This is a genomic window from Citromicrobium bathyomarinum (genome assembly GCA_001306305.2).
Taxonomy (GTDB): Bacteria; Pseudomonadota; Alphaproteobacteria; order Sphingomonadales; family Sphingomonadaceae; genus Alteriqipengyuania; species Alteriqipengyuania bathyomarina.
Genome location: CP155577.1, coordinates 2,816,267 through 3,258,947 on the forward strand (window position 1 = coordinate 2,816,267; position 442,681 = coordinate 3,258,947).

Consider the following 442,681-nt stretch of genomic DNA (forward strand, 5'->3'; position numbering starts at 1 on the left):
TCCGGCACCATGTTGACGATCTTGACGCGCTGATCATTGGTCAGCGTGTTCCACCAGACGTTCTTCTGCGTGTCGTTGAGCGTCCAGTAGTATTCCTGGGCGGCCATCGGCCATTCCTGATAGGTCATCCGCTGTTCGGCAGACCAATCAAGGTACATTTTTTCCTGCGCGTCAGTCATCGCGTAGGATTCTTCTTCCATGTGATGGTCGGCGAGTGCCGGAGCCGCTGCAGCAATTGCGAGGCCGCAGGCGGCAGTCGAAGCAATAATAAGCTTTTTCATGTCTCTGTCTCCTTCTTCCCTCGTCCTTGACCAACCAACGAGACCTCGGGCGTGAGGTTCCGAATTGGGGAGCGCGGGTGCCGCTTCCCTTGCTCGGACGGCCCGCGTTCCCTACCTGTTCGGCCATAGCCATGAGTGATGCCTTCCCCCTCGCAACCGCCGCCGGAGACGCGGATATCCCGCCCTATGCCGCGCGATTGAACCCGCCGCAGCGCGAAGCCGTGCTCACCACCGAAGGACCGGTGCTGATGCTGGCCGGTGCGGGAACGGGCAAAACCTCGGCGTTGACCGCAAGGCTGGCGCATCTGGTCGCGATGCGGCTCGCCTGGCCGAGCGAGATTCTGTGCGTCACCTTCACCAACAAGGCCGCGCGCGAAATGCGTGAGCGCGTCGGGCGGCATATCGGCGATGCGGTGGAAGGCATGCCCTGGCTCGGCACGTTCCACGCGATCGGCGCGAAGATGCTGCGCCGCCATGCCGAGCTGGTCGGCCTGCAATCGAACTTCACGATCATCGACCCCGACGATCAGCTGCGCCTGCTCAAGACGCTGATCGCGGAGGCCGATCTGGACGAGAAGCGCTGGCCCGCGCGCCAGCTCGCCGGGCTGATCGACCGGTGGAAGAACCGCGGGCTCAACCCAGGCGATCTCGATGCGGTGGAGAATGAAGCCTACGCCAACGGACGCGGCGCTCAGCTGTACAAGACCTATCAGGCGCGTCTGCAATCTCTGAACGCATGCGATTTCGGCGATCTTCTGCTGCACATGCTCAACATCTTCCGGCAGCATTCCGATGTGCTGGAGCAGTACCAGAACCGCTTTAAATACATCCTGGTCGACGAATATCAGGACACCAACCAGGTCCAGTACCTTTGGCTCCGCCTGCTCGCGCAGCACCGCAAGAATATCTGCGTGGTGGGGGACGACGACCAGTCGATCTACTCGTGGCGCGGTGCGGAAGTGGCGAATATCCTGAAGTTCGAGAAGGACTTTCCGGGCGCCAAGGTCATCAAGCTGGAGCAGAATTATCGCTCCACCCCGCACATCCTCGGCGCGGCATCGGGCCTGATCGGGGAGAACAGCCAGCGGCTCGGCAAGGAGTTGTGGACCGAGACCGACACGGGCGAGAAGGTGCGCGTCATCGGCGTATGGGACGGGCCCGAGGAAGCGCGCCGTGTGGGCGAGGAGATCGAGAGCCTCGAGCGTGGCGGCACCGGGCTCGACGAAATCGCGATCCTCGTGCGCGCGCAGTACCAGACGCGCGAATTCGAAGACCGCTTCATCCAGATCGGCATGGCCTACCGCATCGTCGGCGGCTTCCGCTTCTACGAACGCGCCGAAATCCGCGATGCGCTCGCCTATCTGCGCGTCATTGCCCAACCGGCGGACGATCTGGCGTTCGAGCGGATCTATAACCAGCCCAAGCGCGGCCTCGGTGCGAAGACGCTGGAGAAGATGTACCAGCACGCGCGGCGCACCGGCATGCCGCTCGCCGCAGCATCCCTCGATCTGGCGGACAGCGACGAACTGCCTGCGCGGGCTCGCGGGACCATCGGTGGGCTGATGCGTCAGTTTCTCCAGTGGCGCGAACAGGCGGACAGCCTCGCGCCGGCCGAACTGCTGCGGCAGGTGCTGGAAGAAAGCGGCTATCAGGCGATGCTCGAGAACGAGCGGACGCCCGAGGCCAAGGGGCGTCTCGAAAACCTGTCCGAACTGGCGCGCGCGATGGAGGATTACGAGACGCTGGGCGACTTCCTCGAACACGTCGCGCTGGTGATGGACAATGATGCGAATGCGGAGGATGCCAAGGTCACCATCATGACCATCCACGCCGCCAAGGGGCTGGAGTTCGACCACCTGTTCCTGGTCGGGTGGGAAGAAGGCGTTTTCCCGTCGCAGCGTTCGCTCGACGAAGGCGGGCTCGCCTCACTGGAGGAGGAACGCCGCCTCGCCTACGTCGCGATCACCCGCGCGAAGAAGGCCTGCACGATTCTGCACGCGGCCAACCGACGCATCTACGGCCAGTGGACGAGCTCGCTTCCCAGCCGGTTCATCGAGGAACTGCCCGACGACCACGTCGAGAGTGAGACCACGATGTCGGGCGGCGCATCGCTGTGGCGCGCAAACTGGAGCGAGAACGACGATCCCTTCGCCCATGTCACCCGCGATCGGCCTGAGCGCTCGAACAACCGCGGCCCCGGCTGGCAGCGTGCGTTGGCGACCGGGTACGAGACGCGGCCTGCGCGGGTTCAGGAAAGCCGACGCAGCGCAGCCAGCTTCGCGGCCAAGCCACGCGACGACATCGCGCTGGGTGCGCGGGTGTTCCACGACAAGTTCGGTTACGGCACCGTCATGGGGCAGGAAGGCAACAAGCTCGAAATCGAGTTCGAAATCACCGGAACCAAGCGGGTGATCGACAGCTTCGTGAAGCCGGCCGACTAGCTCACCGCGCGCAGCTGCGGCGCGGCGCGAATGTGCTGCCCCGCAATCGCATCGGGACAAATCGAAGCAGTGCCACGCTCGGTCCGCTTCGCCTGGTACAGGGCATAGTCGGCACAGCGCAGCAGCTGGCTGCGATCATTGTTGCATGCGGTCAGCCATGTTGCTCCGATCGTGGCGCTGGCCAGAATTGTCTCACCTTCCCGACCGACCTCGAAGCGCAGCTTGCCCAGCAGCAGTTCGAGCGTCCCGGGCAGATCGGCAAGCAACTGCTCGTTCTCGATCACCAGCACGAATTCGTCCCCACCCAGCCGCGCAGCCATCTGACCGGCGAAAGGTTCGCTGACCAGTTGTGCAGCAACGCCCTTGAGCACGCGGTCCCCCGCCTCATGGCCGAGCCGGTCGTTGATGTCCTTGAAGTGGTCGAGGTCGATCAGCAGCAGCGCCATTCGACGGCCTGCCTTGTGCATCGTGTCGATTGTACTGTCGAGATACTGGTTCAGGCGGGCGCGATTGGGCAGGCCCGTCAGTTCATCCACGTGGGCCGCCGCGCGGAGTCGCGTCTCGAGGTGATAGCGCTCGGTAATGTCCTGAAACACGCCCATAATCCCGACAGGCTTACCGTCAGCGATTTCCTGTTCGCCGATCGCGCGCACCCGCTTGAAGACACCCTTGGCATCACGGAAATCGAGTTCGAGATCGTAGGGCCTGCCATGTTTGGCGCACTCCTCGACCGCCTTGGCGATACGGGGGCGCTCATGCGGAGGGAAATAGTCCAAGCCGCCCTGAAGGTGTGCCTTTGTCGGATTCTCGATCGCATGAATCGCAATTGTCTGAGGCGACCAGAAAAGCTCCTCGGTCGCCAGATCCATTCGCCAGTGGCCGATCTGCGCCATCTCTTCCGCCAGTTCGAACTGGCGCTGCACCCGGCGCAACTCGTCGATCAGCTGTCGGCGCTCCTCGAGCGCCGCCTCGGCGAGCTTCGCATCGAGCCGCGTCTGGAACAGCGATTCAACCACGTGCGCAAGTCGGCGCAACTCGTCGAGTTCTTCCCGGCTTGCCACCCACGGCCGGTCGTCGATGACGCAGAGCGTGCCGATCGGCACGCTTACGCCATCCATCGGCGGCCCCATCAGCGGGATTGTCACGAAGAACTGGAAATGTGGCATCGCCACGATGTCGGGCATCTGGCCGTAGACTGGATGCTCCTGCAGGTTCTCGACAACGATCTCTCGGTTTTCATCGACCGCCGTCGCACAGATCGAACACTCGCGCGAAACTTCGCTCGGCGCGAAGCCCTCCCGCGCCTTGAACCACTGACGATCCCCGTCGATCAGCGAAATATATGCCGTGCGGCTCCCGAAAATCCGGCGGGCCGCCATCACCAAGGCGTCGAACTCGCCCTCGGCTTCGGTGTCCAGTATCTCCATCGCCACGAGCGTTCGGTGACGGATCGCCTCGACGTTGATTTTCTCTTCGGACATCCCTGCTCCTTCGGCGCGCGACGAGTGCACGATTCTGGTTAAGACCAGCCTAACTCCCGTCGCTTTTGCAGACAGTACGCCCGATTCTTTGGTCAGGTCGCACTGACGGAGAGGAAATCGGGCTTGGGCCCGTTCCACTCGCCGGCGGGGATCACCTCGTTATCTTCCCTACGCCCACGGCCACCCTGGCTGCGGGGCGATCTGTTTTCTGCCGAACGGCCCGGTCGCGCTTCGTCGCGCTGCGACTCATCGCGGCGGGGCTTGCGCTCCCGCGCGGGCTTGGCCTTGCGCGATTCCCGGTCATCGTCACGCTCGGGAGCGTCCGCCTTGCGCTCGTCCGACCGCTTGCGACCCGATTCGCGCTTCGGCTCCGCCTCGACCAGTTCGACCCGGACGTCTTCCTTGCCGAACGGCTTGATCTTCGATTCGGTCAGCTTCTCGACATTGGCGATCGCCTCGGCGTCGTCATCGGTGACGAAGGTGAAGGCGCGCCCCTTGGCCCCGGCACGGCCCGTCCGCCCGATCCGGTGAACGTAATCGTCCGGATGCCAGGGCGTGTCGAAGTTGAACACGTGGCTGACGCCCTTGATGTCGAGCCCGCGCGCCGCAACGTCGGACGCGACCAGGATATTGACCTCACCCGCCTTGAAGCGGTTGAGTTCGGCGATCCGGCTCGACTGGTCCATGTCGCCGTGAATCTCTCCGCTGGCGAAGCCATGGCTCTGCAGGCTCTTGTTGATCTCGCGAACGGTCGTCTTGCGGTTGGCAAAGATGATCGCGGTTTCAACGTGGTCGTTCGCCAGCAGCCAGCGCAGCGTCTCGCGCTTTTCACGCGCCTTCACCGGAATCTTGAACGCGGTGATGTTCTCGTTGGTGGAGGCCGCGCGGCTCACCTCGATCCGCTTGGGATTGGTGAGGAATTTCTGCGCCAGCTTCTCGATCGGCGGAGGCATGGTCGCGCTGAACAGCAGCGTCTGGCGCGGCTCGGGCAGCTTGGAACAGATCGTCTCGATGTCGGGGATGAACCCCATATCGAGCATCCGGTCCGCCTCGTCGATCACCAGCAGTTCGCAGCCGTTGAGCAGGATCTTGCCCCGCTCGAAAAGATCCATCAGCCGGCCGGGCGTGGCGATAAGCACGTCGACGCCTTCGTTGAGCGCCTTGACCTGATCGCCCATCTGCACGCCGCCGATCAGCAGCGCGAGCTGGAGATCGTGCTGCTTGCCGTACTTCTCGAAGTTTTCGGCGACCTGGGCGGCCAACTCGCGCGTGGGCGCAAGGATAAGGGAACGCGGCATCAGCGCGCGGCGACGCCCGCTGGCGAGAATGTCGATCATCGGCAACACGAAGCTCGCGGTCTTGCCGGTGCCCGTCTGCGCGATGCCGATGATGTCCTTCATCATCAGCACGGGGGGGATGGCCTGCGCCTGAATCGGCGTAGGCTCGGTGTAGCCGGCGGCTTCTACCGCCTGCAGCAATTTGTCGGAGAGGCCGAGATCGGCAAATTTCATTCAGGGTTCCGGATGTGGAGGGCAATCAACGCCAAGACCGCGGAAAATACAGCTCCGCGTAAGCGCGCGCGGCTTCGCTCAAACCCGCGCGAATGTCAAGATTAGAGGGCTATTCGGCGGGGACGAGCTGGCGGATCGCGCCAATCTTGCAAGTCGCGCCGCTGCGCGCACGCAGAAGATCGCGATCGACGCACAGCTTCCCGTCCTCGCTCGGCTCCACGTAGAAGCCCAGATAGAAATCGCGTGCATTGCAGGACTTGTGCAGCAGCGCTCGGATCATTCGCTGGTCGGACATGTGCAGCACGAGATCCCGCGAAGAGACCGTTTGCACCGCTAGAATATCTTTAGCGGGCAGACACTTGCCGATCTTGCGCTGTTCATACTCGCGTGGGATCGCAGTCCGCCAATCGGCCACCAGTTCGTTCGTGGTCGATCTGCGCGGGGATACCCGGATCATAATCTGCTGCCGAATACGGACCTGGTTCGCCTCGAGATCGCGTCGCCAGGACTGGCTGACCATCCACCCCGGCGAATGGTCGGTACGAATATTTGCAGGCGGCTCTGTTGAAAACACCGGCGCGTCGAGCGGCCAGCTGGCACTCGACGACGAAGCATCGGGCGCGACCGGCGCGCTAAGCGCCAGAATCGGTGCCAGAAATGCTGCCACGAAGTGCATGATATCAAATGCTGCCTAACTCTTGCGGGGCGAACGCACATCTACAGCGCGCCCAATTCGATCAACCCGGGCGCAAGCGATAGCTTGGTCTTTTGAATGGCGGCTTAATTGTGTCCCGGCAATACGTCCGGGGGTGGCAGGGGCGCGCCTAAGTGTGGCATGACAGCAACATGAACTCTGCCACTGACGGATCATTCTTGGAAGGCGCGCAGGCCATCCTGGGCGAGCGCGGCCTGACCCGCGATGCCGAGCTGATGGAGCCGTGGCTGACCGATTGGCGCGGACGCTATCGCGGCAAGGCGATCGCCCTCGCCTCTCCTGCCAATACTGCCGAGGTCGCCGCGCTTGTCGCGCTCTGCGCCCGGCATCGCGTGCCGATCGTGCCCCAGGGCGGCAACAGCGGCATGTCCGGCGGTGCAACCCCGGATGCGAGCGGCACGGCGCTGCTGCTGTCGCTGCGGCGGATGGATTCCTTCCGCCGGTGGGACGAGGATGCTCGCGAGGTCGTGTGCGAGGCAGGCGTCATCCTGCAAACGTTGCACGATGCGGCCGCGCAGCGGGCCTTGCGCTTCCCGCTGACACTGGGCGGGCGCGGATCGGCCACCATCGGCGGGCTGATCTCGACCAATGCGGGCGGCACGCAGGTGCTGCGCCACGGCACCATGCGCGCGCAGGTTCTCGGCCTCGAAGCGGTGCTGCCGGACGGTTCGGTGCTTGATACCCTCGCCGCGCTGAAGAAGGACAATCGGGGCTTCGACCTCAAGCAATTGCTGATCGGATCGGAGGGCACGCTGGGCATCGTGACCGCTGCCACGCTCTCTCTGGAACAGCAAATCGCCGGACGGCAGGTGGTTTTCGCAGGGGTCGAATCGGTCCAGCAGGCATGGCGGCTGCTGCTGCTCGCTCGGGACAAAATGGGGGCCGCGCTCGAAGGGTTCGAGATCATCCCGCGTCTCGCACTCGAATCGGTACTGCGCCACGAGCCCGCCAGCCGCGACCCGCTGTCAGGTCGGCATCACTGGTATGTGCTGATCGAACTGGTCACCCACGATCCCGACACTGCCCCCCTCGCCGAGCAGACCACTGCCCTGCTGGAAACCGCGCTTGGCAAAGGACTGGTCGAAGACGCCACGATCGCCGCGAACGAGACTCAGGCCGAGGCGCTGTGGGCCTTGCGCGACGGCATTTCCTCCGCCGAGCGCGCGCATGGCCCGGCGGTGCAGCACGACATCTCCGTGCCGCCCGCCAGGATGCCCGACTTCATCGATCAGGCAAGCGCAACGCTGGAGGATCGGTTTGAAGGTACCCGGGCGGTGGCTTTCGGTCATCTTGGCGACGGCAATGTCCACTTCCACCTTCGTGCACCCGCAGGCGCGACCGGCGGTGAATGGGAGGAGCGCGAAGGCAAGGCAATCAGTGCCGCGGTGCATGATCTGGTGACCCAGTGGGGCGGCTCGATCAGTGCCGAGCACGGCATCGGCCAGATGAAGCGTGACGAGCTGGCGCGCCTCGCCGACCCGGCCAGGCTGACCATCCTGCGCGGGGTAAAACAGGCGCTCGACCCGCTCGGGATCATGAATCCGGGCAAGCTTGTCCCGCTTGCCAGTTCCCCGCAGGCCGCCTAAAGGCGCGGTTTCGCGACCCGGGCGGCTTGCATCGATCACCGCCCTCACTCATTCAGCCCGATGACGGAGAGACCGATGGCCAGCGCGCCGCAACAGCCCCAGCTTCCGATGTTCTATAACGACCTGATGCCGCTCAACACGCGGGATCACCTGAAGTTTCGCAATCGCATGCTCGATACGGCACCTTGGCTGTCCAAGCAGCACGTCGTTCCGCTGACCGGCGACGAGTTCATCCAGGCCGCACGCCATTTCCCGGTGATCTTCTCGTCGGGCGACAACCCGCTGCCGCTGGCGCTGATGGGCCTCAACGAAGGCGTGAACACCTTCTTCGACGATGAAGGCAAGCTGATCGATCAGGTCTACGTGCCCGCCTACATCCGCCGCTATCCGTTCATCCTCGCCAAGCTGACGCCCGAAACCGACGAGCTGTCGCTGTGCTTCGACCCGACCTCGAATGCGGTCGGCGAATTCGACGAAGGCGAGCTTCTGTTCAACGAAGACGGTTCGACCACCGAACAGACCAAGGCGATCCTCGATTTCTGCGAGAAATTCGAGCAGGCCGGTCAGCGCACCCGCAACCTGACGCAGGAACTGCTCAAGCACGACCTGCTGATGGATGGTGAAGTCTCGATCGAACGCGCCGAACTGCCGGGCAAGCCCTACGTCTATCGCGGTTTTCGCATGATCGATCAGGCCAAGCTGGCCGAGATCGATGCGGAGACCCTGAAGCAGTGGAACAAGGAAGGGATGCTCGCGATCATTTACGCGCACCTGACCTCGCTCGAACTGATGCGCAACATCTTCGGCCGCCAGGAACAGCAGGGCAAAATGCCCGCTCCGACCGAGCAGGACGGCGCCCCGAACTAGGGCTGACAGGGCGCGCTGCAGCAGTGCTTGACTTTGCTGCAACGCACCCCAGATTCAGCGTGTCCGGGCGGAATTCCCCCTCATAGCCGCCCCGGATAGGCACGCTTTCGAGCGTGCTTCCTCCCTGAACCTTGGCCACCTCGTGCATTCGTGCACGGGGTGGTTTTTTTATTCCGCAGCCAGCGGTAGCCCGTAATCGCGACGATCCGGTAGGACGTCGTCCGCCAGCGTGCGCACCAGTTCGGCAATCAGCCGCGCGACCCCGGGCAGACGGGCACTCGTCCCCGCCAGACGTGCATCGAGATAGAGCGTGCGACACACTTCCAGTTGGAGGGCATTGATGCCCAGACCGGGCCTGCCGTGCCGGTCAAGCACGTAACCACCGGCATAGGGGCGGTTATGCGTCACGCCTCGCTCGCTGCGCCCCAGGAACTGCAGCGCGCGCCCCGCCACACCATCCTCGCAAGAGGCTCCGAAACGGTCGCCGATCACGAATTCGGTGGGTCGCTGACCCGGGTGGCTGACGGCGAGCGGCGGCATCGAGTGCAGATCGATCAACAAGGCGACGCCCCAGGTCCTGCGGATCGCATCCAGCGCCCGGGCAAGCGCGCGGTGATAGGGTTCGTGGATCAGCGCGATTCGCTCCGCCACCTCAGCGCTGGTCAGATCAGCACGCCAGATTTCACCTACACCCGAAACGCGGCGGGGAATGAGGCCGAGCCCGCTTCGCGCGCGGCGATTGGCGCTCGAATGCGCGGGCCTGTCCGCGGGCGCATCGGCGACCATCGACCAGTCCATGTCATCGGGTGCGCGGTTGAGATCGAGCATTGCGCGCGGAGCGTGTGCAATCAGCGAGGCAGCGCCCGTCTGCCGCGCCACCGCCAGCGCCAGCCGGTCGACGTGGCGATCCTCCAGCCGCAATTGGGCGATGGCCGGATTGCGCATCGCATCCGCGATCCGCGCGGGATAGGCGCGCCCGCCATGCGGTGCCGCGATCAGAACCGGAATGGCGGCGTTCTCTAGGTTTTCGAGGGTAAAGGCTGGCGACCCGCTGCCGGGGATCATTCCGCCTGCAATGCCCTGCCCCGAATCGCTGCCGCGCGCGCCTTCCATGTTCGCAGTGCTGAACCGGAACACAGGGTGTGTCAAAGCAGGGCAAGGCACTGACACGCCAAAGATTCATTAAGTGGTGGCCGCTATGGACGAGGGTCTATGAGCAAACCCACCTTTCAGCGGCGAATCCTCCTGGCGGAGGACGAGGAAGCGATGCGGACCTATCTGACCCGCGCGCTCGAAAAATCAGGCTATGCGGTCGATTCGGTCGATTGTGGAACGGCGGCCCTGCCCCTGCTCGAAAGCGACAGTTACGACCTCCTGCTGTCCGATATTGTGATGCCGGAGATGGACGGGATCGAACTCGCCCAGCGGTGCGCGGAGATCAGCCCGGAGACGAAGGTGATGTTCATCACCGGATTCGCGGCGGTTTCGCTGAAGGCGAGCGCCGACCAGCCGCAGGCCAGAGTGCTCTCGAAACCGTTCCATCTACGCGATCTGGTACTGGAGGTGGACCGGATTTTTGCGGACGCGAGAGAGGCCCTTCTGTAACAAGCAACTTTAGCCTCTTGTAACGGCGAGCGGGCGCGGCTAGATGGCGCCTCCGCCGACAAGACGGCGATCCCCATGGTGCGGGCGTATAGCTCAGGGGTAGAGCACTATGTTGACATCGTAGGGGTCGGAGGTTCAAATCCTCCTACGCCCACCATTGGGGTTTTCGAGAGGGGCGTCGCGGCGAGCGGCGCCTTTTTTCGTATCTGGCTGCAAGCTCCCCTGCCCCGCCGCCAGCGCGGCATTGCTCATTGCCCCGCCCCACCGGCACAGCGCTTTGCGTCCGCGATCCTTGCACCCGCCCGGACCTCTGCTAAAGCCGCGCCAGATTCACCCCCAAATTGCAACGCACGGACCAGCAGGGACGGATAATGGCGAAAATTCAGGTCAAGAACCCGGTCGTCGAACTCGACGGCGACGAAATGACGAAAATCATCTGGCAGTGGATCCGCGAAAGGCTGATCCTGCCCTACCTCGATATCGACCTTAAGTATTACGACCTGTCGATCGAGAAGCGCGACGAAACCGACGACCAGATCACGGTCGATGCGGCCAACGCGATCAAGCAGTACGGCGTCGGCGTGAAGTGCGCCACGATCACGCCGGACGAGGCGCGGGTCGAGGAATTCAGCCTCAAGAAGATGTGGGTTTCGCCCAACGGCACGATCCGCAACATCCTTGGCGGCGTGGTCTTCCGCGAGCCGATCGTGATCGACAACGTGCCGCGCCTCGTGCCCGGCTGGACCGATCCGATCGTGGTCGGCCGTCATGCCTTCGGCGACCAGTATCGCGCCAAGGACACGCTGATCCCCGGCAAGGGCAAGCTGCGCCTCGTCTTCGAAGGTGAAGATGGCGAGAACATCGACATCGACGTGTTCGAATTCCCCAGCCCGGGCGTCGCGATGGCGATGTACAACCTCGACGATTCGATTCGCGACTTCGCGCGCGCCAGCTTCCAGTACGGCCTCGACCGCAAGTGGCCGGTGTACCTGAGCACCAAGAACACCATCCTCAAGAAGTACGATGGCCGCTTCAAGGATCTGTTCCAGGAAGTGTTCGACGCCGAATACAAGGCCGATTTCGACAAGGCCGGGATCACCTACGAACACCGCCTGATCGACGACATGGTCGCCGCCGCGCTCAAGTGGAGCGGCAAGTTCGTGTGGGCCTGCAAGAACTACGATGGCGACGTGCAGTCGGACATCGTCGCACAGGGCTTCGGCTCGCTCGGCCTGATGACCTCCGTGCTGATGACGCCCGATGGCAAGACCGTGGAAGCGGAAGCGGCGCACGGCACGGTCACCCGCCACTATCGCCAGCACCAGGAAGGCAAGGCGACCTCGACCAACCCGATCGCGAGCATCTTCGCGTGGACGCGTGGCCTGATGTATCGCGGCAAGTTCGACGAGACGCCCGAAGTGGTGAAGTTCGCCGAAACGCTGGAAAAGGTATGCATCCAGACGGTCGAGAGCGGCCAGATGACCAAGGATCTCGCGCTGCTGATCGGCCCGGGCCAGAGCTGGCTGACCACCGAGCAGTTCTTCGAGGCGATCGTCACCAACCTCGAAACCGAAATGAAGAAGCAGGGCCTCGCCCCCGCCTGATCCGGAACACCGCTTCCGTGAAAATCTCGCCCCGGCGCCTCACTCGTAGGCGTCGGGGCTTTCTATATGCGGGCGGTCGATGCCCAGCCCGATGAGCCTGGCAGGCAGGCGTTGCAGTGGGCTCACCGTATCGATCAACCGCACCGGCAGCGGCGCCCGGTCGATCGGCTGATCGCGCTGGAGGATCGGCCGGATGATCTGATCCTGCGCGAGCTTTTGCATCATCTGCGTGTAATGGACCGACCGGGCGCGCAGCTGCTGCACGCGCGGCAACAGCGGATCAGGATCGTCTCCGCGCGCGAGCGGTGCCGCCAGCACGTTCGCGGCGACCACTGCATCCTGCACCGCGACGTTGATCCCCACCCCGCCGATGGGGCTCATGGCGTGAGCGGCGTCGCCGATCGCCAGCAACCCGTCACGGTTCCACCGTGTCAGACGGTCGAGCGCCACGCTCAGAAGCTTCACCTCGTCCATATCCGAGAAAGCCGCGATCGCCCCATCGAGCTCGGGCACCAGACCTTGCAGGCGATTGCGGAACGCATCGACTCCCTGCGCGCGAATCTCGTCGGCCGTGCCTTTGGGGATCAGGAACGCACACTGAAGGTAAGTGCGCCGGTTGATGAGGACCAGAAATTTGCCCGCAGCGAGCGAACCGAAACTCTCCGGGCCAAGACCGTCGGGGCGATCGAGCCGGAACCACAGGACATCCATCGGCGCGCCGATTCGCTTGAGCGGCAGCACCGCCTGTTCGCGCATGATCGAGCGGCGCCCGTCCGCGGCGATCACCAGCCGCGCAGGCAGCACCTCCCCGGCCTTTGTTTCGATCGCCGATATCCGCCCGCTGCTATCGGTATGGGCGGCAACCGCCTCTGTCCCCATACGCAGTTCGAATCCGGGGTATTGGCGCGCTTTGCCGGCCAGAAAATCGAGCAGGTCCCATTGCGGCATCATCGCGATGTAGGGCGCTGGCACGGGCAGGTGCCGGAAGTCGGCAATTTGACGCTGCTCGCCTGCGATCCTGAGCCCGATCATCTCGACCTTGCTGTGTTCGATCTCCAGCAGTTCATCGAGCCAGCCGAGCTGGTGGAACAGGTCGAGCGTCGAGGGATGGACCGTGTCGCCGCGAAAATCCCGGAAAAAGTCCTCGTGCTTCTCCAGCACGGTCACCTTCACGCCCGCGCGGGCAACCAACATTCCGGTAAATATTCCCGCCGGGCCTCCGCCAACGACGATTACCGGCAATTCGGGATCATGTGGCACCTTGGACGCTCTCCTTTGTTCAGGCACTAGTGCCCGTTGAACACTGCATACAGGAGACGATCCGATCTCGACCACCGACAAGACCAAGGCCCGCCTGGAAGTCCGCCAGGCGAAGCTCAAGGATGTGCCCGATATCGCGGAGCTGGTCCGCCGCGCCTATGTCGATCTGCCGCCCTACAAGCTGGGCGAGATCCGTGGGCAGCTGAACAATTACCGCGAGGGTTGCTTCGTTGCCAAGCTGGATGGGGTGATCGTCGGCTATTGCGCGTCGATGCGCCTGAAGGCGAATGTCGCGATGTCGGATCACTCGTGGGACGAGGTCACGGGCAACGGGTTCGGCAGCCGGCACGATCCGACCGGCGACTGGCTCTACGGCTACGAAATGTGCGTCGATCCCAAGGTGCGTGGCACCCGGATCGGACGACGCCTGTACGAGGAGCGGCGCGCGCTGGCCGAGCGGCTCGATCTGTCGGGCATCGTCTTCGGCGGGCGCATGCCCAATCTGGCGAACGCGATGCGGCGCAAGCGCAACCGCGCGGAGGGGCCGGAGGACTATCTCGAGAAGGTCGTCGACAACAAGATCCACGACCCCGTGCTGCGCTTCCAGCTGGCCAACGGGTTCGAACCGCAGGGCATCCTCGAGAACTATCTGCCCGAAGACAAGCGTTCCAAGGCGTTCGCCGTGCGCATGGTCTGGCGCAATCCCTATGTCGACGCCGATGCGCCGCGCAAACACCGCCTGCCGCGCGATGTCGAAAGCGTGCGAATCGCGACCTGCCAGTTGCAGGCGCGCGCGGTCTCCGGCTTCGACGAGTTCATGCGCCACGTGGAATATTTCGTGGACGTCGCATCGGACTACGAAAGCGATTTCATCCTCTTCCCCGAGCTGTTCACACTGATGCTGCTGAGCGCGGAGGAAAAGGAGCTGAGCCCGATCGAAGCGATCGAGGCGCTGAGCGAGTACACGCCCAAGATCCGCCAGAAGCTTTCCGAGCTGGCGCTCAACTACAACATCAACATCATCGGTGGGTCGCATCCGACGCGGATGGACGATGGGGACATCCACAACGTCGCCTATGTCTGCCTGCGCGACGGATCGATCCACGCGCAGGAGAAGATCCACCCCACCCCCAACGAAGCCTATTGGTGGAACATCAAGGGTGGCGATTCGATCGATGCGATCCCAACGGATTGCGGCCCGATCGGGGTGCTGATCTGTTACGACAGCGAATTCCCCGAACTCGCCCGCAGGCTCGTAGACGAAGGCGCGCGGATCATCTTCGTGCCCTTCTGCACCGACAGCCGCCAGGGCTACATGCGCGTGCGCTATTGCGCGCAGGCTCGCGCGATCGAGAATCAGTGCTTCACCGTGCTCAGCGGCAATGTCGGCAACCTGCCCAACGTGGCGAACATGGATATCCAGTACGCGCAGAGCTGCATCCTGACCCCGTGTGACTTCCCCTTCGCGCGCGACGGGATCGCCGCCGAAGCGAGCGAGAATGTCGAGACGCTGACGATCAGCGACGTCAATCTGGCAGACCTCAGCTGGGCGCGCGCCGAGGGCACCGTGCGCAATCTCGCGGATCGCCGCTTCGACCTCTACCAGATCGAGTGGGACAAGCGCGTGGGCCAGATCTCCCCCCGCATCGGCGAGGCAGAGGCCGAAGCCGCCGGACAGGACGCGGCACCCAGGGGCCCACACACCCCGGGCGGTGGGTAATCACGGACTTTCGCTCATTTCAGGCCTTCAACGGCTGGGCAGGCTTGATATGGTCGGCCCGTGGCAGGTGAACTTCAACCGACGACTGCGCTGTCCGACGCGCTGGTGATTTTGGGCGCAGCGGGAATCGTCATCCCGCTGTTCGCCCGTTTCCGGATTACGCCCGTTATCGGCTTCCTGCTGATCGGCATCCTCGTCGGCCCCTACGGGCTCGGCGCGCTGACACCTGAAATCAAATGGCTGACAGCGGTCACGATATCGGAGCCCGATTCACTCGCGATCTTCGCCGAGTTCGGGATCATCCTGCTCCTGTTCACGATCGGGCTGGAACTGTCGTTCAACCGATTGTGGCAGATGCGCAGGCTGGTCTTCGGGCTCGGCGCGCTCGAACTGACCATTATCGGCACCTCGATCGCGCTGGTGCTGGCGATGATGGGGCAATACTGGACCGGCGCAATGGCGCTGGGCCTGGCGCTGGCGCTGTCGTCGACCGCGATCGTGCTGCCGATTTCCGGGACCAGTTCCCCGGTCGGCAAGGCCGCGCTCTCGATGCTGCTGTTCGAGGATATCGCGATCGTCCCGATCATCTTCATGCTCGGCGCGCTCGCCCCTTATGCACAGGCCGACGGGCTCACCGGGCTATGGACCACGCTGTGGCAGGGTGCGGCGGTGATCGCGGTCCTGCTGATCCTGGGCCGCTATGCCCTGCCGGTCCTGTTCGCGCAGGCTGCGCGTACCAAGAGCCCCGAGGTTTTCCTTGCCGCCACGCTGGTGGTGGTGATCGGTGCCAGTCTCGCGACCGGGATCACCGGCCTCTCCCCCATTGTCGGCGCGCTGATCGCAGGGCTGCTGATCGCAGAAACCGATTTCCACGGCGAGGTCGAGACGATCATCGAGCCCTTCAAAGGTCTCGCACTCGGTATCTTCCTGATCACCATCGGGATGAGCATCGATCTGAAGGCGCTGGCCGACAATGTCGGGATCATCCTGACCGCGGTGGTGCTGGTGCTGTCGTTCAAGGCGCTGGTCACCGGGCTGCTGCTGCGCATGATGGGCGCGCGGCGCAACACGGCGACCGAGACCGGCATCCTGATGGCGAGCCCATCGGAAACCACGCTGATCGTGCTTTCTGCCGCAAGCTCGGCGATGCTGATCCAGCCCGGCACGACGCAATTCTGGCAGATCGTCACGGCGATCGGCCTTACCGTAACTCCGCTACTGGCCTTCGTCGGGCGCGCGGTGGCCCGCAGGGTGGACCCGGTGCCCGATCCCGCGCGCGATCAGTCCGCTCCGGCGGGCCGGGTTATTGTGGTCGGCGGGGGGCGTGTCGGCCGGCTGATCGCGGATATGCTGCGCGTGCACGAGAAGCCGTATGTCGCCATCGAGTCCGACGCGGACCTGGCGCTGCAGGACAAGCGCGATGGCTACAACGTCATCTTCGGCAATGCCGCTCGGCTGGAAACGCTGCGTGCGCTGCGAGTGGAAGACGCCTCCGCAATCGTGCTGACGATGGATGCACCGGTCCTGGCCCAGCAACTGGTCGTACGGCTGCGACGCAATTACCCCGATCTGCTGATCGTCGCGCGTGCCCGCGATGCCAGCCATGCCGCCTTGCTCTATCAGGCGGGCGCGAGCCACGCGGTGCCGGAAACGCTGGAAAGCTCGCTGCAGCTGTCGGAGGCGGTGCTGGTGGATATCGGAGTGGCCATGGGGCCGGTGATCGCCTCGATCCACGAGAAGCGCGACGAGATGCGCAAGCAGATTCAGACCGAAGGCGCGCTGGAATACGCGCCCAAACTGCGCACCAGCACCGTATCGGCAACTGCGCCTTCAAACGTCCCGGCAGATCTGCCTTCCGACTGATCCGGACCTTCTTCCGTTGCCAACCATTGGTAGGGAAAGGAGAATTTAAATGTCCGACATCGACCCGACCAAGCCGATCCCGAACGACGAGAAGTTCAAGCCGCAAAATCAGCAAGGAAGCGGCAAGGCCAAGCCGTCCGCGCGCCGTGACGCCTCCAGGCCTGCCGATACCGGCGGTGAGGACCTGAACCGTGGCAGCCAGCCAGACGCGCGGCGAGCAGGCAGCGGCGCCCGCTAAAAAAATGTCCGAGGGCGCGTACGGCTAGGCGTCTACCGCCTCGGCCAGCGCGCCCCGCACCGCATCAAGCGCGGCCCCGGCGTTAGCCGCATCGGGGCCGCCGCCTTGCGCCATATCCGCCCGGCCCCCGCCGCCCTTGCCGCCAAGCGCGGCAACACCGGCCCGGACCAGTTCGACAGCGCTGAAGCGATCGGTCAGGTCGTCGGTAACAGCGACCGCGAAGGCGGCCTTGCCGTCATTGGTCGCGCAGATCGCGGCGATTCCCGAGCCAAGGCGCTGTTTTGCCGCATCGAGCAGCGGGCGCAGTTCCTTGGGATCCAGCCCCTCGATGACCTGACCGCTGAAGGTCACGCCATTGATCGTCTCGTCGCTGACCTGCGGCCCGTCGCCACCCCCGCCCGACAGGGCGAGTGCGCGCTTGGCGTCGGCCAGCTCGCGCTCGAGCGTCTTGCGCTGCGCAAGCAGGGCATCGAGTTGCGCGACCGCCGCATCCGGCGTCGCGCCCAGCTTGCCGCTGATTTCGTTTAGAGCGTTCGCTCGGGTGCGAAGATACTCACTGGCCGCATTGCCGGTCAGCGCCTCGATCCGTCGCACGCCCGAGGATACGGACGATTCGCCGATGATCGCGAACAGGCCAATATCGCCGGTCCGTTCCACGTGGGTGCCGCCGCACAGCTCGATCGAGAAATCGGCGTCGGCATCGCGCCCCATCGAAAGCACGCGAACCTCGTCTCCGTATTTCTCCCCGAACAGCGCCATCGCTCCTGCGGCGACCGCGTCGTCGGGTGTCATCAGCCGGGTGCCGACCTCGGAATTGCCACGGATCTGGGAGTTCACATCCTGCTCGATCCGGTCGAGCCCTTCGCGGTCGATCTTCTCCGGGTAGGAGAAGTCGAAGCGCAGGTAATCCTCTGCCACCAGCGAGCCCTTCTGGGTGACCTGATCGCCAAGGCGCCGGCGCAGTGCCGCATGAAGCAGATGGGTCGCGGAGTGATTGGCGCGAATGCGGTTGCGGCGCTGCTCGTCGACGGTCAGCCGAACCTCGTCGCCCACGCGCACTTCGCCCGCTTCGATCTTGCCCTGATGCGTGTGGAGCCGACCGAGCGGCTTGCCCGTGTCGCGCACCGCGATACGTAGGCCATCGTGCGTGGTGATGCTGCCGCTGTCGCCGCTCTGGCCACCGCTTTCGCCGTAGAAGGGCGTCTGGTTGGTCAGCAGCACGACATCTTCACCAGCCGCAGCCGAGGTCACTTCGACGCCATCCTTCACGATCGCAACCACCTGGCCTTCGCCCTGCGTGGCGGAATAGCCGGTAAACTCGGTTGCGCCTTCACGTTCGGCGATGGAGAACCAGACTTCGCTGTCGGCAGCCTGACCGCTGCCCTTCCATGCCGCACGTGCCGCCTCGCGCTGGCGCGCCATCGCAGCGTCGAACCCTTCACGGTCGACCGCGATGCCCTGGCCGCGCAAGGCATCTTCGGTGAGGTCGTAGGGGAAGCCGTAGGTATCGTAGAGCTTGAACGCGACCTCGCCGTCGAGCTGATCGCCCTTGCCCAGCGAGCCGGTCGCCTCGTCGAGCAGACGCAGACCCTTCTCCAGCGTTTCGCGGAAGCGCGTCTCTTCGCGTTCGAGCGTTTCCTCGATCAGTGCCTGGCCGCGCCCGAGTTCGGGATAGGCCTGGCCCATTTCGCCGACCAGCGTGGGTACGAGGCGGTGCATCAGCGGCGTTTTAGCGCCCAGAAGATGCGCGTGGCGCATCGCGCGCCGCATGATCCGCCGCAGGACGTAGCCGCGCCCTTCGTTCGACGGGAGCACCCCGTCCGCGATCAGGAAACCGGTCGCGCGCAGGTGATCCGCGATCACGCGGTAGCTGGCGATCGTATAGTCGGTCGCATCCGCGTGAAGCTGGGCCTCGGTGGATTCGATCAGCGTGCGGAAGGTGTCGGTGTCGTAGTTGTTGTGGACACCCTGCAGAACAGCAGCAATCCGCTCCAGCCCCATGCCGGTGTCGATATTCTGGTTGGGCAGGTCGCCGATGATTTCGCCGCCCCGCTGCTCGTTCTGCATGAAGACGAGGTTCCAGATCTCGACGAAGCGATCACCGTCCTCTTCCGGCGAGCCGGGAGGCCCTCCGGGGATGTGATCGCCATGATCCCAGAAGATTTCCGAGCACGGGCCGCACGGACCATCATCGCCCATCGCCCAGAAGTTGTCCTTGGTCGCGATGCGAATGATGCGGTCTTCGGGGAGACCTGCAATCTTGCGCCACAGATCGAACGCCTCGTCATCGGTGTGATAGACCGTGGCGAGCAGGCGATTCTTGTCGAGGCCGAACTCCTCGGTCAGCAGCGTCCATGCATTATGGATCGCCTGCTCCTTGAAATAGTCGCCAAACGAAAAATTGCCGAGCATCTCGAAGAAGGTGTGGTGCCGCGCGGTGTAGCCCACGTTGTCGAGGTCATTGTGCTTGCCGCCTGCACGCACGCATTTCTGCGCGCTGACTGCGCGGGGCGCCGGGGGCGTTTCGAGGCCGGTGAAGACGTTCTTGAACGGCACCATGCCCGCGTTGACGAACATCAGCGTCGGATCGTTATGCGGCACCAGTGGCGCCGAGGCGACACGCTTGTGATCGCGCGATTCGAAGAATTCGAGGAAGGTCCGGCGGATGTCGTTGGTGCTGGTCATGATCCAGCCGAGTTAGGCAAGAAGGCCGTGGCCGACAAGCTTTCACAAAGCGCATTGCTGCGCGATCACCGGTGCAGGTTACGTCAGCCGTCCGGCAGCAACGCGCCAGACAACGGAAAAACCGGCCGCGAGGCTTCCAGAGGAAAGCGACGCAACCGGTTTTCCGGGTTCCCGGGCGCGAGGTCTGCAGCGCCCGCTTGAGAAGAAGCGATCAGTCCTCCGCGTCAGGACCGACCATCATCTCCTCGGCGACATCGTCGGTCTTGCCGCGGATCGCAGCCTCCAACTTGTCGCAAATTTCGGGGTTTTCCTTGAGGAAGGTCTTCGCGTTTTCGCGGCCCTGCCCGATCCGGATGCTGTCGTAGGAGAACCAGGAGCCGGATTTCTCCACCACGCCCGCCTTCACGCCGAGGTCGAGAATCTCACCGATCTTGGAAATGCCCTGCCCGTACATGATGTCGAATTCGACCTGCTTGAACGGCGGTGCGACCTTGTTCTTGACCACTTTCACACGTGTTGAGTTACCGATAATTTCGTCGCGGTCCTTGATCTGGCCGGTGCGACGGATGTCGAGTCGCACGCTGGCGTAGAACTTGAGCGCATTGCCCCCGGTGGTCGTTTCCGGATTGCCGTACATCACGCCGATCTTCATCCGCAGCTGGTTGATGAAGATGACCATGCACTTGGAACGGTTGATCGACCCGGTCAGCTTGCGCAGGGATTGGGACATCAGGCGTGCCTGAAGGCCGACGTGGCTATCGCCCATCTCGCCTTCGATTTCAGCACGCGGGACCAGCGCGGCCACCGAGTCGACCACCAGCACGTCGATCGCATTGGAGCGGACCAGCGTGTCGGTAATTTCGAGCGCCTGCTCGCCCGTATCGGGCTGCGAGACGATCAGTTCGTCGATATCGACGCCCAGCTTCTTGGCGTAGACCGGGTCGAGCGCGTGTTCGGCATCGACGAAGGCGGCGGTGCCACCAGCCTTCTGCGCTTCTGCGATCACATGCAGTGCCAGCGTGGTCTTGCCCGAGCTTTCCGGCCCGTAAACCTCGATCACCCGACCCTTCGGCAGGCCGCCGATGCCGAGCGCGATATCGAGACCGAGCGAGCCGGTCGAAATCGATTCGACATTCATCGTTTCCTTCGAGCCCAGCTTCATCGCCGAACCCTTGCCGAATGCGCGGTCGATCTGTGCGAGTGCCGCGTCGAGCGCTTTTTGACGGTCCACGTTGGTTTCCTTGTCGTCTACCAGCTTCAGTTTCGCAGCAGCCATCGCACGCCCTCCTTCATGTTCCTAGAGAGGCTCTCGCCTTTTCGACATGAGCAGTATGTACCGCTTATGTTCCGATAGAACAAGGGGGGAACGAATATTTTTCAGAACGTCAGATAATACCCGAAAATCAGCCGCTTGCAGCGCCCAGCACCTCACCAACCTTGCGTGAGATCTGTTCCACACTGAATGGCTTGGCGATGAAATACATGTTGTCGATGCTGATCTCGTTGCGCAGAGTTTCCTCGGCATAGCCCGACATGAACAGGATCGGGAGGTCGGGCTTAAGCTTGCGGATCGCGCGAGCCATCGCAGGGCCGTCCATTCCCGGCATCACCACGTCGGAGACGACCAGGTCGAAAACGCCGCCATTGGCGATCTCGGCAAGGCCGTCCTCGCCATCGGGCTGGGCGGTGACGGTGAAGCCGGCGCGGACCAGCGCGCGCTCGGCCACCGCGCGGACCATATCCTCGTCCTCGACCAGCAGCACGCGGCCACCGCCGGACCAGCGCCGCGCAGGCTCGTCCGGATCGGCGCGGCGCTCTTCCGCAGTGGGTGCGCCGTGGTGCACCGGCAAATAGACAGTGAAGGCCGCGCCGGAGCCCAGCCCATCGCGAGGGCCCACGTTCTCGGCATAGATATAGCCGCCCGACTGGCGGATGATGCCGTAGACGGTCGACAGGCCCAGCCCGGTGCCCTTCCCCAGCTCCTTGGTGGTGAAGAAGGGATCGAAGATCTTGCCCATCACCGCGGCCGGAACCCCGCCCCCGGTGTCGCGCACGATCAGCGCGGTGTAGTCACCGGGCGGCATATCCGGGCCGAGGCTGCGCGTTTCCTTGAGAGAGACCTTGCGGGTCGACATCACCAATGTGCCCGTGCCGTCGCCCTGCGCGGCGATCGCATCGCGCGCATTGACCGCCAGGTTCACGATCACCTGTTCGAGCTGCCCCGGATCGGCCCGCACGGGCCCGAGATCGCGATCGTGCCGCACGCGCAGCTCGATCTTCTCGCCCAGCAGGCGCTTGAGCAGCTGGCTGACCTCGGAGATGACGTCGGGCAGTTGCAGCACCTCGGGGCGCAGCGTCTGCTGCCGACTGAACGCAAGCAGCTGCCGGGTGAGGCTGGCCGCCCGGTTCGAATTGGCGCGAATCTGCTGGATGTCATCGTAATCGCTGTCGCCCGGCATGTGGCGCAGCAGCATCAGGTCGCAATAGCCGATGATCGCGGTCAGCACGTTATTGAAATCGTGCGCCACGCCGCCTGCGAGCTGGCCGATCGCCTGCATCTTGCTCGCCTGCGCGATCTGTCGCTTGAGCTCGGTCTCTTCCTTCGAATCGACCAGCGACAGCAGTACGGCGGGTTCGCCCAGCCCGCGCACGCTGGCGAGACCCAGCGAAATCGGCTCGCCCGGCGCGCTGTCCAGCCGTACCGCCACGTCGCCACTCGCCACCCCACCCTTGCCGAACCGGCGCACCGCGTCGGAGATCGCGCCCTTGTCCTCACGCACGACCAGATCGGAGGGGAACGTCGGCAAGCCCTTCTCTGTCCGTCCGACCGCGCGCAGGAAAGACGGGTTGGCGAACAGGAAGCGTCCGTCGCGATCGGTCATCGCCAGGCCCAGCGGCAGCGCCTCGATCAGCGACTCCACCTTGGGCGCGGTATCGGCGGAGACATGTTCGGCCAGAGCGACATGCGCTTCGACCAGCAGCATCAGCGAAGGCGCATCCTGTGGGTTGGCGGCCCATTCATCGTCGATATCGTTGAGCGGCACGTGGATCAGCTGGAAGGGCTCGCCCTCCCGGCCCGCGCGGGCAAAATAGATCCGCTCGCGTTCGTCGAGCCGGAGAAAATCGGCGAATTCACGGCCGACCAGCGTGGCCGAAGGGTCACCGGCAGCGCGCTCTGCAAATGCAGGCGAGGCTGCGCGTACGGTGCCTTCGGCGGTAACCAGCGCGGCCACCACCCCTGCGCGGCCAAGCATCCTGCCCAGCGCGCCTGTGACCAGCTGCGATATGTCGCTGGCAAGATCTTCGCTCGATTCGGGACGGAAGCGCCAGACAAGGTGATCCTCGCCCCGCCCCGCCCGCTGCGCCTCGACCTCCCAGCGAACGTCGTCCTTGCCGAGCGAGAGATGCGCCGCGTGCGCGCGCCCTTCACGCCATGCCTCGCGGGCAGTTCTGAGCAGTGCTTCGGCGGCAGCCTCTTCGCTCAGCGCAAGATTGGGCGGAGCCTTCTCGACCCCGAAACGGGAGGAAAACGACGCGCTCGCGCAGACCAGCCGGTTCGCGCGGTCAGTGATCGCGACCAGCGCACCGGGCTGGTCGATCGCGGTGAGCGTAACGCTCCAGTCGGGCGGCGCCAGTTCCACCCGCTCTGCGCCGGCGGCCTTGCCGCGCAGAACGATCAGCAGGGTCATCAGCGTCGCGAGCCCGCCGGCATAGGCTGCGGTCAGGATCGGCAGGTCGCTCAGCAGCCATACCGCCGCAACGCTGACCACCAGCGCGAGCAGCAGGACCAGCCAGCCGAGCGGGGTTCCCCCGGCGCCAGGCTGAGCGAATGGATTCACGATGGCGTTGCCTGCGATGGCGCAGCGGCAGCTTCGCGGGCGATCGCACCGCGCTTCAGCCGTTTCTTGCGCCGCCGGCCCATAGCGGCGCGCCATATCCACTTGGTCAGGAAATAGCCGATCGGGGGGAACAGCGCCGCGAAGAGGAAGAAGCCGAACACGGTCGCGCCCGCTGCCTCGAACAGGCCGCCAAGCGTCATCAGTCCGTCCTGCGGCAACAGCACGTTTCCACCATCGGGGATAATGGTCAGCACCTTGTGGCCGACCCGGTTGGCTGCCCACAACCAGAACGGGAAGGTCAACGGATTGGTCACCAGCGTGGTCGCGCTGGCGATCGGCACATTGGCGCGCACGGTGAAGGCGAGCACCAGGGCGAGGAAAATTTGGCCGAACGGGATCACGAACCCTGCAAACAGGCCGAGCGCGACGCCGCGCGGCACGTTGCGGCGGGTGAAGCGCCATAGTTCGGGGCTGAGGAAACGGTGTGCGATAGGCCGCAAGACACGGCTTTCGGCCAGCTTCTCCCGGTCGGTATATCGACGCAGGTAGCTCCACGTTGCCGAACGGGCGGACGGCTTGTGGAGGCTATCTGATGGCTGGCTCATAATGCTCGTTCGATAGTGGTGTCGGGCATGCCGAAGGGCAAGCCGGAGGGCGTCGTTTTACCCCATAGTAGAGGCGCAGGAGCACTAGCCGAAACGGGGTGGCTGGTTCATTAATCATGCGCCCCGGATCGTCGCAAAATCCGCCCTTCCCGGCGCACCTGAAACTACCCCCGGTCGCGCAGGATCCGCGCCTTGTCGCGCTGCCAGTCGCGATCCTTGATGTAGTCGCGCTTGTCCTTGGTCTGGCGGCCCTTGGCCAGCGCCAGTTCGACCTTCGCCCGACCCTGCCCGTTGAAATACATCGAGAGGGGCACAAGCGTCATTCCCTTGCGCTCAACCGCACCTAGCAGCTTCTCGATCTCGCGTTCATGCAGCAGCAGCTTGCGCGGGCGCTTGGGCTCGTGGTTCAGGCGGTTGCCGTGGGTGTATTCGGGGATGTTGGCATTGATCAGCCACGCTTCCCCGTCGCGCACCTCGGCATAGGATTCGGCGATCGTCGCCTCGCCCGAGCGGAGCGATTTGACCTCGGTACCCTGCAGCGCGATCCCTGCCTCGAACTTTTCCTCGACCGCATAGTCGAACCGCGCGCGCCGGTTCTCGGCGACGGTCTTGCGCTTGTCGAAGGTAGGAGGTTTGGGACGTGCCATAAGGGCCCGCGATGTAGGGGCGCGCGGACAAAAGGGAAAGGGGCCCCGCAAGGAGTGGGGATGAAATCGCGCCTGCGCTTGCGCAGCGCGGCCGCAGCGTGGCTATTCCTGATCGATGCAATCCAGCGCGCCAGAGCCCTTCCGCATTCACGACCGCGCGATCGCGCCGGGCAGTTCCGAAATCCTGACCATCCCGGTCAGCCAGCAGGTCACCGGGCTCGACGCATCGCTCGCGCTGAAGGTGCTGCACGGCGCGAAGCCCGGCCCGGCGGTGTTCGTCAGCGCGGCGATCCACGGGGACGAGATCGTCGGGACCGCGATCATCCAGCGGCTGCTCGACCACCTGATGCCGGGCGCGATGGCGGGCACGCTGATCCTCGCGCCCGCGGTCAATATCTACGGTTTCGCCTCGCACAGCCGCTACCTGCCCGACCGGCGCGATCTCAACCGCAGCTTTCCGGGTTACGAGAACGGCAGCCTTGCCGCGCAGCTGGCGCATACCTTTCTGGAGCAGGTGATCGACCGCTGCACGCTGGGCATCGACCTGCACACCGCCGCAGTCCACCGGTACAACCTGCCGCAGATCCGCATCGCTTCGGGCAGCCCCTACCTCACCGAACTGGCGATGGCCTTCGCCCCGCCGATCATCATCGAAAGCCCGCTGCGCCCCGGATCGATGCGCGCGCTCGCGCATGATCGCGAAACGCCGATGCTGCTGCTGGAAGCGGGCGAGGCGCTGCGGTTCGACCGCTACGCGATCAATGTCGGGGTCAGCGGCGTGCTGCGCGTGCTGGCGCATATCGGGATGATCGAACTCGACGACGGGCTCGCGGCGGTCAAGGTCCCGACCCGCGCCAACCGCTCAAGCTGGGTGCGCGCGCCGCGCGGCGGGGTATCGCGCCGGGTGCGCAAGTCAGGCGACGTGGTACGGCAGGGCGACATGCTGGCGGTGGTCGGCGGCCTGTTCGGCGAGGACGCGCAGGAACTGGTCAGCCCGGTCGACGGCGTGATCATCGGCCACGCGACCCTGCCGGTGGTCAATCAGGGCGACGCGCTGTTCCATATCGCCGAGGTCGAGACGCTGGATGGCGTCGGTCACGGCGCACGCAGCATCGCCGATGCGCTGGCGGTCAGCGAACCGCCCCACCCGCCGACCACGCTGCTGGACGAGGACGAGGTGCTTTAGGTCCGCCTATTTCTCGTTGTGCAGATTGCGGCGTTTCCCGCGAATTTCCTGAGGCGCATCCGCAGCCGGCCCTTTCCAACACCAGGTATCTGGCAAGTCACAATAACCAGATTCGGCAATCGCGATCGTCTCAGGCCATGCTTCGGGCGTCTCTCCGCCCTCGTAGGTTACGACCAGAACAGGCGCAGGCTCCAGCCGCGTTAGCTGCGCCATCACGTCAGGCAATTCGGCTTTGCCCAGAGTCCTTCTGTCCAGAGCCAAACTTCCGTCCTGTGAGACGGACAGCTCTGTGAACGGAGCACTATGGATCAGCGTGTCCTGCTTCAGATTCCACACTTCTTCTACGGCTGTACGCTCCGGCTCGACGGAGCCACCACAATTCGCAAGCGCGGGCATTATGGTGAGGAGAAGCAGGGCGCGGATCACATGATATCCTTGGCAATCAGCAGCACACCACAGATGAGGGTCAGCCAGCCACTCCAACGGAAGAATCTCATGTCGCGCAACTGCGGATAGGCAGCAAGCGCGCGCCTTTCTTCGAAGAAACGATCCTCACCGATATGCATCCTCCGTCGCGCATCCATGGCTCGGCTGCGCGCCGTTATGATCGTAAACGCTCCCGCCAACACCAGAACGATACCGAAGGCCATCACACCAGCCCCGCGTGCTCCAGCGCCTTGTCGACCGCGCGGCGGGCGTGGTCGGAGCAGGCGACCAGCGGGAGGCGGACTTCGTCGGTCATCCAGCTTTGCGTGCGTGACAGCGCATACTTCACTGGCGCCGGGCTCGAATCCTCGAACATCGCGTAGTGCAGCGGGTAGAGCCGGTCGTTGAGTTCGCGCGCGCGGACCAGGTCATTGTCGGCGCAGGCCTTCTGGAACTCGGCGCACAGAGCGGGCGCGACGTTTGCGGTGACCGAGATGCAGCCCGAACCACCCGCCGCATTGAAGGGCAGCGCCAGTTCGTCATTGCCCGAAAGCTGGCAGAAATCGCGACTGATACCCATGCGGTGGTCGGCAACGCGCGACAGATCCTCGCTCGCATCCTTGATCGCCACGATCACCTCGGGGAATTTCTCCGCCAGCTCGCACACCGTTTCCGGCTGGAGATCGGTCACCGTGCGGCCCGGCACGTTGTAGAGCACGATAGGCAGGTCGCCATGTTCGGCGAGGTGGCTGAAATGCGCGATCAGCCCGGCCTGGCTCGGCTTGTTGTAATAAGGCGCGACGCACAGTCCGGCGGTCACCCCGGCCTTCTTCGCGAACTTGAGGTGCAGCAGCGCATTGTTGGTGTCGTTGCTGCCGCAACCCGCGATGATCGGCACGCGGCCCGCCGCCTGCTCGACGCACATCTCGATCACCCGGTGGTGTTCGGCATTGGACAGCGTCGAGGCTTCGCCGGTAGTCCCGCAGGGTACCAGCGCGGCGCTGCCCTGCTCGATCTGCCAGTCGACCAGCGTGCGGAATGCCGCCTCGTCGACCTTGCCGTCCCGAAATGGAGTGACGAGCGCGGGGATTGAGCCTGAGAACATTTGAGTCGCTCCTGCGTTGAGCTTATATGAGGGGCGAGAAACGGAGCTTTCATCGCCCCATCAATCCCTTCGTTCAGTGCCTGATAAGGAGCCAGCGGCCATAATGTCCAGCATGACCAGACTCCCCTTTTTGGCGCTTGCGCTAGTTTCCACCACCTCGATCGTCCCACCCGCCTACGCGCAGGATGCGTCGAGTTGGGATCGTGCTCGCGCAGACCTGATCGCGTCCGCCCCGTCGCAGATGGCGCAGGTCGTCGCGCGGTGGGACTATCTGATCGGTCAGGACAGCCTGCCCTTCACCGATTATGCGAGCTTCCTGCTCGCCTACCCCGACTTCCCGCAGGCCGACCGGCTGCGCGTACGGGCCGAAAACGCGCTGGATGAAAGCGTTGCCAGCCCGGAAAGTCTGGTTGCGTATTTCGACGCGCTGCCCCCGCTCACCAATGCGGGCAAGGCGCGCTACGCGCTCGCACTGTCCTCCGTCGGGCGGCCCGAAGCCGCCGCCATTGCCCGCGAGGCATGGCGCGGCGGCAGCATGAGCGCGACCAGCGAGCCCTACCTGCTGTCGATCTTCGGCAACCAGTTCTCGCCCGCAGACGACGACGCGCGAATGGACGCGCTGCTGTGGCAGAGCGCGCTGGAAGCCTCTCAGCGGCAGATCAACCGTGTCTCGCCCGCCAAGCGCGACATGTTCATGGCGCGGCTCGCGCTGATCCAGGGCTATTCGCCCGAAAGCCAGGGCCTGCCGGTTCCCCCCGATGCCACTCAGGATGCGGGCTACGTCTATAATCTGGCGAAGTATTACCGCGAAAACCGCCAGCTGCCGCAAGCGATCACGCTGCTCGCCAGCCGTCCCTCGTTCCAGCGCCCTGCCTTCGACCCAGAGGATTTCGTGGGCGAAGCGCTGCGCGTTGCGCGCGGTGCGGGCTCCGACCCGTCCGCGCAGATTGCCGCCAAGGTCGACGATCTTTTCGCGCCCGGCACCGATATCAGCCAGGAAGCCTATCGCCTGCGCGACGACTACACCTCGCTGATGTGGCTGGGCGGCACCAACGCCTACTGGAACCTCGGCCAGCCGGGCCGCGCGGCGCCGCTGTTCTACCGCTATGGCGCGGCGGCGCAGACCCCGCAGACCCGCTCCAAGGGGTTCTACTGGGCAGGCCTTGCCTCCGAACGTGCGGGCGACCGCAGCGAAGCCAACCGCTATTACGAAATGGCCGCGCGCTATGCAGACCGCTTCTACGGCCAGCTGGCGCTCGCCAAGCTGGGCCGCGAAGTCCCACCGCTCGGCGGGGACAGCGTCGCCCTGCCCACCGCGCAGCAGCGCGCCGAATTCGAGAACGCGGCGCTGACCAAAGCGGTGCGCGAAGTGGCCCGCGGCGCTCCGTGGCGCACCGGGATCCAGTTCTACCAGGCGATTTCGGATCAGGCCGATACGCCCGAGGAACACGCGCTGGTCGCCGAACTGGCGCGCGAGACGGGCCGCCGCGATCTGGCGGTCAACGTCGCCGAAGCCGCTGCGGCAGACGGCCATCGCGGCTTCGTCAGCCAGGGCTTCCCCACCGTCACCCCGCCGGGTGGCGCGAACTGGACGATGGTTCACGCGATCGCGCGGCAGGAAAGCCAGTTCGCCGCCAATGCGATCAGCCACGCCGGTGCGCGCGGCCTGATGCAGCTGATGCCGGGCACCGCGCGCGAACAGGCGGGCAAGCTGGGCCTTGGCTATGATCGCGAAAACCTGATCGCCGTGCCGAGCTACAACATGCAGCTGGGCGATGGCTATTTTGCCCGCATGATGAGCTATTATGGCGGGTCCTACCCGCTCGCCATCGCGGCCTATAATGCGGGCCCGGGCAACGTGAACAAGTGGCTGCGCGCCAATGGCGACCCGCGCGATGGCGGGATCGACTGGGTCACCTGGATCGAGCGAATCCCGATCTACGAGACCAAGAACTACGTTCAGCGCGTGATCGAGAATGCCGCCGTTTACGAGCAGCTCAACCCCGACCGCGCGCAGTTCGGCAAGCCCAGAATGGCGGGTGACTTCCTGCGCTGAGCCGCGCTAGGCTGGGGGCATGAAAGGCGACAATCCGATCACTCCCGCGGGCTATTCCGCGATGAAGGCGCGTTACGACCACCTGCTGGGCACCGCCCGGCCCGAAATCGTGGAGACCGTCAGCTGGGCGGCGGGCAATGGCGACCGCTCCGAAAACGGCGACTATCTCTATGGCCGCAAGAAGATGCGCGAGATCGACCGCGAACTGGCGCACCTCGCCCGCCGGATGAAGTCCGCCCGGGTGATCGACCCGGCCGACCAGCCCAACCGGGACCGGGTCTTCTTCGGTGCGACCGTGACCCTGGTGGACGAGGACGACCGCGAGAAAGTGCTCACCCTGGTCGGCAACGACGAGGCGGAGGCGAGCGAGGGCCGGATCGGCTGGGGCTCGCCCATGGCACGCGCGCTGCGCGGCGCAGAGGTCGGCGATTTGCGGATGGTCAAAGGCCCCACGGGCCTGCGCGAATGGGAGGTTCTCAAGATCTCCTATCCCGAACGCAAGGGCGCAGCGGCGTGAAGCGCACCGCGATCCTGCTGGGGGCACTGGCCACGCTGGCGAGCCCCGCTCTGGCCCGCTCCTCGCTCGGCGTGTTCGACGACTGGGGCGCGTTCCGCGATCCGCGCCTGCCGCGCTGCTATGCGATCTCCAAGGCGGAGCTCAGCCGGGGCGCGCGCGAGTTCGAACCTTACGCGACGATCGGCACTTGGCCCAACCGCAAGGTCCGCAATCAGGTGCATGTGCGGCTGTCGCGCCGTCTGGCAAGCAATCCCTCGGTCACCCTGCGGGTCGGCGGCGATAGCTATCGACTGACCGCCGGGGAGGCGGATGCCTGGGCTGAGGACAAGCGGATGGACGCGGCCATCGTCGCCGCAATGCGGTCGGGGACCCGGATGAGCGTGTCCGCCACCGATCGCGGCGGCAACCGCTTCACCGATCGCTACAGCCTGTCGGGCGTCGCCACCGCGATCGACGCGGCAACCATCGCCTGCGCACGCGACTAGCAGCCGACGCAAAAAGGGCGCGGCCCGCGAAGGCCACGCCCTTTCCGTTTGCTAGCGACCGATACGCTTAGAAGCGCACGCCCAGGCCGACGGTGACCTGATGACGGTCGGTGTCGACGTCGAACTGGTCGGTATCCGGCAGGGTGCCGTTAAAGTCGACATTCGCGTCGGAGTAGTTCGAATAGCGGTATTCGATGTTGGTGAACATGTTCTTCCCGAACGCATATTCGAGGCCGCCACCCACGCGGTAGCCGTCGAGATCGTAGTCGGTGTCGAACTCGGTCGTGCCGTCATTGCTGCGCACGTTGAGCTTGGCGTTGGTGTAACCGCCCTTGGCGTAAAACATCATGTTCGGGTTGGCCTTCACACCGATGCGGGCGCCGACATAGACGTCGCGACCGGCGGAGACATTGCCGAAGCCGAAGCCTTCGAAGTCGCCGTTCTCATAGTCGGTGTCTGCGGTCGAACCGGTCAGTTCGGCTTCCGGACCAATCACGATGTTGCCGAGATCGACGTCGTACCCGATCGTGGCACCGTAGATCACGCCTTCGGCCGACTGGTCGTTATTGTCGTTGCCATCGTCGTCGACGCTGCTGCCGGCGGTGATCTGGTCGTAACCGGTCGTGCCCTGGATACGGAAGCCGGAGAACGGCGAATCCGGATCCACCTGCGCGGCGGCAGGAGAGGCGAGCGCAGCCAGGGAACCCGTGGCGAGAATAGCAAATGCGATTTTCATTTCAGATACTTCCTTCTTTGTCATGCCGTCTGCGATGCGGCACACAGCAAGGAAATGGTTCTTCGCCTGCGAAGTTTCATGAATGTCACACAACAAGAAACTGTGGCATTCCGGTAACATTCGTTCGCCCAGCTGACGGTTTCGCACGATCAATGGCAGGAACCGGACGACGGCATATACGTGCGCCGCTGGAATTTCGCCGCAGAAGCGATTATGTGCGGCTCTCCCATGGCCAATACAGACCTCATGCCCACCCCCGGAGCGTTCGATCCGGTGCCCACCCCGCGCGATATTACGCCTCGGGCAGACGGGCGCGTCGACCTTATCGGCCTGCCCAAGGCGCGCATTCGCGAGCTTTTCGAGGCCGCCGGGCTCGACGCCAAGGCCGCCAAGCTGCGCTCCAAGCAGGTGTTCCACTGGCTCTATCACCGCGGTGTGACCGAGTTCGAGGCGATGACCGACATCGCCAAGACCATGCGCCCGTGGCTGACGGAACGCTTCGTGATTGGGCGGCCCGAGGTGGTCGAGGCGCACCACTCGACCGACGGAACCCGCAAGTGGGTGCTGCGCACCGCCGACGGGAACGATTTCGAGATGGTCTTCATCCCCGACGCGGATCGGGGAACCCTGTGCATCTCCAGCCAGGTCGGCTGCACGCTCAACTGCCGCTTCTGCCACACCGGAACCATGCGGCTGGTGCGCAACCTGACGCCGGGCGAGATCGTCGGCCAAGTTATGCTCGCGCGCGACAGCCTTGGCGAATGGCCCAAGGGTTCGATGGCCGGGCTGGATGAAGTCGAGGACAGCGCCGAATATACGTCCGACGGACGCCTGCTGACCAACATCGTGCTGATGGGCATGGGCGAGCCGCTGTATAATTTCGACAATGTCCGCGACGCGATGAAGCTGGTTATGGACGGTGACGGGCTCGCCCTGTCGAAGCGCCGGATCACGCTCTCGACCAGCGGCGTGGTCCCGATGATGGAACGCTGCGGCGAGGAGATCGGCGTCAATCTCGCGGTTTCGCTCCACGCTGTGCGCAAGGACATCCGCGACGAGATCGTTCCGCTCAACAAGAAGTACGGCATCGAGGAACTGCTGCAGGCCTGCGCCGACTATCCCGGCGCCTCCAACGCGCGCCGGATCACCTTCGAGTACATCATGCTCAAGGACAAGAACGACAGCGACGAGGATGCGCGCGAGCTTGTCCGCCTGCTCAAGCAGTATGATCTGCCTGCCAAGGTGAACCTGATCCCGTTCAACCCGTGGCCCGGCAGCGACTACGAAACCTCCCTCCCCGAACGCATCCGCGCCTTTTCGGACATCGTCTTCGAAGGCGGGATCAGCGCGCCTGTTCGCACCCCGCGCGGGCGTGACATCGGCGCCGCCTGTGGCCAGCTGAAGACCGCGGCCGAGAAGAAGAGCCGCGCCCAGCGCGATCGCGAAGCGGCGGAAGCCGCCGAGGAAAAAAGCGCCGCGTGAACCTGACCGTCGAAGCGATCTGCGCCGGACGCGCAGCCCTGCTCCCCGGCGATAAACGCAGTGCCATCGCCAAATCGCCACTCGACGGCCCGGTAGAAATCGGGCCGCGCGGTGTGGCGGGCGACGAGCAGGTCGACCGCAAGCACCACGGTTTCCCGGCGATGGCTGTCCATCTCTACCCGGCCGACCACTACGCTTGGCTTGAGCAGCAATTCGACGCTCCATCCGCGCTGGCCGGGCCGGGCAGCATGGGCGAAAACCTGTTCGTTCACGAGGTCGACGAAACCGCAGTCTGCATCGGCGACCGGTTCCGCCTCGGCACCGCGATCATCGAGGTTTCCCAGCCGCGCCAGCCATGCGCCACGATCGAACGTCATCTGGGCCGCAAGGGCATCGTCAAGGCGATCGTCCAAAGCGGGCGCTGCGGCATGTTCTTTCGGGTGATCGAGCCCGGCCTCGCCCAGGCGGGAGACTCGCTGGACCCGTTAGAACAAGGGGCAGCCGACTGGACCGTGCGGCGCGCCTTTCACCTCGTCTATGCGGGCGGCAAGCCGGATCGCGGCGAGCTGGAAGAGCTGGCCAGCCTGCCCCGCGTATCGGACCGGCTGGTCCACGACATTCGCCGCAAGCATCCGGCCACCTGATCGACGCGATCGACTCTGTGCCTCTTGAAACAATCGCTTAGAGGTGTAACGCTCCACTAACACACCAAGGGAGGTTATGCTTGCGCTCATTTCTGACAATTCTTGCCGCGTTCGGCCTCGGGCTCTCCACCAGTGCCGCGGCCGATCCCGGCCCGCCGGTCGCCCCGACCGAAATCATGGTCGGCGAAGAACTGCCCTATGCCTATTTTGCCACGCCGGAGGGCGAAGGCCCCTTCCCAGTCATCATCGTACTCGGCGGGAGCGAAGGGGGCGACATGGGCTCGCGCAGCTCGGCCCCACGCTTCATCGAACAGGGCTATGCCGTGCTGGGCCTGCCCTACTACTCGCCCGGCTATCTTCCCCCTGCACGACAGCTGCCCGACCTGCCCGAAGCGTTCGACTCCATTCCGCTCGAAAAGCTGGCGATCGCGCGCGACTGGCTGCGCGCGCGTGATGACGTGAAGGCCGATGCCATTGGTCTTTACGGCGTATCAAAGGGTGCGGAATTCGTGCTTGCAGGGGCCAGCCGGATCGACGGATTCGCCGCCGTGGTTGCGATCGTGCCCAGCGACGTGATCTGGGAAGGCTGGGGTCCGGGCGCTAAGCCGGGTGAGGTCAGCAGCTTCTCATGGGCGGGCGAACCGCTTCCCTTCGTGCCCTATCTCGGCATGGAAGAGGAATTCGCGAAATACGCGATCCCCGGCGCGGTCGTCCGCCTGCGCACCCCGCAGGATGCGGGACGCCGTGCCAATCCCGACCGGGTGCCCGCCGCGCGCATTCGCGTGGAAGAAATCGACGAGCCCGTGCTGGTCGCGGGCGGCGATGCCGACAACACCTGGAATTCGGGCGGGATGGCGCAGAATATTGCCGAGCGACGTGCCGAGGCGGGCGGGCTGGAGACGGTCGCGATGATCTATCCGGGCGCAGGCCACGCGCTGTCTGGCACCGGCGTCCAGCGGACCGAGGGCGAGTTCCGTTACGACGAAGCCACGCTCGCCGCGCAGCAGGAAATCTGGCCCGCGACGCTCGCCTTCCTCGCCGAGCATCTCAAAGGCGAATGAGCTTCGATCAGGCCACGATCGACTATTACGCGCGGGCCGCGCCGCACTACACCGCCAGCACCGCGCAGGACCGGCACCGGCACCTCGACCCCTTCCTGAATCTTCTGGAGGCGGGTGCATCGGTGCTGGAACTGGGCTGTGGCTGCGGCGCGGACGCGGCCCACATGCACAAGCGCGGGTTCCGGGTCGACGCGACAGACGGGACGGCGGCGATGGCACGCAAGGCGCGGGAACGCTTCGACATCGGCGCGCGCGTCATGCGGTTCGATGAGCTTGACGCTTGCCAGAGCTATGATGCCGTGTGGGCCCATGCATCCCTGCTGCACGCGCCACGCGGTGCACTGCCCGACATCCTCGGACGCATTCACCGCGCGCTGAAGCCCGCAGGGTGGCATTTCGCCAACTTCAAGCTGGGCGACGATGCCCACCCGGACGAGGGTCGCGATTTGCTGGGCCGGTGGACCAACCTCCCCAGCCCTGCGTGGCTCGAGCAGACCTATGCCCACGCAGGTTTCGCGGTCGAGGAGGCCGAACGCTATCGCGGCAAGGCTTGCGACGGCACCCAGCGCGACTGGTACGCGCTGACCGTCCGCAAGATCGACTGACGGGAAGTCGGTTCGGCGCACCGAGCATGGTTAATTTATCGCGGACTTCGCACGGCTCGTCCGCAAATCGCCAAGCCAACGCATCGTTCATCTGAGGTTGGGGAGCCGGGGCGCTGCTTCGGAATTGGTTGGGACAGAACAATTCGAAGGAGTGACCCGATGAAGATCCCCATGATGGCAATCGCCGCTTCAGCCCTCGCCCTGCCAGCTGCCCCCGCGCTGGCCGCAGAGCTTCCCGTCGAGAGCCGCACCAGCACCATTGCGGCCTCGCCCTTCTCCGCCACGCCCGCCAGCGCGCACCAGTATCAGCGCCGCGACTATCGCGATCGGCGCGAGTACCGGCGCGGCTACCGCGATGCGCGGCGCGAGGCGCGCCACGAACGGCGTCTCGATCGCGGTGACCGCGTCTGGCGCGGGCAGGACGGCCGCTACCGCTGCCGCCGCAGCGACGGGTCGACCGGTCTGGTGATCGGCGCGGGCGTGGGTGCGCTCGCCGGGTCGCAGATCGCCGCCGATTCGACGCTTGGCGCGATTATCGGAGCGATCGGCGGCGGCCTGCTCGGCCGCGAAATCGACCGCGGCGATCTGCGCTGCCGCTGAGGCGATCATCGCCCAAAATGCTGGGGCCGCACACCACGCCGGTGTGCGGCCCTTTGTAATATGCGCCCAAACCGATATGGGTCGGCCTAAAAGGAGGGGAGTATGAGCAGGCCGAGCGTGCTGATTACCGGGGGCGCGCAGCGACTGGGCGCGGCCTTCTCGCGCGCCTTCGCCGAGGCTGGCTGGCACGTGGTCATTCATTACCGATCCTCGCGCGAGGAAGCCGAAGCGCTTGCTGGCGAGCTTCCCTCCGCCGAGATCGCACAGGCGGATTTCGCGCAGGACGGCGCGGCCAATGCGCTGGCGCAGCACCTCTCGGCACGGCTGGAAGACTGGCGCGCGCTGATCAACTCCGCTGCGATTTTCGAACAGGACAGCGTGACTGCACTCGACCCGGCGATCCACGACCGGGCGATGCGGACCAACGCGCGCGCGCCTGCGATGCTTGCGCAGAGCTATCTTGCGCACGCCCGCGCATCATCCGGTCGCCACGTCATTCAGGTGACCGACCAGAAACTTGCCAATCCGAACCCCGATTTCTTCAGCTACACGATGAGCAAGCATGCTCTCGACGCGACGATCCGAATGCTCGCGATGGGTGCGACGCGGCGCGAGGACCGGGTGTACGGCCTCGCCCCCGGTGCAATCCTTGCGAGCCACGACCAGAGCGAGGAGGAGGCCGAGCGATCCCATCTGCTCAATCTGCGCCGCCGCCGCACCACCGCGCAGGATGTCGCGCAGGCTGCAGTCATGCTGGCAGGCGGCGATCTGGCGAGCGGAGAGACGCTGTTCGTCGATAACGGCCAGCACCTGCTCAGCCAGCCGCGCGACGTGATCTATCTGGAACGGGAGGGCGCGCGATGAGGCACTTCGTCTCGACCCGCATCTGGCACTGGATCAACCTGATCGCGATCGTGGTGCTGTTCATGAGCGGGCTGAACATCTCCAACGCCCACCCCTACCTCTATTGGGGCGACTGGGGCTTCTCGCCCACGCAGGCCTGGCTGGCGGTGCCCCGCTTTCCCGGCTGGATGACCATTCCCGATTACTACAGCCTCGCCAAGGCGCGCGACTGGCATCTGCTGATGGCCTTCCCCTTCGCCTTCGGCCTGCTGGGCATGTGGATCGCGATGCTGTGGAACGGGCATTTCCGCCGTGACATCAAGACTACGCGGCGCGAATGGCGCTGGTCTGCGATCAGGGCGGACATTGCCAAGCACCTGCGGTTCGACTTCACCCATGGAGAGGGGAAGTACAACTTCCTCCAGAAGATCGCCTATGGGGCCGTGTTCGGCGTGCTGCTGCCGGGCATGCTTCTGACCGGGCTGGCTATCAGTCCGGGTATGGAGCCGAGCCTGTGGTGGCTGGTCGACATCTTCGGCGGACGTCAGAGCGCGCGCTCGCTCCATTTCCTGTGCGCATGGGGCATCTTCGGATTCTTCGTGGTCCACGTGGTGCTCGTGCTGCTCAGCGGCCCGGTCGGGCAACTGCGCGCGATGATCCTTGGCGGCGACCACCAGCCGACCAACCCGCCCTTCGCCCGCCCAGCTAAATCCGAGGGAGAGAGCGCATGAGCTTCACGATGAAACGCCGCTCCGTCCTGCTCGGCTCGGGCGCGCTGATGCTTGGCGCGTGCACCAAGATAAGTGATAGCGAGGCGGGCACGCGCTTTTTCGAAACCGTCGACGACTGGCAGATGGGCCTGCAACGCGCGCTACGCGCACGCGACGCCCTCGCCCCCGAATACGCGCCGGAGGACATCTCGCCCACCTTCCGCGGCAACGGGTCGACCGACCCGCAGAACGATGGCTATCCCGAGCATGTCGCCAATGGCTTTGCCGACTGGCGCTTTACCGTCACCGGCCTGGTCGAACGGCCGCTGTCCTTCACGCTTGACCAGATCATGACGCTGCCCCAGCGCACCCAGATCACCCGGCACGATTGCGTCGAAGGGTGGAGCGCGATCGGCCAGTGGACCGGCCCGCAGCTGTCGACCTTCCTCGAACTGGCGCGGGTGCGCGAGGGCGCGAACTACGTCGTGTTCCGCTGTGCCGACGATTACACGCGCGGCCGCTATTACGAGAGCATCGATATGGACGATGCCTACCACCCGCAGACGATTATTGCGCATCGCCTCAATGGCGAGCCATTGCCGGTCAAGAACGGCGCGCCCCTGCGCGCGCGGGTGGAGCGTCAGCTGGGGTACAAGCACGCGAAATATCTCACCGGCATCGAACTGGTCGCGAGCCTCGATGCGATCGGCCTCGGCAAGGGCGGTTACTGGGAAGATTACGGTGGCTATCAATGGTACGCCGGGATGTGACCGCCTTGCGGGCGCAAAGCCCGCTGGATAGAGTCGAGCCCTCTTTACCGAACAGGGCCTACCGAACATGGCGAACGTCTGGAGTGACGAGGAAGTGCGCGTGCTGGTCGGTTGGACGGCCGAGGATTACGGGGCCAGCATGGTCCTGCGTCTGGAAACCGTCACCAACATGCCGCAGAACGCAGACGATGTGCTGGTGTCGCGCATGGTTCTGAACAAGGATCAGGCGGTGCAGCTGGGCAACGTGCTGTTCGAACTTTCAGGCCGCCTGCCGCCCAAGACCGCGAAGCCGCCCTTGCTGGACCGTATGCTTGCCCGCAAGTCGGACTAGGCGCATAGCCGAGGCGTGCCCACAGAGCCCCGCAAGAAGGACTGGCAAACTGCTCGATCAAACGACATCCAAACCGACCGGGAGCGGCCGCCCGCGCGGCCCCGCTAACCTCCTGTTCTGCCGCTTCCTCGACGGGCACATCAAGTCCGGCGCGCTGGAAGTGGTCTTCGCAGACGGTAGCCGGGCGCAGTTCGGCGCGCCCGGCTCCAACTCCCTCGATATCGCGATCCGGCTGACCGATTCGGGCGTCGCGCGCAGCATCCTGCTCGATCCCGCGCTGGGCGCGGCAGAAGCCTTCATGGACGGGCGGCTGGTGATCGAGCGCGGCGATGTGATGGGCTTGGTCGATCTGTTCGCGCGCAATGCCCCGTGGGAGGCAGGGGCGAGCTACAACCGTCCCAGCCCGCTCAGGAAACTCGGCAACCGGATCGCCTTCCATGGCGAACAGCTCAACAACGCGGTCCGCAGCCGCGCGAACGTCGCGCATCACTACGATATCGGCAACGCGCTCTACCGGCTGATGCTCGATCCCGAGCACATGCAGTACAGCTGCGGCTACTGGCCGCGCGAGGGCATGACGCTGGGCGAGGCGCAGGAGGCGAAGCTTGCCCATATCGCGGCCAAGCTGGCGCTGGAGCCGGGACAGCGGGTGCTCGATATCGGGTGCGGCTGGGGCGGCATGGCGATCTTCCTCGCGCAGCGCGCCGGGGTGCACGTTACCGGGATCACCCTGTCCAGGGAACAGGCCGCGCTGGCGCGCGAGCGTGCTGCGGCGGCGGGCGTGGAAGACAAGGTCAGCATCGAACTGGTCGATTACCGCGACCACGCAGATCAGGGCCACAAGTACGATCGGATCGTCTCGGTCGGCATGTTCGAACATGTCGGGCAGCAGCAGTTCGAAACCTTCTTCCGCTGCACCGGCAAGCTGCTCGACACAGACGGAGTGATGCTGGTCCACACGATCGGCCGCATGGGCGGACCGGGATCGACCGATGCCTTCACCCGCAAGTATATCTTCCCCGGCGGCTATATCCCCGCGCTGAGCGAAACCGTCGCCGCGAGCGAGAAGAGCCGCCTGATCGCCACCGATGTCGAGACCTGGCGGCTGCACTATGCGCACACGCTGCGCGCCTGGTACGCCAAGTGCGAAGCCAATCGGGACCGGATCGTGGAGATGTACGACGAGAGGTTCTACCGCATGTGGACCTTCTATCTGGCAGGAGCCACCGCCGCGTTCGAAAGCGGGACCATGTGCAACTACCAGCTGCAATTTGCACGCCACCGCCATGCCCTGCCCTTCTCCCGCGATTACATGGCGCAGGCGGAGAAGGATCTGCTCGCCAAAGGGTGACCCGCCGCATCCCGATCCGGCCAAGCGATTGATTTCGGAGGCTTCCAACCCCAGATTGGGTTCTGGACGTTTGCAGGAGCAGGCACATGGCAGGTGGATGGGCGCGCGATGGCGCGGTTCAGGACCAGATCGACGATACCGTATCCGACGCGGTCAGCGCGGCGCGATCGCGGATGCCGACCGGCGAGAGCGAGCAGTGGTGCGTCGAGTGCGGGGAAGAGATTCCCGAAAAGCGCCGCGCCGCGCTGCCCGGAGTGAAGCGGTGCGTGCAATGCCAGTCCGGCCTTGATGCTTCCGTGCGCAGCAGTGGCATCAACCGTCGCGGCAGCAAGGACAGCCAGTTGCGCTGAACTGTGCCTGTTGCTGGCCGCAATCCGCGTTGCGCGGTTCCCCGGTCGCTGCTAGCCGCGCGCCATGAGCAACAACGCCAGCACCAATAACCGCGTCGTCCTCGCCTATTCGGGCGGCCTCGACACTTCCGTCATCGCCAAGTGGCTCGAAGTCGAGCGCGGGCTGGAGGTCGTCACCTTCACCGCCGATCTTGGCCAGGGCGAGGAGCTGGAGCCTGCCCGCCGCAAGGCGCAGGCGATGGGCATTCCCGACAAGCACATTTTCATCGAAGATCTGCGCGAGGAATTCGTGCGCGACTTCGTGTTCCCGATGATGCGCGCCAATGCCCGTTACGAAGGTGACTACCTGCTCGGCACCAGCATCGCCCGCCCGCTGATTTCAAAGCGGCTGGTGGAAATCGCGCGCGAGACCGGCGCGGGCGCGATTGCGCACGGTGCGACCGGCAAGGGTAACGACCAGGTTCGCTTCGAACTGAGCGCCTATGCGCTCGACCCCGACGTGACCGTCATCGCCCCGTGGCGCGAATGGGACCTGACCAGCCGTACCGCGCTGATCGCGTGGGCCGAATCGCACCAGATCGAGGTGCCAAAGGACAAGCGCGGCGAAAGCCCGTTCTCGACCGACGCGAACCTCCTCCACACCTCGTCCGAAGGCAAGGTGCTGGAAGACCCGTGGGAGGAAACGCCCGACTACGTCTATTCGCGCACCGACAATCCCGAGGATGCGCCGGACACCCCGGAGTATATCACGCTTTCGTTCGAGAAGGGCGACGGCGTCGCGCTCAATGGCGAGGCGATGAGCCCGGCCACGCTGCTCGCCGCGCTCAACGATCTGGGCCGCAAGCACGGCATCGGGCGGCTCGATCTGGTCGAGAACCGCTTCGTCGGCATGAAAAGCCGCGGGATGTACGAGACGCCGGGCGGCGAGATTTACGCCCGCGCGCATCGCGGGATCGAACAGATCACGCTCGATCGCGGGGCGGCGCATCTCAAGGACGAGCTGATGCCGAAATACGCAGAGCTGATCTACAATGGCTTCTGGTTCAGCCCCGAGCGCGAGATGCTGCAGGCGGCGATCGACCACAGCCAGGAACGCGTTTCCGGCGACGTGCGTCTCAAGCTGTACAAGGGCAATGCCTCGGTCGTCGGTCGCCGCAGTCCGCACAGCCTCTATTCCGAAGCGCACGTCACGTTCGAGGATGACGCCGGCGCATACGACCAGCGCGATGCGCAAGGGTTCATTTCGCTCAACGCCTTGCGGTTGAAATTGCTGGCAAAACGCGACCAGCGCAGCGGAAATTAGGGAATTCGCGCAATAACCGGCAAGGTGCACGAAAGGTCCGAAGCTTTCCGTTCAAATGTGGCGAAAGCGCGGCGAGCCGCCTCCAAGCGTATTCCTTCTTGGGGAAGTGGGCCTAACTTGCCCCGCCATGGACGGGAACAAAAAGACCCTTCGCCGCGCTGCGCTCCCCACGCTCGCGCTTGCCGTGCTCGCTCTGCCGCTCGCAGGCGCCGGAGCGCAGGACGCGCCGGGCCAGCAGCCGCTGGTCGCCGACCTCTCGGCAGAAGCACGCCCGGTCTCGCTGACCGACGAGCGTGTGCCCGCTGTCGACGCGTTCGACGCCAGCTTCGCACGCTTCGATGTCGAGCCGCCGATGCCCGAAGCAAGCGCGCGTGCGGTCGACCTCGACCAGATCGATCCGCCGATCGAAGCCGAACCGGCGGTCTGGCGCAGCGGCGTCGCTTCCTATTACGGCGCGCGCTTCAACGGTCGCCCCACCGCCAGTGGCGAGCGTTTCGATATGAACGCTCTCACCGCCGCGCATAAGACACTTCCCTTCGGCACCAGGGTGCGCGTCACCAACCCGCGCACCGGCAAGAGCGTGGTGGTGCGCATCAATGACCGCGGGCCCTATGCGCATGGGCGCGAGATCGACGTCTCGCGCGCTGCGGCGGTCGAGCTCGGCCTGATCCAGCGCGGCCACGGCACCGTGGAGCTCGCGCTGATCGACTAGCGCTTGCCGCGAGCCTCCTCGCAATTTCAGTCCAAGCAAACTGGCCGGTCAACTCACGCTACAGCTTCAGCTCGCTGACATCGCGAAAGGCGCCGATCGTGCCGCGCGGGAAGGTGTTGAACGCGATCGAATAGCGGTTCTGGTTCGACCTGTTCTCCTCCACGAAATGGAGGATCGAGCTGGAGAACAGCACCAGATCGCCCTGCTTTGGCACCACGGCATTGCGCGGCGCATTGTAGATGTTGGTCCGCCCACTCTCGACCCCAAGCTCGATCTGGCGGTAGCCGGTGGTCCGCTCGAAGATCATGTTGCCCGGGGGATCGGGCATCGGCGCGTAATACAGCGATCCCGAGACCAGCGAGTTGGAATGCGTGTGCGCGTGCATGCCCACCCCCGGCGGGTTCATCAGCGCCCAGCTCTGCGTCACCTCCAGCCGGCTGCTCACGCCCATCACATCATTCGCATAGGTCTCGAGCGCTGCGTGGACCGCCTGCTTGATGCTTTTGAGCTCGCGCCGGTCGAACAGGTAGAGATCCTCGGAAATGTGGTTCATCTGGTTCTCGACCATGGTGATCGACTGGATGAACTCGACCTGCTTGGGCGAGATCGCATCCGCGATGTTGGTCACGAAGACCGGCTCCGCGAACAGCGGCTTCACGCTGTATTCCGCATTCGCCGCAGCTTTCCGCGCGCTGGCTGTCGCCATGGTAGCAATCCCCCAATTGCCGTTTCGGATCGCACGATAGCTATCCGGCGCCGCGGGGTTGTGCAAGGCGCGCGATTGGCCTTCGCGCAAAAGGCAAGTCGTTCTCTGCCAACGACATCAGCTCATCGACCAGCGACATCTCCGCACACCGCGCAAACCGCTGGCCACCCCCAGCCACCGGGGCTAGACTTTGCCCGGCAGCTGGGGGGCGGCGGTATGAGCGAATTCGACATCACATTCGAACTGTTCACCCTGCTGCTGGGCCTGACCATGGCGGAGGTGCTGGCCGGCTATGCCCGCACCTACAAGCTGCGCAGCCGCATCCGCCACAACCGGCTGGCATATGGCGACCAGGGCGGCGACGGCGTGGTCCAGCAGGTCCGCATCGGCTGGCTGGTCCCGCTTTCCGCCGCGGTGGTGCTGTTCCACCAGGCGACCTTCTGGCTGTTCATGTTCGACGTGCAGGGCAACGTCCCGCTCAATTTCCTCAGCCTCATCTGCGTGCTCGGCGTGATCGGCTGGTACTACCTGATCAGCGCCGCGCTGTGGCCGGACGAGCCCGAGGCGTGGCCCGATTTCGACGCCTATTACATGGCCCACCGCCGCTTCATCTGGTTCGGCGTGATCGCGGTCGCGCTGCTCGCCGATTTCGGCCGCGCGCTGTTCGAGCCTCCGCTGGAGCCGGCCACCGCGCCCGCATGGATCGTCAGCACGGTCGACTGGACCAACAACGTCGGCTCGGTCGCCATCCTCGCCATGCCCTTCATCCGCTCGCGCCGCTGGGCGATCGCGGTGCTGGTGGTGCTCAACCTGCACTTCGTGGTGCTGGCCGCCCTCTCCCCCTGGCTGTTCATCTGAGGCACGTTGCGCGCCGGGCCTGACACACCTGACACACAGTCCAGGGGTTAGAAACGCACCCCTCCCCGCCCGCGCGCATCAGGCCGCCCGATCGCCTTCCTCATCGGCATAGTGCTGGACCATTTCGGGCGCATCGAGCAGCTCGTCGAGCGCGGTATCGAACCCGATCGCGGCATGATGGGTCGCCGGGTTCTGCGTCAGCCGGTCGAGCCGCGCGAGATGCGCGAGCAGCAGCCGCGCGTCGTAGCGGCGCCGCGTCGCCACCGCCTCCCCGTGGTAGAAGATCGTCTCCTCCACCCCGTTGAGCGCGCGGTCCGCCAGCACCGCTTCGACCTGCGTGCGGGCGACCAGCAACGCGGCATCCCACAGCCGCTCGAACCGGCCGCACGCCCGCCGCATCCGGTACGCGGTCGAGCGCGAGACACCCGCCGCCCCGCACGCCGCGCGGACATTGCCGCCCTGCGCCAGCGCATCGAGGAAATCGGCCTGCTGCTCGCGACTGAACTGTTCGGGCACGACAGGTGGCGAGCTGCGCTCCTGCGGCTCTTGCGCAGCGAGCGCGAGGCGGGTTTCGGGCGTATCGGCGGTATCGGCGAGGTCGGTCATGGGCATCGGTCCGTAAGCTGGCGCGGCCCAGACGGCGCGCGCGGGGTGAGACGGACCGGACCATCTATAGGCGAAGGCGCGTGTAGGACAGGATTTTGCGAGGGAGCGCGGGGTTCGGGCGGCGTGGCAGCCCTCCCTCGCCCCTATTGTCGACCCGTCCCCCAATCGTCAGCCCGCCCCCGCCTAGTCACCCCGGACTTGATCCGGGGTCGGTGCTTCTTCTTCACCGCGCCTGTTCAAACGCACACAGACCGCCCCAACGCGCCCGTTGAGCACACCCACCCAGCGAGGAAGAAAGAAAGCCTTGGCCCGGATCCCCCGCCTAGCCGGGGGCAGGCAGGTCCGGGCCGACGAAGAGAAAGTGGAGCGCGAAAGCCCCTACCGCCCCCGCAACCCCTCGCGCACATGCACCGTCACCGAGCCTCCGAGGCGCAGCCGAGGCAAGCGCGACCGCGCGACCGCAGCCGAGCGACCGGAGGGAGCGACAGCGAGGATGGCCTAAGGGCCCGGATGGGCCCGCCGGCGCTTGAGGCAAAACAAACTAGCGCCTGCCCAGCAGCACCTCCTCATTCCGCATATGATGAAGCAGCCGCGCAGGATCGGGCGCAGCGCGCGTCCCGATGCGGCCTGCATCGACATGGGCTTGCCACGCATCGAACGCCTCCCGCTCGGTCAGCGTGGGGCTGGCCGCGAGGTCGGGATGCCGCGGGGAGGTTTTGGACATGGGGTGCCTCTCGGGTTCGTGGGAGCCGGGACCGGAGAGGCTAGTGGGGAAGAGGGGTGCAGGACAGAGAGATCGTTAGAGTACGACCCGCTTATCAATGGCTGGATCCAGCCATCCAATCCTCAAATACCTCGTCAGAAAAATCGCCTGTTTCTTGAACTATACCCACTCCCAAATCAGCTAAGTATGTCGCAATCTGCTCCCCAGATCGAATTATTATCCCTGATTTTTCTGCGACAGCGCGGGCCCCCGCAGTCACTGTACCAGTGGTTATTAGTAGAGCGAACACTGGACTGAAAGACTTCAGGGAGAGATCTTCAAGTAACTGAAAATTCTTGTCCGAAAAGTGGCGCGATCGAGCTAACTCTAGACTACCAACAAGCTCCCTCACTGTAGAAGGACTGAGTGGCCTGTTAGGATAGTGCTTCGCTTGGCCGATAAAGTCGATTTGCATGTCATGGGCGAGCCTAAAAATCTTTTTTGGATGCGCGAGCAAATCGCCCAATCGCGTCGTTCCGACGAAATCTATCCCTTGATCACCAGTCTGCCGAGTTTTTTCTGAGAGCCTGACTCAGAAGTTTATGCGATCTGGCAGTGGCTTGCGATGAGGCGGGTGAGGCGGCGGATGTGGGCGATGGTAGTCCATGCGGTGGAACTTTCGATAGTTCTTTCCCAGTCCTTTGCGAGCCGTCGACATCTGCCGAGCCAGGCGAAGGTGCGCTCGACCACCCAGCGGCGCGGGAGCAGAACAAAGCCCCTGGCGGTGTCGCAGCGGCGCACGATCTCGAGCGTCCATTGCCCATGCCCTTGAAGCGCGCCGATGAGCTTGTCGCCTGCGTAGCCCCCATCGGCGAAGAGGTGGCGCAGCCACGGGAAGCGGTAGCGGATTGCCTTGATGAGATCGACCGCCCCGTCGCGATCCTGAATGCTGGCAGCGTGGATGGTGACGAACAACATCAGTCCGAGCGTATCGGTGATGATGTGACGCTTGCGTCCCATGATCTTCTTGCCCGCATCGTAGCCCCGTGGGCCGCCACTCTCGGTGGTCTTGACGCTCTGGCTATCGATCACCCCGGCGCTGGGGCTGGCCTCGCGCCCTTCGATCTGGCGCGCAGCCATCACCAGCAGGTGATTGATCGTCTGCCATAGGCCGCTGTCGCGCCAGGCATAGAAATAGCGTTGAACCGTCGAGAGCGGAGGGAAATCCTTGGGCAGCATCCGCCATTGGCAACCGCTTGTTGCCAGATAGAGGATCGCGTTCATCACCTCGCGCAGGTCGGCGCAGCGCGGCCTGCCGCCAGGTTTCGCGGGCGGCAACAGAGGCTCGATCAAGGCCCACTCGGCATCGCGCAAATCGCTTGGATAACGTAGACCCGGGCGGCTATGCTGCTGCCGGGAGGTATCGGTCCACATCGCTTATTCCTCGGTCGTTTCTGGCGAAACCCCGGAATCAGCGATGCACCAGCGCGTCAAGCGCAACCAGCTGATATCTCCCAACTACTTTTGAAGACAGGCTCTGACACTGATGCGCCGAGGGACCGTATCAATGCGGCTCCGAATGATTCAAATTCATCAGGATTAAGCGCCCTCATGCTGGCCAAGATCGCAGCAACTTGGCGTCGGCCCTGCTTCGCTAAAGAAAGCTTATCATCGTCACCGACCTGAGGCCTACCGGCGCCGCCGACCTCAGATCGAAAGGCCCCCACGACTTCTATCGTGTGAACCAGCCCCTCGGATTCGGCGGTTCGTTGCCGTTCGTCGATTATCTTTACGATTGCCGATCGACGCGCGGAGGCTACATCGACCGCGTCAATTTCGTCGTATCCATGTTGGCAAAGCGCAGCAGTTACCGCGTCAATTAAGTTTTGAGCTTCACCTTCAATGCCAATGAGCGCCTCAAGCGCATCGACGATACTCGCGTTCTTCACTCATCGTCCTCAAGAACCTTGTCGATTGCATCGAAGACGGCTCTTAATTCTGCCCAGAGTTCTTTCGTTCGGTCGGTCGGGTCATTCCAAGCATCAATTCCCGGCTTACGAAGCCCTTTGAGGGCCTGTTTGAGAGCATACTCTGTGGCACCAGATTGATCTGTCTCAGCCTCATCGTCCGAAACCTTCACAGCCTCATCAAACGATTTCTCTGGATCAGACAAGAGCGCGAGTGCGGCATCGCTTTCGACTATCTGCTTTAGCTGTCGAATCTGGCGATTGGCATTTTGAAGTTTCGGGTCGTACTTTTCACCATCCACCTCAGACGGGCTCAAGAGCTGATAGAATAAGGTTCGACTCTCATCATTCTGGGCCGTGTATGTATCATTTGAGAAATCGAGCCATTCGCGGAGCTGTGGTGACGAGACCGTTTCATGAAAAAAACTATAAAGTTTTGGGCTGGCATGAACGCCGAATTCATCGTCGCTCTCCATCTGGTTGAGCGCCTTAGATGCCCGATAGCGCCTTCCAACCTCTTGAGGACTTATCCCAATTTGCTTTGCAACTTGGGAAAAGCTCTCCGCCTCATCTTCGTACATCTCCACCACAAGCTTTGCTTGCTGGTACGCGCCCCATTCACGAATCCCAGAAACATGACGAATTGCCATGAGGGTCTTGTGAAAATTGTCCTTTTCCTTCTTCTCACCACTCACGATTATAACTGGGAGAGCACCTAATGAGCTCTTCACTTCGTCGGAAAGATCGACGGAACCATCCTCTTGATCCCGGAGAAGTGTTTTGACCGCTGCGGCGCGACGATTCCCTTCAATGACTAAATAGCGCTTCCGGTCGTCCTGTTCATCGAACTCTTCGACTACCAATTGGTCTAATGGGACGAAGCCATTGCTCGCGATCGAATCTCTCAACGACTCGAGGTCGAAGCCTTGATGGGACGTAAGAAGGTCCAACGCCTTAGCTTGAACGCCATCTTCGCCGTAACGTTCGCGCTTAGCGACTTTTCTATATCCGGGGATATCGAGGAATCGATAGTTATTCGGATCTAAAAGCAACTGCTCAGGAGCGATCTTTGTGACTTCGGTTTCCACTACAATCCCCTAGATGTTGACGCCTTCTGATACGCAGCCAGACGCTCCTAAATCAACTACTGAGCCAGCTCGTTCACCCGCTCCAACATCGGCTTCAGATAGCTACCCGTATAGCTCCCGCTCACCTGCGCGACCTCCTCAGGCGTACCCTCCGCAACGATCTCCCCACCCCGCACACCCCCATCCGGCCCGAGGTCCAGCACCCAGTCCGCGGTTTTGATCACATCGAGGTTGTGCTCGATCACCACCACGGAGTTGCCCTGGTCGACCAGCCGGTGCAGCACTTCCAATAGCTTGCGCACATCCTCGAAATGCAGCCCGGTGGTCGGCTCGTCGAGGATATAGAGTGTCTGCCCCGTGCTGCGCTTGCTCAGCTCCTTGGCCAGCTTCACCCGCTGCGCCTCGCCGCCCGAAAGCGTGGTCGCCTGCTGGCCGACCTTGATATAGCCCAGCCCCACCTCGTTCAGCATCGCCATCTTGTCGCGGATCGGGGGGACCGCCTTGAAGAAGTTTTCCGCATCCTCGATCGTCATGTCGAGCACGTCGGCGATCGAGTGGCCCTTGAACTTCACCTCCAGCGTTTCGCGGTTGTAGCGCTTGCCGCCGCATTCCTCGCAGGTGACGTAGACGTCGGGCAGGAAGTGCATCTCGATCTTGATCAGGCCGTCGCCCTGGCACGCCTCGCACCGGCCGCCCTTGACGTTGAAGCTGAAGCGGCCGGGCTTGTACCCGCGCGCCTGGCTTTCGGGCAGGCCGGCGAACCAGTCGCGGATCTGGGTGAAGGCGCCGGTATAGGTCGCGGGGTTGGAGCGCGGGGTGCGGCCGATCGGCGACTGGTCGATCTCGATCACCTTGTCGCAATATTGCAGGCCGGTGACCTTGTCGTGCGCGCCGGCAATCACCCGCGCGCCGTTCAGCTCGCGCGCGGCGGCGGCGTAGAGCGTGTCGATGGTGAAGCTCGACTTGCCCGAGCCGGAGACGCCGGTGATGCAGGTGAAGGTGCCCAGCGGCAGCGACGCGGTGACGTTGTTGAGGTTGTTGGCGCGCGCGCCGTGGACGGTCAGCTTGTGCTTGTTGCCCTTGCGGCGCGTGGCCGGGACTTCGATTTCGCGCGTGCCGTTGAGGTACGCCGCGGTGAGCGACTTCTTGGACTTGAGCACCTGCTTGAGCGTACCCTCGGCCACGATCTCGCCCCCGTGCACGCCCGCGCCCGGGCCGAGGTCGACCACGTAATCGGCGGTGCGGATCGCGTCTTCATCGTGCTCGACCACAATCACCGTGTTGCCGAGGTCTCTGAGACGTTTCAGCGTTTCGAGCAGCCGGTCGTTGTCGCGCTGGTGCAGGCCGATGCTCGGCTCGTCGAGCACGTAGAGCACGCCGCTCAGCCCGCTGCCGATCTGGCTGGCGAGGCGGATGCGCTGGCTCTCGCCGCCCGACAGCGTGCCCGACTTGCGATCGAGGTTGAGGTAGTCGAGGCCCACGTTGTCGAGGAAGCCCAGCCGCTCGTTGATTTCCTTCAGGATCGCGCGGGCGATCTGCTGCTGCTGGTCGGTCAGGCGTTCGGGCAGGTTCTCGAACCACACCTTCGCATCGCCCACGCTCATCTGCGACGGGGTGGCGATGTCGATCGCGTCCTCGCCGGAGCCGGGCGTCCCGCCGATCTTCACCGCCAGCGCCTTCTCGTTCAGCCGCTTGCCGCCGCAGGTCTCGCACGGCTGCGCGGTCTGGAACTTGCTCAGCTCGTCGCGCATCCACGCGCTCTCGGTCTGCAGCAGGCGGCGGTTGAGGTTGCCGATCACGCCCTCGAACGGCTTGTTGACCGTGTACTGCTTGCGGCCGTCCTTGAAGGTCAGGGGCACGCGCTTGCCCTTGGTGCCGTAGAGGATGACGTCCTGGTTGTCCGCACCCAGATCCTGCCACGGCGTGGTCAGGTCGAAGCCGAACTCCTTCGCCAGGCTGGCGAGCACCTGCATGTAATAGGGCGACGGCGGATTGCTCTTCGCCCACGGCATGATCGCGCCCTGCTTGAGCGTCAGCGCCTCGTTCGGCACGACCAGCTGCGGGTCGAACAGCTGCTTCTCGCCGATCCCGTCGCACGTCGCGCAGGCACCCTGCGGCGCGTTGAAGGAGAACAGCCGTGGCTCGATCTCCTCGATCGTGAAGCCGCTGACCGGGCAGGCGAACTTCTCGGAGAACACGATCCGGTTGGCGGGCACGCCTGCGCCCTTGAGGTTGCCCTCGCCCGTATCCTCACCCTCGCGCCCCGGCACCACGCCATCGGCGAGGTCCACATAGGCCAGCCCCTCGGCCAGCCGCAGCGCGGTTTCGAAGGAGTCCGCCAGGCGCGTTTCCAGCCCTTCCTTCACCGCGAGGCGATCGACCACCACCTCGATGTCGTGCTTGAACTTCTTGTCGAGCGCGGGCGCGTCCTCGATCGGGTAGATCTCCCCATCGATCCGCACGCGGGTGAAGCCCGCCTTCTGCCACTCGGCCAGTTCCTTGCGGTATTCGCCCTTGCGCCCGCGCACCACCGGCGCGAGCAGATAGGCGCGCGTGCCCTCGGGCAAAGCCATCACCCGGTCGACCATATTGGAAACGGTCTGCGCCTCGATCGGCAGGCCGGTCGCGGGCGAGTATGGCACGCCCACCCGCGCCCACAGCAGCCGCATGTAGTCGTAGATCTCGGTCACGGTCGCCACGGTCGAGCGCGGGTTCTTGCTCGTCGTCTTCTGCTCGATCGAGATCGCTGGGCTCAGCCCCTCGATATGCTCGACATCGGGCTTCTGCATCATCTCGAGGAACTGGCGCGCATAGGCGGAGAGGCTCTCGACATAGCGCCGCTGGCCTTCCGCATAGATCGTATCGAAGGCGAGCGAACTCTTCCCCGAGCCCGAGAGCCCGGTGATGACGATCAGGGAATCCCTCGGCAGGTCGATATCGACGCCCTTGAGGTTATGCTCGCGCGCACCGCGCACGGAGATTTTGGTAAGTGCCATAGGGCGCGTGTTCCGCTTGTGTTCTTATCTGTCAAGGATGCCGGGTGGCCTATCCGCAGTGAAGCGAGCGACCGGCATGGGCGGTTCCGCCCTGTTGCGGAGAATGTGGTGCGGCGGGGCTGGATTTGAAGACGCAAGCTCTGCGTCAGTTCAGAGGATCGTGTGAGATGGCCGTGACCGTTTTCAAACGAAAAACCTGAGCATGTGCGCCGCGAAGTCTGTCAGCATCGGCAGGACTGCCTGAAACTGCGGGTGAGCTGACACCGACAACGCAAGCGCGATCTGCGATTCCATTTGCAGCGAGAGCCCGGCGACATTCGCTCTATACCGATCCTTGACCGACCAATTCTCCGGCGAGGCTCCTGTCGCATTGTCGGGCACCTCGAGCTCGGGGCCACCATAAGCGATTTCCATGCCGATCCGGATGACCGCATCGAAGTATCTTCGCGCGGTTGCGTCGGTCACGCCCTGATCGCGCAGCGCCTCCGCCAATTCCTGGAAGCGTTTGACATCCTCTATCAGGGGATGCGTCGCCGCCATTTCCTTGTTCGGTTCGATCTGCGCGCGCGCTCTAGCTTGATCGGCCTCCTCTGGCACTCGACCGAACAGCCGATCATTCGCCTCGAGGAATGTGGCAAAGGTATCGTCGAGACCCTTGGCCCAAGAATCGTGACCGTCGTAACGATGGAGCTTTCGAACGACACCCGCCGCCGGGTCCAAAGTGTCCGATGGAGGGTTTGCCTTTTCTCTTTCGAGAACGACTGCGTAGGTATTGAGCGCGGCTTTCAGGGCCCGCGGTGCATTATCTTCGAGCCCGTCGGCCAGCAATCGAGCAAGATCGACGAGCTGGTTGGCGAGCGAGACTGTAGGTTTTCCCGCTCCGAGACCGAAATCCTTGTTCGCGCGGATCGTGATCTTGCCATCGACTACTGCGGCTTGCGGGTCGGCGGTGCGCTCGAGAATGTCCCGAACTTCGGATTCCGACAGGCTTCCGCCTCCGGTATAGCCGCCAAGCTCCTCGACCTTGGCAGCTATCTCGCGGTTGATCTCGGCGGGCTCGCGTTTCCACCAGACGTCGTCCTGATCGATGAGGTAGCGGTAGAAGGCATTATCGGCCTCATCGTCGAACCCGGAAAAGGCCGACTTTCCCTCGATCCGCCTCTCGTACCATTCGGCCCAGATCGCAAAACCGTCATTCGAGCGACGCAGCCAGTTGCGGCCTCGCTCCCAACTCTCGACAAACCATGCGGGCGCATCGGGCCAGACATGCAATGTCAGCAGCCGGTCAGACGACACCTCTCCGTCCGCCAGTAACTCGCAGTCACGAGCGATCATAGACCAGATGACGGTGTCGGCGTAGGCCGCAGCAGCGGCGTCGGAAGCGGCGTAGGCGGTAGCGGCGGCGGCGGCGGCGGAAGTGGGGCCGGCGGAGGTGTTGGCGATGGCGGCGTAGGAGGTAGCGGCGACGGCGGCGGCGGCGCTGGCGGCGTCACGGGCAGCAACGCTGTAGGCGGCTTGGCGGGCGGCAGTGTAGGCGGCGTCAGCGGCAGCGGCAGCGGCGGCTAATCTGTGATAGGCTGGCATTTTGCGATCACCCGATGATACGGTTGTCGCTCGCAAGCAGACCAGAACCAAATCGCGACGATCTTCCTCTTTTGGTGAAAATTCGGCATCAAGCACAACCGGCAGCACGCGCAGCACGGTGCGCAGAGCGATCGCTTGCGCCCACTCGCGGGGCTTGTCTTCCAGCCAAGCCTCAAGCTCTTGCTGTGATGTGATGGTCAGATCGGCCACATCGTCCCCTCCTTGATCACAATCCCCCGCGTCGCACACCAGGTCAAGCACACAACTACCCGCGCGCCGTTCCTCTCCCGGAACATCCCCGCGCCGCAACCGCTAGTCCTCCGAACCGATATTCGAAGGACCACACCCATGAAAGTACTCGTCTCCGGCGCGACCGGTCACACTGGCAAGCGCCTCGTCCCCCAGCTCATCGAAGCGGGCCATTCGCCCATCGCGCTCGTTCGCGACGGTTCCGACACCTCGACGCTCCCCGCCGGATGCGACACGCGCAACGGCGATCTGACCGATCTGCCGCAAGATGTGTGTGAGGGCATCGACGCGGTGATCTTTGCCGCAGGCTCGGGCAGCAAGACCGGGCCGGACATGACCGACAAGGTCGACCGCGACGGCGCCAAGGCGCTGGTCGACCGGGCCAAGGCGGCGGGCGTGAAGCGCTTCGTGATGCTGAGCGCACGCGGCGTGGACGATCCCGATCCGGACTCGGACCTCTATCACTACGCGCTCGCCAAGAAGGCGGCGGACGATCACCTGATCGCCTCGGGCGTGCCCTACGCGATCATCCGCCCCGGCGCGCTGACGCACGACGACGGCCAGCGCGACATTCGTCTGGGCGACGATGTCGAGGGCGACGGGACCACCGCGCGCGGCGATCTCGCCGCGGTGCTGGTGCGCGCGGTGGATGATGCTGCGCTTGAAAACCGCGTCGTGCCGATGGAATCGCACGGCATTTGACGAAACGGGCGGCGGAGAGGACAGGAGCGCCATGCACCGCCTCTTCGTCGCCCTTCGTCCGCCAGAGGCCATCCGCGATCCGCTGATCGACACCATGGAGGGCGTCGAGGGCGCGCGGTGGCAGGCAGACGAGCAGCTGCATCTGACGCTGCGTTTCGTCGGCGAGGTCGACCGGGCGCAGGCGAACGATTTGGTCAGCGCGCTGGAGACGGTGCGCGCGCCGCGCTTTGCCTTGGACCTGCGCAGCGTCGGTACTTTCGAGCGCAAGGGCCGGGTCGGCTCGCTGTGGGCCGGGGTCGAAGAAAGCGAGCCGCTGAACATTCTCCAGCGCCGGGTCGAGCGTGCGTGCCGCGCCGCCGGGCTGGAGCCGGTGAAGCGCAAGTTCGTGCCGCATGTGACCATCGCGCGGGTCAATGCCTCGACCGGGCCGATCGGCGGGTGGCTGGCCCAGCATGCCCGGCTCGCGCTGCCGGCATGGCAGGTCGAAACGTTTCATCTTTATGAGAGCCGGCTGGATGCAGGCGGCGCGCATTACGAGCCGGTCGTCGCGTTCCCCCTGACGGATTAGCGCATCAGAACAGCGTCTGCTTCACCGGGACCGTCAGCCCCACTTGCTGCGCGATCATGCCGATCCATTCGCCGACCTTGGCGATCTCGTCCTCCACCACCGCGCTGTGGGTGGCGGCGCGGTCGCGGGTCGATTTCTCGGTGAAATCGGCTCCGGTCTTGGCGTCGCGGGCGAAGACGGGGCCTTGCGCGATTTCCTTCGCTCTGGCGGGGTCGATCGCGACCCCGGTGAAGCTGCCGATCGCCGCCAGCGTCTCTGCCCGCGCGCCATCGAAGCGGTCGCCGTCGAGCACACGGACCCGATCGCCATATTGCCGCGCGATCGCATCGAGATAGCGCTGATTGAGGAACCACGCGAGACCGGCGGCCTGCAGGTCGGTCATCAGGAATTGCTCGCGCCCGTCCATCCCCAGATCGAGCGGCGCATAGCCCATCATTTCAAGATAGAGCTGGCGCCCCCAGCGCCGCCCCATCATCCCCTTGCGGATCACCGCCGCAAGGAAGCTGGGCAGCGGGTTGGTCATGAAGATCGCGCGCGCCTGCGGTGCAGCGTTCATCAGTGCGGGGACCAGCCGGTTGGCATGGTTGGTGGGCTTGACGAACACCGCCTCGCCCTCACCCCACGTTCGCGCGAGCAGCTGCGTCACCGGGGCGACCAGCGGCTCGCCCGCCTGCCCTGCATTGACGAGGCTGGCGATAATCCCTGGCTCGCTTAGCCCGGCGGACACGCCCGGTATGTCGAGCGCGCGGACCAGCAGGGTGGATCGGCAGAAGGCGGTGTGGAAGATGAAGTGCAGCGGTCCTGTTGCTGGCGAGAGGCGTTGCACCTCGGCCAGCGGGAGCGCGCGCGTTTCCCCGGTGCGATCGGCGAGAAAGCCGGTATCGGCCAGCGCGGCGCGCTCAACCCGCAGAAACTCCATCGTGCCCGCGACGGGATCGATCCGGTGGGGCAGCCAGTGCGGGTCTGCGGCGAGAGTTTTGGCATCGGACATGCCCAGCCGGTAGCCCAGCGCGGCAGCCTTCGCAAAGGGCGCAAATCGGTCGCCAACCGCTCCGAAACGTTAACGAGGCCCGACGAGTTGCGGACCTATCCTACGCCTCGCCCGTTGAGAGAGTAAGATAACAGGAGGAAACCGCATGATCGCCCGCGAGGCGACAGCAAGCAGCAGGGGCGCAGATGCCGTGGGAGGCCGGGGATGACCGGGCCTGTCACCATTCGCGACCACTCGGGGCCGAATATCGCGCGCAAGAAGCGCGGGGCCCGGGCGAAGCTGCGTGCCATGCATTCAGGCGACAGCACCCCGCGCAGCTCAAAGTTGCGCAGGCGGCTCAAACGTGCCCCGTGGGCGCTCGCCGCGGTATCCGTCGCCGCCGGATCGCTGGGAAGCTGCGCCCCGGGCCAGACCTCGGACGATGTGCGCGGCTGGTCGTATCAGACCAATCTCAAGACCAATCCAAACTTCACCCGCGTGAACGCGGCCCTGCTCGCCACCAGCGAGCGGATGCGCAAGGCGTTAGCGCAGGAAGAAGGGATGCGGCTGACCGTCTATCGCGATGTCGCGGGCTATCCCACGGTGGGCATCGGCCATCTGGTGCGCCCCGAAGACGGGCTGAAGGTGGGCGACAGGATCACTCGCGAGCAGGCGATGGCGTTCCTTGCGCAGGACCTCAAAACCGCCGAGCAGGCGGTGGTCGATGTGGTCGGCGATCTGAAGCTGTATCAGCACGAATTCGATGCGCTGGTCGATCTGGCGTATAATGTGGGCGAAGGAACGCTTTCCGAAAGCGAGAGCCCCGATCTCAACCGGGCGATTGCCCTAGCGGACTATACAGGCATTGCCGAAGAACTTGATTACCGTTTCGCCGGCGGTCGGATCGCGGGCGGGCTCGTCCATCGATCCGAACGACGCGCGCAAATTTTCCTTGAGGCCAATTATGCGGATGTGCGCCCCGGCTAGGGTCCCACTGCCTGCCGGGCTCGGCGGCGCAGTTGCCGCCTGCGCGCTTTCCGCCTGCTCACCTGCCGCAGACCCCGCGCAGGGGCCTGCCGCGCGCGAGGGGGGAGTGGATACGCCGCTCCCTGCGCCGCAGGCGGCATCCGAAACTCAGACCGACAATTGCCTGCTGCTGGTGTGGCAGGATCAGGAGACGCGCGACGAGCGCTTCGATCTTGAGCACGACTCGGCCGAGGGCGGTGCAATCTCATGCTCCACCGGGACCACCGCAAGCCAGTTTGAACAGGTTCTGCGCGAAATCCGCGCGGCCGCGCAGGCGGACGACAAGGCGGCGATCCTGCAGGAGATCGGATTGCCGCTGCTCTACATCGACGACGAGGGCAATCGCCGCGAGTTGACCGATCCAGCAGACGTCGATGCGCGCTTTTCCGAGGTGTTCGACCAGGACGTACTCGCCCTCCTGCGCCGGATCGACCTCGACGGGCTGACCGTAGTGCCCGATCAGGGTGCCTTCCTGGAACTGGGATCGATCTGGCTGGTGGTCGATCGCAAAGGAGGCCGACCAAGAATCGTTACAATCAACAAGCAGGCGCTGGGCGAAGCGGGTTCTGCCAAGCCTGCGCAAGCACCGGATTAGAGCATCGAGCCTCGGCAAGCCGCTGTTCAAGAAGGCTCTGCTAGGCCATAGCCAACCCAGTTTTCACCGTAACAACGGAGCGAATTTACATGCGTATTCTTCTCGCCACTGCTGCAACCCTTGCCCTTGCGGGCGGTTATCACGGGACGGCACAGGCCCAGACCAGCGAAGGCGACACCATGACCCAGGGCGAAGCGGAAGCCGAGAGCATCGAGAACTATTTCGCGCAGGAAAGCACCCTGCCGTTCAAGGCGCCCGACTTCACCAAGATCGCCGAAGAAGACTACATGCCCGCGTTCGAACAGGGTATGGCGATCCAGAAGGCCGAAGTGCAGGCGATCATCGACAATCCCGAGCCGCCGACCTTCGCCAACACGATCGTCGCGCTGGAAAAGTCGGGCCGGATGCTGGGCCGTGTGGGCGCGGTCTTCTTCCACCTGACCGGCACCAACACCACCGACGCTCTGGACGAGATCAATACCGAGATCAGCCCCGTCCTCGCCGCGCATTCGGACTCGATCACGCTGAACCCCAAGCTCTTCGCCCGGGTCAAGGCGGTGTACGACAACCGCGCCGCGATGAGCATGACGCCCGAAGACGCCAAGCTGCTGGAGGACACGTACGAAGGCATGGTCCACGCAGGCGCGATGCTGACCGATGCCGAGCGTGAGCGGGTGAAGGAAATCAACACCGAGCTTTCGACCGTCACCACCGAATTCGCGCAGACCGCGCGCGCCGCGATGGCAGACCAGCCGGTGTTCTTCGACACGCGGCAAGAGCTGGCCGGCCTGTCCGAAGCGGACATTTCCGCCGCTGCCGATCTGGCCGAGGAAGCGGGCCAGCCGGGCAAGTTCGCGATCGCGCTGCAGAACACCACGCAGCAGCCGCTGCTGCCGAGCATGGAAAACCGCGCCGCCCGCGAGAAGCTGTTCATGGCCAGCTACCATCGCGCCGACGGCACGACTGACATCGACACGCGCGAACTGGTCGCCAAGATCGTGGAGCTGCGCGCCGAAAAGGCCGCTCTGTTCGGCAAGCCCGACTGGGCGAGCTACACCATGTACGACCGGATGGTCGAAAGCCCGCAGGCCGCGCTCGACTTCATGGGCCAGATGGTCCCCGCGCTGGCCGAAACCCAGCGCCGCGAAGCGGGCGTGCTGAACGAGAAGATCGCCGAGGATGGCGGCGATTTCGAAGTCCAGCCGTGGGACTGGTATCGCTATTCCAACCAGATCAAGGCCGAACGCTACCAGGTCGATGACGACAAGGTGATGCAGTACTTCCAGCTCGACAAGGTGCTGGAAGACGGCGTGTTCTACGCCGCCAACAAGCTGTACGGCCTGACCTTCGAAAAGCGCGACGATCTGCCGACCTACCATCCCGACGTGTGGGTCTACACCGTGAAGGACCGCGACGGCTCGGATCTGGGCCTGTTCTATTTCGACCCGTTCCAGCGCCCTTCCAAGCGCGGCGGTGCGTGGATGAGCAACTTCGTCGACCAGTCCGACCTGTGGAATGAAAAGCCCGTCATCTACAACGTGCTCAACATTCCCAAGGCCCCTGCGGGCGAGCCGCAGCTGGTCAGCTTCGACTGGGTCGAGACCGCGTTCCACGAATTCGGCCACGCGCTGCACGGCTTCTTCGCCGACCAGACGTACCCGAGCCTGTCGGGCACCGCGACCGCGCGCGACTTCGTCGAATACCCGAGCCAGGTCAACGAGATGTGGGCGACCTACCCCGAAGTGCTTCAGCACTATGCCAAGCACTACAAGACCGGCGAGACGATCCCGACCGAGCTGGTCGACAAGATCAAGGCATCGTCCAAGTTCAACCAGGGCTACGACTTCGGCGAAGTGCTCGAAGCCGCACTGCTCGACATGAAGTGGCACGCGCTCTCGAAGGACGAAGCGGCTGCGATCGATACGCCTGAAAAGGTGACGGCCTATGCCGATCGCTCGCTGTCCGAACTGGGGCTGGAAGTCGCTCTGGTGCCGCCGCGCTACCGCACGACCTACTTCAACCACATCTTCTCCGGCCCGACCGGCTATTCGGCAGGCTATTACAGCTATCTGTGGACCCAGATGCTCGACCGCGACAGCCGTGCGTGGTTCCTGCAGAACGGCGGCCTGACGCGCGAGAACGGCGATCACTATCGCGAGACCGTGCTCAGCCAGGGTGGGACGCAGGATTACGGCGAAATGTACCGCAACTTCGCGGGCCGCGACCCGGACGTGAAGTACATGCTGATCGCGCTGGGCCTGGCCGAGGAAGAGCCAGGCACGCCCGAGCAGACTGCGGAAGGCACTTCGGACGGCAAGCTGCCTGCCAAGACCTTGGATGGCGACGCGCCGATCGCGAACTGATCGCACAACCCGATACTGGGGAAGGCGGGGACGGCATTGCGCTGCCCCCGCCTTTTTCATGCTTTCCCCGCCAGACCGGCGATCGCGTGCCGCACCGCCGGCAGCCTTCTGCGCTAATCGGTCTTGTAGACCGCTGCACGCACCTGCAGGGCCGCCAGTGCTGCGGCCAGCCCTGCACCCTGCAGCGGCTGGGGCGAGGGTTCGCTCGGGCCGATCTCGCACGGCTGTTTGTCCTTCATCACCGCGATGCACATCTGCGGCGTACCGCGCCCGGACGCAGCCAGCTTGCGCGCGATGTCGCGCGCCTGTTCGGTGTTGCGGATGGTGATCGCGCCGTTCTTCAGCGCGAAGGCGGCGACGTCTTCCCAGTAGCCCAGCTCCCACAGATCGCGCAGCTCGCTGCCAGTGGGGCCGCCCGAGCGCTTCAAGCCCTGGAGCGCGCGGTCGGCGAGATGCCAGGCCTGGACATAGGCATAGGCCCGATCGGTCCGGTACGCCTCGGCGTTGGGCACATCGGGATAGCGCTCCACCAGCAGGTCCAGATCGGCGAGCTGGCCCAGCTTGTCGCCCGCGCCATAGCGGGCATTGGCGCGGAAATTGAGCACCCGCGCGCGCTGGATATCGGTCAGCCCCGGATCGGCGAGGATCTTCTCATAGGCCGCGATATGCCACGGCTCGTTGCTCCATTTGGCCATCGCCCTCAACTGGCTGTTGAGATCGGCATCCTCACGGGCGAGCGCAGGCGTGATGGCGGTGGCCGCCAGGACCGTGGCAAGAAGCAGGCGCAGCATCGAAGCATCCTCGTCGATTGTCGGCGAGAGATCATAAACCGCCATCGCCGCGGACACTCAAATGACAAATCCCGTCATGCGTCTCCGGCGGCGAGCGACAGCACCTTTGCCCCCGGCTCGCCCAGCCAGTGCGCCTCCACCCCGAACACGGCACGCAGGTTCTCCGGCGAAAGCGCGTATTCCGGCGGACCCTCTGCATGGAGCATGCCGTCCTTCAGCAGCAGCACCCGATCCGCGAGATTGTGCGCCAGGCTGAGGCCGTGGACCACGACGACCACCGCGCGCCCATACTCGTGCGCCTGCGTCCGCAGGTGCTGGGCGAGCGAGGCCTGGTAGGCCAGGTCGAGCGAGGCGAAGGGTTCGTCGGCAAGGATACAGCGCGGCTCACCCGCCAGCACCCGCGCCAGCAGCGCCCGCGCGCGCTCCCCGCCCGACAGGGTCGAGACCGGGCGATCGGCCAGCGCCTCCAGCCCCATCGCCGCCAGTGCCGCGTCGACCGGCTCGCGCCGCGCATCGCCATGCGCCAGCCGCCCGAGCGAGACGAGATTGCGGGCGGACAGGTCCCACGCGATCTGCGGTTCCTGCGGCAGATAGCCGACCTCGCGCGCGCGCGCCTTGGGATGCAAGTCCCGCAGGCGCACGCCATCCATCAACGCCTCGCCCCCGGTCGGCTCCAGCACACCGGCGAGCAGCCGGATCAGGGTCGACTTGCCCGCGCCATTGGGCCCGCAGATCGCGGTGACGCGGCCCGCCGCGATCTTTGTGCAGACGCCGCGCAGCCGATCGTTCAGGGCCAGCTTGTGTGCTTCCAGCATCGCCGTCTCCATCAGGTCAGCCCCAGCGTTCCGCCGCGCCGGAGGCGCAGCAGCAGCCACAGGAAGAACGGTGCCCCGATCAGCGACAGGGCGATGCCCAGCCGCAACTCGCCGACCAGCGGGAGCATGCGCAGCACGCTATCCGCCACCAGCACCAGCAGCGCGCCGCCCAGCGCGCTCGGCACGATCAGCGAAGACGGGCGACGGTCGGTCAGCGGGCGCACGATATGCGGCACCATCAGGCCGACGAAACCGATGATCCCGGCGACCGCGACCCCGCTGCCGATGGTCAGCCCTACGCCCGCGACCAGCAGCATGAGCAGTTTTTCCATGTCCACCCCCATCGATCGCGCGGCATCCTCGCCCAAGGTCAGCGCGTCGAGCGCGGGCGCTGCACGGGCGAGTACTACGATCCCCGCAAGCGTCATCGGCGCTGCCAGCATTACGTCGGCCCAGCTGCGATCGGTCAGCGCGCCCATCAGCCAGGTGACGATTTCGCTCAACGCCCAGGGGTTGGGGGCAAGGCTGATGACAAGGCTGGTCAGCGCGCCCGCAAGGCTCGCGATCATCAACCCGGCGAGCGTGAACAGAGCGATACCGCCGCCGCGCCCGGCCAGCAGCGCGAGCAGCGCCATCGCCGCGCCCGCCCCCGCCAGCGAGAGGATCGGCAGCAGCCAGCCGCTCGCCGCGAGGCCGAAGGAAAAGCTCAGCACGGCGCCCAGCGCCGCGCCGGGAGCGATCCCGAACAGGCCGGGATCGGCCAGCGGATTGCGCAGATAGCCCTGCATCGCCGCACCCGCCGCGCCCAGCCCCGCACCAACCGTGACCGCGAGCAGGGCGCGCGGCAGGCGCAGTTCGGCGACGATCAGCATCGCACGCGATTCCTCGATCCCGAAAATCCAGGTCCGCCCCGCGACCAGCGACAGCGGAATGGCCAGCAGCAGGGCCGCCAGCAGGATCGCGCTGGCGCGGCTCATGCCGCCTCGTCCCGAATTTGCGCGAGCCGCCGGGCGGCGCGGATCAGGCTGGGGCCGCCGCAATAATAGAGTTGCGGATCGAATTCGGCGCTGCGCAGGCCGAGCTTGCGAAGCGCGGGATGGTGGAGCGCGCGCGACTGCTCCTCTCCACGCGGGCCTGCGTGCAGCAGCAGCTCGGGCGGGTCGACCAGCACCGCTTCCAGCGGCAGGCGGTCGCCCTGGCCCAGCCCCTGCGTGGCCGAGGCGGGGCGTAGCCCGACCCGGCGCATCAGATCGACCACCAGCGCGCCATCGCCGGGCACGATCCCGCCCGGCTGCCACAGGATCGTGGCTGGCCCCGCACGGCCATCGGGCGGAGCGGCAGCGGCTATCGCGGCCTCGATCTGCCCGACCAGCGCCTCGCCCGCCTGCGGCTCGCCGACCGCTTCGGCCAACTCGCGCACCTGTGCCAGATTGCCATCGACATCATTGGCCATGCCCAGCGTCACCACCGGAATGCCCAGATCGTCCAGCGCCTTGCGGGTCGCGAGCGGCAGGAAGCTGGAGGCGACGACCATATTGGCATGCGCGGCAAGGATGTCCTCCACCGACCCGCCATTGGCGGGCCAGCGCCGCGCCTGCGCCACCGGCATCGAGGCGGCAGAGGGATCGTGGCTGTAATGCGAGACGCCGACCAGCTTGTCCGGCGCGACCTTCGCAAGGATCGCGTCGGTACACGGGTTGAGGCTGACGATCCGCAGGCCCTTGCCCAACTCATGCCGAGCTGGCGCGGCTGCACACCCCGATAGCGAACAGGCCGCCAGCACACATGCGATGGCCAGCGCCCGCGCGCGCATGGTCACAGACCCACGCGCAGCCCGGCGAAGACCCCGCGCGGTGCCTGCGCATAGCCGGCTGCGGTCTGGTATTCCTCGTCGAACAGGTTTTCCGCCCGGGCGAAAATCTCGACCGGACGCTCACCCGCGATCTTGCCCAGCGGCATGGAGACGCGCAGGTCGAACACGGTGTAACCGTCGAGCACCACGGTATTGGCCGCGTTGTCGAACGCCTCGCCCACGATCCGCAGATCGCCGCCGATCACCGGCACGCCGACCCGATCGGGCAGCGGTGCCCAGTCGAACGACAAGGTGGCGGCATTGCTCGGCCGACGGGCGAGTTCATTGCCGAAATTGGCCGTGCCGGTGCTGCGATCCTCGGCCTCGGTGTAGGCATAGGCGGCACGCAGCGTGAGGCCGTTCACCGGCGTTGCCCCTGCTTCAACTTCGACCCCGCGCGCACGCGCCTGCGACACGTTGTCGTAGGTACCAAAGGGGCGATTGTCGCAGATCCCGGTCTGCACCGGGCAGCCGACGAAGGCGATCAGGTTCTCGCTGTCGCGCTGGAACGCCGTAACGCTCGCATAGAAGGGCGAGGTCCGGGTGCCATAGGCGATACCCAGATCGTAGCTGGTGCTTTCCTCGGGCTGAAGGATCGCGTTCCCATAATCCGAATAGAGCTGATAGAGCGACGGAGCCTTGAAGCCCTCGCCCACGCTTGCGCGCAGCCGCAGGTTGGGCACGATTTCGAAGGTCAGATCACCGCCGAAGCTGGTCGCGCCGCCGAAATCCTCATGCTCGTCCTGCCGCACGCCGACATGGCCTGCGAGGCCACCGAACTCGATCCCCGCCTGGACATAAGCGCCGAAGATGCTGGTGTCCGCGCTGCTGGTCGCCCCGTAGGAGGTGCTTTCATAGTCCGACCACAGGTTCTCCGCGCCGAAATTGACGATCAGCGGCCCGATCGGGCGCCATTCGCCGCGCAGTTCCAGCCGGTCGGAATGGCCGTCGCTCTCGAACGTCGCCGCCTGGCCCGGCCCGGGCAGGTTGTCGCGCGCGGTGTCGGAGAAGCTGTAGCCACCGCGCAGGAACAGCGCGCCGCCATCGTAGATCGCGCCGACATTGCCGGACAGCTGGCTGGTTTCCTGAACTTCGTCGGTATCGCCAAGGGTAAAGGACGGCGCGGGGAAGCCGTCGATGTCCAGCGTTCCTTCGGCATAGCGCAAGCTGCCGATCAGCTCGAACGTGCGGCTGATATAGGCGCGCGCGCGGCCATTGACCGCGAACTGACGGAAACCGTCGGGCTCGGTGCCATTGGCTGCGGCGGAGAAGCCATCGGTGGTCAGATAGCTCGCCGAACCGCCGATGAAGCCGGCATCGCCCGCAAGCCCGCCCTCGATGCTGGAGGCCACCGTGCTGCGTGAGCCTGCCTCGACCGAGCCACCCAGCCCGCTGCGCTCCACGGTGGAGGCGACGAGCACCCCGGCGAGCGCATCTGCGCCCCAGATCACGCTGTTCGCGCCGCGCAGCAGCTCTACCTTGGCGAGGTTCGAACTGGTCAGCGTGCCGAAGTCGAACGCGCCTGCGGGCGAGGCGGTGTCGGCCACGCGCACCCCGTCGATCAGCACCAGCAGCTGGTCGTTCGAGGCACCGCGCACGGAAACGCCGGTGGTCGCACCCAGCCCGCCGGTGCGGTTTACGGTGACGCCGGGCACGCGGCGCAGCACGCGGGTCAGATCGGGGCCCTGGATCTGCGCGATCTCCTGCGCGCCGATCACGGTCACGGGCTGACCGGTGTCCTCTACCTCGCTGGGGTTGCCGGTAACGGTGATGGTGATCGCGTCTTCGTCGATCTCGAACGCGTCGGAGGCCAGAACCATCTCATCGGCACCCGCATCTGCATCCGACGCGTCCTGCGCATAGGCAGGCGCGGTCAGACCCAGGATCGAGCCACCAAGAAACAGAAATGTACGCATAATTTCTCCATCACAAGCAGTGCTGTCGCTCATGACGGAAGGCGCGGGCCAGAATTGCCTGCGCCTTTCCTCCGCTTCCCCGGTGCACCCCGCCCGTGGTCGAACGACGCATCGCGGGCAGGTCTCCTGGCTCCCGGATCAGCACGGTTCCGCCCACCTTCCCGTGCCGCGACAAGCTGGGCACAGTGGCAATTCGGGCGGTCCGCTACCCGGTCACAGTTGCGGGGGCAGCTGGAGCTTTCGACTCCATTCCCTCTTAGGTGGCAGCGGCTCCGGGCAAGCCGGATCCGCAACCACACCTGCGATACTGGCGCGCGCATAGGACCATCACCTGCGGCGCGCAACCTCGCGTGCCCGACAGGGGTTTCGATGAAGGGCCATGTTAACCGTGATCCTTCACGCCTTTCTGCGATGTGTCCCGTATGTATACGCTGCGGTCAGCGCCGGGCGCGCCCCTATCCCTTCTCGCCTAAGCTGACCGCACCACCCCCGTCTGTTTTCTGCCGAAAGCCCCCTTTGCCGCCACCCCGCCATCAGGCCCACCGCCGCGCTTCGCACCGGGACATCCCCGGAAAGCGCGCGCCAGTGCGCCGCAAGGCGTGGCACGGAATCGCGGTACTGACCGGCGCGATCGCGCTGCCTGCGATGGCTGCGCATGCCGAATGGCGGTTGCCCGAGGTTGCGCCCGAGGCGAGCGCCATCGTGGCCAGCAATCAGGTCGAGCCGCTGCCGTTCGAACGGGCGGGCGCGACCTTCCCCGGCTCGGCGCTCTATTTCCTCGCCGATCCGCCCGCCGCGGCAAGCACGGTGAACGTGCCCGTCGAAAGCAGCACCGGGGTCAACCCGATTGCTGCATGGAACGGCGACCCCGATGCCGCAATCGCGATCGAGACCGCAGGGCCCGCAGCGCGCAGCTTCGTCAGCCGGGGTACGGGAATCGACAAGGCGCGCGCGCTCGATTGCCTCGCCAAGGCGGTCTATTACGAGGCCGCGAGCGAAAGCGAGGGCGGCCAGCGCGCGGTCGCGCAGGTCGTGCTCAACCGGGTCGCCCATCCCGCCTATCCCGATACGGTGTGCGGCGTGGTCTATCAGGGATCGCAGCGGCGCACCGGGTGCCAGTTTACCTTTACCTGCGACGGATCGCTGGGGCGAAAGCCATCCGCGACCTACTGGGCGCGCGCGCTCTCCGTGGCGCGGCGCGCGCTCTCGGGCGAAGTCTATGCGCCCGTCGGCCTCGCCACGCATTACCACACCACCTGGGTGAATCCGTACTGGGCACCCAGCCTTGCGCATATCGGCACGATCGGCGCGCACCGCTTCTACCGCTGGCCCGGCGCAGCAAGCCGACCGGCGGCGTTCAGCGATGTCTATCGCGGCGGCGAACCGCTTCCCCAGCCCGCGATCGCGGCCCGTTCCGCCGACCCCGCGCCGGACCCGGTCGCCATTGCCCGGCAATATGAAGTCGCGGACCGCACCGCCACGACCCCGGGCCTGAATGGCGAGAATACGCGGCAGGCAGAGATCGCCCAGCCGCGCAGCCAGCCCGTCCGCCAGCAGCCCACCGAAGCGCAGGAGGGATCCGGCAGCGTGCGGCCCGAATACGCCAATAGCGGGCGCTGGATCGGCCAGCCGAACTGAGCCCCACGCGGGTGCCGCCCCTGCATGCAGCATCTGGTTAAGTACCTGGAAACCCTGCTTATCCGCGAAAGCTAAACGCGCCGCCACGTACCCCGGGCGTATTCCCCCAACCACGCAGGATTTCATCACGAATGAGTCGCGGCCTCGCCCCTACCCGCCCCTCCTTCCGCATATGCCAGGCCGGTTCCGCCCCCTTGCGGATACCCGAGGCGGCCAACGACAACCTGCGCCCCGGGCGTCAGCCACAAAGCGAGGCAGAAATCCGCGCGGCGCTGGGTCATTTCGCCCAGCACCACCTCAACGCGGCGCAGGACGCGTATGCGCGGGCCGAAGCCGCGCTTGCCGCCGGGGATCGGGAGGAATTCGCGTTCTGGGCCAATATCTGCCGCGCGCTCGACCGGCGGCTGGCGGCCACCTTGTCCGACGTCTGGGGGCTTCCCGGCTGATCGTCGCGTCGATCGCCGGCTTTCCTGATACGCCACGCGGTCGCTGGACCGATAACATTTGTTAACGCGTTTGACACAAAATTAACCATGCTAGACAATCAGGGCGTCATGGCTTCCTCTGGCACCGCCCTTGATCCCGCTGCGCAGGCGGCACCGCCCGAAGACGGCGGCGATGCGCGTTCTTTCATGCTGCATGAGGGTAGCGACAGCGGAAGCGTGCCGGGCGACGACGTGCTGGTGCGCGAGATCGGCGGACGGGTGGACATCCGCCCGGTCATCCATCCCGACCGCAAGCCGCCGCAGCGCAATGTCGGCAAGGCGTGGTATCACTTCAAACGCTACATCAAGGACAAGGAACAGACCAACGAGGTCGTCGCCGTGTTCGACAACCTGCCCTGGCGCGAGTTGCACGATGAGGCCGCGGCCTTCCTGCAAACCGATCGTGGACGCGAGATCTATCGGGCCGAGCCGTATCTGCCCACCTTTCTCGACGATCACGAGGCTCTGCGGTGCACACCGAAGGGCAGCTTCGCCCACGCCTATTGCGACTTCATGGAACGCGAGGGGCTGACCGCCGCCGGAATGGTCGAAGCCACAAAGGCGCGCGAGGACGCCAATTATTTCGACGACGGGGTCAACTGGTACATCGAGCGTCTGCGCGATTTCCACGACATCCTGCATATCGTGACCGGCTACGGGCGCGACATTCTGGGTGAGCAGTGCATCTTCGCCTACATGTATCACCAGCGGCCCAGCCCCGGGCATCTCTATCTCGCGTGGATCGGCGCACTGATGGTCCGGACCCAGGCGCTGCGTTCGCGCGCGCCGATCATCGGCGCGCTGCGCGAGGCACGGCGCAATGGCAAAGGCTGCCCGAGGATCGTCGAGCAACCGATCCAGGAGCTTTTCGCGCTGCCGCTCGAAGAAGTCAGGGCGCGGTTCAACACGCCGGCGCCGCACGTCTATCATAAGGTGATGGACATCTTCCGCGAGGAAGGAATCGATCCGCACGCCTTCCTCGCCAAGCAGGAAGACTAGCGGCCGTTCCCGCTCGCCCGGTGTCCCGATGCGTCTGCAAGGGGGTAGCGAATTGGGCAGATAGCGTCCCGAGACCCAAATCTTAACCGCTTGATCACCATTCTCCCTCTACCGTTCCTGCGGAACCACGGGAAAATTCTCATTTTTGGGTCAGGCAAAATTTTCAAAGGCGCGAAGCCGACTAGTGTGATCGACCAGAGGCTCCGACGGACCCTGGTGGACTCGCTCTACTCCAATCCGATGAGCCTTCTGATCGGCGCACTGTGCGGCGTGCTGGTGTGTGCCTACACCGCCTACGTCTCCGACGACGAGGCGCTGCAGATCGTCGCCTGGGTCCTGGCCGGCGTCGCGCTCACGCGGGTCGCTGTGATGGTCGCGGTCCGCAACGTCCTGCGCGCCAAGAGCAGCACGCTGGAACTGCTGTTCGAATTCGGGGCCTTCGCCTACGCCGGATCGGTCAGCCTGATGGCCGCGCTGGCGATCCTCCACAATGTCAGCGTCGAGGCGCAGATGGTGCTGGTGGTCTACGCCGTCGGCTACGCCACCGCGATCGCGCCGCGCAACGCCGGGCGTCCGTTCATCGCCATCGGCCAGCTGCTCGCGGTCATGGCCCCGCTGACCGGAGCCCTGCTGCTAAGCGATGCGCTGCTGGTGCGTGTGCTGGGTGTCGTCGCGCTGCTGCACATCCCCTCGACCGTGTCGATCACCATCAACGTCTACCGCTCGCTGCGCACTTCGATCGCGGAGGCCGAGACGAATGAGCGGCTGGCCCGCAAGATGGAGGTGCTGGCGCATACCGACATCGTCACCGGCCTGCACAACCGCGCCGGGCTCAACGATGTGCTCGCCGCGCAGGTCCGCCATGGCGGTCCGGATCAGCGGATCGCGCTGTTCTGGCTCGACCTCGACCGGTTCAAGGAAGTGAACGACCTGCTCGGCCATCAGATCGGCGACCGGGTGCTGTCCGAGATCGCGCGTCGCCTGCGCGACAGCCTGCCCGTGGATGCGGGGATCGCGCGCTTCGGCGGCGACGAATTCGTGTTCTTCTGCCAGATCGACGATCGCGCCCAGTGCGAGCGGCTCGCGAACCGCGTGCTCGACCAGATCACGCGCCCGATGCGCCTTGATGGAGAGCGGCTCGAGGTCTCCAGCTCGATCGGAATCGCGACGATGCCCGAGGACGGCGTCGATGCCGACCGGCTGATGCAGGCCGCCGACCTTGCGCTGTACCACGCCAAGCAGGACGGGCGCGGCAAGCTGCGCTTCTTCGACGCCGCGATGACCCGCGAGCTGGCCAACCGGCGCGAGATCGAGGCGGAATTGCGCCAGGCGATCCAGCGCGACGAATTGTCGCTGTTCTTCCAGCCGATCATCGATCTGCAGACCGGTCGCATTCGCTGTTTCGAAGCGCTGCTGCGCTGGTTCCATCCGACCAAGGGCGAGCTGCGCCCGGCCGAGTTCATCCCGGTGGCCGAGGAAACCGGCGTGATCGTGACGCTGGGCAACTGGATCACCCGCCAGGCCGCACTTGCCTGCGCGCAGTGGCCCGAAGACGTCAGCGTAGCGGTCAACCTCTCCCCGCTCCAGATCAAGGCGCCCGGTGCCGTGCTCGCGATCGAGCAGGCGCTGCGCGAGGCCAATCTCGACCCGCGGCGGCTGGAACTGGAGGTGACCGAGAGCCTGTTCATCGAAGACCACGAACAGACCGCCGCGTTTATCGACGAGCTGGCCGCCAAGGGCGTACGCTTCGCGCTCGACGATTTCGGCACCGGCTATTCCTCGCTCTCGTACATCCACAAATACCCGTTCTCCAAGATCAAGGTCGATCGCTGCTTCGTCTCCGGGGCGGACGTGGGCCCGCGCGCGCACGCGATCATCCGTGCAGTCGCCGCCATGGGCCGCGGGCTGGATATGGAGATCGTCGCCGAAGGGCTGGAGGAACAGTGCCAGGTCGAAACCGTTCGGGATGCAGGCTGTACGCTGGGCCAGGGCTATTTCTTCAGCCGCGCGGTGCCCGATTACCTCGCCGCGATGCTGCTCGCGCAGGATCGCGAGGACGACGGATTGCGCGCTGCGTAGAGCGCAAAACGCTCCTGCAAATCATTATCAAAAACGCTCGCCCCCTTGTCCTTTTTGCCGGTTGCAATCGCGCAAACCCGGGCCTACGTCCCTTCGCCAGAAGCAGGCTTTCGCGCGCAATCCCTCGGGGACGCCGAAGGGGCGTGAAAGTCTTGCACCAACGAACGGCAACCGCGGCGTCCCCGGCAAAAAGGACTGATACGCTCCCATGGCCACTCCCGCAGGACGCAAGAAGATCGCCCTCATCGGCTCCGGCATGATCGGAGGCACCCTCGCCCACCTCGCCGCGAAGAAGGAAATGGGCGACATCGTCCTGTTCGACATCGCCGAGGGCATGCCGCAGGGCAAGGCGCTGGACCTTAGCCAGTGCGGCCCGGTCGAAGGCTTCGACGCGAAGATCACCGGCACCAACGACTATGCCGACATCGCCGGCGCAGACGTCATCATCGTGACCGCCGGCGTGCCCCGCAAGCCAGGCATGAGCCGCGACGACCTGCTCGGCATCAACCTCAAGGTGATGAAGGCGGTCGGCGAAGGCATCAAGAACAACGCGCCCGACGCGTTCGTGATCTGCATCACCAACCCGCTCGATGCGATGGTCTGGGCGCTGCGCGAATTCTCCGGCCTGCCGCACAACAAGGTCGTCGGCATGGCGGGCGTACTCGATTCGGCACGTTTCGCGACCTTCCTCGCGTGGGAATTCGACGTTTCGGTGAAGGACGTGAACGCCTTCGTGCTCGGCGGCCACGGCGACACGATGGTGCCCGTCACCAGCTACACCACCATCAACGGCATTCCGGTCAACGACTTCGCCAAGATCAAGGGCGTCGACCAGGGCCGCATCGACGAAATCGTCGACCGCACGCGCAAGGGCGGCGGCGAAATCGTCGGCCTGCTCGGCAACGGCTCCGCCTACTACGCCCCCGCCACCAGCGCGATCGCGATGGCCGAAGCCTATCTGGGCGACCAGAAGCGCATCCTGCCCTGCGCCAGCTATGTCGAAGGCAAGTACGGTCTCGACGGCCTGTACGTTGGCGTCCCCACCGTGATCGGCGCGGGCGGCACCGAGGACGTGATCGAGATCGAGCTTTCGGACGAGGAAAAGAAGAACCTCAAGGTCAGTACCGACGCGGTCGAAGAGCTTCTCGAAGCCTGCAAGGGGCTGGACGAAAGCCTGAAGTAATCACCGTCACCCCGGCTTCGTCCGGGGTCGCGCACCAGCAGGTGCGGCAAACCGAGAGCGATCCCAGCTTGCGCCGGGATGACGAAAAGGACCCTACATGAGCATCCTCGTAAACAAAGATACCAAGGTCATCACCCAGGGGATGACCGGCAATACCGGCACCTTCCACACGCAGCAGGCGCTCGATTACGGCACGCAGATGGTTGCGGGCGTGACGCCGGGCAAAGGTGGTACCGACCATATCGGCCTGCCGCAGTTCAACACCGTCAAGGAAGCCAAGGAAGCCACCGGCGCGACCGCATCGTGCATCTACGTGCCGCCGCCCTTCGCCGCCGACGCGATCTGCGAAGCGATCGACGCGGAAATCGAGCTGATCGTGTGCATCACCGAAGGCATTCCTGTGCTCGACATGGTCCGCGCCAAGGCTGCGCTGGAAGGCTCCAAGTCGCGGCTCATCGGGCCGAACTGCCCGGGTGTTCTGACGCCGAACGAATGCAAGATCGGCATCATGCCCGGCTCCATCTTCAAGAAGGGCAGCGTGGGCGTCGTCAGCCGCTCGGGCACGCTGACCTATGAAGCCGTGCACCAGACCACCAATGCAGGCCTCGGCCAGACGACGGCTGTCGGCATCGGCGGCGATCCCGTAAACGGCACCAACTTCATCGACGTGCTCGACCTCTTCCTCGACGATCCGGAAACCGAGAGCATGATCATGATCGGTGAAATCGGCGGCAGCGCCGAGGAAGAAGCCGCCCAGTTCCTCGCGGAGCAGAAGAAGAAGGGCCGCTGGAAGCCGACCGTCGGCTTCATCGCGGGCCGCACGGCCCCTCCGGGCCGCCGCATGGGCCACGCCGGCGCGATCGTCTCGGGCGGCCAGGGCGGCGCGGAAGACAAGATCGCGGCGATGGAAGCCGCGGGCATCCGCGTGGCGCAGTCGCCCAGCGAACTGGGCACCACGCTGGCCGCGCTGCTCAAGGAAAAAGCCTGAGTCCCTAATGGTGTGCCCCGGCACGTGCCGGGGCCACCAACCACGCGGGGGGGACCTATATGCCGGGCAAAAGCTTCTATGATGGAAGCGTCCTCTTTCCCCGGAATGCATGAGTGAAGTTCGATGGGTAACGAAAACCAGTCCTTCCTGCCGGAACTCGGCGATCAGGAAGCCGCGCAACCCGGCCCCAGCTGGGCCAATCCGCGCTGGCCGCTGACCGGTCTGGACAGCGAAAGCGACCTGACCCAGGCGATGGACCCGACGGCGATGAAGCTGGCGGTGAAGCAGGCCGCGCAAAAGGCGGGCAAGCCCACCGATCAGGCCAGCGTCACGCAGGCCGCCGAAGACGCGATCCGCGCGATGCTGCTGATCCGTACCTTCCGCGTGCGCGGTCACCTCGCCTCCGATCTCGACCCGCTGGGCCTGTCCAAGCGCGACCTGCCCGAAGACCTGAAGCTGGAATGGCATTTCCCGCCCGATGCGATGGATCACGAGATCTACGTCGGCGGCAATCTGGGATTGGAGTGGACCACCCCGCGCGAGCTCTACGATGTGCTCAAGGCCAATTACTGCGGCAAGGTCGGCCTCGAATACATGCATATCTCCGACGTGGAGGAGCGCCGCTTCCTCCAGGACCGGATCGAGGGCCCCGAAGAGGTCATCCAGTTCACACCCGAAGGCAAGCGCGCAATCCTGGCTGCGGTGATCCGCGGTGAGGAGTTCGAGAACTTCCTCGGCAAGAAATACGTCGGGACAAAGCGCTTCGGCCTCGACGGCGGCGAGGGAATGATCCCCGCGCTGGAGGCGGTCATCAAGTATGGCGGCCAGATGGGCGTGCGCGAGATCATCTACGGGATGGCCCACCGCGGCCGCCTGAACGTGCTCGCCAACGTGATGGCCAAGCCCTACCGCGTGATCTTCCACGAATTCTCCGGCGGCAGCGCCAATCCGGAAGACGTCGGCGGCTCGGGCGATGTGAAATACCACCTCGGCACCAGCACCGACCGCGAATTCGACGGGATCAAGGTGCATATGAGCCTGGTCCCCAACCCCAGCCACCTCGAAGCGGTGGACCCGGTGGTGCTGGGCAAGGCCCGTGCGCAGCAGGCCTTCCGTGACGATCTGGTCAAGCACGAACAGGTGCTGCCCGTGCTGATCCACGGCGATGCCGCCTTCGCCGGCCAGGGCATCGTGTGGGAGACGCTCAGCTTCTCCGGCATTCCCGGCTACAACACCGGCGGGGTCATCCACTTCGTCATCAACAACCAGATAGGCTTCACCACCAGCCCCAGGTTCGCCCGCAACTCGCCCTACCCGTCCGACGTGGCGAAGGGTGTGCAGGCGCCGATCCTGCACGTGAACGGCGACGATCCCGAAGCGGTCACCTTCGCGTGCAAGCTGGCGGTCGAATATCGCCAGCACTTCGGCCGCGACATCGTGATCGACATGTGGTGCTATCGCCGCTTCGGCCACAACGAGGGCGACGAGCCGAGCTTCACCCAGCCGCAGATGTATGCCGCGATTCGGCAGCACCCCAAGATCAGCGTGATCTATTCCGATCGCCTGCTGGCCGACGGGGTGATCGAGGACGGCTTCGTCGAAGCGCAGCGCGAAGAGTTCACCAACCACCTGCAGGAAGAATTCACCGCCGGGCAGAACTACAAGCCCAACGAGGCGGACTGGTTCGGCGGACGCTGGGCGGGCCTGAACAAGCCGGTCGATCCGGAAACCTCGCGCCGCAATGTCGAAACCGCGATCTCGACCAAGCTGTTCGACAGCCTTGGCCGCACGCTGACCACCGTGCCGGAGGATGTCTCCATCCACCGCACGCTCGGCCGCGTGCTCGACGCCAAGCGCGAGATGTTCGAGAAGGGCAAAGGCTTCGACTGGGCAACCGGAGAAGCGCTCGCCTTCGGCAGCCTCGTGTCGGAAGGCTACGGCGTGCGCCTGTCGGGCCAGGATTCAGGCCGCGGCACGTTCAGCCAGCGGCATGCGGTGTGGCACGATCAGAAGGAAGAGGGGAAGACCTACATCCCCCTCACCACCCTGCCGCACGGCAAGTTCGAGGTCTACGACAGCCCGCTGTCCGAATATGGCGTGCTCGGCTTCGAATACGGGTTTGCCCTCGCCGATCCCAAGACGCTGGTGTTGTGGGAAGCGCAATTCGGCGATTTCGCCAACGGTGCGCAGATCATGATCGACCAGTTCATCGCCAGTGGCGAGGCCAAGTGGCTGCGCGCCAACGGCCTGGTGATGCTGTTGCCGCATGGCTACGAAGGCCAGGGGCCGGAGCACTCCTCCGCCCGGCTCGAGCGGTTCCTGCAGCTGTGCGCGAACGACAATATCCAGGTGTGCAACATCACCATGCCGCACAACTATTTCCATGTGCTGCGCCGGCAGATGATGCGTCCGTTCCGCAAGCCGCTGATCATCATGACGCCCAAGAGCCTGCTGCGTCACCCGATGGCCAAGAGCCCGGCCTCGATGTTCATGGGGGATTCGCAGTTCAAGCGCATCCTTTCGGACAACAAGGAGATCGCGGACGAGAAGGTGAAGCGCCTCGTGCTGTGTTCGGGCAAGGTTGCGTTCGACCTGATGGAGAAGCGCGACGAGGAAGGCCTCGAAGACGTCTCGATCGTCCGGATCGAGCAGCTCTACCCCTTCCCCGGCGATCCGCTGGCCGTCCGTCTGGAACGGATGACCAATCTGGAAAGCGTCGTGTGGTGTCAGGAAGAGCCGCGCAACAACGGCGCATGGTTCTTCGTGAACGAGCGGATCGAGGCATCGCTGGCCGCTGCGGGCAAGGACGGCATGCGCCCGACCTATGCCGGTCGCGAAGAAGCCGCATCGCCCGCCACCGGGCTCGCCAAGCGGCACCAGGCGCAGCAGGAAGCGCTGGTGACCATCGCGCTGGGCCTCGCCGATGGCGGCGAAGCCAAGCGCGCCCTGAAGAAAAAAGAAATCGCCGAAAAGAAGGTCTGACGCATCATGGCTACCGAAATCACGGTCCCCCAACTCGGTGAATCGGTCACCGAAGGCACCATCGCCGAATGGCTCAAGCAACCCGGCGATGCCGTGGCTGTGGACGAGCCGATCGCCAGCCTGGAGACGGACAAGGTCGCCGTCGACGTGCCCTCGCCCGTTGCCGGGGTGATCGAGGAGCTGCGCGCCGAGGTGGGCGACAATGTCGAAGTCGGCGCGGTGATCGCGACGGTGAAGGAAGGCGCGGAAGCGTCCTCGGGCAAGAGCAGCGCGCCCGCGCCCAGCCCTGCACCAGCTTCCACGAAGGACGATGCCGGTCAGGCCGCCTATGGCAACCACGACGAAGGCACTGGTGATGCCGGCCAGACGCTCTCCCCCGCGGTACGCCGCGCGGTGCTGGAATACGGGGTCGACCCGAGCAGCATCAAGGGCTCCGGCAAGGACGGCCGCCTGACCAAGGAAGACGTGATCGCCGCCGCGAAGAACAAGGGCGACGACGGCGCGGCCTCGGCCCCTGCCCCGTCCGCTCCGGCAACCGCCGCTTCGGGTGAGCGCCGCGAGGAACGCGTCAAGATGACGCGGATGCGCCAGACCATCGCCAAGCGGCTCAAGGGCGCGCAGGACAACGCCGCTCTGCTAACCACCTTCAACGATGTGGACATGAGCGCGGTCATCGAAACGCGCGAGAAGTACAAGGACCTGTTCGCCAAGAAGCACGACATCAAGCTCGGCTTCATGGGCTTCTTCGCCAAGGCCGCGTGCCTTGCGCTGAAGGATGTGCCCGCCGCCAACGCCTACATCGAAGGCGACGAGATCGTGTACCACGACTTCGTCGACATCTCGGTCGCGGTCAGCGCGCCCAACGGCCTGGTCGTGCCCGTAATCCGCGATGCCGACAAGAAGGGCTTCGCGCAGATCGAGAAGGACATTGCGGACTTCGGCGCACGCGCCAAGGACGGCACGCTGACGATGGACGACATGAAGGGCGGTACCTTCACCATCTCCAACGGTGGCGTGTTCGGCTCGCTGATGTCGACCCCGATCATCAACCCGCCGCAGAGCGCGGTGCTGGGCCTCCACCGGATCGAGGATCGCCCCGTGGCGATCAACGGCAAGGTCGAAATCCGCCCGATGATGTATATCGCGCTCAGCTACGACCACCGTCTGATCGACGGGCGTGAAGCTGTGACCGCGCTCAAGATAATGAAGGAAGCGATCGAAGATCCGACCCGGATGCTGATCGACCTGTAAGACTATTTGCCGTCACCCCCGCGAAAGCGGGGGTCCCGCTCCCTATATCGGGAGCACAACGGAGAAGGCGGGGTGCCCGCTTTCTGGGGGATGACGAGAGAAGAAAATGGCTGACCACAACTACGATTACGACGTCCTTGTCATCGGCGCTGGCCCGGGCGGCTATGTCGCCGCGATCCGCGCCGCGCAGCTTGGCCTGAAGACCGCCTGCGCCGAAGGGCGCGAGACGCTGGGTGGGACCTGCCTCAATGTCGGCTGCATTCCCTCCAAGGCGATGCTGCACGCATCCGAGTATTTCGACGCGGCCAAGAACGGCGCGATGAAAGAACTCGGCATCGACGTGGAGCCCAAGCTCAACCTCGACCAGATGCACGCCCAGCGCCGCGACGCGGTGAAAGGCCTGACCGGCGGGATCGAATTCCTGTTCAAGAAGAACAAGGTCGACTGGAAGAAGGGCTACGCCACCTTCCAGGACGCGCACACGGTGAAGGTGGGCGACGAGACGGTCACCGCGAAGGACATCGTCATCGCGACCGGTTCCTCGGTCACTCCGCTCCCCGGTGTCGAGATCGACAACGACAAGTACATCGTGGTCGATAGCACCGGCGCGCTCGAACTGCCCAAGGTGCCCAAGAAGATGGTCGTCATCGGTGGCGGCGTGATCGGGCTGGAGCTTGGCTCGGTCTGGCGGCGTCTGGGTGCCGAAGTCACCTGCGTCGAATTCCTCGACGAGATCCTTCCGGGCATGGACGGCGACATCCGCAAGGAAGCGCGCAAGATCTTCAAGAAGCAGGGGATCGAGTTCAAGCTCTCGACCAAGGTCACCGGCGTCACCGTCAAGGGCAAGACCGCGACCCTGACGCTCGAACCTGCAGCGGGCGGCGACGCCGAGACGATGGAAGCCGATTGCGTCCTCGTATCGATCGGGCGCAAGCCCAACACCGACGGGCTCAGCCTCGATGCGATCGGGCTGGAAACCAACAAGCGCGGCCAGATCGAAATCGACCACGATTTCCGCACCAAGATCGACGGCGTGTGGGCGATCGGCGACTGCGTCCCCGGCCCGATGCTGGCGCACAAGGCCGAGGATGAAGGCATTGCGGTCGCGGAGAACATTGCGGGCCAGACCGGCATCGTGAACCACGCGATCATCCCGAGCGTCGTCTACACCTGGCCCGAGATCGCGGGCGTGGGCCTGACGACCGAGGAAGCCATCGAGAAGATGGGCGGCGACAAGAAGGCGGTAAAGGTCGGCAAGTTCCCCATGCTGGGCAACAGCCGCGCGAAGACCAATCACGAGCCCGACGGCTTCGTAAAGGTGATCGCCGAGGCCGAAAGCGACAAGGTGCTGGGAGTGTGGGCGATTGCCGTGCCCGCCGGCACGATGATCGCCGAAGCCGCGCTGGGCATGGAATTCGGCGCGACCTCCGAAGACATCGCCTACACCTGCCACGCCCATCCGACGCATTCCGAAGCGATGAAGGAAGCGGCGATGGCGGTTCAGGGCAAGCCGATCCACGTCTGATCGGAGAAGGATGATGGCGCAGCGTTGGGGCGAGAGATTTCCGGCGCTGCTCACCATCGCCCTGCCCGTGCTGGCGGGCCTGGCCTATATGGCGACGGGCGGAGCGCCGCAGCACTACCTGATCGTCAATGGCGGCGCGCTGGTGCTCGCCGCGCTGATCTTGCTGATCGGGCTACCGCAACTGAAGCAGCGCGGTCGCCTGATCGCGGGAATCGTGCTGCTGGTATTCTTCGCCCTGCCGCTTGTGACCGGGCCCTCGACCAACGGGATCGCGCGGTGGCTGCCGTTGGGTCCATTCATTCTCCACGCCGGGATGCTCACCATCCCCCCGCTGGTGGTGCTCGCCGCGCGCGATGAGCGGCTGGGCCCGCCGGCGCTGGCCGGGGCGCTGCTGATTGCGCTTGCCCAACCCGACTTTGCCAGCGCCTTTGCGCTCACCGGCGGGGCCGTCGGCGCCTACCAGGTGCGCAGCGACTGGCGCTTCGGGCTGGTGGTGATCGGCGGCTTCTTCATCGCCATTGCCGCTGCCTTGCAGGGCGAGCTGCCCGCCGTGCCCTTTGTCGAGCGGGTCATTATCGACGCGGTCCATACAGCGCCCCTGATGGCGGCCCTCATCGCGCTCTCGCTTGCAGGCGCAGTTCTGATCATGCTGTTCGGCACCGGCCTGCCGCGGATCGCGCGCTATCCCACGGGCATGAGCCTGTTTGGCTTCTGGCTCGCCGCGCTGATGTCCAACTACCCCACCCCGCTCGCCGGATATGGCGCGGCTGCGATTATCGGCTACGCGCTGGCCCACGCGGTTGCGTTCGCCCTGCCCGATGCGGCACAAGAACGCGCATGAGCATTCCCCCCTTTCATCTCGCCTTCCCCGTTCACGATCTCGACGCGGCGCGCAATTTCTACGGCGCGCTGCTCGGCTGCCGCGAGGGGCGCTCGGATCGCGACTGGATCGACTATGATTTCTACGGCCACCAGATCGTGGCTCACGTGGCGCCAGCCGCAGTCGCCGCGCGCGCTGCGGGAGAGGATCGCAATGCAGTCGACGGAGAGGCCGTGCCGGTGCCCCATTTCGGCGTAGTGCTGCCGATGGACCAGTGGCAGGCGCTGGCAGACCGGCTGACCGGAGCAGGTCTGGAGTTCGTGATCGAGCCAACCGTGCGCTTCAAGGGGCAGCCCGGCGAGCAGGCGACGATGTTCTTTCGCGATCCCAGCGGCAATGCGCTGGAAATCAAGGCGATGGCCGACCCGGACAAGCTTTTCGCCAAAGACTGAGCGGGCGGACCCGTCCACTCCGATTGTGCCCGGCCCGCATGGGCGATAAGGGCGCGCGGATGGCCCGCAAACCCATCATGATGCGCCTTGCCAAGTGGCATATCTGGCTCGGCTGGCTGATCGGCGTTCCGCTGCTGATGTGGACGCTGACCGGGCTGGTGATGGTCGCGCGCCCGATCGACCAAGTGCGCGGCGAGCACCTGCGCGCTGAAGTGACAGAGCGTGCGTTACCCCCGCAGCTGGCGCTGCCCGCGATCCCCGATGGACAGCCGCGCCCGGTGGAGATTACGATCCGCTATGGCGACAGCGGCCCCGTCGCGCTGGCCAGGTTTGCGGACGGATCGCTGCGGCGCTTCTCGGCGGAAAGCGGCGCTCTGCTCCCCGAACTCTCGGCAAGCGATGCACGCGCGGTACTCGCCGGGAGGATCGTGACCGACAGTCCGCTCAAGGAACTGCGCAAGTTCGACGCCGACGAACCGCCGTTCGATTTCCGCCGCCCTGTCGACGTGTGGCGCGGCGAGTACGAGGATGGCACGCGCGTCTATATCGGCCGGCAGAGCGGCGCGGTGGAGGCGGTGCGCACGCCCTTCTGGCGGCTGTTCGATTTCATGTGGGGTCTGCACATCATGGATCTGCAAACCCGCGAGGATACCAGCCACCCGATCCTGATCGCATTCGCCGCGCTGGGCGCGATCGGATCGCTGATGGGGATCGTCCTGCTGTTCCGGCGCAGAAGGAGCAAACGCCGTGCCCGTAACTGAAGCCGCCGTGATCCTGACCCCCGTGCTCGACTGGCTGGATCTGGTCGGGGTCGCCGTGTTCGCGCTATCCGGCGCGCTGATCGCCGCGCGCGAGCGGCAGACTTTCGTGACGATGGGCTTCTTTGCGCTGATGACCGGCGTCGGGGGCGGCACCGTGCGCGATCTGCTGATCGACGCGCCGGTCTTCTGGGTTCGCCATCCGTGGTACGCGGCGGTGTGTATTTCGATGGCCGCGATCGTGTGGAACACGCCGACCCGCTGGTGGCAGGGCAAGCTGTTCGACTACGCCGACGGCGTCGGGCTGGCAGCCTATTCGGTGCTCGGCGCGGCCAAGGCGATGAGCTACGGCCTGCCGCCGATCTCGGCCACGATCATGGGGATCATCACCGGCACTGTGGGTGGGACCATTCGCGATGTGATCGCGGGCCGCCCGTCGATCCTAATGCGGCCCGAGCTTTACGTGACGGCAGCCGCCCTGTCGGCGACCTTGTGCAGCTTCGGGATGTGGCTGTTCGACCCGCACGGGCTGAGCGACTGGGTGGTCTGGGCCATTGCGGCGTTTGCCGGCCTGGTGCTGCGCAGCGCGGCGATCCGATACAACTTAGGCCTGCCCGCGTTCCACGAACGTGAAATGGCCAGCGACCGCGAGACCGAGATCGGCGCGGAAGCGGTGGCCGAGGCGATTTCGCCGGAGAGCGACGGGATTTTCTTCGAGGAGGAAGCCCTGCCCCAGGAAGAACCCCCCCGAACCTGACGTGAGTCTGAGGTTAGGGGGTCTCTCGATCATCCCTGCGGCGGGGAAAGCCTAGCGGGCCCGATCAATAAGGCTCGCCGTAGCCATCGTCCGGGTCGCCATCGTAGTCGTCGTAGTCCTCGCCCGGCACCGGCCCGCCGGGATAGGCAGGCTGCGCGGTGCTTCCCTGTGGGGGGTAGCCATAGCTCTGCGTCGAATAGGTGTTGCCGCGCGCGCGGGCATAGGCCTCGTCCGAATACTGCGAGTCGCCGTACCCCTGGTCCGACTGGTAGCCATCGTAGCCCTGGTAGCCGCGACCATAGCGGACATCGAGGACCTGCCCCGAACGGTTGACGCGGCAGGTAAAGCCGCTGCCGTCATAGGTCGTGCCGGTCACCGAATAGCCGCTGCCGGTCCGCCCGACATTGTCGACCGAGCCGACGCGCGACTGGCGCTCTACGCGGGAGATACAGCGGTCCACCGCCCGGTCGAACTCGTCGTTGCGGACATAGTCCCGATCATCCCGGTCGGAGCTGGTCGCTGCGCTCGCGATCGCGAAGATGCCGCCCAGGATCAGCGCCCCTGCGATCACATCGCCAGCATCCACCCCACCGCCGCGATGGCGACGGTGATAGCGATAGCGGCGATATTGCTGCGCCTCGTCCACACCAAAGTCAGAACCGGCGACCGCGACAGGCGCGATCTGCGCGGCGGGCTGAGCCACCGGAGGCAACTGGGCTGCCTGTACCGGTGAGAGAGCCAGCGCCGCAGTGGCACCGGCTAGCGAAAACGTGGTCAGTTGGCGCATTGTCCTGTTGTCTTTCATGCAATCCGGAGAGAACCCCGGCGCGACCGTGGAATCGGGAATAGGCGGCCAGCCCTGTCATAGGGCTGAACCGCCTTTCCCCCTGTCGCTACGCGAACGTCGCGACGAACTGGCGCGGGTCAGATCCGGTTGAGACCACGGATCCCGCGATAATCGATGTCAACCACCCGGCCGCGACGGATTTCGCAGCTGAACCGGCCGCTGTCGCCGCGACGGTTATAGCCGCGCCGGTCGTAACCGCGACGCTGGTCGCGATAGCCGCGCGCACCATCGACCTCGATCCGGCCGGTGATGTTCCAGCCACGGCGGGTGTCGCGAACCCGGTTGATGTCGACCACATTGGCATAGCGATAGCCCGCCCGGCGGGCCTGATTCTCGGCAACGCGGACGCACTTGTTGATCGCGCGGCGCGGGTTGCCGTTGGAACGGTAGTAATTGTCGCGATAACGGTTGTCGCGATAGCGGTCGCGGTCTCCGGCGGAAGCGATCGCGGCGATCCCGCCGATGATCAGCGCGCCGGCGATGACTTCGCCCGCGCTGATCCCGTCATTGTCGCGGTCGCGATAGCGCTGGGCATCGGCAGGGGCGGCGGTGGTGAAGGCCATGGCGCCCGCGGCAGCGGTGCACAGGGCGGCCTTGGTGAAGCTTTGCATTGTGTGTCTCCTCACTGTGGTGCCGAGCGCCATTGCCCGAACACCAGCTGTTCTAGAGACCACCCGGTGAGGTGTGACTGAATTGCGGCGAAAGCCATTGTTAATACAAATGGCTCCAAACCTGAACGAGCAGAATTCCGCGGTTTCCTGTGGTTTACCGCTGGTTTTACAACATGATTTGTATCGGAAACGTCGCCGAGGCCCGTCTCGCAATGCTGCTTCGTTAAGCTTGGTTCAGCAAGCCAAAGCGCCATTTCGACTCGCGATGCGCGCTCGAAACACGAAGCGGAGCCCGAAGGCCCCGCTTCGCTCGAATTGCCTGCCCTACTTCTCGATTTCGAGCCCTGTGAACGCGGCGAGGAAGGCGAGCACGTCGGCCGCTTCCTCTATCGCCTTGTCGGTCGGCTTGCCCGAACCGTGGCCCGCGCGGGTCTCGATCCGGATCAGCTGCGGCTTGTCGCCCAGGTCCGCCGCCTGCAGCGCGGCGGTGTACTTGAAGCTGTGGCCCGGAACCACGCGGTCGTCGGTATCGGCGGTGGTCACCAGCAGCGCGGGGTAATCCACGCCCGAACGGATGTTGTGGTACGGCGAATAGGCGCGCAAAACCTTCCAGTCGGCTTCCTTGCTGGGATAGCCATAATCGTCGACCCAGTAGCGACCGGCGGTGAACTGGTCGAAGCGCAGCATGTCCATCACGCCGACGGCAGCATTGCCCGCCGCGAACAGATCGGGCCGCTGGTTGGTCACCGCGCCGATCAGCAGGCCGCCGTTCGATCCACCCTGGATCGCAAGACCATCCTCCGGCGTGATCCCCTGATCGATCAGGTATTCACCTGCAGCGATGAAATCGTCGAACACGTTCTGCTTGTTGTTCAGCCGCCCTGCATCGTGCCACGCCTTACCGTATTCGCCGCCGCCACGGATGTTGGCGACGACATAGGCACCACCCGATTCGACCCATGCGAGGCGCGAGGGGCTGAAGCCCGGCGTCAGCGAAATGTTGAACCCGCCATAGCCATAGAGCAGCGTCGGCACGGCCTTCCCGCTCTCGGCCACGGCCTTGCTGCGGACCAGGAACATCGGCACGCGGGTGCCATCCTTCGAGGTGTAGAACTTCTGTTCGACCACGAAATCATCCGGATCGAAGGAGACTTCGGGCTGGGCCCAGATCGTGCTCTCACCGCTCGCGACATCATAGCGGTAGATGGTCGTCGGGCGGTTGTAGCTGGAGAAGGCGTAAAACGTCTCGGTCTGCTCCGGGTCGCCGCCGAAGCCGCCCGCGCTACCGATCCCCGGCAGTGAGACCTCGCCCTGCGGCGTGCCGTCCAGCCCGAACACCTCGATCTTGCTCTTGGCATCGACCAGGTAACTCGCGATCAGCTTGCCGCCGACCAGCGACACCCCGTCGAGCGTCTGCTCGCTTTCGGGGATCACCGTGCTCCAGCCCTGCTGCGGCGCGGTGACATCCACCGTAACCACCTTCTTTAGCGGCGCATCATCGTTGGTGACGAAGAAGAACCGGCTGCCGAGGTTGCCGACATAGGAATAGTTGTTCTCGAACCCCGGCACCAAAGTCATCGGGTCGGCATCGGCGCGCTCCAGATCGATCAGCGTCACTTCGTAGCGATCGTCGGTCCCGCTGGAGCTGGTGACGACCAGCCACCGGCCATCGTCGCTCACCTGCGCGGTGTGGTTCAGCTCGGGCTGGTCGGGCGTCTCATAGACCAGCGTGTCGGCATCCTGTTCGGTGCCGAGCGTGTGGAAATAGACCTGCTGGTTGGTATTGAGCGCCTGGAACGTCTCGCCCTCCCCCGTCGCGGGGAAGCGGCTGTAGTAGAAGCCGCTGCCGTCCTTCGCCCAGTCGAGATTGGAGAACTTCACCCATTCGACCGTATCGGGCAGCACCGTGCCGGTGGCGACATCCATCACCTTGACCGTGCGCCAGTCGCTGCCGCCATCCTGGATCGCGTAGAGCAGCTTGGTGCCATCATCGGTGATCGCGTAATCGGCGAGCGCGGTGGCATCGTCTTCCGACCATTCATTAGGGTCGATCAGCACGCGTGCTTCGCCATCCAGCCCGTCGCGCACATAGAGCACGCTCTGGTTCTGCAGGCCGTTATTGCGGGTGTAGAAATAGTGCCCGTCCTTGTCGGTCGGCAGGCCGAAGCGCTCGTAATCGGTCAGCTGCGTGATCCGCTTCTTCAGCACATCGCGCCCAGGCAGCTGAGCGAGGAACGCGTCGGTCACGGCATTCTCGCGCGCGACCCAGTCGGCGACTTCCTGGTCCTCGCGGACATCGTTCTCCAGCCAGCGATAGGGATCGGCGACCTGCTGGCCGAACTGCTCTTCCACGACATCGCCGGTGCGGGTTTCGGGATAGTCGGGCGCGGTCAGATCCTGCGCGGCGGCGGGCATCGCGACCGCAACCAGTGCGGTGGCGGCTCCGGTAAGAAGGCTGTTGCGAAGCATGGGGTGGCGTCCTCTCGTTGGTCGGGGAAACTGGTGCAGGATATCTAGTCGATGGCGGGCAGCGTGCAACTCGCTGCGCAGGATCACTCCATCGCGGCGAGCACGTCGCGGGTGAAGGCGATGATGTCGAACCGGGTGCCGACCGGGTCTTCCCCGCGCCGGACGATCACCACCTCGCGGCTCGGCACCACGACGACATATTGCCCGCGGTTGCCCATCGCGGCGAAGGTGTCCGGCGGGATACCCTCGCTCTTGTTCATCAGCCACCAGCCCGCGCCATAGCCCAGCTCGCCATCAGGCTGCGGCCCGCTGGGCGTGGAGACATACTCCCGCCAGTTCTCGGGCAGCAGGCGCTTGCCGCTCTGCGTCACGCCGTCGTCCAGATAGAGCTGGCCGAGCTTCGCCAGATCGTCCGCGGTCGCCCACACCTGGCTCGACAGGATATAGTCCGTCCCCCAGTCGGTCTCCGCGACCGTGCCGGTCATCCCGATATCGCTGAACAGGTGGGCGGGATCATAGGTATCGAACGTATCCTCGATCGCCTTGACCGCCATCAGCGTGTCGTTGTTGGCATAGCGGAACACGGTCCCCGGCTCGTGGAGCAGCGGCCATCCGGTCGCGCTCTCCGCCACCAGCGCGCCGCCCATGTAGAGCGGGTCGGTCCGATTGCCCGGCGTATCGCTGTACCGGCCCGAGGCCATGCGCAGGAAATTGTCGATCGTGATGCTCCGCCGCGCGTCCCACCGCCACCGGTCGAAGGCGAGCCCGTCGGTCACCTGCGCATCGCCGCGCTGGACCGCCGCGCCGATCAGCGTCGCGGCAATGCTCTTGGCGACAGACCAGGTACGCTGGGGCGTGTCCATGCCGAAGCCGGGGGCGTATCGCCCCTGCCCGATCACTCCATCGCCGCCGTCCCCGTGGCGAAGCACAACGGCGGTGGTTCTCGCGCCCTCGCCATAGTCCGGGGTGAAGGCACGCCCGATCACTTTGTCGAGCGCGCTTGGCGGGGCCTTCGGCGTCCGCTCACCTGTCTCGACCGCCACGATCGGGATTGTCAGACCAGCGCCACGTCGCGTCGCATCGGCGCTCGCCTGCTCCTCGCCCGGCCGGGGCGGCACGCGCATTTCCGGCGTGGGAGCCTCCAGCCCGATCGGCGCGAGGCGGCAGCCCTGATCGTGCGAGGCTTCCGCGAAGCGCGGCGGCATGTCGTCCGCCCAGTCCACCTCGACCAGCGCCACGCGACCTGCGGCATCGGGCAGGATCGAATAGTCGAGATCGCCGATGATGGCGTCGATCCGCGGATAGATGCCGGTCAGCTCCCACGCCTCGACGCTCTCTGGCGTCCGCTCCGCCCCGTTGCGCTGCGCATTGGCGAGAGCGCTGCACAGGAACAGCGCCTTGTAACCGGCGGCAAGCGCACGGTCGTAACGCGCATCGAGCTGTTCCTGCGTGGTCGACTGTGCCGCAAGCGAGGCAGGCAGGGCGAGTGCCGCAAGCGCGGCGAGGCTGGTCCGGATCATGGCGCGCGAGTGTGCCACAGCAATGCCGAAAGGGAAGCCTGCACACGAAAAAGGGGCCGGAGGAATGCCCCCGGCCCCTTGTCTCCTGCCTCGCGGATCGGATCAGTTCTCGGGCGGGATGAAACCGTCGATCACGTAGACCACGCCATTCGACGCCGCTTCCGCGATCTTGGTCAGGTGTGGGGCGTCATCGCCATCGCCGACGAGGATCTGCCCGTCGATCTTGCGCACCTGGATGGGCTCGTCCGCGACGCTCGCCAATTCGATAGAGCCGCCGTTTTGGTCGAGCGCCCTGTCCAGATCCTCGCGCGATATCGCACCGACTGCCAGATGGCCGCGCAGAAGCGCGATCACCTCAGGCCTGCCTTCATCGGAGCGAAGCCGCTCCAGATCGCCCTCGGGCAGCGCAGCGAAGGCCGCGTTGCTCGGCAGGAAGGCGGTATAGGAACCCGCTCCGTCGAAGGGATCTTCCAGACCTGCATTGCCGATCACCTCGGCAGCGGTCGAAAGGTCGTCGATCCCGGCGATGGTGGCGGCCAGATCTTGCGAGCCTGCCGTGGCAGTGGATTCGACGGGATCGGCCGCCTCGTCTGCGGCACCGCACCCGGCCAGCATGAGGGAAAGCGCGCCCAGTGCGGGGATGATCGTCTTCTTCATCATTGTCCTCACGTCAAAAGATCGATGACCGCAGCGACAACGCGGGTCGTGGGGTCGACCTGGTAAACATAGCCGTCGCTGTAGCGATACATCGCATCGGGTCCATCGCGATATCGATCGCGATAGGCGTAAGGCACATTATATGCATCGTACCCCGCAGGCAGGCGCTGGCCGACAGTGATGTCGTCACCCGTCAGAAGTGCGGCAATACCCATGATCGCCTGATCCTTCGGGTCGACCGAGAACAGCGTCTGGTCAGCGTAGTAATAGCGGGCGTCCGAGTTGCGCCCGAAATAGTCCGCGTAATAGGTGGGTGCCTGGTACTGATCATAGGCGGTTGGCCACTGGTTGCCGCTGAAGAGAGCACCGCCAACCAGCGGAACCAGCGCATCGATCACGCCCCCGCGCGAGGGACGGTAGGCGTAGCCGTCGTAATACTGCCAGTCGCTGCCCGAAAGCTGCGGATAGGCCGAGCCGTAGTAGCCGCCGAAGCGCTCGCTCCGCAGCTTCTTGGCCTGCCCGGGCGGCTGACAGCCATTGTTCTTCTTGGCGAGCCCCGGCGGGCAGAAGCCGCGCAGCGGGCGATCCGTGCGGTCGAACCGGGTGAGCACTTCGCGAGCATCGCCGCCCAGGCGATCGGTCACCTCGCGTGCGGCACGATTGGCACCGCGCCGGACCTCGTCCTCGATACGCCGATCGACCCGTCGATCCAGCTCGCGCTCGAGGCGGTCGGTCGGATTGCCACGCTGAGCCACCGGAGCCGGGCCCTGTCCGCGCTCGGCCTTGCCGTTGCCCGGCCCGTTTCCGTTGCCCCGCATCGCGGGCGGGCCGCCGCGCGGGTTGCCCGAATTGCCCTTGCCTGCGCCCGGGCCCTTCCCGGGATTGGCCTTGGCACCCTGGCTATTTCCATTGCCGTTTCCATTCCCGTTGTTCTGGGCAAGCACGGGCACGGCGAGCGCGAGCGCGAGTGCGCTCGACGCAGCGATTGCAATACGCATGTCGTTTCTCCTTGGTGAGAGAAACCGCGCTTCGCCGATTTGGGTTCCGTAAGTGTCGCGGCCCAAAGGAAAAGGGCCGCGCGGGTTGCCCCGGCGGCCCTTCTCAAACTGGTCTTGCGACCCGCGCTTACGCGTCGTCGTATTCGTCTTCCTCGGTCATCACCGGGCCGGAATCGAGGCCCTTGGCATCTTCGTCGCGATCGACGAATTCGATGATCGCGAGCTGCGCGCTGTCCGAAGCGCGGTAGCCTGCTTTGACGATACGGGTGTAACCGCCTTCACGGTCCGAATAGCGCTCCGCCAGAACGTCGAACAGCTTCTTCAGCTGGGTTTCGTCCTGCAGACGGCCCATCGCGAGGCGACGGTTGGAAAGGCCGCCACGCTTGGCCAGCGTGATCAGCTTTTCGATGTAGGGGCGCAGTTCCTTCGCCTTGGGCAGCGTGGTGACGATCTGCTCGTGCTTGATCAGCGCGGCCGACATGTTGCGGAACATGGCGGTGCGGTGGCCAGACTTGCGACCAAGCTTACGCTGCGAAATACCGTGACGCATTATTCAATCCTTCGTTTGTAAGGGGGCCGTACGAGGTACCCCGGTACGGGCCGGAATTGCGGGTCCGGCCCATGCCCGTAAGCGGAGTTAGCCCAGCAGTTCCTGTTCGAGCTTCTTGGCCATTTCCTCGATGTTCTCCGGCGGCCAGCCCGGGATGTCCATCCCGAGGCGCAGGCCCATGCTGGAGAGTACTTCCTTGATCTCGTTGAGCGACTTGCGGCCGAAGTTCGGCGTGCGCAGCATCTCGGCCTCGGTCTTCTGGACCAGATCGCCGATGTAGATGATGTTGTCGTTCTTGAGGCAGTTGGCCGAACGCACCGACAGTTCCAGCTCGTCGACCTTCTTGAGGAGGTAACGGTTAAGCTGGTTGGCGTCCGATTCCTGCGGCTCTGCGGCCATCCCGATCATCGGGCTGGAAGGCTGCGGAATGCCGTCTTCGAAGTGGACGAACAGGGTCAGCTGGTCCTGCAGGATGCGCGCGGCGTAGGCCACGGCGTCTTCAGGGGTGACGGTGCCGTCGGTTTCGATGGTCAGGTTGAGCTTGTCGTAGTCCAGTTCCTGGCCCACGCGAGCATTCTCGACCTTGTAGCTCACCTGCTTGATCGGCGAGTAGAGCGAGTCGACCGGGATCAGACCGATCGGCGCATCGGCCGGGCGGTTCTGCACGGCAGGGACGTAGCCCTTGCCGGTATCCGCGGTCAGTTCCATGTTCAGCGTCGCGCCTTCGTCGAGCTGACAGATCACGAGATCCTTGTTCAGGATCTCGATGTCGCCGGAAACGGCAATGTCGCCTGCCTTGACGGCCCCCGGACCGGTCGCGGAAAGCTGCAGGCGCTTGGGGCCCTCGCCTTCCATCTTGAGCGCGATCTGCTTCACGTTCAGGACGATGTCGGTCACATCTTCACGAACGCCAGCGAGGCTGGAGAATTCGTGGAGCACGTTCTCGATCTTGATCGAGGTGATCGCGGCACCCTGAAGCGAGGAGAGCAGCACGCGGCGCAGGGCATTGCCCAGCGTCAGGCCGAATCCGCGCTCGAGCGGTTCGGCGACGAAGGTTGCCTTGCGCTTCTTGTCGGCGCCGGTGTCCTTCAATTCGAGCGAGGTGGGCTTTTTCAGTTCCTGCCAGTTCTTGGTGTTGACGGCCATGGATGTCCCCTAGGAATGCAAGATCGGCTGGGGCCGGGCGCTTCTCGGTGGGGGGAAGAAGCGTGACCGGCCCGGAAAATGTCGGCGGAGGGAACGGCTCCCACCGCCGGGCAGGATCAGGTCAGACGCGACGCCGCTTGGACGGACGGACCCCGTTATGCGGAATCGGCGTCACATCGCGGATGCTGGTGATGGTAAAGCCCACCGCCTGCAGCGCACGCAGCGCGCTTTCGCGGCCCGAACCCGGTCCCTTTACTTCGACTTCCAGCGTGCGGACGCCGTGTTCGGCGGCCTTCTTGCCGGCATCGTCCGCCGCGACCTGTGCGGCGTAGGGAGTCGACTTGCGGCTGCCCTTGAAGCCCATCATCCCGGCGCTGGACCAGCTGATCGCATTGCCCTGCGCATCGGTGATGGTGATCATGGTGTTGTTGAAGCTGGCGTTGACGTGCGCCACGCCGCTGGAGATGTTTTTCCGCTCGCGGCGCCGAATGCGGCCTGGTTCGCGTGCCATTGGATATTCCCCTTAAGGAAAGAAAGACAGAAGAGAGACGAAGTGAAGCGCTGTTCGCGCGCTTACTTCTTCTTGCCGGCGATCGGCTTGGCCTTGCCCTTGCGGGTGCGCGCATTGGTGTGCGTGCGCTGGCCGCGAACGGGCAGACCGGCGCGATGGCGCAGGCCGCGGTAGGAACGAAGGTCCATCAGACGCTTGATGTTCATCGCGGTCTGACGGCGAAGGTCGCCTTCCACCGTGTGCTCTTCGTCGATCGTTTCACGGATCCGCAGCACTTCCTCGTCGGTGAGGTCCTGCACGCGGGTCTTGTGATCAATGCCGAGCTTGTCGGCGATCTCGACGGCCTTGGTCCGGCCGATTCCGTGAATATAGGTAAGCGCAATGATCACGCGCTTGTTGGTGGGGATATTTACCCCGGCAATACGAGCCACTTACTTCTCCATGCTCCACAGGGGCTTGGCGATCCGCAACAGCGGTGCACCCCTATCTCATCGCGAGTTTCATCGGTTCGCTGCATCACCGCCATCCGGACGGACAAAAACCGGCAGGCGCGAAGACCGGGCCGGTGCTGCAATGATGCAATGAATCGGACGAACGGCGCACATAGGCGTGAGAGCGCATAGCGTCAACAGCTACGCGCGAATAATCGCGCCGGCCGCGAAAGCGACCATACGCGACCCTGTTCGTGAGACCGAATCTAGCCCGTGTGCGGGGCTCTGTCAAAACCGGCGTGCGGCAGATGTCCCCCACAACTGCGCGGCACAGCCGCCGCTCGGTCGCGACCGAGCGGCCAACGAGGACGATCAGCGCCCTTCGGGAATGCCGGTGGTCGGCGTCTCCTCGCCCTCCCCGGTGCCTGCGCCGAACGCCGAATCGAACGAATCGCCGTCCTCTTCCTCTACTGCATCGATCGGGCCACCCAGCGCCTTGGCCAGGCCGAGGACCTGTTCGCCGATCACCCCGTCAACCGCCTTGGATATCTCGTCGATCTTGAACCGCATCGTTCCGCCGACGACGTATTCCCACGTGATCCGCGTGCCCGCAGGCTCACCCTCCTCGCCCTCGATCGGCTGAAGCGTGATCGTCATCACCCCGTCGACCGGCTCGCTCTGCAACGGCCCCAGCCCGCCCCGCATGCGCAGCACTTTGTGCGGCACTGCCTGCACCACCATCATGTGCTGAACGCTGCCCTCCAGCCCGAAGCTGTCGGGCCCGTCCTCGGCCGGGATCTTCTCGCAGAAGCAGCCCCCCGCCTGCGGCGTCAGGGTCATGTTCGATGCGTCGGCAGACCAGGTGTGGGCATCGTTCCACCAGTCGCCCGGCGCGATCAGCGCGAGCCACGCATCCTCGGGAGTGGCCTCGACATCGACCGCGTGACGGACGACGAAATGGGTGGGCGAGCTTTCGGTCACCTCGGCACCAGCAGGCACGGCGGCAATCAGCGGTGCGGCCAGCAGGGCCAGGGCTTTGGCGGCAGTACGGATCATCGAGAGGCTCCCTTTCACGCGCCCGCTATTCCACGGGCGCGCGGCAAAGGAAACCGCCTTAGGAGGCAGATCAGCCTTCCAGCAGCGCGTCGATGCTGGAGCTGACCTCTTCGATCGAGCCCATCCCGTCGACCCGCGCAACAAGGCCCTGCTCTTCGTAATAGGGCAGGATCGGCGCGGTTTCAGACCGGTAGACTTCCATGCGGTGACGCACGGTCTCTTCGTTGTCGTCGGGCCGGCGCTTGAACTCGGTGCTGCCGCACTTGTCGCACACGCCTTCGATCTGCGGCAGCTTGTGCCGGTCGTGATAGCCCTCGCCGCACGCGGCGCAGGTGAACCGGCCGGTGATCCGGTCGACCAGCGCTTCCTCGTCGACCTGGAGTTCGATCACCCGGTCGAGCTTGCGGCCATGCTTCGCGAGCAGCGCGTCGAGCTGCTCCGCTTGCGCACGGGTGCGCGGATAGCCATCGAAGATCGCGCCGGTATCGGCCGACATGGAGGCCAGCTCGTCGTCGATCAGCGCGGAGACGATATCGTCGGAGACGAGTTCGCCCGCGTCCATGATCGCCTTGGCCTGCTTGCCGACGGGCGTGCCCGCCTTGACCGCTGCGCGCAGCATGTCGCCGGTCGACAGCTGGCGCATGCCGTGATGATCGACGAGCCGGTGCGCCTGCGTCCCCTTGCCTGCGCCCGGAGGCCCCAGAAGAATGATGTTCATGATGCCTGTGTCCCCTCGCCACGCTCGATCAGCGCAGGCGGCTTAGAGGCAGCGGGCGCCTTAGCGCAACCGCCCCTTCAGCTTCGCCTTCTTGATAAGGTCGCCATACTGGTGTGCCAGCAGGTGTGACTGGATCTGGCTGATCGTATCCACCGTCACGTTGACCACGATCAGCAGGCTGGTGCCGCCGAGGAACAGCGGAATGCCGGTCTGCGCGATCATGTATTCGGGCAGCACGCAGACCAGTGTCAGGTACGCCGCGCCGACCACGGTAATACGGGTCAGGACGTAATCCAGATACTCTGCAGTCCGCTTGCCCGGGCGAATGCCGGGAATGAACCCGCCATTTTTCTTCAGGTTATCCGCAGTTTCCTCCGGATTGAACACCACCGCCGTGTAGAAGAAGCAGAAGAACACGATCAGGATCGCGTACAGCGCCATGTAGATGGGCTGCCCGTGCTGGAGGTAGAAGTTCAGCTGGTTGATCGTGCGCCCCACCCCGCTGTTGGGGTCGACCGAGCTGCCGGCGAACTGGCTGATCGTTAGCGGCAGCAGCAGCAGCGAGCTGGCGAAGATCGGCGGGATCACGCCCGAGGTATTGATCTTGAGCGGCAGGTGGCTGCGATCCGCCTGCATCATGCCGCGCTGGGTCGCACGCTTGGGATACTGGATCAGAAGACGGCGCTGCGCGCGCTCCATGAAGCTGATGAACAGGATCAGGCCGATGATCATGACGATAAAGCCGATGATCACGCCCGCGCTGATCGCGCCGGTCCGTCCGCCTTCGAACATGTTGCTCGCAAAGCTCGGGAACTGGGCGACGATGCCGGCCATAATGATCAGCGAGACGCCGTTGCCGATGCCGCGCGCGGTAATCTGTTCACCGATCCACAGCAGCAGCATGGTTCCGCCCACGAGGCTGATGACCGCGCCGATGCGGAACATGATGCCCGGGTCGACGACCGCCTGCAGCCCGCTCTGCGCACCATAGCTTTCGAGCCCGGTGGCGAGGAAGTAGCCTTGGATGACACACAGGAACACCGTGCCGTAGCGGGTGTACTGGTTGAGCTTCTGGCGCCCGGTCGCGCCTTCTTTCTTCAGCGCCATCAGCGTGGGATGCAGGGCCGAGGCCATCTGCACCACGATCGAGGCGGTGATGTAGGGCATCACGCCGAGCGCGATGAGGCTCATGCGCTCGAGGCTGCCGCCCGAGAAGGTGTTGAACAGGTCGAGCACGCCGCCGCGCGTCTGGTCGTACAGGTCGCCCAGGATCTGCGGGTTCACACCCGGCAGAGGGACGAAGCTGAGGAAGCGGAACGCGATCAGGGCAACGACCGTGAACCAGATCCGCTGGCGCAGTTCCGTCGCCTTGGAGAAATTCGCCAAACTGAGGTTGGACGCGAGATTATCGGCGCGTGATGCCATGAGAAAACCGTGATCCTGCAAATTCGACCGGGCTATGCCGGCTGCCGCAGAGAGAGATAGGTGTGGCGGGCGCGGTTGTCGAACCCCCGCGCCCGATTACCCGAAATCAGGCCTTGGAGCCCGCTTCCTTGTTCGCCTTGGTGCGAGCAGCCTTCTTCTCGTGTTCGGGCTGCTTGGCGGCGATGACTTCCACCTTGCCGCCGGCCTTCTCGACCGCTTCGATCGCGCCCTTGCTGGCGCCGGCCACCGTGAAGGTCGCCTTGGTGGTCAGCTCGCCCTTGGCCAGCAGACGCACGCCGTCCTTGCCACCGCGGGCCAGGCCTGCGGCCTTGAGCGCTGCGTGGTCGATGTCCTTCTTGGCGTCGAGCTTCTTGGCGTCGATGAACTTCTGGACCATGCCCAGATTCACTTCCGCGTAGTCCTTGCCGAAGGGGTTGTTGAACCCGCGCTTCGGCAGACGCATGTGCAGCGGCATCTGGCCGCCTTCGAAGCCCTTGATCGCGACGCCTTCACGGGCCTTCTGGCCCTTCTGGCCGCGCCCGCCGGTCTTGCCCTTGCCCGAGCCGATGCCCCGGCCGATGCGCATGCGGCCCTTGCGGGCGCCTTCGTTGTCGCTGATCTCGTTGAGTTTAAATGCCATGATGCACTCGCTTTCGCTTTTCTTCGCGCTGATAAAAATGGAAACGGCCCGCTACACCGAGCGGGCCGCCGCCGTCAATTCCAGTCGACGGGTGTTTAGCCCTCGACCACCTCCACCATGTGCGGCAGCTTTGCGATTGCGCCGCGCACTTCGGGGGTATCTTCCAGTTCGACCACCCGGTGCATCTTGCCCAGGCCCAGGCCGATCAGGATCTTCTTCTGGCTTTCGGGACGCCGGATGGGCGAGCCGATCTGCTTGAGCTTGATCTTAGCCATCAGTGATTACTCCGTGAGAGCCGCGGCATCCGCCTCGGCTTCCGCTTCGCTGGCGCCACCGCGCGACAGCAGGTCGGCGACCTTCTTGCCGCGACGCTGCGCCACCGACTTGGGCGAGCTCTGATCCTGCAGCGCATCGAAGGTTGCGCGGATCATGTTGTAGGGGTTGGACGTACCGACCGACTTGGTCACCACGTCGGCCACACCCAGGCTTTCGAACACGGCGCGCATCGGACCACCGGCGATGATGCCGGTACCCGGAGGCGCGGTGCGGACGGTCACCTTGCCGGCACCGAAACGGCCCTTGCCGTCGTGGTGCAGCGTGCGGCCTTCCTTGAGGGCGACGCGGATCATGTGCTTGCGAGCAGCGGCCGAAGCCTTGCTGATCGCCTCGGGCACTTCGCGGGCCTTGCCGTGGCCGAAGCCGACGCGGCCCTGGCCGTCGCCGACCACCACGAGCGCGGCGAACCCGAAGCGCTTACCGCCCTTCACCGTCTTCGAGACGCGGTTGATGTGAACCAGCTTCTCGATGATGCCGTCGTCTTCTTCCTCGCGCTTGCCGCGACGATCGTCACGGCCGCGACCACGACCGCGGCCACCATCACGGCCACCGCCGCGATTGTCGCCACCACGGCCACCACGACCCTGACGGGGCTGACCCTCGGCACCCTGTGCGGGGCTCTGGTTGTCGGCTGCTTCGGAAGGCGTGTCGGCGATCGCCGGCTCTTCCTTCGTCACCGCATGCTCGGTTTCCGCTTCCGCGACGTTTGCTTCGGCCTTGGCCTTCGCAACTTCGGGGGTTTCGGGAACGCCGGGCGCCTGCTCGGGCGTGCTTTCGGTGTTGTTTTCATCAGCCATCATCAGAACTCCAGCCCGCCTTCACGGGCGGCATCGGCCAGCGCCTTGACGCGGCCATGGAACAGGAACCCGCCGCGATCGAACACGACCGTGGTCACGCCCGCCTTCTTGGCGGCGTCCGCGATGTTCGAGCCGACCGTCTTGGCGGCGTCGATATTCGCAGTCGAGCCTTTCACGCCCAGCGTCGATGCGCTGGCAAGGGTCTTGCCGGCGGAATCGTCGATGATCTGCGCGTAAATGTGCTTGCCGGTGCGGTGGACCGACAGACGGGGCTTGCCACCGGCGTTCTTGCGAAGCGCGGTGCGCACGCGCTGGCGGCGGCGTTCAAAGAGGGAAAGCTTTGCCATCTTACTTCTTCTTCCCTTCCTTGCGGAAGATATACTCGCCCTGGTACTTGATGCCCTTGCCCTTGTACGGCTCGGGCTTGCGCCAACGGCGGATTTCAGCGGCGAACTGGCCAACGGCCTGCTTGTCGATCCCGCTGATGATGACCGTGGTCTGATCGGGCGTTTCCACCTTCAGGCCTTCGGGCACCGTGAGATCGACGTCGTGGCTGTAACCGAGCTGCAGCTTCAGGGTCTTGCCCTGGGCATTCGCACGGTAACCGACACCGCTGATCTGCAGCGTCTTGGAAAAGCCGTCCGTCACGCCTTCGACCAGGTTCGACACCATAGTACGCTGCATGCCCCAGTGGCTGCGCGCAGGCTTGCTGTCGTTGACCGGGTCGACCGCGATCGAGCCGTCTTCCAGCTTGTACGACACGAGGTCCGACAGGCCCATGGTGAGGGTGCCCTTGGGGCCCTTCACCGAAAGGGTGCCGTTATCGATCTTGGCCTCGACCCCACTCGGGATCGCAACCGGACGTTTACCGATGCGGCTCATCAGAACACCTCCGCCAGCACTTCGCCACCGACGTTCTGGCTGCGGGCTTCCGCGTCGGAAAGCACGCCGCGCGGCGTCGAGACGATCGTGATGCCAAGGCCATTGCGCACCGTCGGCAGCTCGCGGCTGGCCGAATAGATGCGACGGCCCGGCTTGGACACGCGGGCGACATGCTTGATCGCAGGTTCGCCTTCGAAATACTTCAGTTCGATCCGCAGCGCCTTGTGCTTGCCGGTGTCGTCTTCGCTGTAGCCACGAATGTAGCCTTCGCGCTGGAGCACTTCGAGCACGTTCGCGCGCAGCTTGGACGCCGGCGAAAGGACGGAGTCCTTCTTCGCCTGCTGGCCGTTGCGGATGCGGGTGAGCATGTCACCCAGGGGATCGGTCATAGCCATCTATCGATTCCTCACCAGCTCGACTTGGTCAGGCCAGGGATCATGCCCTTGTTGCCCAGGTTCCGCAGTTCGATGCGGTTGATGCCGAACTTGCGGTAGTAGCCGCGCGGGCGACCGGTCGTGGAGCAGCGGTTGCGGACCCGGGTCGGGTTCGCGTTGCGCGGGATTTCAGCCATCTTCAGGCGCGCGATGAGACGCTCGCTCTCGTCGAGCGAGGTATCGTCGGCAATCGCCTTAAGCTTTGCGTACTTGTCCGCGTACTTCTTGACGAGCTTCTTGCGACGCTCGTTCTTGTTGATGGAACTCAGTTTCGCCATTGGACTTAAGCTCTCTTCGTTTCTTGCTTCAGCGGAGAGCGGCTCACGCCGCCTCCTTCTCTTCGTCGGCCTTTGCTTCGGCCGGGAACGGGAAACCGAACAGGCGCAGCAGTTCGCGTGCTTCCTCGTCGGTCTTCGCGGTGGTGGTCACGATGATATCCATGCCCCGGACCTTTTCGATCTGGTCGTAGGAGATCTCGGGGAAGATGATCTGCTCCTTCAGACCCATGGCGTAGTTGCCACGGCCGTCGAAGCTCTTCGGGTTCAGACCACGGAAGTCGCGAATGCGCGGCATCGCGATCGTCACCAGACGATCGAGGAATTCGTACATCCGGTCACGACGCAGGTTGACCTTGCAACCGATCGGCATGCCGTCGCGCAGCTTGAACTGTGCGATCGACTTCTTGGCCTTGGTGATGACGGGCTTCTGGCCCGCGATCAGCGCCATTTCCTCGGCTGCGGTCTGGACCTTCTTCTTGTCCTGGCTCGCCTCGCCCACACCCATGTTGAGCGTGATCTTCTCGAGCTTGGGGACCTGAAGGCGGTTCGTGTAGCCGAATTTCTCGGTCATGGCCTTGACGATTTCGTTCTCGTACTTGGCCTTCATGCGGGGCGTGTAATCAGCCATCGATGGTCTCCCCGGATTTCACGGCGACGCGCACTTTCTTGCCGTCGCGTTCTTCGATGCGCACGCGGGTGGGCTTGCCGTCCTTGGGATCGGCGAGGGCAACCTTGGCGATGTGCATCGGCGCTTCGTAGCGATCGATCCCGCCCTGCGGGTTCGTCTGGCTCGGCTTGCGGTGACGGGCGATCATGTTGACGCCTTCCACCACGACCTTGCCGTCTTTCGGCAGAACCTGGGCGACCGTACCGGTCTTACCTTTGTCCTTGCCCGAAAGCACGACGACGTTGTCGCCCTTCTTGATCTTGGCCATGCCCATTACAGCACCTCCGGAGCAAGCGAGATGATCTTCATGAAGCCGCGGCCGCGCAGTTCGCGCACCACCGGGCCGAAGATACGGGTGCCGATCGGCTCTTCGTTCTTGTTGACGAGCACCGCGGCGTTCGAGTCGAAGCGGATCACGCTGCCATCGGGGCGGCGGACATCCTTCTTCGTGCGAACGATCACCGCACGGTGAACGTCGCCCTTCTTCACTTTCGCGCGCGGCTGAGCTTCCTTGACGGAAACCACGATCACGTCGCCGACGCTCGCGAACCGACGCTTAGAGCCACCCAGCACCTTGATGCACTGGACGCGCTTTGCGCCGCTGTTGTCCGCGACGTCGAGATTGGACTGCATCTGGATCATCGATCCGGTTCCTTCTCTTGGCTTGCCGGGACAGCTGCCCGGCAGTTCCTAAAACGTCTGTTTAGCTGTTGCTCGCGGCTTCGACGTCGAGGTCGGCATCAACCGCCTGTACGCCACCCGCGACGACCCGGTCCTTCACGGCCCAGGTCTTCGTCTTCGAGATCGGCTTGGTCTCTTCGATCCGCACGATGTCGCCGAGTTCGTACTCGTTCTTCTCATCGTGGGCGTGATACTTCTTCGAGCGCCGGATGATCTTCCCGTACAGCGGGTGCTTCACCTTGCGTTCGACAAGCACGGTCACGGTCTTGTCGGTCTTGGTGGAAGTGACCCGACCAATCAGAATACGCTTGGGCATGGTCTACTCCTTACGCCTTGCTCTTCGCCGCAGCGGCGCGGGTGCGCTCGCTCTGCAGCGTCTTGATGCGCGCGATCGTCCGGCGGACCTCCTGGACGCGAGCGGGACGCTCGAGCTGGTTGGTCGCTGCCTGGAAACGCAGGTTGAACGCTTCACGCTTGAGCTCGGTAAGCTCCGCGGTCAGCTGGTCGTCGCTCTTGGCGCGCAGATCTTCGGTGGTGCTCACTATTCGCCTCCCAGGTGCGAGGTGTCGCCCAGACGCGCGACAACCTTGGTCTTGATCGGCAGCTTCATGGCGGCACGTTCGAACGCTTCGGCGGCCAGCGGGCCGGAAACGCCGTCGAGTTCGAACAGGATGCGGCCCGGCTTCACGCGTGCGGCCCAGTATTCGACCGAACCCTTGCCCTTACCCTGCCGGACTTCGGCAGGCTTCTTGGACACGGGCACGTCGGGGAACACGCGGATCCAGAGCCGCCCCTGGCGCTTCATGTGGCGCGTGATCGCACGGCGGGCCGCTTCGATCTGGCGAGCGGTGATCCGCTCGGGTTCCATCGCCTTCAGCCCGTAAGAGCCGAAGTTCAGTTCGGTACCGCCCTTGGCATTGCCATGGATCCGGCCCTTGAAGGCCTTGCGATACTTGGTTCGTTTCGGTTGCAGCATGGTTCTTTCCTAATCCTGCAATCAGCGCGCCGGACGCACGCCGGAAGTCTGCGCTTCCATCATCAGGCGGTCCTGCGCGGTCGGATCGTGGGCGAGGATCTCACCCTTGAAGATCCAGCACTTGATGCCGATGATGCCGTACGCGGTCAGCGCTTCGGCTTCGGCATAGTCGACGTTGGCACGCAGGGTGTGAAGCGGCACGCGGCCTTCGCGATACCATTCGACGCGCGCGATTTCCGCACCGCCGAGACGGCCGCCGCAGGTGATCCGGATACCTTCGGCACCCAGACGCAGCGCGGACTGCACGGCGCGCTTCATCGCACGGCGGAAGGCCACACGGCGAACCAGCTGATCGGCAATGCCCTGCGCGACGAGCTTGGCATCGATTTCCGGCTTGCGGATCTCGACGATGTTCAGCTTCACTTCGCTTTCGGTCATGCGCGAAAGCGTCGTGCGCAGCTTCTCGATGTCGGCGCCCTTCTTGCCGATGATGACACCGGGGCGCGCAGCGTAGATCGAGATGCGGCACAGCTTGGCCGGACGCTCGATCACCACCTTCGAAATCGCGGCCTGCGGCAGCGAGTTCACGATGTGCTTGCGGATCTCGATGTCTTCCTTGAGCAGCTTGGCATAGTCACGCCCTTCGGCGTACCAGCGGCTGTCCCAGGTGCGGTTGATCTGCAGGCGCAGACCGATCGGATTGCTCTTCTGGCCCATCTTACGCTTCCTCGACTTCGCGCACGACGATGCGCAGGCGGCTGAAGGGCTTCAGGATGCGGGTCGACTTGCCGCGACCGCGCGTGTGAAACCGCTTCATCGTGATCGACTTGCCCACGCTCGCTTCGGCGACGACCAGTGCGTCGACGTCGAGATCGTGGTTGTTTTCGGCATTGGCGATCGCGGAGGCGAGCACCTTGCTCGCGTCCTTGGCCATCGCCTTCTTCGAAAAGGCGAGGATGTTCAACGCCTCTTCAGCCTTCTTGCCGCGGATCAGCTCGGCAACGAGGTTCAGCTTCTGGGCCGACCCACGGATCGTGGTGCCAACTGCCAGCGCCTCGTTATCGGCGACGCGACGGGGAGCTTTCTGCTTGCTCATCAGCGCTTGCCCTTCTTGTCTGCGGCGTGACCCGGGAAGGTGCGCGTGGGCGCAAATTCACCGAGCTTGTGGCCGACCATCTCTTCCGAGACGGACACGGGAATGAACTTGTGGCCGTTGTAGACGTTGAACGTCAGCCCAACGAACTGCGGCAGGATGGTGGAGCGGCGCGACCAGGTCTTGATCGGCGCGGTGCTGGCCTTTTCCTGTGCGTCCTCGGCCTTCTTCAGAAGGCTGAGTTCCACAAACGGACCTTTCCAAACGGAACGTGCCATTGCTGCGATTACCTCTTCTTCTTCGCGTGGCGCGAACGGATGATCATCTTGTCCGTCTGCTTGTTCTTGCGGGTGCGGGCGCCCTTGGTCGGCTTGCCCCACGGGGTCACCGGATGGCGGCCACCGCTGGTCTTGCCTTCACCACCACCATGGGGGTGATCGACCGGGTTCTTGGCGACACCGCGGGTAAGCGGACGACGGCCCTTCCAACGGGTGCGACCGGCCTTGCCGAAGTTCTGGTTCTGGTTGTCGGGGTTCGAGACCGCGCCAACCGTACCCATGCAATCGGCCCGCAGGTAACGCTGCTCGCCCGAGTTGAGACGCACGATGACCATGCCACGGTCGCGACCGACCAGCTGGACGTAGGCGCCTGCCGAACGGGCGATCTGCCCGCCCTTGCCCGGCTTCATCTCCACGTTGTGGATGATGGTGCCGACCGGCATGTTGCCCAGCGGCATCGCGTTGCCCGGCTTGGTGTCGACCCGCTCGCCCGCGATCACCTTGTCGCCAACGGCGAGGCGCTGCGGCGCGATGATGTAGGCCAGCTCTTCGTCGGCATACTTGATCAGAGCGATGAAGGCGGTGCGGTTGGGATCATATTCGATCCGCTCCACGGTGCCTTCCACGTCCCACTTGCGGCGCTTGAAGTCGATGTAACGATACTTCTGCTTGTGACCGCCCGCGATCCCGCGGCTGGTGACGTGGCCCTTGTTGTTGCGACCGCCCGTCTTGCGCTTGCCTTCGGTAAGCGCCTTGACCGGCTTGCCCTTGTAGAGCCCGGACTTGTCGACCAGGATCAGGCCGCGACGGGCCGGACTGGTCGGCTTGTAATTCTTGAGTGCCATGGTTCCGTCCTAGCTCCTCAGATGCCGCTCGTGACGTCGATGGAATCGCCGTCCTTGAGCGTCACGATCGCCTTCTTCATGTCGTTGCGACGGTAGGGCTTGCCCCGCCAGCGCTTGACCTTGCCCTTGGTGACGATGGTGTTCACCCCGGTCACCTTGACGTCGAACAGCGCTTCCACCGCATCGCGGATCTGCGGCTTCGTGGCGTCGTTCGCCACCTTGAAGACCACTGCGTTGTTCTCGCTCGCGAGCGTCGACTTCTCGGTAATGTGCGGCGCGAGGATCACGTCGTAGTGCCGCGCGTCGATTTCCTGCTTCTTAGCCATTGAAGCGCGCCTCCAGCTTTTCGACCGCATCCTTGGTGAGGACCAGCGTGTCGTGCTTCAGGATGTCGTAGACGTTGGCGCCGACCGCCGGGATCACGTTGACACCGGGCAGGTTGCCCGCAGCCATCTTGAAACCGTCGTTCACGCTTTCGCCATCGATCACCAGCACCTTGCCGTTGAACCCGGCCTTTTCGAAGTGACCCTTGAGGGCCTTGGTCTTGGCATCCTTCAGCTCGAGGCTGTCGACGATGACCAGGCCGTCCTTGGCCTTGCTCGACAGCGCCATGCGCAGGCCGAGCGAACGGATCTTCTTGTTCAGCGACGGGTCGAAGTCGCGCTTGCGCGCGCCGTGCGCCTTACCACCGCCGATGAAGATCGGAGCGCCGCGGTCGCCGTGGCGAGCGCCACCCGAACCCTTCTGGCGACCGAACTTCTTGCCGGTGCGGGCCACGTCCGAACGCTCACGCGTCGGGCGGGCGGTCCCGCGGCGCTTTTCCAGCTGCCACGTCACCACGCGATGAAGGATGTCGGCGCGAGGCTCGACACCGAACACGGCATCGTTGAGCTCGATCTCGCCGGCCTTACCGCCGTCGATTTTCTGTACCGCGATCTTCACGATCAGGACTCCTTGCCTTCGGTGCCTTCGGCGTCAGCCCCGGCATCCTGCTGCTGCATCAGCTTTTCCTGCTGCTCGGGCGTCACTTCGGTGTGCACCTCGTGCTCCGCACCGCTCTCGACCAGGCCGGCATCGGCATCGTCGCTCGAGAACTCGTCGGCGTTGCGACGCATCGCACCGGGGAACGGCGCGTCGGCCGGCATCGGCAGCTTCACCGCGTCGGCGACCAGCATCCAGCTGTTCTTCGCGCCGGGGACAGACCCCTTGACGAACAGCAGACCACGCTCGGAGTCCGTGCGGACGATCTCGAGGTTCTGCTGCGTGCGCTGACGGTCGCCCATGTGGCCGGCCATCTTCTTGTTCTTGAACACGCGGCCGGGATCCTGGCGGTTACCGGTCGAACCGTGCGAACGGTGCGACAGCGAAACGCCGTGCGTCGCGCGCAGACCGCCGAAGCCCCAGCGCTTCATCGCGCCGGCAAAGCCCTTGCCCTGCGTGTAGCCCTGCACGTCAACCTTCTGGCCGGCGATGAAGTGATCGGCGGTGATCGTCGCACCGACGGGAAGGAGTGCGTCCTCACCCTCGACGCGGAATTCCGCGACCTTCATCTTCAGGCCAACTTCCGCCTTCGCGAAAGCTTCGCGCTGCGGCTTGTTGACGTTTTTCTGCTTCGCTTCACCCGAACCGACCTGGACGGACCAGTAGCCGTCGCGGTCGGCGGTGCGGTTGGCGGTGACCTGGCACCCTTCCAGAGCGAGCACGGTCACGGGAACGTGCCGGCCGTCTTCCTGAAACAGGCGGGTCATCCCGACCTTCTTGGCGATTACGCCAGTGCGCATCGTTAAACTCCTAAACCAGAGGCACGAAGGGACCATTCCCACCGTGCGTGACGGGCCGTTATCAACGACCCCAGCCCGAAGTTTTGATGCATCGCCCGTCCGGGCTGATTGCGCCCATGCAGGAATGCATGAAGCGCGAGACGGGAGACGCAGCCCGGAGCATGCTCCGGCGGTATCTCAAGTGAGGAACGCCCGAAGGCCTTCCGAACGCGACCCTCGCAAGAGCGAGAACCCGTGCCGCACGAGGCGGACTTGAAAAATCGTCCGGTCGTTTAAAGTCCGACCGGAAGGACCAGCACCCGGCCTGGCCGGGCAGCCAAAATCAAGCCAGCTTGATTTCGACGTTCACGCCCGCGGCGAGGTCCAGCTTCATCAGCGCGTCGACCGTCTGGGCGTTGGGCTGCACGATGTCGAGCAGCCGCTTGTAGGTGCGCACCTCGAACTGCTCGCGCGACTTCTTGTCGATGTGCGGGCCGCGGTTCACGGTGAACTTCTCGATGCGCGTCGGCAGGGGAATAGGTCCACGGATGAGCGCGCCGGTGCGGCGTGCAGTATCCGCGATCTCGCCCGTTGCCTGGTCGAGCACGCGGTGGTCGAAGGCCTTGAGGCGAATACGGATATTCTGTGCGTCCATGTCCTAGTCTACCGATGCGAAAGAGCCAAGAAGAGCCACCCCGTCTGGGCCACTCTTCAAAAATAAAGAACCGCCCCACCAAACCGAAGTTTTCGGTGAGGGGCGGCCCTCGTGAAATCTGACCGGCGGGGAATCGAATCCCCCGCCGGTGGAAGCGCCTATATTAGACGGTGATCTTGCTGACAACCCCCGAACCGACGGTGCGGCCACCTTCGCGGATTGCGAAGCGAAGACCTTCATCCATCGCGATCGGCGCGATCAGCTTGACCGAGATGGTCACGTTGTCGCCCGGCATCACCATTTCCGTGCCTTCGGGAAGGATCACTTCGCCGGTCACGTCGGTGGTGCGGAAGTAGAACTGCGGGCGGTAGTTGGCGAAGAACGGCGTGTGACGGCCACCTTCGTCCTTCGACAGGACGTAGACTTCAGCGCTGAATTCGGTGTGCGGCGTAACCGTACCCGGCTTCGCGAGAACCTGGCCACGCTCCACGTCTTCACGGCCGATGCCGCGAATCAGGGCACCGATGTTGTCGCCGGCCTGACCCGAGTCGAGCAGCTTGCGGAACATTTCGACGCCGGTGACGGTGGTCTTCTGCGTGTCCTTGATGCCGACGATTTCGACTTCGTCGCCAACGTTCACGATGCCGGTTTCGACACGGCCGGTCACAACCGTACCGCGACCCGAGATCGAGAACACGTCTTCGATCGGCATCAGGAAGGCCTGATCGACCGGACGTTCCGGCTGCGGGATGTGCTCGTCAACGGCCTTCATCAGCTCGATGATCGAATCCTTGCCGATGTTGTCGTCGCGACCTTCGAGAGCGGCCAGCGCCGAACCCTTGATGATCGGAATGTTATCGCCGTCGAAGTCGTAGGCGCTCAGCAGTTCGCGAACTTCCAGCTCGACGAGCTCAAGGATTTCCTCGTCGTCGACCTGGTCGACCTTGTTCAGGTACACGACCAGCGCGGGCACGCCGACCTGACGCGAGAGCAGGATGTGCTCACGGGTCTGCGGCATGGGGCCGTCGGCAGCGTTCACCACCAGAATCGCGCCGTCCATCTGCGCCGCACCGGTGATCATGTTCTTCACATAGTCGGCGTGGCCGGGGCAGTCGACGTGCGCGTAGTGGCGCGCTTCGGTTTCGTATTCGACGTGCGCGGTCGAGATCGTGATCCCGCGCTCGCGCTCTTCCGGCGCCTTGTCGATGTTTGCGAAATCGACGGCCGCACCGCCATAGGTTTCAGCCATCACCTTGGTGATCGCCGCGGTCAGCGTGGTCTTGCCGTGGTCGACGTGACCAATGGTGCCGATGTTGCAGTGCGGCTTGTTCCGCTCGAACTTTTCCTTCGCCATTTCTCTTAATACCTCTGTCTTAAATGGGAATTTGTGCGGGAAAGAAGGCGGCGCCCGCTCAAAATCAGGCGCCGCCCCTAAACCGATCGCTCGCCTTAGGCAAGCTTCTCCTTGACCTCTGCCGCAACGTTTGCGGGCACTTCGTCATAGTGCGAGAACTGCATCGAGTACTGCGCGCGCCCCTGAGTGAACGAACGCAGCTCGTTGACGTACCCGAACATGTTGGCCAGCGGCACGAATGCCTCGACCGCCTGCGCGTTGCCGCGCGTGTCGGTGCCCTGGATCTGGCCACGACGGCTGTTGAGGTCACCGATGACGTCACCCAGATAGTCTTCCGGGGTCACGACTTCCACCTTCATGACCGGTTCCAGCAGCTTGATGCCTGCCTTCTGGGCCACTTCGCGCATCGCACCGCGACCGGCGATTTCGAACGCGATCGCGCTCGAGTCGACGTCGTGGTACTTACCGTCGATCAGACGGATCGAGAAGTCGATGATCGGGAAGCCGACCAGGTGACCGCTCTCGGCCTGCTCGCGGAAGCCCTTTTCGATCGCCGGGATGTACTCGCGCGGAATGTTACCGCCCTTGATCTCGTCGACGAATTCGATGCCTGCGCCGCGCTCACCCGGAGTGACGACGACCTTGACCTCACCGAACTGACCCGAACCACCCGACTGCTTCTTGTGGGTGTAGGTCACTTCGACTTCGCGGCCGAGGTATTCGCGGTAGGCCACCTGCGGCGCACCCACGTTGGCTTCGACCTTGAACTCGCGCTTCATGCGATCGACCAGGATGTCGAGGTGAAGCTCGCCCATGCCCTTGATGATCGTCTGACCCGATTCGTGGTCGGTGCTGACGCGGAAGCTGGGATCCTCGGCAGCCAAGCGGTTGAGCGCAACGCCCATCTTTTCCTGGTCGGCCTTGGTCTTGGGCTCCACGCTCAGCTCGATCACGGGCTCGGGGAATTCCATCCGCTCGAGGATGATCGGCTTGGCCGGATCGCACAGCGTGTCGCCGGTGGTGGTGTCCTTCATCCCCGCCAGAGCGACGATGTCGCCGGCGAATGCTTCTTCGATGTCCTCACGGTTGTTGGAGTGCATCAGCAGCATGCGGCCGATCTTTTCCTTCTTCTCCTTCACCGAGTTCAGGACCGAGCCCTTGCTGAGCTTGCCCGAATAGATGCGGGTGAAGGTGAGCGAGCCGACGAACGGGTCGTTCATGATCTTGAAGGCGAGTGCGGCGAACGGCTCGTCGTCCGACGACGGGCGGGTTTCTTCCACGTCGCTGTCGGGCAGCACGCCCTTGATCGCGGGCACGTCGAGCGGGCTCGGCATGTAGTCGACCACCGCGTCGAGCAGGGGCTGCACGCCCTTGTTCTTGAACGCGGAGCCGCACAGCACGGGCACGAAGGCGCGGGCCATGGTGCCCTTGCGGATCAGCTTCTTGAGCGTCGCCACGTCGGGCTCCTTACCTTCGAGGTACGCTTCCATGACGTCGTCGTCCTGTTCGACGGCGGTCTCGATCAGCTTCTCGCGGTATTCGGCAGCCTTGTCGGCCATGTCCTCGGGGATCGCGACGTGCTTGTAGCTCGCGCCCAGACCTTCCGATTCCCAGATGATCGCGCGGTTGCCGACCAGGTCGACCACGCCCTGCAGATTGCTCTCTGCGCCGATCGGCAGATAGAGCACCAGCGGGGTCGCGCCGAGGCGTTCGATGATGCTGTTCACGCAGTAGTAGAAGTCTGCGCCGGTGCGGTCGAGCTTGTTGATGAAGCACATGCGCGGAACGCCGTACTTGTCGGCCTGGCGCCACACGGTTTCGGACTGGGGCTCGACGCCCGCGACGCCGTCAAAGACCGCGACCGCACCGTCGAGCACGCGCAGCGAACGTTCGACTTCGATGGTGAAGTCGACGTGGCCGGGGGTGTCGATGATGTTGATCCGGTGCTTTTCCTGGTTCGCACGCAGGGCTTCGGGATCGGACATCGGGTCCATCGTGGGATCTTCGGCGGTCCAGAACGTGGTCGTCGCGGCCGAGGTGATGGTGATCCCGCGTTCCTGCTCCTGCTCCATCCAGTCCATCGTCGCGGCACCATCGTGCACTTCGCCGATCTTGTAGGACTTGCCGGTGTAGTAGAGGATACGCTCGGTCGTGGTGGTCTTGCCGGCATCGATGTGCGCCATGATGCCGATATTGCGATAGCGCTCCAGCGGATAGTCGCGGGCCATTGTCAATTCCTCGGAAGAGTCAGAGTGAGGGGGGAGCCGGATAAGCCACCCCCATATGGGGTCTTTTGTGACCGGTTGAAGACGCGCCCGCCGTATGCGCGGCGCGCCCTGCCCCGGATCCTACCAGCGGTAGTGGCTGAACGCGCGGTTCGCATCCGCCATGCGGTGCGTGTCTTCGCGCTTCTTGACCGCGTTGCCGCGATTGTTCGCCGCATCCATCAGCTCGCCCGAAAGACGCGCCGCCATGGTCGTTTCCGGACGACCGCGCGCGGCGGTGATCAGCCAGCGGATCGCCAGCGCCTGCGCACGCTCGGGGCGGACTTCCACAGGCACCTGGTAGGTCGCACCGCCGACGCGGCGGCTGCGCACTTCGACCTGCGGCTTGATGTTGTCGAGCGCGGCGTGGAACAGTTCGACCGGGTTGGCCTTCGCCTTGGTCTCGACCGTGTCGAGCGCGCCGTAGACGATCTTTTCCGCGACAGCTTTCTTACCATCGAGCATCAGGTTGTTCATGAACTTCGAGAGCACCAGATCCTTGAACTTGGGATCGGGCAGGATTTCGCGCTTCTCTGGGCGACGACGACGACTCATTTCAGTGTCTCCAAAATCTCAGATACGTCGGCCCGGACCTGATCCGGGCCAGTGCTTTTTCTTCCTGCGAATCGCCTTCATGCGATGGGGCGCAAAGGAAGAAGCACCACCCCGGATCGCGCCCGGGGTGACGGGGAATGGCTTACTTGGGCCGCTTGGCGCCGTACTTCGAACGGCTCTGCTTGCGGTCCTTGACGCCCTGCGTGTCGAGCACGCCGCGCAGCACGTGGTAGCGCACGCCGGGAAGGTCGCGCACACGGCCGCCGCGGATCAGCACGACGCTGTGTTCCTGCAGGTTGTGGCCTTCACCCGGGATGTAGCTGATGACTTCGCGCTGGTTGGTCAGGCGAACCTTGGCCACCTTGCGCAGAGCCGAGTTCGGCTTCTTCGGGGTCGTCGTATAGACGCGGGTGCAGACACCGCGCTTCTGCGGGTTCTGCTCCATCGCAGGGACCTTGCTCTTGGTCTTCTGCGGAGTGCGGCCCTTGCGGACCAGCTGGTTGATGGTGGGCATTAAATTCTCTCTTCTGCCTGTTTGCTCGAAAGGGCCTTCCCAACCCCGCCCATCCTGAGCTTGTCGAAGGATCGCACTTCTCTTCCTGCAAAGAAGAAGGACGGTGCTTCGACAGGCTCAGCACAGGCGAAACTGTGTCGGCCAGGGATGGCTTCGCGCTTGCGATCGAATGGAGGGTGTCGGGGCCGTGCCGCTTTCGATCGTCACCCCGGGCCCAAGGGAATGGGAAGCCGGGGTCCATCGAGCAAAGGACGCGCGCGCCGCATGGCGTGCCCACCTTGTCGCACGAGCCTGAAACGCTCCACCCGAACCCGCCCGCAAGGGACCACCCGGATTACTTTGACGGCTGCCCTGCCCAACCCGCTAGCGGGAAAACGAAAAGGCCATCGCGCATGCGACAGCCCCGGGACATAACCGGCAATGTTCAGCTCTATAAGCCTTGGCGAGAGCTAGGCCCTGCCTCGGTTGAGAGCGCGCTTAGTAGGATTTGGGGTTGGGGTCAAGGGAGAGCAGTCAGTCCCACGGGACATCAGAGGTTGTGACTCTGTCCTCAAATGACCCTTCAGCTTTCGGCCCTGTAACATACCCCTTCGCATCTAGCTTTGCGCGCCGCTGCCTCAGTGCCTGCATACGATCAGCGGCCTTACGCCCCTCCGGCGAACCTCGACCGAGATGATACCGATAGGTTCCCAGTGCACTAAGAAGGCTGTCGATAGCTTTCGCGCGCTCGACATCCGTCAGGTCTGTTCGAAGCAATGCGTAGCCGTCCCTCACCCGCTTCTGCAACGAAAATGGCGCATCAACGCGCCCAGCCCTGAGCGGGACGCCAGTGACCACCACAGGCTTTCCACCTTGAGCTCGACCAACCGAGCGAAATTTAATTTTGTGAGTTTTGAAGCCCTGCCTGCGGATCACAGCACGGACCGCATCTACTAATTCCCCTCGTACGAATTGACCCGAGATTGTCAGGTCATCGACCCAAAGCGACATCTTCAGGCCTCGACGACAGCATAAATCGTAGATCTCGTCGAACATGTGCCGGTGCACGTGAGTAGTCAGAACAGGACTAACGGGTGAGCCGAACGGCATCCTGCCATCTATTGCGATAAGCTTGACGAGCAGGCCCGCCACGTCACTTCTTAGGCCAGCCACGTAATACGCCCACCGAAAAATATGCTCGTCAGTGGTCGATGGATAGAACTGCTTAATATCTAAGCTAAGGAACTGGATTTGCTTAGCGTGATGCTCAGCATTGTCCCGTTGTGACCGACCCTTTCTAGGGCTAAAAAGGTAAGGCGGCTGCTTGATTTTGTTGAAGTGGAACTTCAACCTTTCGTGCACGGTACGTAGCTTTCCAACCGGCACCGCCAAATCCCGCATCTTGGAGCCAATTTTCTCTCGTTTTCGCTTGGTATAACGCTCCTTATCGCGGACCAGCGCTTCGAGTTGCTGCTTTTTCCAACCAATCAGCTCGGCAAGATCCCGTTGAGTAAGGTCTTGCGTCCACGGAGAGTCACGAAAGGAGTAGCGCTCGTATTTTTGTTGCCTACGCCGTTTCACGCTCTGTCGGCTTCATCTTATCAAGGAGCTGCAAGACCTTCTCAGCTACGATCAACTGACCGCGGCGAGCAATTGGTTCGCCTTCGATCTCTTCAGCAAAGAACAACAATTGCGACATCCGAATATCGACCGCGCGGCTGTAGGCTTCTAGTAGATCCATTGTTACGTTCTTCCGGCCCCTCTCAACGTCGGAGACCATTGATTGCGCAACTGAAAGTCGCTCTGCCATTTCGGCTTGCGAGTATCGACAGTAGAGACGGAGCAAGCGCAGCGCCTCGTTGATCATTGGACGCTTAGTCATGGTGCGGCTGTCCCGAGGTCATCAATTACTCGTGAAAAAAATTCTTCACCAAGACCGCTACCTGCCCGATCGCTATCAGCACCTTCATTACGAAGAGCCAACGCGAGGGGCCCGGCGGCGGGTGATGCCGCTGCGTGCGAGGATTGCTGCTCATTGGTCTTTCTCCTTTCGGCTACACCGGCAAGGAGTTGCCGGCGCCCGTAAGCCTGTCGGAGAACACTGTTCCGGAGCGTTTTTACCTCGGGGTTGCCGCGCCCGGTCCCGGGCGGGCGCGGCGCGACGCCACCCCCGGCCGAGACGCAGGTGGTAGTCGGGGAGAAAATCTCCCCACAGGGCCAAAGGCCCCAGCTTCTGACGGGATCAGTATGAGCTACCATCGCGAGAGCGTTACACCACACTGCAGCCTTTGGCGCAAGATTAAATATCGCTGAGGGCGATAATTCATCCACAAGCCGCCAAGAGCTGTCCTACTCCCCCAAATTCTGCAATCTAACTGCGGCTATGCCCCGAGATGAGCCTTTCGATGGTTCCGCCGAGGACCGTCGCCCGAACACGCCCTCCCCGAAATCTTCTTCGGAGTCTCCATGCGACCATGACGGGCGGCCCCCTCCCCCAACCCGCTGGCCCGCAAGCGAACCGTCTGCGCCCCCCCTGAAGGAGAGGGGGCTTGCAGCCGCAGGATTGCCCGGCAGGCCACCTCCGCCGTGGCCTACACCGGCGCCGAGCCCGACGCGGACGATCCGCTGCTCGCCTTCGCGCCCTATCTCCACCCGCACCCGCACCCCAACTCGATCACGCCCGAGCGGCAGCGGCGCTTTATCGCGACGCTCGCGGCCACCGGCATCGTCACGCAGGCGGCGCGCGAGTCATCTTTCTGCCTACCGCTCCGCTACATGAGGCGACGCGGCAAGAGCATGGAGGCGCGGTACAAATTGCGCACGAAGCCGGAGGCGGAGGGGTTTGCCGCGGCGTGGGATGCGGCGCTGGAGCGCGGGGTGCAGCGGCTCGAGGATTGCGCGCGTTTTTTGTGTGGCCTACCGCTTCGCTACTTGAGACCAATCGCGCGCGCACAAGATCGCTCGCAGGCGCTCAGACTTTTCGCTCTATGACACTGTGTCAAGTGTGTCAGGCACCGGCCCTCAAGCAGCAAAGCGGTAGGGCAACTCGGGTGCACAAGCCGGACAACGCGCTGCTGCGCTTCCTCCTCCAGCGTCGTCTGCCCCAGCGCTACGGCGTCCACAATCCCGGCCACCCATTCGATCGGGGCATCCGGTGTACGAGAGCATCCGCAGGCAAGTGCTGGAGGAACAGCGCCGCAAGCGCGCGGCGAACGAGCAGGCCGTGTTCGCCTCGATCGACCGGAAGCTGGCGCTGATCCGCGAGCGGGGCGAGGCCAGGAAAGGAGACGAAAGCTAACGCGATCCCTTACCTGCACAGGTTCGGTGCGTTCGGGTCGGCCTCAGCTCTGCGCCCAGCGGCGCACGAGGTTGTGGTAGAGCTGGGTGAGCTTGAGCACTTGGGCGTCGGTCGCGCCGCGATCCGCGCTCAATGCCTGGACGCTGGTGTCGAGGTCGTACAGCATCTCGCGCGCCGCGTTGTCCGCCACCAGCGATTGCAGCCACAGGAAGCAGCTCACCCGCTCGCCCCGCGTCACCTCGGCCACGCGGTGCAGCGTGGTGGAGGGGTAGAGCAGCAGCGAACCGGCGGGGTACTTGTGGCTCTGCGTGCCGCTGTCGTCCTCCACCATCAGCTCGCCCCCGTCATACTCCTCCGGCGGGGTGAGGAAGAGGGTCGCGGACAGGTCCGTGCGGATGCGCGCGCCGGTGGCCGCGTGGTAGCGCACGGCGTTGTCGACGTGCAGGCCGAAGGTCTCGCCCGGCCCGTAGCGGTTGAACAGCGGCGGGAAGATAGTGTGCGGCAGGGCGGCGGAAAGGAAGGTGGCGCTCTCCATCAGCGCGCTGCTGACGACCTGCTGGGCGGCGCGGGCGGCCTCCCCATCCTCGGGCAATTGCCGGTTGCGCTTGGCCTGGGCTGCGCCCGCTCCGCTGGTCGCGTTGCCATCGACCCACGGCGCGGCGAGGAGGCGGGCACGCAGGTCCGCCGCCTCCTCGCTCGTGAGCACATCGGGGATGTGCAGCATCATCATCGCAGCCTCGCTTGCGCCTGTCAGAAGTTGGCGGTCAGCGTGACGAAGGCCGACCGGCCCGGCGCGATATAGCTGAACGGCGAGCCGGAGCGATAGATCGCATCGTAATAGCGCTTGTCCGTCAGGTTGAGCACGTTGACCCGCGCCTCCAGATTGTCGCTGATGCGATAGCGCGCGACCGCATCGAACCGGGCGTATCCCGGCACCATCGCCGTGCCTGCGAGCTGGCTGCCGCCATACATCTCGTCCTGGTAGTACACCTGGCCGCCGATCTCGAACCGGCTGGTGACCATCACCGTCGCGAGCAGCTGCGCGGTGTGCTGCGGGATGTTGGCGAAGCGGCGGCCGACATTGTCCGGGTTGGCCGATTCGGTGATCGTCGCGTCGGTGTACGTATAGCCGCCGAACAGCTGGAGCGTGTCGGCGATGGAGCCGGCGAAGGTCAGCTCCACGCCCTGCGAGCGCAGCGTGCCCACATTGGTGTAGGGCTGCCCGCGCCCGCCGCTTTCGCGCGCGTTCTCCTTCTCGATCCGGAACGCCGCTGCGGTCAGAAGAAGGTTGCCGCCGAACAGTTCCGCCTTGGCGCCCGCTTCCCACGAGGTGTTCTGCTCGGGCTGGAAGTCGATCGTGTCGGTGCTGATCCCGTCATAGCTCGCCCCCGCCCCGTCGAGCTGCTCGCCGCTGGGGTTCGAACTGGTCGCGTAGGAAACGTAGAGGGTCGAGGAGGCGGAGGGCTTGTACACCGCCGAAGCCTGCCAGTTGAAGAAATCCGCGCTGTAGCTCAGCGATTGCGCAGGCTGCGGGCCGAAGAACCCGTCCGACGGGGGGCTGTAATAATCGACATCGAAGGTATCGAGCCGCCCGCCGAGGACCACGCGGAACGCGTCGGTAAACTTGATCGTGTCGACCAGATAGGCCCCGAAATTGCGCGCTTTGGTAACGGTCGGCCCGGTCTGCGTATCCGGCCCGATCGGGATGTCGTAGCCCAGCACCGGGTCCGGATCGAACAGGTCGTAGACGAACCCGCCTGGCACCGCGATGACATTGCCCTGCGCATCCTCGACCGCAGACGGAACGTCGAGCCGGTAGGCGTCGATCCGCTCGTCGCTGAAATCACCGCCGAGCACGATTTCGTGCGTAATCCCGCCGGTGCGCGCGGTCGCAGTCGCGTAAGTGCTGTTCGCCCAGTAGGAATTGTTGCGCCAGCTGCTCTTCATCGCGGGGCTGACGGTAAATTCGCTCTCTGGCACCGGCACGCCGCCGCTGCGCGGGCAGTCCCCATTGGCGTCGCGTTGCACGGTGCACAGCTTGGGCTCGCTCACCGCATAGCGGTTCCAGGTCTCGCCATAGCGGGTGATCGAGTGGAACGAGAGGTCAGCAATCGGGCTCCATTCGATCTCGACCGTGCCGATATCCGCGCCGTTGGAGATGAAGTCGCGGCCCACCACGCCGTAGAAATTGTCGCGATCGACCAGATAGGGCTGCTGCGTGGTCGAATCGAACGGGTGGCCGTAATCGGGCACCCCGTCGAGCCGGTAGAGATAGTAGTCGGCATTGATGCTGAGCGTGTCGGTGATCGCGAGGGTGCCCGCGATCGCCCCGCCGTAGCGGCGCGCACCGACATAGTCGCGGCCGGGCGTATCGGCATCGTGATACAGGCCGTTGACGCGGATCGCCGCCACGTCGCTGAGTTCGTAGTTCGCATCGATCGTGCCGCGGTAATAATTCTCGGTCCCCACGCCGCCCTCGGCGACGACGAAGTCGTTGCCGAACTGCGCGCGCTTGGACTGCAGGCTGACCAGGCCGCCGGTCGTCCCGCGTCCGCCGAACACCGCGCTGGGGCCCTTGATCACCTCGATCTGCTCGACCGCGAAGATCTCGCGGCTGGTCACGCCGGGATCGCGCAGACCGTCGATATAGACGTCGTTGCGCGCTTCGAACCCGCGGATGAAGATACGGTCGCCGAAGGCATTGCCGCCCTCGCCCGTGCCCAGCGTCACGCCCGGCGTGCTGCGGACGATCTCGCGGAAGCTGGTCGCGCCGATATCCTCGATCACTTCCTTGGTGATGACGGTCTGCGACTTGGGCGTGTCGAGCACCGAGTCGGTGAACTTACCGTCGCTCGATTCCGCCTTGTAGGGCGCTTCGGGCTCCGCATTCACGTTCACGTCGGGGCGCTGGCCGGTGACAACGATATCGGGATTGCGCTGTTCGTCGGCGTGGGCCGGAACCGCGATGAACGCCGCGCCGAACGCGCCGGCGAGCAGCGCGGTGCCCTGTCCGCTGGCCGAGGGGCGAACGGCGGAGCGGCGGGTGGACGGGCGTGAACCACGGAAAAAATTGGAATCGGACAAAAAAACCTCCCTGAAGCTGGGAGACGCTATTGCGAGTGCGTAGCATTAGTGCAAGTCCAATTCGCTACGGTCCGGTCTTTTCTTCCTCACTGCATCGCTGATGCCACGATACCGCGTGCAGACGGGGTGGCGGCGGGCGCATCCACACAGGCGGCCACGCAAACTGCCACGCAAGGTCATCAGCCTGCGTGGTTTGACGTTTGCGGCAGACAGCCTCTTGCTGGCGGTGTTCTAGAGGAACCGGCGCAGCGGTACTTTAGGGCCGGACGGAGGCTGCGGCCCCTCGTCGTCCATCTCCGGCTCGCGCTGCGGGGCAGGTGCGCCCGGGTCGGCCGGGGTCGGCCGGGTCATCACGCGCGCGCTCGGCCCCTCGCCTTCGACCAGCTGCATCAGCTTGGCAGGGGGCAGCGGGCGCTCGAAGCGGATACCCGCAACCTCTCCATCAATCCGCACCAGCGTGGCGTTGTGCAGCGCCTGCCCGCCCAATTCGATGGTGCACAAGGTGCCCGGCGCAATGCCCTGAAGCCCCTTCGCCGCGAGGCCCGTCAACGAAATATCGGTCAGTTCGCCCCAATGGCCGCGGCAGGCGGCCCACACCCGCACCGGCACCCGCACCGGGATGCGCGTGGCGCGCTGACGGGGCACCGCAAGCGGCTGCGGCGGGCCGGAAATATTGGCGAGGCCCAGCCGGTTGCCCTTGACCCAGGCGACCCGCGCCTCGACCTGCGCGATCCCGTCCCACCAGTAGACGACCGCGTCGCCGGGATTCACCGCGACCAGCGCCTCCAGCATCGCGCCGCCATCGCTGACATTGCGCAGGATCGCAGGGTGCGCCTCTCCCCGAACCATCAGGCAGGCGAGTTTGAAGGTCGCAATCTGCCGCTCGTTCTTGCGGCGATCGGCCCCCTCGGCGACCTCTCCATGGTCTGCGCCAGCCGCCTGGCCGCGCTGATAGTCGGCGATGTTCGTCAAGTTCGACATTCCTGAAACCCATGGTGTCTCGGTTGGCACGGCGGGCGGACGCAAAGCCCCCCCCGCCGCTTTGCTAGCGGACCATGGTTAGGATCGGGTAACCGGACGGACGGGTATTTATCTCTCGCGCTTTGGGCACCCAGATTCTGTGCCCTAGACCATTGCTGCAGCGCGCAGGGGCTGCCCTGCAGAACGCCGAAAAGGGGCCGGACGCACTGCAGGGCAGCCATGCTCCGCCCCGCTTTATATCGCAGGGGACGGAGCGGCGATGACATGCGTCCCGGAGCCACGGGGTGATGGTGGCTCGCCGGGTTGGCCTTGGGGAAGGGTTCGGGACCGCATGCCATGCTCTGCGTTGTGACCTATTCAAGCATTACAGGGCAGTGTTTCACGGCGAACGTCACGTTACACGGTGGATAAAGCAGGATTTTCGTAACCAATAATGTGATATGCTCGTGACAGGCGAGCCAAATACTAACGCGAATTTTAACTGTTACAGAATGTCGGCTGGCCGGAAAGGCAGGCTGCGAGGTGACCGCAGAGCCCGTTCCAGCATATGATTTCGCGGATGAACTTTCCGCCGAAGTCGCGCGGGTTCTTGCCGATCCGGCGTTCGTCAAGGCACCGGTGCAATCGCGCCTCCTCAGCTACCTGTGCGAACAGACCCTGGCAGGGGACGGTCCGCTCAGCCAGTATGCCATCGCGGTCGACGGGTTAGGGCGCGAGGACAGCTACGACCTGACCAGCGACAGCTACCCCCGCGTGCAAATATCGCGCCTGCGCAGAAACCTGGCCGACTACTACAGCCGCATCGCGCCCGGCCACGGGCTCGCGGTTCATCTCGACAAGGGTGACTACCGGCTTCACCTCGCTCCGCCAGGGAAGGCCTATCCGGAAAGACTGGGCAATACCCATGCCGAGCCGCAGGACGATGCCGACGCTGCGCGCACCGTGCCCTCCGATGCCGCACGCCCGGCACGCGGATCGCGTGATCTGCTGCTGCGCGCGGCAGGCGCACTCGCCGCGCTGGTGATCCTCGCATTCGGCCTGTTCAACCTCTTCTCCGGGAGCTGGGGCGGCACAGGCTCGGCGGGCGCAGCAGCGCCGCGGATCGCGGTCGAGGTGGACATCGCCCCGCTCGCGCTCGCCAAGCTGGGCGACCCGCAACTGGCCGAGCATGTCCGCTTCGACATGGAAAGCCAGGTCGCCGGTTCGTTTATCGCCACCCTCGCGCGCGCAGGTACCGCAGCCGATTACCGGCTGACGCTGCACAGCGCGCCCGCCCTCGACGCGCCGGATCGCCTGCGGCTCGAACTGTTCGATCGCGAGGGGGCGCGCGCCTATGTTTCCACCCTTGCCCTGCCCGCCGACAGCGAGACGCTCGACGCAGTGCTTGGCGGGGAGCTGGCCCAGTTGCTGACCCCGGACGGACTGGTCGCGCAGCTCGAACTCAAGGCGCATGACAGAGCGAGGAGCGACTATCTGTGCTTCCTGCGATCAGAGAGCGCCGCGCGGCCGACCGTCACCTCGACACATATCTTGCCCGCCCTGCTCGACCGCTGTCTCGCGCGCTATCCGCGCAGCGATTACGCGCCCTTCTGGCTCGCGCGCAAAGCCCTCCTCCTCTATCAGGCGGACCTGCGGCAGGGCCTGCCGATCCGCCGCGAGGGCGAGGCTTGGGATCTGACCACCCGCGCGCTGGAGGCCGATCCCTTCAACAGCTACGCCAATGCGCTCGCCGCGCGGATCGTGCTCGCCGATGGGGAGTGCGCCGCTGCCGAAAGCTATTTTCTCAACATGATCGAGCGCGGTGGCTATTACCCCGTGCTCGCAGGGATGATCGCGACCGAGGCCGCGCCCTGCGGATCCGAGTTCGCGCAGGCCGCCGGCGACTGGCGCGCCCGGATCGGCGCGATGTCGCAGGGCAACCGGACGCTCGATCCGCTCAGCCAGCTCTACGTCATGCTCGCTGTTCTGGCGCTGGAGGATCGTGCCACGGCCGAACGGCTCGCCAGCACCCGGCCGATCGAAGAATCCTCCGCCGATGTGGAAGGCATGCTCGACGAACTGACCCGCGCGGTCGAGAGTCGCGGCTATGCGCGCTCCAACGCCACCGAGATCGAGGCGCATCTCGCCCGCTTCGTGTGGAACCCGCAGGCGCGCACCGCGATCATGCGCAGCTTGCGCTGATCAGATCGACGCCTTGAGGTAATCGACCAGCGCGCGCACCTTCTTCTGCCGCCATTGCGGCGGCGGCGCGACCAGCCAGTAGGACCGGCGGCCTTCGACCGGCCCTTCCTCCACGCGCACCCGCCCCGCATCGATCGCCTCGCTCGCCAGAGCGAAGGGCAGCCGGGCAGACCCCATCCCCGCGATCACGCTGGCAAGCGCCTGGCCCGCACTGCCAACCGCAATGCACGGCTCCGCGTCGGTATCGCGACCATCGCCGGGCCAGCCGACGCTGCGCCCCTTGGCATGCGGGCTGTCGACCGGGCCGACGGTGACCCACAGCGGCTTGGAAATCTGCTCGCCGGGAAACTCCTCCGGCCCCTCGGCCAGCCAGATCGCGAGGTCGAGATTGGCTTCGGAGAAATCCGCCCGCTCGCGCTCGCGCAGCTGAAAGCGCACACCGGGCCGCTCGGCCTGGAACGCGGCGAGGCGCGGGGCGAGCCAGCTTTCGAGGATACCACGCGGCGCACCGATGGCGTAGCGGTCGACCGCCTGCCCTGCCTGCATCGCGGAGACGCTTTCCTCGAACCGGAGGAAGCCCTCGCGCAGATTGTCGAGCCCGGCCTCGCCTTCCTCGGTCAGCTCCAGCCCCTTGCTCGTGCGGCGAAACAGCACGGTGCCGAGGTGATCCTCCAGCGCGCGAATCTGCTGGCCGACCGCGGCGGGCGTCACCGCCAACTCGTCCGCCGCCTTGGTGAAGGAAAGGTGCCGCGCGGCGGCATCGTATACGCGCAGGGCGTTGAGGGGCAGGAGCGTGCGCTTCATATCGCGCGCATCGCTAGCCAGCGAGGGCGCTTGCGGCAAGCCGGGTTACGCCAGAGCCACATCTGTGGGAACGGCGGCGCGGCCAAGATGCCTATGCCTAGTGCGGGATCTGACACGCTTCCTCGGATACGGCATCATTGATGGCCTTACGAATGGCTGCGTTTGCATTCGTCTGCGAGGCGAGGTCGGCTGAGGTCACACGTAAGTGTCGGCTGCCTTGCGCCCTTTGGTCCAGCCACCACTTGCGCCCTTCGGAAGCATCCAGGCCTGGCAGCAGAGACCTTGCAACCGCCAGCATCTCGCCGGGCGGAAGCAGATCGCGATCCAGCGTCGCGGCATTGGCCAGCTGCAACGCCAAGTCGAAGTTCGCGGCTTCGTTCGCGCGGCCCGCACGCTGTTCGAGTTCCGCGATCAGGCTCTGCTTCGCCGCCGCCCATTCGGCCTCGGTGAAGCCGGTCTGCCCGATGTCGCATGCGGTTTGCACGAGGTTGGCGGCGGCTTCGCGCCAGCGACCCGGGACAAAGTCGTCCCACATGACCAGGAAGCGGAAATTGTTCGCGCCGTTCTCTATGAAGAACCCGTAGCTGCCAGCCGGGTAGGCTTCGCGGCCTGTCGCGAGGCGGTTGTTGATCACGCGCATCATCAGCAGGTCGAGCAGATCGGCTTCGGCCTGGCTCGCTCGCGATGTGAGCGGCTCGTATGGCATCGTGAGCGAGAATGTCGCGCCCTCGCGCGCGTAGCGCAATGCCGAGTGACTGACCGGTGCGATGCGCCCGCTATAGAATGTCGGGACGGGGGCGTGCTCCGGCGCGGGCCCTTCGCCCTGCCAATCGCCAAACTGCGCGTCGATCAGTGTCGCAATCTCGTCAGGATCGACGTCGCCGACGATCACGATGGTGGTGTTTTCCGGCCGATAGAGGCGCTGATAAAGCGCGCGAACGGCGTCTGGGCTGGCAGTTGGCACGTCGTCGGAGTTCTGGGCATCGATCAAGTCGGTCGGCGATCCGGGAGCGATCGCCGCAATCAAACCAGCATGGATATCATTGCCAAGCCGCTTGTCCGCCATCTCGCGCATCACGGTCTCGCGCTGCTCGTCGACGATGTGTGCCGGAAAGAGGAGCTCGCTTGCAACCTCACGGTAGAGACCAAGCAATACGTCCAGATCGGCAGTCTGGTTGGTCCGGGAAACGACAAAGTAATCTGACTCTCGCCAGGTCGTGGTGCCACCTGCCGGACTGGGCAAGGAAAGGGGAAAGCCGACCTGACGGAAACGACGAATTTGGTCGGGCGCGGATCGCGTCGAACTGGCGAAGGCGAGATGTTCGATCAAGTGCGCCAGCCCGCGCTCCCCGGGTCGGTGTTCGGCAAGGAAGCCCCCTTTCACCCGGATTCTAATGGCCACCCCCGGTTCCGCTGACGTTCGCGGAAGAATGACATAGCGCAATCCGTTCGGCAGTTGCCCCCGCATAATGGGACGCCAACTCTCTTCAGGAGAAGTCGGCTTTTCCTGTTCGATCGCGGAAGGCTCGTCACCCGGACGAGCAAGCTCCTGTGCGAAAGCGCATGTCGAAGCCGTCAAGGCGACAAGAGACATCAAGCGGACGGAAAACCTGGTCAACAAAGCCCCCTCTCCCTTCAGGCTAGGTTGCTACACGAATATGATTATCGTTCCGAAAGAAAAGCATATGTCTCACCAACAGAGCCAGCTTTCGACAATGCCCGTCTCGCAGCCAGCGAGTTGGTTTTGACAGAAGCTGTATTCTGCGCCGGAATTGCCATGAGCATACATGCATTGAACACTGCGAATTCATCTGCGCGGCCTCGGCTCCCACCATCGGTGGTCGCTTATGGGCGCGCGGACGCACAGCGCAAGCGCGGCGCTTGGGTTACCACATCCAGCCTTTCTGGCGGCCGACAGGCGAAGCAACCCGGGCTGGCCCAACGCTCCACCGCACCAGATTGCCTGGTCCCGATCTGCGGCCGGTCGTCGCAACGACGATCGCCGAGCGCGCGCCCTCAGTGCGCGGTGGCAGGCGCCGCGAGTGGGAAGAAGGGAATGCGCACCTCGATCGGCGAGCCGTCTTCGCGGTGGAAGGTGTAGAAGCCTTCCATCGAACCGAACGGCGTCGTCAGCGGGCAGCCGGAGACGTAATCATGGCTGCGGCCCGGGGTGAGCACCGGCTGTTCGCCGACCACACCCTCGCCATCGACATGGCGGACGAGTCCTTGCGCATCGGTGATCCGCCAGTGGCGGGTCATCAGCTGGACCCGCTCGCGCGAGGCGTTCTCGATCCGGATATGGTAGATCCAGAACCACTTGCCCGCTGCAGGATCGCTCTGCTCGGGCAAAAAATTGACCGTGACCCTGACGGTTATGTCTTCGGTCGTGGCGGCGTGGTCGAACAGGTTCTTCATCACGATTCGCGAGCGTAATGCGATTTGGGCCGAGGGCAAGGCGGTGCGTCGTTTCTTGCCCACAGGCCGACGCGCAGCTTGCCCCGCCCCACAGCTCAGCTCTTGCCGAAATCCGCCCGCGTCCCGTGCGCGGAAATCGCGGCACACAGGCGGCGCAGCGCCACCGCATAGGCCGCCGTGCGCATGTCGGTGTCGCACTCCTGCATCACCTCGCGCACATTTTCGGACGCTTCGGCGATCGTGTCTTCCAGATAGTCGTCGACATCGTCGGAGTTCCAGTCGATCCCCTGCCGGCCCTGCACCCACTCGGCGTGGCTGATCGTCACCCCGCCGCCATTGGCGAGGATATCGGGCACCACCTCGATCCCCGCATCCTGCAAGGCTTTGTCGGCGGCGGGCAGGATCGGGCGGTTGGCCAGTTCGACGATCGCCTTGCATTGGAGCGCCTTGGCGTCGTCCGCATCGGCGATCACCCCGCCCAGCGCGGCGAACACCAGTACGTCGCATTCGGTCGCCAGCACCTCCTCTGGATCGTCGGAGGACTGCGCATCGCCGTCATCGTAGGCGGTGACCTTGCCCTTCTCCTCCTTCACCTGCGCCAGCGTCTCTATATCGAGCCCTTCGGGATTGCTGACCGTGCCCGAGGAATCGGCGACTGCGACGATTGCGTGCCCCGCATCGGCTGCGGCCTTGGCGAACCACAGGCCGGCATTGCCGAAGCCCTGCAGCGCGATGGCCAGCCCACCATCCTCGCCCAGCCCGGCAAGGTCGCGCATCTCCTCCAGCGCGATATGCGCGCCGCGCCCGGTCGCGGGCGTGCGCCCCGGCATCCCGCCCAGCGCCACGGGCTTGCCGGTGAAGGCATGCGGCTGGATCGAGCCCGCGATCTCCGAATATTCGGAGACCATCCACGCCATCTCGCGCTCTCCGGTGGCGACGTCGGGCGCGGGCACATCGCGATCGGGGCCCAGGATCTTGGCCATCGCACGCACGTAGCCGCGCGCCACGCGCTCCTTCTCCATGGTCGAGAGGTCGTGCGCATCGACCTCGACCCCGCCCTTGCCGCCGCCGAAGGGCAGGCCCATCAGCGCGCATTTCATGGTCATCAGGAAGGCGAGCGTCTCGACCTCGTCCGAGTGGACGCTGGGGTGGAAGCGGATGCCCCCCTTGGTCGGCCCGAGCGCGGAGTTGTACCGGCAGCGCCAGCCTTTGAGCGCCAGCGCCGAGCCATCGTCGCGCCGGATATTGACCGAGGCGGACAGCGTCTCGATCGGGTTGAGCAGATGCGAGACGACCTCCTTGTCGAGCCCGACCATCTCCGCCGCCCGCGTCATCCGCTCCTGCGCAGCTTCGAGTAGTTCGCCCATGTGTGTCGTCTCCTGTTTTTCTGCATTCAAGGAGAGAACGTGTGGGCGCGGCGGCGTTCCGGCGGTTGCGCGGGGCGATGGCGCAGGGGAAGAAGGGAAACACCAGTCCCGGGCCCGACTGGAGCTGGTGCTTTTCCTGCGCGCATGTGCGGTACCACTGCCGCCCGCGCCCGGAATTCATTTCTCAAGATCGCAGCAACATGCTTAGCTCGCACCATGCGGCTGACTATTCTCGCCTCGCTCGCACTTCTATCGACCCCGGGGTATCCGCCCACCCCGGCGGGCTCAATGCCAAGGGATGCCATAACAACCGCAAGACCGGCGACTATCACTGCCACCGGCAGCGGCGTGCAACCCGGCCCGCGAGTGGAAATTCGGTCGATGGCAGCGTCTATTTCCCGAACTGCACCACCGCCCGGGCAGCGGGTTTCGGCAATATTCGTCGCGGGCAACCCGGCTATCGCCCCGAGCTGGACCGCGACGATGACGGGATTGCCTGCGAGTCGAATTAGCCCGGCGATAGGGCCGTAGAAGTGGAGGCTTCAGCCCCGGTCAGAACCCCGCCGCGCCCAGCGCCCGGTCGATATCCTCGCGCAGATCCTCGATGTCCTCCAGCCCGACATTGATCCGCACCAGTCCCTCGGTCACGCCCATCTCTGCCCGCGCTTCCTCGCTCAGGCCCGTGTGAGTGGTGCTGGCCGGGTGGCACGCCAGGCTGCGCGAATCGCCGATATTGTTCGACAGATCGACCAGTTCCAGCGCGTCGAGAAAGGCGTGCGCCTTTGCGCGGCTGCCGAGATCGAAGGCGAAGATCGGCCCGGTGGCGCGCATCTGCTTCAAGGCGAGCGCGTGGCGCGGGTGGCTTTCCAGCCCGGGATGCAGGATGCGCGGCACGCGCGGTTCCATGAATGCGCCCAGCGCAACGGCGTTCTGGCTCTGCCGGTGCGCGCGCAGGTCGAGCGTCTCCAGCCCTTTCATCACCACCCACGCATTGAAGGGCGAGAGGTTGGGCCCGGTGTTGCGCTGGAAGGGCAGCAGGACCTCGTCGATCCATTTCTGCGTCCCGCACACCGCGCCCGCGAGCACGCGGCCCTGCCCGTCCATCAGCTTGGTCGCGCTGTACGCCACCACGTCCGCGCCGAACTCCATCGGCCGCTGCAGCGCGGGCGAGGCGAAGGCATTGTCGACCACGGTCGTGATCCCGTGTGCCTTCGCAACACCGCAGACATGCTCGAGGTCGACCACGTCGAGCGTGGGATTGGCGGGCGTTTCGAAGAAGAAGACCTTGGTGTTGGGCCGGATCGCGGCTTCCCACGCGTCGTTGTCCGCGCTGTCGATCACACTGGTCTCGATCCCGAAGCGCGGGAGCAGGTGGTCGACCAGCCAGCGGCACGAACCGAACGCGGCGCGCGCGGCAACGCAGTGATCGCCCGCGGACAGCTGGCACAGCAGCGCAGCTGTCATCGCCGCCATCCCGCTCGCCTGCACACGACACGCCTCCGCCCTTTCCATCAGCGCAATGCGTTCTTCCAGCATCGCGACGGTCGGGTTCTGGAGCCGCGAATAGGTCATCCCCTCGGCCTCGCCCGCGAAACGCGCGGCGACTTCGGCCGCGTTGTCGTAGGTATAGCCCGAGGTGAGGAACATCGCCTCGCTCGTCTCGCCATGTTCGGAGCGCCAAGTGCCGCCGCGTACGGCCTGCGTTGCGGGACGCCACTGCGACGTGACGGAGCGATCCATTCCGGTGGTCTTCTTCATGGGGCCACCGGCTAGGCCCGTGCGCGCGTGCGGGCAAAAGGAAATTGCTTGTCGGCGGCCAAGCCACACTGCGTGGCCAATCGGCAACGCGGGCACCGCGATGATCATCGGCCCGCTTGTCGCCGTCGCCCCTCGCCCGTATCGCATCGCTCGCAATGACCCGAGCGCACGCGACCCGCGTTCCCGCAAGCGACGATCCCTTGCTGGCCTGCCTCGGCCTGACGCTGGGCTTTGCGCTGCTGTGCCTGTGGCGACTGTGGCTGCCCGGCGGGCCGTACTTCGATGAAATCCATTACCTTCCCGCAGCGCGCGAGCTGCTGACCGGGTTCGACTATCGCAACCCCGAGCATCCGCCGCTGGGCAAGGAGATCATCGCCGCGGGGATCTGGCTGCTGGGCGACAACCCGTGGGGTTGGCGGATCTTCTCCGCACTGGCGGGCACGCTCGCGCTGTTCGCCGGGATGCGCGCGCTGTGGCACGCGAGCCACAGCCGTGATGCCACGCTGGCCTATGGCGTGCTGCTGGCGACCGGCTTCCTGCTGTTCGTCCACGCGCAGATTGCGATGCTCGACATCTTCATGGCGGCGTTCTTCCTCACCGCGCTGTGGCTGTTCGCGAGCGCCTGCCGCCAGCGCCGCGAACCGCGCGCGCGACTGGACCTGATCACAAGCGGGATCGCGCTGGGCCTGTCGATGGCTGCCAAGTGGAACGCCGTACCGCTCGCCCCGCTGCTGGGCCTGTTCTTCCTCGCGATGCGGATCCATGCGGGCACCTCACGCCAGCGTTTCGCCGACGGGGACGCAAGCCCGGTGCGCGGCGTCTCGCTGGTCGAGGCGGCGCTGTGGCTCGGCGTGCTGCCGCTGGCGGTGTACTCGGCGACCTTCTGGCCCGCCTTCCAGGTCGAGAACGGGCCATTCGCGGGGATGGACCTGCTCGGCGCGCATCTGCACATGCTGGAATTGCAGGAGAGCGTGAAGGAAGCGCATCCCTACCAGTCGACCTGGGGCCAGTGGGTGCTGAACACCCGCGCGATCTGGTACCTGTACGAGGTCACCGACGGCGCGCAGCGCGGGGTGATGCTGATCGGCAATCCGCTGACCATGTGGCTTGGGCTCATCGGAGCCGCATGGTGCGCCTTCGCCGCGCTGTTCCGGCGCCGGGCCGACGCGGCCTTTGCGGTGACGCTCTACGCGGCGAGCATCGGCTTCTGGATCGTCGCAGCCAAGCCGATCCAGTTCTACTACCACTATTTCCTGCCCAGCTGCTTCCTGCTCGCCTGCCTCGCGCTACTGCTCGCGCGGCTGCGCGCGACGGGGTTCGGCTGGGCCTACTGGGTAGTGCTGGCGGGCAGCGTGGGCGTGTTCGTCTATTTCTACCCGATCCTGAGCGCCGCCGAGCTTTGGGGCGAGCAAGCGTTCAACCAGTGGATGTGGCTGGCTGGGTGGCGGTAGTCCGGAGCGGTTAGTCCGGCGTGTAATTCACCAGTTTGCGCACCGCCACGACCACCGAAGCAATCCAGAGCGTCAGCATCGAGGCGATGAAGACGACTCCGAAGACAACTCCAGCATCCGACATGCGGAAAATCAGCATTCCGAGCATCCCGATCAGCAGACCGGTAAGAGAGGCATAGACTGCTTTCACAAACAGCATTCTACCTCATACTCTCCCCCACACAAACCGGTTCGACAGCGCGTAATTCCAAACCGCACCGACCACGATCCCAGCCAGCGCGGCGAGCAGCCAGTAGGTGCCGCGCGCCTGCAGCAGGCTGGCCAGCGCGACATTGGCCAGCGCTCCGACCGAGCAGGCCACGCAGAACACCGCCCAGCCGCGCAGCACGGCGGGCACGCTGCGCAGGCGCTGGTCGCGGTAGGTCAGCCAGTTGTTGAGCCAGAAATTGAAGCTCATCGCGGCAAAGGTCGCCAGCGCCTGCGCGGCGGTGAAGCCGCTGCCCAGCATCCGGAAGACGAGCGCCAGCACGCTCAGATGGACCAGCACCCCCGCCCCGCCGACCGTGCCGAACAGCGCGAAACGCGTCGGCACGATCCGGCCCAGATGCCGCTCGTACAGGCCGACCAGGAATTCGAACGCGACTGCCCGGTCGAGCTTGCTTTCCCCCGCACGCCGCGCGGCGAAATGCATTGGCACCTCTGCCACCCGCAACCGCTCGGGCGAGCCTGACAGGATGTCGAGCAGCACCTTGAACCCGATCCCCGACAGGCGCGGGGCGAGTGCGCGCAGGCGGACGGTCTCCATCGCGAAGAAGCCGCTCATCGGGTCGCTCAGCTCGACCCCGGTGAGCATCCGGGCGAGCCGGTTGGCCAGCCGCGATCCGCGTTCGCGCCGCGCGCTGGGCAGGCCATCCGCGCTCGCCCCTTCGGCAAAGCGGGAGGCGACCACCAGGTCCGCCGCGCCGCTGCGCAGGTGTTCAAGCATGTCCGGGATCAGCGCGGGGTCGTGCTGCAGATCGGCATCCATCACCGCCACCACGGGCGCAGCGGTCGCGCACGCGCCCTCGATCACCGCCGAGGCAAGCCCGCGCCGCCCGATCCGCTGGATCACGCGCACGCGCGGATCGCTCCGGGCGATCTTGCGCAGCGCATCGGCGGTGCCGTCGGTGCTGTCGTCGTCGACGAAGATCGCTTCCCAGCGCAGTTCCGCCAGTTCCGCGTCGAGCCTTTCGATCAGCGGGACGATATTCTCGCGCTCGTTGAGCGTGGGCAGGATGACCGCGATTTCAAGCACTCAGGTGTGACCCCCAATGGCCTAAAAGTCAGGCGATCCGCGCCAGCCGCTCCAGCAGCCGACCGCGCGCGGCCATAGCATCGCCATGCCGCTCGGCAAGCAGGTAGCGCTCCAGCGCGGGGCCGAGCGCACCCAGCGCGGCGAGCGTTTGCGGCAGATCGCCCGCCTCGGGCTTCATCCCGCCATAGCCAAGCTCGCGCAGCAGCAGCACCTCGTAGGAGAGCAGCGCGGGCGCCCAGCCGCGTGCGGAGGGCGCATGGCAGATCGCATCGAGCAATCCGCCCAGCGCATCGTAGAGGCTGGGATAGGGATTGCGCTCGGGCAGGGTCGAGGCGGTCAGCGCCGTGACCCACAAAATCGCAGCGGCGGGCAGCGGCTCGTTCAGCCACGGCGCGCGGCTTGCCACCAGCTCGACCTTGCCGAAGGGCAGCTGGCTGGCCGAGCGCGCGCGGATATCCGCCTCCACGGAGTTGCCCGGGATCACCACGGGCCGCAGCCGCCGCCCCTGCCCGCCCGCGACATAGGCCGCGACCATCCCGGCCTCGTGCGTCAGCATGCGCGCGATGACCGCATTCTCGCCATGCGGGCGCGCGGCGAGAACGATCGCGGGGGCCTTCAGCTGCATGGATTACTGGCGTCCCTGCTGCGGCGGATTCGTGGTTGGATGGAGCGAGCGCCGAGCATCGGTGCGGACTAGCGGGTCGCTGCCGGTTTGGCGAGATTGTGCTGGCCTGAAGGTGGGTTGGGCCCCTGCCTGCGCAGGGGCGACGATCTGTTACGCGAAGCCTACCCCGCCATCGCCTCCTTCGACGCCTTGACCGCCATCGAGCGCGGGCGGGCCATCGACCAGTTGGCCTGCATGCGCACCTCCGGATTGGGCGCGCACCAGATTTCTCCGGTGGCGTCGATCGCGGTCACCCACAGCAGGTTGTGTTCCTGCCCGTAGTCGATGACGCCCAGCGCATAGCCGTCTCCCTTGCCCAGGACATGGAGCGGGATCGGGGGATCGAGTTGTGTGAACATGGCGCGACAACCTCTCTTGCAGCGAGAGAACGCGCGCGAGGGCCGGGCGCACCCGATCCAACATTTCATAAATTTCGATGCAAAAGCGGTGGCTTACCGCCAGCGGGCGGAGTTACTTGCCCTTGCCTTCCAGCGCATCGAGCCGCTTTGCCAGCGCCTCGTTCTCTTCGCGGGCCTTGGCGGCCATCGCCTTGACCGCCTCGAACTCCTCGCGGCTGACGAAGTCGAGCCCGCCGACCGTTTCCTTGATCCGCTCGCGCGCGCTCTGCTGCGCCTCGCGGGTCATCCCGGCAAAGGTGCCCGCGGCACCGTTCACCAGCTTCACGAAATCGGCGATCATGGGGTTCTGGCTCTGCATGGGGCGAGAGATGGCGCGTGGGCTCCGGTTTGTCCAGAGCCCCGCGCGCTCCGCCGTTAAAGATCGATCCGCTGGATCGCGCCGGTCGTGTCGGCTCCGTCGGCTTGGGGGTTGAGCTCACGTATCTCGTAATTGAGATACGCGGCGAAGCAGACCCAGGCGAGATAGGGCACCAGCAGCAGCGCCGCGATCTTCCGTACGCGCAGGAACAGGATCATCGTGATCAGGATCATCACCGCCATCGCGACGATCACGATCAGCGCATAGGTGATCTCGTGCTGGCCGAAGAACAGCGGGGTCCACGCGAGGTTGAGCGCGAACTGGACGATGAAGGCGGCGATCGCAATGCCCCGGCCCTTGGCGCCCCAGGCGGAGCAGACCAGCGCGAAGGCAAGGCCCATCATCACGTAAAGGATGCCCCACACGATCGGGAACAACGATGCATCGGGATAGAAATCGGGCTTGGCCAACGCGGCGAACCAAGGATCGCCCTCCCCCGTTCCAGCCAGCTGGCCCGAAAGGAAGCCAAGCAAAACAATGGCAGGAACGCAGAACAGCGCCCAGCGGATAAAGCTAGCGCGCAGCTGCGCGCGTGAGGCCAGCGTGGTCATCAAACCTCCAAACGGGGAATATCTGCGATTCGCCTTGCCGGGCGTATACCTTAACAACAAGCAAGTTGCAGACATTATACCGAATTGGCACGCGGGCCGCGTTTACCATTAACCGCGCGATGCGCTGATCAGGAATTCGACATTGCCCTTGGGCCCGGTGATCGGGCTTTCGACGATTCCCTGCACCTGCCAGCCGCTCGATTCGAGCCACGCGCGCGCCTCGTCGCACACCCGCGCATGCAGCGCCGGGTCGCGCACCACACCGCCCTTGCCGACTTCCTCGCGCCCGACCTCGAATTGCGGTTTGATGAGGGAGACGAGACGGCATTGCGGGGCGGCGAGTTCCAGCGGGCGTTCCAGCACCTTGGCCATGCCGATGAAGCTGGCATCGCACACCACCCAGTTGCAGAGGGCATCGATCTGTTCGGGGGTGAGGATGCGCGCGCTGGTCTGTTCGAGCACGGTCACGCGCTCGTCCTGCCGCAGCTTCCACGCGAGCTGGTTGGTCCCGCTGTCGACCGCGAACACGCGCGCCGCGCCGCGTTGCAGCAGCACGTCGGTAAACCCGCCGGTCGAGCTGCCGATATCCATTGCAACCGCGCCGGTCGGGTCGAGATCGAATGCGTCGAGCGCGTGGGCCAGCTTCATCCCGCCCCGGCTGACCCATGGATGATCGCGCCCGCGCACCTCCAGCTCGGCATCCTCGGCGAGTGGCTGGCCGGGCTTGGCGATCTTGGTCTCGCCTGCAAACACCACGCCCGCCATCACCAGCGCCTGCGCCCGCGCGCGGCTCTCCGCGAGGCCGCGGGACACCAGCAGCTGATCGACACGCATCTTCTTCGCCATGGCGGGCGTGATAATCATGGACCCGTCCGGCGTCCAAGCGCATTATCAGGGGCATGAGCAAACCCCGCGTCTTTTCCCCCGCCCGTATCGCCCTGGCCCTCTCGCTGCTGGCGGTGACCTGCTGCCAGACGCCAGAGCCTCCGCCACCCGCGCCGGTACCCGCTCCGCCGCCGCCCCCGGCTCCCACGCCGCAGCCCGTCCCGCCGCCGGCGGAGAACTGGATCGACCGCCCGCAGACGCCGGGCGACTGGAGCTATCTGGTCGAGCCTGGCGAAACGCTGGCAATCTTCGGCACGCCCGGCGCGACCAAGCTGGCCATCGTGTGCGAGGTCGCCACCCGCAAGATCGGCATCGTGCGCGCGACGTCGGCTGCCAAGCAGGGCGAGGTCGCGATGCGGATCAGCACCGAGACAGCCTCGCGCCCGATGATGGCGAAGCCCGCCTCGGGCTCGCCTGCACGGGTGCTGACGACGCTGGACGCGCGCGACCCGCTGCTCGACGCGATGGCGATCACGCGCGGGCGTTTCGCGGTGGAAGTGGAAGGCGAGCCCGGCCTCTACGTGCCCGCCTGGGCAGAAGTGACGCGGGTGATCGAGGATTGCCGCTAGGCGCACTGCGCTGCTGGCGAAGAACCGTCGATTTGGGCAAGGTGAGACAAGCCGGCCCGGCGCGGTTTACGCCGCGTCGCCGCTGTTTTCGCGAGCGTGCAAGTATGACGGGGAAAAACATATTTACAAGGCTTGTGCTGGCGAATCGCATGACTCAAAAAGGTGCTTGAGGGCGACGGCCCACGTCGCTTCTCGGCCCCCGGTGATACGGTGCGGGTCTTGGCTTACAAGCGCGAAAGGAGGTGATCCGATGTCTCATGGTTCAGCAGAGAGGTCGGCAAGTTTCCGCGCGGAGCACTATCGGTAAAGTCGCATACCCTTAGAGGCTTCGTGAGCGGCACTTCCTGGCCGCTGACCATGAAAGGGCAGTCTCTCCGACGGGCAGAGGCTGCCCTTTTCATTTGCTGCAGGCGCGTAACTTATGAAAAGTTTTTTGCCTCAATCGTGAAATTTTTTGCAAAACCCCTTGCCCCGGGCGGTGCACGCGCATAACCGCCTCGGCCAAGGAGATATGAGCCCTATGGCCGACGCGCCGATGACCGATTTCGCCCACCTGCCCCACCCCGCCCCCGTCCCGTCCGAGACGCGCGACGAGGCATTGGCGGACCCCGGATTCGGGTCGATCTTCACCGATCACATGGTGACGATTGCCTTCGACGCCGCCCGGGTAGAGCGCGGCGAGGATGGCTGGCACGATGCGAAGCTGTGCCCGCGCGAACCGATCCCGCTCGATCCCGCCGCCGCCGTGCTGCACTATGCTCAGGAAATCTTCGAAGGCATGAAGGCCTACCGCTGGGAGGATGATTCCGTCGCGCTGTTCCGGCCCGAACAGAACGCGCGCCGCCTCAACGCCAGCGCGCGCCGGATGGCGATGCCCGAACTGCCCGAGGAACTGTTCCTCGAATCGATCCGCCAGCTGGTCGCCAAGGACCGCGACTGGATGCCGACGGTCGAAGGCGGATCGCTCTACCTGCGGCCCTTCATGTTCGCGACCGAAGCCTTCCTCGGCGTGCGCCCGGCGCGCGAATATCTCTACTGCCTGATCGCCAGCCCGGTGGGCAGCTATTTCAAGTCGGGCGTGAAGCCGGTCGACGTGTGGGTCAGCCGCGATCACACGCGCGCGGCCCCCGGCGGCACCGGTGCGGCAAAGACCGGTGGCAACTACGCCGCCAGCCTCGTGCCGCTGGCCGAGGGGACGAAGCAGGGCTGCCAGCAGACCGTCTTCCTCGATGCAGTCGAGAAGAAATGGATCGAGGAACTGGGCGGGATGAACCTGTTCTTCGTGTTCAAGGATGGCAGTGCGATCACCCCGCCGCTGACCGGCACGATCCTGCCCGGCATCACCCGCGACAGCCTGATCCAGATGCTACGCGACGAAGGCCTGCAGGTGCGTGAGGAGCCCTATTCGATCGACCAGTGGCACGCCGATGCGGCCAAGGGCGACCTGATCGAGACCTTCGCCTGCGGCACCGCCGCGGTCGTCACCCCGGTGGGCAGCGTCAACGGGCCCGACGGCACATTCACCATCGGCACCGGAGGCACCGGCCAGCTGACGCAGAAGATGCGCGACCGTCTGGTCGGCGTGCAGATGGGCACCGCGCCCGATCCGCATGGCTGGGTGATGAAGCTGGACTGAGGTCGTGCGCCCGTCACAATGCCGATGCATGGTGAAACGGTGAAGTCGCTCGCTCCTCTTTGCACACTTGCTGCACTCTCGTGCACGATAGCAGCCACTTCACCGGTGCATGCGCAGGAGACGCCGCCGCTCGAAACCGAGGGCCCCACTCTGTACGAGATTGGGCAGACGGTGAAGGCCTTGGCATTCGACGGCAGGCGCTTTTTCGAATCAGAAGGCGGCTCCAGACCATTTCTTACCGCCTATTATGGTGGCGATGATTACGATTATCCCGTCTATGCATTCGCCCTGAAATACGACTGGATTTGCCAAGGGCCGCAGAGCGATCGGACCTGCGCAACCAGGATCGCCGCCCGCATGGTCCGCGCAGCCGAACTCCCCAACGAGCAGCGGCCGCGATGGGCAGCAACCGCGCTGCTAGGCGAGCTTCGCCGGCGGGGCGCGTTCAGCCGGGCTTCGATTGCCGAGCATCTGTCCGGCGCAGGCGCACAATGGCTGGAAGCCGACGTGTCATCGTGCCCGACGGCCCGCCATCTGATCCTCCCCAGACTACGTGCCGATTGGTTCCCGTTCGAAATCACGGACGCGCGTCCCGCTCTGCCGCCAATGCATGCCGATACCGTAACCGTCGAATATTCGTGGAATGGCGCGACCGCCCGGTACAGCGGACCTGTGGCCGAAGGGTCTCCGGCAGAATGGGCAAACCAGCTGGTCAGCGCACTCGAACCATGCTGGAAAGCCGCAGAGGCGACAGCACCGTGGAAGGTCGGACGCTAGATCAACATTCATGCCTGGCCCGCATGACCAGACGATTAGGGGAACTGACGCCCCAGGCAGAGGCAGCGTTACGCGCGGCTTTCCAAGGTCGGCGGAGGCACCTCGCCCTTTCGGCCCCCTGCAAGCCGCACAAGGTTTCGCCCCGCCTGCTTCGCTTCGTAGAGTGCGGCATCGGCGCGCTCGATGATTGCGGTGGGCGAGCGATCGGCGCGATTGCGCAGCGCCACGCCCATGCTGACGGTTACGGACCGGCGGCGGTCGCCGCCGGTTATCGAGCGCTTCGCTATTGCGCTGCGAACCTTGTCTGCCAGAGTCAGCGCCGCGTGTTCATCCATGTTTTCCAAGACGGCGATGAATTCCTCTCCGCCGAAGCGCGCCACGGTCCGCCCCTCGCCGGAGAGATCTTTCTCCAGAAGCCGGGCGACCTGCACCAGCGTGCGGTCGCCCGCGATATGACCGTAGGTATCGTTGAACCGCTTGAAGTGATCGACGTCGATCATCACCACCGCCAGCTCCGTGTCGGCAGCGAGCGAGGTTTCGAAGACGGTATGGAACACGCGCTCCAGGTGGCGGCGGTTGGGCAGACCGGTCAACTCATCCATGTCGGATAACGCCCGCAGTCGCTCGTTCGCCTCCATCAGCCTGCGCGAGGCGACTTGCGCGCGCAGTGCATAGAGAAAGTTGCGATCTTTCAAATGGGCGGTGCGCAGGGGCAGCAGCAGGCTCATCGCTCCGCTGGCACTGATGAAACCGACCAGGACGGCGGCCTCCTGCCCAAGCTCCGGGGTCGATGCCCACACGCCCCACAGGACTGCAATCGACAACGCGGCCATCAGCGCCAGCCATGGCAACCGCAGCGGAAGAACGACGACCGCCATCGCCAAAAGCAGGCCCGATGCCATCACATATTCCTGCATCTCGCGAATCGCGACATGCATTCCGAGATAGCCCGCCACGCCGACGAACGCCGGAATTGCAAGAAGCGTGCTCCAGCGCTGCGCTTGCCAGCTGCCATAGAATGCCGCTGCGATGGCCAGCAGATAGAGCGGAGCGACGAGTCCCAGCCGCAGGGGCAGCGCGGCCTCGAAAACCTGGGGCCCGGCCGCATAGTCGAGCAGCAGGCACCCGATACACCATATCAGCCCGATGGCGTTGAGAAACGCCAGCTCACGCCGGCGGCGGCCCATCTTGTGCGAATACCACATCTGCCTGAGCGGTTCGGGCCACGCACGAAAGGGCAGCCCCCTTTCGGCAGCATGCTCGATCTCCTCGTCGAGACTGGCGTGGATTCCCAGTTCAGGTCGCATCGCCCCATTGTAGCGGGGAACTGGTTAAGGCGTTGTTCGCGCTAGAGTCTCGAGCGCACGAGAAACCTTTTCGTGAAGGTCTCGCTGGGCCGCAGGACCAGAATCGACACCCCCGCCACCGCGATCGCGCCGCCCACGAGCAGGGGAACGCCAACAGGATCGCCCGTCAGCCACGCGCCCAGCGCCACTGTCATCAGCGGATGCAGCAGGGTGAAAGGCACGACCAGGTTGGCATCGTGATCCTTCAGCGCGTTGAAGTAGATCACATGAGCGTAGACCGACACCACCAGCCCGGCGAAGATCAGGCAGCCGAGCACCTGCCAGGGATGCGCTGCGAGCGGCGCGACCAGATCGCGCTCGGTCGCGAGCGAGAAAGGCAGCAGCACCACGAAAGATGCGAGCGCGGACCACGCCTGCAACGGCTTGCCCCCGACGTCGATCTTCTTGACGTAAACCGAGCCCAGCGCCCCGACGAGGCACGACAGCCCGATCCAGCCGAGCCCGGCCGAACTCTGAAGGCCCGAGGGGGATGAGATCGCGATCACCACCCCGCCGATCGCCAGCGCAATGCCGACCCCGCGCCGCCAGCCGACATCCTCGCCCAGCAGCACGATCGCCAGCAGCACGGTCATCGGTGCGCCCGACAGGCTGACGATCCCGGCGGTCGACGGATCGGCATAGGACAGGCCGATCGCGAACAGCGCGAAAGACCCGCCGCCGATGGCAAGCCCGACGGCAGCGACCAGCGGCCAGTTGCGCGGGAGCGGGCGCAGCAGCTGGAACAGCACCAGCAGGGTCAGCAGTGCGCGCAGCGCGGCGTAGAACAGCGGCGGCATTCCCAGATCGTCCACCGCGACCTTGCTGACCACCACGTTGAGCGCCCAGAGCAAATTCACGAGGATCAGCAGGAGAATCGTGCGGGCGGGCATGGTCGGCGCGTTAGCGGCAGGCAGGGTGCGGGGCAAATCGGCCTACCGCGGCAGGCGCACGCATAGCGGACCACCCGGCAGAGCGTGGGCGCGTTACTTCTTCGGAGACTTCGGTGCCTCGATCGCGGCCAGATCCTGCATCGCGCGCGAGTAGACATCCATCTCCCGGCGTTCCGCGTCCGTCACCACGCCATCCTCACCGTAACTCGCCGCCAGCAGGCCGACCGTCGCTTGTGCGCGGTCGAGCTTGCGCTTCTCGCGCTTGGTCAGCTGTCCGCTCTCGCGCAGCTTGTCGAACTCGCTGTCGGTCTTGCGCAGATCGCTCAGCACCGCGACGGCGTTCTCGTCCGGACCCGGCGCACTGCGCAGCTCCTGATAGGAGCCCGTATTGGGGAGCGCGACGCGGCCCATGCCGGTGTCGGCGCACGCGCCAAGCGCGAGAGCGAGCACCGGAGTGGCGGCAACCAGAAGGCGATGAGGCTTGTTCATGACTGTCTCCCTGCTGGCCGCGAAACTCAGCCCGGGCGCATGAATTGCTGATTAACCGCTAGCTTTCCGGGATGTTCGCTTCGATCTCTGCCAGCCACAGGTCGGCGACCGCATCGCTGGGTGCGCGCCAGTCGCCGCGCGGGCTCAGCGCCCCGCCCATCGAGACCTTGGGACCGTTGGGCATCGCGCTGCGCTTGAACTGGCTGAAGCCGAAGAAGCGGCGGCAGAACACGGCCAGCCACTTGCGGATCGTCGCGAGGTCGTATGCCTGCTTCGCCTCGTCGGGGAAGCCCAGCGGCCACTTTCCGCTCTCAGCGTCCTTCCACGCATGCCACGCCAGAAACGCGACATGGCTGGGCGACTGGCCGTGGCGGGCGATGTGGTGAAGGAAGAAATCGTGCAGCGCATAGGGGCCGATATGGTCCTCGGTGCTCTGGATCGCGCCGTCGGCCCCTGCGGGCACCAGTTCGGGGCTGATCTCGGTCCCCAGCACATCCTCCAGCACCTCGTTCAGGTCGTGGCTGAACTGGTCGGTCTCGATCATCCAGCGCATCAGGTACTGGATCAGCGTCTTGGGCACGCCCGAATTGACGCCGTAATGGCTCATCTGGTCGCCCACGCCGTAGGTGCACCAGCCCAGCGCCAGTTCGGACAGGTCGCCGGTGCCGATCACGAAGCCGCCGTGGTGGCCCGCCAGCCGGAACAGGTAATCGGTGCGCAGCCCCGCCTGCACGTTCTCGAACGTGGTGTCGTACACCTCCTTCCCGTCGGCGAAGGGGTGACCGATGTCTTTCAGCATAAGCTGCGCTGCGGGCACGATGTCGATCGTCTCGGCAGTGATCCCCGCCGCGTCCATCAGTTTGAGCGCATTGTCCTTCGTCCGGTCGGAGGTGCCGAAGCCGGGCATGGTATAGCCGCGGATGGTCTCGCGCGGCAGGCCCAGCCGGTCGCACGCAACGCACGCGACCAGCAGCGCGTGGGTCGAATCGAGCCCGCCCGAAATGCCGAGAACGAGGCTCTTCGGCCTGGTCGCCTCGATCCGCCGCATCAGCGCATCGACCTGGATGTTGACCGCCTCGTAGCAGTCCTCGTGCAGGGTATCGGGATCGTCGGGCACGAAGGGGAAGCGGCGCACCGGGCGCTTCAGGCCCCATCCGCCCACGGTCTCCGCGGCGCGCATATTGTGGGTGAAGCCCACGCGGCGATACCAGTCTTCGGGGCGGCCCGCCGCCTCGCTCGCATCGTGGAAGGTGCCGTTCTGGGTGCGGTTGTTGACGATCCGCTGCGTGTCGATGTCGATCACGCACAGCTCCGCGCCGCGATCGAACCGCACGCTTTCCTGCATCAGCTCGCCCAGCTCGTAGATCACGCCCTGCCCGTCCCACGCGAGGTCGGTGGTGCTCTCGCCGTGCCCGCTCGCCGAATAGGCATAGGCGCACATGCCCCGGCTGGAGCTGGAGGCGCAGTGCAGGTGGCGGTCGCTCGCGCGCCCGATGGTGACGGGCGAGGCAGACAGGTTGGCGAGGATCGTCGCCCCCGCCATCGCGGCCATCATGCCGGGTGGCTGCGGGGCCCAGAAATCCTCGCAGATCTCGATCCCGAAGACGAAGTCCGGCAGGTTGTCGGCAGCGAAGATCACATCGGTGCCGAAGGGCGCTTCGTGCCCTGCGATCGTCACGTCGAGCCCCTGGCAATTATGCCCGCGGGTAAACTGCCGCTTCTCGTAAAACTCGCGGTAATTGGGCAGGTAGCTTTTGGGGACGACACCCAGCAGCCGCCCGTTGGAGATCGCGAGCGCGCAGTTGTACAGCCGCGATCCGCGTCGCACGGGCGCGCCGATCACCAGCACCGGGGTCAGCCCGGCGCTTTCCTCGATAATCCGAGCGACCGCCGTTTCGGCCGCATCGATCACCGCGCTCTGCAGATGCAGATCGTCGATCGCGTAGCCGGTAACGCACAGTTCGGGATAGACCGCGAAGTCGACCCCCGCCTCGTGCGCGTCGCGCGCGATCTGGACGATGCTCTTGGCATTGCCGGAGACATCCGCCGGGCGCACACAGGGCGTGCAGGTCGCAACGCGCACGAAGCCGTGCGTGTGCAGGTCGAAGAAGGGGTGTGCGCTCTGGCCCATTGGTAGCTCAGCGTGTGCCCGGATGGCGCGCGCGGCACAAGGGCTCACACAAAGGGCGGCGCACCAAACCTCTCGCGTGCCGCCCGGTCGGGCGCGCTACGCCGTCAGCGGCAAGCGCGCCAGCGTCACGCGGCAGCCATGCTCGTCGACTTCGATGTCCTGCTCGGCCCCGGCCTGGTGCGCGAAGGTGCGCATCAGGCTCTTGCCCAGCCCGCCATCGGCATCGCTGTTGGCGGCGGTGCCCGCGCCATTGTCGCGCACTTCCAGCCGCCAGTCATTGGTCGACCCGGAGAGCACGATGGTCAGCTCCCCATCGCGGCCGTCGCCGAAGGCGTATTTGGCAGCATTGGTCAGCGCTTCGTTGAGGAACAGGCCGATCGCCACCGCCTGGTCGCGCGGCAGCGGGATCGGCGCGATCCGGCATTCGACCTTCACGTTATCGTCGAAGGACGCGTGGACCAGGTGGTCGACCACATCCTCCAGATAACTCGCCATGTCGATCGCGCCTTCCTTGCGGTCGGCCCCGTCCACCGCCAGCTGCGCGTAGGCGCGGCTGAAGGAGAACACGCGATTGGCTGCGGCTTCCAGTGCGGCGGCGGCGGCGGGATTGTCCTGCCGGCGTTTCTGCAATTCGATCATGCTCGCGACCAGCGCGAAGTTGTTCTTCGTGCGATGCTGCAGCTCGGCCATCAGCCAGCGCCGCCGTTCGAGCGATTCGTGCAGTTCGGCCTCGCGCACGCGGACCGCCGCGCGGAAGATCTCGGCGAGGACCAGCACCACGCAGGTCGACAGGAAGTTGATCAGCACGCGCGACTGATCGCTCGCCACCTCGAACGCAAACGACCCGTGGAACGGCAGCACGACGTACCATGCCCACAGGAAAGAGACGATCAGGCAGATGATCCCGGCCAACAACCGCCCGAACAGCGTGGCGATCAGCACCATCGGGTAAACCAGCGCGAAGGGGCCTGCGTTGGGAGCGACGATGTCGATCAGCGTGCGCAGGCCGATCATCGCCAGCGCCAGCGCAAGCCCGAAGAGCACTTGCGCGACAAGCGGTGGAAATTTCCGTGGCAGGAAATTGGCCGCGTCGACAGCGGTCAGCTTATGGTTGGGCAAATGCGTCCCTCTTCCGCGCCTATCCCACCAGATTCGGCGCTGACAATGCTATCCTACGCCCTAGCATCGAGTTTGCGCGGGCGCGATTGCGCCATGTTAGTTTTGCGAAAAAAACGTCAGGCAGCGAGAATGTCGCGCGGAGACGGCGCATCTTCGAGAAATTCGATCAGCCCGCGCTCCTCGCGCGCGAGCCACTTGGTCCGCCGGGGCAGTTGCAGCCCCTCGCGCCATTCGCCCTGCCGGTCCATCAGATCGAAGATCGCCGGGTGAATATAGCTCTTGCGGGTGATAGCCGGGGTGTTGCCCAGCCTTTCGGCGACCGTTTCCGTCACGGTCTTGATGGTCAGATCATCCTTCGCCCCCGCCAGCAGTCCGAATGCCATCGCGCTGGCATGCCAGGTGCGGAAGTTCTTGGCGCTGAAATCCTCGCCCATGGTCTCGCGCAGATAGGCGTTGACGTGGCTGGAGGTGACATCGCGCACGGCATCTGCGGCAGGATCGACGAAGGAGAACAGGTCCTGCCCGTCCAGATCCTGCATCTGCCGAACGATCTTCGCCAGATGCGTGTCGGTCAGTTCCAGATCGCGGTGCTTGCCCGACTTGGCGCGGAAGCGGAACCGCAGCGTCTTGCCGCGCACGGTCACGTGATGGCTCTTGATCGTGGTCGCGCCGAAGCTGCCGTTGTCGCGCGCATAGGTATCGTTCCCGATCCGGATCGCGCCCAGATCGAGCAGCCGGACAACCCCGGCCAGCGCGCGCGCCAGCCCCAGATCGCGCGCACCCAGATCGTCGACCACCCGCTTCCTCAATAGCGGCAGGCGTGCACCGAAGGCCAGACAGCGGTCGAACTTCTCGCTCTCCCGGCTGGCGCGAAATTGCGGGTGATAGCGATATTGCTTGCGCCCCTTCGTGTCGTATCCGGTGGCAAGGATGTGCCCGTTGGGCGCGGGGCAGAACCAGCAATCGCTATAGGCGGGCGGCAGAGCGATCGCATTCAGACGTTCGCGCTCTGCCGCGTCGCGGATCAGCTCGCCATCGGGGTCGTAATAGGCCCAACCGCGCCCGGCACCCTTGCGGGTGATGCCGGGCAGGCTGTCGTCGACGAAAATGAGCTTTTCCATGAGGTTACATCCGCAGGAGGTGTTGTTGGAACGACTCCCTCACCGCGCGGCGGTTCCCGGCGATCGCCGTTCGCAGCCAGCGCGGCTGCGGAAGCGATAGGAAACTTTGCGCGCTGCGCAGATCATCTTGCCGGCGCAGGCGGTGCGCCGCGCTTGCGCTCGCCTGCGCAGAGCCCACCTTGTCGCCATCGATGCCTGCCCCATTTGCGATAAGGAATTGCCCGATGAGCGAATATACGCCCCCCAAAGTCTGGACCCACGATGCGGAGAACGGCGGAAAGTTCGCCAATATCAACCGCCCCACCGCCGGTGCGCGCGAGCAGCGCGAGCTGCCCAAGGGCGACAACCCGTTCCAGCTCTACTCGCTCGCAACGCCCAACGGGGTGAAGGCCTCGATCATGCTGGAGGAGCTGCTGGAGGCGGGCCATCCGGCGGAATACGACGCCTACACGATCAATATCGGCGATGGCGACCAGTTTGGCTCCGGCTTCGTCGCGATCAATCCCAATTCCAAGATTCCCGCGCTGGTCGACCGGACCGGGGTTGAAGCGATCCGGGTGTTCGAGAGCGGCGCGATCCTGCTCCACCTCGCGGAGAAATTCCGCGCCTTCCAGCCCACCGGGCAGGGACGTGCGGAAATGCTCAGCTGGCTGTTCTGGCAGATCGGCAGCGCGCCCTTCATCGGCGGCGGGTTCGGCCATTTCTACGCCTATGCGCCCGAGAAGTTCGAATATCCGATCAACCGCTACGCGATGGAGACCAAGCGGCTCTTCAGCGTCGCCGACCAGCGGCTGGGCGAGAGCCGCTTCCTCGCGGGCGAGGATTACACGATTGCCGATATCGCCACCTTCGCCTGGCTCGCGCCCTTCGTGGAAGGCAATATCTACAACGACGCGAAGACCTTCCTCTCGATCGACGAATACGCCAACGTTGCGCGCTGGGTCGAGGAAATCGCCGCCCGCCCGGCGGTGCAGCGCGGCCGGATCGTCACCAAGGTGTGGGGCGATGAGGATTCGCAGCTGCGCGAACGCCACTCGGCAGCGGACTTCGAGGGCAAGGTGCTGAAACCCAGCAAGCCGGAGTAGGCGGGTTTGGCGTCACCCCGGGCTTGACCCGGGGTCGGTGCTTCTTCTGTCGGACTTCAAGGGAGCACCACCCCGGATCAAGTCCGGGGTGACGTACAGGGATAGGGTGCCCCCTACCCCAACCTCTCTGCCAACCGCTGCATAAACGCCGCGCCCTTCTCCAGCTCCGACAGCGCGATCCACTCATCGGGCTGGTGCGCCTGTTCGATCGAACCCGGCCCGCAGATCACCGTCGGGAATCCCGCCGCCTGAAACTGTCCGCCCTCGGCCGCGAAGGCGACCTGACCGGGCGCGCCGTTCTCACCCGTCAGCGCGCGGACGAAGGCAACCGCGTCCTCGCTGCCCTGCGGCGTCATCGGCGGGGTGCCCGCGTGCTGCTCCACCTGCACGCCAGCGTTGGGAAACCGTCCCTTCAACTCTGCATCCAGCGCCTCGCATCGCGCCTTGAACGGCGCGAGGATCGCCGCGGCATCCTCGCCCGGCGGGCAGCGCAGGTCGAACTGGAAGCGTGCGTGCCCGGCAAGGATGTTCGACGCGGTGCCACCCTCCATCACGCCGATGGTCAGCGTTGCCTGCGGCGGGTCGAAGCCGTTGTCCGGGGCCGCCCGCGCACGCAATTCCTCCGCCAGCGCCAGCAGCTCGTGCATCAGCCCGACCGCGACGGCGTTGGCTGAAATCCCGTGATCGACCAACGAGGAATGTGCTGCGTGTCCGCGCACGCTGACCTCGTGCACCGCGATCCCCTTGTGCCCGGTGATGATGCCCATCAGGCTCGGCTCGCCCACGATGGCGAGGCGCGGGGACGGGATATCCTGCGCCATCCGCGCGATCATCGCAGGCGCGCCCTGGCAGCCGACCTCCTCGTCATAGCTCAGCGCCAGATGCACCGGCAGCTTGCCCGCGACGAAGCGCGGCACGAAGGCGAGCGCGAGGGCGATGAACCCCTTCATGTCCGCCACGCCGCGCCCGAAAAGTTTCCCGTCCGCCTCGCGCACGGTCCACGGATCGCTTGACCAGTCCTGCCCGCCGACAGGGACCACATCGGTGTGTCCCGACAGGATCACCCCGCCTTCGACCTTCGGCCCGCAGATTGCGAACAGGTTCGCCTTGCGCCCGTCTTGGTTGGGCACCCGCTGCGATTCGACGCCGTGGCGGGCGAGATACGCCTCGACCCATTCGATCAGCGCGAGATTGCTGTTGCGAGAGGTCGTGTCGAACCCGATCAGCGTGTCGAGGATTTGGCGGGCAGTGGCGAGATCGGTCATCGTCACGGCTTACCGTGCCCGCTGCACCATGGCACCCCTTCACATTGCCGTTCGCAACGCTATAGGGGCGCACTCGCCTGCTGATGGGGTGTAGCCAAGCGGTAAGGCACCGGTTTTTGGTACCGGCATGCGCAGGTTCGAATCCTGCCACCCCAGCCAGGCTTTTGCGACGCCAAAGCGCCCTATCGCTTGGCCGCTAAGCGTCTTCCAGTGATTCGATCTGCTCGCCCAGCGCGAGCCATTCGGCTTCGGCCTTCGCCAACCTCTCGCTCACCTCGGCGCGCCGGATTAGCAGGTCGTCCATCGCAATGTCTGCAAGGTGCGCGGGCGCGCTGGCAGGATCGCACATTGCCTCGTCGATTTGCGACAGGCTCGCTTCCAGCTTGGTCATCGCTTTCTCGGCGGATGCCAGTTCGGACTTGAGGAAGCGAGCCTTCGCCCGGGTCTTGCCGGGGTTGGCCGGGGCAGGCTTTGCCGCGCCCGAGCCGGACGGCTGCTTCGGCTGGTTACGGCCCATCACGAAGTCGATGTAGTCGTCCATGCTGCCCGAATATTCCTTGGCGGTGCCGCCATCGACCAGCATCAGGCGATCCGCCGTCAGCTCGACCATGTGGCGGTCGTGGCTGATCAGGATGACCGCGCCCGAATAGTCGTTCAGCGCCTGCACCAGCGCTTCGCGCGCATCGACGTCGAGGTGGTTGGTCGGCTCGTCGAGGATCAGCAGATGCGGCGCGTCGCGGGTGATCAGCGCCAGCGCCAGCCGCGCACGCTCCCCGCCAGAAAGCTTCTCCACCTTCTGCGTCGCGCGCGGGCCGGAGAAGCCGAAGCGGCCCAGCTGTGCGCGCACCGCGGCGGGCGTCTTGCCCTCCATCGCGCGCGACATCAGCTCCAGCGGCGTTTCGTCGCTGGCGAGCTCTTCCACCTGGTACTGGGTGAAATAGCCGACCTTCAGCTTGCCGGGCGCGTTCATCGCGCCTTCGACCGGGTCGAGCTGCGAGGACAGCAGGCGCGCGAGCGTGGTCTTGCCGTTTCCGTTGCGCCCCAGCAGCCCGATCCGATCGTCTGCGTCGATCCGCATGTTGAGCCGCTTGAGGATCGGCGGGGCCTCCCCATAGGCGACCGCCGCCCCGTCGAGCGTGATCATCGGAGAGCGCAATTCGCCGGGCGAGGGAAACTCGAAGCTGAGCGAGGGGTCTTCCATCAGCGCGGCGATCGGCTGCATCTTGGCGAGCATTTTCGCGCGCGCCTGCGCCTGTTTGGCGGTGGACGCGCGGGCGCTGTTGCGCGCGACATAGTCCTGCAGGCGCGCACGCTGCGCATCCTGCGCGGCCTTGGCCGACTCCAGCTGCGCCGCGCGCTCGGCCCGCTGCTTCTCGAACGCGTCGTAGCCGCCGCTATAGATCGTCAGCTGGCCGCCCTGCAGGTGAAGGATGTGGTCGACCACATTGTTCAGCAGATCGCGTTCGTGGCTGATGACCAGCAGGGTGGCGGGGTAGGACTTGAGGAAGTTCTCCAGCCACAGCGTCGCTTCGAGATCGAGGTGGTTGGACGGCTCGTCGAGCAGCAGAATGTCGGGTTCGGAGAACAGCAGCGCACCCAGCGCGACGCGCATCTTCCACCCGCCCGAGAAGCTGGAGAGCGGGCGGTGCTGCATCTCTTCATCGAAGCCCAGCCCGCTGAGGATCTTCGCCGCGCGCGCGGGCGCGGTATAGGCGTCGATCGCCAGCAGTCGCTCGTGCACTTCGCCAAGCCGATTGACATCGGTGCAGGTGTCCGCCTCTTGGAGCAGACTGGCGCGCTCGACATCGGCGGCAAGCACGGCTTCTTCCGGCGTGATCGCGCCATCGGGTGCTTCCTGTGCGATATAGCCGACGCGTGCCTTGGACGGCTTGCCGATCGATCCGTCGTCGGGCTCGATCTCGCCGATCAGGGTCTTCATCAGGGTCGACTTGCCTGCCCCGTTGCGGCCGATCAGCCCGACCCGCGCGCCCTGCGGAATCGTCGCGCTGGCGCGTTCGAGAATGGGCCGGCCGCCAAGCCGGACAGTGATACCGTCGATCGTAAGCATCGCGGGCCCATAGCAGCACTGTCGCCCGGCCCCAATGACCGGAATCGCGGTTGGGCTGGAATTCGGGACTTTCTGGCCGAGCTAGCGCTCGTGCTGGCGGATCACCTCCAGAAACGCGTCCCCATAGGCCTCAAGCTTCTTCGCCCCTATGCCGGGCAATTCGCCCAGCAGGGCGCGGGTCTGCGGGCGCAGGCCGGCCATGTCGCGCAGCACCGAATCGTGGAAGATGACGTAGGGCGGAATCTGGTTTTCCTTCGCGATGTCGCGCCGCAGCGCGCGCAGCGCGTCGAACAGAGGATCGTCCACGGGGTTGAGCGCCTGACCCGAGCCTGCCCGGCTGCCGCGCTTTCCGCCTGCCCGCTTGGGCGGAATGACCAGATCGAGCGGTTGTTCACCCTTGAGAAAACCCCGCGCCTCGGGGCCCAGCATCATCCCGCCATGCTCGGTCGGCAGCAGCGCGCCGCGCACCAGCAGTGCGCGATGGACTGGCTTGAGCAGCGCGGCTTCCTCCCCCTCGACGATCCCGAAGACCGACAGCTTGTCGTGCCCCTGCGACCGGCTGCGTTCGCTCGACTGGCCGGTGAGGATGCTTTCGACATAGCCCGCGCCGTACATCTGCCGCGTGCGCGCGACGGCAGAGAGGTATTTCTGCGCCACCACCGTCGCGTCGATCGCCTTGGGAGGGTTCAGGCAGTTGTCGCAATTGCCGCAGGTCTCGGGCGGGTTCTCGCCGAAATGGCGCAGCAGGATCGCGCGGCGGCATCCGGCAGTCTCGACCAGCGCGCCAAGCGCCGCGAGCCGCGTGCGCTCGCCCTGCTGGCGGGCCTCGCCGACCTCGCCGATGCGCATGCGTGCCTTGGCGAAATCGTCCGCACCCCAGAATAGCTCCGCGGATGCCGGGTCGCCATCGCGCCCGGCGCGGCCGGTTTCCTGGTAATAGGACTCGATCGACTTGGGCAGGCCCGCATGCGCGACGAAGCGCACGTCGGGCTTGTCGATTCCCATCCCGAAGGCGACCGTGGCGCAGATCACCATGTTCTCGCTCGCGACGAACGCCGCTTGGTTCGCCGCGCGTACCTCAGCCGGCAGGCCCGCATGGTAGCAGCGCACTTCGCGTTTTCCGTCGGATAAGGACTCGGCCAGCCGCTCGGTCGCGGCGCGGGTCTGCGCGTAGACGATGCCGGGGCCGGGGTTCTCCGCGAGCAGGCGTCGCAGCTGCTGCGTCAGCGAGTCTCGCGGACGAATGGTGTAGCGGATGTTGGGCCGGTCGAACCCCGCGACGATGAGGCCGTCGGGCGCGATCCCCAGTTGGGTCAGGATGTCGGACCGGGTGTGCGCATCCGCCGTCGCGGTCAGCGCGAGGCGCGGCACGTCCGCGAATTGGTCCATCAGCGGGCGCAGCAGGCGATAGTCGGGCCGGAAATCGTGCCCCCATTCGGACACGCAATGCGCCTCGTCGATCGCGAACAGAGAAATGCGGCACTGCGACAGCAGATCGCGGAAATGGCCCTGGCTCGCGCGTTCGGGCGCGACGTACAGCAGGTCGAGCTCGCCAGCGCGCAGGCGCTGGACCGTTTCTGCGCGGTTTTCGTCAGCGCTGGTCAGCGTGGCCGCGCGAATCCCGTTGGCGCTGGCGCTGCGCAACTGGTCGTGCATAAGCGCGATCAGCGGGCTGATGACCACGCAGGTCCCCTCCAGCATGGTCGCGGGCAGCTGGTAGGTCAGCGATTTGCCCGCGCCTGTGGGCATCACCGCGAGCGTCGACTGGCCCGCCATGACGCGGTCCACGACCTGCTGCTGGACACCCCGGAACGACCGGAATCCGAAAACTTCGTGCAGCTTGTCCAGCAAGTGCGGAGCATCGGCTGCGCTCGGGACGGAGTTACGCGGTTGGGCGGTCATGGCGGCGGCCATGCCAGATCGGCCGGAGCCAGAGAAGCACCTGCCCCGCGACACCCCCGAATTGATCTTGCGCAATGCCCGCGCGCCGCAGCCGCGCTAGCGCCACCCGAAACGAGCGATCCAGGGATACAGCAATGCGCGATTTCGATATCATCGTGGTCGGGGCCGGGCCCGCCGGACTTGCCTTTGCCCGTGGGCTGGAGGGCAGCGGGCTGACCGTCGCGCTGGTCGAACGGCAGCCGGCAGAGGTGCTGGCGGAGCCGCCGGTCGATGGGCGGGAAATCGCGCTCACCCACCGATCGGTCGCCACGCTGGAGCGGCTCGGTGCGTGGAACAGGATCGCGCCCGACCAGATCTTCGCGCTGCGGGCCGCACGGGTCTATAATGGCCGCTCTCCGCTCGCGCTCGGCTTCGATGCCGACGGCGGGCCTCAGGACCGGCTGGGGTGTCTCGTCTCCAACCATCTGATCCGCCAGAGCCTGTTCGACGCGATGGAGGGGCAGGATGGAGTCACCCTGCTCGCGGGTACCGGGGTCGAACATGTCCATGCCGATCGCGCAGGTGCGCGGGTGACGCTGGCCGACGGACGCACACTCACCGCGCGGCTGCTGGTCGCCGCCGATTCGCGCTTTTCCGCGGTTCGCGAACAGCTGGGCATTTCTGCGGAGATCAATCGGCTGGGCAAGTCGATGCTGGTCGTGCGGCTCTCGCACGAGAAGCCCAATCACGGCATTGCGACCGAATGGTTCGATCATCGCCAGACGATCGCGATGCTGCCGCTGGGCGAGCATATGTCGTCCGCCGTGCTGACCCTGAAGAGCGCCACGATAGAGCGGATCGCGGCCTATCAGCCCGAAATTCTCGCTGCCGAGATCGAGGACCGGTTCGACCGTCGCCTCGGCACGATGCGCTTCGTCTCCGGACCGCACGTCTATCCGCTGGCAACCACCTATGCGCGCCACTTCGTCAGCGACAGTTCAGCCTTGATCGGCGATGCGGCGGTTGGAATGCATCCGGTCACTGCACACGGCTTCAACCTCGGCCTGCAATCGGCGGCCACGCTCGCCAGGCTGGTGCGCGGTGCGGCGCAAAAGGACCGGCCCATCGCATCGCCACTGTTGCTGCGACGCTACGAAACGCGCCATCGGCTGGCCACCAGGCCGCTTTATAGTGGCACCAACCTGCTGGTGCACCTATATACTGCAGAGAGCCCCCGCGCGCATGTCGCACGGCGGGCCGCACTGGAGGCGGCGGCGCATTTCGCCCCTCTCAACACCGCGATTTCGCGGATGCTGTTGCGACACTGACCATGGCAAGTGCCACCATCGCCCCACGGAAGATCGACAAGACAATGCTGTTAGCCCCTGCCCCCGGATCGGAAGACAAGGAAATGCTGCGTCAGGCAGCAATGCTGACGCGCGACCTGCATACGCCCAACCCGGTGATGTACTGGGGCGATTGCTTCGGATCGGCGGCGATCGGCTATGCCGCGCTGCTCGGCGCGATTGCCAGCGGGAATGCCTGGCTGACCGCCGCGCTCGTGCTGGTCTCGATCCTGACGCTGTATCGAGCGGCGCTGTTCATTCACGAGATCACCCATCTCGACCATCGCAAGCTGCCCGGCTTCCGCCTCGCGTGGAATATCGCGATCGGTGCGCCGCTGATGCTGCCCTCGTTCCTCTACGAAGGCATCCACGCGGTCCACCACTCGCGTGCGCATTACGGGACGGAGCGCGATCCCGAATATCTCCCGCTCGCGCACATGCGCCCGTGGACGCTGCCGCTGTTCACCATCGGCGCGGTCGCGATGCCCGCGCTGATGTTCCTGCGCTTCGGTATTCTCGGCCCGCTGTCGTGGGTGATCCCGCCGCTGCGGCGCGTGATCGTCGAGCGGTTCTCCGCGCTCGAAGTGAACCCGGCCTACCACCGCCCCACGCCCGAGGGTGACTTCGCACGCCGCTGGAAGGTGCAGGAGGCTGCGGCCAGCGTGGTCGCGGTCACCATCCTTGCGACCACCGCGCTCGGCATTCTGCCGCTGCGTGCCTTCGCGCTGTATTGCGCGGTCGTCGCGGGCGTTGCGCTGCTCAACCAGACGCGCACGTTGGTCGCGCATCTGTGGGAGAATGATGGCGAGCAATTGTCGCTGACCGATCAGTATCGCGACAGCACCAACGTGCCCGCCGCCTTCCCCGGCGTGCTGTGGGCACCGGTCGGCCTGCGCTTCCACGCGCTGCACCACCTGCTGCCCCGCCTGCCCTACCATTCGCTGCCCGAGGCGCACCGCCGCCTGAGCGCCGCGCTGCCCGAGACTTCGGCCTATCCGCAGGCCAATTACGGCTCTCTCGGCACGCTGCTCAAGCGGCTCGGCATGGCATCGCTGCGCCGCCACTAGGCGCGCACCGCTACCCCTCGATCAGGACGAAGGGCGCCCAGGCAAACGGGCTGTCCGCGCCTTCTATCTTGCTGTCCTTGCGCAGGGTCCGGATCGCTTCGCGCAGCGCGTCGGTCTTGGACATGCCCTTGCGGTAATTGAGCACCGCCTGCGAGCTGACGAAGGCGGCAATGTCGTCGCGCACCTTCCAATGGGACACCAACAGATCGCGCGCGCCCGCCTGCCGGAAGGCCTGCGCAAGGCCGGAGAATGCGGGCAGCCCGCCGCCCATCCCCGCCGCGCTGTCGCACGATGACAGGATGATCCATTCCGCCCGCATGTCGAGCTGGGCGATCTCGCTTGCGGTCAGCACGCCGTCGTCTTCCCCGGTGTCGCCCTGCGCATCGCCGGGCGAAAGCACCAGCGCGGGCTCCGCAATCCCCTCGATCTCGCCCGCGACGATGCCGTGGGTCGCGATCACCACGATCTCCGCGCGGGCGGTCGCTTCCTGCCGGATCGCCGCCTCGCTCGCATCCGGGCCGATATAGAGGCGCTGGCTGCGCCACGGAGCGGATGCCGCGATCGAGCGGATCTCCTGCGCGGTGCCCGGCAGCGCGGGCAGCGCGGCAAGAGCGTTCACGTCGATCGCGGTGCGCGAGAAATAGTCGGCGATCCGCGCGGGCGCGCCATCGGGCGAGAGCGTGGCGGTGGCCAGGGCTGGGACCGTCCGGGTGAACGGGGACGGCGCGGCAAAGGCGACCAGGCTCAGCGGGCCCTGATCCGGCTTCCGCTCCTCCGGCTCCCACGCAGACAGGCCGGACAGGTAGCTGAGCGAAAAACGGTCGAGCAGCCAGCCGTTCCCGGCATCCCCACCCCACCCCTGCAACAGCGAGAAGGGGAGCGAAGCGAGCGGACCGTTGGCGTAGATCTTGAGCGAGAGAGTCTCGCCCAGCTGCGCCATGACCTCCGCCGGAAACAGCGCCTGCCCGAGCTTGCGCGAGGCTGCTTCGTCGAACGATCCCACCCGCACGCTGCTGCCCAGCGCATTGGCCAGATCGACCACATCCTTGCGCGTCGCGGACAGCTGGATCGTCCGCGCGCCCGAGGGTCTGACCAGCAGCGCGTAGGTGCCGTAATAGATCGGGGTGACCGCCAGCACGGCCTGGCCATCGCCCAGCCGCGCCTGCATGTCTGCGATAGAGGGTTCGGGCAGCACCCGCGCCGCCGCCCATTGCGGGAAGCGCTGCTGCAGGCTTTGTTCGATCTGCTCGCCGGCCGATTGCGCCTGCGCAAAGTCCTGCCGCAGAGCGTCCGTCGGCTGCCCCTGCGCGATCGCCAGCAACAGCGCCCCGTCCGCCCGGTCGAGCGTCTGGCGCGCCTCGTCCAGTTCGCGCAGTCCGGCGGCGAGGTCGGGATTTTCGTCGCGCAATTTCGCGGCCCTGCGGCCCGTCGCACGGGCGAGGTTGGCATCGCTGACCAGCGCCATGGCGGACAGCATCAGAGCCGGGTCGTCCTGCTGCGCGGCGATTTCCATCACCAGATCGATCGCCGCCAGGTGGCGCACCGGCAGCGCCGCGCCGTCCTCCAGCTTCACGAACCGGCGGGTCGCCTCGATAACGTGCCCCGCAGCGGCCACCAGCGCCTCCGGATCATCCCCCTGCGCATAGGTGCGCAACAGCGTGGCGAGCGCGATTTCGAAGGCATCGGTCGACTCGCTCGCGCGAACCGCATCGTCGAACTGACGCGCAGCAGCCAGCGCTGCATCCCGGTCGCCCGTCAGCATCCGCGCGCGGACCAGATCGGGGATGACCCGCCCCAGCGCCTCCACATCGCTACTGTCCTCGCCCAGCCGCGTGCGCCCTTCCTCGAGCAACCCGGACGCTTCGGCCGGTTTGCCCAGCGCGAGCGAGGCCTGCCCATTGTAGGCAAGCGCCATGATCGGGAAGGCGCTGGCCGGCCCCTGATAGCGCGCCATCAGCGCCTCAGCCTCGGTGAACAGCGGCTGCACTTCCTCGTAACGCTGCCGTTCGAGCAGGATCGTGCCCAGATTGTGGATGCCGTAGCCGAAGATCAGCGTGTCCGCGCCCTCATGCTCTCGCTTGAGCTCCAGCGCACGGGTCAGGAACTGCGTCGCCTCGACCGGCCTGCCCGAATTGGCGAGGATGATCCCCAGCATCTCGAACGCGCGGGCGTAGGTCGGGTCGGACGGGTCGACATGGGCGATCGCCCCGTCGACGGCGGTGCGCGCGAAGCTCTCCGCCTCGTCCATCCGGCCCGCGCGGCGCAGCGTCTGGGCATAGCTGTAATAGCTGGCGATGGTGTCGGGGTGATCGGCCCCAAGCGCGGCCTCGCGCGTGTCGAGGCTGGCCTTCTGGTAATCGACCGCCTCCTGCGTGCGCCCGATGCGCAGGGCCGTCTGCGAGAGCGAGAATTCGAGATTGGATTTCGCCGTGAAGAACCCCGCGCTCTGCCCCTCCGGGTCCAGCCGCAGAAACCCGGCATAAGTCTTCTCCACCATGGCGAGGCCACGTTCCGGCTCCCCCTTCTGGGTCAGCAGCAGCCCGATCAGCGCGGCCCCCTCGGCCATCTTGGCCGGGTATGCTTCGAGGTAGGGCTGTGCACCCGCAACCCCTGCTTCGGCCATGGCGAGCGCTTCGTCGATCTCGCCCTGCCGATAGAGCTGGGAGGCGATGCTGATCTTGGTGATATGCGCCAGCGGGTGTGGCGATCCGTCGGCCAGCAGCGTGCGCTGCGCGGCCTCCTGCAGCGCCTGCCAGGCGGCGATGATCTGCGCCCTGCCCTCCGCATCCTGCGCACCATTCGTCTGGAGATCGGTCGCGCGGTCTTCGAGCGCTTGCAGCTGCGCATATTGCGACAGGTCGGTCGAGTAGGGATTACCGCCCTCCTGCGCCAGCAGCGGTGCCGCCGGGGCCAGCACCAGCAGGCAGGCCGACGCCAGCATCGCCGCTCTAGTCGAATACGATGTGATAGCGCGCATCGCGTGCCCCCGAGTTGACCAGTTCTATCCGGTAGCGCTGCGTATAGGCCGGGATAAAGCGGCACTCGCGCGCGTGGGCGGGCGATTGTTCGCACACCATGTTTCCATCCGCCCGCGCGATCCGCAGGCGCAGTCCGGTTCGCGGTGCGGTTCCCGCTGCCACGCTGACCGGCTTGCCGCCCAGCATCACCTGCTCGGTGCGCAGCTTGCCTCCGGGCGCAAGCCTGCCACTGATATAGGCCGGGCCGAGTACCCGCCCGCGCATCGGTCGCTGTTCGGGCGGCAGGGCGCTGCGCCACGCCTGCAGCGCCGCTTCGCCGGGCGGATCGAATGGCCGCGCCCCGGCCAGTTCGATCGCGCGGACATGCTCTGCCAGCCGCTCCATCTGGTTCGCTGCGAAGGCCGTGTCGGCTTCGATCAGGTCATTGGCGAGCCGTTCCGTGCTGGTCATGCCACCGCTCGGCGCGGGAGCGACGCCAGATGGAGCAGGCTCGGGCGGGACGGCGCAGCTGGCAAGACCCACCGCCATGACGATGGCCGCTGCCGGAGCGGGCCACGCCCGCAGATATCCGCCACGCACCGCCATCACGCGTCTCGCATGTCCGCCGCCGGGGCGAGAATGAAGGTCGCGCCGGAATGTGTCGGCGCGACGCGCAGGGAAAGCTGATGGCGCTCCGCAATCGCGCGCGCCAGTGCCAGTCCCATCCCGCTGCCTTGAATGTCCGGATCCGTATCCCTGCCGCGATAGAAGCGTTCGAACACCTTCTCCCGCTCGGCCTGCGCGATGCCGGGGCCTTCGTCCGTCACGACAAGCCGCGGGCCGGGTTCCAGCGTCACCCGGATCGCGCCGCCGGGGCGATTATACTTGAATGCATTGTCGAGCAGGTTGGTCACGATCCGGCCAAGCTGCGCTTCATCCCCCGGCACAATCACCCCTCCCGCGACGTCCCATTCGAAACGATAGCCCGCTTCGTCGGCACTGTCTTGATACAATTCGCAGATCTGGCGCACGCTCGCGCTGAAATCGACCGGCTTCATCCCGCGCGTGTCGCCGGTCTGCGCCTTGCTGGAGGCGATATCGAGCAGCGCCTCCAGCATCGCGACCAGCCGTTTGATGTCCCCGCGCGCCTCGACGAGATTGGCGCGCGCAGCAAGCGCGGGATCCTGCGCGATGGCCTTCTGGATGCGGCTGTCGAGATGCATCAGCGGCGTGCGGATTTCGTGGGCGATCTGTTCCGAGGTCTCGCGATAGGCGAGCATCAGCTGGCGCGCGCGTTTGACCGCCTGCGAGGCCTGGCTGGCGATCTGGTCGATCTCGTCGGGCCGCTCGGGCGCGGCCAGCCGGTCGAGCGCGGGCTCGTCGCTGCGGCGAAAGGCCTCGCCCACCCGCGCGACCTTTGCCCGCACCCGCACGTTCGCGGCTTGTGCGAACAGCGCGATGCAGCCGACGAACACCGCCCCGCCAAGCAGGAAGACCAGCCCCACCCGGGTTAACAGAAAGGCGCGATCGGGCGGTTCATGGGCGACCAGTAGCGCAAGGTCTTCGGAGATCAGCGTCGCGCGGGCATAGGCCTGCGTGCGGCTGCCGATCGCAATCGTTCCGCTTTCGGAGATCTGCGGATCGAGATCGGGCCAGCGCGCCAGATCGCCCGCGATCGGGTTTCCGGACCGGTCGGCGAGCAGATAGTGCGCGCGCCCGGCGTCGATCGGGACCATCGCCAGCCGGTCGGCAATGCGCTGTTCCAGCTCGGCCTGCCCACCGCTCGCGTAGATATCGACCAGACCGGTCAGATCGACATCCACCCCTTCACGCGTCGAGGCGGCGAAGCTGTCGCGGATGGTCTGGTCGGTGATCCACCACAGGCCCGCCAGCAGCACTGCCGACAGCACTGCCGAGAGCAGCACGATGCGGGTGAAGATGGAGCGCGGGGCGACTATTGGCCGCGCCCCTGCAACAGGCGGTATCCGGTGCCCCACACGGTTTCGAGTGCAGGACTGTCGAACCCCTCCTCAAGCTTGCGCCGCAGGCGACCGATATTGACGTCGACCACATTGGTCTGCGGATCGAACGACATGTTCCACACATCGCGCAGCAGCATCTCGCGGGTCACAACCTCGCCCGCGTTTTCCATGAAATAGCGGAACAGCTCGAACTCGCGGGGGCTGAGCGGAATGTGCCGGTTGTCGCGAAACGCGGTGCGCGCCTTCACGTGGCATTCGAAGGCACCGAACAGGATCACCGCGCTGTGTTCGCGCCCCGACGCGCGCCGGTGCAGCGCGCGCACCCGCGCGACCAGCTCGATCGCCTCGAACGGCTTGGCGAGGTAATCGTCGGCCCCTGCCTCCAGCCCCTCGGCCCGCTCGCTCGTCCGGCCGAGCGCGCTCAGCATCAGGATCGGCGTGCTGATCGCGCTGCCGCGCAGGCGGCGGATGATGTCCAGCCCGTCGGCATCGCCCAGCATCCGGTCCATCACGATCACGTCGAAGGATTCGAGCCCCGCCCGCTTGAGGCCGTCCGCGCCATTGGTCTCGACCGCGATCGTGTCGCCTTCGCGGCGGACGATGTCTTCCATCTCGCGGGCCGCGCGCGGATCGTCTTCGACGTAGAGTATCTTCATATCGCCGCTTCCTTCCCTCCCCCTCGACCCACATAGCCGCGCCGAAGCCACCATTTGTCCCGGTTTTTCGCCGGGCTTCAAGACGAATAGCGCCCGGCACTCTCTCGCGACTAGCAAGCCGCGCGGCCATATTCCCGTGACGATCGCTGTTAGGGTCTCCCCCAGCCAACCCTCCGCCCCTCGCGCAGCCACCACCTAACAGCGATCGTCATCGAACTATCAGCAATCGTGCATACTGGCCGGACCGCCAGCGGCGTAGGCTGCCTGCCATTGTTTGTGGGAGGGGCCCGATGCATTCGAGAATTGGCTGTGTCGCCACGCTGGCCGCAATGTCGGCCACGATCCCGGCCCCTGCCGCCGCGCGGGACCATACGCCTGAAGAAATCGCCAGAATCATGGCCGACTGCGCGCATGTCGTGGAGGTTGCCGAGTCCAGCGGTGCGGCGTTCGCCCATTCGTCCGGCGACTGGAAGAAGTGGCTGGTCGACTATTCCCGCGCGCACGGCGTCTCCGCCACCCGGCAGATCGATCTGGTCCAGGCCAGATATCGCAAGCGCGCGAGGGTGCTGGGCGGCGACGAGGCGCATAAGGACATGCTGCGCAGAGCCCGCTCGTGCGACAAGCGGCTGGCGGGCCTGTGATGCTGGCCCGGATCAAGACCGCCTGCCTCACGCTGGGCGCTGCGCTGAGTATTGCTCTTGCGGTATCGGCCCCAACGCCGACGCTCGCGCAGACGGCGGGCACCCTCCAGCAGAGCATCGCAAGCTGCGATCGCGGCGACCAGGCAGCGTGCCTCGCCGCAGGGCTCGCGCTGTCCGACGTGGAGAACCGCGCCTACGATCCCTTCCTCGCCTTGCGCTTCCTCCAGCAGGCCTGCGCCGCCAACCAGACGGCGGCCTGCGGACGGCTGGCGCTGATCTTCTTCGCGGGCGAAGGCGACGTCGAGCGCGATCTGCCCAGCGCGGGCAATTTCGCCACTCGCGCATGCGCCGGAAACGACCGGGACGGGTGCGAGGTTGCCGAAGCCGTGTTTGCGGAGCCCGGATCGCCGCAGTTCGATGCCGAGAAGGCGCTGCGCTATCGCCGCGCCAACTGCACCTTCGGCAATCGCCGCTCGTGCATCGACCTTGCCCGCATCCTCTACGCGATGGACGATGCGCTGCCTGCCGAACAGATCGCGCTGGCCGCCTGCGTGCCCGGCGATCCGGCGAGCGCGCAGGTCTGCGCCTTCGGCCAGCGGCTGCAATCGCTGCGCCGCAAGGCGGAGGCCGCGCGTGAGGCCGCGATCCAGGCCGCGCGTAATGCGCAGGCGCGCGAACAGGCGGTGTTCGACCAGTATATGGGCCGCCGCGACTACGACGGCGCGCTGTACTATTCGCTCTATCACCTGCGCTCGAAAAGCCACGCTGAGACGGCGATCATGGCGGCGGCGCGCGCGGGTGCGCTCTCGACCATTTTCCGGGACCATTTCTACGTCCTCGAATACTGGTTCCCCTCGGGCCCCGTGGCGCAGATCGCCGCCTCGCAGATCGCGCAGATCGGGCAGGCCAATGATTGCGGCATCTGGAACTGCACCAATACGCCCGGTGCCAGCTCCGCCCGGTGGCGCGCGGCGGGCGGATCGAGCGGCTCGTCCTATTCGCGCAGCTCGGGCTCGTCGTTCCAGCCGGTCCGCACGCCGAGCAGCGCGGAAATCGCCAAGCAGACCCGCGACAAATACCGTTCGTACAATTGCACCGGCTCCCGGAGGCTCTCCAGCAGCCATCCGGTCTGCCAGTAAATGAGGGAGTTACCGATGAAGGTTCTTGCACTTACCGCCACGCTGTTTGCCGGCCTTGCCGCGTTCGCTCTTGCACCGGCCATGGCGCAGGTCGAGGCAGGCGGAGACAGCAACGCGATGGCTGGGCAGGCCGCCTATAACGCGGGCGACTTCGCCACCGCACGCGCGAAATACGAAGTCGGCTGCTTCACCGAAAACAACAGCGCCGCGTGCACCAATCTGGGTGCGATGGCGACCAAGGGCGAAGGCGGGGCCGCCGATCTGACGACCGCCCGCCGCGCCTACAAGATCGGCTGCACCAAGGGTCAGGCAGAGGCCTGCGAGAACTATGGTTCGATGCTGATCAACGGGCGCGGCGGGGCAAAGGATTACGCAGGCGCGATCACACCGTTGAGCACTGCGTGCGATGCCAGCTTTGCCACCTCATGCTACGACTTGGGCGCGACCTATTATTTCGGTCGTGTGGGGAGCGGACCGGACTACGCCAAAGCCCGTGAGTACTTCACCAAGGCATGCCCGGGCCAGGCTGCGGACGGCTGCTATGCACTGGCGATCCTGCAGCGCGATGGCGGCGGCGGGCCGGTCGATGCCGCAGGAGCGGCAAAGTCCTTCAAGCTGTCGTGCGAGGCGGGCAAGTCCGACGGGTGCCTCGATTACGGCGTTGCGCAATATAACGGAGCAGGCATTCCACAGGATTTGGCGGGTGCGCGCAGCAGCTTCAGCCAGGCATGCAACACCGGCAATGCGGGTGCGTGCATGAATGCAGGGATGATGGCGCGCGACGGACAGGGCGGCGCGGCCGATCCGGCGGCGGCCAAGCGGCTGTTCGGCCTGGGCTGCAAGCTGGGCATTCAGGACGGCTGCACCATGGCCGCCCAGATCGGCGGCTGATGATTCTCTCCGGCGTGCGGCCTGCGGCGATGCTGGCAGTGGCGGGCGCGGCGGCAGCGGCCATCGCTCAGCCCGCCGCCCAGCCCGAGGACGGCCCCTCGGACGAGCAGGTGTGCGAGTTCCGCTATACCGAGATCACGCTCAACGCCTTGTCCGGACCCGCCTCGCGCGAGGTCAGCGAGGACGAGCTTGCCTGGGCACGGCAGCAGGACGAGCGCAAGGCGCGCGGGGAACCCTGCGCCCTGCCCGAGGATACCGCCGCCGCATTCAGGGAAGCGACCACGCTCAACGCAGCGTTCGAGGCGGGCACGCGGCTGGCCCTATCCCCGCAAACCACCGGCGAGCGGCTGATCTGCGCGGCCGTGTGGAACCGCTGGAACTATGCCGTCGAAAGCGCGCCGGGCGAGGAATTGCGCCAAACCCTGCGCCCCGAACTCTCCGCCGCCAACGCCGCCGACCGCGAGGGGTTCTGGCGCAAACGGGCAGGCAAGGCGTCGAAGCGCGGGGATGACCGGGTCGAGGCAGAGGAGAAGGCCGACGATCTCTACGCCGCCTACGCCAATGGCGAGGAACGCGGCGCGGACCGGCTGATGGAGTGGCTGGCGATATGTCGATAGCATGCGTCCGCAACGCTGCGATCACGGCAGGCCTGTGTCTGGCCCTCGTATCGGGCGCCCATGCGGCGCCCGACGACCCAACACCGGAGACCCGCAGCGAACAGCAGGTCCGGCAGGACCGCGAAAACGCCGACCGGCTGATCGCAGGCGGTGCCGCGCCAACCGCCCGCCCGCTGTTGCGCTCGCTATGCTTCGACGATGCGGACGATGTTTCGTGCCAGAATTACGGCGTCATGGCGATGACCGGCGAAGGCGGCGCGCCCGACCAGGCAGACGGCCGCGCAGCCTTTGCCCGCGGGTGCGATCTGAACCTGCTCGCCGCGTGCCAGAACCTAGCCGATGCGCTGGTCGCGGGCGAAGGCGGCCCGGTCGAGGATGTCCGCGCGCTCGCGCTCTATCTCGGGCTTTGCCAGCGCGGCTACGGCGGGCGCAACTGCCACCGCGCCGCGATGATGGTGGAAGACGGGCGCGGGATGACGCAGCCGGACAGGGTCAAGGCGCTGGAGGGTTACGCCGCCGGATGCGCGAAGCGGTTCCGCCCATCGTGCACGCGCGAAGCCGAACTGCGTCAGGAAATCGAGCGCGATGGCGCGAACATCGAAACGGAGGGACAATGACCGCATCCAGATCTCACATCGCTGCAGCTCTGGCGGGCGCGATGCTTGCCGTCGCCACCCCTACCAGCGCGCAGGTTGCCGAGCGAGAGATCCCGGCCGAGTATCCGGTCTACGAATTCGTGTGCCCGGACGGCGGATACCAGAGCGGCTGCGATGCCAGCGACATAGAGCGCGCGGTCGACCTGGAAGGGGTGCAGGCGGCGGACTTCGCCCAGCGGTGCCTTTATCGCACTGAGGCCGAATGCAGCGTGATCGCGAGCGGTCAGGTCAACCGCGCAACGGGCGATCCGGCGCTGCACTGGCAGATCCTCGGCCTGCAACCCTCCGACGGGCCATACGCCGAAATGCTCGTCCTCGGCGAGATCGGCGGGCCCCTTCCCTCGACGCTGATCAGCCAGCAGGTCGATGGCTATTTCGACCCGCCGGTCGCCGCGCGGGACGGGGATGGCAGGTTCATCCTGCACGTGCCCGCGCGCAATCGCAGGCTCGGCAATGCGGACCTGATGCTGTTCACCAGCGGAGATGGCTGGAACTGGACCAGCGCCGAAGAGGTCATGCGCCAGGTCGATCGGCTGCTTCCGCAAAGGTTCTGGATCGCCTCCCCGGTCGGCTTCAATTTTCGGGAAGGCAGCGCGTTCGCGCTGGTCCGCCGCGACAGCGATGCGGGCTGCTGCGCCACAGGCGGCGTGGTGAATGTCGACTTCGAGCAGACCGACCACAGCCTGAATGTCAGCCGGGTGAGCTTCACACGGACGCAGCCGGTCGGCGAGGTGCATGAAGCCTTTCCCGAAGACCCCTCGGGAATGGTCGAGGACGACGCGGGATGATCGCACGAGGCGGGGCGGCGCGAGGGTCGGCAATGTGGGCGGCGCGCAGTGCCCTGCCACTGCTTGCGATCGGTATCGCGGCTAGCCTTGCCACCGCCGCCCCTGCCCAGACCGCCCCGACCGAGAATCTCGCGGCTGGCGAGCTCACCGCCGGTGACCTCGTGGACGATCGCCTTTCGCCCGAAGCCCTCACCGCCGACTGCGACACCCGGCGCGATGCGGATTCGTGCATGGCGATGGCGATGAAGAGCTACGAGGGGCGCGGGGTGGCGATGGATCGCCGGCTCTCGCGCCGCTTCTCCGCCAAGGCGTGCGCGCTGGGTCAGGTGCTGGGGTGCAACATGCTCGCCGCGCTGCTGGAAGACGGCGCGGGCGGGCCGAACGATCTGGAAGGGGCGGCGCGCAATTACCGGCGCGCGTGCGATCAGGGCTATGACGGGGCCTGCTTCAACCTCGGCCAGCTGCGCTATAACAATTACGCTGGGAATCCCGCACACCTCGCCGAAGCGCGGGCAATGTTCGCCAGAGGGTGCGAAGCCGGGTTTGCGCAGTCGTGCAACAACAGCGCGGTGATGCTGAAATTCGGCGAAGGCGGCCCTGCAGACCTGCCCGCTGCACGCGCGCTGTTCGAACAGGCATGCGCGGCGCGCGAGGCCAATGCCTGCGGCAATCTGGGCGCCATGCTGCTGCTCGGCGAAGGCGGCCCGGCGGACCGAAAACGCGCGGTGCCGCTGCTTTCCTCGGCCTGCAAATCGGGGGTCGACTTGGCGTGCGACCTCGCGGCGTCGCCTGATTCCGGGGCGAAGTGAGCCGGGGAGCCGGAGCAAAGCCCCGGCCCCGCCGCTACCTCTCGCTGCCGCCGCCCAGCGCCACGAACAGCGTGGCGCGGTTCTGCAGCCATGCCCGCTCGGTCGCCAGCAGCTGCTGGCGCGCGCTGAACAGGTTGCGTTCGGCATCGAGCACTTCGAGATAGTCCGCCACGCCCTCGCGATAGCGCAGGCGGGCAAGGCGGGCGATCCGCTCTTGCGCCTCGACCGCGCGTTCCAGCGTCGCGACCTGCTCGGCCAGCCAGCGGCGTCCGGCGAGCGCGTCGGACACTTCGCGAAACGCGGTCTGCACCGTCTTGTCGTAGGTCGCGACCTGCTCCACCTCCAGCGCCTTGGCGAGGTCGAGATCGGCCTCACGCGCACCCCAGTCGAAGATCGGCAGCGAGATCGTCGGCCCGAAGCTCCAGCCGAAGCCGCTGCCCGAAAACAGATCGTCGAGGCTGTCGGAGGCGAACCCGGCATTGCCGGTCAGCGAGATGGTCGGGAAGAAGGCCGCGCGCGCCGCGCCGATATTGGCCCGCGCCGCGCGCAGCTGCTCCTCCGCCGCGATGATGTCAGGCCGTACAAGCAGCAGGTCGGACAGCAGACCGGCGGCAAGGCGGCGATCATCGGCCTGGCTCTCCAACGGCAGGCCGTCGGGCAAAGCGTCGGGCACCGTCCCGCCGACCAGCACGCCCAGCTGGTTGCGCAGCTGTGCCAGCGCCAGCTGCTCGCTCGCAAGCTGCTGTTCGGCCTGCGTCAGCAGGGTTTCCGCCTGTCGAAATGGGAGCGCGGAGGTGACCCCGTTATCGAGCCGCAGCTTGGCGATCCGCAGCCCTTCGCGGCGGCTTTCGGCCGTCGCTTCGGCCAGCGCGATCTGCTCCTGCGTCTCGACGATCTCGTAATAGGTCGTTGCGGTGTCCGCGATGAGCGACAGGTAGAAGGCCCGCTGCGATGCGACCGAAGACAGGTACTCGGCCCGCGCCGCATTGCTCAGGCTGGCAACGCGGCCCCAGAAATCGAGCTCGAAGCTGCTGACGCCGACGCCCACGTCGAAGCGATTAAAGGTGACCGAGTCGGGCGCGCCTTCGACATCGCCCGTGTCGAGCGAGGGATTGACGCCCAGCTGCTGCCGGGTGCGCGTGCCGCTGGCATTGGCGACCACGGTCGGCAGCTGGCGGCTGTCCTGAATGCGGTAGCGTGCGCGCGCCTGCTCGATCCGCGCGGTCGCAGCCAGCAGATCGCGATTGTTCTCCAGCGCGGTGCCGATCAGCTGGACGAGCCGCGGGTCGTTGAACCACTCGCGGTAGCTTAGCTGCGATGCCACAACGCTGCCATCGGGCCGGTAGTCCGGATCGAAGGCGGGCGCGGTCGCGGCTTCGGGCCGGACATGCTCGGGCGCCATGCTGGCACACCCGGCCAGCGCGGTCGATACGAGTGCGAGAGCCATGAAGCGTTTCATCAGGCTTTCTCCCCTTCTGCCTCAGGGCCGGATTTGCTGTCTTCGGGATCGTCCAGATGCCCGGCGGCCTGCGGTTGCTTGCGGCTGATTTTGCGCCGGACCAGCAGGTAGAGCATCGGGATCAGGAAGATGCCCAGCACGGTCGCCGCGATCATGCCGCCCATCACCCCGGTGCCGACCGCGATCCGACTGGCCGCGCCCGCTCCGCTGGCGAGCACCAGCGGGACCATGCCCATGGTGAAGGCGAGCGAGGTCATGATGATCGGCCGCAGGCGCAGTTTGGCAGCGGCCTTGACCGCGTCGATCCGCCTCAGGCCACGCTGTTCCTCCTCGATCGCGAATTCGACGATCAGGATCGCGTTCTTCGCGGCAAGGCCGATGATGGTGATGAGCCCGACGTTGAAATAGACGTCTGCCGACAGCCCTCGAAACATCGAGAACAGCACTGCGCCCAGCACGCCCATCGGCACGATCAGCAGCACCGCCAGCGGCACCGCCCAGCTTTCGTACAGCGCGGCGAGCACCAGGAACACGATCACCACCGACAGGCCCAGCAGCAGGCCGATCTGGCCGCCCGCCTGCTTTTCCTCGTAGGAAATGCCGGTCCATTCGTAGCCGATGCCCTGCGGCAGCTGTTCGGCCATCTGCTCCATCGCGGTCAGCGCGGCGCCCGAGGATTTGCCCGGAGCGGCCATCCCCGACAGGGTCATCGCCGGATAGCCGTTGTAGCGCGACAGGCTCTGCGGCGAGGCGGACCACTTGGCACTGGCGAAGGCGCTGAACGGCACCAGTTCGCCCTGATCGTTGGGAATGCGTAGCGCGAGCACGTCTTCGGGCGTCATGCGATAGGGCGCATCCGCCTGCACCAGCACCTGAAGCACGCGGCCCTGCCGGTTGAAGTCGTTCGCATAGGCGGACCCGAAGGTGATCGAGAGCGCGGCGTTCACATCGTTCAGCGAGAGACCGAGCGCGCGGGCCTGGACGCGGTCGATATCGATCTCGACCTCGGGGCTGGGCCCCTGATCCTCGGGCCGCAGGTTGGCGATGACGTCGCTCTGCGAAGCCATCCCCAGCAGCTGGTCGCGCGCCGCTGTCAGCGCCTCGCGCCCGACCCCGCCACGGTCCTGCAGCTTGAGCGTGAAACCACTCGCCTCACCCAGCGACTGGATCGCAGGCGGCTGGATGACGAAGGCCAGCGCGCCTTCGACCTGGCTGAACACGCCAGTTGCATCCTCCAGCATCGCCCCTGCGCTGCTGCCCTTGCCGGTGCGTTCGCTCCACGGCTTGAACGATGCGAACATGATCGCGTTGTTCTGGCCCTGGCCGAAGAAGCTGAAGCCGCGCACGACGACCAGGTTCGCCACCTCGTCGCGCTGCATCCAGTAATCGGCAATCGGCTCCAGCGCTTCGTCGGTCCGCTCCTGCGTTGCCCCGGGAGGGGCCTGCACGGCGGTGATCAGATAACCCTGGTCTTCCGTCGGCAGGAACGCCGTCGGCAGGCGCATGAACAGGAGCACGGTGACAAGCGCCAGCGCCAGGAACACCGCGAGCGCACGGAACGGGCGGGACAGGATGCGGTCGTTGGCTCGGCCGTATTTCTCCTGCATCCGAGCGAACCAGCGGTTGAAGCGGGCGAAGAAGCGGGCGGATTTGCCCCGCGCACGTGCCAGCCGGCCACGCCAGCCGGGCTGCGCCTCGGCCTCTTCATCGACCTCGATCTCGGTGGCGTGGTCGTGTCCCTTCTCGATCGGCTTGAGGAAGGTCGCGCACAAAGCCGGGGTCAACGACAGGGCGAGGAAGGCGGAGAAGAAGATCGCGATCGCCAGTGTGACGGAGAACTGGCGATAGATTCCGCCCGTCGATCCCGGGAAGAACGCCATCGGCAGGAACACCGCAACCAGCACCAGCGTGATCCCGATGATCGCGCCGCTGATCTGGCCCATCGCCTTGCGCGTGGCCTGCACCGGCGGCAGGCCTTCCTCGCGCATGATCCGCTCGACATTCTCGATCACCACGATCGCGTCGTCGACCAGGATGCCGATCGCCAGCACCATGCCGAACAGCGACAGAACGTTGATCGAAAAGCCGAACAGCCACAGACCCAGACACGCACCAGCAAGGGCGATCGGCACGACCAGCGTCGGGATCAGCGTCGCGCGCCAGTTCTGCAGGAACAGGAACATGACGAGGAAGACGAGGAACATCGCCTCGACCAGCGTCTTGACCACTTCCTCGACCGAGGCTTCGACGAACGGCGTGGTGTCGTAGGGGATCGACCAGGTGACATCGCCCGGCAGGCCCGGCGCGATCTCTTCCAGTCGCTCCTTCACGCCCTCCGCTGCGGCAAGCGCGTTGGCACCGGTCGCCAGCTGGACCGCCATGCCCGCCATCGGCTTGCCGTTGAGCGCGGTCGAGCTGGCATAGGTCTGCGCGCCGATCTCGACCCGCGCGACCTCGCCCAGCCGCACCACTGCCGCGCCGTTGCTGGCGCGCAGGATGATGTTCTCGAACTCTTCGGCCGTGGTGAAGCGGCCATCGGTGGAGATGGTGGCGGTGATCTGCTGCCCGTCGGCCAGCGGCTGGGCGCCGATCGAACCGCCCGCCGTCTGAGCGTTCTGCTCGCGGATCGCGGCGAGAACGGCAGAGGGCGAGAGCTTGTAGGAGGCCAGCGCGTCCGGATCGAGCCAGATGCGCATCGCATATTCCGACCCGAACAGCTGGACATCGCCCACGCCGTTCACACGGCGCAGTTCGTCGACCACCTGGGTGGAGGCGATATTGCCCAGATCATTGGTGTCGTACTGCCCTCCCTTGGAGGTCAGCGCGACGATCATCAGAAAGCCGGAATTGGCCTGCCGCACGGTGATGCCCTGTCGGCGAACCTCTTCGGGCAGACGCGCCTCGACCGTGCTCAGCCGGTTCTGTACCTCGGTCTGCGCAATATCGATGTCGGTCCCGGCCTCGAAGGTCACGGTGATGGTCGCGGTGCCGTTCGAGATGCTCGACGAGGACATGTAGAGGAAGCCGTCGACCCCGTTGAGCTGCTGCTCGATCACCTGGGTGACGTTTTCTTCCAGAGTCTCGGCATCGGCGCCGGGATAGACCACGCTGATCGTCAGCGAAGGCGGCGCGACTTCGGGATACTGCTCGATCGGGAGCGCGCGCAGCGCGAGGAAGCCTGCCAGCAGGATACCGAGCGAGACGACCCATGCGAAGATGGGCCGGTCGATGAAGAAGCGTGACATTGGTTACTCGGCTCCGCTGGTACGGGCAGGCTGCTGCTTGGCGGCGGGCTTCTTGGCGGCGGGCTTGCCGCCCGCGGCCTTGTTGGCGATCTTCACCGGCGCGCCGGGGCGGATCTTCTGCAGATTGGTGACAATCACCTTGTCGCCGGGCTTGAGCCCGCTTTCGATGATCCAGTTGCCGTCGACCATCGCGCCCAGCTGGACGGGGCGCACGGTCGCCTGACCCTCGCCATTGACCACGAACACGCTTCCGCCATCCTCGGTCAGCGAAACCGCGCGCTGCGGCACCACCAGCCCGTCGGGCACCTGACCGGCATAGATCTGCGCGCGCACGAACTCACCGGGCAGCAGCAGGCGGTCGGGATTGGGGAATTCGGCGCGCAGTTCGACCGTACCGGTCTCCTGGTCGACCGAGAAGGCAAGGAAGTCGATATAGCCGGGAATGGGGTATTCGGTTCCGTCGGAGAAGGTCAGGCGTACTTCGACCCGATCATTGTCGTCCAGATCGACCTGCCCGCCGGTGATTGCCCGACGCAGCTTGAGCACCTCGCTCGCGGCCTGGGCGAAGCTGACATAGACCGGCGAGATCTGCTCGATCCGCGTCATCAGCGTGCCCTCGCCCTGGCTGACCAGCGCGCCTTCGGTCACCTGCGCCCGGCCCGCCCGGCCGGAGATCGGCGCGCGGACGGTGGTGTAACCGAGCTGGAGCGAGGATGATTCGAGCTGGGCGCGGATCTGCGCGACATTGGCATCGGCCTCACGCGCGGCGGCCAGTGCGGCGTCGTATTCCTGCCCGCTGATCGCGTTCTCTTCCACCAGCGGACGATAGCGTTCGACCACCGCACGCGCATTGGCTGCGGTCGCCCGTGCGCGGGTCAGCGCGGCCTGGGTCTGCGCATAGCTCGCGCGCAGTTCACGCGGGTCGATGCGGAACAGCGGCTGGCCGGCGCGCACGTCCGTCCCTTCCTCATACAAGCGCTGCTGCACGATCCCGGTTACCCGCGCGCGCACCTCTGCCGTGCGGACCGGTTCGACCCGGCCGGGCAGTTCGATGACGTTGGGGATGCTCTGGCGCTTCACGGTGATCGTCTGGACCGGGACCGCCTGGGGCGCGGGCGCTTCTTCGTTAGAGGAGCATGCGGTGAGCATGAGGCAGGCCGCCAGGCCCGCGAGGATCGGCTTCATGGGGGAACGCCTTCTTACTTAGTCAGCTTTTGTGCAGGTGCGAAGGTGTAATAGTGATTACACCCTTGCAACGCAACCCGCCTTGCTAGAGTTTTGAGCGCGGAGGCCAAAAGCTTGAAATGACGACCTGTGTTAGCGATTTCTGCCGTCTGGACCGCCGCAAGCGGGCGATCGTCGATGCTGCGCGTACGCTTTTCATCGAGCAAGGTTACGAGCGTACGACCGTGGGCGATATCGTCGAGAAGGCCGGAGGCTCGCTGTCAACCGTATACAAGGTTTTCGGCAGCAAGGACGGACTGCTTGAAGCGGTGGTGTTCGAAAAAGGCGGTTCGGGCGAGGCGATCATCAATCGCACCATGTCGCAAGGTGGCTCACCCGCTGCGGTTCTGCATCGGCTGACGGAGGAACTGCGGGCGTACTTCCTCGACCCGGAAATGGTCGCACTGGTGCGTATCGTGATCTCCCGGAGCATCGAAGACCGGAATTTTGCGCAACTCTTCTACGAACGTACCGCCACCCGCACCGACCGCGCGCTGGCGCGGATGTTCGCCCAGTGGCAGCAGGATGGGGTGGAGATGGTCGGCGATCCGGAGATGCTGGCCGAGATCTTCCTGGATCTGATCGTGAGCGATCTTCACGTCGAGGCCATTCTCCACGGCAGCGAGCGGACCCATACGCCCGAACGGGTCCGCGCCAGGACCGAGTTTTTCCTCGCCGGAACCAACCTGGCGGATCGCTGAGGCACCCCCCCGCCCGGCGCGCGCCGCGATAACTACATGCATTCGATCCGGTAGGACCGGGCCATCAGGCTCTCCGCCCCGCAGCTTTGCGCCCGGCATACGCAGCGCGGGTCCACCAGCCGTTTGTGCAGTCGTTCAAACACGGCGGCGTACCAGGCGAACAATGTCGGCTGCGGCGCGATCGAATCGTCCGCCTGGCGGCGATCGATCGTGAAGCCCCAGCTCCCATCGCTCGCGAACCGGCCCGCGCCCACGAAGGTCCACGCATGGCGACGAATCGCGGTCAGCAGCAGTGGCGCAGCGACCCACGCCGGGCTCAGCTCCAGCAGCCGCACCGCCGGCCGGGGAATGCGATGGGCGATGATGTAGTCCGCTGTCCTGCGCCCCGCCTCCTCCGCGATCCCGAAGCACGCAACCGGATCCCACACCGCCATCCAGCGATGCAGCCGCAGCGCCTCTATCTCGGGAATCATGCAGGTGCCGCCCGGCACGGCGTCGATCTGCGCATGCGCGAGTACTGTGTCGCAGGCGACCGGCCCGAAATCCTCGCGCATCACCTCGGCCAGGTGGATCACCGCGTGCGGGCCGATCAGCGCGGGAGCCGCCTCGTCGGCAAGCCCGGCGGCGTCCCGCGCGGCCAGGGCCGACTCAGGGGACATCGATCCGGTCCGGGTGGCGTTCGGCAGCGCGGCTTTCGCCCCGCTCCTTCATCTGCTTTCGCACCGCTTCACGCCGGGCGGCGGCCTGCGCAGCGCGATCGGCACTGCTCTGCCAGTCGGTCGCCGCATCGGCCGCAGCCTCGCGGCTCTCGTCGAAGTGCCAGTCGACCTTCTTGCGCGTCTGCGGGCCCCAATACCCCGCCTTGCCCAAATCGTAGAAGCTGCGTTTGAAGCCCGCGCGCAGGAAGGCGTAGAGGCAGCCGAGCAGATAGCGCCGCCGAAAGCCCGTCCCGCGCCAGGGATAGTGGAACAGCGCCTTTTGCATGTAGAACCGGCGGTAGTTCTTCATCACTCCGTTGAGCAGCTCGCCCCGCTCCATCGCGGCGGGCTTCATGATCGGGGTGACGAAATTGTACTTGCTGAAATCGTGGATCTCGACCTGGTCCCTGATCTCCTCGAACAGCGGGGTGAACGGCCAGGGGGTGTACATCGCCCAGTTGGCGAGATCGGGCTGCCAGTCCCACGCCATCTTGTAGGTTTCTTCGAGAGTTTCGGGTGTCTCGTTATCCAGCCCGACGATGAACTGCGCTTCGACGAAGATGTCCGCCTCGCGCAGCAGGCGGATCGCCTGCTTGTTCTCCTCGACCTTGGTTTCCTTGTTGAACCGGTCGAGCTTCATCTGCGCGGCGGCTTCGGTACCCAGGCTGACATGGACCAGCCCAGCCTTGCGGTAGAAGGACAGCAATTCGCGGTCGCGATAGATGTCGGTGACGCGGGTGTTGATCCCCCACTTGACCTTGGCGGGCAGGCCGCGGTCGATCAGCTCCTGGCAGAACTCGATGAATTTCTTGCGGTTGATGGTCGGTTCCTCGTCCGCGAGGATGAAGAAGCCGACCCCGTGCCGCTCGTGCAGCTGCTCGATCTCGTCGACCACGTCCTTGGGGTCGCGAATCCGGTAGTCGCGCCAGAACTTCCACTGCGAGCAGAACGAGCAGGTGAATGGACACCCGCGCGCGAGATTGGGAATCGCAACGCGGGTGCCCAAGGGCAGATATTTGTACAAATTCCAGTCGAGCACATCCCAGTCGGGGGTCAGCGTGCTCATGTCCTTCACCGTATCGGCGGCTGGCGTCGCGACGATTCGCTCTCCGTCGCGGAAGGCGAGCCCCTTGATACCTTCGCGATCCTGCCGCCAGCGACCGTCACGGATGGCGCCGAACAGGTCGAGCGCGATCTCCTCCCCCTCCCCGCGCACGATCACGTCGATATGCGGGGCCTCGGTCAGCACCTGCCGGTACATGAAGGTCGCGTGTACGCCACCGAGCACGCGCACCGCGTCGGGGATCGTGAGCGCGGCAAGCTCCAGCACGCGCTCGGCAGCGTAGATGGATGGGGTGATCGCGGTGGTACCGACGACGTCGGGCTGCAGCTGCGCCATGCGGCGGGCAAGCTCCTCGTCGTCGACCTCTTCGGTCATCGCGTCGATGAAGTGGATGTCGGTGAAGCCCGCGCGCTTCAGCGGGCCGGAGAGATAGGCGACCCAGGCCGGCGGCCAGGTGCCGGCAATCTCGGCCCCGCCCGATCTGTAGTTCGGATGGACGAACAGAATTCTCACCGGCACTCTCCCCTGCGCACGCTCTGATGGCTGCGACCCGGGGCCACCATCGGCTCCGCTGGGCACAGGGGCATTGATCCAGATCAAGGCAGCGCGGCGGGCCTGCGGCTAGTCCGATTCCCAAGAGGAAAGGACTACCCCATGAACTTCCCCGACCTGTTCGACGCATTCGACGCCGCCGTGCTGCCCCCGGGGCTGCCCGATGCGGTGATCCTGCGGCTGCGCCACGACACTGTCGCAAGGGAGCTGGCGGCAGGCGAGCAGCTCGATCTCGATCCCGCGCGGGCATACTTCGCCTTTCTGGGCGCAGGTGCATGCAAGCTGGCAGCCTTCGTTTCCAGCGCGCGCGAGCAGATCGTCAGCTTCCATTTCACCGGCGACGTCGTTCACGTGCCCGCGCAGGGCCGTTACGGCTTCACGCTGACCGCGCTGACCGACGCGCAACTGCTGGTGATCCCGGCGGAAAGCCTGAACCGCTCCGGCCCGGATAGCTGCGGCATGCTGCGGCTTGCCTCGCGCGAGACGGAGAATGCACTGGCGCGCAGCCGGGAAACCTCGATCATCCTCGGTCGACGCTCCGCACAGGAGCGGGTGGCATCCTTCATCCTCGCCATCTGGGACCGGCTTGGCGCGGATTCGCGAGGCGAGGGGTGGATCGACCTGCCGATGTCGCGCGGCGAGATCGCGGACAGCCTGGGCCTGACCATCGAAACCGTCAGCCGCCAGTTCAGCGAGCTGCGCGATCTCGGCCTGATCGAGACCGAGGGGCGATCCGCCCTGCGGGTGATCGACCTGCCCGGCCTGTCGCGCTGCGCGGGACAACTGCCGGTTGCGGCATAATTTCACGAAATTGATCTCGATCAATGCGTTCAAATCCGGGCGGTCCTAACCGGCCCGCAAACGGAAGGGGCAATTAATGCAAATTGAGGCAGCACTCGCGAGGGCCGGACTGTGGTTCGTCCTTCTCCTCCTGTCATTGGCCGTGGCAGTCTCCGCCAAGGACGCCGGTTTTGCCGCGCACGCGGTGATCATCGGGATCGTCTCGTTCGCGATGATCTGGATAACCGCGGGCCGGTTCGATCCGGTCGGCGGCGGTCGCACGTTCTTCAAGATGCCCGAATCGCCGTCTCAATATGACGACGAGATCGTGCGCTGGGGTGCGATCGCAACGATGTTCTGGGGCGTTGTCGGCCTGCTCGCAGGCGTGTTCATCGCCTCGCAGATGGCCTTCCCCTGGCTCAACGTCGAACCCTACCTCAATTTCGGACGTCTGCGTCCGCTGCATACGTCGGCGGTGATCTTCGCCTTCGGCGGCAACGCGCTGCTCGCGACCAGCTTCTACGTGGTCCAGCGCACCTGCCGGACGCAGCTGGCACTGCCCAGCCTCGCCCGGTTCGTGTTCTGGGGCTACCAGCTGTTCATCGTGCTCGCCGCGACCGGCTATCTGCTGGGTGTCACCCAGTCGAAGGAATATGCCGAGCCGGAATGGTACGTCGACCTGTGGCTGACGATCGTCTGGGTCGCCTATCTCGCGGTGTTCGTCGCCACGCTGCTCAAGCGCAACGAACCGCATATCTACGTCGCCAACTGGTTCTACCTCGCCTTCATCGTGACAATCGCGATGCTGCACGTGGTCAACAACCTGGCGGTGCCGATCAGCTTCCTGGGTTCGCGCAGCTACAGCGCCTTCTCGGGCGTGCAGGATGCGCTGACCCAGTGGTGGTACGGCCATAACGCGGTCGGATTCTTCCTCACCGCGGGCTTCCTCGCGATGATGTACTACTTCGTGCCCAAGCAGGCCGAACGTCCGATCTACAGCTATCGCCTGTCGATCATCCACTTCTGGTCGCTGATCTTCCTCTACATCTGGGCGGGTCCGCACCACCTCCACTACACCGCGCTGCCCGACTGGGCGCAGACGCTGGGGATGGTGTTCTCGATCATGCTGTGGATGCCCAGCTGGGGCGGGATGATCAACGGCCTGATGACCCTCAACGGGGCATGGGACAAGGTCCGCACCGATCCGATCATCCGGATGATGGTGATGGCGCTCGCCTTCTACGGAATGAGCACCTTCGAAGGCCCGATGCTGTCGATCAAGAGCGTCAACAGCCTGTCGCACTACACCGACTGGACCATCGGCCACGTCCACTCCGGCGCGCTGGGATGGAACGGGATGATCACCTTCGCCTGCCTGTACTACCTGTTCCCGCGGCTCTGGGGTCGTGAGCGGATGTACAGCCTGCGGATGATCAACTGGCACTTCTGGCTCGCGACGCTGGGGATCGTCTTCTACGCCGCCAGCATGTGGGTGGCGGGCATCACCCAAGGCCTGATGTGGCGCGAATACGGGCCCGACGGCTACCTGGTGAACAGCTTCGCCGACACGGTCGCCGCGCTCCATCCGATGTTCATCATGCGGATGACCGGCGGGCTGCTGTACCTCTCGGGTGCACTGGTGATGAGCTACAACGTCTGGATGACGCTGGCAGGCAAGCTGCGCGACGAAGCGCCGATGACCAGCCCCAGCTACGACCCCGCCAAAGACAAGCCGATCGTCGGATCGCGGCCCGCCGCCCATCCCGACAGCGTGCCGGCCGAATAGGAACCTGCGATGAGCCTGACCGAAAAACACAAGAAGCTGGAACGCAACATCACGCTGCTCGCCGTGGCTACCTTCGTGACGGTGGCGATCGGCGGGGTGGTGGAGATCGCACCGCTCTTCTGGATCGACAACACGATCGAGGAAGTCGACGGCGTGCGCCCCTACAGCCCGCTCGAACAGGCGGGGCGCGACATCTACATCCGCGAAGGGTGCTATTCGTGCCACAGCCAGATGATCCGCCCCTTCCGCGACGAAGTCGAACGCTACGGCCACTACAGCCTCGCGGCGGAAAGCATGTACGACCACCCCTTCCAGTGGGGATCGAAGCGGACCGGGCCGGATCTCGCCCGCGTGGGTGGCCGCTATTCGGACGAATGGCACATCCAGCACCTGGAGAACCCGCAGAGCGTGGTGCCCGAGAGCATCATGCCCAAATACGGCTTCCTGAAAGAGCGTGACCTCAAGGTCGCCGATGCGAAGGCTATGCTCAAGGCGCTCAAGACCGTGGGCGTGCCCTATAGCGACCGCGATCTGGAGCAGGCCGAGGCCGATCTCTACGCGCAGGCCGATCCCGACATTGCCGCGGGCGACCTGGCAGAGCGCTATCCCAAGGCGCAGATCCGCGACTTCGACGGCAACCCCGACCGGGTGACCGAGATGGATGCGCTGATCGCCTACCTTCAGATGCTCGGCACGCTGGTCGATTTCGAAAGCGCCGCACCGTTCGAAGAGCTCGCTCAGGAGAAAGGCCGATGACCTTCTACGAAGAGCTGCGTCACTTCGCGGACAGCTTCGGCCTGATGGCCATGCTGCTGTTCTACCTTCTCCTGTGCCTGTGGCCGTTCCGGCCCGGCGCCAAGCGCCGCATCAACAAGGCAGCCCATTCGATTTTCGAGGATCAGACCGATGGCAAATAAGCGCATCGACGAACCCACCGGCACCGAAACCGTCGGCCATGAGTGGGACGGTATCGAGGAGCTTAACACGCCCCTGCCCCGCTGGTGGCTGTGGACCTTCTACCTCACGATCATCTTCGCGATCATCTACGTCATCCTCTATCCGGCATGGCCGATGGTCGACAAGGCGACCGAGGGCGTGCTCGGCTGGTCGAGCCGCGGCCAGCTGGCCGAAAAGATGAGCGCTGCCGAGCAGGCCCAGCAGGGCTTCCGTGATCAGCTGGCGAATATCCCGATCGAACGCCTGCCGGACGACAGCGCGCTGATGGCGCGGGCAGTCGCCGGCGGACAGGCGGCCTTCAAGGTCCATTGCACCCAGTGCCACGGCTCGGGCGGTGCGGGCGACCAGCAGCTGGGCTACCCCAACCTCAACGACGATGCCTGGCTGTGGGGCGGTGACCTGAAGGCGATCGAGTACACGATCACCCACGGGATTCGCTGGCCGGACGACGACGAGACCCGCTTCAGCCAGATGCCTCCGTTCGAAGGCGCGCTGGACGATGCCCAGATCAATGCAGTGATCGACCACGTCCTCTCGCTCAGCGGCAAGGCCCAGCCCAACGCCGCCGGAGCGCAGATCTTCGGCGATAACTGCGCCGCCTGCCACGGCCCGCAGGGTAAGGGCGGACGCGATGTGGGCGCGCCCAACCTGAGCGATGCGATCTGGCTGCGCGGCAGCGAACGCTCGGCCCTGCAGCGTCAGATCCTCAATCCTCGCATGGGCGTGATGCCCGCCTGGGGCGAGAGGCTCGATCCGGTGACGATCAAGATGCTCGCCGCCTATGTCCATTCGCTCGGGGGAGGCGAAGACTTCGTAGAGGTCGCGGAAGATCCCGAGGTGGAGGTCGATGAATAGCCCTGAGAACTCTAACAAGGACCGCGACTGGTCGGTCGTGCTGAAAGACGGGGTCGCCAAGACCAACGAGCCCGTCTCCAGCGCCACCGCCTCGACCGGAGCGCCCACCCACCGGCACGAACCGCACGAGCCGCCGCGCACGCAGATGCCCGAAAAGCTCTACGAGAAGCGCAAGGCGGTTCATAACAAGCGGATCGACGGGCCTTTCCGCCGCTTCAAGTGGTTCGTGATGTTCGTCACCCTGGCGATCTATTACGTCACCCCGTGGATCCGCTGGGATCGCGGGCCCTTCGCCCCCGATCAGGCGGTGCTGGTCGATCTGGCCAACCGCCGCTTCTACATGTTCGGGATCGAGATCTGGCCGCACGAATTCTACTTCGTCGCGGGTCTGCTGATCATGGCCGGGATCGGGCTGTTCCTGGTCACCAGCGCGGTCGGCCGTGCGTGGTGCGGCTATGCCTGCCCGCAGACCGTATGGACCGACCTGTTCCAGCATATCGACCGCTTCGTCGACGGCGATCGCAACGCGCGTGCCCGGCTCGACAAGGCTCCCTGGGGGCCAAAGAAGATCGCGCGGCGCGCGTTCAAATGGTCGATCTACCTCCTCATCAGCCTGGCGACGGGCGGGGCGTGGATTCTCTACTTCGCCGATGCGCCGACGCTGTTTCAGGACTTCTTCACGCTGCAGGCGCCGATGGTCGCCTACGCGACCGTGGGTATCCTCACGCTGACCACCTTCACGCTGGGCGGCTTCATGCGCGAACAGGTGTGCATCTACATGTGCCCCTGGCCGCGTATCCAGAGCGCGATGCTCGACGAGAAATCGCTGATCGTCACCTATAAGGACTGGCGCGGAGAGCCACGTGGCAGCCTGAAGAAGGCGAAGAAGGACCCCGAGCATTTCGGCGACTGCATCGACTGCAACCAGTGCGTCGCGGTGTGTCCCACGGGGATCGACATCCGCGAGGGGCCGCAGATCGGCTGCATCACCTGCGCGCTGTGCATCGATGCGTGCGACCGGGTGATGAAGGATATTGGCCGCCCGCGCGGGCTGATCGACTACGCCACGCTGGAGGACTGCCGCGAGGAAGCGCTGGGCCACCCCGCAAAGCCCGTCTGGAAGACGCTGCTGCGCCCGCGCACCCTGATCTACTTCGGTGTGTGGGGCGCGATCGGTGCCGCCCTGCTGTTCGCGCTGGGCACGCGTACTCACACCGATCTGACAGTCTCGCCAGACCGCAATCCGCCGTACATGCTGATGAGCGACGGATCGATCCGCAATTCCTACACGCTGAAGCTGCGCAATATGGAAAGCCGCCCGCGCGAGATGGTTGTCGCGATCGAAGGGCTGCCGGGCGGGAAGATGTGGACCGACACCATCGGCGCCGATGAAGCCGCCGCCACGCAGAGCTTCAACGTACCCGCCGACCAGATCCGCACCGTGCGGGCCTATGTCGTCGCACCCAAGGATGCGACCTCGCGCGAGTTCACCTTCCGGCTGACCTCGCAGGACGAGCAGCGCGAAACCGACACCGTCGAAACCCGCTTCGACGCCCCTGCAGGAGGATCATGATGCGCGAATTTACCGGCAAGCACATGGCGGGCGTGATGGTCGCCGGCTTCGGCATCGTGGTCGCGGTCAATTTCTACATGGCCTCGCTCGCCACCAACGGCTTCGGCGGTGTGGTGGTCGAAAATTCCTACGTCGCCAGCCAGAAATATAACGGATGGCTGGCGGAGGCCGCGCGGCAGGAAGCGACCGGGTGGCAGCTCGACGCGAGCCGCACGGAGGATGGGCTGGTGGTGGTCGAGACGCAGAACGCGCCCGAGACCGCGATGCTGACCGCGGTCGCGCGCCACCCGCTGGGGAAGAAGACCACCCGCACCCTCGCCTTCACCCGGCAAGATGATGGCCGCTTCATCGCGAACCAGCCGCTCGACGCGGGACGCTGGACGCTGCGGATGACCCTCTCCGACGGGGATCGCAAACGGGTGATCGAGGCACCGCTGTCGTGAACACCTCCGTCGACGCGCCGCCAACCGTGCCGACCGCGCCCAGCGCGGCGGATGCCCCGACCAGCCTGCAGACGACGCGGCTGACCGTGCCGGGGATGCGCTGCGCCGGGTGCATCTCCAAGGTGGAGCGCGGGCTGCTGGCGCTCGACGGCGTATCCGCAGCGCGGGTCAACCTCTCGGCCAAGCGGGTGACGGTCGATCACTCGGAAACGCTCGACGATCTGGCGCTGGTCGACGCGCTGGAGCGGATCGGGTTCGAAGCGCAGGCGATCGAAAGTCCCACCGCCCAGCCCGCCCCGCCCGACCGCGAACTGACCAAGGCGCTGGCGGTGGCAGGCTTCGGCATGATGAACATCATGCTGCTGTCGGTCAGCGTATGGTCCGGAGCCGACGGCGCCACGCGCGAGCTGTTCCACTGGCTTTCCGCGCTGATCGCGCTGCCGGTGATCGCCTATGCCGGGCGGCCCTTCTTCGGCTCTGCGCTCACCGCGCTGCGCCACGGGCGGACCAATATGGATGTGCCGATCTCGATCGGCGTACTGCTCGCCACCGGGCTCAGCCTCTACGAGACCGCGACCGGGGGCGAGAACGCCTTTTTCGACGGCGCGACCATGCTGCTGTTCTTCCTGCTCGCGGGCCGCGCGCTCGATGCCGCGATGCGCAACCGCACGCGCGCAGGCATCGCCTCTCTGCTGAGCCGGATGGGCCGCCACGCGACAATCCTGCTGCCCGACGGATCGACCCGCCGGCTGAGTGCCGAAGAGCTGGAACCGGGGATGACCATGCTGGTCGCCGCAGGCGATGCGCTGGCCGCCGACGGCACGATCGAGGCCGGGACCAGCGCGATCGATAACGCCATGCTGACCGGCGAGAGCACGCCGGAGGATGTCTCCATCGGGCAGAGCGTCCATGCGGGCGCGGTCAATCTGCTCGCGCCGATCCGGGTGCGGATCACCGCCGCCGCGCAGGACACCGCGATCGCGGAGATCGCGCGGCTGATGGACGAGGCCGGGCAATCGCGCAGCCGCTATGTGCGGATCGCGGACCGTGCCTCGCGCCTCTATGCCCCGGTGGTCCACACGCTCGCCCTGCTCGCCTTCGTCGGCTGGATGATCGCAGGCGCAGGCTGGCACCAGTCGCTGGTGATCGCCATCGCGGTGCTGATCATCACCTGTCCGTGCGCAATGGGGCTGGCCGTGCCCGCCGCGCAGGTCGTCGCATCGGGCGCGCTGCTGAAGAAGGGCCTGCTGGTGAAGGACGGCAGCGCGCTGGAACGGCTGGCAGAGGCCGATATCGCGGTGTTCGACAAGACCGGCACTCTGACCCTGGGAGAGCCCGTTGCAGAGCTTGCGCATGTCGATGAGCATGCCCTGCCTGTCGCGCTCGCGCTCGCGCTGTCGAGCCACCATCCGCTCAGCCGCGCGCTGACCAAGGCGCTCACCGCGCAGGGCGTGAAGCCTGCGGCCATCAGCCAACCCGAAGAGATCGCGGGCGAAGGCGTGTTCGCCATGTTCGACGGGCAGCGCGTCAGCCTGACCCGTCCGCTGGGCGATGGCGGCGCGACCGCGACCGAATTGCGGATCGCCAGACAGTGCTGGACCATCCCCTTCCACGACGCGCTGCGTCCCGATGCGGCCGACGCCATTGTGCGGATCGCGGCGGCGGGGCTCGATAGCCGGATCATCTCCGGCGATGCGGACACGGTCGTCTCCGGCGTCGCGGCGGACCTCGGCATCAGCGGGCACGGGCGCGTCTCCCCCCAGGCGAAGCTGGCCGAGCTGGAGCGTCTGAAGGCCGAGGGTAAACGACCGCTGATGGTCGGCGACGGGCTGAACGACGGGCCGGCGCTGGCCGCCGCCCATGTCTCGATCGCGCCGGGTACGGCCAGCGACGTGAGCCAGCAGGCCGCCGACGCTGTGTTCGTGGGCGAGCGGCTGATGCCGGTCGCGCTCGCGGTGGTCGCCGCGCAGCGCACGATGCGGGTCGTGCGGCAGAACTTCGGCTTCGCGATCGCCTACAACATGCTCGCCATTCCGCTGGCGCTGGCCGGGCTCGTGACCCCGTTGATCGCGGCGATCGCCATGTCGATCAGCTCGCTGGTGGTGGTTGCCAATTCGCTTCGGCTGGCACGGGCAGCGCGATGAGCGGGCTCACCTTCCTGATCCCGATCGCACTGGCGATGGGGGGCATCGGCCTTGCCGCGTTCTTCTGGGCGGTGGGCAATGGCCAGTACGACGACATGGACGGGGCGGCGAACCGCATTCTGATCGACGAGGAACCCGGCGATCAGGATCGCGGCAATGGGGAGCGCACCGATGATCAGGCCTGACTGGCTGCTCCTGATCGGCCTCGCCCCGATGATGCTCGGCCCTCTGCCCGGCGGCGGCGATTCGATCACCGCGCAGCTGTGCAGCGGCGGCGTGATCCGGATTCCGGTCGATGGAGATGAGCCAGATCAGGTGCCCGAGCAGCCCTGCTTCAAAGCGTGTCACGCGGGCAATTGCCGCAAACGCTCGGACAAGGGCGACACTCTCGAACTCGAGTAAAGGAGAACGCGGATGCCGCCGTGGCTTTTGCCTGCGCTGATGGGCTCGCTTGCGACGACCAGCCTGATCGCGGGTATCTGGCTGCTGCTGCATCTGCCGGATGTGGCGCGGATTTTCGCTGGCGCTGGGCGCGGCGTGATTATTCGCAATTCGGGCAGGAAATATGCCTCTCACGGGGCCGTATGGCTCGCGCTGATCCTGTTCCACGGCGGATGGATCGCCTGTCTGGCGCTGTGGATCTTCGTGATCGGCAGCGATAGCGCTGCTTGAGCGGACCGGCCACGCGGGCCGGTCCGCACCAGTCTTCCTCACACAGCCGAGCTGAACTGGCGCGCCGACACCGTGCGATAGGGATCGAACAGCGCCGCGATGGTGCGCGCATAGGGCAGGCCGTCGGGCTCGATCGAGAGCCACTCGCGATCGATATGCGCCAGCCCGCGATCGATGAAGGGCGTCAGTCGCGGGGTCACTTCGGCCAGCAGGCGCGAACCCACGCGGCTGCGCCCGTCGCACAGCAGCCGCTCGATGATAGCCCCGCGATAGCGGTCGTCGGCAGAGCGGTGGATGCCGCGGGTCACGGTCAGCTGACCATCGCCCGCCTTCATCCGGTAGCGGCCGGAATTCTTCTCGTTCTGCGCGAGCAGGCCGGGGAAGCTGCTGATCGCCGAGGCGCCCAGCCCGATCAGCACATCGCTGGGGTCATCGGTGAAGCCCTGAAAATTACGCCGCACCCGGCCACTGGTGGCCGCCGCCGCTAGCGGATCGCTGCCCGCCTTGGCAAAGTGATCGAAGCCCACGGGCACATAGCCATGGGTAAGGAAATAACCGAAGCCTGCCGAGGCCATCGCGAAGCGCTGATCCCGGTCGGGCAGGTTGGTCGCATCGATCACGCGCTGCCGCGCGACGATATGCGGCACATGCGCATATCCGAACAGCGCGACCCGGTCCGCACCCAGCACGCGGGTGCGGTGCATCGAATCCTCCAGATCATCGAGCGTCTGGCCCGGCAGGCCGTACATCAGATCGAAGTTGATCGAGCTGACGCCCGCCTCGCGCAGCCAGTCGACCGTCTGCACGATCAGCTCTTCGGGCTGGACCCGGCCGATCGCCTGCTGGCAATGCTCAGCAAAGGTCTGCACGCCCAGACTGGCCCGCTCCACCCCCACGGCGGCGAGCACCTGCGCCCATTCGCGGCTCATCGTGCGCGGGTCGAGTTCAATCGAGAAGACCGGATCGTCGATCTCGAACTGGATCGTCAGCGCATCGATCAGGCGCAGGAATTCGACCGGCGCGATCGCATTGGGGCTGCCCCCGCCAAAGGCGATCCGGCGCACGCGAGTGCCCCGGGGCAGCAGCGCGGCGACCGTCTCGATCTCGCGATGAAGCGCGCGCAGGTAGCTTTCGAGCCGCTTGCGCTTGTTCGCCTTGCCCGTGTTGCAACCGCAGTAGAAGCAGATCTGCTCGCAGAACGGGATATGGAGGTAGAGCGATACGTCCCCCTCCGTCCGCTCCAGCGCGGTGCGATAATGGCAGGCCGGCAGGACGTCGAAGTCCGCCGCGGTCGGATAGCTGGTGTAACGCGGCACGGGCGTTTCCAGCAGTTCGGGATGATAAGGCCACATGGCGGTGCAGCCTAGTCATACGCGGCAATGCGTCTTTGCGCTGGATCAATTTTGCGCGGAATTCCGACGAATTGTCATTCTTGATCTGGGTCAATGCAGCGCAGCGCCGACGGGCCCATCTCTCCCCTCGCCGCCCGGACGGGGCGGCTGACATGGAATGCAAGAAGGATCGAAGAGATGAAGCGTCTGTTTGCCGCAATGCTTGTTGGAACCGCCATGCTGGCCACGCCTGCCGCGGCTCAGGATGAACAGGGCAACATCCAGGTGAAGCTGCTGGGCACCGTCGTGATGCCGGACGGGGCGATCAGCGCCGTCAATGTCGACACGGTCGGCCTGCCGGGCGACACCCAGACCGAGGCCAACGACAATGTCGTGCCCACGCTGGCCGTCGAATATTTCGTGTCGAAGAATTTCTCGATCGAGACGATCTGCTGCATGACACAGCATGATGTCGACGCGGTATCGGGCCTGCCGGGTGCCGAGCTTGTCGCCGATGCGAAGCTGATCCCTGCCACCGTAACCGCCAAGGGTCATTTCGACCTCGGCCCGGTAAAACCCTATGTCGGCGCGGGCGTAACCTACTTCCTGTGGGTCGATGTCGATCCGGGCGAAGCCACGCTGCCGCTGGGCGTGACCGAAACCGACCTGTCGAACGAATTCGGCTTCGTGCTGCAGGCCGGGATGGACGTGCCGCTGGGCGATAGCGGGTTCGGCCTGACGCTGGATGCGAAGAAGTACTTCGTCGACACCACCGCCAGCTGGTACGCGGGCGACACGCTAGCCATCCAGACCGAGCACGATCTCGACCCGTGGGTGCTGAGCGCAGGCGTCAGCTACCGCTTCTGACCGATCGGCAGGGAGGACCGGCCTGATGACTCATACCGACTTCAAGGACTGGCCCGCCCTGGCCGCCAACCTCATCCCGGCGATCAAGCAGCTGCATCGCGGCGCGCCGGAGGTGATGAAGGGCTTTCGCGACATGGGGGCAGCGGCGCATGGCGCCGGTGCCCTCGACGCGAAGACCAAGGAACTGCTGGCGGTCGCGATCTCGGTCGCAGTGCGCTGCGACCCGTGCATCGCCTACCACGTGGATGGCGCGCGCAAGCACGGTGCCACGCGCGAAGAGATTGCCGAGACGCTGGGGCTTGCGATCTACATGGGTGCAGGACCCAGCGCGATGTACGCGGCGCAGGCGCTGGAGGCCTACGACCAGTTCGTGGACGAGGCGGGCGGCGGCGAATAGCCGGGACGGCTAGCTGGCCAGATCTTCCAGCGCTTCGCGGTCTTCGATCGCGACTTCGCGGCGGTTGGGCAGCGAGACGACACCGGCTTTCTTGAGCTTGGTGAATTCCCGGCTGACGGTTTCGATCGTCAGCCCCAGCACGTCCGCAATCTGCCCGCGGCTCAGCCGCAGGGCGAAGGCACCCGGCTGCGTGCCGACCTCTTCCTCGACCGGAAATCTGGTCGACAGGTCGAGCAGGAAGGTCGCCACGCGCTGTTCCGCCGTCATCCGGCCGAGCAGCAGCATCCATTTGCGCGTCCGGTCCAGCTCGGCCAGCGTGCGCTCCAGCAGCTTGTGCTCAAGCTTGGGATGTTCGCGCGCGAAGCGGTCGAAATCGGCGCGGCGGAACACGCAGACCAGCACATCGGTCAGTGCCTCGACCGAATAGGGGGTCGACTGGCCGAACGGGCGACCGATGAAATCGGCGGGAAAGGCGAGGCCGAGGATCTGCTCCTTGCCGTCGGCGGTGCTGGTCGAAAGCTTCAGCATCCCTTCCACGACATTGGCGACGACGACCGCATCATCCCCCTCCCACAGCAGGTTTTCACCCGCGCTGAGATGGCGGCGCTGGCCGATCGCATTGAGCGCGATGATCTCTTCATTGTCGAGATCGCCGCAGATCGCGCGGTTGCGAACCGTGCAGGCGTCGCAGAAATTCGCGGTGCGGGAGAGGAACGGTTCATTCATTGCTGCTCAGCGCCATAACCGGTTTGGCGATGCGGGTGAAGGCTCGCAATGTAAGACCGTGACTAGGCACAGGTTTTGTGCCGCGCAGTCAGCGATCCTGCCCCAAACCCAGCGTCACGAACCGCTCCAGCAGCCACGATGTCGCCGGGCCCGGGGCCGCATCGGCGCGATGGATTGCGGAAAAGCGGAAAGGCCCTCCGGTATCGTCGGGCATGGCCAGCCTGACCAGCGTGCCCGCGACCAGATCGCCCTCGATCATCGGCAGCGGCATGTTGCCCCACCCGATCCCTTCACGCAGCAGCGCGTGTTTCGCGCCGAGGTCCGCCAGCCGCCATGTATGTGGGGACTGGACCGCAAAGTCGCGCCCCTGCGTCAGCGGAGAGCGGTCGGTCAGCACCAGCTGGATATGGTCGCGCCCTGCCCCCGGCTTCAGCTTGGTTGCGCGGGCCAGCGGATGGTCGGGCGCGGCCACCGGCACCAGCAGGACCGAGCCTGCCTCCACCCGGTCGAGCCCTTCGATCCCGGCGGCGACCGGCCCGGCAATCCCCAGCCCTGCCTTGCCATCGAGCACCAGCGCGGCGACCGCGCCCAGAGCCTCGACATGCAGGCGTAGCGGCACGGTGGGAAATTCGCTGGCAAAGCCGCGCAGCACCTGCGCCAGCCGCTCGGCAGGCAGCATCACATCGACCGCCAGGCTGACCTCCGCCTCCAGCCCTTCGAGCAGGCCCTTGGCCCGCGCGCGCAATCCGGCGAGCCCGGCGGCGACCACGCGCGCGTCGGCCAGGATCGCCTCGCCTTCCTTGGTCAGCACCGGTTTCTTCGTGCCCTCGCGCGTAAACAGCGTGAGGCCGAGTTGCGCCTCGAGATTGCTCACCCCGTAGCTGATGACCGACACCGCCCGGTTCAGCCGCCGTCCGGCGGCGGCAAAGCTGCCCTCCTCGACCACGGCGAGGAAGATCTGCAGCTGGTCGAGCGTGGGGGAGCCAGGTTCGGACATTTCGACTTTCTCGAACAATTGGATCTAACTTATCCCACTTAGCAGCAGGGGTGCGCAAGCCTAAATCGGAGCCAACGCAGCGGAACCGGCACCTGCCGATATCCGCCAAAGGCAAGGAGAATCGCAATGATCGAACTGCGTCCTTTCGATAGTCTCGGTGGCGAAAACCACGGCTGGCTCGATGCCAAGCATCACTTTTCTTTCGCCAACTACCACGATCCCGCGCGCGTCCACTGGGGCAATCTGCGGGTGTGGAACGACGATACGATCCAGCCGCACACCGGCTTCCCGCCGCACCCGCACCGCGACATGGAAATCATCACCTATGTCCGCAAAGGCGCGATCACGCACGAGGACAGCCTGGGCAACAAGGGCCGCACCGAAGCGGGCGACGTTCAGGTGATGAGCGCGGGCACCGGCATCCGCCATTCCGAATACAACCGCGAGGACGAGGTGACGCAGATCTTCCAGATCTGGATCATCCCGACCAGCGAAGGCGATGCCCCGCAATGGGGTGCCAAGCCCTTCCCCAAGGGCGACCGCGCAGGCCAGTTCGTGACGCTTGCCAGCGGTTACGAGGAAGACGCCGACGCCCTGCCGATCCGCACCGATGCGCGGGTGGTGGGTGCGACGATCCCTGCGGGGGAAACGGTGGAATACCCGCTCGGTGCCAACCGCAAGGCCTACCTCGTGCCCGCAACCGGCGCCGTCGAGATCGACGGGCAGACCGTCAACGCACGCGACGGCGCGGCGATCAGCGATCTCGATGTGCTGCGGATCACCGCCAGGGAAGACAGCGAAATCGTCCTCGTCGACGCGGCCTGAAACCTCTCCCAAGAAAAGGAACACCCCATGACCAATATCCTGCATGTCACCGCCAGCATCCGCAGCGAAGAATCCGTCTCGCGCAAGCTCGGCAACAAGCTGGTCGAGAAGATCGGCCAAGGCACCGACGCCAGCATCGTGACCCGCGATCTGGCGGCCAACGACCTGCCGCTGATCGACGCGGACCGCTTCGCCGCCAACCTGACCCCGCCCGCCGAGCGTGACGAGAAGCAGCAGGCGCTGGCAGACGTCGCCGACGCGCTGATCGCGGAGCTGCAGGCCGCCGATACGCTGGTGCTCAGCCTGCCGGTGTACAACTTCACCATGCCCTCCACGCTCAAGGCATGGGCCGATCTGGTCGCACGCGCCGGGACCACGTTCCGCTATACCGAAAGCGGCCCGGAAGGCATGCTGAGCGGCAAGAAGGCCTATGTCGTGATCGCCAGCGGCGGCACGCCGATCGGCAGCGAGATCGACTTCCTCACGCCCTGGCTGCGCCACTTCCTCGGCTTCCTCGGGATCACCGATGTCGAGATCATTGCCGCCGATGGCATCATGGGGATCGATGGCGAGCAGAAGATCGAAGCGGCCGCACAGACCATCGAGACGCTCGCGGCCTGACGGCAAGCGCCTGAACGCTAACGTCCGCCGGGGTGCAGCAATGCGCTCCGGCGGATGATTATGTCCGATCTGCCTTCGTGGTGCCGACTTGCTGTTCCTGAGGGACATTCGGCACAAGGATCAGCACGCCCTGCTCCACCCGCCACTGTGCCAGCCGGCTGAGCAGGTTCATCCCGATCACATTGGTCTCGCCGATATTGGGCGCGAGCACCGCGTCGAGCCCGAAGGCGGCGACATTGCCGAAGCGCAATTCCTCGATCGTGGTCGTGCCGACCGAGATCGTGCCGTTGGCGGTGGTCATCATCACCGGCAGGCGATCGCGCCGCTCCTCCAGCCCCGCCGCGCGTGCGGTCGGCTCCGAAATCGCGGTCAGCGTTGCGCCGGTATCCACCAGGAAACGCGCGGGCACACCATTGACCTCTGCATTGAGCCAGTAATGCCCGTCCGGCGACAGCTCCACGCGGGTTTCCCCGCCGACCACGCTCTGTTCGGGCAGGCCGACTTCCGACATCGCGACGTCGAACCGCGGGTCGAGCCGGGCGAGCTGGAGCACGATCAGCACCAGCACTCCGCACAGCACCAGCGTGCTGCCGGTGCTGACTATCCGCCCGATCAGGAGATCGCGCCGGGCGAGCGCAGCGCCCAGCCAGCCGATCAGCATCGCGGCAACCGCGATGATCAGCAGGCCGCTTTGCGGAATGCTGCCGATACTGGCGGCCAGCCGGTCGAACACAGGGGCGAAGTCCATCATCGCAATATAGGGCACACTCGCGTGCTAATCCATGAACAGGATGGCGATTGCCGCTTGCTTTCCCCGCTGGCGAGGACGAGCGCTCAGGGCGCGCTGCGCGGGATGCTGGCTTCGGCGAGGACGACGCTGAAGCGCTCCTCCCGGTCCAGCCAGCGCCCCACCGGCGTCCACTCGCCCGCCAGCAGCTGCTTGTCCGCGCTGCGGCGGTCGAACTTGTGGCTGTTCTCGGTGTGGATCGTCTCGCCCGCCTTCATCGCGAACTCCTCGCCTGCGATTTCGAAGGTTATGTCCTCCTGCGCGACAAGATGCATCTCGATCCGCGCGAACTGGTCGTTCCAGCGTGCGGCATGTTCGAGCTTGTCGACCGGAATTGTCCCGCCCAGCTCACGGTTGATCCGCCGCGCGAGGTTGAGGTTGAACTCGGCCGTCACCCGCCCCGCATCGTCGTATGCGGCTTCGAGCACGCGCGTGTCCTTGATCAGGTCCATCCCGACCAGCAGCATGGAACCTTCGCCAAGCGTCTCGCGCATGGTGCGCAGCAGATCGGTCGCGGTGCGCGCAACCATGTTGCCGATGGTGCCTCCGGGGAAGAAGCCGAGCTTGGGCATCTCCGCCACTTCCTCGGGCAGTTCGACCCGGCGCATGAAATCGGCCTCCACCGGGAAGACCGGCAGGCCGGGGAACTTGGCCGACAGATCGGCGGCAGCGGCGCGCAGGAAATCGCCTGCAATATCCAGCGGCACATAGGCCGCAGGGTCGATTGCGCTGAGCAGAGCGGGCGTCTTCACCGACGATCCGCTGCCGAACTCGACCACGGCGCGCCCCGGCCCGATCGCCTCGGCGAAGTCCGCCCCGCGCTCCTGCAGAATCTGCGTCTCGGCGCGTGCCGGGTAATATTCCGGCACTTGGGTGATGTCTTCGTAGAGCTGCGATCCGGCATCGTCGTAGAGCCAGCGTGCGGGGATCGCCTTTTGCCCCTCGCGCAGGCCCGACAACACGTCGGAGCGAAACGCACGGTCGACGCCAGACTCGTCGAGGTCGACGAGCTTGAGCCCGGTTTGATCGGTCATCAGATGTCCTTCGCGAGCCTGAGGCCGGTGAACTGCCAGCGCTGGTGCGGGTAGAAGAAGTTGCGATAGGAGGCGCGCGAATGGTCGCGCGCGGTCGCGCAGCTCGCGCCCTTGAGGACGAACTGCCCGCTCATGAACTTGCCATTGTACTCGCCCACCGCGCCCTCTGCGGGCTGGAAGCGCGGGTATGGCAGATAGGCGCTGCGGGTGAACTGCCAGCAGTCGCCGAACAGGCCGGGCGAACCAATCGGGTGCACCGGCCCTGCGGCGTCGAGCTGGTTGCCCTCGTCCGGCTCGTGCGCGGGAGCTTCCTCGGCATGCTGTCCGCGCGCGACCGCTTCCCATTCGAACTCGGTCGGCAGGCGATGGCCCGCCCACGAAGCGAAGGCATCGGCCTCGTAATAGGAGATGTGCGTGACCGGCGCATGCGGGTCGCGCGGCTGCCACCCGGCGAGCGTGAAGTGCTCCGCCCCGTTATCGCCATCGCGCCAGTAGAGTGGTGCGGAGATGCGGCTCTCCTGCACCCAGGCCCACCCGTCGCTGAGCCACAGCGCGGCATTTTCATACCCGCCATCGGCGATGAACGCGTCCCACTCGGCATTGGTGACCAGCGTGTCGGCCAGCGCGAAGGGTTCGAGCAGCACGCGGTGGCGCGGGCCTTCGCAATCGAAGGAAAAACCCTCCCCCTTGTGGCCGACCGCGCCGATCCCGCCGGGATGCTCGGTCCAGCCACGCTCGCGCGCCTCGGCCGCGGGCAGCTGCGCGTCGAACATCGCGGGGCCCAGCGGGTTCTGGAACAGCGCGTGCTTGATGTCGGTCAGCAGCAATTCCTGATGCTGCTGTTCGTGCGCGACGCCCAGCTCGATCAGCGGCGCGAGGTCGGGATCGCCCAGCAGCTCGCCCATCGCCTGCGTGACGGCGGCCCGCCAGTCGAGCACTTCGTCGACACTCGGGCGAGACAGCATGCCGCGCGAAAAACGCCCGATCCGCTCGCCCTCGGCTTCGTAATAGGAATTGAACAGGAACGGCCAGCGCTCGTCATGCAGCTGGTAGCCGGGCACATGGTCGCGCAGCAGGAAGGTTTCCCAGAACCACGTCGTGTGCGCGAGATGCCACTTGGCGGGCGAGGCGTCTTCCATCGACTGGATGGTCGCGTCGCTCTCGCTCAGCGGCGCGGCGAGCGCCTCGGTCAGCGCGCGGGTTGCAAGGAAGCGTTCTTCGAGCGGGCTCTCGCCGCTCGATGTTCGCAGTCTGGTTGAAGCCACGGATTCTCTCCCACCTGGCGAGCAATCCTGTCCCACCCTAGGGAAAGGAATGCAGCAGGGGAAACCCGGTTTCCGAATTTATCCTTTGTGTGGTCGCGACGTCTGTCTTTGACCGCGCTAGCGAACCTTGAACCTACGCCGCCGCAGCCGCGCGATCGACCTGCGGCTGGAGCATTTCGGCGATCGAGAACGCCAGCTCCAGCGCCTGCGCCGCGTTGAGGCGCGGGTCGCAATGCGTGTGGTAGCGGCTCGACAGCTCGTCGTCGGTGATCGCGACTGCGCCGCCGACGCACTCGGTCACGTTCTGCCCGGTCATCTCCAGATGGACCCCGCCCGGATAGCTTCCCTCGGCCCGGTGGACCGCGAAGACATCCGCCAGCTCCGCCTTGATCCGGTCGAAGGGCCGCGTCTTGTAGCCACTTTCCGACTTGACCACGTTGCCGTGCATCGGGTCGCTCGACCACACCACCGGGTGCCCTTCGCGGCGCACCGCGCGGATCAGCTGCGGCAGATGCGCCTCCACCTTGTCGTGCCCGAAGCGGGTGATCAGGACCATCCGCCCGCTCTCGCGGTTCGGGTTGAGCGTATCGAGCAGCCGCAGCAGCACATCGGGATCGAGGCTCGGCCCGCACTTCACCCCGATCGGATTGCGGATGCCGCGCATGAACTCGACATGCGCACTTCCTTCGAACCGCGTGCGGTCGCCGATCCACAGCATGTGCGCGCTGGAATCGTACCACTGCCCGCTGTTCGAATCGCGCCGCGTCATCGCCTGTTCGTAAGGCAGCAGCAGCGCTTCGTGGCTGGTGTAGAAATTGGTGCCCTGCAACTGCGGCAGTTCGCTCGGGTCGATCCCGCAGGCGGCCATGAAGTCGAGCGCTTCGGTGATCCGGTCGGCCATGGCGGAGAATTTCTCCGACCATTGCGAGCGGCCCATGAAGTCCAGCGTCCAGTCGTGCACCTGCCGCAGGTTGGCATAGCCACCGCCCGCATAGGCGCGCAGCAGATTGAGCGTGGAGGACGCCTGGTAATAGGCGCGCACCATGCGTTGCGGATCGTTGCGCCGCGATTCGGGCGTGAACTCGATCCCGTTGACGTTGTCGCCGAAATAGCTCGGCAGGGTGACATCGCCCTGCGTCTCTGTATCGCTGGAGCGCGGCTTGGCGAACTGGCCCGCCATCCGGCCGACCTTCACCACCGGCAGCGACCCGGCATAGGTCAGCACCACCGCCATCTGCAGGATCACGCGGAAGGTATCGCGGATCGTGTCGGGCGCGAATTCGGCGAAGCTTTCCGCGCAATCGCCGCCTTGCAGCAGGAACGCCTGCCCTGCCTCGACCCGCGCCAGCTCGCCGCGCAGCGCATCGGATTCGCCCGCAAAGACGAGCGAGGGGCACGCGGCCAGTTCGCTCTCGGCTCGCGCCAGCGCGTCTGCATCTTCATAGGCGGGCAGGTGCTTCGCCTCGAAATTCGTCCAGCTATCGGGGCTCCATTGGGAAGCCATGGCACTATGCTCTTTTTGGTTCGATCGGTTCGCGTATGCAAAACGACTGGCAATTGCGTTGCGCGCACGCAAGCCTAATTGTTCTTTGCCGGCTGTCGATCTGCCTTTGCGAAAGCATCACTCGGGCAGATCGGTGCCCTCCGGAATGATCGCGATCTCCAGCGGTTTGCGCGCTTCGAGATATTTCGCCGCGAGGGCCTTCATCCGATCCGGCGTGGTCATCGAGTAATCGTCCAGCAGCGTGCGGATCACCCCGATGCGCGAGGGATCGCGGGTGGAGCCGCGCAGCTGCCACATCCAGAAGCCATTGCCGGTGGTCGCGCGCAGGATCGTCTGGCGCAGCGGCTCGGTCACGCGGGCAAGCTCGTCCGCGGTCGGGCCGGTGGTCGCCAGGTCGCGCGCGATCTCGTCCGCCGCCGCGTAGAACGCGGGGATATCGTCCGGGCGCAGCTGGGCGAGCGCGATGATCGTGCCGCCGCCGACATCGTCGTTGGGCCAGTCCACCCGCACCTGCGGCGCGTAGCTGGCACCTGCACGCTCGCGCATCTCGTCGAACAGACGGTTCATCATCAGCTGGCCGAGGATTTCGAGCTGCCGCCCCTCGCGCACCTGCGCAAGGCCGCTGCCCGCCGGCCAGGCGACCACTGCAGCGGCCTGGTTGGCATCGCCGCGATGGTACAGCACCTTGCGCGCGCCAGCCTCCGGCGCCTCGGGATTTGCAGCGAGGGTCGCGGGATCGATGGCCTCGCGCGGGGGCAGTGCGCCGAAGCTGTTCTTCAGCGCTTCGATCGCCTGTTCACGCTCGAAATCGCCGAAGATCAGCACTTCGATGGGGCCCTTTTTCAACAGCGGCTCCCACACCTTGCGGAAGCCTTCGGGCGTAGTGCCCTCGACCATCTCCGGGCTCGGCGTCGCGAATCGCGGATCGCCGTTGCGGATGAGCGTTTCGAGATCGCGGTTGAGCAGGCCGGCAGGACTGGTCGCATAGGTATCGTAGGAAATGCGCGCCGCCGCCTTGGCGCGGATCACCGGCCGCGCGTCCCACTCGGGCTGCGCCAGCTTGGCCGCGAACAGATAGAGCTGGTCGGCCAGATCCGCCGCGCGGGTATCGGCGGAGAAGGTGAAGTTGGCGAGATCGACGGTGAAGTTGAACCCGAACTTGCGCCCCGTCGCCAGCCGGTCGAGATCTTCCTGGTCGAGCCCGGCAAGCCCCGAACTGATCAGCGCGGTTTCGCCGAGCGGGATGTAGGCTGCGCTATCCTTGTCGAACGCGCGGATACCCGCGCCCCAGTGGACATTGACCGCGACCCGGCCCGGCTCCGCCTGGTTGGACCACAGCAACGCGGTGACGCCGTTGGACAGCTCAACCCGCTCGATATCGAGCACGCCGAGCGGGCCCTCTTCCACGACTGCACCCGGCGTGCCGATCTTGGGCAGATCGTCGAAAGAGACCGTGCTGGCGGCGATGCGCGCGGACCCATCCGCCGCGACCGGCGCGGCCAGCGCCTGGCGCAGCTGCTCGGCGGTGGCTTCGCCTTCCTGCGGGGTTACATAGGTGCCGCGGATCACCTCACCATCGAACAGCTTGCGCGTGCGCTCGAGGATCGCCTGCGGGGTCACCCGTTCACGCATCCCGCGAAAAATATCGAGCACTGTCTGCGGCGAGGCGACGGTTTCGCGGATGTCGACCGCGTTGACCAGCGTATCCGCGATCTGCGCGCCCGGTTCGACATCGGCTTCCTCCACTCCGGCCACGAAAGCGACCTCGAATTCCGAAATCTCGCGGGCGAGTTCTTCCTCGGTCGGCGGATTGGTGGTCGCATCGGCGATCACCGCGCGCACGTCTTCCAGCGCGGCCTGCCAGTCCTGCGTCAAAGGTGCGAAGCTGACGAAGGTCGCGTCGGCACTGCGGCTGACGTCCTCCTGCTGAACCTGCGCGTAGAGATAGTCGCCGCCGCCGCGCGCGCGCGCTTCGAGCCGCCGGTTGATCAGGGACTGGGCGAGCGAATCCATCAGGATGCCCTCGTTATAGGCAATCGTATCCTGCACCGGACGCCACGGACGCATCACCCCATAGGTGAGCGAACGCGGCAGATCGGGTTCGACGATCACGGTCGTCTCGCCCACCGGATTGGCGGGATCTGCCCCCGCCGGAGCCTTCGGGTCGCCGAAATCGGGCGCGGATGCGTCCTTCCCGTCGACCTGCCAGTCGCCGAAATACTTCTCGATCAGGCTGGCGAGCGCGACCGGGTCCGCATCGCCCGCGACCGCGATCACGGTCTTCTGCGGGCGATACCAGCGCTTGTAGAACGCCCCGACCGTATCGGCATTGGCGGCGAGCAGCGTCTCCTCGGTCCCGATCGGGGTCCGGTCGGCGAGGCGCTGGCCGTTGAAGAAGGTTTCACGGCTGGTGGTCGCCACCCGTTCGCCCGCGCCACCGCCACGCTCGCGCTTTTCGGCGAGCACGATCGGCACTTCGGTGCGCACGTTGACCTCGTTGATGACCGGGGCCTGCACCATGCCCGACAGCAGGCGGAACGCCTCGTCCAGCTTGGCGGGAGAGGCTTCGGGCAGGTCGAGCTGGTAGACCGTCTGCGTCGGGCTGGTCACCGCATTGGTATCATTGCCGAAGGTCGCGCCCAGCCGCTGCCAGGTGGGGATCGTCTCGCCCACATCGAGGTAGCGCGACTGGCGGAACAGCAGATGTTCGAGCAGGTGGGCAAAGCCGCGCTCCTGATCGGTCTCGTAGAGCGATCCCGCGTCGATACGGATGCGGATCGAGACCTGATCGGGCGGCACGCCGTTCTTGCGGGTGGCATAGCGCAGGCCATTGTCGAGCACGCCGAAGCGCCACTGGCGATCGACCGGGACATTGCTGCCCTCGTACAGCCACGGGGTTTCATCGGGCGACTGGAGCGTGGCGGCGGTCGCCTGCGGCTCGTCGGTCGCCGGGGTCAGCGTGGCGGGGGTCTGCCCCGACGCTTTCTTCTGCGTATGCGCGGTGTCCCGCAGCCCGGCGTTCTTCTGCGGGGAGGCCTGCGCCTGTTCGGCCTGCGGTGTGCCCGCGGCCATATCGGGCGCGTCCGGCATTCCCGGGCTCGCGCACGCCGCCGCCAGAAGGGGAAGAAGCAGGGCGAGGCGGCTGAGACCGGAGGAAACGGAGTGCATGTGCGTGCCTATAGGGAGGAAAGGCGTGAAGGCCTAATGAACAAAATGGCAGTCATGCGACGGAATTTGCCGACTGCCCCCTGATGGGGACGCGCCATTGCTTGCCGCGTTCCCGCCCCGCCCCTACATCGGGGGCGATATGTATATTGAAACCGAAACCACACCCAATCCCGCCACGCTCAAGTTCCTGCCCCAGCGGCAGGTCATGCCGCAGGGCACGCGCGACTTTGCCAATCCGGAAGATGCCGAGGCAAGCCCGCTGGCGCAGGCGCTGTTCGACACCGGCGAAGTGACCGGCGTGTTCTTCGGCTCCGACTTCGTCTCCGTGACCAAGGGCGAAGGCACGCAGTGGACCGAATTGAAGCCGCAGATCGTCGCCGTACTGCTCGACCATTTCGTCTCCGAAGCGCCGCTGTTCCACGGCGGCAGCGCGGCTGGCATCGAGGTCCCGGCTGAGGATACGCTGACGGTGGAAGAGGACCCGGCCGATGCCGACATCGTCGACCAGATCAAGGAACTGCTGGAAACGCGCATTCGCCCCGCGGTCGCGGGCGACGGCGGGGACATCGCCTATCGCGGCTACCGCGACGGGGTGGTCCATCTCCAGCTGCAGGGCGCATGCGACGGCTGCCCCTCCTCCACCGCCACGCTCAAGCACGGGATCGAGGGCCTGCTGAAACATTACGTGCCCGAAGTCGTTGAGGTGCGGGCGGCCTGATCGGCCCCTCCCCCTCCCCGGACCTCGAAAGAAAAGAAGATTCCATGACCAAGCAGTTCCACGGCCACGAATTGTCGCACGAAGCGCTCGAACAGCTGTTCCTCGAAGCGCGCAGCTATAATGGCTGGCTCGACAAGGAGGTGTCCGAGGATCAAATCCGGCACATCTACGACCTGCTGAAGATGGGCCCGACCTCCGCCAACCAGCAGTCCGCCCGCTTCGTATGGTGCAAGTCGCAGGATGCGAAGGATCGCCTCGCCAAGCATGCGAGCGAGGGCAATGTCGATAAGATCAAGACCGCGCCGGTCTGCGTCATCATCGGCTACGACATCGATTTCCATGAGCACCTGCCGGAACTGTTCCCGCATACCGACGCGAAGAGCTGGTTCGAAGGCGATGTCGAGGGGCGGATCACACAGGCCAAGCGCAACTCCGCGTTGCAGGGTGCCTATCTGATGCTGGCGGCGCGCGCGCTGGGCCTCGATTGCGGGCCAATGTCGGGGCTCGACCTCGACAAGGTGACCGAAGACTTCTTCGCCGACCAGCCGCAATACCGGGCGGACTGGATCTGCTCGATCGGCTATGGCGACAAGGACTCGATTTTCGATCGCAGCCCGCGACCCGAATTCGAAAAATTCAACCGCATCGACTAGGGTCTTCGACCCAGGGTCGGATGGCGCGGGCCGGAGCACGGTCGCGCGCGTTGCAGGGGGCAGACGATTACTGTTGCGCGTACACTGGTGATCGACTGCGCCACCCCGGCGTGTTCGGTTGCGCTGTTTGAAGATGAAGAGCTGATCTCGGGCACGTTCGAGGTGCTCGGTCGGGGCCACGCCGAACGCCTGGTGCCGATGATCGCCGACCTGCCCGAACGCGGGCGGGCATCCAGCATCGCGGTCGCGCGCGGTCCGGGTAGTTTTACCGGTGTGCGGATCGGCCTCGCGGTGGCGCGCAGCCTCGCCTTTGCGTGGGGCGCGACGCTGCAGGGCTATTCCACGATGGCGCTGGTCGCGGCGATGGCGCGGCAGCAGGCGGGCGCGCAGGTGCTGACCGTCGCGATGGAAGGCGGGCACGGAGAATGGTTCGTGCAGGGCTTTGCAGAAGACGGCTCGCCACAGGCAGAGCCCGTCTCGATGCGGCCCGAAGATGCAGTCGCCAGCTTCCCTGCGTCGCTGGTTGCAGGCAGCGTGGCCGACCGCTTCGTGGAGCTGGCGGGTTCCGGCACCGCGATCCAGACCTACAGCGATGCCCGCGCCTTTCCCGCGCTGGACCAGCACGCGCTCTCGCTCGAAACCGCACCGATCTATGGCCGCGCGCCCGATGCGCGGATGCCGTCATGAGCGCGGACGGTGTCAGCGAAGCCGCGATCGACGCGATCATGCGGATTATGGACGCAGCGTTCGACCCGCAGTGGGGCGAGGCGTGGAACCGATCGCAGGTCGCCTCCGCGCTGATCCTCTCGCATACTCACGCAAGCCTGCTTGGCCTCGACGGCACCGTGCCCGCCGATCCGGACGAAGCGGTCGGGTTCGCGATCGTGCGCGCAGCACCGGGCGAAGAGGAAATCCTGCTGATCGCGGTCGAGCCCGCTGCGCGGCGCTGCGGCGTGGGCCGTGCGCTGATCGCAATGCTGGCCGCCAATGCAAGGCTGCGCGGTGCGGAACGCCTGTTTCTGGAAATGCGGGAGAACAATCCGGCCCGTTCGCTGTACGAAAGCAATGGCTTCGCACCGATAGGCAGGCGCAAGAATTACTATCGCCTCGGTGACGGTGCACGAATGGACGCGATTACCTTCGGGTTGGACCTCACCGACAAGTAGTTAATACTATCTGCAGACGCTTGAGAAAAAGCAGTCGCGAGCATTGCATTTGGCAAGTGAATCGCACAAGGGGAAATGCGTATGCGGCCCCTCCCCCTCCCACCTCGCATACGAAAACCCTAGAGGACTTAATGGACGAGCAAGAAATGGAAATGACGCAAACGCTTATCGCGTTTACGTCCAACATCGTGGAAGCCTACGTCAGCAACAATTCGGCTGAACTCGACGAAGTGCCGGTGCTGATCAACAATGTCTATTCGGCTCTCAGCAGCCTCGGCGGCGGTGCTACCCAGGAAGAAGAGCGGCCCGAACCTGCAGTTTCGGTGCGCGCCTCGGTCAAGCCCGATTACCTCGTGTGCCTAGAAGACGGCAAGAAGCTCAAGATGCTCAAGCGCTACCTGCGCACGAACTACGACATGAGCCCCGAGGAATATCGCGAGCGCTGGAACCTGCCGAGCGACTATCCGATGGTTGCCCCCAACTACGCGGAAAAGCGCCGCGAGCTGGCGAAAAAGATCGGCCTGGGCCGCACGCCCGGCCAGAAGCGCGGTCGTCGCAAGAAAACTGCCGAATAAGGCAATCCGCCCGCCGGTCGATCTTGCGAAAAGGTCGACCGGCGAGGCCTGATCGGGGCCTAATCGGGGCTGGAGCGGGGCTTGAGCGGGCCGCGCACCCCGCCTATGCCTCCGGTGAAAGCCCGAGGAACCCCCAGTGCCCCACAAAATCGATCTCGAACAATTGTGTGCCGACAAGGGCCTGCGCATCACCGAACAGCGCAAGGTCATCGCACGCGTGCTGTCTGACAGCGAGGACCACCCCGATGTGGAGCAGCTGCACGAGCGCGCGTCCAAGATCGACCCCGGCATTTCGATCGCGACCGTCTATCGCACGGTGCGCCTGTTCGAAGAGGCCGGCGTGCTCGACCGGCACGATTTCGGCGATGGCCGCTCCCGCTATGAACCCGCGCCCGAATCGCACCACGATCACCTGATCGACGTCGAAAGCGGCAAGGTGGTCGAATTCGTCGACCCCGAGTTGGAGGCGCTGCAAAAGCAGATCGCCGAGAAGCTGGGCTATCGCCTCGTCGATCACCGGATGGAATTGTATGGCGTCCGCCTCGAACGCGACAACTGATACCCGGTCCGACTGGGAGACCCGGCAGGCCGCCGCGCGGGGCGAGAAGACGCCGATCTCCTTCATGGGCTGGGTCCGGCTATGGACCCGCACCATCGCACTTGTGTTGCTGATGATGCTGTTTGTGGTGCCGCTCTACGTCACCCGCATCTTCACCTACGGATCGCCCTGGCCCAAGTGGTATCTGGCGATTGCCGCGTGGATCGTCGGTGCGCGGGTCGAGCGCCACGGCACGCCGCTGCGCCGCGACGTGTTCTTCGTGGCCAACCATGTCAGCTGGGTCGACATCCTCGCGCTGGCAGGCGCGAGCGGCACCGCCTTCGTCGCCAAGGCGGAACTGGCCAAGGCGCCGCTGGTGGGCTGGCTGTGTTCCTTGAACCGCACCGTGTTCGTCCAGCGCGAGGACCGGCTGCGGGTGGCGGACCAGATCAACGCGCTGCGCGAGGCGCTGATGGACAACTGGTCGGTCACCGTCTTCCCCGAAGGCACCACCACGGATGGGCATTCGCTGCTGCCCTTCAAATCCTCGATGCTCAGCGTGCTGGAGCCGCCGCCGCCCGGCGTGCTGGTCCAGCCGGTGGTGCTCGATTACGGCGCGATGGCCGAATGGATCGGCTGGATCGGCGAGGAAGACGGGCTCAACAATTACAAGCGGGTGATGGCACGCAAGGGCACCTTCCCGGTCAAGCTGTTCTTCCTCGAACCCTTCAGCCCGATCGAATATCGCGGGCGCAAGGCGATCGCCGCCGAAGCACGGGTACGGATCGAGGAGTGCTTGCGCGAAACGATGGGCCACGAATTGCGCCCCTTCGACCACGACGTCGCACCGATCCGCTACAGCAAGGCGAAGCTGCCGCCGGTGGGGGCACCGGCAGCGGATGAGACGCCGCCCGCCTCATGATGTCGATCTCGCGGGCCTTTGTCGGTTTGGGCGCGCTCTCGATGGTCGGTTGCACACCATGGGCCCAGATCGGGATTGATCGGCTGACGGAACGCCTTGAGCGCGGGCCGGCACGAATGGAATGCTACACCTCGGCTTGGGCCAAGAGCCAAGAGTTCGATCAACCAAAACCGTCGGTCTTGGATGGCGCTCACCTTCGCCTTGATCCTCACCGGGCCTTGTGGAAGCAATCCGATGATGCCGTGATCGCTTTTGCGAGGACCACTTTCGCTGGGTATCTCTGGGAATTCTCAGTTACAGAGTTCGGACCATCTCACGCCTATGCCTCGGATCGCTATTACTGCTCGAAGGCAGCAATCCCTGTGAACCAGACGCCGCCACCGCTTGGCCAGATGACGGACGAGGGTACGGCGATGGATGGAGAGTTTCGCGAAATAGCGAATCCCTTCGATCAGCCCCCTCCTTGATCGCGCACGCCCTGCGCCGCTATAGACTGACCCTCCCATGAAACCCACCAATACTCCCAAGACCTACCGGGTCAAAAGCTTCGGCTGCCAGATGAACGTCTATGATGGCGAGCGTATGGGCGAGCTGCTTGCCGCGCAGGGCATTACGCCCGCGCCCGAGGGTGAGGAGGCGGATCTGGTGGTGCTCAACACTTGCCATATTCGCGAGAAGGCGACGGAGAAGGTTTACTCCGACATCGGTCGGTTGCGGCGCGAGGACGGGTCGAGCCCGCTGATCGCGGTCGCTGGCTGCGTCGCGCAGGCAGAAGGCAGGGAGATCATGACCCGCGCGCCCGCCGTCTCGATGGTGGTCGGCCCGCAAGCCTACCAGAACCTGCCCGCGATGCTGGAGCGCGCGGTCTCCGGCAAGCGAACGACCGAGATGGATCTTGCGGCGGAAGCGAAGTTCGCCGGCCTCCCCCAGCGCCGCACCGCGCCTGCGGCGGCGTTCCTCACCATCCAGGAAGGCTGCGACAAGTTCTGCACCTATTGTGTCGTGCCCTATACCCGCGGCGCGGAAATCAGCCGTCCGTTCGCCGAGCTGGTCGCCGAAGCGCAGCGGCTGGTCGAAGGCGGCGCGCGCGAGATTACGCTGCTGGGCCAGAACGTCAGCGCGTGGAGCGGCGAGGATGCCAAGGGCCACCGCACCGGCCTCGCCGGGCTGGTCCGCGAGCTGGCGAAAATCGACGGGCTCGCGCGCATCCGCTACACCACCAGCCACCCGGCTGATATGGATGAAGAGATCATCGCCGCGCATGGCGAGCTCGACAAGCTGATGCCCTATCTCCACCTGCCGGTGCAGGCGGGCAACAACCGCGTGCTCAAGGCGATGAACCGCAGCCACACGGTCGAAAGCTACCTCCAGCTGCTCGAACGCTTCCGCGCGGCGCGGCCCGATCTTGCGCTGAGCGGCGATTTCATCGTCGGCTTCCCGGGGGAGACCGAGGCAGAGTTCGAGGATACGCTGAAGGTGGTGGACGAAGTCCGCTACGCACAGGCGTTCAGCTTCAAATATTCGCCCCGCCCCGGCACGCCCGCTGCCGGCATGGACGGGCAGATTGCTCCGGACGTGATGAAGGACCGGCTAGCCCGGTTGCAGGACCGCCTCAACCGCGACCAGCACGCGTTCAACACCGCCAGCGTCGGCAAAACCTGCGAAGTGCTGGTGGAGCGCAAGGGCAAGCTACCGGGCCAGTGGCTCGGCAAGTCGCCATGGCTGCAATCGGTGTTCTTCGAGCGCGAGGACACGCAGGTCGGCGATCTGGTGCAGGTCAGGCTGGAAGAGGCCGGGCCGAACTCGCTACGCGGCGAATTGCGCGAGCCCGCGCTGGCCTGATGCCTCTTGCGGGCCTGCTCAGTCCGCGCCGCTCTCGCCAAAACCCCGTTCCAACCGTCGATACATCGTCCACGTCGCATCGTGGATTTGCGCATCGTCGGCCGTGGCGGGCAGGCGATAGACCGCCTCGAGATAGGCGCGGTCGAAAATGGTCAGGCCTTCTGGCGCTTCGAGATCGTCGTCGAACAGCGACAGGATCGTGGGGATGCCGGTAACCCCGCCCCCCGTGGTGTCATTGATCGAGACGAAGGTGCGCATCGCAGCGTAATCGGCAAGCTGCTGCAGCGTCTTGCCCGGCACGCGCTCGCTGTCGATCACGATGATCGCGCCGGTCATCTCGACGCGCACCTGGTTGGTCAGCCGCGAGCTCGAATACTGGCTGTTCAACGGCACTTCGATGTTGTTGATCTTGTAGGAGGTGAACTCGCGCCCGTCCTTGCCCTTCACATGCGTGCCATGCCAGGCCTGCACCGCGCCATTGCCGAGCTTGATCCGCTCGTATTCGTAATCGCGCAGGGTCGCGAACAGCTTGGGCTCTGCCTCGCGCAAGTCATCGAGGTTTTTCGCGCCGTCGCGCACGAAAGCGACAAGCACGTTGACCAGGCACCCATCGCCGCCGACGGGAACGTCGATTTCACGCGCGGTCTCTTCCATGCGCGCGATCAGGGTGCGGGCATAGTCGGCCTTCATGCCCATCACACCGAAGCAGACTTGCGAGTAGAATTTGGAAATCGGCTTGTCATAGCGGGCCCGGCGGGTGATCGCGCGGGTCATAGTTTCGACCGCTTGCTCGCGTTCGCGGACGCCTTCGACCACGATATCGTCGATCGGATCGGGTGTGGTTTCCTGTGCCGCGAGTGGCATGGAAAGCAGCAGAGGGCTGACGATCAGCGCGGCGTACGTCTTGCAAGGCATGGCAACGACTCCTTTGATCGCCGCCAGCATGCCCTGTTTTTCCAATTCAGCCCAGCCGCTCTTGCGCCTGCGAAGACGCCCAAGGGCAACCACGCTCGCAGCTTCGAGCGCGAGACCACGCAGATCGGCGATCTGGTTCAGGTCCCGCAGGAAGAGGCCGGGCCGAACCCGCTGCGCGGCGAACCGCTTGCACAGCCGCCGGCCTTGGCCCGAACCCGCGCGCTAGTCGTCGTAGCCGTCGATGTCGGGCAGGCCTTCCAGCTTGCGATACATGGTCCAGGTCGCGTCGTGGATCTGGCTGTCGTTCGCGGTGGCCGGAAGGCGATAGACCGTCTCCAGATAGGCGCGGTCGAAGGTCGTCATCCCGTCGGGCGCGTCGGTCCCCTCTTCGAACAGCGAGAGGATCGTCGGGATGCCGCTGGCCCCGCCGGTGGAGGTATCGTCGATCGACACGAACGCGCGCATCGATGCGTAGTCGGCCAGCTGCTGCAGCGTCTTGCCCGGCACCCGGTTGCTGTCGATGATGACGATCGCACCGGTCATGTCCACGCGCACCTGCTTGGACAGGCGCGAGGAGGAGTACTGGTTGTTGAGCGGCGCGTCGCCCATCCCGCTATCGGTAAAATCGCGCCCGTCCTTGCCCTTCAGCTGCGTGCCGTGCCACGCGCGCACCGCGCCGTTGCCGCGCTTGATCCGGTCGTATTCGTAGTCGAGCAGCGTCGCGAACAGCTTGGGCTCGGCCTTGCGCAGTTCGTCCAGCTCCTGCTCGCCGTCCTTCACGAAGGCGATCAGGATATTGGGCTGGCACCCCTCGCCGCCGACCGGCAGGTCCACGCTGCGCGCGTTCTCTTCCATCCGCGCGATAAGCGTGCGGGCGTAGTCCGGGGTCATCCCGATCACCCCGATGCAGACCTGCGAGTAGAATTTGGAAACCGGCTTGTCGACCCGCGCCCGGCGCGTGATCTGGCGGGTCATCGCCTGGACCTGTTCTTCCTTCTCGCGGATACCCTCGACGATGATCTCCATCCCCTGGGCGGACGCGTCGGGCTCGGCCTCTTGCGCAGGCTCCTGCGCGGCAACCGGCGAAACGAAAGCAACAGCCAGACCGAAGGCTGCGAGCGGGAAGAGGCGGCGCATGTTCAGGACTCCAAGCGGGGGTGCCGCATGCAGTACCAGCCAAGCCGCTGCTTACAAAGACTGAGGGCGCGCCCTTTCGACGAACGACGCCCGGCGCTCCGCGAAGGGAGCGCCGGGCGCGCATACTGGCATTCACATCACCAGAAGAAGCGGTCGTACACCACCAGCACGCGGCCGTTGCGGGTGTCGATCAGCAGCACATCATTGCCGTAGCGGATGTAGCGCTGGTAGCCGTAGCGCGGCTGCGGCAGGTAGTAGTCGTAAGGGTCGACCCAGTAGCGCGAGCCCCAGAACAGGTTCGAGTTGAGCCGCCCGCCGACCCGCACCGGGCGATAGGCGAGCCCACGCGGGGCGTAATAGGAACCCCGGCGGAAGGCGTTACGCTCGGCCTGCCGGTACGCGCGCCAGTCGCGGTAATCGCGGCGCGCCTGGCGATAGTCGCGGCGGTCCTCGCGCCGGTCTTCCCGCCAGTCGCGGCGGTCCTCGCGCTGGTCCCGACGCCATTCGCGGCGGTCGTCGCGGCGATCCTGACGCGCATCGCGCCGGTCATCGCGCCATTCTTCACGCCGGTCCTCGCGCGCCTCGCGGCGGTCGTCACGCCGGTCGTCGCGGCGCTGCTGCGCGGCATAGGCTTCGCGCGATTCGAGCCGCGCATTCCAGGCCGCCTGTTCGGCGGGGCTACGCTGCTGGGCACTGGCAGCGGTGGGCAGGACCAGTCCTGCGGCAACCGCCATGATCACAAGATTTCGCATTCCGTGTTAGTGGACAGAAGGTTCTAGAAGGGGTGTTGCCGGGATTAACCGGGATCTTGTGGGATCGTGAGGGCCGGTAAACGGCTCAATTTTGGGCTTCGTCATGGGTCCTCCCAAAAATTGGCGTTCGGCGGGACTGTCTAGAGTGGCAGTCCAATTAGACGATGAAATGGCGGTCGAGAGGCCCTTGGACGGTTCTTAGAGGGTGTTTCCTGACATTCGCCTTAAGAGCGCCTTAAGCGCGGATTAGCGCCACTTAAGATGGGCCTTGGGTGCCGCGATCGGCCCTTCGAGGCAGTGGAATCGATCTGGCGAACCGGGCTGAAGGTCGCCCAGTTAGGCCTTTCGCGGCCAGAACTGGGTTGTTGCTGATATTATTAGTGAATTTGGCGCGGTGCTATGGTCAGTGGCCTTATGGCTCAGCCGAGAACTGGGCGGGTTTCTGCGCTCACCTTGCTAAGGCAACTGGGCAGCAATCACGCAGGTCAGTTAGTAGATCGCTCGTTTGTCGATGGCACTGGTGCCCAATGTATCCAAACTCCCGCGAGAGACTATCTCCAAAACGCCCAAACAATTGAAATCGGAGCGGCCCTCAACTCCGTTTTCCGCCATAAAACGATGGATGAAGCCCTCATCCCAGGCGCCGTTTTCCCGGACGTTGTTGCTTGTCAAAATTGAGCCGCGCCTGGAGATTTTCTCTATGTCCCCAAGCACCATATCATAGCAGCTGTAGCCATCATCGACCGGCAATGGGAGGATGACCGAGGGCAGGTCTTCCGAAAATTCTGACGATACGGAGAAGTTTGAAACTCCTGTCCTGTTCTCAGCCAAATAAACGCAATCGTATCCCTTACTCTCTCGCCAGCATCGGGCAGCGCCTCTCGCGCCCGAATCTAATACGGGACCGCGCGCAAAAAGGCTACCATCCGGCATTTTCTCCCAACTTAAGTCGAAATAATCGATGTCCTGCTTACGCTCTACCCCGTCGCCACAGCTGGGCAGCAGTGCCAAAAATACTAGCGGCAGCAGTAATCGACGCATGCAGGTTAGAGCCTCCCCACCTTTGCGATGACGCGACCGATGATCTGGAGCTCTTCATCAGCGGCGAAGTCATCCGACACCAAGGGATTGTCGGACATGATGGTGACGCCTTCGCCGGTTGGGCGCAAACGCTTGATCATGCCGAAGTCGCCCATCGCGCAGGCCCATACGCAGTCGTCTGCGGTGAGTGTCCTGTCAGCCAGATTGATCAGGATCGGCTCCCCATCGCGAATGGTCGGATGCATCGAGTCGCCGCGTCCCGCTGCCCATACGAGATCCTCAGGGCGAGCATCTGTAAAGCTCCTGAGCCAAGCACGGGGAAAGAGACGCTTGGCCAGCTCCACCGGCCCACTGACATCGCTGCTGCCCATGCCGTAACGCATATCGATTTGGGCGACTTCGACGAGATCGTCCTTCTCCGCCTCGACGGGCGCCGACATGGTCATCACATCGTCGGTCCATCCGGGGAATTTTGGGAATGCGTCGCGCAGTTTCTCTAGCGTGCTCTGGCTGAGCCGAGCTTCGGCCCTTCCCGAGGCAGGCCGCTGCACTGTCTTGGCATCAACCTTCGCCTTTTTTGCGACCTGCGCAGCTGAGACGCCGGCATATTCGATCAACGCCCGGATAAGCGCGGTATCCTGCTCAAATCCCGTCATGGCTAAGCGCTATCAGCCCACGCGGGGAACTAGCAGCGGAAAAATATCCGTTGTCATGGGGAAATAATTCCCTTAGCAATGCTGATTATGAACCAGCAGTCGATCATTCGAGACATCGAGAAGCGAGCGCGGGAGCGTCGCATCTCGATCTCCGCGTTGTGTCGCCGGGCGGGCATCCACCCGGACACATTCCGTAACTGGCGCAAGACGCCGGGGAATCCTGAGCCGGTCGGGGCCAACCTGCATCTGGTCGAGCGGCTCTATGTGGAGCTTCGCAAGATCGATGCCGAAGATGCCAAGCGCGTCGCGAAGAACGGCGGGGTGGCGGCATGAGCGCGTCTCAGACATTCCCAACCGAAGTCCTCGCAACCGTCGGGGCGCGCGGTGAGATCGAAGTCCTCGGACGCGCCTACTGGTCGCGTGACCTGTCTCGTTTCGCCGGGTGGACGGTGCGGGTGATGGTGCCCAAGGCTGAGGACGACGCCATCCAGGTGTGGCGTGGGACGCACTTCCTCGCCTCCGCCGATCGCATGGTCGATGTTGGCTTCGCCGCCCACGGCGCGATGCGACAGGCACTTGCACAGTCGGTCGAGGTCTCGCGGCGGGTGCGGGACGAAAGGCGGTCACTGGTCGTTCGCCGACGCGCCGAGCTTCTGGTGGAGCTGCTGGATCAAACCGTTGAGAACCGCAGCCTTGCGGTGCTCGCCATCGGCCATCTGTTGCCGGTGCATCCGATCAAGTGCCTCAAGGCGCTTCTGCTCAAAGTCCGGAACGTATTCGTCCAGCACGATCTCGGTGGCGATGGCGAGGGTGCCAAGCGCGCTGAGCTGCGCCTCCATCTTGCGGAGCGCCTCTTCGAGCTGGCTGACGCGGTCTTCGAGGATCATCCCGATTTCCCTTCGATAAGTGCGATGCGTGAAGCCGCCGAACGCGACATCGCCGAGGAAGCTAATCGCGCCACCGATGCCGGTCATCGTCTATGTGGAGCGGCCAAATGAACGCTCCTGCGCCCAAGTCGGTGCTGGAGAGCGCCAAGGCCGTGGTCCTCGATCCGAACACGATCGACGTGTTCGACCGGATCGGCTTCTATTTCCCTGACAAGGCAGCCGCGTTCGGCAGGTTGATGGCGATCGACGGCCAGCGCGATCCGATCAAGGTCTCAGCACAGCCCGAGGGAAGCGAGTTCCCCTGGCGGCTGCATGTGGGCCTGCACCGGACGATGGGCGCGCGGATCGAAGGGATCGGCATCCACGCGCTGGTGGTCGACGGCACACCTGCCGAGCTGGAGCAGCTGGAGGCGAGCGAGAACCTGCACCGCAGGACGCCGCCGCCGATCGAGCGGGCCAAGTTCACCGCCGCACTGGTGCGCGCCGCGCAGGAGCGGATCGCGCGCGAGCATGGCGATGTTTCGCAGCAGGAGCTGGCGATCAAGGCTCGCTGGGCGCGGGTCAAGCACGGCGAAGAGGACCTTGAGAAGGCGCTCAATGCCGAGGCCGACGATACGCATGCCACGATGGCACACGTATATGGATGGGAGGAATCGGTCGGCGATGCGCTGAGCATTTCGCGCCGTACAATCCATCGCGATCTGGCGCTTTATCGGCTGGTGGTCGAGCCGTTTCCCCGGCTGGCGGAGCCGCTCTCGCAGCATCCGGTGGTGGGCGAGAATGCCAGCCAGCTGAAGAAGATCGCCGAGGTCAAAGACGAAGCCGCACGGCGGCGGGTGATCGAGGCGCTTCTCGAAAATCCGCAGAGCAAGGTCGAGGACGCGCTGGTCGCTGCCGAGATCGCCCCGCGCGGACCGGATGCCACGCCCGCGCCGCAGCAGAAGTTCGTCAATCAGATCCTCGGCGGCTGGAGCCGCCTCAGCATCGGCCAGAAGCGCAGGTTCCTGCCCAGCTTCGTCGAGCAGCTGACCCCCGACATGAAAGCGCAGCTGCGCGAGCTGCTGGATGAGGAGCAAGGCTGATGGGTCTTTTCCGCAAGCAGAGGGCGATCGACGCCGAGCTGTGGCAGCCGGGCGATATGGCGGAGTGCCTCAACGATGAGGGCTGGTGGCGGGTCGATGGTGAACCGGGCGTAGGTCCGCGTCGTGGAGAGGTCCGCCTCGTGAGCAAAGTCGTTACCGACTATTGCGAGGCGATCGACGGGCTGGCGCTGTTTCTCCACTTCGAGCGCTACAAGGGCGGGTTCTACGCCCCCTGTTTCCGCAAGATTTGCCCCAGCGCGGACGACCAGATCGCGGCGGAGAGCGCCTTCACCAACCTGATCCGCAGGCAGCACGTGCGCTCACCTGTCCGGGTGGCCCCGTGATGGGACGGCATGCGGCCAAGGAAGCTGCGCAGAAGGCGCGCCGTGAGCAACTCTCGCGCCTGCGCTGCACTCGCCCCCTGACGCCCGAGGAGCGCGCCGAAGAGGCGCTGCTGGAGCGTCGTCTGGCGGGCAGGCTGTGGGCGCGCGAGCAGGCCGAAACCGAGGCGCGCATCGCGCGCAAGCTGGAGCGGGGAGACGCGTGATGGCCCGGCAATCGCTCGCTGAGAAATATCGCCAGCACAGGCGCGAGTTCGTCCTCGCGCAGGAGCTTGGCTGCACGCCGATCGAGGCGCGCTTCGCGCTTCGCCGCCGCGACAAGGGAGCCACCGGCACGCGCAAGGTCGAGACGGCCCCACCGCAGCGGCTGCGCGATCTTCCCGACGAATCCTGGATGATGAGGGACTAAGCCGATGTCGAACCTCAAACCCGCCCCGATCGGGCTGACCGAAAGCGTGGTCGCCAAAACGGTCGGCGACCGGCCTGCCTACGGCAAGGGCCTGATCAACGTGCCCCTCGCGCCCTACGCCAAATGTGACGCGTGCGGGCAGCTGCGCACGGTGCCGTGCAACTATTCGGCCTGCCCGATTGCAAGCGGGGAGACCAGCGATGCTTAAGGCGGCTGTTCTTCCTCGCCCCAGCGCGCGCGAGATCCCTTTCGATCTGCGCAAGGCCAATGTCGACGGCGCGATTGCGCACCTGCGGCGGCGCGGCGTCCTGGTCGACGTGGTCGATCGTACCGCGCTGATCCGCCGATACCGCGTCACCGGCAAGCGCGATCCGCGCCTTGCCGAAGAGGTGATCGAGCTGGCCTGCGAAAGCGGGTTCGAGGTGATCCGGTGAAGGGCGCGGCATTCGACACGGTGCGGCGCGATCTGCGCGAGCGCGGCCTGCTGGGCAGCGACAACCGCCTGACCGAAGCGGGCCACCGGCGCGCGGTCGCGATGCTTGGCGAGCTGCGCAACGCGGAAGCGCCGAGCGAGCCGCCAGCGTCTCGGGTGCGCTGGAACCACACATTCCGGCAGCGGAGGCGCTGACGATGGCTGCATTTGGCCACATTGCTAGCGATCCCGCCATCGACGAAGAGATTGCAGCTGGCGCCTGGGTGATCTTCAACTTGTCGGGTGGCAAGGATTGCGGCGCGGTCTCGTCGCGCACCATGCGCTACCTTGACGGCTTGGGGCACCCGCGCGCGCGTCGCTTCGCCATCCACGCCGATCTCGGGCGCGCCGAGCACACATTCAATCCCTCTCAGGTTGAGGCTCAAGCGCGGGCACTCGGGTTACGGCTGGACGTGGTTCGCGCAAAGAGCGGAGATCTCGTCGACCGCTTTGAGAACCGCTGGACGCGGGGGCTTCAAGCCTACGTCGATCTGCGCCTCTTCAATCTGCGCGGGCCATGGTCTTCGCCGAGTCTAAAGTTCTGCCAATCGGAGAAGAAAATTCAGGTGATGGGGCCGCATCTCGCAAGGGAATTGCGGGGCCACACAATAATCAATGTCGTTGGCATTCGGCGAGAAGAGAGCCCCGCGCGCGCCAAGACGGAAGTCGCGAAGCTGGACACTCGCTTCGCCAAGCCGGGCAATAAACACGGTACGAAGATGATGCTGTGGCACCCCGGCGTGGAGCTGCTTGAAGACGAAGTCTTCGATATCAACCGTCGCGACGCCATCCCCCTTTCGCCAATCTACGGTCGCGGTGCCACGCGGCATAGCTGCGCGCTGTGCACCATGGGATCACTCAACGACCTTGCCATCGGTGCAGAAGCGCACCCGTGGCTCTATCGGCACTACGTGAGCATGGAGGCGACGACGACGTTCTCGTTCCAGTCTCGTCGATGGCTCGCTGACATCCGCCCCGAATTGCTATCGGCTGGCCTTTTGGCCGACATCGACCGGGCGAAGGCCTTGTCCACCGAGCGCCGGGAGATAGAGGCCGCGCTCCCCGCACGGCACCGCTTCGTCAAGGGTTGGCCGCACGATCTGCCGACGCTCGAAGAGGCAGAGCAGATCGCCGCAGGACGAGCGCGCATCCTCGCGCATCATGGGGCAGAAAACACCTACCCAACTGCACAGCACATACGCGATCGCTTCGCCGAGTTGCTCGCTCAGAAGCCCTCAAGGCGCACGCATGAGGGGCCTGCTGATGCCTAAGCTGCTCGTCACTTCGCACGCGATCATGCGCTACCAGGAGCGGGTCGAGAACGTCCCTGCGCGGGAGGTCTGCGCTCGTCTCAACGCGCCAGTGTTCCAGCGGGCTTCGGAGTTCGGCGCGCGCTATGTGAAGCTGGCGGGTCTCCAGCGCGTCGTGATCCTTGAAGGGCGCGTCATTACGGTTCTGCCGTCCGGTCACGCGCCCGGTTCGCTCGCGCCCTCACGGGACGCCCTGCACGATGGAGCGGGCGGCGATGGCTAAGGCGAAGTCGCACCCCGATCAGATCGACTTCTGTTTCGACGCACCTGCGGTGCCGTCGGGCGAGGCCGCGCTCGCGGGGTTCGAGAGGCGCACCAACGTGTTTGTGGGCGAGATGCTCAATAGCGACGGTCGCGATCGCTACCGGATCGCCGCCGAGGTCAGCAAGCTGCTGGCGGACGAAGTCTCCAAGACGATGCTCGACGCCTATGCGAGCCCCTCACGCGAGGATCACAAAATCCCCTTCTCCCGCCTGATGGCGATCGTCGTCGTCACGCGGCGTTACGATCTGCTCGACGCGCACCTGCGCGAAACCGGCTGCGGCGTGATCACCGGACGCGAGCTGGAGACAGTGGAACTCGGCAGCATCGAACAGGAGATCAGGGCGCTCCAGGCGAAGGCGCGCGATCTGCGCCGAACCGCTCAGCCCATCCGCCGTGGAGGGGCAAGCGAATGAGCGCAGAACTGGCAATCGCTGCGATGACGCAGGAGGACGCATGGTTCTCGGCAGCGGAGCTGGCGGAGCTGGCGCTGCCGGGCCTGCCGACCAACAAGCGCGGGATCAATCTGCGCGCGAGCGAAGAGCGCTGGGCGTCCCGCGTCGGCAATGATGGCGAAGTGCTGGTGCGCAAGCGCACGGGCCGGGGCGGCGGGACCGAGTATCACCTCGCTCTGCTGCCCGGCGAAGCGCGGCTTGAGCTGATCCGGCGCGGCCTGGTCGCGGAGGAAGCCCCGAAGACCGACGCAGCGACCCAGCGCGCAGATGCCTGGAGCTGGTTCGAGCGGCAGCCCGCCAAGGTCAAGCGCGAGGCCGAAGAGCGGCTGAGCATCATTGCCGAGGTCGAGGCACTGGAAGGGGCTGGGGCTTCGCGAATCGCCGCAGTGGCCGCGATCGCCCAAGAGAAGGACATCGGTTCCTCGACCATTTTCGGCTGGATCAAGAAGGTCCGCGGGCTCGACCGGGCCGACCGGCTGCCCGCGCTCGCCTCGCGGCGGAAGGGCGGCGGTGCCAAGGCCGCTATCCCGGACGATCTGTGGCTTTTGTTCAAGTCGCTCGCGCTGCGTCCGTCTGCGCCCACATTGACAAGCTGTTACGAGCGGGTCGCGGCGGTGGCCGAGGAAAGGGGCGTCTCGATCCCGGTTGAGCGCACCTTCAGGCGGCGTTTGAAGGCGGAGGTTCCGCCAGAGGTCTGGACGCTCAAACGGCAAGGCGAAGAGGCGCTGGTGCGCTCGGTTCCCGCGAACCGCCGAACGGTGGCCGGCATGCACGCGCTCGAATGGGTGAATATCGACGGACACAAGTTCGACGTGCGGGTCGCACCTCCGCCGATGCATCGCTCGAAGAAGCCGATCCGCCCGATGCTGGTCGCGATCCAGGACGTTTACAGCCGCAAGATCGTGGCGTGGCGGCTCGGCTGCGAGGAGAGCGCGATCCAGACCCGCCTCGCCTTTGCCGATCTCTTCCGCGAGTGGGGCATTCCGCATCACGCTCTGCTCGACAACAGCCGGGCCTTCTGGAGCAAGTGGATCACTGGCGGATACCGGGGCAAGCGTTTCCGGTTCAAGGTCAAGCAGGAGGAGCCTGTCGGGCTGCTCACTGGCGTCGGCGTGCAGGTTCACGCTGCGCTGCCCTATCACGGCCAATCGAAGCCGATCGAGCGGGCGTTTCGCGATCTGGAAAATTACATCGGCAAGGCCCCGGAGTGTGAGGGTGCGTACACCGGCCCCAGCCCGATGGCGAAGCCTTCGAACTACGGCACCAAGGTGGTGGAGTGGGATACCTTCTCCGCGCTGGTGGACGAGTGGATCACCCGCCATAACGCGCGCACCGGACGCCGCACCGAAGCGGCCAAGGGCCGCAGCTTCGACGAGGTGTTTGCCGAAAGCTACGCCACTTCGCGCATTTCGAAAGCGAGCCCGGAGCACCTGCGCTGGGCGCTTCTGGCGGCGGACCAGAAGAAGCTCAACAGCCTGAACGGCGAGATCGAGCTGCACGGTAATCGCTACTGGCATCGGGAGCTTTCCGCTTTGCGCGGCGAGCTGGTGACGGTGCGGTTCGACCCGGACGATCTGCATTCCGAGGTCCACGTCTACGATCTGGAGGGCCGGTACATCACCGCAGCGCCGGAGCTGGTGGACAGCGGCTTTGCCGATGTCGCCGGAGCGAAGGAAGCGGCCAAGCGAACCGGCGAATACCGCAAACGGGCCAAGGCATTGGCCGAGGCGGAAGAGCTGATCTCCGCCGACGCGCTGATCGAGCTTCAGGCCGGATCGAAAGCGCAGTCGGCCAAGCCCGAGGCGGGCGTGGTCGCCCCCGTCAGACACCCGGATGCCGAGGCGCAGCGATCGCCGCGCCCCAAGGCGGCGAACAACGCCGCGACACTCGATCGAATGCGCGCGGGACTGCTGAAGCGCGCAGCGAACAGCCAATAATCAGAAGGCAGGGATCATGATCAACGTAAGCCAACTTCCGATCAACGACGACGACATCGAAGACATCCGGCTGTGGGGTATCGCCCACCGCGAGGCGACCGATCCGCCGATTCCCTGGGCGCGCTATGCCAAGGCGGTCGGGATCGCGGAGAGCACCCTCCAGGCGTTCCTGAAGGGCAGCTACAAAGGCGACAACGCCAAGTATGCGCGCAAGCTGTTCGGTTATCGTCAGACCATCGAGGCGCAGACCAAGCGGCAAGAGAAGCTGCCGATCAACCCCGGCTTCTTCGAGACCGAGACTTCGGTGCGCCTCGAAGGCCTGCTGCTGATGGCCCACGAAGGGCGGATCACTGCCGCAGGCACCGGCCCCGGCACCGGCAAGACGATGTCGATCCGCGAATACAAGCAGAAGGCACCGAACTGCTACGTCGCGACGATGCGGCCCAGCTCGCAGCGGGTGCTGCCGATGATCCAGCAGGTGCAAAAGGCGCTGGGGATGCCGGGACTGCGGATGCCGACGCGGGACGCCTCGCAGATGGTGATCGACAAGCTGATCGATCGCAAGGCGCTGCTGGTGGTCGACGAAGCCAACTACCTTTCGATCGAGGCGATCGAGGAGCTGCGCAGCTGGCATGACGAAACCGGCGTGGGCATTGCGCTGTTCGGAAACGAGGAGCTGATCGCGCAGATCGAGAGCGGCGGTAAGTCCGACCAGCTGGCGCGGCTCAACCGCAGGATTTCGCACCGGCATATCCAGAAGGTGCCGACCGAAGGTGATGTCGAGACGTTCTGCGATGCCTGGGGGATCAAGCAGGGCGACATGCGCGGTTATCTGCGCCGGATCGCTTTGACGCCGCATGCAGGCGGGCTCGGCGAATGCCAGCAGCTGATCGAGGCGGCTTCCCTGATCGCCGATGGAGAGGACCGCGAGTTCCTCTCCGTCACGGACCTGCGCGATGCGCAGATGGCGCGTTCAACCCGCTGGGTGAAGGCATGATCCGCGTGTTTCGTGAACTGCGCCGCTCTGTGCGCGAATATGATGCGCTGTTCGGTCGCGGTGCGACCGCGCGCGAGGCGCTGACCGTGTTTTCAGCCACGCTCTCATTTTACGTGCTGAGCATCCTCGCCGCATATGCCCTCGGAGAGGCGCTGTGAACGCCGTGGCCCCGGTCCTGATCGGCCCGCAGGTCGATCAGAGCGATCCGCCCGCCGAGACGGCGGAGGCGATCGCGTTCGTCGATTTCGCGCTGAGCTACGTGATGCAGGAGACCCGCGTTTCCCGAACCGAGATGGAATCGCGCCGCCGGACCCCGCACCTGGTCAACGCGCGTGCAATGTTCGTGTGGCTGGTCAAGCACCTGCGCCCCGGCATCAGCTATCCCGCAATCGGGCGCTGGATCGGCGACCGGGACCACAAGGGGCTGATCAACCTTCAGACGCGCGCGGCCCACCTGCGCGCGAGCGATCCCGAGTTCAAGCGCGCCAGCGATGCCTTCGTGCAGGCCTGCCGCTGCGCGATGGAGGTGCCCTATGCCTGCGACTAAGGCAGCGCGTCCCGCCAGCTTCGATCGCACCCAGCAGGCGCGCCGTGCGATGCTGGCCAAGGTGCATATCGCGCGCAAAGAGCTGCGCCTGGACGAAGACGACTACCGCCAGATCATCGCCGACGAGACCGGCAAGACGAGCGCTGGCGACTGTTCGGCAGACGAGCTGGATGCAGTGCTGGCGCGGTTCAGGGGCCGGGGATGGCAACCGGCCACGAAGGCCGGGCGAGCCAAGCGCGCCCAGCACCCGATGGCGAAGAAGGCGCGCGCGCTGTGGATCTCGCTCTACCAGCTGGGCGAGGTGCGCGACCGGAGCGAGGCAGCGCTTGAGGCCTTCGCCAAGCGCCAGCTCGGCTGCGATCGGCTGGTCTGGGCGCGCCAATCGGATGGCTATCGCCTGATCGAGGCGCTGAAGAAGATGGCGGCGCGTGGCGGCTGGAGCCAGACAGACACGGACGGCAAGAACCTGAGTGTCCGCGACCTCAAACGCGGATTGTGCGAGGCGATTCTCGCCAAGCTGGTCGCCTGCGGGGAAGTGCCCGCGCACTGGACGATCGACATTGCCGCCCACCGCCTGTGCGGCATCGACACCGGCTCCGGCAGGTTCGCGAATGCGGAAGGTTTCGACGATCTTGCCGAGGCGCTGGGGCGCAAGTTGCGCGAAGCTGACCCGAAACTGCGGGGCGCATCGTGAGCCAGCATCTGTCGATCGCCGAGGCCAAGCAGCTGGTCGCGACCAGGGCGCTTGCGCCTCTGGCGCGGGCTTACGCCAGCCAACCGCGCGACCCGCTCAATTTCTACGCCCCGCAATGGCGGGAGCGCCTGCGGAACGCGGAAGCCGAGGTGATCAGGACGCTGAGAGCCGCAGGCGCTCGGATCGATATTTTCGAGGATGGGCGGGTGCGCATCCTCTTCGCGGGCGTCTGGGCAAGCTCCCGGCAGAGCCTGCGAAAGGCGCTCCAGCACTGGAAGATCAACGCGGAGGCGAAGCAATGAGCGAAGAACTGAAGATGGCGATCGTCGCGGTGCGTCGGCACGGGCTGGAGCCGTTCGAGAAGGTGGCAGCGGCGATGCCTGCGAAGCTGTGCGGCCCAGCCTACGCCCGCTGGGTAGAGCGGCAGGCGCGCGAGGCTGACCGTGCCTCAACCCGCATCGCGAAGGCCGGGGCGGTGATCCACCTCTCCGATAGCGTGACGAAGATCGATTTCGCGGGGGTCGAGGCGATGTCCACGCTGGGTCTTTATCAGGCGCTGCGCAACTGGAGCGCGAAGGCGCGTAAAGTGATGCGCGCGTATAATCGGGGAGACCGCCGGTGAAACGCGCGACCGTGATCTCGCTCGCTGATCGCAAGCCGGTCCCTGCGCCAAAGCTCGCGCTGGCCACGGGCGGCTATCAGCTGGTTTACCGCTCCGGCCAGGTCAATGACTGCCCCGGCTGCGGCGGAAGGGCGTGGCAGGTCGGGCGCAATCTGGCCGAATGCGCGAACGAGGAATGCGGCTTCGCACTTCCTTTCGCCCCACCTGCCGACGTGTCGATCCGCTTCTGATGAACGACAACGGCCCCGCTACCGACGATGAGGAGGTGCGCCTGACCGGCGTGCTGACCGACATCGCGCGCGTGGCGGGGCGAGATGCGGCGATCGCGATCGCGCGCAAGTTCGGTGGGGTGCGGATGTATTTCCCGCTCAAGCCGTCGAAGGATAGCTGGCTGGTCAAGACGGTCGGCCAAGAGAAGGCGCAGGCGATCTGCGACGAGCTGACCGCCGGGCGCTGCGGCCTCGAATACGATCTGCCGCTGGGGGCCTTCGGCCACCAGGAGACCACGCGGGCGAAAGTGGACCGTCTGCTGGCCGAAGGGCGCACCCAGCGTGACATTGCGCTCGCCACGCGATACAGCGAACGCGGAGTGCGCAAGCGTGCCCGCATCCTGAAAGATCGCGAGCCCGACCTCTTCGACGACTGACCACCGGAACACGTTCCGGGTCCCGGCATAACGGGATTTGCCGCATCCGGGCGGCATGCAACAGCCGCTCCTCTCCGAACGTACCATGCTCGAAATTGCCGAGCATGAAGGTCTTATCCTCCAGACTTACCGGGACAGCCGAGGCATCCTCACGTGGGGGTTCGGTGTCACCAGCGAAAGCGGGCACCGGGTCGAGCGCTACATCGACAAGCCCTCCTCGATCGTGCGTGCGATCGAGGTCTACGAATGGCTGCTGCGCACCAAGTACCTGCCCGAGGTTCTGGAAGTGTTTGAAGGTCGCGAACTCAGCGAAGCCGAACTGACTGCCGCGCTCTCGTTTCACTGGAACACCGGCGCGATCGGGCGGGCCAACTGGGTCAAGAGCTTCCTCAAGGGCGAGCGTCAGGCAGCGTTTCACGATTACATGAACTGGGTCACGCCGCGCGAGATCATCGGGCGGCGGAAGGCCGAGCGCGCCCTCTTCTTCGAAGGCGTTTGGACAGGCGACGGCCTGGTCACGATCTACGACAAGGTCGGCAAGATCAGCCTTCAGCCGATCTGGTCGAGCGCGCGGCAGATCGACATCTGCGACGAAGTGCGCGCGGCGCTGGCCAAGGCGCGCGGGGAGTGAATCCTCTCGCGATCCTAAGCGGCCTCTTAGGCGTCGGTAAGTGGCTGCGGAGAGCCGCCTCACGGCTGCTCAATTGGATCTTCTCCGACTGGCGCAACGGGCCGCTGCTGGTTCTCGTCCTGTGGGGCGCGGCGCACATCTTCCTGATCGATCCGAGCATGCGCGCCGATCTTGCGAGCGAGACTTCCCGCGCGGATCGCGAAGCGAAGAATGCTGACGACTGGATGGCCTCGGCAGAGAGCTGGGAAAAAGAGTTCAACGCCTTCGTCGCCGATGTCTCAGCCGCGCAGATCGCCGCCGCCGAAGCCGACCGCGCCAATATCGCGCGGGTCGAGGCGGAGTTTGCCGCCATCAACGAAAGGACCGCCGATGATTACGAAGCCCGGCTTGCTGGCAGCGCTGCTGCTGCTGAGCGCCTGCGCGACCGCCTCGCCCGAGCCGAAGCCGACGCTGCCCTCGCGGGTGGAAGTGGCGGCGGTTACGCGGGAGAGCCCGTCGATCTCACCGCCCGATGCCAGGCTTTTGGAGCCGCCGACTGTGACGGACTTCTACGGCAGCTTCCGTGGGTCCTCGCCGAAGCCCAGGCCAACACCGACAAGCTCGTCCCCCTCCAGCAGTGGGTCGCCAGCTCCGCGCTGATCGACTTCTCCGGCAACGCGGAGGAGCCTGCGGAGTGAGCGAGCCAATCTCTTTCTCGCACTTCCTGCTCGGCTGGGTGCCTGCGCTGGCCGCGACCAGCGTGGTGCCCGAAGTCGCGCCGGAGCTGGCCGACACCATGCTGGTGGTGATCGGCGGCGTGCCGATCCCGCTGGTGACCTGCGTGCTCGGCTTCCTTGGCGTGATCATGGCGCGCCCGCTGGCGCGCAAGAGCGAGAGCGCGCTGAGCTGGCCGCTGTTCCTGCTGGTCACCGCGATCATGCTGATCCTGGTCGAGCTGTGGATCGTCGAGAGCCGCCCGCGCTGGCTGTTCGCCTTCGTGATCGCGATCGGGCTCGGATTCTCCGGCTATTCGCTGATCGAGCTGCTGGGCGACCAGATGCGCGACTTTATCAAGGACATTGTCGGCAAGGCGCGCGGCGCGATCGGCATCGACAAAAACGGAACGGACACATGATCGGCCCCTACCTCGAACTCGTCATCATCGCGATCATCCTCGGGGCGATCGTTTGGCTGAGCCGCCGTAATGGCGCTGCCAACCCAGTCGGCACCGGCAAGCTGCTGCACGAGATGAGCGGCATCCGGCAGGAGCATGTGGCGCATGGACGACGCCTCAAGAAGCTGGAGCAGGCGGCGGCAAGCGCGGAAGACGTCGAGAAACTAAGCGAGCAGTTCAAGGAACAGCAGACCCGCGTCGAAGCGATCGAGAGGCAGGTCAGCGGCATCGAACGGCAGGTGAGCGACATCGCCTCTACCGGGAAGGGGACGGCGGCGCGCGTGCGCGAAATGGACAAGCGGCAGGACACGATGGCGGAGTACTTGGCGGCGTTGCGGGCCGACGTGGCCGCCCAAAGGCGGCAGCTCGACCTGATCTACCAAGTCCTCGTGCCCAAGGGGATGCAGGGATGAGCTTCAAGAACGACCTCGCCGCAGCCATCGCCGCAGAGGCGCGGCTGCGCATTCTCCAGCAGCTGGCCGAGCAGAATGACGGGCAGCTCTCGATTGTGATGCTCAAGCGCGTGCTCGACAGTTTCGGGTATCGCCGCGATCGCGACTGGATCGAAACCCAGCTGCGCAAGCTGGAAGCGGTCGGCGCGGTCGAGCTGTTCGCACCGGGCGGCACGATGGTCGCCCGCATCGCGCGCGCCGGGCGTGACCATATCGAAGAGCGCAGCGTGCTGGGCGGCGTGGCGCGACCGAGCGAGGCCGAATGAGCGGGCGCGCCCGCCAGGGTCGCGGTCGGCTATCGTCGATCGACCTGCTGCCCGATGTCGCCGAGGAGGCGATCGTCTGGGCGCTGGAACAGCTGCGCGAGCGCAAGCTGCCGCAGAACGTGATCCACGCCGAGTTCAACGAGAAGCTGCTCGACCTCAATTCCGAGCACGATCTCGACCCGCCGATCGAGCCGATCAGCAAGAGCGCCTTCAACCGCTATTCGGTGCGCAAGGCGATGATCTTCCGCAAGCTGGACGAGGCGCAGACGATCGGCGCGGAGCTGGTTCATTCGATGGACCCGAAGACGCCCGATGACGTGACGATCGCGGTGTCGGAGCTGATCAAGGCGGCGGCGTTCGAAATCCTCGAAACCAAGACGCCCGATCCGAAGGGGCTGATGGAGCTGAGCCGCGCGGTCTCCGGCGCGGTCGGCGCGCAGAAGGCGAGCGCGGAATACCGCAACCGGCTGGAGCGTGAGGTGCAGGCCGCGAAGGCGGAGGCCGCGAAGAAGATCGGCGAGCTGGGCAAGAAGAAGGGCGTTTCGCCCGAGGCGATGGCGGCAATCAACGCCGCGCTTGGGGTGCAGCCGTGAGCTGCGACATCCTACCGCATCGGACAGAAGTAGCCGCGCGCGTTGTGGTAGAACTGGTTCCTGCCGTTGCACCCGGGCGTCAGACGGCAGGGGGTCGCCTTGCCCCACAGATCGAAGTCGAGGCCCTTCACTTCGGCAACCCGGGCAAGATCGATCTCCCGGAAGGCGGCGTTGCAGGTGTCGCACCAGACCCGCGCGCGTATGCCATGTTCGATCATCAGGCCCACCGTCGCAACAGACGGCGGTCGGTTCACCAAAGGGGATCGCATCGCGCCCCATTGAGAACGGGCGAAGAACGAGTCAACGGCGATGCGGGCCTGCCGGTCGGGGCCAGCGCGAAGATGCGCCGCGCATTCGCAGGGGCGAAGTGATGGAACGCGATCCTGACCGCCTCTTCGTCGAATCCCTAGATCACGAGCCCGAGTTCGAGGACGAGTGGGATGACTGCGGCCTAATGCCGGATGGTCAGTGCTCGATGGCGGGCACCGAGTGGTGCGACTGGGATTGCGGGAGGCTCGGATGACACCGCGCGGCAACGCCAAGGTCATTCCGGCCGATCCAAAGGCGATCTTCCTGCCATACCAGGCAAAGTGGATCGCGGACGGATCGCGGCTGAAGCTGATCGAGAAGAGCCGCCAGATCGGGCTGTCCTGGGCGACCGCCTACGCCACCGTCTCGCGCACCGCGCTGGCGACCGCGCGGCTGGACGAGTGGGTCAGCAGCCGCGACGATATTCAGGCGCAGCTCTTTCTCGAGGACTGCAAGTTCTGGGCAGGCAACATGCAGATCGCCGCCGACGATCTGGGCGAGCAGATCCTCGACAATGATGCGCGCCAGACCTCCTACGTTCTGCGATTCGATAACGGGCACCGGATCAACTCGATGTCGTCCAACCCGAACGCCCAGGCCGGTAAGCGCGGCGGGCGTATCCTCGACGAGTTCGCGCTGCACCCGGACCCGCGCAAGCTGTGGGCGATCGCCTTTCCCGGTATCACCTGGGGCGGCGCGATGGAGATCATCTCGACCCACCGTGGCAGCCACAATTTCTTCAATCAGCTGGTCCGCGAGATCAAAGAAAAGGGCAATCCGAAGGGGATCAGCCTGCACACGGTCACCTTGCAGAATGCGCTCGACCAGGGCTTCCTGTTCAAGCTCCAGCAGGCGCTGCCGGAGGAAGACGAGCGGATCGCGATGGATGAGGCCGCCTATTTCGACTTCATCCGCAAGGGCGCAGCCGACGAAGAGAGCTTCCAGCAGGAGTTCATGTGCAAGCCGGCAGACGATGATGCGGCCTTCCTCGAATACGACAAGATCGGCGCGGCGGAATACGCCGAGGGCATCGCCTGGACGGTCACCGAAGGCGGCACGCTGTACGCCGGGATCGACATCGGGCGAAAGAAGGACCTCACCGTCCTGTGGGTGGTCGAGAAGCTGGGCGACGTGTTCTACACCCGCCACGTCGAAGCGCTGCGCAACATGCCCAAGGGCGAGCAGGAGAAGGTGCTGTGGCCTTGGGTCGAGCGGGTGCTCGCCAGTGGGGGCCGCGTGGCGCAGGATTACACCGGGCTCGGCATCGGCTGGGGCGACGATGCGCAGGCGCGGTTCGGCAAGTACCGCTATGAGAATGTCAGCTTCACCGCGCAGGCCAAGGAAGCGCTGGCCTACCCGGTGCGCGGGGCGATGGAGGACAAGCGGCTGCGCATTCCCTACGATCCGGCGATCCGCGCCGATCTGCGCAGCGTCACGAAGACCACCACCGCAGCGGGCAATATCCGCTTCACCGCCGAGCGCACGCCGGATGGCCACGCGGACCACTTCTGGGCGCTGGCGCTGGCGATCCACGCGGGCAGCGGCGAGACGGCTGCGCCGTGGCGTCCGGTCGCCGCGCCGATCGCGCAGCAGCGCGACACCCTCGATCTCGATGAAAACTGGATTCCGGCATGAAGCAAGGCACGCACAATCTCGGCAGGCATGACGACACGATCGTCTTTGCGCAGATCGACGAGACCGGGCGGGTGACGCTGGCCGATCCGGCCCGGCCCGACGCTCGCATCCGGCTGGCGCCTGCGCAGGTCCAAGCGTTGCGGGAGCTGCTGGCATGAAGTCGCTGACCAAGGGAATCGCCGCGGGCTTCGGGCGGATGCTCGATTCGGTGCGCGAGATGCGCCATCCGGGGCAGGCCACGCTGTTCGCCTCGCTGCTGCGCCGCACGCGGTTCGATTATGCGAGCGAGGTGGGAGACGGGCTGGACGCGAGCGTCGTCACCGCACCGGTTATGTGGTTGCAGCGTGCACTCACAGAAGCGACGCTGGCGATGCGCGAGATCAAGGCGGACGGCAGCCACGAGGATCTGCACGATCACGAGCTGCTGGAGCTGATGCGCAACCCGAACCCGTTCTACGGCGACATCGCGTTGTGGGGCGCGATCGCACTGTCCTTCCTGATCGATGGCAATGCCTACCTGATCAAGGTCAAGAACGCGGCGGGCAAGCCGGTGCAGCTGTGGTGGGTGCCGTGGTGGATGATCGAGCCGCACGCGCCGATCGACGGCGGCGACTTCATCCAGTTCTACCGCTACACGCCCGGCACCGGCGCGGGCGTGATGCTGCTGGACCCGGACGACGTGGTTCACTTCCGCGACGGCATCAACCCACGCAACATGAAGAAGGGCCTAAGTAAGCTCCAGGGCGTGCTGCGCGAGATCTTCAGCGACCTCGAAAGCAGCAACTTCATCGCCAGCCTGCTGCGCAATATGGGCGTGCCCGGCACGGTGATCAGCCCCAAGGGCGGCGCGATGCCGACGCCGGAGGATGTCAGCGCGACCAAGGCATGGTTTAGCCAGGCCTACGGCGGCGACAATCGCGGCAAGGTGCTGGTGATGGGCGGGCAGACCGAGGTGCAGAGCTTCGGCTTCAATCCCGAGCAGATGAACCTGAGCTACGGCTCCAACCGCGCCGAAGAGCGCGTCTGCGCGTGCCTGGGCATTCCGGCTGCCGTGGTCGGCTTCGGTGCGGGGCTGGAGCAGACGAAGGTCGGCGCGACGATGGAGGAGCTGCGCAAGCTCGCCTGGCACAACGGTGTGCTGCCGCTGGGTCGCCAGCTGGTCGACGAACTCCAGCGCAGCCTGCTGCCCGACTTCCAGCGGGCGCAATCGCAGCGCGGGCGCAGGATCGAGCTTTACTGGAACACGGACGACGTGCTCGCCCTGCAAGAGGACGAGGACAAGCAGAGCGCCCGCAAGCTGAAGGAATTTCAGGCCGGGGCGATCACGCTCCACGACTACCTCACCGAGACGGGCCGCCCGGCAGACGACAGCCATCGGCTCTACATGCGACCGATCAACTACGTGGTCGAGCCGGAAGACCGGCTTGGTCGCCTGCGCGAGCGCGAGCGGACGGCAGGCGAGCCAGCAGCTGCGCAGGCGGCACCGAAAGGCGCAAAGGCTCTGCCGCCCGCCCAGGTCAAGCATTCGGAGACGTGGCTGCCCGAGGGCGCGGGCACCGCGACCGAAGATGAGATCGCGCGTGGCGAGCGGTTCGTAACCCGGAATGAGGCGGCGTTTAGCGGCCTCTCAGCGGCGTTTGAGCAGGACCTTAAGCCCCTGTTCGAAGGCTGGGGAGACGAGGCCGCGCGGGTCGCGCTGCAAGTGCTTGAAGCGCGTGAGCTAGGCCCCAAGGCCGCGCGTCCTCCGCAAACCAAGGCCGCGAACGATCGGCTGGTGCAGGAGATCATCGACCTGCTCAACGTCGAGGCGTGGGATCGCCAGCTCTCCGCCAAGTACCAGGCCCAGTACGTCCAGATCGCGCGCGACGTTGCCGAGGCGATCGAGCAGTCAGGCTATGGCACGATGCTGCCCGATGCGCGGATGCTGGAGGTGATCGATGCAGGCGGCACCCGCGCCGGGCTGATCGACCTGGACGAACAGACCCGCGCCGCGCTGTTCAAGGCGCTGACCGAGGGCCGCGCGGAAGGCGAAGGCGTGAACGCGCTGGCCAACCGGATCGCCAACATGATCGAGGGCGGGCCGTTCAAGGATGCCGCCACGCGCGCCAAGGTGATCGCCCGGATCGAGACCAAGCACGCGCAGAATATCTCGACGCTGGAGAACGGCAGGTCGAACGGCTTCAGCCGCTTCATCGTTTACGACGGGCGGCTGGGGCCGGATCGATCGGAGCCCGCGCACATCGCGCGCAGCGGATCGATCGTCAGCTACGAAGACGCGATGACCATGACCATCAACATGCGGCCCAACTGCACGCTCAGCTTCGCGCCGCACGTAGAGTTTTAGCCATGCCCGATGCGATCAAACTGACCTGCCGCTGTTGCAAGCGATCGCGCGACTATGACCGCCGGGTCGATCCGAGCTTGCCGTCGAACGTGGCGGCGATCGAGACCGATCTCTGCGATCACTGCGACACCGGAGACTTCGGCTCGGAGACTTGGTTCGACGCGGCGGGCAAACAGATCGAGCAATCCAGACCTTAGGAGGACCCCCCGATGCAAACCAAGAGCCTGACCGTCACCGAGATGGGCGAGAGCGGCAAGGGCCTCGCCCTGATCGCAACCCTCTCCGAAGTGGATCACCACGGCGACACCTACGAAAAGGGTGCATTCGGCTGGAGCGGCGATCAGTGGTGCCCGCTGCTGACCGCGCACAATGCCTGGGGCATGCCGTTCGGCAAGGCGCGCGTGTTCGAGGACGGCGATGCCGCCTACGCTGAGCTGCACCTCAATCTGGACACGCAGACCGGCAAGGAATGGCATTCGGCGCTGAAGTTCGATCTGGCCAACGGCAAGTCGGTGCAGGAATGGAGTTACGGCTTCGACACGCTCGACTTCGACTACCGCAAACGCGGAGATGATGACGTGCGCGTGCTCAAGCGGCTCGACGTGGTCGAAGTCTCGACCGTGGTGCGCGGCGCTGGTCGCGGGACGCGCACGGTCGACATGAAGGGCCTCAAGGCGGCGATGAAGGATGGCGACTTCAGCACGATCACCCAGCAGCTGGGCGTGATGGCGGCGACGATCGATGCCGATCCGGCCAAGCTGAGCGCGACCGGGCTGAAGCAGCTGGGCGAGATCCACGCCAACCTGGGCACCGTCCTCGCGCTGGCCAATCGCGATCCGGAGGCCGAGGCGAAGGCGGCGGCGGAGATCGAGCGGATGGCGGGCAACGCCATCGCCCGCGATGCAATCCGGCGCGCCGAAGCCTTCATCGGCTGAGACGCCCTCAGAAGCCCCAGAACGGCTTCGAGGGTACGGACGCCCCGGAAAGTTCGCCGAGGCACCCCTTAACGCGCCTTAAATGGCTCTCAGCAGGGTTTTGGATTGGAGGCGTCCGTTGATGGTGCGCAGGTCAGCCGCAGGGATGCCGTTCGCCCCGGTACGCTTCGGCGAGCCCCTCCCGCAGCAGCGCCTGCCCGACATCGCCCTGCGCCGTTTCGATCCGCGCCAGCGTTCGCCCGAAACAGTCGTGGCCGTCGCGGCGGATGATCACCGCCTCGCCATCGAGCAGCGCGACCAGGCGAGCGCGTGCCAGTATCGCCCGGCGGCGTTCGTCCGGGTCGGTCGCGTCCAGCTCCGGCGCGTCGATCTCCAGCAGCCTGATCTTCTCCCGATCGATCCACACCGTATCGCCATCGTGGACGCAGGTTTCGCGCCGCGCTGGCGGCGGTGGGCAGACGGCGATCGCAAGGGCGGCGGCTGAAAGCAGGAGCGACATTTCCGCTGTTTCCGCGATCGGGTTTGCCAGATCAAGCCAATCGCTCTAGTCCGGATGCAACCCGCCACCTGCGCCGCGCCCCGGCCACAGGAACGCGTTCCGGGTCCCTCCACTTCGGCACCATCGGCAAAGCGGTCTTCGTAATTCATACGGAGACAACGCAATGGCCGGTATCAAGGATCTCTCGCTCAAGCAGGCGGAGGAAAAGCTCGCCACCATCCAGGACAACATGGGCACGGTGCTGAAGGAAGCATTGACCGACAATGGTCAGAAGGACTTCAGCAAGGTCACCTTCTTCGGCAGCGAAGTAAAAGGCTCGGTCGCGGTGGCCGAGAAGTTCCAGCAGCTCGACGCCGAAGCCAACGAGCTGGGCGAACACATCGACACGCTGCGCGGCGCGGAGAAGGCGGCGCAAAACTACGAAGCCCGCGAAAAGGGCATGCGCAACTTCCCGCTGCCCGGTGCCGGTGCAGATGGCCGCCCGGCCAATGTCGGCCAGTTCAAGTCGCTCGGCGCGCAGGCGGTTGAGACCAAGGCGTTCAAGCAGTGGCTCTCCGAAGGCTGCCCCGAGGGTATCTCGATGCAGTTCGAGAAGGCGCTGGCGTCCGACTTTATCGCGAGCGGCGCGCGTGGGCAGACGATCGGCAGCAAGGCGCTGATGTCGACCGCTGCGGGCTTCGCGCCGGAAAGCGTGCGGATGCCGGGCTTCGTCGAAATGCCGACCCGCCCGATCCAGCTGGTCGATATTCTTCCGCTCAACCGCACCGGCCAGACTTCCGTCAAGTACATGGAAGAAACCACCCGGACGCACGCGGCGGCGGAAACCGCCGAGGGCGCGGCGTTCAAGGAAGACGCTTTCGCCTTCACCGAACGCACCAGCGACGTGCGCAAGATCCCCACCAGCATCCCGGTGACCGACGAGCAGTTCGAAGACGTTCCGCTGATCGAGGGCTACATCAACAACCGCCTGCCCTTCAGCCTGCGCCAGCGCCTCGACTTCCAGGTCGGCATGGGCAACGGCGGCGCGCCCAACCTGCGCGGCATCTTCAACACGCCCGGCATTCTCACCCAAGCGATCGGCGCGGATGCTCCGGCAGACGCGTTCTTCAAGGCGATGACCAAGATCCGGGTCGAAGGCCGCGCGCTGCCGACGCACAACCTGATCCACCCCTACGACTGGCAGGACATCCGGCTGGAGCGCACGGCGGACGGGATATACATCTACGGTGCTCCGACCGAAGACCGCCCGGATCGCCTGTGGGGTCTGCCCGTCGTCCAGTACGAGCCGATGGGCCAAGGCAAGGGCCTGGTCGGCAGTTTCATGCCCGAATACATCGAGCTGGTCGAACGGCGCGGGATCGACATTCAGGTCGGCTACGTCAACGCGCAGTTCGCCGAGGGCAAGCGCACCGTGCGCGCCGACATGCGCGCCGCGCTGCCGGTCTATCGCCCGAGCGCCTTCTCCGAGGTCAACCTCACCGAATAGCCGCCTTCGGCGATCGGGCCGCGTCCGCCCGGTCGCCGTTCCAGTCGGGGCGGGTCGATGATCCCCGATCCGTCCCGGCTCTCGGTGAGGCCCGGCTTTCCTGCCCGGCGGCCAGGCCTCTCCCAGAGCTTCAGGAGACACTCACATGAAAATCGCAGGTTCGCAGGTTCGCATCCGCACGTTCGAGGCAGCGGCGATCGCGCTTGGCGGCGATGCCGACGTAGTCGCCGACACCGCGCTCGATGCTGCCGAGGACACCGAAGTGCTCGCCACCGCTTTCGACGGGCAGCCCGACGTAGCGCGCAACGTCACTGTGAAAGGCAACGATGCCAACGTCACGGGCGACGTTGTGGTCGAAGGCTTCGATCTGGACGGCGGCGCGATCACCGAGACGATCGCCCTCAACGGCGCAACGCTGGTCGCGGGCAATCGCGCCTTCGCTGAGATCACCGCAATCACCCTGCCGCCCTACGACACCGCCAACACCGAGCGGGTCCGGATTGGCCTGGGCGCGAAGATCGGCCTGCCGGTACGTCTGAACCGCGACACGGTGATCGCCGCCTTCCTCGACAATGTGCGCGAGGCCACGCGGCCCACGGTGGCGACCTCGCTCGCTACGCTCAGCGCCAACACGGTGACGCTCGACAGCGCGCTCGATGGCAGCGGCGTGCTGGTCGACTTCTACGAGACCCAGTGACGCCGCTGCTGCGCGCCGCCCTGTTCGCCTTGTCCAACCAGGAGACCACGAAAATGCCCAAGCACCAGATCGCCGCCCAGCGGCTTTACCTCACCGCCGACAGGCAGGCCCTCGTCCCGGCAGGCCACGATGAAGCGGCGATCCTCTACGCCAACGAGGGCACGATCATCCCCGAATCGGCGTGCGAGATGTTCGGCCTGAAGGACGGCCAGCTGCCCGGCGGCAAGAAGGCCAGCGCGAAGGGCGCAGCCAAGGCCGCGCCGCCGCCTCCGAACAAGGGCGCGCCGCCTCCGCCGAACAAGGCCGCACCGACGCCCCCGAACAAGGGCGCGCCGCCTTCGCCGAACAAGGCCGCGAAGGTGCCGGAGGACAAGGTGATCAAGCTGGGCGAAGGCAAGGCCGACGCCGCCGATGGAGGCACGGCGAAAGCGCCCGAGCTGACCGACATCGACGGGATCGGCCCGGCGACCGCCAAGGCCCTGATCGGGGCAGGCATCGCCGGGGTCGCGGGCCTTGCCGCCGTCGACCTCGCCAACCGGCCCGAGATCGAGGGGCTGGCCAGCACCTTCGACTGGGGCAGCTCGATCGCTGCCGCCAAGGCTCTGGTTGGCTCCACCGATGACGAAGCCGCCGCGACGGACGAAGAAGAATGACGACGCGGGTCACTGTCTCCACCGGCGATCATCGCGCCGCCGTGCTCGCCTTTCCACTGAAGGATGGCGAGCCGGTCGGCGGCGAGGCGTACAGCCAGCTCGGCGTGGTGGAGCCGCATTCGACCGGCGAGTTCGCCGCTCATTCCGGCCAGGACATTCTGGTGCGCGAGGAAGCGCTGCCCGAGGCGGCTGCCGAGGCTGACACCGCGCGCGAAGAGGAAGCGGCCTGATGTCGCTCCTCGATCGGGTCAAGGAACGCGCGGCAAGCGATCTGCCGGACGCCGAGCTGCAAGCGATGATCGATGCGATCACCGCCGAGCTTGACGGGCGTTTCGGCCCGATCGGGGAGACGACGGTCAAGATCGGCGATCCGGGTGAACCGGCATCGAGCGCGATGCGCCATCTGCGCCTGGTCAGGCCTGCCGACGCCGCGCAGCCGATCACAATCGTCGAACGCAATCCGGGCAACTCCGGGGCGGATGGCGATCGCACCACGCTGGACGCTGACGATTTCGAGCTGCTGCACGATGGCCGCACGCTGCTGCGTCTGACCAGCGGCCCGAACGGATCGCACTACTGGGCTCCGCTGGTCGAGGTGACCTACACGCCGCAGGCCAACGCCGCCGCGCGCGAGGAGGCGACGATCAAGCTGATCCAGCTCGACCTCTCCTATCGCGGCGGGCTGAAGAGCGAGAAGGCGGGCGATTATTCGTTCACCCTCTCGGGCGACATCGCCGCCGATCGCGAGGCGATCCTGAAGACGCTGGAAGACCGGCGCGGGATGGTGATGGCTTGATCGCGCTCTCGATCCTCTACCTGCTCGGTGCGGCAATTGTGCTCTTTCTTAGTGCTCCGTGGGATCACTATCAGGCGAGCACGTGGTCGGCGGCGATCGTCATTGCGATCATCTGGCCGTTGGCTGCGGTGCTGCTCCTCCTCGGGATGATTGTCGATCTCATACTCGGCCTTCGCAGGCGTCCGCGATGATCGCGCAGCGGCTCACCATGCGCGCCGCGATCGAGCGCGATCAGGCGACGGGCAAGGATGCCTGGGGCGGCAAGCCCGCACCGCAGTTCGAGACGCTGCACGAGGCGCTGCCGTGCTTCGCCTGGTCGAAGGCGAGCCGCGAGCTGGCGGACGGGGGTAAGACTGCGATGATCGAGGACGCGCGCGTGATGTTCGCGAAGGGCGCGGACGTTGCCGAGGGCGATGTCATCACCGCGATCAGCGACCGCAAAGGCACCGTCCTGATCCCCGGTCGGCTGAAGATCGAAGGCCCGCCGCAGTTCAAGCACACGCACATCGAAGCCGCGCTTCAGAGGATCGGGTGATGGTGATCCCTCCGGAGAAACACGACTGGCGTGGAGAGCAGATCAGAAGGCGGATGCATCGCGCTGCTCGCCGGGAAATGATCGGCTGCGCATGTGCGGCTTACGGTCTGCTTTTTGCCTTCGCTGGTTTCGCCTGGCTGCTCGGGAGCGTCTGGTGATGGCCGAGCAGTCCCTCAAATGGAACGGCGATGCGCTCAGCGCGAAGATGAAGCGCGCGCAGATCAGGGGCGTCAACGGCACGATGGCGCTGTGCGTCCAGGACGCGAAGGCGAACCATCCCTGGCAGAACCAGACCGGCGTGCTGGAAGGCAGCTACGATATTGCCGAGGGCGCGCATCCGGAAGGCACCGGGGTCGCGGGCACGTGGGGATCGCAGGGCGTCAAATACGCGCTGGCGCAGGAGCTGGGCGCGACGATCGTGCCGGTGAAGGCGAAGGCGCTGGCGATCCCGCAGCCCGATGGCAGCGTGCGCTTCGTCAAGCGGGTGGTGATCCCGCCGCGCCCCGCGCTGCGCCCGGCTGCCGATCGCAATTATCCCAAGCTGCCCGAGATGATCCGGCGCGCTTTCGACGCCGACGGGGAGGCCGCGCGATGAGCGAGCCGGCCGATCTGGAAGCGGGCCTGCTCGCCTACCTGCTCAACCAGGGCACCGTCACCGCAGAGGTGGCCGGGCGCGTCTTCGCGGGCGAGCTGCCTGCCGACGAGACCGCCGCCATGCCGCGCGGCGCGATCGTGCTGAAGGCGAGCGGCGGCGTCTCGCTCACCGCCGAGAGCGAGAACGACCACGACACCCAGCGGATCGACCTGTTCACCTTCGGCGCAACCCCGCGCGAGGCCGCGACGATCATGCGCACCGCCGCGCTCGCGCTGCGCCGCCTCAAGCGTGGGATCTACGGCGGCGTCCTGATCCACTGGGTCAACCCGGCGGGCGGCTCTGCCCAGGGCCGCGAGCCGGGCACCGAATGGCCGCGTCACTTCCAGTCTTTTCAGGCCCTGCACGGCCTCACCCAAGTCCAACCCTAGGAGACCTTCGCCATGACTCCCTTCGAAATCATCTGCGCCCCGCTGACGGTGTACATCGCCGATGTCGGCACCGCGTTCCCCACGCTGGACGAATCGCCCGGCGCGGGCTGGACGCTGCTGGGCACCAACGGAACCCGGTCCTACGAAGTCGGCGGGGTGACCGTCAGCCACTCGAAGACGTTCTCCAAGGTCCGCACAGACGGCGCCACCGGCCCGGTCAAGGCGAGCCTCGACGAAGAAGACCTGATGTTCCGGGTCAATATCCTCGATCTCAGCCTGGAGGCCTACAGCCACGTCCTCAACGGCAATCCGATCACCACCACGGCGGCGGGTTCGGGCTCGATGGGGTTCAAGAAGATCGGCCTTTCGCAGAGCGTGGGCCGCACGCGTGAATTCGCGCTGATCGCGCGGGGCCTGTCGCCCTACGACGAGGCGTTCCCGCTCCAGTACTGTGTGCCGCGCTGCTACGACAGCGGCAGCCCGGAACCGGTGTTCAAGAAGGGCGGGACCGGCGCTTCGCTGCGGCTGGAGATGACCGCGCTGGAAGACCTGAGCGAAGGCGTGAGCGAAGACGAACGCTTCGGCTACATCCTCGCTGGCAACGCCGCCGCGCTCGCCTGATCCACCCGACCTCTAGACCGGAGAGCCGATCATGGATCAGGCCAGCCCCGCGCCGCTGCTCGACCTCGACACGCTGACCACGCGCAATTTCATTGCGATCGACGGCCAGCGGTATTTCATCCGATCGCCCGACGAGCTGAGCGTGATCGAGAGCCACCGCTTCGTGCGCTGGGTCGATCGCGTGCAGGCGCTGCAAAAGGCGGACCCCGGCCAAGACGAGGAGGCGCAGGACACCCGCTCTGCCGAGCTGGCGGAGCTGGTCAATACGATCGTGCGGGGCGCGGTGATCGATCTGCCCGAAGAGGTCTTCGCCAAGCTGAGCGGCGCGCAGCGCTGGTCGGTGGTGGACGTTTTTACCGCGCTCCTGATGCGGCGGGCCGTCGCCGTGTCGGGAGCGATGCACAAGGCGGCGGGGACGTGGACTCCGGAGATGGAGAGCGCGCTCGGATCGATTGGGGCGAGCAGCTCCCCCGGCTGGTTCGGTTCTTTGGTGGCAGCCCTCTCGAATGGCTGGAAAGCACTCCGATCGGGCTGGTTCGCGCGTTCGTGACGATGATGCCGCGCCTCGACGCGCGTGAGCGCCTTGCGCGTGCCCAAGACGTGGCGCTGGGCAGCGGCACGCTCGACGAAGACGTGAAGCGCGATCTGCTGGAGGAGCTGACCAACGTCGCACGCGGCCCCCGCCGCGCCAAGGCGGCCACGCGGCGCGACATCGCTGGCGCGGGCATCGGCATCCGCGTGAGCCCTCCCAAGGCGGAGCCCGGCCCCGCCTCAAGCAGCGAAGCGGTAGGCGACGGAAATGTCTGAGAACCTCGGCGATGCCCTGCTGACGCTGCGCACGGACGATGCGCAGTTCAACTCTGGCGTCGACAAGGCAGAGGGCCGCGCGAAGAAGCTGGGCGGCCAGCTCGACCAGACGCGTGGGCAGGCCGACCGCCTTGGCAATGAGCTGACCGACACGGGGGCCAAAGCCTCCAAGATGGGAGACAGCTTCCAGCAGGGCGGCACGAAGGTGGTGGCATCGTCGGCTGCCCAGAAGGCCGGGATGCAGCAGCTCAGCTTCCAGATCGGCGACATTGCGACGATGTATTCGATGGGCGCGCGGCCCACTCAGATCTTCGCCTCGCAGATCGGGCAGGTCACGCAGGCGATCCAACTGGCGACCGGAGGGGCAAGCAAGTTCGCCGCGTTCCTTGGCGGGCCGTGGGGCATGGCGATCACGGCGGGCGTGATCGTCCTCGCGCCGTTCATCGGCAAGCTCTTCGAAGCCGAGAAGGCGATGGAGGCGGTCGAGTTCTCCAGCCACGCGATGGGCGATGCGCAGGGCATCCTGGGCAGCGTGATCGACCTGACCACCGGCAAGATCAAGGATCAGACCAGCGCGCTGTGGAGATTAGCCGAGGCGAAGGCTGCTGCGGGGCAAATGCAGGCTCGTGAAAACGTGCAGGAACTGCGCAAGACACTGAAGGACGCGGCGGAGCAAAAGGGCGGCATTATGACGGTCGCGGGCATTCCGGTGCCGAAGCTGGGCGCGCGTGGGATCGTGGGCCTTCAGCGCAGCTCCACGCCCACCGCGAAGATTGCCCAGGGCGTGCTGGATGGCACCCTCTCGCCCCAGGCGGCACGAAAGCAGCTACAGGCGCTGGAAGGGTCGGTCTCGGGTGACAAGTTGGGTCAGCTGCTTTCCACGATCACCAGCCTCGATCTCGAACAGGTCAATGTCGAAGTTTACGAGGACCTAGAGGCCGCCTTAAGCGGCGATAAGGACGCGCTTGAGGGCTTCCTAAACCGGCCCGACGCGAAGAAGACCCGCTCCCGCACCCCGCGCACGCCGAAGGGGCCGACCCTCGCCGAGCTGCAATCCCGATTTGAGGGCGAGGACGTACAGCTCCAGCGCGAGACCTTGCAGGCGAAGCTTCAGCTGGCGACTACCGCCGAAGAACGCGCGGACATCCAGGCGGAGCTGCTGACGCTGGAGCGTGACCAGCGGCTGGCCGAGATCGAGGCGAGCAAGCTCAGCGAGACGCAGAAGGAAGCGCTGCGCAAGCGGGTTGAGGAGCTGTTGGGCAAGGAAACGCCCGACGATCCGGACGGCACGATCGTGGTGGGCCAGAACACCGGCCTGCAAGGTCAGCTCGACCAGCGCGCCTACGCTGCGGAGATCGAGCGCGAGATCGCCGCGCTGGCGCAGGCCCGGTTCGAGGCAGAGACCGAGGCGCTTCAGGTGCAGCTGTCGCTGGCCGACACCGAGGCGGAGCGCAAGGCCATCGCGCTCAAGCTGCTGGAGGCGGATGAACGCTATCTGGAGCAGAAGCTTCAGCAGATCCTCGACAGCAAGGTGGCGGACGACAACGCGAAGGCCGTGGCGCAGATCGCGCTCGATGCCCAGCGCGCGACCGCAGCGGGCCGGCGCGAGGAAGTTGCCCGCGCCAACGGGACCACGGTCGATCGCTACCTGCGCGACCTCAACAAGACGCCCGAGCAGATCAACGAGGCGATCGACGGGATCGCGATCGGCGGGCTGGAGACGTTGAACGACGGGCTGGTCGACATGCTGATGAACGCCCGGTCGGTGGGCGATGCCTTCAAGTCGATGGGCGACCTCTTCCACTCGATGACCGAGCAGATCATCGCCGACCTTCTGCGGATCGCGATGCAGCAGATGATCGTCGCGCCGATCGCCAACTTCATCTTCGGCGCGGCGGGCGATGGTGGTGAGCGCAGTGGCGGCTTCCTGTCCAAGCTCCTGTCAGGCTTCGCAGGTCTGTTTGCGGATGGCGGGACGATCCCGACAGGGCAGTTCGGCATCGTCGGAGAAGCGGGGCCGGAGCTGGCCTTCGCCGCGCCGGGTGGCCTTGGCATCATGTCCAACTCCGACAGTCGCCGCGCGCTTGGCCGGGGCGGCGCGCAGCAGAACGGCGGCGACCAGTTCACCTTCAACATGCCGGTCGATGCGACGGGAGCGGATTCCGCGGCGATCGCGCGGCTCAATTCGCGGCTCGACCGGATGGAGCGTGATCTGCCCTCGACGATCGTCGGCACCGTGCGCGATGCGCAGGAGCGGCGTTTCCTCGCAGGAGGCGCGGCATGATCCTGCCTCTGCCCGAAACCCCCAGCGGGATCGCCCGCGTCAAGCTGGAGATCCAGCGGGTCGATTACGGCGCGCCGGAGGCGAGCGGACGGCAGGGCGGCGTGCAGGCCGGGTTCCCGGTGTGGGGCGTCAGGCTGGAACTCGACCGGATCGACCCGGTCAGCGCGGATCTGTGGAGCGCGTTCATTGATCGGCTGCGGGGGCGCATTCGCCGGTTCTATTGCGGCGACAGTGCGCGCCCGCGCCCGGTCGCCCACGCTTACGGCATGTTGAGCCTGGCGCGGGCGGGCGGCGGCGCGTTCGACGGTGCCGCGACCGGGTGGAGCCAGACGGTGGACGCGGACGGCGATGCCACGATCACGCTGAGCGGGTTGCCCGCAGGCTTCGTGCTGACGCCGCGCGACCTGATCGGCTTCAAGTGGGATGCGGATGGCGCGGCGGCGGGCACCTTCGAACGACGCACGGTAGCGCGCTGCGTTACCTCGGCCATCGCCGATGAAGGCGGCGAAGTGAGCGTCATCGCCGAGCCGCCGCTGGATACCGAGCTGGTCCCTGCCGGAGCGATCGCCCATTTCGACGATCCGCTGTGCGTGATGCAGCAGGTGCCAGAGGAGACCGACCTCGCTCCCGTGGGTGAGGCCGGGACGATGAGCAGCGGCACCATCGTCGGCATTCAGGACCTGCGGCCATGAAGTCGATCGCACCTGCCGCCCTGGCCGCGCTGGAGCGCGGCGATCCGATCGTCGTCGGCGCGGTCGAGATCGCGTCCGATCCGGTGCTGTGCGTGTGGGGCGGCTATCGCGAGATCACCTTCGACGGGCGCACCTTCGAGCCGCTACGCGATCGCACGCTGGTGCAGGTGGCGGGCGGCGCGCTGGGCGGGCAGGCGCAGTCGATCACGCTGGTGCTGTCGGGCATCGAGCCGGAAGTGCTGGAGCTGCTGGACGCGAGCGAAGTGGCCGGTGCGCCGGTCACCCTGTGGCGCACGATCTGGAATTCGAGCGGCACCCAGATGCTCGGCTACGATGTCTGGGGGCGCGGCCACCTCGACACGCTGCCGCGCGAGGAAGAGATCGGCGGTACCGCGAAGATCACCGCGACGATCGAGACCCCGGCGCGCAGCTCCGGACGGCGGGGCGCGCGGATGCGGTCGGATGCGGACCAGCGGCTGATCGATCCGAACGACGGCTTCTTCAAGAACGTCGCCTACGCGGGCGAGAAGAAGCTCTACTGGGGCGGTCGCCGGGCCGATCGCGCGGGCAGCGTGCTGGGTGGTGGTGGCAGGAGCGGCGGCGGCGGCGGTGGCAGGCTGGTGCAGCGATGACGATCAACCGCGACATCCCCGCGCTGATGCACTGGATCGCGGCGCACCGTTTCCAGCCCCACAGCTGGGGGCGAGGCGGCTGCTGTGTCAGCTACGCGCTGGGCGGCGTGCACGCACAGACCGGGATCGACCATCTGGCCGATCTACCGGGCTGGTCGACCCGAGCGGAAGCGTTGGCCGTTGCTCGCCAGCTGGGCGGGCTGACCGCAGCGCTGGATGCGCGGCTGGTGCCGATCGCGCCCGCACTGGCGCAGCGTGGCGACATTGCCGGGCTGGCCGATCGCGCGTTCGGCGTGCGGCTGATGATCGTCGAGGGCGAATTGCTCTCCGGCCCCGGCGAGCTGCGGCAGGAGCGGCTGCCGCGCAGCGCGATGGTGCGCGCTTGGTCGGCCCTGCCAGCAGGGGAGGCCGCCAGTGAGTAAGGTGATCCAGACGATCGTCGGAATCGGCCTCGCAGTGGCGGGTGCCATCACCGGCAACTGGTCGCTGATCCTGGCGGGCGTCTCGATGGTGGGCGGCGCGCTGCTGACACCGTCGTTCAAGGGCGGCGATCGCACGGCAGCCGCCGCGACCCTCCAGATCGGCGAGATCTACCGTGAAGCGATTGTGGGCCGGGTCGCCGTTGCCGGGAGCCTGGTCGACGCGTTCAACTTCGGCGGCGAATACGGCACGGATTGGGAAGTGCTGGTGATCGCCTTGGCTGATCATCGCTGTGACGGCCTGCCGGGCTTCTTCGTCGACGATAGCTACCGCACCTTCACCGGCGATGGGCCGGTGCCCGGTTTCAATGGACAGCTTGAGGTCTACTGGCGCGATGGCCGGTGGGATCAGGAGGTGCCGCAGATCCTGCTCGACCACGGACCGGGATGGACGGCGAATGATCGCGGTCGCGGCGTGGCCTACGTGGTGGTCGCCTACAAGGCCGACGATCAGGCCGACGAGGATGCTGCGGCAATCTTTCCCGGTGGCCGCCCGCGCTTCCGCTGGGTGGTGCGCGGGATGCGCTGCTACGACGCGCGCAAAGACGACACGGTGGGCGGCAGCGGCACCCACCGGCGCAATGATCCCTCCACCTGGACTTGGAGCGAGAACCCGATCGTCGCCCGCTATAACTGGGCGCGCGGGATCTACGCAGGCGACAAGGTGGACCAGCCCGAGATGCTGCTGGTCGGGCGCGGGCTCTCCGCGATCGAGGCACCGCCGCAGAACGTCTTCGCGCGCGCCAATATCTGCGACGAGCTGGTCGGCGGTGCGCCGCGCTATCGCATCGGCGCGTTGATCAGCGGTGGCGAGACGCACCTGTCGGTCGAAGAAGAGATCGCCGCCGCCTGCGCGGGCGTGATCATCCAGCCGCAGGGTGCGGTCGAGATTGATCCGGGTGCGGCGAAGGCTCCGGTGGCGCACTTCACCGATGCGGACATGGTGGTGGGGACCAAGCGCAGCTGGTCGGACATTCTCAGCCGGGGCGATGATGGCTGGGTGAACACCGTGGTTGCGACGTTCGTCGACCCCGCGCAGCGCTGGATCGAACGCTCTACCCCGCCCGCGCGCGTCCAGGCCGATCTGATCGCCGATGGTGGCCCGCGTGAGCAGCGTCTCAGATTGCCGATGGTGCCTTATTACGCGCAGGCCACGCGGGTGACCGAGATCGTGCGCCGTCTGGGCAGGCTGTTCGGTCGCGCGCAGGTCACCCTGCCGCCCCGGTTCGCCGCGATCGAGGAAGGCGACTGGGTGACGTGGCAGAGCGATCGCTATTTCGGCGGCGCGACGAAGACCTTCCGTGTGGATGCCTGGGGATCGGACGAAGGCTGGCGGCACCAGCTGACCCTGCGAGAGATCGATGCCAACGCCTTCGCCGATACCGCGACGCCGGAAGATACGGCGGTGGGCGTGCAGCAGCCATCGCCCGGCGATCTGCTCGCGCCCGGCGAGACCGCCTGGACGCTGGCGGGGATCGCAATCGAAGGCCCCGGAGGTTCGACTCCCGCGCTGCGCATCACCGGCGCGATCGACAGCTCCGCCGCCTCGCTGATCAGGGTGGATTATCGGGAGTTCGGCGAAACCGAGTGGAACAGTCACGGCGATTACAGCCGAGAGACCACCGCGCTGCTCATCTCCCCCGTCGCGGACCAGACGCAATACGAGGCCTCGATCCGCTACATCGTCGACGGCTTTCCAACACCGCGCCGCGTGCTTGGCCCGGTTACCAGCGGCACGCTGAGCGCCAATGTGGGCGGCTACGACGGCGCGACGATCGACGACATCCTCGGTCGGCTCAGCACACTGGAAGGGGCAGCCTGATGGGACCCGCCGAAATCATCACCGCGCCCTACACGATCTGGACTGCGCCCTACGGCACCGCTTTCCCCGCGCCTTCGCAGGCACCGGGCGCGGGCTGGCAGCTGCTCGGCAAGCGGGGTGCGCGCAGCTATTCCGAAGACGGCGTGGCGGTGCAGCACCAGCGCCAGTTCTCCACCACGCAACCCGCTGGCACGATGGGCGCGGGCTTCGGCTTCACCACGATGGGCGGCCTGCGCGTGAGGGCGCGCGTGCTGGACCTGACGCTGGAACAGTATGCCATCGCGATGGGCGGCAACGCCGTCACCCGCACGCGGCCCGATCTGGAGGCGGTCGGCATCCGCACGATCGGGCTGGTCCCGCGTATGCGCAACCCCGTGCCCTTTGCCGTGCTGGTGCGCGGCCCGTCGGCCTACGCTGAGGGGCAGCTCGCCCAGTACGAACTGCCGCGCTGCCTGGAAGATGGCGGCGGGGCGGAAGTCGTTTTTCGCAAGGGCAAGCCAGCCGGAATCGGGGTGACTTTCCTCGCCCTGCGCGACCCGGCTGCTCTGAGCGAAGAGACCGCCTTCGGGCAGCTGCGCGCAGCCTACCCGGTCCAGCTGATCGAGTTCGCAGGCACCATGCAGAGCGGCGTGCTCGGCATCGACGGTTCAACCCAATCCGGCACATTCGAGAAGGACTTCTGAGATGACCATCACCCTGAACGGTGACCCGATCAATGAGACCACGCGGCTCGAATTGCTCAGCGGGCTCGGCATCGCAGACGCTGCTGCCCAGGCTTCGCTGGCGCAAGAAGCGGCAGGCGTGGCGGCAGCTTGGTCCGAGGGCACCGAGCCCGGCGGTGCCGGAACGAAGAGCGCCAAGGAATGGGCCACTTCGATCGCCGAATTGGTGCGGCTCGACCCTGACGGCAACGCCTTCTCCATGGGGGCGGGCAATGACAACGTCACAGGCACGGACAACACCGCAAGCGCGCTGGAAGCCTCGCGCGACCTGATGGGCGGGATCGGCAATACCCGCTATGGCCGCGCCTCGGGGCGGGGAAACCCGGATGGCAGCTACAACCTAGAAATGGCCTTCGCCTCCGGCATACTGATCACCGGGGGCGATTACAGTGTGCGCCTAGGGGCGTATGCGCAGGGCGAATATGCTGGAGTCTCTTCGCGAGTAACCGTGACCGGTGCGTTCGCGCTGCGCTATTTCCGAGGAGATGAAGCGGTCGCCGATGGCTTCAATTGCGGCGGCAATCTCATCGATGGCGTGCGCTTCACCGGGGGTGGTACCGGCGCGGGCTCCAACGCGGTGAACAATGACGCGATCACCGTCTACGGCTGGGATGCCAACATCACCGATCAAGCGCGCGATGCGGGCTACAACAACATCATCGTGATCGGCGCGAGCGCGCGCGGTACGCGGGAAAATCAGGTCGCGCTGGGTGACAATCAGATCACCGAACTGCGCATGTTCGATATGGCCGCAATGCGCGGGCTACCGGCTGCGCGGACGTGGTTCGCCGCCAATGCGGGCAACCTCAACCCCGGTAATCTTGGCTGTCTGGGCGTCGGCGAAGGCGCACTCGGCCTTTCGACCGGCTCGACCAATATCCTCGCGCTCGGCGATCTGTGCCTTCCGAACCACGAAGGCTCTAACGGCGTCGTCGCGGGCGGCAATCGAGCGATGCAGGAAAGCATCGACATCAAGGATAGCGTCGTGTGGGGCGTGCTAGCCCTGAACAAGCGCACCACGGGCGTCGGCTTCACCATCATGGGCTACCGCTCGCAGGAGCACGGCGTTACCAGCAACAACGTGTCCGCCTTCGGCGACAGCGCGGCTTGGCAGTACCAGGGCGATGGCGGGGTCTTCGGCGGCTACGTGGTTGCCGAGCTGATGCAGACCGGTGATGGCGTGGTCATCCAGGGCCGCGCCGCCGCACGCCACCGCAAGAACGGCGAGCACGTCATCCTGATCGGCGAATGGGCGGGCGGCTTCCCCGATGCGCCTGGCGTCGACATCGAAGCCAACCTTGGTGCAGTCGAGGCTGGCGACCGGGTGCTGGGGATCGGTCAGCGCGCGGTCATGCAGGCTGTGGGCAGCGACATCGTGGCGCTGGGCGACCTTTCTGCCAGCGCAGTCACGCTGGGCACGAACAGCATCTTCATCGGCTCCGGTTCGGGCGCAGGCGCTGGCCAGAAGGCGGACGTGGTCAACGTCATCGTCATCGGCAAGGGAGTCGATGCCGCGAACGACAACGAGATCATCCTCGGCAGCGCGTCGAACGACAACTTCACCGTCTGCGGCGAGAGCTTCAGCAAGACGAGGCTGCAAGATCTGAACACGCTGGCGAGCAATGCGACCGAGCTGAACAGCCTCGCCGCGAACGCCAATGAGCTGAACGATCTGGCCGCAAATGCCGCCGACCTTCTCGCGCTGTTGGCGGCCTGATCCGATGGTCAACTGCATCATCATCAGCGCCGCGAGCTTCGGCCCCGGAACGACGGGCAGCAATTGCGTAGTCATCGGCGATTGCATGCTGCTCGATCGTGAAGACCTTGGCGATAACCTCTTTCACGTCGCCGGGGTGTGCTCGGTTCACGTGCGGTCCGAGCACTGGCGCGATGCCGTGCATGAGGCGCGCGAGGAAATCCCGTTTCACGGCGCGCCGGTCGCGCTGGAGCCGCTGTGCGAGATCGCCCAGGTGCCTGCCGACGATGTGCGCCGGGCGACGGTCGAAACGCTCCACCTCCTGCGCGCGAGGCCCTCGCGATGACTGACGACACCAAGCCTGCCTTTCCCACACCACGAGGAGAAGATGCGATGTACATCAACACCCTGATCATCGGCGACCAAGCCTGTCTCGACGTGATCGCAGGCAAGCACTGCGTTGTGATCGGTGAAGGTGCCAAAGCCGGTGAGACTGACCTCGGCAAGAACCTCTTTCATGTAGAAGGCGTGATCTCGACTGTGATCGATGCCGACGGCTGGGAAGATGCTGTGCGACAGGCCCGCAAGGAAGTGATGCGCACCGGCGACCCCGATGCGCTGGAGCCGCTGCTCGCCTTCACTAACGCCGAGGCTGACGATCTTCGGCAGGCATTTGCCGCAGCGCTCGAATACGTAGATCCGCGCGCCGCTCCGCTGCCGAAACCGTGGGAGCCGCCCGAGGCCCCCGATTTCGACGATCTCGAACCCACCCCCCTCTGAACCGAAACCTGAAAGGACGTTCCATCATGGCCAAGAATCCAAGCAAGAAGAAAGAGGACGCGCCGCTGCGGGTCGATCTCATGAAGCCCATGCTGGGTTTCGATGGGGAGGCCGTCGTCCGCGAAGAGGCGGCGGACGATCCGCGCGAAGACCCCGAAGAAGTCCCGGTCGATCTGCGCTGGCTGGTCAAGGTTGCGCTCAACCAGAAATCCCCGCCCGGTGAATCGAAGGGCAAGGCCCTGCGGCGTGTGGATCTGCTCGACCGGCTGCGCGGCACAAAGCCGGTCAGTCTGGACACCAAGGCGACCGGCCTGATCGAAGAGGCCGTATTGGCGCAGTGGAGCCCGCTGCTGGCCCACACCATTCGCAAAGAACTGAAGCTGGTGCCGCCTGCCGAAGAGCCCCTCAATGACGCTGTCGAAGTCCACCTAGACGCGCCGATCCTCGACACTAACGACAAGCCGCAGACGCGCAAGGTTCGCGGAGAGAGCGTCCCGGTGACCGTGCGCCACGCGATTCGCGTTGCGCTCAACAATCATTCCACCGGCTGGGGAGCCGTCGTCCTCGATCAGAGCGGTCGGCTGCGCGGGCCGGTGGCACGAGAAGAGATGATCCATCGCGGCGCGCTGATAAGCCTGCTGGGCGAAGATGGGCCGGTGCAGCTAGAAACCGACGACATCAAGCTGATCGAAGACTGCGTGCACCAGCACTCCGACATCGCAACGCTGGGTGCGGTGCGCCGCGCGATGCGCCCGGCGGCTAGCGAAAGTGGGGAAGAGGTCGCCGCAAAGGAGGCCTAAGGCCAGTCTAAGGGGCCGCTTAACTAGTGATTAGGTGGCCCCTCAACAGCGCGCTCCGGTACTCGACCGCCCGGTCCGCAGTGCTCCAGACAGTCTTGTCAAACGCTCCAGAAGGTTTTGACCGGCTACATTCCGGTCACTCCTGAACAATGCCCACCACCGGGCATGCATTCATATTTATGCCGCTCAATATGAACGCAAGGCGCATAGGGCCGTTCAGGATCGCATTTTTCGTGTCGCGCAATGTATCGCGCCCGCACGCACGTTGTAGCCGGTCAAAACCTTCTGGAGCGTTTGACAAGACTGTCTGGAGCACTGCGGGCCGGGCGGTCGGGTGCCGGAGCGCGCTGTTGAGGGGCCACCTAATCACTGGTTAAGCGGCCCCTTAGACGGGCCTTAGGCTTCCTTTGCGGCGACCTCTTCGCCACTTTCGCTAGCCGCCGGGCGCATAGCGCGGCGCACCGCACCCAGCGTTGCGATGTCGGAGTGCTGGTGCACGCAGTCCTCGATCAACTTGATGTCATCGAACTCCAGATGCACCGGCCCTTCTTCGCCCAGCTGGCTGATCAGCGCGCCGCGATCGATCATCTCCTCTCGTGCCACCGGCCCACGCAGCCGACCGCTTTGGTCGAGGACGACCGCCCCCCAGCCGGTGGGGTGGTTGTTGAGTGCGATGCGAATCGCGTGGCGCACGGTCACCGGGATGCTCTCTCCGCGAACCATGCGCGTTTGCGGCTTGTCATTGGTGCCGAGGATCGGCGCGTCCAGCTGGACTTCGACAGCGTCCTTCAGTGGCTCTTCGGCAGGCGGCACCAGCTTCAGTTCCTTGCGGATGGTGTGGGCGAGCAGCGGGCTCCACTGGGCGAGAACTGCTTCTTCGATCAGGCCGATCGCCTTGGTGTCCAGACTGACCGGCTTTGTGCCCCGCAGCCGGTCAAGCAGATCGACACGGCGCAGGGCCTTGCCCTTCGATTCACCGGGCGGGGATTTCTGGTTGAGCGCAACCTTGACCAGCCAGCGCAGATCGACCGGGACTTCTTCCGGGTCTTCGCGAGGATCATCCGCCGCCTCTTCGCGGACGACTGTCTCCCCATCCAAACCCAGCATGGGCTTCATGAGATCGACCCGCAGCAGCGCGTCCTCTTTCTTCTTGCTCGGATTCTTGGCCATTGAACGTCCTTTCAGGTGTCGGTTGAGAGGGTGGTGGGTTCGAGATCGTCGAAATCGGGGGCCTCGGGCGGCTCCCACCGTTTTGGCAGCGGAGCATCGCGGGGATCGACGGATGCGAGTGCGGCGGCGAAAGCCTGACGAAGATCGTCAGCCGGGGCGTCGGTGAAGGCGAGCAGCGGCTCCAGCGCATCGGGGTTGCCGGTGCGCATCACATCCTTCCGGGCCTTCCGCACAGCATCTTCCCAGCCGGGCGCATCGACCACGATCGAGATTACGCCCTCGACGTGAAACAGCTTCTTGCCGAGGTCGGTCTCACCCGCTTTGGCACCGTCACCGATCAAAACGCAGTGTTTACCATCGGTGATGTCGAGACCGGCACCGTCGCCGATGATCAGGGTGTTGATGTACATCGCATCTTCTCCTCCAGGTGTGGGAAAGGCGGGCTTGCTGTCGCCGGTCATCGTGAGGCCCTCGCGCGCAGGAGGTGGAGCGTTTCGATCGTCACCCGGCGCACATCGTGGGCAGGCACCTGGGCGATCTCGCAGAGCGGCTCCAGCGCGGCAGGAGCGCCGTGGAACGGGATTTCCTCGCGCGCCTCACGCACGGTATCGGGCCAGTGCTCGGATTCCACCCGAACCGAGCACACTCCGGCGACGTGGAAGAGGTTCTCGCCAAGGTCTTCACGATCGAGCAGCGTGCAATCGCCGATGACTACGCAATTGCTGCCCATCGTGCCGGGGCCGAAGCTCGCGGCGCTGATGATGATGCAGTTCACCATCGGATCAGGCCGCCAGCAGTGCGAGTAGGTCGGCGGCATTTGCGGCCAGGTCGTTCAGCTCGGTCGCGTTCGCGGCGAGGCTGTTCAGCTCGGTCGCATTGCTCGCCAGCGTGTTCAGATCTTGCAGCCTCGTCTTGCTGAAGCTCTGGCCGCAGACGGTGAAGTTGTCGTTCGACGCGCTGCCGAGGATGATCTCGTTATCGTTCGCGGCGTTGGCGCCCTTGCCGATGACGATGACGTTGACCGCGTCCGCCTTCTGGCCAGCGCCTGCGCCCGAACCGGAGCCGATGAAGATGCTGTTCGTGCCCAGCGTGACGGCGCTTGCCGAAAGGTCGCCCAGCGCGACGATGTCGCTACCCACCGCCTGCTGTAGAGCGCGCTGACCGATCCCCAGCACCCGGTCGCCAGCCTCGACTGCGCCAAGGTTGGCTTCGATGTCGACGTCGGGCGCATCGGGGAAGCCGCCCGCCCATTCACCGATCAGGATGACGTGCTCGCCGTTCTTGCGGTGGCGCGCGGCGGCGCGGCCCTGGATGACGACGCCATTGCCGGTCTGCATCAACTCGGCGACCACATAGCCGCCGAAGACGCCACCATCGCCCTGGTACTGCCAAGCTGCGCTGTCGCCGAAGGCGGACACGTTGTTGCTGGTAACGCCGTGTTCCTGCGCCCGGTAGCCCATGATGGTGAAGCCCACCCCCGTGGTGCGCTCGTTCAGGGCCAGCACGCCCCAGACGACGCTATCCTTGATGTCGATGCTTTCCTGCATCGCGCGGCTGCCGCCCGCCACTACGCCGTTAGAGCCTTCGTGGTTCGCAAGGCAAAGGTCGCCGAGCCCGATGATGTTGGTCGAGCCGGTCGACAGGCCGAGAACGCCCTCGCCGACGCCCAGACAACCAAGATTGCCGGGGTTGATGTTGCCCGCATTGGCGGCGAACCACGTTCGTGCAGCGGGCAGACCGCGCATCGCGGCCATGTTGAACATGCGCAGTTCGGTGATCTGGTTATCACCCAGCGCGACCTGATTTTCCCGCGTGCCGCGCGCGCTGGCTCCGATCACGATGATGTTGTTGTAGCCCGCATCGCGCGCTTCATCGGTGATGTTGGCATCCCAGCCGAAAACGGTGATCGCGTCGTTGTTCACCGCGTTGGAGCCAGCGCCTGTGCCGCCTCCGGTGAAGCGCACTCCATCAACGAGGTTGCCGCCGCAGTTGTAGCCATCGGCAACCGCTTCATTGCCCCGGAAATAGCGCAGCGAGAATGCCCCGGTCGCGGTCACCCTGGACGACACACCGGCGAATCCGCTCTGCACTTCCGCCCCCAGGCGCACGCTGTAATCGCCGCCTGTGATCAGCAACCCGGCATATGCTGCCATTTCGAGGTTGTAGCTGCCATCGGGGTTCGACCGTCCGGAGGCGCGACCATAGCGGGTATTGCCCACCCCGCTCATCAGGTCGCGAGACGCCTCCAGCGCGCTCGCAGCGTTGTCCGTGCCGGTGACGTTGTCATTGCCCGCGCCGGTGGAGAACGCGTTGTTATTCGCATCGAGCCGCACAAGATCGGCAATCGAAGTCGCCCATTCCTTGGCGCTCTTGGTTCCGGCTCCGCCCGGCTCGGTCCCCTCGGACCATGCCAGCGCTACGTCTGCTGCTTCCTGCGCCAGCGTGGCCTGGGCAGCGGCGTCTGCGATCCCGAGCCCGCTGAGCAACTCGAGCCGCGTGGTCTCATTGATCGGGTCACCGTTCAGGGTGATGGTCATCTCAGAAGTCCTTCTCGAATGTGCCGGATTGGGTTGAACCGTCGATGCCGAGCACGCCGCTCTGCATGGTGCCTGCGAACTCGATCAACTGGACCGGATAGGCTGCGCGCAGCTGTCCGAAGGCGGTCTCTTCGCTCAGCGCAGCCGGGTCGCGCAGAGCGAGGAAGGTGACCCCGATTCCGGCTGGCTTGCCCTTGCGGAAGACAACCTCCGCCCCACCGCCATCTTCCAGGCAGCGCGGCAGTTCGTACTGGGCGAGCTGGCCCTCCGCGTAGGGCGACGGGCCGCGCACCAGCACGGCAAAGGGCACGGGGTTGCGCATACGCGGGACCAGCCCGATCGTGCGGATGCCGACCGCCTCCAGTTCGGGTCGCGTGCGGGTGACGGCGTTGCCGCCCATCGCGATCGCATACTGCTCCAGCGTCAGGTCCAACACGCGCGCCCTCACGCGCAGGCCCCCCATCGTGGTGAAGCCGAAGCCCGCGCCCATCGTGCCAGCGGGTTGCGTGGTGGAGAACTGACGCTGGTGCTGCACCGCTACGCCGTCTTCGGAATAGCTGCGCGCCCCCCGCTTGCCGAGCAGCTGCCAGCCCGCGCCCGGTGCCTGCGAAGGCGCTGGGAAAGCGGTGCCGTAGGGCGCTGTCCAGATCGTGTAGGGCGCGATGATGATTTCGGCGGGTCCCATCAGGGCGTCTCCCCTTCCAAACTGCTGAGCCGACCGAGAATATTGTCGATCGTCGCGCCGTCGTATCCGCCCACGTTCGCGCTCAGCGTCCCGCTGGTGACCGGGCCAAGCACGCGGCGCGGCGTTGGAAAACCGTCGACGATGTAGCGGATCGAAACCTCGTATTGCGTCTGGTCCGCGACCGGGGAGATCAGCAGCGCGGTGGTCTCTCGGCTGAAGTCGCCGTGACTGTTCCATTCGGTTTCGCCGAACTCTCGATAATCCACCCGGATCAGCGAGGCGGCGGCGCTGTCGATCGCGCCGGTGATGCGCAGCGCGGGCGTCGAACCGCCGGGGCCTTCGATCGCGATCCCCGTCAGCGTCCAGGCGGTGTCGCCGGGCGCGAGCAGATCGCCTGGCGATGGCTGCTGGACGCCCACCGCCGTATCTTCCGGCGTCGCGGTATCGGCGAAGGCGTTGGCATCGATCTCACGCAGGGTCAGCTGGTGCCGCCAGCCTTCGTCCGATCCCCAGGCATCAACGCGGAAAGTCTTGGTCGCGCCGCCGAAATAGCGATCGCTCTGCCACGTCACCCAGTCGCCTTCCTCGATCGCGGCGAACCGGGGCGGCAGGGTGACCTGCGCGCGACCGAACAGCCTGCCCAGGCGGCGCACGATCTCGGTCACCCGCATGGCCTGCGCGTAATACGGCACCATCGGCAATCTGAGACGCTGCTCACGCGGGCTACCATCGGCGATCAGATCGGCCTGGACGCGCGCGGGCGGGGTAGAGCGTTCGATCCAGCGCTGCGCGGGGTCGACGAACGTCGCCACCACCGTGTTCACCCAGCCATCATCGCCCCGGCTGAGAATGTCCGACCAGCTGCGCTTGGTCCCCACCACCATGTCCGCATCGGTGAAGTGCGCCACCGGAGCCTTCGCCGCACCCGGATCGATCTCGACCGCACCCTGCGGCTGGATGATCACGCCCGCGCAGGCGGCGGCGATCTCTTCTTCGACCGAGAGGTGGGTCTCGCCACCGCTGATCAACGCGCCGATGCGATAGCGCGGCGCACCGCCGACCAGCTCGTCGCAGATATTGGCGCGCGCGAAGACGTTCTGCGGCGGTGCCTCGATCGCGGAGAGCCCGCGCCCGACCAGCAGCATCTCGGGCTGGTCCACCTTGTCGCCTGCGTAGATCCCGCGCGCCCAGTTGTAGCGGCAGTCGATGACATTCTCGGTCCACTCCCAAGTCGATGGATCGTCCCGCCGATGCGGACCAGAACCGCCCACGCTGCTGTCAAGCCGGGCGCTGTAGCAGCGCATCCCGCGTGGCACGAAGCGAAAGCGCGGGCGACCACCGGGGAAGATCGCCGCCGCATCCTCGTCCGCCTGATCGTCGGCCTTGTAGGCGACCACCACGTAGGCCACGCTGCGACCGCGATCATTCGCCGTCCATCCCGGCCCGTGGTCGAGCAGGATCTGCGGCACCTCCTGATCCCATCGGCCATCGCGCCAGTAAATCTTCAGCTGATTATTGAAGCCGGGCACAGCACCGTCGCCGGTGAAGGTGTGGTAGGTATCGTCGACGAAGAAGCCTTCGAGCGCGTCACAGCGATGATCCGCCAGCGCGATCACCAGCACTTCCCAATCGGTGCCGTATTCGCCGCCGAAGTTGAACGCGTCGACCAAACTTCCGGAAACAGCGACCCGGCCCGCAATCGCTTCCCGGTAGATCTCGCCGATCTGGAGGGTCGCGGCGGCCGCCGTGCGATCGCCGCCCTTGAACGACGGTGTCAGCAGCGCGCCGCCCACCATCGAGACGCCCGCCAGGATCAGCGACCAGTTGCCGGTGATGGCACCCGCCACTGCGAGGCCGACTCCGACGATCGTCTGGATAACCTTACTCACTGGCGGGCTCCCCTGCTGGCAGGGCCGACCAGGCGCGCACCATCGCGCTGCGCGGCAGCCGCTCCTGCCGCAGCTCGCCGGGGCCGGAGAGCAATTCGCCTTCGACGATCATCAGCCGCACGCCGAACGCGCGATCGGCCAGCCCGGCAATGTCGCCACGCTGCGCCAGCGCGGGCGCGATCGGCAACAGCCGCGCATCCAGCGCTGCGGTCAGCCCGCCCAGCTGGCGGGCGACGGCCAAGGCTTCCGCTCGGGTCGACCAGCCCGGCAGATCGGCCAGATGGTCGATCCCGGTCTGTGCGTGCACGCCGCCCAGCGCGTAGCTGACACAGCAGCCACCGCGCGCCCAGCTGTGGGGCTGGAAACGGTGCGCCGCGATCCAGTGCATCAGCGCGGGGATGTCGCGGTTGATCGTCATCGCTGCACCAGCCTGCCACCGCCGCCGCCGCCGCTCCTGCCACCACCACCCAGCACGCTGCCCGCGCGATCGGCCCGGCGACCGCCCCAGTAGAGCTTCTTCTCGCCCGCGTAGGCGACGTTCTTGAAGAAGCCGTCGTTCGGATCGATCAGGCGCTGGTCCGCATCCGATCGCATCCGCGCGCCCCGCCGTCCGGAGCTTCGCGCCGGGGTCTCGATCGTCGCGGTGATCTTCGCAGTGCCGCCGATCTCTTCCTCGCGCGGCAGCGTATCGAGGTGGCCGCGCCCCCAGACATCGTAACCGAGCATCTGGGTGCCGCTCGAATCCCAGATTGTGCGCCAAAGGGTGACCGGCGCACCGGCCACTTCGCTCGCGTCCAGCAGCTCCAGCACTTCCGGCTCGATGCCCGACAGCACCAGCGTGATCGACTGCGCCTGCCCGCCCAGCGCGCCGCCCGCCACCTGCACCAGCGTGCGATCGCGTAGCGGCTCGAAGGTGCGCCCGTCGAAAGTGATCTCGCGATAGCCGCCCCACACGCACAGCACCGGATCGGACGCGATCTCGACCGCGCCTACGACGATCGGATCGCCGCGTTCCAGCGCGGCCAAGGCGGCGGCGGCGATAGACTTCATGGCCGCAGGTCCTGAATGCCGACGATGGTGCCGCTGCTCATCGTCCCGGCCTCACCCACGGGAGCGAGGTCGGTCTCCTCGGGCACCTGTTGCATTACGCACAGCGGATCGTCGAAATGGGCGATCGCTCCGGCAGGGACCAGCTCGGTATCCAGCGGCGGCTCGGCGATGACGCTCACTTCGCCGCCTTCATCGGCGACTGCCGAGGTAACGCAGCGAGCCACCGTGCGTCGTTCGAAGGTGCCCGCCGCCGCGCCGTCCGCATCCCATTTGAAGCCGATCAGGTCGCGCGGCGTCAGCACGAAGCCTGCGGGCAACCCGCTCAGCGTGAGCGTGGCATCGCCATCCGCATCCACCGTCTGGCTCCACCCGGTCGCGGCACCGTCGAACGCGCCGCCGCCCGCCCGCGTCAGGTTCAACATGCCGTAAGCGTGGGCGACCGGGCGCGGGCGCGCACTGTCGCCGCAATAGAACCGGCGAATGCGCCCCCGCAGCCGATCGATGAACGCGCTCCACAGATCCGCGCTGACCGGGTCGATCCGGTCGAGTTCCAGCCTGACGCCCCAAACCGGGAACCCGGCCTGCACCCCGCCTTGCCGTCCGCTCGCCTCCGGCGCGCCGTAATCGACCCGCTGGATCTCCAGCTTGACGCGGGCGATCCCGCTGGGGGTTTCGGGCAGAGGCAGGATCATGCCGCGCCTCCCGCCAGAAACCGCCGCTCCTGCGCATCGCGCACGGTGCCGACGATGGTCGTGGGCAGATCACGCTCCATCCGGTCGAGACGCGAATTGAGCCGCGCGATCGCCGCTGAATCCGCTCCCGTCGCATCGACCGGCATGTTGAAGGTGAACTGGTCGCCGCCGCTCTTCTGACCGCCGCCCCGGCCAAGCGCGCGGCGACTGTCGGAGTTGGACATGATGCCAAGGCCACCCGGCGCGGCGAAGGCCAGTTCCGGCCCCGCCTCGCCGACGATGCCGAATTGCCCTGTCGGAATCGTCCCGCCATCCGCGAACAGACCTGCGAAGCCTGACAGGAGCTTGGACAGGAAGCCGCCGCTGCGATCGCCACCAGCGCCCACCGCGCCAAACAGCGCGTTGGCGATCGGCGCGACGATCATCTGCTGCATCGCGATCCGCAGCAGGTCGGCGATGATCTGCTCGGTCATCGAGTGGAAGAGATCGCCCAGCGAGCCGAAGACATCGCCCAGCGATCGGGCGTTCATCAGCGCCTCGACCAGCCCGTCATTCAACGTCTCCAGCCCGCCGATCGCGATCCCGTCGATTGCCTCGTTGATCTGCTCGGGCGTCTTGTTGAGGTCGCGCAGGTAGCGATCGACCGTGGTCCCGTTGGCGCGGGCAACTTCCTCGCGCCGCCCCGCTGCGGTCGCGCGCTGGGCATCGAGCGCGATCTGCGCCACGGCCTTCGCGTTGTCGTCCGCCACTTGGCTATCGAGGATCTGCTGAAGCTTCTGCTCCAGATAGCGTTCGTCCGCCTCCAGAAGCTTGAGTGCGATGGCCTTGCGCTCCGCCTCGGTGTCGGCCAGCGACAGCTGCACCTGAAGCGCCTCGGTCTCTGCCTCAAACCGGGCCTGCGCCAGCGCGGCGATCTCGCGCTCGATCTCCGCCGCGTAGGCGCGCTGGTCGAGCTGACCTTGCAGGCCGGTGTTCTTGCCCACCACGATCGTGCCGTCCGGATCGTCGGGCGTTTCCTTGCCCAGCAGCTCCTCGACCCGCTTGCGCAGCGCTTCCTTCTGCGTCTCGCTGAGCTTGCTCGCCTCGATCTCGGCCAGCCGCTGGTCACGCTCCAGCGTCAGCAGCTCCGCCTGGATGTCCGCGCGTTCTTCGGCGGTGTTCGCCAGCTGAAGCTTCGCCTGCAAGGTCTCGCGCTGGAGCTGCACGTCCTCGCCCTCGAACCGGGATTGCAGCTCGGCGGCGGTCGGCCCCTTCGGCGTGCGCGGTTTGCGGGTGCGGGTCTTCTTCGGATCGGGCCGGTTGAGGAAGCCCTCAAGCGCGTCCTTATCGCCGTCTAAGGCGGCCTCAAGGTCCTCGTAAACCTTCGCATTGAGCTGCTCGACATTGAGGTTGGCGACCGTGGAAAGAAGCTGGCCCAGCTTGTCGCCCGGCAGCGCGCCTTCCAGCGCCTGAAGCTGCTTGATCGCCGCCTCGGGAGAGAGGGTGCCGTCCAGCACGCCCTGGGCGATCTTCGCGGTGGGCGTGGAGCTGCGCTGAAGGCCCACGATCCCGCGCGCGCCCAGCTTCGGCACCGGAATGCCCGCGACGGTCATGATGCCGCCCTTTTCGTCCGCCGCGTCCTTCAGCGTGCGGCGCAGCTCCTGCGCCCGCTCGCGTGCCTGGATCTGCCCGGCGACGGCCTGCGCGCGGGCGAGCGCCCACAGCGCGCTGGTCTGATCCTTGATCTTGCCGGTGGTCAGGTCGATCACGCTGCCCAGGATGCCCTGCGCATCGCCCATCGCGTGGCTGGAGAACTCGACCGCCTCCATCGCCTTCTCGGCTTCGAACAGCTTGCCGATGAACGGCGCTAGGACGATCACGCCCGCCGTGATCGCCATCCCCCACGGCCCACCGAGGAACGCGGCGAACTTGCTCGCCCCTCCGGTCGCGAGCTGGATCGCCTGGGTGACCTGCCCGATCTGCGAAGCGAAGATCTGAGTGGGCCGCGCGCCCATCGAATACATCGTCGCAATGTCGCCAACCTGATAGCTGAGCTGCTGCATCCCGGCCTTCTGGGCAGCCGACGATGCCACCACCTTCGTGCCGCCCTGCTGGAAGCTGTCTCCCATTTTGGAGGCCTTGGCCCCCGTTTCCGTCAGCTCATTGCCAAGCCGATCCGCCTGCCCACGCGTCTGGTCGAGCTGGCCGCCCAGCTTCTTCGCGCGGCCCTCTGCCTTGTCGACGCCAGAGTTGAACTGCGCATCGTCCGTGCGCAGCGTCAGCAGGGCATCGCCGAGGTTCTCAGACATTGTCGGGCTCCGCCTTGGGAGGGCTCACGCGGATGCCGATGCCCGCGCCAGCGATGTCGCGCCGCGTTGCCGCCTTGGCGCGCCGGGGGCCGCGTGCGCGGTTGGTCAGCTCTTCCAGCAGCTCGCGCTTCACGTCTTCGTCGATCGTGCCGCTGCCCAGCGCCACGTCCTGGGCACGCGCAAGGCGCTCACGCGCGTCGAGGCGCGGCATCATCGTCACGAACGCGCGAACAAGCCCGACAGGAAGCTCAGCCAGCCAGGCTTGCGGGTCTCCGCCGTAGAACCGCTGGAGCCGGGGGAGCTGTTCGCCCCAATCGATCCGAGCGCGCTCTCCATCTCCGGAGTCCACGTCCCCGCCGCCTTGTGCATCGCTCCCGACACGGCGACGGCCCGCCGCATCAGGAGCGCGGTAAAAACATCCACCACCGACCAGCGCTGCGTGCCGCTCAGCTTGGCGAAGACGTCATCGGGCAGATCGATCACCGCGCCGCGCACGATCGTATCGACCAGCTCCGCCAGCTCGGCAGAGCGCGTGTCCTGAGCGTCCTCGTCTTCGCCGGGGTCCGCCTTTTGCAGCGCCTGCACGCGATCGACCCAGCGCACGAAGCGGTGGCTCTCGATCACGCTCAGCTCGTCGGGCGATCGGATGAAGTACCGCTGGCCGTCGATCGCGATGAAATTGCGCGTGGTCAGCGTGTCGAGGTCGAGCAGCGGCGCGGGGCTGGCCTGGTCCATGATCGGCTCTCCGGTCTAGAGGTCGGGTGGATCAGGCGAGCGCGGCAGCGTTGCCAGCGAGGATGTAGCCGAAGCGTTCGTCTTCGCTCACGCCCTCGCTCAGGTCCTCCAGCGCGGTCATCTCCAGCCGCAGCGAAGCGCCGGTGCCACCCTTCTTGAACACCGGTTCCGGGCTGCCGCTGTCGTAGCAGCGCGGCACACAGTACTGGAGCGGGAACGCCTCGTCGTAGGGCGACAGGCCCCGCGCGATCAGCGCGAATTCACGGGTGCGGCCCACGCTCTGCGAAAGGCCGATCTTCTTGAACCCCATCGAGCCCGAACCCGCCGCCGTGGTGGTGATCGGATTGCCGTTGAGGACGTGGCTGTAGGCCTCCAGGCTGAGATCGAGGATGTTGACCCGGAACATCAGGTCTTCTTCGTCGAGGCTCGCCTTGACCGGGCCGGTCGCGCCGTCCGTGCGAACCTTGGAGAACGTCTTGGAGTGGCTGACGGTCACCCCGCCGACTTCGTAAGACCGGGTTCCGTTGGTGCCCAGCAGCGTCCAGCCCGCGCCGGGCGATTCGTCCAGCGTGGGGAACGCGGTGCCGACATCGGCGATGTACACCGTCAGCGGGGCGCAGATGATTTCGAAGGGAGTCATGGCGAAGGTCTCCTAGGGTTGGACTTGAGTGAGGCCGTGCAGGGCCTGAAAGGACTGGAAGTGGCGCGGCCATTTGGTGCCCGGCTCACGGCCCTGGGCAGAGCCGCCCGCCGGGTTGACCCAGTGGATCAGGACGCCGCCGTAGATCCCGCGCTTGAGGTGGCGCAGACCGCGCGCGGCGATCCGCATCAGCACCCCGGCCTCGCGCGGGGTCGCACCGAAGGTGAAAAGGTCGATCCGCTGGGTGTCGTGGTCGTTCTCGCTCTCGGCGGTCAGCGAGACGCCGCCGCTCGACTTCAGCACGATCGCACCGCGCGGCATGGCGGCGGTCTCGGCAGCAGGCAGCTCGCCCGCGAAGACGCGGCCCCCGATCGCGGAGAGCGGCGCGTAGTCCAGCAGGTAGGCGCGCAGGCCCGCTTCCAGATCGGCCGGTTCGCTCATTTCTTGCCGCCTGTCGCTGGCGGCAGATCGGGACCTTCCATCGCCTCAAATGCCGCCTTCACATTCTTGGCGAGTTCGGGGTATCGTGTGTCCGCTGCAGGCCGCAGGTAGGGCCGCGCAGGCACTACGATCTCGTGCGGCTTCGTCTTCGGCAAATTGGCTGCCTCGGGATCGTCCTTGGAAACGAAGACAGCCATCCCGCCGTCGACGATCTTGTAAGGCGTGCCCCCCGGGTGCTCGATCGTGCCGCCGAGTTCGTGGATGCGGGCATACTTGACGCCCTTCGATCCCCACGTTCCCTCGACACCATTCGCGACGACGGTTGCGCCTTCCGCGATGTCGATCGATCCTTCGAGAACGCCGGTGCGATTGAGCCAGGCGTGATCGTTCTTCGCGTCTTGGACGCACAGCGCCATCGTGCCGTTGACGCCCGCGATCTGCGCGCGGCGCATCTTGGCGCTGAGCGCATCGCCGTTCCACTTGAGGGACTGCTCGGCCATTACCCGGCGACCCAATTTGCGAGCTGCACCAGCGCGACGATAGCCGGGAGCGAGAGTGCCCCGGTCAGGATGAGGAGGCCGCAACCGGGCTCGCGCTCGGTCGGCCATTCGGTTGCGGGATCGGTCTGCTTCACCATCACCCGATCCTCTGAAGCGCGGCTTCGATGTGCGTGTGCTTGAACTGCGGCGGGCCTTCGACCTTCAGCCGACCGGGGATCAAAACGGTGCCTTTGCGGTCGCTGATCGCGGTGATGACATCGCCCTCGGCAACGTCGGCGCCCTTCGCGAAGATCACGCGCGCGTCCTCGATCATCGCGGTCTTTGCCCCGTCCACCAGCTCGCGGCTCGCCTTCGACCAAGCGAAGCACGGCAGCGCCGCGTGCAGCGTCTCGAACTGCGGTGCGGGCTTGCCGCCCCAGGCATCCTTGCCCGTCGCCTGATCGCGCTCGATCGCGGCGCGCATGGTGAGCCGCTGCGCGATCATCGCGGACGCCTGCGAAGGCCGAGGATGAGATCGACCAGCATCCCGATCAGGAGCAGAGTCGCGGCTAGCGGCCAGATGATCGCAATGACGATCGCAGCCGCCCAAGTGCTCGCCTGATAGTGACCCCAAGGGGCACTAAGAAAGAGCACAATTGCCGCGCCGAGAAGGTAGAGGATGGCGGGTGCGATCAAGCCATCACCATCCCGCGCCGGTCGGCCAGCGTCTGCATGATCGCCTCGCGATCGGCGGCGATGTCGCCCGACAGCGTGAACGAATAATCGCCCGCCTTCTCGCTCTTCAGCCCGCCGCGATAGGAGAGGTCGAGCTGGATCAGCTTGATCGTCGCCTCCTCGCGCGCGGCGGCGTTGGCCTGCGGCGTGTAGGTCACCTCGACCAGCGGAGCCCAGTAGTGCGATCCGTTCGGGCCGCTGGTCAGGCGCAGCAACGTGCGGCCATCGTGCAGCAGCTCGAAATCGTCGGCGTCCAGCGTGGTGCGATCGCCATCCGCGCCGGAGTTACCCGGATTGCGTTCGACGATCGAAATCGGCAGCGCGGCGTCGGCAGGCCTGACCAAGCGCAGGTGGCGCATCGTGCTCGATGCCGGTTCACCCGGATCGCCGATCTTGACCGTCGTCTCCCCGATCGGGCCGAAACGCCCGTCAAGCTCGGCGGTGATCGCATCGATCATCGCTTGCAGCTCGGCGTCCGGCAGATCGCTCGCCGTGCGTTCCTTGACCCGATCGAGGAGCGACATCAGGCCGCTTCCTCGGCCTGCGCGTCGGAGTCGGCAGCCGCCTCGGGCAGCGCCTCCTGACGCACCAAAATGTCCTGGTCGGCATCGGCGTGAAAGATCAGCTGCGATTGCGGAGGCACCACACCAAGCTGCGAATAGCGCTCACCGCCGACCGGCTCGCCATCCTTCAGCGGGAAGGCGAGCACGGCAGCCGGGTGGTCGCCGGTGGTGACGGTGACGGTGGTGGTCACGCCGCGTCTCCGGTCGCGGCGGCTTCGTCATCGGTGGAACCGACCAGCGCCTTGGCGGCGGCGATCGAGCTGCCCCAGTCGAAGGTGCTGGCCAGCCCCTCGATCTGGGGCCGGTTGGCGAGGTCGACGGCGGCAAGGCCAGCGACCCCAGCGATGCCCGCCCCGATCAGGGCCTTGGCGGTCGCCGGGCCGATACCGTCGATGTCGGTCAGCTCGGGCGCTTTCGCCGTGCCTTCATCGGCGGCGGCGGCGATGCCATCGCCCAGCTTGATCACCTTGTCCTCCGGCACCTTCACGGCCTTGTTCGGCGGAGGCGGCGCGCCCTTGTTCGGGGGCGGCGGGGCGCTCTTGTTGGGCGGGGCGGGCTCGCCCTTGTTCGGCGGCGGCGGCGCGGCCTTTGTTCCGCCCTTCACGCTGGCCTTCTTGCCACCGGGCAGCTTGCCGTCCTTCAGGCCGAACATCTCGCACGCCGATTGGGGAATGATCGTGCCCTCGTTGGCGTAGAGGATCGCGGCTTCATCATGGCCTGCCGGGACGAGGGCCTGCCTGTCGGCGGTGAGGTAAAGCCGCTGGGCGGCGATCTGGTGCTTGGGCATTTCAGGCGTCTCCTGGTTGAGATGGAGGGTGGTCGGTCGGGGTGGTCTGCCCTCACTGGGTCTCGTAGAAATCGACCAGCACGCCGCTGCCATCGAGCGCGCTGTTGAGCGTCACCGTGTTGGCGCTGAGCGTGTCGAGCGACGTCGCCACCGTGGGCCGCGTGGCTTCGCGCACATTGTCGAAGAAGGCGGCGATCGCCGTGTCGCGGTTCAGGCGCACCGGCAGGCCGATCTTCGCGCCCAGGCCGATGCGGACCCGCTCGGTGTTGGCGGTGTCGTAGGGCGGCAGGGTGATTGCGGTGACCTCCGCGAAGGCGCGATTGCCCGCGACCAGCGTTGCGCCGTTGAGGGCGATCGTCTCGCTGATGATCGCGCCGTCCAGATCGAAGCCTTCGATCACGACGTTGCCGCTTACGTTGGCGTCGTTGCCCTTGACGGTCACGTTGCGCGCGACGTCGGGCTGGCCGTCGAGATTGGCGGCGAGCACTTCGGTGTCCTCGGCAGCATCGAGCGCGGTGTCGGCGAGTAAGTCGGCATCGCCACCGAGCGCGATCGCCGCTGCCTCGAACGTGCGGATGCGAACCTGCGAACCTGCGATTTTCATGTGAGTGTCTCCTGAAGCTCTGGGAGAGGCCTGGCTGCCGGGCGGGAAAGCCGGGCCTCACCAAGAGCCGGGACGGATCGGGGATCATCGACCCGCCCCGACTGGAGCGGCGACCGGGCGGACGCGGCCCGATCGCCGGAGGCGGCTAGTTCTGGAGGTCGACCTCGCTGAAGGCGCTGGGGCGATAGACCGGCAGCGCCTCACGGATGTCGCCACGCACCGTGCGCTTGCCCTCTGCGAACTGGGCGTTGACGTAGCCGACCTGAATGTCGACGCCGCGGCGCTCGACCAGCTCGATATACGGAGCCAGGAAGCTGCCGGTCATGCCCCGACCCTGGCCCATCGGCTCGTACTGAACGACGCCGAGGCCCCAGAGACGCTCCGGCCCCGCTTCGGTGGGCGCGCCGAAAATGTAGACGCCGTCTGCGGTCCGCGTCAGGCGGATTTCCTGCCAGTCGAGCGGATGGATAAGGTGGTGCGTCGGCATCGCGCGCCCGTTGACGCGGACTTTGGTCATCGCCTTGAAGAAGGCGTCCATCACCGGGCCGGCACCCTTCGCCTGGGTGAGGATGCCCGGAGTGTTGAAGATCCCGCGCAGCTCGGGTGCAGTGCCAGTACCCACACCGACCTGCCGGTCCAGCTCCTGCCGGATGCCGAAGGGCAGGCGATTGTTGATGTAGCCTTCGATCAGCGGAACGTCTTCGAACTGCTCGTCGGTGACCGGAATGCTGTCCGTGATCTTGCGCACGTCGCTGGTCCGCTCGGTGAAAGCGAACGCGCTTTCCTTGTACGTCCCGCCTTCGGCAGTCGCACCTGCGCCGTGCGTGCGGGTGGTTTCCTCCATGTACTTCACGACATCCTTGCTGGTCCGGTTGACCGGCAGGATGTCGATCAGCTGCACAGGGCGGGTCGGCATTTCGACAAAGCCCGGCATCCGGATGCTTTCGGGCGCGAAGCCCGAGGTGGTCGACATCAGCGCCTTGCTGCCAATCGTCTCGCCGCGTGCGCCGCGTGCGAGGTAATCAGACGCAAGCGCCTTTTCGAACGGCAAGACCACATGCCCGTGACATCCGTTGCCGATCCAATCCTTGAACTGCTTGGTCTCGATCGCCTGCTCGCCGATCGACTTGAACTGGCCCTGGTTGGCGGGCAGCCCACCCTGGCCACCAGCACCGGGCAGCGGGAAGTTGCGCAGGCCCTTTTCGCGCGCTTCGTAGTTCTGCGCCGCCTTCTCGGCACCGCGCAGCGTGTCGATGTGCTCGCCCAGCTCGTTGGCCTCGGCGTCCTTCTGCTTGAACTTCTCGGCCACCGCGACCGAGCCTTTGACGTTGTCGCCGAAGAAGGTGACCTTATTGAAGTCGAGGCTGCCGTCGTCGGCTTTCGCCTCCGTCAGCACCTTGCCCATCTCGTCCTGGATGGTGGCGAGCTTTTCCTCCGCCTGCTTGAGCGAGAGATCCTTGATACCGGCCATTGCGTTGTCTCCGTGTGAATTACGAAGACCGCTTTGCCGATGGTGCCGAAGTGGAGGGACCCGGAACGCGTTCCTGTGGCCGGGGTGCGGCGCAGGTGGCGGGTTGCATCCGGACTAGAGCGATTGGCTTGATCTGGCAAACCCGATCGCGGAAACAGTCGCAATGTCGCTCCTGCTCTCAGCCGCCGCCCTCGCGATCGCCGTCTGCCCACCGCCGCCCGCGCGCCGCGAAACCTGCGTCCACGATGGCGATACGGTGTGGATCGATCGGGAGAAGATCAGGCTGCTGGAGATCGACGCGCCAGAGCTGGACGCGACCGACCCGGACGAACGCCGCCGGGCGATCCTGGCACGCGCTCGTCTGGTCGCGCTGCTCGATGGCGAGGCGGTGATCATCCGCCGCGACGGCCACGACTGTTTCGGGCGCACGCTGGCGCGGATCGAAACGGCGCGGGGCGATGTCGGGCAGGCGCTGCTGCGTGAGGGGCTCGCCGAAGCGTATCGGGGCGAACGGCATCCCTGCGGCTGACCTGCGCGCCATCACCGGACGCCTCCAATCCAAAACCCTGCTGAGAGCCATTTAAGGCGCGTTAAGGGGTGCCTCGACGAACTTTCCGGGGCGTCCGTACCCTCGAAGCCGTTCTGGGGCTTCTGAGGGCGTCTCAGCCGATGAAGGCTTCGGCGCGCCGGATCGCATCGCGGGCGAACAGGAGTGAAGCCATCTGCTCGATCTCCGCCGCCGCCTTCGCCTCGGCCTCCGGATCGCGATTGGCCAGCGCGAGGACGGTGCCCAGGTTGGCGTGGATCTCACCCAGCTGCTTCAGCCCGGTCGCGCTCAGCTTGGCCGGATCGGCATCGATCGTCGCCGCCATCACGCCCAGCTGCTGGGTAATGGTGCTGAAGTCGCCTTCCTTCATCGCTGCCTTGAGGCCCTTCATATCGACCGTGCGCGTTCCGCGACCAGCGCCGCGCACCACGGTGGAGACCTCCTGCACGTCGAGCTGCTTCAGGTGTCGGCCTTCGGCAAGGCCGCGCATCACCTTGTCGAAGCGCATCGCGTCATAGCCGTAGGACCATTCCTGCACGGCGTTGCCGGTCTTCAGATCGAACTGGAGAGCCGAGTGCCATTCCTTGCCCACCTGCGTGTCGAGGTTGAGGTGCAGCTCGGCATAGGCGGCATCGCCATCCTCGAACACGCGCGCCTTGCCGAACGGCATGGCGAAACGGTTGTGCGCGGGCAGCAGGGGCACCCACTGCTCTTTCCACGAGAACGCGCCGGGCTCGTAGCTATCGCCGTCGCTGTCCACGCCGGTGAGGTCGGCGATCAACGCCAGCCCCTTGCCGCTCTCGCCCATCTCGGTGACGGTCAGGTTCTTGGTCTGCATCGGGAGGTCCTTCCTAAAACTCGACGTGCGGCGCGAAGCTCAGCGTGCAGTTTGGCCGCATGTTGATGGTCATGGTCATCGCGTCTTCGTAGCTGACGATCGATCCGCTGCGCGCGATGTGCGCGGGCTCCGATCGATCCGGCCCCAGCCGCCCGTCGTAAACGATGAAGCGGCTGAAGCCGTTCGACCTGCCGTTTTCCAGCGTCGAGATGTTCTGCGCGTGCTTGGTCTCGATCCGGGCGATCACCTTGGCGCGCGTGGCGGCATCCTTGAACGGCCCGCCCTCGATCATGTTGGCGATCCGGTTGGCCAGCGCGTTCACGCCTTCGCCTTCCGCGCGGCCCTCGGTCAGCGCCTTGAACAGCGCGGCGCGGGTCTGTTCGTCCAGGTCGATCAGCCCGGCGCGGGTGCCGCCTGCATCGATCACCTCCAGCATCCGCGCATCGGGCAGCATCGTGCCATAGCCTGACTGCTCGATCGCCTCGGCAACGTCTCGCGCGATCTGGACGTACTGGGGCTGGTACTTGGCGGACAGCTGGCGATCCCACGCCTCGACGTTGAGCAGGTCGATGATCTCCTGCACCAGCTGATCGTTCGCGGCCTTGGTTTGCGGAGGGCGCGCGGCCTTGGGGCCTAGCTCACGCGCTTCAAGCACTTGCAGCGCGACCCGCCCCGCCTGATCCCCCCAGCCTTCGAACAGGGGCTTAAGGTCCTGCTCAAACGCGGCTGAGAGGCCGCTAAACGCTGCCTCATTCCGGGTGACGAAACGCTCGCCCCGAGCGATCTCGTCTTCGGTCGCGGTGTCCGCGTCTTCGGGCAGCCACGTCTCCGAATGCTTGACCTGGGCGGGCGGCAGAGCCTTCGCGCCCTTCGGCGTGTCCTGCGCAGCCGCCTGCTCGCGCTCGCGCATCCTGCCAAGCCGGTCCTCGGGCTCGATGATCATGTTGATCGGTCGCATGTAGAGCCGGTGGCTGTCGTCCGCCGGGCGGCCCGTCTCGGTCAGGTAATCGTGCAGCGTGATCGCCCCGGCCTGAAGTTCCTTCAGCTTGCGGGCGCTTTGCTTGTCCTCGTCCTCTTGCAGGGCGAGCACGTCGTCCGTGTTCCAGTAAAGCTCGATCCTGCGCCCGCGCTGCGATTGCGCCCGCTGGAAGTCGGGCAGCAGGCTGCGCTGGAGTTCGTCGACCAGCTGGCGACCAAGCGGCAGCACGCCGTTGTGCCAGGCGAGCTTGCGCAGCTCCTCCATCGTCGCACCGACCTTCGTCTGCTCCAGCCCCGCGCCGAAGCCGACCACGGCAGCCGGGATGCCGATGCACGCGCAGACGCGCTCTTCGGCGCGGTTGGAGCCGTAGCTCAGGTTCATCTGGTCGGGATTGAAGCCGAAGCTCTGCACCTCGGTCGGCCCGCCCATGACCAGCGCCTTGCCGCGATTGTCTCCGCCGTAGGCCTGCTGGAACCACGCCTTGGTCGCGCTGACATCCTCCGGCGTCGGCATTGCGCCGCCCTTCGGGCTGATCACCGTGCCCGGCACGCCCATGTTGCGCAGCAGGCTGGCGATGAAGTTGCTGCTTTCGAGATCGCTGAAGATCTCGCGCAGCACCCCCTGCATCGGGCTCAGGCCCTTCATCATGTTGCGCGGGTTGATGCCGTTGCGGAAGTGGACCACGTCGTCCGGGTCCAGCAGCATCACGCCCGCGCCGGTGCCGGGCGTGTAGCGGTAGAACTGGATGAAGTCGCCGCCGTCGATCGGCGCGTGCGGCTCGATCATCCACCACGGCACCCACCACAGCTGCACCGGCTTGCCCGCCGCGTTCTTGACCTTGATCAGGTAGGAATTGCCATCGATCAGAAAGGACAGCACGATCGCGCCCCACAGCGCGATGTCGCCGTAGAACGGGTTGGGGCTGCGCATCAGCTCCAGCAGCTCGTGATCGTGCAGATCCTCGTGAGCGCCATCCGCCTTGATCTCGCGCATCGCCAGCGTGGCTTCGGGGATCGATCGCTGCATCCACATCACCGGCGCGGTGACGACGCTCGCGTCCAGCCCGTCGCCCACCTCGCTCGCATAATCGAACCGCGTGCGGCGCAGCAGCGAGGCGAACAGCGTGGCCTGCCCCGGATGGCGCATCTCGCGCACCGAATCGAGCATCCGCCCGAAGCCCGCGGCGATTCCCTTGGTCAGCGCGTTCATGCCAGCAGCTCCAGCAGCGCTTGGGCCTGGGCGGGCGTGAGGGGAATTTGCGCATTCAGCAGATCCCGCAGCGCTTTCACCTGTTCGGGTGCCAGCCGGATGCGAGCGTCGGGCCGGGCCGGATCGGCCAGCGTCACCCGCCCGGTCTCGTCGATCTGCGCAAAGACGATCGTGTCGTCATGCCTGCCGAGATTGTGCGTGCCTTGCTTCATGCCGGTATCCAGTGCTCTTCCGTTTCTCGTAGGCCGTCGGCGGTCAGCTTCAGCTGACCGTCCGCTCCCGGTGCCATGTACTTGGGCACCAGCACCTCTCTCAACATCGGCCCGATCGGCTCGTGATCATCGTCGAACTGTTCGATCGTGACGCTCTGCCCAGTATTCAGAACGTACTTGAGCGCCTGCTTGTCGGAGCTGTTGAGCGGCCTGCTAGGCTGCTCGAACTGTTGAACCGGTCGCCAGGGCGCAGCGCTTTCGCCGCTGGCCGCGTGGATCGCCAGCGCCAGCGCCCAGAAGCGGTCCGCGTGGCCATCGGGCGTGCGCTCGGCGGTGAAGCGGATATTGCCCGCTGCGGTGGTGGACTTGGTCACGCTGCGCAGATCGGCGCGGATGGCCGGGTCGTAGGGAATACGCAGCCGCTTGTCCTCCATCGCCCCGCGCACCGGGTAGGCCAGCGCTTCCTTGGTCTGCGCGGTGAAGCTGACATTCTCGTAGCGGTATTTGCCGAAGCGCGCCTGCGCATCGTCGCCCCAGCCGATGCCGAGCCCGGTGTAATCCTGCGCCACGCGGCCACCAGAAGCGAGCACGCGCTCGACCCACGGCCACAGCACCTTCTCCTGCTCTCCCTTGGGCATGTTGCGCAGCGCTTCGACGTGGCGGGTGTAGAACACGTCGCCCAGCTTCTCGACCACCCACAGGACGGTGAGGTCGTTCTTTCGCCCGATGTCGATCCCGGCATACAGCGTGCCGCCTTCGGTGACCGTCCAGGCGATGCCCTCGGCATATTCCGCCGCGCCGATCAGGCCGTATTCGAGGAAGGCCGCATCATCGTCTGCCGGCTTGCACATGAACTCCTGCTGGAAGCTCTCTTCGTCGGCTGCGCCCTTGCGGATGAAGTCGAAATAGGCGGCCTCGTCCATCGCGATCCGCTCGTCTTCCTCCGGCAGCGCCTGCTGCAGCTTGAAGAGGAAGCCCTGGTCGAGCGCATCCTGCAAGGTGACCGTGTGCAGGCTGATCCCCTTTGGATTGCCCTTTTCCTTCACCTCGCGGATCAGCTGATTGAAGAAGTTGTGGCTGCCCCGGTGGGTCGAGATGATCTTCAGCGAACCGCCCCAGGTGATGCCGGGATAGGCGATCGACCAGAGCTTGCGCGGATCGGGATGCAGCGCGAACTCGTCCAGAGTGCGCCCGCCGCGCTTACCGGCCTGCGCGTTCGGGTTCGACGACATCGAGTTGATCTTGTGACCATTGTCGAAGCGCAGGGTAAACGCGGTGTGGCGCGCATCATTGTCGAGGATCTGCTCGCCCAGATCGTCGGCGGCGATCTGCATGTTGCCTGCCCAGAACTTGCAGTCCTCCAGAAAGAGCTGCGCCTGAATATCGTCGCGGCTGCTGACCCACTCGTCGACCGTGGCAGTGGCAAGGGCGGTCTGTGAAACATTGTCGTAGGCCGTCGCCCAGGTGAAGCCGAGCTGGCGGCCCTTCTGGCAGAGCTTGATCCGCGAGCGATCCGCGATCCAGCGCGACTGGAACGGCAGGAAGATCGCCTTGGGATCGGCGGGGATGACCTTGGCGTTGCCGCGTAGCTTCATCACTTCGCCCCTGGGAAGGCGCGGCGGATTTTCGCGCTGGCCCCGACCGGCAGGCCCGCATCGCCGTTGACTCGTTCTTCGCCCGTTTTCAATGGGGCGCGATGCGATCCCCTTTGGTGAACCGACCGCCGTCTGTCGCGACCGTGGGCCTGATGATCGAACATGGCGTACGCGCGCGGGTCTGGTGCGACACCTGCAACGCCGCCTTCCGGGAGATCGATCTTGATCGGGTTGCCGAAGTGAAGGGCGTCGACTTCGATCTGTGGGGCAAGGCGACCCCCTGCCGTCTGACGCCAGGGTGCAACGGCAGGAACCAGTTCTACCACAACGCGCGCGGCTACTTCTGTCCGATGCGGTAGGCTGTCGCAGCTCACGGCTGCACCCCAAGCGCCGCGTTGATTGCCGCCATCGCCTCGGGCGAAACGCCCTTCTTCTTGCCCAGCTCGCCGATCTTCTTCGCCGCCTCCGCTTTCGCGGCCTGCACCTCACGCTCCAGCCGGTTGCGATATTCCGCGCTCGCCTTCTGCGCGCCGACCGCGCCGGAGACCGCGCGGCTCAGCTCCATCAGACCCTTGGGATCGGGCGTCTTGGTTTCGAGGATTTCGAACGCCGCCGCCTTGATCAGCTCGGACACCGCGATGGTCACATCGTCGGGCGTCTTCGGGTCCATCGAATGAACCAGCTCCGCGCCGATCGTCTGCGCCTCGTCCAGCTTGCGGAAGATCATCGCCTTGCGCACCGAATAGCGGTTGAAGGCGCTCTTGCTGATCGGCTCGATCGGCGGGTCGAGATCGTGCTCGGCATTGAGGTCGAGCAACTTCTCGTTGAACTCGGCGTGGATCACGTTTTGCGGCAGCTTGCGCTCGCGCAGCTGCTCCAGCGCCCAGACGATCGCCTCCTCGGCGACATCGGGCAGCAGGTCAATCGACGATAGCCGACCGCGACCCTGGCGGGCGCGCCCGGTCATTCGGCTTCGCTCGGTCGCGCCACGCCGCCCAGCACGCTGCGCTCTTCGATATGGTCGCGACCGGCGCGCGCGATGCGGGCGACCATCGTGCCGCCCGGTGCGAACAGCTCGACCGCGCCGACCGCCTCCAGCTTGCGCAGCTGGGTCTCGATCCAGTCGCGATCGCGGCGATACCCGAAACTGTCGAGCACGCGCTTGAGCATCACGATCGAGAGCTGCCCGTCATTCTGCTCGGCCAGCTGCTGGAGAATGCGCAGCCGCGCCTCTGCGGCGATGGCTTCGGCGAGGTCGTTCTTGAAGCTCATCCCTGCATCCCCTTCGGCACGATCACCTGATAGATCAGCCCGATCTGCTGCGCCGAGTTGCTGATGTCGGCCCGCGCGGCGGCGAGGTCTGTCGCCATCACGTCCTGCCGAGAATCGATCGCCCGCACGCTCTCGGCAGTGGACCTTGCGATCTGCGCCACCTCAGCAACCTCGCGCTCGATCGCTTCGACCCGGCCTTGCTGCCTTTCGAAGGCAGCGCGCAGCAGATCGACATCCTCCGCCGACGCCGCCGCCTGCTCCAGCTTCTTCAGCCTCCGCCCGTGGGCGATATGCTCTTGCCGCATGCTGCTGACATCGTGCAGCAGCTTGCCCGTTCCCACCGGGTTTGCCGCACCGCCCCTCCAGACCAGGAACACGATGCCGCCGATGATGATCGCGATGATCAGGAGTTCGAGATAGGGGCCGATCATGTGTCCGTTCCGTCTTTGCCCAGGCCGATCGCACCACGCGCCTTGCCCACGATGTCCTTGATGAAGTCGCGCATCTGGTCCCCCAGAAGCTCGATCAGCGAATAGCCAGAGAAGCCGAGGCCCAGCGCGATCACGAACGCGAACAGCCAGCCGGGGCGGCTCTCGATGATCCACAGCTCGACCAAGATCAGCATGATCGCGCTGACCAGCGCGAACAGCGGCCAGCTCAGGGCGCTCTCGCTCTTGCGGGCGAGCGGGCGCGCCATCAGCACGCCCAGCAGGCCCAGAGCACATGTCACCAGCGGCACCGGCACCCCGCCGATCACCACCAGCATCGCATCGGCCAGCGGCGGCGCGGCGTCGGGCACCACGCTGCTCGCGGCCAGCGCGGGCACCCAGCCGAGCAGGAACTGCGGGAAGCTCAGCGGCTCGCTCACTGCGCGGGCTCCTCCGCGTTGCCGGAGAAGTCGATCAGCGCGGAGCTGGCGACCCACCGCTGGAGGGGGACGAGCTTGTCGGTGTTGGCCTGGGCTTCGGCGAGGACCCACGGAAGCTGCCGTAGAAGTCCGTCACAGTCGGCGGCTCCAAAAGCCTGGCATCGGGCGGTGAGATCGACGGGCTCTCCCGCGTCACCGCCGCCACTTCCACCCGCGAGGGCAGCGTCGGCTTCGGCTCGGGCGAGGCGGTCGCGCAGGCGCTCAGCAGCAGCAGCGCTGCCAGCAAGCCGGGCTTCGTAATCATCGGCGGTCCTTTCGTTGATGGCGGCAAACTCCGCCTCGACCCGCGCGATATTGGCGCGGTCGGCTTCGGCGGCAGCGATCTGCGCGGCCATCACCAGCTGGACGAAGTCGCTGTAACCTTGCTTCCACTCCTCGCCCCAGGCCATCCAGGCGTCGGCGTTCTCCGCCTCGCGATCGGCGCGGGCGGTTTCGATCCTCGCGTCTGCCTTCAGGCCAGGGATAGTGACCAGCTGCGGCCAGACGGCGGCGATCCCCAGCACGAAGATTGCCACATGGCGAAAGTCCGCCAGCAGCCAGTCAAGCAACTTGCCGAGCAGTTTCCAGAGGCCGCTGAGCAGCCATTTACCGACGCCTAAGAGGCCGCTTAGGATTGGGATCGCGTTCATCGACCGAGCCGATCGGCCCGGTTGAGCCAGCCCCGGAGGAACTTCGCCTGGCTTGGGTTGGCGCGGACGATCGCGTGGTAGCGATCTTTCACCGCCTGGCGGTACGCCTCTACGATCGCTTCCTCGCCGAACCGGGCGAGGTAGGTGTCCAGCCGGTCGCGCGTCAGATCGCCGATCGCGCCGTCAACCTTCAGCGGGATCGTGCGGAAGCGCTTCTCGCGCGTGATCGCATTGAGCGCCCGCTGAAGGAGCTTCGCCGCCGCCTTCAGCCCGCCATTGACCGCCTGATCAAACAGCATCTCGCCGATCGGCTCGGGGAAGCTCCCGCAGTCGAGCCGGTTCCAGAAGCACTCCTTGTAGAGGATCTTCGCGTCGAGGATGGTCAGGGCGCGGATGTCCGCCCCGTCGATGTCGCCGTCCATGTCGAGATCGAAGTCGGCGAAACCGTCGCCATCATCGTCTAGCTTGCCTTCGGTCGCGAGGAACCGCAGCGAAATTCCGTATTTGGTCGCGCCGCCGCGATCGACCTTGTCGTTCACGTAGCCGCCTTCGATGCCGAGAAGGTGCGCGAAGGCGCGCAGGTATCGGTCGGTGAAAGCCTTCACCACGATCGGCTTGTTGGGGTCGATGTCTTCGGTCGCCATGCCGCCCGGATGCGGCAAATCCCGTTATGCCGGGACCCGGAACGCGTTCCTGTGGTCAGTCGTCGAAGAGGTCGGGGTCGCGATCCCGCAGGATGGCGGCGCGCTTGCGCACTCCGCGTTCGCTGTATCGCGTGGCGAGCGCAATGTCACGCTGGGTGCGCCCTTCGGCCAGCAGACGGTCCACTTTCGCCCGCGTAGTCTCCTGGTGCCCGAAGGCCCCCAGCGGCAGATCATATTCGAGGCCGCAGCGCCCGGCGGTCAGCTCGTCGCAGATCGCCTGCGCCTTCTCCTGGCCGACCGTCTTGGCCAGCCAGCTGTCCTTCGACGGCTTGAGCGGGAAATACATCCGCACCCCGCCGAACTTGCGCGCGATCGCGATCGCCGCATCCCGCCCCGCCACGCGCGCGATGTCGGTCAGCACGCCGGTCAGGCGCACTTCCTCATCGTCGGTAGCGGGGCCGTTGTCGTTCATCGCACAGGATCGCCCAAGACAGGAGCAACCACAGCGACATTCAGGTCCGCGCGATTGTAGGCGCGCATTTGCTTGGCGGCTTTGGAGCGCCAGTTTACGAGCGCCTGCAAAAGACCGAGGTAAGAGCGAGCCTCGATCCCGCCGAACACGATCCGAACCTCTTTCTGGGAGACGTCGATAGTTGCGCCCTGCTTGCGGAGCCGTTCACATACCTCAGCGGTCACACGCGCCTGCCTTCGAACCCAGCGAGCATACGCCGGGCCAATGAGGCTTTGCGGCATCGCCGCCACCACCTTCTCGAACGGCTCCAGCCCGTGCCGACGCACCGCGACGATCGCCATCTTCAGTTCTTCGCTCATTGCTTCGCCTCCGCGTTGATCTTCCAGTGCTGGAGAGCCTTTCGCAGGCTCTGCCGGGAGCTTGCCCAGACGCCCGCGAAGAGGATGCGCACCCGCCCATCCTCGAAAACATCGATCCGAGCGCCTGCCGCTCTCAGCGTCTCGATCACCTCGGCTTCCGCGTTCCGCAGTCGCTCGCGCCATTGCGGGGCGTAGAAATTGAGCGGGTCGCGCGGTTGGCTGGCGTAAGCCCGCGCCAGCGGGGCAAGCGCCCTGGTCGCGACCAGCTGCTTGGCCTCGGCGATCGGCAGATGCTGGCTCACGACGCGCCCCGCAGTTTCGGGTCGGCTTCGCGCAACTTGCGCCCCAACGCTTCGGCAAGATCGTCGAAACCTTCCGCATTCGCGAACCTGCCGGAGCCGGTGTCGATGCCGCACAGCCGGTGCGCGGCGATGTCGATCGTCCAGTGTGCGGGCACTTCCCCGCAGGCGACCAGCTTGGCGAGAATCGCCTCGCACAATCCGCGTTTGAGGTCGCGGACACTCAGGTTCTTGCCGTCCGTGTCTGTCTGGCTCCAGCCGCCACGCGCCGCCATCTTCTTCAGCGCCTCGATCAGGCGATAGCCATCCGATTGGCGCGCCCAGACCAGCCGATCGCAGCCGAGCTGGCGCTTGGCGAAGGCCTCAAGCGCTGCCTCGCTCCGGTCGCGCACCTCGCCCAGCTGGTAGAGCGAGATCCACAGCGCGCGCGCCTTCTTCGCCATCGGGTGCTGGGCGCGCTTGGCTCGCCCGGCCTTCGTGGCCGGTTGCCATCCCCGGCCCCTGAACCGCGCCAGCACTGCATCCAGCTCGTCTGCCGAACAGTCGCCAGCGCTCGTCTTGCCGGTCTCGTCGGCGATGATCTGGCGGTAGTCGTCTTCGTCCAGGCGCAGCTCTTTGCGCGCGATATGCACCTTGGCCAGCATCGCACGGCGCGCCTGCTGGGTGCGATCGAAGCTGGCGGGACGCGCTGCCTTAGTCGCAGGCATAGGGCACCTCCATCGCGCAGCGGCAGGCCTGCACGAAGGCATCGCTGGCGCGCTTGAACTCGGGATCGCTCGCGCGCAGGTGGGCCGCGCGCGTCTGAAGGTTGATCAGCCCCTTGTGGTCCCGGTCGCCGATCCAGCGCCCGATTGCGGGATAGCTGATGCCGGGGCGCAGGTGCTTGACCAGCCACACGAACATTGCACGCGCGTTGACCAGGTGCGGGGTCCTGCGGCGCGATTCCATCTCGGTTCGGGAAACGCGGGTCTCCTGCATCACGTAGCTCAGCGCGAAATCGACGAACGCGATCGCCTCCGACGTCTCGGCGGGCGGATCGCTCTGATCGACCTGCGGGCCGATCAGGACCGGGGCCACGGCGTTCACAGCGCCTCTCCGAGGGCATATGCGGCGAGGATGCTCAGCACGTAAAATGAGAGCGTGGCTGAAAACACGGTCAGCGCCTCGCGCGCGGTCGCACCGCGACCGAACAGCGCATCATATTCGCGCACAGAGCGGCGCAGCTCACGAAACACGCGGATCATGCCTTCACCCAGCGGGTTGAACGCGCCATCTGCGCATCGCGCAGGTCCGTGACGGAGAGGAACTCGCGGTCTTCTCCATCGGCGATCAGGGAAGCCGCCTCGATCAGCTGCTGGCATTCGCCGAGCCCGCCTGCATGCGGTGTCAGCGCGATCCTGCGCAGATAACCGCGCATGTCGCCCTGCTTGATCCCCCAGGCATCGCAGAACGTCTCGACATCACCTTCGGTCGGCACCTTCTGGATATGCCGGTGCGAAATCCTGCGGTTGAGCCGCGCCAGCTGGTCGGACTTACCGCCGCTCTCGATCTGCGCGATCAGCTCCTCGTTTCCGAACAGCGCAATGCCCACGCCGGTTTCGTCATGCCAGCTGCGCAGCTCCTCGATCGCCTCGATCGAAAGGTAGTTGGCTTCGTCGACCACCAGCAGCGCCTTGCGATCGATCAGCTTGTCGATCACCATCTGCGAGGCGTCCCGCGTCGGCATCCGCAGCCCCGGCATCCCCAGCGCCTTTTGCACCTGCTGGATCATCGGCAGCACCCGCTGCGAGCTGGGCCGCATCGTCGCGACGTAGCAGTTGGGTGCCTTCTGCTTGTATTCGCGGATCGACATCGTCTTGCCGGTGCCGGGGCCGGTGCCTGCGGCAGTGATCCGCCCTTCATGGGCCATCAACAGCAGGCCTTCGAGGCGCACCGAAGTCTCGGTCTCGAAGAAGCCGGGGTTGATCGGCAGCTTCTCTTGCCGCTTGGTCTGCGCCTCGATCGTCTGACGATAACCGAACAGCTTGCGCGCATACTTGGCGTTGTCGCCTTTGTAGCTGCCCTTCAGGAACGCCTGGAGGGTGCTCTCCGCGATCCCGACCGCTTTGGCATAGCGCGCCCAGGGAATCGGCGGATCGGTCGCCTCGCGGTGGGCAATACCCCACAGCCGGATGTCTTCGATGTCGTCGTCATTGATCGGAAGTTGGCTTACGTTGATCATGATCCCTGCCTTCTGATTATTGGCTGTTCGCTGCGCGCTTCAGCAGTCCCGCGCGCATTCGATCGAGTGTCGCGGCGTTGTTCGCCGCCTTGGGGCGCGGCGATCGCTGCGCCTCGGCATCCGGGTGTCTGACGGGGGCGACCACGCCCGCCTCGGGCTTGGCCGACTGCGCTTTCGATCCGGCCTGAAGCTCGATCAGCGCGTCGGCGGAGATCAGCTCTTCCGCCTCGGCCAATGCCTTGGCCCGTTTGCGGTATTCGCCGGTTCGCTTGGCCGCTTCCTTCGCCCCGGCGACATCGGCAAAGCCGCTGTCCACCAGCTCCGGCGCTGCGGTGATGTAGCGCCCCTCCAGATCGTAGACGTGGACCTCGGAATGCAGATTGTCCGGGTCGAACCGCACCGTCACCAGCTCGCCACGCAAAGCGGAAAGCTCCCGATGCCAGTAGCGATTGCCGTGCAGCTCGATCTCGCCGTTCAGGCTGTTGAGCTTCTTCTGGTCCGCCGCCAGAAGCGCCCAGCGCAGGTGCTCCGGGCTCGCTTTCGAAATGCGTGAAGTGGCGTAGCTTTCGGCAAACACCTCGTCGAAGCTGCGGCCCTTGGCCGCTTCGGTGCGGCGTCCGGTGCGCGCGTTGTGGCGGGTGATCCACTCGTCCACCAGCGCGGAGAAGGTATCCCACTCCACCACCTTGGTGCCGTAGTTCGAAGGCTTCGCCATCGGGCTGGGGCCGGTGTACGCACCCTCACACTCCGGGGCCTTGCCGATGTAATTTTCCAGATCGCGAAACGCCCGCTCGATCGGCTTCGATTGGCCGTGATAGGGCAGCGCCGCGTGAACCTGCACGCCGACGCCAGTTAGCAACCCGACAGGCTCCTCCTGCTTGACCTTGAACCGGAAACGCTTGCCCCGGTGTCCGCCAGTGATCCACTTGCTCCAGAAGGCCCGGCTGTTGTCGAGCAGAGCGTGATGCGGGATGCCCCACTCGCGGAAGAGATCGGCAAAGGCGAGGCGAGTCTGGATCGCGCTCTCCTCGCAGCCGAGCCGCCACGCCACGATCTTGCGGCTGTAAACGTCTTGGATCGCGACCAGCATAGGGCGGATCGGCTCCTTCGAGCGATGCATCGGCGGAGGTGCGACCCGCACGTCGAACTTGTGTCCGTCGATATTCACCCATTCGAGCGCGTGCATGCCGGCCACCGTTCGGCGGTTCGCGGGAACCGAGCGCACCAGCGCCTCTTCGCCTTGCCGTTTGAGCGTCCAGACCTCTGGCGGAACCTCCGCCTTCAAACGCCTCCTGAAGGTGCGCTCAACCGGGATCGAGACGCCCCTTTCCTCGGCCGCCGCCGCGACCCGCTCGTAACAGCTTGTCAAAGTGGGCGCAGACGGACGCAGCGCGAGCGACTTGAACAAAAGCCACAGATCGTCCGGGATCGCTGCCTTGGCGCCGCCGCCCTTCCGCCGCGAGGCGAGCGCGGGCAGCCGGTCGGCCCGGTCGAGCCCGCGGACCTTTTTTATCCAGCCGAAAATGGTCGAGGAACCGATGTCCCTCTCTTGGGCGATCGCGGCCACAGCGGCGATACGCGAAGCGCCAGCGCCTTCCAGTGCCTCGACCTCGGCAATGATGCTCAGCCGCTCTTCGGCCTCCCGCTTCACCTTGGCGGGCTGCCGCTCGAACCAGTTCCAAGCGTCTGCGCGCTGGGTCGCTGCGTCGGTTTTCGGGGCTTCCTCCGCGACCACGCCGCGACGGATCAGCTCAAGCCGCGCTTCGCCGGGCAGCAGAGCGAGGTGATACTCGGTCCCGCCGCCCCGGCCCGTGCGCTTGCGCACCAGCACTTCGCCATCATTGCCGACGCGGGACGCCCAGCGCTCTTCGCTCGCCCGCAGATTGATCCCGCGCTTGTTCGTCGGCAGGCCCGGCAGCGCCAGCTCCGCAAGCTCCGCTGCCGAGAACCATGCGTCCTCCTGCGTCATCGCAGCGATTGCCAGTTCTGCGCTCATTCGCTTGCCCCTCCACGGCGGATGGGCTGAGCGGTTCGGCGCAGATCTCGCGCCTTCGCCTGGAGCGCCCTGATCTCCTGTTCGATGCTGCCGAGTTCCACCGTCTCCAGCTCGCGTCCGGTGATCACGCCGCAGCCGGTTTCGCGCAGGTGCGCGTCGAGCAGATCGTAACGCCGCGTGACGACAACGATCGCCATCAGGCGGGAGAAGGGGATTTTGTGATCCTCGCGTGAGGGGCTCGCATAGGCGTCGAGCATCGTCTTGGAGACTTCATCCGCCAGCAGCTTGCTGACCTCGGCTGCGATCCGGTAGCGATCGCGACCGTCGCTATTGAGCATCTCGCCCACAAACACGTTGGTGCGCTTCTCGAACCCCGCGAGCGCGGCCTCGCCCGACGGCACCGCAGGTGCGTCGAAACAGAAGCCGATCTGATCGGGGTGCGATTTCGCCTTAGCCATCGCCGCCCGCTCCATCGTGCAGGGCGTCCCGTGAGGGCGCGAGGGAACCGGGCGCGTGACCGGACGGCAGAACCGTAATGACCCGCCCTTCAAGGATCACGACGCGCTGGAGACCCGCCAGCTTCACATAGCGCGCGCCGAACTCCGAAGCCCGCTGGAACACTGGCGCGTTGAGACGAGCGCAAACCTCCCGCGCAGGGACGTTCTCGACCCGCTCCTGGTAGCGCATGATCGCGTGCGAAGTGACGAGCAGCCTAGCCATGAGGAAACCCGTCATGCGTGCACCCGTCGAGCAGGCGACCGGCGCGCTTCTTGCCCACCCTGACGAGGGCGGTGCTCATCGGGTTTTCGTGAACGCAGGCGAAGCCATCGGGCATCAGGTCAGCGCCGGGGAGACCATCGCCGAGCAGCGCCTCGTCCACGTCGTCCAGCGGGGCCCACTCGCCCCATTGCTTGAAGAGAAAGGGTACGCCTGCCGCTGCGCACTGGTCGCGCAAGGACCGCGCCCAATCGGGGTGCATGGGCCGTGCTTTGAGGCCGCTCTCTCCGCCGACGATCACCCAGTCGAGACTACGATGGCTGTCCCAAGTTGCCCCATACGGGCGATAGATTCCGCCGCTGAGTGACTTGATCACCCAGCCATCGCTAGGAATGCGCTCAAGATCGACCGGCTCCAGCAGTGGTTCGCAGGAAAGAAAGCGTCGAGCGGCGGGAATGGCGAGCTGGACTGGCACGCGCCGGTTTGCCTCGGTCTGGTTCTCTGCCGTCGTCCCGATCCACACGTTCGGATAGCCCGCGCCCCAATCCGTAGGCAGATAGGTGGGCAGGTTCTGCGGGCGCTTCGTCAGGATCAGGAGGATGACATCGGGGCACTCGCGCGCCAGCTGCCAGACCTTCGCGCGCCATTCCGGCAGGATCGACCGATGATTGTCGGCGAAGTCGGACAGCGAATTGACGAAGATGCGCGGCTTGCGCCCATGCTCGGCGATGAACGCTGCTGCATTGCGCTGCATCTTGCGCACGACCTGCTCGCCAGCCTTCACGAAGCTGCGGTCCCCATGCGGGCCCCACAGGACCCGATGCTTCCGATGATCCCAGTCGGCTTCGGCGTAGCAGTGGTCGCACGCCGGGCTCAGCTTCGTGCAGCCGATCCAGAAGTTCGCCGTCGCGTCTGCCCATTCGATCTTGGTGTTATCAGCCATCCTCAACGCCTCCGCTGTCCGAAATTATGCTTCCAGCGGACGCGCGGAGCTGCCGGATCGCTCGGCGCTTCGACCGTGCGCAGATCTTCGATCAGCTGCGCCGCATGGGCGTGGCCCGCTGCGGTCAGGCGGTTGTCGCTGCCCAGCAGGCCGCGCTCGCGCAGGTCCTGCCGCAGGGGTTCGATCCGCCCGCTCACAGGATCACCTCGAACCCGCTTGTCCGGGCGAGATCGATCACGTCTTCGGCAAGCATCAGGTCGCGCTTGCCGGTCACCCGGTACTCACGGACCAGCGCGTCGCGGTTATGCACGTCGACCAGAACGCCGCGCCTGCGCAGATGCTTGGTCGCCGCGTCGATATTCGCCTTGCGCAGATCGAAAGGGATTTCGCGCGCGTTGGGGCTTGGGAGAACAGCCGTCTTAAGCATCGCTGGTCTCCCCGCTCGCGATCGGGCAGGCCGAATAGTTGCACGGCACCGTGCGCAGCTGCCCGCACGCGTCACATTTGGTGTAGGGCGCGATAGGCACCTGCATCACGCCCTTGCCGTAGGCAGGCCGGTCGCCGACCGTTTTGGCGACCACGCTTTCGGTCAGCCCGAACGGGGCGGGTTTGACGTTCGACATCGGCTTAGTCCCTCATCATCCAGGGTTCGTCGGGAAGATCGCGCAGCCTCTGCGGTGCAGCCGTCTCGACCTTGCGCGTGCCGGTGGCACCCTTGTCGCGGCGGCGAAGCGCGAAGCGCGCCTCGATCGGCGTGCAGCCAGTCTCCAGCACCAGCGCCATCTCGTGCCTGTGCTGACGGTGTTTGTCGGCGAGCGATTGCCGGGCCATCATGCGTCTCCCCGCTCCAGCTTGCGCGCGATGCGCGCCTCGGTTTCGGCCTGCTCGCGCGCCCACAGCCTGCCCGCCAGACGACGCTCCAGCAGCGCCTCTTCGGCGCGCTCCTCGGGCGTCAGGGGTCGAGTGCAGCGCAGGCGCGAGAGTTGCTCACGGCGCGCTTTCTGCGCAGCTTCCTTGGCAGCATGCCGTCCCATCACGGGGCCACCCGGACAGGGCGGCGCACGTGCTTCCTGCGGATCAGGTCGGTGAAGGCGCTCTCCGCCGCGATCAGTTCGTCCGCGCAGGGACGCACCTTGCGGAAGAAGCTCGCGTCGAAGATCTTGCCGGGGTAGCGATCGAAGCCGAGCCAAACGATCATCTCGCCCCTCACGGGGCATCGTTTGATGCGAACCTTGGTGACAGTGCGCGTCTCGCTCAGACGCGGCCCACCGGTATCCTCACGGGAGACTGCGCAGATCCACTCGCCCTGGACGATGCACTCGGCCATATCGCCCGCCTGCCACTGCTCGGGATCGATCGCCTTCTGCTTGCGGAAGAGGCCCATCAGCCTTGCTCCTCATCCAGCAGCTCGCGCAGCTGCGCTTTCATGTCCGGGGTCAGCTGTTCGACGAAGCTGGGCAAGAACCTGCGCTTCTGGCCGATGCTGAGACGGCTCCAGCCGCCGAGGATCTGATTGACGAACTTCTGCTGCGGCGCAGGCGTGGCATCCGGTCCGCGCTGCGCGACCTCGGCAGCGACCAGCGCGTCCTCGACCTTGCTCTCAGGATTTTCGAGCAGCGCCTCGATCACCCGCCGCCGTGCGGCTTCGTCTTTGACCTCGGCGATCTTCTTCAGCTGGCTCGCATTCTCGCCCACCACCGGATGCTGCGAGAGCGGCTCGGCCAGCCGGGGAAACGGCTCAACCACCAGCCGATAAAGCGCCAGATCACGCCGGATGGTGCGCTTATCGAAGCCCAGCGCGTCAGCCACAGCATCCTGCCAGCCATATACGGCGGACATCTTGTCCGCCGTATCATCGACCTCGGCATTGAGCGCCTTCTCAAGGTCCTCTTCGCCGTGCTTGACCCGCGCCCAGCGGGCCTTGATCGCCAGCTCCTGCTGCGAAAGATCGCCATGCTCGCGCGCGATGCGCTCCTGCGCGGCGCGCACCAGCGCGGCGGTGAACTTGGCCCGCTCGATCGGCGGCGGCGTCCTGCGGTGCAGGTTCTCGCTCGCCTCCAGCTGCTCCAGCTCGGCAGGTGTGCCGTCGACCACCAGCGCATGGATGCCGATCCCTTCGATCCGCGCGCCCATCGTGCGGTGCAGACCAACATGCAGCCGCCAGGGAAACTCGCTTCCCTCGGGCTGTGCCGAGACCTTGATCGGGTCGCGCTGGCCGTCGATCGCCATCAGCCTGCCGAACGCGGCTGCCTTGTCAGGAAAATAGAAGCCGATCCGGTCGAACACGTCGATCGTGTTCGGATCGAGGACCACGGCCTTGGCGCTCTCCAGCACCGACTTGGGCGCAGGAGCGTTCATTTGGCCGCTCCACATAGACGATGACCGGCATCGGTGGCGGACTTAGGCTCGTTGGCATGCTTCAGGGAGAACAGCCCATGCTCAAGTCCGACGCCGACCTTGTCGAGGAGCTGCAAGACAAGGTCTATGCCCTCCAACAGCTCCTTCTCGCGCTCATCGCGACCGAGCAGGCCATCGATCCGCGAATCGGCGATGGCGTTCGCGAGATCGCGATCAGCCAGATCGAGGCGCTCGCTCTCGACGGTCGGCACCGCGCCAGCATCCATCTGACGGGCCTCGTCGAGGCGCTTCTTCAGTGTCGAGACTGACGCTTGAACGCACCGCAGCCTTTCGCGCAGCTCAACGCGACGAACGATCCGACGCGCACCGGCGGGATCAGCGAACCCACTTCCGTTCTGCAACGCGCTCATGCCCAAGCCGCCTTCGGCTCGCCCGCATCGCGCTCTTCTTTCATCGTCTTCAGCGTGGAACGCAGTCCGACGATCGCATTGTAGCTCGCGCTGGTTGGCTCTGGGTTCCCCGGCGTCTGCTTCCAGCGCCAGAAGCTGCTGGGGTGGACACCCGCGCGCTTGCACAGCTGCGCAATCGAAAAACCGGCCCGACGCGCCTCGCGCTCGATTTCGGCAATGGCTTCCTGCTGATCCATGCCAACTGCAATAACTGCATTTATGCAATCACACAACCGCATAAATGCAGTTACGGTTGCGGTCGGCCATTTGGTAGCGATGGCCTGTGGACGGGCTAGAACAGGATACGGCGCTGGTGCGCGCGTTGGTTTCCCACGTCGGCGACCATGTGGCTGGCGTTGCGAAGAAGGCGGGCCTCGCTCCCTCGACTCTCCAGCGTCCCTACAAGGGCACCGCAGAGACCAGGATCAGCCAGCGCACCCTTGAAAAGCTGCGCGCCGCCTATCCTAATTTTCCAGGCTGGGCGCGGACACTGGAAAGTCCTCGCTCGACGTTCCATCACCAGCTCGTCGAAGAGGCTCGCGCAACCGATCTGGTCGAGATCGACGAAGTCGACCTGCGCTACGGCATGGGTGCCAGCGACGTGAGCGGGCATGTCGAGCCTGCAAAGCGCGTCTTCTCGCGCGAGTGGCTACGCAATTTCACCGATGCTCGCCCCGGCCAGCTCTACTGGGCGATCGGGCAGGGGGATTCGATGGAGCCAACGATCAGCAGCGGCGACCTCATCCTGATCGACCGCAGTCAGGACACTATGTTTGACCGCGACCTGATCTGGGCCTGCACCGTGGGCGACTTCGGCATGATCAAACGCTTGCGCCCGACACGCGACGGCGTCACCATTATGTCAGACAATCCCAGCGTGACGGATGACTTCGCCACCGATGGCGAACTGACCATAATCGGTCGCGTGATCGCCAAGGTGGGGAAGCTATGACCCGACTGCTTTCACTATTCGCAGCATCCCTCTTGCTGGCGGCTCCCTGTGCCGCCCAGGTGAAGGTCGATCCCGATGCCGACCTGAACTATCTGACGCCGCACTGGATTGTGCTCTCTGATGGCAGCCAGATGACCTTGCTGACTGCTCCCGATCTGAACACGGCGACATTGGTCAGATGCTGGCCCGAGGAAGGCAGCTTCGAATGCCTGCGCGCCTACGAGAACTGGGCGACCGGTTTCGAAGCGCGTGGGGTTGAGTGGTTTTCTCGGGAAGACCTGGCCGGGCTCATGCTCGCCACCCCAAGCAACAATGGCTGTTCGGTGATCTTGGACCGAATTAGTGATGACGGAACGGTCGAGGGTTGCGAGAGCCTTATCATAGAGATGCATCGCGGCGGGCTTCTGGCGCTAGCTCGCACTCCACGTGCCTCGCTCGCCGACGCTAGCTAAAACCCGCCCACTTCCCACCCGCCTCGTCTCATGGCCGGCGAGCCGCGACCGCCAAATTCAGCAATAATATCAGCAACAACCCAGTTCCATCCCTGAAAGGCCTAACTGGGCGACCTTCAGCCCGGTTCGCCAGATCGATTTCACCGGCTCAAAGGGTCGGCCACGGCCCACAAGGCCCATCTTAAGTGGCGCTAACCCGCGCTTAAGGCGCTCTTAAGGCGAATGTCAGGAAGCACCGTCTAAGAACCGCCCAAGGGCCTCTCGACGGCCATTTGATCGTATATTTGGGCTGCCACTCTAGACAGTCCCGCCGATCGCCAAATTTTGGGAGGACCCATGACGAAGCCCACAATTGAGCCGTTTACCGGCCCTCACGATCCCAGACGATCCCGGTTAATCCCGGCAACGCCCCTTCTAGAACCTTGTGTCCACTAACACACGTGACACTCGGGTGACTTTCCACCGGCGCGAGATGCTGCCGCTTGCCTCGCCCGCCGCGCAGCTTACATTCGGGACTCGCAATGCCTCGAGCCTGAAAGGAGCGCATGGGCCGCAGACCAACTCGCGCCGGAGAGCCCCGGCTCTCCCCGCCACCGCACCCCCAGCGCGAGGTACGCCGCGCACGGGCCGAAATGAATTTCGAGAACCAGTCGCTGCTGGTCCCGCTGTTCGGCCAGTTCGATGCCAACCTCGTGCAGGTGGAAAACCGCCTGTCGGTGTTCATCTCCGCCCGCGGCGACAAGGTGATGATCGAAGGGCCGGAGGATTCGGTCGCCCGCGCGCGGGATGTGTTGCAGGCGATGTACGACAAGCTGGCTCTGGGGCAGGATCTGGACGAAGGCGCGATCGAGGCGATCATCGCGATGACCAACGAACCCACGCTCGACGGGATCATCAAGGGGCGGAAGGCCGGCGAGGACGGCGCACCGCCGATCATGATCCGCACCCGCCGCAAGACCATCGTCCCGCGCAGCGCGGTGCAGGCGCATTACATGCGCTCGCTCAGCCGCGACGACATCATCTTCGCGCTCGGCCCCGCAGGAACGGGCAAGACCTACCTCGCGGTCGCGCAGGCGGTCGCGCAGCTGACCAGCGGCAGCGTGCAGCGCCTGATCCTCAGCCGCCCGGCGGTGGAAGCGGGCGAGAAGATCGGCTTCCTGCCCGGCGACATGAAGGAGAAGGTCGATCCCTTCCTGCGCCCGCTCTACGACGCGCTGTACGACTGCATGCCGCCCGAACAGGTGGAGCGGCACATCGCCAGCGGGGTGATCGAGATCGCGCCCATCGCCTTCATGCGCGGACGCACGCTGGCCGATGCCTTCGTGATCCTCGACGAAGCGCAGAACACCACGCGCGAGCAGATGAAGATGTTCCTCACCCGCTTCGGCCAGAACAGCCGGATGGTGATCGCGGGCGACCCCCGCCAGGTCGACATCCCCGGCGGCGACCGCATGAGCGGCCTCGCCGACGCGGTCGACAAGCTGGAAGGGATCGAAGGCTTCGGCACGATCCGCTTCACCAGCGCCGACGTGGTGCGCCACCCTATCGTGGGGCGGATCGTCGATGCGTACGAGGGGACGGGGGAGTGAAGTTTGGGATGGCGGGGCTGGTCGGTGCGCTCACATTCGCGCTGTCCGCATGCGCCACGCCAACGGACACGGGCATAGCTGAACCGGGGCAGGCATCCGTCACCCAATCGACGGTCATCTACGAGGATATAGCGCGTTTCTGGGAAGCCTATGACGCAATCCGGGCAGAGCCAGACCGGGCCGAGCAGCAGCGACTGATCAATCGGTTGTATATTGATCGTGGCACCCCCGGCCTTCATGCGATGATCCGGGCGCGTAGTTATCGCAGCCAGGAATTCGTCAACGCGATCAATACTGCACCCCAATATTTCGACGCCGTTCGGCCGCACACCTTGCAGATCGCGAAATACGCTCCCTTGATAGAACGGCGTCTCGCGAACATCCGCCGCATCTATCCAGAAGCGCAGCCGGTGCCGGTCTATTTCGTGATCGGCGCGCTTCGGGCAGGTGGAACCGCGATTGATGGCAAGCTGCTGATCGGCGCGGAACTCGCGATGACCGATTCATCGATTCCATCGGACGAACTGATGGCCGACTTCCCCCATCTTGCGGACTATTTCGAATCCAGCCCTATCGATAACCTGGTCGCACTGAACCTCCACGAGTGGGTCCACACGCAACAACGGTCCGAGGGCGGGGTCGATCTGCTGTCGCAGGCGCTGTTCGAAGGGGTTGCGGAATTCGTCTCGACGGAGGGTATTGGCGAACCCTCGCAGCAGCCAGCTATCACCTTCGGCATGGGCCATCACGATGCGGTCATCGAAGCCTTTGCAAGTGACATCGGGCAAAAGGATTTCTCGAACTGGATCTGGGATAGCGGCGAGAATGCCTTCGGCCAGCGCGATCTGGGCTATTATGTCGGCTACGCAATCGCGAAGGGGTACGTCGCATCGGGGCGCGATGCCGATCCCATCGCGACACTAATCGAACTCGATTACAGCGATCTCGACGCGGTGGACGCGGTCGTGGATGTCTCTGGCGTGTTCCCGCGCGAGATGGCCGCCTATCGCGCCAATATGTCGGCGAACTAGCGAACCTTCCACCAATGCTTATCGAAGTGGTTGGGGCGGACCTTTCAGCCCGCCCCCTTTGATCATCGGTCTCAGCCACCCATTCCGTCGACAGCCTTGCTGACGAGGATGTTCACCGCCACGCGGCGGTTCTGCTGCTTGCCGTAATCGGTGGAGTTGTCCGCCACCGGATCGGCCTGCGCCATGCCGGTCGGGGTGAGCATGCGGTACGGCTTCCAGCCGCACTGCTGCTGCAGGTAGTTCACCACCCGCTCGGCGCGCTTCTCGCTCAGCTCCTGGTTGATCTCGTAGCTACCGGTCGAATCGGTGTAGCCGACCACCAGCAACAGCGCGTTGTCCATCTGGTCCGCCTGCGCGGCGGCGCTGCACAGCTCGGCCTGCGCCTGACCCGACAGCTTGTATTCGCCGGTGTCGAAATAGACGTTGGTCGTGCCCTTGACGTTGTAATTGTCGATATCGGCCACGCGCCCGCGCAGCGCTTCGGTCGCGGCGGTCTGTTCGGCAAAGCCCTGCTCGGTCCCGCGCTGGATCATCGCGGCGGTCTTCAGATCGCTGTCCTTCATGCTGATCCGCTGGGCGATCAGGCCGTCTTCCCACTGCACGGTCCGCACGGTGACGGGCACACCGTTATACAGCTGCTCGTCCTCGAGCGAGGTCCGCGCCAGGCCGAGGAAGCCGCCGCGTGCCTTGATCTCGGTCTCCGGGGAGACGAACACGACGGTCTTCGCACCGTCTTCGGTCGTCACCTGAATGCGGTTGTCGCTGCGCGCGGAGATGAACCCGTCGATCTCGGGCCCCTCGGGCAGGTTGGAGATCTCGTCGGGAAGCATGCCGGTGACGGTCAGCGTGGTATCGGCGGTGGTCTCCGCAGAGGTATCCGCCCACTGCTGCTGTGCCGAAACGCTCGCCGGCATGGCCAGAACGGCGATCCCGCAGACCAGCGCGGCCCTGGTGGAGGTGAAGGTGGAGGTAGAATTGCTCTTCATCATTGCGACTCCATCGAATCGGTCGCGCGAGCCTGTGCTGGCCCGCGAGAATGGAACCGGTCGCCCGTTGCTGGCAGACCGGCGTGTGAAGCCCCCGTCAGAGATGTGACGAACGTCGTCTGACGAGGAACCCCAATGCCGACCCGTTGGGCCGGTTCCAGAGCGATCCGGGGCCACAGACCGATTCACGATGGCTTGAGGCAGAAGAGGGACGGCCCGTGCGCTTTCGCAAACGCGGTACGGGCCCTATTCCCGCGCGCTCGAACGACGCAAAAGCTCGGGCAGGATATAGTCCTGGTACAGCCGCTCGCTCTTCGCGTGCGCATCGCGCTGGCCGTAATTTGTTGCGGTGATGACCGTGACCGAGCCAGTCTCGGGCTGGATGATGACCTTGTTGCCGCCATTCCCGTTCATCAGCCGGGCGCGCACGCCCGTGTCGCCGACGCTGAAGGGCTGGATCCACAACAGGTAGCCATATTCGAACCCGCGCCCGTCATCGATCGCGACCTGCGACGTCATCGAGGATTCGATCCAGTCTCGCGGCATGATCTGCCGCTCGCCCACGCGCCCCTGATCGAGGAACAACTGGCCCAGCTTGCCCAGCGTGCGGCTGGTCAGCTCCAGCCCGCCGCCGCCCATCGCCAGGCCCAGCGGGCTGAACTGCCATCCGACGCTCTCGACACCCAGCGGGCCGAACAGGCGTTGCTGCGCGAAATCCTCCAGCTGCTGCCCGGTCGCATTCTCGACCACAGCGCCCAGCGCAACGGTGCCGGCGGTGCAGTAGGAGAAGGCGCGGCCATAGGGGCTGTCTTCGGGCCGGGTTTCCCACGCGGCAAAGCCCTTCACCGGTAGGTCGAGATAGAAGCCGACCCAATCCTCAATCAGATACATCCGCTCCTCATTGCCGCGCGAATACGGGTTCGAATCGTTGCATTCGGCGATCGAGCTCATGGTCAGCAGGTCTTCCACGGTGACCTGTTCCTTGCGCGGATCGGGATTGGCGGGCGCGTAGTCTGGCAAAAGGCTGCGGATGCGCGTGTCGCGGGCCAGCCTGCCGTCACCCGCCGCGATCCCTGCGAGCATGCCGGTGACCGTCTTGGTGGCAGAGCGCGTGTTGCGCAGCGCGTCGGCGCCGCCATCGTCGAAATAGCGTTCGGCGACGATCTCTCCGTCCTGCATCACCACCACGCTGGTGATCCCGGCGACGTCTTCAGTGTGCGCGGCATCGAGGGCTGCGGAGAAATCGGGCGCCGGCTGGGCGAGCACCGCGCCGGGGGTGAGAAAACACAGCAATGCGGCAATCGGGAATTTCACAGGACAGGCTCCTCTTTCGGGTATCCCGACGGCCCTGCCCGCATGGCGCGCGCATTTCTTGTATGTTTCAAACATGGTGCGGGCTTACGCCACCCCGCTCGCACGGCGGAACTTGAGCGGGGGCAGGCCCGCCCGGCGGCGAAAGAAGCGGGTGAAATGCGCTTGGTCGCAAAAGCCCAGCTCCAGCGCGATCTGCGCGATCGGCTGCTCGCTGCGGGCGAGCAGCTCGCACGCGCGCTCGAACTGGCGGTCGCGGATCAGCTCGCCCGCGGTGCGCCCCCAGGCGGCACGGAAAGAGCGGGCGATGTGAACCGGGTGCATGTCCGCCTCGCGCGCGAGTGCATCCAGCGTGACGCCTCGCGCATCCTCTTCCATCACCATCTCGTAGGCGCGGCCAAGCCAGCCGGGGCCAGGTGCATCGTCCGCTGGCCGCGTCTTCGACCGCGCCGTCTCGGCGACTTCTTCGAGCAGCAGCGTGGGCGCATCGAACTCCAGTTCGCCGACCACGCTGAGCATCCGGGCAATGTCGCGCGGGTTGCGCGAGGCGCGCGCGGGGCCTTCGTGAGAGGCTTCGGGCGCGAGGTTCAGGGTGAGAAACCGCCCCTCGGGCCGCAGGAAACGGTCGCGATGCGCGGTACCCGCCGGATTGTCGACCAAGATCGGCGCGCTGGTGACCGGCGGTGCCCCTTGCGCCGAAGTGATGTAATTGCCGCCGAACACGAACACGAGGTGGCGGTCTTCGTGGACATGCGGCTCGATCTCGATGTCGAGCGGTTGGTACACGCCGAAGCGGACATCGCGCACCGTGCGATGGCGGGCCATGTCGCCCCAGATCTGGCCTGGCCCGCGCTGGAGGGACTGCTGCATGCGATCATCCTTTCGACGGGATCGACACTGGCAGACTTGCCCGAGGTGGCTCCCCCGTCAATCGACCACGGACATTGATTGTCCGCCCGGTGGCGCGATCAGGTCTTCGCCACAAGCTTGAGGTCCGGCGTGCCGGAAAGCGGCTGGGACGGCGTCTGGCCATCGACGGGCGGTGCGACCTCGCAGCGGTTTCGGCCCAGCCCCTTCGCGCGGTAGAGCGCTTGGTCGGCGCGCCGCAGCGGCCCGCCCATCGCCTCGCCGGGCAGCGCGCTGGCCAGCCCGATGCTTACGGTCACCGGGTCGGTCTCCGCGAAGGTGAGGCGCGAGATCGCCAGCCGCATGCTCTCGCAGGTCAGCAGCGCCTCCGCCTCGTCCTTCAGCAGCAGCAGGACGAATTCCTCCCCGCCGAGCCGCGCCAGCCGGGCAGCGGAGGGGCGATGCCGGTCGAGGCAGGTGGCGACCGCGCGCAGCACCTTGTCGCCGACATCGTGGCCGAAGCGGTCGTTGAAGGTCTTGAAATGGTCGATGTCGATCACCGCGACCACCGCCGGCTCGTCCGCCTCGGCGGCAGCCAATTCGTCGAACCAGCGGTCCATCGCGCGTCGGTTGGGCAGCCCGGTCAGCGGATCGGACAGCGCCTGCGCCTGCGTGTTCTGCACCACCGACTGGAGGAAGTTGATGATGATCAGCAGCCCCGCCGCGACCATCAGCACGCCGCTGGTGGTCTGCGAGATCACCGCATACAGCGTGTTCGCATACTCCCCCTCGGTCCGGCCACTGCCCAGATAGCTCGCGAAGATCGCCTTGATCGGGAAGTGGACTGTGAGGACCAGAAACAGCACGTAGAGCATGGTGTTGATCGGCGACGGGCGCGCGTGGCGCCTGACCGCGTAGGCGCACAGCGCAGCGGCCATCGCATACCAGCTCTGGAATAGCAGCAGGTTCCATAGCGCGTCGCGCGGCGCATCGAGCGTGAAGAGCCGGTACAGGAACCCGCCCGCCAGAATGGCGATCGCGACCTTCCAGAAGGGTTTGCGGTCGTGGAAATGGGACAGCGCCAGCGCGAGGCCCAGCATCGCGGCCAGGAACAGGGTGAACCCCAGCAACCGCATCGCGTCCGGGTTGACGCCGAACCACACGGCCAGATTCGCCAGCGGGTCCGCCAGGCCGAGCAGGAAGCACAGCGCGAACCAGCGCGCCTTGCTGACCACCGGATGGGCATGGGCCACGGCCATGAAACCTGCGACGAACATGATCGCGATCGACAGGTTCATCAGCAGTGGCAGGATGGCCTGGGGCATTGGTCTGGCAGTTACCTCTTGCGATCGGAGCGCCCCCGCTGGGCTATGGCTTGCGCGGCGACTACCCCTGCCAAGCTTGAAATTGGGTAAAAGTCATGTGCCGCGGCGAGCGTGTTATCCGGTCGTCGCCGCAAGCCGGGCGGGCACAACGGCCACCAGCCACCCCAGCGGGTCGGATCAGCCCGGCATTGAGGGTGAGCTGATCGGGCCCTCTGCGCTCGGCTCGTGATGGGCCCCGCATTCCAGCATCACCTCCAGCGCGCAGACGACGCCTTCCGGCTCGAACCGCAAGTCGACCGCGGTTCCGCGCTTGGACGTTATTCCAGTGCGAATAAGCCGGGTACCGAATCCTTCGCTGGACGGGGCCGCAACCGGCGGTCCGCCCCGCTCACGCCAGGTCAGCGACAGCACGTCGCAATCCTCCCGGGCGTTCACCGACCAGTCGATATGCACCCTGCCCGCGTCATCAGAGAGTGCGCCGTACTTGATGGCGTTGGTGGTCAGCTCGTGGACGATCATGGTCAGCGCCAGCGCGACCTCGGGGTTAAGCAGGAAATCGGGCCCGTCGAGTGGCACGCGATCGTCGAGCGGACCGAAGGTAGCGCCCACCGTGAGCTCGACGATCTCGCGCACGCTCGCCGGGCTCCAGCTCGATTCGGTGAGCAAGCCATGCGCCGCCGCCAGCGCGTGCAGGCGCGCCTTGAAGGTCGCCATCGCAGGCGCAGAATCGGGCACGGCGCGAAAGGTCTGCTGGGCGATGCTCTGAACCACCGCCAGCGTGTTCTTGACCCGGTGGTTGAGCTCCTGAATCAGCAGTTCCTGCCGTTCCTCGTATTCGACCTCCTCGGTCACGTCGGCACCCTGGACGATGATGCCTGTATTCGTACCGTCCCCATCGGAAATTGGCTGGAAGATGAAGTTGAGCACACGCCTGGCGTGGGCAGGTTCGTGGTCCCCGTCGAGCAGCACCGGCTCGCGGCGCCCGATATAGGCCTTGCCCGTCCGGTACACCTCGTCGAGCGTCTCGATAAAGCCCTGCGCGGCGACTTCGGGCAAGGCCTCCGCCACCGTCCTGCCGACAATGTCATCGCGCCCAACCAACCGCAGATAGGCGGCATTGGCCATCTGGAACACATGGGTCGGGCCGCCCAGCACTGCAACGAAGCCGGGTGCCTGCTGGAAGAATTCGAGCAGCCGCTGGCTTTCACGCTCGAGGCTGCGATTGCGCTCCTGCACCGCGTCCGCACGGCGCAACACGTTCACTTCGTCGCGCAGCTTGTGCATCTCGGTAACGTCGACGGTGTGCTGCAAAATATAGCAGGTCTCACCGGTCGGCGAGTGAAGCGGGGTGTGCGTCGCGCTCCAGTACCGTGTGTCCATCCCGCCATCGGGGCGCGCAATGTCGTAGCGGATCAGCGCGATCTCGTCCGGCTCGCCCGTCTCGAGCACGTGGTCGAGCGACTCCCGTAGCTGGCGATAGCTTTCCGAATCCGGATCGGCGGGGAAAGCATCGAACATCTTGCGATCGATGATGTCCTCACGCGCGCGCATGGTGACCGCGCAATACGCCAGGTTCATCCACACCAGCCGCAAGTCCCGATCCATCAGGACGTACGGGTTGGGTGAGGCTTCGGCCAGTTCGAGAAAATCGATATTCAAGGCGGCCCTTCGCGTTGCGCGGTGTTTCCTAACTCGCCGTAAACGCAATTGTTCCCCTCGGGGTCTCCCGCTGCCGCTATCCGTCTGCCTCATCCAGTCCCGCAAGCCGATGCACATAGGCGGCCACATCGCCAGGCCAGTCGGCGATGTTTGCGGCGAGGGCGGCGTCATCGCCAACGAACAGCGCGCGCAGCGCCTCCTCGTAGCCGGGCTGGTCGCCCGCCAGGTCCGTCATCACCCGATATGTGCGTTCGGCACGGACCCTGCGCGGCACGGGTCGCGTGGGGTGAACAGGGTGAACAGAGTCAGCGGGGGGAGCGGCGACAGCAGCACCGCCCTCCTCCCGCCGCGCGGCGTCGATCAACCGGCGGATCACCTGGGACGCACTGGCGGGCTGCTGCTCCAGCCAGTCCCAGTGGCGCGGCAGCAAGGTCACCTCGCGCCCGACCACGCCGAGCTTGGGCCGCCCGCGCCCGCGCGGTTTTTCCTGGGCTTGCGCCGGGCCGGGCTTCGCCGCTCCGCGATCCGCAAGCCGGGCCAGCATGTCCGCCTCGCTGCCCCGCAGATCCAGATCGATCACCCTGCCGCTGGCATCGTCGAACACCAGCAGCGGGCCGTCGGCCCCCTCCCGTTCCGCCTTGCGCACCGCAAGCGCCACCAGGTCGAGCGGGCCGGAGGCGAGCAGGCTGTGGCCCGCAAAGGCAGTCGCGGCGATGTCGGCAAAATCGGTCATGCACGATTATTGCCCGGATAAAATCCTTGCGTCAATATAACCCGGGTAATAATAGGCCGCGCCGAAAGGAACGAGTCATGAAGGGCGATGCCCGCAAGGCCGCGATCGCGGCATACAAGGACCGCACGATCGCAACCGGAGTCTACGCGCTGCGCTTTGCAGGGGAGGACCGCGTCTGGGTCGGCGGCGCGAAGGATCTTTCGGGGATCGAAAACCGCCAGCGCTTCACCATGCGCACCGGCGGCCACCCGCGCCGCGAGCTTCAGACTGCATGGAAGGAGCACGGCGAGGCGGCTTTCAGCTTCGAGATCCTCGAAACGCTCGACCTGCCCGATGACGTGACCGATTTCATCCGCGCCTCCCGCCTCGACGATCGCGTCACGCACTGGCGCGAAGCACTGTCGGCCACTCCGGTCTAAGCGCGCCATCAGCGCACTTTCCTACCCCCGCCCGGATTCGCTAGGGGAGCCCTCATGATCGTGCCCGCGCCCTTCCTTGAGCCCTCCCCACCCGCACCTCGGAGCAGGGCCGTTTTTTCGGTCCCTGGACTGTGTGTCAGGTGTGTCAGGCGCTCGCCTTGCGGAGGGCGTCATGGAGCTTGAGATCGACGTCGAGCACTGGCCGGATGGCGAATGGGATGCGCTGGCGAGCCGCTCGGCGGATGCTGCCGCTCAGGTCGAGCCCGCGCTGGCCAATGCGCGGCTGGAGGCGAGCATCCTGTTCACCTCGGATGCGCAGGTTCACGAATTGAACCGCGACTGGCGCGAGAAGGACAAGCCGACCAACGTGCTCAGCTTCCCGATGCTGGAGCGCGACGAACTGATCGATCTCGCACCCGGCGGCCCGCCCGCACTGCTCGGCGACATCGCGCTCGCGTACGAGACCTGCGCACGTGAAGCGGCCGAGAAAGGCATCCCGCTGGAGGCCCATGCGAGCCATCTGGTGGTCCACGGCCTGCTCCATCTGGCCGGACTCGATCACGAAATCTCGCCAGCGGACGCACAGGAAATGGAGGCGCTGGAGGTGAAGGCGCTTGCACTGCTGGGCCTGCCCGACCCATATGGTGACGCTTGAGAAACAGGAGAGCATTTCAGGGCCATGCCCGAAAACGATAGCGACAAGTCTGCTGGCGCGGGAGACGCGGACAGTAGAGGCGGGCTCTGGCTCGCCATGCGCAAGTTCTTGAACGGCCAAGGCAGCGAACGCAGCCTGCGGCGCGAGATCGAGGACGCAATCAACGAACGCGATCGCGAGGAGGGCGAGGACGAAGCCCACGGAGGCGATTCGCACGACGACGGCGATCTGTCGCGCGAAGAGCGCGAGATGCTGCGCAATCTCCTCCATTTCAGCGAACACGATGCGGACGACGTGGCGATCCCGCGCGGCGAGATCGTGGCGGTGGAAGCCGGCGCCTCGTGGGAGGAGCTGCTGGAAGTGTTTACCGAACACGGCCATTCGCGCCTGCCGGTCTATCGCGAGCAGCTCGACGAGGTGATCGGGATGATCCACATCAAGGACGTCTTCCCATACCTCACCGGCGGCAAGCCGGCCCCATCCGAGTGGACGACGCTGATGCGCCAACCGCTCTACGTGCCGCAGAGCCGCGGTGCGCTCGACGTGCTGGCCGACATGCGCGCGAAACGCATGCACCTCGCGATCGTGGTCGACGAGTTTTCCGGCACCGACGGGATCATCACGATCGAGGATCTGGTCGAGGAGATCGTCGGCGAGATCGAGGACGAGCACGACGACGAGCGGGAGGACTGGATCACCCCGATCGGCGACGGCGTGTGGGAAATCGACGCCCGCGCCGAGCTGGAGGATATCGCCAAGCGGATCGACCCGGCGCTGGCCGAGGTCGAGGAATCGGTCGATACGATGGGCGGCCTGACCTTCATCCTCGCCGAACAGGTGCCGCAGGTCGGCACCAGCGTGGAGCATCCCAATGGCTGGACGATCGAGGTGATCGAGGGCGACGAAACCCACGTGAAGAAGGTCCGCCTGCACGCGCGCGAGGATGCCAGCGAGGAGGAGTAGCGGTGTCGCCTGCCTCGCTACGCCTATCCGCGCAAAATAGGGCTTTTGCGCGCCCCAGCATCCTGCCAAGGTCGCCCTGATGGTCAACCGCCGCCTCCCTCCGTTGCGCTCGCTCGAAGCGTTCATGCACACCGTCCGTCTGGGCTCCGCCCGTGCGGCGGCGAACCAGCTCGGGCTCAGCCCCTCGGCGCTCAGTCGACGGATCGCCACGCTGGAAGAGTTCATCGGCAAGAAACTGTTCACCCGCGCCCGCCAGGCGATGCAGCTGACCGACGAGGGCGCGGCGTTTCACGAGGCGGTGCTGCCGCATTTCGAAGCGCTCGCCCGCGCGGTGGAAGGCCAGTCGGAAAGCACCAGCCTGCTCCGCCTGCACCTGGGCGTCTTGCCTCTGTTCGGCACCCAGCGGCTGTTCCCTCGCCTTGCCGAACTGCGACGGCTGCACCCGATCCTGCATATCGACATCGACACCGGCCCCCATCTGGAAGACCGGGTGGGCGATACGCTGGACGCGGCGATCATCCTCTCGAACCGGCCCAGCGCCGGCTTGCACGCGGTGCGATTGGACGAGAACAAGGTTCATGCGATCACCAATGCCGAACTGGCGGCGACGCTGGGCGACACGCCCGATGCGGGTCTGCTGGCGCGGCAGACCTTCCTGATCCACAACGGGCTGCCCGAAAGCTTCACCGCGTGGAAGGCAGCGCTCGATCTCACCGATCTGGAGCCCGCCGCGATCGATCACTATGATTCGGGCCAGCTGATGCTCGCCGCCGCGGCGCAGGGTCTGGGCATCGCGATCATGCACGACGATCACCGCCGCCGCGCGGCCGACAACCGGCTGGTCAACCTCTACGACGCGGAGGTCGAGAGCCCCTATTCCTACTGGTTCGTGTGTAAGCCCGGCGCGCTGGAAGAGCGCCCCGTGCGCATGTTCCACGACTGGCTGGTCAAGGCTGGGCTCTAGGCATGAAAAAGGGCCCGCCTCGCACGGAGGGGGCCCTTCTTCTCATTGCGCTGCTCTAGCGCTGGTCAAGGCGGAGTTACGAAACGCTCGCCTTCACGATCTTGCCCGGCTGTGCGGGCGGCTCGCCCTTGGGCAGCGCGTCGACGTGGTCCATGCCGCTCTCGACCTGGCCCCATACGGTGTACTGGCCGTCGAGGAATTCGGCGTCGTCGAAGCAGATGAAGAACTGGCTGTTCGCGCTATCGGGCACTTGGGTGCGCGCCATCGAGCAGGTGCCGCGGGTGTGCGGTTCGGAATTGAACTCGGCCTTCAGGTCGGGCTTGTCGCTGCCGCCCATGCCGGTGCCGGTCGGGTCGCCGCCCTGCGCCATGAAGCCGGGGATCACGCGGTGGAACACCACGCCATCATAGAACCCGTCCTTGGCCAGTTCGGTAATCCGCTCGACATGGCCGGGCGCCAGATCGGGGCGCAGCTTGATGACGACGTCCTTGTTTTCGCCGTCGCCGGTGTCGAGCGTGAGGGTCAATTTCTCGGCCATGGGGAATCTCCTTGCAAATTTGCCTTGGCTGCGGGCTAGCGGCAGCGCGCGCGCCTGTCACCCTGCGCGGCGTCTCCGACTTGCTTTTGCCCCGCATCCGCTTAGGGGCGCAAAGCCATGAGCGCCGATCCTCTCCTCGACGAAACGATCGACCCTGCCGGTCTGGCAGTCGAGGACGATACCCACGAAGGCGGCCGCCCCGACGACCGCGTCGATGACGAGCGGCACGACGAGGAAAACCGCCTCAAGCCCGAATATCTCCGCGCGGTGCGCACCGCACTGGAGGAAGACCGGCGCGGCGAACTCTACGAACTGGTCGAGCCGCTGCACCCCGCCGACGTCGCCGACCTGCTCGAACTGCTCGACAATGACCAGCGCGCCGAGCTGACCATCGCGATCAGCGACCTGATGACCAGCGAGGTCGTCGCCGAGCTGAACGACTGGGTCCGCGAAGAAATGATGGAGGGCATGCCCGCCGAGGCGGTGGCCCTGATCGCGGAGCAGCTGGAAACCGACGACGCGGTCCAGATGATCGAGGACATGGGCGCGGACGAACGCGAAGCCGTCCTCGCCGAGATGGACGCGGAGGACCGCGCCGCGATCGAAAGCGCGCTGTCTTACCCGGAAGAGACCGCCGGCCGCCTGATGAGCCGCGAATTCGTCGCGGTGCCCGAGCATTTCACCGTCGGCGACCTGATCGACTACCTGCGCGTCCACGGCACGCTGCTGGGCGATTTCTTCGAAGTCTTCGTGGTCGACGAGGCGCATCACCCGGTCGGCACCTGTGCGCTCAGCTGGATTCTGACCACCCCGCGCCAAGTCGCGCTGACCGATGTGATGAAGCGCGACCAGACCGTGATCCCGGTCCTGATGGATCAGGAAGAGGTCGCGCTGATGTTCCAGAAATACGCGCTGATCTCCGCCGCGGTGATCGATTCGACCGGGCGGCTGGTCGGCCAGATGACGGTCGACGACGTGGTCCACATCATCTCCGAAGAAGCGGGCGAGGACGCCCTGCTGCTCTCGGGTGCGGGCGACGGCGACATCAACGAGCCGATCCGCGAGGCCTTCTCCAGCCGCGTGCGCTGGCTGGTCGCGAATCTGGGCACCGCGCTGGTCGCCTCGCTGATCATCGCGGCCTTCGGCGCGGCGATCGAGCAGCTGGTGGCGCTCGCGATCCTGATGCCGATCGTCGCCAGCATCGGCGGCAATGCCGGCACGCAGACCATGGCGGTGACCGTCCGCGCGATCGCGACCAATCAGCTGACCCGCGCTAACACGGGCAAGATACTGTGGCGCGAGATGCGCGTCGCGATCCTCAACGGCGTGACCATCGCCGTGCTGGTCGGCATCGCGACCGCGCTGGTGTTCGACTGGAAACTGGGCGGCGTGATCGCGCTGGCGATGGTCATCAACGTGGTCACCGCGGGGCTGGCGGGCGTGCTGGTCCCCGTGCTGTTCGAACGCGCCAAGCAGGACCCGGCAGTCGCGTCCTCGGTGTTCGTGACGATGGTGACCGACTCGATGGGCTTCTTCGCGTTCCTCGGGCTGGCCGTGGCGAGTGGGTTGGTGGGGTAGTCCACCACAAACACCTTTAGTTTCGAGTGGGAATAGGAAGTGCGAGAAACTATGCTCAAAAAATGCACCCGGCTGCACTCATTGCCATAGCCATTGTGGCGGTCTGCTGGCTGCTCCAATGGCCGCTCCAGTCCAATATACGAGCAACTCTCAAGGAGCATCATCCCGAGACTTACGAGAGTGTCATAAGCGGTGAGTCCCTGTCAGGGTGGGGCGTCACGATGTTCATATTGAACAACGACTATAAGCGGCTCGACGATCCGGCGATTTCTCGCGATGTTTTGCGCTTAAAGTTGTTGGGAGTGGTTGCAGCCGTTGCTGTAGTCATCGCCGTTTTTGCCACCGCTTGACTGATCAGCTGACCGACCTCTTCCCCTCAGGCGTAAGAGGAGCAGTGAGGTCGAGGCTCTTATTTGTAACCTTATCGTCACCCCGGATTTGATCCGGGGTCAAGCTTCCTTCCAGCGGAGCACCCGAAGCAGCCTTGCCCCGGATCAAGTCCGGGGCGACGGGTCGCTGGCGCTCAGCCTGACCAGCATCCCATTGCCGGACACATCACGGGACAGCGCCGCCTCCCACCAAGGCCAGCGCCGCAATCTCGTCCTCGCCGAGACAGTCCCGCCCCTCTGCGAACGCACGCGCGATCATCCCGTAGAAGCGCGCGTTGAACAGGTTCGCCGCGCTGTTGTCGCGGGTCGCCACCAGCTTTGCAGGCACCCCGGCGATCACGCTGTTCTCCGGAAACACCTTGCCTTCGTTCACTATGCTGTGCCCGGCGACGATGGAATTAGCGCCAATTTCCGCCCCATCCATGATGGTCGCGTTGATGCCGATCAGGCTGCGGTCGCCGATCGTGCAGCCGTGCAGCGTCGCGTGATGGGTGATCGAGCAATCCTCGCCCACGATCGTGCCGCTCCCCGCGCCGACATGGATCATCACGAAGTCCTGGATATTGCTCCGCGCGCCGATCCGCACCTCGTGCATTTCGGCGCGGATGACCGCGTTAGTCCAGACCGACGCGCCGGGGCCGACATGAGTCCGGCCATAGAGATGCGCGCTGTCATGGATGAAGGCCGGTGCGTCGAGGCGAACCGAAGGGCCGATATGTCCCATCGCAAATGCACTCCGTCGAAGAGATTGGCGGCAGGCGGCTAAAGCACGAGCTGTGTCTGGGTGACCACGGCGACGGGTTTTCCATCGGGCCGCGTCATCGTGGTCTGCCACACCGAAATCCGCCTGCCGATGGAAAGCGGCTTGGCGACCGCCGTGACCCTCTCCCCGATCTTCGCCGCGCCGAGGAAGTTGGTCTTGCTCTCGATCGTGGTGGTCCCCTTCGCCCCCTCGGGCAAAGACACGAACGCGCCGACCGCACCCATCGCGTCGGCAAAGGCCATCACCGCGCCGCCGTGGATGATGCCACCGGTGGTGCAAAGCTCGTCGCGGACATCGAGATAGCCCTCGATTGCCTCTGCGGTGGCGCTGGTGATCTCGACCCCGACAAGCTTGGCGAAGGGCATGGAATGGGCAGGATTGGCCGACATTGTTCAGCGCCCCTTCGACACGTGCCACTCGACACGCATTGCAGCGACCTCTTCGCCGTTCTCGTCCGACAGCGAGACTTCGACGGGGAAACGGACCTTCCCCTGCGCCTCAAGCTCTTGAAGCAGTGCCGACGCCTGCTGCCCGATCTTCGCGCGAGCCGTGATCGGCCCCTTGGCGATCTTCGAGTACCGGATGGTCGACTCCGCGGCGACCGGACGGACCTGCATCAGCACGGGCATGAACGCGCCCGCCATCGCTCCGCCCGATGCCGCCTCCGCCAGCGTGAACAGCGCCCCGGCATGCTGCGAGCCGATGTGGTTCTTGGTGTGCGGCTGCTCGTCCAGACGCGCGGTGGCGGTGCCCTCGCCGACCTCGACGATCTCGACACCGACATGATTGGCGAAGGGAACGGTCTTGCCCAGCTGCTCGCGCAAGAGATCGAAAACCTGCATGGTCACTCCTATATATCCAGTGGATACATTGAGAGCCCATGCGAGCGATTCTGTCAACTGCGCGTCGTGCGGGACGCGGTTTGTCATCCCGCAGCCCCTCGCTTATCGGGGACCGGAAGAGTTACGGAGAGGCAGGATTACGGCGCGCGCGACATATCACCACGGCGATCTGAAGGCCGAGGCGCTGCGGGCGGCGCTGCGGGCAATCGAAGCCGGTGACGGAAACGTGCCGAGCATGCGCGCGCTCGCCGAAACGCTCGGCGTGGGGCACCGCGCCTTGTACAACCACTTCGCCGACCGCGAGGCATTGCTTGCCGCCATTGCCGCCGAAGGCTTTGCGAGGCTGGCGGAAAGTCTCGGCACCGCACAGGACGAGCGATCGCATCTGCGGGCCTACATCGATTTCGCGCTGAAGCACCCCGGCCTCTATGCGGTGATGATGGAGCGCCCCTATGCCAGCTTCAACGACGACGCCGCGCTGTCCGCTGCGGTGGACGAGGTCATCGCCGCATCGCTCCATGCGATTGCGCGGGACGGCGACGATCCGGATACGCAGCGGCGCGACGTGATGCGCGTGTGGATGCTCGCCCATGGCGGCCTCGCGCTTCACCGGGCGGGCGCGCTGAAGATGCGGTCGGATGCCTCGTTTGCCGAGGAGCTGATGCGCATCGCGTTCCGCTAGGCAACTTGCCCCGCCTCGACCGCGCACCTACCTCACCCCCATGCCGCTCAACCTGACCAAGATCGCGTTCGGCGCGCAGTCTTTCTCCGACCTCGAAAGCTGGTACGCGAACCGGCGCAGCCCCAATCTCACCACCCGCTATCGCCCGACCCGGTGGGAGGAATGCATCGGCGGGTCGCTGTTCTGGATCCACCAGCACAATCTGGTAGCGCGCAGCAAAATCCTCGGCTTCAGCGAGACCGAGAACGGCCGCTGGTCGATCGACCTCGAGCCGCGGCTGATCCCGGTCTACCCGCAGCCCAAGCGCGCGCACCAGGGCTGGCGCTACCTCAAGGGCGAGCCCCCCCGCGATCTGGCGGAAGGCGAGGAGGTCGGCGACGTGCTGCCGGGCGCGCTGGCGACCAAGCTGCAACGGCTCGGGCTGATTTAGTCGCGAGTTTCGGAAAATCGGAACGCTCCCCTGCCCCTAACCATTGAAGGGGAAAGGAGAATTTTTATGCCCGAACGTCAGAGCCGCCATCCCGACAACGAACTGATCGACCGGATGACCGAAGACGAAACGCCCGACCAGCAGGGATCTGCCGGTGGCGACGTCAACACCCGCGTCGGTGCCCGCGCCGATGTCAACCGCGCGACCGATCCTGACAATCGCGAACCTACCGTTGGCTCGGACAATCCCGAGCAGGACGCTCGCAAGGGCGAGAAGACCATGCGGGCGATCAAGAACGGCAATCAAGCCTGATCGCTTTTTCGGGTGGGGCGGCGCTTTTCCCTCTGGCGCGCCCCACTCGTCCAAACTCATTCACGGCCCGGCGCGCTATGGTTGAGCTGCGGGCCGGTCGTCACGAGGTGCGCGCCCGTATCGATTTTCACGAACGGGAGACATTCTCATGAAGCTTCTACTCAGCACGATCGCCACCGCATCCCTCGCCATCGCCGCGCAGCCCGCGCTGGCCCAGCAGGCAGAGGCACCCGCCTCCACGGAAATGGCGCCGGTTTCGGACTCCGAACTGGAGAACTTCATCATCGCCGCGTCGATGATCGGCAATCTTCAGCAGAATGCCGAGATGGAGAAGGCGGAGAAGGATCAGAAGGCGATTCAGATCCTCTCGCAGGCCCAGCTGACGCCGACACGCTTCAACAGCATCGGCGCTGCGCTCCAGACCGACAAGAACCTGCAGGCCCGCGCCGAGCAGGCCGTGACCAAGCTGCGCGCACAGCAAGCCGAAGGCTGATTACCCGCCTACAGAAAGCCCCGCCCGCGTTGGCGGGGTTTTTTGTGTCCGGTCGCCAGCCAGCCACGGCGCTTCGACGCTCCAGAAAATCACGTCCACGCCCAGATAGTCCCGCGCGAAGGCGACGAATTCGGCGCGGGTGAATTTTTCGCCCGTCTCGGGATTGGTATAGGTCAGCGTAGGCTCCTGAATCGCCATTGCGATCAGCGGCAGATCGTCCTTATGGCGATTGAAGAACGGATAGCTGTTCTTCATCTGCGCGCGCTTATGCGGGACGATGTCCGGCCCGCCCGTGCCGATCCCCTGCTCCACCGCCAACGCAAAGGCACGCTCCATATAGCGATGGTCGTTGTTCCACTCGCAGGGCCAGAAATTGATGTACTGGACGACCTGCGTGTCTTCAAACGCAGCGCGGGCGGCGCGCATATTGTCGAGCGTGCCGGCGAAATAGGCATCGCAGGTAAAGCCGTCCCCTCCGCCCTCTTTCGACAGCGGGTCGAAAGAGGTTTCGGGCAGGTTCACCCCGTAGAGGCGCCCGTCGAACCGCTCGGCCAGCGCGCGCAACAGCGCCTGAAAGCGCGCGCGGACGGCGGGGTTCCACTGCATCGCGGTCCAGCCCTGCCCCTCGGGCTCGCCCTCGCCCGGATTGTCGTACTGGCGCGCGAGCCCGCCGCCATATTCGGGATCGTCGAGCAGATATTGCGGCACGTTGCGCGCGGTCGGCAGAAAGAAGCGGTCCTGAATCTGCGCGAACAGCTGCTTGCCCCGCGCATCGGTGAGCGCAAGATCCGCCTCGATCGCGCTGAAATCGTACACGCCCTTCTCGGGCTCCAGCATCCGCCACGGATAGACGACCTGCGCGCCCTCGATATCGGGGCGGTCGAGCAGGTCGAGGTGCTCCGCCAGTTCGCCGGTGTAGATGAAATTGCGCGGTTCGTCGGCAGCAGCGGGGCTGGCCGCAAGAATGCCGAGCCAGCACAGCAGCGCGATCGCGATCCTACGCATTGCCCTTGCCCTCCCCCGATGCCGACAGTTCGATCCAGAGAAATACCGATGTCTTGGCCACACTCGGTGGCGCGGCACTAACTACCGCCTCAGGACATTGTGCCTTCAGGTCCACTTCGGCGCGCCCAGCAAGGATTGCGGCGAGGCGACGCTGAACTAGCTCAAGGCGTTGGCTTGCGTTGGGCTGGGTCGCATCGAGTGCGCACGTATGAATCATGACGTCCGGGACCGAGCCAGCAACGTCATCAACCACTTCGAATGCGTGGTCCGACATCGGCTCAAGCGCGCCGACCTCATAGGTAAGATAGAATGGGCCGGTAGCTATGCTGCGTGCATCAGCGCCGCTGGCACCAAGAGAAGCAACTGCCAGCAGACAGAGCGCCCTCACCCGAGCTTCTCCGCCACCCGGCGAAGCGTATCGACATAGGCCTCGGCGGGCTGCGCGCCGGGGATCAGGAACTTGCCCGCGACCACCATCGCTGGGACGCCGGTGATGTTCATCTCGTACGCCGCGCGTTCCTCGGCACGGACTTTGGCGGTGTACTCCTCGCTTTCGAGCGCGGCTTGCGCCCCTGCGCGGTCGAGCCCGACTTCCTCGGCAATATCGAGCAACACAGCGTGCTCACCGATCCGGCGGCGCTGGTTGAAATGCGCTTGGAACAGCGCAAGCTTGAGCTGCGTCTGCTTCTCAGGTCCGTGCACCTCCAGCGCCCAGGTCAGCAGTTTGTGCGCGGCCAGAGTGTTCCACATCATCGCATCGGGAGCAGGTTCGCCGCCCTCATAATCGAGCGACACGCCCGCGCGCTGCGCCGCCTCGCGCATCTGGTCCTGCACGCCGCGCGACTGTTCCAGCGTGCGGCCATACTTGCGCGCGATATGTGCGGTGCGTTCTTCGCCCTCTTCGGGCATATCCGGGTTGAGCTCGAACGCGTGCCAGCGGACCTGCGCGTCGATCTCGCCGTCGAGCTGGTCCAGCGCCTGCCGCAAGCCACCCCAGCCGACGAGGCACCACGGGCACATGACATCGGACCAGATGTCGATCGTAAGCGTCTGCGTCATTGGGCGATCCACCAGCGGAAGAGTTGGTGCGCGATAGTGTGCGGCGGGGGCGCGACGATGGGTGCGTCGTCGCGCCCTGCCAGTGCCGCCTCCACATCCTCGCGGGTGAACCAGCCGGCCTCGGCCAGCTCCGTCTCGTCCAGCGTGATCGCGTCGTCGTCCGCATAGGCCATGCAGCCGAGCATCAGCTGGCTGGGGAACGGCCACGGCTGGCTGAGGATGTAGGATACGTCGCGCACCACCACGCCGGTTTCCTCCAGCACTTCGCGCGCCACGCCTTCCTCGATCGTTTCGCCCGGCTCGACGAACCCGGCGAGCGCGGAATAGCGCCCCTCTGGCCAGCCCAGCCCGCGACCCAGCAGCAGCTTGCCGTCATATTCGACCAGCATGATGGTCACCGGGTCGGTGCGCGGAAAGTGCTGCGCGCCGCAGCCTTCATCGGTGTCGCAATTGCGCTGCCAGCCGCCCTTGGCGACATGCGTCGGGTGGCCGCATTGCGCGCAGAAGCGGTGCCGCGCGTGCCAGTCGATGATGCTGCGCGCGCCGCCGTACAGCGCCAGCTGGTCGGGCGCGAGGCTGGTCATCAGCGACCACAGCTGCGGGTTGGCCATGCGCGGGCGGGCATCGCCCTGCGGCGGGACGGCGGCGAAGCACGCCTTCTCGCCCCCATCCGCCCGGTCGATGCCGAGGAACACCAGCTCGGCATCCTGCGGCGCATCGGCCAGCGTGCCCCACGCCAGCCGTCCGCCGTCATCCATAGAAGGCATCAGCCCGTCGAGCAGCAGCAGCCGCGCCTTCCAGTTCATCATCCCGGACAGCGCATCGGGATCGGCGCGCATGTTGTCCGCCCGGTCGAGCGGAGAGCCGGAGAAAGCGATCGGGTACGCGGTACGATCAGCCATTGGTTGCGGCGGCCAGATCCTTGCGCACCAGATCGGGGAATTCGCCCTGGATGGGGTAGGCCTCGCTCGGCATGTACTGGGCGAAGAACCCGGCGCGCAGGCCCGATGCGAAATCGACGAAGGCCGCCGTGCCCGCAGCGCCGCCCCAGCCGAACGCCTTGTCGACCACGCGCCCGCCAGCGCCGAAGCCCTGCCCTTCGACCCACGATCCGGTGAGATCGACCGTGCCGGGCAGGATGTTCGAGGTGCCGATATTGACCGCAGCCTCGCTCAGCACGCGGGTGCCGTCGATCATGCCCTTGCCCAGCAGCATGCGCAGGAAGCGGTCGTAATCGTGCGGACTGCTGACCAGCCCCGCGCCGCCGAAGGGGAAGGCAGGCTTGTCGAGGTAGATCGAGGTTGCCGCCGGGTCGATCGGGAAGATCTGCCCGTTGAGGATGCCGTAATTGGTGGTCAGCCGCCCGACTTCGCTTTCCGGCACGGTGAAGAAGGTGCTGGTCATCCCGGTCGGGCCTAGGATCACGTCCTGCATCACCTGATCGAACGGCTTGCCTTCGACCACTTCGATCACCCGGCCCATCAGGTCGAGCCCGACCGAGTAGGACCACTTGGTGCCCGGCTGATAGACCAGCGGCACGGTAGCAAGCCGGTCGGCGAAGAGCTCGAGGCTTTCGGCAGGTTCGATCGTCGGAATGCCGGGGATCGGCATCCGGCTGACCTGCCCCGGGGCGAGGCCCAGCCGGTAATATTCGTCCTTGAGCGCGCCCTGCTGGATGATCTGGTAGCCAAGGCCGGAGGTGTGGGTCAGCAGCTGGCGGATCGTGATCGGGCTCTTCGCCGGTTCGAGATTATCCTCGCTGATCGCGCCGTCATATCCCTTCTGCACCTGCATCTGCGCGAAGGCGGGCAGGATGTCCGACAGCGGCTGGTCGAGCGCCATCTTGCCTTCGGAGATCAGCTGCATCGCAACCATCCCGGTGATCGGCTTGGTCATCGAATAGATGCGGTAGAGCGAATTGAGGTCGGCCTTCGTGCTGCCGCCCAGCGCCAGCGTGCCGCCGCCGACCGAGTGGGCGTGCGGATCCTGCTTCCAGCCCAGTGCGGCGATCGCATTGGCGAGCTTCTTTTCGGACAGATATTTCTCGATCTCGGCGGAGAGGTGCGGCCATGCCTCGCTGACATCGTGGGCGAACAGCGCGCTGGCGAAAGGCAGGCTCGCGAGCATCGATCCACCCGCAAGATAGGCCCCGCCACGCAGCAGCCCGCGACGCGACAGACCGCTGTCCGTGAATTCCCGATAGGCCATCTCTTGTCTCCGCTAATCCGTTTCGCGGCGAAACTTAAAGCCCGCCCGTCTGCCGTCAATCGCGCATTTTCTGTCTTGCCAGCGCCAGGTGCGTTAACCATATAAGACACATGCTCAACATCCTTTCCTGGCTGTTCGGAATCGTCGGCCTCATCATCGTCATCCCCGCAACCATCCCGTTTCTGGGCTGGGCGAACTATTTCGCCATGCCGTTCCTGATCCTCGGGATTATCCTCGGCTTTCTGTCGTCGAGCACCAGCGGGCGGACCTTTTGCATCATCGTGACCATCCTTGCGGTGATCCGGCTGTTCCTGGGCGGCGGCATCTTCTAGCCTCGCGCTAGATCAGGCGTTCGCGCGCCGCGATCGCCAGCCGGGCAGCCTTGGCGAACAAAGTCGGCAGGCCCGCCTCGTCGATCCGCTCGACCGGCCACCATTCGCCCTGCGTCAGCCCGGTTTTCTGAGCGTTCTCCAGCCGCAGCACGCTCAGTTCGATCACGAAATGCGTGAAGGTGTGGCGCACCACGCCCGCGTCTTCCCACGCGCCCGCCACTGGCGGATCGCCCGATCCATCGTGTGCCGCCGACCAGCCATCGTCGGGCAGCGCGCGCATTCCGCCGAGCATTCCCTCCGGCGCTCGCTGGACCAGCCACACCGCCCCCTCACGCTCGATCCAGTAGGCCCTGCCCTGCCGCACGGGCTTGGCCTTCTTCGCAGCCTTGACCGGCAACCGCTCGGGATCGTCTCCGCGCCCCGCGCAATCCGCCGCGAGCGGGCAGGCATCGCAGTTCGGAGCGCGCGGGGTGCAGATGCGGCTGCCCAGATCCATCATCGCCTGCGCGAAATCGCCGCTGCGCTCGTCCGGGGTGATCAGATCCGCCCCCTCGCGGATCGCCGCCCTTGCTCCGGGCAACGGGGTGTCGATCGCGAATAACCGCGCGACCACCCGCTCGACATTGGCATCGACCACCACCGCGCGCCGTCCGAAGGCGATCGCGGCGATTGCGGCTGCGGTATAGGCACCCACGCCGGGCAGCGCGCGCAGCCCGTCCTCGGTATCGGGAAAACCGCCCAGTTCGGCGACCACGCCCGCCGCCTTCACCAGATTGCGCGCACGCGAGTAATAACCCAGCCCCGCCCACGCGGCCATCACATCCTCCTGCGGCGCGGCAGCGAGTGCCTCGACACTCGGCCAGCGGGCCGTGAACGCGGCGAAGTATGGTTTCACCGCCGCCACGGTGGTCTGCTGCAGCATGATCTCGGACAGCCACACGCGATAGGGATCGGCGGGCGGCTCGCCCGGAGCGCTGCGCCACGGCAGCGCGCGGGCGTGCTCGTCGTACCAGGCCAGCAGCCGGGCCGGGATTTGCGCACAGGTCTCTCTGGTGGTCACGCGCCGCCTATGGCATCGGTGGCCGCGCGATGGAACGCAAGCCTCCCCCCAAATCCGCGACCGGCAGGAAAAGTGCGAAGAAGACCGGCCCGAAAGGCGGCCCAAAAACCGGGAATGTGCGCCCGTTCGAGCGCTCGCGCGGCAGCGGGGTGAAGCCGGTCGGCGATCTGATGCCCCAAGTCGGGCGCACCGCGTTCCGCCGTTATGGCTTCGTGCAAAGCTCTGTCGTGACCCGCTGGCCGGAGATCGTCGGGACGGACCATGCCAAGGTCTGCGCGCCCGAATCGATCCGCTTTCCGCCGGGCGAGCGCGCCGATGGTATCCTCCAGCTGGTGGTCGCGCCCGCCCATGCTCCGTTGATCCAGCATGTGATCCCCGAAATCATCGAGCGGACAAATCGCTTCTTCGGCTATCGCGCGGTCGCGCGGGTGAAGCTGCGGCAAGGTACGGTTCAGCCGCGCGCGGTAGAGCCCCAGCGCAGCACGAGGCCGCCCGAACTCAAGCCGATTCCGATGGAACTGGGCGAGTCTTTGCGCGATATCGGGGACCCCGAACTGCGCGCCGTGCTCGAAGGGCTCGCGCGCACGCTGGGCGACGACACGAACGGAGAAACGCATTGATGACGCGTATCATGGCCGCCCTGCTGGTGATGCTGGCCGGTCTGGCAAGCCCGGCGGCGGCGCAGAACTGGCTGCAAACGGTCGAACGCACGCCCGTTTCGCACATCGTCGGCAATCCCGATGCCCCGGTCACGCTGACCGAATATATCAGCTACACCTGCCCCCATTGCCGCGAATTCGCGATGCAGGGAGAGGAAATCCTCAAGCTCGGCTACGTCTCGAAGGGCGATCTGCGCTACGAATATCGCAATGTCGCGGCCAACCCGGTCGATCTGACCGCGACCATGATGGCCCGCTGCGGCGCGCCCGAAAAGTTTCCCGGCAACCATTCAGCACTGATGATGGCGCAGCCCCAGTTCAATGCGCTGCTGCGGCTCGCGACCAAGTCGCAGACCGACCGGTGGTTCAACGGCGACAAGGCCGCGAGCCGCCGCTCCGTTGCGAGCGACCTCAACCTCTACGCGATTTTCGAGCGGCGCGGATATACCCGGGTGGAACTGGACCGGTGCCTCGCCGACCAGGCGCTAGCCGACCGGATCGAGGGCGCGATCGAGGCCGATGTCGTGACCTATGGTCCGATCTCGACTCCCAGCTTCGTCGTCAACGGCACCATGCTGGAAGGTGTGCACACCTGGGACCAACTGCAACAGGCGCTGGCCAGCGCGGGCGCGCCGGGGGCATCTGCCCAGTCCGGCGATCCCGCCGACTAGCGTTGCCCGGCTGCGGTGCCGGTGGAGAACCTGCGCCCCGCACCTTCCGAATCGCCAGACCTTCCGCCTAAGCTTTCCAATCGGCACGAAAAGGACCGCCCGATGAACGCCCCGATCAAATCCGTGATCCGCTCCAAAACCTTCGCCCTTACCGCGCTGGCCCTGCCGCTCGCGCTCGGCCTGGCCGCCTGCGGCTCGGGCGATGACGCCGAAGCCTCGATCAGTGGCGAGCCGGTGGCCGAAGTCTCCGCGCCCGACGGCCAGGTATGGTCCGAAATGGCGCAGAAGACCGATCGCGGCGGCTATCTCGTCGGCAACCCGGATGCGCCGATCAAGCTGGTCGAGTACGGCTCGCTCACCTGCCCGGCATGTGCCGCCTTCTCGATGCAGGCAAGCGAGCCGCTGATGAACGACTATGTCGACAGTGGCCGGGTCAACTTCGAATTCCGCAGCTTCGTGATTCACGGCCCGCTCGACCTCGCGCTGACCCGGCTGGTCGATTGCGGCACGCCCGAGCAGGCGGTGCCGCTGGCCGATCAGGTTTGGGCCAACCTGCCCACGATCATGCAGCCGCTGCAGGAGCGCGGCCCGCAGCTCGAAGCCGCGCTGAACCTGCCCGAAGACCAGCGCTTCGTCGCCTTCGCCGACACTGCCGGCCTGCTCGATTTCTTCGCCGCGCGCGGGGTCAGCCGCGATCAGGCACGCACCTGCCTCGCCGATGCCGGCCGGCTGAGCGAGATCGCCGATGTGTCGGAAACCTACGGCACGCAGGACGATATCACCCAGACGCCGACCTTCGTGCTGAACGGCAAGAAGCTCGACGATTCGAGCTGGACCGCAATCGAAGCCGCCCTCCAGCGCGCGGGCGCGCGCTAGGCGCGGGTAGCGGGCACGGCGGATGGAGATCCGGCAGCTTCGCCTGTCTGGCTTCAAGAGCTTCGTCGAGCCCGCAACCCTGCGCATCGAACCCGGGCTGACCGGGGTCGTCGGCCCCAACGGCTGCGGCAAGTCCAACCTGCTCGAAGCGATCCGCTGGGTGATGGGGGAAACCTCCGCCAAGTCGATGCGCTCGGGCGGGATGGAAGACGTGATCTTCGCCGGCACGGCCGAACGCCCGCCGCGCCAGTTCGCCGAAGTGGTGCTGACCGGCGCGGACGACTCCGGCGACGAGCTGGAAGTGGTCCGCCGGATCGAACGCGGCGCGGGCAGCGCCTACCGCGTCAACGGCAACGACGTGCGCGCAAAGGACGTCGCGCTCGCCTTTGCCGACGCGGCGACCGGAGCCCACTCCCCCGCACTCGTCAGCCAGGGCAAGATCGCGCACATGATCGCGGCCAAGCCGGTCGAGCGGCGCGCGATGCTGGAAGAAGCGGCGGGGATCGCCGGGCTGCACGTGCGGCGCAAGGATGCCGAGAGCAAGCTGCGCCAGACAGAGAGCAACCTCGCCCGGCTGGAAGACCTGCTCGCCGGGCTCGACAGCCAGATTACCTCGCTCAGACGGCAGGCCAAGCAGGCGGAACGCTACGCCAAGCTGACCGACGAGATCGGCGTCGCCGAGGCACGGCTGGTGTTCGCCCGCTGGCGCGATGCGGCGGCCAGCGCGCAGGCCGCGCGCAAGGCGGCAGGCGAGGCGGAGGCCGCGGTCGAGGCGGCCAAGACGCGTGCGGGCGAGACCGAGACGGCGCAGCGCGATGCGGCGGAAAAACTCGCCGACGCGCGCGATGCGCTGGTCGCCGCGCGAACCGATGCGGGCGCGCAGGAGCAGCGGCTCGCCAGTCTGGAGAAAGAGCGTGACGCCGCGCTCGCTCGGCTCGCCGATCTCGACCGGCAGGCCGCGCGGCTGGAAGAGGATCGCGAGGATTACGGGCGCACCGGGCGCGATGCGGCGGATGCGCTCCAGCGGCTAGAAGCCGAACTGGCGGCGAGTGAGAAGGCGCGTGCGGAAGCCGATGCCGCGCTGCCGCAGGTTATCGCGGATGCCGAGCGGGCAGAACAGGCCGAACGTTCGGCAGAACTGGAACTCGCGCGCGCCAATGCGGATTACGCCGCGCTCGATGCCGAATGGCGGGTCGCGCGCGCCGCGCTCGACACGGCGGAACGGCGGATCGCCAAGCTCACGGGCGAGGCGGAACGGCTGGAGGAGAGCGCGCGCCAGCAGGCGGGCGCGCAGGACCCCGCGCAGGCACTGGCCGAGGCGCAGGCCGCTGCAAAGCAAGCGGGCGAAGCGCAGGAGGCGCTGGCAGGGCGCATTGAAGGCCGTCGCGAGGCGCGCGATGCCGCGCGCACCGCGCTGGAGCAGGCGCAGGAAGCGCTCGCCGAAGCGCGCGCCGAACTCGCCGGGGTGGAGCGTGAACACGCCGCGCTGGAGAAGGACCAGCGCACCCGCGACAAGGCGCGCGCGGCCAAGGCGGGCAAGCCGGTCGCGCTCGATCGCGTGCGTGCCGCGCCCGGTTACGAGGCGGCACTCGCCGCAGTGCTGGGCCGCGACGGCCGCAGCCCGCTGGGCAACATGCCCGAGGCGGAGGATGGACGCTTCTGGACCGGCGCACCGCAGCCCGAGCCGGTGGCCGATTCGCTGCTGCAACATCTCGGCGATTGCCCCGAGGAACTACGCGCGCGCCTTGCGCGGGTGCAGGTGGTCGAGACCGATGATGGCCGTCCTCTGGAGCCGGGCACGTGGCTGGTCACGCTGACGGGCGCGCTACGCCGGTGGGACGGGCTGGTCGTGCGCGGCGAGGGCGGCGCGGAGGCGGCGCGGCTCGAAGCGGCCAACCGCCTCGCCGCTCTGGCCGAACGACTGCCCGAATTGCAGCACTCCGCCGCCGATGCCGAGGCCCGCGTGGGCGAGGCACGCGCCGCGCTCGACGCGGCACAGGCCGACTTCTCCCGCGCCGAAAGCGAGCGCGAAGCCGCCGCGCAGGCCGAACGCGAAGCACTGCGTGCGCTCGACCGCGCGGAGGCGGCGCTCGCCAGCCATGCCGAACGCGCGCGCCAGCTCGAACAGGCGCGCACCGACCTCGCCGATCAACGCGCCACGGCCGAGCGCGAGCTGGAGGCAGCGCAGGCGACGCTGGCCGGGCTGACCGATCCCGAAGCGCTCGCCGCGCGGCGCGATGCAGCCCGCTCCGCCCATGAGGCCGCGCGCGCGCAGCTCTCCGCTGCAACCGCCGCGCGCGCCGCACAGGAACAGGCGCTCGCCGTCGCAAAGGAGCGCGTTTCCGCCCACCGCGCCGACCGCGCGCACTGGGATCGCCGGGCGGACGAAGCTGCGCGCCGGCTGGCGGAGATGGACAGCCGCTTCGCGGAGATCGCCACCGCGCGCGAACAGGTCGGCAACCAGCCCGAGCGGCTGGCGCACGACATCGAAACTGCGCGGACCAGCCACCGCGAAACCGCCGCGCGGCTCGCCACCCTGCAGGACACGCTCGACACCGCGCAGTCGGCCGCCGACGCAGCGGACACCGCGCAGCGCGCTGCCAACGAAGCACTCTCCGAAGCGCGCGAACGGCGCGCCCAGCTGGCCAACCAGGCCGAGAACGAGGACGCGCGGCGGGCGGAAATGGCGCGCCTCTCGGGCGAACGCTTCCACAAGCCCCCGCCGCTGCTGCCCGCCGCATACGAGTTCGACGAAGCGGATGTCGCCGACCGGGAGACCGAGTCCGAAGCGCTCGACAAGCTGACCCAATCGCGCGAGCGGATCGGCCCGGTCAATCTGGTCGCCGCCGACGAGCTCGCCAAGATCGAGGAAGAGCACGGCTCGACCACTGCCGAACGCGAGGAACTGACCGAGGCGGTCCATCGCCTGCGCGGCTCGATCGGGCAGCTGAACCGCGAGGGGCGCGAGCGCCTCAAGGCCGCGTTCGAGCAGGTCGATGCGCATTTCCAGAAGCTGTTCGCGCGCCTGTTTGAAGGCGGTGTCGCGCATCTCGCGCTGATCGACAGCGACGATCCGCTGGAGGCGGGGCTGGAGATCTACGCCCAGCCGCCGGGCAAGCGGTTGCAATCGCTCACGCTGCTATCGGGCGGGGAGCAGGCGCTGACCGCGATTGCGCTAACCTTCGCGCTGTTCCTGACCAATCCCGCACCGATCTGCGTGCTCGACGAGGTCGATGCCCCGCTCGACGACGCCAATATCGACCGCTTTTGCGACCTACTCGAAGCAATGACGCAGGAGACCAGCACACGCTACCTGATCGTCACGCACAATGCGGTCACGATGAGCCGGATGCACCGCCTATTCGGGGTGACGATGATCGAAAAGGGCGTCAGCCGCCTCGTCAGCGTGGACCTGCAAGCCGCCGAATTGCTAGCGGCGGAGTAGGCGATCGGGCAGCCTCCGACTACCGGACGAACTCCGCGACCAGGACCGGTGCAAGCGTGGCGAGCAAGCATGCGGCCATCGTATAGTTGAACGCCCTGAGCCGTGCCGGATTCGACAGCCACCGTGCGGCCTGCGTGCCCAGCCCCGCCCAAGCGGAGACGCAGGGCAGATTGACGATCCCGAACACCGCCGCGACGAGCATCAGCGCCCCCGTAGAATCGCCGGGCGCGTAGAGAGTGATCGCGCTCAGCGCCATCATCCACGCCTTGGGATTGACCCACTGGAACAGCGCGGCCTGCAGGAACGTGAAGGGGCGCCCCCGCCCAATATTGCTGCCGACCGGGGCGGCATTGGCGATCTTCCACGCCAGCCACAGCAGATAGAGCGCGCTGACCACGGTGAGCACCAGGCGGATGACCGGAAACATCTCGAACAGCCGCGCCAGTCCCAGACCGACCAGCAACAACATCACGACGAAGCCGCAACCGATACCGAGGATGTGCGGCACGGTGCAACGCATGCCGAAATTCGCGCCCGACGCCATCACCATCACGTTGTTCGGCCCCGGGGTGATCGAGGAGACAAGCGCGAAGCCTGCAAGCGCTGGAAGAAGATCCAATGTCATGCACGGCATGATATGCAATTCATCGCCGAATGAAGTTGCAATTATCGCTCAATCACGGCTACCAGCACAATCAATGCGCGCGATCGACACGATAACTCGCAAGATATTGCATGAGCTCTCGCTGAACGGGCGAATCAGCAATCTCGAACTCGCGCAGCGGGTCGGCCTGTCGCCGTCGGCATGCCTGCGGCGGGTGCAGGAGCTGGAGCGCAGCGGCGTCATCGATGGTTATCGCGCGGTACTCAACCGCGCGGCGCTGGGCATCGGCTTCGTCGCCTATGTCGCGGTCGGGCTGAACAAGCACACCAAGGCCGCGCAGGAAGCGTTCGAGGCAAAGATGGCCGATGCGCCCGAAGTGACCGAGTGCCACAACGTGACCGGCTCGGTCGAATACCTGCTGCGCGTCGAAGCCGCCGACCTGACCGATTACAAGCGCTTCCACACCCAGATCCTGGGCACGGTCGAGCAGGTGCAGTCGATCACATCCTACGTTGTCATGGGATCGCCGAAAGACGAGCGCGCCTGACGGTCAGCGCGCGATTGGCAAGCTACTCGCCAATCGCCGCCGCCAGCCCCTCGCGGATCGCCTTCAACTCGTCGAGCAAGACCCGGTCGGCGGCGCGGCGCAGGCGCGGGTGCGGCTGCTGTGCGGACGGCTCGTCGTGGTCGGGCAGGTCGCGCGCGGTCAGGTAACGGCGCACGCCTTCGCGCGGTGCTTCTGGTTCCTCGTCGTCCCCGTCTGCAGGATTCATGCCTGCCCGCCCCTTCTCGATCGCCGCGCGTGCGCCTTTGAGAGTGTAGCCTTCGCCGTTCACCAGCCGGTCGATCGTTTCGACCAGCGCGACATCGTCGGCCCGGTAATAGCGGCGCCCCCCGCTCCGTTTCAGAGGCTGCAGCATCGGGAACTGCTCTTCCCAATAGCGCAGCACGTGCGCCTTTATGCCAAGCGCCTTGCCAAGCTCGCCGATGGTCCGAAGCGCGTCTGCGTCCTTGCCATCGTCGAAGCTGCGGCGGGCCATGTCAGCTTCCGTCTGCGATCCGGTCGCGCAGGGTCTGGCTGGCGCGGAAGGTCATCACCCGGCGCGGGGTGATCGGCACCTCGACCCCGGTCTTGGGGTTGCGACCGACGCGTTCCTTCTTGTCGCGCAGCACGAAGCTGCCGAAGCCGGAAATCTTGACGTTCTCGCCGTCCTTCAGGGAATCGCACATATGCGCGAGGATCGATTCGACCAGCGCCAGCGATTCCGCGCGGCTGAAGCCGAGTTTGCGATTGATGGTTTCGGCCAGATCGGCCCTGGTCAGCGTACCCGCCGAGCGCGACATCGTGAGGAATCCCTTTTTCTGTTCTTGCCGGGTGTTCTCGAAAGAGCCTCGATAAACCGCCGAAAGCCTAGCAATGATTACGTGGTGCCGCAAATGCGACACACCGTTTTTTGCACCATCGGCGATTCGCGTGCCCTACGGGGCCGCGCGGGCTCAGAGCCGGACCAGGCTTGCGCCCCATGTGAACCCGCCGCCCATCGCTTCGAACAGCACCAGATCGCCCGGCTTGATCCGCCCGTCGGCGCGCGCGGCAGCGAAGGCGAGCGGCACGGATGCGGCAGACGTGTTGGCGTGCTGGTCGACCGTGACGATCACCTTTTCGGGTGGCAGGCCCAGCTTCTTCGCGGTCGCTTCGAGAATGCGGATATTCGCCTGGTGCGGCACCACCCAGTCGATCTGGTCGACGGTGATGCCTGCCTTGGCGACCACATCGCCCAGCACCTGCGCCAGATTGCCGACCGCGTGGCGGAACACCTCGCGCCCCTTCATCCGCAGGTGGCCCACGGTCTGCGTGGTCGAGGGCCCGCCATCGACATAGAGCAGGTCGTGCTGCGCGCCGTCGGCGTGGAGCTGCGAGGTCAGGATGCCCGGCCCCTCGCTCTTCGCGGTACCCTCGGCAACGTCCTGCGCTTCCAGCACGATCGCGCCCGCGCCGTCACCGAACAGCACGGCGGTGGTGCGGTCTTCCCAGTCGAGAATGCGGCTGAAGGTTTCCGCGCCGATCACCAGCGCGCAGGTCGCCTGCCCGCTGCGCAGCATCGCGTCGGCGGTGGTCATCGCATAGAGGAAGCCGGAGCATACCGCCTGCACGTCGAACGCGGGGCAGCCATTGCAGCCCAGCGCAGCCTGCACCTTGGTGGCGGTCGCGGGGAAGGTATTGTCGGGCGTTGCGGTGGCGAGAACGATCAGGTCGATCTTCTTCGCGTCGATCCCCGCATCGGCCAGCGCGGCGCGCGCGGCCGCGATCGCCAGCGTGCCGGTGGTTTCCCCCTCGCCCGCGATGTGGCGCTGGCGGATGCCGGTGCGCTCCACGATCCACTCGTCGCTGGTGTCGAGCCGGCCTGCCAGCTCTTCATTGGTCACGACGCGTTGGGGCATGGCAGAGCCAGCCCCGCGGATGAGGGAGCGGATCACTTGGCGCTGCTCTCGATCTTGCTTGTGTCGGTGCGGGAGCGGTGGCCGCCCGCCATCAGGCTGTCGCCCAGTTCGGCGAGGTCTTCGCCGATCCGTGCGGTGAGGTCTTCTTCCAGCAGCCGCGCTGCCACTGCGACCGCGTTGGCAACGCCATTTGCCGTTGCGCTGCCGTGGCTTTTCACAACCACGCCGTTGAGGCCGAGGAAGACCGCGCCATTGTGGTTGTTGGGGTCCAGATGGTGACGCAGCAGCTCGGTCGCGGGGCGCGAGACGAGGAAGCCGATCTTGGAGCGCAGCGAGGAGCGGAACGCGGTCTTGAGCAGGTCGGTCACGAATCGGGCCGAACCTTCGATCGCCTTCAAGGCGATATTGCCGGAGAAACCGTCGGTCACCACCACGTCGACATCGCCGCGGTTGATCTTGTCCGCCTCGACGAAGCCGTCGAAGTCGATCGCCAGCGTCTTGGCCGCGCGCAGGTGCTTTGCCGCTTCCTGCACTTCGCCGGTGCCCTTGATGTCTTCGGTGCCGATATTGAGCAGTCGCACGCGCGGGCGCGGACGCCCGGTGACGATGCGGGAATAGGCCGCACCCATGATCGCGAACTGGACGAGATTGCGCGCATCGCACTCGGTATTGGCACCGAGGTCGAGCATGATGACGTCCTGCTCTTCGAGCGTGGGAAGCAATGCGGCGAGTGCGGGCCGGTCGATCCCGGGCAGGGTGCGCAGCGCGACCTTGCTGATCGCCATCAGCGCACCGGTATTGCCCGCGCTGACCGCAGCGCCGGCTTCGCCGCGTTTCACCGCAGCGACGGCTTCGCCCATCGACGTGCCCTTGGCACGGCGGAGCGCCTGCGAAGGCTTGTCCTCGCCCTCGACCACCGATTCGCAATGGCGGATCTCGGCCGCACCGGCGAGCCCGGGATGGCTCTCCAGCGCGCGCTCGATCTGCGCACGGTCGCCCATCAGTAAGAAGTTGAACTTCTCATGCCGACGGCGGGCGAGGGCTGCACCCTCGACCATCACGCGCACGCCTTCGTCGCCGCCCATCGCGTCGACGGCGATACGCGGAAGACTCATGCGATTACGTCCTTACCGTGATGGGCTCAGAGGCCCTTGGGCTCGAGCACCAGGCGGCCATTATAATGACCGCAGTGGCCGCACATGTTGTGCGGGCGCTTCAATTCGCCGCAATTGTCGCATTCATGGAAGGCTTCGACCTTCAGCGAATCATGCGCGCGCCGATTGCCCCGGCGATGCGGCGATACTTTTCTCTTGGGGACGGCCATGGCGGCACCTGTTCTAAACGGTTAAAAATCAATACTTGAGAGCCGCCCTTAAGCGAGGGGAAGCACCTGCACAACGGCTATGTCGTGCGGCGCTCACGCTCCGTCAATGGCGGCAAGAGGCGCGCGCTATACCGATTCTGCCGCGCGATGCAAGCGCAGCTTGGCGCTTGGCCATCGCGAACACCGCGCTAAAGCCTGTCCCCTGTACGATCTGCACGGGAGAGAATGCGATGGATATCATGCTGCCGGTGTCGCTGACCAGCGCCGCCATGTTCGGGCTGCTGGCGCTGTGGCTGGCGGTGCGCTGCGGCCGCGCGCGGCTGAAGGCCAAGATCGGCCACGGCGATGGCGGCAATCCCCTGCTCGCCCGGCGGATGCGCGCGCAGCTCAATTTCGTCGAAACCGCGCCCTTCGTGCTCGCGCTGATCGTGCTGATCGAACTGGCCGGGCGCGGCGGGATGTGGCTGCACCTCCTCTCGATCCTGTTCGTGTTCGCGCGAATCCTGCACGGCGTCGGGATGGACGCCGAGAAAGGCGGGCTGCCGCGGCAGATCGGTGTGATCGTGACGATGCTCACGCTGCTGGGGCTGAGCGTGTTCGCCGCGCTGATCGGGTTCGGGGTGGTCTGAGCCCCCTCCCTCAAGAAAGGGAAGCTGCTGCGCTCACGCCAGCGCCGCGTCGCCCACGAAGGGGTTGGTGCGGCGTTCCTGGCCGAAGGTGCTGGTCGGACCGTGGCCAGGGATGAAGGTGACATCGTCGCCCAGCGGCCACAGCTTCCTGGTGATCGCGTCGATCAGGCTCTGATGATCGCTCATCGGGAAATCGGTGCGGCCAATGCTCCCCTGGAACAGCACGTCACCCACGATCGCGAACTTGCGGTCGCGGTTGAAGAAGATCACGTGGCCCGGCGTGTGGCCGGGGCAGTGGATCACCTCCAGCGTCAGGTTGCCGACGGTGACGGTGTCGCCATCCTCCAGCCAGCGGTCGGGCTCGAAACTCGCGGCCTCCATCTGGAAGCGCGCGCCGTCTTCATCGAGCCGCGCAATCCAGAACCGGTCCGCCTCGTGCGGGCCTTCGATCGGCAGGCCCAGCTCCTGCGCCAGCATCCCGGCCTGCCCGCAATGGTCGAGATGACCATGCGTGATGAGGATCTTCTCCAGCTCCACCCCCGCCTTGGCGACGCCCGCCTTCAGCTTGTCGAGATCGCCGCCCGGATCGATCAGCGCGGCCTTGTTGGTCTGCGTACACCAGATCAGCGAGCAGTTCTGCTGCAGCGGCGTCACCGGCAGGATCGCGGCTTTCATGGGGGAGGCTTGGGAAGAGGCGTTGGTCTGGGTCATGGCCCCCGAGATGGAACACCGATTGATCGGTGGCAAGGGCGGCGGTACCCTTCCCCAAGGCCTGAAAAAGGGATCGCCGACCATGAAGCCGCAATTCGTCCTGCTCGCAGCCGTGGGCACCCTCGCACTGGCAGCCTGCCAGCCGGATACGCCCGTGCAGTCCGCCACCGCTGCCGAATCGCAGCCGAGCCGCGCGGAGCTTGCCCAGACCGATGCTGACGGCGTGCCGATGCTGGTGGGCGCGGTGTGCGGCAGCTGCCACGCGGTGACGCCGGGCACGCTCTCGCCCCTGCCGCAGGCGCCGACCTTCCCCGAAATCGCCAATCGCGACGGGCTGACCCGCGAAACGCTGACCGCCTATCTGCGCGATGCGCACAACTACCCGGACATCATGGATGTGGGGCTGACCGACGCGGATGTCGCGCTGGTCACCGATTACATGCTGTCTCTGAAAGATCCCGACTACCGCCGTCCCCCGTCCTGAAAAACAAGCCTGAAGACGCGCAGATCGCCTTAGCGTGGGACGCGATTGCCACCGCCCGGTCGACCGGGGACGCGCGGGGGCGTTGCCGTGGGCGCAGGCGCGGGTTCGTCCGCAGCAGGCTCCAGCGCGACCGCCGCATTGGAATAGCTGTTCGCCGTCTCCGTCCCGAGCGCGTTGAGCGCCCCGACCAGTCCAACCCCGATCAGCGCCATGATGACCGCATATTCGATCGCCGATGTGCCCGTCTCGTCGCGCAGCAGATGTCTGGTAATCATCATGTCCCCCGGATTTCGCAGGGATCATGACGCTCGAAGGTGAAGAATCCTCTAAACGGCGCAGAAACGTTAGGGATACGTACTGCGGCACCGAGCCAAACTCCGTCACCGCCGAGACTGGTCAGCGCGGCCTCCCCCGCCTGCGCATCCCAGATCGGCGAGCTGTACTGTCGCAACGGGATCGCCGGCAGGATGGCGGCTTTCATGGAGATGTTTGGTGAGGGTCGGCTGTACCGGCCATCGAGCCGAGGTGGCGAAGTGCGCGCTGGTGGAAGCTTCGACAGCATCCTGGCCGCAAGCTACCCTGCTTCGCCAAGCAAAGATTCCTAAGTCTCGTTGGAAGGCAATTCGCGATTAACGAATTGCTGCATGACCAGTCCGCCTTCGCGAGCCCCCTGTGGGATTTCACGGAGGCCGAACTTGCCGTTTAGCTTCCATGCCGCAAGCATATACCGCGCCCTGGGGTGACCGGCTTCTGCGGCCTTCTCGAGCAAGGGTCGTACCCGCCGCGCGTTCGAGAGCGTCGGTGATTGGCCGGATGAATACCACGCGAGCCAGAAGGTGGAGGGGATAAAACCTGCCTTGTCTCCGTTCTCGAGTAAGACTTTCCAATTTTCGTTGATCGAGTATCTGAAAAGCAGTCTTGCCATGTCCAGCGAGCCCATCCACGAGCCGACCTCGTGCGCCTTATAAAAGTAGGCTTCAGCTAACCTCAGGTCCTGTTCGACCACGTCGCCGTCCCGGTAAAAATGCCCTAGCACGCGCGCTGGCCAAGCCGCACCCAATTCAGCCAGATCAGAAAGCTCTTCGATCGCTGCCTTGGGATCCTTTTTCAGAAGCGTGGCGACCACCGCCGCCCGTTCTCTAACGCTTTCATCTTCGTGTCGGGGTTCCCAGTCCCTGCCAAAGTCTGCCTCCCAGTCGTAGACATACATCCAAAAGGCGTGTCGCCTTTCCTCGGAGGGAGAGGGCAGGAAAGTGCGGATGAAACGGCAGAGCAGACAGGCCATCGGCTTAACTTATCACAACCGCCCGCTCTTCCACACCACGCGGCCCAGCACCTCGATTTCGTCCAGCCCGACTTCCACCGGTGGGTAGGCGAGATTCTGGCTAAGCAGGGCGATCCGCCCCGCCCCGGCGCTCGCCAGTCGCTTGACCATCAGCGTGTCACCCATGCGCACGACGTGGACCCCGTCCCGCTCGAACCGCGAACCGCGATCGATCAGGATCTCGTCGCCGTGGCGCAGCAGCGGCTCCATCGAATCGCCCTCCACCGTCAGCGCAGAGAGCATTTTCGGATCGAACCCGTTTTCGCGCAGCCAGCGGCCCGAAAAGCCGAAATTGTCGAACGGCGCCTCGCCATTGGCGAATTGCCCGGGCCCCGCCGCTGCGGCGAGCGAGAGGCGCGGGATCGCGTGGAAATCCTCGTCGCCCGCAGAGAAGCGAGACGCACCATAGGATTTTTCCTCCGCGCCACTCATCTCGGGGACCAACTCACTCTCGTCGACACCGAAGAACTGGGCCAGCGTGCGCCTGTCCTGCTCCTCCAGCTTGCGCGGGCTCCCCTTGCGGATGAACTGCTGCAAATAGCTGGAATTACGGTCGATAAGCTTGGAAAGCGCGGCAAGGCTGGAGCCCCGCGCCTGCGCGAGTTCGAGCAGGCGTGCACGCGCCGGATCGCCTGGCAGGCTGCCCGCAGAGGGTCGATCATCGCTCATACGCAATTTCCTATAGCAAAAGATTTTTCCTAGACAAGTAGGATTTCACAGGCGAGCAATCCTTCACCGCGGCGCCGAAGCGACCTGTCAAAGCCATCTGTGAGGGAAATTTATGCTGATTCGAAGGATAGAGAGGTTTTTGCGCGAATTCGATATGCCTGCGACCAAATTCGGGCGTCTCGCGACGCATGATCCACGCTTCGTGCTCGACCTGCGCAACGGGCGCATGCCGCGCTCCGGCACGGAGCGGCGCGTGGACGGCTTCATGGCCGAATGGCGCGCCCGGATGGAGGAGCCGCGCCATGCAGGCTGAGGCCCTTCCCCGGGCCGCCGCGCCCGCCCATCGTCGCGGCACCGCCGGACGGCTGGAACGGGCGCTGATCGCGCTCGCCGGGGGCGAGGGCCGCGTGCTCGACCACCGCGAGCGTGGCTGGGCGAGCATCACCTTCGCCGGCACCCGCCACACGGTGCGGCTGGCGTTCGAGACATCCGAGGCGATCGCGGGCGGCGAAGTGCTGATCGCCGAGCTGCCCGATCACGAATTCGCCCTGCCCGGCCAGCTGGTCGCCGATGCGACGGTAAGCGCGGTGGACCATGTCCTTGCCCCATCACCCCGGCTCACCGTCGCCTGCGAACTGCTGTTGCTGGAGGATGGGTGAGCGGGGGCCGTGGCAGGGGTGATTTTTAACCCCCTGGACTGTGTGTCAGGTGTGTCAGGGGCCGCGTCAAACCGGCCCCGAACACGCCGGTCACCGCCGGATCACGAGGTTCCGGATCTCGGTCATGTCCTCCATCGCGAAACGCACGCCTTCGCGGCCCAAGCCGGAGTTCTTGACCCCGCCATAGGGCATGTTGTCGACCCGGTAGCTGGGGATCTCGTTGATGCAGATGCCGCCGTAATCCAGCCGGTCCCACGCATCGAACATCTTGAACAGGTCGCGCGTGAAAATGCCCGCCTGCAGCCCGAATTCGGAGCGGTTGGTTTCCTCGATCGCCTCGTCGAAGGTGGAGAACTTCATCAGAACGGCGAGCGGACCGAACACTTCCTCGTTCACCACCTTGGCGTCGCGGTCTACGTTTTCGAGCAGGGTCGCAGGGATCATCCGCCCGTCACGCGTACCGCCGCACAGCAGCTTTGCACCATGGTCGAGCGCTTCTTTCGTCCATGCCTCGACCCGTTCGGCCTCGCCGTCGTCGATCATCGGACCGATGAAGGTGTCCTTGTCCTTGGGATCGCCCGCGACGAGGGCTTTCGCTTCCTCGACCAGCATGTCGCGAAACTCGTCGTACACATCCTCGTGGATGAGGATGCGCTGGACCGAGATACATGACTGGCCGGACTGGTAGAAGGCACCCTTGATGACGCGCGGCAGAGCATCCTTGAGATCGGCATCGCGATCGATGATGACCGCGGCGTTGCCGCCCAGTTCCATCACGACCTTCTTCTTGCCTGCCCGGGCTTTCAGCGCCCAGCCGACCTCGTCCGACCCGGTGAAGCTGAGCAGCTTGAGCCGTTCGTCGGTGGTGAACAGGTCCGCCCCGTCGCGGCTGGCGGGCAGGATCGAGAAGGCGCCCTTGGGCAGGTCGGTCTCGGCCAGCACCTCGCCGATGATGATCGCGCCTAGCGGCGTCTTGCTCGCGGGCTTGAGCACGAAGGGGCAGCCGACCGCGAGTGCGGGCGCGATCTTGTGCGCCGCGAGGTTCAGCGGGAAGTTGAAGGGCGAGATGAAGCTGCACGGGCCGATGGGCACACGCTTCCAGATCGACTGGTAGCCCTTGGCGCGTTCGGAAATGTCGAGCGGCATGACCTCGCCGCCCAGCCGCACGCTTTCCTCGGCGGCGATGCGGAAGGTGTCGATCAGGCGGGTGACTTCGCCCTCGCTGTCGCCGATCGGCTTTCCGGCTTCGACGCACAGCGCGTAGGCGAGCTCGTCGAAGCGTTCCTCGAACCGTTTCACGCAGTGCATCAGCACATCCTGCCGCTGGTAGCTGGCGAGCCGTGCCATCGGCTCCGTCGCCTCGACCGTACCGACGATCGCGTCGTCGATGATCTCCGGCGTCGCGAGCGCGGTGCGGAAGGCGACCTCGCCGGTGTACTTGTCCGTCACCTCGAGATCGGTGTTGGGCTGCGCGGCCTCGTTGCGAAGGTAGAGGGGGTAAGTGTCCTTGAGCTGTGGCACGGGGGCAATCTCCTTTACCAAGGCAACCTCAAAGCTGCGCGCTGCGTTCCTTGATCTCATGGTTGAGCAGCGAATCGTTTTCCGAATAGTCGACCGGGCAGTCGATCAGATGCACCCCGCCCGCATCGCGGCACTGCGCCAGCAGCTGTTCGAGATGCTCCGCGCTCTCGACCCGGTGGCCATGCGCACCGAAGCTGGTCGCGTAGTCGACGAAATCGGGATTGCCGAAGGTCAGGCCATAGTCGGCCAGCCCCATGTTCTTCTGCTTCCAGCGGATCATGCCATAGGCATCGTCGCGCAGGATCAGCACGGTCAGATCGACGCCCAGCCGCACGGCCGTTTCCAGTTCCTGCCCGCTCATCATGAAGCCGCCATCGCCGCACACCGCCAGCACCTTGCGCTGCGGATGGACCAGCGCGGTGGCGATCGCGCTGGGCAGGCCCGCGCCCATGCTGGCGAGCGCGTTGTCGAGCAGGATCGTGTTCGGCAGATGCGCCATGTAGTTCCTTGCGAACCACAGCTTGTAGACCCCGTTGTCGAGGCAGATCACCCCGTCCTTCGGCATCGCCCGGCGGATCGCGCCGACGAGGAAGGGCGGGAAGATCGGGAAGCGCGGTCTTCCATCAATGCGTCCGAATGCTCCAGCTCCGCCTCGCGGTAGCGCAGCATGCATTGCGCATCCCAGTCTTCGCGCGGGGTGATCGCCTCCTTCATCTGCCAGATCGCATTGGCGATATCGCCGATCACCTCGATCTGCGGGAAGTACACCGGGTCCACCTCCGCCGTGTTGTACGACACGTGGATGACGACCCGCTTGTCGTCGCGGTGCATGAAGAAGGGCGGCTTCTCGATCACGTCGTGCCCGATCGAGAGGATGCAGTCCGCTTCCTCGATCGCGCGGTGGACGAAATCGCCCGAAGACAGCGCCGCGCAGCCGAGGAACAGCGGCCGTTCCTCGTCCAGCACGCCCTTGCCCATCTGGGTGGTGACGAAGGGAATGCCCGTCTTGTCGACGAATTCGCCGAGCATCTTGCTCGCCATGTTGCGGTTCGCGCCCGCGCCGATCACCAGCAGCGGCTTCTTCGCGGCTTCCACCGCCTCGACCGCGATCCGCACCGCCTTGGGCTCGGCAGAGGGACGGCGCGCGACCGAGGCTTTGAGAGGGGCGGCGACGGCCTCCTCCGCGGCAATGTCTTCGGGCAGTTCGAGATGGGTCGCGCCCGGCCGCTCTTCCTCCGCCAGCCGCACCGCCTCGCGCACCCTTGCGGGCAGCGTCTCCCCGCTCGCCAGCTGGTGCGCGAACTTGGTCACCGGGTTCATCATCGCGACCACATCGAGGATCTGGAAGCGGCCCTGCTTGGAATGCTTGATCGGCTTCTGCCCGGTCACGGTCAGCATCGGCATCCCGCCAAGCTGGGCATAGGCGACCGCGGTCAGCGCATTGGTCGCGCCGGGCCCCAGCGTGGTCAGGCATACCGCCGCCTTGCCGGTCAGCCGGCCATAGGTCGCAGCCATGAAGCCCGCGCCCTGCTCGTGCCGGGTGAGCACCAGACGGATGTCGGAGCGCGAGAGCGAATCGAGCAGGTCGAGGTTCTCCTCGCCCGGAACGCCGAAGACATATTCGGCGCCCTCCGCCTCAAGGCATTGGACGAACAGATCGCTCGTCTTGATCGCTTGTCCCTCGGCCATCGCTCTCTCCCCTCCTGGTGTGCCCGACCTATACGGGCGGCGGCACGGATTGGTTTCGCGAAGCGTTCAGTAACCCAGCGCAGGGTCGAAACGCGGCTCGACCGGTTCGCCCGCGTGCCAGCGGGCAAGATTCTCGATGAAGCGGTCGGCGCTGCGCTGAAACATCTTGCTCTGCGCGCGGCCCGACAGGTGCATGGTGACCTGCGCGTTGTGCAGGCTCCACAGCGGATGGTCTTCAGGCAGTGGCTCGGGATCGGTGACATCGAGCAGCGCGGCCTCGATCCGCTTGCCCTCCAGCGCATCGACCAGCGCATCCTGGTCGACCACATCGCCGCGCGCGATATTCACCAGCACGGCGTTGGCCTTCATCGCCGCGAGTTCGTCCGCACCGATCATGTGGTGCGTTTCGGGGGTCGAGGGCACCGCCAGCACGACCCAGTCGAACTCGCCCAGCTTGCCGCGCCATTCGTCCGGCTTCAGCGCGCCATCCGCGCCCGAGCGGCGCACTGGCACCACCTCCATGTCGAAGGCTTCGAGCCGGGTCTTCACCAGCTGCCCGATCGCGCCGAGGCCCAGCAGCAGCACCCGCTCGCCCGCCAGCTCGCGCTTGCCGGGGCTGTCCTGCAACCACTCGTGCCGATCCTGCGCGCGGACCACCTCGCGGTAGCCCTTGGCATGGGTCAGCATCAGCATGACGACATATTCGGCGATGGTGATCGCGTTGATGCCAGCGCCGTTGGTGACGATCGTGCCGCGCTGCTCCAGCAGGTCGAGCGGCAGGAAATCGAGCCCGGCGTAGATCGAGTTGAGCCATTTGAGGTTGGTCGCGGCGGTCACCACCTCGCACATCGGGCCGGGCTGGTTGAAATCGAACCAGCCGATCTCCGCACGCGGCGCGAGTTCGATCGCCTCCTCCTTGCTCATGAACCACAGCGGCTCGACCCAGTCGGGCAGGCGCGGCTCCACCAGCGGGCGGATCAGTGCGGACAGGACTGCGGTGGTCAAAGGCTCAACCTCTCTTGTCTCGTCGGCCCGGACTTGATCCGGGCCAAGGCTTCTCTTTCACGCGCACGGACCAGAAGTGAAGCACCACCCCGGATCAAGTCCGGGGTGACGGTTTGGCCTCACGCCAGCTTCCATTCCCAGCCGAGCGGGTCGCCATCCATCACCTCGACGCCCTTCGCGGCGAGTTCGTCACGGATCGCGTCGGAGGTGGCAAAGTCCTTCTCCGCCCGCGCAGCCTTACGGCGCTCCAGCGCGTCCTCGATCTCGGCTTCGGTGATGATCGCGTCTTTCGGGCGGAGCCGCAGATCGGTCCGCGCGAGGTCGAGCAGGCCGAGGCCGAGGACGGCGTCCATCCGTTCGACCACGGCGCGCTTGATCCCGGCATCGACCTTCTTGGTCGCCAGCGCATCTTCGAGCGCGGTCAGCGCGATTGCGGTGTTGAGATCGTCGGCCATCGCGTCCTGGAACTTGGCAAGCGCAGGGGCAAACTTCGGATGATCGGTCGCAGCGCTTTCCACCTCGCGCAACGGCTGCACCGCCATCACCATCCGCTTGAGCCGCGTCAACGCCGCGCCGAGGCCCTCCCACGAGAACTCCAGCTCGCTGCGGTAGTGCGCCTGGAGGCACATCATCCGGTAGGCGAGCGGGTGGTATCCCTTGTCGATCAGAAGCTGCAGGCGGAGGAACTCGCCCGAGGACTTGCTCATCTTGCCCGACCGCTCGACCAGGAAGTTGTTGTGCATCCAGATCTTCGCGCCCGAATGCGCCGCGTCGTCGAGCCCGCCGCAGCCGCAGTAGGCCTGGTTCTGCGCGATCTCGTTGGGGTGGTGGATCTCGCGGTGGTCGATCCCGCCGGTGTGGATGTCGAACGGGAAGCCGAGCAGCTTGCCGCCCATCACGCTGCATTCGAGGTGCCAGCCGGGAGCTCCGCGACCCCACGGCGAATCCCACTCCATCTGCCGCGTCTCGCCCTCGGGCGTGGTCCGCCAGATCGCGAAATCGGCGGCGTTGCGCTTGCCCTCGACCGTGTCAATCCGGCCCTCGCCCTCTTCGGTGACCGCGCGCGCCAGCCGCCCGTAATCCTCCACCGTCGAGACATCGAAATAGAGCCCGCTCTCCAGCTGGTAGCAGTGCTTCGCCTCGATCTGCTTCGCGAAGTCGATCATCTGCTCGATGTAATCGGTCGCCACAGACCATTCGGCGGGCTCACGGATGTTGAGCGCCGCCACATCCGCCTTGAACGCCTGCGTATAGTGCTCGGCAATATCCCAGATCGACTGCTTCTGCTTCGCAGCCATCTTCTCCAGCTTGTCTTCGCCCGCATCCGCGTCGTCGGTCAGGTGGCCAACATCGGTGATGTTGATGATGTGGGTGAGCTTGTAACCGCGCCAACTGAGCGTGCGCCCCAGCACATCGGCGAACACATAGGCGCGCATATTGCCGATATGCGGGTAGTTATAGACGGTCGGCCCGCAGGTGTAGACGCGCGCCTCCCCCTCGTGGACCGGAACGAAGGGTTCCAGCTGACGGTTGAGAGAATTGAATAGCTTGAGTTGCGGCGCGTCGGTCATAGCCCGCGCAAATGCGCCAAGCGGCACGGCTGCGCAACACCGGAGCGATACTATCAGCAAGGATTCAGGCACGGACACGCTTTCACACACGCTGGGCGGCGTGGCCATCGTGGGCTGCGCGATCTCGGTCGTGTGCGACCTGCTGGGGGCAGCTCTGTCAGACCGGATCGGGCTGGCCAGCGACACGATCAGCAACCTTGCAGCAGGCAAGTGGGACATTCTTTCCGACCTCGGCATCTATGCCTTCGTCGTCGGCGTGCTCGCCGTGACCATCGGCCTAGTCCGCTGGCGCGTATCGCGCTGGGACTGGCGTCTGGGCACCGTGCTGCTGGTGGTGCTAGCGCTCGATTACACGCTGATCGCGGCGTACGAGGCCTATTCGACCGGCGAGGGCATGCAGATCCACTACAAGCTGGTCTACCTGATGGGCGTCGCCTTCCCGCTCACCGTGCTGCTGACCGCGGGCCAGTTCTACGAGATCGACCGGCGGCTGGGCATTGCGCTGTATGTCGGCGGAGTCGTGTGGGCGCTGGCCGCGCCGTTCCTGTTCGTCGTGCCAACCGGGTGGGACGGTCTCTATGAGCGCGCGCTCGCCTTCGGCAAGCTGGGCTGGTTCGTCACCATGGGCATAATGATCTGGCGCGACCCGGACATCGTCCGGCGTGTGCCCGAGGACGAGCGGAGCTAGAGCCGGTCGCAGTAGTCCGGATTGTCAGAAGTGTCGCCGAAGTTGCAGCCGCGCTTCAGCTCGGCGCGGATCGTGTCGCAGGAGTTCTGGATATTGCACGCCGGCCGCGTGGCGGGCGACATGTTGTAGCACTGCTCCGACAGGGTTTCGGCCTTCTCGCGCCCCAGTTCGGCAAGGCAGGAGCCTTCGACCGGCTCGGCAGCGCTGTTGTCGAGCGCGGGGCGGCTGTTCGCATATTCGTCGCTTGGCGGAGTGGGTTCGGCCTCGCTCGGGCCGACCGGGTCGATCACCGGCGCAGGGTCGGAGGCCTGCGTAGCGCTCGGCTCCGCATCGGGCTTGGCCGTGTCGGGTGCGTCGCATGCCGCAAGCGCGCAGACCGCCGCCATGGTCAGAATCCAGCCGATGATACGCATGTCCGCTCCTTCAAATCCGTGCCATGTTCAATCGCCCGGCCGACTGGCGGTTCCGCGTCTCAGCCGCCCATCGCGGCGATCGTCGCGAAGATCACGATGCCGATACCTGCGATTCCCATCACGATGGTCAGGCCGCGCGGGATCGCCGCGCCCTGCCTGCCGCCCGCATCGCGGGTGCCAGCGGTCAGCACCGCCGTGGCGAGCAGGATGGCCAGCGCAGTGCCCAGCCATTCGAGCGTTTCTAGCAGCGAGGACATCGGCACCGGCGTCACCGGGAAGATCTTGAACAGGTCGAGCAGATAGGTCGCTGCAAAGCCGATCGCGGCCGCCATGCTCCACCCCCGCCGCACGCCGCCGCGCCATGTCAGCCATGCCAGCACCAGCGAGCCGAGGCCGAGTACGGTGAGGAAGATGTTGAATGCGGCCAGCACGCTCGCCGGATAGGCGCTGAAATCGCGCGTCTCGACGAAGCCGCCGGGGATCATCAGCGCGAGGTTGATCGCCGACAGTGCGAGCAGCAGGGCAACGAGATGGCGCGGGTTCATGCTCGGGTATCCTTATTCGAAGCCTTCAAACCGGACATGCTCGTCCAGCGGCACGCGATTGCGCTCGAAGCTGTTCACCGGCGCATCCGGGTCGCGATAGCCGATGCCCATACCGCAGAAGAAGCGGTGCGTTTGCGTGCTCACGCCAATATGCTCCATGATCGGATCGGCGTAGTAGGCCATGAATTCCTGCGGGCAAGAATCGAGCCCCTGCTCGCGCAGCAGCAGCATGATGGTCTGCAGCCACATGCCCGTGTCGGACCATTGCGGCTCCTTCATCAGGCGCGGGAAATAGCACAGCAGGAGGACAGGCGCGCCGAAGCTGACCACGTTGCGGCCCATCGCCGCGGCGCGGCCTGCCTTGTCCTCGCGCGCAATGCCCAGCGATTCGAACATGCTGGCCGAAAGTTCATAGAGGCGGTTCTTGTAGCGATCCTCCTGCTTGGGCGCGTCCCAGTCGTAGTCGGGCTGCTTCATTTCGGAGCTGCGCAGTGTTTCGCGCAGCTGCGCGAGCGGCTCGCCGGTCAGGATCGTCGCCTCCCACGGTTGGTAGTTGCAGCCCGAAGGTGCCCAGCGCGCGGTGTCCATAACCTGCCTGATCGTATCGAGAGGAACCGGCGCATCGAGGAAATCGCGCACCGAACGGCGCGAGGTGACGGCTTGGGTGACGGACATCTGGGTTTCGCTCATGCGCGGCTGGCTAGCGGCTGACCGCCGTCGCGCCAACCCGACGAGACGCATTTCGTGCTGTCCTACTCGCAAAACGCTCTCTAGCTGGATTCGCCCTGCGACCCTTTCGGGAGGACCACATGGGCGACCCCGCCACCTATCATTTCGATCTCGACCCCGCGCTGCGACCGGCGCACGCTCCGCTGGAGGAACGCTGGTGGCCGGGCATCCGCGACGCGGCGCTCAAGGCATCGAGCGCGCGGATTTACGATCCGATAAAAGGCGTGCGCGCGGTGGTAATCCACGCGACGGCGGGCGGCAGCTCGGCGGGTGCGGCGAGCGTGATTCTCGACCGCAAAGCGAGCTTCCACTGGCTGGTGCCCGACGAGGACGAACCGCAGCATGAGCAATTCGTGTGGGCCACCTGTCACGAAGCACGCGCGGCATGGCACGTGCGCAATGCCTGCTCTCACCCGGCGATCTGGGACGGGCGCGGACGGATCAACCACTGGTCGCTCGGAATCGAAGTGGTGAACCGGCAGGTGCGAACGGACGCATTCTCCGACTGGCAGGTCGAGGCGACCGCGCAGATCGTCCGCTATGCCTGGGCCAAATACCCCAACCTGCGCCATGTGGTGAGCCATGCGATGCTCGATCCTGCGCGGAGGAGCGATCCGGGGAGCCTGTTTCCGTGGGACCGTTTTCGGGGGGCGGTTCTGGATGCGCGGGGAGATGTGGTGCCGAAGCTGGTTGCAGGGGCGGCGAAGATGGAAGCGGTCATGCCGTCGGCCCCGTTCTGCATGACGGTGTGAAGCAGCGGCCGCGTTCGGCTACTGGTCGCGCAGGATGGCAGGAATGTCGCGCGCCGAATGCAGGACGCGGGCGATTTCAACCCGCTGCTCATGTTCGCGGAAGACGATCAGATAGCGGCGGTGGACAGCGGCACGCACCGGCACTGGCCAGTCGGTTCTGACGGGATAGGCCTGGGGATGCTCGGCGACAGCCGTGATGCGAGCGAGCAGTTCGTCGAGAAATGTCTCTGCCCGCTCAGGATTGTCGCGCGCAATATAATCGACGATCTCGCGAAGGTCTGCGCGAGCAGCCTCGGAGATGACGAGGTCGCTCATTCATCCTTGCCGGAATAGTCGCCCACCTGTTCTCGCACCCGATCGCGCAATTCGGCGAAGACCTGATCGGCGGGGTAAAACGGCCCCGCCAGCCCCTTTTCGATCTCGGATCGCAACCACTGGCGCCGAGCCTCGCCTTTATCGCGTTCATGGCCCCAGTCGCGCAACGCCTCGCGGACCACCTCGCTGGTGGTAGCGTATTCGCCGCGCTCGACCGCAGCCCGGAGCCGTGCAGCCATTTCGGTGGGCATGGTGACGGTGATGCGTTCGAGCTTGCTCATGCGTATGCATATATCACACGATGTGTGATCAAGCGAGTACCGAACCGGCAGCCAGGCGTACCAGTCGCTATTCATCATCCTCGTAATATCGACGATACCGCTCTTCACCCTCTCGCCGTTCGTCGGCGTAAGTCCGATCCGGGCCAAGTCGCAGGTAAGGCGTGGCCAGCAGGGCGTTCGACGGACAGCGCTCAAGTTCATCAGCGTCGTGGCGCAGGATATTGTAGGTACCCGCCGAATTGCGGCGCAGGTAGAACGTCATGGTCTTGCGGACGTAGCCTGTGTGGAGCACCGCCAAGGCCTCTAGCCGACCTTTCTCGACGTCACCCTCCACCACGCGGCGCACATCGAGATCGACGAACCACGGCCAGCTGATGATTATGACGTTCATATCTTCGGATCGCGGAAAGACTGTCGGCACTTGCGCGACAGGCTTAGCGCGCACCTTGGCATCATAGCATTCGATGCCGGAGGCAGATGCAATGGCCGGAAGGCAGGCTGTGTAACCCAAGGCCAATAAGGCCAAGGGAGCAAGCTGCCTCACCCCTCAACCTCGAACAGGTCCGCCATCTGCCCGATCATCGTGCCGCCAAGCTGCTCGACATCCATGATCGTCACCGCGCGCTTGTAATACCGCGTGACATCGTGGCCGATGCCGATCGCGACCAGCTGGACGGGCGAGGCTTTCTCGATCCACTCGATGACCTTGCGCAGGTGCGCTTCGAGGTAGCCTGCACGGTTTACCGATAGCGTGGAATCATCGACCGGCGCGCCGTCGGAGATCACCATCAGGATGCGGCGATCCTCGGGCCGGGCGAGTAGGCGCTGGTGCGCCCACATCAGCGCCTCGCCGTCGATATTCTCCTTCAGCAGCCCTTCGCGCATCATCAGGCCGAGGTTGCGGCGCGCGCGGCGCCAGGGCTCGTCGGCCTGCTTGTAGACGATGTGACGCAGGTCGTTGAGGCGGCCGGGTTGCTGCGGCTTGCCGTCGGCGAGCCATTTCTCGCGCGTGTGCCCGCCCTTCCACGCGCGGGTGGTGAAGCCGAGGATCTCGGTCTTCACCCCGCACCGCTCGAGCGTGCGCGCGATGATGTCCGCGCTGATCGCGGCGATGGAGATCGGGCGGCCGCGCATCGAGCCCGAATTGTCGATCAGCAGGGTGACGACCGTGTCCTTGAACTCGGTCTCCCGCTCGACCTTGTAAGAAAGCGAATGGCCGGGGCTGATGACCACGCGGGCCAGCCGCGCGGCATCCAGCATGCCCTCTTCCTGGTCGAAATCCCAGCTGCGGCTCTGCTGCGCCATGAGCCGGCGCTGGAGCCGGTTGGCGAGCCGGGTGACGACATGCTGCAAGCCGGTCAGCTGGCTGTCGAGATAGGCACGCAGCCGGTCGAGCTCGTCGGCATCGCACAGCTCGGTCGCGGCGATTTCCTCGTCGAACTTGCGCGTATAGACCTGATACTCGAAATCGTCGGGGATGTCGGTCCAGTGGCGGTTCGGGCGCACGGGCATCATGCCCTCTTCGCCGTCGTCGCCTGCGTCGTCGCTGTCGCCTTCCTCTTCGGACAGCTCGCCCTCGCCATCCTCGTCGGCGTCGCCTTCGGCCATTTCGGAGGCGGCTTCGGGGCTCTGCTGCGGCGACTGGTCACCCGCGTCTTCCTCGTCGGTATCGTCCTCGGGCGATTCGCCCTCATCCTCGTCGCCGTCCTCGTCCGCATCGTCGGGCGCGCTGTCCGCGCCTTCGATCAGGTCGAGCTGGCGGAGCATCTCGATCGAGAGGTCCTGAAAAGCCTTCTGGTCGTCAAGCTTGTCCGCCAGTGCGGAGAAATCGCCGCCGGTGCGCTCCTCCACGAACTTGCGGACCAGGTCGACGCCCTTCTGCGCGCGGCTCGGGATCGGCCTGCCGGTCAGCGCCTCGCGCATCATCAGCGATACGGCGGTGGAGAGCGGCACGTCACGCGCTTCGGTAGCCCGGGCGATGGGGTCGCTTGCGGCGCGCAGCTCGGTCGCGGCGGCGAGGTTATCACCCACGCCCGCGAAGCCTTGCGCACCCAGCGCTTCGTACCGGACCTGCTCGACAGCGTCGTACACCGCCCGCGCGACCGGATCGCCCGGCGCGCCCGAATCGTGCAGCGCGTTATCGTGCAGGCGGATCTTGAGCGCGAAGCTATCGGCAAAGCCGCGCGCCTCGGCGGCCTGTTCGGGCGGCAGCTGGCGTCCGGGCAGCGGCACGCGGAAGTTCTTGCCCGCTGCGCCGGGACGGTCCGCGCTCCACGCGACTTCCACCTCGGGCTCGCGCGCGATGGCCCGCGCGCCGCCGGTGAGCGCGCGTTTGAACCGGTCGAGAGGAGTTTCTTCGCTCAAGCCCGAAACCTCAGAGAATGCTCTGACCGGTCGACTGCCAGTCTTTCAGGAAGCCCTCAATCCCCTTGTCGGTCAGCACGTGGTTGACGAGGCCACGGATCACCTTGGGCGGCGCGGTCATCACGTCCGCACCGATCTTGGCCGCCTGCAGCACATGCGTCGCATGGCGCACGCTGGCGACGAGAATTTCGGTCTCGAACGCGTAGTTGTCGTAGATCAGCCGGATATCCTCGATCAGCTGCATCCCGTCGAAGCCGTTGTCGTCGTGGCGGCCGACGAAGGGCGAAATGAAGGTTGCGCCCGCCTTCGCGGCCAGCAGCGCCTGGTTGGCGGAGAAGCACAAAGTCACGTTCACCATCGTGCCATCGTCCGTCAGCGCGCGGCAGGTCTTGAGCCCATCGAGCGTCAGCGGCACCTTGATGCAGACGTTGTCTGCAATCTTGCGCAGCTTGTCGGCCTCTTTCATCATCGTCTCGTGATCGAGCGCGACGACTTCGGCGCTGACCGGGCCATCGACGATCCCACAGATTTCCTTGGTCACCTCGATAAAATCGCGGCCCGACTTGTGGATCAGCGAGGGGTTCGTGGTCACCCCGTCGATCAGGCCGGTTTCGGCCAGGTCGCGGATGTCGGCGATGTCGGCGGTGTCTGCGAAGAATTTCATTTTGGTCACATACCTGTCATGGAAGCGTCACACCCGAACCCTGTTCAAGGATTCCCGATGCGATCAGTCAATCTTGCGGCGCGCGCCCTCCCACTTGCCGCCGCGACCGTGCTTTTGCAACCGAGCGCAGCTCTGGCAGATGAAAGCGAATTCTGGATCGAGCTGGCGGCCAAAGGCGATATCGCCGAGGGCACCAGCCTGAAGGTGGAAGTGGAGCAACGGCGCAAGACCGGGCCCGACGAATATATCGTCGGCGCGGTGGTCGATCACGAGATCGGCAATGGCTTTTCGCTGGGTGGCGGGATCGAGATCCACGACATCGACGGCTTTACCGAGGTTCGCCCCTACCAGCAGGTCGGTTTTTCGACCGGGATCCTGTCGCTGCGCACCCGGATCGAGGAACGCTTCTACGACAATTCCGACCGAATGGCGCTGCGCCTGCGCCAGCGCGTGCAGCTGAGCGACACGATCGCCCCAAAGCTCAAGGCGAGCGCATCGGCGGAGCTGCTGTACCAGCTGCGCTCGCGCGATAATGGCGGGCCGGAGCGGGTCGACCAGCTGCGCTTCGCCGCCGGGCTGACCTATCGCGTGGCGGAGCGCTTCGAGGTGAGCGGCGGCTACCTGCTGCAGCTGCGCCCGCGTCCGGGCGGCGACACCTACACCCACGTGCCCCAGCTGAGCGCGGCCTACCGCTTCTAACCGCTCCCCGCGCTTCAGCGCCGCCCGGCGAGGCCCAGCGCACCGATCAGCACGGGATCGTTGGTGCTGCGCGGATCGGCACGGATCGCCGCTTCCTCGCGCCCGATCTCGGCCCACACGGTATCGTCGATCTCGTTCGCGAGCCGCGCGGCCACCCCGCCGACATCGACCCCGGCCAGCGCCGAGACCAGCTGGCCGATCACCGGATCGCGCGCCAGCCGCATCGCATCGCCGAGTTCGGGCACCATCGCATCGACCAGCCGCGGGCCAAGGTCCGCGCGCAGATAACTCGTCGCGGCGGTCGGCCCGCCGGTGATCAGCCCGATCGTGTTCTCGACCCCGATCAGCTGGATGGAATCATAAATGATCGGCGCGGCGCGCTCGCTCGCCTCGACCGCAAAGCCAGCGAACTCCCGCTCCAGCCGCGACTTGACCAGGCCCGAGGTGAGAATCCCGGCGAGCACATTGCCCCGCGCGCCGAGAAAATTGTCGAGCCCGGCCTGCGCGATCTGCTGGTCCCAGAAGCCGCCGGGCGCAGTCAGCCGGGCGAAGGCGCGCTGGCTGGAGAGCAACAGCAACCGCTCGATCACGTTGGTCACGCGGCCCTCGTAGGTGGCGCAGCCGGCCAGCAGCATCGCGCCCGCCCCGGCACCGATGGCGCCCAGCAGGCTGCGCCGGTTCAGGCCATTTTCCAGAATTCCGGTCATCGTCTCACCTTCCATGCTTGTGGCGCGGGAGCCCCTGCACCCATATTGGCGGACGACCCATGCGCCGTATCCGCCTCCTCGTCCTCAACGCCGCGCTCGGCGTACTCGATTACCGCGTGCCCGATGGCATGACGGTCGAGCATGGCAGCGTCGTGGTCGCCCCGCTAGGCCCCCGCCAGGTCACCGGCATCGTGTGGGAGGAAGAACGCCTTCCCGGCGAGTCGGTGCCCGAGGCAAAGCTGCGCCCGATCCTCTCGGTGCTGCCGGTGCGCCCGCTGCACGCACAACTGCGCCGCCTGATCGAATGGACCGCGGACTATTACTGCGCCTCGATGTCTTCGGTCGCACGGATGGTGCTGGCGAGCGGAGGCGCGCTGAAGGGCGGCGTCACCGTCACCGAATACCGCCTGACCGACACGCAGCCCGACCGGATGACTCCGCAGCGCAAGCAGGCGCTGGAAAAGCTGGTCGACCGGCAGGGCACGATCCGCGAGCTCGCCGCGATTGCAGGCGTCTCCGACGGCGTATTGCGCGGTCTGGTGAGCCAGGGCGTGCTCGAAGCCGAAGAGGTCGACGCGGACCGCCCCTACCCCCGCGCGCAGCCCGATCATGCCGAGCCGGTGCTGTCGCCGCAGCAGGCCGAAGTCGCGGACGAGCTGGTCAGGGCGGTCGAAGCGCAGGACTTCGCGCCGATCCTGCTCGACGGGGTGACCGGATCGGGCAAGACCGAAACCTATTTCGAGCCCGTCGCCGCCGCGATCCGTGCTGGCAGGCAGGTGCTCGTCCTGCTCCCCGAAATCGCGCTGACCGAGAACTTCCTGCGCCGGTTCGAGGACCGCTTCGGCGTGAGCCCGGTGCTGTGGCACTCCTCGCTCAAATCCTCGGAGCGCCGCCGCGCCTGGCGCGCGATCGCCCGCGCGCCGGAAGAGGGCGGCGCGCAGGTGGTGGTCGGCGCACGCTCCGCACTGTTCCTGCCTTATGCCAATCTCGGCCTGATCGTGGTCGACGAGGCGCACGAGATCAGCTTCAAGCAGGATGACGGTGTGCGCTACAACGCCCGCGATGTCGCGGTGATGCGCGGGCATTTCGAGCGGATACCAGTCGTTCTCGCCAGCGCCACGCCGGCGCTCGAAAGCCTGCACATGGCGGAGACGGGCACCTACCGGAAGCTCGACCTGCCGAGCCGCTTCGGCGGGGCCTCTCTACCCACGATCCGCCTGCTCGACCTGACAGAGGAACCGCCCGAGCGCGGCCGCTGGCTCGCCCCGACGCTTGCTCGCGAGCTGTTCGCGCGGATGGAGCGCGGCGAGCAGACGCTGCTGTTCCTCAATCGCCGAGGCTATGCGCCGCTGACGCTGTGTCGCAATTGCGGATACCGCTTCCAGTGCAAGCAGTGCAGCGCCTGGCTGGTCGAACATCGCTTTTCCCACCGGCTCGCCTGCCACCATTGCGGGCACGAGGAGCCGACGCCCGAAGCCTGCCCCGAATGCGGCGAGAAAGACAGCCTCGTCCCCTGCGGTCCGGGGGTCGAGCGCGTCGCCGACGAAGTGCGCGAGATTGCACCCGAGGCGCGAATCGCGGTCGCCACGTCCGACACCCTCAACACCCCCGCCCGCGCCGCCGAGTTCGTTGCGATGGCGGAAAGCGGTGCGATCGACGTCATCGTGGGCACGCAGCTGGTGACCAAGGGCTTCCACTTCCCCGACCTGACTCTGGTCGGCGTGGTCGATGCGGATCTGGGGCTGGAGGGCGGCGACCTGCGCGCGGCGGAGCGCGTCTACCAGCAGATCGCACAGGTCGCGGGCCGCGCGGGCCGCGCCTCCAAGCCCGGAGAAGTGCTGATCCAGACGCGCCACCCGGAGGCGCCAGTCATCGCCGCGCTGGCGGAGGGCGACCGCGATGCCTTCTACGCGGCCGAGCTGGAGGCGCGTCGCCACGCCAATGCCCCGCCCTTCGGACGCTGGGCGGCGATCATCGTGTCGAGTGAGGACGAAAAAGAAGCGCGCCTGACCGCTGCACGGATCGGCGATGCGCGCCCGCGGCTGGACGACATCATGATCCTCGGCCCTGCGCCCGCCCCGCTTGCCCAGCTGCGCGGACGCTATCGCTATCGCCTGCTGATCAACGCCAAACGCACCGCCGCGCTGCAGGACGCGATCCGCGACTGGCTCGGCCCGCTGGAATTGCCGCGCGGCGTGCGCGTGGGGATCGACATCGATCCGTATAGTTTCGTCTAGCCCACGCTGATCTTGCCCCTCGCTTTCAAGCCGTTAGGGTAGCGCCAAAGGACATTTCGGGGGGTCGATATGAAGAACTGGGTCGCGGGACTGTGCGCGCTGCTGATGGCGCTGGCAATGGCGGTGCCTGCCAGCGCGGCGGATTGGAAGAAGGCGGAAACGCGCCACTTCGTCATCTATTCGGACGGCAGCACCAGCCAGCTGGAGGACTATGCAATCCAGCTGGAAAAGTTCGACGCTCTCCTTCGACTGGTGTTCGGTCGACCGGCAAGCGAACAACCGACCCGACTGCGCATCTACCTGCTGCGCTCCATGGGCCAGGTCGAGGATCTGCGCGGTCGCAACATCGCAGGCTTCTATTCCCCGCGGGTCGAGGGCAGCTACGCAGTCAGCAACCGGGAAGCGAACGACCGCGGCCTTCGCACGCTGTTTCACGAATATGCGCATCACTTCATGTTCAACAATTTCGGCATTCCCGCTCCTGCCTGGTTCGTGGAAGGCTTCGCCGAATATGTCTCGACGGCCGAATTCAAATCGAACGGAGAATGGATCTTCGGCTACCCCCAGAAGGACCGGGCCTATTCGGTCAACAACGGGCAGAAGATTCCGATCGAGGCGTTGCTGACTTCCGACGTCTCCGAGATTCGGGATGGTGGCGCTTTCTACGGCTGGTCGTGGGCATTGACCCACATGCTCTATTCGGACCCGAAGAAGCGCGGGGACCAGATTCAGGCCTACCTGCGCGAGATCAATAGCGGGACCGAGAACCTTGAGGCGGCGCGCAAGCACTTCGGCGATCTGGACGAGCTGGAGAGCAACTTGCGCCGCTACGTGCGGGGATCGATGGGCTATTCGAAGTCCGACCTTCCTCTCGCCTACGCCCAGGACATTCGGATCACCGATCTGTCGTCATACGAGGGCGAACTTGTCGAGCTGACCCTGGAAAGGATCGCCCGATACGAGCCCGAAGCAACGCGCGATAAGCTGCGCAGCCTCGCGGAACGCGGCGAAGGCACAGCCGAGAGCTGGTACCAGCTCGCGGAGCTCGAATTCGCACTCAACCACAAGGAGGAGGCCGGTTACGACTTCAGCGCGGCCGAGGCCGCGGTCGACCGGGCGCTCGCACTCGACGGCAACCATGTGAGAGCAAACCTCCTCAAGGGCAGGCTGCTGCTCGAACCTTTCGACCATGGGGACGATCCGGATCCGGCCAACTGGGCGGCAGCCCGCGAATTCATCGGCAAGGCCAACCGGCTCGATCCGGCCGACCCGCTCGCGCTATACGACTTCGCCAACAGCTATCTGCGTGAAGGCGCCAGCCATCCGCAAATGACCGATGCGCTGAAGATGGCATTCTCGTTGGCGCCGGAAGCCGCGGAAGTGCGATTCGCCTACGCCACCCAGCTTGCGCGTGAGGGACGATACGATGACGCGATCTTCCTCCTGAAGGTGCTGGCCAACAATCCGCACGGTGATCGCGGGGCGAAAGCGGTGATCGAAGCGCTCACCAAAGCGCGCGACAGCGGAGGGGTAGCCTCGATCCGCTTCGAGCCCTCGGAGGAAGAGGACGAGAGCACAGGAGACGAATAGGGTCGCGGATGCACATCCGCGGGGGGGCCATCCTGCGGAGATCGGAACACTGCGGCTCCCTGCCGATTGACCGTTGATGCCATCCCCCGCCGAACGCCCCGTTCTCGTCCCCATCCTGGGCGACCAGCTGACCCGAACCATCGCCTCGCTGCGAGGGCGCACGAAGGACGACACCGTCATCCTGATGATGGAGGTGTGGGACGAGGCGACCTATGTGCGCCATCACAAGCAGAAGATCGCGCTGATCTTCTCCGCCATGCGCCACTTCGCAGCCGAACTGCGCGATGCGGGGTGGACCGTCGACTATGTCGAACTGACCGACACGGACAATGCGGGCAGTTTTACCGGCGAGATTGCCCGCGCTGTGGAACGCCACGATCCGCGCGCAATCCACGTGGTCGAGGCGGGCGAGTGGCGCGTGCAGCAGGCAATCGAGGAATGGCCAGACAAGTTTAGTTGCGACGTCGAAATTCTGCCCGACGACCGCTTCGTGTGTTCGCTGGCCGAATTTCGGGAATGGGCGGAGGATCGCGACAGCTTGCGGATGGAATTCTTCTATCGCGAGATGCGCAGGAAAACCGGGTTGCTGATGCATGGCGATGGCAAGCCCGAGGGCGGCGAGTGGAACTACGACAGCGAAAACCGCAAGCCGCCCAGGGAAGGGCTATCCGCGCCGCAACGCCCGCTGGTCGAGCCCGACGACATCACACGGGAATGCATCGATCTGGTCGAGGAGAAGTTCGGCGACCACTTCGGGAGCTTTGAGAACTTCGGCTGGCCGGTCACGCGCGACCAGGCAGAAGAAGCCGCCGACGCCTTCTTCGCCGAACGGATCGAGTGCTTTGGCCCCTACCAGGACGCGATGGTCCACGGGCAGGACGACCTGTTCCATTCGATGCTGTCGACCAGCATCAACCTCGGCCTGCTCGATCCGCTTGACCTGTGCCGGCGTGCCGAGACGGCGTACAAGGAGGGCAAGGCGCCGCTCAACAGCGTCGAGGGGTTCATCCGCCAGCTGATCGGCTGGCGCGAGTATATCCGGGGCTTCTACTGGCTGCACATGCCGCATCTGCAGAAGGCGAATGCGCTCAACGCGCAGCGCGCCCTCCCCGAATTCTTCTGGACCGGCGAGACCGAGATGCGGTGCCTCGCGGACTGCATCCGCTCGACCCGCGACAACGCGCATGCGCATCATATCCAGCGGCTGATGGTGCTCGGCAATTTCTGCCTGATCGCAGGGATTTCCCCGCGCGAAGTGCAGGACTGGTATCTGGTGGTCTATGCCGACGCCTACGAGTGGGTAGAGCTGCCCAATGTGGCCGCGATGGTGCTCTATGCCGATGGCGGAAAACTCGCGAGCAAGCCATACGCGGCGTCAGGCAATTACATCAATAAAATGAGCAACTACTGCTCCGACTGCGCCTATTCGGTCAGCAAGAAGACCGGCGAAGGCGCCTGCCCGTTCAATGCGCTCTACTGGCATTTCATGGACCGCCATCGCGACACGCTGGAGAGCAATCATCGCATCGGGCGAATCTACTCCAACTGGGACCGGATGGGCGAGGATAAGCAGGCCGCCTATCTCGAAACCGCGCAAGACTTCCTCGATCGGCTGGAACCTGCAGACAAAGGATGGGCACGGGAACAATGACCATGCGAAACAACAACCACCAGCGGCTCGATTATTACGCGGCGGCACCTGCGCAGGCCAAGGCGCTCGGCGCGCTGCACTCGGCAGTGATGCAGTCGAGCCTGCCGGACGAACTGATCGAACTGGTGTTCCTGCGGGTCAGCCAGATCAATGGCTGCGCCTATTGCATTGCGTTGCACACGCGCGCGCTGGCTAAGGCGGGGGTCGCGCACGAGAAGATGGCACTCACCGCAGCATGGCGCGAAGCGGGCGATGCCTTCGACGCGCGCGAGCGTGCCGCGCTCGCCTTTGCCGACAGCCTCACGCGGATCGAGGAGACCGGCGCGCCGGACGCGGATTACGCGCTGGTCGAGCAGCAGTTTTCGGATCAGGAACGCGCGGAACTCGGCATTGCCATCGCCACGATGAACGCCTTCAACCGGCTCGCGATCGGTTTTCGACTGCCGATCCCCGCACAGCGGACGAGCTAGCTGCCGCGCTAGACGGTCTGCGTCTCCGCATCCTCGCGCTTCACGCGTTTGTGCTCGTCCTCGATCAGCCCGGCCTTCCAGTAGCTGGAAATGTAGAGCGATTCGCCGCGCAGGCCCAGCTCGTCGCGCAGCAGCGCGCGCAGGTTGCGCATGGCCGAGAATTCGCACGCAGCCCATCCGGCAAGCTTGCCCTGCGGCAGCGCGATGCGGCGCAGTGCGTCCGACAGCAGGGCTGGCTGGCTGCCCGGCTCGCGGTTGACCAGCCAGCGGACCTCGATCCCCTCCGGCTTGTCGAGCTCGACCTGGTCCGCATCGTTCTGGATTTCGATCACCGCGACACCGCGTGCGTCGTTGGATAGCGCGGCCAGATTCACGGAAATCGCGGGAAGCGCGGTCATGTCGCCCGCGATGAGGTAAAAATCGTGTGCCTCGGGCAGCGGCTTTGCGGCGCCGGGGCCGCCGACCTTGATCGTCTCGCCGGGCTCCGCCGAGAGCGACCATTTGGTCGCCGGGCCAGCCGCATCGTCGCCATGCAACGCGAAGTCGATATCCAGCTCGTCCTCGCGCTGGTCGCGGATCGTGTAGGTCCGCACGATCGGCTTGCCCCTCGCATCCTCGCCAAGGAACAGCTTGAGATAGCCACCCTGCTGACCGGCGGGAAATCCTTCGAGGCCCGGCCCGCCGAGCGTCACGCGCTGGAGAGAGGGGGTGATGCGGTCGCGGCGCAGGACGGTGAGTTCGCGGGGATCTGGTCTGGTGCTCATGCACCGTCACCTAATGCGAACGCCTCGCATTTTCAATGCGCGTATCGCCGCAGAATCTGCAACCTTCTGGAACGAGCCCCTGCCGCAGGATTTGGACAGGAGTACCCCCAAACGAAAGATTACCCCCAATGACCCAGATTACGACCATCAACCCCGCGACCGGCGAGCAGATCGACAGCTATACGCACCTCTCGAAGGACGAAGCCTTCGCCAAGGTCGATGCCTGCCACGAGGCGTTCGAAGACTGGAAACTGCGCAGCCTCGAAGAGCGCGCCGAAGTCCTCAAGGGCCTCGGCAAGGCACTGCGTGACAACAAGGAAGAGCTCGCCCAGCTGATGACCGCCGAAGTCGGCAAGCTGATCAGCGCGAGCCGCGACGAGGTGGAGCTGTGCGCCGCGATCTGCGACTACACCGCCGCCAACGGCCCCAAGGAACTGGCCGACGAGCCGCGCGACCCGAACAATGCCGGGCGTGGCATCGTAACCTACTCGCCCATCGGCGTGGTCTACGGCATCCAGCCGTGGAACTTCCCCGCCTATCAGGTGATCCGCTACGCAATCGCCAACCTGATGACCGGCAATGGCGTGCTGCTGAAGCACGCGGCCAACTGCACCGGCAGCGGGCTCAAGATCGCGGAGATCTTCGCCAAGGGCGGTCTGCCCGAAAACCTGTTCACCGTGCTGGTGGTCGACCATGATACGTCGGACGAGCTGATCGCCTACGACAAGGTGCGCGGTATCACGCTCACCGGGTCGGACGGCGCGGGCCAGCACATCGCGGAAGAAGCGGGCAAGGCGCTGAAGAAGACCGTGCTCGAGCTTGGCTCCAACGACGCCTACATGGTGCTGGAGGATGCCGACATCGACAAGGCAGTCGGCATCTGCGCCACCGCGCGCCTCTACAACAACGGCCAGACCTGCATCGCGGGCAAGCGCTTCATCGTGACCGAGAAGGTCTACGACGAATTCGTCGAGAAATACGTCGCCAGGTTCGAAGCGATCAAGACGGGCGACCCGCTTGCGGACGATACCGACATGGGCCCGATGGCCCGCGAGGATCTGCGCAAGACCCTGCAGGAACAGGTCGACAAGTCGGTCGAGAAGGGCGCAAAGATCGCCTGCGGCGGCGCGATTCCAGAAGGCCCCGGCGCCTTCTACCCCGCCACCGTGTTGACCGACGTAGCCCCCGGCCAGCCTGCCTATGACGACGAGCTGTTCGGCCCCGTCGCCAGCGTCATCAAGGCGAAGGACGACGAGGATGCGATGCGCATCGCCAACGACAGCCGCTATGGCCTTGGCGGCGGGATCATCTCCAAGAACGTCGACCGCGCGATCGAGCTTGCCAGCAAGCATTTCGACACCGGCATGGTGTTCATCAACACCTTCGGCCTTGCCGATCCCTCGATGCCGTTCGGCGGGGTGAAGAACTCCGGCTACGGGCGCGAGCATGGCGGCTTCGGGGTGAAGGAATTCGCCAACGCAAAGGCGATCTTCGTCGGCGCTGAATAAGCGCCAACCAACCGCACTCGTGCACCGCGCGCGAGCTTGTGATCGGCCATGCGAGACGGTAGCGTTTCGCATGGCCGAAACTTTTGAAAGCACCAAGCCGCGTGGTCGCCCCCGCAGCGAGCAATCGCGCGAGGCAATCCTTATTGCAGCGCTCAAGATTCTTGTCCGCGATGGCTATCAAAAGCTGACCATCGAAGGTGTCGCGCGCGAGGCGGGTACGGGCAAGAGCACGATCTATCGCTGGTGGGACGGGCGCAGCGATCTCGCGATCGACGTGTTCTTTTCCGCGGTCGACGAAACGCTCGACCTGCAAGACACCGGCTCTGCCGAGGCCGATTTCCGCGCGCAAATATTGGGCATGGCGAACCAGCTTCGCGGGCCCACGGGCCGCGCGTTTGCGGCAATGCTCGCCGGTGGGCGCGACAGCCCGGCGGTGGCCAGCGCGGTGCGCAAGCGCTGGCTCGACCCGCGCCGCGACTGGGCGCGCAGGCGGATCGCGTGGGCGGCGAAGGCGGGGCAGCTGCACGATGGGGTGGAGCCGCGCGCCGCGCTCGCCCTGCTCTACTCGCCGCTTTATTCGCCGCTGCTGTTCGGCAACGACATTCCGGCGCAAAAGGATTTGGCAGCCTGCGTCGATCTTGCCGCGCAGGCGATCTTCAGGCGCTAGCGCAACCTGCCGAGCTGTTCGTGGAAGGCAGCCGGATCGTCGAGCTTGAAGGCCACCTTGTCGACCAGCCGCTCCCGCCCCAGCGGACCCGACACCCGCATGGGCTCGTGCAGATGGAACACGATGTCCGGCCAGGCGAGCAGCGCCGCGTTGAGCGTGGTTTTCGCCTTCACCTCCGCGGCATCCGAAGGCCCGCGCACTTCGGCGATCCGGTCGAATGGCACCAGCACATCGATCAGAAGCCCTGCACGCACCCGGACGCCCTTGTCCGTGAGCAGAACGGGACGCAGCCTAAGGCTCTTCAAGAGGGCGACGATCCACAGCACGCCCCAGACGCTGAGCGCCAGCAGCACCCACGCGACCGTCGGGCTCCACAGCATCACCAGCAGGTGGACCACCGAAAGTTCGATCATCTGCAGGGTCAGGAGCACCCAGAGCATCGGCGCGAGATAGCGATGGTAGGCAAAGCCGGTGGCACCCTCGGGCACATCGGCGGGCTTGCGCCAGCTCAGCAGCGCAAGATGGAGCACGCGCGCTTCGGCCAGCGCCAGCGCGACCAGCGGGCGCGGCAGGATCTGCGCCAGCGCGTCCTCCATCGAGCCGCCCCCGCGCCGCACTTGCCATGCCTTCCGCCCCGACCAGCCGAGGTAAGCGAAGATCGTAAGCCCCAGCGCCAGCGGGACGGCAGGCACGCCCATGATGGCATCGCGCACCGGCCCGCGGGGGCCGATCAGCAGCACAAGACTGGCTAGGGCGAAGGCTCCCAACAGCGCTTTCGCACCGGGCCGACGCGCTTCGTGTTTCGCGATCGTGCCCAGCGCGAGCGCATCCGCCACGATCCAGCACAGCAAGATGGCAGCAAGCCCGGGACTGGCCGCCGCCCAGCCGCTTGCGGCGAGCGATAACGCGGCGGCGATCGCGAAAGGCGGCGCGAGTGTCGCCAGGGTTCTGCGCGACAGCACGGTGTCGAAGGCGGACATGCCCGTTCAATAGGGCGAGAGGCCCCGCACCGGCAATCGAAAACGGGCCGAGGCGTCATGCCCCGGCCCGCTTCATGGCTGGTGGTCAGAAGGCTTTCTGCCAGCCGACCGTCAGCATCCAGTCACCCGCCATCTGCGGGCCGTTGAGGTTCTGGTATACCGGCAAGCCCAGTTCGATCCCCAGCCGGTGCCCCGCCAGCGCGCCGTGCGGCGCGACGAGGTTGACGCCGCCGATCAGATCGACCCGGTCGCCACCCTGAAAATCCGGGTTGGCAGTCTGGACAGGCCCCATGATCGCAGGATCGATTCCCTGAATGCGCCCCGTCGTGCGCGCCTTTACGCGGCCCGAGAAGCTGATCCACTGCGCAGGGCGGTAGCTGAGCCAGGCGGTCGCCTCGTAACTATCGCCGAAGGCATAGCCCCACTTGTTCTCGTCGATCCTGATCGAGGCCGCAGCCTGCGCACCGAAGCCGATCGCGCCGCGACGGCCCTTGTAAGTAAGCGCGGGTTCCAGATCGAAGGTGCCGGTCCCCGCCTGCATCGCATAGGGCACGCGCATGGTCGGCGTGTCGCCCATCGGGGTGAGGATCTGCGCGGTCTCGTCGGTCGATCCGGTCGGCAGGCTGACGCCGGCTTTCAGGGTCAGTTCGTCGGTGTCGATCGCGCCCTTCGGTGGCAGGCCAAGCAGCGGAACCAGCGCAGCGATCTTGGTATCGCCGAACGCCTTGTGGTTGGTCTGGAATGTGCCGCGCACATTGGTGCCCATCCCGCCCATATAGGTGGTGAGGTCCATCTCCTTCTCGACGTAATTGCCCATCACCATCAGCGTGACTACGTCCGACGGGGCATACATCGCGCCCAGCATGTACATGTCGCTGCGCATCGCGGTGGGAACGATCCGCAGGGTCGGTGGCTGGCCGGGCATCCCGGCGAAGCGGTTGGGCACGGTGGTGACGATGGTGTCGGGCGAAACCTCGTCGGTTCCGATCTGGTTGCCGTCCATCTCCATGTGCATCGCGCGGAAGGAGAGCATGAACTCGCCCTTCCTGTGGGCATGATCGCCCATCACGCCGATCGGCGCATGATCGTCGGCGTAGGAGCCATCCGCATAGGCAGGCGAGGCGAGGAGCGCGGCGCACAGCGCGCCCGCCCCCAAAGAAGCATATTTCATAGTTCGATTGTCCTGATTGTCTGGATGCGTGTCGCCGCACCGCGAGCGCGGCGGGCGCGTGACCAATCAGGCGTGCGGCGGGCCCGTGGATGGCGGCAGCCCGCGCGGGAAAATCCCTGTCAGCGGATGCGCGACCGGCATCTCGTCGAGCTGGGGGAGGTTCGGTTGCAGGATCGCGAAGCCGAGTGTCGGCACATCCGCAACCGCGCCCACTGCGTAATCGCACGGCGAATCCTTCGCCATGCCGTGATCGTCGTGATCCGATCCCGCCGCATCCTTGCCGTGAGCCATCGACTCCATCTCGGCATGCATCGCAGGCTCAGGCGACGGATCGGGCGCCTTCACCTTGGGGCAGATCATCAGGATGATGCCGCCATCATCGGCGCGCGCGGGCATATAGCCTGCGGGGGCAGACAGCACGCCAAGCACGGCGAAAACGGCAAGGATCAGACGAAGCGGGACCACGACGCGGTGCCGCCTAGTGCAAATCGTGCGGCACGCAAGCCTGCGTGAAGAGCAGGCCTAGCCCTCGCGCTCCCGCTTCAGCAGCTCTTCCTTGATCGCGGTGCCATAGGCGTAGCCGCCGATTCCGCCGTCGCTGCGGATCACCCGGTGGCAGGGGATCAGGACCGCGACATTGTTGGCCCCGTTGGCGCTGCCCGCCGCACGCACCGCCTTCGGATTGCCCGCCGCCGCCGCGATCTCGGAATAGCTACGCGTCTCGCCCGGCGGGATTTCGCGCAAGGCCTTCCAGCATGCCTCCTGAAAGGCGGTGCCTGCGACGTCGAGCGGGATGTCCTGCGCGATTCCCGGACGCTCGACCGCAGCGATCACCCGTTCGAGCAAGCCTGAGAATTCAGCGCCCCCCTCGGCCAGCTCCGCCTGCGGGAAGCGGGCGCGCAGATCTTCCTCCCCTTCGTTGAACGAGAGGCGGCATACGCCCTTGTCGGTCGCCGCGACGAGCATTGCGCCCAGCGTGGTCTCGACCACCGCCCAGCGGATCGTCACGCCGCGCCCGCCATTCCTCCATGCGCTCGCGCTCATGCCCAGTTTCCCTTCCATCGCGGCGTAGAAGCGGCTCGGTGCCTCGTAGCCCGCATCATAGATCGCATCGGTCACCCGCGCGGCTCCGCTCAAGGCGTCTCGCGCGCGTTCTTCCTTCAGCGCGCGCGCATAGGCGGCAGGCGAGAGGCCGGTGGCGCGCTTGAACACGCGGCTGAAATGCGTCGGCGAATAGCCGGTGATCGCGCCCAACTCGTTCAGAGTCGCGCTCTCCCCGCTGCGGATCGAATCGATCGCGGCGCGCACCGCCGCTTCGTCTCGCGATACGTCGTCGGGCATGCAGCGCTTGCAAGGCCTCAGGCCAGCCGCACGCGCCTGCGCTCCGTCGACGAAAAAGCGCACGTTGGATCGCGCAGGGTGGCGCGCGGCGCAGCTGGGGCGGCAATAGATGCCGGTGGAGAGCACGCCGGTGACGAACTGCCCGTCATACGCCCGGTCGCGCCGCATCACGGCGGCCCAGCGCATATCGTCGTCGGCATCGCAGGGGGCGGGTCGGGTCGTCATGGTGAAAGGCCTATACACAATGCGCAGGCGAGGCATCCCGAAGCTTGCGGCCAAACCCGCGCGCGGTCAAAAGAGCGCCGATGACGCGAATCCTGATCCTGCTCGCCCTGTTGATCGCGCCGCTCGCGATGCCCGCGCCCGCTCATGCGGAGCCTGCGGATATCGATGCCGCCGCGCGCGGCGTGGTGCGGATCGTGATCTTCGCCAAGGGGACCGACAGCCAGGGCGGGGAATCGCTCTATCCGCTCAGCCACGGGACCGGCTTTGCCGTCTCTCCGCAGCGGATCGTCACCAATGCCCACGTCGTGCGCGAGGCGCTGGCGGGCGGAACGCTGGGTGAGGACCGGGTGATCGGCATCGTCCCGCCCGATGGCGATGCCTCCGCCTTTGCACGCGTGGTTGCGGTCGATCCGGGGACCGATCTGGCCCTGCTCGCGATCGAGGGATCGCTGCGCCTGCCGCCGCTAACGCTGGTTGGCGGCCGACCGGGGGCAAGCGGCGATGCGGTGACATCGGTCGGCTATCCGATGAATGTCGACCGCGCGCAGGGGCTGTCGATCGAAGACATCGTCCGCTCGCAACCGCCGGTGAAGAGCCGCGGCTTCATTTCGGGGGAGCGGCCCAGCCGCCAGTTCGACACGATCCTGCACACCGCGCCGATCGCGCGCGGCAATTCGGGCGGCCCGCTGCTCGATACCTGCGGGCGGGTGCTGGGGGTCAATTCCTTCGGCGCGGAAAGCGACGGGACCGATGCCGAGTTCTACTTCGCGGTCTCCAATCGCGAGCTGATCCCGTTCCTGCGCGCGAACAAGGTCTCTGCCCAGCTCAACGACCTGCCCTGCCGCAGCCTGGCCGAGATCGACGAGGCGGAGCGCGAACGGCGCGCTGCCGCAGCCGACGCGGCGCGCGCGCAGATGGAAGCCCGCTCCGAAGCGGCGAGCGAGCGGCGCTCGCGCCTCCAGCTCGAAGCCGCACTGGCAGTGCAGGAAGAGCGCGAAGACCGCATTGCGCTGGCGCTGCTCGCACTGCTCGCCGGGATCGGGCTCGGCGTACTCGGCTATGCGCTCGCCCAGCGGCGCGAGAAGGAGCTTGCCGCCGGCGTGGCGGTGACCGAGGACGAGGCTGAGGATGATCCCGAGTGGGACGACGACGCGCGCACCACCCTGCCCCACTGGATTCCCTACGCCTGCTACGCGGTGGCGGCGGTGCTCGTCTTGACCGCAGCGGCGCTCTATCTGACGCGGCCCGGGCTCGATGCGATCGACCGGCGGGTCGCCGCCGCGCTGGGCGAGGAGACGGGCAGCAACCAGGTCTCCAATGATTCGGCGGCAGCGACCGCAGGCCATTTCGTGTGCACGCTGGAGCCCTCGCGCAGCCGGGTGACCGGAGATGCCGAGCGTTCGGTCGATCTGCGCTGGTCGGCGGAAGGCTGCGTCAACGGGCGCACGCAATACGGCTTTGCCAGCGGCCATTGGGCCCGCGTGTTCGTGCCCAATGAAGAAGACGTCGTCAGCGTCGCCCGGTACGATCCGCAAACGCGGACCTATCGCGCCGACCGTTACCTGCTGTCGCGCAACGCGATGGCCGCCGCGCGCGAGGCGCGGAGCTCCTACGCAGCGCCTTCGTGCGAGGCACAGGATGGTGCGGCTCAGCTGGGCCGCCAGCAGGAGGCGGTGCTCTCCGCCTTGCCCAGCCAGCCCAACGAGCGGCTGGTCTATTCCTGCCAGCCGGCAGACTAGGCCGCCAGCGCTTCGCCGGTCAGGGTGATGCGATGCATCGTGCGCGCATGGCCCTGATAGTCGTTCATCGCCATGTGCCAGGTGGTCCGGTTGTCCCAGATCGCGACCGAGCCCGGCTGCCACTCCACCCGTGCGGTGTTGTCTGCCGAAAGGGCGGTGGCGAACAGGCGCTGGAGCAGCGGCATGCTTTCTTCCCGCGTGCGCCCGACAATGTGGGTGGTGAAAGCCGCGTTGACGTAGAGCAGCTTGCGCCCCGTCTGCGGGTGACGGATCGCCACCGGGTGCCTCGCCCCGGTGGTCATCTGCTGACCGCGCAGCGATTCGGCCATGTCGGTCTGCGCGTAATAGCCGTCCGGGCTATAGACGTGGTCGGCGCTGTGGAACGCCTCCAGCCCCTCGATCTCGGTTTTCAGATCGTCCGACAGCGCGTCGTAGGCCGCGCCCATATGCGCGAACAGCGTATCCCCGCCTGTGGGGGGCAGCTCGCGCGCGACCAGGATGGAGCCCATCGCCGGGATCTGGTCGTAGGAATGGTCGGTATGCCAGCCGCCGCCGATATTGGTCGTTTGGTCCGCGCGCTTGCCGACCACTGCGATCTCCGGAAAGGCATCGGTCAGCGGGAAGTAATTGTTGATGTCGATCCCGCCCCACGCCCGCGCGAAGGCGATGTGTTCCTGCGGCCCGAAATCCTGATCGCGAAACAGAGCCACGCCGTGTTCCCACACGGCCGTGCGGATCTCGTCCAGCAGCGCGGCGTCACCGGTCGCCTCGGCCAGTTGCACTCCGCGAATTTCCACCCCGCAATGCGGGGCCAGCGCCGTCATCTGCATGATCACCTCCCGATGCCATCTCTCCCGCGCCCGCGCCTTTGTGTACGGGTCGCGCGGCGCAGCCTACGCCTGCCGCACACCTTTGGGCAAACGAATCCGCTCCCCCTCGGCTTGCGCTTCTCAAACCCCAATGCTAGGCGCGCGCCAGCTTCGCCGGGGTGCCCAACCCTATCCATTGGACGCGCCCCGCTAAGGCAGGCTACACACTCGTTTCTTTCCGGACCCGAAGAGGACCCCCAGGCGTGGAGATTTCCGCCGGTATTCAGGCTAGCCTTGCAGGGCGTTACGCAGTCGCGCTGTTCGAGCTCGCTGCCGAAGATGGCGTGGTGAGCGCGGTCGAATCCGATCTCGAGACGCTTTCCGCCGCACTGGCGGAATCGTCGGAGCTCGCTTCGCTGATCACCAACCCCCAGCTCGGCCGCACCGCCAAGGCAGGCGCGATCGAACAGGTCGCCAAGCTGCTCGAGCTCAACACGCTGACGCGCCGCTTCCTCGGCGTGCTGGCGGAGAATCGCCGGCTGGCGGAACTTCCGCGCATGATTCGCGCCTTCCGCGACATCGCCGCCGCCCAGCGCGGCGAAGTGAGCGCGGACGTGATCAGCGCGCACCCGCTGACCGAAGACCAGCTCTCCACGCTGAAGGCGAAGCTGACCGCGCGCGAAGGCCGCACGGTCAAGCTGACCAGCAGCGTCGACCCCGATATGCTCGGTGGCCTCATCGTCACCATCGGCTCCAAGCGGATCGACGGATCGATCCGCACCCGTCTCAACGCGCTTACGCAGGCAATGAAAGGCTGACAGCGACCTCCTTCGGGAGGGCTGTCGATGAAAGGCTCAGGCAATGGATATTCGCGCCGCTGAAATCAGCAAGGTCATCAAGGACCAGATCGCAAACTTCGATTCGCAAGCGCAGGAAAGCGAAGTCGGCACCGTGCTTTCCGTCGGTGACGGGATCGCCCGCATCCACGGGCTGGACAAGGTCCAGGCCGGCGAAATGGTCGAGTTCAACGGCGGCGTGAAGGGCATGGCCCTGAACCTCGAAGCCGACAATGTCGGCGTCGTGATCTTCGGCTCGGACACCAACATCAAGGAAGGCGACACCGTTCGCCGGACCGAAACCATCGTCGACGTGCCCGTGGGCAAGGCCCTGCTGGGCCGCGTGGTCGACGCGCTGGGCAACCCGATCGACGGCAAGGGCCCGATCGCCACGACCGAGCGTCGCCTGGTCGAACAGAAGGCCCCGGGCATCATCCCGCGCCAGGGCGTGCACGAGCCGGTGCAGTCGGGCCTCAAGGCGATCGACGCCCTCGTCCCCGTCGGCCGCGGCCAGCGCGAGCTGATCATCGGCGACCGTCAGACCGGCAAGTCCGCCGTCGCGATCGATACCTTCATCAACCAGCGCGATGCGCACAAGGGCGATGACGAGAACGAGAAGCTGTACTGCATCTACGTCGCGGTCGGCCAGAAGCGCTCGACCGTCGCGCAGATCGTCAAGCAGCTCGAAGAAAACGGCGCGATGGAATACACCATCGTGGTCGCCGCGACCGCATCGGAGCCCGCTCCGCTGCAGTATCTCGCGCCCTATACCGGCGCCGCGATGGGCGAATTCTTCCGCGACAACGGCATGCACGCCGTGATCGTGTATGACGACCTTTCCAAGCAGGCCGTTGCCTACCGCCAGATGTCGCTGCTGCTGCGCCGTCCTCCGGGCCGCGAAGCCTATCCGGGCGACGTGTTCTACCTCCACAGCCGCCTGCTCGAGCGTGCGGCGAAGATGAGCGACGAACAGGGCGCCGGTTCGCTGACCGCGCTGCCGATCATCGAAACGCAGGCGGGCGACGTCTCGGCCTACATCCCGACCAACGTGATCTCGATCACCGACGGCCAGATCTTCCTCGAAACCGACCTGTTCTTCCAGGGCATCCGCCCGGCGATCAACGTCGGCCTGTCGGTCAGCCGCGTGGGCGGTGCCGCACAGACCAAGGCGATGAAGAAGGTCGCGGGCTCGATCAAGCTGGAGCTGGCGCAGTACCGCGAAATGGCGGCCTTCGCGCAGTTCGGTTCGGACCTCGACGCCTCCACGCAGAAGCTGCTCAACCGCGGTGCGCGCCTGACCGAGCTGCTCAAGCAGCCGCAGTTCAGCCCCATGCCGTTCGAAGAGCAGACCGTGTCGATCTTCGCGGGCACCAACGGCTATCTCGACTCCGTCGCGACCGACCGGGTGACCGAATACGAAACGCAGATGCTCAGCTTCATGCGCCACGAACATGCGGACATCCTCAAGGACATCCGCGAAACCAAGAAGTTCGAAGGCGAGATCAAGGACCGCACGGTGGCCGCGCTCGACGCGTTCGCCAAGCAGTTCGCCTGAAGCCCAGCGAGATAGGGAGCCACGATGGCTAACCTCAAAGAACTCAAGGGCCGGATCAAGTCGGTCAGGTCGACGCAGAAGATCACCAAGGCCAAGCAGATGGTTGCGGCGGCCAAGCTGCGCCGTGCGCAGGAGGCTGCCGAAGAGGCACGCCCCTACGCCGAGCGGCTGAATGCGGTGATGGCCAGTCTGGCAGCCAAGGTGGGCGATACTGCATCGGCCCCCAAGCTGCTGACCGGCACCGGGAGCGACCAGCGCCACCTGCTGGTGGTGGTCAACACCGACAAGGGCCTGTGCGGCGGCCTCAACGCCAACATCGTCAAGGAAGCGCTGCGCAAGGCCGCCGCGCTCCGTGAAGCTGGCAAGACGGTCGAATTCTATCTCGTCGGCAAGAAGGGCCGCGCCCCGATCAAGCGGGCCAATGCCAGCGCGATCGCCAAGCACTTCGATACCTCCGACGTGCGCACCCCCGGCTTCAACGAGGCCGAAGCGATCGCGAACGAGCTGCTCGAGATGTTCGAGGAAGGCGCGTTCGACGTCGCGCACCTGATCTATCCGATCTTCAAGTCCGCGCTGGCGCAGAACCCGACCGTGCAGCAGCTGATCCCGGTCCCCGCCCCCGAAGCGGGCGACGTGCCCAAGGCGGATGCAGTGGTCGAATACGAGCCGGGCGAAGAGGAAATCCTCGAAGCCCTGCTGCCGCGCTATGTCCGCACCCAGCTGTTCGCCGCGCTGCTCGAACGCGAGGCGTCGGAACAGGGCGCATCGATGACCGCGATGGACAACGCGACTCGCAATGCGGGCGACCTGATCAAGAACCTCAACATCGAGTACAACCGCCAGCGTCAGGCTGCGATCACCACCGAGCTGATCGAAATCATCGCAGGCGCGGAGGCACTGTAATGCTGGGCCGTTCCATCATCCTCGCATCGCTGTTTGCGCTCGCCGCCTGCGCCGAGCCGGTGGATGGTGACGCCACCACCGATACGGCCGACATCGAGGCCGCGCCGGTGGTCGAGCAGAGCCCGGCCGCGCCCGAACCGGTCGGCGCCACCGCCGAGCTGGAAGCGGACGAAAACGTGCCCTCGCTCGCCGAGGTGCAGGTCGCGCTGCAGCAGTGCGTCAAGGATCGCAAGGTTCTGGACGCGCAGTGCGAGGCGACCGGCGAAGGCACGGAATTCACCTGTACCTATTCGCTCGACGGCGACACGCCCGAAACCGAACGCGAGGCCATGATCGCCGCCGATGGCGCGAGCTATGTCCTCATCGATATTCCCGAAGACTGCCAGCAGCTGTAAACCGCTAGGATAAACACAATGGCCACCGCCGCAAAAACCACCACCAAGCCCAACCTTACCGGTAACGGCACGATCGCGCAGGTGATCGGTGCCGTCGTCGACGTGCACTTCGAAGGCGAACTGCCCGCGATCCTGACCGCGCTGGAAACCAAGAACGGCGATTCGACGCTGGTTCTGGAGGTCGCGCAGCACCTGGGTGAAAACACCGTGCGGACCATCGCGATGGACGGCACCGACGGCCTGACCCGCGGGCAGGAAGTCACCAATACCGGCGCACAGATCTCCGTGCCGGTCGGCCCCAAGACGCTGGGCCGGATCATGAACGTGATCGGCGAAGCGATCGACGAGCGTGGCCCGATCGGTGCGGAAAAGACCGCCCCGATCCACGCCGAAGCCCCCGAGTTCGTCGACCAGTCGACCGAATCGAGCATTCTGGTCACCGGCATCAAGGTCATCGACCTGCTCGCCCCTTACGCGAAGGGCGGCAAGATCGGCCTTTTCGGCGGCGCAGGCGTGGGCAAGACCGTGCTGATCCAGGAACTGATCAACAACATCGCGAAGGGCCACGGCGGCGTGTCCGTGTTCGCGGGCGTGGGTGAACGTACCCGCGAAGGTAACGACCTGTACCACGAATTCCTCGACGCGGGCGTCATCGCGAAGGATGCCGAGGGCAACGCGACCAGCGAAGGTTCGAAGGTTGCGCTCGTCTTCGGCCAGATGAACGAGCCTCCCGGTGCGCGTGCCCGCGTGGCTCTGTCGGGCCTGACCATGGCCGAATATTTCCGCGATGAAGAAGGCCAGGACGTGCTGTTCTTCGTCGACAACATCTTCCGCTTCACGCAGGCCGGTTCGGAAGTGTCCGCACTGCTGGGCCGTATCCCGTCGGCCGTGGGCTACCAGCCCACTCTGGCGACCGACATGGGCAACCTGCAGGAACGCATTACCTCGACCAACAAGGGTTCGATCACGTCGGTGCAGGCCATCTACGTGCCGGCCGACGACCTTACCGACCCTGCGCCGGCCACCTCGTTCGCCCACCTCGACGCGACGACCACGCTGAACCGCGCGATTTCGGAGCTGGGCATCTACCCGGCGGTCGACCCGCTCGACTCCACCAGCCGCGTTCTCGAACCGCGCGTCGTGGGCGAAGAGCACTACGAGACTGCCCGTAAGGTCCAGGAAACGCTGCAGAAGTACAAGTCGCTGCAGGACATCATCGCGATTCTGGGCATGGACGAGCTCTCCGAAGAGGATAAGCTGACCGTCGCCCGCGCGCGCAAGATCCAGCGCTTCCTCAGCCAGCCGTTCCACGTCGCCGAGGTGTTCACCAACATCCCGGGCCAGTTCGTGCAGCTCGAAGACACCGTGAAGAGCTTCAAGGCGGTGGTCGACGGCGAATACGACCACCTGCCGGAAGCCGCCTTCTACATGGTCGGCGGGATCGATCAGGCGGTCGAAAAGGCCAAGAAGATGGCCGAGGACGCGTAAGCGACCATGGCTGATGGGCAGCAGGTTAGCGCGCCGACCGGCGTCGACCTGCTGCTCCGCCGGCTGTTGCAGCTCGGCATTGCGGACTTCCTGCTGATCTCCGCCTTCGACATCCACCGCTGGCGGCGCGACAACTGGCAGGAATTCGACGAAATGTTCCGGATCGCGGCGCGGATGGTGTTCGATCAGCCCGCGCAGCCGGTCTGGCTCTATGCCTTCGCCTTCCCGTTCGTCGCGATCAATTTCGGCTGCATGGTGCAGTGGCTGCGCGGGAAGCGCGCGCCGATCATGTTGCCGCTGTTCGTGATCAGCGCGATCGCCATCGCCGCAATGCCGCTGGCCGCGTGGCAGATGGTCGTCTACCGGATGATCTGGCCCGACATCCTGAGTTTTATCGGCTATATGATCGGCGGCGGAATAGCGATTATCATCGGGCTGCGGCTCGACAGCACATCACAGGCCGCGGCAACCCTGCGGCCCGACACGGAGACCTGAAGATTATGCCCCTCCACTTCGAACTGGTGACCCCCGCCCGCCACGTGCGCAGCGACGACGTGCACATGGTCGTCGTGCCCGGGACCGAGGGTGAATTCGGCGTGCTGGAAGGCCACGCGCCCTTCATGTCGACGATTCGCGACGGCGCGCTGCAGATCTTCAAGACCGCCGGTGCCAGCCCCGAAACGATCGAAGTGCGCGGCGGCTTCGCCGAAGTGGGCGAGAACGGGCTGACCATCCTCGCCGAGCACGTCGAAGGCTGATTTCTTTGCAGGGGTCTGTGCCCCTATAAAGCTCTTACCATGTTCGTGTCCCCCCGCCTTGCGCGCTTTGCGCGGATCGCGCTGCTGGTCGTGGCGGTGTGTGCCTTCGTGCTCGCAATCCTGCCGACCGCGCCGGGGCCGGAACGGATGAACGACAAGGTGAACCACGCCTTCGCCTTCTTCGTCCTCGCCACACTCGCCCGTGCGGGTTGGCCCAGAGCGTCAGGCGTGCGCATATTCGTACTGCTGACCGCGTTCGGCGGGCTGATCGAGATCGCCCAAGGGCTCGACTGGATCGGCCGGGATGCCGACATTTACGATCTGATCGCGGACATGGTCGGGATCGTGATCGGCCTGGTCACCGCACGGCTGGTGTTGCGCTTTGCGCCGGAAGTCACCGAAGACCATCGCTAGCGCGTCGGCGCGTGGAAATCGGGCGGCTTGTCCGCGATCCAGCCGACGAACTTCGCCACCGCCGGATTTTCCCTCAGCCGCTCCGGATCGTTGCCGATCCGGGCCAGCTGCGCATTGGTGAAATTGGCGTGGATCGTGCGGTGGCAGATCGGGTGGACCGGCACGGTGCCCCGCCCCTTCTTTGCCTTGGGCACCGGATGATGCCATTGCAGCCGGGTCGCGATGGGCCGCCCGCACAGCCAGCAGGCGAGCGACCCGCCCTTTTCGTTAGTCGAGGCCGTAATAGATATCCTGGCTGACTCCGCCATACTCTTCGCCCGCCATCACATCGACCGACACCACGTCCGCCGTGCACTGCCGGTCGGCCAGATTCTCGTCGCCGCGCACGACCCACACCCCGTCGGTAAACTCGGGCTTGTTGCCCTCTTCATCGAAGCCTGTGCGAATGGTGCGGCTGTAAACGATGTAACGCACGCCCCCATTGGCGAACTGGATCTGCGATTCGCCGCCCCCCGAATAGGCCGTATTGGCAAAGCGCCCCCCGTCGAGCACGATCTCCGCCTTGCCGGGGCTGCCGAAGCGGTATTGTGCGGTCTTCTGGCCCTGCGCGTTGGTGACGCCGCACACCGCGATCCGCTTCTTGCCCGCAGTGCAGGAGAACAGCTCCTGCTCGTCGGATGCGCAGGCGACCTTCGTCACCGCAGCAGCCTTCTCATCGGATGCACTGTCGGCTTGCGCAGCGCCCTCGTCCGCCCCGGAGGCCTCGTCCGCAGCCTTCGCGGGAGCTTCGGTGGCGTCATCCGCGCTCGCCCCGCTGGTTTCCGCCGTGGCATCGCCACAGGCCGCCAGCGCGAGCGCGCCGCAGCCGACCAGAATCATTCGCTTCACTTGGCTTCCCCCCGCTTCTTCTTCTTCATCGTATCGTGGAAACGATCCGCCCAGCCCGGTTTGATCGACTGCTCGGCCCGCTCCATCCGCAGTTCGCCCGGCGCGACATCGTGCGTCACGGTGCTGCCCGCCGCGACGATCGCATCCGCGCCGATGGTGACCGGGGCGACCAGCGCGGAGTTGGAGCCGATGAAGGCCCGCTCGCCGATCACGGTCTTGTACTTGAAGTAGCCGTCGTAATTGCAGGTGATCGTGCCCGCGCCGATATTCGCGCCCGCACCTATTTCCGCATCGCCGAGATAGGTCAGGTGGCTCGCCTTGGCACCCTGGCCCAGCGTCGACTTCTTCATCTCGACGAAATTGCCGACGAAGGCGTCCTTTTCGAGCACCGCGCCGGGCCGCAGGCGGGCGTAGGGTCCGACCTGCGCGCCTTCGCCCACGGTGGCCCCCTCCAGATGGCTGAACGCCTTGATATGCGCGCCATCCGCCACCCGCACGCCCGGGCCGAACACCACATTGGGGTCGATCGTCACATCGCGGCCGATCTGCGTGTCATAACTGAAAAACACGGTTTCGGGCGCGCGCAGCGTGGCCCCGTTCGCCATCGCTTCCTCGCGCTTCAGCTCCTGCCATTGCGCTTCGGCGCGGGCGAGCTCGGCGCGGCTGTTGATGCCGGCGACCTCGCCCGGATCGCTCGCGGTCACTGCCGCGCAGGTATCGCCATCGGCGATCGCGATGTTGACGATGTCGGGCAGGTAATACTCGCCCTGCGCATTGTCGTTGCCCACCCGGCGCAGCAGAGCGAACATGTCCTGCGCACGTGCCGCCATCAGGCCCGAATTGCACAAGGTGCACGCGCGCTCCGCCTCGCTCGCGTCCTTGAACTCGACCATCTTGGAAATACGTCCCCCGTCGTCGGCGATCACGCGGCCATAGGCGAGCGCGTCTTCCGGTTCGAAGCCCAGCACCACCACCTTGGGCGCATCCTCGGCATGCAGCCGGTCGAGCATCGCACGCATGGTCTCGCCGCGAACGAAGGGCACGTCGCCATAGAGCACCAGCACATCGCCGGTGAAATCGCCCAGCGGCTCTTCCGCCTGCTGTACCGCGTGGCCCGTGCCCAGCTGCGGCTCCTGCACGCGCGTTTCGGCGTCGTCGCCCAACGCGGCCTCCAGCTGATCGCGGCCCGCGCCGACCACCACGACCTTGCGCTTGGGCCCCAGCGTGTCGATCGAGGCCATCAGGTGATGCAGCATCGCCCGCCCCGCAATCGGGTGGAGCACCTTGTGCAGGTCGGACTTCATGCGGGTGCCCTTGCCCGCGGCGAGAATGATGGCTGCGAAATCTGTCATATGCGGGGCTGTGCCACCATCGGCTTGCAGATTGAAGAAGGTTTCGCCACGCAGGCCCGCATGAGCGATTTTCCCTTTGACGCGATAGGCCTCGATCTCGACGGCACGCTGCTCGACACCAAGGCAGACCTTGCCGCGGCGGTAAACCACGCGCTGGCAGATGGCGGCTACCAGCAGGTACCAGCCCAACAGGTCGAGGGTTTGATCGGCGGCGGCGCAAAGGTGATGCTCGCCCGCGCGATCGAAGCCCAGGGCGGCAGCATGGCGGAGGAAGACTTCCGCCCGCTCTACAAGACGCTGCTGCGGTATTACTCGCAGCACAACGCGGTCCACACGCAGCCCTTCCCCGGCGTGATCGAGACGCTGGACGAGCTGGCGGCGATGGATGTGAAGCTGGCGGTGGTGACCAACAAGTTCGAAGGCTTCGCTGCCGAGATCCTCGAGCAACTGGGCCTGACCGAGCGCTTCGTGACGCTGATCGGCGGGGACAGTCTGGGCAAGGATGCGGACGGCAATTTCCGCGCCAAGCCCGCCGCCGATCCCGTCCTCACCGCGATGGAGCGGTGCGGGTCGCGGCACCTGGCCTTCGTCGGCGACAGTACCTACGACGTGATGGCTGCGCGCGCGGCAGGCGTGCCGGTGGTCGCGGCAGGCTACGGCTATTGCGACAAGCCCGCGCGCGATCTGGGCGCGGACGCAGTAATCGATAGCTTCGACGCGCTGATCCCTGCGCTTCGCGGGCTCGCCTGATGCGGGCGCGCAATCGACAAACAGACAGCCGCTTCCGTCGAGCGACATTGGCAAGTCCCGCCCCGCGCGGGACAAGTGCCTCACATTTCACTCACTTTCATCCGTTCCAGGGGGAGCCAACCGATGAAATCCACCTCCATCCGCGCGATCATCGCATCGCTCGCCGTATCGGTCGCTTGCGCGCCGCTTCTCACCAGCCCGCTTGCCGCGCAGGATACCAACGCCGTGGTTGAACCCGACTTCGAAGCCGAGAACGATCCCTTCATCTGGCTGGAGGAAACCCGCAGCGACCGCGCGCTCAAATGGGTCGAGAACGAGAACGAAAAGACCGTCGCCGCGCTGCAGACCGATCCCCGGTTCGAGGTACTGAAGGCCGAAGCGCTGGCGATCTACGACGCCGAGGACCGCATCCCCAGCGTCTCTTTCAGGCATTATGGCCTGGTCAATTTCTGGCAGGACGCGAAAAATCCCAAGGGCATCCTGCGCCGTACCACGCTTGAAAGCTGGCGGACCGACAATCCGGAATGGGAGACCATCCTCGATGTCGACGCGCTTGCCGCAGCCGAGGGCAAGGAATGGGTCTATGGCGGGATGACCTGCCTGCCGCCCGACGGCACACGTTGCATGGTCTACCTGTCCGATGGCGGCAAGGATGCGAGCATTGCGCGCGAGTTCGACCTCGACACGCTCGACTTCGTGGATGGCGGTTTCGAACTGCCCGAAAGCCAAGGCAGCGCCAGCTGGGTCGATCAGGACACGCTGCTGGTCAGCCGCGATTTCGGCGACGGCACCGTCACCGACAGCTTCTACCCCTTCACCACCCGCGTGTGGAAGCGTGGCAGCGCGCTGGAAGATGCGCCGGAAATCTTCCGGGGCGAGAAAAGCGATGTCTCTGCCGGGGCCTACCTGCTGCGCGATGGCGAAGGCACGATCCACGGGCGCATGGCCTATCGCGGCGTATCCTTCCACGAGCGAGAATACTTCTACGAAATGGACGGCGAGTGGGTGAAGCTGGACCTGCCTGCCAAGGCCGGCCCCTATGGCATCATCGACGGCCAGATTCTGTTCTCGACCGATGTCGACTGGGAAACACAGGGGCAGACCTTCCCGGCGGACTCGCTGGTCTCCGCCGATCTGGAAGAATGGAAAGCCGATCCCAACGGCGCCAAGAAGACGCTGGTGTGGAAGCCCGCCGATCGCCAGACAAAGCGCGGCGCAAGCTCCACCAAAAGCAGCCTCTATGTCAGCATCCTCGACAATGTCCGGGGGCAGGTGCTGAAGTTCGATTACGTCGATGGCGCGTGGACCAGCCAGCGGATCGCCCTGCCGGAGAACGCGACCGTCGGCGTGGCAACGGCGTCGGATGAGACCGACCAGATCATGTTTACCTCGACCGATTTCCTGTCGCCGGGCACCTATTACTACGCCGAGAACGGCGTCGATCTGGAAGTGGTCAAAGAAAGCCCCGAGCGGTTCGCTGCTGCTGGCATGGAGATCGAACAGTTCGAGGCGACCAGCCCGGACGGCACCAAAATCCCCTACTTCCTCGTCAAGCCCAAGGGCATGGCGATGGATGGCAGCACGCCGGTGCTGATGGGCGGCTATGGCGGTTTCCAGGTGCCGCGCCTGCCATCCTATCTCGGCAGCACGGGCAAGATGTGGCTTGAGCGGGGCAATGCCTACGTCCTCGCCAATATTCGTGGCGGCGGCGAGTTCGGTCCGAACTGGCACCAGAGCGCCATTCGCGAGAACAAGCAGCGCACGTGGGACGATTTCATCGCCGTGGGCCGCGATCTGGTCGCACGCGGGATTACCAGCCCGGAGCATCTGGGCGTCGAAGGCGGATCGCAGGGCGGGCTGCTGGTCGGCACGGCATTCACGCAGGCACCCGACCTGTTCAACGCCGCGATCGTCCAGATCCCGCTGTTCGACATGCTGCGCTACCAGTATATCGGCCGCGGAGCCTCGTGGATCGGCGAATATGGCGACCCGCGCATTCCCGAACAGCGCGCCTGGATCGAAGGCTACTCCCCCTATCAGAAGCTGCTGGAGCAGAAGGACTACCCGCGGGTGTTCTTCGTCACCTCCACCGCCGACGACCGCACGCACCCAAGCCACGGGCGCAAGGCCGCCGCGCGGATGGCCGCGCAGGGCGACGATTACCTCTATTACGAGGATACCAAGGGCGGCCATTCGGGCGGCGTCGACAACGAACAGCGCGCCACCCTGCGCGCGATGCAGATCGTCTATCTGCTGCAGCAGCTGGCGGACGACTGATCGCCGCAAAATAGCAGGCCGCGCAATGCAGGCGCGGCCTGCCCCTACGGCATGGCGGTCCATCCCGCGCGGTGTTGCCAGAATGGCTGGAACCTGCCACTCCGCAGCCAATTTTCACGTTCTGGAACCCTAGCGGAGAGACACTCATGAGCATCTCGTTCAAAGACAAAGTCGCAATCGTCACCGGTGCAGGCGGGGGCCTCGGCCGCGCCTACGCGCTCGAACTCGGGCGGCGCGGCGCGAAGGTCGTGGTCAACGATCTGGGCGGTTCGCGCGACGGCACCGGTTCGTCCGACGCGGCGGCGCAGGTCGTCGAAGAGATCGAGAAGGCCGGCGGTGAAGCAATGGCCAACGCAGCCTCGGTCACCGAATACGAGCAGATGGAAAAGATGGTCGCCGACGCCAAGCAGAAGTGGGGCGGGGTCCATGTCCTGATCAACAATGCCGGCGTGCTGCGCGACAAGAGCTTCGCCAAGATGGAGCCCGCCGATTTCGAATTCGTGGTCGACGTGCACCTCAACGGATCGGCCAACGCGACCAAGGCCGTGTGGGAAACCATGCGCGAGCAGGCCTATGGCCGCATCCTGATGACCGCCAGCTCCACCGGACTGTTCGGCAATTTCGGCCAGGCCAACTACGGCGCAGCCAAGCTGGGCCTCGCCGGCCTGACCAAGACGCTCCAGATCGAAGGCGCGAAGTACAACATCAAGGTCAACACGCTGGCCCCCGTCGCGGGCACCCGGATGACCGAAGACCTCTTCCCGAAGGAAGCGTTCGAGCTGTTCGCCCCTGAGAACGTGGTCCCCGCAGCGCTCTATCTCGTCAGCGAAGATTCGCCGACCAATGCCATCGTCGGCGCGGGCGCGGGCGGCTTCCACTCGGCATGGGTGGTGATGAACGACGCGGTGTGGCTGCCCGAGGGTGAGCGTACGGTCGAAGGCTTTGCCGAAAACTGGGCCAAGATCAGCGAGCAGAGCAACCTCAAGGCCCCGCAGTCGGGTGCCGAGCAGTCGGGCGCGATCCTCGCCGCGATGCAGAAGGTCACCGGCACCGGTCCGGACAGCGCACGCAGCTAACAACCGGCGCAGATCCGGCTAGCGTCCGGTCGCCGCCGGGTTTTTCGGTAGCGCGGCGCGACAGGGCAGGATAATTCAGCCCCCGGGGGTCGGGGGAGCGGCCAGTACGGCTCGCTCCGCCCCTCGGGGGCTGACACTTTATGGAAACCATGGAATTTGCCGCGGCCGACGCACATGCGGAGGCTTCGGACGGCGGCTTTGCCCGCCTGAAATCGCGCGCGCGCAATGCCGGCTACGCGATCATCGCCTATATCGGCATTTCCGCTGTGATGCTGGTCTTCGAAGTGCTCGCGCTGACCGGCCAGGTCGATCTTTATGCCATGGTGCCGGAAACGCTCGCGGTCACCTATGGCTTCGCGGCGATCGCCTATCTGCTGATCTTCCTCGTCTCGGTCGTGCTGGTGAGCATGTGGATCTACCGCGCGCACGCCAATCTCAAGAAGCGCGGGATCGAGACCGAGTCCTCGCCCGGGATGGCGGTGGGCTGGTACTTCATCCCCTTCGCCAACCTGATCAAGCCGTTCCAGAACATGCGCGATCTGTGGAACGAGAGCCATCTGGAAAGCGACAGCTATGGCGAGCCTGCGCCGGGCCTCATCAACGCCTGGTGGGCCTGCTGGATCATCGGCAGCATCCTGTCCAATATCAGCGCGCGGATGGAAGGCTATGGCGATGGCAGCAATATGGTGGTCGCCAATGGCATGGGCGCCGTGTCGAGCGTGCTGCTAATCGCATGCGCGGTGATGCTGCACCGGATCATCCGCCAGATCACCCACGCGCAGGACACCGCGCTCCACGTCAGCCAAGTGTTCGACTAGCACCTGTCCACGCACCTACACCCGACCAGCGACACACTCGCTCCGTCAGACTGTATTGACACGATAACACACTGGCCATAGCCTCCCTTTCCGAACAGGCAGGGGAGGCTTGGCCGGTGTATTCCGAAGAAGACATCAATTCCGCCGTCGCGGCGGGCGCGCTTTCGGAGGATGCTGCGGCAGCCTTCCGCGCGCATATGAGCGAGGTGCGCGGCATTTCGCGGGGGGACGAGGAGAATTTCCGTCTCCTCAACTCCTTCAACGACATCTTCGTCGCGATCGGCATCGCGATCATGCTGTTCGCCGCGGGCGCGATCGGGCAGCAGATCGGCAAGCTGATCGTGCCGGTGCAGGCCTGGGACTGGTCGGTCGAGGCCTCCGAAGCCGCATGGGCCGCCTACCAGCAGCAGAGCAGCCTGAGCACCGCGGTATCGATCGCCATCGCCGCCGGACTGGTCGCGCTCACCGCGTGGCCGCTGGCCGAGTTCTTCACCCGCAGGCGGCGCATGGCGCTGCCCAGCATCATCCTGCTGCTGGCCTTCGTGGGCGGCGTGTTCGTCGGCACGACCGCGCTCGGCGTGGTGCTGGTGGGCACCGAACAGGGCGAGCCGCTGGCAGGCTATTTCGTGGCCGGAGCGGGCCTCATCGCCGCGCTCGCCGCTTGGTTGCACTGGCTGCGCTTCAAGGTGCCGATCACGATTGCAGCGGGCGCGGCGGCGCTCTCCGCGACGGCGATCGGGCTGGCGCTGTCGGCGCTCGCGCCGCTCGATATCGACAAGGGCGACGTTGCGCTGTGGCTCACCTTCGTGGCCGGGCTAGCGGTGTTCGCCTTCGCGATGCGGTGGGATCTTCAGGACCCGGCGCGCACCACCCGGCGCAGCGATGTCGCCTTCTGGCTCCACCTGCTCGCCGCGCCGATGATCGCACACCCGATCTTCGCCACTCTGGGCGTGGTCGGCGGATCGGATATCGGGATCGGCAAGGCGATCGCGGTGCTGGCGATCTACATCGTCTTCGGGATCGTCGCGCTGATCGTGGACCGTCGCGCGCTGCTGGTTTCGGCGCTGATCTACGTGCTGTTCGCGCTCGCCTTCCTGTTCGACCGCTTCGGCGCTGTGGAACTGACCGTGGCGCTGACCGCGCTGGTGATCGGCTCTGCCCTGCTGACGCTGTCCGCCTTCTGGGCCCCGATCCGGCGCGGCGTCCTTGGGATCATACCCGAAGACTGGCGCGAGGCGCTGCCCAGCAGCGAGCGGGTGCTGGTGGCGGCGTAGCGGCCTACCGTCGGACATCAGAAGAAGGCCCGTCATCCTCGTGGATGGCGGGCCTTTTCTACGCCTAGTCCTCGATCGCCTTGACCAGCCGCCGTTCGAGCGGGGCGAGGACGCCGGCCAGTTCATGCCCGCGCTTGAGGATCTGGCCGTGTTCGCCGAACAAGGTCCACATGCCCTGCTTGTTACGCAAGGAAGGGCGCTTTTCCACGCGCGCCTGCGGGCGTTCGGCAGCGCGGCGGAAGGCGGCGAAGCTGGCCGCATCGCGCCCGAAATCCATCGCGTAATCGCGCCATTCGCCCGCCGCGACCATCCGGCCGTACAGATCGAGGATGCGCATCAGCTCCTCGCGCGCAAAGCCCACCTGGCTCGGTTTCGCGCCGGGGAAAGCGAGTACGGTGCCGCCGGGACCGGCCGCCATCAGCTACCCGATCCGCTGCGCCGCATGGGGTCGCGCTCCGGCGCCCCGGGGGCGGCGCGATCCGCCTTCAGCGCCTCAAGCTCGGCACGCAGAGCGGCGAGTTCCGCCTCCATCGCGTCCGCACGCCGCTTGCCGACCGTCGACTGGTCTTCGCACGGTTCGTCGCACGGTGTGCCGTAGGGGATGAATTCGCGCAGCCATTCCTCGGCAGGCACAAGGGTCGATCGCGCCTTCATCCCGATCATCGTCGCGCCCTCTGGCACATCGTCGGTGACGACCGCATTGGCGCCGATCCGTGCGCGCTGGCCGACCGTGATCGGGCCGATCACCTGCGCGCCCGATCCGATGATCGCGTAATCGCTGATCGTCGGATGCCGCTTGCCTGGCTGCCCGTTGGTCGGGTTGGTCCCGCCCAGCGTCACGCATTGGTAGATCGTCACCCAGTCGCCGATCTCGGCGGTCTCGCCGATCACGGTAAAGCCATGGTCGATGAAGAAGTATTTCCCGATCGTCGCGCCCGGATGGATGTCGATCGCGGTCAGGAAGCGCGAGAAATGGTTTACCAGCCGGGCGAGGAAATAGAGCTTGGCTTCGAACAGCCAGTGCGCGACCCGGTGCAGCCCCAGCGCGAGCACGCCCGGATAGAGCAGCACTTCCCACCGCGACCGTGGCGCGGGGTCCCGCTTCTTAACGGAGTCGAGATAGTCGATCAGACCCACGAGCATCGTGCTTTCAACATTTCACCGTTCCCCGACTAAAGCAAGCGGCCCTGATCGGGACCATATAGGGTTTCGAGCGCATCGCGGCACAGGTTACGCGTCGGGCGGGCCTGTCGTTCCAAAGCGAGACGGTCCAGCACCGCAACGAACCTTTCTGCAGCGGCAAAGCTGCGGGTCATGCGCGGAACCACATAGGTCAGCGCGTCTTCACCCAGCATCAGCCCGCGGCGCGCCGCATGGCTGACGATCAGATCCCGCATCATGTCGTCGTCGGGCTGGCCGATTTCAAGCGCCAGAGCCGCGCCCAGCCGCGATCTGAGGTCTGGCAGTGCGATCTCCCACGGGGCCTTTTCGGGGATCAGCAGCAGCGCGGTGCCCTCTTCCTGCGCGCGGTTCCAGCGGTGGAACAGCGCGGTTTCCTCCATCGCGTCGGCCGGATCGATCGTCTCGCCCAGCCCGGCATGGGCGAACCAGCGGCCCAGCAGCGATTTGCCCGAGCGCGACTCGCCTCGCAAAATCGCGGTCCGGAACGGCCAGCGCTCCGGCTCGCGCAGTGCCTCGACCACCGCCAGATTGGCGGAGCCGATCACGATGCTGGCCGGGTCGCCCTCTTGCGCCGGAGGCAAGGGGAGCGCGAACTGGGAAGAGGGGCGCGACACCTAACGGCCCCGACTAGCGACTGATGTTGAGCGAATTGCCCGCGCGCTGCACGTTGTAGCCGCGCTGCGCCAGCGCGCCGACCAGCTCTTCGATCGTGCCCTCGTAGGTCACGCTCAGCACCGAGGTGCCGCCGATCGCGGCGCTGCCGATCGAGGCTCCGCGCACGCCCGGCGTCCCGCGCACGGTGTTCAGGCCCGCTTCGAAGCTTGCCGCATCGGGGGTCGGGAAATTGATGAACAGGTTGATGATGCTCGGCGCGTCGCCGCCCGCCGCCGCATCGGCCTGCGCGGCATTGGCATCGGCGACGTTCTCTTCCTCGGTCGCGGCGCGAGTGCGCGCGGCTTCCGCCTGGGCCAGGATCGCGCGGCTCTGTTCGATCAGGCGGGCAATGTCGCGGTCCATCATCCCGCTGCTGCGGCCCAGCGTCTTGTCCGGGCGAATCGTGCCATCGGCCAGCGCCTTGACGAACATCTCATCGAACCGCTCGACCGCACGGCTCAGCATCGCGGGCAATTCGCGCGGCGAGCTCGCGCGCAGGGAGAAGCTGCCGAGATATTCGTCGTCGGGGCCGTGGCGCGCCACGAAACGCCCTTCGACCGGACCGCCGGGATAGATATAATGCAGCTGCGCGATCGGCACGAGGACGTCGGCCGCGCCAAACTGGTCGAGAATGGTCGCCCACCAGTTGCGGCTGCGGCGACCGGTCTGGCCGTAGGTCAGCAACAGCGATTCGCCCGCCTGGCCTGCGGGCCGCACATAATCGACCCGGCTCGCGCCCGGCTGATACTCGGCCCAGGCGCGCTGCCACGGATTGGCCTGTTCGTACATCAGCTCGGTCCCCGCGCTGACCGTCACCGGCAGCAGCAGGATCGGCGCGGAGCGCTGCGTCTCGCCCGAACGCCCGAGATAGCCCGCCGCACGCTGGCGATCGAAGGTCACGCCCAGCGTGGCGACATAGCGCTTCGGCCCGGTTTCCTCGTGCTGGATCACGATCGCGGAGACGAGGCCCTGCAGCTGGCTATCGGAAATGTCGGGCCCGCCCAGCTTTTCCCACGCCTTGCGCTGCGCTTCCTGCCAGCCCTTCTGGCGCGCTTCCTCGGGATCGTCGGCGGTTATGTTGACCTCGATCCCGCCGACATTGATGTCGGTGCTGACCATCAGCGGCGCGATCCCGCGGTCGCCCTCGACCTGCGCGTTCGCCCACCCGCCATACAGCGCGGCACCCACGCCAGCGAGGGCGAGACAGACAAGGGCGATGCGCGCGAAAGGGGAAGCCGGAAGGGTCATCGGGGAAACTCGTGGGCCTTTTGCCCAAGTGGCGATGGATTTCCAAGCGCGAAAGCGTAAGACGGGGCCGCAATGACCGACCCAGAAAAAAGCTACACCTACGAAGGTGCCGGAGTATCGATCGCGGCAGGCAACGCGCTGGTCAAGGCGATCGGCCCGCTGGTACGCGCAACCGCGCGGCCCGGCGCCGATGCAGAACTCGGCGGATTCGGCGCGTTCTTCGATCCCAAGGCAGCCGGGTTCAAGGACCCCTTGCTGGTCGCCGCGAACGACGGCGTCGGCACCAAGCTGAAGCTGGCGATCGATCACGACCGGCATGATTCCGTCGGCATCGATCTGGTCGCAATGTGCGTCAACGACCTGATCGTGCAGGGCGCGGAGCCGCTGTTCTTCCTCGACTATTTCGCGACCGGCAAGCTGGAAAGCGGCGTTGCGGAGCGCGTGATCGCGGGCATCGCGGAGGGCTGTAAGCAGGCCGGCTGCGCACTGATCGGCGGCGAGACCGCCGAAATGCCCGGCATGTATGCACCCGGCGACTATGACCTTGCCGGCTTCTGCGTCGGCGCGGTCGAGCGTGGGGCACAGCTGACCGGCGAGAGAATCGCACCGGGCCATGTGCTGATCGGCCTCGCCAGTTCGGGTGTGCATTCGAACGGCTTCTCGCTGGTCCGGCGGCTGGCGGAGGACAAGGGCTGGAAGATGGACCGCCCTGCCCTGTTCGATCAGGACAGGCTGCTGGTCGATCACCTGATGGAGCCGACGCGGATCTATGTCGGCAGCCTGCTGCCGCTGATCCGCGACGGCCTGATCGACGGACTGGCACACATTACCGGCGGCGGCCTGCTGGAAAATATCCCGCGCGCGCTGCCCGACGGCATCCGGGCGAAGGTCCACGCGCAGCGCTGGCCGCAGCCGCGGCTGATGGCGTTCCTCCAGTCGCAGGGCAATATCGAGCCCGAGGAACTGGCGCGTACCTTCAATTGCGGCATCGGCATGGTGCTGATGGTGGCCGGGCAACACGCCGACGCGGTGACCGAGCGACTCGTCGAAGCGGGCGAAACCGTCTTCACCATCGGCGAGGTGGTCGCGGGCACGCGCGGCTGCGATGTCGACGGCACCGCCGGGCTATGGTCGGCGCAGAGCGACTGGGTCGCCCGGCACGATCACTAAGGCCGAGGGGCGCTAAACGTCATGAGCGCTAATCCCTCGCGCGCCAAGGTCGCGGTGCTGATCTCGGGCGAAGGCACCAACATGGCCGCGCTGCTCTATGCCAGCAGGCAGGGCGCACCGTTCGAGATCGTGCTGGTCGCCAGCAATGATCCCCACGCGGGCGGTCTGGCGCTGGCCGAGGCGGAGGGCATTGCCACCTTCGCCCTCTCCCACAAGGGCATGAAGCGCGCCGAGCACGATGCCACGATGGATGCAGCGATTCGCAAAAGCGGCGCGGAATATGTCGCGCTGGCCGGATATATGCGCGTGCTGGACGATGCCATCGTGGAGCGGTGGGAAGGCCGGATGCTCAACATCCACCCCTCGCTGCTGCCCAAGTACAAGGGGCTCGATCCCCATGCCCGCGCGCTGGAGGCTGGCGACGAGCTTGCGGGTGCATCGGTGCACCTCGTCACCACCGAACTGGATGGGGGCGAAGTGCTGGGCCAGGCGGAGGTCGCGGTGATCGGCGGCGACACGCCCGAAACGCTCGCCCACCGCGTGCGGATCGCAGAGCACCAGCTCTACCCGCGCGTGCTGGGCGACTATGTCTCACGCGCCTATGATCCGGACTGGCTACTGGGACGTGTGCGCAAGCTGGCGATGGAGCTGCCCGAAGCGGAGGCGGCAACCAGCCACGGCTCACCCGGGTTCAAGATCGCCGGCAAGAGCGGCAAGTTCTTCGCCCACTTCGCGGATCGCCACCACGGCGCGCACCAGATCGCGCTACTCGCCAAGACCAGCGGGCAGGACGAGCTCGCCGATCTGGTCGAGCGCGACCCCGAAGTGTTCTTCCGCCCCGCCTATTACCACGCCAGCGGCTGGGTCGGCATCGCGCTCAACCGCCCGGACTGCGACTGGGACCAGGTGCAGCACTGGCTGGAGCGCTCTTGGCGAAGCGTCGCACCCAAGCGACTGACCAAACTGATGGATGCGGCGGAGGAGTTTTGATGCATAGCCCACTAGAGCTCGCGCCCGATCACGTTGAGAAAATTGGTCTCATTTCTGTGCGATGGAGCGCGCTAGAGAACGGACTCGCAGAGTTGCTCGGTCGATTCCTAAGGGTCGATCATTCTGGAGAGGCTGCGTATTTTGCAATTAGCAACTTCAGCCAACGGCTCGGCATAATTTCCGCAGTGGCAGAATATTCGATCGAGAATGATCGTGATGCGGCAGTTATCGCCAGACTCCTCGAGAAGATCGAGGGCCTTTGGGGCCAGCGCAACAAGTATATTCACTCTCATTTCGTCCATCGCACAACCTATGCCGATGGAGTGCAGATCATGCTTTACAGTGATGGGGGCGAACCATTCCGACCGTCAAATTTGGATTCTGGAGACCTGCAAGTTGTAAAGTCCGAGTTTGGATACTTACGGACAAAGCGGAAAAGCCCGAGAGAGTTTGTTCCGATTAACTTGGGCGCACTCCAGAATCACGCGAACCAGGTGGCTCGGCGGGGTCGGCAGATTGAACTCGCTGTGAAGTGTCTAGATACGGAGGTAATCCGGCTGCGCAGCAACAGCCCTGCTCGGTATGGGAGAATCTCACCGCGAGCACCGTCGGAAGCAGCTCTCGCACACAGGTCAACGTCCGGTGCTTTCACGAGCAGAGTTAGGTTGGGCTGGCCAGAACGAGGATAGTCCAGCGAGGGCTAGCTCTAGGTGAAAGCCCTCGCCGAACTGACCATATCAGCCGACAATCTCGTCATCGCTGAAGAAGAACGCGATTTCGGTTGCGGCGTTTTCGTCGCTGTCCGAGCCGTGCACCGAGTTGGCTTCGATCGATTCGGCGAAGGCCTTGCGGATCGTGCCTTCTTCGGCGTCGGCCGGGTTGGTCGCGCCCATCACGTCGCGGTTGCGCTTCACGGCGTCTTCGCCTTCGAGCACCTGCACGACCACCGGGCCGCTGGTCATGAAGGCGACGAGTTCACCGTAGAAGGGGCGCTCTGCGTGGACTTCGTAGAACTTCTTCGCTTGGTCTTCGCTCATCTGGATGCGCTTGGAGGCGACGACGCGCAGGCCGGCTTCTTCCAGCATCTTGGTGACCGCGCCGGTCAGGTTGCGGCGGGTGGCGTCGGGCTTGATGATCGAAAAGGTGCGGGTAACCGCCATGGTCTTATTCCTTGCGAATTGTAGGGGGAGAATTTTGTCGCGCGCGCCCCTAGCAGCTTCCACGCCAACGGCAAGTCCGCGCGGGCTGCTGCGGACGTCAGGCGACCTTAACCCAGCGCCCGTCCTTCTGTTCGAAGAAGCTGCGTTCGAGGCCGTCGGTCGCGCTCACCTCGCGCCAGGCGGTGCGCGCGGCGTCGCGCTGTTCGTCGTCGAACAGCAGGAACACACGCTCGAAAGTTTCGCCTGCCAGCGCTTCGGCTCGCCAGTGGCCATCGGCGAGGATGCAGGCGGTTGCCGCGTTGGTGGACACGCACGCCTCGCCGATCAGGATCGGCTGGTCCGCATCATGCGCCCCGCCCGCCTGCCCATTGGCGAGGAAGGCCTCGGGCCGCGCCTCCCACAAGGTGCGCGAGACCGATTCGCGCTGCGCCGCATCGCCGCTGACCACCAGCGCGCGCCCGCCATCGGCCAGCACACGCTCGGCAATCATCGCGACCACGCGTTCCGCCGGATCGCGGGAGAGGAGCCAGAAATCGACCTTCACGAGCCCGCGCCAGCAGATTTGGCCGTGCGGCGGCACCGCTCCGAACAATATTTCACGGCGTCCCAGTCCCGCTCCCACTTCTTCCGCCAGGCGAAGGGCAACCCGCAGGCCGCGCAGATCTTGCTCGGCAGGTCGCCCTTCTTGCGCATCTTGGGCACGCGGGTTCTCGCCTAGCCCTCGATCACGTCGCGGACATACTGGTCGAGCAGGCGCACGCCGTAACCGGTCGCGCCCTTGCCGTAGGTTGCGCCCGGCTTGTTCGACCAGGCCATCCCGGCAATGTCGAGGTGCGCCCAGGGCATCCCGTCCTTGATGAACCGCTTGAGGAACTGCGCGGCGGTGATCGAGCCTGCTTCGCGCGGGCCGACGTTCTTCATGTCCGCGATCGGCGAATCGATCAGCTTGTCGTAAGCCGGGCCGATCGGCATCCGCCACACCTTGTCGCCGCTGGTCGCGCCTGCGGTGGACAGGTTGCCCGCCAGCGTATCGTCGTTGGAGAACAGGCCCGCCTGCTCGTTACCCAGCGCGATCAGCATCGCGCCGGTCAGCGTGGCGAGGTCGATCACCGCAGCGGGATCGAACTCGTTCTGCGCCCAGTGCAGCGCATCGCACAGCACCAGCCGCCCTTCGGCGTCGGTGTTGATGACTTCGACGGTCTGCCCGCTCATCGTCTTCACGACGTCGCCGGGGCGCTGCGCCTTGCCGTCGGGCATGTTCTCGACCAGCCCGCACACGCCCACGACGTTCGCCTTCGCCTTGCGCTTGGCCAGCGCGACCATGGTCCCTGCGACAGCACCTGCGCCGCCCATGTCCCACTTCATGTCTTCCATGCCCGCACCCGGCTTGATCGAAATGCCGCCGGAATCGAAGGTCACGCCCTTGCCGACCAGCAGCGTGGGCTTGGTGCCCGCATCGCCGCCGTTCCAGCGCATCGCGAGAATGCGCGAGGGGCGTTCGGAGCCCTGCCCGACGCCGAGCAGCGCACCCATGCCGAGCTTTTCCATCTGCGCATCGTCGAGCACGATGATCTCGATCCCCGTACCTTCGAGCGCCTTGCGGCAGCGTTCGACGAAGCTTTCGGGATAGAGGACGTTGGCGGGCAGGGTGACCAGTTCCTTGGTGAACTCGACGCCTTCGGCCAGCGCGCTCTCGCGGGCCCATGCCGCTTCGATACCGTCGGGCGCGCCGACGATGACCGCACTCTTTAGCGAAACCTTCTCCGCATCCTTCTGCGTGGTGCGATATTCGTCCCACCGCCACGCGCGCAGCCGCAGGCCCAGCAGCACTGCGGCGGCGTCTTCCGCGGAAAGGCCCGCGCCGGTCAGGTCGAGCGCGATCGTGCTTTCGCCCGAGGTCAGGAACTTCGCCGCCAGCGCGCCGCCCGCCTTTTCCAGATTGGCGCGGCGGTCCTTCGCCTTGGGATCGCCCGCACCCGCGAGCGCGACCCGCAGCACCTTGCCATCGCGTTCCACGAAACCGTCGACCACCTGACCTGCCGATCCCTTGAACCGCGACCGCTTGGCCCCTTCGGCCAGTGCGGGTTCAGTCCCGTCGGGCAGGCTGTCCTTGTTCGCGACCGAGGCGATCAGGACGGCATCGGAGGGAAGGCTGTCGGCGAAGGTGATTTGCATATGGTGGGGGTCCCTTGGATGATCTCGGCCGGCGGCGCGGGGAACTACCTCCCCCGTGTCGCGCGGGCCACTAAAGAGCCGCGCCTGCGCGCGCTGCCGCAAGTGCGATTGCGATTAGGCAGGCTCGGTGCAATAGGCAAGGCATGCGCCTGACCGATCGTTCCGCGTCGCCTGCCTTTGGTGGCCGCGCCTGCCTGCTAAGTGGTGCCGCATTGGCGGTGATGGCGACGATCGCGTGGCCCAGCCTCGCGCACGCCCAGGATGCGCCGCAAAGCGAGCCGCAGAGCGGCCAGCAGGCGGACGAGGAGGGCTCGGTCGAAGAGGCGGTGTCCGACTATATCGAAGGCGACCAGCCGCCCGGCACCCCGCGCGAGATCGGGTTCGAGGCGGATAGTCTGGAATATGATTCGCAGGCTGACACGGTGATCGCGCGCGGCAACGTGCTGCTGCGCGAGGGCGAGCGTTCGGTGCGCGCCGACGAGGTCCGGTGGGATCGCCCGGCGGGGCGGATCGATGCCAGCGGCGGCGTGCGTTACGTCGATGGCGACGGCAACCAGCTCTATGCCGAGCAGCTGGAACTGACCGACACCTTCGAGGCGGGCGCGCTGGAAGACCTGTTGCTGGTGCTGCGCGAAGGCGGACGGCTTGCAGCGGAACGCGGCGAGCGCGCGGGCGACGGGCGCATCGCGCTGACCAGAGCGGCCTATTCGGGCTGCCCGGTGGTGGGCGAGGATGGCTGCCCGAAGCGCCCGAGCTGGAAGATCACCGCAGAACGCGTCGTCTACAATCCCGACGCCAACACCGTGCGGTTCGAAAAGGGCTATTTCTCGCTGTTCGGCGCGCGCATCCTGCCACTGCCCACGCTGGAGCTGCGCACCGACGGCGGACCGCAATCGGGCTTCCTTGTCCCCAGCCTGCGCATCTCGCGTTCCAACGGGGTGGAGGTCAGCGGCAGCTATTACTGGCGGCTCGCTGAAAACCGCGATCTTGAACTGGCTGCGCACGTGTTCACCGATGCCGCTCCGATGGCGCGCGCGACCTATCGCGCGCTGTCGGACAAGGGCGCGTTCCAGGCGACCGGCTATGCCACGGTCAGCCGGCGAATCGACCTCAACACCGGCCTGTCCCAGACCGACGAGGATTTTCGCGGCTACTTCGCCGCCAACGGACGCTACCAGTTCGACGAGAACTGGAGCTTCACTGGCTCCGTCCGCCGCGCGAGCGACCGCACCTTCCTGCGCCGCTACGACATCAGCCGCGACGACCGGCTGCGCACCGTGGGCGAGCTGGAGCGGATCGATGCCAACAGCTATTTCGTGGTCGCGGGCTTCGCCACGCAGACCCTGCGCCTCAACCAGCCGCAGGGCGAGGTGCCGGTCGCGCTGCCGCTGATCGATTACCGCCGCCGGATTTCGGAGCCGCTGCTGGGCGGCACGGTGACGCTGCGCGGCAATACGCTGGGCATCTTGCGCGAGGACGGGCAGGATACCCAGCGCGGCTTCGCCTCCGCGCAGTGGAACCTGCGCCGGGTGACCGGCCTCGGCCAGGTGGTCGAACTGACCGCGCTGGCGCGCGGCGACATCTACAACACCAACAATTCGGCGGCGACCACGGTTGCCAGCTATCGCGGGCGCGAAGGGTGGCAGGGCCGCGCGATCGGGCTCGCCGCGATCGACGTGTCGTGGCCGCTGGTGGGCCCGATTTTCGGCGGCACCCAGGTGCTGACTCCGCGGATTCAGGTGGTCGGCACCCCGCCCATCCGCAACGCCGCGATCCCCAACGAGGATTCGCGCTCGATCGATCTGGAAGACGTGAACCTGTTCTCGCTCAACCGCTTCCCGGGGGACGACCGGTTCGAAGACGGCGCGCGGGTGACCTACGGGGTCGACTGGCAATTCACCAAGCCGGACTGGCAGGTGACCGCCAATTTCGGCCAGTCCTACCGGCTCGACGACAAGCCGATCATCTTCCCCGACGGGACCGGCCTGTCGGACAGGTTCTCCGACTTCGTCGGCCGGGCGCGCGTGCGCTACAAGGATTTCGTCTCCTTCACCTACCGCTTCCGGCTGGACAAGGACGACTTCACCCCGCGCCGGACCGAGGTGGATGCGACCATCGGATCGCGGCGAACCTATGCCGAGATCGGCTATCTCAGGCTCGACCGGAACATCCCCAATATCAACGAGGATCTGGGCGATCGCGAAGAGCTGCGCGCAGCGGGCCGCGTGGCCTTCGCCCGCTACTGGTCGCTGTTCGGTTCGGCGGTGGTCAACATGACCAACCGCGACGAAGACCCGACTCTGCAGGCCGACGGGTTCGACCCGATCCGCACCCGGATCGGGATCGCATACCAGGACGACTGCATCGATCTGGGGCTCACCTGGCGGCGCGATTACGCCACCCAAGGTGACGCACTGCGCGGCAATACGTTCGAGCTCACCTTCCGCCTGCTCAACCTCGGCTTCGGCGGATGAGCGCCACGATTGGCACAGCCGCGCGAACGCGCTAGAGGCTGCCTCCGCAGAATACTCAGCAATGGTTCAGCCAGATCGCGCGAATGCGCTCCTCCGGCGGGAACCCATCGCCCGCACCAGCGACCAACAGGCTATCTTCGTGACCGACAGCATCAGCATTATCAGCAAGATCTCCACCTCGTTCGCCGCGTTTGCGATGGCGACGATGCCGATCGCGGCGCAGGCCCAGCAGGCGGGCAACGCTGCACAGCAGGGCGCTCCGCAGCCCTCCGCCGCGCAGCAGGCGGCGACGGACGGGCCCTTCGGCATCCCCGCCGAGGTGGTCAGGTCCGACCACCAGGACCCGAACATGCGCACCGCCACCGCCAAGGTGAACGGCACGGTCATCACCGGTACGGACATTGATCACCGGGTCGCGCTGGTCCTCGCCGCTTCGGAGCGCAAGGAAATCCCCGCCGATCAGCTGCAGGCGCTGCGGATGCAGGTGCTGCGCAACCTGATCGACGAAACGCTGCAGATCCAGGCCGCCGCCGCGCAGGACATGGAAGTGTCTTCCGAAGAGGTGAACCAGCGCTACGCCATCCTGGCGCAGCAGAATTTCGGCAGCAATCCGCAGCAGATGGACAAGTTCCTGATCGCCGCAGGCTCGTCCCCCGCCACGCTCAAGCGTCAGATTCAGGGCGAAATCGCGTGGCAGATGCTCCTGCGCCGCAACGTGGCCCCGTTCATCAACGTCTCCGCCGAAGAGGTCAATGACACGATCGAGCGGCTGAAGACCTCGCGCGGGCAGGAAGAATACCGCCTCGCCGAGATCTATCTGTCGGCAACGCCCGAAACCGCCGCGACCGTCGAAGCCAATGCCGAGCAGATCATGGACCAGATCCGCGCCGGCGGCAGCTTCCAGGCCTATGCCCGGCAGTTTTCCGAATCGACCACCGCCTCGGTCGGCGGCGATCTCGGCTTCGTCCGGCTGGGCACCCTGCCCGGCCAGATGGCCGAGGTGGCGACCAAGATGACCCCCGGCCAGCTGGTCGGCCCCGTTCCGATCCCGGGCGGCTATGTCATCATGCTGCTGCTCGACAAGCGACAGGTGCTGACCGCCGACCCGCGCGATGCCGTGCTCAGCCTCAAGCAGATCGCGATCACCTTCCCGCAGGGAACGAGCCAGGATCGCGCCAACGCACGGGTGGAAGAATTCGCCAACGCGATCGGCACGATCCGTGGCTGCGGCGATGCGAACCGGGTGGCCGAATCGGTCGGCGCGAGCGTGGTCGACAATGATTCGATCACCGTGCGCGATCTGCCGCCGCAGCTGCAGGCGTCGCTGATGGACCTGCAGGTCGGCCAGACCACGCCGCCTTTCGGCTCCATGCAGGACGGTGTTAGGGTGCTGCTGCTGTGCGGCCGCGACGATCCGGAAGTGAATGGCGAACCCGATTTCGACCAGATCATGGACCGGATCGAGGAAGAGCGGATCAGCAAGCGCGCCCAGCGCTTCCTGCGCGACCTGCGCGACGACGCGATCATCGAATACAACTGATCAGGTGACCACGCCGCTCCCGCTGGCCGTTACCATCGGCGACCCGGCGGGCGTCGGGCCGGAGATTGTCGCGCACATCCTGGCGCGCGAAGCCGAGCTTGGCCTGCCCCCGCTGCGGGTGGTCGGAGAGCCCGGCTCTCCATTGCGCACCGGCCAGCCCGATCGTGCATCGGCCCAATGCGCTCTCGACGCGCTGGGGCAGGCCGTCGCCATGGTCCGCTCGGGCGAGTGCAGCGCCCTGGTGACCGGCCCGGTGGCCAAGTCCGCTATTGCCCAGATCGATCCGAACTTCGTCGGCCAGACCGAATTCCTTGCCGATGCCTGCGGGTTGCCGCGGGAGGATGCGGTGATGATGCTCGCCGGGCCATCGCTCAAGACCGTCCCGATGACCGTGCATTGCGCGCTGGCCGATGTGCCCGCGCGTCTCTCGCAACATCTGATCGTGCAGCGCAGCCGGATCGTAGCCGCAGCGCTGCGCACAGACTACGGGATCGATGCGCCGCGTATCGCGATCGCCGGGCTCAACCCACACGCGGGTGAGGATGGCCGCATGGGGCGCGAGGAGATCGAGGTAATCGCCCCCGCCATCGCCACCTTGCGCGAACAGGGCATCGACACCACCGGCCCGCATCCCGCCGACACGCTGTTCGCGCCGCACAAGCGAGGGACTTACGACGTGGCGATCGCGATGTATCACGATCAGGCGCTGGTCCCGATCAAGGCGCTCGATTTCGACGAAGGGGTCAACGTCACGCTCGGCCTGCCGATCGTGCGCACCTCGCCCGACCACGGCACCGCGTTCGACATTGCGGGCAAGGGCATCGCTCGACCCGATGCGATGATCGCGGCGATCCGCATGGCGGGGCAGATTGCTGCGCGGCGGAGCCGATGACCGACCTCCCACCTTTACGCGAAGTGATCGCGGCGCACGGCCTCAGCGCGTCCAAGGCGCTCGGCCAGAATTTCCTGTTCGACGAGCAGTTGCTCGCGCGCATCGCGGCGGTGCCGGGCGACCTGTCGGGCAGGAACGTGCTCGAAGTCGGCCCCGGCCCCGGCGGGCTCACGCGCGCGCTCCTGCGTGCCGGGGCGAAGGTCACCGCGATCGAGATGGACCGCCGCTGCCTGCCCGCGCTCGCCGAACTCGGCGACGCCTTCCCCGGCCAGCTGACCGTGATCGAGGGCGATGCGCTCAAGATCGACCACGACGCCATCTTCGACGGCGAACCCTACGCGATCCTCTCCAACCTGCCCTACAACGTCGGCACCGCGCTGTTCACCCGCTGGATGGGCGGCGAGGCATGGCCACCCAACTGGACATCGCTCACCCTGATGTTCCAGCAGGAGGTCGCGCAACGGATCGTCGCGCAGCCGGGCGGCTCTGCCTACGGACGCCTCGCGGTCCTCGCCCAGTGGCGCGGCACGGCGAAGCTGGCGATGAAGGTCCACCGCAGCGCCTTCACCCCGCCGCCCAAGGTGATGAGCGCGATCGTCCATGTGACCCCCGCTGCAATGCCCGATGGCGTCTCGGCCGCGAAGCTGGAACAGGTCACCGCCGCCGCCTTCGGCCAGCGCCGCAAGATGCTGCGCCAGAGCCTGAAGGGCGTGCCTGGCGCGCTGGATGCGCTGGAGACGCTCGGCATCGACCCGCAGCGGCGTGCCGAAACGCTCGACGTCGGGGAATTCGTGGTCCTCGCCCGCGCGCTGTCCACCTGACCGGGCTTGGCCAGCCGCGTCGCGCAGGCTAGGCCCCCGGGCATGAACAGACTTTCCGGCCCCCTCCAGCAGGCCATCGACACTATCGACGGCGCGGCCATGCTCGCGCAGGTCGAGCGCTGGGCACGTATCAACTCGGGCACCGCCAACCTCGACGGCCTCGCCCGCATGGCTCAGGAACTGAGCGAGGCGTTCTCCGCCCTCCCCGGCGAAATCACGCTGGAAGAGCCCGCCCCGGTGACGGCGGTCGACGCAAGCGGCAAGGAAACCGCGGTTCAGAACGGCAAGCACTTCGTGTTGCGCGTGCGTCCGGAGGCGCAGCGGCGGTTCATCCTGACCGGGCATATGGACACCGTCTTCCCCGCCGATCACCCGTTTCAGGACCTGACCTGGCTCGACGACGAGGTGCTCAACGGGCCCGGCACGGCGGACATGAAGGGAGGCCTCGCGATCATCCTCGCCTCGCTCACTGCGCTCGAGCAGATCGAGGCATGGCAGCAGGTCGGCTACGACGTGCTGATCAATGCCGACGAGGAAACCGGCTCGCTCTCCTCCGCGCCGCTGATCGAGGACCTGGCGCAGGGCAAATACGCCGCGCTGACCTTCGAGCCTGCGGCGACGCCCGAGGGCACGCTCGCCCATGCGCGCGGCGGCAGCGGGAATTACAGCCTGATCGTCACCGGTAAGTCCGCCCACGCCGGGCGCAACCCGCACGATGGGCGTAACGCGATCGTCGCCGCCTCCACGCTCGCGGTGCGGCTCAAGGAATTGCAGCGCGACGATATCAGCGTGAACCCGGCCAAGATCGATGGCGGCGCGGCGAACAACGTCGTGCCCGACCATGCCGTCCTCCGCTTCAACATCCGCCCGAAGGAGCCCGCCGCAGCCGAGCGATTTGAGGCGGAAATGCACGCTCTGATCGGCGAGGTGAAGCAGGCCCAGGAGGTCGATATCACGATCCACGGCGGTATCTCGCGTCCGCCCAAGCCGGTCGACCGCAAGGCGCAGGCGCTGTTCGATCTGGTCCGCGAATGCGGCGCCGAGCTGGGGCAGGAGATCGACTGGAAATCCACCGGTGGCGTGTGCGACGGCAATAATATCGCCGCTACCGGCGTGCCGGTGGTCGATACGATGGGCGTGCGTGGCGGCAAGATCCACTCGCCCGACGAGTTCATGATCGCCCCTTCGCTGAAGGAACGCGCCGCGCTCGCGGCGATGGTCCTGCACGGACTGGCAACGGAGGATGTGCTGTGAGTTTCGTAATCCGCCCCTCGCGCGAGGACGACCTCGAGCATCTGTACGAAATGGCCAAGCTGACCGGCGGCGGATTCACCAACCTGCCCGCCGACCGCGATGCGCTGCGCGGCAAGCTGGAACGCTCGGCCAAGGCCTTCGCCAATAGGGGCCACGAGTTGGTCGACGAGACCTTCCTGCTGGTGCTGGAAAATACCGAGACCGGCGCGGTGCGCGGCACCTGCCAGCTGATGACGCAGGTCGGCCAGCAATGGCCGTTCTATTCCTACCGGCTCAACACGCTGACCCAGTACAGCCAAGAGCTGGACCGCACGGTGCGCGCAGAAATGCTGCACTTGGTCACCGATCTGGAAGGGTGCAGCGAGGTCGGCGGGCTATTCCTCCACCCGAACGAGCGCGCCGGAGGCCTCGGCCTGCTGCTCGCGCGCAGCCGCTACCTGTTCATCGCGATGCACCGCCAGCGGTTTGCCGAGCGCGTGCTGGCCGAACTGCGCGGCATTATCGACGATCGCGGCGGCTCGCCTTTCTGGGACGGGGTCGCCGGGCGTTTCTTCGGGATGACCTTCCAGGAGGCCGACTATTTCAACGCGATCAACGGCAACCAGTTCATCGCCGACCTGATGCCCAAATATCCGGTCTATGTCGCAATGCTGGACGACGATGCACGCGAGGTGATCGGCCTCCCCCACCCCACCGGCCGCGCCGCGATGAAGATGCTGGAGAAGGAAGGCCTGCGCTTCGAAGGCTATGTCGACATCTTCGACGGCGGCCCGACCATGCTCGCGCGGACCGACGATGTGGTGAGCGTAGCGGATGCCAAGCCCCTCACACTGGGCAGCACGGCACTCGACAAGGGTGAGCGCGCCTTGATCGCTACCGGCCATCTCACCGATTTCCGCTGCAGCTATGGCTCGCGCAGCATTGATGGCGACACGATCGCGATCGACGCGGCCGGCGCCGCGACCTTACAGGTGGGCGAAGGCGATACCGTGTGGAGCGTGCCCAAATAGCCATCTGACTCGTCATCGCGAGGAGCGAAGCGACGTGGCGATCCATGGCCCGCGCGCTTTGCAATCAGTTCATCCATGGATTGCCGCGCGACCTCCGGTCGCTCGCAATGACGACAGGGAAAACCGTGCTCAAGGAAATCAACTTCGACGGGATCATCGGCCCCTCGCACAACTACGCGGGGCTGAGCCTCGGCAATATCGCCAGCGCGAGCCATCGCGGGCAGACCAGCCACCCGCGCGAGGCGGCTCTGCAGGGCCTCGCCAAGATGCGCGGCAATATGGCGCGCGGGCTTCCGCAGGGCTTCCTCCTGCCGCTGCCGCGTCCCAATGGCGTGCTGGGAGATGCGCTGGCGCTCGACGGCACAGAGGATCCTGCCCTGCGCGCCGCGCCCTGGTCCGCCTCGGCCATGTGGACCGCCAATGCGGCGACGGTCAGCCCCGCGCCCGACACGCGCGACGGGCGCTGCCACCTGACCCCAGCCAACCTCATCACCATGCTCCATCGCGCGCAGGAATGGCAGGATACCAAAGCGCAGCTCGACATCGCCTTCGGCGATGCAAAGCACTTCGCGGTCCACGACGCGGTGCCGCCGACCTTCGGCGACGAGGGTGCGGCCAACCACATGCGACTTTGCGAGAGCCACGGCGAGGCGGGCGTCGAGGTGTTCGTCTATGGCAAGCCGGGCGGCAAGTTCCCCGCGCGCCAGCACGAACAGGCAAGCCGCGCGGTCGCACGCATGCATGGGCTCGATCCGAAACGTACGGTGTTCATCGAACAGAACCTCGAGGCGATCGAGGCGGGCGCGTTCCATAACGACGTGGTCGCCGTGGCGAACGAGCGCGTGCTGTTCACCCACGCGCGCGCCTTCGCCGATCCGCAGGGGGCCTATGGCGCGATCCGCGAGGCGTTCCCCGCGCTCGAACTGGTCGAAGTGCCCGAGAGCGCGGTGAGTCTCGAAGAGGCGATCCGCACCTATCTGTTCAACGCGCAGTTGCTCACCCTGCCCGACGGCACCATGGCGCTGGTCGTCCCCAGCGAATGCCGCGAATCGACGAGCGTTTGGGCGTTCTGCGAAAAGATGACGGAGAGCAATGGCCCGATCCGACAGGTGATCCCGGTCGATGTGCGCCAGTCGATGGCCAATGGCGGCGGCCCCGCCTGTCTGCGCCTGCGCGTGGTCGCCGACCCCGCGACGGTCGATCCGCGCTTCCTGCTCGACGAGGCGAAGGCGGAGCAAATCGAGGCGGTCATCGCCGAGCATTGGCCTGAAGCGATCGAACCGGCCCAGCTTGGCACCGATGCGCTGAGCGAACAGGTGCGCGCGGCACGCGGCGCGCTGCTCGACGCGCTCGATCTAACCGAATTAGGGTAAACGCTCTGGTTACCCTGTCGGGTAAGCTTACAATGGCCCGCGCGTTAACCAGCGCGGGCCGCAGGAACCCTCATCTGGCACAGGCTTTGCGTAGGTAATCCGCCGGCCGCGTTAAGGATGAAGATGCTCCGCAAGATTTCCCGCCTGTTCGTGATCAAGACCCGGTTCGAGGCGTTCCTGATCATCTACGCGCTGGCGCTGGGCGCAACCGCGCGCGGGGCAAACTATCTGGAGCAATATCCCGGCTGGGGCGGCAAGCTGCTGTTCCTCGCCTGCTCGGCGGCGGTATTCATGGCGGGGGCGAAGATCCTCGACTGCCTGAGGCACGAGAAGGCGGCGAAGGAGGCACTGTCCACAGAGCGCTAATGCAGGGAATGAAGGTGGGGGATTCTGTTGCTAGGCTCCCCCGGGCCCCCGGTATCCGTTCTGTTGCCCGGTCGGTCCAACCGCGCTTTAGCTTTGTAAATTCAGGCCGTTAGGCCATCAAATTACGCAGCGAGAGCGAGTGCTTCGTTATCGTTGGCACTTGTGAAAAGAGCTTTTTACGGAGTGCTCATTCCGGGCAAAAACGATGCCTTTCAACGCATGTCGATCCTGGTTCGGCCCCATCAGGAAGCCCGCCCCTCTCGCTAGGGAACCGGGCCTTTTGGTGGAGCCGCCGGGTACTGCCCCCGGGTCCATTGCGTCTATTATACACCGCAGTTTATCACCATAGCCGGCCGAAACCGGCACCGACCTATATAGGCGCTGCGCGCTGAATGTGAAGTGAGGATCAAGCCAGACGCCACATGCCATCCTTGGTGGCTGGAGCAAATTGGCCCTTTTTGCGAAGCTTCATGGCTTCCCAGCGCATCGCATATTGCCACGTGAAGAAAAGGTCGCCGGACGCTTTCAACTCTTCAGCATGTGCTTTCCATATGTGCTCGGCCACACGAGGGACAGGAGATGGGCCCAGCTCTTGCACAGCCGCGAGCACCCACTTTCCCAAATCATCACGCGTTGCCATTCCCGCCTCCTTGGCCTCCCCGCTCCGCCTTCAGCTCGGCGAGAATCTTCTTCAGCACATCGAGCTGCGGATCGGTCGGCACCTCGTCGCTCTTGGAGCTATCCTCCACCTCGGCCTGCTTGCGCTGCATTTCCTCGGTCACGCGGTTCACGCCGCGCACCAGCAGGAACAGCGCAAAGGCCACGATCAGGAAGTTGATGATCGCGGTGATCAGCGCGCCATAGCCGATCATCGCGACACCAGCCTCCTTCAGCTGCTCGTAGTTGTCGAGCGCGCCGTCGTAGCCTTCGGGAATCTCGCCCAGCCGCAGGAACCAGTTGGAAAAGTCGATATCACCGAACAGCCAGCCGATCAGCGGCATCAGCACCGCGTCGGTCAGCTGCTTCACGATGCCGCTGAACGCCGCGCCGATCACCACGCCGACCGCCAGATCGATCACGTTGCCGCGGGCGATGAATTTCTTGAATTCCTTGAACATGCGAGAGGTGCCCCCTTCGTCTGCCGCCTGTCTCGCGCCTCTTGTGCACAAGGCGATGGGGCGAGACAATCTTGCCCCCGATTGCGCCCACAAATCCTTGCACCGACGGGGGCGTGTCGTATATTGGCAATACACCATTTTTCCGGAGAGATAATTCGATGGCGTTCCGCACTTTCGCTCGCTCGATCCTGCTCGCGCTCGGCCTCGTGTCGCTGAGCGCATGCGGCATCAACTCGGTCCCCACGGCAGAGGAAGAGGCCAACGCCCGCTGGGCCGACGTGCAGAGCGCGTATCAGCGCCGCGCGGATCTGGTCCCCAACCTCGTCAACACGGTGCGCGCCGCAGCGGCGTCGGAAGAGGACATTCTGACCCAGGTGATCCAGGCCCGTGCCAGCGCCACTCAGACCCAGCTGACCACCGACGACCTCAAGGATCCGGCGGCGATCCAGCGCTTCGATCAGGCGCAAAGCCAGCTTGGCGGTGCGCTTTCGCGGCTGCTGGTGACGGTCGAGAAATACCCCGAACTGCAGAGTCAGGCGCGTTTCGCGGACCTGATGACCCAGCTGGAAGGCACGGAAAACCGGATCGAAGTGGCGCGCAATCGCTACAACGAGGCGGTGCAGAACTATAACACCACCATCCGCACCTTCCCCGCGACGATCGCCGCCAACGTGATCTACGGTGCGGAGCCGATGGAAGGCTTCAAGGCGCAGGCTGGCAGCGAGATCGCACCCGAAGTGAACTTCGATGACATGAGCAGCCCCAGCGCCGCCGCGCCCGCCAACGACAACGCGGCAACCGGCGCCGATCGGAACGGGGCCGCCACCGGCACCGACAATTGATCGGGCGGCTTGTGCCTGCCCGCTGTGTCGCCATTGCGCCGCTGCTGCTGGCCGCCTGTTCGCTGCAAAGCGCAGCGACGCCGGTGGCGCAGCGGCCCGATGGCCCCGTGCTGGACGAGGCCGAGATTTTCGCGCCCGAAGCCGAGGCCGCACTCGACCAGGATCTGACCGAGTACTGGCGCACATCGGGCGTTGCGTTGGTCGTTTTCACCGACGCATCGCTCGGCGGCGAGTCGATCGAGCACGTGGCGAACGAGACGTTCAACGAATGGGGCATCGGTGACGAGACAACCAAGTGCGGCCTGCTCGTCCTCGTCGCACCCACAGAGAGGACGGTACGGATCGAAGTCGGCCTCGGGCTGGAAAACGATGTCAGCGACGTTCGCGCCAAGCGCATCATCGAGAATGCGATGATCCCCCTTTATCGCGCAGGCGACATCGCCGGGGGCACGCTCGCCGGGGTCGAGGAACTCAAGCGCGCCGCCCCCAATCCCCCGCAATGCCGTGAAGGTGCCCCCTCGTGACCCTGCTTAGAACCCTGATCCTGTTCGCCCTCGTGCTGCTCGCACTGCCTGCCGCCGCGCAGGAGCTGCCGCCGCGCCCCGAAGGGCCGGTCTACGACGGCGCGAACATGATCGACGCCGCGACAGAGGCCAAGCTCGACGAGGAACTGCGCGCCTATAGCAAAAAGACGGGCCGCACAGTGGTCGTCGCGACCATTCCGACACTCGATGAACAGACGGTCGAGAGCTACGCGGTCGATCTCTATAAGACTTGGGGCATCGGCGGCGAGGAGACCGACGAGGGCGCGCTGCTGCTAGTTGCCAAGAAGGAGCAGAAGCTCCGGATCGAGGTCGGCTATGGCTCCACCCCCACGCTGACCGACGCAATGTCCGGGCGGATCATCCGCAACACGATCGCCCCTGCCTTCAAGCAGGGCGACTTCGGCGGCGGGATCGCGGCGGGGGTCGCGCAGATGATCGAGGCGCTCGACATGGACCCGGCGACCGCCAAGGCGATCGAGGAAGCGGAGGCCACCGCGCGCGCACAACGCGGAGACGAGGTGACTGGCGCAACCATCGGCGGCGCGTTCGTGTGGCTGATCCTGATCTTCGCCTTCATCGCCATCTTCGGGCGCGGCAAGAAGGGTCGCAGGCGGCGGCGCTACGGCGCAGGCAGCGCGGTGGGCGATGTGCTGCTGTGGACCGCGATCAACTCCGCACTCAACTCGGGTGACGGCGACGGCTGGGGCGGCGGTGATGGCGGCTTCGGCGGTGGCGGAGGCGGCGGTGGTTTCGGCGGCTTCGGCGGCGGCATGTCCGGCGGCGGCGGCGCGAGCGGAGGCTGGTGATGCAGATAACCCACGCAGATAGCGAAGCGGTGACCCGCGCGGTCGCCGAAGCGGAGCTGAAAACTTCGGGCGAGATCGTCACGGTCGTGGCGCAGGAGAGCGACGGCTATACCGACGTCGCGCTGGCGCTTTCGGCCTTCGTCGCCTTCACCGGGCTGATGCTGCTCGCCTTCTTTCCCGATCCCGTCACCGGGCTGGTGGACACCCTGTCGGGCGGGTGGAACAGCGAATGGACCGCGTCGGGCCTGCTGGGCCTCGCCAGCGCGATCACCATCGTGCTGTTCCTCGCCACCTTTGCGCTGACGCTGAGCCCCGCGGTGCGCTTCGCGCTGATCCCGGGCCGGGTGAAGACCTTGCGGGTGGAAGACGCCGCGATCCGGCATTTCAAGGTCGGCGCGGAACGGCGCACGCATGGCAGAACGGGCGTGCTGATCTTCGTGTCCCTGCGCGAACACCGCGCGCAGATCGTCGCCGATTCCGCGATTGCCGAGCAGGTGCCGCCCGAAGTGTGGGGCGATGCGATGGTCGACATGCTGCGCGAGATAAAGGCGGGCCAGCTGGGCGCCGGAATCGCGGCGGGCGTGCGCGACGTGGGCGAAATCCTCGCCCCCCATTTCCCCCGCGCCGAGGACGACCAGAACGAGCTGCCCGATCGCCTGATCCAGCTTTGAGGGGGTGCGGGTTCGACCTCTCGGCCCTAGTACACCCTCCCCAACCCCTTCCCTTAAGGGAAAGGGCGTCTTAGGGCCCGCCTGACATGACCTATCCCCCCGACCACGACGCGCCCGAGGAAATCCGCTGGCAGGGCGACTACATCGTCGCCAAGCAGCGGGGCCGCTGGGAATATGCCAGCCGCCCGCGCAATATCCGCGCCGCAGCAATCATCGCAATCGACGCCTCCGATTCCGGGGCACACGTGCTGCTGGTCGAACAGTACCGCGTGCCGCTGGGCCGTCGCTGCCTCGAAATCCCCGCCGGGCTGGTCGGCGACGATGACGGTGCGTCGGACGAGAGCGCCATCACCGCCGCGCACCGCGAGCTGGAGGAAGAAACCGGCTACCGCGCGGCGACGATCACCGATCTGGGCGAGTTCTTCTCCAGCCCCGGGATGGTCTCGGAAGGGTTCTCCCTGCTGCGCGCCGAAGGGCTGACCAAGGTCGGCGACGGCGGCGGCGTCGATGGCGAGGATATCACGGTCCACCGCGTGAAGCTGGCCGAGCTGGCCGCTTTCGTGGACGAGAAACGCGCAGCAGGGGTTGCTCTCGACGTGCGCCTCGCCATGCTGCTGATGACACAGAAAATTGGAGAGAACGGATGGCTGGACGGGTAGCGGGCAAGCTCGCACTGATTACGGGCGCGGCGCAGGGGCTTGGCGCTCAGGCCGCGACCACGCTGGCGCGCGAGGGTGCGCGGGTGCTGTGCACCGACATCAACGGCGAAGGCGCGCAGGCGACCGCCGATGCGATCAATGAAGAGCTGGGCGCGGATACCGCATTTGCGATGAAGCATGACGTGACCGAGCCCGACCAGTGGGATGCGGCGATCGCGATGGCGGACGACAAGCTCGGCGGGCTGAGCATCCTGCTCAACAATGCTGGCATCGGCGTGCGCGGCAATATCGAGACCTGCACGCTGGAAGATTGGCGCCGCGGCTTCGCGATCAATGTCGATGGGCCGTTCCTCGGCTGCCAGAAGGCGCTGAAGCTGATGAAGGACAATCAGCCCGGCTCGATCATCAATATCAGCTCGATCGCGGGACTGATCGCGAGCGACACCATGCCCGGCTACAACGCCAGCAAGGCGGCAGTGTGGATGCTGACCAAGTCGGTCGCGCTCTATTGTGCGAAGATGGGCTGGAATATCCGCTGCAACTCGATCCATCCGACCTTCGTCGATACGCCCATTCTGGATGGGATCGGCAAGAATGCCGGGCTCGACAAGGAAGTGGTGATGGGCAAGCTGGCGCGTCAGATCCCGCTCGGGCGGGTCGGCAAGCCGCAGGAAATCGCCAATGGCGTGCTCTATCTCGCCAGTGACGAGAGCAGTTTCATGACTGCGGCGGAGCTGCGGCTGGATGGCGGCATTTCGGCAATGTGAAGAAGGCTTGGTGCGGGGGCGATCCACTCGCCCCCGACCGGGAGTTGTGGCCGGAGTGGGCCTCCGGCCGGGTCAGTCGGCGATCGCCCACAGGATGAGATAGGCGATCAGCGGGGCGCCGGTCAGGAAGATGGTCGTCAGCACGAAGGCGAGGCGGACCATGGTGACGTCCCAACCGAAATAGTTGGCGATCCCTGCGCAGACCCCGGCGATCGAGCCGCGCTGCTTGTCGAGGCGGAACTCGCGGGCGGGCCGCGATGCGTGGCGGTCGGTGTCGAGCTGGCTCATGCGACCATCCCGGCAGTATCGACCATCACGGGCACGATGGCGAAGGCGAAGGCGAGGCCGGTGAAGGCGAGTGCCCCGGCGGCGGCGAGCAGGTTGCGGGTAAGCGATTGCATGGTGTCGGTCTCCAGTGAAAAATCTGTGGTGGGGTGGCTCAGGCGATGACCAGGCCGGTCGGGCTGGCAGGGATGATCGCGGTGGCGAAGAACATGGCCGAGATGCCGACTGCGAAGACGGCGGCGAAGGTGTTGCGGGCGATGGATTGCATGGTGAGTGTGTCCTTTGAAAAGCGGTTGGTGAGGTAGGTCAGACTGTGGCGGCTCAGGCGATAACGAGGCCGGTGGGGCTGGCAGGGACGATCGCGGTGGCGAAGAAAACGGCGGAGATACCCAGCGCCATAACGGCGGCGAACATGCGGCTGCGGAGGTCGGTGGTGGTCATGTGAGTGGTTCCTTTCATGTTTCCGGGGGACCATCCCGCCGGATATCGACTACTTTGCAGGAGCCGTGCCAAGTTGAAGAAATGGCGGAATTGCGTGGTTCGGAGGTGAGCCGGACGACAACCACTCGTTCACCTTTCCGAAAGCTTGGGAATTTTTCCCAACTCTTGGAACCGGGCTTTTCACGCATTCCGCTGGCCTGCATCCGCGCGCCGCGCTAGGCCCCGTTCTCAAAGGCCCCCATGGCGCTCGACCGCATCTCGATCCTCGATTTTCGCAACCATCGGCAGACCGCGCTGGAAGACACCGCGCGGTTCAATCTGCTCGTGGGTGCGAATGGTGCGGGAAAGACCAACGTGCTCGAGGCACTCTCGCTGCTTGCGCCGGGGCGCGGGTTGCGGCGGGCGAAACTGCCCGAGATGGCGCGGATCGACGGGCCGGGCGGATTTACCGTCGCCGCGCGGCTGCAGCCTGCCGACGGGGCGGAGCCGGTCCAGTTGGGCACCGTGGTCGATGCGGCACAACCCAATCGCCGCCGGGTGCGTGTCAACGGGGCGGAGCGCAGCGCGCTGGGTCTGTCCGAATGGCTCTCGGTCCGCTGGCTGACCCCGGCGATGGACGGGCTGTTTACCGACAGCGCAGGCGCGCGGCGGCGTTATCTCGATCGGCTGGCGCTGGCGACCGCGCCCGGCCACGCCGCGCTCTCCAACCGCTACGAAACCGCGCTGCGCAACCGCAATCGGCTGCTGTCGGACGATGCGCCGCCCGATCCGCAATGGCTCGATGCGCTGGAGGCGCAGCTGGCGGAGCACGGCGCCGCGATCGCCGCCAATCGCCGCGCGCTGGTCGAAGAGCTGAACCGCGAGCTGGAGGCGCAGGCCGATGCGCTGTTTCCCCGCCCTCTCTTGGCGATCGAGCCGACCGGGCCGGAAGAGCATACCGCATTGGCCGATGCCCTGCGCGGCAATCGTCGGACGGAACGCCGCGCAGGCCGCACGCTGATCGGCCCGCATCGCGCGGAACTGGCGGTGACGCTGGCCGACAAGGGCGTACCCGCCGCCCGCGCCTCGACCGGCGAACAGAAGGCGATGCTGATCGCGATCACGCTGGCGCACGGCGCGCTGGCGACACGCGGGCGCGCGGGGCTACTGCTGCTGGACGAGGTTGCCGCGCATCTCGACCCGCAGCGGCGCGAAGCACTGTTCGCGCGCCTCGCCGCCAATGGTGAGCAGGTATGGATGACCGGAACCGAGCGGATGCCGTTCGACCCGATCCTGCCCGACGCCGCCGTGTGGGACGTGTCTGGCGGTTCGCTGCGGCGGATCTGAGGCCCCGGTCGCTTACTCGAAGGTTTCTGCGGTGACATGTTCCTTGGGGCTGGGCCCGTACTTGTTCGGTCCCGGCGTGCCCGGCAGCGCCATCACCACGATGTAGGCAATGGACGCTATCAGGCCGAGCAGCGGAATAGCGCTCAGGATAATGAAACCCAGATACCACCAGCCGGTCATCTCGCGATCGTGCAGGCGGCGCACCGACACGGCAATGCTGGGGATCAGCACGACCAGACCCCACACGATAAACAGCATCCCGAAGCCGCCGAAGAGGATCGAATAGACCGATGCAGGATCGTTCGGGTCTGCCGCCCCCAGGCGGTCCGCCGTCGAGCCGGTGGCCACGATCAGAATGCCGATCACCGAGTAGACGATCACGTTGAGCAGCGCGAACATCCAGAATTCGAGCCGTCGCGAACGGCCCTGAAAATCGAAGTACCGCTTAAACGGCAGGATCATCCACTGCATCATTCTTCCCCCAAGGCATTGGGCGTGCACCTGCCCGCCCGGACGTTACCCGGCGATATTGTGCATGGCCGAAACGCTGCCGCAAGGCCGAACACCGCCGCTTCCATGCATCTCGACGCAAAAAAGAGGCCCCGCAACGGGGGCCTCTTCTCCTGGTGTCCAATTCTCTTGCGAGAGGCTTAGAACTTGAAGCGCACGGTGCCGCCATAGGTGCGCGGCGCGCTGGGATAGCCGGAAACCGAGCCAGACTGCGCAACGCTGGGGAAGACCGTCAGGATGTAACGGTCGTTGGTCAGGTTGCGGACATAGCCGGCAATCTCGATCCCGTTGGCGAGCGCCAGCGTGAGCGAGGCGTTGACCAGGTTCACTTCGCGGCGGAAGTTGTTGTCACGCACCGACGAGAGCCCGTTGTTCACGAACACGTTGCTCTCGTGGTTGTAGTCCACACGGGCGATCAGCTGGTTGCCGCTGTAGCCGAAATCGTGGGTGTATGTCGCCGAGGTCGAGATCGCGAACTCGGGGATGCCACCCGGCCGCATGCCGGTCAGGTCGCCAACCGGGGAGTTGGCGAAGCTGTCGTACGTCGCGTCGAGATAGGTCATCGCGAAGGTGATCGCCAGCGGGTCCGCCGGGGTGATGACCGTGTCGAACTCGAACCCGCGGGTCGACTGCTGTTCGGCGTTGGACAGCGCGAAGCCGGTGCCGGTGAACAGGTTCGACTGGAAGCCCTTGAGCGTCTGGTCGAACAGCGCGAGGTTGAACGAGATGCCCGGGTAGTTACCCTTCAGACCGATTTCATACACTTCGGCATTTTCCGGCCCGGCGAAGCGGGTGCCGACCGTCAGGTTGGTGATCGGCAGGCCCGCATCGCGGATCGGCGAGGACGGCGAGAGGAAGCGGCTGCCGCCAACCACGCCCGGCACACCCGCAGGGAGCGTGGCGGGAATGTAGTCACCGAACACCGGCCGGCTGTCACGCGACAGGTTGATCGAGCTTGCCTTGAAGCCGGTCGCGTAGGTCACATAGGTGTTCAGCTCCGGCGTGATCTCGAACGAGGCACGCAGGGTGTAGGTGAACTTGTCGTCGTGGGTCTTGCCCGGTTCCACCGCGTTGGGGACGCCAAGGAACGGCGGCAGGAACTGCAGCGCGGCGAGGCCGAGCAGCGGGTTACACACCGCCGGGTTGGACACGCCGGTGGGGCACGGCGTCACCGCCAGCTGCGACACCTGGCCGAACACGGCCTGCCCCAGAGGGGTGCCCACGAAGGCATTGAACTGGGCCGGGTCGGTCGCGTCGATCCCGGCCGCATTGGCCAGGGCGCCGACGATATAGGCATCCGCCAGGTTGACGTTCGCCAGCGGATCGAGCGAGCGCTGCGAAAGCTGGAAGTCCTTGCGGTCGTCGGTGTAGTTGAAGCCCGCACTCAGGGTCAGACGATCGTCGAGCATGGTGAAGTCGAGCGTGCCGAAGACCGACCAGCTCTCGTTCTGCATCGCGAAGCTTTCCCGCGTGCTCGGGCCCGCAGCGAAGCTCGAACCGACCGGCAGACCAAGCTGGGTCTCGACCGCCGCCAGCGTGCCCGGGGTGCCGCCACCCGCCAGCAGATCGAAGAACAGGCGACCATCCGCGCCGTTGGTGATGCCGCTCTGCTGGGTGACGTCGTCGTTGTAGTAGAAGCCGCCGAGCAGGAAGTTGAACGGCCCGTCGAAGTCCGAGGTGACCCGCACTTCCTGCGTGAAGGTCTTGGCCTTCTGGTCACGGAACTCGCGGATGAAGTCGAGCCCGGTGAAATCGACGTCCTGGTTGAAGAAGTTGTCGAGCACACGATACGCGGTGATCGCGGTGACCCCGATCGTATCCAGATCGAGGTCAGCCTGCCACGAGAGACCGTAGCTTTCGACTTCGTTGACCGGCAGGAGGTTGAGCGCCGCGGTATCGCCGAAGAAATCATTGGTGATGATGTTGCCGCCTGCGGCGAACACCAGCGGCGTGGTCGGCCCGGCGACAAGGTTGTTCACCTGGCAGCAGATCTCGTCGATCTTGGAATAGTCGCCGATCGCACGCATGCGCAGCGGGCCGCCATTGTCGAACAGCAGGTCCGCACGGGCGTTCCAGCGGTTGCGATCGTTCAGCTTCTCATCGAAGCCGATCACTTCGGCGTAGCCGTCGCGCTTGTTGAGCCCGCCGGAAATCGCGAAGGCCAGATCGTCGGTCAGCGGGCCGGTAAGATCGCCCTTGAGCACGAACTGGTTGAAGTTGCCGTAGGTCGCGCTGACCGAACCGCCGAAGTCGAACTGCGGCTCGCGCGTGATGACCGAGACGACACCGGCGCTCGCGTTCTTGCCGAACAGGGTCGACTGCGGACCGCGCAGCACTTCGATGCGGTTCACATTGGCAAGGTCGCCGATGGCGCCGGCAGAGCGCGACCGGAACACACCGTCGATGAACACACCGACCGACGGCTCGACACCGAAGTTGTTGTCGCCGTTACCGAAACCGCGGATGATGAAGGTGGTGGTGGAAGAGTTCTGCAATTGGCTGACGCGCAGCGACGGGGTGACCGTCTGCACGTCGATAAGGTCGCGGATCTCGGCGCGCTCCAGCGTTTCGCCGGTGGTCACGCTGACCGAAACGGGCGCTTCCTGAAGGGTCTGTTCGCGCTTGGTCGCGGTGACGACGATGGTGTTGCCACCCAGCGCCTGCTCCAGCTCTTCCGCGGTCTCGACATCCTCACCGTTGTCGGACTGGCCGGCAGGCGCGTTGTCCTGCGCGTGGGCTGCGACCGGCAGCGCGAGCGCGGCAACACCGGCAAACAGGGCGTGGCGGGAAAATCCGGCGATGCCGGAGGACGAATGAGCCATCGAGTGCTTCCTCTCTCATGTGGTTTCGGTGCGCATGGTTTGCGCTTGGTTTCACCAGTAAACCGCGAGTTTCCCGCACTCAACTCCGAAAAGCGCAGAATCCGGCGGGCTCGCGCACAAGTGTTGCTCAAACGGCACAGGAAATGGCGCACGCTCGTGCATGCCGTAACGGAATGGGGCAGGTCGCCAAATGCTTTGCGATGAGCCGAAATCCTTGTCGCAGCACCATTTCCGCCCGATTCGCAGGCACGAGAGCACGACCAACCTCACACAAAGCCTCACACAGGGGTGGCCTAACCCGCCTGCACGCGGGTTTGACGCGCGCATCACTTGCTGCATCGCACCAAGGCGGCTAAGGGCGCGGCGCAACAGCGCCCCGCGCGCGTCTCCCTCCCCGAAAGCGAACCTCTCCCATGTCCCTGCGCAATATCGCAATCATCGCCCACGTCGACCACGGCAAGACCACGCTGGTCGACCAGCTGTTCCGCCAGTCCGGCACCTTCCGTGAAAACCAGCGGGTGGAAGAACGCGCGATGGACTCCGGCGACCTCGAAAAGGAACGCGGGATCACCATCCTCGCCAAGTGCACCAGCGTCGAATGGCAGCACGGCGACGAGACCACCCGGATCAACATCGTCGACACCCCGGGCCACGCCGACTTCGGCGGCGAGGTGGAGCGTATCCTGAGCATGGTCGACGGCGTCATCCTGCTGGTCGATAGCGCCGAAGGCCCGATGCCGCAGACCAAGTTCGTCACCGGCAAGGCGCTGGCGCTGGGCCTGCGCCCGATCGTGGTGGTCAACAAGATCGACCGCGCCGACGCCCGCCCGCAGGAAGTGCTCGACGAAGTGTTCGACCTGTTCGCCAATCTCGACGCCACGGACGAGCAGCTCGAATTCCCGAGCCTGTGGGCCTCGGGCCGCGACGGCTATGCGAGCGAGGACGAGAACGCACGCGAAGGCGATCTCCAGCCGCTGTTCAAGCTGATCGTCGACCACGTGCCCGCGCCGGGCCTCGACACCGACGGGCCCTTCGCCTTCCTCGCCACCCTGCTCGACCGGGACAACTTCATGGGCCGCGTGCTCACCGGCCGCGTCCAGCAGGGCAAGATCAAGGTCAACGATCCGATCCACGCGCTCGACCGCGACGGCAAGGTGATCGAAGTCGGCCGCGCGACCAAGCTGATGAGCTTCGACGGGCTCGACCGCGTGCCCGTGGAGAGCGCGCAGGCGGGTGACATCATCGCGATGGCCGGCCTCGAAAAGGCCACCGTCGCCAACACCATTGCCGACCCTGCGGTGAAGGAACCGATCGCCGCGCAGCCGATCGACCCGCCCACGCTCGCGATGCGCTTTGCCGTCAACGACTCCCCTCTCGCGGGCCGTGAGGGCGACAAGGTGACCAGCCGCATGATCCGCGACCGCCTGAACCGCGAAGCGGAAACCAACGTCGCCATCCGCGTGACCGAAGCCGACGACAAGGACAGCTTCGAAGTCGCGGGCCGCGGCGAACTGCAGCTGGGCGTGCTGATCGAGACAATGCGCCGCGAAGGCTTCGAACTCGGCATCTCGCGCCCGCGCGTGCTGTTCAAGGAAGAGAACGGCCAGCGGCAGGAGCCGTACGAAACCGTCGTGATCGACGTGGACGACGAATTCTCCGGCACGGTGGTCGAGAAGATGCAGCGCCGCAAGGCCGAGCTGACCGAGATGCGCCCGTCGGGCCAGGGCAAGACCCGCATCACCTTCTCCGCCCCCAGCCGCGGCCTGATCGGCTACCACGGCGAATTCCTGTCCGACACGCGCGGCACGGGGATCATGAACCGCCTGTTCGAGAAGTACGACGCCTACAAGGGCCCGATCGAAGGCCGCCAGAACGGCGTGCTGATCTCGATGGTGCCGGGCGAGGCGGTGCCCTACGCGCTCAACGCGCTGGAGGACCGCGGCGAGCTGTTCATCGGCGGCGGCGCGAAGATCTACGAAGGCATGATCATCGGCGAGAACGCCAAGCCCGACGATCTCGAAGTCAACCCGATGAAGTCGAAGCAGCTGACCAACTTCCGCTCGACCGGCAAGGACGACGCGATCCGCCTCACCCCGCCGCGCGTGATGACGCTGGAACAGGCGATCGCCTATATCGACGACGACGAGATGGTCGAAGTCACCCCCCAGAACATCCGCCTGCGCAAACGCCACCTCGACCCCCATGAGCGCAAGCGCCACAAGCGCAAGATGGATAGCTAAGTTCGCGCTGCGAGCGAGCGGACATCCCCTATAAAGCTCTCGAGATTCTGGAGATGAGGCCGGACAGGCTTCGGGAACTTTTCCCGGAGCTTTTCCGGGACCACCAAAGTCACACCAGCTGAAGTCATTTCCCGGAATTGGCTTTCCGACACGCCCTCCTGTAATGTCAGAAGGTGCTTGCGCGGGATGCGGTCTGCCTCGTTGAGGATCTGTCGCCACCTGTCTCGGCAAGTGGTCTTTACCGCGAGCATACGTAGCTGGTCCGCCGGGAATGAACTGTCTTGGTAGGCTGACTGGGATGGGAATAGAAAATCCGGGGACTTACCCGGCTCGGAAACCGGCTGATGCGAGAAGTCGGCATTCTCGACCAGATTTTCTTCAATGAAGATCGCGCGTGCATGCAATTCGAGCGACCGGCCTGACCGTGCCTTGCGTCGCTGAAGTATGGTCTGCGCCCGGACGATGAAATCGTCCACGCTCGAAAATCCTGCCGTGATATTCGGCAGCTCAATCGCCTTCTCTACGCTTCGAAAAATCTCGAATTCGCAGTCCCTGCGTCGCAATATGCGGTTGTCGGGGCCGAGGCTATTATCAGGGCGTAGTGCCACTGCTTTCTCGACGATTTCCAGTCCGCTTGGGAACTTCGTCAGCCAATTGGTTGGCATTTCGTCATTGGACAACCAGCAACTAGCCCGCGGAGCAGCTTGGACGAAAAGATCTCCGTCTCGCACCGTTCCTGGCGTCCAAACCCGATAACGGCCAGGCTCAACCGGTCCGACCCGGTCCTCGACGATGTCTTCTTCCAACTCACTGCTGCAAACCCACACATGACAGTCGATGGCAACGCCTTCGTCATCGCGCCGGAAGACGAAAACAGAAATCGCGCCGGTACTTTCCGGGTTAAGCAAGGCGGAATCTATTCCGCCGAAATTTGTAAAGCGGGCTTCATCACGCGGACTCTTGGCGGTGCTGCCGTGGTACTTATTATTATAATAGACAGCGCGCGCACGAACATGATCGCAGTGTGAGTCGATGTAGAAATCGAGCCAGGAATCAGGGTTCTTGATGTCTCGTCGATCGATTGACGGGACTACGGAGAAGATAATGTCTTTTGGCACATACGGACCTGCCTGATGGGAATCGTTGGCAAGAGTATCATTGCCTGACAGTCGTTTGGCATACCAGAGAACGTTTCCGACTGCGTATCGGTCAAGCCAATCCGGCAGTTCCATCATCACAATTGCCTCCCCTTACTTCCGCGACTTTTCGATCCGATCGCAACCAACGATCGGTGCTCGAGATTGCGGCCAAGGCACCGATGCGCGCTGGCCCCTTGAAGGCGCATTCCCAGACTGTCAGCACTCGCCAGTCAGAGCGTGTCAATTCAGCAAGTGCTGCATCGTCTCTCTGGCGATTGGCCTCAATTTTCGCGCGCCAGAAGGCTTCCCTTGTCTTCGGCCATTTGAACAGCGGGCAGTCGTGCCCGTGCCAGAAGCATCCGTTCACGAAAATGGCGGCGTTGTATTTCGGAAAGACAAGATCGGGCTTGCCCGGCAGCTTCCCGTCATGAAGCCGGTAGCGGAAACCCAAGCGGTGAAGCCCACGCCTCAGCACCATTTCCGGCTTCGTATCTTTCGACCGGATTCCCGCCATCATCCGGCTGCGAACTTCCGGCGAAACGATGTCAGCCAACGGCAGCCAGCTTGCGATCAGGCCGCGAGATGGAAACAGTGTGCCGGGCTTTTTCCGGCCCTTTCGCCCCCAATGCAGCCGCAAGATGATCTCTGATGGCGTTAGCCAGAAACTCCACCACTGGCACCACCACTGCATTGCCGAACTGCCGGTAGGCTTGCGTATCCGAAACAGGAATTGTCCAGCGGCGCTCCCCACGATCGAACCCCATGAGCCTTGCACATTCGAGTGGCGTCAGACGGCGAGGCCGTTTGCCTTCCTGTGCGATGAGAATTTCCGAGCCGTCCTTGTGGTAACGTGCCGACAAAGTTCTCGCCACATCGCCGGGACCGAAAAGGCTGTAGCCGAAACCATTGCCCTTTGCTTCGTGCTTCTTCCGATACTCCTGAAGGTACTCCCAGAGGCGCGGGGTGAGAGTATATTTAGGATCAACCTGATCATGGGGCTCAAGAATGCTACCAAGCTTCGGCCCGTCTGCGACTGCCGGAATTTCCAGCCCTGCGAGGTTGAACGCCGACTTCTCTCGAAAGCCGACTATAAATATCCTCTCTCGCTTTTGCGGCACCCAGGGCGCCGAACTGATCACCCTCGCCTGCACATGGTAGCCGAGTTCGTTCTCCAGAACATGCATGATGGTGGCAAACGTGCGCCCCTTGTCATGCCCTTCCAGATTCTTGACGTTTTCCAGCACGAAAGCTGCGGGCTGGTGGTGGGCAATGATCTGTGCGGTGTCGAAAAAGAGGGTGCCTTGGGTGTCGCACATAAAACCATGCGGGCGACCAAGCGCATTTTTCTTGGAAACGCCCGCAAGCGAAAATGGCTGGCACGGGAACCCTCCGAGCAGCACATCATGCTCGGGGATCAGTTCGGGGTTTTCAGCGAACTCGCGTACGTCACCATGCAACTTGTGGTTGTCGCGAAAATTCACACGGTAGGTTTCCTGGGCGAACCTGTCCCACTCGGAAGTGAACACGCAATGGCCACCAATTCCCTGGAAGCCGATACGCAATCCTCCGATACCGGCGAACAGATCGATAAACCGGAAATGCAAATCCCTGTCAGGATCCGTCACGGAAGGATCGGGGCCAAACTGCGCCAGCACCTCCAGAGCACGATACACGGAGGCCTTCGGCTTGGCTTCACCTCGCTCCCAGCGATAGATTGTACTCGGGCAATAATCGAGCTCTCTCGCCGCATCCTCGACCGACAGGCCTGCCATCTGCCGCAATTCCGTAAAAGACATGTTCGTCATGGCCACCTCCGGGTCAATTTCTAGCATCATGCCAAAATTCGCCCCGGCGCACAAGAACATAAAAAGAACATTGTGAGTTCATCCACAGTCATGGGCCTACTCCGGGACTCGGGCGGATCGAGCTGCTGATGGCAGCCTGATTTTCCTACTCCCCAGCGCCGCGCTACACTCGCCGCCGCTCTTTCGCACCGTCCGTCACCACGCCGCGCCCCGGTCACGCCGCTGATCGACGGGGTCGATAAGTTCGCGCCGTTCGATCGAGCAGATTTGAACCCCTGGACTGTGTGTCAGGTGTGTCAGGCCACCCCGGCAATGCCGCTCTGCGGGCGCTCCGCCTGCCCTGTATGAGACACTTCCCGGCTTCCTGTGGTCAAACCGTTCACGAGCCGTTAGGCAATGCGCCCATGCAGACAGGCGTACTCATCTCACTCGCAGCCTATTTCGCCCTCATGCTGGCGATCGGGCTATTTGCTTGGAAGAAATCGACCGATACCTCGGAAGGGTATCTGCTCGCCGGACGCGGGCTGTCGCCGGGGGTGGCGGCGCTCTCGGCCGGCGCGTCGGACATGTCGGGCTGGCTGTTGCTGGGCCTGCCCGGGGCGCTCTACGCCGCCGGCCTGGTCGAGGCGTGGATCGGGATCGGGCTGTTCGTGGGCGCGGTGCTCAACTGGACGATCGTCGCGCCGAGACTGCGCGAACAGACCGAACGGCTGGGCAATGCGCTGACCATTCCGGAGTTCATGGCCAACCGCTTCCCCAGCCGCGCGGTGGCGCTGCGGGTGGTCTCCGCGATCGTGATCGTGGTGTTCTTCATGGTGTACTCCGCCGCAGGCCTGGTCGGCGGCGGCAAGCTGTTCGAAACCGCCTTCCCCGCGCTGTTGCCCGATACCGGGCTGAGCGACTACATGATGGGCGTGTGGATCACCGCGGGCGTGGTGCTGGCCTACACGATGGTCGGCGGGTTCCTCGCGGTGAGCCTGACGGACTTCGTCCAGGGGGTGATCATGCTGCTGGCGCTGGTCGTCATGCCGCTGGTGGTGATGTTCGGCCCCGGCGGGAGCGCGGGTGACAGCCTGACCGAGATCCAGCCCGGCTTCCTCAGCCTGACGCAGGGGCTGACCGCGATCGGCTGGCTCAGCGCGGTGACCTGGGGGCTCGGCTATTTCGGGCAGCCACACATCATCGTGCGCTTCATGGCGATTCGCTCCATCCCCGAGGTGGCGACGGCGCGCAATATCGGGCTGATCTGGATGTTCGTGTGCCTGCTCGGCTCACTGGGCATCGGGCTCGCGGGGCGCGCCTATGCGGACCGCAACGGCATCGTGGTCGACGATCCGGAAACGATCTTCGTGGTGCTGGCGGACCTGCTGTTCCACCCGCTGGTGACCGGCTTCCTGCTCGCCGCGCTGCTGGCCGCGATCATGAGCACGATCTCCTCACAGCTGCTGGTCTCGTCCAGCTCGCTGACCGAGGATTTCTACCGTCTGTTCCTGCGCCGCGATGCGAGCGAGCGCGAGGCGGTGAACGTGGGCCGCGTCAGCGTGCTGATCGTGGCGCTGGCCGCGATCTGGGTCGCCAGCGATCCGGAAAGCGAAGTGCTGGGCCTGGTCGCCAATGCCTGGGCCGGGTTCGGTGCCGCATTCGGCCCGCTGATCCTGCTCGCCCTGGTCTGGCCGCGGATGACCGGGTCCGGCGCGCTCGCCGGGCTGGTGGTCGGCGCGGGCACGGTCGGCTTCTGGATCGCGCAGGGCTGGAACAGCGAGTTCCTGGGCGGCCCGGGTGTGTACGAGATCATCCCCGGCTTCATCGCCTCGACCATCGCGGTCGTGCTCGTCAGCCTCGCCACCAAGGAAGAGGATCTGGGCCACTACGCGGTCGAGGGTGAAGCCGCCTAGCTGGCGCCCTCCTCGGCCACGAACTGTGCGATCGCGTCCACCAGTCCGGGCGCGAGCGGCAGGTCGGGGTCGGCATAGGTAGCGAGGTTGGCCGCGCGGGTGTCGTCCGGCACCTGCTTGAGAACGTGGTTCACACGCTCGAGGATCACCAGCGTTGCATCGGGCCGCACGGAGGCCAGCGCCCGCGCGTCGGCGGCGGGCGTCTGCAAGTCTGCGGTGCCGTTTAGGATCAGCACCGGCAGATCATGCGCTGCGATCAACTCGGCCGGCTCCTGCCGGAACACGCTGCCGAGGAAGCTCTGCACCTGCGGAGCGAACAGCGGCACAAGTGCGGGATGCATCCCGCCAGCAGGAACGCTCTCGCCCGCCCTCAGCTTAGCGATGATCGCGTCGATCTCGGGCAATATCGGAGCATTTGCGGGATTGGCGGCGAGCTGCGCCCTGAGGACATCGCCAAGGTTGCGCGCAACGCTCGCCACCAGCAGCAGCCCGCAATAGCGCGACGGGTCCTCCGCCTCCGCCGCTGCCGCCATCGTCATCAGCCCCCCCTCGCTGTGGCCGAGCAGCCAGACGCACTGCCCGCCGCTTGCTTGGGAGATCGTGTCCGCCCAGCTCTCTATGTCGGCGACATAGTCGTCCACGGTCACTGCGTTGGGATCGGGCACCGCGGCCGCGCTGCCGAACATCCCGCGCTTGTCGATCCGGACCGAGGCAATGCCCCGCTGCGCCAGCGCCTCGGCAAGCAGCTTGTAGGTCTGCGCCGCGATGCCCAGCGGGCTGTTGCCGTCGCGGTCGGTCGGGCCGGAGCCGGGCACGATCAGCACTGCGGGCGTGCCTTGCGCGAGCGTGCCCTCCAGCGTCCCGGCAAGGTCACCCTCCAACCCGGCATGAGTGGTGGTGATCGCCTGTTGCGCAGACAACGGACAGGCCATTGCCGAGAGCATCAGCGCACTCGCGAGTGTGGTAGCTCTGCGCATCTTACGCCTCCTTCCCGGCATGGCGGTGGCTGCGCCAGAACCACCAGCTGTAGATGACCGGGACCAGCGCGGCGAGCAGCGTCCCACCGAGCATCACTGCCAGACGCAGTCCGGCAGACACATCCAGCAGCGCCGCGATGACGAGTGCGACGCCCGCCAGCATGAACAGCTTGCCGCCCAGGCGATGGGTCGCGACCCAATTGTCTTCATCGGTGATCGTCCACGGCGTCCGGATCCCGACGAAGAACCCGGGGCGCGACTTGGGCAGCGTGTTGCCGATCACCACGAACAGAAGGCCGACCAGCAGCATGATCGCCCCTGCACCGGGCGAATAGCCGAAGACCGGCGCCGCGATGATGCCCTGCAGAGCGACGAACAGCGCCATGATTCCGATCCATACCGCGCGCAGCAGCGGCGCGGATTTGTCGAGCTTGTCCTGCAGCGGCTCCAGCATCGGCGTGACTGCGAAGACCAGCGCGACGAACAGGGAGACACCTGCGGGCATCAGCAACGCGGGCAGCGGGGCCATCGTCTGGTCGACTTCGCCGGCAGCGTTCCAGTGGGTCGGCAATTCCATCCCCACGGGCGCGATGCCCGCAACCCAGAAGGCAAACCCTGCCATCAGCGCGACGAGCAGCAGATTGACCAGCAACAGCGATCGTACCTTCATGTGCTTTCCTTTCCATTCAGACCGTCGCGCTGCGACACGGCGTCCGGTGCGGAGCCGATCCCGACCCGTCCCATGAACCCGTGCAGCGCCTCTTCGAGCGTGGACATGTTGATCGTGTAGACCACCGATCCCCGGCGGTTTTCGCCCTGAATCAGCCCGGCTTCCTTCAGCTTGGCGAAGTGGCCGGACATGGTCGGCTTGGACACGGGGAAGCGATCGGCGAGATCGCCTGCAGTCATCCCGCCCGACTTGAGCAGTTCGAGCACTTCCCGCCGGATGGGGTGCGAAAGGGCGTCGAAGACCTTGTTCATAGGTATTTAGCTAAATGCCTAAATGATTCGCGTCAAGATGCGCGTTAGGCGCACGGCCACAGGTGCGGTAGAATAGCGAAAGGTCGCGCAGAAAGAGGATGGCGAGATGGCGAAAGTGACCGGCCTGGGCGGCGTATTCTACGTCGTGAAAGATCCCGCTGCGACACAGCGGTGGTATGAAGAAATGCTCGGCCTGACCGGCGATTACGGCCCGCAGATCCCATGGTCGGACGAGCCGCACGCAGCGCCCTACTCGCTGATCAGCCACTTCGCGGACGACAAGTATATCGAACCCGGCAAGGGCGGCTTCATGATCAACCTCAGGGTCGATGATTGCGACGCGATGGTCGAGCAGTTGAAGGCCAGGGGGGTCGAGATCTTCGGCCAGGTCGATGAAGGCTATGGCAAGTTCGCCTGGCTGCTCGACCCCGACGGGGTGAAGATCGAGTTGTGGGAACAGGGCGACGCGCCCGATTCCTGATCGCTCGCCAGGGATTGCGCATGCGTGCTATATCGCCGCCGGGCCGCGCAGCCGGGGGAGTTCGTCGAACATGATTGCACGTGTGATGCCGCGCGCAGCGCTGCTGGCGGCGGTGGGCCTGCTGCTCGCCAGCCCGATCGCCGCGAATGATTCCGAAGCCGAAATCGGCCTCGGCGGGATCGTCCTCAAGCCGTCGAGCGCGCTGCGCCTGCTCAAGGAAGACCTCTATCTCTCCGCAGAGCTGGTGACGGTCGACTACGTGTTCGAGAACCCGACCGACGAGTACGTCACCACCACGATCGCCTTCCCCATGCCGGCGCAACCACGCGGCCTGGTCGCGCGCGATGTCTATTACGACAACACCGAAAACTGGTCCGGCTTCGACTTCTCGACGCATGTCGATGGCCGCCCCGTCCGCCTCCGGCAGATCGACCGCGCGATGATCGGCACGCGCGACGTCACCGATCTGATCGCAAGCCGCGGATGGCCCGCGGCATGGGCGCTCGCCGACGAGCTCAACCCCTTTGCGGGGCTTTCGGAGGCAGAGCTTGCCCGCCTGCTGGCCGAGGGATGGGCGGTGCGCGATCCGCTGTTCGGCGAGCAGGCGGTGCCCGCGTGGGATCTGGTCACCTACTTCGTGCGCGAACAGACGTTCGAACCGAACAGCAAGGTCGCGGTGCGTCACGAATATGTGCCGCTGGTCGGTGGGAGCGCCGGAAGCGCGCTCTATCCGCAATATCGTAGCGACGATTCCGACAGCATCCTGACCGGGTACCGCACGAAATACTGCCTCGACGACAGCATCCTCGCCGGGGTGGACAAACGGGTTGCCAACCCCAGCGGGGATGAGGCGCAGCAGACCTACATGGGCGAGACCTGGCTAAGCTACGTCCTCTCCTCGGGCGCCAACTGGAGCGGGCCGATCCGCGATTTCCGGCTGGTGGTCGACAAGGGATCGCCCGACAATCTCGTCAGCTTCTGCATGGACGGCGTGACGAAGACCGGCCCGACTCGGTTCGAGGTGAAGAAGACAGATTTCGAGCCCGGCAGCGATCTCGACGTGCTGATCCTCAGCTTCTTCCGCTACGACTGAAACGCCTGAAAATTGGGCTGGCCGTTCGATGCGCTGACCCCGCCGTCCACGGGCAGGTTCACACCGGTGACGTGGCGCGCATCCTCGCTGGCGAGGAAGGCGACCACCGCTGCAACGTCTTCTGGTTCGCCCGCCCGGCCGAGCGGGATGCGGCGCAGGAAGGCGTCGAACAATTCGTCGTTGTCACGGATGCCCTCGCTCATCTCGGTCTTCGTCATTGAGGGGCACACCGCGTTCACGCGAATGCCCTGATTGCCCAGTTGCAGCGCAAGGCCCCGCGTCACGTTGGTCACCGCCCCCTTGCTCGCGTTGTAGATCGGCATGGTCCAGTCGCCGCCGGTGCCAGAAACGCTGGAGGTGTTGACGATCGAGCCGCCGCCGGGCGCATCACTGTTGGCGAGATGCGGGATCGCAGCGCGGCACAGGTACATCACGCCCTTCACGTTGATATCGATCACCTTGTCGATATCCTCGTCGCTCGCCTCGGCAAGCGGGCCTGCCGTCGCGGTGCCCGCATTGTTGACCAGGCAATCGAGCCCGCCGAACCGCTCGACAGTGCGCGCGACCAGCTCTTTCGCGAAGGCGGCGTCTGATACGTCCCCCTCCACCAGCAGCGTGCGGGCATCGTCCAGATCGCTCGCCACGCTCTCCAGATCATCGCGGCTGCGGCTGTTGAGGACCACATTGGCACCCTCCTGCGCAAAGCGGCGGGCGATGGCTGCGCCGATCCCCTTGGAAGATCCGGTCACGATCACGGTGCGGTCGGTAAAGCGTTGCATGCATTCCTCTTTCTGGCTGCGTCACCTTGGCAATGGGCGGCCTCCGCGAATGTTTCCGGGCACCCGTCCTTAGGCCCGTGTTAACCAAGCCCCGACCATGATCGCACCGTCATGCACCTATCGAGATCCCTTCTTGTGGCCTGCATCGCGATCGGCCTTTCCGGCTGCCAGCTGCTGCCCAGCGGTGGCGGGAGCGCCGATCGGCCGGGACCGCGCACCCCGACCAGCGCACCGCAGACCGGCGCCGTCGCGCCGAGCCTGATCGGCCAGCAGTGCCTCGCCAAACTGGGTGCCGCGGGCGCGAGTTTCTCGCCCCTGCCCAACGCCTACGACGCGCCCGGCTGCACCCGGATCGACACCGTCTCGCTGAGCGATCTGCGGGGCGATGCGGGCCGCTTTGGAATCGCCAATATCGGGCCGGTCACCTGCCAGACTGCAAGCACCTTCGCAGGCTGGGTCCGCTACGGCGTCGACCGCGCGGCGCGTGCCTATCTCGGCAGCCCGCTCGCCCGGATCGAGACGATGGGCAGCTATTCGTGCCGCAACGTCGCGGGCACCAGCAGACGCTCCGCCCACGCGCGGGCGGAGGCGATCGACGTCGCCGCCTTCGTGCTCGAAGACGGGCGGCGCATTTCAGTGATCGGAGACTGGAAGGGCGGCAACTCGGACGAGCGGCAGTTTCTACGAGTGGTACGCGAGAGCGCCTGCAAGCGCTTCGGCACGGTGCTCAGCCCCGATTACAACGCCGCACATGCCGATCATCTGCATCTGGAAGTGGGCGACAGCAGCTTCTGCCGCTAGTCAGTCCTCGTCGGCCCAGTCTATCTCGCGGGCGACCGCACGGATCGCCTCGGGCGAATAGGAAAAGCCCATGTGGCTGCAGCGCAGGGCAACCGCCCGGTCGCGCTCACCCGGGTAGCCGGCGGCCGAGCGCGGGCTGATCGCGCCGTCGCGCGGGCTCCACAGCGCGACGGTTTCGACCGGAGGTTTGCGTGAAAGCTGCGCGGCGAGCTTCACATCGGCGATCCGGTGGCCGGCCACCGCCTGATAGATCCGCCACACGTTGTTTGCGCGCAGGTTGCCCGAAAAGGGCGAGCCCATCGAAATCACCTTCGCCACCGCATCGGGCTGACGCTTGGCCAGCTCGCGCGCGTAGAGCCCGCCGAGGCTCCAGCCGACCAGAACCACCGGCGCGCCCGCCCGCTGGTGCAGGTCGAGCAGGCGATTCTCCAGCTGGCTGAACAGCTCTTCCGAAAAGCCCCAGTTATAGCCGCATCCCCAGCGCTTGACCGTATGGCCCGCATCTTCGAGCCGCCGCGCGAAATAGCGCATCTTGATCGGGTTGGTCCCGAAACCGGGCAGCACCATCACCATCCGCGGGGTTTGTGCCTTGGCTATGCGGAACGGTTTGAACAGGCTGCGGTAAAGGCGGCGCGCGGGTTCGATCATGTAGCCAAGCTCGCGCAGCAGCAGCCACAGGCGCGGGCCGGTAGAGCCGTCGGGATCGGGTTCGCTGGCAAGTTCGATGCGGCGCGCCCACTCGCTGTCGGCGAGCGCGGTGAACCCGTACACGCCGGTGCTGGGTGCTGGCTGAGCGGTGGCCTGTGGTATCCTGAAAAACCCTCGCATGCCTTCATAATGCGGCAAGAGGCTTAGAGTTTCACGAATGCGTCGACACTGGTCCTATGCGCAGGGCGCATGGGTGGTGCGCGCGCCTACTTCGCCTCGCCGGGGCACTCGCCGATCCGCTCGCTCGTCACGCGCATGTCGATGCCGCCCTTGCCGCCCTCGAACCCGGCCACGGTCATCCTCAGGTCGGTCGCGGTCTCGCTCAGCGTGCCCTCGATCCGGGCCTCCGTCTCCGGCTGGAACTGGTCGCCCTTGCAGGTCATCACCGCGTTCAGCGTACCATCCTGCAGATCGTAGCTATCGAAGCGACAAGCATCGCGGCCCTGCATGTCGAGCAGCATCTCGCGATAGCCGCCCGCGACATCCGCCTGCGTCAGGCACGTCGTGTCGTCGGCGAACTGGCTGCCCGAGGCAGCGCCGCCCGCCCCGCCGATACTCACCTGCATGCGGTACAGCCCGGGCTGGAGGACGACATCCCCATCCACCTTTTCGGGCGGCGCCTCGTCCTTGTCGTAGAGCGACTCCCCGCAGCCTCCCAGACCCAGCGCGAAGGACAGGGTCAGGAGCGCGACGATCCCGCCCCGGGGTACAATGCGCTTGGTCATGGGGTGCCTTTATCGCTTGCTTGTCAGTTTGGTCCGGTGGCGGGCGGCGTGACTAGGCCGGGCAGTCGCCGATCCGCTTGCCGGTGACGGTGCCCTTCATGGTGACATCGCCTGCACGCGTGCCGCTGATCCGGTTGTCCATGGTGAGCGTGAAGCTCTCGTCCCCGAACTTGCCGTCCATTGCGATATTGGCCGTGCCACCCTCATCGGTTGCGCAGGTCATCCGCAGGGTCAGGTTGCCGCCTGCATGGTCGAACGTGTCATAGGTGCAGTTGTCGTTCTTCTCACCGCCGAAGAAGCCCGCGTTGGGCCGGTCCGCTTCCTCCTGCGTCAGGCAGGATGTGGTCGTCATCGCGCTGCCCATCTGCTTGGTCATGAAGTCCTTCATCTTCTCGGGCACGCCGGGAATATCGAATTCGGTGAACTCGATCGTGTTTTCCCACTGGCCGGGGCGCATGGTGATCTCGTCGCCGGCAGCAGCGACTTCGCTGGCCATTTCCTCGCTGGTGAGTTTGCCATCGGCGTCGGCCTTGTCGGCATTATCGCTCGCGCCGTCGGAGCAGGCGGCCAGCAGGGCCAGGCAGGCGGAAGCGGCAAGAATGGTGCGCATGGTGTGTCTCCCGGGGAAGCATTGGTGGGCCGTAACCCGTCAGGCCATCACCCTAGGCAGCAGGGCCAAGCGCGACAACTGCCATTGCGACGGGCGTGCGATGCGCCAATATGAACGCCATGGCCGAACTCATCATCAGACGCGGGCTCGACGAGCCGGACACCACCGGCGAATTCGTGCCCCACAAGCCCGCGCGCCCCGAAAAGAGCATGCCGGGCAAGCGGTTCGAACTCGTCAGCGAATACGAACCCGCAGGCGACCAGCCGACCGCGATCGAGGAACTGGTTCGCGAGGCGGAGGGTGGCGAGAAGACGCAGGTGCTCCTCGGCGTGACCGGATCGGGCAAGACCTTCACCATGGCCAAGGTGATCGAGGAATTGCAGCGGCCCGCGCTGATCCTTGCGCCCAACAAGATCCTCGCCGCGCAGCTCTATGGCGAGTTCAAGAGCTTCTTCCCCAACAACGCGGTCGAGTATTTCGTCAGCTATTACGACTACTACCAGCCCGAAGCCTACGTGCCCCGGTCCGACACCTACATCGAGAAGGAAAGCTCGGTGAACGAGGCGATCGACCGGATGCGCCACTCGGCCACGCGCGCGCTGCTGGAGCGGGACGACGTTATCATCGTCGCCTCGGTCAGCTGCCTTTACGGGATCGGATCGGTCGAGACCTATTCGGCGATGATCTTCGACATCAAGCAGGGCGAGAGCGTCGACCAGCGCGAGCTGATCCGCAAGCTGGTCGCACTGCAATACAAGCGCAACGACGTCGCCTTTGCGCGCGGCAATTTCCGCGTGCGCGGCGACAATCTCGAACTCTTCCCCAGCCACCTTGAAGACACCGCCTGGCGGATCAGCTTCTTCGGCGACGATATCGAGGAGATCGTCGAGTTCGATCCGCTCACCGGCAAGCCCGGCACCAAGCTGGACAAGGTGCGCGTCTATGCCAACTCGCACTACGTCACGCCCGGGCCGACGATGAAACAGGCCGCCGAGGCGATCAAGTTCGAGCTCGCCGAACGGCTCAAGGAGCTGGAGGCGGAGGGCAAGCTGCTCGAACACCAGCGGCTGGAGCAACGCACCAATTTCGACCTCGAGATGATCGCCGCGACAGGTTCTTGCAACGGGATCGAGAACTACTCGCGCTTCCTCACCGGTCGCCTGCCCGGCGAGCCGCCCCCCACCCTGTTCGAATATCTGCCCGAGAACGCATTGCTGTTCGTCGACGAGAGCCACCAGACCGTGCCGCAGATCGGCGCGATGGCGCGCGGGGACCACCGCCGCAAGATCACGCTGGCCGAATACGGCTTCCGCCTGCCCAGCTGTATCGACAACCGCCCGCTGCGCTTCAACGAGTGGGACGCGATGCGCCCGCAGACCTTCGCCGTCTCCGCCACGCCCGGCGGGTGGGAGCTGGAACAGACCGGCGGCGTCTTCGCAGAACAGGTGATCCGCCCCACCGGCCTGATCGACCCGCCGGTCGAGATCCGCCCGGTCGAGGATCAGGTCCAGGACTGTATCGAGGAGTGCAAGGCGACCGCCGCCAAGGGCTACCGCACGCTCGTCACCACGCTGACCAAGCGGATGGCCGAAGACCTGACCGAGTTCATGCACGAGGCGGGCGTCAAGGTCCGCTACATGCACTCCGACGTCGAGACGCTGGAGCGTATCGAGCTGATCCGCGACCTGCGGCTGGGCGTGTACGACGTGCTGGTGGGCATCAACCTGCTGCGCGAAGGCTTGGACATTCCCGAATGCGGGCTGGTGTGCATTCTGGACGCGGACAAGGAAGGCTTCCTGCGCTCCGAAACCTCGCTTATCCAGACCATCGGCCGCGCCGCGCGCAACGTCGATGGCCGCGTGATCCTCTACGCCGATCGCATCACGGGCAGCATGGAACGCGCCATGGCGGAGACCGAGCGGCGGCGCGAGAAACAGCGCGCGTATAACGAGGAACACGGGATCACCCCGACCACCATCCGCCGCGCGATCGCCGACATCACCGCCCACGCCACCAAGGGCGAGGATGGCGAACCCGAGGACGAGGCTACGCCGCTCGTGGGCCACAACCTGCGTGCCTACATCGAAGACCTCGAAAAGAAGATGCGCGAAGCCGCCGCGAACCTCGAGTTCGAGGAGGCAGGCCGTCTGCGCGACGAGATTCGCGCGCTGGAAGCGGACGAGCTTGGCTTGCCGGAGGGCGAGCAGAAGGCCGCACGCGTGGGACGGAGCAATGAGGGCAAGCCGGGGACGCGGAAGCTCAGGTACGGGCGGACGCAGAAGAAGATGCGGTGAGGTAGGATCGACTGTTCACTGTATCCACAGGCGAACTGTCGAGAACTCGATAGCCTTACGCTTGACAGCTGTGAGAAATCAGCGGAATTTTTTGGGGCAACGGGGAGGCACATCGATTTTTCTTGGGCAAGTTACGCCCGCAATCGGAGTGCCAAATGACCCCCTTCGAAATCGTCTCCCTGATCGTCGCTATCATCATGCTCGCGGGCGGCTTCGCCTTCGCCGGTATCCAGATCGGCAAGTCGCTCGGCGAGAAGAAGTGAGCACCTTGCTCACCACCGTCATGCCGAACTTGTTTCGGCATCCAGTCCTCCATCTGATCCGCACGCCGAAAACCTAAGACTGGACCCCGAAACAAGTTCGGGGTGACGGTCTGGTCGCTTGTCATAACTTTCGCTGCCCCGCATTCTTACGTTCCCGGATTGCTCCCTCCCCAAACCCAGCGTCGGCGGGCAGTGGGCATAATCCACCGCCATGCTATACACCCTCGCCATGAGCCTCACCGCAATCGAACCCGGTACCTGCCGCACGCTGCTCGACTTCAGCGATCCTGACGAGTTCGCACGATGGGAAGTCATCAACGACGGCGTAATGGGTGGCCTCTCCAAAGGCCATATCGCGCAGGTCGGCGACGCCCTTTCCTTCACTGGCACGATCAACACCAATGGCGGCGGGTTCACCTCTCTGCGACGAACCTTACCCGAAGGCGCGATGGCCGGGGCGCGGACGCTTCGGATCGTCTATTCGGGCGATGCGCGCACCTACGAGGTGACGCTGCGCTCCGATGCGAGGGAGCGGGGGCGGCGTATTGCCTACCGTGCGGCCCTGACGCCCGGGGAAAGTGCCGGGGAGTGGTCCGTCGCGGCGATAGATCTTGCAAAGCTGGAAACCTCCCTGTTCGGGCAACAGGTCGACGCGCCCGCTTTCGCAACCCAGGAAGCGCAAAGTGTCGGGCTGATCATTGCCGACGGGATCGATGGCGATTTCGCGATGCGGCTCCAGCGGATCGAAGCCTGCGCATAGCGGCCATGCGCTGCCCGCAGGTGGATTTACGCGTGCGTGAAGGGCTGGCATAGCGCCGCCATGATCCTTCGCACGTTCAGCAATCTTGCCGCCGCAGCTGCGCTGGCAGCCGCCCTTCCCACCATCGCCATCGCGCAGGACAAGGCTGACGCCGCGAAGTCGGAAGCGCCGAGTATCGACCCGCAGGTCCGCACCCGCGACCTCAGCGGCACCTTCGGCGGGCAGCGGATCGGCTACACCGCGACCATCGCCGAGCACGTGCTGGCCAACGACGATGGCAAGCCCGAAGCGGTGATCGTCACCACCAGCTACGTGAAGAACCCGCGCGATACCTCGCGGCCGGTGTTCTTCATCTATAATGGCGGGCCCGGCTCTGGCTCGGTGTGGCTGCAGATGGGGGCGTTCGGGCCGAAGCGGGTGGCGATTCCCAGCGACGCGCGCGACGATGGCGCACCGCCCTACCCGATCCTCGACAATCCGGATTCGCTGCTCGACGTCGCGGACCTCGTCTTCATCGATCCGCCGGGCACGGGCTTCAGCTACCTGACGAAAGGCACCGACCCGGAGAAATATTACGGGCTGGAGCAGGACGCGCGCGCGGTCGCCACGGTGATCCGCCGCTGGATCAACGACAATAACCGCTGGAACAGCCCCAAATATCTCGGCGGCGAAAGCTACGGCACCACCCGCACCGCGATGGTGGTGCGCGAGCTGGAGGGGGCGACCTACAACGACGTCGGCCTCAACGGGCTGATCCTGATCTCGACCATTCTCGATTTCGCCGCGCGCGAGCCGACGCCGGGCAACGAGATGGCCTATGTGATGGCGCTGCCCAATATGGCCACCGCCGCCTACTATCACGGCAAAGCGCAAGCCCCGTCGGTGCAGGCAATAGCGGAGGAAGCCCGCCAGTTCGCGATCGGTCCTTATGCCACCGCGCTGATGAAGGGGCAGGACCTGCCCGATGCCGAACGCGCGAGCGTGCGCGCCGAACTCTCCCGCCTGACCGGCCTGTCCGAGACCTTCCTCGACCAGGCGGAGCTGCGGGTGACCGACCAGCGCTTCTACAAGGAGCTGCTGCGCGACCGGGGGCTGACCATCGGCCGGCTCGACAGCCGCTATACAGGGACGGATTACGACAATGCGGGCGAATATCCGGACAACGACCCGAGCTTCTACGGCATCGATGGGGGCTATACCGCCGCGATCAATTCCTGGGCGCGCGATACGCTGGGGTTCGAGACGGACCGCGAGTACCAGGCGATCGGCAGCGATCCGGGGCGCTATTGGGACTGGAGCCTGTCGGGCCGGGGGCGCGGTGCCTATCTCAACGTCGCGCCGTTTATCGGCGATGCGATGCGCCAGAATTCGCAGCTGCGCACCTTCGTTGGCCAGGGCTGGTACGATTTCGCCACGCCCTTCTTCGGCGCGGAATATTCATTGAACCGCGTGGGCATCCCGCAGGACCGGGTCGAGTTCCACTACTACGACGCAGGCCATATGATGTATATTCGCGACGAGGACCGGGCGAAGCTGTCGCGCGACATCCGCGCCTTCATCCGCGCCCGCTGATGGAGCGTCGCACTTTCGCCCTGTTCGCCGCGCTCCCGCTCGCGCTGGCGGCGTGCCAGCCGCCTGCGGCAGAGCGCTACGAAGAGCGTAACGATCCGCCCGAGCCGGAAAGCTTCGCCAGCGAGCCGCAGGCCTCGCCCGATGCGCAAGGGGCGGTGTGGGCGCCCAGCCAGACGCCGCTGCGCCTGCTCTATGGCATTCCCGGCCAGCAGCCTTTCGCCGCGATCGCGTGCGAGATGGAAGGCGAAACGCCATCGCTGCGCGTGACCCGCTTCGTGCGGGCGGACGAGGGCGCGCAGGCGCTGATGGCGATGGTCGGCAATGGCCACAAGGAACGCTTTGCCGTCGATGCCATCGATAATGGCCGCGCCTTCCTGTGGGAGGGGACGATCCCGCTCGCGTCGGAAAAGCTCGACGTGCTGACCGGCCTGCGCCGGGTGGAACTGACGATTCCGGGTGCGGGCACGCTGGCGCTCAACGCCAGCGAGGCTCCGCGCAACCTTATCGAGAGCTGTCGTCTGGCTGCGCGGAAGCAGTCGCCAGATCCGGAAGAACCCGCGGAGTAAGCACCTGCGACAGGCGCTGCGGTGCGCTCGCGCCCGGCGCATACCACAGGTATAGCGGCACGCCCGCCACGCCCTGCTGCGTCAGGAACGCGGTGATCGCGGGATCGCGCCGGGTCCAGTCCCCGCGCAGCACCACCGCATCGGCAGCGTCCAGCGCCTGCACGCTCGCCTGCGTCTCGATCGCGACGCTCTCGTTCACCTTGCAGGTCAGGCACCAGTCGGCGGTGAAATAGAGGAAAACCGGGCGGTTTGCTGCACGCGCCTGGGCCAGCGCGGCCTCGCTGAAGGGCTGGCTGTCGAGCATGTCGCTGGACGGGTTGCTGGCATCCGGATCGAACTGCTCCGCCGCTTGCATAAGCAGGAGGGGCGCGACGATCGCGAACATGGCTATCAGCGGCTTGCGCCTTGTCTGCTGCCGCTGCGCCGGAGCAAGCAGGACCGCGAGAAGCCCAAGCACGCTCGCCGCCGCGCCCACACACACGACGAGGAACATCGTCCCGCCGGTTCGCCACAGCAACCAGCCGAGCGCCAGCGCGGTCAGCCCCATCGGCAGCGCCATCCAGCGGCGGAAGGTCACCATCCACTTGCCGGGCCTCGGCAGCCGCTGGCGGATGGCGGGCACGAAGCCGACCAGCAGGAACGGCAGCGCGATCCCCAGCCCCAGCGCGGCGAACAGGCCGAGTGCGAGAGGCCACGGAAGCACCAGCGCCGCGCCCAGAGCCGCAGCCATGAACGGGCCCGTACACGGTGTGGCCACGAACGCCGCGAGCACCCCGGTCGCGAAGGAGCCGCGCCCGCTCGCGCCGCCGCCGGTGATCGCCATCCCGGGAATCTCGAACGCGCCGAGGAAGTTCGCGGTCAGCGCCACGGCCAGCAGGAACAGCGCGACCACCACGCCCGGCTCCTGCAACTGGAACGCCCAGCCGACCGCTTCCCCGCTCGCGCGCAGCACCAGCAGCAGTCCGCCCAGCGCAAGGCAGGCAATCACCACCCCCGCAGTATAGGCCAGCGCATCCTTGCGCGCCGACGCCTCCGACCCGCCCGCCTTGGCCAGCGACAGCGCCTTGAGGCTGAGGATCGGAAACACGCAGGGCATGACGTTGAGGATCAGCCCGCCCAGCAGCGCCGCGCCCAGCAGCGCCCACCATGGAGGCAAGTCGCTGCCCATGCGGATCGGCTCGCCCCCGGTGGGCACTGTGCCCGGCGCGCCTTCGAACTGGAGCCCGGTGCCATCGCCCAGCCGCACGATGCCCGAAATGCCCGCGGGCATGGCCGCCCCTTCGGCGAGCGGGATCTCGGCCACAAGCATGTCGCCCGCGCGCGCAAAGCGCTGCGGCACGGCGTAGCGGACCAGTTCGCGCGTCCCCACGAACACATGCGGGGTGCCGACATCGAGGCTGGCGGGCAGGGGAATCGCGATCCGCAGGCTGTCGCCCTCCACCGCGAAACGTGCGGGTTGATCGAGCGGGGCAGCAAGCGCGCTCTGGAACGCGGCGAAGCGCGAATCCTGTTCACCCGCGCCCACCCCGACCACCGCGCGCAAACGCGCCTCCTGGGGCACGCAGATTGTGTCGGTGCAGGCGAGGTAGAAGGCCTTGCCGGTCAGCTCGAACGGGCCGTCCACCGCCGCATCCGGCGCGAGGCGCAGTGGCGCGACGACGGCGTAGTCGCCTTCGAACACGTGGTTCATCAGCCCGCCGATTAGCAGCGTCTTGGGCGGGGGATAGTGGAAGTCGCCGATGGTGACTCCTGCGGGCAGGTCCCACTCGACCTGCATCCCCAGCCCCGCATCGCCGGGATTGGACCAGTAACCGTGCCATTCAGCGGACTTGGGTGAGAACTCGATTGCGATCCGCGTCTCGCCGCCCTTCGCCACCGGCCCTTCGACCAGCAGACGCGCGGCAATATTGGCGTCCTGTGCCTGCGCCGCGCTGGGAACCAGCGCCGCGAACAGTGCCGCAACGAACAGCGCCAGCACACGGCGAACCACGGGGAGGCTTGCGGAGGTCATCGCCAGCGGCCTAGGGCTGTCGCAATCCCAAGACAAGCGAGCGAGCGCCCAGCAATGCCCCAACTTTCAGACACGCGCGATCTCCTGATCCTCGGCGGCGGACTCGTCGGCATGACGCTGGCGCTGGCGGCGGCGAAGAAGGGCATCGCCAGCCATGTGGTCGACCGCGCCGATCCGGCAAGCCTGACCGCCGAAGGGTTCGACGGGCGCGCCTCGGCCATCTCCACCGCCAGCTGGAACCTGTTCACCAATATCGGCCTGGCCGAGTCGCTCGAGCCCTATGGCTGCCCGATCGCGAAGATCGCGGTGACCGACCAGCTCAAGCCCGGTCGGATCGACTTCGCGCCAGAGGAGCATGAAGGCTCGCTCGGCCGCATGTTCGCCAACCGGCAGCTGCGCCTCGCGCTGTTCGAAGCGGCCAAGGCAGAGCCTCTGATCGCGTGGCATGCGGGCGTGGACGTGGTCTCGCGCGAGCGTAGCGATCATGGCGTCAGCGCGACGCTGGCCGACGGGACCGTGGTGAAGGGCCGTCTGATGGTCGCCGCCGAAGGCCGCCGCTCGCCCACGCGCGAGGAGGCCGGGCTCAAGATCGCCAACTGGCAGTACAACCACCGCGCGATCATCGCCGGGCTGATCCATTCCCAGCCGCACGAGAATGTCGCGTGGGAAATCTTCTATCCCGAAGGCCCCTTCGCGCTGCTGCCGATGCTCGACGACGAGCAGGGCCGGCACCGCAGCGCGCTGGTGTGGACCGTGGACGAGAGCGATGGCGACGGCGTGCTCGCGATGGGCGACCGCGCCTTCATCGCCGAGGTCGAGAAGCGGATGGGCCGTATCTTCGGCGATCTGCAGGCTAACGGCCCACGTTCATCCTATCCGCTCGGCTTCCACCACACCGCAAAGATCGTAGAGCACCGGCTCGCGCTGGTCGGCGATGCGGCGCACGGCATTCACCCGATCGCCGGGCAGGGTCTCAACCTGGGCCTGCGCGATGCGGGCGCGCTGGTGGAAGTGATCGCGGAGGCCAAGCGGCTCGGCCTCGATCCGGGCGATGCGGAGATGCTGGCGCGCTACGAGAGCTGGCGCGGGCTCGATGCATTCATGGTCTCGCTGGCGACCGACGGGCTGACCCGGCTGTTCGGCGTTTCCGGCCCTGGTGCCTCGGCGATCCGGCGGCTGGGCATGGCAGGCGTACAGCGGATCGAGCCGCTCAAGCGCTGGTTCATGGACGAAGCGCGCGGAGTGAGCGGAGACGTGCCTGCGCTGATGCAGGGCTAGCCTCGTCTCGCACCGGGCGGCTGCCCGGCCCGAGAGAGACTGTGCCCTACCGCTGCTGCTGCTTCACCGGCGCGACCGCCGGGCTGGGCTGATCGATCCGCTCGCCCGACCCATCACGCAGCTTGCGCGGTTCGAGTACGGCGGCGGTTTCGATCAGGTCAAGCGCGCGCTGCGCGGCAGCGTAGCGGCGCACGTCCGCGACCCACTGGTCGGCTGCCTCTGCCCCAGGCATGTGCTGCACTTCCTCGATCGCGGCCTCGTAGCGACCAGTCTCCAGGAACATTCTCGCCCGTTCGATCCGCCGCTTCGGGCGAGGCGAAGGCGCACTCTGACGGCGAATGACGAACAGATTCGATAGCTCGCGCCGCAGGCGGTGCAAGCTCGGCTCTTGCGGCGACGAGCGCAGTTTGGGCTCGAGTCCTTCGAGCCGTGCGAGAAGCTGGTCGAGCGTGACCGGATTGCGGCTCATATCGGTCAGCGTGCGCACCGCGTTGGGCAGCGCATCGCCGAACCGCAGGCGCAACTGGTCGGCCAGATAGCCAAGCTCTGCCCCACGCTCGATCGAGCGGCGGGTAGCGAAGGAGATCAGCAGACCCTCGGCCCGCGCGGCGTTGCCTGCGGCGGCCTGCGCCTGCAGGTCGAGCCGGGTGAGCCGCGCTTCGGCCTCGGCCAGCCGTTGTTCTATGCCGCCTTGCTGCTGTTCCACGCGCGCGGCACTCGCTTGCGAAGCGGTTTGGCGCGCGGTGGGGGCACGCGTGGCCGCGGAACGGCGCGGGGTAGGAATGATCGTCGCGACCTGCGCAGGCTCGGTCATTGCCGGGGTTACCATCGGGGTGGCCCCCGCTTGGGCCGACGGCTCGCTCGAGTCGCTGTTCTTGTCGGTCAGTGCGGCAACCGTTTCGGTATAGGTTTCGGGCCGCCAGACGAGAAACAATGCCCCCGCCGCGACCAGCAGCACGATTACCAGCACCATGCCCAGCCAGGCACGCGACGGACGCATGCTACCCTGCCGGACTTCATCCAAATCCATTACATTTCCATTCCCGTATGCTCCGTGATCCCGCACCGAAGCTTAGCGGTTATTGGTTAATGGCACATATCTGCGACCAGGGAAAGCAGCGCGGCGTCGCTGGTTTCGGGTGCCACAGCGACGTTTTTCCAGCCATCCGAAGCATGTGATGCAATACGCGGGGCGAGCGCGGCAAGCGACAGCTTCGCGCGATCCACACCTGCGCGCTCGCACTCGGCAGCGAAGTGGCGTGCTGCGACGCCCGAGTGCAGCAGCACGACCCCGCCCTCGCGCAGCCGCGCGGCATCCTGATCGTCCAGCGCGCGGTGTACGATCCGGTAGGTGGTGCAGGTCTCGATCGTCACTCCCTCTGGCGGAGAGAGGGTCATGCGATCCTCGCCTGCAAGGCGCAGCAGCCGCAGCGGGGCATCGCGGGCCAGCGTGTCGAGCAGCTTCTGGAGCCCGCCCTCGCCCACCTGCGCGATCGGAAATCGCAGCGAGCAGGCGGCCTGCGCGGTCGCCTTGCCCACCGCATAGACCGGCAGGCGCGGCAGCATGTCGAGGCCGGTATCCGCCGCGCTGCCACCCATTGTCTCTGAAATTCGGCCCGCGTCCTCGTCCGTACCCTTCTCCGCATGGCGCAGCGCGTTGGCGCTGCCCAGCAGGATGCCGTCGAACGCGCCCTCGGGCACCTGCCAGGCAACCGCCTCGGCATGGCTCAGCGGCATCGCCTCCATCGCGAGGCCCCGCTTGCGCCCGCGTGCCAGCGTGGCGGAAAGGCCCGGTTCGGGCCGCAGCACGAAGACGGTCGCACCCATGGCCCTTCGCTCAGCTCGCGCCGGTGAACAGTGCGGTGATGCCCGGAGTGGCGCGCGCCAGCAGGTCGGCGGCGAAGGCGCGGATGGCCTCGTCGTCGCCCGGCGTCAGGTCGCTCGAACCATCGACCCGCTCCGCCCCGTCGGCGCTGAACAGCGCCGCGCGCATGTGCAGGCCTTCATCCGCATTCTCGACCAGCACGCCCACCGGGCTGTGGCACGAACCGCCCAGCGCCTCCAGCAGCGCACGCTCCGCCTCTACCTCGCGCCGCGTGGGCGCATCGTTGAGCGCATCGAGGTGCCCGCGGGTCACGCTATCCTCGGTCCGGCACTCGATCCCGATCGCCCCCTGCGAGGGCGCAGGCAGCCAGGTTTCGAGCGGCAGCGGCGTGCCGACCGATTCCTGCCCCAGCCGCTCCAGCCCCGCCGCGGCGAGCAGCGTGACATCCGCCTCGCCCGCCTGCAGCTTGGCCATGCGGGTGGCGACATTGCCGCGAAACAGCACGGTCTCGATATCGGGGCGCAGGTTCTTCATCTGCGCGGCGCGGCGCGGCGCGCTGGTGCCCAGCGTGGCCCCCTGCGGGATGCTGCGCAGCGAGCTTGCGCCGAGCAGCACGTCGCGCCGGTCCGCGCGCGGCAGGATCGCGGCGAGCGTGATCCACTCGGGCCGGATGGTCTCGACATCCTTCAGCGAATGAACCGCCGCGTCGATCCGCCCTTCGTCGAGCCACGCGTCGAGCTCGCGCGTCCACAGCGCCTTGCCGCCGACATCGGCCAGCGGGCGGTCCTGCACCTTGTCGCCCCCGGCAACCACCGGGACCAGTTCGACCGCGCTTTCGTCCCATCCATGGGCGGCGCACAGCCGCGCGCGGGTCTCGTGAGCCTGCGCCATGGCGAGCGGGGATCGGCGGGTGCCGAGGCGGATGACGGGTATCGCTTTCATAGGCTTTGCTTGCCCTAGCCCGGCGCAGCGTTAAGGGAAAGCGCCATGCCAGTGGTACTCGGGATTGAATCCAGTTGCGACGAAACCGCGGTGGCGCTGGTCGGAACCGATCGGCGGATCATCGCGCAGCGGATCGCATCGCAGGACGAAGCGCATCGCCCCTATGGCGGCGTAGTGCCGGAGATCGCCGCGCGCGCGCATGCGGAGCGGATCGCGCCGATGCTAGCCGAAGTGATGGACGAAGCCGGCATGCAGCTCGGCGATCTCGATGCGATCGCCGCGACTGCCGGTCCGGGGCTGATCGGCGGGGTGATGGTCGGGCTGGTCAGTGCCAAGGCGCTGGCAATGGCGAGCGACGTGCCGCTGATCGCGGTCAATCATCTGGAAGGCCACGCGCTCAGCCCCCGGCTGGTCGCTCCCGAACTCGAATTTCCCTACCTCCTGCTGCTCGTCTCGGGCGGGCACTGCCAGATCCTGCGCTGCGAAGCCGTGGGGCAGTACCGCCGTTTGGCGACCACGATCGACGATGCGGTGGGCGAAGCGTTCGACAAGACCGCCAAGATCCTTGGCCTCGGCTTCCCCGGCGGCCCCGCGGTCGAGAAGCTGGCGCGCGAGGGCGATCCGAAAGCCGTGCCCCTGCCCCGCCCGCTGGTCGGCGGCAAGGAACCGCATTTCTCCTTCGCCGGGCTCAAGAGCGCGGTGCTGCGCGCGCACGACAGCGGCAAATATTCGACCGCCGACATCGCCGCCTCGTTCCAGCAGGCCGCGATCGACTGCCTGACCGACCGGCTGGAGCGCGCGATCGCGGCATCGGGCCATGCGCCCGCATTGGTCGTCGCAGGCGGCGTGGCCGCCAATGCCAGCGTACGCGCCGCTCTGGAGGCGCTGGCGGAGCGCCACGCGATGCGTTTCGTCGCTCCTCCGCCCAAGCTGTGCACGGACAATGCCGCGATGATTGCATGGGCCGGCTGTGAAAGGCTGGGCCAGAACGATCCGCTCGACTACAAGGCACGCCCACGCTGGCCGCTCGACCCCGAGGCAGAGCCAGCACGCGGGGCGGGAGTGAAGGCCTGATGGCAGATGTAGCAGTGCTTGGTGGCGGAGCGTGGGGAACCGCGCTCGCGCAGATGCTCGCCAGCGATGGACGCGACGTGACGCTGTGGGCGCTGGAGCCCGAAGTGGTGGCGGAGATCAACGCCGACCATCGCAACACGCCCTTTCTACCCGATGCACAGCTCGCCCCGTCCATCCGCGCGACCGGCGACCTGGCCGATATCGCCGATGCGCAGACCATCCTGGCGGTCGCCCCCGCGCAGCACCTGCGCAAGGTGCTGGCCGAAATGCCCGAATTCTCCGGCGATCTGGTGATCTGCGCCAAAGGGATCGAGCAATCGACCGGCGCGCTGATGAGCGACATGGCGCACGAGACCTGCCCCAGGGCGAGCCTCGCCGCGCTGTCCGGCCCGACCTTCGCGCACGAAGTCGCTGCCGGACTGCCCGCTGCCGTCACCCTCGCGTGCGAGGGCGGTGAGGAGCAGTGGAAGCGGCTTTCCCCGGTGATCGCCCGCCCGACCTTCCGCCCCTATTACAGCGACGACCTGATCGGCGCGGAGATCGGCGGCGCGGTCAAGAACGTGCTCGCCATTGCCTGCGGCGTGGTAGACGGGCTGGCGCTCGGCCAGAATGCGCGCAACGCGCTGATCACGCGCGGGTTCGCCGAAATGGCCCGGTTCGGCGCGGCGCGCGGGGCCAGTTTCGACACGATGACCGGCCTGTGCGGGCTGGGCGATCTGGTCCTGACCTGCTCTTCCACCTCCAGCCGCAACTTCTCGCTCGGCAAGGCGATCGGTGAGGGGCAGGCCGCGGCCGACCTGATGGCCAACCGCCAGACCGTGGCCGAAGGCGCGCACACCGCGCCTGTGCTGCAGCGGCTGGCCCACGCGGAAGGAATCGACATGCCGATCGTCGACGCGGTGGTCGCCATGCTCGAAGGCGCCAAGGCCGCCGATATTGCCGACGCACTGCTCGCCCGCCCGCTGACCACCGAAAGCCGCTCCGCTTGAGCGCGAACGACACGACCGGAAATCCGCGCGACGAGGCTCCCGCCAAGGAAGCTCCGCGCGACGATATGGCTGCGCTCGCACGCGGCGGGCGGACCAATTTCTTCGGCTTCCTGATCCGTCTCGCGGCGCGCATCCCCTTCCTGTTCATCGGCGGGCGCCTGTATGGCGACGAGATGCTGGGCCGCTTCGCCGCCGCGCTGGTGGTGATCGAACTGGCTAGCCAGGTCGCGGTGCTCGGCCAGAAGCGCGGCCTCGCCCAGCAGTTGAGCGAGAACGAGACGCGCGACCCATCGCACACCGTCGCCGATGCACTGACGCTCAGCCTGGTCACCTCGCTGGTCTTCACCGGCCTGCTGCTGCTGTTTCCAAAACTGATGTTCCCCAACGGCGCGAATGGCGATCTGTCCTGGCTGCTGGTGTTCACGATCCTGCCCTTTGCGCTGACCGAGGTTGCGCTGGCGGCCTGCGCCTACCGGTTCGATATCGGCGCGACCGTGCGCAGCCGTGCGATCGTGGAGCCGTGGGCGATCTCCATCGCGGCGGGCGCGCTGTTCTTCGTGGTGCCCGACAGCGGGCTGGAACTGGCCTATGTCGTGTCGATCATCGCCGCGTCGGTCGCCGCGTTCATGCCCGCGATCCACCATTACGGGCTGCCGCGCGGCTGGCTGCCGCATCCCGCGCGCGTGTTCCGCCTTGCGGTGCGCAACCTGCCGCTGGCAGGCGCGGACGCGATCGAATGGGGCACGCGCAAGCTCGACCTGTTCATCCTCGCCCAGTTCGCCAATCCCTCGCAGGTCGGCGTCTATTACGCGGTGCAGCAGGTCGCCACGCTGCCGCAGAAGCTCAAGACCAGCTTCGATCCGATCCTGGGCCCGGTGATCACCGCCGCGCTGAAGGTGGGCGACCGCTCCGCAATCGCGAAACAGATCTGCCAGGTCGGCTTCTGGATCGTCGCCATGCAGGCAGGCATCGCGCTGGCGCTGGCGATCCCCGGCGAAGCGGTGATGGGCCTGCTGGGGCCGGACTTCGTCAGCGGCACCGGGGCGCTTTCGATCCTGCTGGTGGCCGAAGTGGTCGCCGCGCTGGCGGTCGTCTCCGAAAGCGCGCTGATCTACATCGCGCGGATGCGCAACCTGATCGTCTCGATCGCGACGATCGCGTTCCAGGCGGTGCTGACCATCGGCTTCATGGTCGCGATCACCGAATATGAGCTCGCCGAAAGCCTGCGTGCGCCTGCCGCCGCGCTGGCGCTGGCCATCTCGCTTGCTGCTGCGAGCATTATCAAGAGCGTGATGCTCGGCCGCATTCTGGGCGAGACGGTCAACAATTTCCGCTGGGGGCTGGTGATCGCCGCGATCCCCGCCGCGCTGGTCGGCTGGGGGGTGACGCAGCTGCCCGAATGGGTCGAGCTGGTGGTCGGCATTCCCGCCATCCTCGCGACCTATGCGGTGATCGTGTGGTTCGTCGGCTTCCGCGAAGACGACCGCGTGCTGTTCCGGCGCAACCTTGGCCAGGACGGAGAGACGCCGGCGAGCTAGCGCGACAGCATTCAGAGGGCGTTCACTGGCAAAGGGCGACCCCCTTCCCGGATCATACAAACGACAGGCATCAAGGGGAGTTTGGTGATGGGAATGAAGAACGTCGCGGCGATCACGGTCGTCAGCCTGGCCCTGGCGGGCTGTGCAACCGCAGACAATGCCGACGAGATCGTCCTGACAGGCGCCAAGGCCGAGCGGTCGGCCGAAGTGCCGCCTCCGCCGCCTCCGCCTCCCCCACCTCCTCCGCCGCCCCCACCCCCGTCGCCTTCGGCGCAGGCCTTCGCCGCCCCCAGCGCGATCATGGTCACCGGATCGCGGATTTCGCGCGAGGAGGCCGACGCGACCGCGCAGCCGCAGACCACCTCGCCCGATCTGCGCTACGTGCCCTCGATCGTCATTCCGACCGTGCCCGACCGGGAGCGGTACGATGGCAAGGATGTGTCCGAGGTCGCGGTGACGCTGGAACAGCCGGTCTCGACCTTCTCGGTCGATGTCGACACGGGCGCCTATTCCAACGCGCGCCGGATGCTGACCGACGGCCAGATGCCGCCCAAGGGCGCGGTGCGGACCGAGGAGTTCGTCAACTACTTCCGCTACGACTATCCGCGCCCCACCAGCGCGCAGGATGCGCCCTTCACGGTCAACATGGATGTCGCACGCACGCCGTGGGATGCCGACACGCGGCTGGTCCGCATCGGTCTCGCCGGATACGAGGCTCCGAAGGCGGAGCGGCCTGCCGCCAACCTCGTCTTCCTGCTCGACGTATCGGGTTCGATGTCGAGCGCGGACAAGCTGCCGCTGGTGAAGACCGCGATGAAGACGCTGGTCGGCCAGCTGACGCCGAAGGATCGCGTGTCGATCGTAGTCTATGCGGGCGCGGCGGGCCTTGTGCTCGAACCGACCAGCGACTCGCGTGAGATCATGGCTGCGCTCGACCAGTTGCAGGCGGGCGGATCGACCGCCGGCGGTGCTGGGCTGGAACTGGCCTACAAGGTTGCCGAGGCAAGCAAGGTCGACGGGATCAACCGCGTGATCCTGGCCACCGACGGCGATTTCAACGTCGGCCTGTCGGACAACGACAAGCTGCTCGAATATGTCGAGGACAAGCGCAAGAACGGCATCGCGATGAGCGTGCTGGGCTTCGGGCGCGGCAATATCAACGAAGCGCTGATGGAGCAGATCGCCGACAAGGGTAACGGCAATTACGGCTACATCGACTCCGCGATCGAGGCGCGCAAGGTGCTCGGCGAACAGCTCGGCGCGACGCTCTACACCATCGCCAAGGACGTGAAGATCCAGGTCGAGTTCAACCCCGCAGTGATCAGCCAGTACCGCCTGATCGGGTACGAGAACCGCATCCTTCGCGAACAGGATTTTGATAACGACGCGGTCGATGCGGGCGATATCGGATCGGGCCACCAGGTCACCGCGATCTACGAGGTCGTGCCCGCGAATGCCGACGGCTGGATCGCCGAGCGCCGCTATCAGGACAAGATCCCGCAGGCGGCGAGCGACAAGGCAACCGAAGCCGCCTTCGTCAAGCTGCGCTACAAGCAGCCGGACGGTGACACTTCGACGCTGATCACCGAGGCGCTGCCCGCACGGATGCTGGCCGCCGCGCCCGCCCCCTCGGGCGACTTTGCCTTCGCCACCTCGGTCGCCGCCTTTGCCCAGAAGCTGCGCGGCGACACGCTGCTGGACGACTATTCCTACGATGCGATCCGTGCCTTGGCCGGGCCGCAGCGTGACTTCTACCGGCAGGAATTCCTCAAGCTGGTCGGCGTCGCCGAAGGGCTCGATCAGGAATAAGCCTGGCCCGCACGCTTGTCCTTTGGGGCAGGCACTGTCTATCGGGGTGGGGTGAGGAATCGTCCCATCCTGATTGTGATCGCCGGCGCGCTGCTTGTGTGCGCGCTGGCTCTGATCAGTGCCACGCAGACCGGTCCGGCTTTTGTCGGTCGCCTGGCGGCCGCTACCGCTGCCCTGCCCGATCAGCAGGGCGCGGGCCGCAAGGTTTCGGTCCGCTTCACCACCGCGCGTGGCTGGCCGACCCGTCACCCGATGCTGACCCCCGCGCGCGATCTGACCGAGCTTGAGCGCGCGCGCATAGCACAGGCCATCGCCGCAATTCCGGGCGTTGGCGGGGTCCACTGGACCGACGGCACGATGCTCGCCTCGGGCGACATGGATATCGAATCGCTGCGCTGCGAGAGCGAGCTGCTCGGCGTGCTGGCCGAACGCACGATCCGGTTCGAGGAATCCTCCGCCGAATTCATCCCCGGCAGCGAGGAACTGCTCGACGAACTGGCCACCGCGATGCGCCCCTGCGTGGGCGCGATCGTCGCGATTTCGGGCCACACCGACACCTCCGGCTCACCCAAGGTCAACCTCGCGCTGTCGCAGGATCGCGCGCAGATGGTCCGCCGCGAACTGATCGAGCGCGGGATTCCGGGGCAGAACCTGATCGCCAACGGCTTCGGCTCCTCGCGCCCGGTCGAAGGCCTGAGCCCGGCGGACCCGGCCAACCGGAGGATCGAGTTCCGCGTGGTCTCGATGGAGACCAGCCGTCCGACCCCGATCGACACCCCGGCAGCACGGTAGGGAGCAACGCGAAGAATGGCCATTTCCTTCGAACTCGTGCTGCTCGCGCTGGCCGCCTATGCCGTCGGCCTCGGGCTTGGCGCACTCGCCGCAGGCCTTTGGTCTTTGCGCAAGTGAGGCTTTCGCGTTAATGCGCGAGCAAGAATACGGCAAAAGACGCTAGAGAGGCTTAGCCCCACATGATTGAACTGATCGAGGCAAACTGGCTGCTGATCCTGCTGGCCGTGCTGGTCGGCTTCGTGGTCGCCTGGTTCCTGCTCTCGGGTTCGCGCAAAACCCGGATCACCCGCGAGGATACCGGCGATGAGCCGGGCGGCACGCGCCGTAACCAGGCGTTGATCGACGCGCCCCCCGCTGCAGCGAAGGACGCTGCACCGCCACCCCAGCCGGAGCCGGAGCCGCAGCCCGCCCCGTCTCCCGCACCGCCCCCGGTGCCCACCCCACGGGCCGAACCCGCTGCCGCAGCAACCTCGCTCGGCGGCGCAGGCGCGGCCGTGAACACCGGCGTTGCGCAGGAAGAGGCGGCGCAGGCAGCGCCCGAGGGTGCAGACGACCTGACCCGCCTCAAGGGGGTCGGGCCCAAGCTTGCCACGCAGCTGAACACGCTGGAGGTCACCTCCTTCGCGCAGATCGCGAGTTGGAGCGAGGCGGATATCGACCGGATTGACGACCAGCTGGGCCGGTTCAAGGGCCGCATCCGGCGTGACAACTGGATCGAGCAGGCCAAACTGCTCAGCGAAGGTGACACCGCCGCTTACGAGGCGCGCTTCGGCAAGCTCTGATTCTCCCCTCCCCCGGGCGCGCCGGGGGGCAAGTTTTCGCTTGCCATGCGGTGCGTTTTGGAACGATCATGGTTCAGGGTCGTTCTTTTGCATTCCGATCGTGCCGTGGCGATCGCGATGGGAGAATGTATGGACCAGCCTGTCATCCTGATCGCCGAAGACGAACCGATCGTCGGGCTGGACCTGTGCGACACGATTTCCGAGGCTGGCTACCTCGTCGAAGGCCCGCATGCCGATCTCAACTCGGCGATGCTCGCCTTTCAGAAGCGGCGGCCCGATCTCGCGATCCTCGACATTCGGCTGAACGACACGGTCGTCTATCCCTTCGCGGAAAAGCTGATCGCGGAGGATGTGCCGGTGATCTTCCATTCCGGCCACCTGCCGCTGGACGAGGTCGATGCGCGCTTCCCCGATGCGCCCGCGCTGTCCAAGCCTTGCCCGCCCGGCGAAATCCTCAGTCAGGTACATTCGACTCTGAATCCCTGCGATCAGGCCGCAGACGAGCCGATGATCGACGCCGCAACCCCGGACGCCCAGACCGTCTGATCGCGCCTCGGCGCAGGCAGGCGGGACGGCAGGGCTTGCCCGAGAGGGCGTCCCTTTGCCATGGGCTGCTGCACATCTACTAGCGAGCCCCGATATGATCCCCTTCGACGCCACCGACCCCTTCCGCCTCGACGACCAGCTGACCGAGGACGAGCGGATGATCCGCGAGTCCGCGCACGCCTTTGCGCAGAGCGAACTGCAGCCGCGCGTGATCGAGGCCTTTCGCGAAGAAACCAGCGCGCCCGAACTCTTCCCGCTGATGGGCAAGGCGGGCCTGCTGGGCGCGACCATTCCGGAGGAATATGGCGGCGCGGGCGCGGGCTACGTCGCCTATGGCCTGATCGCGCGGGAGATCGAGCGGGTCGATAGCGGCTACCGCTCGATGGCCAGCGTGCAGTCGAGCCTGGTGATGTACCCGATCCACGCCTTCGGCAGCGAAGAGCAGAAGAAGAAATACCTCCCCGGCCTCGCCAGCGGCGAACTGATCGGCTGCTTCGGCCTCACCGAGCCCGATGCAGGTTCGGACCCGGCGGGGATGAAGACGGTCGCCAAGAAGGATGGCGACGACTACGTCATCTCGGGCAGCAAGACGTGGATTTCCAACTCGCCCTTCGCCGACGTGTTCGTCGTCTGGGCCAAGAGCGAGGAACACGGCGGTGCCATTCGCGGCTTCGTGCTCGAAAAGGGCATGGAAGGCCTCTCCGCGCCCAAGATCGAAGGCAAGATCTCGCTGCGTGCGAGCACCACGGGGATGATCATGATGGACGAGGTGCGCGTGCCCGCATCCGCCATGTTCCCCGAAGTGCAGGGCCTCAAGGGTCCGTTCAACTGCCTCAACCGCGCACGCTACGGCATTTCGTGGGGCGCGATGGGTGCTGCCGAATTCTGCATGGACGCGGCGAAGCAATACGGGCTCGACCGGCAGCAGTTCGGCGTGCCGCTCGCCAGCAAGCAGCTCTACCAGCTCAAGCTCGCCGACATGCTGACCGAGATTGCGCTCGGGCTTCAGGCGAGTTTGCGCGTCGGGCGCCTGATGGACGAGGGCAACTGGTCGCCGGACATGGTCTCGATCGTGAAGCGCAACAATGTCGGCAAGGCGCTGAACATCGCGCGCGTCTCTCGCGACATGCATGGCGGCAACGGCATCAGCGAAGAATATCAGGTGATCCGCCACATGGTGAACCTGGAGACGGTCAACACCTACGAGGGCACGCATGATGTCCACGCGCTGATCCTGGGCCGCGCGATCACGGGCATTCCGGCATTCTGAAGACCGCCTGTCCTACATGCGCCAGCCGTGCGATAGGCGGGGAATGCAGCCCTCCCCGCCCGCACTGACCGAGACCGGCAAGGGTTCGGAACAGGAGGCCGGTTTTTCGTCTTAGGACTGTGTGTCAGGTGTGTCAGGGCCGCGAACCCAGCGGCCCGGCGCAGGAGAGGATGAGATGAAACTCTACGGCTATTTCCGCAGCTCCACGAGCTACCGCCTGCGGCTCGCGCTGCAACTGAAGGGCCTCGAATACGAGAATTGCCCGGTCAATCTGGTCGAAGGCCAGCAGAAAGGCGAAGCCTTTGCCGGTCGCAACCCGTTTGCGACGGTTCCCATGCTGGAGGCCGACGGCAAGGACCGCGTGCAGTCGATGGCGATCATCGAATGGCTGGACGAGGCCTACCCTGAAAACCCGCTGCTGCCCGCCGATATCGAACAGCGCTACCTCGCGCGCGAACTGGCCTATGCCATCGCGACCGAGCTGCACGCGCCGCTCAACCTGCCGGTGCTGAAGTATCTCAAGAGCGAATACGGGCAGGATCAGGACGGCGTGAACATGTGGTATCGCCACTGGCTCGCGCGCACATTGCAGCCGATCGAACGACGGCTTGCGCAGCTGAACGCCGGCGACTTCCTGTTCGACAAGCCCGGCTTCTTCGAAGTCGTGCTCATGCCGCAGATCTACAACGCACGCCGCTTTGGCTACGATTTCTCAGCTGCGCCGCACACAACCCGGATCGAAGCCGCCTGCCTCGCATTGGATGAAGTGCAGCGGGCGCACCCCGACAACCAGAACGACACCCCCGAAGGAGAGACAGTCCAATGAAACTCGCCACGCTCAATGACGGAACGCGCGACGGCAAGCTGGTGGTCGTCTCGAAAGACATCACCCGCTACTGTGCGGCGGACAATATCGCGGCGACCATGCAGGACGCGCTCGACGACTGGGCCAATATCGCGCCCAAGCTTGAAGCGCTCTACCGCGATGTGAACAACGAAGCCGTTCCCTGCGAACGCTTCCACGAGCGCGAGGCGCATTCGCCGCTGCCGCGTGCGTACCAGTGGGCCGATGGCAGCGCTTACATCAACCACGTCGAACTGGTACGAAAGGCGCGCGGTGCCGAGGTGCCCGAAAGCTTCTACCACGATCCGCTGATGTATCAGGGCGGCAGCGACGACTTCCTGCCCCCGCGCGCCGACATCCCGCTCAAGGACACGAGCTGGGGCTGCGACATGGAAGGCGAGATCGCCTGCATCACCGACGACGTGCCGATGGGCGTTTCTTCGGACAAGGCAGCCGACCACATCAAGCTGCTGATGCTGGTCAACGACGTAAGCCTTCGTGGCCTGATCCCTGGCGAACTGGCCAAGGGCTTCGGCTTCTTCCAGTCCAAGCCCGCGACTGCCTTCAGCCCCGTATGCGTGACGCCCAACGAGCTGGGCGATGCGTGGAAGAATGCCGTGATCCAGCTGCCGCTGATGGTCGACTATAACGGCGATCCCTTCGGCCGCGCCGATGTGGGCCAGGATGCGACCTTCAGCCTCGCCGATCTGGTCGCGCATGCGGCCAAGACGCGCAATCTGGGCGCGGGCTGCATCATCGGTTCGGGTACGATCTCCAACCAGGGTCCCGATGGCGATCCCGGCAAGCCGGTCAGCGAAGGCGGCAAGGGTTACTCCTGCATCGCGGAAATCCGGATGATCGAAACCATCGCCAGCGGCGAGGCCAAGACGCGCTTCATGCACCCGGGCGACACGGTGAAGATCTGGATGGAAGACGAGAAGGGCCACTCGATCTTCGGCGCGATCGAGCAGAAGGTCGTCGACGCCTAGGAGTTCATCCGCCTCCCGTTCCCGGTGAGCTTGTGGCGCACCGGGAATGTCCTTTCTCCGTCGACCACAGGAGGCACGCACATGTTCTTCGACGATACAACCTACGACCTGATCGCGCGCGGGACGATCCTGACCGCGATCGGGATCGTCTATGTCATCGCGCTGACCCGCATCGTCGGCCTGCGCAGCTTTTCCAAGATGACGAATTTCGACTTCGTCATCACCGTCGCCAGCGGCACCGTGCTCGCCGGGATGGGCCGCGCGACCGACTGGCAGGGTTTTGCGCAGGCAGCGGTGGTCATGTTCGCGCTGTTCGCGGTGCAGCTGCTGATCGCGAAAATTCGCAAGAAATCCGAGACGTTCGAGGAGACGATCCAGAACGATCCCGTGCTGCTGATGATCGACGGCCGGTTCTGTACCGAAGCGATGAGCAAGACCCGCGTGTCACGATCCGACATCATCGCCAAGCTGCGCGAATCGAACACGATGAGTTTCGACGATGTGCGCGCGGTGGTGCTGGAGACCACCGGCGATATCTCGGTGATGCACGGGGACAACCTCGACCCAGCAATCCTCGAAGGCGTGGACGACGTGCGCGATCCCTCGCCCGAACTTCAGAAGCCGTAACGAACCCCAGCCCACAGCGTACGCGGCGCGCCAAGGTCCAGATCGCCGCCATCGTTGCGGGTGACGATAGTCTCGTCGAACAGGTTCTCGGCCCGCAGCACGAGATCGAGCTGTCCTACAAGCGGTAGCTGTGCATAGGCCCCCAGCGTGGTGAAGGCGGGCAGCACATCGGTTTCAAGGTCGTCCTCGAACTGATCGCCTACATGGCGCAGCGAGAGCGCGATCCGGGTCCGGTCCGAAGGGGTGTAGGCGATGCTCGCCGCCGCCATCCAGCGCGGGCTTTGCGGCGGGCGGTTGCCGTCGAGCGCCAGCGACGCCCCCTCGCCCTCGATGCGCGGGTCGGAGTGGCTCACGCTGCCGTCAAAGCGGATCGGCCCCCGCGCCACACGCAGTCCGGCTTCGACCCCGCGCGTCTCGATCGCGGGCAGGTTGCGCCGCTGGCGCAGGTTCGGGCCAAGCGTAACGTTGGCGATCGCGTTCTCCAGCCGGTTGTCGAACGCGGTCAGCGATAGCGCGACCCCTTGGAGCGGTCGCCAGTCGAGCCCCAGCTCGACCCCGCGCAGCTCCTCGTTGGCGAGGTCGGCATTGGCCTGCGTCACCACGGGGAAGACAACGAAGGGACGGTACAGCTCGTTCAGGGTCGGCAACCGGAGCCCGCTATAGGCCGCCGCCCGCAGGTCGAGCGAAGGCGTCGCCCGCAGCAGCGCACCGCCGCGCCAGCTCAGCGTCCAGTCGCTGCGGTCGGCGAAGGCAGTGTCGGTCACCACTACGCCGGCCGCGTTGCTCTCGCGGTAGAAGCCGTCGGCGATCACCGTCCGATCGGCACGCAGCCCGCCGGTCAGGACCAGCTGCCCTACTTCCCAGTCGTCCTCTACGAAGATCCCGAGATCGCTGGTGACCCCGCCTGCACGCCGCCGCGCAGTGACCTGCCCGGTAAACGCACTGATCGGGGTCTCCTGCAATTCTCCCGACGCCCGGCGATAGTCGATCCCGACGCGCAAAGTATGCGCATCGCCAACGGGCGGGCGGACCTCGATCTTGCCCCCCAGCCCGGTCGAGGGCGTGTTGCGCTGGTCGAGTACGGGGACGAACCGGCTCGAACTGACGATCAGGTTGGAGAAATTGCGTGCCTGCACATAGCCCAGCGCATCCACCTGCCAGCGCCCGCGCCCGACCAGCCGGACCGAATAATCCTGCCCACTCGCCGAACTGTCCGCCCCGTCGAAGCGCAGCGTGCGCGCATCGTCGAACGCCAGCACCCGCGCTTGCAGTTCCAGATCACTCGCCAGCGGCACCACCGCGCGCAGCTGGCCCGAGACGCTGTCGAACCGCGCGGGCACGCTGGCAGCTACGCGCTGGTCTTCGGGGGCCGTGTAGAACCCCGGCCCGCGATCCCAACGGACCGCGCCGGTCGCGTAGCCTTCGCCAAGCGCTTGAGAAAACGAGCCCGCCGCCTCGGTCCCACCGCGATCATTCACCAGCACGCTCGCGCCCAGCGGGGCCTGCATCTCGGGCGACAGGCTCTCGATCGCGATCGTCCCCGCCAAGGCACCTGCGCCGAACGGGCCGGAACCGCCCCCGCGCGTCACCGCGATCCGCCCGACCTGTTCGGGCAGCAGCGCGGCGAAGGGGATGTAGCCGAAGAACGGGTCCGCCACCGGCACCCCGTCGAGTGTCACCAGCGCGCGGCTGGTCGCGTTGCCACCGAGCGCGCGCAAGGTCACGCCCTGTGCGGTCGGGTTGGAGGATCGGCTGTCCGAGCGGCGGAATTGCTGGAAGCCTGCGACGCCTGCCAGCGCCTCCTCGATCCGGCCCGACGGAGTGCCCAGCACCTCCTCCCGGGTGATCTCGACCGTCCCATATGCAGGCGCTGCGGGGGTCTCCTCCAGCCCGCGCCCAGTGACCACGATCACCGTGTCCTGCGCGCCATCGGTCGCCTCCTGCGCCAGTGCGGGCGTGGCAAGGCCAGCGGTGGCCAGAAGAACGAAGCGGAGCGGGTTGCAGGGCATGTTCAACGCCCTAGCCACGATGCGCAGCGGCGTCAGCCACCCTCTCGCCATCGGGCGGATCATGCGATAGGTTGCGAACAAAGACGGAGAGCGATGGGCGATGGATAGTAGTGACACCAATTTCGACGTGCTGATTGTCGGCGCGGGCATTTCCGGCATCAGCATGGCCGCCCATCTGGAAGCGCAATGCCCGGACAAGCGCTACGCCATCCTCGAGAGGCGCGAGCGGTTGGGCGGGACCTGGGATCTGTTTCGCTACCCCGGCGTGCGCTCGGACAGTGACATGCATACGCTGGGCTTCGTGTTCGAGCCCTGGCGGCACGAGAAGAGCATCGCCGACGGATCCTCCATCCTCGAATACCTCAACCGCATCGTCGACGAGCGCGGCATTCGCGAGAACATCCGCTTCGGGCTGAAGGTGGAGAGCGCGGATTTCGACAGCAGCACCGCGCGCTGGATCGTCACCGTCGTAACCGCCGAAGGCGAGCACAAGCGGCTGACCGCGAATTGGCTCTATCTCGGTTCGGGCTATTACGATTATGACGAACCCTACGACCCCGGCTTCGAGCTGGGCGAATTCGAGGGCGAAGTGGTCCACCCGCAGTTCTGGCCAGAAGACCTGCCCTACGAGGGCAAGCACGTGGTGGTGATCGGATCGGGCGCGACCGCGGTGACGATCGTGCCCGCGATGGCAGGCAAGGCGGCCAAGGTGACGATGCTCCAGCGCACGCCCACCTGGATGTTCAGCCGCCCCGCGCGCGACGGGCTCGCCAATTTCCTGCGCAAGGTCCTGCCCGAGGAAACCGCCTACAGGATCACCCGCTGGAAAAACGTGGTCATGCAGGACATCGGCTTCAAGCGCGCGCAGAGCCAGCCGGAGAAGGTCAAGGAGTTCCTGACCAAGAAGATGCAGGAACATCTGGGCGACAAGTACGACGAGGCAGCTTTCACCCCGCCTTACGATCCGTGGGATCAACGCCTGTGCCTGGTGCCCGATGCGGACCTGTTCGAGGCGATCAAGAATGGGCAGGCCGAGGTCGTCACCGGGCGCATCGCCCGCTTCGCAAAGGACGCGGTGGTGCTGGAGGACGGGCGGGAGATTCGCGCGGACATCGTCGTTACCGCGACCGGGCTGAAGCTGGCCGTGGCAGGCAAGATCGCGATCTCGGTTGACGGGGAGGCGGTCGATTTCTCGCAGCGCTATTACTACAAGGGGTGCATGTTCTCGAACCTGCCCAACCTCGCGGTGGTGTTCGGCTATCTCAACGCCAGCTGGACTTTGCGCGCGGACCTCAACGCGGCCTATGTGTGCGATGTGCTGAACATGATGGACGCCAAGGGCATGGACATCGCGGTGCCCGCTCTCTCGGCGGCAGACGAGGCCGCGCTGGAGGAGGACGACATCTTCGATTTCTCGTCCGGCTACATCCAGCGCTCAAAGGCGATCATGCCGAAGAACGCGGTCGGCTTCCCGTGGCGGCTCAACCAGGACTACCGGGTCGACCGCAAGCAGATGAAGAGCGATCCGGTCGACGATGGTATCCTGCACTTCCGCGCGCTGCCCCACGCCCCGGCGAGCGACGCCGCACCCGCCCGGACGACCACCGCCGGCAGCACCACCTGAGAGCATTATGAGCGAACGTATCTGGACCGCGGGGCTGGTCGTCATCGGCGACGAGATCCTCTCCGGCCGCACCCATGACAAGAACATCGCGCAGGTCGCCGCATGGCTGCAGGTTCAGGGCATCCGCCTGGCCGAGGTGCGGGTGGTGCCCGACGTGCAGGACCGGATCGTGGAGGCGGTGAACGCGCTGCGCAGCGCCAACGACTACCTCTTCACCACCGGCGGGATCGGGCCGACCCATGACGACATCACGGTGGACGCAGTTGCCGCCGCCTTGGGGCGCGAGGTGGTGATCCACCCCGAAGCGCGGGCGATCCTCGAACGCTATTACACGGACAAGCCGGGCGGCCTGACCGAAGACCGGCTGCGCATGGCCCGGGTGCCCGAAGGGGCCGAACTCATTCCCAACCGCATGTCCGGCGCGCCAGGGATCAGAATCGGCAGCGTATTCCTGATGGCCGGCGTGCCGCACATCACCGCAGGCATGCTCGACGCGTTGACCGGCACGCTTGAAGGCGGTGCCCCGCTGCTCAGCGAAACGATGGGCTGCTGGACCGCCGAGAGCGAGGTTGCGGGCCTGCTGCGCAAGATCGAAAAGGCGCACGAGGATTGCCAGATCGGCAGCTACCCGTTCTTCCGCGAAGGCAAGGTCGGCGCGAACTTCGTCATCCGGTCGACCGATGCGCAAGCGCTGGCGGCATGCGCAAAGGACCTGCGCGACAGCCTGAGCGAGGCAGGCCACGCGCCGGTCGCGGGCGGGATTTGACGCCGCAAGGGCGACGCGAACCCCGTCTTAACCGAAACGTGGCTAACCTGCGCATGCCATGACCAGCGTCTACCTCACCATCGACACCGAGTATTCGGCCGCCCTGCCGCATCGGCCATGCCGGGTCGATCGGGCGGAGAACTTCGCGCGATCGATCGCATGCATCACACCCGATGGGCCTGCCGGGATCACCCACAAGCTGGAGTTGCTGGAGCAATACGGCCAGCGCGCGGTGTTCTTCGTCGATCCGATGCCTGCGCTGATCTGGGGCGTTGGCGCGATCGAGGATGTGGTCGCACCAATCCTCGCCGCAGGGCAGGAGGTGCAGTTGCGTTGCCACACCGAGTGGCTTGGGCTGGCCCCGGCAGGCGGACCATTCGACGGACTGGCCGGACGCAATATCAAGGACTTCGCGTTCGAGGAGCAATGCCGCATCCTCGAATGGGCGCGCGACACGCTGGTGGCGGCAGGGGCTCCGGTGCCAGTCGCCTTCCGCGCGGGCAATTATGGTGCGAACCGCGATACCCTGCGCGCGCTCAACGAGATAGGATTGCACTACGACAGCAGCCATACCCCTGGCATCTCCGATGGTGACAGCGCACTCGACCTGCGCGCAACCGACACCCAGCCGCTGCTCTACGAGGGCATTGTCGAAGTGCCGGTGTCCTGCGTCGGCGATATCGGCGGCGGTGTTCGGCATGCGCAGATCACCGCGCTTTCGCTGAAGGAGATGGAGGCAGCTCTGCTCCATGCCCGCGACGGGCGGATGACCTGCTTCACCATCGTTTCGCACAGTTTCGAGCTTATCAACCGCCGCAGCCTCGCGGTGAACAAGGTCGTGCGCAATCGCTTCGAGGGGTTGTGCCGCTTCCTTGCAGAGACCGATGGTCTGTGGACCGCAGACTTTAACCAGTCGCCCCCGGTCAGGGTCTTCCGGCGCTCGGAGATGCCCCGCCCGGTCCCGGCCAGCGCGTGGACGGTGGGCCTGCGCTATGCCGAACAGGCGGTTTCGAACACGCTCTACGGCGCGCAGTAATGGCCGCCGAGCCGGTCCAGATCGCCTTCACGCTGGGCGCGCGGCGGCTGTTCTCGGCCAGGCGCATGCTCACGCCGCTGGCCTTTTCACTCGAAGACGCGCTGGTAGGGCGCACGCCTGACCACGCAAACGCGACTGCCGACGGAGTACGTGTCCTGTCCGCGCCGGTGGCCATGGCAGACACAATCGCGGCGCGCTTTCCCGGTCATATCGTGGGCGCACGCGAGGATTTCCGCCGCCACTACATCGCGATGGACGGCAGTTTCGACGAATACCTCACCCGTTTTTCGGGCAAGACGCGAAGCACGCTGCGGCGCAAGTCGCGCAAGTTCGCGCAGGCCGATGGCGGCACGCTCGATGTGCGCAGCTATTGCACGCCGGAGGAGGTCGCGCGCTTTCTCGATCTGACTCTGCCGCTGTCGGAAAAGACCTATCAGGCGCGGCTGCTCGATGCCGGGCTGCCCGATAGCGAGCAGGCGCGGGCCACGATGCTGGCCGATGCTGCGGCTGACCGGATGCGGTGTTTCCTGCTGTTCCTGCATGGCGAGCCCGTCGCGTACCTGTCGCTGCCGGTGCGCGGGGACACGCTGGTCTATGCCCATCTCGGCTATGATCCCGCGCATGCAGGGCTGTCCGCCGGGACGGTGCTGCAGATGGAGGCACTGCGGATGCTGTTCGAGGAAGAGCGCTTCCGTTTCTTCGATTTCACCGAGGGGGAAGGCGCGCACAAGGCGCTGTTCGGCACACACGCCATTGCCTGCTGTTCCTTCGTGCTGCTGCGACCGACCCTCGCCAACCGCATGCTGCTGGGTGCGCGGGCCGGTTTCGATGCGGGCGTGGCCCGGGGCAAGGTGCTGGTGCAGGGCAATCGCTCGCTGGCTTCGGCGCGCAGGCTGCTCAAGGCATAGCAAAAGGCCGGAGCGTTTCCGCCCCGGCCTCCTGAAATTTCCAGTGAAGTAAAAGGCTTACGCGCCTTCGACTTCGCTCAGGTCGATCTTCAGACCCGGGCCCATCGAGGAGGTCAGGGTGACCTTCTTGAGGTACTTGCCCTTCGCGCCCGACGGCTTCGCCTTGACGATCGCGTCGGTGAAGGCCTTGAAGTTGGTCTTCAGCTCTTCGTCCTTGAACGACAGCTTGCCGAGGCCGGAGTGGATGATGCCCTGCTTTTCCACGCGGAATTCGACTTGGCCGCCCTTGGCGTCCTTCACGGCCTGTTCCACGTTCGGGGTCACGGTGCCCAGCTTCGGGTTCGGCATCAGGCCCTTGGGGCCCAGCACCTTACCGAGACGGCCGACGACACCCATCATGTCCGGCGTTGCGATCACGCGGTCGTAATCGAGATTGCCGGCCTGCATGTCTTCCATCAGGTCTTCGGCGCCAACCTTGTCGGCACCGGCGGCCAGAGCCTTGTCGGCGTTGTCGCCCTTGGCGAACACCGCGACGCGCACGGTCTTGCCCGTGCCCGACGGCAGCGAAACCATGCCGCGGACCATCTGGTCGGCGTGGCGCGGATCGACGCCGAGGTTCATCGCGACTTCGACGGTCTCGTCGAACTTCGCCTTGTGCTCGCGCAGCGTCGAAAGCGCTTCGTCGAAGGTGTACAGCTTTTCGGCGTCCAGCTTCTCGGCCAGCGTCTTCTGCTTCTTGCTCAAAGTAGCCATCGGTTAGCCCTCCACCACTTCGATGCCCATCGAACGGGCGGAACCGGCGATGATCTTGACCGCTTGGTCGATGTCGTTCGCGTTGAGATCCTTCATCTTGGTCTCGGCGATCTCGGCCAGCTGGCTGGTCTTGATCGAGCCGATGATGTTCTTGCCCGGCTCCTTCGAGCCCGACTTGATCTTCATCGCCTTCTTGATGAGGAAGCTGGCGGGCGGCGACTTCGTGACGAAGGTGAAGCTGCGATCCGCATAGACCGTGATCTTGGTCGGGATCGGAGCGCCCTTTTCAAGGTCCTGCGTCGCGGCGTTGAACGCCTTGCAGAATTCCATGATGTTCACGCCGCGCTGACCCAGCGCAGGGCCGATCGGCGGCGAGGGGTTGGCGGTGCCGGCGGGCACCTGAAGGTTGATGTAACCTTCGATCTTCTTGGCCATGAGAGGCCTCCTTTTCTCACTGTCGCGTAGCGATTTCGCACCACGCTCATGGTAAGCGGTGAGCGGCGATCCAGGGATCGCCTCCCGCATGGGGTTTTCCAAAGCTGTGCTCGGGAAGCGGCGCAGATAGCGATTTTGCCGCGAAATGCAAGCGATTCGCGGCCGGGAAAGCCATTGCTCCGAGGCGTTAGCAGCCCGGTTCAGGCAAGGGCTTCTGCCCCGGCGACAGGGTGACACGTGTCACCCATGTGTCACCCTGGACCAACCTTGGACCGATCCGCTCCAAGGCCCTGACAATCGAACCTTTTCCCAAGCCGCGCTTCACCCTGGGGTGACACATCGACACCGTTGCAGGCGTCTTTTTCCGAACCGCGATCGTCCCTGAAGGAACACCGCGCCGATCATTGCAGAGCGTGTCGAAGTAGGAAAGCCGCCGGGGCCAGCGGGCGGTTGCGAAACCGCAGGCAATCCTACACGTATAGGACTAGATGAAGCAGCGCTCCCTCGCCAGAAACCGCCTTCGCCGCCTCAGCTGGCTGCGGTTCGTGCTTCAGCTTGCCACCGTCGCCGGGGTTTACCTTGGCGTCTCGGTCGCAGTGCCCTTCGCCTTTCTGCTGGCGAGCGGCGGGGACGCGCAGAATTTCGTGATGACCAATCCCATGCTGCTGTCCAGCGCAGTGCTCAGCATGCTCGCCGCGCTGATCGTGGCGCGCGCCTGGCTGGCATCCGACGGTTGCCTGCGCCACGCGTGGAGCATCCGCCCGCCGGTCAATCCGCGGCGCACGCTGGGGCTGGCGGCGCTGGGCCTGGGAGGCATCGTCGCGCTGTTCGGACTGGGCGGGATGGCGATCGATGCGCTGGACCTGCCCAAGGTCGACATTTCGATGATTACCGATCTGGCAACGGCCGGCCCGGTCAGCTTCGCGCTGTGGATCGTGCTGGTCGCGTGGTTTGCCGCAGGTTTCGGCGAAGAACTGCTCTATCGCGGGTTCCTGATGGACCGGCTGATGCGACTGCGCGGAATGCGTGGTGCGAAGTGGCCCGCCGCGATCATCCAGGCCGCGATCTTCGGGCTGGCGCATCTCTATCAGGGGCTTGGCGGGGTGCTGGTGACCGCGACGGTCGGGCTGTTCCTCGCTTGGCTGCGGATCGCCAATCGCGGCAATCTGTGGGCCTGCATCCTCGCCCACGCGGCAGTCGACACGCTGATGCTCAGCCTTGCCTACAGCGAGAGCCTGGGCTGGCTGAGCTAGCCGGGCAGCTTCAGGAATGCCGGAGTTCGGGCCGCCCCAGTTCGTGGCGCGGAATCTGCATCCCCTTGGTCCGGCTGGTCAGATGGAACTGGTGACACAGCTCGCAGCGATAGGCTCGCAGCGTGAACGGTGCGGCCTGCGCCACCCGTTCGGCAGCCTCACGGCTGGCAAAGCGTTTCTTGCGATTGCAGATGCCGGGCCGCGTCTTCATCCAACGCGCCCGGCGGCGGCTTACTTGACCAGTTCGACCTGTTCGAAGTCGAGTTCGACCGGGGTCGCACGGCCGAAGATCGAGACCGAGACCTTGACCTTAGACTTGTCGAAATCGAGTTCCTCGACCACGCCGTTGAAGCTGGCGAAGGGCCCATCGAGCACCTTGACCTGATCGCCGATCTCGTAATCGATCGAAACCTGCTGCTTGGGTGCAGCCTTCGCCTCTTCCACCCCGCCGAAATAGCGCGCGGCCTCTTTCTCGGAAATCGCCTGCGGCTTGTTGCCCGCGCCGAGGAAGCCGGTGACCTTGGGCGTGTTCTTGACCAGGTGATAGATATCGTCGGTCATGTTCAGCTTGGCCAGCACGTAGCCGGGCATGAACTTGCGTTCGACCTGAACCTTCTTGCCGCGCTTGAGCTCGGTCACGGTCTCGGTCGGGACTTCGACCTCTTCGACCCCTTCGGAAAGGCCGAGGCGCTCAGCCTCGGAGATGATCGCGTCGCGAACCTTGTTCTCGAAACCGGAATAGGCGTGAATGATGTACCAGCGTGCCATTGATTGTCTGCGGGCCTCAGGCGAGCGTGAGAAGGAAGCGGACGACGGCGCCGAAGAGCGTATCGATACCGAGGAAGAAGAGCGAAAGGATCAGCACCAGGATGCTGACGAAGATCGCGGTCTGGACCGTCTCCTGACGGGTCGGCCAGACGACCTTGCTCGTCTCTGCCTTGACCTGATTGAAGAATTCGCCGGGAGATGTCCTGCGCTTCTTCGTTTGGGCTTTGCTTTCGGCCATGTCCGCCGTTTCCACCTGATGAGTGTCGAACCAGAATTTCGCGTCTCTTCCGGGAAGCCGGGATCGCCTTCATGATCGGCTGATCGTGAGGGCGGGTCTGCGGCTTCGATGTCGAGAGACCCGGTCGCATCTAGGCCCGCTCACGCGCAAACGCAAGCACCGGGGAAAATGCGTTGCGCTGCCCGGCACGCGGTTATAGCCTCCCGCGCTTCAAGGGACGCATCAGGGGGAAATTCGAATATGGCTGCGGATCCGCAGATGACGCTGGACGAGCGACTGCTCGGCCCGGTGACCAATGTCGCAGATTTTATCTGGGGCGGAACCTGGGACGGGGTAGAGGTGCTGCCCTTCCCGCCGCTAGCGATCGTGCTGCTGGGCGCAGGCCTGTGGTTCATGATCGGCCTCAGGTTCTATCCGATCACCAACCTAGGATCGGCGGTGAAAAACCTGTTCGCTGGCCGCAAGAAAGGCGGCGCGGGCGAGATTTCGCCGTTCGCCGCGCTCTCCACCGCGCTTTCCGGTCAGGTCGGCACGGGTAACCTCGCCGGGGTCGCGACCGCGATTGCGCTGGGTGGCCCCGGCGCGATCTTCTGGATGTGGGTCACCGCATTGTTCGGCATGGCGCTGGCCTTTGCCGAGGGCGCGCTGGCGATCCGTTATCGCGAAACCACCAGCGAAGGCACCTATCGCGGCGGCCCGATGAGCTACATCATGATGGGTCTGGGCCCCAAGTGGACCTGGCTCGCGGTGTTCTTCTGCATCGGCACGCTGATCAGCGGTCTGGTGACCGGCAACGCGATTCAGGCGAACGCGGTCGCCGACGGCTTGAACGAACTGTTCGGCATTCAGGAATGGCTCGGCGGGCTGATCGTCGCGATTCTGGTCTTCATCGTCATCATCGGCGGGATCAAGTCGATCGGCCGCGTCGCCGAAAGCGTCGTGCCGATCATGGCGCTGGCCTATATCGTGATGGCGATCATCGCGATCATCCTGAACATCCAGGACATCCCGGAAACCTTCAGCCGCATCTTCGGCGGTGCGTTCAACGTGCAGTCGGCCAGCGGCGGCTTCGTCGGCGCGGCGGTGATCCTCGCGATCCGGGCGGGCGTGGCACGCGGCCTGTTCTCGAACGAGGCCGGCCAGGGCTCCACCCCGATCGCGCACGCCGTTGCGCAGACCGATGATCCGGAGTTCCAGGGCCGCATGGCGATGCTGGGCACCTTCATCGACACGATCGTGATCTGCACCATGACCGCGCTGGTGATCCTGACGGTGGAAGGCAACTTCACCCACGCCGGCCAGCCGGTGCTGCATGCGTGGCAGGCCGACCTCGACGGGTTCGCGGTGACCAGCGGCGCGTTCGCCGCCGCCTTCCCCTTCGCGATCGGCAGCATCCCGCTGGGCACGCTGGTGGCCAGCCTCGCGCTGCTGCTGTTCGTGTTCACCACGCTGCTGACCTGGAGCTATTACGGCGAGCGGGCGATCACCTTCCTCTACGATCGCATTCCCGGATCGACGCTGGGCGGGGAGAAGATCCTCCACATGATCTGGCGAGTGCTGTGGTGCGTGGGCATCTTCATCGGTGCGAGCCGCGAGAGCGACCTGATCTGGCGCATGGGCGACATCGCCAACGCGCTGATGGTGCTGCCCAACCTGCTCGGCCTGTTGCTGCTCTCGGGCGTGGTCTTTGCGCTGGCCCGCGGCAACCGGACGGCGGGCAAGGACTTCCACGCGGACACGCCGGAAGAGCCCGAGGAATACTAGCGGGAAATCTCACCCCACAGGGAAAAGGGCCGGAGCGCAGCCAAGCGCTCCGGCCCTTTTCATTTGGGTTTTCGCGATTCTCAGATCGCGCCGAAAAGCCGTTCCCAGAAGGTCGGCTGGTGCATCGGCTGGATCTTGCCGTACTTCATCATCCGCATCGTTGCGTCGGTGTGCGGCTGAGGGGTGGTCCAGCTGTCCGGACGGCTGCTACGAAAAGGCATGCTCGACATTGGTCAACTCCTGATTGGGGCACGGAAGTGCATCATGCCGCGAAAAATGCACGCCTCGTGAGTCCCGTTCCCGAGATTGCTGTGGGAACAAAAGGGAGCGATCGCGAACCACGCTCAAGCCCAGCGATTCCGCAGGGTTCCCCGGCAACCTCGATTTTTCGGATGTGTGGCAATCGGGGCGCAATGCCCGATGAGGCTACCAAGTGCCGGTGTTTTCCATCGACGCCCACGGCTCTTGCGGGGGCAGCGATTCGCCCTTCTGGAGCAGCTCGATCGAAATTCCGTCGGGCGACCGGATGAAGGCCATGTGCCCGTCGCGCGGGGGGCGGTTGATCGTCACCCCGGCGGAGCGCAACCGCTCGCAGGTCGCGTAGATATCGTCCACGCGGTAGGCGAGATGGCCGAAATTGCGGCCCCCGCTATATTCTTCCGGGTCCCAGTTATAGGTCAGCTCGACCGTCGGCGCCTTGTGCTCACGCGCGCGTTCCTCGTCGCCGGGAGCGGCCAGGAACACCAGCGTGAAACGACCCGCCTCCACTTCCGTACGCGCAACCTCGACCAGGCCAAGCTTGCCGCAGAAGAAATCGAGCGATTCGTCGAGATCGCTCACCCGGATCATCGTGTGGAGGTATTCCATCGTCGCGATTCCCCGCTTGGCTGACGGTAGAGAAGGGAATGGCAGGGGCGAAGGGACTCGAACCCATGACCCTCGGTTTTGGAGACCGATGCTCTACCAACTGAGCTACACCCCTGCAGGCGGATGCGCGCTCTAGGGCGCAGGCGACGGATTGGCAAGCACCTTGCGCGTCCAGTGTATTATCTCGCGCATCTTATGGCATGCGATGGCCTGTGCTAGAATAACAGGTGACCATGCTGCCGATCGTCCCCCCTCCGGTCCTGCTCTCCGCCTACGCCCAGGGCCTGTTCCCGATGGCGGAAAGCCGCCGCGATCAGGATATCTTCTGGGTCGAACCGCGCGAGCGCGCAATCATTCCGATCGGCGGCTTTCACTGTTCGCGCTCGCTCGCCCGCACGATCCGGCGCGATGTCTTCACCATCACCGTCGATTCGGATTTCGCCGGCACGATCGTCGAATGCGCAGCCCCGCGCGCTGATGCGGAGGACACCTGGATCAGCGGACGGATCGCGGCGAGTTACCAGCGGCTGCACGAGGTCGGCCATGCGCACTCGATCGAGTGCCGTCAGAATGGCGAGCTGGTCGGCGGGGTGTACGGAGTCGCGTTCGACCGGGTGTTCTGCGGAGAAAGCATGTTCAGCCGCCGCACCGACGCGTCCAAGGTTGCGCTCGGCTGGCTACTGGCGTTGCTGGAGCGCGCCGGATGCGAGCTGTTCGACTGCCAGTTCATGACCGGCCATCTCGCCTCGCTCGGCGCGATCCCGATCCCGCAGTCCGAATATCTGGAACGGCTCCACGCCGCACACGGGCCGCAGCGGCTGAGCCTGCCGCAGGCGCTCGCCGAAGTGCAGGCCGAGGCGGCTCAGTCTTCCTCTTCACCCGGGAAGCTCATCGCGCAGCTTTTGACCCAGACATCGTAGATCGGGTGTTCGACCACGTTGAGGCTGGGCGAATTGCGGAACAGCCAGCCCGAGAACACCTTGTTCCAGCTCCGCTCCGTCTCCGCGCCGCGCCGCTCGCGCACGAACACCTGCACGAAGGCGCCTTCGTCCTGCGGTAGCTCCCACGGGGTGGTCTTCTCGCAGGCGCGCAGGCGAATCACCACATCGCCCACCCGAGTCGCCTCACCCGGCTTCATCTCGAAGTCGCGGCTGACATTGTTGCGCTTGTTGAGCAGGCCGATCGTCGCCACCCGCTCGGCCATCGGCGTACCGATATCCTCGCCATCAGGCCGGCTGGTCGCGGTGCCGCCCTTGGCCAGCTCTTCGGGAACCTCGGTCTCGATCGGGGTGGGATCGGGCGTTTCGGAGTTGCACGCCGCCAGGGTCAACACGGACAGCGGCAGTGCAGCCAGCAGCAGGGAAACAGGCCTGCGCATGGTCATTACTCGCCCGGAGTCCACGCCTCGTAATCGCCGGTCGCACGCGCGCGCCGACCGCCGCGTTCCAGCGCGCCGCTGGGCAGGTAGGCCTGCGCCGATCCGGTGGCGTTGGGGGAATAGTCCGCTTCCCAGATGCGCGGCGGGGGCAGATGGCTCTCGGGCACATCCTCGCCCGCACCGTGCAGCCAGCCGTGCCATTCCGCGGGCACGCGGCTGGCATCATTGGCGCCATCGTAGATCACCCAGCGCCGCTCGGTACCGGTGTACGACCCTGCGGTGGGCGTATGCTTCCGCTTCGCCTTGGCGCGATAATACTTGTTGCCGAACGCGTCGGTGCCGACGTGTTCGCCATTGCGCGAGGTAAACAGCGCGGTGCCGATGGTCGCGCCATCCCACCAGGTGAAGATCTTGCCGAGGATGTTCATTGCGGTTGGCGGACTAGCGCAAGCCCGGTGCCGGGCCAAGCCGCTTTCACACGTGGTCTGCACTCGGCCCTGCATTCTGCCCGGCCACTCGCCCCTACCACTCTACCGCGTCGCCCGGCCCGATCCCCAGCTCCGCCGCGCGTCCGCCGGGAATCTCCAGCACGGCGGAGGTCGGCCCCAACGCGCTGACGCTGTCGAGCGAATAGGGCGTGGTCTCAGCGGCGATGTTGATGATCTTGCGGTCCTGCCCGATAAAAATGATGTCCAGCGGGAGCGGGGTGTTCTTCATCCAGAAGCTGGCGACATCGCCCTGACGCGGGAAAATCATCGCCTCGTCGGGCCCCAGCTGGGTGCGGAACATCAGCCCGCGGGCCTGCTCCTCCTGCGTTGCCGCGACTTCGGCAGCGAAGCGATGCTCACCCTTGCCAGTCGAAATGGTGACCGGGACGATCTCCAGTCCCGACTCAGGATGGACCGTCTGCTCCGACGCCGCGCTCGCGCCGGTCGCCTGCGAATCGGTTGCGGTCTGCGGCGAACAGGCTGCCATCAGCAGCATCGCCGCCCCGCTCAGTACCCAGCGTCCGATGCCCATTCCTCTGCCTCTTGCTCGCTCGCGGCGTCGATCAGCGCCCGCGCAGTGTCGAAATCATGGCCCGCGCGCACCAGCGCGGCAAGCTGCTTCTCGCGCCCCTTGGGATCGTTCGGGCGCTCCCCGAACGGGCCCAGCCGCCGCCTGCGGGCGAAGGCCAGCGCGGCGGCGCGGCCTTCCGCCTCGCTCGGCTCCACGCCTTCCAGCGACTCGGTATCTACGCCGGCATGGTGCAGCGCCTGGCTCACCCGCCGCGCGCCATAGCCGCGCCTGAGCAGGTCGCGCGTGCGCACTTCTGCAAAGACCTCGTCGTTGACGTAACCGAGCTCGACCAGCCGCTCGACCAGTTCGTCAAGATCGGGTTCATCATCCCCCGCCCATCCCCGCTGGCGCAACTTGCGTTGCAGATAATGCTTGAGTCGGGCCGCAGTGGTCGCGTAGCGGCCTGCATAGCCAAGCGCGAGATCGCGCAGCGAAGTGCCGTCCAAAGGCGGCACAGGCTTTCGCTGGCGTCGCGAAGTCTGGTGGGGTTCGCCCATGGGACATAATGATGCCACACTCCTTGAGGATTGGAACCGCCCTCATGAAGGGATTGATGAAAGTTAATGCTGGCACGACCGCCCCAGACCACGCGCATTCGCGCCAGATCTCTTCACGGTTCGGATAACGGGTGACGATAACCCCTATGCTCAAAGAACAACTGGCTCCCACGCCCAATGATTGCGCGCTGCCGCGCCGTCGTGCCGATTTCGCCACCTTCAGCGAGGCTATCAATTACGCGGCGCGCAGCGAGAAGGGCCTCAACTTCCACGACATGCGCGGCACGCTGGAGCGGGCCTATACCTACCGCGAAATGCGCGCCGACGCGCTGGAGATGGCGCAGCGGCTGGTCGCATCGGGGATCGAGCCGCAGGATCGCGTCGCGCTGATCGCGGAAACCTCGCCCGAATTCGCCGCGCTGTTCTGCGCCTGCATCTATGCCGGGGCCTGGCCCGTTCCGCTGCCCCTGCCGACCGGCTTCGGCGGCAAGGACGGCTATATCGATCAGCTGGTGGTCCAGCTGCAAAGTTCCGACCCCAAGATCCTGATCTATCCGCCCGAAATCGACGAGATGGCGAAGGCCGCAGCGGACCGGCAGGGCTGCGAGGGGATCGACTGGGACAGCTTCGCAACCCGCGACAAGGCGGATGCCGAGCTGCCGCAGGTCAACCCGGAAGACATCTGCTACCTGCAGTATTCCTCCGGCTCGACCCGCTTCCCCACGGGGGTCGCGGTGACCCACAAGGCGCTGCTGCACAATCTCTACGGCCATTCGAGCGCGATGGACCTTGGCACCAATGATCGCGTGGTCAGCTGGCTGCCGTGGTATCACGACATGGGGCTGGTCGGCTGTTTCCTCAGCGTGATCGCCAACCAGGTCTCGATCGACTATCTCAAGACCGAGCATTTCGCGCGCCGTCCGCTCGCCTGGCTCGATCTGATCAGCCGCAACCAAGGCAACACGCTGTCGTACTCGCCGACCTTCGGTTACGACATCTGCGCGCGCCGCATTTCCAGCCAGAGCGATGTCGGCAACCGCTTCGACCTGTCGCGCTGGCGCACCGCGGGCAACGGCGCGGACATGATCCGGCCCGACGTGATGCAGAACTTCGTCAACGCCTTTGCCGATGCGGGCTTCAAGGCATCCGCCTTTACCCCGAGCTATGGCCTGGCAGAGGCGACGCTGGCGGTCACCGTGATGCCGCCGGGCGAAGGCATCCGGGTCGAGCTGGTCGAGGAAGAGCGCCTTTCTGGCGCGCGCCGCAATCTCAACCGGCCCGCCCGCTATCGCGCGATCGTCAATTGCGGCAGGCCGCTGCCCGACATGGAGGTCGAAATCCGTGGCGAGGGTAACGAGATCAAGTCCGACCACCAGATCGGCAAGGTCTGGTGCCGCGGCCCCAGCATCATGCATTCCTACTTCCGCAATCAGGAAGCGACCGAGGAATGCCTGATCCCGAGCGATGACGGCAAGGGCTCCTGGCTCGATACCGGCGACATGGGCTACATGGCCGACGGCTACCTGTTCATCGTCGGCCGGGCGAAGGACATGATCATCATCAACGGCAAGAACCACTGGCCGCAGGATATCGAGTGGGCGGTGGAGCAGCTCCCCGGCTTCAACCACGGCGACATCGCGGCCTTCTCTGTCGAGCGTGAGGATGGCGAGGAGGCACCAGCCGTGCTGGTCCACTGCCGCGTCTCCGACCCCGAGGAACGCCGCGTGCTGCGCGAGCGGATTCGCGAGAAGGTACAATCGGTCACCGGGATGCAGTGCCTGGTCGAACTGGTGCCGCCGCGCACCCTGCCGCGCACCTCGTCGGGCAAGCTCAGCCGCGCGAAGGCGAAGCGGCTGTACCTCTCCGGCGAAATCCAGCCCTACAGCCTGGCGGCCTGACCCCTAACCCGGCGGATCATTCCGGAAGCAACCATTCGGGCTGCACGCCGCCGGTTTCGTCGCCGCCCACCGCGTCGACAGGCTGTATCCCGGCCTCGACCAGCGCCTGCCGCACGCTCGCAACCTGCGCTTCCGGCCCGCGCAGGCGCAGCGGGATGCCGATCCTACGCTGCGCCCAGATCGCCAGCCCTATCGCGCGGCGACCGGCGGCATCGGGCTCTGCGTCTTCGTTGAAGGTGATCTCCGGCAGCGCGCGCAATGGCGGTACGATGCGGATGTCCCAGTCGGGCTCCGTCGCCGCGACCCTGCGTTCCAGTTCCCGATAGGCACCCAGCGTCGCCCCTTCGAGCGGCTGCGCGGTTACCAGCGCGCGACGTCGCTGGAGATCGATGGTGATGTCATCCACCGGCACGCCGGCGAGGATCGAGAGCCGCTGCGCAATGGTATCGGCCTGCTGCCTCGCATCCTGCTGGCGCTCGCTCGCCTCGCGCAGCTGGAGCCGCTGCGCCTCCACCGCGTCGGCGCTTTCGACCTGCATGATCTGCACGCTCACCGGACGCCCCAGAGCCTCTTCCAGCTCCGCCCGCGCGCGGTCCTCCACCTGTGCGGTGCGGAACAGCGTGTCGGTATAGACCTGCGCGGTGACCTCGATCGAATCGTCGAGGAAGCGCACGGTCGGGTCGACGCTCTGCGCCTTGCCCTCGAAGGTATCGAAGAGACCGTCGCGGATCGTGCGCTCCGCCTGCGCCTCCCAGCCGATCTGGTACAGCGACAGGCCCAGCGGCACGGCCAGCGCCACGAACGCCGCGAAGATCAGGAAGGCCTGAAACCGGCTCTGCTTCTCTGTCAGCCGGGTGCTGAAGCCATACCCGCGGGCCATAGCCGTGGCGGTCAGCGCAATCGCGGTCAGGTTGGTGACGAACAGCAGCAGCGCGCCGAAGAAGACCGTCGAATTGAGCGTCGCCAGACCATAGCCGACCGCCGCCAGCGGCGGCATCAACGCGGTCGCGATCGCCACGCCGACAATCGTCCCCTCGCGCCCCCGGATCACCGCGTAGGCGCCCGCGATTGCGGAGAAGATCGCGACCATCAGGTCGAACAGGTTGGGCTGGGTGCGCGAGGCGATCTCCTCCGTCACCACCTGGATCGGGGAGAAGACCACGATCAAGGCGCAGAACAGGATCGCGATCACGGTGCCCAGCACCAGCGAGCGCACGGCCCGGCCCAGCCACCTGAAATCCCCCACCGCAAGCGCGAAGCCGACCCCCATGATGGGGTCCATCAGCGGCGCGATCAGCATCGCCCCGATGACCACCGCAGGCGAGGACAGCAGCATGCCGAGGATCGCGATGCCGGCCGACATGCAGACCATCAGGACATAGCGTCCGGTCAGCTCGCACTCCGCGCGCCGTTTCTCGATCACCGCCTGCTGGTCGACCGTGCCTGCGACCTCGATCGTCCACCAGCGGTTGAAGGCCTTGGCCACGTAG

496 protein-coding genes, 3 tRNA genes, 1 other RNA gene, 1 pseudogene and 1 riboswitch (2 of these 502 cut by a window edge) are annotated in these 442,681 nt (G+C 65.6%); of the genes and pseudogenes, 240 read left to right on the top strand and 261 right to left on the bottom strand.

Annotation, left to right across the window (positions count from 1 at the left end; all coding sequences use genetic code 11):
- Window positions 1-281, bottom strand: the 5' portion of a protein-coding gene (locus tag VO57_014035) for a hypothetical protein (protein XBL69238.1). The gene continues 214 nt to the left of window position 1, outside the view; the window shows 281 of its 495 coding nt (coding positions 1-281); it begins with the start codon at window positions 279-281; the stop codon falls past the left edge of the window.
- Window positions 282-412: 131 nt separating this feature from the next.
- On the opposite strand from VO57_014035, the gene VO57_014040 reads away from it, so the two are divergent.
- Window positions 413-2,722: a UvrD-helicase domain-containing protein gene (locus VO57_014040; GenBank protein XBL69239.1), complete on the top strand. Its 2,310-nt coding sequence runs from the start codon at window positions 413-415 to the stop codon at window positions 2,720-2,722.
- Here the strand turns inward: VO57_014040 and VO57_014045 are convergent.
- From VO57_014045 to VO57_014055, 3 genes are all read right to left on the bottom strand, one after another.
- The gene (locus VO57_014045) at window positions 2,719-4,203 is read right to left on the bottom strand and encodes a diguanylate cyclase (protein XBL69240.1); all 1,485 of its coding nucleotides are present in this window, start codon (window positions 4,201-4,203) and stop codon (window positions 2,719-2,721) included. The genes VO57_014040 and VO57_014045 overlap by 4 nt on opposite strands.
- A 92-nt stretch (window positions 4,204-4,295) precedes the next feature.
- Window positions 4,296-5,714 carry a DEAD/DEAH box helicase gene (locus VO57_014050; GenBank protein XBL69241.1) on the bottom strand — a complete coding sequence of 473 codons (1,419 nt, stop codon included), beginning with the start codon at window positions 5,712-5,714 and terminating at the stop codon, window positions 4,296-4,298.
- A gap of 109 nt (window positions 5,715-5,823) precedes the next feature.
- Window positions 5,824-6,381 carry a hypothetical protein gene (locus VO57_014055; GenBank protein ID XBL69242.1) on the bottom strand — a complete coding sequence of 186 codons (558 nt, stop codon included), beginning with the start codon at window positions 6,379-6,381 and terminating at the stop codon, window positions 5,824-5,826.
- Window positions 6,382-6,560: 179 nt separating this feature from the next.
- On the opposite strand from VO57_014055, the gene VO57_014060 reads away from it, so the two are divergent.
- Window positions 6,561-8,015, top strand: a complete 1,455-nt coding sequence (locus VO57_014060) for an FAD-binding oxidoreductase (protein XBL69243.1) — start codon at window positions 6,561-6,563, stop codon at window positions 8,013-8,015.
- 75 nt (window positions 8,016-8,090) lie between these two features.
- The gene (locus tag VO57_014065) at window positions 8,091-8,882 is read left to right on the top strand and encodes a SapC family protein (GenBank protein XBL71347.1); all 792 of its coding nucleotides are present in this window, start codon (window positions 8,091-8,093) and stop codon (window positions 8,880-8,882) included.
- Between the two features lie 168 nt (window positions 8,883-9,050).
- On the opposite strand, the gene VO57_014070 is transcribed toward VO57_014065, so the two are convergent.
- Window positions 9,051-9,995 (bottom strand): N-formylglutamate amidohydrolase, encoded by a 945-nt coding sequence (locus VO57_014070; protein ID XBL69244.1) that lies wholly within the window; start codon window positions 9,993-9,995, stop codon window positions 9,051-9,053.
- A gap of 99 nt (window positions 9,996-10,094) precedes the next feature.
- Between VO57_014070 and VO57_014075 the strand changes: the two genes are divergently transcribed.
- From VO57_014075 to VO57_014085, 3 genes are all read left to right on the top strand, one after another.
- Window positions 10,095-10,487, top strand: a complete 393-nt coding sequence (locus tag VO57_014075) for a response regulator (GenBank protein XBL69245.1) — start codon at window positions 10,095-10,097, stop codon at window positions 10,485-10,487.
- 82 nt (window positions 10,488-10,569) lie between these two features.
- Window positions 10,570-10,644: transfer RNA gene (locus VO57_014080), tRNA-Val, on the top strand.
- 214 nt (window positions 10,645-10,858) lie between these two features.
- Window positions 10,859-12,091 carry an NADP-dependent isocitrate dehydrogenase gene (locus tag VO57_014085; GenBank protein XBL69246.1) on the top strand — a complete coding sequence of 411 codons (1,233 nt, stop codon included), beginning with the start codon at window positions 10,859-10,861 and terminating at the stop codon, window positions 12,089-12,091.
- Window positions 12,092-12,130: 39 nt separating this feature from the next.
- Here VO57_014085 and VO57_014090 read toward each other — a convergent pair whose 3' ends face one another.
- The gene (locus VO57_014090; protein ID XBL69247.1) at window positions 12,131-13,471 is read right to left on the bottom strand and encodes an FAD-dependent oxidoreductase; all 1,341 of its coding nucleotides are present in this window, start codon (window positions 13,469-13,471) and stop codon (window positions 12,131-12,133) included.
- On the opposite strand from VO57_014090, the gene VO57_014095 reads away from it, so the two are divergent.
- The 3 genes from VO57_014095 to VO57_014105 are packed head-to-tail and all read left to right on the top strand — an operon-like array spanning window position 13,416 to window position 17,172.
- The gene (locus VO57_014095; GenBank protein ID XBL71348.1) at window positions 13,416-15,071 is read left to right on the top strand and encodes a GNAT family N-acetyltransferase; all 1,656 of its coding nucleotides are present in this window, start codon (window positions 13,416-13,418) and stop codon (window positions 15,069-15,071) included. The genes VO57_014090 and VO57_014095 overlap by 56 nt on opposite strands.
- 60 nt (window positions 15,072-15,131) lie before the next feature.
- Entirely contained in the window at window positions 15,132-16,934 is a 1,803-nt protein-coding gene (locus tag VO57_014100) for a cation:proton antiporter (protein XBL69248.1), read from the top strand.
- Between the two features lie 49 nt (window positions 16,935-16,983).
- Window positions 16,984-17,172: a hypothetical protein gene (locus VO57_014105; protein XBL69249.1), complete on the top strand. Its 189-nt coding sequence runs from the start codon at window positions 16,984-16,986 to the stop codon at window positions 17,170-17,172.
- A 24-nt stretch (window positions 17,173-17,196) separates the two neighbouring features.
- Here VO57_014105 and alaS read toward each other — a convergent pair whose 3' ends face one another.
- The 5 genes from alaS to smpB form a co-directional block, all read right to left on the bottom strand.
- On the bottom strand, window positions 17,197-19,857 hold the full coding sequence (gene alaS, locus VO57_014110; GenBank protein XBL69250.1) for an alanine--tRNA ligase: 2,661 nt from the start codon (window positions 19,855-19,857) through the stop codon (window positions 17,197-17,199).
- Window positions 19,858-20,068: 211 nt separating this feature from the next.
- Window positions 20,069-21,133: a recombinase RecA gene (recA, locus tag VO57_014115; GenBank protein ID XBL69251.1), complete on the bottom strand. Its 1,065-nt coding sequence runs from the start codon at window positions 21,131-21,133 to the stop codon at window positions 20,069-20,071.
- A 127-nt stretch (window positions 21,134-21,260) separates the two neighbouring features.
- Window positions 21,261-23,696, bottom strand: a complete 2,436-nt coding sequence (locus tag VO57_014120) for a response regulator (GenBank protein ID XBL69252.1) — start codon at window positions 23,694-23,696, stop codon at window positions 21,261-21,263.
- Window positions 23,693-24,301, bottom strand: coding sequence for a DUF2062 domain-containing protein (locus VO57_014125; protein XBL69253.1), 609 nt, complete (start codon window positions 24,299-24,301; stop codon window positions 23,693-23,695). Before VO57_014125 ends, VO57_014120 begins: the two co-directional genes overlap by 4 nt.
- 164 nt (window positions 24,302-24,465) lie before the next feature.
- Complete coding sequence (gene smpB, locus VO57_014130; GenBank protein XBL69254.1) at window positions 24,466-24,948, bottom strand: SsrA-binding protein SmpB; 483 nt, start codon at window positions 24,946-24,948, stop codon at window positions 24,466-24,468.
- A gap of 115 nt (window positions 24,949-25,063) precedes the next feature.
- Between smpB and VO57_014135 the strand changes: the two genes are divergently transcribed.
- A complete protein-coding gene (locus VO57_014135) occupies window positions 25,064-26,134 on the top strand; it encodes a succinylglutamate desuccinylase/aspartoacylase family protein (GenBank protein XBL69255.1) in 1,071 nt (356 codons plus the stop codon).
- Between the two features lie 6 nt (window positions 26,135-26,140).
- On the opposite strand, the gene VO57_014140 is transcribed toward VO57_014135, so the two are convergent.
- The 3 genes from VO57_014140 to dapA are packed head-to-tail and all read right to left on the bottom strand — an operon-like array spanning window position 26,141 to window position 27,665.
- Entirely contained in the window at window positions 26,141-26,560 is a 420-nt protein-coding gene (locus VO57_014140; GenBank protein XBL69256.1) for a hypothetical protein, read from the bottom strand.
- Window positions 26,557-26,784 carry a hypothetical protein gene (locus tag VO57_014145; protein ID XBL69257.1) on the bottom strand — a complete coding sequence of 76 codons (228 nt, stop codon included), beginning with the start codon at window positions 26,782-26,784 and terminating at the stop codon, window positions 26,557-26,559. The genes VO57_014140 and VO57_014145 overlap by 4 nt, the downstream gene beginning before the upstream one ends.
- Window positions 26,784-27,665 carry a 4-hydroxy-tetrahydrodipicolinate synthase gene (dapA, locus tag VO57_014150; protein ID XBL69258.1) on the bottom strand — a complete coding sequence of 294 codons (882 nt, stop codon included), beginning with the start codon at window positions 27,663-27,665 and terminating at the stop codon, window positions 26,784-26,786. Before dapA ends, VO57_014145 begins: the two co-directional genes overlap by 1 nt.
- Before the next feature lie 112 nt (window positions 27,666-27,777).
- Here dapA and VO57_014155 point away from each other — a divergent pair, with 112 nt between their 5' ends.
- From VO57_014155 to VO57_014165, 3 genes are read left to right on the top strand one after another with little or no spacing between them, the layout of a single operon-like run.
- Entirely contained in the window at window positions 27,778-29,721 is a 1,944-nt protein-coding gene (locus VO57_014155; GenBank protein XBL69259.1) for a lytic transglycosylase domain-containing protein, read from the top strand.
- Between the two features lie 19 nt (window positions 29,722-29,740).
- Window positions 29,741-30,238, top strand: a complete 498-nt coding sequence (greB, locus tag VO57_014160; GenBank protein ID XBL69260.1) for a transcription elongation factor GreB — start codon at window positions 29,741-29,743, stop codon at window positions 30,236-30,238.
- The gene (locus VO57_014165) at window positions 30,235-30,723 is read left to right on the top strand and encodes an invasion associated locus B family protein (GenBank protein XBL69261.1); all 489 of its coding nucleotides are present in this window, start codon (window positions 30,235-30,237) and stop codon (window positions 30,721-30,723) included. Before greB ends, VO57_014165 begins: the two co-directional genes overlap by 4 nt.
- 67 nt (window positions 30,724-30,790) lie before the next feature.
- On the opposite strand, the gene VO57_014170 is transcribed toward VO57_014165, so the two are convergent.
- On the bottom strand, window positions 30,791-31,459 hold the full coding sequence (locus VO57_014170) for an outer membrane beta-barrel protein (GenBank protein XBL69262.1): 669 nt from the start codon (window positions 31,457-31,459) through the stop codon (window positions 30,791-30,793).
- A 228-nt stretch (window positions 31,460-31,687) separates the two neighbouring features.
- Here VO57_014170 and rlmN point away from each other — a divergent pair, with 228 nt between their 5' ends.
- The 13 genes from rlmN to VO57_014235 all read left to right on the top strand — a co-directional run bounded on the left by rlmN (window position 31,688) and on the right by VO57_014235 (window position 42,221).
- Window positions 31,688-32,941, top strand: a complete 1,254-nt coding sequence (gene rlmN / locus VO57_014175) for a 23S rRNA (adenine(2503)-C(2))-methyltransferase RlmN (protein ID XBL69263.1) — start codon at window positions 31,688-31,690, stop codon at window positions 32,939-32,941.
- Window positions 32,938-33,585: an MOSC domain-containing protein gene (locus tag VO57_014180; GenBank protein ID XBL69264.1), complete on the top strand. Its 648-nt coding sequence runs from the start codon at window positions 32,938-32,940 to the stop codon at window positions 33,583-33,585. The genes rlmN and VO57_014180 overlap by 4 nt, the downstream gene beginning before the upstream one ends.
- Window positions 33,586-33,665: 80 nt before the next feature.
- Window positions 33,666-34,646 (top strand): acyl-CoA thioester hydrolase/BAAT C-terminal domain-containing protein, encoded by a 981-nt coding sequence (locus VO57_014185; GenBank protein XBL69265.1) that lies wholly within the window; start codon window positions 33,666-33,668, stop codon window positions 34,644-34,646.
- Window positions 34,643-35,251 (top strand): class I SAM-dependent methyltransferase, encoded by a 609-nt coding sequence (locus VO57_014190; protein XBL69266.1) that lies wholly within the window; start codon window positions 34,643-34,645, stop codon window positions 35,249-35,251. The genes VO57_014185 and VO57_014190 overlap by 4 nt, the downstream gene beginning before the upstream one ends.
- A 159-nt stretch (window positions 35,252-35,410) precedes the next feature.
- Window positions 35,411-35,851, top strand: coding sequence for a glycine zipper 2TM domain-containing protein (locus tag VO57_014195; GenBank protein XBL69267.1), 441 nt, complete (start codon window positions 35,411-35,413; stop codon window positions 35,849-35,851).
- A 102-nt stretch (window positions 35,852-35,953) separates the two neighbouring features.
- On the top strand, window positions 35,954-36,715 hold the full coding sequence (locus VO57_014200; protein XBL69268.1) for an SDR family oxidoreductase: 762 nt from the start codon (window positions 35,954-35,956) through the stop codon (window positions 36,713-36,715).
- Window positions 36,712-37,425: a cytochrome b/b6 domain-containing protein gene (locus tag VO57_014205; protein ID XBL69269.1), complete on the top strand. Its 714-nt coding sequence runs from the start codon at window positions 36,712-36,714 to the stop codon at window positions 37,423-37,425. Before VO57_014200 ends, VO57_014205 begins: the two co-directional genes overlap by 4 nt.
- Entirely contained in the window at window positions 37,422-38,174 is a 753-nt protein-coding gene (locus VO57_014210; GenBank protein ID XBL69270.1) for a molybdopterin-binding protein, read from the top strand. Before VO57_014205 ends, VO57_014210 begins: the two co-directional genes overlap by 4 nt.
- Window positions 38,175-38,241: 67 nt before the next feature.
- On the top strand, window positions 38,242-38,505 hold the full coding sequence (locus VO57_014215) for a hypothetical protein (GenBank protein XBL69271.1): 264 nt from the start codon (window positions 38,242-38,244) through the stop codon (window positions 38,503-38,505).
- Between the two features lie 160 nt (window positions 38,506-38,665).
- Window positions 38,666-39,856, top strand: coding sequence for a cyclopropane-fatty-acyl-phospholipid synthase family protein (locus VO57_014220; GenBank protein XBL69272.1), 1,191 nt, complete (start codon window positions 38,666-38,668; stop codon window positions 39,854-39,856).
- Between the two features lie 86 nt (window positions 39,857-39,942).
- Entirely contained in the window at window positions 39,943-40,206 is a 264-nt protein-coding gene (locus VO57_014225) for a DksA/TraR family C4-type zinc finger protein (GenBank protein XBL69273.1), read from the top strand.
- A 64-nt stretch (window positions 40,207-40,270) separates the two neighbouring features.
- Complete coding sequence (locus VO57_014230; protein ID XBL69274.1) at window positions 40,271-41,509, top strand: argininosuccinate synthase; 1,239 nt, start codon at window positions 40,271-40,273, stop codon at window positions 41,507-41,509.
- Window positions 41,510-41,636: 127 nt separating this feature from the next.
- Window positions 41,637-42,221, top strand: coding sequence for a septal ring lytic transglycosylase RlpA family protein (locus VO57_014235; protein ID XBL69275.1), 585 nt, complete (start codon window positions 41,637-41,639; stop codon window positions 42,219-42,221).
- A gap of 58 nt (window positions 42,222-42,279) precedes the next feature.
- On the opposite strand, the gene VO57_014240 is transcribed toward VO57_014235, so the two are convergent.
- Window positions 42,280-42,927 (bottom strand): putative 2OG-Fe(II) oxygenase, encoded by a 648-nt coding sequence (locus VO57_014240; protein XBL69276.1) that lies wholly within the window; start codon window positions 42,925-42,927, stop codon window positions 42,280-42,282.
- Between the two features lie 216 nt (window positions 42,928-43,143).
- On the opposite strand from VO57_014240, the gene VO57_014245 reads away from it, so the two are divergent.
- On the top strand, window positions 43,144-43,785 hold the full coding sequence (locus tag VO57_014245) for a hypothetical protein (protein XBL69277.1): 642 nt from the start codon (window positions 43,144-43,146) through the stop codon (window positions 43,783-43,785).
- Between the two features lie 78 nt (window positions 43,786-43,863).
- Here the strand turns inward: VO57_014245 and VO57_014250 are convergent, their stop codons facing one another.
- Entirely contained in the window at window positions 43,864-44,391 is a 528-nt protein-coding gene (locus VO57_014250; GenBank protein XBL69278.1) for a hypothetical protein, read from the bottom strand.
- A gap of 541 nt (window positions 44,392-44,932) precedes the next feature.
- A complete protein-coding gene (locus tag VO57_014255; protein XBL69279.1) occupies window positions 44,933-45,115 on the bottom strand; it encodes a hypothetical protein in 183 nt (60 codons plus the stop codon).
- A gap of 430 nt (window positions 45,116-45,545) precedes the next feature.
- Between VO57_014255 and VO57_014260 the strand changes: the two genes are divergently transcribed.
- A complete protein-coding gene (locus VO57_014260; GenBank protein ID XBL69280.1) occupies window positions 45,546-45,677 on the top strand; it encodes a hypothetical protein in 132 nt (43 codons plus the stop codon).
- 17 nt (window positions 45,678-45,694) lie between these two features.
- Here the strand turns inward: VO57_014260 and VO57_014265 are convergent, their stop codons facing one another.
- The 5 genes from VO57_014265 to VO57_014285 form a co-directional block, all read right to left on the bottom strand.
- The gene (locus tag VO57_014265) at window positions 45,695-46,528 is read right to left on the bottom strand and encodes an IS5 family transposase (GenBank protein ID XBL69281.1); all 834 of its coding nucleotides are present in this window, start codon (window positions 46,526-46,528) and stop codon (window positions 45,695-45,697) included.
- Window positions 46,529-46,584: 56 nt separating this feature from the next.
- Window positions 46,585-47,043, bottom strand: coding sequence for a hypothetical protein (locus tag VO57_014270; GenBank protein XBL69282.1), 459 nt, complete (start codon window positions 47,041-47,043; stop codon window positions 46,585-46,587).
- Window positions 47,040-48,149: a hypothetical protein gene (locus VO57_014275; protein XBL69283.1), complete on the bottom strand. Its 1,110-nt coding sequence runs from the start codon at window positions 48,147-48,149 to the stop codon at window positions 47,040-47,042. The genes VO57_014270 and VO57_014275 overlap by 4 nt, the downstream gene beginning before the upstream one ends.
- A 56-nt stretch (window positions 48,150-48,205) precedes the next feature.
- On the bottom strand, window positions 48,206-51,145 hold the full coding sequence (uvrA, locus tag VO57_014280; protein ID XBL69284.1) for an excinuclease ABC subunit UvrA: 2,940 nt from the start codon (window positions 51,143-51,145) through the stop codon (window positions 48,206-48,208).
- Between the two features lie 183 nt (window positions 51,146-51,328).
- On the bottom strand, window positions 51,329-52,939 hold the full coding sequence (locus VO57_014285; protein XBL69285.1) for a hypothetical protein: 1,611 nt from the start codon (window positions 52,937-52,939) through the stop codon (window positions 51,329-51,331).
- A 138-nt stretch (window positions 52,940-53,077) separates the two neighbouring features.
- Between VO57_014285 and VO57_014290 the strand changes: the two genes are divergently transcribed.
- Window positions 53,078-53,680, top strand: coding sequence for an SDR family oxidoreductase (locus VO57_014290; GenBank protein XBL69286.1), 603 nt, complete (start codon window positions 53,078-53,080; stop codon window positions 53,678-53,680).
- 31 nt (window positions 53,681-53,711) lie between these two features.
- Window positions 53,712-54,248, top strand: coding sequence for an RNA 2',3'-cyclic phosphodiesterase (gene thpR, locus VO57_014295; protein XBL69287.1), 537 nt, complete (start codon window positions 53,712-53,714; stop codon window positions 54,246-54,248).
- Between the two features lie 4 nt (window positions 54,249-54,252).
- Here the strand turns inward: thpR and VO57_014300 are convergent, their stop codons facing one another.
- Window positions 54,253-55,239: a hypothetical protein gene (locus VO57_014300; GenBank protein XBL69288.1), complete on the bottom strand. Its 987-nt coding sequence runs from the start codon at window positions 55,237-55,239 to the stop codon at window positions 54,253-54,255.
- A 204-nt stretch (window positions 55,240-55,443) separates the two neighbouring features.
- Between VO57_014300 and VO57_014305 the strand changes: the two genes are divergently transcribed.
- The 3 genes from VO57_014305 to VO57_014315 all read left to right on the top strand — a co-directional run bounded on the left by VO57_014305 (window position 55,444) and on the right by VO57_014315 (window position 59,202).
- Complete coding sequence (locus VO57_014305) at window positions 55,444-56,205, top strand: lysozyme (protein XBL69289.1); 762 nt, start codon at window positions 55,444-55,446, stop codon at window positions 56,203-56,205.
- A 106-nt stretch (window positions 56,206-56,311) separates the two neighbouring features.
- A complete protein-coding gene (locus VO57_014310; protein ID XBL69290.1) occupies window positions 56,312-56,839 on the top strand; it encodes a hypothetical protein in 528 nt (175 codons plus the stop codon).
- An 89-nt stretch (window positions 56,840-56,928) separates the two neighbouring features.
- Window positions 56,929-59,202, top strand: coding sequence for a M3 family metallopeptidase (locus VO57_014315; GenBank protein ID XBL69291.1), 2,274 nt, complete (start codon window positions 56,929-56,931; stop codon window positions 59,200-59,202).
- A gap of 113 nt (window positions 59,203-59,315) precedes the next feature.
- Here the strand turns inward: VO57_014315 and VO57_014320 are convergent, their stop codons facing one another.
- From VO57_014320 to VO57_014340, 5 genes are all read right to left on the bottom strand, one after another.
- Window positions 59,316-60,038 carry a hypothetical protein gene (locus VO57_014320; protein XBL69292.1) on the bottom strand — a complete coding sequence of 241 codons (723 nt, stop codon included), beginning with the start codon at window positions 60,036-60,038 and terminating at the stop codon, window positions 59,316-59,318.
- Window positions 60,039-60,067: 29 nt separating this feature from the next.
- Window positions 60,068-60,808, bottom strand: a complete 741-nt coding sequence (locus tag VO57_014325) for an ABC transporter ATP-binding protein (GenBank protein ID XBL69293.1) — start codon at window positions 60,806-60,808, stop codon at window positions 60,068-60,070.
- 11 nt (window positions 60,809-60,819) lie between these two features.
- Complete coding sequence (locus VO57_014330) at window positions 60,820-61,785, bottom strand: iron ABC transporter permease (protein XBL69294.1); 966 nt, start codon at window positions 61,783-61,785, stop codon at window positions 60,820-60,822.
- Window positions 61,782-62,537 carry an ABC transporter substrate-binding protein gene (locus tag VO57_014335; GenBank protein XBL69295.1) on the bottom strand — a complete coding sequence of 252 codons (756 nt, stop codon included), beginning with the start codon at window positions 62,535-62,537 and terminating at the stop codon, window positions 61,782-61,784. Before VO57_014335 ends, VO57_014330 begins: the two co-directional genes overlap by 4 nt.
- A gap of 86 nt (window positions 62,538-62,623) precedes the next feature.
- Window positions 62,624-64,576, bottom strand: coding sequence for a TonB-dependent receptor (locus VO57_014340; protein XBL69296.1), 1,953 nt, complete (start codon window positions 64,574-64,576; stop codon window positions 62,624-62,626).
- A gap of 98 nt (window positions 64,577-64,674) precedes the next feature.
- A riboswitch (cobalamin riboswitch) is annotated at window positions 64,675-64,877 on the bottom strand.
- Between the two features lie 284 nt (window positions 64,878-65,161).
- On the opposite strand from VO57_014340, the gene VO57_014345 reads away from it, so the two are divergent.
- The 13 genes from VO57_014345 to VO57_014405 all read left to right on the top strand — a co-directional run bounded on the left by VO57_014345 (window position 65,162) and on the right by VO57_014405 (window position 80,493).
- A complete protein-coding gene (locus tag VO57_014345) occupies window positions 65,162-66,214 on the top strand; it encodes a cell wall hydrolase (GenBank protein XBL69297.1) in 1,053 nt (350 codons plus the stop codon).
- Between the two features lie 194 nt (window positions 66,215-66,408).
- Window positions 66,409-66,660, top strand: a complete 252-nt coding sequence (locus VO57_014350; GenBank protein XBL69298.1) for a hypothetical protein — start codon at window positions 66,409-66,411, stop codon at window positions 66,658-66,660.
- Between the two features lie 108 nt (window positions 66,661-66,768).
- A complete protein-coding gene (locus VO57_014355) occupies window positions 66,769-67,698 on the top strand; it encodes a Coq4 family protein (GenBank protein ID XBL69299.1) in 930 nt (309 codons plus the stop codon).
- A gap of 240 nt (window positions 67,699-67,938) precedes the next feature.
- Window positions 67,939-69,777 (top strand): EAL domain-containing protein, encoded by a 1,839-nt coding sequence (locus tag VO57_014360; protein XBL69300.1) that lies wholly within the window; start codon window positions 67,939-67,941, stop codon window positions 69,775-69,777.
- A gap of 208 nt (window positions 69,778-69,985) precedes the next feature.
- Window positions 69,986-70,960, top strand: a complete 975-nt coding sequence (mdh, locus tag VO57_014365; protein ID XBL69301.1) for a malate dehydrogenase — start codon at window positions 69,986-69,988, stop codon at window positions 70,958-70,960.
- Window positions 70,961-71,057: 97 nt separating this feature from the next.
- Window positions 71,058-71,948 carry a succinate--CoA ligase subunit alpha gene (gene sucD, locus VO57_014370; GenBank protein ID XBL69302.1) on the top strand — a complete coding sequence of 297 codons (891 nt, stop codon included), beginning with the start codon at window positions 71,058-71,060 and terminating at the stop codon, window positions 71,946-71,948.
- 123 nt (window positions 71,949-72,071) lie between these two features.
- A complete protein-coding gene (locus VO57_014375; protein ID XBL69303.1) occupies window positions 72,072-74,930 on the top strand; it encodes a 2-oxoglutarate dehydrogenase E1 component in 2,859 nt (952 codons plus the stop codon).
- 6 nt (window positions 74,931-74,936) lie between these two features.
- Entirely contained in the window at window positions 74,937-76,181 is a 1,245-nt protein-coding gene (odhB, locus tag VO57_014380; GenBank protein ID XBL69304.1) for a 2-oxoglutarate dehydrogenase complex dihydrolipoyllysine-residue succinyltransferase, read from the top strand.
- Between the two features lie 106 nt (window positions 76,182-76,287).
- A complete protein-coding gene (lpdA, locus tag VO57_014385; GenBank protein XBL69305.1) occupies window positions 76,288-77,706 on the top strand; it encodes a dihydrolipoyl dehydrogenase in 1,419 nt (472 codons plus the stop codon).
- Between the two features lie 10 nt (window positions 77,707-77,716).
- A complete protein-coding gene (locus VO57_014390) occupies window positions 77,717-78,547 on the top strand; it encodes a hypothetical protein (GenBank protein XBL69306.1) in 831 nt (276 codons plus the stop codon).
- On the top strand, window positions 78,544-78,978 hold the full coding sequence (locus VO57_014395; protein ID XBL69307.1) for a VOC family protein: 435 nt from the start codon (window positions 78,544-78,546) through the stop codon (window positions 78,976-78,978). Before VO57_014390 ends, VO57_014395 begins: the two co-directional genes overlap by 4 nt.
- Window positions 78,979-79,037: 59 nt before the next feature.
- Window positions 79,038-79,739, top strand: coding sequence for a PepSY domain-containing protein (locus VO57_014400; GenBank protein ID XBL69308.1), 702 nt, complete (start codon window positions 79,038-79,040; stop codon window positions 79,737-79,739).
- Window positions 79,726-80,493, top strand: a complete 768-nt coding sequence (locus VO57_014405; protein ID XBL69309.1) for a trimeric intracellular cation channel family protein — start codon at window positions 79,726-79,728, stop codon at window positions 80,491-80,493. Before VO57_014400 ends, VO57_014405 begins: the two co-directional genes overlap by 14 nt.
- A gap of 64 nt (window positions 80,494-80,557) precedes the next feature.
- Here the strand turns inward: VO57_014405 and VO57_014410 are convergent, their stop codons facing one another.
- The 40 genes from VO57_014410 to VO57_014605 form a co-directional block, all read right to left on the bottom strand.
- Window positions 80,558-81,280, bottom strand: a complete 723-nt coding sequence (locus VO57_014410) for a hypothetical protein (GenBank protein ID XBL69310.1) — start codon at window positions 81,278-81,280, stop codon at window positions 80,558-80,560.
- Window positions 81,281-81,417: 137 nt separating this feature from the next.
- Complete coding sequence (locus VO57_014415; GenBank protein ID XBL69311.1) at window positions 81,418-81,951, bottom strand: hypothetical protein; 534 nt, start codon at window positions 81,949-81,951, stop codon at window positions 81,418-81,420.
- Window positions 81,952-82,275: 324 nt separating this feature from the next.
- A complete protein-coding gene (locus VO57_014420; protein ID XBL69312.1) occupies window positions 82,276-84,420 on the bottom strand; it encodes a prolyl oligopeptidase family serine peptidase in 2,145 nt (714 codons plus the stop codon).
- 83 nt (window positions 84,421-84,503) lie between these two features.
- On the bottom strand, window positions 84,504-85,940 hold the full coding sequence (locus VO57_014425; protein XBL69313.1) for a serine hydrolase: 1,437 nt from the start codon (window positions 85,938-85,940) through the stop codon (window positions 84,504-84,506).
- 102 nt (window positions 85,941-86,042) lie between these two features.
- Complete coding sequence (locus VO57_014430) at window positions 86,043-86,600, bottom strand: fasciclin domain-containing protein (protein ID XBL69314.1); 558 nt, start codon at window positions 86,598-86,600, stop codon at window positions 86,043-86,045.
- A 5-nt stretch (window positions 86,601-86,605) separates the two neighbouring features.
- A complete protein-coding gene (locus VO57_014435) occupies window positions 86,606-87,595 on the bottom strand; it encodes a hypothetical protein (protein XBL69315.1) in 990 nt (329 codons plus the stop codon).
- A 127-nt stretch (window positions 87,596-87,722) separates the two neighbouring features.
- Window positions 87,723-88,145, bottom strand: coding sequence for a 50S ribosomal protein L17 (gene rplQ / locus VO57_014440; protein ID XBL69316.1), 423 nt, complete (start codon window positions 88,143-88,145; stop codon window positions 87,723-87,725).
- Between the two features lie 87 nt (window positions 88,146-88,232).
- Window positions 88,233-89,291, bottom strand: coding sequence for a DNA-directed RNA polymerase subunit alpha (locus tag VO57_014445; GenBank protein XBL69317.1), 1,059 nt, complete (start codon window positions 89,289-89,291; stop codon window positions 88,233-88,235).
- Between the two features lie 121 nt (window positions 89,292-89,412).
- Window positions 89,413-89,802, bottom strand: coding sequence for a 30S ribosomal protein S11 (gene rpsK / locus VO57_014450; GenBank protein XBL69318.1), 390 nt, complete (start codon window positions 89,800-89,802; stop codon window positions 89,413-89,415).
- Window positions 89,803-89,864: 62 nt separating this feature from the next.
- On the bottom strand, window positions 89,865-90,233 hold the full coding sequence (gene rpsM, locus VO57_014455; protein ID XBL69319.1) for a 30S ribosomal protein S13: 369 nt from the start codon (window positions 90,231-90,233) through the stop codon (window positions 89,865-89,867).
- A 372-nt stretch (window positions 90,234-90,605) separates the two neighbouring features.
- Window positions 90,606-91,289, bottom strand: coding sequence for an SRPBCC family protein (locus VO57_014460; protein XBL69320.1), 684 nt, complete (start codon window positions 91,287-91,289; stop codon window positions 90,606-90,608).
- 70 nt (window positions 91,290-91,359) lie between these two features.
- Window positions 91,360-92,007, bottom strand: coding sequence for an adenylate kinase (locus VO57_014465; GenBank protein ID XBL69321.1), 648 nt, complete (start codon window positions 92,005-92,007; stop codon window positions 91,360-91,362).
- A gap of 60 nt (window positions 92,008-92,067) precedes the next feature.
- The gene (gene secY / locus VO57_014470) at window positions 92,068-93,432 is read right to left on the bottom strand and encodes a preprotein translocase subunit SecY (protein ID XBL69322.1); all 1,365 of its coding nucleotides are present in this window, start codon (window positions 93,430-93,432) and stop codon (window positions 92,068-92,070) included.
- A 106-nt stretch (window positions 93,433-93,538) separates the two neighbouring features.
- The gene (gene rplO / locus VO57_014475) at window positions 93,539-94,072 is read right to left on the bottom strand and encodes a 50S ribosomal protein L15 (protein ID XBL69323.1); all 534 of its coding nucleotides are present in this window, start codon (window positions 94,070-94,072) and stop codon (window positions 93,539-93,541) included.
- 95 nt (window positions 94,073-94,167) lie between these two features.
- On the bottom strand, window positions 94,168-94,347 hold the full coding sequence (rpmD, locus tag VO57_014480; GenBank protein ID XBL69324.1) for a 50S ribosomal protein L30: 180 nt from the start codon (window positions 94,345-94,347) through the stop codon (window positions 94,168-94,170).
- A gap of 6 nt (window positions 94,348-94,353) precedes the next feature.
- The gene (gene rpsE / locus VO57_014485; protein ID XBL69325.1) at window positions 94,354-95,208 is read right to left on the bottom strand and encodes a 30S ribosomal protein S5; all 855 of its coding nucleotides are present in this window, start codon (window positions 95,206-95,208) and stop codon (window positions 94,354-94,356) included.
- Complete coding sequence (rplR, locus tag VO57_014490) at window positions 95,208-95,552, bottom strand: 50S ribosomal protein L18 (GenBank protein XBL69326.1); 345 nt, start codon at window positions 95,550-95,552, stop codon at window positions 95,208-95,210. The genes rpsE and rplR overlap by 1 nt, the downstream gene beginning before the upstream one ends.
- A gap of 1 nt (window position 95,553) precedes the next feature.
- On the bottom strand, window positions 95,554-96,087 hold the full coding sequence (gene rplF, locus VO57_014495; protein ID XBL69327.1) for a 50S ribosomal protein L6: 534 nt from the start codon (window positions 96,085-96,087) through the stop codon (window positions 95,554-95,556).
- A complete protein-coding gene (rpsH, locus tag VO57_014500) occupies window positions 96,087-96,482 on the bottom strand; it encodes a 30S ribosomal protein S8 (GenBank protein ID XBL69328.1) in 396 nt (131 codons plus the stop codon). Before rpsH ends, rplF begins: the two co-directional genes overlap by 1 nt.
- 11 nt (window positions 96,483-96,493) lie before the next feature.
- Window positions 96,494-96,799 (bottom strand): 30S ribosomal protein S14, encoded by a 306-nt coding sequence (rpsN, locus tag VO57_014505; GenBank protein XBL69329.1) that lies wholly within the window; start codon window positions 96,797-96,799, stop codon window positions 96,494-96,496.
- A gap of 43 nt (window positions 96,800-96,842) precedes the next feature.
- Window positions 96,843-97,427, bottom strand: a complete 585-nt coding sequence (gene rplE, locus VO57_014510; protein ID XBL69330.1) for a 50S ribosomal protein L5 — start codon at window positions 97,425-97,427, stop codon at window positions 96,843-96,845.
- Window positions 97,420-97,740 (bottom strand): 50S ribosomal protein L24, encoded by a 321-nt coding sequence (rplX, locus tag VO57_014515; GenBank protein ID XBL69331.1) that lies wholly within the window; start codon window positions 97,738-97,740, stop codon window positions 97,420-97,422. The genes rplE and rplX overlap by 8 nt, the downstream gene beginning before the upstream one ends.
- Complete coding sequence (gene rplN, locus VO57_014520) at window positions 97,740-98,108, bottom strand: 50S ribosomal protein L14 (GenBank protein ID XBL69332.1); 369 nt, start codon at window positions 98,106-98,108, stop codon at window positions 97,740-97,742. The genes rplX and rplN overlap by 1 nt, the downstream gene beginning before the upstream one ends.
- Before the next feature lie 61 nt (window positions 98,109-98,169).
- The gene (gene rpsQ / locus VO57_014525; protein XBL69333.1) at window positions 98,170-98,463 is read right to left on the bottom strand and encodes a 30S ribosomal protein S17; all 294 of its coding nucleotides are present in this window, start codon (window positions 98,461-98,463) and stop codon (window positions 98,170-98,172) included.
- Window positions 98,464-98,473: 10 nt separating this feature from the next.
- Window positions 98,474-98,692, bottom strand: coding sequence for a 50S ribosomal protein L29 (rpmC, locus tag VO57_014530; protein XBL71349.1), 219 nt, complete (start codon window positions 98,690-98,692; stop codon window positions 98,474-98,476).
- On the bottom strand, window positions 98,689-99,123 hold the full coding sequence (gene rplP / locus VO57_014535; protein XBL69334.1) for a 50S ribosomal protein L16: 435 nt from the start codon (window positions 99,121-99,123) through the stop codon (window positions 98,689-98,691). Before rplP ends, rpmC begins: the two co-directional genes overlap by 4 nt.
- 21 nt (window positions 99,124-99,144) lie before the next feature.
- A complete protein-coding gene (gene rpsC, locus VO57_014540) occupies window positions 99,145-99,840 on the bottom strand; it encodes a 30S ribosomal protein S3 (protein ID XBL69335.1) in 696 nt (231 codons plus the stop codon).
- Between the two features lies 1 nt (window position 99,841).
- Window positions 99,842-100,219 carry a 50S ribosomal protein L22 gene (rplV, locus tag VO57_014545; protein XBL69336.1) on the bottom strand — a complete coding sequence of 126 codons (378 nt, stop codon included), beginning with the start codon at window positions 100,217-100,219 and terminating at the stop codon, window positions 99,842-99,844.
- Window positions 100,219-100,494 carry a 30S ribosomal protein S19 gene (rpsS, locus tag VO57_014550; GenBank protein XBL69337.1) on the bottom strand — a complete coding sequence of 92 codons (276 nt, stop codon included), beginning with the start codon at window positions 100,492-100,494 and terminating at the stop codon, window positions 100,219-100,221. The genes rplV and rpsS overlap by 1 nt, the downstream gene beginning before the upstream one ends.
- An 8-nt stretch (window positions 100,495-100,502) precedes the next feature.
- Window positions 100,503-101,339: a 50S ribosomal protein L2 gene (gene rplB, locus VO57_014555; GenBank protein ID XBL69338.1), complete on the bottom strand. Its 837-nt coding sequence runs from the start codon at window positions 101,337-101,339 to the stop codon at window positions 100,503-100,505.
- A 17-nt stretch (window positions 101,340-101,356) separates the two neighbouring features.
- Complete coding sequence (locus tag VO57_014560; GenBank protein XBL69339.1) at window positions 101,357-101,665, bottom strand: 50S ribosomal protein L23; 309 nt, start codon at window positions 101,663-101,665, stop codon at window positions 101,357-101,359.
- Entirely contained in the window at window positions 101,658-102,281 is a 624-nt protein-coding gene (gene rplD / locus VO57_014565; protein XBL69340.1) for a 50S ribosomal protein L4, read from the bottom strand. The genes VO57_014560 and rplD overlap by 8 nt, the downstream gene beginning before the upstream one ends.
- Before the next feature lie 2 nt (window positions 102,282-102,283).
- Window positions 102,284-103,120 (bottom strand): 50S ribosomal protein L3, encoded by an 837-nt coding sequence (rplC, locus tag VO57_014570; protein XBL69341.1) that lies wholly within the window; start codon window positions 103,118-103,120, stop codon window positions 102,284-102,286.
- 322 nt (window positions 103,121-103,442) lie between these two features.
- Window positions 103,443-103,754 carry a 30S ribosomal protein S10 gene (rpsJ, locus tag VO57_014575; protein XBL69342.1) on the bottom strand — a complete coding sequence of 104 codons (312 nt, stop codon included), beginning with the start codon at window positions 103,752-103,754 and terminating at the stop codon, window positions 103,443-103,445.
- 163 nt (window positions 103,755-103,917) lie between these two features.
- Window positions 103,918-105,108, bottom strand: coding sequence for an elongation factor Tu (gene tuf, locus VO57_014580; protein ID XBL69343.1), 1,191 nt, complete (start codon window positions 105,106-105,108; stop codon window positions 103,918-103,920).
- Between the two features lie 95 nt (window positions 105,109-105,203).
- On the bottom strand, window positions 105,204-107,336 hold the full coding sequence (gene fusA / locus VO57_014585; GenBank protein XBL69344.1) for an elongation factor G: 2,133 nt from the start codon (window positions 107,334-107,336) through the stop codon (window positions 105,204-105,206).
- 120 nt (window positions 107,337-107,456) lie between these two features.
- On the bottom strand, window positions 107,457-107,927 hold the full coding sequence (rpsG, locus tag VO57_014590) for a 30S ribosomal protein S7 (GenBank protein XBL69345.1): 471 nt from the start codon (window positions 107,925-107,927) through the stop codon (window positions 107,457-107,459).
- Between the two features lie 142 nt (window positions 107,928-108,069).
- On the bottom strand, window positions 108,070-108,441 hold the full coding sequence (rpsL, locus tag VO57_014595) for a 30S ribosomal protein S12 (GenBank protein XBL69346.1): 372 nt from the start codon (window positions 108,439-108,441) through the stop codon (window positions 108,070-108,072).
- 513 nt (window positions 108,442-108,954) lie between these two features.
- Window positions 108,955-110,001: a reverse transcriptase family protein gene (locus tag VO57_014600; protein XBL69347.1), complete on the bottom strand. Its 1,047-nt coding sequence runs from the start codon at window positions 109,999-110,001 to the stop codon at window positions 108,955-108,957.
- On the bottom strand, window positions 109,988-110,302 hold the full coding sequence (locus VO57_014605) for a helix-turn-helix transcriptional regulator (protein ID XBL69348.1): 315 nt from the start codon (window positions 110,300-110,302) through the stop codon (window positions 109,988-109,990). The genes VO57_014600 and VO57_014605 overlap by 14 nt, the downstream gene beginning before the upstream one ends.
- Window positions 110,303-111,006: 704 nt before the next feature.
- Between VO57_014605 and VO57_014610 the strand changes: the two genes are divergently transcribed.
- On the top strand, window positions 111,007-111,411 hold the full coding sequence (locus tag VO57_014610) for a hypothetical protein (protein ID XBL69349.1): 405 nt from the start codon (window positions 111,007-111,009) through the stop codon (window positions 111,409-111,411).
- Window positions 111,412-111,574: 163 nt separating this feature from the next.
- Window positions 111,575-111,718 (top strand): hypothetical protein, encoded by a 144-nt coding sequence (locus VO57_014615; protein ID XBL69350.1) that lies wholly within the window; start codon window positions 111,575-111,577, stop codon window positions 111,716-111,718.
- Between the two features lie 43 nt (window positions 111,719-111,761).
- On the opposite strand, the gene VO57_014620 is transcribed toward VO57_014615, so the two are convergent.
- The 3 genes from VO57_014620 to VO57_014630 form a co-directional block, all read right to left on the bottom strand.
- The gene (locus VO57_014620; GenBank protein XBL71350.1) at window positions 111,762-112,445 is read right to left on the bottom strand and encodes a Fe2+-dependent dioxygenase; all 684 of its coding nucleotides are present in this window, start codon (window positions 112,443-112,445) and stop codon (window positions 111,762-111,764) included.
- A 23-nt stretch (window positions 112,446-112,468) separates the two neighbouring features.
- Window positions 112,469-114,802 (bottom strand): TonB-dependent receptor, encoded by a 2,334-nt coding sequence (locus VO57_014625; GenBank protein XBL69351.1) that lies wholly within the window; start codon window positions 114,800-114,802, stop codon window positions 112,469-112,471.
- 231 nt (window positions 114,803-115,033) lie between these two features.
- Window positions 115,034-115,783, bottom strand: coding sequence for a PilZ domain-containing protein (locus VO57_014630; GenBank protein ID XBL69352.1), 750 nt, complete (start codon window positions 115,781-115,783; stop codon window positions 115,034-115,036).
- Window positions 115,784-116,305: 522 nt separating this feature from the next.
- Here VO57_014630 and VO57_014635 point away from each other — a divergent pair.
- Complete coding sequence (locus VO57_014635; GenBank protein ID XBL69353.1) at window positions 116,306-117,964, top strand: hypothetical protein; 1,659 nt, start codon at window positions 116,306-116,308, stop codon at window positions 117,962-117,964.
- Here VO57_014635 and VO57_014640 read toward each other — a convergent pair whose 3' ends face one another.
- The 4 genes from VO57_014640 to VO57_014655 all read right to left on the bottom strand — a co-directional run bounded on the left by VO57_014640 (window position 117,965) and on the right by VO57_014655 (window position 122,550).
- Window positions 117,965-118,768, bottom strand: a complete 804-nt coding sequence (locus VO57_014640) for a LysR family transcriptional regulator (protein ID XBL69354.1) — start codon at window positions 118,766-118,768, stop codon at window positions 117,965-117,967.
- 97 nt (window positions 118,769-118,865) lie between these two features.
- Window positions 118,866-120,386: a pitrilysin family protein gene (locus VO57_014645; protein XBL69355.1), complete on the bottom strand. Its 1,521-nt coding sequence runs from the start codon at window positions 120,384-120,386 to the stop codon at window positions 118,866-118,868.
- 398 nt (window positions 120,387-120,784) lie between these two features.
- A complete protein-coding gene (gene apaG / locus VO57_014650) occupies window positions 120,785-121,183 on the bottom strand; it encodes a Co2+/Mg2+ efflux protein ApaG (protein ID XBL71351.1) in 399 nt (132 codons plus the stop codon).
- Window positions 121,184-121,278: 95 nt separating this feature from the next.
- Window positions 121,279-122,550, bottom strand: coding sequence for a Glu/Leu/Phe/Val dehydrogenase (locus tag VO57_014655; GenBank protein ID XBL69356.1), 1,272 nt, complete (start codon window positions 122,548-122,550; stop codon window positions 121,279-121,281).
- A gap of 200 nt (window positions 122,551-122,750) precedes the next feature.
- On the opposite strand from VO57_014655, the gene VO57_014660 reads away from it, so the two are divergent.
- Window positions 122,751-123,062 (top strand): excalibur calcium-binding domain-containing protein, encoded by a 312-nt coding sequence (locus tag VO57_014660; protein ID XBL69357.1) that lies wholly within the window; start codon window positions 122,751-122,753, stop codon window positions 123,060-123,062.
- A 40-nt stretch (window positions 123,063-123,102) separates the two neighbouring features.
- On the opposite strand, the gene VO57_014665 is transcribed toward VO57_014660, so the two are convergent.
- Window positions 123,103-124,308, bottom strand: coding sequence for an aminotransferase class I/II-fold pyridoxal phosphate-dependent enzyme (locus VO57_014665; protein XBL69358.1), 1,206 nt, complete (start codon window positions 124,306-124,308; stop codon window positions 123,103-123,105).
- A 155-nt stretch (window positions 124,309-124,463) separates the two neighbouring features.
- Between VO57_014665 and VO57_014670 the strand changes: the two genes are divergently transcribed.
- The gene (locus VO57_014670) at window positions 124,464-125,759 is read left to right on the top strand and encodes a phospholipid carrier-dependent glycosyltransferase (GenBank protein XBL69359.1); all 1,296 of its coding nucleotides are present in this window, start codon (window positions 124,464-124,466) and stop codon (window positions 125,757-125,759) included.
- A 10-nt stretch (window positions 125,760-125,769) separates the two neighbouring features.
- On the opposite strand, the gene VO57_014675 is transcribed toward VO57_014670, so the two are convergent.
- The 7 genes from VO57_014675 to VO57_014705 form a co-directional block, all read right to left on the bottom strand.
- Window positions 125,770-125,958, bottom strand: a complete 189-nt coding sequence (locus VO57_014675; GenBank protein ID XBL69360.1) for a hypothetical protein — start codon at window positions 125,956-125,958, stop codon at window positions 125,770-125,772.
- A gap of 6 nt (window positions 125,959-125,964) precedes the next feature.
- A complete protein-coding gene (locus tag VO57_014680; protein ID XBL69361.1) occupies window positions 125,965-127,053 on the bottom strand; it encodes a glycosyltransferase family 2 protein in 1,089 nt (362 codons plus the stop codon).
- Between the two features lie 28 nt (window positions 127,054-127,081).
- The gene (locus VO57_014685; GenBank protein XBL69362.1) at window positions 127,082-127,678 is read right to left on the bottom strand and encodes a recombination protein O N-terminal domain-containing protein; all 597 of its coding nucleotides are present in this window, start codon (window positions 127,676-127,678) and stop codon (window positions 127,082-127,084) included.
- A gap of 161 nt (window positions 127,679-127,839) precedes the next feature.
- Entirely contained in the window at window positions 127,840-128,076 is a 237-nt protein-coding gene (locus tag VO57_014690; protein XBL69363.1) for a hypothetical protein, read from the bottom strand.
- A 112-nt stretch (window positions 128,077-128,188) separates the two neighbouring features.
- Window positions 128,189-128,434 carry an accessory factor UbiK family protein gene (locus tag VO57_014695; GenBank protein XBL69364.1) on the bottom strand — a complete coding sequence of 82 codons (246 nt, stop codon included), beginning with the start codon at window positions 128,432-128,434 and terminating at the stop codon, window positions 128,189-128,191.
- Window positions 128,435-128,490: 56 nt separating this feature from the next.
- On the bottom strand, window positions 128,491-129,045 hold the full coding sequence (locus VO57_014700) for a TspO/MBR family protein (GenBank protein XBL69365.1): 555 nt from the start codon (window positions 129,043-129,045) through the stop codon (window positions 128,491-128,493).
- 108 nt (window positions 129,046-129,153) lie between these two features.
- Window positions 129,154-129,909: a TlyA family RNA methyltransferase gene (locus tag VO57_014705; protein ID XBL69366.1), complete on the bottom strand. Its 756-nt coding sequence runs from the start codon at window positions 129,907-129,909 to the stop codon at window positions 129,154-129,156.
- Window positions 129,910-129,944: 35 nt separating this feature from the next.
- Here VO57_014705 and VO57_014710 point away from each other — a divergent pair, with 35 nt between their 5' ends.
- From VO57_014710 to VO57_014720, 3 genes are all read left to right on the top strand, one after another.
- Complete coding sequence (locus tag VO57_014710) at window positions 129,945-130,499, top strand: hypothetical protein (protein XBL69367.1); 555 nt, start codon at window positions 129,945-129,947, stop codon at window positions 130,497-130,499.
- 520 nt (window positions 130,500-131,019) lie between these two features.
- Entirely contained in the window at window positions 131,020-132,135 is a 1,116-nt protein-coding gene (locus VO57_014715) for a branched-chain amino acid aminotransferase (GenBank protein XBL69368.1), read from the top strand.
- A 105-nt stretch (window positions 132,136-132,240) separates the two neighbouring features.
- Entirely contained in the window at window positions 132,241-132,912 is a 672-nt protein-coding gene (locus VO57_014720; GenBank protein XBL69369.1) for a hypothetical protein, read from the top strand.
- 68 nt (window positions 132,913-132,980) lie between these two features.
- On the opposite strand, the gene VO57_014725 is transcribed toward VO57_014720, so the two are convergent.
- From VO57_014725 to VO57_014750, 6 genes are all read right to left on the bottom strand, one after another.
- Window positions 132,981-134,219 carry a diguanylate cyclase gene (locus VO57_014725; protein ID XBL69370.1) on the bottom strand — a complete coding sequence of 413 codons (1,239 nt, stop codon included), beginning with the start codon at window positions 134,217-134,219 and terminating at the stop codon, window positions 132,981-132,983.
- Window positions 134,220-134,260: 41 nt separating this feature from the next.
- Window positions 134,261-135,148, bottom strand: coding sequence for a DMT family transporter (locus VO57_014730; GenBank protein ID XBL69371.1), 888 nt, complete (start codon window positions 135,146-135,148; stop codon window positions 134,261-134,263).
- 93 nt (window positions 135,149-135,241) lie between these two features.
- Window positions 135,242-135,637 (bottom strand): hypothetical protein, encoded by a 396-nt coding sequence (locus tag VO57_014735; GenBank protein XBL69372.1) that lies wholly within the window; start codon window positions 135,635-135,637, stop codon window positions 135,242-135,244.
- Window positions 135,638-135,695: 58 nt separating this feature from the next.
- On the bottom strand, window positions 135,696-137,768 hold the full coding sequence (locus tag VO57_014740) for an NAD(+) synthase (protein XBL69373.1): 2,073 nt from the start codon (window positions 137,766-137,768) through the stop codon (window positions 135,696-135,698).
- Between the two features lie 96 nt (window positions 137,769-137,864).
- Window positions 137,865-138,887, bottom strand: a complete 1,023-nt coding sequence (locus tag VO57_014745) for a histidine kinase dimerization/phosphoacceptor domain -containing protein (GenBank protein ID XBL69374.1) — start codon at window positions 138,885-138,887, stop codon at window positions 137,865-137,867.
- Between the two features lie 116 nt (window positions 138,888-139,003).
- The gene (locus tag VO57_014750) at window positions 139,004-140,008 is read right to left on the bottom strand and encodes a DNA topoisomerase IB (GenBank protein ID XBL69375.1); all 1,005 of its coding nucleotides are present in this window, start codon (window positions 140,006-140,008) and stop codon (window positions 139,004-139,006) included.
- A 224-nt stretch (window positions 140,009-140,232) separates the two neighbouring features.
- On the opposite strand from VO57_014750, the gene yghU reads away from it, so the two are divergent.
- Entirely contained in the window at window positions 140,233-141,093 is an 861-nt protein-coding gene (yghU, locus tag VO57_014755; GenBank protein XBL69376.1) for a glutathione-dependent disulfide-bond oxidoreductase, read from the top strand.
- 113 nt (window positions 141,094-141,206) lie between these two features.
- Here yghU and argE read toward each other — a convergent pair whose 3' ends face one another.
- Complete coding sequence (argE, locus tag VO57_014760; protein XBL69377.1) at window positions 141,207-142,358, bottom strand: acetylornithine deacetylase; 1,152 nt, start codon at window positions 142,356-142,358, stop codon at window positions 141,207-141,209.
- Between the two features lie 84 nt (window positions 142,359-142,442).
- Here argE and VO57_014765 point away from each other — a divergent pair.
- Window positions 142,443-142,517, top strand: a tRNA-Gln gene (locus tag VO57_014765).
- A gap of 37 nt (window positions 142,518-142,554) precedes the next feature.
- Here VO57_014765 and VO57_014770 read toward each other — a convergent pair.
- Both VO57_014770 and recQ read right to left on the bottom strand, forming a co-directional pair.
- On the bottom strand, window positions 142,555-144,426 hold the full coding sequence (locus VO57_014770; protein XBL69378.1) for an ABC-F family ATP-binding cassette domain-containing protein: 1,872 nt from the start codon (window positions 144,424-144,426) through the stop codon (window positions 142,555-142,557).
- Between the two features lie 81 nt (window positions 144,427-144,507).
- Window positions 144,508-146,328 (bottom strand): DNA helicase RecQ, encoded by a 1,821-nt coding sequence (gene recQ / locus VO57_014775; GenBank protein XBL69379.1) that lies wholly within the window; start codon window positions 146,326-146,328, stop codon window positions 144,508-144,510.
- A 134-nt stretch (window positions 146,329-146,462) separates the two neighbouring features.
- On the opposite strand from recQ, the gene ubiM reads away from it, so the two are divergent.
- Both ubiM and VO57_014785 read left to right on the top strand, forming a co-directional pair.
- On the top strand, window positions 146,463-147,635 hold the full coding sequence (ubiM, locus tag VO57_014780) for a 5-demethoxyubiquinol-8 5-hydroxylase UbiM (protein ID XBL69380.1): 1,173 nt from the start codon (window positions 146,463-146,465) through the stop codon (window positions 147,633-147,635).
- A gap of 2 nt (window positions 147,636-147,637) precedes the next feature.
- Window positions 147,638-148,720, top strand: a complete 1,083-nt coding sequence (locus tag VO57_014785) for a fatty acid desaturase (GenBank protein ID XBL69381.1) — start codon at window positions 147,638-147,640, stop codon at window positions 148,718-148,720.
- A gap of 10 nt (window positions 148,721-148,730) precedes the next feature.
- On the opposite strand, the gene VO57_014790 is transcribed toward VO57_014785, so the two are convergent.
- The 4 genes from VO57_014790 to VO57_014805 are packed head-to-tail and all read right to left on the bottom strand — an operon-like array spanning window position 148,731 to window position 154,315.
- The gene (locus VO57_014790) at window positions 148,731-151,697 is read right to left on the bottom strand and encodes a CHAT domain-containing tetratricopeptide repeat protein (GenBank protein XBL69382.1); all 2,967 of its coding nucleotides are present in this window, start codon (window positions 151,695-151,697) and stop codon (window positions 148,731-148,733) included.
- Window positions 151,669-152,283 (bottom strand): hypothetical protein, encoded by a 615-nt coding sequence (locus VO57_014795; GenBank protein ID XBL69383.1) that lies wholly within the window; start codon window positions 152,281-152,283, stop codon window positions 151,669-151,671. The genes VO57_014790 and VO57_014795 overlap by 29 nt, the downstream gene beginning before the upstream one ends.
- The gene (locus tag VO57_014800) at window positions 152,283-153,674 is read right to left on the bottom strand and encodes a HAMP domain-containing sensor histidine kinase (GenBank protein ID XBL69384.1); all 1,392 of its coding nucleotides are present in this window, start codon (window positions 153,672-153,674) and stop codon (window positions 152,283-152,285) included. Before VO57_014800 ends, VO57_014795 begins: the two co-directional genes overlap by 1 nt.
- On the bottom strand, window positions 153,632-154,315 hold the full coding sequence (locus VO57_014805; protein ID XBL69385.1) for a response regulator transcription factor: 684 nt from the start codon (window positions 154,313-154,315) through the stop codon (window positions 153,632-153,634). Before VO57_014805 ends, VO57_014800 begins: the two co-directional genes overlap by 43 nt.
- A 290-nt stretch (window positions 154,316-154,605) precedes the next feature.
- On the opposite strand from VO57_014805, the gene VO57_014810 reads away from it, so the two are divergent.
- Genes VO57_014810 through VO57_014840 form a run of 7 tightly spaced genes read left to right on the top strand, consistent with a single transcriptional unit; the run spans window position 154,606 to window position 159,856 of the window.
- The gene (locus tag VO57_014810) at window positions 154,606-154,956 is read left to right on the top strand and encodes a hypothetical protein (GenBank protein ID XBL69386.1); all 351 of its coding nucleotides are present in this window, start codon (window positions 154,606-154,608) and stop codon (window positions 154,954-154,956) included.
- On the top strand, window positions 154,956-156,095 hold the full coding sequence (locus tag VO57_014815) for a sel1 repeat family protein (protein XBL69387.1): 1,140 nt from the start codon (window positions 154,956-154,958) through the stop codon (window positions 156,093-156,095). Before VO57_014810 ends, VO57_014815 begins: the two co-directional genes overlap by 1 nt.
- A 15-nt stretch (window positions 156,096-156,110) precedes the next feature.
- Entirely contained in the window at window positions 156,111-156,986 is an 876-nt protein-coding gene (locus VO57_014820; protein XBL69388.1) for a tetratricopeptide repeat protein, read from the top strand.
- A complete protein-coding gene (locus tag VO57_014825) occupies window positions 156,986-157,603 on the top strand; it encodes a hypothetical protein (protein ID XBL69389.1) in 618 nt (205 codons plus the stop codon). Before VO57_014820 ends, VO57_014825 begins: the two co-directional genes overlap by 1 nt.
- On the top strand, window positions 157,594-158,220 hold the full coding sequence (locus VO57_014830) for a sel1 repeat family protein (GenBank protein XBL69390.1): 627 nt from the start codon (window positions 157,594-157,596) through the stop codon (window positions 158,218-158,220). Before VO57_014825 ends, VO57_014830 begins: the two co-directional genes overlap by 10 nt.
- Window positions 158,217-159,047 carry a hypothetical protein gene (locus VO57_014835; GenBank protein XBL69391.1) on the top strand — a complete coding sequence of 277 codons (831 nt, stop codon included), beginning with the start codon at window positions 158,217-158,219 and terminating at the stop codon, window positions 159,045-159,047. The genes VO57_014830 and VO57_014835 overlap by 4 nt, the downstream gene beginning before the upstream one ends.
- The gene (locus VO57_014840) at window positions 159,044-159,856 is read left to right on the top strand and encodes a tetratricopeptide repeat protein (protein XBL69392.1); all 813 of its coding nucleotides are present in this window, start codon (window positions 159,044-159,046) and stop codon (window positions 159,854-159,856) included. Before VO57_014835 ends, VO57_014840 begins: the two co-directional genes overlap by 4 nt.
- A 34-nt stretch (window positions 159,857-159,890) precedes the next feature.
- Here VO57_014840 and VO57_014845 read toward each other — a convergent pair whose 3' ends face one another.
- The 3 genes from VO57_014845 to VO57_014855 are packed head-to-tail and all read right to left on the bottom strand — an operon-like array spanning window position 159,891 to window position 165,745.
- On the bottom strand, window positions 159,891-161,315 hold the full coding sequence (locus VO57_014845) for an efflux transporter outer membrane subunit (GenBank protein ID XBL69393.1): 1,425 nt from the start codon (window positions 161,313-161,315) through the stop codon (window positions 159,891-159,893).
- The gene (locus VO57_014850) at window positions 161,315-164,560 is read right to left on the bottom strand and encodes an efflux RND transporter permease subunit (GenBank protein XBL69394.1); all 3,246 of its coding nucleotides are present in this window, start codon (window positions 164,558-164,560) and stop codon (window positions 161,315-161,317) included. Before VO57_014850 ends, VO57_014845 begins: the two co-directional genes overlap by 1 nt.
- A gap of 3 nt (window positions 164,561-164,563) precedes the next feature.
- Window positions 164,564-165,745 carry an efflux RND transporter periplasmic adaptor subunit gene (locus VO57_014855; GenBank protein ID XBL69395.1) on the bottom strand — a complete coding sequence of 394 codons (1,182 nt, stop codon included), beginning with the start codon at window positions 165,743-165,745 and terminating at the stop codon, window positions 164,564-164,566.
- 119 nt (window positions 165,746-165,864) lie between these two features.
- Between VO57_014855 and VO57_014860 the strand changes: the two genes are divergently transcribed.
- Window positions 165,865-166,485 (top strand): TetR/AcrR family transcriptional regulator, encoded by a 621-nt coding sequence (locus VO57_014860; protein ID XBL69396.1) that lies wholly within the window; start codon window positions 165,865-165,867, stop codon window positions 166,483-166,485.
- A gap of 32 nt (window positions 166,486-166,517) precedes the next feature.
- On the opposite strand, the gene bchJ is transcribed toward VO57_014860, so the two are convergent.
- Complete coding sequence (gene bchJ, locus VO57_014865; protein XBL69397.1) at window positions 166,518-167,144, bottom strand: bacteriochlorophyll 4-vinyl reductase; 627 nt, start codon at window positions 167,142-167,144, stop codon at window positions 166,518-166,520.
- Window positions 167,134-168,759, bottom strand: coding sequence for a magnesium-protoporphyrin IX monomethyl ester anaerobic oxidative cyclase (gene bchE / locus VO57_014870; GenBank protein ID XBL69398.1), 1,626 nt, complete (start codon window positions 168,757-168,759; stop codon window positions 167,134-167,136). The genes bchJ and bchE overlap by 11 nt, the downstream gene beginning before the upstream one ends.
- Before the next feature lie 141 nt (window positions 168,760-168,900).
- On the opposite strand from bchE, the gene VO57_014875 reads away from it, so the two are divergent.
- The 11 genes from VO57_014875 to VO57_014925 all read left to right on the top strand — a co-directional run bounded on the left by VO57_014875 (window position 168,901) and on the right by VO57_014925 (window position 178,008).
- Window positions 168,901-169,599 (top strand): helix-turn-helix domain-containing protein, encoded by a 699-nt coding sequence (locus VO57_014875; GenBank protein XBL69399.1) that lies wholly within the window; start codon window positions 168,901-168,903, stop codon window positions 169,597-169,599.
- Between the two features lie 82 nt (window positions 169,600-169,681).
- Window positions 169,682-171,364, top strand: a complete 1,683-nt coding sequence (gene ccoN / locus VO57_014880; protein XBL71352.1) for a cytochrome-c oxidase, cbb3-type subunit I — start codon at window positions 169,682-169,684, stop codon at window positions 171,362-171,364.
- Between the two features lie 9 nt (window positions 171,365-171,373).
- A complete protein-coding gene (gene ccoO, locus VO57_014885; GenBank protein ID XBL69400.1) occupies window positions 171,374-172,120 on the top strand; it encodes a cytochrome-c oxidase, cbb3-type subunit II in 747 nt (248 codons plus the stop codon).
- Window positions 172,117-172,281 (top strand): cbb3-type cytochrome c oxidase subunit 3, encoded by a 165-nt coding sequence (locus VO57_014890; protein XBL69401.1) that lies wholly within the window; start codon window positions 172,117-172,119, stop codon window positions 172,279-172,281. Before ccoO ends, VO57_014890 begins: the two co-directional genes overlap by 4 nt.
- Complete coding sequence (gene ccoP, locus VO57_014895) at window positions 172,271-173,176, top strand: cytochrome-c oxidase, cbb3-type subunit III (protein XBL69402.1); 906 nt, start codon at window positions 172,271-172,273, stop codon at window positions 173,174-173,176. Before VO57_014890 ends, ccoP begins: the two co-directional genes overlap by 11 nt.
- Before the next feature lie 145 nt (window positions 173,177-173,321).
- Complete coding sequence (gene ccoG / locus VO57_014900; GenBank protein ID XBL71353.1) at window positions 173,322-174,749, top strand: cytochrome c oxidase accessory protein CcoG; 1,428 nt, start codon at window positions 173,322-173,324, stop codon at window positions 174,747-174,749.
- Entirely contained in the window at window positions 174,746-175,192 is a 447-nt protein-coding gene (locus VO57_014905) for a FixH family protein (protein ID XBL69403.1), read from the top strand. The genes ccoG and VO57_014905 overlap by 4 nt, the downstream gene beginning before the upstream one ends.
- A gap of 95 nt (window positions 175,193-175,287) precedes the next feature.
- On the top strand, window positions 175,288-177,336 hold the full coding sequence (locus VO57_014910) for a heavy metal translocating P-type ATPase (protein XBL71354.1): 2,049 nt from the start codon (window positions 175,288-175,290) through the stop codon (window positions 177,334-177,336).
- Window positions 177,333-177,521, top strand: coding sequence for a cbb3-type cytochrome oxidase assembly protein CcoS (ccoS, locus tag VO57_014915; protein XBL69404.1), 189 nt, complete (start codon window positions 177,333-177,335; stop codon window positions 177,519-177,521). The genes VO57_014910 and ccoS overlap by 4 nt, the downstream gene beginning before the upstream one ends.
- The gene (locus VO57_014920) at window positions 177,508-177,738 is read left to right on the top strand and encodes a hypothetical protein (protein ID XBL69405.1); all 231 of its coding nucleotides are present in this window, start codon (window positions 177,508-177,510) and stop codon (window positions 177,736-177,738) included. Before ccoS ends, VO57_014920 begins: the two co-directional genes overlap by 14 nt.
- 12 nt (window positions 177,739-177,750) lie before the next feature.
- On the top strand, window positions 177,751-178,008 hold the full coding sequence (locus tag VO57_014925) for a hypothetical protein (GenBank protein ID XBL69406.1): 258 nt from the start codon (window positions 177,751-177,753) through the stop codon (window positions 178,006-178,008).
- A gap of 38 nt (window positions 178,009-178,046) precedes the next feature.
- On the opposite strand, the gene VO57_014930 is transcribed toward VO57_014925, so the two are convergent.
- Window positions 178,047-179,360 carry a radical SAM protein gene (locus VO57_014930; protein ID XBL69407.1) on the bottom strand — a complete coding sequence of 438 codons (1,314 nt, stop codon included), beginning with the start codon at window positions 179,358-179,360 and terminating at the stop codon, window positions 178,047-178,049.
- A 177-nt stretch (window positions 179,361-179,537) separates the two neighbouring features.
- Between VO57_014930 and VO57_014935 the strand changes: the two genes are divergently transcribed.
- Both VO57_014935 and VO57_014940 read left to right on the top strand, forming a co-directional pair.
- Window positions 179,538-180,206, top strand: coding sequence for an OmpW family outer membrane protein (locus tag VO57_014935; protein ID XBL69408.1), 669 nt, complete (start codon window positions 179,538-179,540; stop codon window positions 180,204-180,206).
- 25 nt (window positions 180,207-180,231) lie between these two features.
- Entirely contained in the window at window positions 180,232-180,603 is a 372-nt protein-coding gene (locus VO57_014940; GenBank protein XBL69409.1) for a carboxymuconolactone decarboxylase family protein, read from the top strand.
- A 9-nt stretch (window positions 180,604-180,612) separates the two neighbouring features.
- Here VO57_014940 and VO57_014945 read toward each other — a convergent pair whose 3' ends face one another.
- Together VO57_014945 and VO57_014950 are read right to left on the bottom strand one after the other, a co-directional pair.
- Window positions 180,613-181,329 (bottom strand): Crp/Fnr family transcriptional regulator, encoded by a 717-nt coding sequence (locus tag VO57_014945; GenBank protein ID XBL69410.1) that lies wholly within the window; start codon window positions 181,327-181,329, stop codon window positions 180,613-180,615.
- 88 nt (window positions 181,330-181,417) lie between these two features.
- Window positions 181,418-182,326: a LysR family transcriptional regulator gene (locus tag VO57_014950; protein ID XBL69411.1), complete on the bottom strand. Its 909-nt coding sequence runs from the start codon at window positions 182,324-182,326 to the stop codon at window positions 181,418-181,420.
- Window positions 182,327-182,452: 126 nt separating this feature from the next.
- Between VO57_014950 and VO57_014955 the strand changes: the two genes are divergently transcribed.
- Both VO57_014955 and VO57_014960 read left to right on the top strand, forming a co-directional pair.
- A complete protein-coding gene (locus VO57_014955; protein XBL69412.1) occupies window positions 182,453-183,151 on the top strand; it encodes a pirin family protein in 699 nt (232 codons plus the stop codon).
- A 27-nt stretch (window positions 183,152-183,178) separates the two neighbouring features.
- Entirely contained in the window at window positions 183,179-183,772 is a 594-nt protein-coding gene (locus VO57_014960; protein XBL69413.1) for an NAD(P)H-dependent oxidoreductase, read from the top strand.
- A gap of 58 nt (window positions 183,773-183,830) precedes the next feature.
- On the opposite strand, the gene VO57_014965 is transcribed toward VO57_014960, so the two are convergent.
- The 5 genes from VO57_014965 to VO57_014985 all read right to left on the bottom strand — a co-directional run bounded on the left by VO57_014965 (window position 183,831) and on the right by VO57_014985 (window position 191,530).
- A complete protein-coding gene (locus VO57_014965) occupies window positions 183,831-184,520 on the bottom strand; it encodes a TIGR02281 family clan AA aspartic protease (GenBank protein ID XBL69414.1) in 690 nt (229 codons plus the stop codon).
- Window positions 184,521-184,606: 86 nt separating this feature from the next.
- Window positions 184,607-185,593, bottom strand: coding sequence for an L-histidine N(alpha)-methyltransferase (egtD, locus tag VO57_014970; protein XBL69415.1), 987 nt, complete (start codon window positions 185,591-185,593; stop codon window positions 184,607-184,609).
- Complete coding sequence (gene egtB, locus VO57_014975) at window positions 185,593-186,843, bottom strand: ergothioneine biosynthesis protein EgtB (protein ID XBL71355.1); 1,251 nt, start codon at window positions 186,841-186,843, stop codon at window positions 185,593-185,595. Before egtB ends, egtD begins: the two co-directional genes overlap by 1 nt.
- Before the next feature lie 148 nt (window positions 186,844-186,991).
- Window positions 186,992-188,362, bottom strand: coding sequence for a 3-deoxy-7-phosphoheptulonate synthase class II (locus VO57_014980; protein ID XBL69416.1), 1,371 nt, complete (start codon window positions 188,360-188,362; stop codon window positions 186,992-186,994).
- Between the two features lie 117 nt (window positions 188,363-188,479).
- The gene (locus VO57_014985) at window positions 188,480-191,530 is read right to left on the bottom strand and encodes an insulinase family protein (protein XBL69417.1); all 3,051 of its coding nucleotides are present in this window, start codon (window positions 191,528-191,530) and stop codon (window positions 188,480-188,482) included.
- A gap of 139 nt (window positions 191,531-191,669) precedes the next feature.
- Here VO57_014985 and VO57_014990 point away from each other — a divergent pair, with 139 nt between their 5' ends.
- The 9 genes from VO57_014990 to miaB all read left to right on the top strand — a co-directional run bounded on the left by VO57_014990 (window position 191,670) and on the right by miaB (window position 197,944).
- The gene (locus VO57_014990) at window positions 191,670-192,248 is read left to right on the top strand and encodes a NifU family protein (GenBank protein XBL69418.1); all 579 of its coding nucleotides are present in this window, start codon (window positions 191,670-191,672) and stop codon (window positions 192,246-192,248) included.
- 44 nt (window positions 192,249-192,292) lie between these two features.
- On the top strand, window positions 192,293-192,901 hold the full coding sequence (locus VO57_014995; protein XBL69419.1) for a malonic semialdehyde reductase: 609 nt from the start codon (window positions 192,293-192,295) through the stop codon (window positions 192,899-192,901).
- 87 nt (window positions 192,902-192,988) lie between these two features.
- Window positions 192,989-193,588 (top strand): tRNA (adenosine(37)-N6)-threonylcarbamoyltransferase complex dimerization subunit type 1 TsaB, encoded by a 600-nt coding sequence (gene tsaB / locus VO57_015000; protein ID XBL69420.1) that lies wholly within the window; start codon window positions 192,989-192,991, stop codon window positions 193,586-193,588.
- Window positions 193,585-194,067, top strand: a complete 483-nt coding sequence (locus VO57_015005; GenBank protein ID XBL69421.1) for a GNAT family N-acetyltransferase — start codon at window positions 193,585-193,587, stop codon at window positions 194,065-194,067. The genes tsaB and VO57_015005 overlap by 4 nt, the downstream gene beginning before the upstream one ends.
- 131 nt (window positions 194,068-194,198) lie before the next feature.
- Entirely contained in the window at window positions 194,199-194,642 is a 444-nt protein-coding gene (locus tag VO57_015010; GenBank protein ID XBL69422.1) for a MucR family transcriptional regulator, read from the top strand.
- 136 nt (window positions 194,643-194,778) lie between these two features.
- Window positions 194,779-195,201 carry a Fur family transcriptional regulator gene (locus VO57_015015; protein ID XBL69423.1) on the top strand — a complete coding sequence of 141 codons (423 nt, stop codon included), beginning with the start codon at window positions 194,779-194,781 and terminating at the stop codon, window positions 195,199-195,201.
- The gene (locus VO57_015020) at window positions 195,173-196,102 is read left to right on the top strand and encodes a lysophospholipid acyltransferase family protein (protein XBL69424.1); all 930 of its coding nucleotides are present in this window, start codon (window positions 195,173-195,175) and stop codon (window positions 196,100-196,102) included. Before VO57_015015 ends, VO57_015020 begins: the two co-directional genes overlap by 29 nt.
- The gene (locus tag VO57_015025; protein ID XBL69425.1) at window positions 196,099-196,569 is read left to right on the top strand and encodes a hypothetical protein; all 471 of its coding nucleotides are present in this window, start codon (window positions 196,099-196,101) and stop codon (window positions 196,567-196,569) included. Before VO57_015020 ends, VO57_015025 begins: the two co-directional genes overlap by 4 nt.
- A gap of 37 nt (window positions 196,570-196,606) precedes the next feature.
- Window positions 196,607-197,944, top strand: a complete 1,338-nt coding sequence (gene miaB, locus VO57_015030; GenBank protein XBL69426.1) for a tRNA (N6-isopentenyl adenosine(37)-C2)-methylthiotransferase MiaB — start codon at window positions 196,607-196,609, stop codon at window positions 197,942-197,944.
- An 18-nt stretch (window positions 197,945-197,962) separates the two neighbouring features.
- Here the strand turns inward: miaB and VO57_015035 are convergent, their stop codons facing one another.
- The 5 genes from VO57_015035 to VO57_015055 form a co-directional block, all read right to left on the bottom strand.
- Complete coding sequence (locus VO57_015035) at window positions 197,963-198,859, bottom strand: hypothetical protein (GenBank protein XBL69427.1); 897 nt, start codon at window positions 198,857-198,859, stop codon at window positions 197,963-197,965.
- A 222-nt stretch (window positions 198,860-199,081) separates the two neighbouring features.
- Window positions 199,082-199,996 (bottom strand): hypothetical protein, encoded by a 915-nt coding sequence (locus VO57_015040; protein ID XBL69428.1) that lies wholly within the window; start codon window positions 199,994-199,996, stop codon window positions 199,082-199,084.
- A gap of 137 nt (window positions 199,997-200,133) precedes the next feature.
- Window positions 200,134-200,730 carry an RcnB family protein gene (locus tag VO57_015045; GenBank protein ID XBL69429.1) on the bottom strand — a complete coding sequence of 199 codons (597 nt, stop codon included), beginning with the start codon at window positions 200,728-200,730 and terminating at the stop codon, window positions 200,134-200,136.
- A 507-nt stretch (window positions 200,731-201,237) separates the two neighbouring features.
- Entirely contained in the window at window positions 201,238-201,789 is a 552-nt protein-coding gene (locus tag VO57_015050; GenBank protein XBL69430.1) for a hypothetical protein, read from the bottom strand.
- A gap of 5 nt (window positions 201,790-201,794) precedes the next feature.
- Window positions 201,795-202,445 carry a S24 family peptidase gene (locus VO57_015055; GenBank protein ID XBL69431.1) on the bottom strand — a complete coding sequence of 217 codons (651 nt, stop codon included), beginning with the start codon at window positions 202,443-202,445 and terminating at the stop codon, window positions 201,795-201,797.
- An 87-nt stretch (window positions 202,446-202,532) separates the two neighbouring features.
- Here VO57_015055 and VO57_015060 point away from each other — a divergent pair, with 87 nt between their 5' ends.
- From VO57_015060 to VO57_015190, 27 genes are read left to right on the top strand one after another with little or no spacing between them, the layout of a single operon-like run.
- Window positions 202,533-202,778: a transposase gene (locus VO57_015060; protein ID XBL69432.1), complete on the top strand. Its 246-nt coding sequence runs from the start codon at window positions 202,533-202,535 to the stop codon at window positions 202,776-202,778.
- Complete coding sequence (locus VO57_015065) at window positions 202,775-203,443, top strand: hypothetical protein (protein ID XBL69433.1); 669 nt, start codon at window positions 202,775-202,777, stop codon at window positions 203,441-203,443. Before VO57_015060 ends, VO57_015065 begins: the two co-directional genes overlap by 4 nt.
- Window positions 203,440-204,414 carry a hypothetical protein gene (locus VO57_015070; GenBank protein XBL69434.1) on the top strand — a complete coding sequence of 325 codons (975 nt, stop codon included), beginning with the start codon at window positions 203,440-203,442 and terminating at the stop codon, window positions 204,412-204,414. The genes VO57_015065 and VO57_015070 overlap by 4 nt, the downstream gene beginning before the upstream one ends.
- Window positions 204,414-204,758 carry a hypothetical protein gene (locus tag VO57_015075; protein XBL69435.1) on the top strand — a complete coding sequence of 115 codons (345 nt, stop codon included), beginning with the start codon at window positions 204,414-204,416 and terminating at the stop codon, window positions 204,756-204,758. The genes VO57_015070 and VO57_015075 overlap by 1 nt, the downstream gene beginning before the upstream one ends.
- The gene (locus VO57_015080) at window positions 204,758-204,961 is read left to right on the top strand and encodes a hypothetical protein (GenBank protein XBL69436.1); all 204 of its coding nucleotides are present in this window, start codon (window positions 204,758-204,760) and stop codon (window positions 204,959-204,961) included. The genes VO57_015075 and VO57_015080 overlap by 1 nt, the downstream gene beginning before the upstream one ends.
- Window positions 204,961-205,164, top strand: coding sequence for a hypothetical protein (locus VO57_015085; protein ID XBL69437.1), 204 nt, complete (start codon window positions 204,961-204,963; stop codon window positions 205,162-205,164). Before VO57_015080 ends, VO57_015085 begins: the two co-directional genes overlap by 1 nt.
- A gap of 4 nt (window positions 205,165-205,168) precedes the next feature.
- On the top strand, window positions 205,169-205,372 hold the full coding sequence (locus VO57_015090) for a hypothetical protein (protein ID XBL69438.1): 204 nt from the start codon (window positions 205,169-205,171) through the stop codon (window positions 205,370-205,372).
- Entirely contained in the window at window positions 205,365-205,598 is a 234-nt protein-coding gene (locus VO57_015095; protein XBL69439.1) for a hypothetical protein, read from the top strand. The genes VO57_015090 and VO57_015095 overlap by 8 nt, the downstream gene beginning before the upstream one ends.
- Window positions 205,595-205,792, top strand: a complete 198-nt coding sequence (locus tag VO57_015100; protein XBL69440.1) for a hypothetical protein — start codon at window positions 205,595-205,597, stop codon at window positions 205,790-205,792. Before VO57_015095 ends, VO57_015100 begins: the two co-directional genes overlap by 4 nt.
- Before the next feature lie 2 nt (window positions 205,793-205,794).
- Window positions 205,795-206,907 carry a phosphoadenosine phosphosulfate reductase family protein gene (locus VO57_015105; GenBank protein ID XBL69441.1) on the top strand — a complete coding sequence of 371 codons (1,113 nt, stop codon included), beginning with the start codon at window positions 205,795-205,797 and terminating at the stop codon, window positions 206,905-206,907.
- The gene (locus VO57_015110) at window positions 206,900-207,169 is read left to right on the top strand and encodes a hypothetical protein (GenBank protein XBL69442.1); all 270 of its coding nucleotides are present in this window, start codon (window positions 206,900-206,902) and stop codon (window positions 207,167-207,169) included. The genes VO57_015105 and VO57_015110 overlap by 8 nt, the downstream gene beginning before the upstream one ends.
- Window positions 207,162-207,623 (top strand): hypothetical protein, encoded by a 462-nt coding sequence (locus tag VO57_015115; protein XBL69443.1) that lies wholly within the window; start codon window positions 207,162-207,164, stop codon window positions 207,621-207,623. Before VO57_015110 ends, VO57_015115 begins: the two co-directional genes overlap by 8 nt.
- Entirely contained in the window at window positions 207,620-209,599 is a 1,980-nt protein-coding gene (locus tag VO57_015120) for a transposase domain-containing protein (protein XBL69444.1), read from the top strand. Before VO57_015115 ends, VO57_015120 begins: the two co-directional genes overlap by 4 nt.
- A gap of 16 nt (window positions 209,600-209,615) precedes the next feature.
- On the top strand, window positions 209,616-210,596 hold the full coding sequence (locus tag VO57_015125; protein ID XBL69445.1) for an AAA family ATPase: 981 nt from the start codon (window positions 209,616-209,618) through the stop codon (window positions 210,594-210,596).
- Window positions 210,593-210,754 (top strand): hypothetical protein, encoded by a 162-nt coding sequence (locus VO57_015130; protein ID XBL69446.1) that lies wholly within the window; start codon window positions 210,593-210,595, stop codon window positions 210,752-210,754. Before VO57_015125 ends, VO57_015130 begins: the two co-directional genes overlap by 4 nt.
- The gene (locus VO57_015135) at window positions 210,751-211,143 is read left to right on the top strand and encodes a helix-turn-helix domain-containing protein (protein ID XBL69447.1); all 393 of its coding nucleotides are present in this window, start codon (window positions 210,751-210,753) and stop codon (window positions 211,141-211,143) included. The genes VO57_015130 and VO57_015135 overlap by 4 nt, the downstream gene beginning before the upstream one ends.
- Entirely contained in the window at window positions 211,130-211,837 is a 708-nt protein-coding gene (locus VO57_015140; GenBank protein ID XBL69448.1) for a regulatory protein GemA, read from the top strand. Before VO57_015135 ends, VO57_015140 begins: the two co-directional genes overlap by 14 nt.
- The gene (locus VO57_015145) at window positions 211,834-212,139 is read left to right on the top strand and encodes a hypothetical protein (GenBank protein ID XBL69449.1); all 306 of its coding nucleotides are present in this window, start codon (window positions 211,834-211,836) and stop codon (window positions 212,137-212,139) included. The genes VO57_015140 and VO57_015145 overlap by 4 nt, the downstream gene beginning before the upstream one ends.
- Window positions 212,136-212,459: a hypothetical protein gene (locus tag VO57_015150; GenBank protein XBL69450.1), complete on the top strand. Its 324-nt coding sequence runs from the start codon at window positions 212,136-212,138 to the stop codon at window positions 212,457-212,459. The genes VO57_015145 and VO57_015150 overlap by 4 nt, the downstream gene beginning before the upstream one ends.
- On the top strand, window positions 212,456-212,689 hold the full coding sequence (locus tag VO57_015155) for a hypothetical protein (GenBank protein ID XBL69451.1): 234 nt from the start codon (window positions 212,456-212,458) through the stop codon (window positions 212,687-212,689). The genes VO57_015150 and VO57_015155 overlap by 4 nt, the downstream gene beginning before the upstream one ends.
- Window positions 212,689-213,105, top strand: a complete 417-nt coding sequence (locus VO57_015160) for a hypothetical protein (GenBank protein ID XBL69452.1) — start codon at window positions 212,689-212,691, stop codon at window positions 213,103-213,105. Before VO57_015155 ends, VO57_015160 begins: the two co-directional genes overlap by 1 nt.
- 55 nt (window positions 213,106-213,160) lie before the next feature.
- Complete coding sequence (locus VO57_015165; GenBank protein XBL69453.1) at window positions 213,161-213,736, top strand: hypothetical protein; 576 nt, start codon at window positions 213,161-213,163, stop codon at window positions 213,734-213,736.
- The gene (locus tag VO57_015170) at window positions 213,733-214,413 is read left to right on the top strand and encodes a hypothetical protein (GenBank protein ID XBL69454.1); all 681 of its coding nucleotides are present in this window, start codon (window positions 213,733-213,735) and stop codon (window positions 214,411-214,413) included. The genes VO57_015165 and VO57_015170 overlap by 4 nt, the downstream gene beginning before the upstream one ends.
- Window positions 214,410-214,850: a hypothetical protein gene (locus VO57_015175; protein ID XBL69455.1), complete on the top strand. Its 441-nt coding sequence runs from the start codon at window positions 214,410-214,412 to the stop codon at window positions 214,848-214,850. The genes VO57_015170 and VO57_015175 overlap by 4 nt, the downstream gene beginning before the upstream one ends.
- On the top strand, window positions 214,847-215,302 hold the full coding sequence (locus VO57_015180; GenBank protein ID XBL69456.1) for a hypothetical protein: 456 nt from the start codon (window positions 214,847-214,849) through the stop codon (window positions 215,300-215,302). The genes VO57_015175 and VO57_015180 overlap by 4 nt, the downstream gene beginning before the upstream one ends.
- On the top strand, window positions 215,299-215,607 hold the full coding sequence (locus tag VO57_015185; protein ID XBL69457.1) for a hypothetical protein: 309 nt from the start codon (window positions 215,299-215,301) through the stop codon (window positions 215,605-215,607). The genes VO57_015180 and VO57_015185 overlap by 4 nt, the downstream gene beginning before the upstream one ends.
- Window positions 215,604-216,200, top strand: a complete 597-nt coding sequence (locus VO57_015190; GenBank protein ID XBL69458.1) for a phage protein Gp27 family protein — start codon at window positions 215,604-215,606, stop codon at window positions 216,198-216,200. The genes VO57_015185 and VO57_015190 overlap by 4 nt, the downstream gene beginning before the upstream one ends.
- An 11-nt stretch (window positions 216,201-216,211) precedes the next feature.
- Here VO57_015190 and VO57_015195 read toward each other — a convergent pair whose 3' ends face one another.
- Entirely contained in the window at window positions 216,212-216,418 is a 207-nt protein-coding gene (locus VO57_015195; GenBank protein XBL69459.1) for a hypothetical protein, read from the bottom strand.
- A 152-nt stretch (window positions 216,419-216,570) separates the two neighbouring features.
- Between VO57_015195 and VO57_015200 the strand changes: the two genes are divergently transcribed.
- The 6 genes from VO57_015200 to VO57_015225 are packed head-to-tail and all read left to right on the top strand — an operon-like array spanning window position 216,571 to window position 221,423.
- The gene (locus VO57_015200; protein XBL69460.1) at window positions 216,571-216,723 is read left to right on the top strand and encodes a hypothetical protein; all 153 of its coding nucleotides are present in this window, start codon (window positions 216,571-216,573) and stop codon (window positions 216,721-216,723) included.
- Window positions 216,720-218,144 (top strand): terminase family protein, encoded by a 1,425-nt coding sequence (locus tag VO57_015205; protein XBL69461.1) that lies wholly within the window; start codon window positions 216,720-216,722, stop codon window positions 218,142-218,144. Before VO57_015200 ends, VO57_015205 begins: the two co-directional genes overlap by 4 nt.
- Window positions 218,141-218,302 (top strand): hypothetical protein, encoded by a 162-nt coding sequence (locus VO57_015210; GenBank protein XBL69462.1) that lies wholly within the window; start codon window positions 218,141-218,143, stop codon window positions 218,300-218,302. The genes VO57_015205 and VO57_015210 overlap by 4 nt, the downstream gene beginning before the upstream one ends.
- Window positions 218,299-220,488 (top strand): phage portal protein, encoded by a 2,190-nt coding sequence (locus VO57_015215; GenBank protein XBL69463.1) that lies wholly within the window; start codon window positions 218,299-218,301, stop codon window positions 220,486-220,488. Before VO57_015210 ends, VO57_015215 begins: the two co-directional genes overlap by 4 nt.
- A gap of 2 nt (window positions 220,489-220,490) precedes the next feature.
- Window positions 220,491-220,685: a hypothetical protein gene (locus VO57_015220; protein ID XBL69464.1), complete on the top strand. Its 195-nt coding sequence runs from the start codon at window positions 220,491-220,493 to the stop codon at window positions 220,683-220,685.
- 12 nt (window positions 220,686-220,697) lie between these two features.
- Window positions 220,698-221,423: an HK97 family phage prohead protease gene (locus VO57_015225; GenBank protein ID XBL69465.1), complete on the top strand. Its 726-nt coding sequence runs from the start codon at window positions 220,698-220,700 to the stop codon at window positions 221,421-221,423.
- 133 nt (window positions 221,424-221,556) lie between these two features.
- Here VO57_015225 and VO57_015230 read toward each other — a convergent pair whose 3' ends face one another.
- Window positions 221,557-221,922 (bottom strand): thermonuclease family protein, encoded by a 366-nt coding sequence (locus VO57_015230; GenBank protein XBL69466.1) that lies wholly within the window; start codon window positions 221,920-221,922, stop codon window positions 221,557-221,559.
- A 163-nt stretch (window positions 221,923-222,085) separates the two neighbouring features.
- Here VO57_015230 and VO57_015235 point away from each other — a divergent pair, with 163 nt between their 5' ends.
- The 22 genes from VO57_015235 to VO57_015340 all read left to right on the top strand — a co-directional run bounded on the left by VO57_015235 (window position 222,086) and on the right by VO57_015340 (window position 238,447).
- Window positions 222,086-223,408: a phage major capsid protein gene (locus VO57_015235; GenBank protein XBL69467.1), complete on the top strand. Its 1,323-nt coding sequence runs from the start codon at window positions 222,086-222,088 to the stop codon at window positions 223,406-223,408.
- A 145-nt stretch (window positions 223,409-223,553) separates the two neighbouring features.
- Complete coding sequence (locus VO57_015240; protein XBL69468.1) at window positions 223,554-224,105, top strand: hypothetical protein; 552 nt, start codon at window positions 223,554-223,556, stop codon at window positions 224,103-224,105.
- Window positions 224,102-224,758 (top strand): helix-hairpin-helix domain-containing protein, encoded by a 657-nt coding sequence (locus VO57_015245; protein XBL69469.1) that lies wholly within the window; start codon window positions 224,102-224,104, stop codon window positions 224,756-224,758. Before VO57_015240 ends, VO57_015245 begins: the two co-directional genes overlap by 4 nt.
- Window positions 224,755-224,988 carry a hypothetical protein gene (locus VO57_015250; protein XBL69470.1) on the top strand — a complete coding sequence of 78 codons (234 nt, stop codon included), beginning with the start codon at window positions 224,755-224,757 and terminating at the stop codon, window positions 224,986-224,988. The genes VO57_015245 and VO57_015250 overlap by 4 nt, the downstream gene beginning before the upstream one ends.
- A complete protein-coding gene (locus tag VO57_015255; GenBank protein ID XBL69471.1) occupies window positions 224,988-225,554 on the top strand; it encodes a hypothetical protein in 567 nt (188 codons plus the stop codon). Before VO57_015250 ends, VO57_015255 begins: the two co-directional genes overlap by 1 nt.
- Complete coding sequence (locus tag VO57_015260) at window positions 225,551-225,745, top strand: hypothetical protein (GenBank protein ID XBL69472.1); 195 nt, start codon at window positions 225,551-225,553, stop codon at window positions 225,743-225,745. Before VO57_015255 ends, VO57_015260 begins: the two co-directional genes overlap by 4 nt.
- A complete protein-coding gene (locus tag VO57_015265; protein ID XBL69473.1) occupies window positions 225,742-226,089 on the top strand; it encodes a hypothetical protein in 348 nt (115 codons plus the stop codon). The genes VO57_015260 and VO57_015265 overlap by 4 nt, the downstream gene beginning before the upstream one ends.
- 157 nt (window positions 226,090-226,246) lie before the next feature.
- Entirely contained in the window at window positions 226,247-226,684 is a 438-nt protein-coding gene (locus VO57_015270; GenBank protein XBL69474.1) for a hypothetical protein, read from the top strand.
- Window positions 226,681-227,112, top strand: a complete 432-nt coding sequence (locus VO57_015275; GenBank protein XBL69475.1) for a DUF3168 domain-containing protein — start codon at window positions 226,681-226,683, stop codon at window positions 227,110-227,112. Before VO57_015270 ends, VO57_015275 begins: the two co-directional genes overlap by 4 nt.
- Window positions 227,113-227,124: 12 nt before the next feature.
- Window positions 227,125-227,733 (top strand): hypothetical protein, encoded by a 609-nt coding sequence (locus tag VO57_015280; protein XBL69476.1) that lies wholly within the window; start codon window positions 227,125-227,127, stop codon window positions 227,731-227,733.
- A gap of 31 nt (window positions 227,734-227,764) precedes the next feature.
- A complete protein-coding gene (locus tag VO57_015285) occupies window positions 227,765-228,283 on the top strand; it encodes a hypothetical protein (protein ID XBL69477.1) in 519 nt (172 codons plus the stop codon).
- On the top strand, window positions 228,280-228,540 hold the full coding sequence (locus tag VO57_015290; protein ID XBL69478.1) for a hypothetical protein: 261 nt from the start codon (window positions 228,280-228,282) through the stop codon (window positions 228,538-228,540). Before VO57_015285 ends, VO57_015290 begins: the two co-directional genes overlap by 4 nt.
- Window positions 228,533-230,824, top strand: a complete 2,292-nt coding sequence (locus VO57_015295; protein ID XBL69479.1) for a phage tail length tape measure family protein — start codon at window positions 228,533-228,535, stop codon at window positions 230,822-230,824. The genes VO57_015290 and VO57_015295 overlap by 8 nt, the downstream gene beginning before the upstream one ends.
- Entirely contained in the window at window positions 230,821-231,516 is a 696-nt protein-coding gene (locus VO57_015300; GenBank protein XBL69480.1) for a hypothetical protein, read from the top strand. The genes VO57_015295 and VO57_015300 overlap by 4 nt, the downstream gene beginning before the upstream one ends.
- Window positions 231,513-232,148, top strand: coding sequence for a hypothetical protein (locus VO57_015305; protein ID XBL69481.1), 636 nt, complete (start codon window positions 231,513-231,515; stop codon window positions 232,146-232,148). Before VO57_015300 ends, VO57_015305 begins: the two co-directional genes overlap by 4 nt.
- Window positions 232,145-232,570 carry a hypothetical protein gene (locus VO57_015310; GenBank protein ID XBL69482.1) on the top strand — a complete coding sequence of 142 codons (426 nt, stop codon included), beginning with the start codon at window positions 232,145-232,147 and terminating at the stop codon, window positions 232,568-232,570. The genes VO57_015305 and VO57_015310 overlap by 4 nt, the downstream gene beginning before the upstream one ends.
- Window positions 232,563-234,449, top strand: coding sequence for a phage tail protein (locus tag VO57_015315; GenBank protein XBL69483.1), 1,887 nt, complete (start codon window positions 232,563-232,565; stop codon window positions 234,447-234,449). Before VO57_015310 ends, VO57_015315 begins: the two co-directional genes overlap by 8 nt.
- The gene (locus tag VO57_015320; protein XBL69484.1) at window positions 234,449-235,132 is read left to right on the top strand and encodes a hypothetical protein; all 684 of its coding nucleotides are present in this window, start codon (window positions 234,449-234,451) and stop codon (window positions 235,130-235,132) included. Before VO57_015315 ends, VO57_015320 begins: the two co-directional genes overlap by 1 nt.
- Window position 235,133: 1 nt before the next feature.
- Window positions 235,134-236,888, top strand: coding sequence for a hypothetical protein (locus tag VO57_015325; GenBank protein ID XBL69485.1), 1,755 nt, complete (start codon window positions 235,134-235,136; stop codon window positions 236,886-236,888).
- Window positions 236,889-236,892: 4 nt separating this feature from the next.
- Window positions 236,893-237,213, top strand: a complete 321-nt coding sequence (locus VO57_015330) for a hypothetical protein (GenBank protein ID XBL69486.1) — start codon at window positions 236,893-236,895, stop codon at window positions 237,211-237,213.
- Entirely contained in the window at window positions 237,210-237,647 is a 438-nt protein-coding gene (locus VO57_015335) for a hypothetical protein (GenBank protein ID XBL69487.1), read from the top strand. Before VO57_015330 ends, VO57_015335 begins: the two co-directional genes overlap by 4 nt.
- Window positions 237,648-237,673: 26 nt before the next feature.
- Window positions 237,674-238,447, top strand: a complete 774-nt coding sequence (locus VO57_015340) for a hypothetical protein (GenBank protein ID XBL69488.1) — start codon at window positions 237,674-237,676, stop codon at window positions 238,445-238,447.
- Between the two features lie 396 nt (window positions 238,448-238,843).
- On the opposite strand, the gene VO57_015345 is transcribed toward VO57_015340, so the two are convergent.
- From VO57_015345 to VO57_015450, 22 genes are all read right to left on the bottom strand, one after another.
- Complete coding sequence (locus VO57_015345; protein XBL69489.1) at window positions 238,844-239,617, bottom strand: hypothetical protein; 774 nt, start codon at window positions 239,615-239,617, stop codon at window positions 238,844-238,846.
- 11 nt (window positions 239,618-239,628) lie between these two features.
- Complete coding sequence (locus VO57_015350; protein XBL69490.1) at window positions 239,629-240,078, bottom strand: hypothetical protein; 450 nt, start codon at window positions 240,076-240,078, stop codon at window positions 239,629-239,631.
- The gene (locus VO57_015355; GenBank protein XBL69491.1) at window positions 240,075-240,434 is read right to left on the bottom strand and encodes a hypothetical protein; all 360 of its coding nucleotides are present in this window, start codon (window positions 240,432-240,434) and stop codon (window positions 240,075-240,077) included. The genes VO57_015350 and VO57_015355 overlap by 4 nt, the downstream gene beginning before the upstream one ends.
- Window positions 240,400-242,154 (bottom strand): hypothetical protein, encoded by a 1,755-nt coding sequence (locus tag VO57_015360; protein ID XBL69492.1) that lies wholly within the window; start codon window positions 242,152-242,154, stop codon window positions 240,400-240,402. Before VO57_015360 ends, VO57_015355 begins: the two co-directional genes overlap by 35 nt.
- Before the next feature lies 1 nt (window position 242,155).
- Entirely contained in the window at window positions 242,156-242,839 is a 684-nt protein-coding gene (locus tag VO57_015365; GenBank protein ID XBL69493.1) for a hypothetical protein, read from the bottom strand.
- Window positions 242,839-244,728 carry a phage tail protein gene (locus VO57_015370; protein XBL69494.1) on the bottom strand — a complete coding sequence of 630 codons (1,890 nt, stop codon included), beginning with the start codon at window positions 244,726-244,728 and terminating at the stop codon, window positions 242,839-242,841. Before VO57_015370 ends, VO57_015365 begins: the two co-directional genes overlap by 1 nt.
- On the bottom strand, window positions 244,721-245,146 hold the full coding sequence (locus tag VO57_015375) for a hypothetical protein (protein ID XBL69495.1): 426 nt from the start codon (window positions 245,144-245,146) through the stop codon (window positions 244,721-244,723). The genes VO57_015370 and VO57_015375 overlap by 8 nt, the downstream gene beginning before the upstream one ends.
- Entirely contained in the window at window positions 245,143-245,778 is a 636-nt protein-coding gene (locus tag VO57_015380; GenBank protein XBL69496.1) for a hypothetical protein, read from the bottom strand. Before VO57_015380 ends, VO57_015375 begins: the two co-directional genes overlap by 4 nt.
- Window positions 245,775-246,470 carry a hypothetical protein gene (locus VO57_015385; GenBank protein XBL69497.1) on the bottom strand — a complete coding sequence of 232 codons (696 nt, stop codon included), beginning with the start codon at window positions 246,468-246,470 and terminating at the stop codon, window positions 245,775-245,777. The genes VO57_015380 and VO57_015385 overlap by 4 nt, the downstream gene beginning before the upstream one ends.
- Window positions 246,467-248,758: a hypothetical protein gene (locus tag VO57_015390; protein XBL69498.1), complete on the bottom strand. Its 2,292-nt coding sequence runs from the start codon at window positions 248,756-248,758 to the stop codon at window positions 246,467-246,469. Before VO57_015390 ends, VO57_015385 begins: the two co-directional genes overlap by 4 nt.
- Window positions 248,751-248,978, bottom strand: coding sequence for a hypothetical protein (locus tag VO57_015395; GenBank protein XBL69499.1), 228 nt, complete (start codon window positions 248,976-248,978; stop codon window positions 248,751-248,753). The genes VO57_015390 and VO57_015395 overlap by 8 nt, the downstream gene beginning before the upstream one ends.
- Window positions 248,975-249,493 carry a hypothetical protein gene (locus VO57_015400; protein XBL69500.1) on the bottom strand — a complete coding sequence of 173 codons (519 nt, stop codon included), beginning with the start codon at window positions 249,491-249,493 and terminating at the stop codon, window positions 248,975-248,977. The genes VO57_015395 and VO57_015400 overlap by 4 nt, the downstream gene beginning before the upstream one ends.
- A gap of 31 nt (window positions 249,494-249,524) precedes the next feature.
- Window positions 249,525-250,133, bottom strand: coding sequence for a hypothetical protein (locus VO57_015405; GenBank protein XBL69501.1), 609 nt, complete (start codon window positions 250,131-250,133; stop codon window positions 249,525-249,527).
- A gap of 12 nt (window positions 250,134-250,145) precedes the next feature.
- On the bottom strand, window positions 250,146-250,574 hold the full coding sequence (locus tag VO57_015410) for a hypothetical protein (protein XBL69502.1): 429 nt from the start codon (window positions 250,572-250,574) through the stop codon (window positions 250,146-250,148).
- The gene (locus VO57_015415) at window positions 250,571-251,074 is read right to left on the bottom strand and encodes a hypothetical protein (protein ID XBL69503.1); all 504 of its coding nucleotides are present in this window, start codon (window positions 251,072-251,074) and stop codon (window positions 250,571-250,573) included. The genes VO57_015410 and VO57_015415 overlap by 4 nt, the downstream gene beginning before the upstream one ends.
- Window positions 251,074-251,211 carry a hypothetical protein gene (locus tag VO57_015420; protein XBL69504.1) on the bottom strand — a complete coding sequence of 46 codons (138 nt, stop codon included), beginning with the start codon at window positions 251,209-251,211 and terminating at the stop codon, window positions 251,074-251,076. The genes VO57_015415 and VO57_015420 overlap by 1 nt, the downstream gene beginning before the upstream one ends.
- Window positions 251,211-251,558 carry a hypothetical protein gene (locus tag VO57_015425; GenBank protein ID XBL69505.1) on the bottom strand — a complete coding sequence of 116 codons (348 nt, stop codon included), beginning with the start codon at window positions 251,556-251,558 and terminating at the stop codon, window positions 251,211-251,213. Before VO57_015425 ends, VO57_015420 begins: the two co-directional genes overlap by 1 nt.
- Window positions 251,559-251,745: 187 nt before the next feature.
- Window positions 251,746-252,312 carry a hypothetical protein gene (locus VO57_015430; protein XBL69506.1) on the bottom strand — a complete coding sequence of 189 codons (567 nt, stop codon included), beginning with the start codon at window positions 252,310-252,312 and terminating at the stop codon, window positions 251,746-251,748.
- Complete coding sequence (locus tag VO57_015435; protein XBL69507.1) at window positions 252,312-252,542, bottom strand: hypothetical protein; 231 nt, start codon at window positions 252,540-252,542, stop codon at window positions 252,312-252,314. Before VO57_015435 ends, VO57_015430 begins: the two co-directional genes overlap by 1 nt.
- Entirely contained in the window at window positions 252,539-253,138 is a 600-nt protein-coding gene (locus VO57_015440; GenBank protein XBL69508.1) for a helix-hairpin-helix domain-containing protein, read from the bottom strand. The genes VO57_015435 and VO57_015440 overlap by 4 nt, the downstream gene beginning before the upstream one ends.
- Before the next feature lie 52 nt (window positions 253,139-253,190).
- Window positions 253,191-253,742 (bottom strand): hypothetical protein, encoded by a 552-nt coding sequence (locus VO57_015445; GenBank protein XBL69509.1) that lies wholly within the window; start codon window positions 253,740-253,742, stop codon window positions 253,191-253,193.
- A gap of 145 nt (window positions 253,743-253,887) precedes the next feature.
- Window positions 253,888-255,213 (bottom strand): phage major capsid protein, encoded by a 1,326-nt coding sequence (locus VO57_015450; GenBank protein ID XBL69510.1) that lies wholly within the window; start codon window positions 255,211-255,213, stop codon window positions 253,888-253,890.
- A 163-nt stretch (window positions 255,214-255,376) separates the two neighbouring features.
- Between VO57_015450 and VO57_015455 the strand changes: the two genes are divergently transcribed.
- The gene (locus VO57_015455; GenBank protein XBL69511.1) at window positions 255,377-255,742 is read left to right on the top strand and encodes a thermonuclease family protein; all 366 of its coding nucleotides are present in this window, start codon (window positions 255,377-255,379) and stop codon (window positions 255,740-255,742) included.
- A 133-nt stretch (window positions 255,743-255,875) separates the two neighbouring features.
- Here VO57_015455 and VO57_015460 read toward each other — a convergent pair whose 3' ends face one another.
- The 4 genes from VO57_015460 to VO57_015475 are packed head-to-tail and all read right to left on the bottom strand — an operon-like array spanning window position 255,876 to window position 260,593.
- On the bottom strand, window positions 255,876-256,598 hold the full coding sequence (locus tag VO57_015460; protein XBL69512.1) for an HK97 family phage prohead protease: 723 nt from the start codon (window positions 256,596-256,598) through the stop codon (window positions 255,876-255,878).
- A gap of 13 nt (window positions 256,599-256,611) precedes the next feature.
- A complete protein-coding gene (locus tag VO57_015465; GenBank protein ID XBL69513.1) occupies window positions 256,612-258,786 on the bottom strand; it encodes a phage portal protein in 2,175 nt (724 codons plus the stop codon).
- Window positions 258,783-258,998: a hypothetical protein gene (locus tag VO57_015470; GenBank protein XBL69514.1), complete on the bottom strand. Its 216-nt coding sequence runs from the start codon at window positions 258,996-258,998 to the stop codon at window positions 258,783-258,785. Before VO57_015470 ends, VO57_015465 begins: the two co-directional genes overlap by 4 nt.
- On the bottom strand, window positions 258,995-260,593 hold the full coding sequence (locus VO57_015475) for a terminase family protein (protein ID XBL69515.1): 1,599 nt from the start codon (window positions 260,591-260,593) through the stop codon (window positions 258,995-258,997). The genes VO57_015470 and VO57_015475 overlap by 4 nt, the downstream gene beginning before the upstream one ends.
- Window positions 260,594-260,709: 116 nt before the next feature.
- Here VO57_015475 and VO57_015480 point away from each other — a divergent pair, with 116 nt between their 5' ends.
- Window positions 260,710-260,952 carry a hypothetical protein gene (locus tag VO57_015480; protein XBL69516.1) on the top strand — a complete coding sequence of 81 codons (243 nt, stop codon included), beginning with the start codon at window positions 260,710-260,712 and terminating at the stop codon, window positions 260,950-260,952.
- Window positions 260,953-260,963: 11 nt separating this feature from the next.
- Here the strand turns inward: VO57_015480 and VO57_015485 are convergent, their stop codons facing one another.
- Genes VO57_015485 through VO57_015610 form a run of 26 tightly spaced genes read right to left on the bottom strand, consistent with a single transcriptional unit; the run spans window position 260,964 to window position 274,077 of the window.
- On the bottom strand, window positions 260,964-261,560 hold the full coding sequence (locus tag VO57_015485; GenBank protein XBL69517.1) for a phage protein Gp27 family protein: 597 nt from the start codon (window positions 261,558-261,560) through the stop codon (window positions 260,964-260,966).
- Entirely contained in the window at window positions 261,557-261,865 is a 309-nt protein-coding gene (locus tag VO57_015490; protein XBL69518.1) for a hypothetical protein, read from the bottom strand. The genes VO57_015485 and VO57_015490 overlap by 4 nt, the downstream gene beginning before the upstream one ends.
- A complete protein-coding gene (locus VO57_015495) occupies window positions 261,862-262,296 on the bottom strand; it encodes a hypothetical protein (GenBank protein ID XBL69519.1) in 435 nt (144 codons plus the stop codon). Before VO57_015495 ends, VO57_015490 begins: the two co-directional genes overlap by 4 nt.
- On the bottom strand, window positions 262,293-262,733 hold the full coding sequence (locus tag VO57_015500) for a hypothetical protein (protein XBL69520.1): 441 nt from the start codon (window positions 262,731-262,733) through the stop codon (window positions 262,293-262,295). The genes VO57_015495 and VO57_015500 overlap by 4 nt, the downstream gene beginning before the upstream one ends.
- Window positions 262,730-263,422, bottom strand: coding sequence for a hypothetical protein (locus VO57_015505; GenBank protein XBL69521.1), 693 nt, complete (start codon window positions 263,420-263,422; stop codon window positions 262,730-262,732). The genes VO57_015500 and VO57_015505 overlap by 4 nt, the downstream gene beginning before the upstream one ends.
- Window positions 263,419-264,066: a glycosyl hydrolase 108 family protein gene (locus tag VO57_015510; GenBank protein XBL69522.1), complete on the bottom strand. Its 648-nt coding sequence runs from the start codon at window positions 264,064-264,066 to the stop codon at window positions 263,419-263,421. Before VO57_015510 ends, VO57_015505 begins: the two co-directional genes overlap by 4 nt.
- A gap of 55 nt (window positions 264,067-264,121) precedes the next feature.
- Window positions 264,122-264,538, bottom strand: coding sequence for a hypothetical protein (locus tag VO57_015515; GenBank protein XBL69523.1), 417 nt, complete (start codon window positions 264,536-264,538; stop codon window positions 264,122-264,124).
- Window positions 264,535-264,897, bottom strand: a complete 363-nt coding sequence (locus tag VO57_015520) for a hypothetical protein (protein ID XBL69524.1) — start codon at window positions 264,895-264,897, stop codon at window positions 264,535-264,537. The genes VO57_015515 and VO57_015520 overlap by 4 nt, the downstream gene beginning before the upstream one ends.
- Entirely contained in the window at window positions 264,894-265,199 is a 306-nt protein-coding gene (locus tag VO57_015525) for a hypothetical protein (GenBank protein ID XBL69525.1), read from the bottom strand. Before VO57_015525 ends, VO57_015520 begins: the two co-directional genes overlap by 4 nt.
- On the bottom strand, window positions 265,196-265,903 hold the full coding sequence (locus VO57_015530; protein XBL69526.1) for a regulatory protein GemA: 708 nt from the start codon (window positions 265,901-265,903) through the stop codon (window positions 265,196-265,198). The genes VO57_015525 and VO57_015530 overlap by 4 nt, the downstream gene beginning before the upstream one ends.
- Window positions 265,890-266,282 (bottom strand): helix-turn-helix domain-containing protein, encoded by a 393-nt coding sequence (locus VO57_015535; GenBank protein ID XBL69527.1) that lies wholly within the window; start codon window positions 266,280-266,282, stop codon window positions 265,890-265,892. Before VO57_015535 ends, VO57_015530 begins: the two co-directional genes overlap by 14 nt.
- The gene (locus VO57_015540) at window positions 266,279-266,440 is read right to left on the bottom strand and encodes a hypothetical protein (protein ID XBL69528.1); all 162 of its coding nucleotides are present in this window, start codon (window positions 266,438-266,440) and stop codon (window positions 266,279-266,281) included. The genes VO57_015535 and VO57_015540 overlap by 4 nt, the downstream gene beginning before the upstream one ends.
- On the bottom strand, window positions 266,437-267,417 hold the full coding sequence (locus VO57_015545; protein XBL69529.1) for an AAA family ATPase: 981 nt from the start codon (window positions 267,415-267,417) through the stop codon (window positions 266,437-266,439). Before VO57_015545 ends, VO57_015540 begins: the two co-directional genes overlap by 4 nt.
- Before the next feature lie 16 nt (window positions 267,418-267,433).
- Window positions 267,434-269,413, bottom strand: coding sequence for a transposase domain-containing protein (locus VO57_015550; GenBank protein ID XBL69530.1), 1,980 nt, complete (start codon window positions 269,411-269,413; stop codon window positions 267,434-267,436).
- Complete coding sequence (locus VO57_015555) at window positions 269,410-269,871, bottom strand: hypothetical protein (protein XBL69531.1); 462 nt, start codon at window positions 269,869-269,871, stop codon at window positions 269,410-269,412. The genes VO57_015550 and VO57_015555 overlap by 4 nt, the downstream gene beginning before the upstream one ends.
- Complete coding sequence (locus VO57_015560; GenBank protein ID XBL69532.1) at window positions 269,864-270,133, bottom strand: hypothetical protein; 270 nt, start codon at window positions 270,131-270,133, stop codon at window positions 269,864-269,866. Before VO57_015560 ends, VO57_015555 begins: the two co-directional genes overlap by 8 nt.
- The gene (locus VO57_015565) at window positions 270,126-271,073 is read right to left on the bottom strand and encodes a phage Gp37/Gp68 family protein (protein XBL69533.1); all 948 of its coding nucleotides are present in this window, start codon (window positions 271,071-271,073) and stop codon (window positions 270,126-270,128) included. Before VO57_015565 ends, VO57_015560 begins: the two co-directional genes overlap by 8 nt.
- A 2-nt stretch (window positions 271,074-271,075) precedes the next feature.
- Window positions 271,076-271,270, bottom strand: coding sequence for a hypothetical protein (locus VO57_015570; protein XBL69534.1), 195 nt, complete (start codon window positions 271,268-271,270; stop codon window positions 271,076-271,078).
- Window positions 271,267-271,500, bottom strand: coding sequence for a hypothetical protein (locus VO57_015575; GenBank protein XBL69535.1), 234 nt, complete (start codon window positions 271,498-271,500; stop codon window positions 271,267-271,269). Before VO57_015575 ends, VO57_015570 begins: the two co-directional genes overlap by 4 nt.
- The gene (locus VO57_015580) at window positions 271,493-271,696 is read right to left on the bottom strand and encodes a hypothetical protein (protein ID XBL69536.1); all 204 of its coding nucleotides are present in this window, start codon (window positions 271,694-271,696) and stop codon (window positions 271,493-271,495) included. Before VO57_015580 ends, VO57_015575 begins: the two co-directional genes overlap by 8 nt.
- Before the next feature lie 4 nt (window positions 271,697-271,700).
- Window positions 271,701-271,907, bottom strand: a complete 207-nt coding sequence (locus VO57_015585; GenBank protein ID XBL69537.1) for a hypothetical protein — start codon at window positions 271,905-271,907, stop codon at window positions 271,701-271,703.
- Entirely contained in the window at window positions 271,904-272,107 is a 204-nt protein-coding gene (locus VO57_015590; protein ID XBL69538.1) for a hypothetical protein, read from the bottom strand. The genes VO57_015585 and VO57_015590 overlap by 4 nt, the downstream gene beginning before the upstream one ends.
- Entirely contained in the window at window positions 272,107-272,457 is a 351-nt protein-coding gene (locus tag VO57_015595) for a hypothetical protein (GenBank protein XBL69539.1), read from the bottom strand. Before VO57_015595 ends, VO57_015590 begins: the two co-directional genes overlap by 1 nt.
- Window positions 272,457-273,431, bottom strand: a complete 975-nt coding sequence (locus tag VO57_015600) for a hypothetical protein (protein ID XBL69540.1) — start codon at window positions 273,429-273,431, stop codon at window positions 272,457-272,459. Before VO57_015600 ends, VO57_015595 begins: the two co-directional genes overlap by 1 nt.
- On the bottom strand, window positions 273,428-273,841 hold the full coding sequence (locus VO57_015605) for a hypothetical protein (protein ID XBL69541.1): 414 nt from the start codon (window positions 273,839-273,841) through the stop codon (window positions 273,428-273,430). Before VO57_015605 ends, VO57_015600 begins: the two co-directional genes overlap by 4 nt.
- On the bottom strand, window positions 273,838-274,077 hold the full coding sequence (locus tag VO57_015610; GenBank protein ID XBL69542.1) for a transposase: 240 nt from the start codon (window positions 274,075-274,077) through the stop codon (window positions 273,838-273,840). Before VO57_015610 ends, VO57_015605 begins: the two co-directional genes overlap by 4 nt.
- Before the next feature lie 116 nt (window positions 274,078-274,193).
- Here VO57_015610 and VO57_015615 point away from each other — a divergent pair, with 116 nt between their 5' ends.
- The 4 genes from VO57_015615 (at window position 274,194) to VO57_015630 (ending at window position 277,904) form a co-directional block, all read left to right on the top strand.
- On the top strand, window positions 274,194-274,832 hold the full coding sequence (locus VO57_015615) for a S24 family peptidase (GenBank protein ID XBL69543.1): 639 nt from the start codon (window positions 274,194-274,196) through the stop codon (window positions 274,830-274,832).
- Window positions 274,829-275,284: a hypothetical protein gene (locus VO57_015620; GenBank protein XBL69544.1), complete on the top strand. Its 456-nt coding sequence runs from the start codon at window positions 274,829-274,831 to the stop codon at window positions 275,282-275,284. Before VO57_015615 ends, VO57_015620 begins: the two co-directional genes overlap by 4 nt.
- Window positions 275,285-275,829: 545 nt before the next feature.
- Window positions 275,830-276,873, top strand: coding sequence for a PhoH family protein (locus VO57_015625; protein XBL69545.1), 1,044 nt, complete (start codon window positions 275,830-275,832; stop codon window positions 276,871-276,873).
- The gene (locus VO57_015630; GenBank protein ID XBL69546.1) at window positions 276,870-277,904 is read left to right on the top strand and encodes a hypothetical protein; all 1,035 of its coding nucleotides are present in this window, start codon (window positions 276,870-276,872) and stop codon (window positions 277,902-277,904) included. The genes VO57_015625 and VO57_015630 overlap by 4 nt, the downstream gene beginning before the upstream one ends.
- Before the next feature lie 71 nt (window positions 277,905-277,975).
- Here the strand turns inward: VO57_015630 and VO57_015635 are convergent, their stop codons facing one another.
- The 6 genes from VO57_015635 to VO57_015660 form a co-directional block, all read right to left on the bottom strand.
- Window positions 277,976-278,890 (bottom strand): OmpA family protein, encoded by a 915-nt coding sequence (locus VO57_015635; GenBank protein ID XBL71356.1) that lies wholly within the window; start codon window positions 278,888-278,890, stop codon window positions 277,976-277,978.
- Window positions 278,891-279,136: 246 nt separating this feature from the next.
- Window positions 279,137-280,204: a serine hydrolase gene (locus tag VO57_015640; protein ID XBL69547.1), complete on the bottom strand. Its 1,068-nt coding sequence runs from the start codon at window positions 280,202-280,204 to the stop codon at window positions 279,137-279,139.
- Window positions 280,205-280,288: 84 nt separating this feature from the next.
- Window positions 280,289-281,071, bottom strand: a complete 783-nt coding sequence (locus tag VO57_015645; protein ID XBL69548.1) for an AraC family transcriptional regulator — start codon at window positions 281,069-281,071, stop codon at window positions 280,289-280,291.
- Window positions 281,072-281,169: 98 nt separating this feature from the next.
- Complete coding sequence (locus VO57_015650; protein XBL69549.1) at window positions 281,170-282,372, bottom strand: GGDEF domain-containing protein; 1,203 nt, start codon at window positions 282,370-282,372, stop codon at window positions 281,170-281,172.
- A gap of 177 nt (window positions 282,373-282,549) precedes the next feature.
- Window positions 282,550-284,031 carry an HWE histidine kinase domain-containing protein gene (locus VO57_015655; GenBank protein XBL69550.1) on the bottom strand — a complete coding sequence of 494 codons (1,482 nt, stop codon included), beginning with the start codon at window positions 284,029-284,031 and terminating at the stop codon, window positions 282,550-282,552.
- A 76-nt stretch (window positions 284,032-284,107) separates the two neighbouring features.
- Entirely contained in the window at window positions 284,108-284,764 is a 657-nt protein-coding gene (locus tag VO57_015660; GenBank protein XBL69551.1) for a DUF2239 family protein, read from the bottom strand.
- Window positions 284,765-284,841: 77 nt separating this feature from the next.
- On the opposite strand from VO57_015660, the gene VO57_015665 reads away from it, so the two are divergent.
- The 4 genes from VO57_015665 (at window position 284,842) to VO57_015680 (ending at window position 287,765) form a co-directional block, all read left to right on the top strand.
- The gene (locus tag VO57_015665; protein XBL69552.1) at window positions 284,842-285,183 is read left to right on the top strand and encodes a GIY-YIG nuclease family protein; all 342 of its coding nucleotides are present in this window, start codon (window positions 284,842-284,844) and stop codon (window positions 285,181-285,183) included.
- Between the two features lie 172 nt (window positions 285,184-285,355).
- A complete protein-coding gene (ybeY, locus tag VO57_015670; GenBank protein ID XBL69553.1) occupies window positions 285,356-285,838 on the top strand; it encodes an rRNA maturation RNase YbeY in 483 nt (160 codons plus the stop codon).
- 24 nt (window positions 285,839-285,862) lie between these two features.
- Window positions 285,863-286,801: a hemolysin family protein gene (locus VO57_015675; GenBank protein XBL69554.1), complete on the top strand. Its 939-nt coding sequence runs from the start codon at window positions 285,863-285,865 to the stop codon at window positions 286,799-286,801.
- A 79-nt stretch (window positions 286,802-286,880) separates the two neighbouring features.
- Window positions 286,881-287,765 (top strand): LysR substrate-binding domain-containing protein, encoded by an 885-nt coding sequence (locus VO57_015680; protein ID XBL69555.1) that lies wholly within the window; start codon window positions 286,881-286,883, stop codon window positions 287,763-287,765.
- 76 nt (window positions 287,766-287,841) lie between these two features.
- Here VO57_015680 and VO57_015685 read toward each other — a convergent pair whose 3' ends face one another.
- Window positions 287,842-288,303 carry a peptidylprolyl isomerase gene (locus VO57_015685; GenBank protein XBL69556.1) on the bottom strand — a complete coding sequence of 154 codons (462 nt, stop codon included), beginning with the start codon at window positions 288,301-288,303 and terminating at the stop codon, window positions 287,842-287,844.
- A gap of 117 nt (window positions 288,304-288,420) precedes the next feature.
- Between VO57_015685 and mgtE the strand changes: the two genes are divergently transcribed.
- Together mgtE and VO57_015695 are read left to right on the top strand one after the other, a co-directional pair.
- The gene (gene mgtE / locus VO57_015690; protein ID XBL69557.1) at window positions 288,421-289,881 is read left to right on the top strand and encodes a magnesium transporter; all 1,461 of its coding nucleotides are present in this window, start codon (window positions 288,421-288,423) and stop codon (window positions 289,879-289,881) included.
- 62 nt (window positions 289,882-289,943) lie between these two features.
- On the top strand, window positions 289,944-290,231 hold the full coding sequence (locus VO57_015695; GenBank protein XBL69558.1) for a hypothetical protein: 288 nt from the start codon (window positions 289,944-289,946) through the stop codon (window positions 290,229-290,231).
- A gap of 205 nt (window positions 290,232-290,436) precedes the next feature.
- Here VO57_015695 and VO57_015700 read toward each other — a convergent pair whose 3' ends face one another.
- From VO57_015700 to VO57_015710, 3 genes are read right to left on the bottom strand one after another with little or no spacing between them, the layout of a single operon-like run.
- A complete protein-coding gene (locus VO57_015700; GenBank protein ID XBL69559.1) occupies window positions 290,437-290,994 on the bottom strand; it encodes a gamma carbonic anhydrase family protein in 558 nt (185 codons plus the stop codon).
- A gap of 38 nt (window positions 290,995-291,032) precedes the next feature.
- Window positions 291,033-291,422 (bottom strand): PaaI family thioesterase, encoded by a 390-nt coding sequence (locus VO57_015705; protein XBL69560.1) that lies wholly within the window; start codon window positions 291,420-291,422, stop codon window positions 291,033-291,035.
- A 3-nt stretch (window positions 291,423-291,425) separates the two neighbouring features.
- Window positions 291,426-291,875 (bottom strand): YiiD C-terminal domain-containing protein, encoded by a 450-nt coding sequence (locus VO57_015710; protein ID XBL69561.1) that lies wholly within the window; start codon window positions 291,873-291,875, stop codon window positions 291,426-291,428.
- Window positions 291,876-292,110: 235 nt separating this feature from the next.
- Here VO57_015710 and VO57_015715 point away from each other — a divergent pair, with 235 nt between their 5' ends.
- The 4 genes from VO57_015715 to VO57_015730 all read left to right on the top strand — a co-directional run bounded on the left by VO57_015715 (window position 292,111) and on the right by VO57_015730 (window position 293,792).
- Window positions 292,111-292,557: a TetR-like C-terminal domain-containing protein gene (locus tag VO57_015715; GenBank protein XBL69562.1), complete on the top strand. Its 447-nt coding sequence runs from the start codon at window positions 292,111-292,113 to the stop codon at window positions 292,555-292,557.
- Window positions 292,558-292,597: 40 nt separating this feature from the next.
- Complete coding sequence (locus VO57_015720; GenBank protein ID XBL69563.1) at window positions 292,598-292,987, top strand: DUF1489 domain-containing protein; 390 nt, start codon at window positions 292,598-292,600, stop codon at window positions 292,985-292,987.
- Between the two features lie 66 nt (window positions 292,988-293,053).
- Window positions 293,054-293,299 carry a hypothetical protein gene (locus VO57_015725; protein XBL69564.1) on the top strand — a complete coding sequence of 82 codons (246 nt, stop codon included), beginning with the start codon at window positions 293,054-293,056 and terminating at the stop codon, window positions 293,297-293,299.
- Between the two features lie 148 nt (window positions 293,300-293,447).
- Window positions 293,448-293,792 (top strand): DUF4168 domain-containing protein, encoded by a 345-nt coding sequence (locus tag VO57_015730; GenBank protein ID XBL69565.1) that lies wholly within the window; start codon window positions 293,448-293,450, stop codon window positions 293,790-293,792.
- On the opposite strand, the gene VO57_015735 is transcribed toward VO57_015730, so the two are convergent.
- The 4 genes from VO57_015735 to VO57_015750 all read right to left on the bottom strand — a co-directional run bounded on the left by VO57_015735 (window position 293,793) and on the right by VO57_015750 (window position 298,064).
- A complete protein-coding gene (locus VO57_015735) occupies window positions 293,793-294,797 on the bottom strand; it encodes a hypothetical protein (protein XBL69566.1) in 1,005 nt (334 codons plus the stop codon).
- Between the two features lie 384 nt (window positions 294,798-295,181).
- Window positions 295,182-295,856, bottom strand: coding sequence for a DsbA family oxidoreductase (locus tag VO57_015740; GenBank protein XBL69567.1), 675 nt, complete (start codon window positions 295,854-295,856; stop codon window positions 295,182-295,184).
- On the bottom strand, window positions 295,853-296,758 hold the full coding sequence (gene nudC / locus VO57_015745; GenBank protein ID XBL69568.1) for an NAD(+) diphosphatase: 906 nt from the start codon (window positions 296,756-296,758) through the stop codon (window positions 295,853-295,855). The genes VO57_015740 and nudC overlap by 4 nt, the downstream gene beginning before the upstream one ends.
- Entirely contained in the window at window positions 296,751-298,064 is a 1,314-nt protein-coding gene (locus VO57_015750; GenBank protein ID XBL69569.1) for a serine hydrolase domain-containing protein, read from the bottom strand. Before VO57_015750 ends, nudC begins: the two co-directional genes overlap by 8 nt.
- Window positions 298,065-298,174: 110 nt before the next feature.
- Between VO57_015750 and VO57_015755 the strand changes: the two genes are divergently transcribed.
- Window positions 298,175-298,396 (top strand): hypothetical protein, encoded by a 222-nt coding sequence (locus VO57_015755; protein ID XBL69570.1) that lies wholly within the window; start codon window positions 298,175-298,177, stop codon window positions 298,394-298,396.
- 7 nt (window positions 298,397-298,403) lie between these two features.
- On the opposite strand, the gene VO57_015760 is transcribed toward VO57_015755, so the two are convergent.
- Complete coding sequence (locus tag VO57_015760; GenBank protein XBL69571.1) at window positions 298,404-299,456, bottom strand: A/G-specific adenine glycosylase; 1,053 nt, start codon at window positions 299,454-299,456, stop codon at window positions 298,404-298,406.
- Between the two features lie 29 nt (window positions 299,457-299,485).
- Between VO57_015760 and VO57_015765 the strand changes: the two genes are divergently transcribed.
- The 4 genes from VO57_015765 (at window position 299,486) to VO57_015780 (ending at window position 305,107) form a co-directional block, all read left to right on the top strand.
- On the top strand, window positions 299,486-300,076 hold the full coding sequence (locus VO57_015765) for a DUF721 domain-containing protein (GenBank protein ID XBL69572.1): 591 nt from the start codon (window positions 299,486-299,488) through the stop codon (window positions 300,074-300,076).
- Complete coding sequence (locus tag VO57_015770; protein ID XBL71357.1) at window positions 300,076-300,786, top strand: thioredoxin domain-containing protein; 711 nt, start codon at window positions 300,076-300,078, stop codon at window positions 300,784-300,786. The genes VO57_015765 and VO57_015770 overlap by 1 nt, the downstream gene beginning before the upstream one ends.
- 102 nt (window positions 300,787-300,888) lie before the next feature.
- Window positions 300,889-301,662, top strand: a complete 774-nt coding sequence (locus VO57_015775; GenBank protein XBL69573.1) for a thioredoxin domain-containing protein — start codon at window positions 300,889-300,891, stop codon at window positions 301,660-301,662.
- A gap of 22 nt (window positions 301,663-301,684) precedes the next feature.
- Window positions 301,685-305,107 carry an AAA family ATPase gene (locus VO57_015780; GenBank protein XBL69574.1) on the top strand — a complete coding sequence of 1,141 codons (3,423 nt, stop codon included), beginning with the start codon at window positions 301,685-301,687 and terminating at the stop codon, window positions 305,105-305,107.
- A 19-nt stretch (window positions 305,108-305,126) separates the two neighbouring features.
- Here the strand turns inward: VO57_015780 and VO57_015785 are convergent, their stop codons facing one another.
- A complete protein-coding gene (locus VO57_015785; protein ID XBL69575.1) occupies window positions 305,127-305,732 on the bottom strand; it encodes a LysE family translocator in 606 nt (201 codons plus the stop codon).
- Window positions 305,733-305,805: 73 nt separating this feature from the next.
- Here VO57_015785 and VO57_015790 point away from each other — a divergent pair, with 73 nt between their 5' ends.
- Window positions 305,806-306,258 (top strand): Lrp/AsnC family transcriptional regulator, encoded by a 453-nt coding sequence (locus VO57_015790; protein ID XBL69576.1) that lies wholly within the window; start codon window positions 305,806-305,808, stop codon window positions 306,256-306,258.
- Window positions 306,259-306,280: 22 nt separating this feature from the next.
- On the opposite strand, the gene VO57_015795 is transcribed toward VO57_015790, so the two are convergent.
- From VO57_015795 to rpmF, 5 genes are all read right to left on the bottom strand, one after another.
- Window positions 306,281-306,751, bottom strand: a complete 471-nt coding sequence (locus VO57_015795; GenBank protein XBL69577.1) for a MerR family transcriptional regulator — start codon at window positions 306,749-306,751, stop codon at window positions 306,281-306,283.
- Between the two features lies 1 nt (window position 306,752).
- The gene (locus tag VO57_015800) at window positions 306,753-307,055 is read right to left on the bottom strand and encodes an integration host factor subunit alpha (protein ID XBL69578.1); all 303 of its coding nucleotides are present in this window, start codon (window positions 307,053-307,055) and stop codon (window positions 306,753-306,755) included.
- 153 nt (window positions 307,056-307,208) lie between these two features.
- Window positions 307,209-308,153 (bottom strand): beta-ketoacyl-ACP synthase III, encoded by a 945-nt coding sequence (locus tag VO57_015805; GenBank protein ID XBL69579.1) that lies wholly within the window; start codon window positions 308,151-308,153, stop codon window positions 307,209-307,211.
- A 32-nt stretch (window positions 308,154-308,185) separates the two neighbouring features.
- Window positions 308,186-309,268 (bottom strand): phosphate acyltransferase PlsX, encoded by a 1,083-nt coding sequence (gene plsX, locus VO57_015810; protein ID XBL69580.1) that lies wholly within the window; start codon window positions 309,266-309,268, stop codon window positions 308,186-308,188.
- A gap of 26 nt (window positions 309,269-309,294) precedes the next feature.
- Window positions 309,295-309,477, bottom strand: coding sequence for a 50S ribosomal protein L32 (rpmF, locus tag VO57_015815; GenBank protein XBL69581.1), 183 nt, complete (start codon window positions 309,475-309,477; stop codon window positions 309,295-309,297).
- Window positions 309,478-309,707: 230 nt separating this feature from the next.
- On the opposite strand from rpmF, the gene VO57_015820 reads away from it, so the two are divergent.
- Complete coding sequence (locus VO57_015820; GenBank protein XBL69582.1) at window positions 309,708-310,106, top strand: MAPEG family protein; 399 nt, start codon at window positions 309,708-309,710, stop codon at window positions 310,104-310,106.
- A gap of 33 nt (window positions 310,107-310,139) precedes the next feature.
- On the opposite strand, the gene VO57_015825 is transcribed toward VO57_015820, so the two are convergent.
- On the bottom strand, window positions 310,140-310,781 hold the full coding sequence (locus VO57_015825) for an MBL fold metallo-hydrolase (GenBank protein ID XBL71358.1): 642 nt from the start codon (window positions 310,779-310,781) through the stop codon (window positions 310,140-310,142).
- A 118-nt stretch (window positions 310,782-310,899) separates the two neighbouring features.
- Here VO57_015825 and VO57_015830 point away from each other — a divergent pair, with 118 nt between their 5' ends.
- Window positions 310,900-311,301 carry a hypothetical protein gene (locus tag VO57_015830; protein ID XBL69583.1) on the top strand — a complete coding sequence of 134 codons (402 nt, stop codon included), beginning with the start codon at window positions 310,900-310,902 and terminating at the stop codon, window positions 311,299-311,301.
- Between the two features lie 29 nt (window positions 311,302-311,330).
- Here VO57_015830 and VO57_015835 read toward each other — a convergent pair whose 3' ends face one another.
- From VO57_015835 to VO57_015850, 4 genes are all read right to left on the bottom strand, one after another.
- Window positions 311,331-311,579 carry a Flp family type IVb pilin gene (locus VO57_015835; GenBank protein XBL69584.1) on the bottom strand — a complete coding sequence of 83 codons (249 nt, stop codon included), beginning with the start codon at window positions 311,577-311,579 and terminating at the stop codon, window positions 311,331-311,333.
- Entirely contained in the window at window positions 311,576-311,782 is a 207-nt protein-coding gene (locus VO57_015840) for a hypothetical protein (GenBank protein ID XBL69585.1), read from the bottom strand. The genes VO57_015835 and VO57_015840 overlap by 4 nt, the downstream gene beginning before the upstream one ends.
- 120 nt (window positions 311,783-311,902) lie before the next feature.
- Window positions 311,903-312,586 (bottom strand): sel1 repeat family protein, encoded by a 684-nt coding sequence (locus VO57_015845; protein ID XBL69586.1) that lies wholly within the window; start codon window positions 312,584-312,586, stop codon window positions 311,903-311,905.
- 12 nt (window positions 312,587-312,598) lie between these two features.
- Window positions 312,599-313,294, bottom strand: coding sequence for a S24 family peptidase (locus tag VO57_015850; GenBank protein ID XBL69587.1), 696 nt, complete (start codon window positions 313,292-313,294; stop codon window positions 312,599-312,601).
- A gap of 112 nt (window positions 313,295-313,406) precedes the next feature.
- Between VO57_015850 and VO57_015855 the strand changes: the two genes are divergently transcribed.
- Entirely contained in the window at window positions 313,407-313,607 is a 201-nt protein-coding gene (locus tag VO57_015855; protein XBL69588.1) for a hypothetical protein, read from the top strand.
- Complete coding sequence (locus tag VO57_015860) at window positions 313,597-313,953, top strand: hypothetical protein (GenBank protein XBL69589.1); 357 nt, start codon at window positions 313,597-313,599, stop codon at window positions 313,951-313,953. Before VO57_015855 ends, VO57_015860 begins: the two co-directional genes overlap by 11 nt.
- Window positions 313,954-314,043: 90 nt before the next feature.
- Here the strand turns inward: VO57_015860 and VO57_015865 are convergent, their stop codons facing one another.
- From VO57_015865 to cysS, 4 genes and pseudogenes are all read right to left on the bottom strand, one after another.
- Window positions 314,044-315,474, bottom strand: coding sequence for an aldehyde dehydrogenase family protein (locus tag VO57_015865; GenBank protein XBL69590.1), 1,431 nt, complete (start codon window positions 315,472-315,474; stop codon window positions 314,044-314,046).
- 28 nt (window positions 315,475-315,502) lie between these two features.
- Window positions 315,503-317,163: pseudogene (locus VO57_015870) on the bottom strand (acetolactate synthase large subunit).
- Window positions 317,164-317,229: 66 nt separating this feature from the next.
- Window positions 317,230-318,168, bottom strand: a complete 939-nt coding sequence (locus tag VO57_015875; protein ID XBL69591.1) for a D-2-hydroxyacid dehydrogenase — start codon at window positions 318,166-318,168, stop codon at window positions 317,230-317,232.
- A 119-nt stretch (window positions 318,169-318,287) separates the two neighbouring features.
- The gene (gene cysS / locus VO57_015880) at window positions 318,288-319,739 is read right to left on the bottom strand and encodes a cysteine--tRNA ligase (GenBank protein XBL69592.1); all 1,452 of its coding nucleotides are present in this window, start codon (window positions 319,737-319,739) and stop codon (window positions 318,288-318,290) included.
- A 100-nt stretch (window positions 319,740-319,839) separates the two neighbouring features.
- Between cysS and VO57_015885 the strand changes: the two genes are divergently transcribed.
- A complete protein-coding gene (locus VO57_015885) occupies window positions 319,840-320,427 on the top strand; it encodes a DUF998 domain-containing protein (GenBank protein ID XBL69593.1) in 588 nt (195 codons plus the stop codon).
- Here the strand turns inward: VO57_015885 and VO57_015890 are convergent.
- The 3 genes from VO57_015890 to VO57_015900 are packed head-to-tail and all read right to left on the bottom strand — an operon-like array spanning window position 320,424 to window position 322,075.
- Entirely contained in the window at window positions 320,424-320,840 is a 417-nt protein-coding gene (locus VO57_015890; protein XBL69594.1) for a hypothetical protein, read from the bottom strand. The two genes, VO57_015885 and VO57_015890, sit on opposite strands and share 4 nt — an antisense overlap.
- 59 nt (window positions 320,841-320,899) lie before the next feature.
- Window positions 320,900-321,385, bottom strand: a complete 486-nt coding sequence (locus VO57_015895) for a hypothetical protein (protein XBL69595.1) — start codon at window positions 321,383-321,385, stop codon at window positions 320,900-320,902.
- A 12-nt stretch (window positions 321,386-321,397) separates the two neighbouring features.
- Window positions 321,398-322,075 carry a nitroreductase gene (locus VO57_015900; GenBank protein XBL69596.1) on the bottom strand — a complete coding sequence of 226 codons (678 nt, stop codon included), beginning with the start codon at window positions 322,073-322,075 and terminating at the stop codon, window positions 321,398-321,400.
- Window positions 322,076-322,194: 119 nt separating this feature from the next.
- Here VO57_015900 and VO57_015905 point away from each other — a divergent pair, with 119 nt between their 5' ends.
- The gene (locus VO57_015905) at window positions 322,195-322,866 is read left to right on the top strand and encodes an N-acetylmuramoyl-L-alanine amidase (protein XBL69597.1); all 672 of its coding nucleotides are present in this window, start codon (window positions 322,195-322,197) and stop codon (window positions 322,864-322,866) included.
- An 18-nt stretch (window positions 322,867-322,884) separates the two neighbouring features.
- On the opposite strand, the gene VO57_015910 is transcribed toward VO57_015905, so the two are convergent.
- The 5 genes from VO57_015910 to fsa form a co-directional block, all read right to left on the bottom strand.
- Window positions 322,885-323,181 (bottom strand): type II toxin-antitoxin system RelE/ParE family toxin, encoded by a 297-nt coding sequence (locus tag VO57_015910; protein ID XBL69598.1) that lies wholly within the window; start codon window positions 323,179-323,181, stop codon window positions 322,885-322,887.
- Window positions 323,178-323,462 carry a type II toxin-antitoxin system ParD family antitoxin gene (locus tag VO57_015915; GenBank protein XBL69599.1) on the bottom strand — a complete coding sequence of 95 codons (285 nt, stop codon included), beginning with the start codon at window positions 323,460-323,462 and terminating at the stop codon, window positions 323,178-323,180. The genes VO57_015910 and VO57_015915 overlap by 4 nt, the downstream gene beginning before the upstream one ends.
- A 67-nt stretch (window positions 323,463-323,529) precedes the next feature.
- Complete coding sequence (locus tag VO57_015920; GenBank protein XBL69600.1) at window positions 323,530-323,973, bottom strand: hypothetical protein; 444 nt, start codon at window positions 323,971-323,973, stop codon at window positions 323,530-323,532.
- Window positions 323,974-324,002: 29 nt separating this feature from the next.
- Window positions 324,003-325,826 (bottom strand): cobaltochelatase subunit CobT, encoded by a 1,824-nt coding sequence (gene cobT / locus VO57_015925; protein ID XBL69601.1) that lies wholly within the window; start codon window positions 325,824-325,826, stop codon window positions 324,003-324,005.
- A 10-nt stretch (window positions 325,827-325,836) separates the two neighbouring features.
- Window positions 325,837-326,490, bottom strand: coding sequence for a fructose-6-phosphate aldolase (gene fsa / locus VO57_015930; protein XBL69602.1), 654 nt, complete (start codon window positions 326,488-326,490; stop codon window positions 325,837-325,839).
- Window positions 326,491-326,547: 57 nt separating this feature from the next.
- On the opposite strand from fsa, the gene VO57_015935 reads away from it, so the two are divergent.
- On the top strand, window positions 326,548-327,189 hold the full coding sequence (locus VO57_015935) for a DUF2490 domain-containing protein (GenBank protein XBL69603.1): 642 nt from the start codon (window positions 326,548-326,550) through the stop codon (window positions 327,187-327,189).
- 14 nt (window positions 327,190-327,203) lie between these two features.
- Here VO57_015935 and VO57_015940 read toward each other — a convergent pair whose 3' ends face one another.
- Window positions 327,204-327,896, bottom strand: coding sequence for a DUF4197 domain-containing protein (locus VO57_015940; GenBank protein ID XBL69604.1), 693 nt, complete (start codon window positions 327,894-327,896; stop codon window positions 327,204-327,206).
- 59 nt (window positions 327,897-327,955) lie between these two features.
- Here VO57_015940 and VO57_015945 point away from each other — a divergent pair, with 59 nt between their 5' ends.
- From VO57_015945 to VO57_015960, 4 genes are all read left to right on the top strand, one after another.
- Complete coding sequence (locus tag VO57_015945; protein XBL69605.1) at window positions 327,956-330,133, top strand: primosomal protein N'; 2,178 nt, start codon at window positions 327,956-327,958, stop codon at window positions 330,131-330,133.
- A 69-nt stretch (window positions 330,134-330,202) separates the two neighbouring features.
- Window positions 330,203-331,723, top strand: a complete 1,521-nt coding sequence (locus tag VO57_015950; protein XBL69606.1) for a hypothetical protein — start codon at window positions 330,203-330,205, stop codon at window positions 331,721-331,723.
- A 76-nt stretch (window positions 331,724-331,799) separates the two neighbouring features.
- Complete coding sequence (locus VO57_015955) at window positions 331,800-333,374, top strand: cryptochrome/photolyase family protein (GenBank protein XBL69607.1); 1,575 nt, start codon at window positions 331,800-331,802, stop codon at window positions 333,372-333,374.
- Window positions 333,371-333,844, top strand: a complete 474-nt coding sequence (locus VO57_015960) for a carboxymuconolactone decarboxylase family protein (GenBank protein XBL69608.1) — start codon at window positions 333,371-333,373, stop codon at window positions 333,842-333,844. The genes VO57_015955 and VO57_015960 overlap by 4 nt, the downstream gene beginning before the upstream one ends.
- Window positions 333,845-333,852: 8 nt before the next feature.
- On the opposite strand, the gene VO57_015965 is transcribed toward VO57_015960, so the two are convergent.
- On the bottom strand, window positions 333,853-334,608 hold the full coding sequence (locus tag VO57_015965; GenBank protein ID XBL69609.1) for a siderophore-interacting protein: 756 nt from the start codon (window positions 334,606-334,608) through the stop codon (window positions 333,853-333,855).
- A gap of 128 nt (window positions 334,609-334,736) precedes the next feature.
- On the opposite strand from VO57_015965, the gene VO57_015970 reads away from it, so the two are divergent.
- On the top strand, window positions 334,737-336,116 hold the full coding sequence (locus tag VO57_015970) for an NAD-dependent succinate-semialdehyde dehydrogenase (protein ID XBL69610.1): 1,380 nt from the start codon (window positions 334,737-334,739) through the stop codon (window positions 336,114-336,116).
- 70 nt (window positions 336,117-336,186) lie between these two features.
- The gene (locus VO57_015975) at window positions 336,187-336,783 is read left to right on the top strand and encodes a TetR/AcrR family transcriptional regulator (protein XBL69611.1); all 597 of its coding nucleotides are present in this window, start codon (window positions 336,187-336,189) and stop codon (window positions 336,781-336,783) included.
- On the opposite strand, the gene VO57_015980 is transcribed toward VO57_015975, so the two are convergent.
- From VO57_015980 to VO57_015995, 4 genes are all read right to left on the bottom strand, one after another.
- Complete coding sequence (locus VO57_015980; GenBank protein XBL69612.1) at window positions 336,780-337,763, bottom strand: hypothetical protein; 984 nt, start codon at window positions 337,761-337,763, stop codon at window positions 336,780-336,782. The genes VO57_015975 and VO57_015980 overlap by 4 nt on opposite strands.
- Before the next feature lie 85 nt (window positions 337,764-337,848).
- The gene (locus tag VO57_015985) at window positions 337,849-338,934 is read right to left on the bottom strand and encodes a transporter (GenBank protein ID XBL69613.1); all 1,086 of its coding nucleotides are present in this window, start codon (window positions 338,932-338,934) and stop codon (window positions 337,849-337,851) included.
- A 66-nt stretch (window positions 338,935-339,000) separates the two neighbouring features.
- Window positions 339,001-339,399 (bottom strand): hypothetical protein, encoded by a 399-nt coding sequence (locus VO57_015990; protein ID XBL69614.1) that lies wholly within the window; start codon window positions 339,397-339,399, stop codon window positions 339,001-339,003.
- Between the two features lie 57 nt (window positions 339,400-339,456).
- The gene (locus VO57_015995) at window positions 339,457-340,500 is read right to left on the bottom strand and encodes a methylated-DNA--[protein]-cysteine S-methyltransferase (GenBank protein XBL69615.1); all 1,044 of its coding nucleotides are present in this window, start codon (window positions 340,498-340,500) and stop codon (window positions 339,457-339,459) included.
- A gap of 80 nt (window positions 340,501-340,580) precedes the next feature.
- Between VO57_015995 and VO57_016000 the strand changes: the two genes are divergently transcribed.
- Window positions 340,581-342,239 (top strand): trypsin-like peptidase domain-containing protein, encoded by a 1,659-nt coding sequence (locus VO57_016000; GenBank protein XBL69616.1) that lies wholly within the window; start codon window positions 340,581-340,583, stop codon window positions 342,237-342,239.
- Here the strand turns inward: VO57_016000 and VO57_016005 are convergent.
- Window positions 342,236-343,069, bottom strand: coding sequence for a TauD/TfdA family dioxygenase (locus VO57_016005; GenBank protein ID XBL69617.1), 834 nt, complete (start codon window positions 343,067-343,069; stop codon window positions 342,236-342,238). The genes VO57_016000 and VO57_016005 overlap by 4 nt on opposite strands.
- Window positions 343,070-343,311: 242 nt before the next feature.
- Between VO57_016005 and VO57_016010 the strand changes: the two genes are divergently transcribed.
- From VO57_016010 to VO57_016045, 8 genes are read left to right on the top strand one after another with little or no spacing between them, the layout of a single operon-like run.
- Complete coding sequence (locus tag VO57_016010) at window positions 343,312-343,866, top strand: F0F1 ATP synthase subunit delta (protein ID XBL69618.1); 555 nt, start codon at window positions 343,312-343,314, stop codon at window positions 343,864-343,866.
- A 43-nt stretch (window positions 343,867-343,909) separates the two neighbouring features.
- Window positions 343,910-345,439, top strand: a complete 1,530-nt coding sequence (gene atpA, locus VO57_016015; protein ID XBL69619.1) for a F0F1 ATP synthase subunit alpha — start codon at window positions 343,910-343,912, stop codon at window positions 345,437-345,439.
- A gap of 24 nt (window positions 345,440-345,463) precedes the next feature.
- Window positions 345,464-346,342, top strand: a complete 879-nt coding sequence (locus VO57_016020; GenBank protein ID XBL69620.1) for a F0F1 ATP synthase subunit gamma — start codon at window positions 345,464-345,466, stop codon at window positions 346,340-346,342.
- Complete coding sequence (locus tag VO57_016025; protein ID XBL69621.1) at window positions 346,342-346,737, top strand: hypothetical protein; 396 nt, start codon at window positions 346,342-346,344, stop codon at window positions 346,735-346,737. Before VO57_016020 ends, VO57_016025 begins: the two co-directional genes overlap by 1 nt.
- 18 nt (window positions 346,738-346,755) lie before the next feature.
- Window positions 346,756-348,225: a F0F1 ATP synthase subunit beta gene (gene atpD / locus VO57_016030; protein XBL69622.1), complete on the top strand. Its 1,470-nt coding sequence runs from the start codon at window positions 346,756-346,758 to the stop codon at window positions 348,223-348,225.
- Between the two features lie 6 nt (window positions 348,226-348,231).
- Window positions 348,232-348,720: a hypothetical protein gene (locus VO57_016035; GenBank protein XBL69623.1), complete on the top strand. Its 489-nt coding sequence runs from the start codon at window positions 348,232-348,234 to the stop codon at window positions 348,718-348,720.
- 5 nt (window positions 348,721-348,725) lie between these two features.
- Window positions 348,726-348,983: an ATP synthase F1 subunit epsilon gene (locus tag VO57_016040; GenBank protein ID XBL69624.1), complete on the top strand. Its 258-nt coding sequence runs from the start codon at window positions 348,726-348,728 to the stop codon at window positions 348,981-348,983.
- Between the two features lie 39 nt (window positions 348,984-349,022).
- Window positions 349,023-349,397: a VanZ family protein gene (locus VO57_016045; protein ID XBL69625.1), complete on the top strand. Its 375-nt coding sequence runs from the start codon at window positions 349,023-349,025 to the stop codon at window positions 349,395-349,397.
- Here VO57_016045 and VO57_016050 read toward each other — a convergent pair.
- From VO57_016050 to glmU, 3 genes are read right to left on the bottom strand one after another with little or no spacing between them, the layout of a single operon-like run.
- On the bottom strand, window positions 349,394-349,705 hold the full coding sequence (locus tag VO57_016050) for an HNH endonuclease (GenBank protein XBL69626.1): 312 nt from the start codon (window positions 349,703-349,705) through the stop codon (window positions 349,394-349,396). The genes VO57_016045 and VO57_016050 overlap by 4 nt on opposite strands.
- The gene (locus VO57_016055; GenBank protein XBL71359.1) at window positions 349,665-350,276 is read right to left on the bottom strand and encodes a hypothetical protein; all 612 of its coding nucleotides are present in this window, start codon (window positions 350,274-350,276) and stop codon (window positions 349,665-349,667) included. Before VO57_016055 ends, VO57_016050 begins: the two co-directional genes overlap by 41 nt.
- Window positions 350,277-350,281: 5 nt before the next feature.
- Window positions 350,282-351,637, bottom strand: a complete 1,356-nt coding sequence (glmU, locus tag VO57_016060) for a bifunctional UDP-N-acetylglucosamine diphosphorylase/glucosamine-1-phosphate N-acetyltransferase GlmU (GenBank protein ID XBL69627.1) — start codon at window positions 351,635-351,637, stop codon at window positions 350,282-350,284.
- 60 nt (window positions 351,638-351,697) lie between these two features.
- Between glmU and VO57_016065 the strand changes: the two genes are divergently transcribed.
- From VO57_016065 to VO57_016085, 5 genes are all read left to right on the top strand, one after another.
- Window positions 351,698-352,387: an HAD-IA family hydrolase gene (locus tag VO57_016065; GenBank protein XBL69628.1), complete on the top strand. Its 690-nt coding sequence runs from the start codon at window positions 351,698-351,700 to the stop codon at window positions 352,385-352,387.
- 123 nt (window positions 352,388-352,510) lie between these two features.
- Window positions 352,511-354,664, top strand: coding sequence for a prolyl oligopeptidase family serine peptidase (locus tag VO57_016070; protein XBL69629.1), 2,154 nt, complete (start codon window positions 352,511-352,513; stop codon window positions 354,662-354,664).
- A 146-nt stretch (window positions 354,665-354,810) separates the two neighbouring features.
- Window positions 354,811-355,740 (top strand): SDR family NAD(P)-dependent oxidoreductase, encoded by a 930-nt coding sequence (locus tag VO57_016075; protein ID XBL69630.1) that lies wholly within the window; start codon window positions 354,811-354,813, stop codon window positions 355,738-355,740.
- A 149-nt stretch (window positions 355,741-355,889) separates the two neighbouring features.
- Entirely contained in the window at window positions 355,890-356,558 is a 669-nt protein-coding gene (locus VO57_016080; protein ID XBL69631.1) for a DUF4328 domain-containing protein, read from the top strand.
- Between the two features lie 116 nt (window positions 356,559-356,674).
- Entirely contained in the window at window positions 356,675-357,832 is a 1,158-nt protein-coding gene (locus VO57_016085) for a hypothetical protein (GenBank protein ID XBL69632.1), read from the top strand.
- A 64-nt stretch (window positions 357,833-357,896) separates the two neighbouring features.
- Here the strand turns inward: VO57_016085 and VO57_016090 are convergent, their stop codons facing one another.
- The 4 genes from VO57_016090 to VO57_016105 are packed head-to-tail and all read right to left on the bottom strand — an operon-like array spanning window position 357,897 to window position 360,916.
- The gene (locus VO57_016090; GenBank protein XBL69633.1) at window positions 357,897-358,250 is read right to left on the bottom strand and encodes a DUF2794 domain-containing protein; all 354 of its coding nucleotides are present in this window, start codon (window positions 358,248-358,250) and stop codon (window positions 357,897-357,899) included.
- Window positions 358,250-358,975: a serine O-acetyltransferase EpsC gene (gene epsC / locus VO57_016095; GenBank protein XBL69634.1), complete on the bottom strand. Its 726-nt coding sequence runs from the start codon at window positions 358,973-358,975 to the stop codon at window positions 358,250-358,252. Before epsC ends, VO57_016090 begins: the two co-directional genes overlap by 1 nt.
- A 29-nt stretch (window positions 358,976-359,004) precedes the next feature.
- Window positions 359,005-359,595 (bottom strand): DnaA/Hda family protein, encoded by a 591-nt coding sequence (locus tag VO57_016100; protein ID XBL69635.1) that lies wholly within the window; start codon window positions 359,593-359,595, stop codon window positions 359,005-359,007.
- A gap of 46 nt (window positions 359,596-359,641) precedes the next feature.
- Window positions 359,642-360,916, bottom strand: coding sequence for a heavy-metal-associated domain-containing protein (locus tag VO57_016105; protein XBL69636.1), 1,275 nt, complete (start codon window positions 360,914-360,916; stop codon window positions 359,642-359,644).
- Between the two features lie 72 nt (window positions 360,917-360,988).
- Here VO57_016105 and purM point away from each other — a divergent pair, with 72 nt between their 5' ends.
- Together purM and purN are read left to right on the top strand one after the other, a co-directional pair.
- A complete protein-coding gene (purM, locus tag VO57_016110) occupies window positions 360,989-362,086 on the top strand; it encodes a phosphoribosylformylglycinamidine cyclo-ligase (protein ID XBL69637.1) in 1,098 nt (365 codons plus the stop codon).
- A gap of 21 nt (window positions 362,087-362,107) precedes the next feature.
- Window positions 362,108-363,076 carry a phosphoribosylglycinamide formyltransferase gene (gene purN, locus VO57_016115; protein XBL69638.1) on the top strand — a complete coding sequence of 323 codons (969 nt, stop codon included), beginning with the start codon at window positions 362,108-362,110 and terminating at the stop codon, window positions 363,074-363,076.
- 737 nt (window positions 363,077-363,813) lie between these two features.
- Here the strand turns inward: purN and ndk are convergent.
- The 4 genes from ndk to VO57_016135 all read right to left on the bottom strand — a co-directional run bounded on the left by ndk (window position 363,814) and on the right by VO57_016135 (window position 366,411).
- The gene (gene ndk / locus VO57_016120) at window positions 363,814-364,236 is read right to left on the bottom strand and encodes a nucleoside-diphosphate kinase (protein XBL69639.1); all 423 of its coding nucleotides are present in this window, start codon (window positions 364,234-364,236) and stop codon (window positions 363,814-363,816) included.
- A gap of 97 nt (window positions 364,237-364,333) precedes the next feature.
- Window positions 364,334-364,780: a DNA polymerase III subunit chi gene (locus tag VO57_016125; protein XBL69640.1), complete on the bottom strand. Its 447-nt coding sequence runs from the start codon at window positions 364,778-364,780 to the stop codon at window positions 364,334-364,336.
- Entirely contained in the window at window positions 364,777-364,929 is a 153-nt protein-coding gene (locus VO57_016130; GenBank protein XBL71360.1) for a DUF2256 domain-containing protein, read from the bottom strand. Before VO57_016130 ends, VO57_016125 begins: the two co-directional genes overlap by 4 nt.
- Window positions 364,930-364,950: 21 nt before the next feature.
- Entirely contained in the window at window positions 364,951-366,411 is a 1,461-nt protein-coding gene (locus tag VO57_016135) for a leucyl aminopeptidase (protein XBL69641.1), read from the bottom strand.
- Window positions 366,412-366,554: 143 nt separating this feature from the next.
- On the opposite strand from VO57_016135, the gene lptD reads away from it, so the two are divergent.
- From lptD to VO57_016175, 8 genes are all read left to right on the top strand, one after another.
- Window positions 366,555-368,885: an LPS assembly protein LptD gene (lptD, locus tag VO57_016140; protein ID XBL69642.1), complete on the top strand. Its 2,331-nt coding sequence runs from the start codon at window positions 366,555-366,557 to the stop codon at window positions 368,883-368,885.
- Window positions 368,886-369,024: 139 nt separating this feature from the next.
- Window positions 369,025-370,425, top strand: coding sequence for a peptidylprolyl isomerase (locus VO57_016145; GenBank protein XBL69643.1), 1,401 nt, complete (start codon window positions 369,025-369,027; stop codon window positions 370,423-370,425).
- A gap of 4 nt (window positions 370,426-370,429) precedes the next feature.
- A complete protein-coding gene (pdxA, locus tag VO57_016150; protein ID XBL69644.1) occupies window positions 370,430-371,317 on the top strand; it encodes a 4-hydroxythreonine-4-phosphate dehydrogenase PdxA in 888 nt (295 codons plus the stop codon).
- The gene (gene rsmA, locus VO57_016155) at window positions 371,314-372,138 is read left to right on the top strand and encodes a 16S rRNA (adenine(1518)-N(6)/adenine(1519)-N(6))-dimethyltransferase RsmA (GenBank protein ID XBL69645.1); all 825 of its coding nucleotides are present in this window, start codon (window positions 371,314-371,316) and stop codon (window positions 372,136-372,138) included. The genes pdxA and rsmA overlap by 4 nt, the downstream gene beginning before the upstream one ends.
- A 42-nt stretch (window positions 372,139-372,180) precedes the next feature.
- The gene (locus VO57_016160) at window positions 372,181-373,392 is read left to right on the top strand and encodes a hydrolase (GenBank protein XBL69646.1); all 1,212 of its coding nucleotides are present in this window, start codon (window positions 372,181-372,183) and stop codon (window positions 373,390-373,392) included.
- On the top strand, window positions 373,389-374,402 hold the full coding sequence (locus tag VO57_016165) for an arginine N-succinyltransferase (GenBank protein ID XBL69647.1): 1,014 nt from the start codon (window positions 373,389-373,391) through the stop codon (window positions 374,400-374,402). Before VO57_016160 ends, VO57_016165 begins: the two co-directional genes overlap by 4 nt.
- Window positions 374,403-374,509: 107 nt before the next feature.
- Entirely contained in the window at window positions 374,510-375,775 is a 1,266-nt protein-coding gene (locus VO57_016170) for an N-succinylarginine dihydrolase (GenBank protein XBL69648.1), read from the top strand.
- Between the two features lie 123 nt (window positions 375,776-375,898).
- Complete coding sequence (locus tag VO57_016175) at window positions 375,899-376,141, top strand: hypothetical protein (protein ID XBL69649.1); 243 nt, start codon at window positions 375,899-375,901, stop codon at window positions 376,139-376,141.
- A 50-nt stretch (window positions 376,142-376,191) separates the two neighbouring features.
- Here the strand turns inward: VO57_016175 and ssrA are convergent.
- The 3 genes from ssrA to mscL form a co-directional block, all read right to left on the bottom strand.
- Window positions 376,192-376,544, bottom strand: a transfer-messenger RNA (tmRNA) gene (ssrA, locus tag VO57_016180).
- A 3-nt stretch (window positions 376,545-376,547) separates the two neighbouring features.
- Window positions 376,548-376,781 (bottom strand): hypothetical protein, encoded by a 234-nt coding sequence (locus VO57_016185; GenBank protein ID XBL69650.1) that lies wholly within the window; start codon window positions 376,779-376,781, stop codon window positions 376,548-376,550.
- Window positions 376,768-377,259 (bottom strand): large conductance mechanosensitive channel protein MscL, encoded by a 492-nt coding sequence (gene mscL / locus VO57_016190; protein ID XBL69651.1) that lies wholly within the window; start codon window positions 377,257-377,259, stop codon window positions 376,768-376,770. The genes VO57_016185 and mscL overlap by 14 nt, the downstream gene beginning before the upstream one ends.
- Window positions 377,260-377,417: 158 nt before the next feature.
- Between mscL and VO57_016195 the strand changes: the two genes are divergently transcribed.
- The 6 genes from VO57_016195 (at window position 377,418) to VO57_016220 (ending at window position 381,549) form a co-directional block, all read left to right on the top strand.
- Window positions 377,418-378,101, top strand: a complete 684-nt coding sequence (locus VO57_016195; protein XBL69652.1) for a LemA family protein — start codon at window positions 377,418-377,420, stop codon at window positions 378,099-378,101.
- Between the two features lie 11 nt (window positions 378,102-378,112).
- The gene (locus VO57_016200) at window positions 378,113-378,625 is read left to right on the top strand and encodes a TPM domain-containing protein (protein ID XBL69653.1); all 513 of its coding nucleotides are present in this window, start codon (window positions 378,113-378,115) and stop codon (window positions 378,623-378,625) included.
- Entirely contained in the window at window positions 378,622-379,452 is an 831-nt protein-coding gene (locus VO57_016205) for a TPM domain-containing protein (GenBank protein XBL69654.1), read from the top strand. Before VO57_016200 ends, VO57_016205 begins: the two co-directional genes overlap by 4 nt.
- Window positions 379,452-380,123 (top strand): hypothetical protein, encoded by a 672-nt coding sequence (locus tag VO57_016210; GenBank protein ID XBL69655.1) that lies wholly within the window; start codon window positions 379,452-379,454, stop codon window positions 380,121-380,123. The genes VO57_016205 and VO57_016210 overlap by 1 nt, the downstream gene beginning before the upstream one ends.
- An 86-nt stretch (window positions 380,124-380,209) precedes the next feature.
- Complete coding sequence (locus tag VO57_016215) at window positions 380,210-380,782, top strand: NUDIX hydrolase (protein XBL69656.1); 573 nt, start codon at window positions 380,210-380,212, stop codon at window positions 380,780-380,782.
- The gene (locus tag VO57_016220; protein XBL69657.1) at window positions 380,767-381,549 is read left to right on the top strand and encodes an SDR family oxidoreductase; all 783 of its coding nucleotides are present in this window, start codon (window positions 380,767-380,769) and stop codon (window positions 381,547-381,549) included. Before VO57_016215 ends, VO57_016220 begins: the two co-directional genes overlap by 16 nt.
- A 72-nt stretch (window positions 381,550-381,621) precedes the next feature.
- Here VO57_016220 and VO57_016225 read toward each other — a convergent pair whose 3' ends face one another.
- From VO57_016225 to VO57_016235, 3 genes are all read right to left on the bottom strand, one after another.
- Window positions 381,622-381,837 (bottom strand): PspC domain-containing protein, encoded by a 216-nt coding sequence (locus VO57_016225; GenBank protein XBL69658.1) that lies wholly within the window; start codon window positions 381,835-381,837, stop codon window positions 381,622-381,624.
- 151 nt (window positions 381,838-381,988) lie between these two features.
- Complete coding sequence (locus VO57_016230) at window positions 381,989-382,102, bottom strand: enoyl-CoA hydratase (GenBank protein ID XBL69659.1); 114 nt, start codon at window positions 382,100-382,102, stop codon at window positions 381,989-381,991.
- Between the two features lie 53 nt (window positions 382,103-382,155).
- The gene (locus VO57_016235) at window positions 382,156-382,275 is read right to left on the bottom strand and encodes a recombination protein F (GenBank protein XBL69660.1); all 120 of its coding nucleotides are present in this window, start codon (window positions 382,273-382,275) and stop codon (window positions 382,156-382,158) included.
- Between the two features lie 240 nt (window positions 382,276-382,515).
- Here VO57_016235 and recF point away from each other — a divergent pair, with 240 nt between their 5' ends.
- Window positions 382,516-383,601 (top strand): DNA replication/repair protein RecF, encoded by a 1,086-nt coding sequence (recF, locus tag VO57_016240; GenBank protein ID XBL69661.1) that lies wholly within the window; start codon window positions 382,516-382,518, stop codon window positions 383,599-383,601.
- A 12-nt stretch (window positions 383,602-383,613) separates the two neighbouring features.
- Here the strand turns inward: recF and VO57_016245 are convergent, their stop codons facing one another.
- Both VO57_016245 and VO57_016250 read right to left on the bottom strand, forming a co-directional pair.
- Window positions 383,614-384,063 (bottom strand): DUF805 domain-containing protein, encoded by a 450-nt coding sequence (locus VO57_016245; GenBank protein ID XBL69662.1) that lies wholly within the window; start codon window positions 384,061-384,063, stop codon window positions 383,614-383,616.
- A gap of 188 nt (window positions 384,064-384,251) precedes the next feature.
- Window positions 384,252-386,933 carry a TonB-dependent receptor gene (locus VO57_016250; GenBank protein ID XBL69663.1) on the bottom strand — a complete coding sequence of 894 codons (2,682 nt, stop codon included), beginning with the start codon at window positions 386,931-386,933 and terminating at the stop codon, window positions 384,252-384,254.
- Between the two features lie 413 nt (window positions 386,934-387,346).
- Here VO57_016250 and typA point away from each other — a divergent pair, with 413 nt between their 5' ends.
- A complete protein-coding gene (gene typA / locus VO57_016255) occupies window positions 387,347-389,173 on the top strand; it encodes a translational GTPase TypA (GenBank protein XBL69664.1) in 1,827 nt (608 codons plus the stop codon).
- Here typA and VO57_016260 read toward each other — a convergent pair.
- Genes VO57_016260 through dcm form a run of 3 tightly spaced genes read right to left on the bottom strand, consistent with a single transcriptional unit; the run spans window position 389,170 to window position 392,147 of the window.
- Window positions 389,170-390,408: a type II restriction endonuclease gene (locus tag VO57_016260; protein ID XBL69665.1), complete on the bottom strand. Its 1,239-nt coding sequence runs from the start codon at window positions 390,406-390,408 to the stop codon at window positions 389,170-389,172. The genes typA and VO57_016260 overlap by 4 nt on opposite strands.
- The gene (locus VO57_016265) at window positions 390,383-390,865 is read right to left on the bottom strand and encodes a very short patch repair endonuclease (GenBank protein XBL69666.1); all 483 of its coding nucleotides are present in this window, start codon (window positions 390,863-390,865) and stop codon (window positions 390,383-390,385) included. The genes VO57_016260 and VO57_016265 overlap by 26 nt, the downstream gene beginning before the upstream one ends.
- On the bottom strand, window positions 390,858-392,147 hold the full coding sequence (dcm, locus tag VO57_016270; protein XBL69667.1) for a DNA (cytosine-5-)-methyltransferase: 1,290 nt from the start codon (window positions 392,145-392,147) through the stop codon (window positions 390,858-390,860). The genes VO57_016265 and dcm overlap by 8 nt, the downstream gene beginning before the upstream one ends.
- A gap of 374 nt (window positions 392,148-392,521) precedes the next feature.
- Here dcm and putP point away from each other — a divergent pair, with 374 nt between their 5' ends.
- Complete coding sequence (gene putP / locus VO57_016275; GenBank protein ID XBL69668.1) at window positions 392,522-394,012, top strand: sodium/proline symporter PutP; 1,491 nt, start codon at window positions 392,522-392,524, stop codon at window positions 394,010-394,012.
- On the opposite strand, the gene VO57_016280 is transcribed toward putP, so the two are convergent.
- From VO57_016280 to VO57_016290, 3 genes are read right to left on the bottom strand one after another with little or no spacing between them, the layout of a single operon-like run.
- Window positions 394,009-394,989: an alpha/beta fold hydrolase gene (locus VO57_016280; protein ID XBL69669.1), complete on the bottom strand. Its 981-nt coding sequence runs from the start codon at window positions 394,987-394,989 to the stop codon at window positions 394,009-394,011. The two genes, putP and VO57_016280, sit on opposite strands and share 4 nt — an antisense overlap.
- Window position 394,990: 1 nt before the next feature.
- A complete protein-coding gene (locus VO57_016285; protein XBL69670.1) occupies window positions 394,991-395,659 on the bottom strand; it encodes an SdpI family protein in 669 nt (222 codons plus the stop codon).
- Window positions 395,656-395,970, bottom strand: coding sequence for a metalloregulator ArsR/SmtB family transcription factor (locus VO57_016290; GenBank protein ID XBL69671.1), 315 nt, complete (start codon window positions 395,968-395,970; stop codon window positions 395,656-395,658). The genes VO57_016285 and VO57_016290 overlap by 4 nt, the downstream gene beginning before the upstream one ends.
- A 106-nt stretch (window positions 395,971-396,076) precedes the next feature.
- On the opposite strand from VO57_016290, the gene VO57_016295 reads away from it, so the two are divergent.
- Window positions 396,077-396,451 (top strand): VOC family protein, encoded by a 375-nt coding sequence (locus VO57_016295; protein ID XBL69672.1) that lies wholly within the window; start codon window positions 396,077-396,079, stop codon window positions 396,449-396,451.
- 85 nt (window positions 396,452-396,536) lie between these two features.
- On the top strand, window positions 396,537-397,544 hold the full coding sequence (locus VO57_016300; protein XBL69673.1) for a DUF4424 family protein: 1,008 nt from the start codon (window positions 396,537-396,539) through the stop codon (window positions 397,542-397,544).
- Here the strand turns inward: VO57_016300 and VO57_016305 are convergent.
- Entirely contained in the window at window positions 397,535-398,323 is a 789-nt protein-coding gene (locus VO57_016305; protein XBL69674.1) for an SDR family oxidoreductase, read from the bottom strand. The genes VO57_016300 and VO57_016305 overlap by 10 nt on opposite strands.
- A gap of 135 nt (window positions 398,324-398,458) precedes the next feature.
- On the opposite strand from VO57_016305, the gene VO57_016310 reads away from it, so the two are divergent.
- On the top strand, window positions 398,459-399,124 hold the full coding sequence (locus VO57_016310) for an extensin family protein (protein XBL69675.1): 666 nt from the start codon (window positions 398,459-398,461) through the stop codon (window positions 399,122-399,124).
- On the opposite strand, the gene VO57_016315 is transcribed toward VO57_016310, so the two are convergent.
- From VO57_016315 to VO57_016325, 3 genes are all read right to left on the bottom strand, one after another.
- Complete coding sequence (locus VO57_016315; protein ID XBL69676.1) at window positions 399,125-399,952, bottom strand: alpha/beta fold hydrolase; 828 nt, start codon at window positions 399,950-399,952, stop codon at window positions 399,125-399,127. It abuts the gene before it with no gap.
- An 86-nt stretch (window positions 399,953-400,038) separates the two neighbouring features.
- Window positions 400,039-400,557: a DUF3617 family protein gene (locus VO57_016320; protein ID XBL69677.1), complete on the bottom strand. Its 519-nt coding sequence runs from the start codon at window positions 400,555-400,557 to the stop codon at window positions 400,039-400,041.
- A gap of 52 nt (window positions 400,558-400,609) precedes the next feature.
- The gene (locus VO57_016325; protein ID XBL69678.1) at window positions 400,610-401,167 is read right to left on the bottom strand and encodes a DUF3617 domain-containing protein; all 558 of its coding nucleotides are present in this window, start codon (window positions 401,165-401,167) and stop codon (window positions 400,610-400,612) included.
- Between the two features lie 119 nt (window positions 401,168-401,286).
- On the opposite strand from VO57_016325, the gene uvrB reads away from it, so the two are divergent.
- The 4 genes from uvrB to VO57_016345 all read left to right on the top strand — a co-directional run bounded on the left by uvrB (window position 401,287) and on the right by VO57_016345 (window position 406,622).
- A complete protein-coding gene (gene uvrB, locus VO57_016330) occupies window positions 401,287-403,461 on the top strand; it encodes an excinuclease ABC subunit UvrB (GenBank protein XBL69679.1) in 2,175 nt (724 codons plus the stop codon).
- Window positions 403,462-403,953: 492 nt separating this feature from the next.
- Entirely contained in the window at window positions 403,954-404,484 is a 531-nt protein-coding gene (locus VO57_016335; GenBank protein ID XBL69680.1) for a CIA30 family protein, read from the top strand.
- Window positions 404,485-404,544: 60 nt separating this feature from the next.
- Window positions 404,545-406,056: a peptidase S10 gene (locus VO57_016340; GenBank protein XBL69681.1), complete on the top strand. Its 1,512-nt coding sequence runs from the start codon at window positions 404,545-404,547 to the stop codon at window positions 406,054-406,056.
- Complete coding sequence (locus tag VO57_016345) at window positions 406,056-406,622, top strand: hypothetical protein (protein ID XBL69682.1); 567 nt, start codon at window positions 406,056-406,058, stop codon at window positions 406,620-406,622. The genes VO57_016340 and VO57_016345 overlap by 1 nt, the downstream gene beginning before the upstream one ends.
- Here the strand turns inward: VO57_016345 and VO57_016350 are convergent.
- Window positions 406,558-408,633 carry a thioredoxin family protein gene (locus VO57_016350; GenBank protein ID XBL69683.1) on the bottom strand — a complete coding sequence of 692 codons (2,076 nt, stop codon included), beginning with the start codon at window positions 408,631-408,633 and terminating at the stop codon, window positions 406,558-406,560. The two genes, VO57_016345 and VO57_016350, sit on opposite strands and share 65 nt — an antisense overlap.
- 54 nt (window positions 408,634-408,687) lie before the next feature.
- On the opposite strand from VO57_016350, the gene VO57_016355 reads away from it, so the two are divergent.
- Window positions 408,688-409,911, top strand: coding sequence for an FAD-dependent monooxygenase (locus VO57_016355; GenBank protein XBL69684.1), 1,224 nt, complete (start codon window positions 408,688-408,690; stop codon window positions 409,909-409,911).
- 46 nt (window positions 409,912-409,957) lie between these two features.
- On the opposite strand, the gene VO57_016360 is transcribed toward VO57_016355, so the two are convergent.
- The 3 genes from VO57_016360 to hemC are packed head-to-tail and all read right to left on the bottom strand — an operon-like array spanning window position 409,958 to window position 412,678.
- The gene (locus VO57_016360) at window positions 409,958-410,941 is read right to left on the bottom strand and encodes a hypothetical protein (protein XBL69685.1); all 984 of its coding nucleotides are present in this window, start codon (window positions 410,939-410,941) and stop codon (window positions 409,958-409,960) included.
- A 56-nt stretch (window positions 410,942-410,997) separates the two neighbouring features.
- Window positions 410,998-411,738, bottom strand: coding sequence for a uroporphyrinogen-III synthase (locus tag VO57_016365; protein ID XBL69686.1), 741 nt, complete (start codon window positions 411,736-411,738; stop codon window positions 410,998-411,000).
- 10 nt (window positions 411,739-411,748) lie between these two features.
- Entirely contained in the window at window positions 411,749-412,678 is a 930-nt protein-coding gene (hemC, locus tag VO57_016370) for a hydroxymethylbilane synthase (protein XBL69687.1), read from the bottom strand.
- A gap of 45 nt (window positions 412,679-412,723) precedes the next feature.
- Here hemC and tsaD point away from each other — a divergent pair, with 45 nt between their 5' ends.
- From tsaD to VO57_016425, 11 genes are all read left to right on the top strand, one after another.
- Window positions 412,724-413,752, top strand: coding sequence for a tRNA (adenosine(37)-N6)-threonylcarbamoyltransferase complex transferase subunit TsaD (gene tsaD, locus VO57_016375; protein ID XBL69688.1), 1,029 nt, complete (start codon window positions 412,724-412,726; stop codon window positions 413,750-413,752).
- Complete coding sequence (locus tag VO57_016380) at window positions 413,749-414,741, top strand: NAD(P)H-dependent glycerol-3-phosphate dehydrogenase (GenBank protein XBL71361.1); 993 nt, start codon at window positions 413,749-413,751, stop codon at window positions 414,739-414,741. The genes tsaD and VO57_016380 overlap by 4 nt, the downstream gene beginning before the upstream one ends.
- A 65-nt stretch (window positions 414,742-414,806) precedes the next feature.
- Window positions 414,807-416,279, top strand: coding sequence for an oligosaccharide flippase family protein (locus tag VO57_016385; GenBank protein ID XBL71362.1), 1,473 nt, complete (start codon window positions 414,807-414,809; stop codon window positions 416,277-416,279).
- An 87-nt stretch (window positions 416,280-416,366) separates the two neighbouring features.
- Window positions 416,367-418,088, top strand: a complete 1,722-nt coding sequence (locus VO57_016390) for a von Willebrand factor type A domain-containing protein (protein XBL69689.1) — start codon at window positions 416,367-416,369, stop codon at window positions 418,086-418,088.
- A gap of 51 nt (window positions 418,089-418,139) precedes the next feature.
- On the top strand, window positions 418,140-418,880 hold the full coding sequence (locus VO57_016395) for an OmpA family protein (protein XBL69690.1): 741 nt from the start codon (window positions 418,140-418,142) through the stop codon (window positions 418,878-418,880).
- A gap of 179 nt (window positions 418,881-419,059) precedes the next feature.
- Window positions 419,060-419,662: a hypothetical protein gene (locus VO57_016400; GenBank protein XBL69691.1), complete on the top strand. Its 603-nt coding sequence runs from the start codon at window positions 419,060-419,062 to the stop codon at window positions 419,660-419,662.
- Window positions 419,663-419,791: 129 nt separating this feature from the next.
- On the top strand, window positions 419,792-420,208 hold the full coding sequence (locus tag VO57_016405) for a response regulator (protein XBL69692.1): 417 nt from the start codon (window positions 419,792-419,794) through the stop codon (window positions 420,206-420,208).
- A gap of 94 nt (window positions 420,209-420,302) precedes the next feature.
- Window positions 420,303-421,478, top strand: a complete 1,176-nt coding sequence (locus tag VO57_016410) for an acyl-CoA dehydrogenase (GenBank protein ID XBL69693.1) — start codon at window positions 420,303-420,305, stop codon at window positions 421,476-421,478.
- 175 nt (window positions 421,479-421,653) lie between these two features.
- Window positions 421,654-422,304 carry a maleylacetoacetate isomerase gene (gene maiA, locus VO57_016415; GenBank protein ID XBL69694.1) on the top strand — a complete coding sequence of 217 codons (651 nt, stop codon included), beginning with the start codon at window positions 421,654-421,656 and terminating at the stop codon, window positions 422,302-422,304.
- Window positions 422,301-423,311: a fumarylacetoacetate hydrolase family protein gene (locus tag VO57_016420; GenBank protein XBL69695.1), complete on the top strand. Its 1,011-nt coding sequence runs from the start codon at window positions 422,301-422,303 to the stop codon at window positions 423,309-423,311. Before maiA ends, VO57_016420 begins: the two co-directional genes overlap by 4 nt.
- Before the next feature lie 81 nt (window positions 423,312-423,392).
- A complete protein-coding gene (locus VO57_016425; GenBank protein ID XBL69696.1) occupies window positions 423,393-423,938 on the top strand; it encodes a YetF domain-containing protein in 546 nt (181 codons plus the stop codon).
- Here the strand turns inward: VO57_016425 and VO57_016430 are convergent.
- Complete coding sequence (locus tag VO57_016430; protein XBL71363.1) at window positions 423,926-425,947, bottom strand: TonB-dependent receptor; 2,022 nt, start codon at window positions 425,945-425,947, stop codon at window positions 423,926-423,928. The genes VO57_016425 and VO57_016430 overlap by 13 nt on opposite strands.
- A gap of 100 nt (window positions 425,948-426,047) precedes the next feature.
- On the opposite strand from VO57_016430, the gene VO57_016435 reads away from it, so the two are divergent.
- Genes VO57_016435 through VO57_016450 form a run of 4 tightly spaced genes read left to right on the top strand, consistent with a single transcriptional unit; the run spans window position 426,048 to window position 430,281 of the window.
- Entirely contained in the window at window positions 426,048-427,571 is a 1,524-nt protein-coding gene (locus VO57_016435) for an NAD(P)/FAD-dependent oxidoreductase (protein ID XBL69697.1), read from the top strand.
- A gap of 7 nt (window positions 427,572-427,578) precedes the next feature.
- Window positions 427,579-428,337: a molybdopterin-binding protein gene (locus VO57_016440; protein ID XBL69698.1), complete on the top strand. Its 759-nt coding sequence runs from the start codon at window positions 427,579-427,581 to the stop codon at window positions 428,335-428,337.
- A gap of 58 nt (window positions 428,338-428,395) precedes the next feature.
- A complete protein-coding gene (locus VO57_016445; GenBank protein XBL69699.1) occupies window positions 428,396-429,373 on the top strand; it encodes a polysaccharide deacetylase family protein in 978 nt (325 codons plus the stop codon).
- The gene (locus VO57_016450; protein ID XBL69700.1) at window positions 429,373-430,281 is read left to right on the top strand and encodes a GNAT family N-acetyltransferase; all 909 of its coding nucleotides are present in this window, start codon (window positions 429,373-429,375) and stop codon (window positions 430,279-430,281) included. The genes VO57_016445 and VO57_016450 overlap by 1 nt, the downstream gene beginning before the upstream one ends.
- 57 nt (window positions 430,282-430,338) lie before the next feature.
- Here VO57_016450 and rplA read toward each other — a convergent pair whose 3' ends face one another.
- Both rplA and rplK read right to left on the bottom strand, forming a co-directional pair.
- The gene (gene rplA, locus VO57_016455; protein XBL69701.1) at window positions 430,339-431,034 is read right to left on the bottom strand and encodes a 50S ribosomal protein L1; all 696 of its coding nucleotides are present in this window, start codon (window positions 431,032-431,034) and stop codon (window positions 430,339-430,341) included.
- 3 nt (window positions 431,035-431,037) lie between these two features.
- Window positions 431,038-431,469 carry a 50S ribosomal protein L11 gene (gene rplK / locus VO57_016460; protein XBL69702.1) on the bottom strand — a complete coding sequence of 144 codons (432 nt, stop codon included), beginning with the start codon at window positions 431,467-431,469 and terminating at the stop codon, window positions 431,038-431,040.
- Window positions 431,470-431,957: 488 nt separating this feature from the next.
- Here rplK and VO57_016465 point away from each other — a divergent pair, with 488 nt between their 5' ends.
- The gene (locus tag VO57_016465) at window positions 431,958-432,722 is read left to right on the top strand and encodes a type II CAAX endopeptidase family protein (protein ID XBL69703.1); all 765 of its coding nucleotides are present in this window, start codon (window positions 431,958-431,960) and stop codon (window positions 432,720-432,722) included.
- 10 nt (window positions 432,723-432,732) lie between these two features.
- Here VO57_016465 and VO57_016470 read toward each other — a convergent pair whose 3' ends face one another.
- Genes VO57_016470 through secE form a run of 3 tightly spaced genes read right to left on the bottom strand, consistent with a single transcriptional unit; the run spans window position 432,733 to window position 433,728 of the window.
- A complete protein-coding gene (locus VO57_016470) occupies window positions 432,733-432,933 on the bottom strand; it encodes a hypothetical protein (GenBank protein XBL69704.1) in 201 nt (66 codons plus the stop codon).
- 20 nt (window positions 432,934-432,953) lie between these two features.
- The gene (gene nusG, locus VO57_016475; GenBank protein XBL69705.1) at window positions 432,954-433,490 is read right to left on the bottom strand and encodes a transcription termination/antitermination protein NusG; all 537 of its coding nucleotides are present in this window, start codon (window positions 433,488-433,490) and stop codon (window positions 432,954-432,956) included.
- Between the two features lie 16 nt (window positions 433,491-433,506).
- A complete protein-coding gene (secE, locus tag VO57_016480) occupies window positions 433,507-433,728 on the bottom strand; it encodes a preprotein translocase subunit SecE (protein ID XBL69706.1) in 222 nt (73 codons plus the stop codon).
- Window positions 433,729-433,968: 240 nt separating this feature from the next.
- Between secE and VO57_016485 the strand changes: the two genes are divergently transcribed.
- A complete protein-coding gene (locus tag VO57_016485) occupies window positions 433,969-435,492 on the top strand; it encodes an alanine/glycine:cation symporter family protein (protein ID XBL69707.1) in 1,524 nt (507 codons plus the stop codon).
- Window positions 435,493-435,572: 80 nt separating this feature from the next.
- Here the strand turns inward: VO57_016485 and VO57_016490 are convergent, their stop codons facing one another.
- From VO57_016490 to VO57_016500, 3 genes are all read right to left on the bottom strand, one after another.
- On the bottom strand, window positions 435,573-435,722 hold the full coding sequence (locus VO57_016490; protein XBL69708.1) for a hypothetical protein: 150 nt from the start codon (window positions 435,720-435,722) through the stop codon (window positions 435,573-435,575).
- 196 nt (window positions 435,723-435,918) lie between these two features.
- Window positions 435,919-436,359 (bottom strand): VOC family protein, encoded by a 441-nt coding sequence (locus VO57_016495; GenBank protein ID XBL69709.1) that lies wholly within the window; start codon window positions 436,357-436,359, stop codon window positions 435,919-435,921.
- Between the two features lie 39 nt (window positions 436,360-436,398).
- Window positions 436,399-436,474, bottom strand: a tRNA-Trp gene (locus VO57_016500).
- 118 nt (window positions 436,475-436,592) lie between these two features.
- Between VO57_016500 and aat the strand changes: the two genes are divergently transcribed.
- Entirely contained in the window at window positions 436,593-437,279 is a 687-nt protein-coding gene (aat, locus tag VO57_016505) for a leucyl/phenylalanyl-tRNA--protein transferase (protein XBL69710.1), read from the top strand.
- Here the strand turns inward: aat and VO57_016510 are convergent.
- From VO57_016510 to VO57_016525, 4 genes are all read right to left on the bottom strand, one after another.
- The gene (locus VO57_016510) at window positions 437,222-437,743 is read right to left on the bottom strand and encodes a DUF2155 domain-containing protein (protein XBL69711.1); all 522 of its coding nucleotides are present in this window, start codon (window positions 437,741-437,743) and stop codon (window positions 437,222-437,224) included. The two genes, aat and VO57_016510, sit on opposite strands and share 58 nt — an antisense overlap.
- The gene (locus VO57_016515; GenBank protein ID XBL69712.1) at window positions 437,743-438,165 is read right to left on the bottom strand and encodes an NADH:ubiquinone oxidoreductase subunit NDUFA12; all 423 of its coding nucleotides are present in this window, start codon (window positions 438,163-438,165) and stop codon (window positions 437,743-437,745) included. The genes VO57_016510 and VO57_016515 overlap by 1 nt, the downstream gene beginning before the upstream one ends.
- 94 nt (window positions 438,166-438,259) lie before the next feature.
- Window positions 438,260-438,757, bottom strand: a complete 498-nt coding sequence (locus VO57_016520) for a DUF192 domain-containing protein (GenBank protein ID XBL69713.1) — start codon at window positions 438,755-438,757, stop codon at window positions 438,260-438,262.
- Complete coding sequence (locus VO57_016525; protein ID XBL71364.1) at window positions 438,733-439,251, bottom strand: RecX family transcriptional regulator; 519 nt, start codon at window positions 439,249-439,251, stop codon at window positions 438,733-438,735. Before VO57_016525 ends, VO57_016520 begins: the two co-directional genes overlap by 25 nt.
- 188 nt (window positions 439,252-439,439) lie before the next feature.
- Between VO57_016525 and VO57_016530 the strand changes: the two genes are divergently transcribed.
- Complete coding sequence (locus VO57_016530) at window positions 439,440-441,191, top strand: fatty acyl-AMP ligase (GenBank protein XBL69714.1); 1,752 nt, start codon at window positions 439,440-439,442, stop codon at window positions 441,189-441,191.
- A 16-nt stretch (window positions 441,192-441,207) separates the two neighbouring features.
- Here the strand turns inward: VO57_016530 and VO57_016535 are convergent, their stop codons facing one another.
- Window positions 441,208-442,681 carry the 3' portion of a TIGR00341 family protein gene (locus VO57_016535; protein ID XBL69715.1) on the bottom strand. 86 nt of this gene lie beyond the right edge of the window, so 1,474 of the gene's 1,560 nt are visible here — the last part of the coding sequence; its start codon lies beyond the right edge, outside the window; it ends in the stop codon at window positions 441,208-441,210.

Coding starts and splice junctions, on each gene's coding strand:
- VO57_014040 (XBL69239.1), top strand. CDS start 413: ATGAGTGATGCCTTCCCCCTCGCAACCGCCGCCGGAGACGCGGATATC.
- VO57_014045 (XBL69240.1), bottom strand. CDS start 4,203: ATGTCCGAAGAGAAAATCAACGTCGAGGCGATCCGTCACCGAACGCTC.
- VO57_014050 (XBL69241.1), bottom strand. CDS start 5,714: ATGAAATTTGCCGATCTCGGCCTCTCCGACAAATTGCTGCAGGCGGTA.
- VO57_014060 (XBL69243.1), top strand. CDS start 6,561: ATGAACTCTGCCACTGACGGATCATTCTTGGAAGGCGCGCAGGCCATC.
- VO57_014065 (XBL71347.1), top strand. CDS start 8,091: ATGGCCAGCGCGCCGCAACAGCCCCAGCTTCCGATGTTCTATAACGAC.
- VO57_014070 (XBL69244.1), bottom strand. CDS start 9,995: ATGGAAGGCGCGCGCGGCAGCGATTCGGGGCAGGGCATTGCAGGCGGA.
- VO57_014075 (XBL69245.1), top strand. CDS start 10,095: ATGAGCAAACCCACCTTTCAGCGGCGAATCCTCCTGGCGGAGGACGAG.
- VO57_014085 (XBL69246.1), top strand. CDS start 10,859: ATGGCGAAAATTCAGGTCAAGAACCCGGTCGTCGAACTCGACGGCGAC.
- VO57_014105 (XBL69249.1), top strand. CDS start 16,984: ATGTCCGACATCGACCCGACCAAGCCGATCCCGAACGACGAGAAGTTC.
- alaS (XBL69250.1), bottom strand. CDS start 19,857: ATGACCAGCACCAACGACATCCGCCGGACCTTCCTCGAATTCTTCGAA.
- recA (XBL69251.1), bottom strand. CDS start 21,133: ATGGCTGCTGCGAAACTGAAGCTGGTAGACGACAAGGAAACCAACGTG.
- VO57_014125 (XBL69253.1), bottom strand. CDS start 24,301: ATGAGCCAGCCATCAGATAGCCTCCACAAGCCGTCCGCCCGTTCGGCA.
- smpB (XBL69254.1), bottom strand. CDS start 24,948: ATGGCACGTCCCAAACCTCCTACCTTCGACAAGCGCAAGACCGTCGCC.
- VO57_014135 (XBL69255.1), top strand. CDS start 25,064: ATGCAATCCAGCGCGCCAGAGCCCTTCCGCATTCACGACCGCGCGATC.
- VO57_014145 (XBL69257.1), bottom strand. CDS start 26,784: ATGGCCTTCGGTATCGTTCTGGTGTTGGCGGGAGCGTTTACGATCATA.
- dapA (XBL69258.1), bottom strand. CDS start 27,665: ATGTTCTCAGGCTCAATCCCCGCGCTCGTCACTCCATTTCGGGACGGC.
- VO57_014155 (XBL69259.1), top strand. CDS start 27,778: ATGACCAGACTCCCCTTTTTGGCGCTTGCGCTAGTTTCCACCACCTCG.
- greB (XBL69260.1), top strand. CDS start 29,741: ATGAAAGGCGACAATCCGATCACTCCCGCGGGCTATTCCGCGATGAAG.
- VO57_014170 (XBL69262.1), bottom strand. CDS start 31,459: ATGAAAATCGCATTTGCTATTCTCGCCACGGGTTCCCTGGCTGCGCTC.
- rlmN (XBL69263.1), top strand. CDS start 31,688: ATGGCCAATACAGACCTCATGCCCACCCCCGGAGCGTTCGATCCGGTG.
- VO57_014190 (XBL69266.1), top strand. CDS start 34,643: ATGAGCTTCGATCAGGCCACGATCGACTATTACGCGCGGGCCGCGCCG.
- VO57_014195 (XBL69267.1), top strand. CDS start 35,411: ATGAAGATCCCCATGATGGCAATCGCCGCTTCAGCCCTCGCCCTGCCA.
- VO57_014200 (XBL69268.1), top strand. CDS start 35,954: ATGAGCAGGCCGAGCGTGCTGATTACCGGGGGCGCGCAGCGACTGGGC.
- VO57_014205 (XBL69269.1), top strand. CDS start 36,712: ATGAGGCACTTCGTCTCGACCCGCATCTGGCACTGGATCAACCTGATC.
- VO57_014210 (XBL69270.1), top strand. CDS start 37,422: ATGAGCTTCACGATGAAACGCCGCTCCGTCCTGCTCGGCTCGGGCGCG.
- VO57_014215 (XBL69271.1), top strand. CDS start 38,242: ATGGCGAACGTCTGGAGTGACGAGGAAGTGCGCGTGCTGGTCGGTTGG.
- VO57_014225 (XBL69273.1), top strand. CDS start 39,943: ATGGCAGGTGGATGGGCGCGCGATGGCGCGGTTCAGGACCAGATCGAC.
- VO57_014230 (XBL69274.1), top strand. CDS start 40,271: ATGAGCAACAACGCCAGCACCAATAACCGCGTCGTCCTCGCCTATTCG.
- VO57_014235 (XBL69275.1), top strand. CDS start 41,637: ATGGACGGGAACAAAAAGACCCTTCGCCGCGCTGCGCTCCCCACGCTC.
- VO57_014240 (XBL69276.1), bottom strand. CDS start 42,927: ATGGCGACAGCCAGCGCGCGGAAAGCTGCGGCGAATGCGGAATACAGC.
- VO57_014245 (XBL69277.1), top strand. CDS start 43,144: ATGAGCGAATTCGACATCACATTCGAACTGTTCACCCTGCTGCTGGGC.
- VO57_014250 (XBL69278.1), bottom strand. CDS start 44,391: ATGACCGACCTCGCCGATACCGCCGATACGCCCGAAACCCGCCTCGCG.
- VO57_014255 (XBL69279.1), bottom strand. CDS start 45,115: ATGTCCAAAACCTCCCCGCGGCATCCCGACCTCGCGGCCAGCCCCACG.
- VO57_014265 (XBL69281.1), bottom strand. CDS start 46,528: ATGTGGACCGATACCTCCCGGCAGCAGCATAGCCGCCCGGGTCTACGT.
- uvrA (XBL69284.1), bottom strand. CDS start 51,145: ATGGCACTTACCAAAATCTCCGTGCGCGGTGCGCGCGAGCATAACCTC.
- VO57_014290 (XBL69286.1), top strand. CDS start 53,078: ATGAAAGTACTCGTCTCCGGCGCGACCGGTCACACTGGCAAGCGCCTC.
- thpR (XBL69287.1), top strand. CDS start 53,712: ATGCACCGCCTCTTCGTCGCCCTTCGTCCGCCAGAGGCCATCCGCGAT.
- VO57_014300 (XBL69288.1), bottom strand. CDS start 55,239: ATGTCCGATGCCAAAACTCTCGCCGCAGACCCGCACTGGCTGCCCCAC.
- VO57_014305 (XBL69289.1), top strand. CDS start 55,444: ATGACCGGGCCTGTCACCATTCGCGACCACTCGGGGCCGAATATCGCG.
- VO57_014315 (XBL69291.1), top strand. CDS start 56,929: ATGCGTATTCTTCTCGCCACTGCTGCAACCCTTGCCCTTGCGGGCGGT.
- VO57_014320 (XBL69292.1), bottom strand. CDS start 60,038: ATGGCGGTTTATGATCTCTCGCCGACAATCGACGAGGATGCTTCGATG.
- VO57_014325 (XBL69293.1), bottom strand. CDS start 60,808: ATGCTGGAAGCACACAAGCTGGCCCTGAACGATCGGCTGCGCGGCGTC.
- VO57_014330 (XBL69294.1), bottom strand. CDS start 61,785: ATGAGCCGCGCCAGCGCGATCCTGCTGGCGGCCCTGCTGCTGGCCATT.
- VO57_014340 (XBL69296.1), bottom strand. CDS start 64,576: ATGCGTACATTTCTGTTTCTTGGTGGCTCGATCCTGGGTCTGACCGCG.
- VO57_014355 (XBL69299.1), top strand. CDS start 66,769: ATGGCTTCCTCTGGCACCGCCCTTGATCCCGCTGCGCAGGCGGCACCG.
- VO57_014360 (XBL69300.1), top strand. CDS start 67,939: ATGAGCCTTCTGATCGGCGCACTGTGCGGCGTGCTGGTGTGTGCCTAC.
- mdh (XBL69301.1), top strand. CDS start 69,986: ATGGCCACTCCCGCAGGACGCAAGAAGATCGCCCTCATCGGCTCCGGC.
- sucD (XBL69302.1), top strand. CDS start 71,058: ATGAGCATCCTCGTAAACAAAGATACCAAGGTCATCACCCAGGGGATG.
- VO57_014375 (XBL69303.1), top strand. CDS start 72,072: ATGGGTAACGAAAACCAGTCCTTCCTGCCGGAACTCGGCGATCAGGAA.
- odhB (XBL69304.1), top strand. CDS start 74,937: ATGGCTACCGAAATCACGGTCCCCCAACTCGGTGAATCGGTCACCGAA.
- lpdA (XBL69305.1), top strand. CDS start 76,288: ATGGCTGACCACAACTACGATTACGACGTCCTTGTCATCGGCGCTGGC.
- VO57_014390 (XBL69306.1), top strand. CDS start 77,717: ATGATGGCGCAGCGTTGGGGCGAGAGATTTCCGGCGCTGCTCACCATC.
- VO57_014395 (XBL69307.1), top strand. CDS start 78,544: ATGAGCATTCCCCCCTTTCATCTCGCCTTCCCCGTTCACGATCTCGAC.
- VO57_014400 (XBL69308.1), top strand. CDS start 79,038: ATGGCCCGCAAACCCATCATGATGCGCCTTGCCAAGTGGCATATCTGG.
- VO57_014410 (XBL69310.1), bottom strand. CDS start 81,280: ATGCGCCAACTGACCACGTTTTCGCTAGCCGGTGCCACTGCGGCGCTG.
- VO57_014415 (XBL69311.1), bottom strand. CDS start 81,951: ATGCAAAGCTTCACCAAGGCCGCCCTGTGCACCGCTGCCGCGGGCGCC.
- VO57_014420 (XBL69312.1), bottom strand. CDS start 84,420: ATGCTTCGCAACAGCCTTCTTACCGGAGCCGCCACCGCACTGGTTGCG.
- VO57_014425 (XBL69313.1), bottom strand. CDS start 85,940: ATGATCCGGACCAGCCTCGCCGCGCTTGCGGCACTCGCCCTGCCTGCC.
- VO57_014430 (XBL69314.1), bottom strand. CDS start 86,600: ATGATGAAGAAGACGATCATCCCCGCACTGGGCGCGCTTTCCCTCATG.
- VO57_014435 (XBL69315.1), bottom strand. CDS start 87,595: ATGCGTATTGCAATCGCTGCGTCGAGCGCACTCGCGCTCGCGCTCGCC.
- rplQ (XBL69316.1), bottom strand. CDS start 88,145: ATGCGTCACGGTATTTCGCAGCGTAAGCTTGGTCGCAAGTCTGGCCAC.
- VO57_014445 (XBL69317.1), bottom strand. CDS start 89,291: ATGGCCGTCAACACCAAGAACTGGCAGGAACTGAAAAAGCCCACCTCG.
- rpsK (XBL69318.1), bottom strand. CDS start 89,802: ATGGCACGCGAACCAGGCCGCATTCGGCGCCGCGAGCGGAAAAACATC.
- VO57_014460 (XBL69320.1), bottom strand. CDS start 91,289: ATGATCCGTACTGCCGCCAAAGCCCTGGCCCTGCTGGCCGCACCGCTG.
- VO57_014465 (XBL69321.1), bottom strand. CDS start 92,007: ATGAACATCATTCTTCTGGGGCCTCCGGGCGCAGGCAAGGGGACGCAG.
- secY (XBL69322.1), bottom strand. CDS start 93,432: ATGGCATCACGCGCCGATAATCTCGCGTCCAACCTCAGTTTGGCGAAT.
- rplO (XBL69323.1), bottom strand. CDS start 94,072: ATGGCATTTAAACTCAACGAGATCAGCGACAACGAAGGCGCCCGCAAG.
- rpmD (XBL69324.1), bottom strand. CDS start 94,347: ATGGCTAAGATCAAGCTCAAGCAGATCGGCTCGCCCATCCGGCGTCCC.
- rpsE (XBL69325.1), bottom strand. CDS start 95,208: ATGATGGCTGATGAAAACAACACCGAAAGCACGCCCGAGCAGGCGCCC.
- rplR (XBL69326.1), bottom strand. CDS start 95,552: ATGGCAAAGCTTTCCCTCTTTGAACGCCGCCGCCAGCGCGTGCGCACC.
- rplF (XBL69327.1), bottom strand. CDS start 96,087: ATGAGCCGCATCGGTAAACGTCCGGTTGCGATCCCGAGTGGGGTCGAG.
- rpsH (XBL69328.1), bottom strand. CDS start 96,482: ATGGCTATGACCGATCCCCTGGGTGACATGCTCACCCGCATCCGCAAC.
- rpsN (XBL69329.1), bottom strand. CDS start 96,799: ATGGCGAAACTGAGTTCCATCAACAAGAACGAGCGTCGCAAGAAGCTC.
- rplE (XBL69330.1), bottom strand. CDS start 97,427: ATGGCTGATTACACGCCCCGCATGAAGGCCAAGTACGAGAACGAAATC.
- rplX (XBL69331.1), bottom strand. CDS start 97,740: ATGGGCATGGCCAAGATCAAGAAGGGCGACAACGTCGTCGTGCTTTCG.
- rplN (XBL69332.1), bottom strand. CDS start 98,108: ATGATCCAGATGCAGTCCAATCTCGACGTCGCGGACAACAGCGGCGCA.
- rpsQ (XBL69333.1), bottom strand. CDS start 98,463: ATGCCCAAGCGTATTCTGATTGGTCGGGTCACTTCCACCAAGACCGAC.
- rplP (XBL69334.1), bottom strand. CDS start 99,123: ATGCTGCAACCGAAACGAACCAAGTATCGCAAGGCCTTCAAGGGCCGG.
- rpsC (XBL69335.1), bottom strand. CDS start 99,840: ATGGGCCAGAAGAGCAATCCGATCGGTCTGCGCCTGCAGATCAACCGC.
- rplV (XBL69336.1), bottom strand. CDS start 100,219: ATGAGCAAGCAGAAAGCTCCCCGTCGCGTCGCCGATAACGAGGCGCTG.
- rpsS (XBL69337.1), bottom strand. CDS start 100,494: ATGGCACGTTCCGTTTGGAAAGGTCCGTTTGTGGAACTCAGCCTTCTG.
- rplB (XBL69338.1), bottom strand. CDS start 101,339: ATGGCACTCAAGAATTACAAGCCGACCAGTCCGGCCCGTCGCGGCCTG.
- VO57_014560 (XBL69339.1), bottom strand. CDS start 101,665: ATGGCTAAGAAGCAGGAAATCGACGCGCGGCACTACGACGTGATCCTC.
- rplC (XBL69341.1), bottom strand. CDS start 103,120: ATGCGCACTGGCGTAATCGCCAAGAAGGTCGGGATGACCCGCCTGTTT.
- rpsJ (XBL69342.1), bottom strand. CDS start 103,754: ATGGACGCACAGAATATCCGTATTCGCCTCAAGGCCTTCGACCACCGC.
- tuf (XBL69343.1), bottom strand. CDS start 105,108: ATGGCGAAGGAAAAGTTCGAGCGGAACAAGCCGCACTGCAACATCGGC.
- fusA (XBL69344.1), bottom strand. CDS start 107,336: ATGGCCCGCGACTATCCGCTGGAGCGCTATCGCAATATCGGCATCATG.
- rpsG (XBL69345.1), bottom strand. CDS start 107,927: ATGAGTCGTCGTCGTCGCCCAGAGAAGCGCGAAATCCTGCCCGATCCC.
- rpsL (XBL69346.1), bottom strand. CDS start 108,441: ATGCCCACCATCAACCAGCTGGTCCGCAAGGGCCGCACTCCGCAGAAG.
- VO57_014605 (XBL69348.1), bottom strand. CDS start 110,302: ATGACTAAGCGTCCAATGATCAACGAGGCGCTGCGCTTGCTCCGTCTC.
- VO57_014620 (XBL71350.1), bottom strand. CDS start 112,445: ATGATGCTGCACATCCCCGATGTGCTCACGAGCGAGGAGGCGGCGGAC.
- VO57_014630 (XBL69352.1), bottom strand. CDS start 115,783: ATGTCGAACTTGACGAACATCGCCGACTATCAGCGCGGCCAGGCGGCT.
- VO57_014640 (XBL69354.1), bottom strand. CDS start 118,768: ATGAAGCGCACGCTCCTGCCCCTCAACGCCCTGCGCGTATACGATGCC.
- apaG (XBL71351.1), bottom strand. CDS start 121,183: ATGAAGAACCTGTTCGACCACGCCGCCACGACCGAAGACATAACCGTC.
- VO57_014655 (XBL69356.1), bottom strand. CDS start 122,550: ATGGGCGAACTACTCGAAGCTGCGCAGGAGCGGATGACGCGGGCGGCG.
- VO57_014660 (XBL69357.1), top strand. CDS start 122,751: ATGCTTAGCTCGCACCATGCGGCTGACTATTCTCGCCTCGCTCGCACT.
- VO57_014665 (XBL69358.1), bottom strand. CDS start 124,308: ATGAAGAAGACCACCGGAATGGATCGCTCCGTCACGTCGCAGTGGCGT.
- VO57_014670 (XBL69359.1), top strand. CDS start 124,464: ATGACCCGAGCGCACGCGACCCGCGTTCCCGCAAGCGACGATCCCTTG.
- VO57_014675 (XBL69360.1), bottom strand. CDS start 125,958: ATGCTGTTTGTGAAAGCAGTCTATGCCTCTCTTACCGGTCTGCTGATC.
- VO57_014685 (XBL69362.1), bottom strand. CDS start 127,678: ATGCAGCTGAAGGCCCCCGCGATCGTTCTCGCCGCGCGCCCGCATGGC.
- VO57_014690 (XBL69363.1), bottom strand. CDS start 128,076: ATGTTCACACAACTCGATCCCCCGATCCCGCTCCATGTCCTGGGCAAG.
- VO57_014695 (XBL69364.1), bottom strand. CDS start 128,434: ATGCAGAGCCAGAACCCCATGATCGCCGATTTCGTGAAGCTGGTGAAC.
- VO57_014700 (XBL69365.1), bottom strand. CDS start 129,045: ATGACCACGCTGGCCTCACGCGCGCAGCTGCGCGCTAGCTTTATCCGC.
- VO57_014705 (XBL69366.1), bottom strand. CDS start 129,909: ATGATTATCACGCCCGCCATGGCGAAGAAGATGCGTGTCGATCAGCTG.
- VO57_014710 (XBL69367.1), top strand. CDS start 129,945: ATGAGCAAACCCCGCGTCTTTTCCCCCGCCCGTATCGCCCTGGCCCTC.
- VO57_014715 (XBL69368.1), top strand. CDS start 131,020: ATGGCCGACGCGCCGATGACCGATTTCGCCCACCTGCCCCACCCCGCC.
- VO57_014725 (XBL69370.1), bottom strand. CDS start 134,219: ATGCGACCTGAACTGGGAATCCACGCCAGTCTCGACGAGGAGATCGAG.
- VO57_014730 (XBL69371.1), bottom strand. CDS start 135,148: ATGCCCGCCCGCACGATTCTCCTGCTGATCCTCGTGAATTTGCTCTGG.
- VO57_014735 (XBL69372.1), bottom strand. CDS start 135,637: ATGAACAAGCCTCATCGCCTTCTGGTTGCCGCCACTCCGGTGCTCGCT.
- VO57_014740 (XBL69373.1), bottom strand. CDS start 137,768: ATGGGCCAGAGCGCACACCCCTTCTTCGACCTGCACACGCACGGCTTC.
- VO57_014750 (XBL69375.1), bottom strand. CDS start 140,008: ATGGAAAAGCTCATTTTCGTCGACGACAGCCTGCCCGGCATCACCCGC.
- yghU (XBL69376.1), top strand. CDS start 140,233: ATGAGCGAATATACGCCCCCCAAAGTCTGGACCCACGATGCGGAGAAC.
- argE (XBL69377.1), bottom strand. CDS start 142,358: ATGACCGATCTCGCCACTGCCCGCCAAATCCTCGACACGCTGATCGGG.
- VO57_014770 (XBL69378.1), bottom strand. CDS start 144,426: ATGCTTACGATCGACGGTATCACTGTCCGGCTTGGCGGCCGGCCCATT.
- recQ (XBL69379.1), bottom strand. CDS start 146,328: ATGACCGCCCAACCGCGTAACTCCGTCCCGAGCGCAGCCGATGCTCCG.
- ubiM (XBL69380.1), top strand. CDS start 146,463: ATGCGCGATTTCGATATCATCGTGGTCGGGGCCGGGCCCGCCGGACTT.
- VO57_014785 (XBL69381.1), top strand. CDS start 147,638: ATGGCAAGTGCCACCATCGCCCCACGGAAGATCGACAAGACAATGCTG.
- VO57_014790 (XBL69382.1), bottom strand. CDS start 151,697: ATGCGCGCTATCACATCGTATTCGACTAGAGCGGCGATGCTGGCGTCG.
- VO57_014795 (XBL69383.1), bottom strand. CDS start 152,283: ATGGCGGTGCGTGGCGGATATCTGCGGGCGTGGCCCGCTCCGGCAGCG.
- VO57_014805 (XBL69385.1), bottom strand. CDS start 154,315: ATGAAGATACTCTACGTCGAAGACGATCCGCGCGCGGCCCGCGAGATG.
- VO57_014810 (XBL69386.1), top strand. CDS start 154,606: ATGCATTCGAGAATTGGCTGTGTCGCCACGCTGGCCGCAATGTCGGCC.
- VO57_014815 (XBL69387.1), top strand. CDS start 154,956: ATGCTGGCCCGGATCAAGACCGCCTGCCTCACGCTGGGCGCTGCGCTG.
- VO57_014820 (XBL69388.1), top strand. CDS start 156,111: ATGAAGGTTCTTGCACTTACCGCCACGCTGTTTGCCGGCCTTGCCGCG.
- VO57_014825 (XBL69389.1), top strand. CDS start 156,986: ATGATTCTCTCCGGCGTGCGGCCTGCGGCGATGCTGGCAGTGGCGGGC.
- VO57_014830 (XBL69390.1), top strand. CDS start 157,594: ATGTCGATAGCATGCGTCCGCAACGCTGCGATCACGGCAGGCCTGTGT.
- VO57_014835 (XBL69391.1), top strand. CDS start 158,217: ATGACCGCATCCAGATCTCACATCGCTGCAGCTCTGGCGGGCGCGATG.
- VO57_014840 (XBL69392.1), top strand. CDS start 159,044: ATGATCGCACGAGGCGGGGCGGCGCGAGGGTCGGCAATGTGGGCGGCG.
- VO57_014845 (XBL69393.1), bottom strand. CDS start 161,315: ATGAAACGCTTCATGGCTCTCGCACTCGTATCGACCGCGCTGGCCGGG.
- VO57_014850 (XBL69394.1), bottom strand. CDS start 164,560: ATGTCACGCTTCTTCATCGACCGGCCCATCTTCGCATGGGTCGTCTCG.
- VO57_014855 (XBL69395.1), bottom strand. CDS start 165,745: ATGAAGCCGATCCTCGCGGGCCTGGCGGCCTGCCTCATGCTCACCGCA.
- VO57_014860 (XBL69396.1), top strand. CDS start 165,865: ATGACGACCTGTGTTAGCGATTTCTGCCGTCTGGACCGCCGCAAGCGG.
- bchJ (XBL69397.1), bottom strand. CDS start 167,144: ATGTCCCCTGAGTCGGCCCTGGCCGCGCGGGACGCCGCCGGGCTTGCC.
- VO57_014875 (XBL69399.1), top strand. CDS start 168,901: ATGAACTTCCCCGACCTGTTCGACGCATTCGACGCCGCCGTGCTGCCC.
- ccoO (XBL69400.1), top strand. CDS start 171,374: ATGAGCCTGACCGAAAAACACAAGAAGCTGGAACGCAACATCACGCTG.
- VO57_014890 (XBL69401.1), top strand. CDS start 172,117: ATGACCTTCTACGAAGAGCTGCGTCACTTCGCGGACAGCTTCGGCCTG.
- ccoP (XBL69402.1), top strand. CDS start 172,271: ATGGCAAATAAGCGCATCGACGAACCCACCGGCACCGAAACCGTCGGC.
- ccoG (XBL71353.1), top strand. CDS start 173,322: ATGCCCGAAAAGCTCTACGAGAAGCGCAAGGCGGTTCATAACAAGCGG.
- VO57_014905 (XBL69403.1), top strand. CDS start 174,746: ATGATGCGCGAATTTACCGGCAAGCACATGGCGGGCGTGATGGTCGCC.
- VO57_014910 (XBL71354.1), top strand. CDS start 175,288: ATGCGCTGCGCCGGGTGCATCTCCAAGGTGGAGCGCGGGCTGCTGGCG.
- ccoS (XBL69404.1), top strand. CDS start 177,333: ATGAGCGGGCTCACCTTCCTGATCCCGATCGCACTGGCGATGGGGGGC.
- VO57_014920 (XBL69405.1), top strand. CDS start 177,508: ATGATCAGGCCTGACTGGCTGCTCCTGATCGGCCTCGCCCCGATGATG.
- VO57_014925 (XBL69406.1), top strand. CDS start 177,751: ATGCCGCCGTGGCTTTTGCCTGCGCTGATGGGCTCGCTTGCGACGACC.
- VO57_014930 (XBL69407.1), bottom strand. CDS start 179,360: ATGTGGCCTTATCATCCCGAACTGCTGGAAACGCCCGTGCCGCGTTAC.
- VO57_014935 (XBL69408.1), top strand. CDS start 179,538: ATGAAGCGTCTGTTTGCCGCAATGCTTGTTGGAACCGCCATGCTGGCC.
- VO57_014940 (XBL69409.1), top strand. CDS start 180,232: ATGACTCATACCGACTTCAAGGACTGGCCCGCCCTGGCCGCCAACCTC.
- VO57_014945 (XBL69410.1), bottom strand. CDS start 181,329: ATGAATGAACCGTTCCTCTCCCGCACCGCGAATTTCTGCGACGCCTGC.
- VO57_014950 (XBL69411.1), bottom strand. CDS start 182,326: ATGTCCGAACCTGGCTCCCCCACGCTCGACCAGCTGCAGATCTTCCTC.
- VO57_014955 (XBL69412.1), top strand. CDS start 182,453: ATGATCGAACTGCGTCCTTTCGATAGTCTCGGTGGCGAAAACCACGGC.
- VO57_014960 (XBL69413.1), top strand. CDS start 183,179: ATGACCAATATCCTGCATGTCACCGCCAGCATCCGCAGCGAAGAATCC.
- VO57_014965 (XBL69414.1), bottom strand. CDS start 184,520: ATGGACTTCGCCCCTGTGTTCGACCGGCTGGCCGCCAGTATCGGCAGC.
- egtD (XBL69415.1), bottom strand. CDS start 185,593: ATGACCGATCAAACCGGGCTCAAGCTCGTCGACCTCGACGAGTCTGGC.
- VO57_014980 (XBL69416.1), bottom strand. CDS start 188,362: ATGGCTTCCCAATGGAGCCCCGATAGCTGGACGAATTTCGAGGCGAAG.
- VO57_014985 (XBL69417.1), bottom strand. CDS start 191,530: ATGCACTCCGTTTCCTCCGGTCTCAGCCGCCTCGCCCTGCTTCTTCCC.
- VO57_014990 (XBL69418.1), top strand. CDS start 191,670: ATGTATATTGAAACCGAAACCACACCCAATCCCGCCACGCTCAAGTTC.
- VO57_014995 (XBL69419.1), top strand. CDS start 192,293: ATGACCAAGCAGTTCCACGGCCACGAATTGTCGCACGAAGCGCTCGAA.
- VO57_015005 (XBL69421.1), top strand. CDS start 193,585: ATGAGCGCGGACGGTGTCAGCGAAGCCGCGATCGACGCGATCATGCGG.
- VO57_015010 (XBL69422.1), top strand. CDS start 194,199: ATGGACGAGCAAGAAATGGAAATGACGCAAACGCTTATCGCGTTTACG.
- VO57_015020 (XBL69424.1), top strand. CDS start 195,173: ATGGCGTCCGCCTCGAACGCGACAACTGATACCCGGTCCGACTGGGAG.
- VO57_015025 (XBL69425.1), top strand. CDS start 196,099: ATGATGTCGATCTCGCGGGCCTTTGTCGGTTTGGGCGCGCTCTCGATG.
- miaB (XBL69426.1), top strand. CDS start 196,607: ATGAAACCCACCAATACTCCCAAGACCTACCGGGTCAAAAGCTTCGGC.
- VO57_015035 (XBL69427.1), bottom strand. CDS start 198,859: ATGCCTTGCAAGACGTACGCCGCGCTGATCGTCAGCCCTCTGCTGCTT.
- VO57_015040 (XBL69428.1), bottom strand. CDS start 199,996: ATGCGCCGCCTCTTCCCGCTCGCAGCCTTCGGTCTGGCTGTTGCTTTC.
- VO57_015045 (XBL69429.1), bottom strand. CDS start 200,730: ATGGCGGTTGCCGCAGGACTGGTCCTGCCCACCGCTGCCAGTGCCCAG.
- VO57_015050 (XBL69430.1), bottom strand. CDS start 201,789: ATGCGTCGATTACTGCTGCCGCTAGTATTTTTGGCACTGCTGCCCAGC.
- VO57_015055 (XBL69431.1), bottom strand. CDS start 202,445: ATGACGGGATTTGAGCAGGATACCGCGCTTATCCGGGCGTTGATCGAA.
- VO57_015060 (XBL69432.1), top strand. CDS start 202,533: ATGAACCAGCAGTCGATCATTCGAGACATCGAGAAGCGAGCGCGGGAG.
- VO57_015065 (XBL69433.1), top strand. CDS start 202,775: ATGAGCGCGTCTCAGACATTCCCAACCGAAGTCCTCGCAACCGTCGGG.
- VO57_015070 (XBL69434.1), top strand. CDS start 203,440: ATGAACGCTCCTGCGCCCAAGTCGGTGCTGGAGAGCGCCAAGGCCGTG.
- VO57_015075 (XBL69435.1), top strand. CDS start 204,414: ATGGGTCTTTTCCGCAAGCAGAGGGCGATCGACGCCGAGCTGTGGCAG.
- VO57_015080 (XBL69436.1), top strand. CDS start 204,758: ATGGGACGGCATGCGGCCAAGGAAGCTGCGCAGAAGGCGCGCCGTGAG.
- VO57_015085 (XBL69437.1), top strand. CDS start 204,961: ATGGCCCGGCAATCGCTCGCTGAGAAATATCGCCAGCACAGGCGCGAG.
- VO57_015090 (XBL69438.1), top strand. CDS start 205,169: ATGTCGAACCTCAAACCCGCCCCGATCGGGCTGACCGAAAGCGTGGTC.
- VO57_015095 (XBL69439.1), top strand. CDS start 205,365: ATGCTTAAGGCGGCTGTTCTTCCTCGCCCCAGCGCGCGCGAGATCCCT.
- VO57_015105 (XBL69441.1), top strand. CDS start 205,795: ATGGCTGCATTTGGCCACATTGCTAGCGATCCCGCCATCGACGAAGAG.
- VO57_015110 (XBL69442.1), top strand. CDS start 206,900: ATGCCTAAGCTGCTCGTCACTTCGCACGCGATCATGCGCTACCAGGAG.
- VO57_015115 (XBL69443.1), top strand. CDS start 207,162: ATGGCTAAGGCGAAGTCGCACCCCGATCAGATCGACTTCTGTTTCGAC.
- VO57_015120 (XBL69444.1), top strand. CDS start 207,620: ATGAGCGCAGAACTGGCAATCGCTGCGATGACGCAGGAGGACGCATGG.
- VO57_015125 (XBL69445.1), top strand. CDS start 209,616: ATGATCAACGTAAGCCAACTTCCGATCAACGACGACGACATCGAAGAC.
- VO57_015130 (XBL69446.1), top strand. CDS start 210,593: ATGATCCGCGTGTTTCGTGAACTGCGCCGCTCTGTGCGCGAATATGAT.
- VO57_015140 (XBL69448.1), top strand. CDS start 211,130: ATGCCTGCGACTAAGGCAGCGCGTCCCGCCAGCTTCGATCGCACCCAG.
- VO57_015150 (XBL69450.1), top strand. CDS start 212,136: ATGAGCGAAGAACTGAAGATGGCGATCGTCGCGGTGCGTCGGCACGGG.
- VO57_015160 (XBL69452.1), top strand. CDS start 212,689: ATGAACGACAACGGCCCCGCTACCGACGATGAGGAGGTGCGCCTGACC.
- VO57_015165 (XBL69453.1), top strand. CDS start 213,161: ATGCAACAGCCGCTCCTCTCCGAACGTACCATGCTCGAAATTGCCGAG.
- VO57_015180 (XBL69456.1), top strand. CDS start 214,847: ATGATCGGCCCCTACCTCGAACTCGTCATCATCGCGATCATCCTCGGG.
- VO57_015185 (XBL69457.1), top strand. CDS start 215,299: ATGAGCTTCAAGAACGACCTCGCCGCAGCCATCGCCGCAGAGGCGCGG.
- VO57_015190 (XBL69458.1), top strand. CDS start 215,604: ATGAGCGGGCGCGCCCGCCAGGGTCGCGGTCGGCTATCGTCGATCGAC.
- VO57_015195 (XBL69459.1), bottom strand. CDS start 216,418: ATGATCGAACATGGCATACGCGCGCGGGTCTGGTGCGACACCTGCAAC.
- VO57_015200 (XBL69460.1), top strand. CDS start 216,571: ATGGAACGCGATCCTGACCGCCTCTTCGTCGAATCCCTAGATCACGAG.
- VO57_015205 (XBL69461.1), top strand. CDS start 216,720: ATGACACCGCGCGGCAACGCCAAGGTCATTCCGGCCGATCCAAAGGCG.
- VO57_015210 (XBL69462.1), top strand. CDS start 218,141: ATGAAGCAAGGCACGCACAATCTCGGCAGGCATGACGACACGATCGTC.
- VO57_015215 (XBL69463.1), top strand. CDS start 218,299: ATGAAGTCGCTGACCAAGGGAATCGCCGCGGGCTTCGGGCGGATGCTC.
- VO57_015220 (XBL69464.1), top strand. CDS start 220,491: ATGCCCGATGCGATCAAACTGACCTGCCGCTGTTGCAAGCGATCGCGC.
- VO57_015225 (XBL69465.1), top strand. CDS start 220,698: ATGCAAACCAAGAGCCTGACCGTCACCGAGATGGGCGAGAGCGGCAAG.
- VO57_015230 (XBL69466.1), bottom strand. CDS start 221,922: ATGTCGCTCCTGCTTTCAGCCGCCGCCCTTGCGATCGCCGTCTGCCCA.
- VO57_015235 (XBL69467.1), top strand. CDS start 222,086: ATGGCCGGTATCAAGGATCTCTCGCTCAAGCAGGCGGAGGAAAAGCTC.
- VO57_015240 (XBL69468.1), top strand. CDS start 223,554: ATGAAAATCGCAGGTTCGCAGGTTCGCATCCGCACGTTCGAGGCAGCG.
- VO57_015250 (XBL69470.1), top strand. CDS start 224,755: ATGACGACGCGGGTCACTGTCTCCACCGGCGATCATCGCGCCGCCGTG.
- VO57_015255 (XBL69471.1), top strand. CDS start 224,988: ATGTCGCTCCTCGATCGGGTCAAGGAACGCGCGGCAAGCGATCTGCCG.
- VO57_015265 (XBL69473.1), top strand. CDS start 225,742: ATGATCGCGCAGCGGCTCACCATGCGCGCCGCGATCGAGCGCGATCAG.
- VO57_015270 (XBL69474.1), top strand. CDS start 226,247: ATGGCCGAGCAGTCCCTCAAATGGAACGGCGATGCGCTCAGCGCGAAG.
- VO57_015275 (XBL69475.1), top strand. CDS start 226,681: ATGAGCGAGCCGGCCGATCTGGAAGCGGGCCTGCTCGCCTACCTGCTC.
- VO57_015280 (XBL69476.1), top strand. CDS start 227,125: ATGACTCCCTTCGAAATCATCTGCGCCCCGCTGACGGTGTACATCGCC.
- VO57_015285 (XBL69477.1), top strand. CDS start 227,765: ATGGATCAGGCCAGCCCCGCGCCGCTGCTCGACCTCGACACGCTGACC.
- VO57_015295 (XBL69479.1), top strand. CDS start 228,533: ATGTCTGAGAACCTCGGCGATGCCCTGCTGACGCTGCGCACGGACGAT.
- VO57_015300 (XBL69480.1), top strand. CDS start 230,821: ATGATCCTGCCTCTGCCCGAAACCCCCAGCGGGATCGCCCGCGTCAAG.
- VO57_015305 (XBL69481.1), top strand. CDS start 231,513: ATGAAGTCGATCGCACCTGCCGCCCTGGCCGCGCTGGAGCGCGGCGAT.
- VO57_015310 (XBL69482.1), top strand. CDS start 232,145: ATGACGATCAACCGCGACATCCCCGCGCTGATGCACTGGATCGCGGCG.
- VO57_015320 (XBL69484.1), top strand. CDS start 234,449: ATGGGACCCGCCGAAATCATCACCGCGCCCTACACGATCTGGACTGCG.
- VO57_015325 (XBL69485.1), top strand. CDS start 235,134: ATGACCATCACCCTGAACGGTGACCCGATCAATGAGACCACGCGGCTC.
- VO57_015330 (XBL69486.1), top strand. CDS start 236,893: ATGGTCAACTGCATCATCATCAGCGCCGCGAGCTTCGGCCCCGGAACG.
- VO57_015335 (XBL69487.1), top strand. CDS start 237,210: ATGACTGACGACACCAAGCCTGCCTTTCCCACACCACGAGGAGAAGAT.
- VO57_015340 (XBL69488.1), top strand. CDS start 237,674: ATGGCCAAGAATCCAAGCAAGAAGAAAGAGGACGCGCCGCTGCGGGTC.
- VO57_015345 (XBL69489.1), bottom strand. CDS start 239,617: ATGGCCAAGAATCCGAGCAAGAAGAAAGAGGACGCGCTGCTGCGGGTC.
- VO57_015350 (XBL69490.1), bottom strand. CDS start 240,078: ATGACCGGCGACAGCAAGCCCGCCTTTCCCACACCTGGAGGAGAAGAT.
- VO57_015355 (XBL69491.1), bottom strand. CDS start 240,434: ATGCCGCCGACCTACTCGCACTGCTGGCGGCCTGATCCGATGGTGAAC.
- VO57_015360 (XBL69492.1), bottom strand. CDS start 242,154: ATGACCATCACCCTGAACGGTGACCCGATCAATGAGACCACGCGGCTC.
- VO57_015365 (XBL69493.1), bottom strand. CDS start 242,839: ATGGGACCCGCCGAAATCATCATCGCGCCCTACACGATCTGGACAGCG.
- VO57_015375 (XBL69495.1), bottom strand. CDS start 245,146: ATGACGATCAACCGCGACATCCCCGCGCTGATGCACTGGATCGCGGCG.
- VO57_015380 (XBL69496.1), bottom strand. CDS start 245,778: ATGAAGTCTATCGCCGCCGCCGCCTTGGCCGCGCTGGAACGCGGCGAT.
- VO57_015385 (XBL69497.1), bottom strand. CDS start 246,470: ATGATCCTGCCTCTGCCCGAAACCCCCAGCGGGATCGCCCGCGTCAAG.
- VO57_015390 (XBL69498.1), bottom strand. CDS start 248,758: ATGTCTGAGAACCTCGGCGATGCCCTGCTGACGCTGCGCACGGACGAT.
- VO57_015400 (XBL69500.1), bottom strand. CDS start 249,493: ATGGACCAGGCCAGCCCCGCGCCGCTGCTCGACCTCGACACGCTGACC.
- VO57_015405 (XBL69501.1), bottom strand. CDS start 250,133: ATGACTCCCTTCGAAATCATCTGCGCCCCGCTGACGGTGTACATCGCC.
- VO57_015410 (XBL69502.1), bottom strand. CDS start 250,574: ATGAGCGAACCGGCCGATCTGGAAGCGGGCCTGCGCGCCTACCTGCTG.
- VO57_015415 (XBL69503.1), bottom strand. CDS start 251,074: ATGGCCGAGCAGTCCCTCAAGTGGAACGGCGATGCGCTCAGCGCCAAG.
- VO57_015420 (XBL69504.1), bottom strand. CDS start 251,211: ATGGTGAAGCAGACCGATCCCGCAACCGAATGGCCGACCGAGCGCGAG.
- VO57_015425 (XBL69505.1), bottom strand. CDS start 251,558: ATGATCGCGCAGCGGCTCACCATGCGCGCCGCGATCGAGCGCGATCAG.
- VO57_015430 (XBL69506.1), bottom strand. CDS start 252,312: ATGTCGCTCCTCGATCGGGTCAAGGAACGCACGGCGAGCGATCTGCCG.
- VO57_015440 (XBL69508.1), bottom strand. CDS start 253,138: ATGCCCAAGCACCAGATCGCCGCCCAGCGGCTTTACCTCACCGCCGAC.
- VO57_015445 (XBL69509.1), bottom strand. CDS start 253,742: ATGAAAATCGCAGGTTCGCAGGTTCGCATCCGCACGTTCGAGGCAGCG.
- VO57_015450 (XBL69510.1), bottom strand. CDS start 255,213: ATGGCCGGTATCAAGGATCTCTCGCTCAAGCAGGCGGAGGAAAAGCTC.
- VO57_015455 (XBL69511.1), top strand. CDS start 255,377: ATGTCGCTCCTGCTCTCAGCCGCCGCCCTCGCGATCGCCGTCTGCCCA.
- VO57_015460 (XBL69512.1), bottom strand. CDS start 256,598: ATGCAGACCAAGAACCTGACCGTCACCGAGATGGGCGAGAGCGGCAAG.
- VO57_015465 (XBL69513.1), bottom strand. CDS start 258,786: ATGAACGCGCTGACCAAGGGAATCGCCGCGGGCTTCGGGCGGATGCTC.
- VO57_015470 (XBL69514.1), bottom strand. CDS start 258,998: ATGAAGCAAGGCACGCACAATCTCGGCAGGCATGACGACACGATCGTC.
- VO57_015475 (XBL69515.1), bottom strand. CDS start 260,593: ATGAAGCTACGCGGCAACGCCAAGGTCATCCCCGCCGATCCCAAGGCG.
- VO57_015485 (XBL69517.1), bottom strand. CDS start 261,560: ATGACCGGGCGCGCCCGCCAGGGTCGCGGTCGGCTATCGTCGATTGAC.
- VO57_015490 (XBL69518.1), bottom strand. CDS start 261,865: ATGAGCTTCAAGAACGACCTCGCCGAAGCCATCGCCGCAGAGGCGCGG.
- VO57_015495 (XBL69519.1), bottom strand. CDS start 262,296: ATGATCGGCCCCTATCTCGAACTCCTGATCATCGCGATCATCATCGGC.
- VO57_015505 (XBL69521.1), bottom strand. CDS start 263,422: ATGAACGCGATCCCAATCCTAAGCGGCCTCTTAGGCGTCGGTAAATGG.
- VO57_015510 (XBL69522.1), bottom strand. CDS start 264,066: ATGGCGACCGAAGACATCGACCCCAACAAGCCGATCGTGGTGAAGGCT.
- VO57_015515 (XBL69523.1), bottom strand. CDS start 264,538: ATGAACGACAACGGCCCCGCTACCGACGATGAGGAAGTGCGCCTGACC.
- VO57_015520 (XBL69524.1), bottom strand. CDS start 264,897: ATGAGCGAAGAACTGAAGATGGCGATCGTCGCGGTGCGTCGGCACGGG.
- VO57_015530 (XBL69526.1), bottom strand. CDS start 265,903: ATGCCTGCGACTAAGGCAGCGCGTCCCGCCAGCTTCGATCGCACCCAG.
- VO57_015540 (XBL69528.1), bottom strand. CDS start 266,440: ATGATCCGCGTGTTTCGTGAGCTGCGCCGCTCTGTGCGCGAATATGAT.
- VO57_015545 (XBL69529.1), bottom strand. CDS start 267,417: ATGATCAACGTAAGCCAACTTCCGATCAATGACGACGACATCGAAGAC.
- VO57_015550 (XBL69530.1), bottom strand. CDS start 269,413: ATGAGCGCAGAACTGGCAATCGCTGCGATGACGCAGGAGGACGCATGG.
- VO57_015555 (XBL69531.1), bottom strand. CDS start 269,871: ATGGCTAAGGCGAAATCGCACCCCGATCAGATCGGCTTCTGTTTCGAC.
- VO57_015560 (XBL69532.1), bottom strand. CDS start 270,133: ATGGCTAGGCTGCTCGTCACTTCGCACGCGATCATGCGCTACCAGGAG.
- VO57_015565 (XBL69533.1), bottom strand. CDS start 271,073: ATGGCTGATAACACCAAGATCGAATGGGCAGACGCGACGGCGAACTTC.
- VO57_015575 (XBL69535.1), bottom strand. CDS start 271,500: ATGCTTAAGACGGCTGTTCTCCCAAGCCCCAACGCGCGCGAAATCCCT.
- VO57_015580 (XBL69536.1), bottom strand. CDS start 271,696: ATGTCGAACGTCAAACCCGCCCCGTTCGGGCTGACCGAAAGCGTGGTC.
- VO57_015585 (XBL69537.1), bottom strand. CDS start 271,907: ATGATGGCCCGGCAATCGCTCGCCGACAAACACCGTCAGCACAGGCAC.
- VO57_015590 (XBL69538.1), bottom strand. CDS start 272,107: ATGGGACGGCATGCTGCCAAGGAAGCTGCGCAGAAAGCGCGCCGTGAG.
- VO57_015595 (XBL69539.1), bottom strand. CDS start 272,457: ATGGGCCTCTTCCGCAAGCAGAAGGCGATCGATCCCGAGCAGTGGCAG.
- VO57_015600 (XBL69540.1), bottom strand. CDS start 273,431: ATGAACGCTCCTGCGCCCAAGTCGGTGCTGGAGAGCGCCAAGGCCGTG.
- VO57_015605 (XBL69541.1), bottom strand. CDS start 273,841: ATGAGCGCGTTGCAGAACGGAAGTGGGTTCGCTGATCCCGCCGGTGCG.
- VO57_015610 (XBL69542.1), bottom strand. CDS start 274,077: ATGGATCAGCAGGAAGCCATTGCCGAAATCGAGCGCGAGGCGCGTCGG.
- VO57_015620 (XBL69544.1), top strand. CDS start 274,829: ATGACCCGACTGCTTTCACTATTCGCAGCATCCCTCTTGCTGGCGGCT.
- VO57_015625 (XBL69545.1), top strand. CDS start 275,830: ATGGGCCGCAGACCAACTCGCGCCGGAGAGCCCCGGCTCTCCCCGCCA.
- VO57_015635 (XBL71356.1), bottom strand. CDS start 278,890: ATGAAGAGCAATTCTACCTCCACCTTCACCTCCACCAGGGCCGCGCTG.
- VO57_015645 (XBL69548.1), bottom strand. CDS start 281,071: ATGCAGCAGTCCCTCCAGCGCGGGCCAGGCCAGATCTGGGGCGACATG.
- VO57_015650 (XBL69549.1), bottom strand. CDS start 282,372: ATGCCCCAGGCCATCCTGCCACTGCTGATGAACCTGTCGATCGCGATC.
- VO57_015660 (XBL69551.1), bottom strand. CDS start 284,764: ATGACCGATTTTGCCGACATCGCCGCGACTGCCTTTGCGGGCCACAGC.
- VO57_015665 (XBL69552.1), top strand. CDS start 284,842: ATGAAGGGCGATGCCCGCAAGGCCGCGATCGCGGCATACAAGGACCGC.
- ybeY (XBL69553.1), top strand. CDS start 285,356: ATGGAGCTTGAGATCGACGTCGAGCACTGGCCGGATGGCGAATGGGAT.
- VO57_015675 (XBL69554.1), top strand. CDS start 285,863: ATGCCCGAAAACGATAGCGACAAGTCTGCTGGCGCGGGAGACGCGGAC.
- VO57_015680 (XBL69555.1), top strand. CDS start 286,881: ATGGTCAACCGCCGCCTCCCTCCGTTGCGCTCGCTCGAAGCGTTCATG.
- VO57_015685 (XBL69556.1), bottom strand. CDS start 288,303: ATGGCCGAGAAATTGACCCTCACGCTCGACACCGGCGACGGCGAAAAC.
- mgtE (XBL69557.1), top strand. CDS start 288,421: ATGAGCGCCGATCCTCTCCTCGACGAAACGATCGACCCTGCCGGTCTG.
- VO57_015695 (XBL69558.1), top strand. CDS start 289,944: ATGCACCCGGCTGCACTCATTGCCATAGCCATTGTGGCGGTCTGCTGG.
- VO57_015700 (XBL69559.1), bottom strand. CDS start 290,994: ATGGGACATATCGGCCCTTCGGTTCGCCTCGACGCACCGGCCTTCATC.
- VO57_015705 (XBL69560.1), bottom strand. CDS start 291,422: ATGTCGGCCAATCCTGCCCATTCCATGCCCTTCGCCAAGCTTGTCGGG.
- VO57_015710 (XBL69561.1), bottom strand. CDS start 291,875: ATGCAGGTTTTCGATCTCTTGCGCGAGCAGCTGGGCAAGACCGTTCCC.
- VO57_015715 (XBL69562.1), top strand. CDS start 292,111: ATGCGCGCGCTCGCCGAAACGCTCGGCGTGGGGCACCGCGCCTTGTAC.
- VO57_015720 (XBL69563.1), top strand. CDS start 292,598: ATGCCGCTCAACCTGACCAAGATCGCGTTCGGCGCGCAGTCTTTCTCC.
- VO57_015725 (XBL69564.1), top strand. CDS start 293,054: ATGCCCGAACGTCAGAGCCGCCATCCCGACAACGAACTGATCGACCGG.
- VO57_015730 (XBL69565.1), top strand. CDS start 293,448: ATGAAGCTTCTACTCAGCACGATCGCCACCGCATCCCTCGCCATCGCC.
- VO57_015735 (XBL69566.1), bottom strand. CDS start 294,797: ATGCGTAGGATCGCGATCGCGCTGCTGTGCTGGCTCGGCATTCTTGCG.
- VO57_015740 (XBL69567.1), bottom strand. CDS start 295,856: ATGACGCAGACGCTTACGATCGACATCTGGTCCGATGTCATGTGCCCG.
- nudC (XBL69568.1), bottom strand. CDS start 296,758: ATGGCTGATCGTACCGCGTACCCGATCGCTTTCTCCGGCTCTCCGCTC.
- VO57_015750 (XBL69569.1), bottom strand. CDS start 298,064: ATGGCCTATCGGGAATTCACGGACAGCGGTCTGTCGCGTCGCGGGCTG.
- VO57_015755 (XBL69570.1), top strand. CDS start 298,175: ATGCTCAACATCCTTTCCTGGCTGTTCGGAATCGTCGGCCTCATCATC.
- VO57_015765 (XBL69572.1), top strand. CDS start 299,486: ATGGAACGCAAGCCTCCCCCCAAATCCGCGACCGGCAGGAAAAGTGCG.
- VO57_015770 (XBL71357.1), top strand. CDS start 300,076: ATGACGCGTATCATGGCCGCCCTGCTGGTGATGCTGGCCGGTCTGGCA.
- VO57_015775 (XBL69573.1), top strand. CDS start 300,889: ATGAACGCCCCGATCAAATCCGTGATCCGCTCCAAAACCTTCGCCCTT.
- VO57_015780 (XBL69574.1), top strand. CDS start 301,685: ATGGAGATCCGGCAGCTTCGCCTGTCTGGCTTCAAGAGCTTCGTCGAG.
- VO57_015785 (XBL69575.1), bottom strand. CDS start 305,732: ATGACATTGGATCTTCTTCCAGCGCTTGCAGGCTTCGCGCTTGTCTCC.
- VO57_015790 (XBL69576.1), top strand. CDS start 305,806: ATGCGCGCGATCGACACGATAACTCGCAAGATATTGCATGAGCTCTCG.
- VO57_015795 (XBL69577.1), bottom strand. CDS start 306,751: ATGGCCCGCCGCAGCTTCGACGATGGCAAGGACGCAGACGCGCTTCGG.
- VO57_015800 (XBL69578.1), bottom strand. CDS start 307,055: ATGTCGCGCTCGGCGGGTACGCTGACCAGGGCCGATCTGGCCGAAACC.
- VO57_015805 (XBL69579.1), bottom strand. CDS start 308,153: ATGCCCCAACGCGTCGTGACCAATGAAGAGCTGGCAGGCCGGCTCGAC.
- plsX (XBL69580.1), bottom strand. CDS start 309,268: ATGAGTCTTCCGCGTATCGCCGTCGACGCGATGGGCGGCGACGAAGGC.
- rpmF (XBL69581.1), bottom strand. CDS start 309,477: ATGGCCGTCCCCAAGAGAAAAGTATCGCCGCATCGCCGGGGCAATCGG.
- VO57_015820 (XBL69582.1), top strand. CDS start 309,708: ATGGATATCATGCTGCCGGTGTCGCTGACCAGCGCCGCCATGTTCGGG.
- VO57_015825 (XBL71358.1), bottom strand. CDS start 310,781: ATGAAAGCCGCGATCCTGCCGGTGACGCCGCTGCAGCAGAACTGCTCG.
- VO57_015830 (XBL69583.1), top strand. CDS start 310,900: ATGAAGCCGCAATTCGTCCTGCTCGCAGCCGTGGGCACCCTCGCACTG.
- VO57_015835 (XBL69584.1), bottom strand. CDS start 311,579: ATGATGATTACCAGACATCTGCTGCGCGACGAGACGGGCACATCGGCG.
- VO57_015840 (XBL69585.1), bottom strand. CDS start 311,782: ATGAAAGCCGCCATCCTGCCGGCGATCCCGTTGCGACAGTACAGCTCG.
- VO57_015845 (XBL69586.1), bottom strand. CDS start 312,586: ATGGCCTGTCTGCTCTGCCGTTTCATCCGCACTTTCCTGCCCTCTCCC.
- VO57_015850 (XBL69587.1), bottom strand. CDS start 313,294: ATGAGCGATGATCGACCCTCTGCGGGCAGCCTGCCAGGCGATCCGGCG.
- VO57_015855 (XBL69588.1), top strand. CDS start 313,407: ATGCTGATTCGAAGGATAGAGAGGTTTTTGCGCGAATTCGATATGCCT.
- VO57_015860 (XBL69589.1), top strand. CDS start 313,597: ATGCAGGCTGAGGCCCTTCCCCGGGCCGCCGCGCCCGCCCATCGTCGC.
- cysS (XBL69592.1), bottom strand. CDS start 319,739: ATGACCGACGCGCCGCAACTCAAGCTATTCAATTCTCTCAACCGTCAG.
- VO57_015890 (XBL69594.1), bottom strand. CDS start 320,840: ATGCGTATCATCGGCTGGATTCTGACCATGGCGGCGGTCTGCGCGCTT.
- VO57_015895 (XBL69595.1), bottom strand. CDS start 321,385: ATGAACCCGCGCCATCTCGTTGCCCTGCTGCTCGCACTGTCGGCGATC.
- VO57_015900 (XBL69596.1), bottom strand. CDS start 322,075: ATGAGCGAAACCCAGATGTCCGTCACCCAAGCCGTCACCTCGCGCCGT.
- VO57_015905 (XBL69597.1), top strand. CDS start 322,195: ATGGGCGACCCCGCCACCTATCATTTCGATCTCGACCCCGCGCTGCGA.
- VO57_015910 (XBL69598.1), bottom strand. CDS start 323,181: ATGAGCGACCTCGTCATCTCCGAGGCTGCTCGCGCAGACCTTCGCGAG.
- VO57_015915 (XBL69599.1), bottom strand. CDS start 323,462: ATGAGCAAGCTCGAACGCATCACCGTCACCATGCCCACCGAAATGGCT.
- fsa (XBL69602.1), bottom strand. CDS start 326,490: ATGAAATTCTTCGCAGACACCGCCGACATCGCCGACATCCGCGACCTG.
- VO57_015935 (XBL69603.1), top strand. CDS start 326,548: ATGCGATCAGTCAATCTTGCGGCGCGCGCCCTCCCACTTGCCGCCGCG.
- VO57_015940 (XBL69604.1), bottom strand. CDS start 327,896: ATGACCGGAATTCTGGAAAATGGCCTGAACCGGCGCAGCCTGCTGGGC.
- VO57_015945 (XBL69605.1), top strand. CDS start 327,956: ATGCGCCGTATCCGCCTCCTCGTCCTCAACGCCGCGCTCGGCGTACTC.
- VO57_015950 (XBL69606.1), top strand. CDS start 330,203: ATGAAGAACTGGGTCGCGGGACTGTGCGCGCTGCTGATGGCGCTGGCA.
- VO57_015955 (XBL69607.1), top strand. CDS start 331,800: ATGCCATCCCCCGCCGAACGCCCCGTTCTCGTCCCCATCCTGGGCGAC.
- VO57_015960 (XBL69608.1), top strand. CDS start 333,371: ATGACCATGCGAAACAACAACCACCAGCGGCTCGATTATTACGCGGCG.
- VO57_015965 (XBL69609.1), bottom strand. CDS start 334,608: ATGAGCACCAGACCAGATCCCCGCGAACTCACCGTCCTGCGCCGCGAC.
- VO57_015970 (XBL69610.1), top strand. CDS start 334,737: ATGACCCAGATTACGACCATCAACCCCGCGACCGGCGAGCAGATCGAC.
- VO57_015975 (XBL69611.1), top strand. CDS start 336,187: ATGGCCGAAACTTTTGAAAGCACCAAGCCGCGTGGTCGCCCCCGCAGC.
- VO57_015980 (XBL69612.1), bottom strand. CDS start 337,763: ATGTCCGCCTTCGACACCGTGCTGTCGCGCAGAACCCTGGCGACACTC.
- VO57_015985 (XBL69613.1), bottom strand. CDS start 338,934: ATGAAATATGCTTCTTTGGGGGCGGGCGCGCTGTGCGCCGCGCTCCTC.
- VO57_015995 (XBL69615.1), bottom strand. CDS start 340,500: ATGACGACCCGACCCGCCCCCTGCGATGCCGACGACGATATGCGCTGG.
- VO57_016000 (XBL69616.1), top strand. CDS start 340,581: ATGACGCGAATCCTGATCCTGCTCGCCCTGTTGATCGCGCCGCTCGCG.
- VO57_016005 (XBL69617.1), bottom strand. CDS start 343,069: ATGCAGATGACGGCGCTGGCCCCGCATTGCGGGGTGGAAATTCGCGGA.
- atpA (XBL69619.1), top strand. CDS start 343,910: ATGGATATTCGCGCCGCTGAAATCAGCAAGGTCATCAAGGACCAGATC.
- VO57_016020 (XBL69620.1), top strand. CDS start 345,464: ATGGCTAACCTCAAAGAACTCAAGGGCCGGATCAAGTCGGTCAGGTCG.
- VO57_016025 (XBL69621.1), top strand. CDS start 346,342: ATGCTGGGCCGTTCCATCATCCTCGCATCGCTGTTTGCGCTCGCCGCC.
- atpD (XBL69622.1), top strand. CDS start 346,756: ATGGCCACCGCCGCAAAAACCACCACCAAGCCCAACCTTACCGGTAAC.
- VO57_016035 (XBL69623.1), top strand. CDS start 348,232: ATGGCTGATGGGCAGCAGGTTAGCGCGCCGACCGGCGTCGACCTGCTG.
- VO57_016040 (XBL69624.1), top strand. CDS start 348,726: ATGCCCCTCCACTTCGAACTGGTGACCCCCGCCCGCCACGTGCGCAGC.
- VO57_016045 (XBL69625.1), top strand. CDS start 349,023: ATGTTCGTGTCCCCCCGCCTTGCGCGCTTTGCGCGGATCGCGCTGCTG.
- VO57_016050 (XBL69626.1), bottom strand. CDS start 349,705: ATGGCGGAGTCAGCCAGGATATCTATTACGGCCTCGACTAACGAAAAG.
- VO57_016055 (XBL71359.1), bottom strand. CDS start 350,276: ATGATTCTGGTCGGCTGCGGCGCGCTCGCGCTGGCGGCCTGTGGCGAT.
- glmU (XBL69627.1), bottom strand. CDS start 351,637: ATGACAGATTTCGCAGCCATCATTCTCGCCGCGGGCAAGGGCACCCGC.
- VO57_016065 (XBL69628.1), top strand. CDS start 351,698: ATGAGCGATTTTCCCTTTGACGCGATAGGCCTCGATCTCGACGGCACG.
- VO57_016070 (XBL69629.1), top strand. CDS start 352,511: ATGAAATCCACCTCCATCCGCGCGATCATCGCATCGCTCGCCGTATCG.
- VO57_016075 (XBL69630.1), top strand. CDS start 354,811: ATGAGCATCTCGTTCAAAGACAAAGTCGCAATCGTCACCGGTGCAGGC.
- VO57_016080 (XBL69631.1), top strand. CDS start 355,890: ATGGAATTTGCCGCGGCCGACGCACATGCGGAGGCTTCGGACGGCGGC.
- VO57_016090 (XBL69633.1), bottom strand. CDS start 358,250: ATGGCGGCCGGTCCCGGCGGCACCGTACTCGCTTTCCCCGGCGCGAAA.
- epsC (XBL69634.1), bottom strand. CDS start 358,975: ATGCTCGTGGGTCTGATCGACTATCTCGACTCCGTTAAGAAGCGGGAC.
- VO57_016105 (XBL69636.1), bottom strand. CDS start 360,916: ATGACCCTTCCGGCTTCCCCTTTCGCGCGCATCGCCCTTGTCTGTCTC.
- purM (XBL69637.1), top strand. CDS start 360,989: ATGACCGACCCAGAAAAAAGCTACACCTACGAAGGTGCCGGAGTATCG.
- purN (XBL69638.1), top strand. CDS start 362,108: ATGAGCGCTAATCCCTCGCGCGCCAAGGTCGCGGTGCTGATCTCGGGC.
- ndk (XBL69639.1), bottom strand. CDS start 364,236: ATGGCGGTTACCCGCACCTTTTCGATCATCAAGCCCGACGCCACCCGC.
- VO57_016130 (XBL71360.1), bottom strand. CDS start 364,929: ATGCGCAAGAAGGGCGACCTGCCGAGCAAGATCTGCGCGGCCTGCGGG.
- VO57_016135 (XBL69641.1), bottom strand. CDS start 366,411: ATGCAAATCACCTTCGCCGACAGCCTTCCCTCCGATGCCGTCCTGATC.
- lptD (XBL69642.1), top strand. CDS start 366,555: ATGCGCCTGACCGATCGTTCCGCGTCGCCTGCCTTTGGTGGCCGCGCC.
- rsmA (XBL69645.1), top strand. CDS start 371,314: ATGACCGACCTCCCACCTTTACGCGAAGTGATCGCGGCGCACGGCCTC.
- VO57_016160 (XBL69646.1), top strand. CDS start 372,181: ATGAACAGACTTTCCGGCCCCCTCCAGCAGGCCATCGACACTATCGAC.
- VO57_016170 (XBL69648.1), top strand. CDS start 374,510: ATGACGACAGGGAAAACCGTGCTCAAGGAAATCAACTTCGACGGGATC.
- VO57_016175 (XBL69649.1), top strand. CDS start 375,899: ATGCTCCGCAAGATTTCCCGCCTGTTCGTGATCAAGACCCGGTTCGAG.
- VO57_016185 (XBL69650.1), bottom strand. CDS start 376,781: ATGGCAACGCGTGATGATTTGGGAAAGTGGGTGCTCGCGGCTGTGCAA.
- mscL (XBL69651.1), bottom strand. CDS start 377,259: ATGTTCAAGGAATTCAAGAAATTCATCGCCCGCGGCAACGTGATCGAT.
- VO57_016195 (XBL69652.1), top strand. CDS start 377,418: ATGGCGTTCCGCACTTTCGCTCGCTCGATCCTGCTCGCGCTCGGCCTC.
- VO57_016210 (XBL69655.1), top strand. CDS start 379,452: ATGCAGATAACCCACGCAGATAGCGAAGCGGTGACCCGCGCGGTCGCC.
- VO57_016215 (XBL69656.1), top strand. CDS start 380,210: ATGACCTATCCCCCCGACCACGACGCGCCCGAGGAAATCCGCTGGCAG.
- VO57_016220 (XBL69657.1), top strand. CDS start 380,767: ATGGCTGGACGGGTAGCGGGCAAGCTCGCACTGATTACGGGCGCGGCG.
- VO57_016225 (XBL69658.1), bottom strand. CDS start 381,837: ATGAGCCAGCTCGACACCGACCGCCACGCATCGCGGCCCGCCCGCGAG.
- VO57_016230 (XBL69659.1), bottom strand. CDS start 382,102: ATGCAATCCATCGCCCGCAACACCTTCGCCGCCGTCTTCGCAGTCGGC.
- VO57_016235 (XBL69660.1), bottom strand. CDS start 382,275: ATGACCACCACCGACCTCCGCAGCCGCATGTTCGCCGCCGTTATGGCG.
- recF (XBL69661.1), top strand. CDS start 382,516: ATGGCGCTCGACCGCATCTCGATCCTCGATTTTCGCAACCATCGGCAG.
- VO57_016245 (XBL69662.1), bottom strand. CDS start 384,063: ATGATCCTGCCGTTTAAGCGGTACTTCGATTTTCAGGGCCGTTCGCGA.
- VO57_016250 (XBL69663.1), bottom strand. CDS start 386,933: ATGGCTCATTCGTCCTCCGGCATCGCCGGATTTTCCCGCCACGCCCTG.
- typA (XBL69664.1), top strand. CDS start 387,347: ATGTCCCTGCGCAATATCGCAATCATCGCCCACGTCGACCACGGCAAG.
- VO57_016260 (XBL69665.1), bottom strand. CDS start 390,408: ATGATGGAACTGCCGGATTGGCTTGACCGATACGCAGTCGGAAACGTT.
- dcm (XBL69667.1), bottom strand. CDS start 392,147: ATGATGCTAGAAATTGACCCGGAGGTGGCCATGACGAACATGTCTTTT.
- putP (XBL69668.1), top strand. CDS start 392,522: ATGCAGACAGGCGTACTCATCTCACTCGCAGCCTATTTCGCCCTCATG.
- VO57_016280 (XBL69669.1), bottom strand. CDS start 394,989: ATGCGCAGAGCTACCACACTCGCGAGTGCGCTGATGCTCTCGGCAATG.
- VO57_016285 (XBL69670.1), bottom strand. CDS start 395,659: ATGAAGGTACGATCGCTGTTGCTGGTCAATCTGCTGCTCGTCGCGCTG.
- VO57_016290 (XBL69671.1), bottom strand. CDS start 395,970: ATGAACAAGGTCTTCGACGCCCTTTCGCACCCCATCCGGCGGGAAGTG.
- VO57_016295 (XBL69672.1), top strand. CDS start 396,077: ATGGCGAAAGTGACCGGCCTGGGCGGCGTATTCTACGTCGTGAAAGAT.
- VO57_016300 (XBL69673.1), top strand. CDS start 396,537: ATGCCGCGCGCAGCGCTGCTGGCGGCGGTGGGCCTGCTGCTCGCCAGC.
- VO57_016305 (XBL69674.1), bottom strand. CDS start 398,323: ATGCAACGCTTTACCGACCGCACCGTGATCGTGACCGGATCTTCCAAG.
- VO57_016315 (XBL69676.1), bottom strand. CDS start 399,952: ATGCGAGGGTTTTTCAGGATACCACAGGCCACCGCTCAGCCAGCACCC.
- VO57_016320 (XBL69677.1), bottom strand. CDS start 400,557: ATGACCAAGCGCATTGTACCCCGGGGCGGGATCGTCGCGCTCCTGACC.
- VO57_016325 (XBL69678.1), bottom strand. CDS start 401,167: ATGCGCACCATTCTTGCCGCTTCCGCCTGCCTGGCCCTGCTGGCCGCC.
- uvrB (XBL69679.1), top strand. CDS start 401,287: ATGGCCGAACTCATCATCAGACGCGGGCTCGACGAGCCGGACACCACC.
- VO57_016335 (XBL69680.1), top strand. CDS start 403,954: ATGAGCCTCACCGCAATCGAACCCGGTACCTGCCGCACGCTGCTCGAC.
- VO57_016340 (XBL69681.1), top strand. CDS start 404,545: ATGATCCTTCGCACGTTCAGCAATCTTGCCGCCGCAGCTGCGCTGGCA.
- VO57_016345 (XBL69682.1), top strand. CDS start 406,056: ATGGAGCGTCGCACTTTCGCCCTGTTCGCCGCGCTCCCGCTCGCGCTG.
- VO57_016350 (XBL69683.1), bottom strand. CDS start 408,633: ATGACCTCCGCAAGCCTCCCCGTGGTTCGCCGTGTGCTGGCGCTGTTC.
- VO57_016355 (XBL69684.1), top strand. CDS start 408,688: ATGCCCCAACTTTCAGACACGCGCGATCTCCTGATCCTCGGCGGCGGA.
- VO57_016360 (XBL69685.1), bottom strand. CDS start 410,941: ATGGATTTGGATGAAGTCCGGCAGGGTAGCATGCGTCCGTCGCGTGCC.
- VO57_016365 (XBL69686.1), bottom strand. CDS start 411,738: ATGGGTGCGACCGTCTTCGTGCTGCGGCCCGAACCGGGCCTTTCCGCC.
- hemC (XBL69687.1), bottom strand. CDS start 412,678: ATGAAAGCGATACCCGTCATCCGCCTCGGCACCCGCCGATCCCCGCTC.
- tsaD (XBL69688.1), top strand. CDS start 412,724: ATGCCAGTGGTACTCGGGATTGAATCCAGTTGCGACGAAACCGCGGTG.
- VO57_016385 (XBL71362.1), top strand. CDS start 414,807: ATGGCTGCGCTCGCACGCGGCGGGCGGACCAATTTCTTCGGCTTCCTG.
- VO57_016390 (XBL69689.1), top strand. CDS start 416,367: ATGGGAATGAAGAACGTCGCGGCGATCACGGTCGTCAGCCTGGCCCTG.
- VO57_016400 (XBL69691.1), top strand. CDS start 419,060: ATGATTGAACTGATCGAGGCAAACTGGCTGCTGATCCTGCTGGCCGTG.
- VO57_016405 (XBL69692.1), top strand. CDS start 419,792: ATGGACCAGCCTGTCATCCTGATCGCCGAAGACGAACCGATCGTCGGG.
- VO57_016410 (XBL69693.1), top strand. CDS start 420,303: ATGATCCCCTTCGACGCCACCGACCCCTTCCGCCTCGACGACCAGCTG.
- maiA (XBL69694.1), top strand. CDS start 421,654: ATGAAACTCTACGGCTATTTCCGCAGCTCCACGAGCTACCGCCTGCGG.
- VO57_016420 (XBL69695.1), top strand. CDS start 422,301: ATGAAACTCGCCACGCTCAATGACGGAACGCGCGACGGCAAGCTGGTG.
- VO57_016425 (XBL69696.1), top strand. CDS start 423,393: ATGTTCTTCGACGATACAACCTACGACCTGATCGCGCGCGGGACGATC.
- VO57_016430 (XBL71363.1), bottom strand. CDS start 425,947: ATGCCCTGCAACCCGCTCCGCTTCGTTCTTCTGGCCACCGCTGGCCTT.
- VO57_016435 (XBL69697.1), top strand. CDS start 426,048: ATGGATAGTAGTGACACCAATTTCGACGTGCTGATTGTCGGCGCGGGC.
- VO57_016440 (XBL69698.1), top strand. CDS start 427,579: ATGAGCGAACGTATCTGGACCGCGGGGCTGGTCGTCATCGGCGACGAG.
- VO57_016445 (XBL69699.1), top strand. CDS start 428,396: ATGACCAGCGTCTACCTCACCATCGACACCGAGTATTCGGCCGCCCTG.
- VO57_016450 (XBL69700.1), top strand. CDS start 429,373: ATGGCCGCCGAGCCGGTCCAGATCGCCTTCACGCTGGGCGCGCGGCGG.
- rplA (XBL69701.1), bottom strand. CDS start 431,034: ATGGCTACTTTGAGCAAGAAGCAGAAGACGCTGGCCGAGAAGCTGGAC.
- rplK (XBL69702.1), bottom strand. CDS start 431,469: ATGGCCAAGAAGATCGAAGGTTACATCAACCTTCAGGTGCCCGCCGGC.
- VO57_016465 (XBL69703.1), top strand. CDS start 431,958: ATGAAGCAGCGCTCCCTCGCCAGAAACCGCCTTCGCCGCCTCAGCTGG.
- VO57_016470 (XBL69704.1), bottom strand. CDS start 432,933: ATGAAGACGCGGCCCGGCATCTGCAATCGCAAGAAACGCTTTGCCAGC.
- nusG (XBL69705.1), bottom strand. CDS start 433,490: ATGGCACGCTGGTACATCATTCACGCCTATTCCGGTTTCGAGAACAAG.
- secE (XBL69706.1), bottom strand. CDS start 433,728: ATGGCCGAAAGCAAAGCCCAAACGAAGAAGCGCAGGACATCTCCCGGC.
- VO57_016485 (XBL69707.1), top strand. CDS start 433,969: ATGGCTGCGGATCCGCAGATGACGCTGGACGAGCGACTGCTCGGCCCG.
- VO57_016490 (XBL69708.1), bottom strand. CDS start 435,722: ATGTCGAGCATGCCTTTTCGTAGCAGCCGTCCGGACAGCTGGACCACC.
- VO57_016495 (XBL69709.1), bottom strand. CDS start 436,359: ATGGAATACCTCCACACGATGATCCGGGTGAGCGATCTCGACGAATCG.
- aat (XBL69710.1), top strand. CDS start 436,593: ATGCTGCCGATCGTCCCCCCTCCGGTCCTGCTCTCCGCCTACGCCCAG.
- VO57_016510 (XBL69711.1), bottom strand. CDS start 437,743: ATGACCATGCGCAGGCCTGTTTCCCTGCTGCTGGCTGCACTGCCGCTG.
- VO57_016515 (XBL69712.1), bottom strand. CDS start 438,165: ATGAACATCCTCGGCAAGATCTTCACCTGGTGGGATGGCGCGACCATC.
- VO57_016520 (XBL69713.1), bottom strand. CDS start 438,757: ATGGGCATCGGACGCTGGGTACTGAGCGGGGCGGCGATGCTGCTGATG.
- VO57_016530 (XBL69714.1), top strand. CDS start 439,440: ATGCTCAAAGAACAACTGGCTCCCACGCCCAATGATTGCGCGCTGCCG.